Genomic DNA, 453514 nt, shown 5'->3' with positions numbered 1-453514 from the left:
GTAGGGTGGCCTGACCACAACATAACTGCCGCCGTGGGGGCGATACCAGTAGCCACCGGAGTAGAAATAGTCGTTGCCGCGGTACGGCACCTTCCAGTAGCGATCCGGAAAATGATCCACAGTGTGCCCTGGACGATACTGCGGGCCGGGGCCCCAGCCATTGCCGTGGCCATCCGGGCGCCCGTGCCAGTCACCGCCCGGCCGTTGGCCAGGGCCACCGGCTTGCCAGTGGCGATTGTCACCGTTGCGCCGCGGGATGTCCTGATAGTAGCCCTGGCGCGGGGGCTGAGTCTGCTCTGCAGCATCACGCGAATTCAGCGGCCGGCCAGGGCCGCCCTCGCCGTCATGCCACTGGCCAGGGTCTTCGGCCAAGGCCGCATAGCTGATGCTCAACCCCAGCAAACCAACACCTGCCAACTGCCAGATGCGCGACTTCATGTAGTTCCTCACGGTATCCAAAGCGCCATGCTGCCAGTCTACCGCGCTGGTGCCACAGGCAGATGAAATCGCGGCCATGAAAAAAGGGAGACCGATGGCCTCCCTTTGGGAATTGTCGTCCGTGCTCGGCACTTGTGGTGCCGGCTCACCTCGCAGTGTCTTCTGAACGCTGCGTAGCCCGGGGGCCTGCTGATCCTGTTGGATGGCTGGCCGCGACCGCCCGCCTAGGGCGCGTCGCCGTGGACTGATGTCCGGGCAGTGATTCTGTAGGTAACTATAGGGGAGCCGGCAAAGCAGAGGATTGCGAAGATTGCTCAGATAAATAGCACTTGCGCAATTTTTAACCCTGGATTGATAATTCACCGCAATCCGAACAGAAAAGGGCTTTTTCATGAGCAAACTTGACCGGTACGACCTGAGCATTCTCGCTGAACTGCAGCGCGACGCGCGCATTTCCAACCAGGAGCTGGCCGAGCGCATCGGCCTGTCGCCATCGCCATGCTCGCGTCGGGTCAAGCAACTGGAAGACGACGGCTACATCTCACGCCAGGTCGCACTGCTTGACCGCAAGAAGCTCGGCCTGAGCCTCACTGCCTATGTGTTGATCGGCATGGACCGGCACACCCCAGAACGCTTCGAGACGTTCGAAGCCGCCATCCGCAACTTGCCCCAAGTGCTCGAATGCAGCCTGGTAACTGGCATGGATGCGGATTATCAGCTCAAGGTGGTGGTCCCCGACATGGACCACTACCAGAAACTGCTGCTCGGTAGCCTAACCCGCATCGAAGGCGTGACCAGCGTGCGTTCGAGCTTCGTACTCAATCAGGTACTGGCCAGCACCGAGATGCCGTTGACCCACCTTCGCTGATCGCCCCTATAACCGACGCCCCGCCTGCCTGGAGAACACCGATGGATCCCGCCGTATTCGAAGAGTGGATGATGATCGTACTGGTCACCGTGCTGATCGGTTTCATGGGTTTCATCGTCTGGGACTTGGCAAAAAAGTCCAAGGCAGGGCGCTTCGGCACCCTCATCCTGTTCTTCGTGCTTGGGCTGGGGGTGCTGGCGTTCATTATCAAAAGTGTGGTGGTGGCGTTTATCGAGGGGGTCTAGCGCGTAAGCTTAGGCGCCACTTCTCGCCAGCAGCCCTGCTCGAGCCCATCCAGTGCCCAGTCACCGATACGCACTCGCACCAGGCGCAAGGTAGGCAACCCCACCGCCGCCGTCATGCGTCGCACCTGGCGGTTACGCCCTTCGCGGATCACCAACTCCAACCAGCAGGTCGGCACGCTTTTACGAAAACGCACCGGCGGATTGCGCGGCCACAGCTCGGGCTCGGCCAGCCGGCGCGCTTGGGCGGGCAACGTCGGGCCGTCATTGAGCTGTACGCCATCACGTAGACGCTGGATCTGCTCTTCGCTCGGCTCGCCTTCCACCTGCACCCAGTATGTCTTGGGCAGCTTGTGCTTAGGGTCGGCAATGCGCGCCTGCAGCCCGCCATCGTTGGTCAGCAGCAGCAACCCTTCGCTGTCGCGGTCCAGGCGACCGGCGGGGTAGACGCCAGGGATGTCGATGAAATCCTTGAGCGTCGCCCGCCCCTCACCGTCGCTGAACTGGGTCAGTACGTCAAAGGGCTTGTTGAACAGTATCAGGCGTGGCTCGGCCGGTGGCGCCTTGGCCTGGCGACGGGGGCCAGCAGGCCGCGCCGGGGGGCGGCGCGGCTTGGAACGGGGTGGCAGTGGCATGGATCCTCAGCGGAACGGCGGCTCATCGAAGCTGCGCAGTTTACGCGAGTGCAACGAATTGAGCTCGGTGCGCAGCAAGTCCAGCGCGGCGATGCCGATCTTAAGATGCTGGCTGACGGCACGGTTATAGAAGGCGTTGGCCGAGCCTGGCAGCTTGATTTCGCTGTGCAAGGGCTTGTCGGAAACGCACAGCAACGTGCCGTACGGCACGCGCAGCCGATAGCCCTGGGCCGCAATGGTGCCACTTTCCATATCCACCGCCACCGCGCGGGAGAGGTTGATCAGCGGGCGTTCCTGAGCCCAGCGCAGCTCCCAGTTGCGGTCGTCGTAGGTGAGCACGGTGCCGGTACGCAGGCGCTTTTTGAGCTCTTCGCCACGCTCGCCGGTTACCTGTGCAGCAGCCTCCTGCAGGGCCAATTGCACCTCTGCCAATGCCGGGATGGGGATATTGGGCGGCACCACGCGATCGAGGATACCGTCACGGCGCATGTAGGCGTGGGCCAGTACGTAGTCGCCAATGGTTTGCGACTGGCGCAGGCCGCCGCAGTGGCCGATCATCAGCCAGCAGTGCGGGCGCAGCACCGCCAGGTGGTCGGTGATGTTCTTGGCGTTGGATGGGCCAACGCCGATGTTGACCAGAGTCACGCCATCACCGTCACCGGCGATCAGGTGATAGGCCGGCATCTGGTAGCGGTGCCAGACCACGCTGGCCACCAGGGCCTGCGCTTCACCGTGGTCCATGCCCTTCTCGATCACTACGTTGCCCGGCAAGACCATGCGCACGAAGCGCGGGTCATCGCGCAGTTGATCAAGCCCATGGCTGATGAACTGGTCAACGTAGCGGTGGTAGTTGGTCAGCAGAATCCATGGCTGCACGTGGCGCCAGTCGCTGCCGGTGTAATGCACCAGGCGGCGCAGCGAGAAGTCCACACGTGCGGCATCGAACAACGCCAGCGGCAGGGTTTCGGCACTGTCCCAGTCGTACAGGCCATCGGCAATATTGTCGGTGGCTGCCGACAGGTCGGTGCTGGGGAACACCCGCGCAAGTTCGGCGGCGGTGATGCCACTGCCGGCCAGCTCATCGCCCTGGTCCACCACATAGGGGTAAGGAATGTTCTGCTCGCTGACGCCGACTTCCACGGTCACCGTGTAGTCATGCATCAGTGGGCGTAGTTGCTCCAGCAGGTAACCACGGAACGCTGCTGGCTGGGTGACGGTGACACTGTAAGTGCCAGCGACCTGTACCTTGGCATAGGCGCGAGTAGTGGCGGCTACCTCGCCGTGGCTGTAATAGGTCAGGCGCAGTGCCGGGTAACGATAGAGGGCGCGCTCATCGGCGTCGGGCTCGGTACGGTCCTTCAGGTAACGCTTGAGGGCCTGGCTCAGGGCCCCGGTGGCCTGTTCATGCAAGGCCGCCAGACGATCGACGGCCTGTTCGGGGGTATCTACGACTACAAAAGCTTGGCTCACACTGGGCTTCCTGTCTGGACATGCATGTCAGCCATCTTGCCTGCCTTTGTGTCTAAATACACCCCCGATGCTCAAGCGCGCTAATCAACTCGGCCAGGCGGGCGTCGACCGTGCCAACAGGGCCTGCACATCGATGCCACGGGGCAGTGCGCCGTACACCCGCCCGCCCCCGTTCAGACGGCTGGCGATGAAGGCATCGCTGACGGCGGCGTTGCCGGCTTCCAGAAGCAACTTAGCCTGCACTGCCAAGGCAATATCCTCGGTAAGCTGCCGCGCCCTGTACTGGATATCGCCGGTATCGGCGAACGCTCCCTTGAGGTTGCCAATATGCGCGGCCAGGCGGGGGTCACCATGCCCGTCCCCAAGTTCGGCGAACAACGCATCGAGCACACCGCCTTCTTTGGACAACGCGCGCAGCACATCCAAGCATTGCACATTGCCAGAGCCTTCCCAGGTCGAGTTGACCGGCGCTTCGCGGTACAGCCGTGGCAGAATGCTGTCCTCGACATAACCGGCACCGCCCAGGCACTCAGCGGCCTCGTTGATCATCGCCGGCGCCCGCTTGCAGATCCAGTATTTGCCAACTGCCGTGACCAGCCGGGCGAAGTGCGCCTGCTGGGGGTCATCGAGCTGCTCCAAGGCCTGCCCCATGCGCAAGCTCAGCGCCAATGCCGCCTCGCTTTCCAGCGCCAGGTCAGCCAGCACGTTCTGCATCAGGGGCTGCTCGCTGAGCACTCGGCCACCGACCTTGCGATGGGCGCAATGATGTGCGGCCTGGGTCAGGGCCTGACGCATCAGGGCGCTGGAGCCGACCATGCAATCGAAGCGGGTCATCGCGACCATTTCGATGATGGTCGGCACCCCGCGCCCCTCCTCGCCCACCATCCACGCCAGGGCGCCGCGAAACTCGACTTCGCTGGAAGCATTCGAGCTGTTGCCCAGCTTGTTTTTCAGACGTTGGATATAGAACTGGTTGCGGCTGTCGTCAGGGCGATGGCGTGGCAACAGGAAGCAGCTCAGGCCCTTGTCGGTTTGCGCCAAGGTGAGAAAGGCATCGCACATCGGCGCCGAACAGAACCACTTGTGCCCCACCAGTTCGTAAGGCTGGCCGGGGCCAGGGCTGCCCACCGGGTATGCGCGGGTGGTATTGGCGCGCACGTCGGTGCCGCCCTGCTTCTCGGTCATGGCCATGCCGAGGGTGACCCCGGCCTTGTGCCGGTCACCGACATTGCGTGGGTCGTACTCGCAGGCGAGGATCTTTGGCAGCCAGTATTCGGCCAACTCCGGCTGCAGCCTGAGGGCGGGCACGGCAGCGAAGGTCATGGTCAGCGGGCAACCGGTGCCGGCCTCGGCCTGGCTGTGCAGGTAAGTCATCGACGCACGCGCTACATGGGCGCCTGGCCGGGGTTCAGCCCAAGGCAAGGAAGGCAGGCCATGCTCGACGGCAGTGCGCATCAGTTCGTGATAGGCAGGGTGGAACTCCACAAGATCGATGCGGTGGCCGTAGCGGTCGTGGCTCTGAAATTGCGGTTTGTGCGCATTGGCCAGGAACCCCGCAGCCATCAGCGGCCCGCCCGCCAAGGCACCATAGGCATCGATCCGCGATTCGGCCCACCCGGCCCCAAAGCGCCGCGACCACTCTTGCAGCGGCAGGTCGAGGCGGTACAGGTTGGCACCGTCGAGTGACGGCGGTTGATTGGTGACTTCGTGGGTTTCAGCGTACTGGTGCAGGTTCATCGGGAGCTCCTGGATCCGGGCATGCCTGAAAGGCCCAGTGAAGCACTCCCTGCGGTGCAGTCAAAGTGGCAATAATGACTAAACAGGTGGCAGGGTGAATGAAGGGCTCCGAGGGCTTGCCGCAACATCTTTGACGCCTGCGGGATCGAGCGCCGCCCGCGCGGCGCATCGCGAGCTGCGCTCGCTCCTACGTTTGTTTCGGGCCAATCAATCCTGCGGGATTTGCGCGCGAACGCTTTGGGGCCTGGCGCGATATCGCGTTGTATGAACCAGGCGGTCGCGCGCGCCTGTCACAGGCGTTACTGGCCCGAAACAAACGTAGGAGCGAGCAAAGCTCGCGATGCGCCGCGCGGGCGGCGCTCGGTCTCACAGGCGCCAAACTTCTCAAGGCATGCACCTACAGCCGCGTAGCCCCCGAAAAAGCCCTGCCCGGCGGCACCTGCACCTGGGCGATGGCCACATTCAAGGCCAGCTCGAAGCGGCTGCCCACGCCCCGCGTCGATTCATGGGACAGCCTGGCGCCCAGCAACTCGGTCAACTGCCGACAGATCGACAAGCCAATGCCCAGCCCGCCGTAACGCCGGGTCATGGAGCCATCAACCTGGTAGAAACGCTGGTAGAGAATGGCTTGGTCAAGGTCGTCGAACCCAATTCCACTGTCGCTGACCGCAAAGGTCAGTACCAGGCTGTCCGGGCCAAGGCGACGGCCGCGGACCTGCACCATCACGCCCCCCTGATGGGTGAATTTCAGACCGTTGTCCACCAGACAACCCAGGCAGCGGGCTATTTTCTGGGCATCGCCCAGGAGCTCGTCCGGCAGATCGGCAGGAATATCCAGGCTCAGATACAAGCCCTTGCCCAAGGCCGTACCGGCATAGCCAGCGCGCAGCTCATGCAGCGTATGCCGCAGGCTGAACGGCTGGGTTTGTGGGCGCATGCGGCCAGCCTGTAGCTCGCTCAAGGTGAGAATGTCATCCACCATGTCCATCATGTCCTGGGCAGAACCGACCGCCGTACGCTGGTACTGAGCCATCTCGGCACTCATCGGCAATGTCTGCATCAGCTCCAGCGAGCCAATTACCCCATTCATCGGCGTGCGCAGTTCATGGGTGATGGTGGCGAGGAACTCGTCCTTGATGTGGTTGCTTCTGGCCAGTTGCTGGTTCAAGTGCTCCAGGGCCTGGCCGGCGTCACGCAAGTTCTGCGCCTGCTGCTCACGCATGCTGTTAATACGGTCGGCCAGGGCCAGCGACAGCAGTGCCACTTCCAGCGCTGAACCCAACTGGCTGGCGTACATGGTAATGAACAGGTTTGGCAGATATCCCAGCACCATGAGGGTGTTGACTAGCCCACCGATCAGAAACGCCGTCCAGGCGATGATGAACCAGCGTGCAACGCGCATGCCGCGCAGCCAGGCGTATAAACCGGCAGCGAAGATACTCACGGTGAACAGCAGCGCCAGCACCGTGGCCATTCGCAGGGCGATGCCGTACGGCATGCTCACCGACAGCACCATCACCAGCACCCCACCGAGCATCAACACTTGCAGCCACCGGTCCAGGCTGCGGCTAACCTTGCCCAGCTGCAGGAAGTGACGCGCAAACTGGCAACCGAACAGCCCTGCAGCACCAATGAACATGGGTGTTGCGGCATTCGCCCACCAAGGGCTGTCTGGCCACAGATAGGCAACCCCTGCACCGTTGACCGACACTTGATACAAGCCGAACGCGGCAATGTAGAGGATGTAATACAGGTAACTGACGTCGCGCACGCTGAGGTAGATGAACAGGTTGTACACCGCCATCACCAGCAACACGCCGTAGATCATGCCAAGCACATAGAACCGCGTCGGCTGGTCTTCCATGTAGGCTTCGGCGGACCATAATGCCAAGGGTACCTGTACCGAGCCCTGGCTATACACACGCAAGTAGGCTGTGGTCGACTGCCCTGGCTGCAGTGGAAGCTCGAACAGGTAGTTGTTCTGGCGTATCTGTCGGCTGGCGTAGGGCAAGGCATCGCCAGTGTGCTGGGCCAGGCGGAACTGACCATCGCTGTCAGGCAGATACAGCTCGATGTGGTCCATGGGGGGATAGGCCAGCTCCAGCAGCCATTGCCGCGGCTGGGCAGTGGCAGAGGCCCGGTAATGCAGGTCGACCTTGAGCCAGAACACCGAAGTCGAATAGCCGGCGTTCAGCACGTCCTGGTGGTGGGTGCGAAAACGGCTGGCGAACAGGGGGGCGCTGACCTGGGCGATGCTGGCGCTGCCATCAGGGTCTTCGTAGACCTGCATGACCTTGCCCAACGGGAGGTAACGAGTCGCTTCGTCGAATTCGACGCCTGCGGCCAGAGCGGGCAACAAGCCCAGCAGCATAATCAGCAAATAGCGCATACAGCCCCAGCTTCGCCTGCACGGTCGCGTCGCGGTGGCCTCCGATCCCTTTGAGACGACGAAATCCGGCAGAGCCCGTTTATCGAGTTATCCGAGCACTCTAGCATAGCTTTCAACCCAGGCAACCGACCGTACGAATTTTCACTAAAAAGGCTCTAAATCAAGGCTTTTAGGGGCATTCGACGAGAGAATTTGACTGCATGGTCAGCAAATCTGACTGGGCGGGCGATTCGCACAAATGGGTTTGGTGGTAAGCTCGCCGACCATGAATACCTACAGCTCCCGCCCCGTTGTCCTCTGTCTCTCCGGCCACGACCCAAGTGGCGGCGCCGGCTTGCAGGCAGATATCGAAGCCCTGATCGCTCAAGGCTGTCACGCAGCACCTACCGTGACCGCCCTGACCGTGCAGGATACCGTCAACGTTTCCGACTTCCGTGTGCTCGACCGTGAATGGGTGCTGGCCCAGGCAAACGCCGTGCTGGTCGACTCCACGGTGGCCGCCGTCAAGCTGGGCATGCTCGGCTCGATCGGCATGGTCGACACTGTCGCCGAACTGCTCAGTGCTCACCCGCACCTGCCGATGGTCTGTGACCCGGTGCTGCGTGCCGGTGGTGGTGGCCGCCTAGGTAAGGACGAAGTCGGCTATGCCCTGCGCGAGCGTTTGCTGCCGCTTGCGACCATCGCCACGCCAAACCTGCCTGAAGCTCGCATCCTGGCCGAACTGCCCGAGGGCACTGCCGACGAATGCGCCGAAAAGCTGTTGCCGTTTTGCAAGCACCTGCTGATCACCGGCGGCCACGGCGACGAAGACGAAATCCATAACCGCCTGTACAGCCGCGACGGCCAAAGCCACACCTGGACCTGCCAACGCTTGCCTGGCAGTTACCATGGCTCTGGCTGCACCCTGGCCAGCGCCTTGGCCGGTCGCCTGGCCCTTGGCGAGCACCTGCAAAGCGCAGTGAAAAGCTCGCTGGATTACACCTGGCGCACCCTGCGCGACGCCGAGCAATTGGGCAGGGGCCAGTACGTACCGCGCCGCCTGCCCCTGGATTTCTGCAGCTGAAAAGAGGCTATCAATGAAACTACGCGGCCTGTACGCCATCACCGACAGCCAGCTGCTCGCCGGCCGTTTCCTGTCTCATGTCGAAGCCGCGCTGGAAGGCGGCGTGTGCCTGCTGCAGTACCGCGACAAGAGTGACGACGCCGCGCGCCGCTTGCGCGAGGCCGAGGCACTGATGAAGCTGTGCGAGCGCTACGGCACTGGGCTTGTGATCAACGACGATGCCGAACTGGCCGCGCGCCTGGGCGTCGGTGTGCACCTGGGCCAGACCGACGGCCCACTGACCCCGGCCCGTGCCTTGCTGGGCCGCCAGGCCATCATCGGGTCCACCTGCCACGCCAGCCTCGAGCTGGCCGCACAAGCGGCCCAGGAAGGCGCCAGCTATGTCGCCTTCGGCCGTTTCTTCAATTCCGTCACCAAGCCCGGCGCGCCGGCTGCCAACCTTGAACTGCTGGAGCAGGCCCGCGCCCAGGTGAAACTGCCGATCGCCGTGATCGGTGGTGTCACCCTTGACAATGCCGCCCCGCTGATCGCCCACGGTGCCGATCTACTGGCGGTGATCCACGGCCTGTTCGGCGCCGACAGCGCGCAGGAAGTCACCCGCCGCGCCCGCGCCTTCAACGCCCTGTTCGCTTCCTGATTTCGAGAGAAGACCCCTATGTCCCGTTCCGAAGCCCTGTTCGCCCAAGCCCAGAAGCACATTCCTGGCGGCGTAAACTCGCCAGTCCGCGCCTTCAAGAGCGTCGGAGGCACCCCACTGTTCTTCAAGCACGCTGAGGGCGCTTATGTCGTCGATGAAGATGACAAGCGCTATGTCGACTACGTCGGCTCCTGGGGCCCGATGATCCTTGGCCACGGCCACCCAGACGTGCTCGACGCAGTGCGCCGCCAGCTCGAACACGGCCTGTCCTACGGGGCGCCGACCGCCATGGAAACCGAAATGGCCGACCTGGTCTGCTCGCTGGTGCCGTCGATGGAAATGGTGCGCATGGTCAGCTCCGGCACCGAGGCGACCATGAGCGCCATACGCCTGGCCCGTGGCTACACCGGCCGTGACGCCATCATCAAGTTCGAAGGCTGCTACCACGGCCACTCCGACAGCTTGCTGGTCAAGGCAGGTTCCGGCCTGCTGACCCAAGGCGTGCCAAGCTCGGCAGGCGTCCCAGCGGACTTCGCCAAGCACACCCTGACCCTGCCGTTCAACGACATTGCAGCCGTGGAAAAGACCCTGGCCGAAGTGGGCCAGACCGTCGCCTGCATCATCGTTGAACCGGTCGCCGGCAACATGAACTGCGTACCACCAGCACCTGGCTTCCTCGAAGGGCTGCGCGAGCAGTGCGACAAGCACGGCGTGGTGCTGATTTTCGACGAAGTGATGACCGGTTTTCGCGTTTCGCTGGGCGGCGCCCAAGGTCACTACGGGATCAAGCCGGACCTGTCGACCTTCGGCAAGATCGTCGGCGGTGGCATGCCGGTGGGTTGCTTCGGTGGCAAGCGCGAGATCATGGGCTGCATCGCGCCGCTGGGGCCGGTCTATCAAGCCGGTACACTGTCGGGTAACCCCCTGGCCATGGCTGCCGGCCTGACGACCTTGAAACTGATCAGCCGCCCCGGCTTCCACGACGAACTCAGCGCATTCACCAGCCGCATGCTCGACGGCCTGCAACAACGCGCCGACGCTGCTGGCGTACCGTTCGTGACCACCCAGGCAGGCGCCATGTTCGGCCTGTACTTCAGTGGCGCCGACGACATCGTCACCTTCGACGATGTGATGGCCAGCGACGCCGAACGGTTCAAGCGCTTCTTCCACCTGATGCTCGACGGCGGCGTGTACCTGGCGCCGAGCGCGTTCGAAGCAGGCTTCACCTCGATCGTTCATGGGGAAAAAGAGCTGCAAATTACCCTGGACGCTGCTGAAAAAGCCTTTGCCGCGCTGAAGTAAAGGTTGGCCTGCAGGGGCCTCTTCGCCGGTGTACCCGCTCCTACAGTGATGCATTTACTTATGGGAGTGGACTGGCTGGCAAGAGGCCCGTGCACGGAATAAATGCGCTGTAGAATCAGCAAAGCTTTATCAATAGAGAAATTCGCGTAAAACTTTGTAAGGTTGGCGCTGCTTATCCCATAATGTGCCACCAGAGACATTGGCCGCAGCTTTGCAGAGGTAAGTCGATCCCCATGAACCGCACCGGCCGCGCCCTGACCCTGGGCTGCCTGTTGCTTCTTCAGCCCCTGCTGGCCTTGGCGGAGGGCGGTAACTCGTTGCTGATTCCGGCAACGGGGCGCTGCACGCTCAATGTTCAGCCAGAAGACCTGCAGAACGCGCTCAAAACCTGCGAGCAGGCAGCGGCGACCGGGGACGCCCAGGCGCAGTTCGAGCTTGGCGAGTATTACTACACGCTAACGCCCCAAAACCTCAAAAAGGCCCTGGACTGGTACCAAAAGGCATCTTTGCAAGGCCATGCCCAAGCGCAGTACCGCCTTGGCGCCATGTTCTTCCATGGCGAAGGGGTCAAGGCCAACAACGTGCAGGCCTACATCCTGCTGAAAATGGCTGCGGTCAACGGCGCAGAAGACGCCCTGGACATGGCCGACGAAGTGACCGAGCAGATGCCGCGCGACGAGCTGGAGCACGCTACCCAGGTACTTGGGCAGATCTTCCGCAAATACCTGTTGGAACTGCAGAACGCCGAAGGGCGCACACCGTTCTCGCCACTTCCCTGAGGCTCAGCGCTCCGGCATGGGCATCGGGAATGGCATGACGTTGCCGCCGGCCTTGGCTTCGCTGATCTTGGCAGTGCCAAGCCGCTCCACTTCGTCGATACGCACGATCGAGTGCATGGGTACGAAGCTGCGAATCACCCCTTCGAACTGGTTCTTGAGCTTCTCTTCGCTGGGGTCGACCACCACTTGGGTGCGCTCGCCGAACACGAACTCCTCGATTTCCAGAAAGCCCCACAGGTCGCTCTGATAGATCTGTTTGGCATACATTTCGAAGACCTGCCCCTGATTGAGGAAGATCACTTTATAGATGGCAGGTTCACGTTTGCTCATGATCGGCGCGATAGCACATGCGTAAGAAAAGGCGCGCATCATAGCAGAGCAGCCTCCGGCAAACGCAGCCTGGCGGCCCATACCTACCCTTGATCGTTTCAGTGCTTTCGCCACTGCCGCTCAAGGGTTATTCTTGAGTTCAATTCCATCGCCGACGAGCGGCTAAAAACGACCTTGAACGCACCCATACAACCTCATCGTTTCATCCTCGAACCTTTCGAGGCCCACCGTTTCGCCAATTTGTGCGGCCAGTTCGACGAGCACCTGCGCCTGATCGAACAACGCCTGGCTATCGAAATCCGCAACCGCGGCAACCAATTCGAGCTGATCGGCGAACCCAAGACCACCTCCGCTGCCGAGCAACTGCTGCGCCGTCTCTACCGTGAGGCCAAGGCCACCGAGTTGTCGCCGGAAACCGTGCACCTGTACCTGCAGGAGTCGACGGTCGAGAACATCGACAACCCGGCGGTGAATGAAGTGAGCGTTTCGTTGCGCACGCGCAAGGGCAACATCCGCCCGCGCGGCGTCAACCAGCAGCGTTACGTCAAGGAAATCCTGGGCAACGACATCAACTTCGGCATTGGCCCTGCGGGTACCGGCAAGACGTATCTCGCCGTGGCCTGCGCCGTCGATGCCCTGGAACGCGAGCAGGTGCGCCGCATCCTGCTGGTGCGCCCAGCTGTTGAAGCGGGTGAAAAGCTCGGCTTCCTGCCCGGCGACCTGGCTCAGAAGATCGACCCGTATCTGCGCCCGCTGTACGACGCGCTGTACGAGATGCTCGGCTTCGAGCACGTGGCCAAGCTGATCGAGCGCCAGGTGATCGAGATCGCCCCGCTGGCCTACATGCGCGGCCGCACACTGAACAACAGCTTCATCATCCTTGACGAGAGCCAGAACACCACCCTCGAGCAGATGAAGATGTTCCTCACCCGCATCGGCTTCGGCTCCACGGCGGTGATCACCGGTGACATCACCCAGGTCGATCTGCCGCGTGGCACCAAGTCGGGCCTGGCCCATGTGATCGAGGTGCTCAAGGACGTGCCGGGCATCAGCTTCACCCACTTCCAACCCAAGGATGTGGTTCGTCACCCACTGGTACAGCGTATCGTCGAAGCCTATGACCGCTTCGATGCCCGTCAGGCCAAGCCCGAGGCGCCCGGCAAAGATGCTTGAGCTCGATTTGCAAAGGGCTACGGACGCTGCCGCCCCGGATGACGCTGCTTTCCGCCGCTGGTGCGAGCTGGCCTTGCGCCAGCGCAGCGCCGATTCCGAGATGACCATTCGTCTGGTCGACGAAGCCGAAGGCCGCGAACTAAATCACACCTATCGGCACAAAGATTACGCGACCAACGTCCTGTCGTTCCCGGCGGACGTACCCGACGATCTGCTGGATATCCCACTGTTGGGGGATCTGGTGATTTGCGTGCCAGTGGTCGAGCGCGAGGCTGCCGAACAGGGCAAAGCCTTGCAAGCCCACTGGGCACACCTGGTAATTCACGGCTGCCTGCACCTACTCGGCTACGACCACATCGAGGACGATGAGGCCGAGGAAATGGAAGCGCTGGAACGGGAATTGCTGGCAGAACTGGGTCACCCCGACCCCTATGCCGACGATGAAAACGAACCTCTCACACACTGATACACCAAGGATCACGAGAAACGCCATGAGCGAAGATCGATCGAGCAACGGGCAAAAGTCCTGGCTGGGTAAACTGACCCAGGCTTTTGCCCATGAGCCGAAAAACCGCCAGGAGCTCCTTGAGCTGCTGCGCGAAGCCCATCAGAACAAGCTGCTCGACAGCGAAGCGCTGACCATCGTCGAGGGTGCCATCCAGGTTGCAGACCTGCAGGTTCGCGACATCATGGTTCCGCGTTCGCAAATGATCAGCATCAAGGCGACCCAATCGCCGCGCGAATTCCTGCCGGCGGTCATCGACGCCGCCCACTCGCGCTACCCGGTGATCGGCGAAAGCCATGACGATGTGCTCGGGATCCTGCTGGCCAAGGACCTGCTGCCGCTGATCCTCAAGGAGAACGGCGACAGCTTCAACATCAAGGACTTGCTGCGCCCGGCCACCTTCGTGCCGGAGTCCAAACGCCTGAACGTGCTGCTGCGCGAATTTCGCGCCAACCACAACCACATGGCCATCGTTATCGACGAATACGGCGGCGTGGCCGGGCTGGTGACCATCGAGGACGTGCTGGAGCAGATCGTCGGCGATATCGAAGACGAGCATGACGTCGAAGAAGACAGCTACATCAAGCCGCTGCCAAGTGGCGACTTCCTGGTCAAGGCGTTGACCCCGATCGACAACTTCAATGAGTTCTTCGACAGCGGGTTCTCCGATGACGAGTTCGACACCGTTGGCGGCTTGGTGATGAGCGCCTTCGGCCACCTGCCCAAGCGTAATGAAACCACCGAGATCGGCGCCTACAAGTTCCGTATTCTCAACGCCGACAGCCGGCGGATACACTTGCTGCGACTGACCCCGATCACCCGTTAAGGACTCACATGCGTTGGATCACCCGCCCCGGCTGGCCCGGTAACCTGCTGGCCTTGGCGGCCGGCGCATCGACGCTCCTGGCCCTGGCACCGTTCGATATCTGGCCGGTGGCTTTGTTGTCCATTGCCCTGCTGTACCTGGGCCTACGAGAACTCAACCCACGCCAGGCCATGTGGCGCGGCTGGTGGTTCGGTTTCGGCCTGTATGGTGCCGGCACCTGGTGGATCTATGTCAGCATGAACACCTACGGCGGCGCTTCGCCTTTGTTGGCGATCGCACTGCTGTTGGCATTCTTCGCCGCCCTCGCCTGGTTCTTCGCCTTGCCCACTTGGTTATGGGCGCGCTGGTTGCGGCGCAACGAGGCGCCGCTGGCAGATGCCTTGTGCTTTGCCGCGCTGTGGCTGTTGCAGGAGGCGTTCCGGGGCTGGTTCCTCACCGGTTTCCCCTGGCTCTACGCCGGCTACAGCCAGCTCGACGGTCCCCTTGCCGGCCTGGCACCGCTGGGCGGGGTGTGGCTGGTTTCCTTCACCTTGGCATTGACCGCTGCGCTGCTGTGCAACCTGCACCGTCTGCGCCAACGCCCGTCGTTCCTGGCTGTGGGTGTGGTGCTGCTGTTAGCGCCTTGGGTGATCGGCATGGCCCTTAAGGGCCACGCCTGGACCACGCCTGCGGGCGACCCCTTGAAGGTCGCGGCCCTGCAGGGCAATGTCGAGCAGGATCTGAAATGGGACCCAGCCCACATCGATGCGCAACTGGCGCTGTACCGCGACATGAGCTTCAGGTCCAAGCCGGTCGACCTGCTGGTGTGGCCGGAAACCGCCGTGCCGGTACTCAAGGACCAGGCCCAGGGCTATATCGACGTGATGGGGCGTTTTGCCGCCGACCGGCATTCGGCGCTGATCACCGGCGTGCCCGTACGTGAGATCGTGCATCGCCAGCGCCGCTTCTACAACGGCGTAACGGTGACCGGCGAAGGCGACGGCACCTACCTCAAGCAAAAGCTGGTGCCTTTCGGCGAGTATGTACCGCTGCAGGACATGCTGCGCGGCGCGATCGAGTTCTTCAACCTGCCGATGTCCGACTTTGCCCGTGGCCCTGAAGACCAGCCCTTGCTGCAAGCCAAGGGTTACCAGGTTGCACCATTCATCTGCTACGAAGTGGTCTACCCAGAATTCGCAGCGGGCCTTGCGGCGCGCAGCGATCTGCTGCTGACCATCAGCAACGATACCTGGTTCGGCACTTCGATCGGCCCGCTGCAACACTTGCAGATGGCACAGATGCGCGCACTGGAGGCTGGCCGTTGGATGATCCGAGCCACCAACAACGGCGTAACCGCGCTGATCGACCCGTTTGGCAAGATCACCGCGCAAGTGCCGCAGTTCCAGCGGGCGGTATTGTATGGAGACGTGGTGCCGATGCAGCAACTGACGCCCTACCTGCAATGGCGCTCCTGGCCGCTGGCGATCCTGTGCGTACTGTTGCTGGGCTGGGCGCTGCTGGCAGGCCGTATCGCCAAGACCGTCTGAATGGCCCGCGCCGGAATCTTCGCGGCTGCAACCGCTCCCACAGGTGGAGTTCATCACGCGTGATGGGCGGACCACAGTGGGAGCGGGGTTGCCTGCGAAAAGGCCGCGCAGGTTTCAATAGAACAACCGATACCCCACCAACCCTGCCGCTTCGTTGAGCAACTGCCCGCTCTGCCACATGGCCCGGCTTTCTGGCAGCAACCCGGCAAACGGCCGGGCATGATCGCGCCCCAGGAACCCGACCGGCGCCGGGACCACCTCGAAGCCGGCACGCTCGAAGCACCAGCGCGAGCGCTGCATGTGCCAGGCCTGGGTCACCACCACCACCCGGCGGATGCCGAGCGGTTGCAACAGCTTTGCGCTGAACTGGGCATTCTCCCACGTGGTACGGCTGGCCTGCTCCTGCCACTTCACCGGCACCGCGAAATCCTCACGCAGCCGATCAGCCATCAGCCCCGCTTCACTGGGCGGCGTGCCGTAGTGCAGGCCGCCGCTGGTCAACACCGGTAAGCCCGATGCCTTTGCCAGTTGCGCCGCAAAACGTATGCGTTCGAACGCCGTGGCAGTGGGCTGGTCACCCCCACCCCAGGCAGGGTCGCCACGTTCGCGCCCAGCACCGAGCACCACGATGGCGTCAGCCTTGCTCGCCAGCCCGGCCCAATCTGCGGTAGCTAACGGCGGTTCGGTTTCCAACAGGCGGGCAGCCTGCTGCACCACCAGCGGCAAACTCATCAGCCAAAGCCCGCCCAAGCCTGCGGCAAAGCACAGTGCCGCCAGACGAGGCCGTCGCCTGCGCAACCACCAGGCAGCGAGCAGCAGTACGAACAGCACGCCAGGCGGCATAAGCCATTGCTTGATGAAAAACCGAATTGGCATCGACACACCTCCGTGGAAGGCGTGCAGCCTATAAAGGAACGGCGCCGGTCAACAAGCCTGAACCGGCGCCGATTCGAGAAGTGTGTTGTAAACGCGCCGCGCCATGTCTGCGCCTGGCGCCAGAACCACTAGCGATTGAGCAGCGTCCTGGTGTCTGCCGCTCTAGGCGGGCGTCTCTTGTCCTTGAGCCAGATAATCTTTGCCGTTGTCGGTTCCGCTTGCGGGAATGTACCGGCGCAGGCATTGCGGCGTTCCGGGAGGCGTTCCAGGTAGGCCTTGATCACTTCGAACTCTGCATGGCTCAGGCCACGCAACTCCAGCTCGGCTGGCATCTCGTCGCGCAATCGCACCGATGTTCTGGCGGTTTCCAATGCCAGGCCAAGGCGGTCGATCAGGCGTTCGTAAAGCTCCGGTTTGACTGCGGGTAGCTGCGTCTCTCCCATCCGTTCACCTCATTGAAGATAAATAACATCTCCCCCCACACCTGAGCTTAGCGTTGCTGCGAAAAGCAGCTGGATGCCGCGACCAGCGGGCATTCGCAATCAAGGTTTCCCACGATGCGCGGCGCTGCTGTATGCTACGGCGTTCACTCTAATACGACACCGGAGTGCCGGACGCAGCGAGGTTCCGCTGCCTGGAACAAAGTCTCTTCCCTCTCAGCAAAAAGTAGCCATGCACGAACAATACACGCCCCGTGATATCGAAGCCGCCGCCCAGAACTTCTGGGACGAGCAACAATCGTTCGCTGTTACCGAACAGCCTGGCAAGGACACCTACTACTGCCTGTCGATGTTCCCGTACCCGAGCGGCAAGCTACACATGGGCCACGTGCGCAACTACACCATCGGTGACGTGATTGCCCGCTACCAGCGCATGCTGGGCAAGAACGTCCTGCAACCGATGGGCTGGGACGCTTTTGGCATGCCGGCAGAAAACGCGGCAATGAAGAACAATGTCGCCCCGGCCAAGTGGACGTACGAAAACATCGAGTACATGAAGACCCAGCTCAAGAGCCTGGGCCTGGCCATCGATTGGGCGCGTGAAGTCACCACCTGCAAGCCGGACTACTACCGCTGGGAGCAGTGGCTGTTCACCCGCCTGTTCGAAAAAGGCATCATCTATCGCAAGAACGGGACCGTGAACTGGGACCCGGCCGACCAGACCGTACTGGCCAACGAGCAGGTCATCGATGGCCGCGGCTGGCGCTCGGGCGCGCTGATCGAAAAGCGCGAAATCCCGATGTATTACTTCCGCATCACCGACTACGCCGACGAGCTGCTGGAAAGCCTCGACGAACTGCCGGGCTGGCCTGAGCAGGTCAAGACCATGCAGCGCAACTGGATCGGCAAGTCGCGCGGCATGGAAGTGCAGTTCCCGTACGACCAGGCCAGCATTGGCCACGAAGGCACCCTGAAGGTGTTCACCACCCGGCCTGACACCCTGATGGGTGCAACCTACGTCGCCGTGGCTGCCGAGCACCCACTGGCCACTCAGGCCGCCCAGGGCAACCCGGCGCTGCAGGCATTCATCGACGAATGCAAGAGCGGCAGCGTGGCCGAGGCCGACATGGCCACCCAGGAGAAGAAGGGCATGCCCACTTCCCTGTTCGTCCAGCATCCACTCACTGGCCAGAAGCTGCCGGTGTGGGTCGCCAACTATGTGCTGATGCACTACGGCGACGGCGCGGTGATGGCTGTGCCGGCCCACGATGAGCGCGACTTCGAGTTCGCTCGCAAGTACGACCTGCCGGTCAAGGCCGTAGTGCGCACCAGTGCGGGCGATGAAGTGGGCCAGGAGTGGCAGGCCGCCTATGGCGAGCATGGCCAACTGATCAATTCCGCCGAATTCGACGGCCTGGACTTCGCCGGCGCCTTCGACGCCATCGAAGCCGCGCTCATCCGCAAGGACCTGGGCAAGTCGCGCACCCAGTTCCGCCTGCGTGACTGGGGCATCAGCCGCCAGCGTTACTGGGGCTGCCCGATTCCGATCATCCACTGCCCGTCGTGCGGTGATGTGCCAGTGCCGCAAGAGCAACTGCCGGTCACCCTGCCAGAAAACGTGGTGCCGGACGGCGCTGGTTCGCCACTGGCGCGCATGCCTGAATTCTACGAGTGCACCTGCCCGAAATGCGGCGCTGCGGCCAAACGCGAAACCGACACCATGGACACCTTCGTGGAATCGTCCTGGTACTTCGCCCGCTACGCGTCGCCTAACTACGAAGGTGGCATGGTCGACCCGAAAGCGGCCAACCACTGGTTGCCGGTCGATCAGTACATCGGTGGTATCGAGCATGCGATCCTGCACCTGCTGTACGCGCGGTTCTTCCACAAGCTAATGCGCGACGAGGGCCTGGTCACTTCCAACGAGCCGTTCAAGAACCTCCTGACCCAAGGCATGGTAGTGGCCGAGACCTACTACCGTGTGGCTGCCAACGGCGGCAAGGACTGGTTCAACCCGGCCGACGTCGAGATCGAGCGCGATGCCAAGGCTAAGATCATCGGCGCACGCCTGAAGACCGACGGCCTGCCGGTGGAAATCGGTGGCACCGAGAAGATGTCCAAGTCCAAGAACAACGGCGTCGACCCCCAGTCGATGATCGACCAGTACGGTGCCGACACCTGCCGCCTGTTCATGATGTTCGCCTCGCCGCCTGACGCAAGCTTGGAGTGGTCCGACTCCGGCGTTGAAGGCGCAAGCCGCTTCCTGCGCCGCGTATGGCGCCTGGCCCAGGCACACGTGGCCCAAGGCCTGCCGGGCAAGCTGGATGTCGCTGCCCTGGACGATGCGCAGAAGGTCATCCGCCGCGCCATCCACGCGGCGATCAAGCAGGCCAGCACCGACGTGGGTCAGTTCCACAAGTTCAACACCGCCATCGCCCAGGTGATGACCGTGATGAACGTGCTGGAAAAGGCTCCGCAGGCCACCGAACAAGACCGCGCCTTGCTGCAAGAAGGCCTGGAAGCAGTAACCCTGCTGCTGGCACCGATCACCCCGCACATCTCCCATGAGCTGTGGAAGCAACTGGGCCACGATCAGGCTGTGATCGACGCCAACTGGCCTGCGGTGGACGAAAGCGCCCTGGTTCAGGACAGCATCACCCTGGTGGTGCAGGTCAACGGCAAGCTGCGTGGCCAGGTAGAGATGCCTGCTGCGGCAAGCCGCGAAGAAGTCGAAGCCGCTGCCCGCAGCAATGAAAATGTCCTGCGCTTCATCGATGGCCTGACCATCCGCAAGGTCATCGTGGTACCGGGCAAACTGGTCAACATCGTAGCCAACTGATGGCAACGCTCACCCGTACCACGTGCGGGTGAGCGGTATCGGCCCACAAGGGAGCAACAACATGATCAAACGCAATCTGCTGGTAATGGGCCTGGCCGTACTGCTCAGCGCCTGCGGTTTCCAGCTGCGCGGCACTGGCACCAACGAGTTGAGTGTCAAGGAAATGGACGTGAGCGCACGTAACGCCTACGGCCCGACGCTGGTGCAACTGCGCGAAGTACTCCAGCGCAGCGGCGTCAATGTGCATACCGGCGCGCCTTATCGCCTGGTACTGACCAACGAACAGGAAAACTCGCGCTCGGCAAGCTACGCCGGCGGCAACGCCACGGCCGAGTACGAGCTCACCACCACCCTCAACTACAGCATCCTGGGCCTGAACAACCTTGAATTGCTGAGCGACAAGGTGGAAGTACGCAAGACCTATGTTCGTGACGGTGGCAACATTACCGGCTCCGATCAGGAAGCCCAGCGTGCACGCGAAGAAATGCGCCGCAATCTGGTGCAAGCGATGGTCTCGCGTCTGCAGATGCTGACGCCTTCGCAGCTTGACGAACTGCAGGCCAAGGCCGATGCCCGTGCCAAGGCTGAGGCCGAGGCGCTCGAAGCAGCACGCCGGCAGCAGGCGGAAACGCCGCAGCAGTCGCCGATGGAAATCCCGGGCAAATAAGCCCGCGCGGGGCGCTTCGGCGCCCCTCCTGCTCCCATGAAGCTCTCCCCCGCCCAACTCGGCAAACACTTGCAAGGTAGCCTGGCCCCGGTTTACGTGGTCAGTGGCGATGACCCGCTGCTGTGCCAGGAGGCTGCCGACGCCATCCGTACCGCCGCGCGCGCGCAAGGTTTTGACGAGCGCCAGGTGTTCAGCGCCGACGCCAACTTCGATTGGGGCACCCTGCTGCAAGCAGGGGCCAGCTTGTCGCTGTTCGCCCAACGCCGCCTGCTGGAGCTGCGCTTGCCCTCGGGCAAGCCCGGTGACAAAGGGGCTGCGGCGCTGATCGAGTACTGCGCCAAACCGGCCGAGGATACGTTGCTGCTGGTCAGCCTGCCCAAGCTCGATGGCAGTGCGCAAAAGACCAAGTGGGGCAAGGCGCTGATCGAAGGTGCCCACTGTCAGTTCATCCAGATCTGGCCGGTAGATGCCCAGCAGTTGCCGCAATGGATCAACCAACGCCTGGCGCAGGCCGGGCTGTCGGCCCAGCGCGATGCCGTCGACCTTATCGCCGCGCGGGTCGAAGGCAACTTGCTGGCAGCCGCTCAGGAAATCGAAAAGCTCAAACTGCTGGCAGACGGCAACCAAGTCACTGTCGAGACGGTGCAGGCTGCGGTCGCCGACAGCGCACGCTTCGACGTTTTCGGGCTGGTTGATGCCATTCTCAATGGCGAAGCCGCTCATGCCCTGCGCATGCTCGAAGGCTTGCGCGGCGAGGGTGTCGAGCCACCGGTGATTCTCTGGGCACTGGCCCGTGAGCTGCGCCTTCTGGCGGGGCTGGCGCAACAATTCAGCCAAGGCGTGCCACTGGACAAAGCCTTCAGCCAGGCGCGCCCGCCTGTGTGGGACAAGCGCCGCCCGCTGGTCAGCAAGGCCCTGCAGCGGCTCTCGGCGCAGCGCTGGGCGCAATTACTGCAGGATGCCCAGCACATCGATGCACAAATCAAAGGCCAAGCCGAAGGCTCGCCTTGGACAACGCTGTCGCGCCTGACACTATTGATGGCCGGGCAGCGCTTGGTACTCCCTGCGCAATAACAGGGCTGCGTTGTGGGCGGGACCACGCGCAAACATGGACGACCCCCGTGCCATCCATCGCTGGGTTAGCTCATATACACAATCAATTGGCCCCGCCCCCCTCTGCGGCCTAAAGTTCGCCCCGCAAAGCCACCAACCGGGACCTCGATCATGAGCAAAAAACCGAAAAAACACGGCCCCAACAAGGCCAAGTCGATTATCGCCCAGCCGCTGTTTCGCTGCCGCCAGGAGCGACCGGACAAGGGCAAAGGCAGCTACCGCCGCGAAGCCTTCCAATCGAGAGATTGGGAGGCTTCTTACTTTTTGGCCGCATGAAAGCATCCAGCGCGCAGGCATGATATGGTCGGCACCTGACCTGCAATTCTGGATCTGTGCATGCTCTTGAGTCCTCTGCCCCGTTGGAAATCCCGCCAGTTACTCGCGGCCTCCAGCTTCATCCTGCTCGTCGCCTGCGCGGAAAAACCCACCGCCGCAGACGCCCTGCCGCTGGCCCCCGCTCAGCCAGCGCCGGTGGTCACCCTGCCCAGCGCCACGCCTGACATCAGCACCGAAGTCCAGCCGCTGCAAACCTTTGCCCAGTGGCAGGCCAACTTCCGCCAGCAGGCACTGCAGGCCGGGATCGCGCCAAGCACCTTCGACCGAGCGTTTCTCGGCATCACCCCCGATATGGACGTGATCAAGGCCGACCGCAGCCAGCCCGAATTCACCCGCCCAGTCTGGGAATACCTGGAGGGCGCACTGTCCCCGCTGCGCGTGCGCAACGGTAAGAGGCTGCTGGAACAGAATGCCGAATTGCTGGGCCGTATCGAGCAACGTTATGGCGTAGATCGCCAGGTGCTGGTCGCTGTATGGGGCATGGAAAGCAACTTCGGCCAGTTCCAGGGCAATAAGTCGGTGATCCGCTCACTGGCGACCCTGGCCTACGAAGGCCGCCGCCCACAGTTCGCTCAGGATCAACTGATCGCCGCTCTGCAGATCATCCAACACGGCGATATCCAGCCTGAGACCATGCGTGGCTCGTGGGCTGGCGCCATGGGCCAGACCCAGTTCATTCCCACCACCTATAACACCCATGCAGTGGATTTCGACGGCGATGGCCGCCGTGATATCTGGAACAGCACACCAGACGCCCTGGCCTCGACGGCGCATTACCTACAGAGCTCTGGCTGGAAGCAGGGCCAGCCGTGGGGCTTCGAAGTGCAGGTTCCGGCAGGGTTCGACTTCTGGCAGGCAGACGGCGCCCTGCGCAAGCCCGTATACGAATGGTTGCAGATGGGTGTCAGGCTGCCGGCCGGTACTCAGCTGCCAGCGGGTAGCAACCAGTTGTCGGCGGCTTTACTGCTGCCAGCCGGCGCTCGTGGGCCAGCGTTTTTGGTGCTGGACAACTTCCGCGCCATTCTCAAGTACAACAATTCGTCGGCCTACGCCCTGGCCGTCAGCCTGCTGGGGGATCGTTTCTCGGGCTGGGGCTTCATCAGCGGGAGCTGGCCGAAGGAAGATCTGCCATTAAGCCGCAGCGAGCGGATGGAGTTGCAGAATCTGCTCAACGCCAGCGGGCACGAAGCCGGCAATCCGGATGGCATCATCGGAGCCAATACCCGCAAAGCAATCCGCAATGCCCAGCAGCAACTGGGGTGGCCTGCCGATGGCTACCCAACTCATAAACTGCTCGATAGCTTGCGCCAACGCTGATGCATCGGGGGCCGCAGTGCGGCCCCTCCCTCTCAAGCCTGAAACAGATCCTGCTCCAGCACCAAGCTCTGCTGCTGGGTGTCCAGCCTCACCTGCGCCCCCAGCGGCAAACAGACATTCGGGTCGCAGTGCCCGCTGCGCCACCCTGCCAACACTGGCACGCCCAGCGGCCCGAACGTCTGCTCAAGCAACGGCGTCAACGCGGCAACGGTTATCCCGGCAAAATCCCCCACCAACACGCCCTTGATGCCTGCCAGCTTACCGGCAAGGTGCAGCTGGGTGAGCAGCCTGTCCACCCGGTACAGCGGCTCGTTGACATCTTCGATGAACAAAATACAGCCTTGGGTTTCGATTTCGGCCGTTGTGCCCAGCGTCGCACCTAGCATCGACAGATTCCCACCCAGCAATCGCCCACTGGCAACGCCAGGGGTCACGCTATGCAAGGCGATCTCGGCTGGATGAACGATCGCATCGCCCTTGCCCAGCAAACCACCCAATTGCGCCAATAGCGACGACTCGGTCGGCTGCAGCTTGGCGCCCAACAGGTCGGCATTGAGCATCGCGCCGTGGAAGGTGAGCAGCCCTGTGTGCCGATAGATGGCCGTGTGCAGCGCGGTGATGTCGCTGTAGCCCACCAGAGGTTTAGGGTTGCGGCCAATCAGCTGGAAATCCAGCCGGTCGAGCAGCCGCATGCTGCCATACCCGCCACGCATGCACAGGATGGCGTGGATATCCGGGTCGGCAAAAGCCTCATGCAAATCGGCCAGGCGCTGCTCATCGCTACCTGCCAGGTAACCTGCGGCCTGCATAGCCCCTGGGTAGATCCGGCAACGCAGGCCACGCTCGGCAAACCACTGGGTAGCCTTTTGCGTATCCAGGCGAGCTGGCCCGGCGGGGGCAACGATGGCGAAACAGGCGTCGGCACCCAGCGCTTTGGGCAAACGAGATTCGGGGGATTCAGCGCGATGCATCGCAGCTCCTTAGGCAAAAACAAAAATGCCGATGCCGCCTTTCAGCGCACATCGGCATGTTCAGCACAGGCTCGGATCAGAGCTTGATCTTGGCTTCGTGCGCCTGCTGGTCGGCATGGTACGACGAACGCACCAACGGGCCGGACGCTACGTTCTTGAAGCCCATCTTGTAGCCTTCTTCGGCGAACCAGGCAAAGGTGTCCGGGTGAACGAAACGCTGCACTGGCAAGTGGCTGCGCGAAGGCTGCAGGTACTGGCCGAGGGTCAGCATGTCGATGTCATGCTCACGCATACGGTGCATCACCTCGATCACTTCCTCGTCGGTTTCGCCCAAACCAAGCATCAGGCCCGATTTGGTCGGCACGTGCGGCACCATCTGCTTGAATTTCTGCAGCAGGTCCAAGGACCAGTCGTAGTCCGAACCAGGGCGTGCAGCTTTGTAAAGGCGCGGCACTGTTTCCAGGTTGTGGTTGAACACATCTGGCGGTGTTTGCGCGGTGATTTCCAGGGCGACGTCCATGCGGCCACGGTAGTCCGGCACCAGGGTTTCCAGCTGTACGCCCGGCGACAAGGCGCGGATCTCGCGAATGCAGTCAGCAAAGTGCTGCGCACCACCGTCACGCAGGTCGTCGCGGTCAACCGAAGTGATCACCACATATTTGAGGCGCAGATCGGCGATGGCTACGGCCAGGTTCTTTGGCTCGTCCAGGTCCAGCGGCTTCGGCCGGCCGTGGCCGACGTCACAGAACGGGCAACGACGGGTGCAGATATCACCCATGATCATGAAGGTCGCAGTACCACCGGAGAAGCACTCGCCCAAGTTCGGGCAGGACGCCTCTTCACACACACTGTGCAGCTTGTGCTTGCGCAGCAGTTGCTTGATACGGTCGACCTCTGGCGAAACCGGGATGCGCACGCGGATCCAGTCAGGCTTTTTCGGCAGCTCGTCGGTGGGAATGATCTTCACCGGGATGCGCGCGACTTTCTCAGCACCACGCAGCTTAACTCCAGCTTCCACTTTCTTCGGCGCTGGGCGCGCGGTGGCATCCTGGGTGGGGGTCAGGTTAGGCACGGCTTCTTGCACAGTTGTCATATTCAGTCGATTCCGCCCGTCAGGGTCGTCTGCTCAGCGTAGTCGAGGTGCTTGACCAGCTGTCCGCGCAGCCTTGTCCTGACCTCGTCGAGTTCGATCGGGCCTGCCAGGTCGCGCAGCTGGGTCATTGCCAGCCCCGCATACCCGCAGGGGTTGATTCGGCGGAATGGCGCGAGGTCCATGTCCACGTTCAGGGCAAGGCCGTGAAACGAACGGCCATTGCGGATTCGCAGGCCGAGGGAGGCGATTTTCGCTCCGTCGACATAGACACCTGGCGCATCGGGCTTGGCCATGGCGCTGACGCCGTAGCTGGCCAGCAGGTCGATCAGGGTCTGCTCGATACGGCTGACCAGGTCGCGCACGCCAAAACCCAGGCGACGCACGTCCAGCAGCAGGTAAGCCACGAGCTGCCCGGGGCCATGGTAGGTCACCTGGCCGCCGCGGTCAGTCTGCACCACCGGAATATCGCCTGGCACCAGCAGGTGCTCGGCCTTGCCGGCCTGCCCCTGGGTGAAGACTGCGGGATGCTCGACCAGCCAGATTTCGTCCTGGCTGTGCGGGCCGCGCTGCTCGGTGAAGCGGCGCATAGCCTCCAGTACCGGTTCATACGGTTGCAGGCCAAGCTCGCGCACCCCGAGGCAAAGCGGCATCAGAGCACCATTTTGACGATGCCGGTGGCACGCAGGGCACTGTTGATGTCATGCAGCTGGTTTTCGCTTTCAGCGACGATGTGCAGCTGCACGGTGGTGTACTTGCCTTCTTTGCTCTGGCGTTCGGCCAAAGTGGAAAGGTCGACCTTAGCATGCTTGCTCAGGATCTCGATCACCGTGTCGCGGAAGCCGACAACGGTGTCGCCGATGACCTTGATCGGGTAATCGGCGCAGGGGAATTCGATTTTGTGCGACTTGACGTCAGGTTCGCTCATGGCGGAAACGGCCTCGTAAGCCGTGGCAACAACAACGCCCCCGCAGATGCGCGGGGGCTTGCAGGTCACGTATCAGTTGAACAACCCGTAGAAGAATAGACGGATGCTATCCCACATACGGCGGAAGAAACCACCTTCCTCGACGCCATCGAGGGCGATCAGGTCGGCGCTGTGAACCACATTCTCGTCCAGTTTGACTTCCACTTTACCGATCACGTCACCTTTGGCGATCGGTGCGGTGAGCTGCGGGTTCATGGTCATCGAAGCCTGCAGGCGCTTGAGCTGCCCTTTAGGCATGGTCATGGTCAGGTCTTCGGCCAGGCCGGCTTTGACTTCGCTGGTGGCGCCCTTCCACACCGGTGCTTTGGTCAGTTCGGTGCCCTTCTGATAGAAGGTCTGGGTTTCGAAGAAGCGGAAGCCGTAAGTCAGCAGCTTCTGGGTTTCGGCGGCGCGGGCTTGTTCGCTGTTGGTGCCGAACACCACGGCGATCAGACGCTGACCGTCACGCACGGCCGATGCCACCATGCAGTAGCCGGCTTCTTCGGTGTGGCCGGTTTTCAGACCATCGACGGTCTTGTCACGCCACAGCAGCAGGTTGCGGTTAGGCTGCTTGATGTTGTTCCAGAAGAACTCTTTCTGCGAGTAGATCGCGTAGTGAGCCGGGTCGATGTTGATGATCGCGCGGGCCAACACGGCCATGTCGTGCGCCGAGGAGTAGTGCTCCGGGTTCGGCAGGCCGGTGGGGTTCATGAAGTGGCTGTTGGACATGCCCAGTTCGGCAGCGGTCTTGTTCATCATGTCGGCGAAAGCGTCTTCGCTGCCAGCGATGTGCTCGGACAAAGCGACCGAGGCATCGTTGCCGGACTGGATGATGATGCCGTGCAGCAGGTCGCTGACGGTGACCTGGCTGCCGACCTTGATGAACATACGCGAACCACCAGTGCGCCAGGCATTCTCGCTGACGGTGACCGGGTCGTTTTCGCCGATCTGGCCACGACGGATATCGACGGTGGCGATGTAGGCGGTCATCAGTTTGGTCAGGCTGGCCGGTGGCAGGCGCTCGTCACCGTTGTTCTCGACCAGCACGTTGCCGCTGGACGCGTCCATGAGTACGTAGGACTTGGCAGCCAACTGCGGTGGGGCAGGCATCATCTGCTCTGCTGCGAAGGCAGCAGGCGTGAGCATCAGCAGTACGGGCAGGCAAAGTCGTTTGGCAAGGTTGGTGATGTTCATCCGTCTCTCGTAAATCGCTAATGGTCTGATGTTCCCTGGGCCACATCGTGTGCCCAGCGCCAGTCAGTCTAGTTTTGATGGCCATCGGGCCGGCCCACAAAGTGCGGCTTTATGCCGCTGCGGGCAAAAGCCGACATTGTACATGCCCAGGCCCGGCAATTCATGACAAAACCGACAGTTTGGTGTGATGCCAGCCAGTCAAGGTTTCAGACTCATTCATCGGCGCCGCCGAGGGCTGCAATGCAGCCCCGTTCGGCTCAACTGACTGGCATTACACGTTGGCGTTTGTTTTCCGCGCAGGGTACATGCCCACTAGGATTTACACCCCAGCAGCCGCGCGACCCGCCCGGTCAGTCAGCTGTGACCAGCTTGGCCTGGCCAAGGTTCGCCATGCGAATGCTGTTCTGTGCCTGTTGGATCTCGCCAGGGCTGCTGAATGGCCCAAGCCGCACACGGTGCAGGGTTTGCTGATTACGCACGATAGAGCTGATGAACACCGGAGCACTGACCATGGTGCTCAGCTTGGAGCGCAACAGTTCGGCGGCATCGGGGTTGGCGAAGGCCCCTACCTGAAGGACGTTGCCGCTGCCCGCCGGGATGCTGTTACCGCCCACCTGCACAGGCACGACTGGCGCCGCGTGCTGCTGAGGTGGCGGGGTCCATTGCTCGACCCGGCCGGTGCTGGCGGCAATGGCCTGGGTTTGCGCGACCTGTGGCTCTTTGAGCATCAGTGGCGGCTGCTGCCCCTTCTGCGCCCACCACTGCTGCGGGTCGATACCCTCGACTCGCACATGGGCGGTGCCGATCTCGGCATAGCCTAGCTTCTTCGCCGCGGCATAAGACAGGTCGATAATGCGATCCGAGTAGAACGGCCCACGGTCATTGACCCGCAGGATCACACTGCGGCCATTGGCCAGGTTGGTGACCCGCACATAGGCCGGCAAGGGCAGAGTCTTGTGCGCCGCACTCATGCCGTACAGGTCGTAGAGTTCGCCGTTGGCGGTGTTCTGGCCGTGGAACTTGGTGCCATACCAAGAAGCCGTACCTTCGGCGCGGTAGTTGCGCGCGTCCTGCATCGGGTAGTAGGTCTTGCCCAGTACGGTGTAGGGGTTGGCCTTGTAGGCCCCCGTGTGAACGGTTGGTGTGGCATCGGGGATCTTGTTGACATCCACATCCCACCAGGGTGCACCGTCTTTGTGGGCTCGGTTGATGTCCAGGCCAGGCTGGGCACGGACGACGTTGCCCTTGCTCTGGGAAGTCGGCCGGCTAGAGGAGCAACTGACCAGCAGCATGCCGACGGCCATGCAGGTCAGCAGCTTGAAGGTGTTGGCTGAGAAGATTGCGCGCATTACTTGACGCCCCGTACTTGGACCAGCTGTTGAGCTAGCTGATGCACCGCCATGGCATACATCACGCTGCGGTTGTAGCGAGTGATCGCGTAGAAGTTTTTCAGGCCCATCCAGTATTCAGGGCCGTTCTCGCCATCCAGGCGGAACGCGGTTACCGGCAGATCATCGCGCAACGCATCATGGCTCGACCAGCCCAGGGCCTGCAACTGCCCGACGGTTTTAACAGGTTCGATGCCGGTAGTCAGGCCAAGGTCTGCCTGCGAGCCACTGACCTGGGCACGGCTGACCACACCCTCGCCTGCCACCCAGCCATGGCGCTTGAAGTAGTTGGCTACGCTGCCGATGGCATCGTCGGGGTTGTTCCAGATATTGATGTGGCCATCGCCGTCGAAGTCCACAGCGTAGTTGCGAAAGCTGCTGGGCATGAACTGCGGCAGGCCCATGGCGCCGGCGTAGGAACCTTTGAGCGTCAGCGGGTCGAGTTGCTCGTCGCGAGCCAATAGCAGGTACTCGCGCAGTTCCTTGCGGAAGAATTCGGCACGGGGCGGGTAGTCGAAGCCCAGGGTCGACAGGGCATCGATCACGCGGAAGTTGCCGGTGTTGCGGCCGAAGAATGTTTCGACACCAATGATGGCGACGATGTATTGCGCAGGTACGCCATATTCCTGCTCGGCGCGGGCAAGAACTGCCTCATGCTGGCGCCAGAAGTCGACACCGCGGGCGATGCGGGCGTCGGTGATGAACATGGGCCGGTAGTCCTTCCACGGCTTGACCCGCTCGGCAGGGCGGGAGATGGCATCGAGGATCGACTGCTTGCGCTGCACTTCCTTGAACACGCCCATCAATTGCTCGGGGGCAAAACCGTAGTCACGGCTCATCTGGCCCACGAACTCGGCCACCTGCGGCGAGTTGTCGTAGTCGCCGGCATGGGCCAGTTGTACAGCGCCGAACAGGCCCACCGCACCAAACCACGGCACACAACGGGCAGCCCAGTTACGCACTGTTTGCATCAAATTCTTCACCTTTTTCAAACCTGGGCGATCCATTTGCGGTGCGTGTGGATCGACATCAAAACGCCAAACGCTGACAGCAGCGTCACCAACGAAGTTCCGCCATAGCTAATGAAGGGCAGCGGCACGCCCACCACGGGCAGCAGGCCACTGACCATGCCGATATTGACGAACACATAAACGAAGAAGGTCATGGTCAAGCTGCCAGCCAGCAACTTGCCGAACAGCGTTTGCGCCTGGGCAGTAATCATCAGCCCACGGCCGATCAGCAGCAGGTAGACGATCAACAGCAGACAGATACCCACCAGACCGAACTCTTCGCCGAGCACCGCGATGATGAAGTCGGTGTGGCTTTCCGGAAGAAAGTCCAGGTGTGACTGGGTGCCCAGCAGCCACCCCTTGCCAAACACGCCACCGGAGCCAATCGCAGCCTTCGACTGGATGATGTTCCAGCCGGTACCCAGGGGGTCGCTCTCGGGGTCCAGGAAGGTCAGAACGCGCTGCTTCTGGTAGTCGTGCATCACGAAGAACCACATCGCCACCGCTACAGGCACCGTTGCTGCCAGCACGCTGAGAATCCAGCGCCAGCGCAGGCCACCCATGAACAGCACGAAAGCGCCGGAGGCGAGAATCAGCAGCGCCGTGCCCAGGTCAGGTTGCCGGACGATAAGAATGAATGGCACTCCGATCAACACCAGGCTTATTGCCACGTGTTTCAGGTGCGGCGGCAAGGTACGTTTGGAGAGGTACCAGGCGATGGTCGCCGGCATGATGATCTTGAGAAATTCCGAAGGCTGGAAGCGGATCACCCCGGGGATGTTGATCCAGCGCGTGGCACCCATGGCGTTGTGGCCCATGACATCCACCACCACCAGCAGGAACACCCCCACCAGGTACGCCAACGGCACCCAACGCGCCATGAAGCGCGGTTCCAACTGGGCGATGACGAACATCGAAACCAGCCCGATGCCGAACGAAGTCGCCTGCTTGAGCAGCAGGTCCCAGTTCTTGCCACTGGCTGAATAGAGCACGAACAGGCTGCCGGCCGCGAGGGTCAGCAGGATGATGAGCAAGGGGCCGTCGATGTGGATGCGCTGCAGGAAGCTGGCGCGTCGACGCATCACGTCCTCGCTTGAGAGCATGCGATCGAAATTGTTCTTCACTGGGCCGTTTCCTGGGCGACGGTGGCAGGCGCGAATTCGCTCTTGAGCCGGCCGCTTTCATCGAGCAGCCAGGCATCCATGATCTGCCGCACCACAGGGGCGGCAACGCCAGAGCCCGACTCGCCGTTCTCAACCATCACCGAGACCACGATCTTCGGATCGTCAGCCGGGGCGAAGGCCACGAACAGCGCGTGGTCGCGGTGGCGTTCCTGGAGTTTGTTACGGTCATACTTCTCGCCCTGCTTGATCGCCACCACCTGGGCGGTGCCGCTTTTGCCGGCAATGCGGTACTGGGCGCCGACCGCAGCCTTGCGCGCAGTACCGCGGGCGTTGTGCATGACCTGTTCCATACCGTGGGTGACCTTGGCCCAGTCGGACTTGTCACGCAGGACGATGTCCTGCATAGGGTTGGGGTCCAGCGGCGCCTGGCCTTCGATGGTCTTGGCCAGGTGTGGGCGGTTCCACACGCCTTTGTTGGCGATCAACGCGGTGGCTTGGGCCAGTTGCAGTGGGGTTGCCTGCATGTAGCCCTGGCCGATCCCGAGGATCAAGGTTTCACCCGGGAACCAGGCCTGACGGCGCGTTGCCCGCTTCCACTCACGCGATGGCATCAGGCCCGGCGACTCCTCGAACATATCCAGGGCAACCTTCTGGCCGATGCCGAATTTGTTCATGTAGCTGGAGAGCCGGTCGATGCCCATCTTGTGGGCAAGGTCGTAGAAGTAGGTGTCGTTGGAGCGCATGATTGCGGTATCCAGGTCCACCCAGCCGTCACCGGTACGGTTCCAGTTACGGTATTTGTGATCGTAGTTGGGCAGCTGGTAATAACCAGGGTCGAACACCCGGCTGCTGGCGTTGACCACGCCACTGTCGAGGCCTGCGATGGCCACCGCAGGCTTGATGGTCGAGCCTGGGGGGTAAAGCCCGCGCAACACACGGTTGAACAGCGGCCGGTCGATCGAGTCGCGCAGCTCGGCGTAGGCTTTGAAACTGATGCCCGTGACGAACAGGTTGGGGTCGAAGCTGGGCTGGCTGACCATGGCCAGTACTTCGCCGGTGCGCGGGTCGAGCGCTACCACGGCGCCACGCCGGCCACCCAGGGCGGCCTCGGCGGCTTCCTGCAGCTTGATATCCAGGCTCAGCACGATGTCCTTGCCAGGCTTGGGGTCGGTACGCTTGAGCACGCGCAGCACACGGCCGCGGGCATTGGTTTCGACTTCCTCGTAACCCACCTGGCCGTGCAACTCTGGCTCGTAGAAGCGCTCGATGCCGGTCTTGCCGATATGGTGGGTGCCGCTGTAATTCACAGGGTCGAGCGATTTGAGCTCTTTTTCGTTGATCCGCCCGACGTAACCCACCGAATGGGCGAAATGCGCACCCTGAGGATAATGACGCACCAGTTGGGCGACCACTTCTACCCCTGGGAGGCGGAACTGGTTGACCGCCACCCGAGCGATCTGCTCTTCGTTGAGCTCGAACAGGATAGGCACAGGCTCGAATGGCCGACGCCCCTGCTTCATGCGCTTTTCGAACAGCGCTCGGTCATCTGGGGTCAGCTCCAGCACCTGGACGATGGTGTCCAGCACTTCCTGCCAGTTGCCTGCACGTTCGCGGGTCATCGACAGGCTGAAGCTTGGCCGGTTGTCTGCGATGATCACGCCATTGCGATCGAATATCAGCCCACGGGTAGGCGGAATGGGCTGCACATGCACCCGATTGTTTTCCGACAGCGTGGAGTGATAGTCGTACTGGATGATCTGCAGGTAATACAACCGCGCAATCAGCACGCAGATGAGCAGCATCACCGCCACCGCGCCGACCACGACGCGGTTACGCACCAGGCGGGCGTCTTTCTCGTGGTCCTTGAGACGGATCGGCTGCGACATCGGACTGCTTACAGGCTCATTTGTGGTAAGGGTGCCCGGACAAGACTGTCCAGGCGCGATAGATCTGCTCGCCGATCAGTATCCTTACCAACGGGTGCGGTAGGGTCAGCGGCGATAGCGACCAGCGCTGCTCGGCGCGTGCACAGACCTCAGGCGCCAGCCCCTCCGGGCCGCCCACCATCAAATTCACCGTGCGTGAGTCCAGGCGCCAGCGGTCCAGCTCGCTCGCCAACTGCTCGGTACTCCAGGGCTTGCCATGGACCTCGAGGGTTACGATGCGTTCCCCTGGCTGAACCTTGCTCAGCATGGCCTCGCCCTCCTGACGGATCAGGCGGGCGACATCGGCATTCTTGCCACGGGTATTGAGCGGGATTTCCACCAGCTCCAACGACAGCTCCTGGGGCAGGCGCTTGGCATATTCATGCCAGCCTTCCTCGACCCATTTGGGCATGCGCGAGCCGACCGCGATCAGGCGAAGACGCACGACGCTTCCTTATTCCCGGTCTTTGAGCTTGTCGGTGAAATAGTCGCTGGCGTTTTCCGGGCTGTGGTGCTTGGCATCGGCGGCACGGCTTTGCTCGGCACCCATCCACAGGCGCTCCAGATCATAGAACTGGCGAGCTGCAGCGGTCATCATGTGAACGATGACGTCGTTCAGGTCCAGCAGTACCCAATCACTGTCGCCCTTGCCTTCTTCACCCAGAGGCTGCGCGCCCTGTTTTTTGACCGACTCACGGACCTTTTCCAGCATCGCGTTGATCTGGCGGTTGGAGGTACCGGTGGCAATGATCATGTAATCGGTCAGGCTGTGCTTTTCGCGCACGTCGATGACCTGGATGTCCTGGGCCTTGACGTCTTCCAGGGCGCTGATGGTCAGCTTGACCAGTTCTTCGCCATTGATTTTCTGCTTGCTCATAAAAAACTCTTCAACTCGTTTGGATGAGGCGCCCTCGGGCACCGTCAGTTAGGGGCACGATACAGTTCGTGCGCCTCGATGTAGGCCAGTACGGCGTCCGGCACCAGGAACCTCACCGATTTGCCGCTGGCCAGCAGCTGTCGGATCTGTGTAGCGGACACCGCAAGCGGCGTCTGCCAGATGAACGAAATATTCCCCGCCGGGCCGGACATGGCGGTGGGATCGCTCTCCGAGCGCGCAGCCAGCAGGTTGCGCAACTCGTCAGGGGGTTCAACGTCGGCATCCGGGCGTTGCAGCACCAGGATATGACAGTGTTGCAGCAATTCGTCCCAGCGGTGCCAGGTGGGCAGGCCGCAGAAGGCATCCCAGCCCAACAGCAAGAACAGTTGGTCGTCGGGACCGAGCTCCAGGCGCACCGACTCCAGCGTGTCGATGGTGTACGACGGCTTGTCGCGTTCCAGTTCACGAGCATCGACACTCAGGCAGCTGACGCCCTGCACCGCTTCGCGAACCATGGCCAGGCGGTCTTGTGCCGCTACCTGGGGGGTATCACGGTGCGGCGGGCGGGCGTTGGGCAACAGGCGCAGCTCATCGAGCGCCATGAACTCGGCCACTTCCAGCGCGCTGCGCAGGTGGCCGATGTGCACGGGGTCGAAAGTACCGCCAAGAATGCCGATGCGCCGGACTGCCTGGGCCTTGCTCAACTCAGCAGGACTCCTGGCCGCGCAATTGGCCGTCGCCGATCACCACGTACTTCTCGCAGGTCAAGCCTTCCAGACCGACAGGGCCGCGGGCGTGCAGCTTGTCGGTGGAAATGCCGATCTCCGCGCCCAGACCATATTCGAAGCCATCGGCAAAGCAGGTCGGCGTGTTGAGCATCACCGATGCCGAGTCGACCTCAGCCATGAACTGACGGGCCTGGCCCTGGTGCTCGGTGATGATCGAATCGGTGTGGTGAGAGCCGTAGTGGTTGATATGTTCGATGGCCTGGTCCAAACCCTCGACGACACGGATCGAGAGGATCGCGTCGAGGTATTCGGTGTGCCAGTCGTCTTCGCTGGCTGGCTTGGCGTCGATCAATGCGCAGGTCAGCTTGCAGCCACGCAACTCGACACCTTTGTCCTGGAAGCGGCGAGCCATTTCCGGCAGGAAGGCTTCGGCCACGCGCTGGTCGACCAGCAGGGTCTCCATCGCACCACAGATGCCGTAGCGGTAGGTCTTGGCGTTGAATGCCACGCGCCACGCCTTGTCCAGCTCGGCGTGCTCAGCCACATAGACGTGGCAGATGCCGTCCAGGTGTTTGATGACCGGCACGCGAGCATCGCGGCTGATGCGCTCGATCAGGCCCCTGCCACCACGCGGCACGATCACATCGACGAACTCGGGCATGCTGATCAGCGCGCCAACCGCCTCGCGGTCGGTAGTCTCGACCACTTGCACCACGGCAGCAGGCAGGCCTGCAGCAGCCAAGCCACGCTGGATACACACTGCGATGGCGCGGTTGGAGTGGATGGCCTCGGAGCCGCCACGCAGGATGGTGGCATTGCCGGACTTCAGGCACAGACTGGCTGCATCGATGGTGACGTTGGGGCGCGACTCGTAGATGATCCCGATCACCCCCAGCGGTACACGCATCTTGCCAACCTGGATGCCCGACGGGCGGTAGCTCATGTCGCGGATGGCACCCACCGGGTCTGGCAAGCTGGCCACCTGGCGCAGGCCGGTGATCATGCCGTCGATCCGAGCCGAAGTCAGCGCAAGACGGTCCAGCAGCGCAGGCTCCAGGCCATTGGCACGGCCTGCGGCCAAGTCCCGTTCGTTGGCTTCAGCGAGCTCGGCGCGCGCGGCGTCCAACGCATCGGCGGCAGCTTGCAAAGCGCGGTTCTTCTGCGCGGTGCTGGCACGTGCGATAACGCGAGAGGCCTGGCGGGCGGCGCGACCCAGGCGGGTCATGTAGTCAAGAACGGACTCAGTCATCGGTTCGGTGTCTTGGCGAAGGGGAAATCGGCTGATTATAACTGCCGCGCAGGTATACGCCCAGCGGCGGGTGGCGGATGGTAGAAAATGGCGTGTAAGTTTCCATAGGAAAGATGTAACTGCACGTCTCGAACCGTCTCGGTTCAGCCTCGATTAAGCCAATCATTGCTATCATCACAACCTTCATAGTCACGACTCGCCAGCATGTCAGCACCAGCCCCCTGCCCTGCCCGCGCCTTACCGGACAGTTTCTTCGACCGCGACGCCCAGACCTTGGCCAAGGCGTTGCTAGGCAAAGTCATCCGTCATCGCCATGGCAACCTGTGGCTGGCTGCACGCATCATCGAAACCGAAGCTTATTACCTGACCGACAAAGGCAGCCACGCGTCGCTGGGTTACACCGAAAAACGCAAGGCGCTATTCCTCGATGGCGGGCACATCTACATGTATTACGCCCGCGGCGGAGACTCGCTCAACTTCAGCGCCCACGGCCCAGGCAACGCGGTACTGATAAAATCTGCCTACCCCTGGGTCGATGCCATCTCAGGCGCCGACAGCCTGGCGCAGATGCAACTGAACAACCCCGATGCCAGCGGCAACCTGCGCCCAGCCGAGCGCCTTTGCAGCGGGCAGACCCTGCTGTGCAAGGCCTTGGGCCTGAAAGTGCCGCACTGGGACGGACAACGCTTTGACCCTCAACGCCTTTACGTCGAAGACTGCGCGCTCCCTGTGCCGCAGATCATCCAGGCGCCACGCCTGGGCATCCCCCAGGGGCGCGACGAGCACCTGCCGTATCGCTTCATCGACGCCGCTTTCGCCCGCTTCTGCACGCGGAACCCGCTGCGCCGGGGCCAGCTCGAAGGGCAAGACTTTTTCATCCTCGAACAAGGAAGCTGAAACATGGGCCAATGGCTCGACAGCATCACTGGCTGGCTCAGCGCCAACCCTCAGTGGCTCGGTCTGGCGATCTTTCTGGTGGCGTGCGTGGAATGCCTGGCCATCGCCGGCATCATCGTGCCGGGCACGGTGCTGCTGTTCGCGGTGGCCGTGCTGGCAGGCAGTGGCGCACTCAGCCTGGGGGAAACCTTACTATTGGGGTTCCTCGGCGGCCTGCTGGGTGATGCGCTGTCTTACACCATCGGCAAGTGCTTTCATCAGAACATCCGCCGCCTACCGGTGCTGCGCCATCACCCAGAGTGGATCGGCAGTGCCGAGAGCTACTTTCAGCGCTATGGCATCGCAAGCCTACTGGTAGGCCGCTTCATCGGCCCGCTGCGGCCAATGCTGCCGATGGTCGCCGGGATGTTCGACATGCCGCTGCCGCGCTTCATCGCGGTCAGCCTGGTGGCCGGCGCTGGCTGGTCGGTCGCTTACCTGCTGCCAGGCTGGGCGACCGGCGCGGCCATGCGCCTGCCACTGCCAGAAGGCTTCTGGCTGGATGCCGGTATCATCGCGGGGACCTTGGCGGCCTTGATCGGGCTGAGCCTCAACAGCAGCATGCGCGATCAGCGCCACGGTACTCGGCTGATCGCGGGGCTTAGTTTCATTGCGCTGACCGGGGTTTTCCTTGGCTGGCCTTATCTGCACGAATTTGACCAAGGTGTAATGACCCTGGTGCAAGAGCATCGCAGCAAGGCCATCGACGGCGCGGTGGTCATCGTGACCCGCCTGGGCGACTTCAAGACTCAATTCTTCCTGGGCGGCCTGCTGACGGGTCTGCTGTTACTGGCGCGGCAGTGGCGCCATGCCCTTTTCGCAGGGGGCACGCTGATCGGCACGGCATTGGCCAATGGCTCGCTGAAATGGTTGTTCGCCCGGGCCAGGCCAGAAGTGCTGAGCGAGCCGCTGACCACTTACAGCATGCCCAGCGGCCACAGTTCGGCGTCGTTCGCATTCTTCCTGACCCTGGCGGTGCTGGCAGGGCGCGGCATGCCTGCGCGTCTGCGCCTGACCTGGGTAATGATGGGCTGCATCCCGGCACTGGCGATTGCCTTGTCGCGGGTCTACCTGGGGGTGCATTGGCCAACCGACATCCTGGCAGGGGCTTTGCTGGCTTGCTGCGTGTGTGCGTTGAGCCTGACGCTGGTGCAAAACCGCCAACCACTGACGGCAATGCCTTTGCGGGTGTGGTGGTTAGTGCTGCCGGCGTGCATCGCGTTGCTGGCGTTTTTCGCCATGCATTCGCTGCCTCACGCCTTACTCCGTTACCAATATTGAGGCCAGTGCAGCGCACCGCACCCATTCAGGCGAACAGTTCACCCTGGATCCGCTCAAGCAGCTTCTGGATTTCTTCCAGTCGCTGCCCAGGCGAGCCGATCGCCAACAGGTCGAGCTTGTCTTCTTCAACGAACGGCAGCAAGTACGCCAGCTGGTTGGCCAAGGCTTGGCGACCATCGACGTCCCGCGGCATGTCCAGCGACTCGACCATCGGGTGCTCACCCAGCGCCACCAACAGCGCCAGCAAGTCATCGTCATGCTCAGTGAGCGGACTGTCTGGGTGCTCTGTCAGCCAGTTCACCTCGCCGACCAGCAACTGGTCTTTCTGCACCACGGTCTGGCTCAGTTCGAAACGCCGCACACCTTCCACACGGATGCCAAGCAGGCCGTTTTCCTGCTGGACGAAATCGCGGATCAATGCCTCGCAGCCAATCGAAGCCACCACCGGTGGGGCTTTACCGACCTGCTCGCCTTCGACGATGCAGACCACGCCAAAGCCGGTACCTTGCTTCATGCAGCGGCCGATCATGTCCAGATAGCGCGCCTCGAAGATCTGCAGGTCCAGCAGGCAACCTGGAAACAACACGGTATTGAGCGGAAACAGCGGTAGCGTCATCACAACTCCTCAAGCCACCAGGCTGACTGCCAACGGCAGGAACACCGCCGTGGCCACCCCCATCAGGCTCATCGCCAACGCGGCAAAGGCGCCGCACTCATCACTTTCCTGCAAGGCCACCGAAGTGCCTACGGCATGGGCGGTCACGCCCAGCGACATGCCACGCGCTTCCGGGCTGTGCACGCCCAACCGGGTCAGCAGCGCCGGGCCGAAGATCGCCCCGATCACACCGGTGATCAACACGAACACAGCTGCCAGCGCCGCCACACCACCAATTTGTTCGGCCACCAACATGGCGATCGGCGAAGTGACCGACTTGGGTGCCATGGTCATCAGGATCATGTGCTCGGCACCGAACCACCAGCCCAGCAGCAGGCAACAGACCGTGGCGAACAGGCCTCCGATTACCAGCGTAGTAAAGGTCGGCCAAAACAGCTGCCGGATGCGTTTCAGGTTCAGGTACAGCGGCACCGCCAAGGCTACTGTCGCAGGCCCGAGCAGAATATTCATGATCTCGGTGCTCTTGCGATACTCGGCGTAGCTGATTCCGCAGCTCAACAGCACGCCAATCACCAGCATCATCGAAACCAGCACCGGCTGCAGAAAGATCCAACGGGTTTTCTCGAACGCCGCCAGCACGATCTGATAGGCGCCCAGGGTGATACCGATACCGAACAAGGGATGGTGGATGACGGCGTTAACCGCGCCCTGCCAGTCGAGCATCATGACTGCTCCTTATGCCTGCCATGCTGGCGATTGATGAGTTTCTGCATCAGCAGACCGACGAACGCCAACGTCGCAAGGCAGGAAATCAACAGCGCACCGGCGATCGCCCAAAAGTCTGCGGCGATGTCCTTGGCATACACCATCACCCCCACCGCCGGCGGCACCAGCAGCAGCGGCAAATAGCGCAGCAGGCTACCGGCAGCTTCGTTGAGGGGCTTGCCGACCTCGCCGCGGGCCATGAGAAATACCAGCAGCAGCAACAGGCCGATGATCGGGCCAGGCAGAATCGGCACGCACAAATGATTGAGTGCAGTACCCAGCAATTGAAAAAACACCAGCCAGGTCAAACCACGCAACAGCATAACCATCTCCTTCAAGCATGCCGGCCATTATAAGCACGCACTGCCTGTAAGCCGACATTCGCCAAATTGGGGTTCCTTGACTGAAACGATTCGCCGTGCTCATCTTGTACGCGCGTACCAAATGACAACTTGGAGAGTCGCGATGCCCTATGTACCGGTAACCGAACTTGCAAAGTACGTTGGAAAAGAGCTGGGACGCTCCGACTGGTTGATCATCGACCAGCAGCGCATCAATCTTTTCGCTGAGGCCACTGGTGATTTCCAGTTCATCCATGTCGATCCGCAGAAGGCCGCAAACACCCCGTTCGGCACAACCATTGCCCACGGTTTCCTGACGTTGTCGCTGATCCCCAAGTTGATGGAAGACATCTTGGTGCTTCCTGAGGGGCTGAAGATGGTGGTCAACTACGGGCTCGACAGCGTGCGGTTCATCCAGCCAGTTAAGGTCAACAGTAAGGTGCGGCTGAAGGTCGACCTGGGGCAAGTGACCGAAAAAAAACCAGGGCAATGGCTGCTCAAAGCCACCGCTACCCTGGAGATCGAAGGCGAAGACAAGCCCGCCTACATCGCTGAACCGCTCTCGCTCTGTTTCGTCTGACCCAAGGCCAGTCACCGATACCTGCGCCCCAAAATCTGCGGCATACTCGGCAGATCTTTTGCCCGGATTACGCCATGCGTCCCTTGCTCCCCATCGCCCTGACCTTGATGCTCACTGCCTGTGGCGATGGAGAGTCGTTGACCCCGCCTGACGCCCGCCTGCCCGATGGCGGGCGGTATCGGGGCCAGGTGATCGATGGTTTGCTCCAGGGGGCTGGGCGAATCGACTACCCCAACGGCAGTTGGTACGCGGGCAATTTCAAGGATGGCCAGTGGCATGGCCAGGGCGAGTGGCACGGCAGCAATGGTGAGGTCTACCGGGGCCAGTTCGACAAAGGGCTGTTCCACGGCTTGGGTGAACTCACCACCCCCGGCAGCCATTATGCGGGTACCTTCAGCCACGGTCGGCGTGACGGTGAAGGTACTCTCAAACAGGTGGATCAGAGCTACCGCGGCCAGTTCAAGGACGACCAGTACGATGGCGCAGGCGAGTTGGAACTGGCCGACGGCAGCCGCTACCAAGGCCTGTTCGCCCGAGGCAAGCCCAATGGCGCGGGCGTGCGCAGCGATGCCAGCGGCAACCGGTTCAGCGGCCGCTTCGTCGATGGCCAATTGCAAGGCAGTGGCACCTACGACAGTGTCGAAGGCGAGCAGTACATCGGTGAATTCAAGGACAACCGCCTCGAAGGTCGAGGCCGCTACGAGAACGCTGATGGCGACGTATGGATTGGTGACTTCAAGGATGGATCCCTGGTCGGCGAAGGCGAATTACTCGGCAGCGACGGCAGCCACTACAAAGGCAGCTTCGTCGACTGGCGCCTGTCTGGCCAAGGCAGCCTGCAGATGCCCGACGGCAGCCAGTATGTCGGGGGTTTCGACAGCGACGCCTACCAGGGCCATGGCAAGCTGACCCTGCCCAATGGCCAGGTCCAGAGCGGCTTCTGGGTCAATGGCGTGCGTGTACGTGATCAAAACGGCAACCTGCTGCCCGACCCGCTGGACTTGGCCCTGCTCAACCAGGGCCGCCTACTGAATGAAGCGATGGCCCAGGTGCCCCGCTCGGCACCCCCAGTGCAGTTGTATAGCCTGGTGCTGGCTGGCGATGGCCAGCAAAGCGTGTTCCTGCGCGAAGCCGACTATGTCAGCAACCTGCTCAAAGTGCGGTTCGGTGCTCGCGGGCAGATCACCCTGGTCAATCATCGCGACCAGATGGCTACTCGCCCCATGGCGACCCGTGAGAACCTGACCCGTGCTGCCCGTACCTTGGCCGAGCGCAGCAGCCAGCAAGACCTGATCTTCATCTACCTGACCAGCCACGGCAGCCAGGACCACCAGCTGGTGCTCGACCAGCCGCGTCTGCAACTGGCTGACCTGTCCGCTGACGAATTGGCCAGTGCCCTAGCTCCGCTTAAAGACCGCGACAAGATAATCGTCATCTCCGCCTGCTATTCAGGTGGCTATATCGCCCCGTTGAAGGATGAGCGCACCCTGATCATGACAGCCGCTCGTGCTGATCGGGTTTCGTTCGGCTGCTCGGAAGAGGCTGATTTCACCTACTTCGGCGATGCCTTGTTCGCCCAGGCGCTGAACCAGACCGACGACCTCAAACAAGCGTTCGAACTCGCGCGCACCAGTGTTGCCGAACGGGAAAGACGAGAAGGTTTCGAAGCCTCCGAACCTCAGATATGGGCACCGCCCGCAGTACTGGCGCACTGGCAGCAACTTCGTCAGCACCAGGCCGAGGAAGCGTTGCGTAATGCAGCACAGGCCAAAGCGCCGCCACAGGAAAAAAAACCTGCCAGGCGCTAAGCTTGTGTGTAACAAGGGAGAGACATCATGTATTTGACGCCTCAGCATGTCCTGCTTGCCGGAGCCACCGGCCTCACCGGTGAGCATCTGCTCGACCGCCTGCTCAACGAGCCCACCATCAGCCGCGTTTTGGCCCCGACCCGCCGGCCGTTGGCCGAGCACCCGCACCTTGAAAACCCAGTAGGTGATCCAGCGGTTTTTCTTCCGCAACTGGGCGGCCGTGTCGATATTGCTTATTGCTGCCTGGGCACCACCCTGAAGCAGGCAGGCTCAGAACAGGCATTTCGCGCGGTGGACCTGGACATGGTGGTGGCGTTCAGCAAGCGCGCCCGGGAGATGGGTGCGCGGCATCTGCTGGTGGTCAGTGCGCTTGGGGCAGACCCTAAATCCTCTGTGTTCTACAACCGGGTCAAGGGCGAAATGGAAGAAGCGCTCAAAGCGCAGGACTGGCCCCAATTGACCATCGCGCGCCCGTCGCTGTTGTTGGGCGAACGGATACAACCTCGGCTGGGCGAGCGACTGGCGTCACCCTTCGCCAGGCTGATGCCAGGTAAATATCGCGGCATCGAAGCCTGCACGTTGGCGCGAGCCCTCTGGCGCCTGGCGCTGGAAGAAGAAGACGGTATCCGGATTGTGGAGTCCGACGAACTGCGCAAGCTAGGCAAGCAATAGCCTACAACCCCCCTGTAGCCTGAACCCCCACCCCTGCCGCTGTCAGCAATGACAGCGGCAGGAACAGTGTATCCAGCAACATGCTGCCGGGCAGATCGAGCTGTGGATAACCTGGAGCATCGGCCCCGAAGCGGTCCTTGGGGCAGCAACCGCCGTTGATGACATACAGGTCCAGTCGGGTGCCGGCATAAACCAACGGAGCTCCAGGCTTGTTGGCATTGAGCGTGCGCACCGTGGCGCAGCCCCCAAGCAAACCGACCGCCAACGCCGCCACTACCAAGCGCCTCAATCATCAGCCCCGAAATGATGCTCACCCCAGCGCGGCAGCATGTCCTGCGGGATGCTCAGCAAGTTGAGAATGCGCGCCACCACAAAGTCGACCAGGTCATCGATGGTCTGCGGCTGGTGATAGAAACCCGGCGCTGCCGGCAAAATAACAGCGCCCATCTGTGACAACTTGAGCATGTTTTCCAAGTGAATGGTCGAGAACGGCGCCTCGCGCGGCACGAGGATCAACTGTCGACGCTCCTTGAGCGTAACGTCCGCGGCACGTTCGATCAGGTTGTTGCAGGCCCCGGTGGCGATTGCCGACAACGTGCCGGTAGAGCACGGCACCACCACCATCGCTGCCGGCGCGCCCGAACCCGAAGCCACCGGCGCCATCCAGTCCTCCTTGCCGTAAACGCGGATCTGCCCATCGGCAGCACCCGTGTACTCGGTCAGAAACGCCTGCATGGCCTGTGGCTTGGCTGGCAGCAAAACGTCGGTTTCGGTGGCCATTACCAGTTGCGCGGCTTTGGAGATGAGAAAGTGCACCTCCCGGTCTTCGCGCACCAGGCAATCGAGCAGGCGCAGACCATACTGCGCCCCCGAGGCCCCGGTCATGGCCAAGGTGATGCGTTCCGGCCCGCTCACTTCAGCGCCTCGGCCAGTTTGCCGTGCAGACCACCGAAACCGCCATTGCTCATGATTACTACATGGGTGCCTGGGCGGGCCTGGCCCTTGACCCGCTCGATGATCGCCTCGAGGCTGTCGGCGACCACACTTGGCACCTTGCACTGCGCTGCGGTGCCGGCCAGGTCCCAACCCAGATTGGCCGGCGCGTACCAAATCACCTGGTCGGCATCGTTGACACTCTCTGGCAGGCCGTCACGGTGCGCGCCCAGTTTCATGGAGTTGGAGCGCGGCTCGATGATGGCGATAACAGGTGCCTCGCCGACGCGCTTGCGCAGGCCGTCGAGGGTGGTGGCAATGGCAGTTGGGTGATGGGCGAAATCGTCGTAGATGGTCACGCCCTGCACTTGCGCAACCAGCTCCATGCGCCGCTTGACGCTTTTGAAGGCACTCAGCCCGTCGATGCCCAGCGCTGGCGCGACCCCTACGTGGCGAGCGGCGGCCAGCGTGGCCAGGGCGTTGGCGACGTTGTGCTGGCCGGTCAGCGCCCAGTCCACTACACCCTGGACTTGACCGTCGAACAGCACCTCGAAACGCGAACCGTCTGCACTGAGCAGGCGAGCCTGCCATTGCCCCCCTTCCCCGGTGGTTTGCACAGGCGTCCAGCAGCCCATGCCGATCACCCGCTCCAGGGCCTGCTCGGTGGTGGGGTGAATGACCAGACCTTCGCTGGGAATGGTACGCACCAGATGGTGGAACTGTCGCTCGATGGACGCAAGATCCGGGAAGATATCAGCGTGATCGAACTCAAGGTTGTTGAGGATTGCGGTACGCGGGTGGTAATGCACGAACTTCGAGCGCTTGTCGAAGAAGGCACTGTCGTATTCATCGGCTTCGACCACGAAAAATGGCGTGTCGCCCAGGCGCGCCGACACCGAGAAGTTTTGCGGCACACCGCCGATCAAAAAGCCTGGGTTCATGCCGGCATGCTCCAACACCCAGGCCAGCATGCTGCTGGTGGTGGTCTTGCCGTGAGTGCCCGCTACAGCCAGCACCCAGCGGCCCTGCAGCACATGGTCGGCCAGCCACTGCGGGCCGGACACATAGGGCAAGCCCTTGTTCAGTACATACTCAACTGCCGGGTTGCCCCGAGACATGGCGTTGCCAATGACCACCAGATCTGGCGCCGGGTCCAGCTGAGCGGGGTCATAGCCCTGGGTCAGCTCGATCCCCTGGGCCTGGAGCTGGGTGCTCATGGGCGGATAGACGTTGGCGTCAGAGCCGGTGACACGGTGGCCGAGCTCTTTGGCCAGCACCGCCAGCGAACCCATGAAAGTGCCGCAAATACCGAGAATGTGAATATGCATGGTCGACCTCGCAAAACATCGAGGCAGGGTAGCCCAGGGCGCGAGAATTCGCACCCGGTGTTTTGCTCAGGCGCCCCGGTTGATGCCGTGCTTGCGCAGTTTTCGATACAAGGTGTTGCGGCTGATGCCCAGGTGCTCGGCGACCCGGGTCAGGTGCCAGTGCTTTGCCTCCAAGGTAGCTATAAGGGCTTCACGCTCAGCGTCCTGCAGCACCTCGGTGCCACTACCTGTGGATCGATACCCCGACCGGGGCGTTTCGCAAGGAAAGGCCGCTTTTTCAGTGGCCTGATTGGCACGAATGATGGCAGGCAGGTCCGAGAACCTGACACAGCTGCCGTCACACAGCGCGACCAAGGTTCGCAGTACATTGCGCAACTGCCGCACATTCCCCGGCCAAGCGAAGTCCAGCAGGGCCCGACGGGCATCGGCTGCCAGGTTCACTACCTGCCCGTGCGCCTCCTGGCGTAGCAGCACATCCAGCAACGCCTCCTTGTCAGTACGCTCACGCACTGCAGGCAGGGTTAATTCCAGCCCATTGAGCCGGTAATAAAGGTCTTCGCGAAAACTGCCCTGCGCTACCCGCTCCAGCAAATCACGGTGGGTGGCGCTGATGATGCGCACATCCACAGCGTGCGGCTCGCCGCCGATCGGTACCACCTGGCGTTCTTCCAGCACCCGTAACAAGCGGGTTTGCAAGGCAAGGGGCATGTCGCCGATTTCGTCCAGCAACAACGTGCCGCCATCGGCCTGCAACAACTTGCCACGCATGCCCTCCTTGCGCGCCCCAGTGAAGCTGCCACCGCGATAACCGAACAGCTCACTCTCGATCAAGCTCTCAGGGATCGACGCACAGTTAACCGCCACGAACGGCTTGCTACGACGCTGACTGGCCTGGTGCACCGCCTGGGCGAAAGCCTCCTTACCGCAACCTGTTTCGCCGCGCAGCAGCAGCGGCACATCGCGTTCGAACACCCGTACTGCGCGCTGAAAGTCGTTTTGCAAGGCCGGGTCCAGCAGGCAGATAGCCGGCTGCGCGGCGGGCCTGGGCTCGGGCAAGCTGGCCGGCACCGCCCACTGCGGCGCACGGGGTTGACCGCGCAAGCTCGCGAACACCTGCCGCCCGTCACGGGTCTGCAACGGCCAGACAGTACTGGCACCGGGTGTGGCACGGCTGAACAGCTCGTCGTGGCTGCATGCGAAAAACCTGTCCAGCCCTTTGCCCAGTAAACCGCCGCGCACGCTGCCCAGCAAATTCAAGGCACTTTGATTGGCCGCGCAGATGCGGCCATCACCGTCCAATGCCAGCAGCCCTTCGCTGAACTGGCCGACCGACTCGGCCTGCAGGTGAAAGCGCAGCAACCACTGCTGCTCGAAATGGCGCAGGAAGTAACAGCTCTCGATCATCTTCGCCGAAAGGTTGACCAGCGCCATGGTGTGAAATTGGCTTTGGCGCGATACATCCGGCCGCGCCGAAGACACATCGAGCACCGCCAGCAACTCGCCGTGAGGGTCGAAGACCGGGCTCGCCGAACAGGTCAGCCCGGTGTGGCGGCCGCGAAAGTGTTCATTCTGGTGAATGGTCAAGGCCTGGCGCTCGACCAGGCAGGTGCCGATGCCGTTGGTGCCTTCGCGCGCCTCGCTCCAATCTGCGCCAAGCCACAGCCCTGCGCGTTCGAAATCGCGGCGTTCGCCAGGCGCTGTGACACAGTTGAGGATCACCCCGCGGGCATCGGTCAACAACACCGCGTGGCCGGCGCCGGACAGCTGCTGATGCAGGCTGTTCATCTCGCTGCCGGCGATGCTCAGTACCTGACGCATGCGTTCGCGGCTCTCGAGCAGGCGGCCATGTTCGAGCACCACCGGCGCCTCGATCACCGACGGGTCGAGGTGATAGTCCTCCAGGCAACGCAGCCATGAGCGCGCAATGGAGGGGTCACTGCCTGCTTCGCCACGGGCAACGGTATGCACCTGCTGGGCATGAAGGCTGAATGCATTGCTCTGCATTTGTTGTTGTTCTCCGCAGATAGAGACTCACCCCAGCATCCTCCACCCGCGCAGGCTTTGCAACGTGCCTGCCCACAACGTGTCGCAAACGGCACAAAGTGTCACGCCAGGGCGTGCCAAGCCTGGTACAGCGTACTGCGGCGCAGGGCCAGAGCATGATCCAAGTCATTGATTACACAGGCACGGACCACACTGGCCCAACCTTTGCTCTACGCTTTTCAACTCCTCAACAAACATAACAGCCAGGAGACACACCATGCGTTACGCACATCCCGGTACCGAAGGCGCGAAGATTTCCTTCAAGAGCCGCTACGGCAACTTCATCGGTGGTGAGTTCGTTCCTCCGGTAAAGGGTGAGTACTTCACCAATACTTCCCCGGTCAATGGCCAGCCAATCGCAGAATTCCCTCGCTCCACTGCCGAAGACATCGATAAAGCGCTGGATGCCGCCCATGCCGCCGCCGACGCCTGGGGCCGCACGTCGGTGCAGGACCGCTCCAATGTTCTGCTGAAAATCGCCGACCGTATCGAACAGAACCTGGAAGCCCTGGCCATTACCGAAACCTGGGACAACGGCAAGCCCATCCGCGAAACCCTCAATGCCGATATCCCGCTGGCGGTGGACCACTTCCGCTACTTCGCCGGCTGCATTCGTGCCCAGGAAGGCGGCGCTGCCGAAATCAACGAAAGCACCGTGGCCTACCATATTCACGAGCCACTGGGCGTGGTCGGGCAGATCATCCCGTGGAACTTCCCGATCCTGATGGCCGCCTGGAAGCTTGCGCCGGCACTGGCCGCCGGCAACTGCGTGGTGCTCAAACCGGCCGAGCAGACGCCGCTGGGCATCACCGTACTGGTCGAGCTGATTGGTGACCTGCTGCCCAAGGGCGTGCTCAATGTGGTGCAGGGCTATGGCCGCGAGGCCGGTGAAGCGCTGGCCACCAGCAAACGCATCGCCAAGATCGCATTCACAGGCTCCACGCCGGTCGGCTCGCACATCATGAAATGCGCTGCCGAAAACATCATCCCATCCACCGTCGAACTGGGCGGCAAATCGCCCAACGTGTATTTCGAAGACATCATGCAGGCCGAACCCAGCTTCATCGACAAAGCCGCCGAGGGCATGGTGCTGGCGTTCTTCAACCAAGGCGAGGTGTGCACCTGCCCATCGCGGGCGCTGGTGCAGGAGTCGATCTACCCGCAGTTCATGGAAGTGGTGATGAAAAAGGTGCTGCAGATCAAGCGCGGCGACCCACTGGACACCGACACCATGGTCGGCGCCCAGGCTTCGCAGCAGCAGTTCGAGAAAATCCTCTCGTACCTCGACATCGCCCAGCAGGAAGGCGCCGAGCTGCTCACTGGCGGCAAGGTGGAAAAACTCGAAGGCTCGCTGGCCACCGGTTACTACATCCAGCCGACCTTGCTCAAAGGCAACAACCGGATGCGCGTGTTCCAGGAAGAAATCTTCGGCCCGGTGGTCAGCGTCACCACCTTCAAAGACGAAGCCGAAGCCCTGGCAATTGCCAACGACACCGAATTCGGCCTCGGTGCTGGCGTATGGACCCGCGATATCAACCGGGCCTACCGCATGGGCCGCGGCATCAAGGCTGGCCGCGTATGGACCAACTGCTATCACCTGTACCCGGCGCACGCCGCGTTCGGTGGTTACAAAAAATCCGGTGTCGGCCGTGAAACCCACAAGATGATGCTCGACCACTACCAGCAGACCAAGAACCTGCTGGTGAGCTATGACATCAACCCGCTGGGCTTCTTCTAAAATCGAGCAGAGGGGCCGCCGAAATGGCGGCCTCGACCGCTCTGGCTCGCTTCCTGCAGTACCCATCACCATCGGCTCGGACACCTTCGGGCCACCAAGAAAAAAAACAGGTGAAACTATGCCAAGCGATCAATCCGCCGGTGTGCCGGCAGGGTCTTCCGTCGACTTCGAGAAGGTCGGGTCAGACTATTTCCAGCAACGTGAACTGAAAAAAGGCGCCGCCGGCTGGGTACTGCTGGTAGGCCTGGGCGTTGCCTATGTGATTTCCGGCGACTATGCCGGCTGGAACTTCGGCCTCGCCCAGGGCGGTTGGGGCGGTATGTTCCTCGCCACATTGCTGATGGCCACCATGTACCTGTGCATGTGTTTCTCGTTGGCCGAACTGTCCTCGATGATCCCCACCGCAGGCGGTGGCTATGGCTTTGCCCGTAGCGCATTCGGCCCTTGGGGTGGCTTTCTGACCGGCACGGCGATCCTCATCGAATACGCCATCGCACCCGCTGCCATCGCCGTGTTCATCGGCGCTTACTGCCAATCGCTGTTCGGCATCGGCGGTTGGATGATCTACTTGGCGTTTTACATCGTGTTCATCGGCATCCACATCTTCGGCGTGGGCGAAGCCCTGAAGCTGATGTTCATCATCACCGCCGTTGCCGCCATTGCACTGGCAGTGTTCCTGATCAGCATGGTGCCCCATTTTGATGCAGCCAACCTGTTCGACATCGCCCAGACGGGCGCCGTGGGCGCCAGCAGCTTCCTGCCGTTCGGTTATGTCGGCGTATGGGCGGCCATCCCCTATGCCATCTGGTTCTTCCTTGCCGTCGAGGGTGTGCCACTGGCTGCCGAAGAAACCAAGAACCCCAAGCGCGACCTGCCTCGAGGCCTGATTGGCGCCATGCTGGTGTTGCTGGCCTTCGCCCTGCTGATCCTGGTGATCGGCCCAGGCGCGGCAGGCTCCGAAGCACTCAAGGCCTCCGGCAACCCGCTGGTCGAAGCGCTGGCCAAAGCCTATGGCGGCTCCACCTGGATGGGCAGCTTCGTCAACCTGGTCGGCCTGGCCGGCTTGATCGCCAGCTTCTTCTCGATCATCTATGCGTATTCGCGGCAGATCTTCGCTTTGTCACGTGCCGGCTATCTGCCTCGCAAACTGTCGGAAACCAACAAGAGCAAGGCCCCGGTAATGGCCCTTGTGATTCCGGGCATCATCGGCTTTGCGCTGTCGCTAACCGGCCAGGGTGATCTGCTGATCCTGGTGGCGGTATTCGGTGCCACACTGTCCTATGTACTGATGATGGCTGCGCACATCACCCTGCGCATCCGCCGGCCGAAAATGGAACGTCCCTATCGCACCCCCGGCGGCATCTTCACCTCGGGCCTGGCCTTGGTGCTGGCCTGCATCGCTGTGGTCGCAGGCTTCCTGGTGGACCCACGGGTGGTGATTGGCGCGGCGGTGATCTATGCAGTACTGATTGCCTATTTTGCGTTCTACAGCCGCCACCACCTGGTTGCGGGCACACCGGAAGAGGAATTCGCAGCGATCCAAAAGGCCGAAGAGGCACTGCACTGATCGCGGCTACCTGCCGCGGGCAAGCCCGCGGCTCTGGAGATTCTGTATGGCAAGTTTCGTACACACGGTAGGCAACCTGGTCTACCGCTTCGATAGCCTCAAGGACGTGATGGCCAAGGCCAGCCCGGCTCGCTCGGGCGACTTTCTGGCTGGCGTCGCCGCTACCAACGACGGCGAGCGGGTGGCCGCGCAAATGGCCTTGGCGAACATTTCACTGACGCATTTTCTCAACGAGGCGCTGATCCCCTACGAACAGGACGAGATCACCCGGCTGATACTCGACACCCACGACGCCCAGGCTTTTGCCCCCGTCAGCCACCTCACCGTGGGTGGCCTACGTGACTGGCTGCTCAGCGATGAAGCCAACGAGCAAAGCCTACGTGCGTTGGCGCCAGGCCTGACCCCGGAAATGGCTGCAGCGGTATCGAAGATCATGCGCGTACAGGACCTGGTGCTGGTAGCGCAGAAAATCCGCGTGGTCACCCAGTTCCGCGGCACCATGGGCCTGCGCGGGCGCCTGTCGACGCGCCTGCAGCCCAACCACCCGACCGACGAGCCGGCAGGTATTGCCGCCAGCATCCTTGACGGCCTGCTCTACGGCAACGGCGATGCCATGATCGGCATCAACCCGGCCACCGACAGCATTGCCTCGATCTGCGCCCTGTTGGAAATGCTCGACGCCATCATCCAGCGCTACGACATCCCCACCCAGGCCTGCGTGCTCACCCACGTCACCACTTCGATCGAGGCAATCAACCGAGGGGTGCCGCTGGATTTGGTGTTCCAGTCGATTGCCGGCACCGAGGCGGCCAACGCCGGCTTTGGCATCAACCTTAACGTATTGCAGGAAGGGTACGAAGCGGGGTTGTCGCTCAAACGCGGCACCCTGGGGCAGAACCTCATGTACTTCGAAACCGGCCAGGGCAGCGCCCTGTCGGCCAACGCTCACCATGGGGTCGACCAACAGACCTGCGAAACCCGCGCATACGCCGTGGCCCGCCACTTCAAACCGTTTTTGGTCAACACCGTGGTCGGCTTCATCGGGCCCGAATACCTTTACAACGGTAAGCAGATCATCCGCGCCGGGCTCGAAGACCATTTCTGCGGCAAGCTGCTGGGCGTGCCGATGGGCTGCGACATCTGCTACACCAACCACGCCGAAGCCGACCAGGACGACATGGATACCCTGCTGACCCTGCTGGGCGTGGCTGGGATCAACTTCATCATGGGCATCCCAGGCTCTGACGACATCATGCTCAACTACCAGACCACCTCATTTCACGACGCGCTGTACGCGCGCCAGACCTTGGGCCTGAAGCCTGGGCCGGAATTCGAAGCCTGGCTGCAACGCACCGGTATCTTCACCCAGGCCGATGGCCGCGTGCGGTTTGGCGACAACCTGCCGCCGGCATTCCGCCAGGCCTTGGCACAGCTGGCATAGGAGTTTAACCATGGCAGACCCGACTCCCTCCACGACCCCACCAAGCCCCTGGCTGGCCCTGCGCGAGCTGACGCCCGCACGCATCGCCCTGGGCCGCAGCGGCACCAGCCTGCCCACAGGGGCACAACTGGACTTCCAGTTCGCCCACGCTCAAGCCCGCGACGCGGTACACCTGCCGTTCGACCACGCCGCCCTGAGCGAACAGCTCAAAGACCGAGGCCGCGACAGCCTGGTGCTGCACAGCGCCGCCGCCGATCGCCACCAGTACCTGCAACGGCCAGACCTGGGGCGGCGACTGAACGATGAATCGGCCGAACGCCTGCGCCAACACGCCATGGCCCATTCAGGCGGCGTCGACTTGGCAATCGTGGTTGCCGATGGCCTCTCGGCGCTGGCCGTACACCGCCACACCCTGCCCTTTCTAACGCGTTTCGAGGAGCAGGCCGCAGCCGACGGCTGGAGCAGCGCCCCTGTGGTGCTGGTGCAGCAAGGGCGGGTTGCGGTGGCCGACGAAGTCGGTCAATTGCTCGGCGCGCGCATGACGGTGATGCTCATTGGCGAGCGCCCAGGGCTCAGCTCGCCTGACAGCCTCGGGCTTTACTTCACCTATGGACCTAAAGTCGGCCTGACAGATGCCTACCGCAACTGCATCTCCAATATCCGCCTGGAGGGGCTGAGTTACGGCATGGCAGCCCACCGCTTGCTATACCTGATGCGCGAAGCGTGCCGGCGCCAGCTTTCCGGAGTGAATCTGAAGGATGAAGCCGAGGTCCATAGCATCGACAGCGAACACGCAACTACGGCGCGGGGTAACTTCCTGCTCGGTGAGCGTTAACGAATCTGTCACGCAGGGCCGATTGCACTGACGGCCAGCAATGGGGCAGCATCCCCATGAACGCTGCGGGCATTCCGCTGTTTCCCCAAATGGACTCTGAGGGCCGCACATGCGCATCATCAAGGCAACCCTGCAACACCTCGATCTGCTGACTCCACTGTTCGTCAGGTACCGCGAGTTCTATGGGCAGCTTCCGTATCCTGATAGCTCACGTGCGTTCCTGGAAAAACGCATCAAACGCGACGAGTCGGTCATTTATCTTGCGCTGGCGGATGACGACGACAACAAGTTGCTTGGCTTCTGCCAGCTGTACCCGAGTTACTCATCGCTGTCGCTCAAACGCGTGTGGATACTCAACGATATCTTCGTTGCCGAGGACTCTCGGCGCATGCTGGTCGCCGACCACCTGATGCGCGAGGCCAAGAAAATGGCCAAAGATACCCAGGCTGTGCGCATGCGGGTGTCGACCAGTGCCAACAACGAGGCGGCTCGCAAGACCTATGAGTCCATTGGCTTTCGCAAGGACACCGAGTTCGAGAGCTACGTGTTGCCGATCAGTCAGGATTGACCTGTAACCGAGCTGCTCGCGGGATCACCCGCGAAAGGACCGCAGCGGGTTCGCGCAGTAACCCCCCGCTACAAACTCAACAGGCAGATTTGCAACTTCGCCGTATAATGCCCCGACCTGTCGTGTATGAAATATTACCTGCCGACAGGTCATCATGCCGTCGCCCAGGGCATTGTCCGTCATCGCATGCCCGTCAAGCGGGTCAAGAACACAGGTGTTGTACATGGAATTCAACCCGCTGGACTTAATCCTGCATCTCGATGCCTACCTCGATCTGCTGGTCACCAACTACGGCCCTTGGATCTACGCCATCCTGTTCGCCGTCATCTTCTGCGAAACTGGCCTGGTAGTGATGCCATTCCTGCCGGGCGACTCGCTACTGTTCATCGCTGGCGCCGTCGCCGCCGGCGGGGGCATGGACCCGGTACTGCTGGCGGGGCTGCTGATGGCCGCAGCCATTCTGGGCGACAGCACCAATTACATCATCGGCCGTACCACGGGCGAAAAACTGTTCAGCAACCCCAATTCGAAGATCTTCCGCCGCGACTACCTGCAGCGCACCCACGACTTCTATGAACGCCACGGCGGCAAGACCGTGACCATGGCGCGCTTCCTGCCCATCCTGCGCACCTTCGCCCCGTTCGTGGCCGGTATCGCGCATATGCACTACCCGCGTTTCCTGGGTTTCAGCGTGGCTGGCTCGCTACTGTGGGTCGGCGGCCTAGTAACCCTGGGCTACTTCTTCGGCAATGTGCCGTTCATCAAACAGCACCTGTCGCTGATGGTGGTTGGCATCATCGTGCTTTCGCTGGTACCAATGATCCTCGGGTTGCTGCGTGGCCGCCTGGGTCGCACCGCCAAGGCTCACTGATAGCAACCATGTGGTCTTTCAGCGCCTGGCGGCGTAAGCGCACCCTGGCACGCTATCCGATCGAACCACGGCAATGGCAGGCGATCCGCGATCGCTTGCCGATCCTCGATGGCATCAGCGAGGCCGAAGACCAGTGGCTGCGCGAGGCCTGCATCCTGTTCCTGCTCGACAAGCATTTGACCACCCTGCCTGGGGTCGAGCTCGACGATGAACAACGCCTGTTTCTTGCCGCCCAAGCCCAGTTGCCGCTGCTGCATCTGGGTGAGCTGAACTGGTATCAGGGCTTTCACGAAATCGTACTGTACCCCGATGACTTCAAAAGCCCGCAGCGCCACCGGGACGCCAGTGGCGTGGAGCATGTGTGGGATGCCGAGCACAGTGGTGAAGCCTGGCAGCAGGGGCCAATCATCCTGGCCTGGGCCGGTGTGCTGGCCAGTGGTGGCTGGGAAGCCTACAACTTGGTGATCCACGAGCTGGCGCACAAGCTCGACATGCTCAATGGCGATGCCAACGGCCTGCCGCCACTGCACCCTGATATGCACGTACAGGACTGGGCAGCCGCCATGCAGCAGGCCTATGACGACCTCAATCGCCAGCTGGACGCTGACCCCGATGCACAAACGGCCATCGACCCTTATGCAGCAGAAAACCCCGCAGAATTCTTTGCCGTTACCAGCGAATACTTCTTCACTGCACCCGACCTGCTGCACCAGGCTTATCCACAGGTGTATCGGCAACTGTCGCAATTCTACCGGCAGGATCCACTGGCCCGCCTGACCCGGTTGCAAGCCGAGCACCCTGAGTACCGCGAACACCACGGGTGATGGGCCCGCACATCAGGCCAGGCGTGGCATGGCGGTGTGGAATATGCCTATAATCGCCGCCACTTTTTGAGCAAACACGGGGGCACTGCCCAATGAGCTACAGCAAGATTCCGGCTGGTAAAGACCTGCCGAACGACATCTACGTCGCCATCGAAATCCCGGCCAACCACGCGCCGATCAAATACGAAATCGACAAGGACAGCGATACCCTGTTCGTCGACCGTTTCATGGCCACCCCGATGTTCTACCCAGCCAACTACGGGTTCATTCCGAACACCCTGGCCGATGACGGTGATCCGCTGGACGTGCTGGTTGTCACTCCTTACCCAGTAGCCCCAGGCTCGGTCATCCGCGCCCGCCCGGTCGGCGTACTGAACATGACCGACGACGGCGGCGGCGACGCCAAGGTCATCGCTGTGCCTCACGACAAGCTGAGCCAGCTGTACGTAGACGTCAAGGAATACACCGACCTGCCGGCCCTGCTGATCCAGCAGATCGAGCACTTCTTCGCGAACTACAAAGACCTGGAGAAGGGCAAGTGGGTCAAGATCGAAGGCTGGGAAGGCGCCGACGCCGCCCGCGCTGCGATCACCAAATCGGTCGCCGCCTACAAAGGCTGATACCGTAGTGCTGAAAAAACCTCGCTCAGGCGAGGTTTTTTTTGCCCGTTGGCAAGTGGGTAAAAAATCCTACACGATCCTACGCTTTTGGCCTGCATCGGAGATTTTTCCGACTTATCGCGTCAACATCGCGTTCATTTCGCTACTGGCAACAGGCCGCTACACTCTGAGCCATGAACAGATCCGGTGACCGCCTGAAAGCCCTTCTCAGAGAATGTGGCCTGACTCCCGCAGATTTCGCTGCTCAACGCCGCGTGACGTCGCAGCACATCAATAACTGGTTCATCCGCGGCATCCCCATTGCCCGCCTCGATGAAATCGCCGAACTGTTCTGCGTACAACGCCGCTGGTTGCAGACTGGCGAAGGCCCCAAGCATCCGCCCTCGCTGCTACGCCTTTACTCCCCCCAGACAACCCCCACCACCACACCCGGCCTGATGCCGGAACCATCGGCCCCATTGGTGCAACTGCCACTTCATGAGCTGCGCGGTGGCCAATTGGCCGCGTTGGACAATCACTACCTGGCAATGCCTGCATCAGCCCTGCTCGCATTGGCGGTACCTGTGGATAACGCCATCTGCATGACCATGCCAGCCGCCAACATGGCGCCATGGATACCACGCGACGCCATTCTGGCGATCGACCTGAGCTACAAACAGGTGGTGGATGGCGAGATCTATGCCCTGCTGCACAATGGCAGGCTCAGGGTGAATTGCCTTAGCGTCGGCGTACGTAACAGCTTGTGCCTGCATAGCCATAACCCCCGTGACGCGGTGGAACGTTACACACCGCTGGAGCGTGAAGCGCAGAAGCTCGCAGTCCTGGGCTGGGTCTTCCATTGGTCCCATTACCGCCAACGCCGCCCCGAATGACCGCCACTGGGCCGATTTTTTGCTGGGCATACCGCGCCGGCCCTTGTATGCTACGCGGCACATTCAGCCCCGGCCGGTGCAAGCCGTGTTCCAGAGGGCTTGGCAACGCTCCACACGATCGTTTGCCCTCTCTTTCAGGCCCTTGATGGCCATCCAGTTAAGGCGGTTGCGGCTTACCATAAATTAGTCGGAAGCGTCCCCGAGAAGCCGGCCACAAGCCGGCTTTTTAATGCCCGACGCTCAGTCCCTCATCCCCAGTTCCGCATCATCCATCAGCGCCTTTGCCATCGCACTCAGGTAGTGCGAGGCCCAGATCATCATCGGTTTGTCTTCCATCAGACCGAGGATGGTCAGCTCGCGCACATAGCCCATCAGTTCCGAGGCTTGCTCGCGGGCATCGCGGCACGGGATGCCGGGCTCTATACGGAACAATGGGTGGGTCTGGTTCTCACCTTGGTAAAAGATGGTCTTGCCGGGAGTGCATGGGGCGGTGCCTGTAGTCACTGTTCAATATCCCTTAAATCTCTCTTGCCTGATCTGGCCTCTTCGCGGGCAAGGCCGCCCCCACAGAGATCGCCTCAGACCGAAGGCCTGCGCTGTAGCTGTGGAACCGGGCGTGCCCACCATGAGCGCCGAGCAGCCGGTACATCAACTGAGGCTTAGTGCAAGGTGCGAGGCCCTGTGGGCATCTGCACCTGGATCAACGCTGATTCGAGCAAAGCCCGCAGCGCTTCAATCTCATGCATCGAGGCCATCATCAGGATCGATGCCGGTGACTTGGGCTGCAGCAGCAATGCCTGATGCACCACAGTCGTCGCGCATAGGGCGTACTCCGTGGCTTGGATCAGAGTGTCTTCAAGGGAATGAATATCGTGGGGTGGGTCGGGGACAATTTTGAGCATGGTGTAATCTCGTCTGTATCAGAAGGGAGCACCACGACATCACTTGCATTTGATGGGTGGCGGCTACGTGCGGGTCTGCAAGACCGGACAGACGAGAACCGGCAGATCCGAAGATCTCCCGCACGCAGCCACCATTAACCGAAGCTGACTTCATGCAACTCGGATAGCGGTACTGAGCGTCTGATCGGGCTTGCAGACCCGGTCGCTGATTTGGCAACGACCGGATCACACTAAGCCGCCAGATACACCACCGCAATGGCCCAAAGGCGGTAGGAAGCTAATTCAGAAATGGACTACAAACAACGGGAATTTTCTGAACTTAGAAGTCATACCGCGCCCCGACCATCATGCTTCGAGATGGCCCATAAGAAGTTGAATGTCGAAGTCGACCCCACCCGCGACAGGTAATCCCGATCGAACAGGTTGTTAATGTTGTACGTCGCCGTAAGCGTCGAGCTCACCGGATACAACAGCATCGCGTCCACAGCGGCATAGCCCGGCGCATTGATACGCACCCCGCCGTTTTCAGAGTAGAAATAGCTCATTCCCGAAACACCGCCACCAATGGCCAGCCCATTCAGCGGGCCTTGGCTGATCGCGTATTTGCTCCACAACTGCGCGGCGCGGGTGGCGCTTGCCAAAAGTCGTAGAAGCTCAGCTTGCCTGTCGGGCGGCTCAGTACTGTATGCTTGGCCGGTCTTCAGGGCGGGGTGAAAGTCCCCACCGGCGGTAAATCGAAAGATAAGCCCGCGAGCGCCTCGGCCATGCCGAGGGTCAGCAGATCTGGTGCGACTCCAGAGCCGACGGTCATAGTCCGGATGAAAGAAGGCGTCAGGCAGGGGCCATCCGGGCGCCCCTGCGCGCGCGTTTGGTTCGCCCCGAGACGTTCATCGATCCATTACGAGGAGCGTTTCATGTCCCCTTTGCTGCACCAGCAATTCCCTAATGTGTCCGCCGCCATCGCCGCCTTCCAGGCCGGGCGCCCCGTGCTGCTGCTCGACGATGACGACCGCGAAGATGAAGCCGATATCGTCGCCGCCGCCGAGAATCTATCGTTGCAGACCATGGCCATGATGATCCGCGACTGCAGCGGTATCGTCTGCCTGTGCCTGGACGAAGCCACGGTCGATGCCCTACAGCTGGCCCCCATGGTGCAGAACAACCAGGCCCGTCATGGGACTGGCTTCACCGTCACCATCGAAGCAGCCGAGGGCGTCAGCACTGGGGTGTCGGCGCAAGATCGCATCACCACCATTGAAGCAGCGCTGCGCTCGACTGCCGAGCATCGGCATATCGTCAGCCCTGGCCATGTGTTCCCGCTGCGCGCCCGTGACGGTGGCGTGCTGGCCCGGCGTGGGCACACCGAAGGTTCGGTCGACCTGGCGCGCTTGGCGGGCCTGCGCCCGGCAGCGGTGCTGTGCGAGTTGATGAACCCTGATGGCAGCATGGCGCGGGGCGAACAAGTGGCTGTTTATGCGCGGCAGTACAACCTGCCGGTGCTGACCATCGAAGAACTGGCCCGCTGCCGGGAGGCCATGCTGGAGCGGCAAGCCGAGATCGCCTGAACCAGGGCATGGGGGGCTGCGCAGCCTGCTGAAGTTTGCTCCCCCAGCCCCGCTCTGCTAACGTCGCGCGGTTCAGACCCGCCACAGAGACTGTCGCCATGGCCCGCAAAAAAGCCTCCATCGATTTCGAACAATCCCTCGCCGACCTGCAAGCGCTGGTCGAGCGCCTGGAGAACGGCGAACTGTCGCTGGAAGACTCGCTGGCGGCGTTCGAGCAAGGCATCGCCCTGACGCGCGATTGCCAGGGCGCCCTGGCCCAGGCCGAACAGAAAGTGCAAATTCTGCTGGAGCGCGACGGCGAACTCACTGCGCAACCGTTCGATGCGGAGCCTGAAGCATGATCAGCGCTTACCAGGCCAGTTGCCAGGCCCGCGTCGACGCCGCGCTCGAACCGCTGTTCATCGCGCCGACCAAAGAGCTGGAGCGCCTGTATGCGGCCATGCGCTACAGCGTGATGAACGGCGGCAAGCGCGTGCGCCCGCTGCTGGCCTACGCCGCGTGCCAGGCCCTTGGCGCGCCGCCCGAGCAGGCCAACGGCGCCGCCTGTGCCGTGGAGCTGATACATGCCTACTCACTGGTGCATGACGACCTACCGGCCATGGACGACGACGACCTGCGCCGTGGCCAACCCACCACCCACAAAGCCTTCGATGAAGCCTGTGCGATTCTGGCCGGTGACGGCCTGCAGAGCCTGGCATTCAGCGCCCTGCTCGACCCACACCTGAGCCCACAGGCCGATGGCACCCGTCTGGCCATGGTCCAGGCCCTGGCCAAAGCGGCAGGCCCTGCCGGTATGGTCGGCGGCCAGGCCATCGACCTGGGTTCGGTGGGCATCAAGCTTGACCAGCGGGCTCTGGAATTGATGCACCGGCACAAGACCGGCGCCTTGATCGAAGCCAGCGTGCACCTTGGCGCCCTGGCCAGTGCCCGGGCCGAGCAGGCGCAGCTCGATGCCCTGCAAATGTATGCACAGGCTGTCGGCCTGGCCTTCCAGGTGCAGGACGATATCCTCGACGTAGAAAGCGACACCGCCACCCTGGGCAAGCGCCAGGGCGCCGACATCGCCCGTGACAAGCCGACCTACCCTGCCCTGCTGGGGCTCGAAGCCGCCAAAGCCTATGCCATCGAACTGCGCGATCAGGCGCTGGTCGCATTGCAAGGGTTCGATGAAAATGCCGAGCCGCTGCGGGCGTTGGCACGCTATATCGTCGAACGCCGCCATTAACGCCTGACTTCAAGCCCTGAGGGGCTGGGTTGACCCGCGGATGCGATGGTGATTTCAGCATCGCGTTGTAAGATAAACCCGGCCCTGCAGCGCCCGCGTAACCCGTGTCGAATGGGCACTTTTCCCACAATGGGGTAAACTGCCGCGTCTTAACACACCTATAACGACTCGCCTGATGCCCACGACGTTTCAAGAGATCCCCCGCGAACGCCCGGTCACGCCGTTGCTCGACCGCGCTGACACGCCTGCCGGCCTGCGCCGGCTGGCCGAAGCCGACCTGGAGACCCTGGCCGACGAGTTGCGCCAGGAATTGCTCTACACCGTTGGTCAGACCGGTGGGCATTTCGGTGCCGGCCTGGGTGTCATCGAGCTGACGATCGCCCTGCACTACGTCTTCGATACCCCGGATGACCGGCTGGTATGGGACGTCGGCCACCAGGCCTACCCGCACAAGATCCTCACCGGGCGCCGCAACCGTATGCTCAGCCTGCGCCAGAAGGACGGCATCGCCGCTTTTCCGCGCCGCAGCGAGAGTGAATACGACACCTTCGGCGTCGGCCACTCCAGCACCTCGATCAGCGCTGCGCTGGGCATGGCCATTGCCGCCCGCCTGCAAAACAGCGCGCGCAAGTCTATCGCGGTGATCGGCGATGGTGCCCTGACCGCTGGCATGGCCTTCGAGGCGCTGAACCACGCTCAGGAAGTCAACGCCGACATGCTGGTGATCCTCAACGACAACGATATGTCGATCTCCCGCAACGTCGGCGGCTTGTCCAACTACCTGGCCAAGATCCTTTCCAGCCGCACTTACGCCAGCATGCGTGAAGGCAGCAAGAAAGTGCTGTCGCGCCTGCCGGGTGCCTGGGAGATCGCGCGTCGCACCGAGGAGTACGCCAAAGGCATGTTGGTGCCGGGCACGCTGTTCGAAGAGCTGGGCTGGAACTACATCGGCCCGATCGACGGCCACGACCTGCCGACCATGATCGCTACGCTGCGCAACATGCGCGACCTCAAGGGCCCGCAGTTCCTGCATGTGGTGACCAAGAAGGGCAAAGGCTTCGCGCCGGCCGAGCTCGACCCGATCGGCTATCACGCCATCACCAAGCTTGAACCTGTCGACAAGCCAGTGGCGCCGAAGAAGGTCAGCGGCCCCAAGTATTCGGCAGTGTTCGGCCAATGGCTGTGCGACATGGCGGCCACCGACAATCGCCTGGTGGGCATTACCCCAGCGATGAAGGAAGGCTCTGACTTGGTCACTTTCAGCGAACGCTACCCGCAGCGGTATTTTGACGTAGCGATCGCCGAACAGCATGCCGTGACCTTGGCCGCCGGTATGGCCTGCGAAGGCAGCAAGCCGGTGGTGGCGATCTACTCCACCTTCTTGCAGCGGGCCTACGACCAGCTGATTCATGACGTGGCGGTGCAAAACCTCGATGTGCTGTTCGCCATCGACCGCGCCGGCCTGGTCGGCGAAGACGGCCCTACCCATGCCGGCAGTTACGATCTGTCGTATCTGCGCTGCATCCCGGGCATGTTGGTGATGACGCCAAGCGACGAGAACGAACTGCGCCAGATGCTCACCACCGGCCACCTGTTCAATGGCCCAGCGGCGGTACGCTATCCCCGTGGCACGGGCCCCAATGCACCGATCAGTGGTGACCTCGAACCATTGGAAATCGGTAAGGGCGTTGTTCGCCGCCAAGGCGAAAACGTTGCCTTGCTGGTGTTCGGCGTACAGCTGGCCGAGGCCCTGCAAGTTGCCGAGCGGCTCAACGCCACCGTGGTCGACATGCGTTTCGTCAAACCACTGGACGAGGCGTTGGTGCTGCAATTGGCTGCCAGCCACGAGTTGCTGGTGACCATCGAAGAAAACAGCATCATGGGCGGCGCTGGGGCTGCGGTGGGTGAGTTCCTGGCCCAGCAAGCGGTGGTCAAACCGCTGCTGCACCTGGGGCTGCCGGATATCTATGTCGAGCATGCCAAGCCGGCGCAGATGCTGGCCGAGTGCGGCCTGGATGCCGCTGGCATCGAGGCCTCGGTCAAAGCTCGCATGGCCAGGCTCGGCCTCTGAGGCCATTGGCGGGTCAACCCGGCTCTACAGGCCGTTGCAGGCATCTGTAGGGTCTGGTTGACTCGTGAATACTATGTGACTGTGCATGAAAATCCTGACCTTCGCGCCACTGCTCTGCCTGCCCTTGCAGGTGCTGGCCGCCGAGCGCGACGACGCCCTCAAGCTGCCTGACATGCTGGTCAGCGCTAACCGCCAGGCGGAATCTCGCAGCGCCACCAGCGCCGCCAACACTGTATTCACCCGCGCCGACATCGATCGCCTGCAACCGAGCAGTGTCACCGACCTGCTGACTCGCGTACCCGGCGTACAAGTCGCCCGTACCGGCGGCCGTGGCAGCCTTCCAGGCATTTTCATCCGGGGCACCAAAGCTGCTCAGAGCCTAGTGCTGGTCGATGGCGTGCGCATCGCCAATGCAACCTCCGGCGACAGCGGCCTGCAGTTTCTCGATGTCGACCAGATCGAACGTGTCGAAGTGCTGCGCGGCTCGCGCTCGGCGGTGTATGGCAGCGACGCGATTGGCGGGGTGATCCAGATCTTCACTCGCCGCAGCAGTGGCCCAGGGCTGCAGCCGCGCCTGCGCCTGGCAGCGGGCAGCAACCAGACCTTTCAGCGCAGCCTGGGTTTGTCCGGCGGCGGCGACGCCACCCGCTTCAGTCTGGGTGCCAGCCTCGATGAAACGGCCGGCATCGACTCCACCGGGCCTTCGTTCGACAGCGATGGCGATCACGATGCGTACCGTAACCGGTCGCTGAACCTCAGCCTGAGCCACACCTTTGGCGAGCGCCTGGAGGCGGGTTTGAACGTGCTCGACAGCCACGGACGCAGTGAGTACGACAACCCTTTCGGCCGCTTCGACCCGGTCAGCTTCCAGAGTTTGGGCCAAGAGCCCTACACCGACTTCAGCGTCAGCAGCGTGGGTAGCTACTTCGATGCACAACTCAGCGACCTCTGGCACTCGCGCCTGGAGTTAGGCCACAGCGAAAACCGCGACGATAAGCGCGACAAGCTCAGCGACGAGCGCTTTGTATTCAACACCTACCGCGACCAAGTCACCTGGCAGAATGACCTGGAGGTGGGAGAGCGGCATAGCCTGCTACTCGGTGGCGACTGGTACCAAGACCGGGTGCACGGCAGCACCGATTTCAGTGAGGACAGCCGTTGGAACCGTGCTGCTTTCATCCAGCACCGTTACCGTGGCGAAGGCTTCTCTACCGAGGTGGGTGTACGGCGCGATCAGAACCAGCAGTTCGGCGGGCAAACCACCTGGAGCGCCAGCCTCACGCTGCCTGTAAATGCGCAGAACGATGTGCTGCTGTCCTACAGCGAAGGTTTCCGTGCACCGACGTTCAACGATCTGTATTACCCCCAGTACAGTAACTCGGACCTCAAGCCTGAGCGCTCGAAAAGCTACGAGCTGCAGTGGCGCAGCCAACTCAGCCCCGACAGCCGCTTGGAAACCTCGCTGTACCGTACCGACCTGCGCGACGCAATCATCTTTGGCCAGGACTCGATCCCCCGCAACGTAGCTGCGGCGCGGATCAACGGGCTGGAAATGGCACTCGACCAGCAATGGGGGCAATGGCGTAGCCAACTGGCCCTGGCGCTGACCGACCCACGGGACCGCGACAGTGGCCACACCCTCGCCCGCCGTGCCCGGCGCACCCTGAGCCTGGACCTGGATCGCCAGTTCGACCGCTTCGCTGTGGGTGCCAGCTGGCAGGCGGTCAGCGCCAGTTACGACGATGAGGCCAACCGTAATCGCCTGGGCGGGTACGGCCTGCTCGGCGTGCGTGCGGGCTGGGCAGCGACCGACGAACTGAAACTTGAACTCAAGCTTGATAACCTGCTGGCCAAGGATTACAGCCGGGCGCTATACAGCTTCGACGGTGCCAGCTATGGCTACCGCGAAGAAGGCCGTACGGCGCTGTTGAGCGTCACTTGGACGCCGGCACTTTAGCCGCCAGCAGCGCACACAGGCGGGCAGTAGCTTCAATCATCTGGCCGCTGGGCCGCTCCAGGCCCTTGTCCGGCACCACCAGCAAGCCGTCCCCGGCCACGGCACTCAGGCGTGGCCAGGCCCGCCAGCTCGCCAGCTGCGCGCGATCACCCGCCAGAATTACCTGCGGGTCCCGCGCCAGAACCGACTCGACATTCACCTGCGGCGCCGGCTGGGCCAGGTCGGCGAATACATTGCGTGCCCCACACACCGCCAAGGCATCGCTGACGACCTGCTGCCCGCCCAGGGTATACAACGGCCGATCCCAGACCTGGTAGAACACCCGCAACGGCTGCGCGCGACGGTACTGCTGGCGCAATTGCAGCAGGCGCTCAGCCAGGGCCTGCACGTAACGCCGGCCCTGCTCCTCCCGCCCGACACGCACGGCGATGGCCTGGATCTGTTCGAGCAACTGGTTCAAGTCATGAGGTTCGGCGCTGTAGGTCGCGATGCCTAAGCGCTTAAGCTGGTCGCGCTGGGCGGGGGGCACGCTGCCGGGCCATAGCAATAGCAGGTCAGGCTTGAGGCTGAGCAGGGTTTCCATGTTCAACTGGCCCTGGCGCCCGACCGAAGGCAGCTGCTGCAATGCGTGCGGCCGCTCACCGCCATCGAGCAAGCCCACCAGCAAATCCTCAGCGTGCAACTCGAGCATCACTTCAGTCATCGACGGCGCCAGGCTGACCACGCGCAAAGGTTCACCGGCCCGTGCGCCAACGCTCAGCAGCGCCAGCAGGCAAAGCACAAAGCGCATCAGCCCAAATGACGCGAAATGCGATAGAGACATAGCAGCACCGCCGTTGACAGCCCGAGCAGCACCTGCGGCACCGCTTCCAGCCCAACCAGCACTGACAGCGCACCGACCCAGGCCGGGAAGCAGGCATACAGCATGCCCATTCGCCGCACCTGGGCAAGGTTGATCCAGGCTGCAGGCTCCTGCGCCGTGCCAAGCGCTTTGGAAGTGGCGATCAGCGACCGCTTGTACGCGCCGAAGCGCGGCAGGCTGAGGAACATGCTAGCGGCGCCGGCAATGAACAACGGCATTGCTAGCACCGGCATCAGGGCATCGCCCCCACCGAATGCCCAGGCCATGATTGGCAGCGGCACCAGGCCCACCGCCAGGTATTGCCACCAGGCCAGCGCCAGGCGGCGTTTGACCTGGCTGCGGGTCACGCTTGGGGCACCTCGCCCTGGTGTTCGTTACCCAGCATATGGCCGAGCTTGCCAGCCTTGGTTGCCAAGTAGTAACGGTTGTGCGGGTTATGGCCGGTGTGCAGCGGTACGCGCTCGGCAACCTTGATGTTCATGTCGGTCAGCGCTTTGACTTTGCGCGGATTGTTGGTCATCAGGCGCAGCGATTTAACCCCTAGGTGCTCAAGCATCGGCAGGCACATGGCGTAATCGCGCTGGTCAGCGGCAAAGCCCAGGCGCTCGTTGGCCTCGACCGTGTCGGCGCCGCCATCTTGCAGCTCGTAGGCGCGGATCTTGTTCAACAGGCCGATGCCACGGCCCTCCTGACGCAGGTACAGCAGCACACCACGGCCTTCCCGGGCGATGGCCTGTAAAGCGGCTTCAAGCTGCGAACCACAGTCGCAACGCTGGCTGAAAAGGGCATCGCCGGTCAGGCACTCGGAGTGCAGACGCCCCAGCACCGGCTCGCCATCGGCGATATCACCCAGGCTGAGCACTACGTGCTCACGGCCAGTGGCTTCGTCGAGAAAGCCATGCATGGTGAAGGTCGCAAAGGGAGTCGGGAGTTTCGAGGCGGCAACAAAGACGACGGGCACGTTGTGCTCCTGGATAAGTAGGAAATTTCTCGTGTGCCGATTGTATCAGCAGGTCGTCAGGTGTGCGCTCGTTGAATACCGCGCCTGAACATCGAAAAGTTCGATGTTTGCACGGGCCATCGTCCAGCATCACTGCGGCTTGCTGAGGGGCGAGAACGGGTAAGGCTGTTTCCAGCGCTCGAAAATCGGCTTGAGTTCACCGCTGCGCACCAGTTCGGCCATGCGCTGGTCGAACAGCTCGCACAAGGCCTGTGCTTGCCCGGTGCGGGAAAACGCCAGGTAAAGCGGTAGTTCGGCGACGTGGGTGCTGCGAAAACGCTCTGGTTGCGAGGTTTGGCCGAGTACGTAATCGACTTCGGTTTTAGCGTCGATGTAAAAATCCACCCGCTCATGTTCGAGCATTGGCAAGATGCCGTCACGGCGCTGGACTTCACGGTAGTTGCTGACATTGGGTAGGTAACTGCCATAGTCGTAGCCACGCACCCAGGCTAGCCGATACTGGCCGAGGGCAGCCAATGTAGGCGCAGGCTTGCTGGCCAAGCCGAGGGCGTAGATATGGTCCATGTCGAAGTGCCACTTGGGGTAGAGGTTGTCGGCGTTTTCCTGCTTGTAGGAGCCCACCCAGGCATCAGCTTCGCCACGCTTTACCAAGCCAACCGCCCGGCTATAGGGCGCACTTTGCGCTACCACATGAACCCCGGCAGGCTCGAAGACCTTGCGCAACACATCCCAGGCGACACCGGTCCCATCGGCGTTGGTGTAATCCACCCACTCTTCGCTGACCAGGGTGATCTGCTTGGGCAACGGCTCAGCGGCCATGGCCCATGGGGCAAGGCTCAGCATCATTGCCAGCAGTACGGTCCTCACGGCCATCCAACGCTCCCTGTTTCAGCCTACCGCCCATACCAGAACCTGCATCCCCAGCCAGGCGAACACACCTGCCAGCACATCGTCGAGCATGATCCCGACACCACCATGCACATGCCGATCGATCCAGCGAATCGGCCACGGTTTGAGGATGTCGAAGAAACGGAACATCAGGAACCCAGCCAGGATCCACTGCCACCCTTCCGGCACCAACCACAGGGTGATCCACATGCCGACCATCTCATCCCAGACAATGCCCTCGTGGTCGTGCACACGCAAGTCTTCGGCCACTTTACCGCACAGCCAGAAACCGAACAGCATGGTCACGCCCAGCAGCAGCCAGTAACCCCAATCGGGGAGCATCTGCCATAGCGGAATGAATGGGATGGCCACCAGCGAGCCCCAGGTGCCTGGGGCTTTTGGCAAGGTGCCGGAACCGAAACCAAAGGCAATGAAATGCCATGGATTGCGCCAGACCGATGGCGGAACGTTCTCCGCTGGCACCTGGTTGGGGTGGTCGGTCACGGTGTCTCCCTAAAATGTTGATAGCCCCGTTGGACCGGGGTGATGTCCTGGCCCAGCGCATCACGCAGGGTCACGCCCTTGCCATCGAGCACCCGGCCGATGACGTACACCTGGCCAGGGGCACGGTCGATGAGCCCGGGCAGCGCGGCAGGTGGCAGAGTGAACGCCAGGACGTAGTCGTCGCCTCCGGTCAGCGCCGCCAGCCGTGCCCCATCGAGGCCGAGAAAGCCTTGCAGTGCAGGAGACACTGGCACCTGCTCCAGGTTCACCTCCAGCGCAACACCGGAGGCCTTGGCGATATGCCCGCAGTCGGCGAGCAGGCCATCGGAAATGTCCAGTGCCGACGTGGCCTGGCCGCGCAACAACTGGCCCAGGCCAAGCTGAGGCATTGGCGACCAGTAATGCTCAAGCAGCGGCTCAGCCTGCTCGGCCGGTGCCTCGCGCTCATCCAGCAGCAGCGGCAATGCCCCTGCCGCCTTGCCCAGCGTGCCGCCGACGCACAGCAGATCGCCGGGCCGTGCGCCGCTGCGGCGCAGCGCTTGGCCGGCCGGTACGCGGCCGAACACGGTCACGGTGATACTCAGCGGCCCGCGGGTTGTATCACCCCCGACCAGGCTCATGCGGCACCGCTTAGCCATGCGGCCAAGCCCTTCGGCATAGGCCGCCAGCCAATCAGCGCCTACATCGGGCAGGGTCAGGGCGAGGGTGAAGCCGATCGCCGTCGCGCCCATGGCGGCCAGGTCACTGGCGGCCACGGCCAGCGAGCGCTGGCCTAGAAGCAACGGATCGCAGACGCTTGGGAAATGCACGCCGGCTACCAGCGTGTCGGTCGACACCGCCAGTTGCTCACCGGGTGGAAGGCCGAGCAGGGCGCAATCGTCGCCGATGCCCAACGCCACACCTTCGCCGCCCTGCGCGCAAGGCGCGGCGGCGAAGTAATGGTTGATCAGCTCGAACTCACCCATGGGCCGGCAGCGCCAGGATCAGCGCTTGTTCGCCTTGACTTCTGCTTCGCGCAGCACTGGAGCGAGTTTGTCCAGCACGCCATTGACGAACTTGTGGCCATCGGTAGCACCGAAGACCTTGGCCAGCTCCACACCTTCGTTGATCACCACGCGGTACGGTACGTCGACGCGCTTGATCAGCTCCCAAGTGGACAGGCGCAGTACGGCCAGCTCGACCGGGTCGAGCTCTTCCAGCGCCATGGTCATGCAAGGTTCCAGCGCTTTGTCGATTTCGCCTTTGATCGCCGGAACCCCATGCAGGATCTCGCGGAAATAGGCACCGTCGACATCGGTGAAATCGTTATCGACCCGGAACTGCGCTTCGATCTCGTTCAGCGAATGCTGTGCCATGTGCCACTGGTACAGGGCCTGGGTCGCAAGCTTGCGTGCCTCACGGCGCTTGGCGCTCTTGGAAGGCTTGCCGGCATCCGCAGGTTTTGGATCGCGCGGGTTGAAACGATCGCTTTCGTCGCTAATCACTTGGCCTCCAACTGCGCCAGCAGGCTGACCATTTCCAGTGCGGACAGGGCAGCTTCACCGCCTTTGTTGCCAGCCTTGGTGCCGGAGCGCTCGATGGCTTGTTCGATGGAGTCGACGGTCAGAACGCCGAAGGCCACCGGTACGCCGAACTCCATGGACACCTGGGCCAGGCCCTTGGTGCATTCGCCCGCCACGTATTCGAAGTGCGGGGTGCCGCCACGGATCACCGCGCCCAGGGCGATGATCGCGTCATATTCGCCTTGCTGGGCGACTTTCTGTGCCACCAGCGGGATTTCGAACGCGCCAGGGGCACGGATGATGGTGATTTCGCTTTCGCTGACACCGTGGCGTACCAAGGTATCGACGGCGCCGCTTACCAGGCTTTCAACGACGAAGCTGTTGAAGCGGCCAACCACCAAAGCATAGCGACCTTTGGGGGCGATGAAGGTACCTTCGATGGTCTTCAGGGTCATTCGATGTTCTCATCTTCAAGAGCGAGGCCGCATACAAGCGGCCTCGGCAGGGGTCTGGACTCGAGCTCTGGGCGTCAATGCCGCCTCAAGTCACTCGGAGGGCACGTATTCTACAACTTCCAGATCGAATCCGGATATCGCATTGAACTTCATCGGCGAACTCATCAGGCGCATCTTGCGCACACCAAGGTCGCGCAGGATCTGCGAACCGGCACCAACGGTGCTGTAGGTGGTCGGCACTTTGGCCGGTGCATCGCCTGCGCTTTCACGGATGTGCGCCAGCAGCACGTCGCCGTCCAGCGGGTGGCCCAGCAGCAGCACCACGCCGCTGCCTGCCTCGGCCACAGCGGCCATGGCCGCACGCAGGCTCCAGCGGCCTGGCTGCTTGACCAGCAGCAAGTCGCGCAGCGGGTCCATGTTGTGGACGCGAACGAGGGTCGGCTCTTCAGCGCAGATGTTGCCCAGCGTCAGGGCCATGTGCACGTCGCCTTCCACCGCGTCGCGGTAGGTGACCAGGTTGAATTCGCCCAGCTCGCTCTCGATCGGCTGCTCGGAAACACGCTGTACGGTGCGTTCGTGGATCATCCGGTAGTGGATCAGGTCAGCGATGGTGCCGATCTTCAGGCCATGTTCGGCGGCGAACACTTCCAGCTCGGCGCGACGCGACATGGTGCCGTCATCGTTCATCACCTCGCAGATCACCCCGCTCGGCTCGAAACCTGCCATGCGCGCCAGGTCGCAGGCCGCTTCGGTGTGGCCGGCGCGGGCCAGCGTACCGCCTGGCTGGGCCATCAGTGGGAAGATGTGGCCAGGGCTGACGATGTCTTCTGCCTTGGCGTCCTTGGCAGCTGCGGCCTGCACGGTACGCGCACGGTCGGCAGCGGAAATACCGGTGGTGACACCCTCGGCAGCCTCGATCGACACGGTGAACTTGGTGCCGAAGCCCGAGCCGTTGCGCGGCGCCATCAGCGGCAGCTTCAGGGTTTCGCAACGCTCGCGGGTCATCGGCATGCAAATCAGACCGCGGGCATGCTTGGCCATGAAGTTGATGTGCTCAGGCTGGCAGCACTCGGCGGCCATGATGATGTCGCCTTCGTTTTCACGGTCTTCGTCATCCATGAGGATGACCATTTTGCCCTGGCGGATATCTTCGACCAGTTCTTCGATGCTGTTGAGCGCCACTGGGCACCCCCTTCTCAATCAGGATTTCAAGAAGCCGTTGGCGGCCAGGAAGCTTTCGGTAATGCCACTGCCCTTGCTCGGCTCGGCAGCCTTGTCACCCAGAAGCAGACGCTCCAGGTAACGGGCCAGCAAGTCGACCTCAAGGTTGACCCGACGCCCTGCGCGGTAGTCGGCCATGATGGTTTCGGACAGGGTGTGCGGGACAATGGTCAGCTCGAATTCGGCGCCATTGACCTCGTTGACCGTCAGGCTGGTGCCGTCGACGGTGATCGAGCCCTTGTGGGCGATGTACTTGGCCAGCTCTCTCGGTGCACGCACCCGGAACTGGATGGCCCGCGCGTTATCGCTACGCGAGATGATTTCGCCGACGCCATCGACATGGCCGCTGACCAGATGGCCGCCCAGCCGGGTGGTGGGAGTCAGGGCTTTTTCAAGGTTGACCTTGCTGCCACTTTTGAGGTCGATGAACGCGGTGCGCTTGAGGGTCTCGACGCTGACATCGGCCCAAAAGCCATTGCCCGGCAGCTCGACGGCGGTCAGGCATACACCGTTGACAGCGATGCTGTCGCCGAGCTTGACGTCACCCAGGTCGAGCTTGCCGGTTTCGACGTAGACGCGCACGTCACCACCCTTTGCGGTCAGGCTGCCGATGGTGCCGATGGATTCGATGATGCCGGTGAACATGGGGACTTCCTCAAAAACAGGTTGCGCAGGGCAAGCCGAGCATTATACGCCGGGCTCCGGCAGAGGGATGGCCGTGACCCGCCAGTCATCGCCCACTGCGCGCATTTCGGTGATTTTCAGCCGTGGCGCCTGGCTCATTTTCTCCAGCGGCCAATCCAGCAGCGGGCGGGCCTGGGAGCCTAGGAAAGTGCCTGCGACGAACAACTGGTACTCGTCGATCAGGCCTTGACGGGCGAAGGCGCCAACCAGGCCGGGGCCGGCCTCGAGCAGAATCTCGTTGGTTCCGCGAGCGGCCAGCGCCTGCAGCAGGACCGGCAGGTCCACTTGGCCATTGTCGCCGGGCAGGCTGAGCAGCTCATGGCCAGCAGCAGCATAGCGTGGGTCATCTGCGACGGCGGTGGCCACCAGCGCCGGGCCGGCCTGGAAGAACGGGGCGTCCAGGGGCAGGCGCAAACGGCCATCGACCAGCACACGCAGCGGTGTACGGCTCAACGCCAAGGCAGTGGCCTCAGGGTCCAGGCCCAGTTCGGCTGCACGTACGGTCAGCCGTGCGTTGTCGGCCAGCACACTGGCGGCGCTGGTCAGCACCACGCTGGCACGGGCACGCAAGCGCTGCACCGCCGAGCGGGCAGCGGGGCCGGTGATCCACTGGCTTTCGCCGCTGGCCATGGCGGTGCGCCCATCCAGGCTCATCGCAAGCTTGGCGCGCACGAATGGCAAGCCGTGCTCCATGCGTTTGAGAAAGCCGGGGTTGAGGGCCCGGGCCTCGGCTTCGAGCAGGCCGCTGGCAACTTCTATGCCTGCCTCGGCCAGGCGCCGCAAGCCTTGGCCAGCCACTTGGGGGTTGGGGTCCTGCATCGCGGCGACCACCCGGGCCACCCCCGCGTTGACCAGCGCCTCGGCGCACGGTGGCGTGCGGCCGTGGTGGCTGCACGGTTCCAGGGTCACATACGCGCAGGCGCCGCGGGCCAGCTCACCGGCTTGACGCAGCGCATGCACTTCGGCGTGTGGCTCACCGGCCCTAACGTGCCAGCCTTCCCCGACCACTCGGCCATCGCGAACGATCACGCAGCCGACACGCGGGTTAGGGTGAGTGGTGTAGATGCCCTTGCGCGCCAGCTCAAGCGCGCGGGCCATGTAATGGGCATCGAGGATCGCGGTCTGGCTGGGCATGCTCACTCTTTAGCCGGCTCGCGGGCCAGGCGATCGATCTCTTCGCGGAACTCGTCCAGGTCCTGGAAGCGGCGGTACACCGAAGCGAAGCGGATGTAAGCCACCTCGTCGAGCTTGCGCAGCTCGGCCATGACCAGTTCACCCACTACCAGCGATTTGACTTCGCGCTCGCCCGTGGCGCGCAGGCGGCTTTTGATGTGCGCCAGCGCCGCTTCCAGGCGCTCGACGCTGACCGGGCGTTTTTCCAGCGCGCGCTGCATGCCAGCGCGCAGCTTGTCTTCATCGAACGGCTGGCGGGTACCGTCCTGCTTGATCAGGCGGGGCAGCACCAGTTCGGCGGTTTCGAAGGTGGTGAAACGCTCGCCGCAGGCGACGCACTCACGGCGGCGGCGCACCTGTTCGCCCTCGGCGACCAGACGCGAGTCGATGACCTTGGTGTCGTTGGCACCGCAAAAGGGACAGTGCATGGTGGCAGGCAACAAAAAAAGGGAGGGCCATGGTAGCGCATTGCACTGGCAAGACAAGCCAAAGGGGTTAACATCCATACAATTCTGCCCGTGAAGGACCCACCCATGCCTCGTCGTGCGCTCGTCGTACTGTGCTGCACTTGCTTGCTAGCCGCTTGCGGCAGTGACCGCCCAAAAACCGCAACAGCCCCTGCGCCAGTACCGGCCAAGGTGGCCAAGAACGTCGAACCGCTCGGCCCGCTGCCGGCCTATCAGCGTGAATTGAGCGGCACACTGCTGGAAATTCCGGCTGGCGCAGACGTGGAACTGGCGCTGCTGGTCATCGATGACCGTGATCGTCCGCAACAGCTTCTGGCCAGCAGTACCCTGACCGGCACTGGCCAACCCCTGCCCTATCACCTGCGTTTCAACCCCGAGGCTTTCCCCGCCGGGGCCCGGGTCGAGCTGCGTGGCCGTGCCAGCCGCTCTGGCCAACTGATCATGCACCTGCCCCCCGTGCGTATCATTCAGGCCCAGACCCAGGCTACCGGCCCGCTGCGCTTCGAAAAGGCGCCATAAGTGCCGCCGCTTGCCCTGCAGCAGGCCCTCAGTGGCCTGATTGGCGAAGCGCGCTTGGTGATCAGCGAGCTGCCGGAGTGCGAACTGAAACTGTGGCTGATCGACGATCAGAACATGGACCGCGCGTTCACCAGCGAAGAAACTCAACGCATCCTCGAGGAGCCGCCGTACTGGAGCTTCTGCTGGGCCAGCGGCCTGGCCATGGCCCGCTACTTGGCCGCGCACCCTGAGTGGGTTGCCGGCAAGCGCGTACTGGACTTTGGGGCAGGCTCGGGCATCGCCGGGATCGCCGCCGCGCGCGCGGGGGCACTGGAAGTAGTGGCCTGCGACCTCGACCCGCTGGCGTTGCAGGCCTGCCGCGCCAATGCTCAGCTCAATGCGGTCGAGCTGGGTTACAGCAGCGATTTCTTCGCCGAAGCCGACCGCTTCGACCTGATTTTGGTTGCTGATGTGCTGTACGACCGCGCCAACCTGCCACTGCTCGATGCCTTTCTGGATCGTGGCCGCCAGGCCTTGGTGGCGGACTCGCGCGTGCGTGATTTCAACCATCCGCTGTACCGAGCCCTTGGCGTGCTCGAAGCCTTGACCCTGCCGGACCTGGCAGAGCCACACGAATTCCGCAGGGTCAGCCTGTACCACGCCAGCCGCGAGCCTTTATAGTGATGCCATTCACGGATTTGCGAGAGTCGCGATGAGCCAGGAAACCCCTTACATCTTCGATGTCACCGATGCCACCTTCCAGCAACTGGTGATCGAGAACTCCTTCCACAAGCCGGTACTGGTGGACTTCTGGGCCGAGTGGTGCGCGCCCTGCAAGGCGTTGATGCCGCTGCTGGCGAAAATCGCCGAGGGCTATCAGGGCGAATTGCTGCTGGCCAAGATCAACTGCGATGTCGAGCAGCAAGTGGTGGCCCAGTTCGGCATTCGTAGCCTGCCGACCGTGGTGCTGTTCAAGGACGGCCAACCTGTCGACGGCTTTGCCGGCGCCCAGCCGGAGTCGGCGATCCGGGCCATGCTCGAGCCGCATGTGCAACTGCCGGCCGCACCGACCGCTTCGCCGTTGGAGCACGCCAAGGCGCTGTTCGCCGAAAGCCGCTTCGCCGAAGCCGAAGCCGCGCTGCAACAGTTGCTGAGCGAAGACAACAGCAACGCCGAGGCGCTGATCTACTATGCCCGCTGCCTGGCCGAGCGCGGTGAGCTAGGCGAGGCTCAAACGGTCCTGGACGCAGTCAAGGGCGACGAACACAAGGCCGCCCTGGCCGGTGCCAAGGCGCAACTTACCTTCCTGCGTCAGGCCGCCAGCCTGCCGGAGGTCGCAGACCTTAAAAGCCGTTTGGCGCAGAACCCGCAAGATGACGAGGCGGCGTACCAGCTGAGCATCCAGCAGTTGGCACGCCAGCAATACGAGGCGGCATTGGAGGGGTTGCTCAAACTGTTCCAGCGCAACCGTGGTTACGAGAACGGCCTGCCACAAAAAGCCATGCTGCAGGTGTTCGAGCTGCTGGGTAGCGACCACCCATTGGTCGGCGTGTACCGCCGCCGCCTGTCTTCGGCGATGTTCTGAGAATGCCGGGGCCGCTTTGCGGCCCCAATCTATAGTGCAGCTCAGCCCACCCAGTGATAAACCGGGGCGTGCACACCACTTTCCACTCTCACCTCACGGCTGTGCCGCAACCGGACCAGCAGCCGCTTACCCGCCGCCGTGCTACCGGTCAATGCTTCGAGGCGGTCCAGCAACGCCGGCCCGTTCATCGTACCCGCCTGGCGCAACACCTCACACGCTGCTGCCCACTGCCCATCGTTCTGGCGCGGCGTGGCAACCACAGCCGCATCGGGAACCGGCAGCGGGGCTGGCACCTCAGCCTCGCGCCGTAACTGGGCCCACTCATGGGGTTCTAGTTCAAGGGTCAAGTCCACCGGCCATTCACCGATCTGTCCACGAATTCTCACAGTCTGCTCCAGAGGCTCAGGTCAATGCCGCCATGCTACCGCAACATGAAACCTGCGCTACACAGGCTGGCAGCGGACTAAAAAGTTGTTATAACATAACCATAATACCAGCCCCGCTTCCGGAGTCGTCCATGCGTCGTTTGCTGCTCGCCCTGCCTTTCGCTCTGCTACCCCTGGCTGCCGCCCAAGCCCATGAAGATCATGACCACGATCATACCCACGGCACCCTTGGCGCCCACGAACATGGCGTCGCCAAGCTCAACGTCGTACTTGACGGCAATACTTTGGAGCTGGAGCTCGATAGCCCGGCAATGAACCTAGTGGGCTTCGAGCACATGGCCAGCAGCGATGCCGACAAGGCTAAGGTGGCGGCTGTGCGCCAGCAGCTCGAGCAACCGCTCAAGCTATTTGCCCTGGCCTCGGCCGCTGGCTGCAAGGACGACCAGCAAGAGCTGCAAAGCCCGCTGTTCGGCGACGCGGCGAAGGCAGACGACGACGGTGATGAGCACGAGGAAGGCCACGTTCACAGCGACATCAATGCCCACTACCAGCTGACCTGCGCGACGCCCGCCAAACTCACCCAGATCGACCTGGCCCCACTCTACAAGGCGTTCCCGGCCACACAGAAAATCAACGTGCAACTGATCGGCCCGAACGGCCAGAAGGGCGTCGAAACGTCGCCCACCAAGGCCACGGTCACGTTCTGAAATGAGCCAGGCGTTGATCGAACTGCAGGACCTGGTGTTCGCCTGGCCCGGCCAGGCGCCCCTGCTGGATATACCGGCGCTGCGCCTGGACGCCGGCGAAGCCCTGTTCCTCAAAGGGCCCAGCGGCAGCGGCAAGACCACGCTGCTGGGTTTGCTGGGCGGGGTCAACCGGCCGGGCCAAGGGCGTATTCAGCTATTGGGGCAGGACCTGGCGCTGCTGGGCCAAGGTGCGCGTGACCGCTTTCGAGTCGACCACACTGGCTACATTTTCCAGCAGTTCAATCTGCTGCCCTTCCTTTCGGTAAGGGAAAATGTCGAGCTGCCTTGCCGCTTCTCGCGCAGCCGCGCCCAGCGTGCTACCCAGCGCCATGGCAGTGTCGACCAGGCGGCCAGTGAACTGCTGGCGCACTTGGGCCTGGGCGAACCGGCGCTGCTGGCGCGCCGGGCCGACAGCCTATCGATCGGCCAGCAGCAACGCGTGGCCGCAGCACGGGCTCTGATCGGCCAGCCTGAACTGGTGATTGCCGACGAGCCGACCTCGGCACTGGATGCCGATACCCGCGAAGTGTTCATCCGTCTGCTGTTCGACGAGTGCCGCGCGGCGGGCTCCAGTCTGCTGTTCGTCAGCCATGACCAGAGCCTGGCGCCGCTGTTCGACCGCCATCTGTCCCTGGCAGAACTCAACCGCGCCGCCAAGCCCCGGGAGGCCTGATGTACTTGCTTCGCCTTGCCCTGGCCAGCCTGGCCAACCGCCGGTTCACGGCCTTTCTCACCGCCTTCGCCATCGCTCTGTCGGTGTGCCTGCTGTTGGCCGTCGAACGTGTGCGCACCGAAGCGCGTGCCAGCTTCGCCAGCACCATCAGCGGTACCGACCTGATTGTCGGTGCCCGCTCCGGCTCGGTGAACCTGCTGCTGTATTCGGTGTTTCGTATTGGCAACGCCACCAACAACATACGCTGGGACAGCTACCAGCACTATGCCCATGACCCCCGGGTAAAATGGGCGATCCCCATTTCGCTGGGTGACTCGCACCGGGGTTACCGGGTGATGGGCACCACGGGTGACTACTTCAGTCACTACCAGTATGGCCGCCGGCAGCATCTGGAGCTGAGCCAAGGCCGTGAGTTCGCCAGCGATCCGTTCGAGGTGGTGCTCGGTGCCGAAGTGGCCGACGCGCTGCATTACAAGCTTGGCGACAAGCTAGTGCTGGCGCACGGTGTCGCCGCGATCAGCCTGGTCAAGCATGACGACAAACCCTTCACCGTTGTCGGCGTGCTCAAACGCACCGGTACGCCGGTCGACCGTACCCTGCACATCAGCCTGGCGGGCATGGAGGCGATTCATATCGATTGGCACAATGGCGTGCCGGCCCGTGGCGCAGGCCGCATCAGTGCGGACCAGGCGCGCACCATGGACCTGCAACCTGCCGCCATCACCGCATTCATGCTTGGGCTGAACAACAAGATCGCCACCTTCAGCCTGCAGCGCGAAATCAACGAGTACCGCAGCGAGCCGCTGCTGGCGATTTTGCCTGGGGTCGCCTTGCAGGAACTGTGGAGCCTGATGGGCACCGCCGAGCAGGCGTTGTTCGTGGTGTCGTTGTTCGTGGTGCTGACCGGTTTGATCGGCATGCTCACGGCGATTCTCACCAGCCTCAACGAGCGCCGCCGGGAAATGGCCATCCTGCGTTCGGTGGGCGCACGCCCCTGGCATATCGCCGGGTTGCTGGTACTCGAAGCGCTGGCGCTGGCCGTCACCGGCATCGCGGCAGGGCTGGGTTTGCTGTACGCAGGCATCGCCCTGGCGCAAGGCTACGTTCAGGCCAACTACGGCCTTTACCTGCCGTTGGCGTTGCCCAGCGCACATGAGTGGACGCTGCTGGCGATCATCCTTGGCGCCGCGCTGCTGATGGGCAGCGTACCGGCCTGGCGCGCCTATCGGCAGTCGCTGGCCGACGGCTTGTCGATTCACCTTTGAGAGGCACCATGCTCCGGGTACTGCTGTTATCGATCTTGTGCCTCGCAGCCCCGCTGTGGGCGAGCGAGGTGCGCGAGCTGGACTGGCCTGCGCTGATTCCTGAGGGCGCGCCGGTCATCCCGCCTCAACTGGCGCCGCTGCACGACATGTCGCAATTAAGCGATGCCCTGTCTGCCGAGTCTGCCCCTGCGGCGCGCCAACAGGCGCCCGATGCCCCGGTGGTGCAGAGCCTTGATGGCCAGCAGGTGAAGATCCCGGGCTATATCGTGCCGCTCGAGGTCAGTGAGGAGGGCCGCACCACAGAGTTTCTGCTGGTGCCTTACTACGGCGCCTGCATCCATGTGCCGCCCCCGCCATCCAATCAGATCGTGCATATCTTCAGCGAAATGGGTGTGCGTGTGGAGGACCTCTACCAGCCGTACTGGATCGAGGGAAAGATGCAGGTTAGAGCCTCCAGCAGCGAGTTGGCCGATGCCGGCTACCAGATGGAAGCCGAGAAAATCTATGCGTATGTGCTCAAGTGAGAACTGTTTCTAATTTGTAACGACGCTTCGTTGAGCTGGGTCAAACAATGCGTTTAGCCGGCTCCGTACCATTGGACCATTCGTTTAATCACGTCCTTTGGGAGCTTCCATGAACAAGTCCTTGCTCGGCGCCTCGCTAGTGGCCCTTGCGCTCACCACCCCAGTTGCCTACGCCCACCAGGCGGGTGATGTCATCGTCCGTGCAGGTGCCATTACCACTGCGCCGAACGAGAGCAGCAGCGACCTGAAATTCGATGGCAACAAGGTTTCGGGCACCAAGGCTACCCTGGACAGCGACACCCAATTGGGCCTGGCCTTCGCCTACATGCTGACCGATCACGTTGGCCTGGAACTGCTGGCGGCGACGCCCTTCAAGCACAGTGTCGGGGTGAAAGGCCTCGGCGCAGGCCTGGACGGCAAACTGGCCGACATCAAGCAACTGCCACCGACCCTGTCAGTGCAGTACTACCCAATGGAGCCCACCTCCAAGTTCCAGCCTTATGCCGGGGTTGGCATCAACTACACCCTGTTCTTCGATGAAGACCTCACAGGCCAGCGCAAGCAACAAGGCTTCAGCAACCTCAAATTGCAGGATTCGGTAGGCCTCGCCGGCCAGTTGGGCATGGACTACATGATCACCGACAACCTGCTGGTGAACGCCGCGGTGTGGTATGTCGACATCGACACCAAGGCCAGCGTCAATGGCCCGACTGCTCTGGGCTACAGCAAGACCAAGGTCGACGTGGATGTCGATCCATGGGTGTACATGGTTGGCCTTGGTTACAAGTTCTGACCTGGGGAAAAAGGCGGCAGTAGCCTAACGCCCGTCAGCTAATATCTGATGCTCATCAACTGGGGCCGCGTAGCGGCCCCAGTTGCGTTGCCAGGTTCAGGCTTTGCCAAGCAACTTTGCCAGCCCCTCGACCATCGAGGTGGGCTGCGGGAAATCGAAGCGCGCCAGCAGGCGCTGGTTGTCCGCCCGCGAATGGCGGATATCACCCGAGCGGGCCTGGGCATAATGGACTGCCGGCAAGCTACCCACCACCTGTTCCAACGCCTTGAGCATCTGGTTGAGCGAGGTTGCCTGGTTCAGGCCCACGTTCACCGCCCCCTCCTCCACCTGCGCGAGCTCCAGCGCCTGCACCATCACCTGCACCAGATCACCGACGTAGAGGAAGTCACGAGTTTGCTCGCCATCGCCGAACACAGTGATTGGCAAGCCTTGGGCGGCGCGCTCGCTGAATATGCTGATGACGCCCGAGTATGGCGAGGAAGGGTCTTGGCGCGGGCCAAAGATATTGAAGAAGCGGAATACCACCGGTTCCAGCCCATGCTGCCGGCGGTAGAAGTCGAGGTACTGCTCGCTGGCCAGCTTGTCTACCGCATAGGGCGTCAAGGGCGCCTTGGAGGTTTCCTCGGCAATCGACTCCCCTTCGCCATTGTTGCCGTATACCGCCGCACTGGAGGCAAACAGCACACGGCGCACGCCATGAACGCGCATCGCCTCGGCAACGTTCAGCGTGCCGATGAAGTTGCTCTGGTGAGTCTTCACCGGGTCTTCGACTGAGGCTTGCACGGACGCCACCGCCGCCAGATGTACCACGGCGCGGCAACCGGCGACGGCGCGCTGAACCAGCTGAGCATCGGCCACATCACCCTCGATCAGTTCCAGGTGCGGGTTGCTCAGTTGCAAGTTGTCGCGCTTGCCGGTGGAAAGGTCGTCGAGAACACGTACCGCATAGCCTTTAGCCAGTAACGCATCGCACAGGTGGGAGCCAATGAAGCCGGCGCCGCCGGTGATCAGGATGGGGGCGTTAGCCATGGCGGTAGAATCGATCCAATAATGGCGGCAAACCTGCGCGCCAGGCGCGCGGCTTGATGCCGAAAGTGTGAAGAATTTTCTTGCAGGCCAGCACTGCGTTCTGCGGCTCCTCACTGGCGTCCGGCCGCAAGGCATGGGCTTGCGCAGTCGGTGCCTGTACCGCCAGCTGCCGATGCTGCCCGGCCTCGGTCAGAATGGCCTGGCCCAGGACCAGTGGCGTGGTCGCCTCGTTGCCGGCGTAGTGGTAAGTGCCCCAGAGCGGCGCACTGCAATCGAGTTGCTTGAGCACCGACAAGATCACCCGGGCAGCATCGTCGACCGGTGTGGGGTTGCCACGGCGGTCATCGGCCAGCAATAGCTCCTGCGGCTGCTCGGCGCGGGTCAGAAAGCGCCCCAGGACCCCGTCGATGCTCTCATCCAGCAACCAACCGAACCGCAGCAGCACATGTTGCGGACAGGCGGCGCGTACGCTCTGCTCGATGCGCCAAAGCGCCTGGCCGCGCGCCCCCAGCGGCATCGGCTCATCCTTTTCGCTATAGGCCGTGGCCCGCGAGCCGTCGAACACCCGGTAGCTGGAAGGCTGCACCAACGTGATCTGGTGGTGCTGACACAACTCCGCCAGCCGCTCCACCGCCCGCTCCTGCTGAGCAAGGCGCGGTTCGCTGACCGACTCGGCCTGGAACCAGTCGAAATAGTAGGCCAGGTTGACCAGGGCATCGGGGCGGTGATCGTCGAGCAGCTGAGTGAGGCTGGCCGGGGCCCAGCCGTCTTCCGGCGGGCGCGGCGCCAGGAATGCGATGTCCTCCTCGGCCCCGAGACGAATCAGCGCTTGCCCAAGGGCATTGCCACCACCCAACAGCATCAGGCGCATACGCATAGAGTCAGCAGATCCGAACAGAGTGATTGGGGAAAGGGGCATTTTGCGGTTTCCAGGCGGGGAAGTCCAACCCGAGGTGCACGGCTTCCTGGGTGCTTCAGGCCTACCACCCCATAAGAAAAGCCCTACAGACCTAAGTGACCACGTACTGCATCCAACATTAGAAAAAACTGACCAAATAGCTCCATTACATCATGAAGTTTCAACCTATTCTTACACGCAAGGAAAAAGCCATGACAGGAAGTTGCGCCGAAGAACCTCAGGATGTCGCCTATTTTAAGTTTCAGCAAAGTCAAGCCCGTATCCTGGATAGGGCGTGCCGCCATATAGCTGCCGCGGGCGGGCCCGAAACACCAGGGACTGCAGCATTATCAATGGATCTAGCACTAAAACTTAAAAAGAAATTCACGGCCAAACAGCTGGTGCAACTTGATGCCTTCTCACTTGGTAATATTTGCGCAATTGAATTCAGCAACCGAAGGCTACTGATTCGGCTCTTCGCTTATGCGCCACACACCAAAGCTCTAGTGCTTCAGTCAGACCCACTCGTCGTTCGCGGATAAGATTGGAGAACTGTAGATGGAAATCGAAATTTCCACAGTGTGCCTGCTTGCCGCTGTTGCGTTCCTAGCCGGATTCTTCGATGCCATTGCGGGAGGTGGAGGCTTGCTGACGCTTCCGGCACTTTTCATCGCCGGAATTGATCCATTGGCTGCAATGGCGACCAATAAGTTGCAGGCTTCATCAGCCAGTGTTTCGGCAGTCTGGGCGTTTGCTCGAAAACGCATGATCCAATGGCAAGCGATCTGGCCGATGGCTTTATTAGCCTTTTTCGGAGGCGTTGCAGGGGCCTTTTCAATCAGCTTGCTCGATAGGGCAATGCTCCAGGCTTCAGTCCCAATTCTACTAATAGCAGTAGCCATCTATTTTGCGCTTAGCCCCAAGCTCGACAATCAGGATCGCAAACAACGGCTACCTCATTGGACCTTCGCACTCGTTGTGGCTCCAGGCATCGGTTTTTACGATGGTATCTTTGGTCCGGGTACCGGTTCATTTTTCATGATCGCTTTCACGTTGCTCTTGGGTCAGCACCTTATGCAGGCGATCTGTAGCAGCAAGCTGCTCAATGCCTCGTGCAACCTTGGGGGGTTGTCGGTATTCATCTTCAGCGGTGCCGTCATATGGCCATTGGCGCTGGCTATGGCCGCCTGCGCCATCATTGGCGCTCAGTTCGGCGCTCGTTGTGCACTTTACTTCGGACCTAAACTGATCAAACCGCTGCTGGTTACTGTGTGCTGCTTGATGGCTATCAAGTTGCTTCTCAGCGCAGGTCATCCGATAGGTGAATGGCTGCGTTTCCACGCCGCGTTGCTTTGATAACGTCACTCGATCTCAAACAACCCATTGCGCAAAGGCGCCACGCTCAAGCGCTCGCGCACGTCGTCATCGATCCGCGAATCATCCGGCTGATACAGCTTGACCTGCCGATAGGCGTTGATGCGGTTTATCTCTTCACCCAAATACTCCCACACCACACGCGTGCAAGCGGGGTTGCGACGGTCGCCGCTGGAAACGCCGGCCTTGAGGCCGTTTAGCCGAGTGATGCGGCTTTTGAAGCTTGGAATGAGAATGGTCTGGCTCATCTCGTTGTAGGTCAGCGACTCATAGTCGATCAGGAAAAGTCGATCCTGCAGCTGAAACGCCGCACCCAGATAGCGGCACCGCACTTCGGCATGCTGGTCGGCAGAGCTGGAACGCTCCTGACGCTCCTGGCGCTCGAACAGAAAGCGGCCCCGCTCTTCCCACAGATGCACCAGCGACACCAGGATGGTGCCGGGGACCGACATGCAGTTGGAGTATTCGAAGTAATAGCCGCAATAGCGCGAAAGATTGCCGGCGTGATCATGCAGCGGGCGGAACAATTCACTGATCGGATCGCCGGGTTGCTCGGCTGGCGTCGACACCCGTGCACCGATCAAGCGGCTGAACTGCTCGGGTGGCAAATTCAGCTCGTAATCTTCCACGCCAAAGAAATCGCCAATGCGCTTGAGGTTGTAAGCCGTCGGACGGCTCTGCCCGCTCAGGTACTTGTTGAACTGGGCACGGTTGATTGACAGCTGGCGGCAAACTTCGGAGATAGAGCGGTAGTGGCTACAAGCCAATTTGAGATTGTTGGCGAAGTGATCGCTCATGACAGCAGACTCAGGTGACGCGAATGACGCAAGTGTAGCATCAAGTCGCACCAAAACGGAGCAAACCGCGAAATTGTAACGAGTCTTGTCATGGCCAACCATGCGCCCCAACGAATAGTGGTGCGCCTGCCGTCCGCTAGTCATTCCATGCGAACAATAAGAATCGAGGTCATTTTCCAATGCTCGAAGCACTTAACGATTTCCTCTCAGGGAAACTCCTCATCGTGCTGATCGTCGGTCTCGGCGGTTACTTCACCATCCGCTCGCGGTTCGTTCAGTTCCGCCACTTCGGCCATATGTTCGCCGTTTTCAAGGAATCGCTGCGTGGCCAGGCAGGCCAGTTGAGCTCCTTCCAGGCCTTGATGCTGAGCCTTGCCGGCCGCGTTGGCGCCGGTAACATTGCCGGTGTCGGCATCGCCGTGACCATGGGCGGCCCAGGCGCGGTATTCTGGATGTGGGTCACAGCCCTGGTCGGCATGGCCAGCAGCTTCTTTGAATGTACCTTGGCACAGGTGTACAAGCGCGCCGACGGCGATGGCCTGTACCGTGGCGGCCCGGCGTACTACATCCAGCACGGCCTGAAGCGCAAAAGCATGGCTATCGTGTTTTCGATCCTGCTGTTGGTCACTTACGGCTTCGCCTTCATCGGCCTGCAGTCGTACACCGTGACCCACTCGCTGCAGAACGCCTTCGCCTTTGACCCGCAACACACCGGCATCGTCCTGGCAGTGCTGTTGGCCATCACTTTCATCGGTGGCATCAAGCGCATCGCGGCCGTGTCGGACCTGCTGGTACCGGTCAAGACCCTGGCCTACATCGGCGTAACCCTGTACGTGATCGGCACTCAGATCGAACACGTGCCTGCCATGCTGGAAACCATCTTCAAGAGCGCCTTCGGTCTCGACCCAGCCTTCGGCGGCCTGCTCGGCAGCGCCATCGTCATGGGTGTGAAACGTGGCGTATTCGCCAACGAAGCAGGCCTGGGCAGTGCACCGAACGTAGCCGCCGTAGCTGCCGTGAAGCACCCAGGTGCTCAAGGCGTGGTCCAGGCATTCAGCGTGTTCCTCGACACCTTCGTGATCTGCACCTGCACCGCCTTGCTGATTCTGCTGTCGGGCTTCTACACCCCAGGCTTCGAAGGTGACGGCATCGTCCTGACCCAGAACTCGCTGGCCGCCGTGGTGGGTGACTGGGGCCGCCTGTTCGTCAGCATTGCGCTGTCGCTGTTCGTGTTCACCTGCATCCTCTACAACTACTACCTGGGCGAAAACAGCCTGCAGTTCCTCAGCCGCAACCGCACCGTGCTCATGGTGTTCCGTGGCCTAGTACTGGCGCTGGTGGTCTGGGGCTCGATGCAGGACCTGTCCACGGTCTTCGCGTTCGCAGACATCACCATGACCTGCCTGGCCTTCGTCAACCTGATCGCCCTGGCCCTGCTGTTCAAGGTCGGCCTGCGGGTGATGCGTGACTACGACGAGCAGCGCAAGGCCGGTATCAAGCAGCCGGTATTCGACTCGTCGAAGTTCGCTGACCTGGACCTTGACCGCAATGCTTGGCCTGCCAACCCGCAAGCGGAAACAGTCGCTGACAAAGCCGTCGGCCAAGCGCAAACCCAGCGCTGATATTCTGCCCTGCCCAGCCGCCCCGTCCGTGGGCGGCTGCTCTACTTTCGCTCCCCGCTACGGATGCTCTCCATGCGTGCAGTCAAGAACCTTTTCGTCCTCTACACCGGCGGCACCATCGGCATGCTGGAAACCGCAGAAGGCCTCGCGCCGGCCGGTGGTTTCGATGTGCGCATGCGCGAACACCTCGCCCAACTGCCCGATGCACCACAGGTGCACTGGACGCTGCAGGAAATGAACCCGCTGCTCGACAGCGCCAACATGCAGCAGCACAACTGGCTGGCGATGCGCGAAGCCATCGTCGCGGCGGTGGATGCCGGCCATGATGGCGTGATGGTGCTGCATGGCACCGACAGTCTGGCCTACAGCGCCGCAGCGTTGTCTTTCTTGCTACTGGGCCTGCCGGTGCCGGTGTTGCTGACCGGCTCGATGCTGCCAGCCGGGGCACCGGGCAGTGATGCCTGGGACAACCTGTGCGGGGCCCTGCGGCAGGTCGAAAAGGGCCTGGACAGTGGTGTGCAGCTGTATTTCCACGGCCAGTTGCTGCATGGCTGCCGGGCTTCGAAGCTACGCAGCGAGGCCTTCGACGCCTTCGCTGCACTGCCACGCCACCGCGAAGGTGAACGGGCCGGCCAGTGGCCTGCCGCCCTGGACTATCGGCAACGGCGCCAACCGGTCAACCTGGCGGTGATGCCGGTATACCCAGGCCTGCAAGCGGTACATCTTCAAGCCGTACTCGAAAGCGGCGTGCAGGGCTTGCTACTGGAGTGCTATGGCAGTGGTACCGGGCCATCGGATGACCAGGCGCTACTGGAAGTGCTGCGTGCAGCGCGCCAGCGCGGTGTCCTGCTGGCCGCCATCAGCCAGTGCCCGGAAGGGTCGGTGGTATTCGACACCTACGCAGCGGGTAACCGCTTGCGTAGCGCCGGGCTAGTCAGTGGCGGCGGCATGACCCGGGAAGCTGCATTGGGCAAGATGTTCGCACTGCTGGGCGCCGGCCTGGATGTCGATGCAGCCGAACAGTGGTTTGCGTTGGACCTTTGCGGGGAACGCGCCTGATTGCCGGTGAAAGTGGCGGAAGGCAGCGGGAGTCGAACCTGCCCGGGAACGGCTGCCGTCCCCAACCGGGTTTGAAGCCCGGCCGCGCCACCGGGCGCGATTGCCTTCCTTGTACTCAGTGCCCGGCCTGCTGCTGGGCCAATGCACTGTCGGCGCGGATGTAGCGCTGGTCGGCCACCCTGCGGGTGAAGCCAATGCGGTCGAAGTATTCGAGAACCTGCACACTGCGCTTGCGACCGATGCCCAACATATCGCGAAACGCGGCAACCTGCACTACTGGCGTATCCTCCATCTGCTTGAGCAGCAGTGCTGCCATGCGCTTAAGCGTCTGCTGCGGGTAGAAGAGGTCGCGTACCACCTGATGCACCAGGCCCAAACGCGCTAGCTTGCGAAGCAGCAAGCGCACATCCGCTTCGGCACATTGCTCTTCGGCTGCCAACGTCCTGACCCAGGGCGGGTCGTATTCGCCTGCCAGCAGCCTCGGCTCCAGCCGCCCCCACATTGCGCTATCGGCAGCGCTCAGCTGTACCTTGTGCTCCGGCAAATGCAGCCATGGCCCACTGCTGGACAGCAGTTGGTCACTGAGCAACTCGTCGAGCAGGCTGACAAACGCCGGCCGCTCCAGCGCCAGGCCAGCAAAGCGGCGCAGGCGGTCGCGGTCAGGGCCGAGCTGGTCGGGCTCCAGCTCGTGCAAGCGTGCCAGTTGCTCGAGCAGTTGCTGCCTGAGCGCATGCCATCGACATTTGGCAAACAGCAACGGCCCCTGGCGCGTGGCGACTACCAGCACATCTTCGGGCAAAAGCCAGGTTTCGCGCTGGCGATTGAACTGGCGCTCAAGACGCTGTGGATCCAAGCCGCCTTGAGCACTGGCGAGCAGTGCCGGTAGCGCTTGCTCCAGATCATCTGCAGCGCGCAGCACCTGCAACTGGCGCAAGCGTTCGTCGCTGCGACGCTGTCGGCTTGGGGCGAACGGGTCAAGCACTTTGCCCCCGCCGAGCGTGCGCTGGGCACGCTGGTCGCGCAATACCAGGCGGTCCCCGTGCACTGCCTGCAAAGGCGCATTAAGCAGCAATTGCGCGAACATACGCTGCCCGGCAGCCAGGCTTTGACCCTCGAGCAACGCCACTCGGGCGGTGACATCCTGGGTACCAAGATGCACATGCACAGCACTGAAGTGCTCGAAGGCACGGCTTTCGCCGGGCAGCAGGGTAAGGTCGATATCCACTCGCACACTGGGCGCATGCAACCATTGGGGCACCAGCCAGTCCCCGCGGTGCACCTGCTCAAGTGCCAAGCGCTCAGCAGCAATGTTCAGCGCCACCCGCTGGCCGGCCTCGGCCACCAGGGCAACCTGGTTCTGCGCATGCAGGCCACGCACACGCACCGGCTTCCCCGCCTTGCCTAGCAGTAATGTGTCGCCTGCACTCACCCGCCCTGCCAGGGCAGTGCCGGTGACGACTATCCCGGCTCCGGTGACGGCAAACGCACGATCCACCGCCAACCGAAAGCCACCGCGTGGGCTGCGTTGGCGCCCCTGTGCTTCAGCCTCCAGCAAGGCCCGGCGCAGCACCTCGATTCCCTGGCCGGTGAGGCTCGATACGGGGAATTGCCGCGCCTTGGCGTAAGGCCCATGGGCCAGTAACGCACTGATCTGCGCCTGCACCTGTGCCAAGCGTTCGGGTTCCACACGGTCACATTTGCTGATCACTACCAGCGCTTGCGCAATGCCCAGCAGCTCGATGATCGCCAAGTGTTCGCGGGTCTGGGGCATCACCCCATCATCGGCGGCCACCACCAGCAACACTAGATCGATACCATGGGCACCGGCCAACATGTTGTGGATAAAACGCTCGTGACCCGGCACGTCGATGAAGCCGGTCAAGGCAGCCCCATCTGCAAGCGCCACGTAGCGGTAACCCAAATCGATCGTCATGCCCCGAGCGCGTTCTTCCTGACGCAGGTCACCGGCCTGGCCGGTGAGTGCCTCAAGCAGCGCGGTCTTGCCGTGGTCGATATGGCCGGCTGTCCCGACGATCACTGCACAGGCCCCAATTGCAAGGCTGGTAATTGTGCTAGCCACTGCGCTTCATCGTCCAGCTGACGCAGGTCGAGCCACAGGGCGTCATCATTGATGCGCCCGAGCACTGGCACCGGCAAGGCGCGCAGAGCACGCTCCAGCACGTGCAGGCTGCGGCCACGCAGTTTCTTCGACACCTGCGGGCGCAGGCACAGTGCCGCGCTGGGCAGGCGTGCCACCGGCTGGCTACCGCTTCCAATCATGCCCAGTGCCGGCTCGACGCCAACATGCCACTGCTCGCCCAGGCGCACTTTGAGCTCTGGGGCAAGGCGCTCGGCCTGGGCCTGAATTTCGGCCTGGCCACGAGTGAGCAAGCGTAAGCTCGGCAGACGCTCGGCCAAGCGGTCGGGGTCGCGATACAGCGCCAGCACCGCTTCAAGTGCGGCGAGGGTGATCTTGTCGACGCGCAATGCCCGTTTAAGTGGGTTTTTCTTGATCCTGGCGATGAGGTCCTTGCGCCCGACGATGATTCCTGCCTGCGGGCCACCGAGCAGCTTGTCGCCGCTGAAGGTGACGATATCTGCGCCATCGGTTAGGGCTTGGCGCACCGTGGGTTCGGCCGGCAGGCCCCAGCGAGTAAGGTCGAGCAAGCTGCCGCTGCCGAGGTCTTCGAGCAGAGGTAATTGATGCTGGTGGGCGATCTGCGCAAGCTGCGCCGTCTCGACCTGGTGAGTGAAGCCCTGAATGCTGTAATTGCTGCAATGCACACGCATCAGCAGGCCAGTGCGTGGACCGATGGCGGCTTCATAATCACGGGCGTGCGTGCGGTTGGTAGTGCCGATTTCGTGCAGCTTCACGCCAGCGCGAGCCATGATGTCAGGGATGCGAAAGGCACCGCCGATCTCGATCAGCTCGCCACGCGAAATGATGCCCTCTTTGCGTGCCCCCAGGCTGTTGAGCGCCAGCAGCACTGCAGCGGCATTGTTGTTGACCACGGTCACGGCTTCGGCGCCGGTCAATTCGCGAATCAGACCTTCGATCAAATCATCACGGTCGCCGCGCTTGCCGGTAGCCAGGTCGAACTCAAGGTTGAGCGGGTAGCGCGCGGCCATCTGCATCGCCTCGATGGCTTCATCTGGGAGCAGCGCGCGGCCGAGGTTGGTGTGCAGCACCGTTCCTGTCAGGTTGAACACGCGACGCACCTGGCTGCGCTGCTGCACCAGCAGCCGCTCGCCCGTGCGCCCCAGCAGCACTTCAGCGCCAAGCTCGGCGGTACTGAGCTGGCCATGGAGCGCGGGGCCGCGCAGGTCGTCGAGCAGTTGGCGCAGTGTAGCCAGAACAGCATCGCGGCCGTGCCGGTCGATCAGCGGTATGCAAGCCGGGTGGCGCAGAAGGGTATCGATGGACGGCAGGCGTGGGGCGTGGCAGGTGAGGCTGGAGGACATGCGGTACTACCTTGGACTGATCCGTTGTCTGTGCTGGCCTTTCTCGGCGGCTCTACGACTCGAACCGCCGCCAAGCAAGCGAAGTGGTATTTCAGTGTAGACCCGAGCTACGACCCAGGCGCGAGCATCAGGTTCGGTGCCAAGCGATGCAAGCCCTCCTCGTCCAAGCGTATATCCAGCGCAAGGCTAGCCAGATCGTCAGCCAGCGGCTCGGCCGCCGCGTCATTCTCCAGGTAGCTCTGCTTCAAGTAGCTCTGACAGCCCGGGCAGCATTCAGCACGCAGCGGCGCCTTGCCCGGCGCGTGGCGATCATCCTCCAGGCTGCTATAGCGCAAATTTTTGCTCGACTCGCAATAAACACATTTCACGCGCACTACATGCCATTCACAGGCACATAGCGAACAGGCCAGGTAGCGCAAGCCATTGTGCTTACCACGGTTACGCACCACACCGGCCATGGCGGGCGAGCCGCAGGCGGGGCACTGCGCAAGGCTGCCCGCAGGTTTGAGCTCGGTAGCTGGCAGTGCCAGCAACCAACTTGACCAGGCAGCCTGCAAGGCAGCACCAAGGAACGGCACCAGCGCTGCAGGCACCGCATCGTATTGCCCGGCAAGCAGGGCGATACCCCAACCCTTGCGCTGCCCCTGGTCACTGGCGCGCAACGCTCGCAACGCTTCGCCCAGCGCCCCGGTGGCTTCACTGCTCAAGTGCGCGAGCAGTGCTTGCAACCAGACCAGCCAAGGGCCCTCACGCACCAGACTGTCAGCTGCCAAGGGGGGAAGTCCATGACTTATGCACAAGCGCTGACGTGCCTCGGCCACGGGTAAGCCGGCGGGCGGGTTATCCACAAGCAGCTGCTGCACCCGACAAAGCTGAGCTACCAGCCTCAGGTAGTCCGCCAAGGCGTGACCCTCGGCCAGGTGCTCCAGGCGCTGCGCGCGTTGTGCGAACAAATCGCCAGGCGGCAGATGCAGAAACGGCGGCATAACCGCCGACGCTTCGATCTGCCCAGGTTCCAGTATCGTGCTCAAGCGCTCATCCTTCTTTGCGTCCGTGATTGCCCCGAGTTTTATCGCCAGTTACCTCGCGGTACCACAATTCATGGTGCTTACGCGCCCAAGCGCGACTGACCCAGCCATGCAGCATGGCGCTGATCGAGCCTTTGATCCAGATACCGGCGTAGATGTGCACGATAATGCTCAGCACCAGCACGAAGGCTGCCAGTGCGTGGGCCAGCGCCGAAAGGCGGATGACCTCGATACCGAACAGGTGGCTGAAGTATGCACGCCAGATCACCACCCCTGTGAGCAGGAGCACCAGCATGCACGCAAGCAGCGTCCAGAACAGCAGCTTCTGCCCGGCATTGTATTTACCGACCGGTGGCACGCCCTGCTCCTGGTTCAGCATTACCCGATCAACCCGGCGCAGCCACAGGCGGTCGTTGGCGGTGATGAAATTGGCACGCCAGAAACGCACCACCAGCCCTAGGAAAAACACGAACATCGCTACGCCCAGAAACGGATGCAGGATGCGCGTCCAGGGGCCCCCACCGAACAGATGGCTGAGCCAGAACAATGCCGGGTGGAACAGCGCCAGCCCGGAGAGCCCCGCCATCATGAACAGGATTGCGACGATCCAGTGGTTGGTGCGTTCATTGGCGGTGTAGCGCAGGATGGGTTTGTTGTCGTTCATGGCCGCGGCTCCCCTTGCCCACCGGGCTTGGTTGGATCATAGACATGGACCGCCGGGTCCACCTGATGCACGCTCTCGTCCACAGATGTCGGGTGGTCGTCTTCTTCCACCCGTTGCGGGCCCACACGCACGTAGTGGAAGAACCCAGCCAGCACCGCCGCGCCCATGGCCAACAGCGCCAGTGGTTTGGTAATGCCCTTCCACAAACCCACCAGCGGGCTGATCACCGGCTGGTCCGGCAGGCCGGCGTACAGCTTTGGCGTGTCGGCATGGTGCAGCACATACATCACGTGGGTGCCGCCGACGCCATCAGGGTCATACAGGCCAGCCTTGTCGTAACCGCGCGACTTGAGGTCGACGATGCGCTCGTCAGCGTGCACCTTCATTTCTTCCTTGCTGCCGAAGACGATCGCCCCAGTGGGGCAGGTTTTCACACAGGCCGGCTCCAGGCCCACAGCCACGCGGTCGGAACACAGGGTGCACTTGTACGCCTTGTTGTCTTTCTGCGAAATGCGCGGGATGTTGAACGGGCAGCCGGTGATGCAGTAGCCGCAACCGATGCAGTGGTCCTGATTGAAGTCGACGATGCCGTTGGCGTGCTTGATGATGGCCCCCGGGCTCGGGCAGGCTTTCAGGCAACCTGGGTCAGCGCAATGCATGCAGCCGTCCTTGCGGATCAGCCATTCCAGGTTACCGTCGTCGCGTTCGTGCTCGGTGAAGCGCATCAAGGTCCAGGTTTCGGCGCTGAGGTCTTGCGGGTTGTCGTAAGTGCCATGGTTATGGCCGACTTCGTCACGCAGTTCGTTCCACTCAGAACATGCCACCTGGCAAGCCTTGCAGCCAATGCACTTGGTGGTGTCAATCAGCTTGGCAACCTGCTCCAGCTGGCGTACCGAAGGTGGAGCCGTGGTGGTGGCCGAGCGGGCGATGATGTCTTGGCTGGCCATCAGAGTTTCTCCACTTTGACGAGGAACGACTTGGACTCCGGCGTCTGGGTATTGCCGTCACCCAGGAACGGCACCAGGGTGTTGGTCAGGTAGCCGTGCCGCGTGGTGCCGGTGAAGCCCCAATGCAACGGGATACCGATCTGATGCACGGTCTGATTGTTGACCATCAGCGGACGAATACGCTTGGTCACCACCGCTACCGCATCGATGTGCCCGCGCTTGCTCGATACCCGCACTCGATCACCGGCCTTGATACCTTTTTCGTTGGCCAGCACCTCGCCAATCTCGACGAACTGCTCAGGCTGGGCAATGGCGTTCAGCCGGCAATGCTTGCTCCAGAAATGGAAGTGTTCGGTGAGCCTGTAGGTAGTGGCCGCGTAAGGGAACTCGTCATGGGTGCCGAGGCTTTCCCATACGGAGTCGAAGATCCGCCCGGCCGGGTTGCTGGTGGCCTTTTTGTTCTGCGGGTGCAGAGGGTTGATACCTATAGGGGTCTCGAACGGCTCGTAATGCTCGGGGAACGGGCCTTCGGCCATCTTGTCGATGGCGAAGAACCGAGCCACGCCTTCAGGGTTCATGATGAAGGGGTTCATCCCCGCCTCCGGTGGCGAGTCGACCTTGAAGTCGGGCACGTCGGTGCCGGTCCAGGCCTTGCCGTTCCACCATACCAGCCGCTTCTTGTCCGGGTCCCAAGGTTTGCCCTGAGTGTCACTCGATGCGCGGTTATAGAGAATGCGGCGGTTGGCCGGCCACGCCCAGGCCCAGTTCTGCACCTGATGCATGCCGTACGGGTCGCTGTTGTCGCGCCGGGCCATCTGGTTGCCCTGCTCGGTCCAGCAGCCAGAGAAGATCCAGCAGCCCGAAGCAGTGCTGCCATCGTCCTTGAGCTGACCGAAACCAGACAACTGCTGGCCAGCCTTGATGGCTGCACCGGCCGGATCGGTCATGTCAGTAACGGCCCAGCCGTTCATCTCTTTGGCCAACTCTTCCGGCGAGGGCTCTTCGGGAATTTTGTACGGCCAGTGAATGTTCAGCAGTGGGTCGGGGAAGGCGCCCCCTTCGGCCTGGTACCGCTGGCGCAGCCGAATGAACAGCTCGCTCATGATGCGCACGTCGGTACGTGTCTCTCCCGGGCCATCTGCGCCTTTCCAGTGCCACTGCAGCCAGCGGCTACTGTTGACCAGCGAGCCGTCCTCCTCGGCAAAGCACGTGGTGGGCAGGCGTATCACTTCAGTCTGGATATTGGCCGTGTCGACGTCGTTGAAAGGCCCAGCATTGCGCCAGAACTCCGAAGTTTCGGTGGCCAGTGGGTCCATGATCACCAACCATTTGAGCTTGCCAAGCGCCGCCGTGACGCGGTTCTTGTCCGGCAGCGCGGCAATCGGGTTGAAGCCTTGGCAGATGTAGCCATTGACCTTGCCCTGGCTCATCATCTCGAACATGCGCAATACGTCGTATGCCGGTACGTCGAGCTTGGGTAGCCAGTCGTAGCCCCAATTGTTGTCTGCGGTTGCATTGGGGCCATACCAGGCCTTCATCAGGCTGACGTGGAATTTGCCGTAGTTTTGCCAGTACGACAATTGGCCTGGACGCAGCGGCTTGGAAGCACGCTTATCGATGTAGGCGGTGTAATCCTGCTCGGCGTCGCCTGCCAGGGTCAGGTAGCCTGGCAAGGAGTTGGACAGCAGCCCGAGGTCGGTCAGGCCCTGGATATTGGAGTGCCCGCGCAAAGCGTTGACGCCACCGCCAGGCATGCCAACGTTGCCCAACAGCAGCTGGACCATGGCTGCACTGCGAATGATCTGCGCACCGATCGAATGCTGCGTCCAGCCGAGAGCGTAGAGGATCGTCATGGTCTTGCCCGGCACCGAGCAACTGGCGATCTCTTCCCAGACCTTCATCATCGCGTCCTGGGGCATGCCGCAGGTCATGCTCGCTAGTTCAGGGGTGTAGCGGCTGTAGTGCTGCTTCATCAGTTGGAAAACGCAACGCGGGTGCTGCAGCGTCGGGTCGACCTTGGCGAAGCCGTCCTCACCCAGCTCGTAGCCCCAGCCGGATTTGTCCGCGTAGACACGCTTGGCCTCGTCGTAGCCGCTGAACAGCCCGTCCTCGAAGCCGTAGCCCTCTTTGACGATGAACGACACGTCGGTGTAATTACGCACGTACTCGTGCTGGATCTTGTCGTTGCTCAGCAGATAGTTGATCAGCCCGCCCATGAAAGCGATGTCGGTACCGGTACGGATCGGCGCGTAGTAATCGGCCACCGAAGCGGTACGGGTAAAACGCGGGTCGACCACGATCAGCCGCGCCTGGTTGTGCGCCTTGGCTTCGGTCACCCATTTGAAGCCGCACGGATGCGCTTCTGCTGCGTTGCCACCCATCACCAGGACCAGATTCGCGTTGGCGATATCGGACCAGTGATTGGTCATGGCGCCACGGCCGTACGTCGGGGCAAGACTTGCCACCGTCGGGCCGTGTCAGACACGCGCTTGGTTATCGAACCCCAGCATGCCGGTTGCACGGATGACCTTGTGGGTCAGGTAGCCAGCCTCGCTGGACGCGGCAGAGGCAGCAAGAAAACCAGTGCTCACCCAGCGGTTGACCGTCTGGCCCTGTGCGTTCTTGGCAATGAAATTGGCATCCCGGTCCTTTTTCATCAGCTCGGCGACGCGGTCAAGGGCGTCATCCCAACTGACCCGCACCCACTCATTGCTGCCCGCCTTGCGCACTTCGGGGTACTTGAGACGGCTAGGGCTGTGGATAAAGTCGAGCAGCCCGGCACCTTTGGGGCACAGGGTGCCACGGTTAACCGGGTGATCGGCATCACCTTCAATGTGGATGATGCTCTGTTTGACGTTTTTGCCTGCATCACCCTGGCTGTACAGGATCAAGCCACAGCCGACCGAGCAGTAGGGGCAAGTGTTACGGGTTTCTTTGGTGTGCGTCAGTTTGAAATGACGCACCTGCTCGGCGAATGCCGGCGTTGGGGCCATGCCCAACGCCGCCAGGCTCGAGCCTCCAAGGCCGACGGCGGCGACCTTGAAGAACTGCCGACGGTTGAGGTCCATCGTGCACTCCTGATCAGGTTTGGACGCACGGAGCTTGGCCGGCGCCTCTTGCTTAGTCACGGTGGCGGCAGACTGATGGCCGCCAGTAGATAAGACTAGTCAAGAATCGAGAAGGTGCGATGACATGGGTCACTTGATTGCCGCATACCCTACAGGTCACGGAGATACGCCTGACAGCAAACGAGGAAACGGACTACAGATTTTCCAGCTTCTACCTGTAAAGCTGCCGAAAATTCCCACGGAAGGTGTCGCATGACTCAGAAGTTCACGTTAGCCTGGCTGATGTTGAGTACCTCATTGCTTACGGTGCATACCCATGCCGAGGCCCTCAGCGCACAACAAGCCCAGCGCATGGCTGCTGCTGCCGAACAGGCCGCTCGCGTGCAGGGGTTTTCGATCGTTATCAGCATCGTCGACAAACACGGCAACCTCAAACACTTCCATCGCATGGACGGCGCTGGCACTCACAATATCAATGCCGCCCAGCTCAAAGCCACGACTTCGGCGCGTTTTCCGCTTTCCTCCAAAGGTCGTGCAGCCTCGCCAGCCAACCCATATGCCTCGCTGCCGCGAATCACCTTGCTCCAGGGCGGACTACCAATCGTCGATGCCAATGGCGAGCATATCGGCGGTATTGGAATCAGCGGTGCAACGCCTGAGCTGGATGCAGCATTTGCCGAGGCGGCGCTTGATGGCTAGGCGTGAACAGTTAACTGAAGCCCAGCTTCAGACATAAAAAAACCCAGGGCAATTGCCCTGGGTTTTTAGTGTTTGCGCGAAATGATCGCGCTGATCAGAACGGAATATCGTCATCAAAGCTGTCAAAGTCCGCTGCCGGCTGGGGTGCTGGCTGCTGGGGTGCCGGACGCTGAGGCGCTTGCTGCGGACGCTGAACCTGCTGGCGGGGCGGGGCCTGGTTGTACTGCTGCTGGCCACCACCGTAGTTGCCACCACCCTGGTTGTACTGGTCACCGCCTTGCTGGCCCTGCGGGCGACCGCCGAGCAGCTGCATGGTGCCGTTGATGTCGACGATGATTTCAGTGGTATAGCGCTTGATGCCGTCCTTTTCCCACTCACGGGTCTGCAGTTTGCCTTCGATGTAGCACTGCGAACCTTTGCGCAGGTATTCGCCGGCGATTTCGGCAACCTTGCCGAACAGCGACACACGGTGCCATTCGGTACGCTCGACCTTTTGGCCCGACTGCTTGTCAGTCCATTGCTCGCTGGTAGCCAGGCTCAGGTTGGTCACGGCGTTACCGTTGGGCAGGTAGCGGACTTCGGGATCCTGGCCGCAGGTACCGACCAGAATGACTTTGTTAACCCCACGGGCCATAACGTTCTCCTAGGCTTCGCACGCCGAAGAGGCTGGATTCACCAGTCGCTCGAGGGTCGCACGGTCCAAAATTTTCGTATCCAGTTTGATATAGATGGCGGCTTCATCTGCCACCACCACGGCGTCGGTCACACCCGGCACGGCCATCAGGCGCTCGGTCAAGCCGGCTTCCTGAACTGCTTCTGGCGTCAACGGCATGCGCAGGCTGGTCACATAGGGTGGCTCGTTCATGCTCAAAGCAACGACCAACCAGATGGCACACAAGATAGCGCAGCCGAGGAACACCATGTTCAGCCCGCCGTGCTGGAACAGCCAGCCACCGAGAATGCCTCCCAGGGCAGCGCCGAGGAACTGGCTGGTGGAATAAACCCCCATCGCCGTTCCCTTGCCGCCAGCAGGCGACACCTTGCTCACCAGCGAGGGCAATGAAGCCTCCAGCAGGTTGAATGCGGTAAAGAATACCACGGTGCCAATCACCAGTCCGCGCAAACCGTCAGCCCACTGCCAGAAGAATACCTCTGTCAGCAGCAGGACACTGACCGCACCCGCCAACACACGCTTCATCTTGCGCTTTTTTTCGCCGTAGATGATGAACGGGACCATTGCAAAAAATGAGACGAACAGCGCGGTCAGGTACACCCACCAGTGCTGCTCTTTGGGCAGACCACCGCGCTCGACGAACGCCAGCGGCAAGGCGACGAAGCTGGCCATGAGAATGGCATGGAGGATAAAGATACTCACGTCCAGGCGCAGAAGGTCCGGATGACGCAGGGTTGGACCGAGAGCCTGGCGGGCCACCCCGGACTCACGGTGCTGCAGGATGCTGTGGGTGTTGGGCACGACGAAGGCGATCAGCAGGACACCGACCAGGGCGAGTCCTGCAGTGGCCAGGAACAAGCCTGACAAACCAAAGGCACTTGTCAACAAAGGCCCGACTACCATAGCCACAGCGAACGACAGGCCGATGCTCATACCAATCATGGCCATAGCTTTGGTCCGGTGCTGCTCGCGGGTCAGGTCGGACAACAGCGCCATGACCGCGGCCGATATCGCCCCGGCACCCTGCAGAATTCGCCCGGCGATCACCCCCCAGATCGAGTCAGCCTGGGCCGCCAGTACGCTGCCCAACGCGAAAACCAGCAGCCCCAGGTAAATCACCGGGCGGCGGCCGATTCGGTCGGAGATCATCCCGAACGGGATCTGTAACACCGCCTGAGTCAGCCCGTAGGCGCCGATGGCCAGACCAATCAGCGCGGGCGTGGCGCCGGCCAGGTCCATGCCATAGGTGGCCAGCACCGGCAGGACCATGAACATGCCCAGCATACGAAAGGCAAAGACCAGAGCCAGGCCGCCTGCAGCGCGGGTTTCGCTGCTGCTCATGCGCTCGTTGTGGGTATCGTGCATGGATAAACCTCGTGTGAACCGGCGGCGATTCTATCAGTCCGACAGGCTAACGGCATCTACGCGACGCTTTGCCGCGTAATGGCAGCGCGCCGTATACTTCTTTGTTTATGCCCGCCAAGCGAGGCCGCAGTGGACAAGATCCTGATTCGTGGGGCACGTACCCACAACCTGAAGAATATCGACCTGACGCTGCCGCGGGACAAGCTGATCGTCATCACTGGCCTGTCTGGCTCCGGCAAGTCTTCACTGGCGTTCGACACGCTCTACGCCGAAGGCCAGCGCCGCTATGTGGAGTCGCTGTCGGCTTATGCCCGGCAGTTCCTGTCGATGATGGAGAAACCCGACGTCGACACCATCGAAGGCCTGTCGCCGGCCATTTCCATCGAGCAGAAGTCGACTTCGCACAACCCGCGCTCGACCGTAGGCACCATCACCGAAATCTACGATTACCTGCGCCTGCTATATGCCCGCGTTGGTACGCCACGCTGCCCGGACCACGATATTCCGTTGGAAGCGCAAACGGTCAGCCAGATGGTCGACCTGGTGTTGGAGCGCCCGGAGGGCAGCAAGCTGATGTTGCTGGCTCCGGTGATACGTGAGCGCAAGGGTGAGCACCTGGCGGTGTTCGACGAGATGCGCGCTCAGGGCTTCGTCCGTGCACGGGTCAACGGCAAGCTCTATGAGCTGGATGAACTGCCCAAGCTGGACAAGCAGAAAAAGCACAGCATCGATGTTGTCGTGGACCGTTTCAAGGTACGCACCGATCTGCAACAGCGTTTGGCCGAGTCGTTCGAAACCGCCCTCAAGCTGGCCGATGGCATTGCGCTGGTGGCCCCGATGGATGACGAAGCTGGCGAAGAAACGATCTTCTCCGCACGCTTCGCCTGCCCCATCTGCGGCCATTCCATCAGCGAACTGGAACCGAAGCTGTTCTCGTTCAACAACCCCGCCGGCGCCTGCCCGACCTGCGACGGCCTGGGCGTGAAGCAGTTCTTCGACACCAAGCGCCTAGTCAACAGCGAGCTGACCCTGGCTGAAGGTGCCATACGCGGCTGGGACCGGCGCAATGTGTACTATTTCCAGATGCTCGGCTCACTGGCCGCGCATTACGGCTTCAGCTTGGAGGAGCCGTTCGGCGAATTGTCGGCAGAGCATCAGAAGGTGATTCTGCAGGGTAGCGGCAAGCACAGCGTCGATTTCAAATACCTCAACGACCGCGGCGATATCGTCAAACGTTCGCACCCGTTCGAAGGCATCGTGCCGAACCTAGAGCGCCGTTACCGCGAGACTGAATCGGCCACGGTACGTGAAGAGCTGGCCAAGTTCCTCGGCACTCAGCCCTGCCCGGACTGCCGCGGCACGCGGCTGCGTCGCGAAGCGCGCCACGTATGGGTTGGTGAAAAAACCCTGCCGGCGGTGACCAACCTGCCGATCGGCGAAGCCAGCAGCTATTTCGGTGAATTGACCCTGACTGGCCGGCGCGGCGAAATCGCGACGAAAATCCTCAAGGAAATCTGCGAGCGCCTACAGTTTTTGGTCAACGTCGGCCTCGATTACCTGACCCTGGACCGCAGCGCAGACACCCTCTCCGGTGGCGAGGCGCAGCGCATCCGCCTGGCCAGCCAGATCGGTGCGGGCCTGGTCGGGGTCATGTACATTCTCGATGAGCCGTCCATCGGTCTTCATCAACGTGACAACGACCGACTGCTGGCCACCCTCAACCACCTGCGCGACCTGGGTAACACGGTGATTGTGGTAGAACACGACGAAGACGCCATTCGCCTGGCCGATTATGTCGTCGATATCGGCCCAGGTGCCGGAGTACATGGCGGCCAGATCGTTGCCGAGGGCACGCCGCAGGAAGTCATGGAGCACCCTGACTCACTGACCGGCAAGTACCTGTCCGGGCGCAAGAAGATCGTCGTGCCGGCCAAACGTACACCGCGCAACAAGAAGCTGCAGCTTAAACTCAAAGGCGCGCGTGGCAACAACCTGCAGAACGTTGACCTGGAAGTGCCGATCGGCCTGCTGACTTGCGTGACCGGCGTATCGGGCTCGGGCAAATCGACCCTGATCAACAACACCCTGTTCCCCCTGGCAGCCACTGCCCTGAACGGCGCGAGCAGCCTGGAAGCCGCGCCGCACAGCAGCATGGACGGCTTGCAGCACCTGGACAAGGTTGTGGACATCGACCAGAGCCCGATCGGCCGTACACCGCGCTCCAATCCGGCCACCTATACCGGCATCTTTACGCCGATCCGTGAGCTTTTTTCCGGCGTGCCAGAGTCGCGTTCACGGGGCTACGGGCCTGGGCGTTTCTCGTTCAACGTCAAGGGCGGCCGCTGCGAGGCGTGCCAGGGCGATGGCCTGATCAAGGTGGAAATGCATTTTCTGCCGGACATCTATGTGCCCTGTGACGTGTGCAAAAGCAAGCGCTATAACCGCGAGACCCTGGAAATCAAGTACAAAGGCAAGAACATCCACGAGGTGCTGGAAATGACCATCGAGGATGCCCGCGAGTTCTTCGATGCGGTACCGGCGCTGGCGCGCAAGCTTCAGACGCTGATGGACGTGGGATTGTCGTATATCAAGCTGGGGCAGTCGGCAACCACCTTGTCCGGTGGTGAGGCGCAGCGCGTGAAGCTGTCGCGTGAGCTGTCCAAGCGCGATACCGGCAAAACCCTGTACATCCTGGACGAGCCGACCACCGGCCTGCACTTTGCCGATATTCAACAACTGCTGGATGTGCTGCATCGACTACGTGATCACGGCAACACCGTAGTGGTGATCGAGCACAACCTGGATGTGATCAAAACGGCTGACTGGCTTGTAGACCTGGGCCCGGAGGGCGGATCCAAGGGTGGGCAGATCATCGCCTGCGGCACCCCAGAGGAGCTGAGCAAGATGAAGCAATCCTACACCGGGCACTACCTCAAACCGCTGCTGGAGCGTGATCGGGCTTGAAACAACAAGGGGGCGCATTAGCGCCCCCTGTTTTACATTTGCGACTGCAAGTAATTCTGCAGGCCAATAGCCTTGATCAGACCTTGCTGCTTCTCCAGCCAATAGGTGTGATCTTCTTCGGTGTCGGCCAGTTGCGCACGCAGGATGTCACGGCTGACGTAGTCCTTGTGCAGCTCACACAGCTCGATACCTTTGCACAGTGCGCCACGCACCTTGTACTCGAGCTTGAGGTCGGCCTCGATCATCTCTGGCACGGTGCTCCCCACTTCCAGGTCGTCCGCGCGCATGTCAGGCGTGCCTTCTAGCATGAGGATACGACGCATCAACGCATCGGCGTGCTGGGCTTCTTCTTCCATCTCGTGGTTGATGCGCTCATAGAGCTTGGACAAGCCCCAGTCTTCGTACATGCGCGAGTGGATGAAGTACTGGTCGCGTGCGGCCAGTTCACCCTTGAGCAACGTGACGAGGTAGTTGATAACGTCCGGGTGACCTTGCATCGCCCTGCTTCTCCCTGTGAAAACGGTTTGATGCATATAGTGTGAACCAGCTTTCGACTGTGGTCACTGAAAAATGCGCAATCAGGCGCAATAAATCGGTTAAACAGTAGTGATATTCATTGAAAAACCGCCCAAATGAGGGCGGTTCTGTTTATCACTTCGACTCAGGCGAGATTCATGCCCAACGCTTTGGCAATGCCTTCGCCGTAGGCGGGGTCTGCCTTGAAGAAGTACTGCAACTGACGCTGGATCACATCCTCACTCACGCCAGCCATGGTTCCGGCGATGTTGTTGATCAAAAGCGCCTTCTGCTCATCGCTCATCAAACGGAACAAGGCGCCTGCGTGGCTGAAGTAATCGCTGTCCGCACGATGATCGTGGCGGTCTGCGGCGCCGCTAAGCGCCAATGCAGGTTCCCCATGACGCGGTGATTGCTTGGGTGCATCGGCATAGCTGTTAGGCTCGTAGTTGGGCGCGCTGCCGTAGCTACCGGTGGCCATGGATCCATCACGCTGATAGCTGTGGACTGGGCTACGTGGCGCATTGACCGGCAGTTGCTGATGATTGGTGCCTACACGGTAGCGATGGGCATCGGCATATGCGAACACACGGCCCTGCAGCATGCGGTCTGGCGACAACCCGACCCCGGGCACCATATTGCTCGGGCCGAACGTCGCCTGCTCGACTTCGGCGAAATAGTTGAGCGGGTTACGGTTGAGCTCCAGCACACCCACTTCGATCAATGGGTACTCCTTCTGGGACCAGGTTTTAGTCACATCGAACGGGTTCTCATGGCGGTTGGCGGCCTCAGCTTCGCTCATTACCTGGATGCACACGGTCCAACGCGGGTAATCGCCACGCTCGATGGCTTCGAACAGGTCGCGCTGAGCGTAGTCGGGATCGGTGCCAGCCAGACGGGCCGCCTCAGCCGGCGCCAAGTTCTTGATACCTTGCTGGGTCTTGAAGTGCCACTTCACCCAGGTGCGTTGCCCTTGGGCATTGACCAGGCTGTAGGTGTGGCTACCGAACCCATGCATGTGCCGATAACCGTCTGGGATACCCCGATCGGAGAACAGAATGGTGACCTGGTGCAACGCCTCAGGCGAATGCGACCAGAAGTCCCACATCATCTGCGCGTTCTTCAGATTGGTTTGCGGGTGACGCTTTTGGGTGTGGATGAAGTCTGGGAATTTCAGCGGGTCGCGAATGAAGAACACAGGCGTGTTATTGCCGACGATGTCCCAGTTGCCTTCCTCGGTGTAAAACTTGACCGCAAAGCCACGTGGGTCACGCTCAGTGTCTGCAGAGCCACGTTCGCCGCCGACAGTGGAAAACCGCAAGAACGTTTCGGTTTGTTTGCCGACGTGCTCAAACAGCTTGGCACTGGTGTATGAAGTGATATCGCGGGTGACGGTGAAGGTGCCATAGGCACCGGAGCCTTTGGCGTGTACGCGGCGCTCTGGGATGTTTTCGCGATTGAAATGCGCGAGCTTTTCGATCAGGTGAAAATCATCGAGCAACAGCGGGCCACGAGGGCCGGCGGAACGCGAGTTCTGGTTATCGGCTACAGGTGCACCGCTGGCGGTGGTGAGAATCGTGCTCATGGGCTCTCCTTATCGGTATTCGAGTGCCGGCTGATCGGCTTGAAAAGGAGTATCGACGAACGGTAATGCCCAAACAAATTTATTAAACGACTCGCACCGATAGAAATAAACAATTTATTAACACACAAAAAACCGGGCACTAGGCCCGGTTCTTTGTAGCAGACAGAACGTCTTACTCAGCAGCTTCTACAGCACCGCCGACCGGACGATCAACCAGCTCGACGTACGCCATAGGCGCGTTGTCGCCAGCGCGGAAACCGCACTTCAGGATGCGCAGGTAGCCGCCCTGACGAGTGGCGTAACGCTTGCCCAGGTCGTTGAACAGTTTGCCAACGGCAGTCTTCGAACGGGTACGATCGAAGGCCAGACGACGGTTAGCAACGCTGTCTTCCTTGGCCAGGGTGATCAGCGGCTCGGCAACGCGGCGCAGTTCCTTGGCTTTCGGCAGGGTGGTTTTGATCAGCTCGTGCTCGATCAACGACACTGCCATGTTCTGGAACATAGCCTTGCGGTGAGAGCTGGTACGGCTCAGGTGACGTCCACTTTTACGATGACGCATGATTCATTCCTTACCAAACACTACGTTCGGTGATTACGACGATCAGGCGGTCGCCTTGTCGTCTTTCTTAAGACTTGCAGGCGGCCAGTTGTCGAGGCGCATGCCGAGAGACAGACCACGAGAGGCCAGGACGTCCTTGATTTCAGTCAGGGACTTCTTGCCAAGGTTAGGAGTTTTCAACAGCTCTACTTCGGTACGCTGAATCAGGTCGCCGATGTAGTAGATGTTCTCCGCCTTGAGGCAGTTGGCCGAACGTACAGTCAGTTCCAGGTCGTCAACCGGACGCAGCAGGATCGGATCGATCTCGTCTTCCTGCTCGACTACGACAGGCTCGCTGTCACCTTTGAGGTCGACGAACGCGGCCAACTGCTGTTGCAGGATGGTCGCAGCGCGACGGATAGCCTCTTCAGGATCCAGGGTGCCGTTGGTTTCCAGATCAATGACCAGCTTGTCCAGGTTGGTACGCTGTTCAACACGGGCGTTCTCGACCACATAGGCGATACGACGCACCGGGCTGAACGAAGCGTCCAGCTGCAGACGGCCAATGCTACGGCTTTCGTCTTCGTCGGTTTGACGGGAGTCAGCCGGCTCGTAACCGCGACCACGAGCTACGGTGAGCTTCATGTTCAGGGCGCCGTTGGACGCCAGGTTCGCGATTACGTGATCGGGGTTGACGATCTCGACATCGTGATCCAGCTGAATATCGGCAGCGGTAACCACCCCCGAACCCTTTTTCGACAAGGTCAGCGTAACTTCGTCACGACCGTGCAGTTTGATAGCCAGGCCTTTCAGGTTCAACAGGATTTCAATTACGTCTTCCTGAACACCTTCGATCGCGGAGTACTCATGGAGTACACCATCAATCTCGGCCTCGACTACTGCACAGCCAGGCATGGAGGACAACAGGATGCGGCGCAGCGCGTTGCCCAGGGTATGGCCGAAACCACGCTCGAGAGGCTCGAGCGTAATCTTGGCGCGGGTCGGACTGACTACCTGCACATCAATGTGGCGGGGAGTCAGGAACTCATTTACCGAAATCTGCATGGATGCACCTATTTTCTAGCCCTTACTTGGAGTAGAGCTCGACAATCAGGTTTTCGTTGATGTCGGCAGACAGATCGCCACGAGCTGGAACGTTCTTGAAAACGCCCGACTTTTTAGCGGAATCTACGTCTACCCACTCAACTCGGCCACGCTGGGCGCACAGTTCAAGGGCTTGAACAATGCGCAGCTGGTTCGACGACTTCTCGCGAACCGCGACCACGTCACCCGGACGAACTTGGTAGGATGGAATGTTTACAGTCTTACCGTTGACGCTGATCGCTTTGTGCGAAACCAGCTGACGCGACTCGGAACGAGTCGAGCCGAAGCCCATACGGTAAACGACGTTATCCAGACGGCACTCGAGCAGTTGCAGCAGGTTCTCACCGGTTGCGCCTTTTTTCGAGGCAGCAGCTTGGTAGTAACCGCGGAACTGACGCTCCAGAACACCATAGATACGACGAACTTTTTGTTTCTCGCGCAGCTGGGTACCGTAGTCGGACTGACGGCCACGGCGCTGGCCGTGGATACCTGGGGCTGCTTCGATGTTGCACTTCGATTCCAGAGCGCGAACGCCGCTCTTCAGGAACAGGTCGGTGCCTTCACGACGAGACAGTTTGCATTTTGGACCAATGTAACGTGCCATTCTTCTGTCTCCTGATTACACGCGACGCTTCTTCGGCGGACGGCACCCGTTGTGCGGGATTGGCGTCACGTCGGTGATGCTGGCGATCTTGTAGCCGCAGCTGTTCAGTGCACGAACGGCGGATTCACGACCTGGACCTGGACCCTTGACGTTTACGTCGAGGTTTTTCAGACCATATTCCAGCGCAGCTTGACCAGCACGCTCAGCAGCGATCTGAGCTGCGAACGGGGTGGATTTGCGCGAACCACGGAAACCCGAACCACCGGAAGTAGCCCAGGACAATGCATTGCCCTGACGGTCGGTGATGGTCACGATGGTGTTGTTAAAAGAGGCGTGGATGTGGGCGATGCCATCAACCACTGTCTTTTTGACTTTTTTACGAGGACGAGCAGCAGGTTTTGCCATGTCTATATTCCTGGGCGATTACTTGCGGATCGGCTTACGCGGGCCCTTACGGGTGCGTGCGTTGGTCTTGGTGCGCTGACCGCGAACCGGCAGACCTTTACGATGACGCAGGCCGCGGTAGCAACCCAGGTCCATCAAGCGCTTGATCTTCATGTTGACGTCACGACGCAGGTCACCTTCGGTGGTGAACTTAGCGACTTCGCCACGCAGGGTTTCGATTTGCTCGTCGCTCAGATCCTTGATCTTTGCGGCTGGGTTTACACCAGCGTCTGCACAAATCTTCTGTGCAGTTGTGCGACCGACACCATAGATGTAGGTCAGCGAGATAACAGTATGCTTGTTATCTGGAATGTTGACGCCTGCAATACGGGCCATTCAGTGGGACTCCAATTGACAGCTACCTACGCCCCGGAAGCCAAGAAATAGGGCGCGAGATAATATCGCTGTAGAAACGAATAATCAACCCAGCAGCACACTAGCTGCTGGGTTTGAAGCGCAGATCACACTCAGCCTTGGCGCTGTTTGTGACGCGGTTCCGCGCTGCAGATCACTCGTACGACGCCTTCGCGACGGATGATCTTGCAGTTACGGCACAGCTTTTTCACCGATGCACGAACTTTCATTACCGACTCCTCGAACCTTAGGGGCCTATCAGCGCAGCAGACCGCTGCCACCGTAGCCTTTCAGGTTGGCTTTCTTCATCAGGGATTCGTACTGGTGCGAAACGAGGTGCGATTGTACTTGGGACATGAAGTCCATCACAACCACTACCACAATCAGCAACGAGGTCCCGCCAAGGTAGAACGGCACATTTGCTGCCACCACCAGGAACTGGGGCAGAAGGCAGACGGCCATCATGTAAAGAGCACCGAACATGGTCAGACGAGTCAGAACGCCATCAATGTAGCGCGCAGACTGTTCACCAGGACGGATACCCGGAATAAAGGCACCGGACTTCTTCAGGTTTTCCGCTACGTCTTTCGGGTTGAACATCAGCGCTGTATAGAAGAAGCAGAAGAAAATGATCCCTGCACTAAACAGCAGAATGTTCAACGGCTGACCAGGAGCGATCGACTGCGAGACGTCCTGCAGCCAGCCCATACCTTCGGACTGACCGAACCAGGCACCCAGCGAAGCCGGGAACAGCAAAATGCTGCTCGCGAAGATGGCCGGGATGACCCCCGCCATATTCACTTTCAACGGCAAGTGGCTGGTCTGCGCGGCGAAGACCTTGCGGCCCTGCTGACGCTTGGCGTAGTGAACGGCGATACGACGCTGACCACGCTCAATGAACACCACGAAACCGATGATCGCTACTGCAAGCAAACCGATAGCGACCAGGGCGAAAATGTTGATATCGCCTGTGCGCGCAGACTCGAAAGACTGCCCGATTGCTCTCGGAAGACCGGCAACGATACCCGCGAAGATCAACATCGAGATACCGTTGCCCACACCGCGCTCGGTGATCTGCTCGCCCAGCCACATCATGAACATTGCGCCCGCCACGAAAGTGGAGACGGCAACGACATAGAAGCCGAGCCCTGCAGAAAACGCCACGCCCTGGTTGGCCAAGCCAATGGACATGCCAATGGCTTGAACCAATGCCAGGATAACGGTGCCGTAGCGGGTGTACTGGCTGATCTTGCGACGGCCAGCTTCACCTTCCTTCTTCAACTGCTCCAGTTGCGGGCTGACCGCAGTCATCAGCTGCATGATGATCGATGCCGAAATGTACGGCATGATCCCCAATGCAAAGATGCTCATGCGTTCGAGCGCGCCACCGGAAAACATGTTGAACAAGCTAAGAATGGTCCCCTCATTCTGCCGAAACAGATCCGCCAGACGGTCTGGATTGATGCCTGGAACCGGGATATGCGCACCTATCCGATAGACGATGATCGCCATGAACAGAAAGCGCAGACGAGCCCAGAGTTCCGACATCCCGCCCTTACCGAGCGAAGAGAGAGCACCTTGCTTAGCCATTTATTCCTCGAACTTGCCGCCAGCTGCTTCGATAGCCGCACGCGCACCCTTGGTGGCTGCGATGCCCTTGATGGTGACTGCGCGAGTGACTTCGCCAGACAGCATGATTTTCACACGCTGTACGTTCTGGCCGATCACGTTGGCATCCTTCAGGGATTGCACGGATACCACGTCGCCTTCCACTTTAGCCAGCTCGGACAGACGCACTTCAGCGCGGTCCATGGCTTTCAGGGAAACGAAGCCGAACTTCGGCAGACGACGGTGCAGCGGCTGTTGACCGCCTTCGAAGCCAGGAGCGATCGAACCACCGGAACGGGAGGTCTGACCTTTGTGGCCGCGGCCGCCAGTCTTACCCAGACCGCTACCGATACCACGACCTGGACGATGCTTCTCGCGACGGGAACCCGGCGCTGGACTCAGATCATTGAGTTTCATCGATTAACCCTCGACCTTCAGCATGTAGTAAGCCTTGTTGATCATCCCGCGGTTTTCGGGAGTATCTTGGACTTCTACAGTGTGACCGATGCGACGCAGACCCAGACCTTTAACGCACAGTTTGTGGTTAGGCAGGCGGCCCGAGACGCTCTTGATCAGCGTAACTTTTACGGTTGCCATGATTAGAAGATCTCCTCAACGCTCTTGCCGCGCTTGGCAGCAATGGACTCAGGAGATTGCATGGCTTTCAGACCCTTGAAGGTGGCATAAACCACGTTCACTGGGTTGGTCGAACCGTAGCACTTGGCCAGGACGTTCTGAACGCCAGCAACTTCCAGGACGGCACGCATTGCGCCGCCGGCGATGATACCGGTACCTTCCGAGGCAGGCTGCATGTAAACCTTCGAGGCGCCGTGGGCGGCCTTGGTGGCGTACTGCAGAGTGGTGCCCTTCAGGTCAACCTGAATCATGTTGCGACGAGCAGCTTCCATGGCTTTCTGGATTGCAGCAGGAACTTCGCGCGATTTACCACGGCCAAAACCTACACGACCCTTGCCATCACCAACCACGGTCAGTGCGGTGAAGGTGAAGATGCGGCCGCCTTTAACGGTTTTTGCTACGCGGTTAACTTGAACCAGCTTCTCGATGTAGCCTTCGTCGCGCTTTTGATCGTTATTTGCCATAACTTAGAACTCCAGCCCGCCTTCACGAGCAGCATCAGCCAGCGCTTTGACGCGGCCATGGTACTTGAAGCCGGAACGGTCAAAGGCAACTTGAGATACACCGGCGGCTTTCGCGCGCTCAGCTACCAGCTTGCCAACCTTAGTGGCCGCGTCGATGTTGCCAGTGGCGCCATCACGCAGGTCTTTGTCCAAGGTCGAGGCGCTTGCCAGAACCTTGCTGCCGTCGGCCGAAATGACCTGGGCGTAGATGTGCTGCGAGGAGCGGAACACGCACAGGCGCACGACTTCGAGTTCGTGCATCTTGAGGCGTGCTTTGCGAGCGCGACGCAGTCGGATAACTTTTTTGTCGGTCATTTGCTAGGCCCTACTTCTTCTTGGCTTCTTTACGACGGACTACTTCGTCCGCGTAACGCACACCTTTGCCTTTGTAAGGCTCTGGCGGACGGAACCCGCGGATTTCAGCGGCCACCTGACCTACCAGCTGCTTGTCGATACCCTTGATCAGGATGTCGGTCTGGCTAGGAGTTTCAGCGGTGATACCGGCTGGCAGTTCGTAGTCCACTGGGTGAGAGAAGCCCAGGGCCAGGTTCAGGACGGTGCCTTTGGCCTGTGCCTTGTAACCAACACCGACCAGCTGGAGCTTGCGCTCGAAGCCTTGGCTTACGCCTTGGACCATGTTGTTCACCAGAGCGCGGGTAGTACCGGCCATGGCACGAGCTTGCTGGTCACCATTGCGAGCGACGAAACGCAGCTCACCAGACTCTTCGGTAACTTCAACAGACGAGTGAACGTTCAGTTCGAGAGTGCCTTTGGCACCCTTCACCGAAAGCTGCTGACCGGCGAATTTGACTTCGACACCGGATGGCAGCTTAACGGGGTTCTTAGCGACGCGAGACATGTCTATCCCCCCTTAGAACACTGTGCAGAGAACTTCGCCGCCGACACCGGCAGCGCGCGCAGCGCGATCAGTCATCACACCTTTGTTGGTGGAGACAATAGACACGCCCAGGCCACCACGTACTTTCGGCAGCTCAGTGACGGACTTGTACTGGCGCAGGCCTGGACGGCTGGAGCGCTTCAGTTCTTCGATGACCGGACGGCCTTCGAAGTACTTCAGTTCGATCGACAGGGAAGGCTTGGCTTCGCCAGTAACCTGGTAGCCAGCGATGTAACCTTCGTCCTTCAGAACTTTGGCAACCGCGACCTTCAGGGTAGAGGAAGGCATGCTTACGACGGACTTTTCAGCCATCTGGGCATTACGGATGCGAGTTAGCATGTCCGCTAACGGGTCCTGCATACTCATGGGCTAGATGCTCCTGATACAAGAAATATTAGCCTTGCGGCTATAACAGCCACCCAAACAGGCAGGTCAAAGACCCCAGGCTCGGGTGAGCCGGTCATTCTAGACACAAGGCAGAAACGAAACAAGCCCCACGAGGGGGCTTGTTTGTTGGTGAGATCACCGACGGTCGGAAGATTGCTCAACCTTACGCCGGTGTTACACCTGCAGCGATTACCAGGAGGCCTTGACCAGACCTGGTACGTCACCGCGCATTGCAGCTTGACGCAGCATGTTACGGCCCAGGCCGAACTTACGGTATACACCGTGAGGACGACCGGTCAGGCGGCAACGGTTGCGCAGACGCGAAGCGCTGGCATCACGTGGCTGCTTCTGCAGAGCGACAACGGCAGCGAAACGCTCTTCTGGAGAGGCGTTCAGGTTGACGATGGTCGCTTTCAGCTCAGCACGCTTCTTAGCGAACTTGGCTACCGTGAGCTGACGCTTCAGCTCGCGGTTTTTCATGCTCTTCTTGGCCATTTTCCTACTCCAATCAGTTGCGGAACGGGAATTTGAATGCACGCAGCAGAGCGCGGCCTTCGTCATCCGAACGAGCAGTGGTGGTCAGGGTGATGTCCAAACCGCGCAGAGCATCGATCTTGTCGTAATCGATTTCCGGGAAGATGATCTGCTCTTTCACGCCCATGCTGTAGTTGCCACGGCCATCGAAGGACTTGGCATTCAGGCCGCGGAAGTCGCGGACCCGAGGCAGGGAGATCGCCAGCAGGCGGTCCAGGAATTCGTACATCTTGTCGCTACGCAGGGTCACCTTGACACCGATAGGCCATCCTTCACGGACTTTGAAGCCAGCGATGGATTTACGAGCGAAAGTCACGACCGGCTTTTGACCGGTGATCTTTTCCAGGTCGGCAACAGCGTGCTCGATGACTTTCTTGTCACCGATCGCTTCGCCCAGACCCATGTTCAGGGTGATTTTGGTAACGCGCGGAACTTCCATCACGTTCGACAGCTTAAGTTCTTCCTTAAGCTTTGGAGCGATTTCGTTCCGGTAAATCTCTTTCAGTCGTGCCATGGTCTTCTACCTAGCAGTGTTCAAGCATCAACCGCTTTTTGGGTCGACTTGAAGACACGAATTTTCTTACCGTCTTCTACTTTGAAACCAACGCGGTCAGCCTTGTTGGTTTCACCGTTGAAGATGGCAACGTTGGAAGCGTGCAGAGGCGCTTCTTTTTCGACGATACCGCCCTGTACGCCCGCCATCGGGTTAGGCTTGGTATGACGCTTGACCAGGTTCACACCGCCAACGACCAGACGGTCATCAGCCAGAACCTTCAGCACCTTACCGCGCTTACCTTTGTCTTTGCCGGCGATCACGATGATCTCGTCGTCACGACGAATCTTTTGCATGTCGGATCTCCTTACAGCACTTCAGGGGCGAGCGAGACGATCTTCATGAACTTCTCAGTACGAAGTTCACGGGTCACTGGCCCGAAGATGCGAGTGCCGATCGGCTCTTGCTTGGTGTTCAGCAGAACAGCAGCGTTGCCGTCGAAACGAATGATGGAACCGTCAGCGCGACGTACACCGTGACGGGTACGGACGACAACAGCAGTCATCACCTGGCCTTTTTTGACCTTACCGCGCGGAATAGCTTCCTTGACGGTTACTTTGATGATGTCACCGATGCCGGCGTAACGGCGGTGCGAACCGCCGAGTACCTTGATGCACATGACGCGACGAGCGCCGCTGTTATCGGCCACATCGAGCATGGATTGAGTCTGAATCATAAAATTTCTCCGACCCCTAGCCCTTAGACTTCAACAGCGCGTTCGAGGACTTCAACCAGTGCCCAGGACTTGGTCTTGGCCAGCGGACGAGTTTCGGTAATCGAAACTTTGTCGCCGATCTTGCACTGGTTGGTTTCGTCGTGCGCGTGCAGCTTAGTCGAACGCTTAACGTATTTACCGTAGATCGGGTGCTTTACGCGACGCTCGATCAGAACGGTGATGGTCTTGTCCATTTTGTCGCTGACGACACGGCCAGTCAGCGTACGGACGGTTTTTTCAGCTTCAGCCATGATCACTTACCTGCCTGCTGGTTAAGCACAGTTTTCACGCGAGCGATGTCACGCTTAACTTGCGAGAGCAGGTGCGACTGCCCCAACTGGCCAGTTGCTTTCTGCATACGCAGATTGAACTGGTCGCGCAGCAAGCCGAGCAGTTGCTCATTCAATTGCTGTGCAGATTTTTCACGAAGTTCATTCGCTTTCATCACATCACCGTCCGCTTAACAAAGGAGGTGGCGAGAGGCAGCTTTGCAGCAGCCAGGGCGAAAGCTTCACGCGCCAGCTCTTCAGAAACACCCTCGATCTCGTACAGGACTTTGCCTGGCTGGATCTGGGCAACCCAGTATTCCACGGAGCCTTTACCTTTACCCATACGAACCTCGAGAGGCTTCTTGGAGATCGGCTTGTCCGGGAACACGCGGATCCAGATCTTGCCGCCACGCTTAACGTGACGGGTCAGCGCACGACGTGCGGACTCGATCTGGCGGGCGGTGAGGCGACCGCGAGCAACAGCTTTCAGGGCGAATTCGCCGAAGCTGACTTTGCTACCGCGCAGTGCCAGACCACGGTTGTGGCCGGTCATCTGCTTGCGGAATTTTGTACGCTTTGGTTGCAACATTTGGCGTACCCCTTACTTAGCAGCTTTTTTACGAGGCGCTGGTGCTTGTGGTTTCAGTTCTTCTTGGCGACCACCAATAACTTCGCCTTTGAAGATCCAAACCTTCACACCGATCACACCGTAAGTGGTGTGAGCTTCGTAGGTGTTGTAGTCGATATCGGCACGCAGGGTGTGCAGCGGCACACGACCTTCGCGATACCACTCGGTACGAGCAATCTCAGCACCGCCGAGACGACCGCTCACCTGGATCTTGATGCCCTTGGCACCAATACGCATGGCGTTCTGCACGGCGCGCTTCATGGCGCGACGGAACATTACGCGGCGTTCCAGCTGCTGAGCTACGCTCTGCGCAACCAGCATAGCGTCGAGTTCCGGCTTGCGGATCTCTTCGATGTTGATGTGCACAGGCACACCCATCTGCTTGGTCAGGTCCTGACGCAGCTTCTCGACATCCTCACCTTTCTTACCGATAACGATACCGGGACGAGCCGTGTGGATGGTGATGCGTGCAGTTTGAGCCGGACGATGAATATCGATACGGCTTACGGACGCGCTTTTTAGTTTGTCTTGGAGGTACTCACGCGTTTTCAGATCCTTCAACAGGTAATCTGCGTAAGTAGCACCGTCTGCGTACCAGACGGAGGTGTGCTCCTTGACGATTCCCAGGCGAATGCCAGTGGGATGTACTTTCTGACCCATCTGATCGACTCCGTTACTTGTCCGCAACCTTGACAGTGATATGGCAAGACCGCTTGACGATGCGATCAGCACGGCCTTTGGCACGTGGCATGATGCGCTTCAGCGAACGCCCTTCGTTGACGAAGACGGTGGAGACCTTCAGGTCATCAACGTCAGCGCCTTCGTTGTGTTCGGCGTTGGCAACGGCCGACTCGAGGACTTTCTTCATGATTTCAGCGGCTTTTTTGCTGCTGAAGGCCAACAGGTTGAGCGCTTCGCCCACCTTCTTCCCGCGGATCTGGTCGGCGACCAAGCGGGCTTTCTGGGCGGAGATGCGAGCGCCCGACAACTTAGCGGCTACTTCCATTTCCTTACCCCTTAACGCTTGGCTTTCTTGTCAGCCACGTGCCCGCGGTAGGTGCGGGTACCGGCAAACTCGCCCAGTTTGTGGCCGACCATGTCTTCGTTCACGAGAACTGGGACGTGTTGGCGACCGTTGTGTACCGCGATGGTCAGACCGACCATTTGTGGCAGGATCATCGAACGGCGCGACCAGGTTTTAACTGGCTTGCGATCGTTCTTCTCCACCGCCACTTCGACCTTCTTCAACAGGTGAAGATCGATAAAAGGACCTTTTTTCAGAGAACGTGGCACTGTCGTATCCCTCTAGTTACTTGCGACGACGGACGATCATGTTGTCGGTACGCTTATTACCGCGGGTCTTCGCACCCTTGGTTGGGAAGCCCCATGGCGATACCGGATGACGACCACCGGAGGTACGACCTTCACCACCACCATGTGGGTGGTCAACCGGGTTCATGGCAACACCACGAACGGTTGGGCGAACGCCGCGCCAGCGTTTGGCACCAGCTTTACCCAGCGAACGCAGGCTGTGCTCGGAGTTCGAGACTTCACCCAGGGTCGCACGGCACTCAGCCAGGACTTTACGCATTTCACCAGAGCGCAGACGCAGGGTCACATAGACACCTTCGCGAGCGATCAGCTGAGCCGAGGCACCAGCGGAACGTGCGATCTGAGCACCTTTACCCGGCTTCAGTTCGATGCCGTGAATGGTGCTACCTACTGGAATGTTGCGCAGCTGCAGGGAGTTACCGGCCTTGATTGGGGCCAGGGCACCTGCGATCAGCTGGTCGCCAGCGCTCACGCCTTTAGGGGCGATGATGTAGCGACGCTCACCATCTGCGTAGCACAGCAGGGCGATGTGAGCAGTACGGTTTGGATCGTATTCGATACGCTCGACAGTGGCTGGAATGCCATCTTTGTCGTTGCGACGGAAGTCGACCAGACGGTAATGCTGCTTGTGACCACCACCAACGTGACGAGTGGTAATGCGGCCATTGTTGTTACGACCACCAGACTTCGATTTTTTCTCGATCAGCGGTGCGTGAGGAGCGCCTTTGTGCAGCTCCTTGTTGACCACCTTGACCACGAAACGGCGGCCAGGGGAAGTCGGTTTGCATTTAACGATTGCCATGATGCACCCCTTCCTTACTCAGCACTGCTGCTGAAATCGAGATCTTGGCCTGGCTGAAGGGAGACGATCGCCTTCTTCCAGTCATTACGCTTGCCCAGACCACGTGCGGTACGCTTGGTTTTACCCAGAACGTTAACAGTCGACACGTTTTCAACTTTTACGTTGAACAGGCCTTCGACAGCTTTCTTGATTTCCAGCTTGGTTGCATCGGTAGCAACCTTGAATACGAACTGGCCTTTTTTCTCAGCCAGAACGGTAGCCTTCTCGGAAACGTGCGGGCCAAGGAGGACTTTAAATACGCGTTCCTGGTTCATCCCAGCAGCTCCTCGAATTTCTTCACGGCCGAGACGGTGATCAACACCTTCTCGTATGCGATCAGACTGACCGGGTCGGAACCTTGAACGTCACGTACATCGACGTGCGGCAGGTTGCGAGCAGCCAGGTACAGGTTCTGATCAACAGCGTCAGAAACGATCAGTACGTCGTTCAGACCCATGCCGTTCAGCTTGTTCAGCAGATCTTTGGTTTTCGGCGCTTCAACAGCGAAGTCCTGAACCACGACCAGACGGTCGCTACGCACCAGCTCAGCGAGGATGGAGCGCAGAGCTGCGCGGTACATCTTCTTGTTGAGCTTTTGCGAGTGATCTTGAGGACGAGCTGCGAAGGTTACACCACCGCCACGCCAGATCGGACCACGAGTGGTACCAGCACGAGCACGGCCAGTACCCTTCTGACGCCATGGGCGCTTACCGCCACCGGCCACGTCGGAACGGGTCTTCTGCTGCTTGGTGCCCTGACGGCCGCCAGCCATGTAGGCTACGACTGCTTGGTGTACCAGCGTCTCGTTGAATTCGCCACCGAAAGCCAGTTCGGAAACTTCGATCGCCTGAGCGTCATTTACATTAAGTTGCATGTCAGTATCCCCTTAACCGCGAGCCTTGACAGCTGGACGTACAACCACGTCGCCGCCAGTAGCGCCAGGAACGGCACCCTTGACCAGCAGCAGGTTGCGCTCAGCGTCTACGCGAACTACTTCCAGGGACTGAACAGTCACGCGCTCGGCGCCCATGTGACCGGACATTTTCTTGCCCTTGAACACACGACCAGGAGTCTGGCACTGGCCGATGGAACCAGGAACACGGTGCGACACGGAGTTACCGTGGGTGTTGTCCTGACCACGGAAGTTCCAGCGCTTGATGGTACCGGCGAAGCCTTTACCTTTGGACTGACCAGTAACGTCTACCAGCTGGCCTGCAGTGAAGAGTTCAGCTTTGATCAGATCGCCAGCCTGGAAATCGCCTTCTTCAAGACGGAACTCCCAGATACCGCGACCAGCGGCAACGTTAGCTTTGGCGAAGTGGCCTGCCTGAGCGGCAGTCACACGCGAAGCACGACGCTCGCCGACAGTGACTTGCACTGCACGGTAGCCATCGGTTTCTTCAGTTTTGAACTGGGTGACACGATTCGGCTCGATCTCAATGACCGTGACCGGAATGGAGACACCTTCTTCGGTGAAAATGCGGGTCATACCGCACTTGCGACCGATTACACCAATAGTCATGTTGTAAACCTCATGAGTGTACGGGGCTTTCACCCGCTATGGCCGCCCATTTCAGAGCGTTACACGACTAGACCGAAGTCTTAGCCGAGGCTGATCTGTACTTCCACACCTGCCGCCAGATCAAGCTTCATCAGCGCGTCAACGGTTTTATCCGTTGGCTGGACGATGTCCAGAACACGCTTATGAGTGCGGATCTCGTACTGGTCACGCGCGTCTTTGTTGACGTGCGGGGAGACCAGAACGGTGAAACGCTCTTTGCGGGTAGGCAGTGGAATTGGACCACGCACTTGTGCACCAGTACGTTTCGCGGTTTCCACGATTTCCTGGGTGGATTGGTCGATCAGGCGATGGTCGAAAGCCTTCAACCTGATACGGATTTGCTGATTTTGCATTGGATTTCAGACTCCAGGCTGTTCCCAACGGACGCACTACGCCCGCTAAAAGGAGGCGTGATTCTATAGACGCCCCCATTTAGTGTCAACCCAATAAAAAAAACCCCCGCTGAGCGGGGGTTTTTTCAATCGGTCGAGTGATTACTCGATGATTTTGGCTACGACGCCGGCGCCGACGGTACGACCGCCTTCACGGATAGCGAAGCGCAGACCGTCTTCCATTGCGATGGTCTTGATCAGGGTAACAGTCATCTGAATGTTGTCACCTGGCATTACCATTTCAACGCCTTCCGGCAGTTCGCAGTTACCGGTCACGTCAGTGGTACGGAAGTAGAACTGTGGACGGTAGCCTTTGAAGAACGGAGTGTGACGGCCGCCTTCTTCTTTCGACAGAACGTAGACTTCTGCGGTGAACTTGGTGTGCGGCTTGACCGAACCTGGCTTGACCAGAACCTGGCCACGCTCAACGTCGTCACGCTTGGTACCACGCAGCAGAACGCCGCAGTTCTCGCCAGCACGACCTTCGTCCAGCAGCTTGCGGAACATCTCAACACCGGTGCAGGTGGTGGTGGTGGTGTCACGCAGACCAACGATTTCCAGCGGATCCTGAACGCGGACGATACCACGCTCGATACGGCCGGTAACAACGGTACCACGACCCGAGATCGAGAATACGTCTTCGATCGGCATCAGGAATGGCTGGTCGATAGCACGAACTGGCTCAGGGATGTAAGCATCCAGAGTTTCTACCAGCTTCTTAACAGCGGTAGTGCCCATTTCGTTGTCGTCTTTGCCTTCCAGCGCCATACGAGCCGAACCGATGATGATCGGGGTGTCGTCGCCTGGGAAGTCATAGGTGGACAGCAGGTCGCGAACTTCCATCTCGACCAGTTCCAGCAGCTCAGCGTCGTCTACCAGGTCAGCCTTGTTCAGGAAGACCACGATGTACGGAACGCCTACCTGACGGGACAGCAGGATGTGCTCACGGGTTTGTGGCATCGGACCATCGGCGGCCGAGCAAACCAGGATCGCGCCGTCCATCTGGGCAGCACCGGTGATCATGTTCTTCACGTAGTCAGCGTGACCTGGGCAGTCAACGTGAGCGTAGTGACGAATGTTCGAGTTGTACTCGACGTGAGCGGTGTTGATGGTGATACCGCGCGCTTTTTCTTCTGGAGCCGAGTCGATCTTGTCGAACTCAACGACGGCCGAACCGAAAACTTCGGAGCAGACGCGAGTCAGAGCTGCGGTCAGAGTGGTCTTACCGTGGTCAACGTGGCCGATGGTGCCGACGTTAACGTGGGGAAGGGAACGATCAAATTTTTCTTTAGCCACGACAGTGAACCTCTTGCCTAAAGGGGATTAGCCTTGTTTTTTAACGAGTGCTTCGACGATGTTCGACGGAGCTTCGGCGTATTTGGAGAATTCCATGGAGTAGCTTGCGCGACCCTGAGACATGGAACGAACGTCGGTCGCGTAACCGAACATCTCTCCGAGCGGTACCTCAGCAGTGATTACCTTGCCGGACACCGAGTCTTCATTACCCTGGATCATCCCGCGACGACGGCTCAGGTCACCCATCACGTCACCCAGGTACTCTTCCGGGGTTACAACTTCGACCTTCATGATCGGCTCAAGCACCACACCACCGCCCTTCTGGGCCAGTTGCTTGGTCGCCATCGAAGCGGCGATCTTGAACGCCATTTCGTTGGAGTCGACGTCGTGGTACGAACCGTCGAATACCGTGGCCTTCAGGCCGAGCAGCGGATAGCCGGCAACAACGCCGTTTTTCATCTGCTCTTCGATACCCTTCTGGATCGGGGCGATGAATTCCTTAGGAATCACACCACCAACGACTTCGTTGGTGAACACCAGACCTTCGGTGATGTTGCCCTTTTCGTCCACGTCCGGCTCCGAGAAACGGATCCAGCAGTGACCGAACTGACCACGACCACCCGACTGACGAACGAACTTGCCTTCGATCTCGACGTTGGACTTGGTGATCTTCTCGCGGTACGAAACCTGCGGCTTGCCTACGTTGCACTCGACGTTGAACTCGCGCTTCATGCGGTCAACGAGGATGTCGAGGTGCAGCTCACCCATACCGGAGATGATGGTCTGGCCGGTTTCTTCGTCGGTCTTGACGCGGAACGACGGGTCTTCCTGGGCCAGCTTGCCCAGAGCGATACCCATCTTCTCCTGGTCAGCCTTGGTTTTCGGCTCTACGGAGAGCGAAATTACCGGCTCAGGGAAGTCCATACGCTCGAGGATGATCGGCTTGTCGGCGTTGCACAGGGTGTCACCGGTGGTGACGTCCTTCATGCCGATCAGAGCAGCGATGTCGCCAGCGCGTACTTCTTTGATCTCTTCACGCTGGTTGGCGTGCATCTGCACCATACGGCCAACGCGCTCTTTCTTGCCCTTGACCGAGTTGATGACGGAGTCACCGGAGGTCAGGAAGCCCGAGTAGACGCGAACGAAGGTCAGAGTACCCACGAACGGGTCGGTGGCAATCTTGAACGCCAGGGCCGAGAACGGCTCGTTGTCGTCGGCAGGACGCTCGTCGTACTGCTCTGGCTTGACTTCATCCTTCGGCGTGTCGATCAGGTCAGGGTGGATACCCTTGATCGCCGGGATTTCGGTCGGTGCTGGCAGGTAGTCGATAACGGCGTCCAGAACCAGGGGAACACCCTTGTTCTTGAACGACGAACCGCAGACAGCCGGAACGATCTCGCTGGCCAGGGTGCGCGCGCGCAGACCGGCTTTGATCTCTTCGACGGTCAGCTCTTCGCCTTCCAGGTACTTGTTCATCAGCTCTTCGCTGGACTCGGCAGCCGCTTCAACCATGTTGGAGCGCCACTCTTGAGCCAGCTCCAGCATATCGGCAGGAATTTCTTCCTCGCGATAGGTGGTGCCTTTATCGTCATCGTTCCAGTAGATGGCTTTCATCTTGATCAGGTCAATCTGACCCTGGAAGTCATCTTCTGCACCGATAGCCAGCTGGACCGGAACCGGGGTGTGACCCAGACGGTTCTTGATCTGACCGATAACGCGCAGGAAGTTGGCACCGGCACGGTCCATTTTGTTCACGTAGACAACACGTGGAACGCCGTACTTGTTGGCTTGACGCCATACGGTTTCGGACTGCGGCTCAACGCCGGAGGTACCGCAGAATACGACGACCGCGCCGTCGAGTACGCGCAGCGAACGTTCTACTTCAATGGTGAAGTCAACGTGGCCGGGGGTATCGATGACGTTTACGCGGTAGTTGTCGTACTGACCACGGGAACCTTTCCAGAAGGTGGTAACGGCAGCGGAGGTAATGGTGATACCCCGCTCCTGCTCCTGCACCATCCAGTCGGTGGTCGCGGCGCCGTCATGCACCTCGCCCATCTTGTGGCTCAGACCTGTGTAGAACAGGATCCGCTCGGTAGTGGTAGTCTTGCCCGCGTCAACGTGGGCGCAGATACCGATGTTACGGTAGCGGTTAATTGCTGTAGTACGAGCCATAAAGCCCTCGCAAAATGATTGATGCTTGAATTAGAAGCGGTAGTGCGAGAACGCTTTGTTGGCTTCAGCCATACGGTGCACGTCTTCGCGCTTCTTGACTGCAGCACCCTTGCCTTCAGCAGCATCCAGCAGCTCGCCGGCCAGGCGCAGAGCCATCGACTTCTCGCCGCGCTTGCGGGCGTAGTCTACGAGCCAGCGCATTGCCAGAGCGTTACGACGGGATGGACGAACTTCAACCGGAACCTGGTAAGTAGCACCGCCGACACGACGGGACTTAACTTCGACCAGCGGAGCGATGGCGTCGAGAGCTTTCTCGAAGATTTCCAGGGGGTCGCTGTTCTTGCGTGCTTTGACGGTATCCAGAGCACCGTAAACGATGCGCTCGGCTACTGCTTTCTTGCCGCTTTCCATCACGTGGTTCATGAACTTGGCGAGAATCTGCGATCCGTACTTAGGATCGTCAAGGATCTCACGTTTTGCTGCTACACGACGTCTTGGCATGATAAGCCCTCAAACGGTCTTCAGGTTAGCCCGGGACGTGGGTCTACGACCCCTGCCCGACCTTACTCTTATCGACTCAAAAAAATGGATGTCTGCAAACGACCGATTACTTCGGACGCTTGGTACCGTATTTCGAACGACCCTGGTTACGGCCTTTAACGCCCGAAGTATCCAGAGAGCCGCGAACGGTGTGGTAACGAACACCTGGCAAGTCTTTTACACGGCCGCCACGGATCAGGACGACGCTGTGCTCTTGCAGGTTGTGGCCTTCACCACCGATGTACGAGGAAACCTCGAAACCGTTGGTCAGACGCACACGGCATACTTTACGCAGTGCCGAGTTAGGTTTTTTCGGCGTGGTGGTGTACACGCGGGTGCACACGCCACGACGTTGCGGGCAGTTCTGCAGCGCAGGAACGTCGGACTTTTCGACCGAACGCTTACGCGGCTGACGTACCAGCTGGTTGATAGTTGCCATCTACTAGCTCCACTGATTGTCTTGCGACTCTATTGTCTTGCAAGAAAGCCAAAAATTGGCGAGACGGAGCCTCACCAAATTTAAGGGTACAAAAGTCTAAAGAGGATCTTGCACCCAGTCAAGACGAGGCCCCGGCCCACCTCGCCCGATCATCGGCAACATTTCATGTCACCGGGGATCGTGCGAGGCTTGCCGGGGCCCCGCCCTGTACTTAGTTACCGCTGGAGTTCAGCGCTTCGGTCAGTGCGGCTTCCACCTCACTGGCGCTTACACGCAGCGGTTTGTCCGCATCACGGCGACGCTTACGCTCGCTGTGGTAGGCCAGACCAGTACCAGCCGGGATCAGACGACCCACGACCACGTTCTCTTTCAGGCCACGCAGGTAGTCGCGCTTGCCGGTTACCGCCGCTTCGGTCAGCACGCGGGTGGTTTCCTGGAAGGAAGCCGCGGAGATGAACGATTCGGTCGACAGCGAGGCCTTGGTGATACCCAGCAACACGCGGGTAAACTTGGAGATGAACTTGTCTTCCCCTGCCAGGCGCTCGTTTTCCATCAACACCTGGGTCAGCTCCATCTGGTCGCCCTTGATGAAGCTGGAGTCACCCGACTCGGCGATCTCAACTTTACGCAGCATCTGACGCAGGATGGTCTCGATGTGCTTGTCGTTGATCTTAACGCCCTGCAGACGGTAAACGTCCTGGATCTCGTTGACGATGTACTTGGCCAGCGCGCTTACACCCAGCAGGCGCAAGATGTCGTGCGGATCGCTCGGGCCGTCGGAGATCACTTCGCCGCGGTTTACCTGCTCACCTTCGAAGACGTTCAGGTGACGCCACTTCGGAATCAGCTCTTCGTACGGGTCGCTGCCGTCGGTCGGGGTAATGACCAGACGACGCTTGCCTTTGGTCTCCTTACCGAACGCGATGGTGCCGCTGACTTCAGCCAGGATCGAGGCTTCTTTCGGACGACGCGCTTCGAACAGGTCGGCAACGCGCGGCAGACCACCGGTGATGTCACGGGTCTTCGACGTTTCCTGCGGGATACGCGCGATAACGTCACCAACACCGATCTGTGCACCGTCAGCCACACCAACCAGGGCGTTGGCCGGCAGGAAGTACTGGGCAGGTACGTCGGTACCCGGCAGGTACAGGTCCTTGCCAGCAGCATCGACCATCTTGATCGCCGGACGGATTTCCTTGCCAGAGGCAGGGCGATCCTTGACGTCCATCACTTCGATGTTGGTCAGGCCGGTCAATTCGTCGGTCTGACGCTTGATGGTGATGTTTTCTTCCATGCCCACGAAGGTCACGGTACCTTTGAGCTCGGTAACGATCGGGTGGGTGTGCGGGTCCCACTTGGCAACGATTGCGCCAGCTTCGACCTTGTCACCTTCCTTGACCGAAATCACCGCACCGTAAGGCAGCTTGTAACGCTCGCGCTCACGACCGAACTCGTCGGCAATGGCCAGCTCGCCGGAACGGGACACGGCAACCAGGTTGCCATCGGCACGCTCGACCTGCTTCAGGTTGTGCAGACGTACCATACCGCCATTCTTCACCTGGACGCTGTCGGCAGCCGAGGTACGGCTTGCAGCACCACCGATGTGGAACGTACGCATGGTCAGCTGGGTACCCGGCTCACCGATGGACTGTGCAGCGATAACGCCGACAGCTTCACCGATGTTCACCTGGTGACCGCGAGCCAGGTCGCGACCGTAGCACTTGGCGCAAATACCGAAGCGGGTTTCACAGTTGATCGGAGAACGCACGACTACTTCGTCGATGCTGTTCAGCTCGATGAACTCGACCCACTGTTCGTCGACCAGAGTACCGGCCGGAACGATGACATCCTCGGTGCCCGGCTTGAACACGTCACGGGCGATGACACGGCCCAGTACACGTTCACCCAGCGGCTCGACAACGTCGCCGCCTTCGATGTGCGGGGTCATCACCAGGCCTTGGTCAGTACCGCAATCGATCTCGGTAACCACCAGGTCCTGCGCGACGTCCACCAGACGACGGGTCAGGTAACCGGAGTTCGCAGTTTTCAGTGCGGTATCCGCCAGACCCTTACGGGCACCGTGAGTCGAGATGAAGTACTGCAGTACGCTCAGACCTTCACGGAAGTTCGCAGTGATCGGCGTCTCGATGATGGAGCCGTCAGGCTTGGCCATCAGACCACGCATACCGGCCAGCTGACGGATCTGGGCGGCCGAACCACGGGCACCGGAGTCAGCCATCATGTACATCGAGTTGAAGGACTCTTGGTCGACTTCGTTGCCTTCACGGTCGATGACCTTCTCTTTCGAGAGGTTGGCCATCATCGCCTTGGAAACTTCGTCGTTCGCCTTCGACCACAAGTCGATGACCTTGTTGTACTTCTCGCCCTGGGTTACCAGGCCGGAGGCGTACTGGCTCTCGATTTCCTTCACTTCATCGGTAGCGTTACCGATGATGCGAGCTTTCTCGTCCGGGATAACGAAGTCGTTAACACCGATGGAAACGCCGGAAATGGTCGAGTAAGCGAAACCGGTGTACATCAATTGGTCAGCGAAGATAACGGTCTCTTTCAGACCAACCACGCGGTAGCATTGGTTGATCAGCTTGGAGATCGCCTTTTTCTTCATCGGCTGGTTGACCACGTCGTATGGCAGACCTGCCGGCACGACCTGGAACAGCAGAGCACGGCCGACGGTGGTGTCGACGATGCGGGTGTTCTTGACCACGGAGCCGTCACGCTCTTTCACGGTTTCGTTGATACGAACCTTGATTTTCGCGTGCAGGGCAGCCTCGCCGGCGCGGAATACGCGGTCGACTTCCTGCAGGTCAGCAAATACGCGACCTTCGCCCTTGGCATTGATGGCTTCACGGGTCATGTAATACAGACCCAGTACAACGTCCTGCGACGGAACGATGATTGGCTCACCGTTGGCTGGCGACAGAATGTTGTTGGTCGACATCATCAGCGCGCGCGCTTCGAGCTGGGCTTCCAGCGTCAGCGGCACGTGAACGGCCATCTGGTCACCGTCGAAGTCGGCGTTGTACGCAGCACAGACCAGCGGGTGCAGCTGAATAGCCTTACCTTCGATCAGTACTGGCTCAAAGGCCTGGATACCCAGACGGTGCAGGGTAGGTGCACGGTTGAGCAGTACGGGGTGTTCGCGGATGACTTCTGCGAGCACGTCCCACACCTCTGGCAGCTCACGCTCGACCATCTTCTTGGCAGCCTTGATGGTGGTCGCCAGACCACGCATTTCCAGCTTGCCGAAAATGAACGGCTTGAACAGCTCAAGAGCCATCTTCTTCGGCAGACCGCACTGGTGCAGACGCAGGGTCGGGCCTACGGTAATTACCGAACGGCCAGAGTAGTCCACACGCTTACCGAGCAGGTTCTGACGGAAGCGACCTTGCTTACCTTTGATCATGTCGGCCAGGGACTTCAGCGGACGCTTGTTCGAGCCAGTGATGGCGCGACCGCGACGGCCGTTGTCCAGCAGGGCGTCGACCGCTTCCTGCAGCATGCGCTTTTCGTTGCGCACGATGATGTCCGGCGCCGACAGATCGAGCAGGCGCTTCAGACGGTTGTTACGGTTGATCACCCGACGATACAGGTCGTTCAGGTCGGAGGTCGCGAAGCGGCCACCATCCAGCGGTACCAGCGGACGCAGGTCCGGTGGCAGTACTGGCAGGACGGTCAGGACCATCCACTCTGGCAGGTTGCCCGAGCCCTGGAAAGCTTCCATCAGCTTCAGGCGCTTGGACAGCTTCTTGATCTTGGTTTCCGAGTTGGTCTGCGGAATCTCTTCGCGCAGGCGGCCGATCTCGTGCTCCAGGTCGATAGCGTGCAGCAGCTCGCGGACAGCCTCTGCACCCATGCGGGCGTCGAAGTCGTCACCGAACTCTTCCAGCGCTTCAAAGTACTGCTCGTCGTTCAGCAGCTGACCCTTCTCGAGGGTAGTCATGCCCGGGTCGATAACGACGTAGCTCTCGAAGTAGAGCACGCGCTCGATGTCACGCAGGGTCATGTCCATCAGCAGACCGATACGGGACGGCAGCGACTTCAAGAACCAGATGTGGGCAACTGGCGAGGCCAGTTCGATGTGCGCCATGCGCTCACGACGAACTTTGGCCAGGGCCACTTCAACGCCGCACTTCTCGCAGATTACGCCGCGGTGCTTGAGGCGCTTGTACTTACCGCACAGGCACTCATAGTCCTTGACTGGGCCAAAGATCTTGGCGCAGAACAGGCCGTCACGCTCAGGCTTGAACGTACGGTAGTTGATGGTTTCCGGCTTCTTAACTTCACCGAACGACCACGAACGGATCATTTCAGGCGACGCCAGACCGATGCGGATGGCGTCGAACTCTTCGACTTGACCCTGGTTTTTCAGCAAATTCAGTAGGTCTTTCAAGGCCTTTCCTCCTGGCGGAGCAGGGAGCGGGCATTACCTGCCCCACTCCCCTTCGCGTCACGTGTTATTCGGTTTCCAGATCGATATCGATACCGAGCGAACGGATCTCTTTGATCAACACGTTGAAGGACTCGGGCATGCCCGGCTCCATACGGTGATCGCCATCCACGATGTTCTTGTACATCTTGGTACGGCCGTTCACGTCGTCCGACTTCACTGTGAGCATTTCTTGCAGGGTGTATGCCGCGCCGTATGCTTCCAGCGCCCACACTTCCATCTCCCCGAAACGCTGACCACCGAACTGCGCCTTACCACCCAGCGGCTGCTGGGTAACCAGGCTGTAGGAACCAGTGGAACGCGCGTGCATCTTGTCGTCCACCAAGTGGTTCAGCTTGAGCATGTACATGTAACCAACGGTCACAGGACGCTCGAACTTGTTGCCGGTACGGCCGTCGAACAGCACCATCTGGCCGCTTTCTGGCAAGTCTGCCAGTTTCAGCATGGCCTTGATCTCACGCTCCTTGGCACCATCGAAGACTGGAGTAGCCATAGGCACGCCTTTCTTCAGGTTGTTGGCCAGAGCAATGATCTCTTCGTCGGAGAACTCATCCAGGTTCTCCTGACGACCACCGATCTCGTTGTAGATCTCGGTCAGGAAGGTGCGCAGTTCAGCGGCTTTGCGCTGCTCTTCGATCATGCGATCGATCTTCTCGCCCAAGCCCTTGGCCGCGAGGCCCAGGTGAGTTTCGAGAATCTGACCGACGTTCATACGCGATGGTACACCCAGCGGGTTCAGTACCACGTCAACCGGAGTACCGTTGGCGTCGTGCGGCATGTCTTCGACCGGCATGATCACCGAGACAACACCCTTGTTACCGTGACGGCCGGCCATCTTGTCACCCGGCTGGATGCGACGGCGGATTGCCAGGTAGACCTTGACGATTTTCAGTACGCCTGGAGCCAGGTCATCGCCCTGCTGCAGCTTGCGCTTCTTGTCTTCGAACTTGTCGTCCAGCAGGCGACGGCGATCGACGATGTACTGCTGAGCCTTTTCCAGCTGCTCATTCAGTGCATCTTCGGCCATGCGCAGTTTGAACCACTGGCCATGCTCCAGACCGTCCAGTACTTCGTCAGTGATCACGGTGCCTTTCTTCAGGCCCGCACCACCGTCGACCACTTGGCCGTTCAGGGCAGCACGCAGACGCTCGAAGGTTGCACCTTCGACAATGCGGAACTCTTCGTTGAGGTCCTTGCGGATCTCGTCCAGCTGCATCTTCTCGATGGACAGGGCGCGGCTGTCGCGCTCTACGCCATCACGAGTGAAGACCTGTACGTCGATGACGGTACCCTTGGTACCAGTCGGCACGCGCAGGGAGGTGTCTTTAACGTCGCTGGCCTTCTCACCGAAGATTGCGCGCAACAGTTTCTCTTCCGGGGTCAGCTGAGTTTCGCCTTTTGGCGTGACCTTGCCGACCAGGATGTCGCCAGCGCCGACTTCAGCACCTACGTAAACGATACCCGCCTCGTCCAGCTTGTTCAGAGCAGCTTCACCCACGTTCGGGATGTCCGCAGTGATTTCTTCTGGGCCAAGCTTGGTATCACGCGCCACACAGGTCAGTTCCTGAATGTGGATAGTGGTGAAGCGGTCTTCCTGAACCACACGCTCGGACAGGCAGATGGAGTCTTCGAAGTTGAAGCCGTTCCACGCCATGAACGCGATGCGCATGTTCTGACCCAGTGCCAGTTCACCCATATCGGTGGACGGACCATCGGCCATGATGTCGCCACGCTGAACCTTGTCACCTTTGCTCACCAGCGGACGCTGGTTGATGCAGGTGTTCTGGTTCGAACGGGTGTACTTGGTCAGGTTGTAGATGTCTACACCCGCTTCGCCAGTCTCGACTTCGTCATCGGCAACGCGAACGACGATACGGCTAGCGTCGACCGAGTCGATCACACCACCGCGGCGAGCAACCACGCAGACACCGGAGTCACGGGCAACGTTGCGCTCCATGCCGGTACCAACCAGCGGCTTGTCGGCACGCAGGGTCGGTACGGCCTGACGCTGCATGTTCGAACCCATCAATGCACGGTTGGCGTCGTCGTGCTCGAGGAACGGAATCAGCGACGCAGCAACGGAAACAACCTGCTTCGGCGAAACGTCCATCAGGGTGACGTCTTCCGGCGCCTTGACGGTGAATTCGTTCAAGTGACGAACCGCAACCAGCTCATCGATCAGCTGCTTGTTCTCGTTCATGGCCGCCGAGGCCTGGGCGATCACGTGATCCGCTTCTTCAATGGCCGACAGGAACACGATGTCATCGCTGACCACGCCTTCCTTCACCACGCGGTACGGGCTCTCGAGGAAGCCGTACTGGTTGGTGCGGGCATAAGCAGCCAGGGAGTTGATCAGACCGATGTTCGGACCTTCAGGGGTCTCGATCGGGCACACACGGCCGTAGTGGGTCGGGTGTACGTCACGGACTTCGAAGCCTGCACGCTCACGGGTCAGACCACCAGGGCCAAGTGCGGAGACACGGCGCTTGTGGGTGATCTCGGAGAGCGGGTTGTTCTGGTCCATGAACTGCGACAGCTGGCTGGAACCGAAGAACTCTTTCACCGCCGCCGCTACCGGCTTGGCGTTGATCAGGTCTTGCGGCATCAAGCCTTCGCTTTCTGCCATCGACAGACGTTCTTTGACCGCACGCTCAACACGTACCAGGCCAACACGGAACTGGTTCTCGGCCATTTCGCCTACGCAACGAACGCGGCGGTTACCCAGGTGGTCGATGTCATCGACGATGCCTTTGCCGTTACGGATATCAACCAAGGTCTTCAGAACCTCGACGATATCTTCCTTGCTCAGCACGCCCGAACCTTCGATCTCGGTACGACCGATACGACGGTTGAACTTCATGCGGCCAACGGCGGACAGGTCGTAACGCTCGGCGCTGAAGAACAGGTTGTTGAACAGGGTCTCGGCTGCATCCTTGGTTGGCGGCTCGCCAGGACGCATCATCCGGTAGATCTCGACCAGCGCTTCCAGCTGATTGCTAGTGGTGTCGATCTTCAGGGTGTCGGAGATGAACGGGCCGCAGTCGATATCGTTGGTGTACAGAGTCTCGATGCGGACTACCTGAGCCTTGGCGATCTTGATCAGCAGCTCTGTGGTCAGCTCGGTATTGCACTCGGCCAGGATCTCGCCAGTGGCTGGGTGAACGATGGCCTTGGCGGTAGTGCGACCCAGGACGTATTCCATCGGCACGTCCAGCTGGTTAACACCGGCCTTCTCGAGCTGATTGACGTGGCGCGCAGTGATGCGGCGACCTTGTTCGACAATGACCTTGCCAGCACCGTCATGGATATCCATGACCGCAACTTCACCACGCAGACGCTGAGGCACCAGCTCCAGGCTGAGTTTCTCGCCGGAAATGTGGAAGACGTTGGTGGTGTAGAAGGTGTTGAGTACTTCTTCCGTGCTGTAACCCAGCGCGCGCAGCAGCACCGAAGCCGGCAGCTTGCGGCGACGGTCGATACGCACGAACACGCAGTCTTTCGGGTCGAACTCGAAGTCCAACCACGAACCGCGGTAAGGGATGATGCGAGCGGAGTACAGCAGCTTGCCGGAGCTGTGCGTCTTACCACGGTCGTGGTCGAAGAACACACCAGGCGAACGGTGCAGCTGGGAAACGATTACTCGTTCGGTACCGTTGATAACGAAGGTACCGTTCTCAGTCATCAGGGGGATTTCACCCATGTAGACTTCTTGCTCTTTGATGTCCTTGATCGCTTTGTTCGACGATTCCTTGTCGAAGATGATCAGGCGCACCTTGACCCGCAGTGGGACCGCGAAGGTCACGCCACGCAGGACACATTCCTTCACATCGAAGGCGGGATCGCCCAGGCGGTAGCCTACATACTCCAGGGCAGCATTGCCGGAGTAGCTGATGATCGGGAATACCGACTTGAAGGCCGCGTGCAGGCCGACGTCACGGAACTGATCCTTGGATGCTCCCGCTTGCAGGAATTCGCGATACGAATCCAGCTGGATGGCCAAAAGGTATGGCACATCCATGACGTCCGGCAACTTGCTAAAGTCCTTGCGGATACGTTTTTTCTCAGTGTATGAGTAAGCCATCAGCGTTCCCCAGCTTGGTCACCTGCTTGTTTGGCTTCTCCCGGCGGGAGCAGCCAGAAAATCGTGCAAACCCCTTGGTTTGCTCACCCACATGGGTGTCTTGCAGCGTGTTATCGGGGCCGGCTTGACCAGCCACCAATAACGGAAAAAGGCCGGTGGCATAAGCCACCAGCCATCAGCCTGTCGCTCAACGCTCAGGCTGGCATCGCAAAGTCGAAATTACTTCAGCTCGACTTTAGCGCCTGCTTCTTCCAGCTTCTTCTTAGCGTCTTCAGCGGCTTCTTTCGAAACGCCTTCAGCTACAACCTGAGGAGCGCCGTCGACTTTCTCTTTGGCTTCTTTCAGGCCCAGACCGGTCAGTTCGCGAACGGCTTTGATCACGTTCACTTTCTTGTCGCCGGCTTCAACCAGAACAACGTTGAACTCGGTCTGCTCTTCAACAGCGGCGGCAGCAGCAGCTGGGCCAGCGGCAACAGCGGCAGCAGCGGTAACGCCGAAGGTTTCTTCCATCGCTTTGATCAGTTCAACAATTTCCAGAACAGTTTTCTGGCCGATCGCTTCGATGATTTGCTCGTTAGTCAGAGACATGACTTAAATCCTGTATTGGGGTGACAGCCTACGCAGCCATCAAATTAAACGTATGATTTTGAAAGAGTCGCGCGTGCCTTAGGCAGCAGCAGCTTCTTTCTGGTCGCGCAGAGCTGCCAGGGTACGAGCCAGCTTGCTGGTTGCACCTTGGATTACGCTCATCAGCTGTGCGATAGCCTCGTCGCGCGTTGGCAGAGTTGCCAGCACGTCGATCTGGTTAGCGGCAAGGAACTTGCCGTCAAACGCAGCTGCCTTGATCTCGAACTTGTCCTGACCCTTGGCGAACTCTTTGAACAGACGAGCAGCAGCGCCCGGGTGTTCGTTGGAGAAAGCAATCAGGGTCGGGCCTTTGAACGCGTCGTTGAGGATCGAGAATTCGGTGCCTTCAACAGCGCGCTTGAGCAGGGTGTTACGTACGACACGTACGTATACGCCAGCTTCGCGGGCCTCTTTACGGAGTCCGGTCATTGCGCCTACAGTCACACCACGGGCATCGGCCACGACAGCGGACAGAGCGACTTTGGCAGCCTCGTTGACTTCAGCGACGATGGCCTTCTTGTCTTCGAGTTTAATTGCCACGGGTTTACTCCTGGTTTTTACCGTTTCATCTAGCCGAAGCCGGATGTCGTTTTGGTGTCTGATTCGGTAACGAATCGGGAGCACCATCTGCGTGGGCTGGGGTTTTAAGGCTTACGCCGCCTACGGTCTTGGATAGCCCCCGCCAGGCAGGGACCCCAATTTTTGCAAGCAGCGCGACACGTCGCGCTGCTTTGTTCTTACACGTTCAGCGAGCTTTGATCGATGATCAGACCTGGGCCCATGGTGGTGCTCAGGGTAACGCGCTTAACGTAAATACCTTTCGAAGAAGCCGGTTTGATACGCTTCAGATCAGCGATCAGGGCTTCAACGTTTTCCTTCAGCTTGTCAGCTTCGAAGCCGATTTTGCCAACGGAGGTGTGGATGATACCGTTCTTGTCGGTACGGTAGCGAACCTGACCAGCCTTGGCGTTTTTGACAGCGCCGGCTACGTCTGGAGTTACGGTACCAACTTTCGGGTTAGGCATCAGGCCGCGAGGACCCAGCACCTGACCCAGCTGACCTACAACACGCATGGCATCAGGCGATGCGATAACGACGTCATAGTTCAGGTCGCCGCCTTTCATTTCGGCAGCCAGATCGTCCATACCTACACGGTCAGCGCCGGCAGCCAAAGCGGCTTCAGCAGCTGGGCCCTGGGTGAAGACGGCAACGCGAACAGTCTTGCCAGTGCCGTGTGGCAGCACAGTAGCGCTACGAACGACCTGGTCGGATTTACGCGGGTCAACACCGAGGTTAACGGCGATGTCGTAGGACTCTACGAACTTGGCAGCCGGCAGCGAAGCGAGCAGGGTTGCAGCTTCTTCGAAGTTGTAGGCCTTGCCTGCTTCGATTTTCTCGGCGATTGCCTTTTGGCGCTTGGTCAGCTTAGCCATTACACACCCTCCACGTTCAAGCCCATGCTGCGGGCAGAGCCAGCGATGGTGCGTACAGCTGCGTCCAGGTCAGCGGAAGTCAGGTCAGCCTGTTTAGCCTTGGCGATGTCTTCCAACTGAGCGCGGGTAACGGTACCGACTTTCACGGTGTTCGGGCGAGCCGAACCACTGGTCAGGCCAGCAGCTTTCTTCAGCAGAACCGAGGCAGGGGTGCTCTTGGTCTCGAAGGTGAAGCTACGGTCGCTGTAAACAGTGATGATAACTGGAGTCGGCAGACCGGCTTCTTGACCCTGAGTACGGGCGTTGAAGGCCTTGCAGAACTCCATGATGTTCACACCGTGTTGACCCAGTGCTGGACCAACGGGTGGGCTTGGGTTGGCCTGGCCGGCCTTAACTTGCAGCTTGATGTAAGCCTGAATCTTCTTAGCCATGAGCTACTCCAAAATCGGGTACGAACGCCTGATGGCTCCCCGGATGACTTGCGTTTTATCCCAGTGACGACAAAACCCCGCAGCACATAAGACTGCGGGGTATGGGATGCTTCGTCCGCCTAGACCTTTTCGACCTGGCTGAACTCGAGCTCTACCGGAGTAGAGCGACCGAAAATGAGCACTGCAACCTGCAAGCGGCTCTTCTCGTAGTTAACCTCTTCGACGCTACCATTGAAGTCAGCAAACGGACCATCAATGACTCGAACCACTTCACCTGGCTCGAACAGCGTCTTAGGCTTCGGCTTGTCACTACCATCGGCGACGCGACGCAGGATAGCTTCAGCTTCTTTATCGGTAATCGGTGCAGGTTTGTCTGCAGTTCCACCGATAAAGCCCATTACACGAGGGGTATCCTTGACCAAGTGCCAAGTCCCTTCGTTCATCTCCATCTGGACCAAAACGTACCCAGGGAAGAATTTACGCTCACTTTTGCGCTTCTGGCCGTTGCGCATTTCTACGACTTCTTCGGTCGGGACCAGGATCTCACCGAAACCGTCTTCCATGCCAGCCAGCTTCACACGCTCGATCAGGGAGCGCATTACATGCTTCTCGTAACCCGAGTAAGCATGCACAACATACCAACGCTTAGCCACGGGACACCTTTAGCCAACGATCAGGGAGACCGCCCAGCCGAGCAGGGAATCAAGCCCCCACAGCAGCAGTGCCATAACCAGCACAACAGCCACAACAATCAGTGTGGTCTGGGTGGTTTCCTGGCGGGTCGGCCACACGACTTTACGGATCTCGGTACGAGCTTCCTTCGCCAGCGCAAAGAACGACTTACCCTTCGCAGTCTGCAGAGCTACGAAGCCTGCGACAGCAGCCAGGGCGAGAAGTACGAGAACGCGGTACAGAATCGGAGAAGCGGAGTAGTATTGGTTACCCACGACACCGACAACCACCAAAGCCACTACAGCCAGCCACCTGAACAGATCAAAACGCGATTCTTGGGCTTCAGTTTTGGGAGTCATCAAGGAGGATCCTGTAAGAAGAAAGCCATCACACCGAGGTGAAATGGCAGGTCAGGAGGGAATCGAACCCCCAACCTACGGTTTTGGAGACCGTCGCTCTGCCAATTGAGCTACTGACCTGTAACGCTGTATCAGGCCGGCCATTATACCGGCCTGATCAAGTAAATCAACTACTTATTCAATAATTTTTGCTACGACGCCGGCGCCGACGGTACGACCGCCTTCACGGATAGCGAAGCGCAGACCGTCTTCCATTGCGATGGTCTTGATCAGGGTAACAGTCATCTGAATGTTGTCACCTGGCATTACCATTTCAACGCCTTCCGGCAGCTCGCAGTTACCGGTCACGTCAGTGGTACGGAAGTAGAACTGTGGACGGTAGCCTTTGAAGAACGGCGTGTGACGGCCGCCTTCCTCTTTCGACAGAACGTAGACTTCTGCGGTGAACTTGGTGTGCGGCTTGACCGAACCTGGCTTGACCAGAACCTGGCCACGCTCAACGTCGTCACGCTTGGTACCACGCAGCAGAACGCCGCAGTTCTCGCCAGCACGGCCTTCGTCCAGCAGCTTGCGGAACATCTCAACACCGGTGCAGGTGGTGGTGGTGGTGTCACGCAGACCAACGATTTCCAGCGGATCCTGAACGCGGACGATACCACGCTCGATACGGCCGGTAACAACGGTACCACGACCCGAGATCGAGAATACGTCTTCGATCGGCATCAGGAAAGGCTGGTCGATAGCACGAACTGGCTCAGGGATGTAAGCATCCAGAGTTTCTACCAGCTTCTTAACAGCGGTAGTACCCATTTCGTTGTCGTCTTTGCCTTCCAGCGCCATACGAGCCGAACCGATGATGATCGGGGTGTCGTCGCCTGGGAAGTCGTAGGTGGACAGCAGGTCGCGAACTTCCATCTCGACCAGTTCCAGCAGCTCAGCGTCGTCTACCAGGTCAGCCTTGTTCAGGAAGACCACGATGTACGGAACGCCTACCTGACGGGACAGCAGGATGTGCTCACGGGTTTGTGGCATCGGACCATCGGCGGCCGAGCAAACCAGGATCGCGCCGTCCATCTGGGCAGCACCGGTGATCATGTTCTTCACGTAGTCAGCGTGACCTGGGCAGTCAACGTGAGCGTAGTGACGAATGTTCGAGTTGTACTCGACGTGAGCGGTGTTGATGGTGATACCGCGCGCTTTTTCTTCTGGAGCCGAGTCGATCTTGTCGAACTCAACGACGGCCGAACCGAAAACTTCGGAGCAGACGCGAGTCAGAGCTGCGGTCAGAGTGGTCTTACCGTGGTCAACGTGGCCGATAGTGCCGACGTTAACGTGGGGAAGGGAACGATCAAACTTTTCCTTAGCCATCGATACAATCCTCCGCAGAAGAAATAGCATTACGCTGATAAAACAAAGGCAGATATTTTCATATCTGCCTTGTTTATATGGAGCTCTTGAGCGGACTTGAACCGCTGACCTCACCCTTACCAAGGGTGTGCTCTACCAACTGAGCTACAAGAGCGAAACACTATGCGCAAAATCCAGCAAACTTGGAGCGGGTAGCGGGAATCGAACCCGCATCATCAGCTTGGAAGGCTGAGGTTCTACCACTAAACTATACCCGCGGAGCTTGCGGCTCTCGCTAAAACTGGTGGAGGGAGAAGGATTCGAACCTTCGAAGCTCTCGCAACGGATTTACAGTCCGTCCCCTTTGACCGCTCGGGAATCCCTCCAGATGTGGCCGGCATTCTATGTGTCTGCCGTCCTAGTGTCAAGCGTTTTTTCAAATTTTTTCAATCAAATCTGAAACTTAGCTGCTTTGACACTCGCTTCCAGTTCTGCCACCTAAGTGGTGTTCCCTGTGAAGCGGGCGCCATTCTATCAAGCTATTCACCAGTTGCAATACCCTGGCAGAAAATAATTTTACGTTTTAAGTCTTTGAAATCATTAGAAAGTGCATCAAGCACGGTTTGGTCCAGCAAACGCTCGCTTTCCGGCGACACCTTGAGCCACAAACCATCAGCACCAGGCAATTGACCAGACACGGGAGCTGCATTGATATCCAGGCTCACCAACCGTTGACGCAGCGCCTCGAGCTGCTCGCGAGCCGAAACGCCGCCCACCACCAGGCACTCGTCGCGGCGCTGCCCTGCAGCAGTTGCGCCTGTTTCCTTAAGCAGACGAATTTCTTGCTGGCTGCCCTTGTACAAAGACAGCGGGGCGACGTCCTTGGCCCTGAGAGGAGCCTGCTGCTGGTTCCACACGTAATAGAAGGCATTGAGCACCAACAACAGCAAAAACAACCAACGCATAAACACCTCAGTCCAGCGGACAGGCCATTGCCAGGCCAACGAACACCAAGTCGGGGACCACCCTGGCCTGTGGCGCCGCCTCTCGTACCAGCGGTGCATCTCCACCTGTCAGGAACACTGAGAAATCATCACCCCATAAGGCACGCGCCTGCTCCAGCTGGGTGCGAGCAAATCCTTGCAGCATCAATACACACCCACGCTCTACCGCCTCTACAGTGGACCGGCCCGGTGAGAGACTACTCAAGGCACGTTCGGCCGATGCATCGTCATAACGGATACGGCGGGTGTGTGTACGCAGCTGGCTACGCATCAATGGCATACCAGGACAAATGTAGCCACCGAGGTGCTCTCCTGACGCAGAGACGAAGTCAGCCTTTGCCGCTGTCCCCAAGTCAATGACCAGACATGCACCTTTGGCAAGGTGAAAGGCGCCAAGCACTGCCAGCCAGCGATCCATGCCCAGGCGCTGGTAATCCTCATACCCGTTGTGCACGCCTGCCATTGCAGGGGCAGGCTCGGCAACTCGGGCAAGCACGGCAAACGCCTTGTCGATCAGCGCACATAGCGCCGAAGTTTCATCTTCGCTGCGCACACTGACGATTCGGCAACCGGTAAGCCGCAAGGAAGCCAGCGCCCTGACGTCATCGATCAGTGCCTGGTCGGAATCTACAATGCCGCCCCCTACGATGGTGGCGTCGGCAGCGTGAATGACACGCCACTTGATGAAGCTGTTTCCGCAATCGAGCTCAAGAATCATCACGCAACCTCAAACTGAGCTCACCACCACTGAAGCTCTTTTCCACACCATCGACGTCCAGACGCAATCCGCCCTGCCCATCCACACCCAAAACAACACCATCGATCTGGCTATTACCTGCAATCAGGGACACGTTACACCCCTGCCAGAGATGCGCCTGCTCCCACTCTTCCTGAAACGCCGCAAAACCGTAGCGCCGGTGCCTGGTCAATTCATGCTGCAGTTGTTGGTTGAGCGTGGCCACCAAGCGATTACGGTCGATCGTCGTACCTATTTCACGCCGCATCGATGTCCACTGCTGGTCGACCTGTTCATTGACTTGCATATTTACATTGATGCCTATTCCGAGCACCACATGGCAAACGTCCGCAGGATCACCCACGAGCTCGAGAAGGATCCCCGTTATCTTCTGCCCGGCGACCAACACGTCATTGGGCCACTTCAAGCCCACGTCCTTGACTCCAAAACCTTGTAAGGTGCGCATCACCGCCAACCCTACAACCAAGCTGAGCCCCTCTAGCTGACGCATCCCGCCATCGACGCGCAACACCAGGCTGTAATAGAGGTTTTCCGCGAAGGGGCTCACCCACATACGCCCGCGGCGACCACGCCCAGCACTTTGACGCTCAGCCAGAACCAGGAATGGAGTGGATTGCCCCTTACTAGCAAGGCGCAGACCTTCAGCGTTGGTCGAGTCTATGGTGTCGTGGATGAAAACGGGCCAGGCCTCACCTTCGCCGAGCTCATTGATAAGCTGCGCATCAAGCAAGCTCAGGGGTGCAGCCAACTGGTAGCCACGCCCACGAACCTTATGAATGGTAAGGTTCAGCTCGGATTCCAGGTGTTGCAGCTGCTTCCAAACGGCGCTGCGACTCACCCCGAGGGCTGCCCCCAAGGCTTCTCCGGAATGGAATCGGCCATCCTTGAGGAGATTCAACAACTTCAGCATGCCAGTCTCGACTTGGAATAAGGCTGGCATGATAGCTATGGGTTGGAGGCTTGCATAGGCAAAGGGCGGCCGGTATCCGCCCGAAGCAGCACGGATTAGCAGCAGAAAAGACAAAACCCCTACCTGCATGCGCAGATAGGGGTTTTGCGAAATGAATCTTGACGATGACCTACTCTCACATGGGGAAACCCCACACTACCATCGGCGATGCATCGTTTCACTACTGAGTTCGGGATGGGATCAGGTGGTTCCAATGCTCTATGGTCGTCAAGAAATTCTGTAGCCAGAATGTCCTGTTGGACAGCCCAGCGAATTCGGATATGCGATTTGTGATGTTACGAATTTTCGGGTCTTTCGTCTTCACCACCACAATCTGCGCTGCAGATTGCTTGGGTGTTATATGGTCAAGCCTCACGGGCAATTAGTATTGGTTAGCTCAACGCCTCACAGCGCTTACACACCCAACCTATCAACGTCGTAGTCTTCGACGGCCCTTTAGGGGATTCAAGATCCCAGTGAGATCTCATCTTGAGGCAAGTTTCCCGCTTAGATGCTTTCAGCGGTTATCTCTTCCGAACATAGCTACCCGGCAATGCCACTGGCGTGACAACCGGAACACCAGAGGTTCGTCCACTCCGGTCCTCTCGTACTAGGAGCAGCCCCTCTCAAATCTCAAACGTCCACGGCAGATAGGGACCGAACTGTCTCACGACGTTCTAAACCCAGCTCGCGTACCACTTTAAATGGCGAACAGCCATACCCTTGGGACCGGCTTCAGCCCCAGGATGTGATGAGCCGACATCGAGGTGCCAAACACCGCCGTCGATATGAACTCTTGGGCGGTATCAGCCTGTTATCCCCGGAGTACCTTTTATCCGTTGAGCGATGGCCCTTCCATACAGAACCACCGGATCACTAAGACCTACTTTCGTACCTGCTCGACGTGTTTGTCTCGCAGTCAAGCGCGCTTTTGCCTTTATACTCTACGACCGATTTCCGACCGGTCTGAGCGCACCTTCGTACTCCTCCGTTACTCTTTGGGAGGAGACCGCCCCAGTCAAACTACCCACCATACACTGTCCTCGATCCGGATAACGGACCTGAGTTAGAACCTCAAAGTTGCCAGGGTGGTATTTCAAGGATGGCTCCATGAGAACTGGCGTCCCCACTTCAAAGCCTCCCACCTATCCTACACAAGCAAATTCAAAGTCCAGTGCAAAGCTATAGTAAAGGTTCACGGGGTCTTTCCGTCTAGCCGCGGATACACTGCATCTTCACAGCGATTTCAATTTCACTGAGTCTCGGGTGGAGACAGCGCCGCCATCGTTACGCCATTCGTGCAGGTCGGAACTTACCCGACAAGGAATTTCGCTACCTTAGGACCGTTATAGTTACGGCCGCCGTTTACCGGGGCTTCGATCAAGAGCTTCGCTTGCGCTAACCCCATCAATTAACCTTCCGGCACCGGGCAGGCGTCACACCCTATACGTCCACTTTCGTGTTTGCAGAGTGCTGTGTTTTTAATAAACAGTCGCAGCGGCCTGGTATCTTCGACCGGCATGGGCTTACGGAGCAAGTCCTTCACCCTCGCCGGCGCACCTTCTCCCGAAGTTACGGTGCCATTTTGCCTAGTTCCTTCACCCGAGTTCTCTCAAGCGCCTTGGTATTCTCTACCTAACCACCTGTGTCGGTTTGGGGTACGGTTCCCAGTTATCTGAAGCTTAGGAGCTTTTCTTGGAAGCATGGCATCAACCACTTCGCGCTCTAAAGAGCACTCGTCATCAGCTCTCGGCCTTAAGATCCCGGATTTGCCTAAGATCTCAGCCTACCACCTTAAACTTGGACAACCAACGCCAAGCTGGCCTAGCCTTCTCCGTCCCTCCATCGCAATAACTGGAAGTACAGGAATATTAACCTGTTTTCCATCGACTACGCTTTTCAGCCTCGCCTTAGGGACCGACTAACCCTGCGTCGATTAACGTTGCGCAGGAAACCTTGGTCTTTCGGCGTGCGAGTTTTTCACTCGCATTGTCGTTACTCATGTCAGCATTCGCACTTCTGATACCTCCAGCAAGCTTCTCAACTCACCTTCACAGGCTTACAGAACGCTCCTCTACCGCATCACCAAAGGTGATACCCGTAGCTTCGGTGCATGGTTTGAGCCCCGTTACATCTTCCGCGCAGGCCGACTCGACTAGTGAGCTATTACGCTTTCTTTAAAGGATGGCTGCTTCTAAGCCAACCTCCTAGCTGTCTAAGCCTTCCCACATCGTTTCCCACTTAACCATGACTTTGGGACCTTAGCTGACGGTCTGGGTTGTTTCCCTTTTCACGACGGACGTTAGCACCCGCCGTGTGTCTCCCATGCTCGGCACTTGTAGGTATTCGGAGTTTGCATCGGTTTGGTAAGTCGGGATGACCCCCTAGCCGAAACAGTGCTCTACCCCCTACAGTGATACATGAGGCGCTACCTAAATAGCTTTCGAGGAGAACCAGCTATCTCCGAGCTTGATTAGCCTTTCACTCCGATCCACAGGTCATCCGCTAACTTTTCAACGGTAGTCGGTTCGGTCCTCCAGTCAGTGTTACCTAACCTTCAACCTGCCCATGGATAGATCGCCCGGTTTCGGGTCTATACCCAGCGACTAAACGCCCTATTAAGACTCGCTTTCGCTACGCCTCCCCTATTCGGTTAAGCTCGCCACTGAATATAAGTCGCTGACCCATTATACAAAAGGTACGCAGTCACCTAACAAAGTAGGCTCCCACTGCTTGTACGCATACGGTTTCAGGTTCTATTTCACTCCCCTCTCCGGGGTTCTTTTCGCCTTTCCCTCACGGTACTGGTTCACTATCGGTCAGTCAGTAGTATTTAGCCTTGGAGGATGGTCCCCCCATGTTCAGACAAAGTTTCTCGTGCTCCGTCCTACTCGATTTCATTGATAAGAGACTTTCGTGTACGGGGCTATCACCCACTATGGCCGCACTTTCCAGAGCGTTCCACTAATCTCAAACCAACTTAAGGGCTGGTCCCCGTTCGCTCGCCACTACTAAGGGAATCTCGGTTGATTTCTTTTCCTCAGGGTACTTAGATGTTTCAGTTCCCCTGGTTCGCCTCTTGCACCTATGTATTCAGTACAAGATACTCAGCTTATGCTGAGTGGGTTCCCCCATTCAGAGATCTCTGGATCACAGTCTGTTTGCCGACTCCCCAAAGCTTATCGCAGGCTACCACGTCTTTCATCGCCTCTGACTGCCAAGGCATCCACCGTATGCGCTTCTTCACTTGACCATATAACCCCAAGCAATCTGGTTATACTGTGAAGACGACATTCGCCGAAAATTCGCATGTTGCGCTTACGCGCAGAACTCACAAATTTTACCTTAGCCTGATACCCAGCAGTGAAACTGGCTATCAGTCTATATCTATCACATATCCGAATTTTTAAAGAACGATCTGACAAAAGCCAGAAATCAACATTCGACGCGAATGTTCATTTCTGAATTCGATCAGGTGCAACGTCTTCAACCAAGAATCAAGCAATTCGTGTGGGAGCTCATCAGCAGGCTGATGTCGTCGATTAAGGAGGTGATCCAGCCGCAGGTTCCCCTACGGCTACCTTGTTACGACTTCACCCCAGTCATGAATCACACCGTGGTAACCGTCCTCCCGAAGGTTAGACTAGCTACTTCTGGTGCAACCCACTCCCATGGTGTGACGGGCGGTGTGTACAAGGCCCGGGAACGTATTCACCGCGACATTCTGATTCGCGATTACTAGCGATTCCGACTTCACGCAGTCGAGTTGCAGACTGCGATCCGGACTACGATCGGTTTTGTGAGATTAGCTCCACCTCGCGGCTTGGCAACCCTCTGTACCGACCATTGTAGCACGTGTGTAGCCCAGGCCGTAAGGGCCATGATGACTTGACGTCATCCCCACCTTCCTCCGGTTTGTCACCGGCAGTCTCCTTAGAGTGCCCACCATAACGTGCTGGTAACTAAGGACAAGGGTTGCGCTCGTTACGGGACTTAACCCAACATCTCACGACACGAGCTGACGACAGCCATGCAGCACCTGTGTCAGAGTTCCCGAAGGCACCAATCCATCTCTGGAAAGTTCTCTGCATGTCAAGGCCTGGTAAGGTTCTTCGCGTTGCTTCGAATTAAACCACATGCTCCACCGCTTGTGCGGGCCCCCGTCAATTCATTTGAGTTTTAACCTTGCGGCCGTACTCCCCAGGCGGTCAACTTAATGCGTTAGCTGCGCCACTAAAATCTCAAGGATTCCAACGGCTAGTTGACATCGTTTACGGCGTGGACTACCAGGGTATCTAATCCTGTTTGCTCCCCACGCTTTCGCACCTCAGTGTCAGTATCAGTCCAGGTGGTCGCCTTCGCCACTGGTGTTCCTTCCTATATCTACGCATTTCACCGCTACACAGGAAATTCCACCACCCTCTACCGTACTCTAGCTTGCCAGTTTTGGATGCAGTTCCCAGGTTGAGCCCGGGGCTTTCACATCCAACTTAACAAACCACCTACGCGCGCTTTACGCCCAGTAATTCCGATTAACGCTTGCACCCTCTGTATTACCGCGGCTGCTGGCACAGAGTTAGCCGGTGCTTATTCTGTCGGTAACGTCAAAACAGCAAGGTATTAGCTTACTGCCCTTCCTCCCAACTTAAAGTGCTTTACAATCCGAAGACCTTCTTCACACACGCGGCATGGCTGGATCAGGCTTTCGCCCATTGTCCAATATTCCCCACTGCTGCCTCCCGTAGGAGTCTGGACCGTGTCTCAGTTCCAGTGTGACTGATCATCCTCTCAGACCAGTTACGGATCGTCGCCTTGGTGAGCCATTACCTCACCAACTAGCTAATCCGACCTAGGCTCATCTGATAGCGCAAGGCCCGAAGGTCCCCTGCTTTCTCCCGTAGGACGTATGCGGTATTAGCGTTCCTTTCGAAACGTTGTCCCCCACTACCAGGCAGATTCCTAGGCATTACTCACCCGTCCGCCGCTGAATCAAGGAGCAAGCTCCCGTCATCCGCTCGACTTGCATGTGTTAGGCCTGCCGCCAGCGTTCAATCTGAGCCATGATCAAACTCTTCAGTTCAATACTGCTTGGGTTTTTAAGAAACCCTAAACTTGGCTCAGCAATCTCAAATGACTATGTGATTTCTCGCATGGCCACTTGTGATGCTGATAATCTTTGTGACTATCAGTCCGTACTCACAAGCACCCACACGAATTGCTTGATTCGATTTGTTAAAGAGCGTTTGGTTAAGAGCGTTTCGTCTCAACCGAGGCGCGCATTCTACGCTTTCCTCATTTGCTGTCAAGCGTTTATTTTGAAGTTTTTTGCGAGAAACTCGTTTAGCTTCAAACACTTGACTCGCTGCGATCTCTCGTAGCGGGAGGCGAATCATACAGCGTTTAAAACCGCTGTCAACCTTCATCTCCACCGCCATCGATCAGCCGACCGAAGCGCTTCCAATTTCGCCCAAACTAATTAACTCGTTGAATCTCAAGGAGTTTTTCGTCCCGATGTCGCTGGAAGTGGGGCGCATTATAAGGGGATTCGAAAGCCCGTCAACCTTTAATTTCAATAACCTTCAATAAAACGAAGCGGGGAGGCCTACTGGCCTCCCCGCTTCTATATATAGCTACGCCGCGTGGCAATCACTCAGCCTTCAAGGTTACCCGGCCAAACGACTTCTTGCCCGCCTGACACACATGAGTCGCACCAAGGACAAACATGAAATCCTTGTCGACCACCGCACCATCGACCTTGACAGCACCACCACTGAGCAAGTCGCGAGCCTGCGCCGAGTTTTTCACCAGGCCGGCTCGATTCAGAACGGCCGCGATCGGCAGATCCTCAGCTGCAGCCACTTCGATTTCAGGCAGATCTTCAGGCAGCTCACCATCCTTCATCCGGTTGCCCGCAGCACGGTGTGCATTGGCTGCTGCCTCTTCGCCATGGAAGCGAGCGACGATTTCTTCGGCCAGCTTGATCTTGATGTCACGCGGGTTCGCGCCATTGGCAACATCAGCCCGGAACTGCTCGATCTCTTCCATCGAACGGAAGCTAAGCAGCTCGAAATAACGCCACATCAGCGTGTCCGGGATCGACACCAGCTTGCTGTACATGACACCGGGCGCTTCTTGAATGCCGACATAGTTGCCCAGCGACTTGGACATCTTCTTCACGCCATCGAGGCCTTCGAGCAGCGGCATGGTGACGATGTTTTGCGCCTCCTGCCCATAGGCACGCTGCAGTTCGCGCCCCATCAGCAGATTGAATTTCTGGTCGGTACCGCCCAGCTCCACATCTGCCTTGAGCGCCACCGAATCATAGCCCTGCACCAGCGGGTAAAGGAACTCGTGAATGGCAATGGGCTGGTTGGTGGTGTAACGCTTGTCGAAGTCATCACGCTCGAGCATGCGCGCGACGGTGTACTGCGAGGCCAGACGAATGAAGTCGGCAGGTGTAAGCTTGTCCATCCAGGTGGAGTTGAAAGCAACCTCGGTCTTGGCTGGGTCGAGAATCTTGAACACCTGCTGCTTGTAGGTTTCGGCGTTGTCCAGAACCTGCTCGCGGGTCAGCGGCGGACGCGTGGCACTCTTCCCGCTTGGATCACCGATCATGCCGGTGAAGTCACCAATCAGAAAAATCACCTGGTGGCCAAGCTCCTGGAACTGACGCAGCTTGTTGATCAGCACCGTGTGCCCCAGATGCAGGTCAGGCGCAGTTGGGTCGAAGCCTGCCTTGATACGCAGAGGCTGGCCGCGCTTGAGCTTCTCGACCAGTTCCGACTCGACCAACACCTCTTCCGCGCCGCGCTTGATAAGCGCCAGCTGCTCTTCAACCGACTTCATAGAAAGACCCGCAAGGCTCAGATTCAAAGGGAGCCAACCATACAAGATCGGCCACCAATTACAAGTTTGGAAATGAATTGTGACCCGACCGAGGTGTCACAGCGTCTACGCGCCCTTGCGCGAAGATGGATTTGGTTATATTTTATACAGTTATTTCATCTTCATCATGTCATTCATCTTTTCCATATTCATTTTTCCTCAAAGTTACCCTATCTATGACCAACGAAACGCCTAAAGCGCCCCCGCTTTATCCGAAAAGCCATCTGTTGGCCGCCAGCGGCATCGCCGCCCTGCTCAGCCTGGCCCTCCTTGTATTCCCATCCAGCGAAGTCGAAGCCAAGAAAACGACCCTGAGCCTGGAACTGGAAAGCCCTGCCGATCAACTGAAGGACGAATCCAACGCAGCACCGCTGGTACAGGCTCAGGGTGACCAGGATTCGCCCTTCGCCCAGATCGACGGTGCTGCCTCCGATACCGAACAAGCTGCACAGCAAGCGCCTGCCACTGATAAAGCCGCCGAAGCCAAGGTGCCCGGCCACCGCGAGGTGACAGTAGCGCGTGGCGACACCCTGTCGACCCTCTTTGCCAAGGTGGGATTGCCAGCCAACGCGGTGCACGATCTGCTGGCCAGCAACAAGCAGGCCAAGCAATTCAGCCAGCTCAAGCATGGCCAAGTACTGCAGTTCGAACTCGACAAAGATGGCCAATTGACCAGCCTGCACAGCAAGGTCAGCAACCTTGAAACCATTCGCCTGACCAAGACCGCCAAGGGTTACTCGTTCGATCGCGAAATCAGCAAGCCGGTGGTTCGCTCCGCTTATGCCCATGGAGTGATCAAAAGCTCGCTGTCGGCATCGGCTCAACGCGCCGGCCTTTCCCACAGCATGACCATGGATCTGGCCAAGGTACTGGGTTACGACATCGACTTCGCCCAGGACATTCGCCCTGGCGATGAGTTCGACGTGGTCTATGAACAGAAGGTCATGGACGGTAAGGTTGTCGGCACCGGCAATATCCTGTCCGCACGCTTCACCAACCGCGGCAAGACTTACACCGCCGTGCGCTACACCAACAAACAGGGCAATACCAGCTACTACACCGCAGACGGCAATAGCCTGCGCAAGGCGTTCATCCGTACCCCTGTCGACTTTGCCCGTATCAGCTCGCGCTTCTCCGCTGGCCGCAAGCATCCGATCCTCAACAAGATCCGCGCACACAAGGGTGTCGACTATGCAGCGCCACGCGGCACGCCGATCAAGGCAGCGGGGGATGGACGCATCGAATTGGCTGGCCGCCGTGGCGGTTACGGCAACACTGTGATCATTGCCCACGGTAATAGCTACAAAACCCTTTACGGGCACATGCAGGGCTTCGCCAAAGGCATCAAGACCGGCAGTAACGTCAAACAGGGCCAGATCATCGGCTACATCGGCACTACCGGCCTGTCGACCGGCCCCCACTTGCACTACGAATTCCAGGTCAACGGCGTACACGTAGACCCGCTGAGCCAGAAGGTGCCAATGGCTGACCCGATCGCCAAGAACGAACGCCAGCGGTTCCTGCAACAAAGCCAACCGCTGATCGCCCGCATGGACCAGGAAAAGGCCACCATGCTCGCGGCCAACAAGCGCTGAGCCATGGCGCTGTACCTTGGAGTGATGTCCGGTACCAGCCTCGATGGGCTGGACATCGCTTTAATCGAATCAGGCAAGCGAGTGGATCTGCTTGCCACATGCTATCTACCGATGCCGCCCGATCTACGTCAGGCGCTGCTGAACCTGTGTAGCAGTGGCCCCGACGAGATCGCCCGTGCCGCTGTGGCTGAGAACCGCTGGGCTAGCCTGGCAGCTGAAGGCATACGGCAACTGCTCGACCAGCAGGGGCTGCAAGCCAACGCCATCCGTGCCATTGGCAGCCACGGGCAAACCATACGTCATGAACCCTCCCGCGGCTTCACCGTGCAAATTGGCAACCCGGCGCTTCTTGCCGAATTGACTGGCATTAGCGTGGTTGCCGACTTCCGTCGGCGAGATGTTGCTGCTGGCGGCCAAGGTGCGCCATTGGTACCGGCCTTCCATGAAACCCTGTTCGGTCACTTGGGGCAGCGTCTGGCAGTGCTCAATGTCGGCGGCTTCAGCAACCTGAGCCTTATCGAGCGCGACACCCCCGTGCAAGGGTTCGACTGCGGGCCCGGCAACGTGCTGCTGGACGCCTGGATAGAGCGCAAACGTGGTCACACCTACGACGCTGACGGTGCATGGGCTGCCAGCGGTCAGGTGAAGCACGACTTGCTGGCCAGCCTGCTGAGTGACCCATTCTTCGCCGGTAGCGGCCCCAAAAGCACCGGCCGCGAAGTATTCAACCTACCATGGCTGGATGGTCATCTGGCACGTTTGCCCGCCTACCGCGAAGAAGATGTCCAGGCCACGTTGCTGGAACTGACTGCGCGCAGCATCATCGAAGCGCTGCAGAACGCCCAGCAGGACACTCAGGCGCTGCTGGTGTGTGGCGGAGGTGCTCGCAATGGCGCCTTGATGGCGCGGCTTGCCCAACTGCTGCCTCAGGCTCAGGTCAGCAGCACCGGCGCCCATGGCGTTGACCCGGACTGGGTCGAGGCGATGGCCTTTGCCTGGCTGGCCCACTGCTGCTTGGAGGGTATTGCTGCCAATCGCCCCAGCGTGACGGCGGCCAAAGGGCTGCGAGTACTCGGGGCGATCTATCCCAGGTAGACGAGGCAAAACGCAAAACGCCGCGCAAATGCGCGGCGTTTTCATTGGATCTGTTTTAGATAGAGAATGAAGAACCGCAACCGCAAGTAGTTGCGGCATTCGGGTTCTTGATCACGAAACGAGAACCCTCCAGACCCTCCTGGTAGTCCACTTCGGCCCCGGCCAGGTACTGGAAACTCATCGGGTCGACCACCAGCGAAACGCCTTCGCGCTCGACGATGGTGTCGTCCTCGGCAACGTCCTCATCGAAAGTGAAGCCGTACTGGAAGCCCGAGCAGCCACCGCCAGTGACGAAAACACGCAGTTTGAGGCGATCATTGCCTTCTTCGGAAACTAGATTCTTCACCTTCTGCGCGGCTCCGTGGGTGAACTCCAAAGCCGTGGGGGTGAAGGTTTCGACGCTCATGTTGATTCTCCCGGCGCAGTAACCGCCATAAAACTCGATGAAGCGCATTATCCGCTTCTCCGAGAAAATTGGTCAAGAATTGTGCGGCTTTAGTCGTGACATACGAAAAGGCCCGCACTCGGCGGGCCTGTTGATCAGCGAACGCTTACGGCAGCAAGCCTGCATGAGACAGGCCCATGCGCTCATCCAGCCCAAAGAGAATGTTGAGGTTCTGTACTGCCTGGCCCGAAGCACCTTTGACCAAGTTATCGATGACCGACAACACCACCACAAGGTCGCCACCCTGCGGGCGATGAACGGCAATGCGGCAGACGTTGGCGCCTCGCACGCTGCGGGTTTCAGGGTGGCTCCCAGCCGGCATCACGTCGACGAACGGCTCATCGGCGTAACGCTTCTCGAACAAAGCCTGCAGGTCGACCGACGTATCCACCACATTTGCATAGAGCGTCGCGTGAATCCCACGGATCATTGGCGTCAGGTGCGGCACGAAGGTCAGGCCGATATCGGTGCCTGCGGCCAGGCGCAGGCCCTGGCTGATTTCGGGCAAGTGACGGTGACCTTTGACCGCGTAAGCCTTCATGCTTTCGCCAGCCTCGCAGAACAGCGAGCCGACCGCAGCACCACGGCCAGCACCGCTAACCCCCGACTTGCAGTCGGCAATCAGGCGGGAAGGGTCGGCCAGGCCAGCCTCGAGCAACGGCAGGAAGCCGAGCTGGGTGGCCGTCGGATAGCAACCCGGCACGGCAATCAGGCGGGCCTGGCGAATCTTCTCGCGGTTGACCTCTGGCAGACCGTAGACGGCATCCTTGAGAAGCTCCGGTGCCCCATGAGGCTGACCATACCATTTGCCCCACTCGGCTGCGTCTTGCAGGCGGAAGTCTGCAGAGAGGTCGATGACCTTAGTCCCGGCGGCGAGCAACTCGCCAGCCAGTGCATGGGCAACACCGTGCGGGGTGGCAAAGAACACCACGTCGCACGCCCCAAGGGCTTTACTGTCGGGCACGCTGAACGCCAGGCCATCATAGTGGCCGCGCAGGTTCGGATACATGTCGGCTACCGCCACCCCCGCCTCGGAGCGCGAAGTAATGACCGCCACCTCGGCCTGTGGGTGCTGCGCCAGCAGACGCAACAGTTCGACGCCGGTGTAACCCGTGCCGCCGACGATACCGACCTTGATCATAACGCTTGCCCCTTCTCAACGAGCCGTCTGGAAAGCGCACGATAATAGGGGCGCGAAGCGCCTGTAACAACTCTTGGGGTGCCCCTTCGGCCCTCTGGGCTCTACTATCTGACGACCGTGATTAGCTCAAGGAACTTACTCCATGCTTTACCTATGGATCAAAGCGCTGCATATCGTCAGCGTGGTCTGCTGGTTCGCCGGCTTGTTCTACTTGCCCAGATTGTTCGTCTACCACGCCCAGAGCCAGGACCAGATCAGCCAGGAACGCTTCATCACCATGGAGCGCAAGCTGTACCGCGGCATCATGAACCCGGCAATGATCGCAACTTATGTCTTCGGCGCCTGGATGCTTTACCTCAGCCCCGGATGGCTGAGTCAGGGCTGGCTGCACGCAAAGCTCACCTTGGTGCTTGTACTGACCGGCTACCATCACATCTGCGGGGCGCAGCGCAAACGCTTCGCTGCCGGCAACAACACCCGCAGCCACGTTTACTATCGCTGGTTCAACGAAGTGCCCGTGCTGCTCCTGCTAGCCATCGTAATACTGGTTGTAGTCAAGCCCTTCTGACGCCAAACCGGCGTCCCATGCCTTGTAGCAAAAGGCAACAACTCGCCCAGCCAGGCTGTACACTAGGCGCCCATTTGCGCCCCAGGAGCCTTGCATGACCCGTTACGCCATGATCACCGGAGCTTCCAGCGGGCTGGGCCTGGCCCTGGCGGAAGCCCTGGCGAGGCGTGGGCGCAGCTTGATACTGGTGGCACGCCATCGCGAAACCCTGGAGCCCGTTGCACTGGAGCTGGCCCAGCGCTTCGGCGTCGAAGTGCTGCTGCGCGCCTGCGACCTCAGCCAGCCCCTGCGCCTGTCAGGGTTTGTGCTGGAGCTGGAAGAAGGTGAGCGACGCATCGACCTGCTGGTCAATTGCGCAGGGCAACGCACCTATGGGCCATTCCTGGCCCACGAGTGGGCCGATGAGCAAGATCTGCTCGAGGTCAATGTCCTTGCGCTAAGCCGCCTGTGCCATGCCATCGGCAACCTGATGGCCGTGCAAGGTGGTGGGCAGATTCTCAACGTCGCGGGCTTGGCGGCAGTGGCGCCCGGCCCAGGCATGGCCACCTACGCTGCCAGCAAGGCCTATGTCATGCATTTCAGCGAAGCCCTGCGCGAGGAGCTCAAGCCAGCCGGCATCAAGGTATCGGTCCTGTGCCCCGGCCCAGTGCGCTCAGCGCGACGCCCCATACCCCGGCTTGAAAACCACAGCGGTTGCCTGAGCCCGGAAGAGGTGGCGCTGTATACCGTGCGTGCCTTGGCTCGAAACCGTGCAGTGATCATGCCGGTGCTTCGCAACCGCTGGCTGGCATTCACTACACGCCTGCTGCCACGCTGGTTGACCCGCAAGCTGGCCGGCTTCATTCACCGCCGATACTGCCCGGTCGGCGTGGAATAGCCACTGGGCGAGTGGCCTGCGGCTGAGTACACTCGGCCCGACACTCACCATGGAGAACGTGCTGTGGACGATTTATTCATCAAGATCATCAACCGGGAAATCCCGGCCAAGATCATTTACGAGGACGACCAGGTTCTGGCGTTCCACGACATCGCGCCGCAGGCGCCAGTGCATTTTCTGGTTATCCCGAAAAAGCACATCCGCACCCTCAACGACCTGACTGAAGAAGACAAAGGCCTGGCCGGTCATATCCTGTTCACTGCCCAGCGCCTGGCAAAAGAGCTGGGCTGCGAAGACGGTTTTCGTGTGGTCATGAACTGCAACGAGCAAGGCGGTCAAACCGTCTACCACATCCATATGCATGTACTGGGTCAGCGCCAGATGCATTGGCCACCGGGCTGACCCAAGGCAAGCCCCATCCGGACTATTGAGGTAAACTGTCGGGCATCACTTCAGCGGAGGTGCCCGATGGCCACCGAACGTCACTACTCGCCGCTCGACCGCTTGTTGCTGCAGGCCGATACCGCCATGCGCACCTTGCTGCCCTTCAGCGGCCAACCTTCCCGCCCGTCGCCAGCGATCATCCAACCGGATACCCAGCTCGATGACGACCAGACTCGCCACATCGCCGGCCTCATGCGCATCAACCACACAGGTGAAGTCTGCGCTCAGGCGTTGTATCAGGGCCAAGCCCTGACCGCCAAACTGCCGCAGGTACGCAAAGCGATGGAACAGGCGGCCGAGGAAGAAGTCGACCACCTGGCCTGGTGCGAACAACGCATCCGTCAGTTGGGCAGCCACCCGAGCGTGCTCAACCCGTTGTTCTATGGAATGTCGTTCGGCATCGGTGCCCTCGCCGGCTTGGTCAGCGACAAGGTCAGCCTGGGTTTTGTCGCTGCCACCGAACACCAAGTGTGCAAGCACCTGGACGAACACCTGGAGCAGTTGCCCGAACAGGACGAAAAATCACGCGCCATCCTCGAGCAAATGCGGGCAGATGAAGAACAGCACGCTGAAACTGCGCTGGAAGCGGGCGGCTATCGTTTCCCCAGGCCTGTACGGTTTGGCATGAGCCTGCTGGCGAAAGTCATGACCAAAAGTACCTACCGCATCTAAAGGCGCACAGATGATGGAACGTATCGACGCCAAGGATCTGGCGCGCGCCGTACAGGCAGGCATTCTCCAGCCTGGCCAGGACCAGGCCCTGCTGGCGTTCTTGCGCCAGCAGCCCTGCGCCCAGGGTAGCTTCCAGCTAGCCCATGTCGCTTTTTATTTCGGCGCACTGTTGATCATGGGCGCGATGGGCTGGCTGCTCACCGAAGCCTGGCTGTCGATCGGTGACGGCGCATTGCTGGCTGTCGCTGTGCTCTATGTCGCTGGCCTCACGTTGCTCGCCCTGAGGCTGCAGAGCCGTGCGCAAACCGTTGCCGCCGGGGTTCTGGCTGCCGTTGCCGTCAGCATCGTGCCGTTGGCGGTGTTCGCCATCGAGCGGTTGATCGGCTGGTGGCCACTGGATGACGCTCAAGGGGATTACCACCAGTACTACACCTACGTACAGGGCGGGTGGCTGGTGATGGAGGCGGCGACCGTGATCGCTGGGCTACTGATGTTACGCCTGGTGCCCTACCCGTTCGTGGTGATGCCGATTGCCGTTGCTCTGTGGTTCATGTCGATGGACCTTAGCGAATGGGTTCACGGCTCGGCGTTTTCGTGGGAGCAAAGGCGCACCGTATCACTTTGGTTCGGGCTCGCCATGCTACTGGTCTGCCTGGTGGTCGACGGGCGAACTCGCCAGGACTACGCCCATTGGGGCTATTTGGCTGGCCTGGCAGCGTTCTGGGGTGGGCTGACGATGATGGAAAGCGACAGCGAACTGGGCAAAGCGCTTTACTGCCTCATAAATCTAGGTTTGATGGGCGTAGCCGTGTTGTTACGCCGGCCTGTCTTCATGGTGTTCGGGGCGATGGGCGTAGCAGCTTACCTTGGGTATCTGTCTTACGAAGTATTTGCCGAATCTTTGATGTTCCCAATCGTGCTTACCCTTATCGGCCTGGGCTTGATCGGCTTGGGAGTCGGATATCAGAAAAAGCGAGAGCAACTGAGCCAGGCGGCTAGGGACTGCCTGCCACAATGGTTGCTCAATGCCCTGCCGGCCTTGCGAGGCTGACCAGCGCCAGGGCTGCGATGCAGCCCTGATTCCCAACACTCAGCCCAGCTCTACGATTTCGTAACCGTGGGTGATTTCAACGCCGGCACGCTCGAGCATGATCGAGGCCGAGCAATACTTCTCGGCCGACAGCTCCACAGCCCGCTTGACTTGCGCTTCTTTCAAGGCGCGGCCTTTGACCACGAAATTCATATGGATCTTGGTGAACACTTTAGGGTCTTCACTGGCGCGCTCCGCTTCCAGAAACGCTTCGCAGCTTTCCACAGCCTGGCGTGACTTCTTCAGAATACTGACCACATCGAAACTGCTGCAGCCACCAAGGCCTAGCAAGAGCATTTCCATCGGCCGTACGCCCAGGTTGCGACCACCGGCCTCCGGAGGCCCGTCCATCACCACGACGTGGCCGCTGCCCGACTCACCGAGGAACATCGCTTCACCGGCCCACTGGATGCGTGCCTTCATCTGTCCGTACTCCTGGATTTCGCAAAAGGGTGCCAGCTTAAGCTTTGTATGCCTGTCGGAAAAGCTCAATGCGATTCGCTTTAGTGCCAAATATTCCGGCACTGTCTGATAAGCTGGCGCCAATTGACTGGCGCGTCGCGTTGGTCAAGGTCAAACAAGCGCCTATGCCTCGCATCGAACAGGATTTCGTGATGGTTGCCTCCGCCCTACCCGCCAAGATCAAGAACATCGACAAGCTGCTGATTCACTGCCAGCGCCGGCGGTACACCGCCAAAAGCAACATCATCTGCGCCGGTGACCATGCCGAAACCCTGTCCTTCATCATCAAAGGCTCGGTAACCATTCTGATTGAAGATGACGAAGGGCACGAGATGATCATCGCCTACCTCAACAATGGCGATTTTTTCGGTGAGTTGGGGCTGTTCGAGCCAACAGGTGGTGGGCAGCAACGTAGCGCATGGGTGCGCGCCAAGACCGAATGTGAAGTGGCCGAGATCAGCTATGACAAATTTCGCGAACTCGCCCGCCTCGACCCGGAGATTCTTTACGCCCTGGGCAGTCAGATGGCCCAGCGCCTGCGCAACACTACCCGCAAGGTCGGCGACCTGGCTTTCTTCGATGTCACCGGCCGGGTAGCCCGCTGCCTGCTGGATTTGTGCAAGCAACCGGATGCCATGACTCACCCCGACGGCATGCAGATCAAAATCACCCGCCAGGAGATTGGCCGCATCGTCGGCTGCTCTCGGGAAATGGTCGGCCGCGTGCTCAAGGACCTTGAAGAACGCAGCCTCGTGCAGGTCAAGGGTAAGACCATGGTGGTCTACGGTACCCGTTAATCCTTGGGCAGTGCAGCCAGCACCTCTTGGTAGGCCACCGACAGGCGCTCGAACCAGGGCGCCTGGGGAGCTACTTCGTGCAGAGCGATATGGCTATCGGCGCGGCAGCGCTGCTGCAGATTGCAACATTCATTGAAACGATTGACCGCCGCGACCATCGACTCGCGCTGGTTGTCCAGCAGCAGTGCGCCATGCACCAGTACTACCGGGCGTTTGCCGCCCATGCCCTGGCGCCAGCGCTGGGCCGTGCCGACCAGCTTGCGGCCATTGAGGTTGACGTTGTAGCGGCCATCGCAAAAGGCGCCGTCGATCTCCCCCACCGAAGCGACGCCCCCCCACTCACGCAGCACCTCGCACAACGGCAGGCACAGGCGCTCATAGGCGCTTTCGATACGGCCATGGTCGCCTTCGCTGCGCGGGGCCACGTAAACCAGTGCCACGTTCACCGTGGCATGCGACTGGGGCACAGGCTCGCCCCCGGTTTCGCGCAACAGCACCGGCCAACCGGCGATAGCCAGCTCCGCACAGGCTGCTTCGAAATTGTCCAGCCGGCTCATGCGCCGGGGCATGACCAAGGCGTGGTCAGTGGGGCGCCAGAACAGCACGCCGGCATCGCGTTCGCCACGGCAAACCGCGGCCAGCAGCTCTTGCTCGGCATGCAGCCCTTGCTCGACGGTGAGCGCCAGGGGTTGATCGGTCATTGATCCACCTTCGCTAGGGTTTTTGGCAGGCCTGAAAAAGCCGGCACGAAGCCGGCTTGGTGTCGATCAGTCCAGAGGCTGAACGGTTTTCTTCACCTGATCCGGGAAGAACAACCGCTGCAGCTCCAGCCCTGGGTTCGGGGCGCGCATGAAGGCCTCACCGACCAGGAACGAGTAGACGTCGTTGATTTCCATCAATTCGACATCGGCGCGGTTGAGGATACCGCTCTCGGTGATTGCCAAACGGTCACGTGGGATCCGAGGCAGCAAATCGAGGGTGGTTTCCAGGCTGACCTCGAAGGTATGCAAGTTGCGGTTGTTGACCCCGACCAGCGGTGTATCGAGGGTCTTCAACGCGCGCTCGAGTTCATCGCCATCATGGACTTCCACCAGCACGTCAAGGCCAACATCCTTAGCCACCGAAGCCAGTTCGGCCATTTTCACGTCATCCAGCGCCGACACGATCAACAGCACGCAGTCCGCGCCCAAAGCGCGTGCCTCGACGATCTGGTACGGATCGACCATGAAATCCTTGCGGATGACCGGCAGTGAAACAGCTGCGCGAGCCTGTTGCAGGTACTCGTCCGCGCCTTGGAAGTAATCCACGTCGGTCAGCACCGACAGGCAGGTCGCGCCGCCCTTCTCGTAACTGACGGCACAGTCTGCCGGCACAAAATCCTCACGTATCACGCCTTTACTGGGCGAAGCCTTCTTGATCTCTGCAATCACCGCCGCCTGCTTGCGTTTGGCCTGTGCAATCAGCGCTGCAGCAAAACCACGTGGAGCATCAGCGGCTTTGGCCAGCCCTTCAAGTTCGGCAAGGCTGACCCGGGCGCTACGCTCGGCGACTTCCTGGAATTTGCGGGCAATGATCCTTTCCAGCACCGTCGGCACACTCATGCTTCGTTCTCCACCTTAAATACTGCAGTAAAGGCACCCAGCTCCTGCAGCTTCTCCCAGGCCAGCCCGGTATGCAGAACGTCGTGGGCCAGTTCCACGCCACTTTTCAGGCTCATGGCATGGTCAGCGGCGTAGAGCGCCGCGCCGGCGTTGAGTACAATCATTTCGGCCGCCTTCTGGCCATTTTCGGTCTTGCGCCGACCTAGAGCATCACGGATCAGCTCCAGGGAGGCCTGCGGGGTTTCCACCGCCAAGCCATGCAAACTCTGGCTTTTCATACCGAGGTCTTCGGGTTCGACCCAATACTCGGTGATTAGATCGTTCTTGAGTTCGGCAACGAAGGTGGGCGCTGCCAGGCTGAATTCGTCCAGGCCATCCTTGGAGTGCACCACCAGCACATGCTTGCTGCCCAGGCGCTGAAGCACCTCGGCCAGCGGGCGGCACAATGCCTGCGTGAACACGCCAACCACCTGATGCTTCACACCGGCCGGATTCGTAAGCGGGCCGAGCATATTGAACAGGGTGCGCAGCCCCAGATCGCGACGCGGGCCTGCAGCATGCTTCATGGCGGTGTGGTGGCTTTGGGCGAACATGAAGCCTATGCCCAAGCTGTCGATGCAACGGGCAACCTGGGTCGGCGTAAGGTTCAGGTATATGCCAGCGGCTTCCAGCAGGTCGGCGCTGCCGCTCTTGCCCGAAACGGCGCGGTTGCCATGCTTGGCTACGGTGCAACCTGCAGCGGCGAGCACGAACGACGATGCGGTGGAAACATTGAAAATGTTGGCCCCGTCACCGCCAGTCCCGACGATGTCGACGACGCCATCGAGGCTTTTCAGCTCGACTTTGTCGGCCAGCTCGCGCATCACCGACACGGCGCCGACGATCTCATCGATGCTCTCGCTCTTCATGCGCATGCCCATCAGGAAGGCGCCTATCTGCGCCTCGCTGCACTGGCCGGTCATGATCTGGCGCATGACGTCGCGCATTTCATCGGTGCTCAGGTCCAGGTGGCCGACGATGCGGCTCAACGCGCTCTTGATATCCATGGTCGATCCTTAGCGGTGGCCGCCGGTCTGCTTGAGGAAGTTGGCGAACAGCTCGTGGCCCTGCTCGGTGAGGATGGATTCGGGGTGGAACTGCACCCCTTCGATGTTCAGGGTCTTGTGGCGCAGGCCCATGATCTCGTCGACCGAACCGTCATCATGGGCAGTCCATGCGGTGATTTCCAGGCAATCGGGCAGGGTCTCGCGCTTGACTACCAGCGAATGGTAACGGGTGACCGTGAGGGGGTTGTTGAGCTGGGCGAATACGCCGAGATCGCGATGGTGTACAGGGCTGGTCTTGCCATGCATGACCTGGCGGGCACGCACTACATCACCGCCGAAAGCTTGGCCGATGGACTGGTGGCCAAGGCATACCCCCAGGATCGGCAGCTTGCCAGCGAAATGCAGGATGGCATCGATGGATACGCCGGCTTCGCTTGGAGTGCATGGCCCTGGCGACACGACGATGCGCTCAGGGTTGAGCGCTTCGATTTCGGCGATGGTCATTTCGTCATTGCGAATGACCTTGACCTCGGCACCGAGCTCGCCAAGGTACTGAACGACGTTGTAAGTGAATGAGTCGTAATTGTCGATCATCAGTAACATCGGGCTAAACCTCTTGAATCTACTGACTTCAGATAACGAACCTTCCTACAGCAACTGCGGGCGCGGATTGGCCACAAGGGCAGTTACTAAACAATAAGGAAGGCAAACGGGGGCGGGCCGGACGGGCCGGCAGGAGATAAAGTCAGGCGCGCCAACGCCAACGGGCGTGGGCCTTGATAACGCGCATCAAGAGTTTGCTGACGATCAACACAGAATAGGTCTCGCTCATACTTGCACGCACAGTAGCCTACCGGGACGGCGGGCGCAATATGCCCGTAAACACGGTGAAACCAATCGACTTGGGAGGCATGCCCGGCGATTTGCTAAGGTCAAGCAGCTAGTTCACATAAAAACAATGAAAAGGATGTTCAACGATGCGAAAAGCACCTTTGCTGGGCTTTGCCCTCGCCACCCTAGCCCTGGCCTGCAGCCAAGCCCTGGCGGGGCCATCCCCCTACTCGACCCTGGTAGTGTTCGGTGACAGCCTCAATGATGCGGGGCAGTTTCCTGACCTGATCGGTGGCACCTTGGGCATGCGCTTCACCAACCGTGATGCCGATGGCCAATACGCCCCGGTATCGCCGATGATTCTCGGTGGCAAGCTGGGCCTGAGCGCAGCCGAGCTCGGGCCGTCGACCTCGCTGAGCCACCAGGCCCTTGGCCTGCCCGACGGCAACAACTGGGCAGTTGGCGGCTATACCACCCAGCAGATCCTCGACTCGATCACGACTACATCCAGGGCTGTCATACCACCCGGCCAAATTGGCGCGGGAACATCGCTGCGCGATCGGCCTGGCTACCTGGCCAACGGCTTGAGCGCCGATCCAAATGCTCTGTATTACCTTGCCGGTGGCGGCAATGACTTCCTCCAGGGCCTGGTCAACAGCCCTGCCGATGCCGCTGCGGCCGGTGCTCGCCTGGCCTCAAGCGCCCAAGCGCTACAACAGGGCGGCGCCCGCTACATCATGGTGTGGATGCTGCCAGACCTGGGGCAGACGCCAAACTTCAGCGGCACACCACAGCAGACTGCACTCTCGCAGCTGTCCGGCGTGTTCAACCAGTCGTTGGTCAGCCAGCTGGGCCGTATCGACGCCGAGATCATCCCGCTCAACATCCCGGTGCTTCTCAGCGAAGCGGTAGCCAGCCCGGCGCAGTTCGGCTTGGCGGCCGATCAAAACCTCATCGCCACCTGTTACAGCGGTAACGGCTGTGTGGAAAACCCACTCTATGGAGCCAACGGCACCCTACCTGACCCGAGCAAGCTGTTGTTCAACGACTCGGTGCACCCGACCATCGCCGGGCAGCAACTGATCGCAGACTACGCCTACTCGATCATATCCGCTCCATGGGAACTGACCCTGCTGCCAGAGATGGCACATGCCAGCCTGCGCGCGCATCAGGATGAACTGCGTAATCAGTGGCAATCACCATGGCAGGCTGTCGGCCAATGGCAGGCTTTCGTCAGCACGGGCGCCCAGCACTTGGACTTTGACGCGCAGCCCGGCGCTGCCAGCGCGGACGGGCGTGGCTACAACCTGACTCTTGGCGGCAGCTACCGGCTTAACGATGCCTGGCGCGTCGGTCTTGCCGGTGGCGTATACCGGCAGAAGCTGGAAGCCGGTGAACAGGACTCGGACTACAAACTCGACAGCTATCTGGCCAGTGCCTTCGCCCAGTTCAGCCAGAACCGCTGGTGGGCCGATGCTGCACTCAGTGCCGGCCAATTGGACTATCGTGACCTCAAGCGGACCTTCGCGCTGGGCATCAACGACCGTAGTGAAAAAGGTGACACCGATGGCCAAGCCTGGGCCGTTACTGCGCGCCTAGGCTACAACCTGGCGGCCGACGGCAGCCGCTGGCAATTGGCCCCCTTCATCAGCGGCGACTACGCGCGCGTGAAGGTTGATGGCTATGACGAAAAGAGTGGCCGCTCGACAGCGCTGGGCGTCGATGACCAAGACCGTACATCACGGCGCCTGGGGCTTGGGCTGTTGGGCAGTGTACAGGTAATGCCGAGCACCAAGCTGTTCGCCGAGGTGGCGCAAGAGCACGAGTTCGAGGATGACCAGCAGGATGTGACCCTGCACCTGACGACATTGCCGGGCAATGACTTCACGCTGACAGGTTATACGCCCCACAGCGACCTGACCCGGGCGAGCCTGGGGGTGAGCCATGAACTGGTGGCGGGGGTGCAGCTGCAAGGTAACTACAACTGGCGCAAGAGCGACGAGCTCAGGCAACAAGGTGTGAACCTGAGTGTCAGCGTCGATTTCTAGAGAGGCGCGGCCCAGTCATGGGTGAACCCGCTCCTACAGGCAGCACAATTGTCGAGTACGGCAATCGCCTGTGGAGCGGGCACCTGTTACTTAGCAGAGGTCTGTTCGGCCAAGGCCACTGCGCGGAACATGGCCCGGCGCTTGTTGATGGTTTCTTCCCACTCCAGCGCGGGCACCGAGTCGGCGACGATACCGCCACCCGCCTGCACATGCAGCTCCCCATCTTTGATGACTGCGGTACGGATGGCAATCGCGGTATCCATGTTGCCGTTCCAGGCGAAGTAACCCACCGCACCACCGTAGACGCCGCGCTTGACCGGCTCCAGCTCGTCGATGATCTCCATTGCGCGGATCTTCGGCGCACCCGACAACGTCCCTGCCGGCAAGATCGCCCGTAACGCGTCCATCGCGGTCAGGCCCTCGCGCAAGTGGCCTGTTACGTTGGAAACGATGTGCATCACGTTCGAATAACGCTCGATGACCATTTTCTCGGTCAGCCGCACGCTACCAGTGGAGGACACTCGGCCAACGTCGTTACGGCCGAGGTCGATCAGCATCAAGTGCTCGGCGATTTCCTTGTCATCCGAGAGCAAATCGTCTTCCAGCGCCCGGTCGGCCTCCTCGGTCGCGCCGCGCGGGCGAGTCCCGGCAATCGGCCGCACCGTCACCAGGTTGTCTTCCACGCGCACCAGCACTTCCGGCGAGCTGCCAACCACATGGAAGTCGCCGAAGTTGAAGAAGTACATATAAGGCGTCGGGTTGAAGCAACGCAGGGCCCGGTAGAGGTCGATCGGTGCAGCCTTGAAATCGATCGACATGCGCTGGGAGGGCACTACCTGCATGCAGTCACCCGCCAGAATGTATTCCTTGATTCGCCCTACCGCATTTTCATAATCGTCGCGGGTATAGCTTGAGCGGAACTCAGGCTCGGCTGCCATCGGGCCACTGAGGTCCAGGCCCCGGCGTGGGGTGATGGGCTGACGCAGTTTCTCCAGCAAGCCTTGCAGGCGGGCCTGCCCTTGCTCGAAGGCCTGCTCCTGGGCAGGGTCGACCAACACGATGGCGTGCATCTTGCCCGCTAGGTTATCGAATACCACCACCGCATCGGAAACCATCAACAGGATGTCCGGCACGCCCAACGGATCTGGGTTGGGGCTTGCACCGAGGCGTTTTTCCACATACCTGACACAGTCGTAGCCGAAATAGCCAACCAGGCCGCCATTGAAACGTGGCAGCCCAGCAATGTCGGCGACCTTGTACCGCTCCTTGAAGCGCTCGACGAAGGCCAGCGGGTCTTCGACGTCATGGCTTTCGACCTCTACGCCATCATGCAGAATGCTCACGTGATAGCCATGCACCCGCAACACGGTGCGCGATGGCAGGCCAATCATCGAGTAACGGCCCCACTTCTCGCCGCCCTGCACAGACTCGAGCAGATAGGAGTTGGGTTGATCGGCCAGTTTCAGATAGATCGACAGCGGTGTGTCGAAGTCGGCCAGGGTTTCACAGGCCAAAGGGATGCGGTTGTAGCCGGTAGCGGCCAGGCGCAGAAATTCTTCGCGGGTCATGGGTAGCCTCGTGGCAAGCAGCAATAGGGTCGGGCAAGCGGACGGGCCGGCAGGCGCCGGCGGGCAGGAGTCAGGCGCGCCAGCGCCAACGGGCCAGGGCCTTGATGACTTTCATCCAGAATTTGCCAGTGACCGCCACGGGGGACTCTCTGTCTTGGGAGGCTTGAAGGTCCGCCAACGTTATCCCAGTGGCCGGGTCAGCGCAACCGGGCAGCAATGCGCGAAGGTCGTCGACTACCAGGCTGGGGGATTCTTCGGTGATCGGCCGGCCGTGGTTGTAGCCGTAGGTCAGGCCCACCGATTGCACGCCTGCCGCCTTGGCCGCCTGCACATCGCTGCGCGAGTCACCGACGAACAACGACTGCTGGGGGCTGACGCCGGCCATTTGCATGACGAACAGCAGCGCCGCCGGGTCGGGCTTCTTCTGCGGCAGCGTATCGCCGCCAATGATCCAGCGGAAATACCGGCCGATTTTCATCTGGTCGAGCAACGGCGCGACGAATCGCTCCGGCTTATTGGTAATCAGCGCCATCTCGACGCCATGCTTGTGCAGCCAGCGCAAAGTATCCTTCACACCCGGATAAAGCACGGTGAGCTCATGGCTTTGGGCATAGGCCTCCATGAACAACGCCAGGCCTTTTTCGGCCAAAGCATCATCCACGGTATCGTGCTCGATGCCGCCTGCCAGGGCACGGCGCACCAGCACCTGGGCGCCATTGCCGACCCAGTGGCGTACTGCCTCCAGGCCTGCCGGTGGGCGCCCAAGTTCGAGCAGCATGCGGTCCACGGCAGCGGCCAGGTCAGGTACCGAGTCGATCAGGGTGCCGTCCAGATCAAACATCACCAGCCTGGGCAGCGCCCCCGGGAACAGCTGCTCGAAGCCGCTCATGGGCGGGCCTGAGCCAGTTCGGCGCGCATCTTGGCGATGACTTCCTGGTAGTCCGGCGCGTTGAAGATCGCCGAGCCCGCCACGAAGGTATCCGCGCCAGCGGCAGCGATTTCACGGATGTTGTTGACGTTGACGCCACCGTCGATTTCCAGGCGGATGTCGCGGCCACTGGCGTCGATCAAGGCGCGGGCTTCGCGCAGCTTGTCGAGGGTGCCTGGGATGAACTTCTGCCCGCCAAAGCCTGGGTTCACGCTCATCAGCAGTACCATGTCGACCTTGTCCATCACGTACTTCAAGGCATCCAGGCTGGTGGCCGGGTTGAACACCAGGCCGGCCTTGCATCCGCCATCCTTGATCAACTGCAGCGAGCGGTCGATGTGCTGCGAGGCTTCCGGATGGAAGGTAATGTAGGTGGCACCGGCTTCGATGAAGTCGCCGATGATACGGTCGACCGGGCTTACCATCAGGTGTACGTCGATCGGTGCGGTCACGCCGTATTTGCGCAGCGCGGAGCACACCATCGGGCCGATGGTCAGGTTGGGGACGTAATGGTTGTCCATGACATCGAAGTGAACGATGTCGGCACCCGCAGCCAATACCTTGTCGACGTCCTCGCCAAGACGGGCGAAATCGGCAGAGAGTATGGAGGGGGCAATAGCGTAGGGCTGCATGGCGCACCTGTTGGCAGAATCACGGTGGCGCGCATTGTAACTCAGGGAAGCAGTTGACGGCTGATTAGCATCAACCTGAAGCGGCCTCTTTGCGGCGAAAGCCGCTTCCACGGTTTTCAGTGCGTCTCACTGCCTGCGCAGGCTCGGTGAGAGCGGCTTTAGCCGCGAAAAGGCCGGTTCACGGGGTAACCTGATCAGGCAGGCTGCTGGGTCCTGAGCTTCTCGCTGCGCCCGCGCAGCCACTCCAGCGTCAGCAACAGCACCACCGAGAAGGCGATCAGCAGGGTCGCCGCCGCTGCAATGGTCGGGCTGAGATTTTCGCGAATGCCACTGAACATTTGCCGTGGCAGAGTCGCCTGTTCAGGCCCGGCGAGGAACAGCGTCACCACCACTTCATCGAAGGAAGTGGCGAAGGCGAACAGCGCGCCTGAAATCACACCCGGGGCAATCAGCGGCAAGGTCACCCGACGGAAGGTCAACAGCGGCGAAGCACCCAGGCTGGCCGCAGCGCGTACCAAGTTGTAGTTGAAGCCCTGCAAGGTAGCCGACACGGTGATGATGACGAAAGGTACGCCCAACACCGCATGCACCAGAATCAACGAGGTAAAGCTGTTGCCCAGGCCCAGCGGCGCAAAGAACAGATAACTGGCCACACCGATGATTACCACCGGCACCACCATGGGCGAAATAACCAGCGCCATCACCAGCGACTTGCCCGGGAAATCGCCACGGGTCAGACCAATCGAGGCCAGGGTGCCGAACACCATCGCTAGTACGGTGGCCGCTGGCGCGACGATGATGCTGTTCTTCAGCGCACGCATCCACTCGGCCGAGGCGAAGAAGTCGTGATACCACTGCAGCGAAAAGCCCTGCAGCGGATACACCAGAAAGCTGCCGCTGTTGAACGAAAGCGGCACGATCACCAGCACCGGCAGCACCAGGAAAAGCAGTATCAAGCCGCAAAGGATGCGCAGGGTGTAGAACCAAACCCGTTCGACGGGCGACATGTAGGGGCTCAGCATCTCAAGGCTCCTCAGCTCAGGCGCAGGCGGCTGGCGCCGACCAGCCAGCTATAGATCAGGTACAGCAGCACGGTCGCCAGCAGCAACAGCCCGCCTAGCGCCGTAGCCATGCCCCAGTTGATGCTGGTGTTGGTGTAGAAGGCGACGAAGTAACTGACCATCTGGTCGTTGGGGCTGCCGAGCAGGGCCGGGGTGATGTAATAGCCGATGGCCAGAATGAACACCAACAGGCAACCGGCGCCCACCCCCGCGTATGTCTGCGGGAAATACACCCGCCAGAAGCTCGCAAACGGGTGGCAGCCAAGGGAAATCGCCGCGCGCATGTAGCTGGGCGAGATCCCCTTCATGACGCTGTACAGCGGCAGGATCATGAACGGCAGCAGGATGTGCACCATCGAGATGTAGACCCCGGTGCGGTTGAACACCAGTTCCAGCGGTTGGTCGATGATGCCGATCGCCATCAGAGCACTGTTGATCAGGCCTCCGGACTGCAGCAACACGATCCACGCGGCCACTCGCACGAGGATCGAAGTCCAGAACGGTAGCAGCACCAGAATCATCAGCAGGTTGCTTTGCCGCGTCGGCAGGTTGGCCAGCAGGTAGGCCAGCGGGTAGGCCAGCACCAGGCAGATGGCGGTGATCACCACACCCATCCACAGGGTGCGGGCGAAGATGTCCAGGTAGATCGCTTGGTCCGGCGTGGTCTTGGCCAGCTCGCCGAGATCATCGATGCGGTGGTCCACCGAGGCCAGCAGGTAGAACGGCGTCACCGAGCTGGTGTTGCGGCGGATCGCCTGCCAGTAAGCAGGATCGCCCCAGCGCTCGTCCAGCGCCTGCAGGGCATCCTTATAAGAAGCAGGCTCGGCCTTAAACGGCATTGCCCGTGCAGTTTTGGCCAGCAGGCTGCGGTAACCGGCCAACTCCATGTTCAGGCGTTTGGAAAGGTCGCCCAACGTTTGGTTCTTGCGCGATTCGGCCAGGTCCTGGCTCAGCGCCTTGTAGACGTCTTCGCCTGGCAGGCTCTTGCCGTCCCACTGGCTGATCAACTCGACGGTGCGCGGCAAGCCGCCGACTACCTCCGGGTTGCCGACGCTCTTGTACAGCAGCGCCGCGATCGGCACCAGAAACACCAACAGAAGAAACAGCGCCAGCGGCGCGATCAACGCCTGCGCTTTCCAGCGGTTGACCCGCTCGGCACGTTTGAGGCGCTGTTTAAGATTTGGACCTGCGCCTTCGTTGAGGGGCACTGCAATGGCCATGGCGAACTCCGCGATACAGGCTGAAATTGGGGCCGCAAAGCGGCCCCGCTTCCCGGGTTGTTACTTCTTAGCCGCCCAGGCGTTGAAGCGTTGCTCCAGCTGCTCGCTGTTGTCAGCCCAGAAGGCCACGTCGATCTGCACCTGGTTGGCAATGTTCTCAGGCGTGGTCGGCATATCCTTCTTCACCGCATCGGCCAGCAGTGGTACGGCTTTGGAGTTGGCCGGGCCGTAGGCGATGTTCTCGGAGTAGATCTTCTGCTGCTCAGGCTGCAAGGTGTAGGCGATGAACTTCTTCGCTTCGTCGGCATTCTTGGCGCCTTTGGGGATCGCCCAGGCGTCGAAGTCGTAGATGCCACCGTTCCACACCACCTTGAGGTTGCTTTCTTTCTGCACCGCAGCGATGCGGCCGTTGTAAGCCGAACTCATGACCACGTCACCGGAGGCAAGGTACTGCGGTGGCTGGGCACCGGCTTCCCACCATTGAATGCTTGGTTTGAGTTCGTCGAGTTTCTTGAAGGCGCGGTCCACACCTTGTTTGGTGCCCAGCACCTGGTACACGTCTTTGGGCGCAACGCCGTCTGCCATAAGGGCGAACTCGAGGGTGTACTTGGCCCCTTTGCGCAGGCCACGCTTACCCGGGAATTTCTTGGTGTCCCAGAAGTCTGCCCAGCTGGTAGGTGCGGTCTTGAGTTTGTCGGCGTTATAAGCCAGCACCGTCGACCAGACGAAGAAGCCCACGCCGCATGGCTGGATTGCGCCCTTCACATAGTCGGACTCGTTGCCGAACAGCGCAGGGTCGAGCTCTTCGAACATGCCTTCATCGCAGCCGCGGGCCAACTCCGGCGACTCTACCTCCACCAGGTTCCACGACACACTGTTGGTATCGACCATGGCTTTGACCTTGGCCATTTCACCGTTGTACTCGCCCGCAACGATCTTGCCCTTGCCGGCCTTCTCCCATTGCTCGTAGAACGCCTTGACCTGGGCCGCCTTGTTGGCACCGCCGAAGGAAACCACGGTCAGATCCGCCGCCATGCTTTGGCCAGCGGCGCACAGGCCAAGGGCCAGGGCGGTCAGTTTCAACTGCTTGCGCATTATTATTCTCTCCACAGTACAGGGTTGGTGAAGCAATCGATCAGTGGGCTTCGGCAATCGGATCGAGCGCGCGGGCGTGCTCCACCTCCCAGCCCAGCGGTACCACATCGCCCACGGCCAGCGCCGGGTCGAGTTCGGCGATTGGCTGCTTGACGAAGAAGTCAGCTTTGCCACAGACCTCTAGGCGCACCCGCACGTGGTCGCCCAGGTAAATGAACTCAGCCACCCGGCCGGAGAAGCGGTTGACGCAGTTTTCGCTGTGCCCGTTGAGACGCACCCGCTCGGGACGAATGGACAGGGTCACTGGCTCACCGGCCTGGCCCACGTTCACTGCCAGTGCCTCGACCTTCTCACCACGGGCCAGTTGCACCTGGCAGCGGTTACCGTCCAGGGACACCAGGGTGCCGTTGATGCGGTTGTTTTCGCCGATGAAGTTGGCAACGAAGGTGTTGCTGGGTTGCTCATACAGTGTGCGGGGGTCAGCGATCTGCTGGATCTCGCCCTGGTGGAACACCGCCACACGGTCGGACATGGTCAGTGCTTCACCCTGATCGTGGGTCACATAGACCACGGTCACGCCCAGGCGCTGATGAATGTGCTTGATCTCCATCTGCATGTGTTCACGCAGCTGTTTGTCCAGGGCACCCAGCGGCTCGTCCATCAGCACCAGCTGAGGCTCGAACACCAATGCCCGCGCCAGCGCGACGCGCTGCTGCTGGCCGCCCGACAGCTGGCCGGGGTAGCGCTTGGCGAATGCATCGAGCTGCACCATGTTCAGCACACGTTTGACCCGCTCGCTGATATCGGTTTTGCTCAGGCCGCGCACGGTCAGTGGAAACGCCAAGTTCTCAGCCACGGTCATGTGCGGGAACAGTGCGTAGTTCTGGAACACCATGCCGATGTCGCGCTTGTGCGGTGGCACATTGTTGATTGACCGCCCGGCCAACTGAATTTCACCGGCGGTGGGGGTTTCGAAGCCGGCCAGCATCATAAGGCTGGTGGTCTTGCCCGAGCCGGAAGGGCCAAGCAGGGTGAGGAACTCACCTTTACGAATGTCCAGGTTGAGGTTTTTGACGATCAGCGATTCGCCGTCGTAGCTCTTTTGCACACCACGGAAACTGACCAGCGTCTCGCTGGTAGCAGCGTTCGAGTTCGCCTCGCTCATGCCTGCACCTTCTTGTTGGAATGACTGCGTAGGCAAAAGATTAGATGAGCCGCGAACGCTGGAAAATCGGCTGCGCTGAGAGAATGCCATCATCCACGTGGAAGATTCGCTGTAGGGATTGCCCTACAAGAGCGGCGCTTTCAGCACAGCCATGAATCGCTCTGCAAGCGAGCTCGCCCGTGATCGGGCCAGCCAAAGCCGCGCAGAAGGCAGGCCAGGCGCCTTGCGAGTAAATCGGCCCACTGCAAGGTTGGCCACGCCATACAGGGGGCAGCTGTCGCGATCAGAACAGTCAGACCAGTTTGTGCTCCATGGCGTACTTCACCAGCTCCGCCAGCGAATTGACCTTGAGCTTCTGCATCAACCTGGCTTTATGGGTGCTTATGGTTTTGCTCGACAGCGCCAACTGCTGGGCGATGTCGTTGACATTGGCGCCGTGGGCCAGGCGCTCGAATACCGAGAACTCTCGTTCCGACAGCAGCGTGTGCAGCGGGCGGGTTTCGGTCAGCCCCACTTCGAAGACCATACGATCGGCCAGCGCCGGGTCGATGTAGCGCCCACCGCTGGCAACCCGCCGGATCGCGGTCAACAACAAGGCCGGGTCACTGTCCTTGGTCGCATACCCGGCGGCGCCAGCCTTTAGCGCGCGTGCTGCCATCTGTGCTTCATCGTGCATCGACAACATCAGAATCGCCGGGGCATCGTGCAGGGCACGGATGCGCGGGATCGCCTCCAGGCCGCTGACCCCCGGCATGGAAATATCCAGCAGTACCACTTCGCAGGGGCTGTGGCGCAGGGCTTCGAGCAACTGCTCACCATTGCCCGCCTCCCCTACCACTTGCATGTCCTTGGCCAGCCCGATCAGCTGTTTGATGCCCTCACGAACAATGGTGTGGTCCTCGGCCACCAGCACTCGAATCACGCTCACTCTCCTATTCCAAAGGTATGGCCACGCTCAGGCGGGTGCCTTCGCCGGGTTCACTGTCCAACACCATGGTGCCACCGAGCATCAACACACGCTCTCGCATGCCGACCAGGCCGAACGATGCGGGCCTGGGCTGATCGCAACAGAACCCACTGCCATCGTCACTGACCGTCATGCGCAGTTGCGCATTCTCACGTATCAGCTCGATCTCCACGCTATGCGCCTTGGCGTGGCGCATCACATTGGTCAGCGCCTCCTGCAGAATGCGGAACAACCCCGTGGCCTTGGCATCGCTCAATGCCGGCAGATTATCCGGTACCTGCACCAGGCAGGGTATGTGCGTACGCGCCTCGAAGCGCCGCGCCTGCCATTCGATGGCCGAAGCGATACCAGCGTCGAGGATCGGCGGGCGCAGGGCGGTGGCGACATCGCGCACCAACTGGAACAGTTGCCCGATCAGGCGCTTCATACTACCCAAGCGCTCGTGCAGCGCCGGGTCGAGCTCGGCGAAGGCCAGTTCGCACATCGACACTTCCAGTTTGAGTACTGTCAGCATCTGCCCCAGCTCGTCATGCACCTCACGGGCAATTCGCGCCTTCTCTTCTTCGCGCACACTCTCAAGGTGCGCCGACAACTCGCGCAACTGCTCCTGGGAGCTGGCCAGCGCCAGCTCGGCGCGTTTGCCTTGGGTGATGTCCCAGACGATGCCGTCCCACGCCACCCGCCCGTTGGGCAAACGGCGGGCGCTGGCCTTGATGTCGGCCCAGCGCTGCTCGCCATGGCGAGTGAGGATACGCCCCTGCCACGACCAGTCCTGATCACCGGCAATGGCCAGATCCTGAACCTGGTGGTAATCGGCCCGGTCGTCAGGGTGAACCAGGTTGCGCAGCCCCATCTGCGGGTGCTGGATTTGCGCGGGGGTGTAGCCGACCAGGGCCTCGCTGCCCTCGCTGATGTAGGGAAATTCCGGCTCACCTTGGGCTGGCGCCGGCTCAAGGCGGAACACCAGGCCTGGCACGTTGCCCGCGATGCCTTTAAGCCGCGCCTCACTTTCACGCAGCGCTGCCAGGGCGCGATGGCGTTCAGTCACATCGGCCAGATACACCACCAGGTATTCGGCATCGCGAAAGCGCAGGAAGCTCAGCGACAGCTCCACCGGCAGCAGGCTGCCATCGGCCCGCCGGCAGTGCGTCTCGAAACGCCGTGTTTCGTCTGCGCCGGCACGGGCGCCCTTCCAGAGCTCGAGCCAACGGTCCATGTTCAGGTTAGGCTCGAAATCTATCAGTGGCCGCTCCAGCAACTGGGCCTCGGCGTAGCCGAGCATATTTTCGGCTGCCTGGTTGGCATAGCGCACGTGGCTGTCCCAGTTGACCCAAAGAATGCCTACAGTGCTTTGATCGATGGAGAACTGGCTAAGGCGCAGCGCCTGCTCGCGCCCCTGACGTTCAGCCAGGTTTTCCCGCGCCGCCAGCAAGCCGCGCTCCAGTTGCCGTTGCTGGCGGCGCTGCCACACCACTGTGGCCACGGCGCATAGCAGCAACAGGCCGAACAGCAATGCCAGGTTCTGCCAGAACCCAGGTGATTCGCTCAAACGAGGGTACTTGGGCTGCAACCAGCGCTGGTGCATTTGCTCAAGTGACTTGGCCGGGATGGCCTGTAAGCCCCGCTCAAGCACATCGGCCAGCACCGGCCAGTCGCGCCGCGAGCCTACCCGAAGTAACTGCGGCAAGCCGATATCACCTACCACCACCAACTCGGCGAACTCGCTTTCGCGAGACAACCGACTCAACTGGGCTTCATCGAGCACCGCATAACCGGCCTGGCCTGCGACCACCAGTTGCAAAGCCTCGCGCTCACTCGGTACGCCCTGTAGGTTTAGGTTGCTGTAGTTGCCGCGCAGGTAATCGGCCAGGGCACTGGGCATGCGTACCGCAACGCGGGTTTGCCCGTCGAGTTTTTCCAGCTCCACGGCCATCGCGCCGGTGCGCGGCCCCACCACCAGCTGTGGAACCCGCATGTAGGGGTCACTGAACAGCCATAGGCGCAGGCTGGCCGGTGTTTGCATCAAGCCGGGCGCAAAGTCGATTTCACCGGCCTGCAGGGCATGTTCAAGGCTGGCCTGGTCAGTAAAGTTACGCCAGGTCAGGTCCAGGCCTAGCGCCTGGCCCAGTTGGGCAACCAACTCGACGTTGGCGCCGTAAAGCTGCTGCAGACGGTGATCGAATTGCGCATACGGCGCCTGCAATACCAGGCCCACCCGCAAGCTGCGATGGCTGTCGAGCCATTGCAGCTGAGCAGGCTCCAGCACCACAGTCGGCGCCGCTGGGGGCAGTGCCAGAGCGATCAAGGGCAGGCACAACACGCCGATAACCAACAGGCGACGCAATCGCTTCATCAATACGCTCATCTGGGTAAGGGCGGCCATGGGGCGTGGCCGTCGCGGGCAAATACTATTAGGCTGCCGGAATCATTCTGGCCTTGGGTTGATTCATGATCACACTTTATCGCACGACACTGGCAATGTGCTGCCTGGCCTCACTCCTGCCATTTGGCGCCGTGGCTGGCGATGCCGCCAAACCAGAAACCGCTGCCCAGGCCGGCGCTGCCCCCGTCACACGCCCACCCCTGCTCGAACGCAGCCAAGAAGATGCGCTGGCCCTGGAGAGGCAAGTACCCAAAGCCGAACAGCAGACCTTGCAAGCCGGGGCAGACAACTTTTTAGCGCTCTGGAAGCCGGCCAATGACAGCGACCCCAAGGGTGCCGTGATCATCGTGCCTGGCGCAGGTGAGAATGCCGACTGGCCCAACGCCGTCGGCCCGCTGCGGCGCAAGTTCCCTGATGCCGGCTGGCACAGCCTGAGCGTAAGCTTGCCCGATCTGCTGGCCGAGGCGCCGCAAGCGCGAGTCGATGCCAAACCAGCGTCAGAGCCTGACAACAAGCCCGGCGAAAGCGCGCCGGCCAAGGACACACCTGCCGACGCCAACGCCAACGTCGCGCAAGCCACCGCTGCCGATGTCGATACCGCAGAAAGCACCGACGCCGTACAAGCCAGCGACCAGAATGACGCAGCCGATGCCGAACGCATCTTCGCCCGCTTGGACGCAGCCGTGGCGTTTGCCCAGCAGCACAATTCGCGCAGCATCGTGCTGATCGGCCACGGCAGCGGTGCTTACTGGGCCGCGCGCTACCTGAGCGAAAAGCAACCGCCGCAAGTACACAAATTGGTGATGATCGCTGCACAAACGCCAGCACGGGTCGAACATGACCTGCAAAGCCTGACGCCGACCCTCAAAGTGCCCACCGCCGACCTTTATTTCGCCACCCGCACTGCCGACCGCAATGCCGCAGCGCTTCGCCTTCAGGCCAGTAAGCGGCAGAAGGACAGCCAGTACAAACAGCTGTCGCTGATTGCCATGTCGGCCAACCAGGAGGGTGAGCAGGAGCAGGTGTTCCGCCGCGTGAGGGGCTGGCTGAGCCCACAACAGCAGTGACGTCAAGGCGCGCTAGGCGCCCTGCTGCTAGAAACCGCGCCGCTTGCGCACGATGGCATAGGCCTGGTGCAGCTCGCGAGTGCGCTCGGTCGCCTCGCGCACCTGCGCCTCGCTTGCGCCACTCCCCGCCAGCTTGTCTGGGTGATGCTTGCTGACCAGGCGTCGGTAGGCCTGCTTGACCTGATCGGCTTCGGTGTCGGCCTCCACGCCCAGCAAGCGCAGGGCGGACGCGTAATTCATCACCCCACTTGCAACCTGCGCCTTGCGCGGTTCGTATTCCAGCGACATCGCTTGAACCTGGCGGCGGCTGAGGCCCAACTTGTGTCCCCATTCCAGCAGCAGCTCGCGCTCGTGCCGACCGGCCTTGCCATCAGCCCATGCCATACGCCAGCAAGCGCGCAGCGTGCCCTCGGCGGCATGGGGCTGCATACGGATACGACGCAGGTGGCCTGCCAGCCGGTCTTTGCCCGCCTTGCCCCGGTTGAACGCGGCAATGGCCCGCAAACGAGCAGCTTCGGGCATGTCGAGGCGGACCATTTCCTGGCGAGCCTGCTGGATGTGCTGCTCGGCCACACGGCCATCGCTTTTGGCCAACCGCCCAAGCAATACGAACAGCAATTCGTCATCCTGCAGTGGCGAGCGACCGCCAAGGCGCTCGCGCATGTCGTCCCAACCCTGCAAACGCAGGCGTCGGTCCATCGCCTGGCCCAACAAGGCTCCCAGCAATGCACCGGGAATGCTGGCAACCGCAAAACCTGCGCCCAATCCGATCAGCGTGCCTGGCCACCACATCTCAGGCGCGCTCGCTGATCAAGCGCTCGGCCTCGGCCAAACGCTCCAGAGTGCCGACATCCACCCAATGGCCGCGGTAGTGCTCGCCAGTCACCTTGGCTTCGGTCATGGCCCGGCGCAGCAATGGCGCCAGCTTGAAGGCACCGGCCTGGCAGCCTTCGAACAAAGCCGGATGCAATACCGAGAGGCCGCTGAAGGTAAGCGTACCAGGGGCGTCGTCGCCATCGATCACCCGGCCGGCGCTTAGGCGGAAGTCGCCCCGCCCGTGATGCCCAGGGTTATCGACCAGCACCAGATGCGCAAGCCCCGGCAACGGTGCGCGCAGGCGAGCAAGATCGTAATCGGTCCAGACATCGCCATTGATCAGCGCAAAGGGCTCATCGCCCAGCATCGGCAAAGCCTTGAAGATCCCGCCGCCGGTCTCCAGCGGCTCGCCTTCGGGCGAATAACGGATGCGCAGGCTGAAACGGCTACCATCGCCAAGATGGTCTTCGATCTGCTGGCCAAGCCAGGCGTGGTTGATCACCACGTCGGTAAAACCGGCTGCTGCCAGCGCACGCAGGTGGTACTCGATCAACGGCTGACCCGCGACCGGCACCAGCGGTTTGGGGGTATGCAGGGTCAGCGGGCGCATGCGCTCGCCTTTACCTGCTGCAAGAATCATTGCCTTCATGCACGCGCTCCGGCTTGCAACTCGCCGATCAGGCGGCCCAGCTCGGCGAGCTCAGGGCGACGGCTGACCACTTCTTCTATATAGGCGAAGAATCGCGGAACGTCGGCCAGATAACGAGGTTTTCCGTCACGGTGGCAAATGCGCGCGAAGATCCCGATGACCTTGAGGTGGCGCTGCACGCCCATCAGGTCGCTGGCGCGATGGAACTCTTCGAATACCGGCTGCACTGGGATGCCAGCGGCTCGCGCCTGGTCCCAGTAGCGACGCAGCCCGCCCTGGACCTGTGCTTGCGGCCAGCTGAGGAACGCGTCCTTGAACAGACAGATGATGTCGTAGGTGACCGGGCCGTAGACAGCATCCTGAAAGTCCAGCACGCCTGGGTTGGGGCTACTTTGCATCAGGTTGCGCGGCATGTAGTCACGGTGCACCAGCACTTTGGGCTGGGCCAGGGCGCTGTCGATCAGCAACTGGCTGACGCGCTGCCAGGTGGCCTGCTGTGCGGCGGTGAAGGCAAGGCCCAGCTCCCGTCCCACATACCACTCGGGGAACAGTTCGACTTCGCGGCGCAGCAAGGCGTCATCGTAATGGGGCAGCGGCGCATCCATTGGCAGGCGCTGGAAAGCCAAGAGCGCGTCAATGGCATCGGCGAACAGCGCATCGGCGTTGTCCTGTTGGATGATGTCCAGGTAGGTCTGGTGGCCCAGATCCCCCAGCAACAGGAAGCCACGTTCCAGGTCCTGGGCATGGATTTGCGGCACATGCACCCCGGCGCCTGCCAGCAAATGGTCGATGGCGACGAACGGTCGGCAATTTTCCTGAGGTGGGGGCGCGTCCATGATCACGAAGCTGCGCCCGGCCCCCTGCCAACGGAAGTAGCGGCGGAAGCTGGCATCACTGCTGGCGGCGGCCAGGCTGCCCTCGGGCACGTCGCCCCAGGCGTTGTCGCGAAAGAGTCGATCGAGCTGCTCATGGAGCCAGACAGTGAGTTGTTGCAGGCGTACATCGTGATCAGGCATTACAAGGGTCTCCGACGGCCCTAGCCGTCAAGCGGGTCATGCTTTATTATCCAGCATCTTTTTCAGACCATCGAGAGGCGTGCGGCCCCACACGCGGGCAGATGGCACGCAGGAAGCCCGGACTAATAAGATGGCATTGAAATCCCCCGCGTTTCGTAGAAAGTTTCCGTTGCTGGTAACCGGCGGTCTGCTGGCCATGCAACCTCTGGCCACCTCTTATGTGGTGGCAGCCGAGCAGTTCGACTGCCAAGTGTCCGCCTCCGGTGGTTGGGACTGCAAGCCCAAGACCCCAGTCAGCAACCTGCCTCCGCGTCCGGTGCATGACGGTGCCGCGCTTACGGCCGGTACCGAAGCCGAGCCGGTCGAAGCCCAGAGCGCCGACAAGCCGATGCTGGTCACCGAGGCCAAGGGCCGTGGTCTGAAGTCGCGCAGCGAAGACTACAGCCACCTCGACTGGGTACCCCGCGATAAGCTCACTGCAGCCCAGCTGGCCGAAACCGGCCCGTACTGCGGCGGTGCATACATCGAGCCCATTCGCCCCGGCATGGCTGACACCACGCCCAAGGACGAGTCGCCAACCTACATCAACGCCAAGGTGTCCAAGTACCAGCAGGAGCAGCAAATCGCTACCCTCGCTGGCGACGTGGTCATGCGCCAGGGCAGCATGCAGGCAGAAGCCGACGAGGCCAACCTGTATCAGGCCGAGAACCGTGGCGAGCTCAAGGGCAACGTCAAGATTCGCGACAATGGCTCGCTGGTCGTCGGTGACCAGGCACAGATCCAGCTCGACACCGGTGAAGCCCAGGTCGACAACGCCGAATACGTGATGCACAAGTCGCACATCCGCGGCAATGCCCTGTACGCCAAGCGTGGCGAAAACGCCATCATCCGCCTCAAGGACGGTACGTACACCACGTGCGAACCAGGCAGCAACGCCTGGCAGCTCAAAGGCAACAACATCACCCTGAACCCGGCGACCGGTTTCGGCACTGCGACCAACGTCACCCTGCGGGTCAAAGATTTTCCGGTGCTCTACACGCCGTACATCTACTTCCCGATCGACGACCGTCGTCAGTCCGGCTTCCTGCCGCCATCGTTCAGCAGCACCAGCGACACCGGCTTCATGCTGGTCACGCCGTACTACTTCAACCTGGCGCCGAACTATGACGCCACGTTGTACCCGCGCTACATGACCAAGCGCGGCTTGCTGATGGAAGGCGAGTTCCGCTACCTGACCAAGTCCAGCGAAGGCCAGTTCGGTGGGGCGTTCCTCAGTGATGAGAGCGACGACCGCAAGCTGCAGACGGACTACAAGAAAGACCGCTGGATGATCAACTGGCAGCACAAAGGTGGCCTGGACGAGCGCCTGATGACTGAAGTCGACTACACCGACATCAGCGACCCGTTCTACTTCCAGGATCTTGAAACCGATCAGATTGGCGTCAAGAGCCGCGATGTGGTCAACCAGCAAGGTGCCCTGACCTGGCGTGGCGACACTTACACTGCTCGCCTGAATGCGCAAGCGTACGAAATGGCGACCTTGTCGCAGATCACTCCGTACGACAAGCTGCCGCAGATTACCTTGAACGGTACTCTGCCGTTCAGCCCTGGCGGGTTGAACTTCGGCTACGAGACAGAGGCAGTACGGTTCGATCGCGACCTGAAGAACGACCTGGTCTTCGATAAGGACGGTAACCCGGACCTCACTGCTGGCACAGTCCTAGACGCCAATGGGAATATCATCGGTGGTCGCCGACTGGACCAGAACATCAGTGGTATTGCCCGAGCCAACGGTACCCGACTCAACTTCGCGCCTTCGATGAGCCTGCCGATGCAGGCCAGCTACGGCTACTTCACGCCAAAGCTGAAGTACGCCTACACCCACTATGACCTCGACCTGGACGGCCAGGGCAAGGCGCAAGCGATTGCTCAATCGGCCAACCCGGCTTATGGCAGCTACAACAGCACCCTGAACCGTGACATTCCGATCGCATCGATCGACAGCGGCCTGTACTTCGACCGCAACACCTCGCTGTTCGGCACCAACTATCGCCAGACTCTCGAACCGCGCCTGTTCTACCTCTACGTCCCATACAAGGACCAGAAGGACATCCCGCTGTTCGACACTAGCGAAACGCTGTTCAACTATGACTCGCTGTTCCGCGACAACCGTTTCTCCGGCACCGACCGCATCGGTGACGAGAACAAATTGTCGCTGGGTGTTACCACCCGCTGGATCGAAGACAACGGCTTTGAGCGCCAGAATTTCAGCATCGGCCAGGCTTACTACTTCAAGGATCGGAAGGTCCAGCTGCCAGGCATCGACTATCGCGACCGCAAGGACGCGCAGTCGGATGTATCGCCGTACGCGCTGGTGTACAACTACTACTTCAACCGCGACTGGCGCTTCAATTCAGACTTCAACTGGGACCCGGACAGCCGCAGCACCCGCTCGGGCAGTGCGATGTTCCACTACCAGCCTGAGGACAACCCGAACAAGGTGGTCAACCTCGGTTATCGCTACCGCAACGACACCATCGCCTATGACTCGAGCACCGGTACCTGGAAAGTGGGTGGCGGCGACTACGGCACCCCAGGCGATCCGAACTACATCAAGGACTACTACAAGATCCAGCAGCACGACTTCTCGGTCATCTGGCCGATCGTGCCGCAATGGAGCGTCATCGCCCGCTGGCAGCATGACTACAACCGCAACCGCACCCTGGAAGCCATGGGTGGTTTCGAGTACGACAACTGCTGCTGGAAGCTGCGCCTGATCAACCGTTACTGGATCGACTACGACGACTTCAGCCAGGCTACCCCGCAAAATGAAAAGGGTGACCACGGCATCTTCCTGCAGATCGTGCTGAAAGGCCTCGGTGGTGTAGTAGGTAATAAAGTCGAATCGTTCCTCGACCAAGGCATTCAAGGTTACCGTACACGTGAAGACCAAGCTTATTGATCGACTGCGCCCAGTGTTGCTGGGCGCTGCATTGCTGAGTGGCGCGGTACATGCCGCGGTACAACCTCTGGACCGCGTGGTGGCCATCGTCGACAACGACGTGGTTATGCAAAGCCAACTGGACCAGCGCGTCCACGAGGTGCAGCAGACCATCGCCAAGCGCGGCGGCGGCGTGCCGCCGTCCGGCGCGCTGCAGCAGCAGGTACTGGAACGCTTGATCGTCGAGAACCTGCAATTGCAGATCGGCGAACGCTCCGGCATCCGCATCACCGACGAAGAACTGAACCAGGCCATCGCCACCATCGCCCAGCGCAATGGCATGTCCCTGGAGCAGTTCCGCGCCGCCCTGGCCCATGACGGTCTGTCGTTCGACGACGCCCGTGAGCAGGTCAAGCGCGAGATGATCATCAGCCGCGTGCGCCAGCGCCGCGTTGCCGAGCGTATCCAGGTGTCCGAGCAGGAAGTGAAGAACTTCCTCAATTCAGACATGGGCAAGATGCAGATGTCGGAAGAGTATCGCCTGGCCAACATCCTCATCCCGACCCCGGAAGCCGCCAACTCTGACGACATCCAGAAAGCCGCACGCAAAGTGGGTGACCTGTACCAGCAACTGCGCCAGGGTGCTGACTTCGGCCAGCTCGCTATTGCCAACTCGGCCAGCGAAAACGCCTTGGAAGGCGGTGAAATGGGCTGGCGCAAAGCTGCGCAGTTGCCACCGGACTTCGCCAAGATGCTCAGCAGCATGGCTGTGGGCGACATTACCCAGCCTATCCGTATTCCTAACGGTTTCATCCTGCTGAAGCTGGAAGAGAAGCGTGGCGGTGGCGAGAACGTGCTGCGTGACGAAGTGCATGTGCGCCACATCCTGATCAAGCCGAGTGAAATTCGCAGCGAAGCGGCTACCAAGCAACTGGCCGAGCGTCTGTACGAGCGCATCCAGAACGGCGAAGACTTCGCCGAACTGGCCAAGAGCTTCTCGGAAGACCCAGGTTCGGCGCTCAACGGCGGCGACCTCAACTGGGTAGACCCGAACAGCTTGGTACCGGAGTTCCGCGAGCAGATGGCCAACGCCCAGCAAGGCGTAGTGACCAAACCGTTCAAGACCCAGTACGGCTGGCATGTCCTGGAAGTGCTGGGCCGCCGCGCTACCGACAGCACTGAACAGGCACGCGAGCAGCAAGCCATGAATGTGTTGCGCAACCGCAAGTACGACGAAGAGCTGCAGACCTGGCTGCGCCAGATCCGCGATGAAGCCTACGTTGAAATCAAACTGCCTGGCGCCGACCAGGCTGCACAGTGAAGCCTCTGCGCTTCGCCGTCACTCCCGGTGAACCAGCCGGCATAGGCCCTGACCTGTGCCTGCTGCTCGCCGCCGAGGCCCAGCCCCACCCCCTGATTGCCATCACCAGCCGTGACCTGCTCGCCGAGCGGGCCGCGCAGCTGGGGCTGGCTGTCAGCCTGCTACCGGTAATGCCGGGCCAATGGCCCGAGCAGCCCGCGCCTGCAGGCAGCCTCTATGTGTGGGATACCCCTTTGGCCGCCAAGGTGGTGCCAGGTCAGCTGAACGGCGCCAACGCGTCATTCGTACTGGAAACACTGACCCGTGCCGGCCAAGCGTGCCTCGACGGGCAATTCGCCGGAATGATCACCGCACCGGTGCACAAAGGCATCATCAACGAAAGCGGTATCCCCTTTTCGGGCCACACCGAATTCCTCGCCGACCTAACGCACACCGCTCAGGTTGTGATGATGCTGGCAACGCGCGGCTTGCGCGTGGCCTTGGTGACCACTCACCTGCCGTTGCGCGATATCGCCGATGCCATTACCGCCGAGCGCGTGGAGCGGGTCACCCGTATCCTGCACGCCGACATGCGCGACAAGTTCGGCATCGCCAACCCACGCATCCTGGTTTGCGGCCTCAACCCGCATGCTGGGGAAGGCGGCCATCTTGGCCGCGAAGAAATCGACATCATCGAGCCAACACTGGCCCGCTTGCGTACCGAAGGCATGGACCTGCGGGGCCCGCTGCCGGCCGATACCCTGTTTACCCCCAAATATCTGGAGCACTGCGACGCGGTGCTGGCGATGTACCATGACCAGGGCCTGCCCGTACTCAAGTACAAAGGCTTTGGTGCTGCCGTCAACGTGACCCTGGGCCTGCCGATCATCCGCACGTCGGTGGACCACGGCACCGCCCTGGACCTGGCCGGAAGCGGCAAGGTCGACACCGGCAGCCTGCGAGTCGCCCTGGAAACCGCCTACCAGATGGCCGAGAACCGACCATGAACGAGCAATACCAACACCGGGCGCGCAAGCGCTTCGGGCAAAACTTCCTGCACGACGCGGGTATCATCGACCGCATCCTGCGGGCCATCAACGCCAAGGCTGGCGAACACCTGCTGGAAATCGGCCCGGGCCAGGGTGCTCTGACCGAAGGCCTGCTCGGCAGTGGCGCGCAGCTGGACGTGGTGGAGCTGGACAAGGACCTGGTACCTATCCTGCAACACAAGTTCGCCGGCCGTGACAACTTCCGCTTGCATCAGGGCGACGCCCTGAAATTCGACTTCAACCAGCTCGGCGTTCCGTCGCGCAGCCTGAAGGTGGTCGGGAACCTGCCCTACAACATCTCAACCCCACTGATCTTCCACTTGCTCAGCCATGCCGGGCTCATCCGCGACATGCACTTCATGTTGCAAAAAGAAGTGGTCGAGCGCATGGCTGCCGGCCCTGGCGGTGGCGATTGGGGCCGCTTGTCGATCATGGTGCAGTACCACTGCCGCGTGGAACACTTGTTCAATGTTGGCCCCGGTGCTTTCAATCCACCGCCGAAGGTGGACTCGGCGATCGTGCGCCTGGTCCCGCACGAAGTGCTGCCACACCCGGCCAAGGATGCGCGCCTACTGGAGCAGGTAGTGCGCGAAGCGTTCAACCAGCGCCGCAAGACCCTGCGCAATACCCTCAAAGGCCTGCTCGACAGTGCAGCCATCGAGGCTGCAGGCGTGGACGGCAGCCTGCGCCCCGAGCAGCTTGACCTGGCAGCATTCGTGCGCCTGGCCGACCAGCTGGCAGCCCAACAAGGCTGACCGCCTGCACCGACGTCTTTGCCAGGCAAGCTCGCAAGGACGTCGGCCCCAGTTGTCAAAGCCCAGCACCGCTGGCCCTCCCCCCTATCAATGGCCTAGACTGCATTATTGCGTCAGTTCCCCAAGGCCTTTGCATGTCCGACCCTCGCTATCAAATCGACGTCAGCGTCGTGACCCGTTACCTGAAAGATCAATCCGACCCAGAAAGCAGTCGCTTTGCCTTCGCCTACACCATTACCGTGCAGAACAACGGCTCGGTCAAAGCCAAGCTGCTGTCACGGCATTGGCTGATCACCAACGGTGACGGTGAAGTCGAGGAGGTACGCGGCGCCGGTGTCGTTGGCCAGCAGCCGACCATCGAACCCGGCCAGAGCCATACCTACAGCAGCGGCGCAGTGATCAGCACGCGCGTTGGTACCATGCAGGGCAGCTACGAAATGTTCGCCGCGGACGGTAAACGCTTCGAAGCGCCCATCGCGCCCTTCCGCCTAGCCGTTCCTGGGGCGCTGCACTGATGGCCACGTATGCCGTGGGCGACCTGCAAGGTTGCCTGGAGCCGCTCAAGTGCCTGCTTGCACGGGTCGACTTCAATCCGGCGGTAGACCGTCTGTGGCTGGTCGGCGACTTGGTGAACCGCGGCCCCGAGTCGCTCGAAACCCTGCGCTATCTTTACTCGATCCGTCAGTCGCTGGTGTGCGTGCTGGGCAACCATGACCTGCACCTGCTGGCCGCTTGGCGCAATGTCGAGCGCTTGAAGAAAAACGACACCTTGCGCGAGATCATCGAAGCGCCAGATGCCGACCGGCTGTTCGACTGGCTGCGCCAGCAGAAACTGCTGCATTACGACGAGCCGCGGGGTATCGCCCTGGTTCATGCCGGCATACCACCACAGTGGACATTGGGCCAGGCCCTGGAACGGGCCCATGAAGTCGAGCAGGTGCTGCGCGACGACAACCGCCTGCCGCTGTATCTGGATGGCATGTATGGCAACGAGCCCAGCAAGTGGAGCAAGAGCCTGGCCGGCGTGGAGCGGCTGCGGGTGATCACCAATTACCTCACCCGTATGCGCTTCTGCACTGCCGGCGGCAAGCTGGACCTCAAAAGCAAAGAAGGTTTGGCCACTGCGCCCAAAGGCTACAAGCCATGGTTCGCGCACAAAGAGCGCCGCTCGCGTCATGTGAAGATCATTTTCGGCCACTGGGCTGCGCTGCAGGGCCAGGTCGACGAGCCTGGCATCATTGCTCTGGACACTGGCTGCGTATGGGGCGGCGCCATGACCCTATACAATGTCGACACTGGGCAATACCACCGCTGCGACTGCACTGACGACGGCAACGCCCGCCAGTCGGCGCCGCCCACTACACTGAACGATCAACCCCCAAGAGAGCCGTACCCATGAGCGAATTCAAACGCATCCCTCCCGAGCAGGCCCTGGCCTTGCGCGCGCAAGGTGCGGTCGTCGTCGACATTCGCGACCCGCAAGCCTTCGCCGCCGGCCATATCACAGGTGCCCGGCACCTGGATAACCATTCGGTTGCCGACTTCATCCGCAATGCCGACCTCGACGCCCCGACGCTGGTGGTTTGCTACCACGGCAACTCCAGTCAGAGCGCTGCCGCCTATCTGGTCGGCCAGGGCTTCTCCGAGGTGTACAGCGTCGACGGCGGCTTCGAGCTATGGCGTACCACCTACCCCGCCGAAACCGCCCAGGGCGCTGCCGAATAAATTTTTTCATTTTCACTGCAGCCCGCGCCGCACGTGGGCTAGCAGCCCACCTGACGAACGGTCGTACGCAACTTCTCGATCTCGCGCCCTTGACCTTGCGCATAACCAACTATCCTTAAGCGCAGGCCATCCAAAAAAGGGGAGAGCCGGTACACCGGCGTGCGGGTCATCGGTAGCGTTTCAGGGTGTTCTGGGGGGTACACAGCAACCGGCGAACCCGGTTGCATGCCAGCATCAGCTGACTGATCCGGCGTCGTCTCAACGTATCGAGCGAGGTGACGTCATGAGTATTTTTAGCCACTTCCAACAACGTTTCGAGTCCACGCGCCAGGAAGAACTCTCGCTGCAGGAGTACCTCGAGCTGTGCAAAGAGGATCGCAGTGCCTACGCATCGGCGGCCGAACGGCTGTTGCTGGCCATCGGTGAGCCAGAGCTGATCGACACCTCTACCAACTCTAGGCTGTCGCGAATCTTCTCCAATAAGGTGATTCGCCGTTACCCGGCCTTCGCCGACTTCCATGGCATGGAAGAGTGCATCGATCAGATCGTGTCCTACTTCCGCCACGCCGCCCAAGGCCTCGAAGAGAAGAAGCAGATCCTCTATCTGCTGGGCCCGGTAGGCGGCGGTAAGTCGTCGCTGGCCGAAAAGCTCAAGCAACTGATGGAAAAGGTGCCCTTCTACGCGATCAAGGGCTCGCCAGTATTCGAATCGCCCCTGGGCCTGTTCAACCCTACCGAAGACGGGGCCATCCTTGAGGAGGAATACGGGATCTCCCGTCGCTACCTCAATACCATCATGTCGCCGTGGGCTACCAAACGCCTGCAGGAATTCGGCGGCGACATCACCAAATTCAAGGTGGTCAAGCTATACCCCTCCATCCTCAATCAGATCGCCATCGCCAAGACCGAGCCAGGCGACGAGAACAACCAGGACATCTCCGCGCTGGTGGGCAAGGTGGATATCCGCAAGCTCGAGGAATTCCCGCAGAACGACGCGGACGCCTATAGCTACTCGGGCGCCCTGTGCCGGGCCAACCAAGGCCTTATGGAATTCGTCGAGATGTTCAAGGCACCGATCAAGGTGCTGCACCCGTTGCTGACCGCGACCCAGGAAGGTAACTACAACAGTACCGAAGGCCTTGGCGCGATCCCCTATACCGGGATACTGCTCGCTCACTCGAACGAATCGGAGTGGCACACTTTCCGCAACAACAAGAACAACGAAGCGTTCATCGACCGGATCTACATCGTCAAGGTGCCGTACTGCCTGCGGGTTAGCGACGAGATCAAGATCTACGATAAGCTCTTGATCAACAGCTCGCTTTCCAAGGCCCATTGCGCGCCGGACACCCTCAAGATGCTCGCTCAGTTCACCGTACTGTCGCGGCTCAAGGAGCCTGAGAACTCCAACATCTACTCGAAAATGCGGGTATACGACGGCGAGAATCTCAAGGACACCGACCCTAAAGCCAAGTCGATCCAGGAGTACCGTGACGCAGCAGGCGTCGATGAAGGCATGAACGGCCTGTCTACCCGCTTCGCCTTCAAGATCCTCTCCAAAGTGTTCAACTTCGACCCACACGAAGTTGCGGCCAACCCTGTTCACCTGCTGTATGTGCTGGAGCAGCAGATCGAGCAGGAACAGTTCCCGGCCGAGGTGCGTGAGCGCTACCTGCGCTACCTGAAGGAATACCTGGCACCGCGCTACATCGAGTTCATCGGCAAGGAAATCCAGACCGCTTATTTGGAATCCTACAGCGAATACGGGCAGAACATCTTCGATCGCTATGTGCTGTATGCCGACTTCTGGATTCAGGACCAGGAATACCGCGACCCGGAAACCGGCGAAATTCTCAACCGCATTGCCCTGAACGAAGAGCTGGAAAAGATCGAAAAACCCGCAGGTATCAGCAATCCGAAGGACTTCCGCAACGAAATCGTCAACTTCGTACTGCGTGCCCGCGCCAACAACAATGGCAAGAACCCCAGCTGGCTCAGCTACGAGAAGCTGCGGGTGGTTATCGAGAAGAAAATGTTCTCCAACACCGAAGACCTGCTGCCGGTCATCAGCTTCAATGCCAAGGCCAGCAAGGAGGACCAACAGAAACACAACGACTTCGTCACGCGGATGGTGGAGCGTGGCTACACCGACAAGCAGGTGCGCCTGCTGTCGGAATGGTACCTGCGGGTCAGAAAATCGCAATAAAGCGGCAAGCTACAAGCCGCATGCAGCAAGCTAACCAGCGCCGAGCGCAAGCCCGGCGCTCTAGCTTGCAGCAGCGGTGGCTGCACTTTCCTGCAGCCTGAAGCTTGTGGCTTGCAGCTGCTCCCAGCTACCGGAGGGACCATGAGCTACGTTATCGACCGACGCCTGAACGGCAAGAACAAGAGTACGGTCAACCGCCAGCGCTTCCTGCGGCGGTACCGTGAACACATCAAGAAGGCCGTTGAAGAGGCCGTAAGCCGCCGTTCCATCATGGACATGGAGCACGGTGAGCAGATCAGCATTCCTGGACGCGACATCGATGAACCGGTGCTGCACCACGGCCGTGGTGGCAAGCAGACCATCGTCCATCCAGGCAATAAGGAATTCACCGCTGGCGAACATATTCCGAGGCCCCAAGGCGGTGGGGGTGGTGGCGGCCGCGGCAAGGCCGGCAATTCCGGCGAGGGCATGGATGACTTCGTTTTCCAGATTACTCAGGAAGAATTCCTCGAATTCATGTTCGAGGACTTGGAACTGCCCAACCTGGTCAAACGCCACTTGACCGGTGCCGACACCTACAAGACCGTGCGTGCCGGTATCGCTAACGAAGGCAATCCTTCGCGTATCAACATCGTGCGCACCCTGCGCTCGGCACATGCCCGACGTATCGCCCTGACAGGCAGCAGCCGTGGGTTGCTGCGAGAAGCACAGAAGGAGCTAGACCGGCTAAAAGTCGAGGAACCCGACAATTTCACCGACATCCAGGAAGTCGAACAGGAGATCGAACGGCTCAAGGCACGCATCAACCGCCTGCCCTTCCTCGATACGTTCGACCTCAAGTACAACCTGCTGGTCAAACAGCCCAACCCCAGCTCCAAGGCGGTGATGTTCTGCCTGATGGACGTATCTGGTTCGATGACCCAGGCCACCAAAGACATCGCCAAGCGCTTTTTCATACTGCTGTATCTGTTCCTGAAGCGAAACTATGACCGCATCGAAGTAGTGTTCATTCGCCATCACACAAGCGCGCGTGAAGTCGACGAGGAAGAGTTTTTCTACTCCCGCGAAACCGGCGGCACCATCGTTTCCAGTGCGCTGAAAATGATGCAGGAGATCATGGCCGAACGGTACCCAGCCGCCGACTGGAACATCTACGCCGCTCAGGCCTCCGACGGTGACAACTGGAACGACGACTCGCCGATCTGTCGTGAAATCCTGACCAAGCAGATCATGCCGCATGTGCAGTACTACACTTACGTCGAGATCACCCCGCGTGAGCACCAGGCGTTGTGGTACGAGTACGAGCGAATCGGTGAGGCCTTCCCAGACACCTTCGCCCAGCAGCAGTTGGTATCGGCCGGTGATATCTATCCGGTCTTCCGTGAACTCTTTCAGCGCAGGTTAGCCACATGACCGCCAGAGCACAGAGACGCCAACCCATTTCCACCGGCTCCGAATGGACGTTCGAGCTGATCCAGACCTACGACCGTGAAATCAGCCGGCTGGCCGCTAGATACGCACTGGACACCTATCCCAACCAAATCGAGGTGATCACCGCAGAGCAGATGATGGATGCCTATGCTTCCGTCGGCATGCCTCTGGGTTATCACCATTGGTCCTACGGCAAGCAATTCCTCAGTACAGAAAAGTCCTATAGCCGCGGGCAAATGGGCCTGGCGTACGAGATCGTGATCAATTCCGACCCGTGCATCGCGTACTTGATGGAAGAAAACACCATGTGCATGCAGGCACTGGTAATCGCCCACGCCTGCTATGGGCACAACAGCTTCTTCAAAGGCAACTACCTGTTTCGCACCTGGACGGATGCCACATCGATCATTGACTACCTGGTGTTCGCCAAGCAGTACATCGCCCAATGCGAAGAACGTCACGGCATCGATGCTGTGGAAGACCTCATCGACTCCTGCCACGCGCTAATGAACTATGGCGTGGACCGCTATAAACGCCCCTATCCCATCTCTGCCGAAGAGGAGCGCCGGCGCCAGAAAGACCGTGAAGAACACCTGCAGCGGCAGATCAATGACCTGTGGCGCACGATCCCCAAAAGCGCGGAAAAGGGCGGCGAGCGCGACGATGCGCGCTTCCCCTCCGAGCCCCAGGAAAACATTCTCTACTTCATCGAGAAGAACGCCCCACTGCTCGAACCCTGGCAGCGCGAAGTGGTGCGCATCGTGCGCAAGATCGCTCAGTACTTCTACCCCCAGCGCCAGACGCAAGTCATGAACGAAGGCTGGGCAACTTTCTGGCATTACACGCTGATGAACGACCTGTATGACGAAGGCCTCATCACCGAAGGCTTCATGATGGAGTTTCTGCAGTCGCATACCAGTGTGGTGTTCCAGCCTGGCTTCGACAGCCCGTACTACAGCGGCATCAACCCCTATGCGCTGGGCTTTGCCATGTACACTGACATTCGCCGCATGTGCGAAAACCCAACCGACGAGGATCGCCACTGGTTCCCCGACATTGCCGGCAGTGACTGGCTTTCAACCCTTAAGTTCGCCATGAGCAGTTTCAAGGACGAGAGCTTCATCCTGCAGTACCTGTCACCCAAGGTGATGCGCGATTTGAAGCTGTTCAGCATCCTCGACGACGATCAGCGTGATGACCTACTGGTGCCTGCCATCCATGACGAAGCAGGCTACCGCATCATCCGTGAGCAGTTGGCCGCCCAATACAACCTTGGCAACCGCGAACCCAACGTGCAGATCTGGAGCATCGACCGTCGTGGCGACCGCTCGCTCACGCTGCGTCACCAGCAGCACAACCGTAAACCTCTGGGCGACTCGACCGAGGAAGTGCTCAAGCATCTGCACCGGCTGTGGGGCTTTGATATCCACCTGGAGACAGTCCAGGGTGACAAAGTGATCAAGACTCACCACATGCCGCCGCGAGGTGAGCACGCCGATAGCGGTGACTATGGGCGCATGGACCTTGCCGTGGTTCACCACCTTTGATGCACCGCCATAACTGCCAACGGGGTATCCTGTTGGCAGTTATGGAGGTTGCACATGCACATCTACAAAGTCGGCGGCGCAGTACGCGACCGCTTGCTCGGGCGCCCCGTCAGCGATATCGACTGGCTGGTGGTTGGCGCTACGGCCGAAGAAATGCACGCCAAGGGCTATCGCCCGGTGGGTGCTGACTTTCCGGTTTTCCTGCATCCAACCACGGGAGAGGAATACGCACTGGCACGCACCGAACGCAAAAGCGGGCGCGGCTATGGCGGGTTCACTTTTCACGCAAGCCCTGACGTAACACTGGAACAAGACCTGATCCGCCGCGACCTGACCATCAACGCGATGGCCGAGGATGAGCACGGCACAGTCTACGACCCTTATCACGGCCAGGCAGACCTTGAGCAACGCATCTTGCGGCACGTTTCTGCTGCGTTCGCCGAAGACCCCTTGCGCGTGCTTCGGGTTGCCCGCTTTGCCGCCCGCTACGCGCCCTTGGGTTTTCAAGTTGCCGATGAGACATTGGCGCTGATGCGCCAGATCGCCGAGTCGGGCGAGTTGCAGGCGCTGACAGCCGAGCGTAGCTGGAAAGAAATAGAGCGGGCGCTGATGGAAAGCCAGCCTCAAGTCTTCATTCAGGTATTACGCAGTTGCGGGGCCCTGAGGGAGCTGATGCCCGAGCTTGAGTATGGCGCGGATACAACAATGGCGCTGCAGCGAGCGGCTCAGCACCAGCAGCCACTGGCGGTGCGATGGGCCTGCTTGCTGCGAGCCCTGGAGCCGGCTGCCATCAAAGCGCTCAATCAGCGCTTCAAGGTGCCGCGCGAGTGTCAGGAACTGGCTCTGCTGGTGGCTGAATGGGCACCATTGGCCGACGACGCATTGCAACTAGCGCCGGCAAAACTGCTGGAAATGCTGCAAAAATTCGACGTCTATCGGCGGCCGCAGCGGTTCGAGGATTTTCTTGCAGCGTGCCAGATGGCCGTATCGGTAGGTTATCCACAGGCTGCTTACTTACGCGGGGCAGCGACGGCAGCCCGGACGGTTGATGCACAGGCCCTGATGCGATCGGGGCTAACCGGCCAAGGCTTGGGCGAGGCCCTCAAGGATGCACGGCTTAAAGCGCTAGAGGCATACAAAGGCGACTGAACCTGCCGGCCTCTTCGCCGCTAAAGGCGCGAAGAGGCCGGGGACATGCTCACAATGCAGTCAGCTGCAACCCACGCCACTCGAAGGCGACAGGCGCCAGCACTTGGTCGATCTGCGCCTCCTGCCACAACTGCGACATGCACTTCCCTGCCCCAGGGTGCATCAAGTCCGGTGCCAACAGCGACAATGGCCACAGCACAAAAGCGTTTTTCAGAATCTCTGCCCTCGGCAGCACCAGCCCGTCGAATGTGCCGTGCAGGTCGTCGTACATGAGCACATCGATATCCAGGGGCAAGCCCTTGCGCTCTGGCGCATAGCGGCCGTTGTCCGCCTCGATGAACTTGAGCCGGCGGTCCAGCTCCAGCAGCGGCAGATCGGTCTTGCCGGTGACGACGAAGTTGATGAACGGCCCACTCTTGATGCCTACCGCCTGGCTCTCGAAGGCTGGTGAACAACGCAGATCACTGAGAATGGCGGCCAATGCATCGAGCCCCGCGCACAAGTGCTGGTAGCGATCGGTATTGCTGCCAAGGCCCAGGTAAACCGTGCTCAGAGACATCCGCGCTCGATCTCCACGCCAACACCGCCGCGGGCCGCTGGAACGGCGCCCGGCTTGGTCAGCTTCAGTCGCACCCAGGGAATGTTGAATTCTTCCATCAGCGTCGCCACCAGCCGTTCGGCGAAGGTTTCCACCAGCTCGAAGCGCGCCTGCTCGGCGAACGCCTGCACACGCGCCGAAACACTGGCGTAGTCCAGCGCCAGGTTCAGGTCATCACCGGCTGCCGCAGGGCGGTTGTCCCAGGCGAAACTAAGGTCCAGGCGCAGGCACTGGCGGATATCCCGTTCCCAGTCATAGGCACCAATGACGGTATCGACTTCCAGGCCTTCGATGAACACTCTGTCCAAGCACTTCTCTCCACAGCACGACAAGGGCGACGGGCGCCGTTAGAATCAGGGCGTCCTCGCCCGGAATAGTTAGCATGTTTTGGTTACTGGCGCTGCTCGCCTACCTGCTTGGCTCGCTGTCCTTCGCCATCCTCCTAAGCCGCCTTTCAGGCAGCCCGGACCCGCGTTCCAGCGGATCGGGCAATGCTGGCGCCACCAACATGCTACGCCTGGCGGGCCGTAAAATGGCGATCCTGACCCTGCTGGGCGACCTGTGCAAGGGCTTGTTACCGGTTCTGCTCGCCCGCGCTGCCGGCCTTGGCCTGCAGGAGCAGGCATGGATCGGCGTTTGCGCAGTGCTCGGTCACCTGTTCCCACTGTATTTTCGGTTTCGCGGAGGTAAAGGTGTCGCCACCGCGGCCGGCATGCTCACGGCACTGTATTTTCCAGCGGCGTTACTTGCCGTCGGCGCTTGGCTTCTGACCTTCTACCTCACCCGCACAAGCTCCCTGGCGGCTCTGGTTGCTACCCCGCTGACCCTGCCACTGCTGGCTTGGCGCGAACCAGAGGCACTCCTGCCGATCGCCGTTCTGACAGTGATGATCGTCTGGCGCCACCGCAGCAATTTGCGCGACTTGTTTGCCGGGCGCGAAAGGCATTTCTGACGCCCCCGCAGGTATTCACAACGGCGGCAACTGCTCCATCGGCCAGCGGGCTTGCACGCTGATCGCCAGGTCCTGCTGCTGGCCGGCGAGCAGGCGCTGACAACCGGCGTAGGCAATCATCGCGCCGTTATCGGTACAGAACTGCGGTCGCGCGTAGTAAACATTGCCCTTCAGACCTGCCAGCATCTCTTCCAGCGAGGCACGCAATGCTTTGTTGGCACTCACACCGCCTGCGATCACCAGGCGCTTGAGGCCAGTTTGCTTGAGTGCGCGCTTGCACTTGATGGTCAGAGTCTCCACCACCGCCTGCTGGAATGCCAGGGATACGTCGCAACGGGTTTGCTCGCTGTCGTCACCAGCGCTCTTGCACTGCTGCCAAGTATTCAGAGCGAAAGTCTTGAGGCCGCTGAAGCTGAACTCAAGGCCCGGTCGGTCGGTCATTGGCCGCGGGAACACAAAGCGCCCCGGCACACCCTGCTGTGCCAGGCGGGCGATCTCCGGGCCGCCTGGGTAGTTGAGGCCGATCAGCTTGGCGGTCTTGTCGAAGGCTTCACCAGCAGCATCGTCCAGGCTCTCGCCCAACAAGGCGTACTGGCCGATGCCATCTACCCGCACCAACTGGGTATGGCCCCCGGAAACCAGCAAAGCGACGAACGGAAACTGGGGCGGGTTCTGCTCCAGCATCGGTGCCAGTAAATGGCCTTCCATATGATGCACCCCAATCGCCGGGATATCCCAGGCGAAGGCCAGGGCCTGGGCGCACGATGCGCCGACCAGCAGCGCGCCGACCAGGCCAGGGCCTGCGGTGTAGGCGATCGCGTCGATATCTGTTGCAACGCAACCGGCCTCCTCCAGCACCTGGCGGATGAGCGGTAGCATGCGTTTGACATGGTCACGCGAGGCAAGCTCGGGTACCACGCCACCAAATACGCGGTGCAGGTCGATCTGACTGAACAGCGCGTCGGCTAACAAACCGCGCTCGCTGTCGTATAATGCGACGCCGGTTTCGTCGCAGGATGTTTCTAATCCCAGTACTAGCATGGGCTCGTCCCTTGTAGGGGCTGAATTCGAAGCCGCGCATGATAGTCCCCGTGCCGGGTGCCGACCAGCGGTTTTCGATCAGAGGCTTTGCATTCCGGCGTACTAAGGGTTAACATCCGCAACCCTTGAAAACCGACGTTCTCCAGCACACCTTTGTTTTGCCAGGAGCACGTCTACCCCGGTAATGAATTAAGGTAGCCCTGGATGCCAGCCGTCAAAGTTAAAGAGAACGAACCCTTCGACGTAGCTCTGCGTCGTTTCAAGCGCTCCTGCGAAAAAGCCGGTGTACTGGCTGAAGTTCGTAGCCGCGAGTTTTACGAGAAGCCGACCGCCGAGCGTAAGCGCAAAGCAGCTGCTGCTGTTAAGCGTCACGCCAAGAAAGTTCAGCGCGAACAGCGCCGCGCCGTTCGTCTGTACTAATACAGGCGTTCTACGCTAGAGCTTCTGCCTTGCCCGGCTCACCGCCGGGCTGATGGCAGCGGTTTGCTTGGCCTTGAGCAGCTAGCTCGAGGAGCCTGCCGCAACACGCAGCGGGCAAAAGGTTTCAAAGCGTCAGAGCTGGCTTCGGCCAGGCGTGCACGTCCTGACTGACGAGCCCTCGGCAACCTGGGCTGGCGACGAGCACACACCCCCTCGTACTTCTCCTAGCATCGCTCGCCCCCGTTAGCGTTTAGACTTGCCAGTTCCAGATGACGAGACTGCCATGGCCGGGCTGATTCCCCAGAGCTTCATCGACGACCTGATCAACCGCCTCGACATCGTCGACGTGGTGAGTTCACGCGTTCAGCTGAAAAAAACCGGCAAGAACTACTCTGCCTGCTGCCCGTTCCACAAGGAAAAAACCCCATCCTTCACGGTCAGCCCCGACAAGCAGTTCTATTACTGTTTCGGCTGCGGGGCAGGTGGCAACGCCCTTGGCTTCGTCATGGACCACGACAACCTGGACTTCCCCCAGGCCGTCGAGGAACTGGCCCGTGCTGCTGGCATGGAAGTACCCAGGGAGCAAGGCCGTCGCGACAACAAACCGCGCCAGCCAACCGACTCGCCGCTGTACCCGCTGCTGGATGCAGCCTCGGAGTTCTACCGCCAGGCCCTGCGCAGCCACCCAAGCCGCAAGGCAGCAGTGGATTACCTCAAAGGCCGCGGGCTGTCCGGTGAAATCGCCAGGGACTTCGGCCTGGGTTTCGCACCACCGGGCTGGGACAACCTGCTCAAGCACCTGGGCGCCGATAGCCTGCAGCAAAAAGTCATGATTGACGCCGGCCTGCTGATCGAGAACGCCGAAAGCGGCAAACGCTACGACCGCTTCCGCGACCGGGTAATGTTCCCCATCCGTGACAGTCGCGGGCGCATCATCGCCTTTGGGGGCCGGGTATTGGGTGACGACAAGCCCAAGTACCTCAACTCACCGGAAACCCCGGTATTCCACAAAGGCCAGGAACTGTACGGGCTGTATGAGGCTCGCAAACACAACCGCAACCTCGACGAAATCATCGTCGTCGAAGGCTACATGGACGTCATCGCACTCGCCCAGCAAGGCCTGCGCAATGCTGTCGCCACCCTCGGCACCGCCACCAGCGAAGAACACCTCAAGCGCCTGTTCCGAGTAGTACCCAGCGTGCTGTTCTGCTTCGATGGCGACCAGGCCGGGCGCAAGGCCGCTTGGCGCGCACTGGAGTCCACCCTTTCTGCCCTGCAGGACGGGCGCCGGGCGCGATTTCTGTTCCTGCCCGAAGGCGAAGACCCAGACAGCCTGGTGCGCGCCGAAGGCACCGACGCATTCATGGCGCGGATCAACCAGCACGCACAACCACTGGCCGATTACTTTTTCGAGCAACTGAGCAACGAGGCCGACCCACGTTCGCTGGAAGGCAAGGCACACATGGCCACCTTGGCTGCACCGTTGATCGAAAAGATCCCCGGAGCCAACCTGCGCCAGCTCATGCGCAACCGCCTCAAAGAAATCACCGGCCTCGACCCGCAGCAGGTCGAGCAACTGGCACAGCATGCCCCAGCGGCCAGCCCGGTGCCCGATTACGACCCAGGCTATGACTACGATGCCATGGCCAGCTACACACCTGACTACGGCGACATGCCACTGCCCGACTACGCTGCCGTTCATCAGGAAACGGAGTGGAAGCCAAACAAAGGCGGGGGCAAAAAGCCTTGGAGCGATAAGCCCTGGGACAAGAACCGCAAAGGCGGCAAGCCCTGGCAACGGCGCGACGAAGCCCCGCCACGGGTACCGGCGCCAGTCGAACCGCCGACCCTGGCGGCCCTTCGCACCTTGCTGCACCACCCGCTGCTGGCCGGCAAGGTCGAGGACGCCAGCCATTTCGCCGACGAAGAACATTTGTACAGCCAGCTATTGGTAGCGTTGATCGAAGCTGCTCAGAAAAATCCTGGGCTAAGCTCAATGCAGCTGATCGCACGCTGGCACGGCACAGAACAAGGCCGCCTGCTGCGCGCGCTGGCAGAAAAGGAATGGTTGATCGTGGCTGACAACCTTGAACAACAGTTTTTCGACACCATAACTAGCTTGTCCGCCCGCCAACGCGAGCGCAGCCTGGAACAACTGCTCAGGAAATCACGTCAAAGCGAATTGACCAGCGAGGAAAAATCCCAGCTTCTCGCCTTGCTGAGCCGGAATGTTCCCGCACAAACGCCGACCTCATCTGGCGCGTGAGGCCCATGCTCGGGTATAATCCTCGGCTTGTTTTTTGCCCGCCAAGACCTTCAGTGGATAGGGTGTTATGTCCGGAAAAGCGCAACAGCAGTCTCGTATCAAAGAGTTGATCACCCGCGGTCGTGAGCAGGGCTACCTGACTTACGCGGAGGTCAACGACCACCTGCCTGAGGATATTTCAGATCCTGAACAGGTGGAAGACATCATCCGCATGATCAACGACATGGGGATCAACGTATTCGAGAGTGCTCCGGATGCGGATGCCCTTCTGTTGGCGGAAGCCGACACCGACGAAGCAGCGGCCGAAGAAGCCGCTGCTGCGTTGGCGGCAGTTGAAACCGATATCGGCCGCACGACCGACCCTGTGCGCATGTACATGCGTGAAATGGGTACCGTCGAGCTGCTGACCCGCGAAGGCGAAATCGAAATCGCCAAGCGGATCGAGGAAGGCATCCGTGAAGTCATGGGCGCCATCGCTCATTTCCCGGGCACTGTCGACTACATCCTCGGCGAATACGACCGCGTCACCGCCGAAGGTGGCCGTCTGTCAGACGTTCTCAGCGGTTATATCGACCCTGATGACAACATCGCCGCGCCGACCGACGAGGTGCCAGTCCCTGGTGCCAAGGCGCCTGCCGCCAAGGAAGAATCGGAAGACGAAGAGGAAGAAAGTGACGGCGACGACGAGGAAGAGACCGAAAGCGGTCCTGACCCTGTCATCGCGGCCCAGCGCTTCGGCGCCGTTGCCGACCAGCTTCAGGTCACGTCCAAGGTCCTGAAAAAGCACGACCGTAGCGCCAAGGAAAGCATCGAAGCGCTGCAGGCCCTTGCTGACCTGTTCATGCCGATCAAGCTCGTGCCTAAGCAGTTCGACGTTCTGGTCGAGCGTGTGCGCGATGCCTTGAGCCGTCTGCGTCAACAGGAGCGTGCGATCATGCAGCTTTGTGTGCGTGACGCCCGTATGCCGCGTGCCGACTTCCTGCGCCTGTTCCCAGGCAACGAAACCGACCAGACCTGGTCCGGTGACCTGGCCAAACGCAGCACCAAATGGGCTGCCGCCCTGGGTGAAAAGGACGCCGCGATCGTCGCCTGCCAGCAGAAGCTGATCGACCTTGAGAACGAAACCGGTCTGACCGTTGCCGAAATCAAGGAAATCAACCGTCGCATGTCCATCGGTGAGGCCAAGGCCCGCCGCGCCAAGAAGGAAATGGTCGAGGCGAACCTGCGTCTGGTGATCTCCATCGCCAAGAAGTACACCAACCGTGGCTTGCAGTTCCTGGACCTGATTCAGGAAGGCAACATCGGCCTGATGAAGGCGGTGGACAAGTTCGAATACCGTCGCGGCTACAAGTTCTCGACCTACGCCACGTGGTGGATCCGTCAGGCAATCACCCGCTCGATCGCCGACCAGGCGCGCACCATCCGTATTCCGGTGCACATGATCGAGACGATCAACAAGCTCAACCGTATTTCCCGCCAGATGTTGCAGGAAATGGGCCGTGAACCGACCCCGGAAGAGCTTGGTGAGCGCATGGAAATGCCTGAGGACAAGATCCGTAAGGTATTGAAGATCGCCAAAGAGCCGATCTCCATGGAAACCCCGATCGGTGATGACGAAGATTCGCACCTGGGCGACTTCATCGAGGACTCGACCATGCAGTCCCCAATCGACGTAGCCACGGTCGAAAGCCTCAAGGAAGCGACCCGTGACGTGCTCTCGGGGCTGACCGCACGGGAAGCCAAGGTGCTGCGCATGCGTTTCGGTATCGACATGAACACTGACCACACCCTCGAAGAGGTGGGCAAGCAGTTCGACGTGACCCGTGAACGGATCCGTCAGATCGAAGCGAAGGCGTTGCGCAAGTTGCGCCACCCGACTCGCAGCGAGCACTTGCGCTCCTTCCTCGACGAGTGATGACGAACCCCGGCCCAGGCCGGGGTTTTTCTTATCCGACAAATAGTTGTGTTCAGTTGCTCGGCAGGCGTAATGCCCGGCTACACTCGACTTCAGACCACCTGAATGCGAGGCCCCTATGCTGCCGATGCCGGCCATTCTGTTGTCGTTCCTGATGCTGTGGAACACAGCGGCCGGCGCCCTGACCCTGACAGACGATGAAAAAACCTGGCTCACTGCCCACCCGCAGTTGAGGCTGGGCGTCGACGCCTCTTGGCCACCGTTCGAATTTCGTGACCAGGAGGGCCGGTACCAGGGATTGGCCGCCGACTACATCGCTTTGATCCAGGACCGTCTTGGGGTATCACTCAAACCGGTCGAACCCACTAGCTGGACCGAGGTGCTGCAGCAGGCACGCGATGGCCGGATCGATCTATTGCCGGGGATCATGTCAACGCCCGAACGCCAAGGTTACCTGGCTTTCACCCGCCCCTACCTCGACTTCCCCATCGTTATCCTGGCCCACGAGAAAGGCCCGCAGCCACGCACGCTCAAAGACTTGTACGGGCTGAAGGTGGCGGTTGTGGAGAACTACGCCCCTCACGAACTGCTGCGTACCCATCACCCAGACCTTAACCTGGTGGCCTTGCCCAATGTGAGTTCTGCTCTGCAGGCCTTGGCCACCGATGCGGTCGACGCCGTGGTCGGCGATCTCGCCTCGAGCATCTGGAGCCTGCGCCAACTCAAACTGGAAGGGCTGTATGTCAGCGGCGACACGCCTTATCGTTACCAGCTGGCAATGGCCGCCCCCCGCGACCAGCAGGCACTGATTGGCATCCTCGACAAAGTGATAGCCGACATGTCCAGCGATGAGGTCAGTGAGATCCAGCAACGCTGGGTGGGCAATGTTGTGGACCAACGCAGCTTCTGGCAGGACACGCTGCTCTACGGCCTGCCCGCCGTGTTGTTGCTGATTGCCATTCTGGCGGCGGTCATTCGCATCAATCGCCGCCTCAGCTCGGAAATTTCCCGGCGCATAGCGCTGGAGCAGGAGCTGCGCAGCAGCGAATATCATTACCGCGGCCTGATCGAAAGCCTGTCGGCCATCGCCTGGGAGGCCGACGCCAACGACTTCACTTACAGCTATGTTTCACCCCACGCCGAAGATCTGCTGGGCTACCCGCTGCATGACTGGCTCAAGCCTGGCTTCTGGCGCAGCATTCTGCACCCTGACGATGCGCTCTGGGCCCAGGCCTTGTGCGAAAGCGAAACCGCCGCGGGGCGGGACCATAGCCTTGATTACCGGGTTATGCGCGCCGATGGCCAGCCGCTATGGGTGCGCAACATCGTCAGCATGATCGAGCACGGCCCCCGCCCGCTCATGCGTGGCCTGATGATCGACATCAGTGAAACCAAACGTACCGAAGATGCTTTGCGGCTGTCGCAACAGAAGTTCGCCTCGGTGTTCGAGCAATGCCCGGACATCCTGTTGATCGCACGGCACAGCGACGGCGTGCTGCTGGAAGTCAATGAAGCCTTCGAAGAACAAATTGGCTTAAGCCCGGGTCAGGTGATCGGCCGCACCGCCACCGAGCTCAATTTGTGGGCAAAGGAAGGTATGGGCCCGAAGCTGCTGGAGCGCCTGCATCAAGGGGGCATCCGCAATGTGGAAATGACCTTCCGGCGCAACGACGGCGAGTTGTTCACGGGGCTTACTTCAGCCGAAACCTTCGAGCTGGACGGCAGCCTGGCGCTGGTGGTGGCAGTGCGCGATATCAGCCAGCTCAAACAAACCCAGCAACAACTGCAAACCTCCGAAGAGAAGTTCGCCAAGGCTTTCCACGCCTCGCCGGACGGGCTGCTGCTGTCGCGTCAAAGCGATGGCTTGCTGCTGGAAGTCAACGAAGGTTTTTGCCGCCTGACCGGTTACGAGTTCAACACACCGATCGACCAGACTTCGTTCGATCTCGGGATCTGGGTCGACCTCAATGAGCGCAAGCGTTTGATCGGCCAGCTGGGCCGAGATGGCTTCGTGCGTGACTTCAGTTGCCACATCCGCCGCAGCGATGGGCAAATCCGCCTTTGCGAGCTATCGGCAAGGCCGCTGCCAATCGGTGGTGTGGACTGCATGCTGACCATCGCCCGTGACATCACCGAGCGCCACCTGATGCAGGAAAAACTGCAGCTGGCTGCAACCGTGTTCGAAAACACTGCCGAAGGTGTATTGATCACCGACACCGACCAACGCATCAGCGCGGTCAACCGCGCCTTCAGTGAAATCACCGGCTACAGCGAGATCGAAGCCCTTGGCCAGACCCCGCGCCTGCTTGCCTCAGGCCAGCATGACAGCGCGTTCTACATCGCCATGTGGCACCAGCTCACCGCTGAAGGCCACTGGCAAGGCGAGATCTACAACAAGCGCAAAAATGGCGAGCTGTACCCCAGCTGGCTGACGATCAGCGCCGTACGCAACAGTGAGCATGTCATCACACACTTCGTCGCGGTATTTGCCGACATTTCCAGCATCAAGCACGCCCAGGCCAAGCTCGACTACCAGGCCCACCACGACCCGCTCACCGGCCTGCCCAACCGCGCGCTGTTCGAAAACCGCCTGCAAGCTGCGTTGACCTGCGCACAAGTGTCCAACCGCCAGGGCGCAGTGCTGTTCTTGGACCTTGACCGTTTCAAACACATCAACGACAGCCTCGGCCACCCGGTCGGCGATCTATTGCTAAAAGGCATCGCGCAACGCCTCAAGGAGCAGGTGCGCGACGTCGACACCGTGGCCCGCCTGGGTGGCGACGAGTTCATCATCCTGCTGCCGGGGCTTCACAAACCCACCGATGCCCAGGCTATCGCCAACAAATTGCTAGCGTGCTTCGTCGCCCCGTTCCAGGCGGGCGAGCACGAGTTTTTCACCAGCGCCAGTATCGGCACCAGTCTCTATCCGCAGGACGGCACCGACGTCGCGACCTTGATCCGCAACGCCGACGCCGCCATGTATCGCTCCAAAGCCAAAGGCCGCAACCGTGTGGAAGCCTACACCTGCGACCTGACCGTGCAGGCCAGCGAACGCATCGCCATGGAGCATGAACTGCGCCGCGCCATCGAGCGTAACGAGATGAGCCTGAGCTTCCAGCCCAAGCTGAGCCTCAAGACCCAGACGCTGGTGGGCGCCGAAGCGTTGATCCGCTGGAGCCACCCGACCTTTGGCGAAGTACCGCCTGAGCACTTCATTCACCTGGCCGAAGAGAACGGGACCATCTTGCAGCTAGGGGACTGGGTGCTGGAGCAGGCGTGCCAGCAGATGCACAGTTGGAAGAAGACCTACAGGGCCTTTGGCCCCCTGTCGATTAACCTCGCGGGGGCACAACTACGCCAACCCAACCTTGCCAAACGTATCGAGCACCTGCTCAAGGTCTATCAACTGACGGCAGGCGACCTGCAGCTGGAAATCACCGAAAACTTCATCATGAGTCAGGCCGAAGAAGCCCTGGCCGTGCTGCATCAACTCAAGCAATTGGGCGTGCAGCTGGCGATCGATGACTTCGGCACCGGCTATTCATCGCTCAGCTACCTCAAGCGCCTGCCGCTGGACATCCTGAAAATCGACAAATCGTTCATCCGTGGCTTGCCGGATGACCCCCACGACGCCGCAATCGCCCGCGCCATCATCGCCCTGGGGCGCAGCATGCAGCTGACGATAATCGCCGAAGGGGTAGAGAACCAGGCACAGCAGCGTTTCCTTGCCGCTGAAGGCTGCGAGCAGATTCAGGGATACATCGTTAGCCTGCCATTGCCACCTGATGAATTCGCAGCGAGCTTTCTTCGTATAGCACTAAGCGATCTTTCGGATGGCACGGTATCGAAACCCTCGTTATAATCCCGGCACTTACTGAGGGCCTATAGCTCAGTTGGTTAGAGCAGAGGACTCATAATCCTTTGGTCCACGGTTCGAGTCCGTGTGGGCCCACCAAATACAAAAAGCCGCGCTCTGCGCGGCTTTTTGGTTTTTCAGGGGGCAGCACCCGAACAGCCCAAGATTCAAACCAGCTCTTGGCACCCTCGCCGCGTAATCTGGATTGTCCGATAACCTACCTTTGGAATGCTCTCCAGCGCTTCGAGGCATGCAGCCGGATCATCCAAGGGAAGCGCCTTCAGTTGCTCGATGTCACGCTCCCACCACTGCGACGCCAACAGGCGCTCGATCACTTCAGGGGGGAATCGGTAACGGATGACCTTGGCTGGGACGCCAGCAACCACCGCGTAGGGCGGTACATCCTTGGTGACCAACGAACGGGTTGCGATGACGGCACCTGTGCCGACCGACACCCCTTCCATGACCATGGCAGCATGGCCAATCCACACGTCATGGCCGATCGTTGCAAGATCAAAACGAGCGGTGTACTCAAGGCCTGTGTCCGTGTACTGGAAAGGATGTGTGCTTAGCCAGTTCAACGGGTGTGTGTGCTTTTCCTGGCCAAGAACAACACCGGTACTGATCGAACAGAAGCGGCCAATGGAGCCGACTACCTGCAACAGGCATTCGCTGCGGATGTAGGTGTTCGCCCCTACGCTAAGCTCGCGGGTATCGATAGCGACTTCCCCGATGCGTACCCCTTCCTCGATCTTGAGGGTGGACTTGCTACTGAGCTCTGAGACAGCGGTGCTGAACTTCAGCCCGCGACGGCGAATCCAGCGCTTCCAATACCAATCCGTGACCCGCATCACTGCTCCTGAATGTTCAGCATTCGGCCAGACGGTGGCCGAATGTCTGTCATGAAAACCATCGGGCATGGATTCTAACCCGCCCAGCACCACAAAGGGCGCCGCCGTACTCGCAGACACCGCACCATGTATAAGAAGTGAACAAAAGCGCTTCGCTGCCTGCCTGGCAACTCAAGCTGGGCTTGCCCTGCTGCTATAGCGCTGGATAGGCTAGCGAACCCACCGTAGAGACCCTGCCATGTCGGACGCCCGCCCCATCATTCTCGACGAAATCGACCGCCAGTTGCTCGCCCTGCTGCAGATCAACGCCCGCGAAAGCGTCGCTACCCTGGCTAGGCAACTGGGCATTGCGCGCACCACGGTCAACTCGCGCCTGGAACGTCTGGAGAAGAACAAGGTGATCACCGGCTACGGAGTGCGCCTGGGCCAACGCCTGAGTGGCGGTGGGTTGCAAGCCTATGTGGGCATCAAGGTCCAGCCACGTTCCGGCAAGGAAGTGGTGCGGCGGCTAAGCGCCATGGGGCAAGTGCAACAACTGTGTGCGGTGAGCGGCGAATTCGATTACGTGGCCTGGCTGCGCAGCGATTCGCCAGAGCAACTGGACCAACTGCTGGACCAGATTGGCAGCGTCGAGGGTGTGGAGAAAACCACCACATCGATCATCCTCAGCAGCAAGGTCGACCGCGGGCAGCCGGTTTGACTTTGGCATTGCGCAAGCCGGAGCCATCGAAATAGTCAACGCACCCGTCGAAATGACAGATAAACATGCATTCCGACGACGTTATGCATCTTAATAACGAGCACCACCCTTCATAAAATGACCTACAGCCATCTCCTATACTCAGGCTCCGCCCCACGCGCAGCCGCTCTGGCAAGGTCCATTCATGAACAAGAAAAACCGCCACCCCGCCGACGGCAAAAAACCCATCACCATTTTCGGCCCAGACTTCCCGTTCGGCTTCGATGACTGGCTAGAACACCCGGCCGGCCTGGGCACTATTCCAGCCGAGCGCCACGGCGAAGAAGTCGCGATCGTCGGCGCAGGCATCGCAGGCCTGGTCGCCGCTTACGAATTGATGAAGCTCGGCCTCAAGCCGGTTGTGTATGAGGCCTCGAAACTCGGAGGGCGCTTGCGCTCGCAAGCCTTCAACGGCACCGATGGCATCATCGCTGAACTGGGCGGCATGCGTTTTCCAGTCTCGTCCACCGCCTTCTACCATTACGTCGACAAGCTCGGCCTGCAAACCAAACCCTTCCCCAACCCGCTGACCTCAGCCTCGGGCAGTACGGTGATCGACCTTGAAGGCCAGACGTACTACGCCGAAAAGGCCAGCGACTTGCCCAAGCTGTTCCATGAGGTCGCCGATGCCTGGGCTGATGCGCTGGAAAGCGGTGCACAGTTTGCCGACATCCAGCAGGCGATCCGCGAGCGGGACGTACCTCGGCTCAAAGCCCTGTGGAACAAGCTGGTGCCGCTGTGGGACGACCGCACGTTCTACGATTTCGTCGCCACTTCGCGCTCGTTTGCCCAGTTGAGTTTCCAGCACCGCGAAGTGTTCGGCCAGGTCGGTTTCGGCACCGGGGGCTGGGATTCGGACTTCCCCAACTCCATGCTGGAGATCTTCCGCGTGGTGATGACCAATTGCGACGACCATCAGCACCTGATCGTAGGGGGCGTTGAACAGGTGCCACAAGGTATCTGGCGCCATGTGCCGGAGCGCTGCGCCCATTGGCCAGAAGGCACCAGCCTGAGCGCTTTGCATGGCGGCGCACCACGCTCAGGAGTAAAACGCATAGCACGGGCCGCCGACGGGCGCTTGGCCGTCACCGACAATTGGGGTGACACACGCCATTACGGTGCGGTGCTCGCCACCTGCCAGAGCTGGCTGCTGACTACCCAGATCGACTGTGAAGAGTCGCTGTTCTCGCAAAAAATGTGGATGGCCTTGGACCGCACCCGTTACATGCAGTCGTCGAAAACCTTCGTCATGGTCGACCGGCCGTTCTGGAAGGATAAAGACCCGCAGACCGGCCGCGACCTGATGAGCATGACATTGACCGACCGCCTGACCCGCGGCACCTATCTGTTCGACAACGGTGACGACAAGCCGGGCGTGATTTGCCTGTCCTACGCGTGGATGAGCGACGCTTTGAAGATGTTGCCGCATCCGGTTGAGAAGCGCGTGCAGCTTGCCCTGGATGCACTGAAGAAGATCTATCCGAAAACCGATATTGCCGGGCATATCATCGGCGACCCGATCACCATTTCCTGGGAGGCCGACCCGCACTTCCTCGGCGCTTTCAAAGGCGCGCTGCCGGGCCACTACCGCTATAACCAGCGCATGTACGCACACTTCATGCAGCAAGACATGCCCGCCGAACACAAGGGCATATTCATCGCTGGCGACGACGTGTCCTGGACCCCGGCCTGGGTCGAGGGCGCGGTGCAGACATCGCTCAACGCGGTGTGGGGTATCATGAACCACTTCGGTGGCCATACACACCCAGAAAACCCAGGCCCTGGCGACGTGTTCGACCAGATCGGCCCCATCGCCCTGGCTGACTAACCAAGGAGGCAACATGCGCATCGCTCTGTTTCAGGGTACCCCCAGCCCGTTGGATGTACCCGGTAACCTGCAACGCCTGCGCCACCAGGCGCACCTGGCGGCCGAGCGAGGCGCACAGTTGCTGGTGTGCCCGGAGATGTTCCTGAGCGGCTACAACATCGGCCTGGCCCAGGCAGAACGGCTGGCCGAAGCCGAAGATGGCCCTTCGGCCATGGAGGTGGTGGAGATCGCTCAGGCGCACCGCATCGCCATCGTTTACGGCTATCCCGAGCGCGCCGAGGACGGGGCGATCTACAACAGTGTGCAGTTGATCGACGCCCATGGCAGCAGCCTGTGCAATTACCGCAAGACTCACCTGTTCGGCGAGCTGGATCGGGCGATGTTCAGCGCAGGTGCCGATCACTTCCCGGTGGTGGAGCTGCAAGGCTGGAAGCTCGGCCTGCTGATCTGCTATGACATCGAATTCCCGGAAAACGCCCGGCGCCTGGCGCTGGCGGGGGCCGAGCTGATCCTTGTGCCGACCGCTAACATGGTGCCGTACGACTTCGTCTGCCAGGTGACCGTGCGCTCGCGGGCGCAGGAGAATCAGTGCTACTTGGTGTACGCCAACTATTGCGGCGCTGAGGACGAGATCCAGTACTGCGGGCAAAGCAGCATCATCGGGCCGGACGGCAGTTTGCTGGCCATGGCCGGGCGCGACGAGTGCCTTTTGCTGGCAGACCTGGAACACGACCGCCTGATGCGAGCACGCCAAGCATTCCCCTATCTGACCGATCTGCGTCAGGAGTTGAATTGGCGTAGAGGCTGAGGGGTCGCCACCCCGCCCAGTCGCGGATGAGCCCGCATTCATCAATGGATACCTGTGGTTAGCATGAGCGACACCAACAGCCACGTCACGCTGGCCAACGGCCTGCAGCTGATATTACGCCATGCGCCACATCTCAAGCGCTCGGCTGCGGCCCTGCGCGTGCACGCCGGCAGCCATGATGCTGCGCCCCAGTGGCCTGGCCTGGCGCACTTTCTTGAACACCTGTTCTTCCTGGGTACAGCGCGCTTCCCACTGGAAGATGGGCTTATGCGCTACGTTCAGGCCTTGGGCGGCCAAGTCAATGCCAGTACCCGTGAACGCACCACCGACTTTTTCTTCGAAGTCCCGCCTGCCGCCTTGGCCGGGGGGCTGGAGCGTCTGTGCCAGATGCTTGCCGAACCTGACCTTGGCATCGAGCGCCAGCGGCGCGAGCGTGAGGTGATCCACGCCGAATTCATCGCCTGGTCGCGCAACCCTCAGGCTCAACAGCAGTTTGCTCTGCTGCAATCAGTAGCGGGCAATCACCCGCTCAGCGCTTTTCATGCCGGTAACCGTTATTCCCTCCCACTGCAGAGCAGTGCTTTCCAGGATGCCCTCGTGGGGTTTCACCAACGCTTCTATCACGCCGGCCAGATTACCCTGAGCCTCTGCGGGCCACAGCCGCTGGATGAACTGGAACGACTCGGCAGACGATTGGCGGGCATCTTCAAACGGGCGGCCGCGGTACCACAAGCTATGCCGCCGGTTTTGGCCAGTGGCGAGCCGCTACTGTTCGCCCATCAGGGCCTGCCGGCAGGGGCAGAACGGGCATTGGCGCTGCTGATGGCCAACCTCAGCGACAACCGCCCCGGCAGTTGGCTAGGTGAACTGCAGCGCCGGGGATGGCTCAAGGAGTGCAAAGTCGAGCAGTTGTATGCTTTCGCCGGGCAACTGCTCTGGCACATCGATTTGAAGCTCAACCCCTGTGCCGATAGCAGCGAGGTACTGAAGCTGTTGCACGGCTGGTTCGGCTATATTCGCCAAGCATCGCCCACAACGCTCAACCAGGCGTTCGGACTTTTGCAGCAGCGTCGCCAGCGCAGTGCCGGCGCCTTGGCGCTGGCCCGCGCAGACAGCGCCGCGCAGCCATTTGCGGCACTGGACAGCCAAGGGCTCACCGCACTTGCGGCGCTGCTCGAGCAATTGCCACAACGCGCCACCCACCCATGGCAGTTGCCCGAGCCTGACCCCTTGTTGCTCGACGAGATGCCCGCTCATCAGGCAGGAGCGCTGCCGCCTTCACTCAGTGTCAGCAGCCTGTTGCCGCCAACCCGGCACCATGCAGCGCTGTTTCTGCGTTGGCACATAGCATCACCCTCGCGTCGGCCTCTTCAGCGGGGACTTGAACGTGCCTTGCAGCCTTTACAGATGCGCTGCGAGCAGGCCGGCGTGCAATTGCAATTCAGTGGGGCCGGTGACTACTGGCAACTGCGCTGTGCTGGGCACCCCGCAGCGGTGATACGCGCCACCGCCCAGGCCCTGACGAGCTTGCAGGCACCTTGCGACTGGCCGTCCCCTGCACCTGAAGCCCCCGCCCTGATACCTATCAGAGCCTTGATCGGTCAGTTGCCGGATGCCGTACTCGGCTCACGCGCAGAACCCCAGGCGCACTGCGCGGCTGACCAAACGCAGCTCGACGACGCCTGGCAGCACAGCCGCTGGCACGGCCTGGCCGTAGGCTTCGATACAGATGCGTTGCAGGCTCTGGGTGCATTGCTGCAAAGCTGCCCTGGCCAAGGTGTGTCGCCTTCACCTGCGGCCCGCTGGGCTGGCCGCCGCTGGCAGCGGGCCAATGTGCCTGGCAGTGAAAATGCCCTTCTGCTGTTTTGCCCCGTGCCTGACGGGCAGCAAGGCTGCGGCCGCCTACTGGCCCAGAGCCTGCAGGGGCCGGTGTATCAACGCCTGCGGGTCGAGTTGCAATTAGGCTACGCGGTATTCAGTACCTTTCGTCAGATCGAGGGCGTAGGTGGCCTGCTATTCGGCGTGCAGTCGCCACATGCCAGCCAGGCAGAAATCCTCGGCCACCTGCACGCGCTTCTACGCAATGGTGTGACACTGGACGAGCATGCGCGCAAGGCCCTGGCCGAGCAGTTCGACGAACCCGCCATGGCCAACGCCGATGTAGCCGAATGGGCATGGCAAGCACGATTGGCCGCTGAACCTGACGATTTGAGGGGTTTGAAACGGGCTATTCTGGACGTGCGACAAGCGGATCTGGATGGTCTGCTTCGCCAGTTGCTCGCTGAAGATCACGCTTGGCTTTGCGTGGCCAATGCCGCAGCGCCGGACAGCTCCTGGAAGTGATCCAGGGTGGATTATTACGTTTGCTGCAAGGGCGCTTATCAAACAATTAACCTTTCGGTACAAAAATTTCTTGTAAGATAACGCTATCTCAGTCAGCGGAACCTCTTACTCGAATCAGCACTCGAGTAGTAGTGAAGCGAACACAACCCATCCGGAAGGAGAACGCCCATGTGGACCAAACCAGCTTACACTGACCTGCGTATCGGCTTTGAAGTGACCATGTACTTCGCCAACCGCTAAGCCTTGCTGTGCGGCATGACGCCTCGGCCCGCCGGGGCGTCGTCGTTTTTCGGATACGGCTTTTCGCAGAAGGAGTGGCCATGTACATCCAGATTCTCGGTTCCGCCGCCGGCGGGGGTTTCCCGCAGTGGAACTGCAACTGCGTGAACTGCAAGGGCTTTCGCGATGGTAGCCTGCGCGCCACGGCACGAACCCAGTCGTCCATTGCCTTGTCCGACGACGGTGAGCACTGGATCCTGTGCAACGCTTCGCCCGACATTCGCGCCCAACTGCAGGCCTTCGCGCCCATGCAGCCTGCGCGCGCACTGCGCGATACCGGCATCAACGCTATCGTCCTGCTCGACAGCCAGATCGACCACACCACCGGCCTGCTCAGCCTGCGCGAAGGCTGCCCGCACCAGGTCTGGTGCACGGACATGGTCCACCAAGACCTGACCACCGGCTTCCCGCTGTTCAACATGCTCAGCCACTGGAACGGCGGACTGCAGTGGAATCGCATCGAGCTTGAGGGCAGCTTCGTTATCGACGCCTGCCCAAACCTCAGATTCACACCGTTCCCCCTGCGCAGCGCAGCGCCGCCCTACTCGCCGCACCGCTTCGACCCGCACCCGGGCGACAACCTTGGCCTGCTGGTCGAGGATTCCCGCACAGGGGGCAAGCTGTTCTACGCACCCGGCCTCGGCCAGGTCGACGCCAAACTGCTGCAGATGATGCACAGTGCCGACTGCCTGCTGGTCGACGGCACGCTGTGGGAGGATGATGAAATGCAGCGGCGCGGTGTCGGCACCCGCACCGGCCGCGAGATGGGCCACCTGGCGCAGAACGGCCCCGGCGGCATGCTCGAAGTGCTCGACGGCTTCCCACGGCAACGTAAGGTGCTCATCCACATCAACAACACCAACCCAATCCTCGATGAAGACTCACCCGAGCGCGCCGAGGTCCAGCGTCGTGGGGTGGAAGTCGCCTTCGACGGCATGAGCATCGAGTTGTAAGGAGGCCCCGTGAGCGACGCACTGCCATTGTCACCTGCCGAATTCGAACAGGCCCTGCGCGCCAAGGGCGCGTACTACCACATTCACCACCCCTACCATGTGGCGATGTATCAAGGCCGCGCCAGCCGAGAGCAGATTCAAGGCTGGGTGGCCAACCGCTTCTACTACCAGGTCAACATCCCGATGAAGGATGCCGCGATCCTGGCCAACTGCCCGGATCGCGAAGTGCGCCGTGAGTGGATCCAGCGCCTGCTCGACCACGACGGCGCACCGGGTGAAGATGGCGGTATCGAAGCCTGGCTGCGCTTGGGTCAAGCAGTGGGTCTGGACCCTGATCAGCTGCGTTCACAAGAGCTGGTGCTGCCAGGCGTGCGCTTTGCCGTGGATGCCTATGTCAATTTCGCCCGCCGTGCGAGTTGGCAGGAAGCGGCCAGCAGCTCGTTGACCGAACTGTTCGCCCCGCAGATCCACCAATCGCGCCTGGACAGCTGGCCGCAACACTACCCGTGGATCGACCCGGCCGGTTACGAGTATTTCCGCACTCGCCTGGGCCAGGCCCGACGCGATGTGGAACATGGCCTGGCGATCACCCTGCAGCACTACACCACCCGGGCGGGCCAGGAGCGCATGCTGGAGATCCTGCAATTCAAACTGGATATCCTCTGGAGCATGCTCGATGCCATGAGCATGGCCTACGAGCTGAACCGCCCGCCTTACCACACCGTCACCCAGCAACGGGTCTGGCACAAAGGGATAGCCCTATGAGCTTGCAACGTAACCAAGTGCCAAACTGGCGCCCTGGCTACCGCTTCCAGTACGAACCGGCGCAGAAAGGCCACGTGCTCTTGTACCCAGAGGGCATGATCAAGCTCAACGAAAGCGCCAGCCTGATCGGTGGGTTGATCGACGGCAAGCGTGATGTGGCGGCAATCATCGCCGAACTCGAACAGCAATTTCCTGGTGTGCCCGAGGTCGCTGACGACATTGAGCAATTCATGGAGGTGGCCCGTGCCGAACACTGGATCACCCTCGCCTGAAGTGCCGGTCGGCCTGCCGCTGTGGCTGCTGGCCGAGCTCACCTACCGCTGCCCGCTGCAGTGCCCGTATTGCTCCAACCCGCTGGACTTCGCCGCCCAGGGCCAGGAGCTGAGCACTGCGCAATGGTTCAAGGTGATGGCCGAGGCCCGCGAGATGGGCGCTGCGCAAATCGGTTTCTCCGGTGGCGAACCGCTGGTGCGCCAGGACCTTGCAGAGCTTATCGGTGAGGCCCGCCGACTGGGCTACTACACCAACCTGATCACCTCGGGCATTGGCCTGACCGAAGCGCGCATCGCCGCTTTCAAGCAAGCCGGCCTGGACCATATCCAGATCAGCTTCCAAGCCAGTGACGAGCAGGTCAACAACTTGCTCGCCGGCTCGAAAAAAGCCTTCGCTCAGAAGCTGGAAATGGCCCGTGCAGTGAAGGCCCACGGCTACCCGATGGTGCTCAACTTCGTTACCCACCGGCACAACATCGACAAAATCGACCGCATCATCGAGCTGTGCATTGCGCTTGAGGCAGACTTCGTCGAGCTTGCCACCTGCCAATTCTATGGCTGGGCCCATCTCAACCGTCTGGGCCTGCTGCCCACTCGTGCGCAGCTTGAGCGCGCCGAACGTATCACCAACGAATACCGGGCCAAGCTCAAAGCCCAGGGCAACCCTTGCAAGCTGATCTTCGTGACCCCGGATTACTATGAAGAGCGACCCAAGGCTTGCATGAACGGCTGGGGCAGCCTGTTCCTGACCATCACGCCCGACGGCACCGCCCTGCCCTGCCACGGCGCGCGCCAGTTGCCGGTGCAGTTCCCCAATGTGCGCGACCACGACCTGCATCACATCTGGTACGACTCGTTCGGCTTCAATCGCTTCCGTGGATACGACTGGATGCCCGAGCCTTGCCGTTCGTGCGACGAGAAGGAAAAGGACTTCGGCGGCTGCCGCTGTCAAGCCTTCATGCTCACAGGCGATGCCAGCAATGCCGACCCGGTGTGCGCCAAGTCGGCCGACCACGGCATCATCCTCAAGGCTCGCGAAGAGGCAGAAACTGCCCAACTCGCCATCGAAGAGATGACTTTCCGCAATGAGCGCAATTCCCGTGTCATCGCCCGCGGCTGATTTCAGTGCCGCCCAGGCTGTCGCCGCTGGCACCGACTTCGCAGACCTCAAGGTCAATGAACAGGGCCTGTTCTGGAACGAGTTCCGCCCAGCCGATGGCGCCTGCCGCATCTGGCACTGGCGTGACCACCAGGCGCGGTGCCTGACGCCTGATGGCTTCAGCGTGCGCAGCCGCGTGTACGAGTATGGTGGCGGCAGCTTCTGCCTGGGCGGCGACGGCCTGCTGTTCGTCAACGAAAAGGACCAGCAGGTGTACACCCAGAGCCTTGCGGGTACTGCACCACGGCCCCTGAGTAACGAAGACGCCTGTCGTTATGGTGATCTGCAGTGGCACAACGGCCAGGTATTGGCCGTTGAGGAGCGCCATGGCCAACAGGTTGAGCATCGCCTGGTGGCATGGGATGAAACTACCCGCCAAGTGCTCGCCGAGGGCGCCGACTTTTACGCCTCACCGACGGTCAGCAGCGACGGCCAGCGCCTGGCGTGGATCGAGTGGGACCGCCCGGCACAACCGTGGACCGTCACCCGGCTGATGTGCAGGCAACGCGACACAACCGGTAACTGGGGCCCCGCGCAGTGCGTTGCCGGCGCAGATGAATCGCTGCAACAACCGCGTTTTGATGCTGACGGGCTGTTGTACTGCCTGTCTGATCGCAATGGTTTCTGGCAGCCCTGGGGCGAGGTCGACGGCAACTGGCAAGCACTTGCCGCTGAGCCGGCGGACCATGCCAGCGCCCCGTGGCAACTGGGCAACAGCACCTGGCTGCCCATCAGCCGCGAGCACTACTTGGCCACTTGGTTCGAAGGCGGCATCGGGCAACTGGGCTTGCGTGATGAACAAGGCCGCTTGGAACGCTTCGCCAGTGCCTACACCCGGTTCCGCCACTTGGCCATGGACGGCGAGCAGCTGTATGCCGTCGCCGCTTCGCCGATCAGCCCTGCGGCAGTGATCACCATCAACCGAACCAACCATGAAGTCAGCGTATTGGCTGGCGGCAGCGAGGTGCTGCCCGCCGAGCAGATCAGCCTGCCACAGTCGATCCATTACCCAAGCGGTGATGCATTTGCCCACGGCTTTTTCTACCCGGCCCACGGCATCAAAGGCGCTGCCCCGCTGCTGGTATTCATCCATGGCGGCCCGACTTCAGCCTGCTACCCCGTGCTCGATCCGCGTATTCAATACTGGACCCAGCGCGGCTTTGCCGTAGCCGACCTGAATTACCGTGGCAGTAGCGGCTACGGTCGGGCTTACCGCCAGGCGCTGCACCTGCGTTGGGGCCAAAGCGATGTCCAGGATGCCTGCGCCGCCGTCGAGTATTTGGCTCACAGAGGCCTGATCGACGCTGGCAAAGCGTTCATCCGCGGTGGCAGCGCTGGGGGTTACACCACCTTGTGCGCATTGGCGTTCCACGACGTGTTCAGGGCCGGCGCCAGCCTTTATGGAGTCAGCGACCCAATTGCTTTGGGCCACGCCACGCACAAGTTCGAAGCCGATTATTTGGACTGGCTGATCGGTGACCCGCAACGCGATGCTGAACGTTACCGCCAGCGCACGCCCTTGCTGCACGCCTCACGCATCAATGTGCCGGTGATCTTTTTCCAGGGCGAGCTGGATGCAGTGGTGGTGCCGGAGCAGACCCGTTCAATGCTGCAGGCGTTGCAGGCCAATGGCGTCGAAGCCTCGGGGCATTTCTATGCTGGCGAACGGCACGGTTTGCGCAAGGCCGAAAACCTGGCACATGCGCTGGAAGAGGAATGGAAGTTCTATTGCCGCGTACTTGAAGGCTGACAGCCGGCGTGGCGCCGCCTGGCGGCGCCCCCGGCACACTCAGCGTTTGGCGATGATGTAGACCGCATGCACGATGCCTGGGATGTAGCCCAGCAGAGTCAGTAGGATGTTCAGCCAGAATGCCCCGCCAAAACCCACCTGCAAAAACACACCCAGCGGCGGCAGGATAATGGCGATGATGATGCGAATAAAGTCCATGCGGGTTTCTCCTTAAAGGGGTTACACCAAAGACTAGCCGCGCATCCCAGAGGTTCCGCAGGTAAAAAAAACGCCCCGGCCAAATGAAACAGGCACGGGGCGATGCGCAGGAACGCTAGACGGTTCGTTGAATTCGAGATCAGGCAGGTACCCGGCCGCCAGCTTGCTGTTGGGTGTGCAAGCGAGCGAACGCCCGTGCCAGGCGCAGGAGCATTTCATCGATGTTGCCCTTGCTCACCGTCAATGCCGGGGAGAAACGCACCACGTCAGGTTGCGCGGCATTGAGCAGCAAGCCTTCGTGCAAAGCGGCTGCAACCAGCTCTTTGGCGAGGTTATCCTGCAGTTGCAGGGCCCACAGCAGGCCCTGCCCGCGCACCTGCCCCTGGCCGTAGCGGCCGGCCAGGCGAGCCAAGCCATCGCGCAAATGCCGGCCACTGTCTTGCACCTGCTCGAAGAAGCCCGGCTCCAGCACCGTATCGAGCACCGCCAGGCCGGCGGCGCTCATCAGCGCATTGCCGTGATGGCTACCTTCCAGCTCGCCTGGTTCAGCACAGCAGGCCGTGCCACGGGCCAGCAAAGCGGCCAGTGGGACCCCTGCACCCAAGCCTTTGCCGAGGGTGACGATGTCGGCGCGCACGCCAAAGGTTTGCTCGGCCAGCAACGCGCCGCAGCGGCCAATGCCGGTTTGAACTTCATCGAGAATCAGCAGGATGCCGAGTTCACGGCAGAGCTTTTGCACGCCTTGCAGGTACTCGCGGGTCGCCGGGATAACCCCGGCCTCGCCTTGAATCGGCTCGAGCATGATCGCCACGGTGCGCGAATCGACGGCGGCATGCAGCGCCGCCAGATCATTGAATGGCACCTTGCTGAAGCCGGGCAGACCTGGTTCGCAGCGGTTGCACGCCAGCGGGTCGGAAGCCGAAAGCGCGCCCAGGCTACGGCCGTGGCAGGCCTGGTTGGCGGTGATGATGTGGTAGGCGCCGTTACGGTGCAATTGGCCCCACTTGCGCGCCAGCTTGATAGCACCTTCACAGGCTTCGGCACCGCTGTTGAGCAGGTAGGCCTGGTCGCTGCCAGTGCTCTGGCACAGGCGCTCCACCAACGCTAGCAAGCCATGGCTATGGTAGCCGACCCCTGGATTGATCAAGGCCTGGGCCTGGTTAGACAGGGCCTTCACCAGCGCCGACGGGCTATGCCCAAGGCTGTTGACCGCGCCACCCTGGGTGAAATCCAGGTAAGCGTGCCCTTCGCTGTCCCAAAGCCAGGAACCCTGGCCACGTACGAACACCTGCCGCGCATGTTCGGTACTCGGCATGAGGTAAGTGCGCGCCGGCACTTTTGGATGGGCCTGCGCCACCGGTGCACGCTTGGGCTCAGCAACCGCGGCAGGGGCCGAGCGGCGCAGGTTGAACAAGTTCATCGGGGCTCCAACCAATCACAGAAGCGGCCAGTGTCGCTAAAGCAGCCGGCCTGAATTATTTTGTCGTGCCTATCAAAAGTGTTTTTCAAACGAGGTAACAATACAGCAACCGATTGCTGTAACCCGTTGTAATACGGCGATAGACTAGGCCTCGACAGGCTTTGCGGCCATTTCGTTTTCCCAGCTTTTTAGATAAGTATCGCTTATGGATTTTCGACAGCTGCGTTATTTCGTCGCGGTGTATGAAGAGGGCCATGTTGGGCGTGCCGCCGAACGCTTGTCCCTGTCGCAACCGGCGCTATCGCAACAGATCCGCCAGTTGGAACATAGCCTGGATCTGAGCCTGTTCGAGCGCAGCAACAAACGCTTGTTGCCCACCCTTGCTGCGCACACGCTTTATAACCATGCGTTGCCATTGCTCGATGGCTTGCAGCGAGCCCATGAGGCCATGCGCAACTTCAAAGGCCAGTCACTGCGCACGCTGGCCATCGGCGTCTTGCAAACCGTCAGGCCGAGCCTGATACCGCAACTGCTGGAACGGCTACGCAAAGCCCAGCCGCACCTGGTGGTACAGATCTACGAGTTATCGGGGCTGGAAATCGAACGGCGGCTGCTCAATGGCAACCTGGATATCGGCATCAGCTACCTGCCACCCCGCCAGCCAGGGCTGCATGGCTTGCTGCTGTACGAAGACGAGCTGCAGGTTGTGATACCGGCTACTCATCCGCTGAAGGACTTCAAGAAGGTATCCCTTAAGCAGGCTGCCGAATTGCCCATGCTGATGCTGGGGGAAGAGTTCCAGATCCGTCAGATCTGGAAAGATCAACTCGCCGCCCAGGGCCGTCGGCCACAGGTACAAGCCGAGATGAACAACATGGCGGGGATCCTCGACAGCTTGGCCCATACGGCGCTGGCGACCATTCTGCCGGGGCGTGCCAAGGACGCCGCCGACGACCAACAAAGTTTGTTATGGAAACCGCTGAGCGAGCCGCGGGTACCGCTCGAGGTTGGCCTGGTTTACCGCGACGCACAGCGCCAGCAGGCGTCGGTGGAGCTGCTGCGCACATTGCTGGAAGAAGAAACCGACCCACGCCAACCGGGCGCATCACCACTGGAGGTGCTTGGCTGAGAATCACGCAGACGAAGAAAACCCCGCCGAAGCGGGGTTCTCTAGACTGTTTCCCTATGACATCCCTATCGTCCCACCTTCCTGGCAGGTAATCCTTCGTTGTCCCTGTTCTGTCCTTTGCGCTTCCTGCGCAACGTCCATGAACAAAGATTAACCGTGGATCCAATCTGACGCCAGTAGCGAAAAGTCACTACGTTGTGTAGGAGAAAGCTTACACGCCGTAGGTTTTTGAAATACTTTCAACCTCAAAACTGTTCTGCATCCAGCAGGTAAAGCGACTCACTGCCTGCCTTCACCGCAGCCACCAATGACTCTACCCGCGGCAACAAGCGCGCGAAGTAGAACTGCGCGGTGCCCAGCTTGGCGGCATAGAACGCCTCGTCACCCTCGGCAGCCTTGGCGGCACGTGCCATCAAGGCCCACATGTAAGCGTAAGCCACATAGCCGAAAGCATGCAGGTACTCAACCGAAGCGGCGCCGATCTCATTCGGGTTAGCTTTGGCCTGCTCCAGTACCCACTCGGTCAGGCCATCAAGCTGATCGAGGCTGGCGCTCAGGGGTTTGGTGAAGGCTTGCAGTTCAGTGCCTGCGCTGGCAACGAACTGGCGGATCTCGTCCGAGAACAGCCTGTAATAGGCGCCACCGCTGGCCACCACCTTGCGCCCCATGAGGTCCAACGCCTGAATACCGTTGGTGCCTTCATAGATCTGGGTGATACGCACATCGCGCACCAGTTGCTCCTGCCCCCATTCACGAATGTAACCATGGCCCCCGAATACCTGCTGGCCATGCACTGTGCATTCCAGGCCAAGGTCGGTTAGAAACGCCTTGGCAACGGGTGTCAGCAGCGCCACCAGTTCTTCGCTGCGTTTGCGCGTTGCCGGGTCTTCGCTGTATTTGGCGCTATCGAGCTGCATGGCCACGTAGGTGGAGAAGGCACGCCCACCTTCGATGAGCGCCTTCATGGTCAACAGCATGCGCCGCACATCCGGGTGTACGATGATCGGGTCGGCAGCCTTCTCTTTGGCCTGTGGCCCGGTTGGCGCACGGCTTTGCAGGCGATCACGGGCGTATTCCACAGCGTTCTGGTAGGAACGCTCGGCCGACGCCAAGCCCTGGATACCCACACCCAGCCGCTCATAGTTCATCATGGTGAACATGGCCGCCAGGCCCTTGTTCGGCTCGCCGACGATGTAGCCGACCGCTTCATCGAAGTTCATCACGCAGGTGGCCGATGCTTGGATGCCCATTTTGTGCTCGATGGAGCCACAGGTGGCCGGGTTGCGCGAGCCTAGGCTACCGTCGTCATTGACCAGGAACTTGGGCACAAGGAACAGCGAAATACCCTTAGGCCCTGCTGGTGCATCCGGCAGCTTGGCCAGCACCAGATGGATGATGTTCTCGGTCAGGTCGTGCTCGCCGCCGGTGATGAATATCTTGGTACCGCTGACCTTGTAGCTGCCATCGGCCTGGGGCTCGGCCTTGGTGCGAATGATGCCCAGGTCGGTGCCCGCATGGGGTTCGGTCAGGCACATGGAGCCGGCCCAGACACCGGCATACATGTTCGGCAGGTACTTGTGCTTCAGCGCCTCATCGGCATGGGCGTTGATCGACAGGCAGGCACCTGCGGTCAACATCGGGTACAGGCCAAAAGCCAGGCTCGCAGCGTTGACCATTTCTTCGACCTGGGCCGAAACCGCCTTGGGCATGCCCATGCCGCCAAACTGCGGATCGCCGCCCACGCCAACCCAACCGCCTTCGGCGTAGGTATTGTAGGCTTCGATGAAGCCGGCAGGCGTATGCACCGAACCCTGGTCCCAGCGGCAGCCCTCTTCGTCAGCGGCGCGGCTGAGCGGTGCAATGCTCTTGCTGGTGACTTTGCCGGCTTCTTCAAGCACCGCCATGGCGGTGTCCGCATCGACCGCTTCAGCCAGTTCGGGCAACTGCGCCCACTGTTCGGCCACGTTGAAGACTTCATTCAGTACGAAGCGCATGTCGCGCAGGGGCGCTTTATATTCAGCCATGACAACCTCTCGCTGGTCGGTCGGAGCGGCCACAGGGACCGCGGCACGGGGTTGGAACCCGGGGTTGAAACCAGTGTAACCGAACAACTTTTGCGAGACATAGGTTCATCAAGTGACCGTATGGTCAATCATGGTCACGACATCCGCACCGCTCCGCGCTGGGATTGTTGACCATGCACCATGACACAGTTACGACCCGCGCCCTTTGCACTGTAGAGCGCCTGGTCGGCGCACTTGAGTACTTCTTCCGGGTTACGGTGCTCCGCCTGGCGCTCGGCCACGCCGATGCTGATGGTGACCGAGACCGTGCCACCCGCGCTGCCGCTGCGTCGCTGGCGCCCGGCAGTGTCATCCTGCGGACGGTTGCTCTGGTCTCGCAAATGCATCGTGTAGTTGGCGATCATTTCACGCACCGCTTCTACATGGGGCACGCATTCTTCAGCCGTCTTGCCAGCGAATACCAAGGCGAACTCTTCCCCCCCGTAACGGTAAGCCCGCCCGCCCCCGGATACCTTGGACAACCGACTGGCGACCAGGCGCAGCACTTGGTCACCCACATCGTGGCCGTGGGTGTCGTTGAATTTCTTGAAGTGATCCACGTCGGTCATTGCGATCACGTAGTTGCGCCCAAGGCGCTGCATGCGCTCGTTCAACGCGCGGCGCCCAGGTAGCCCGGTCAGTTCGTCACGAAAGGCCATCTGGTAGGCCTCGTGGGATACCGCAGCGGCAATCATCAACATCACCTGGCTGCACATGATGTTCAGGGTGAAGGGCAGGATGAACGTCTTGGGCAGCATCCAGAAGATACCGATCAAGCCGATCAGCTGCGCTGCATGCAACGGCCGCGGCTCGCGCAGGTATTGAACCACCAGCAGCACCAGTACCAGGAAAAACAGCGGGTAAACCATCTGGATCAGGCTCATCCACTGGCCATGCAATGAGGGCCAGCGTATTTCGGCCAACCAGCCCAGCAGTGCCTGGGGAAAGCTCTGCTCCAAGGCCAGTGCCACGCTGCCGACTGCGAACAGCACTGCAAAACGGGCCAGCAGGTCCTGTGCCAGGTGGGTGCGCTCCTGCCAAAGACCGAACAGGCCATATAAGGCTGGCAGCAACAAGCACACCAGGTGGAAAACCACCGCGGCGTCCTCACGCACGCGGCCGTTGTCGCGGTAGTAGTCGGTCTGCGTATCGAGCAGGAAGTAGGCGATGTAGACCGTGACCATCAGAAACAGCTCGCGCTGGCGGCGGTAGACAGCGCAATAGGCACCACCGAGCAGCAGCACCAGCGTGGGAAGCACGTTGAACAGTGAAGTGAAGAAAACGCTAAGGTCCCTCACATACGCCGCCGCAAGCCCAGCCAGTAATAGAAACAGCGAAGGCAGGAAATGGCTCGCGCGAACAGCATTTAAACGAAACAAGGGCAATCTCCAACCCGGCAGATCAATAATGGCATTGTGCCTTTACTTCATCGGCAGCACACGTGAATAGATGAGTTCCCGGGTGGGTTAACGGCAGCGGCGGCATGCGGCTTGAGCATTTCTTGCCTGAGCGCTTTGGCAAAGCTAAATATCCGGACGAAAAAAACCGCTCACTGGGAGCGGTTTCTTCAAAGCGGAACCTCAAGCAGGCTTAGTAACCCAGCGCGAAGTCCTCTTCTTTCATATCCATCAGGTTGTTGGCGCCAGACAGCATGGAGGCCACATGGGTGCGAGTACGCGGCAGAATGCGCTGGAAGTAGAAGCGTGCGGTCTGCAGCTTGGCGGTGTAGAAGGCCTCTTCGCTAGTGCCGGCAGCCAGCTTTTCGGCGGCCAGGCGGGCGATGTCGGCCCAGAAGTAGGCCAGGCATGCGTAGCCGGAATACATCAGGTAGTCCACCGAAGCGGCACCGACTTCCTCACGGTCCTTCATCGCGGCCATCCCCACTTTCATGGTCAGCTCGCCCCACTCCTTGTTCAGCGCAGCCAATGGCTCGACGAACTCTTTGACCGCGTCATTGCCTTCCTGCGACTGGCAGAACTTGTGCACGATCTTGGTGAAGCCCTTGAGTGCTTCGCCCTGGGTCATCAGCACCTTGCGCCCGAGCAGGTCGAGTGCCTGGATGCCGGTGGTGCCTTCGTACAGCATGGAGATGCGGCTATCGCGCACGTTCTGCTCCATGCCCCACTCAGCAATGAAACCGTGGCCACCGTAAATCTGCACACCATGGTTGGCCGCCTCGAAGCCCACCTCGGTCATGAAAGCCTTGGCGATCGGGGTGAGGAACGCCAGCAAGGCGTCGGCCTTCTTGCGCTCTTCTTCGTCCTGGCTGTACTTGACGATGTCGACCTGCTTGGCAGTGAAGTACACCATCGCGCGGTTACCTTCAGCGAACGCCTTCATGGTCAGCAGCATACGGCGCACGTCAGGGTGGACGATGATCGGGTCTGCGGCTTTGTCCGGTGCTTTAGGGCCGGTCAGCGAACGCATCTGCAGGCGCTCACGGGCATACTTCAGGCCACCCTGGAAGGCTACCTCGGCATGGGCCAGGCCTTGCAGCGCGGTACCCAGGCGTGCAGTGTTCATGAAGGTGAACATGCAGTTCAGGCCTTTGTTGGCCGGGCCAATCAGGTAGCCGGTTGCGCCATCGAAGTTCATCACACAGGTAGCATTACCGTGGATGCCCATCTTGTGCTCGATGGAGCCGCAGCTCACACCGTTGCGCTCACCCACCCCGCCCTCTGCGTTAGGCAGGAACTTCGGCACGATGAACAGCGAAATGCCTTTGGTGCCAGCCGGAGCGTCCGGCAGGCGTGCCAGCACGATGTGGACGATGTTGCCGGCCATGTCGTGTTCGCCGGCCGAGATGAAAATCTTGGTGCCGGACACTTTGTAGCTGCCATCGGCCTGAGGCTCGGCCTTGGTCCGCAGCATGCCCAGGTCGGTGCCGCAATGCGGCTCGGTCAGGCACATGGTGCCGGTCCATTCGCCGGACACCAGCTTGGTCAGGTAGGTGTGCTGCTGCTCGGCGGTACCGTGGGCGGAGATGGTGTTCATCGCGCCATGGGACAGGCCTGGGTACATGCCCCACGACCAGTTCGAACCACCGACCATTTCGCTCAGGGCCAGGCCCAACGACTCTGGCAGGCCTTGGCCGCCGTGCTCGACGTCATGGGCCAGGCTTGGCCAGCCACCTTCGACGAATTGCGCGTAGGCTTCCTTGAAGCCGGTCGGTGTCTTCACGCCCGACTCGCTCCAGGTGCAGCCTTCCTGATCGCCGACACGGTTCAGCGGCGACAGTACCTGCTCACAGAACTTCGCGCCTTCTTCCAGGATTGCATCGACCATGTCGGGCGTTGCGTCCTGGCAACCCGGCAGGCTCTGATAGTGCGCCTCGTAGCCGAGCAGCTCGTCGCGCACGAAACGAATATCACGCAAGGGGGCTTTGTAATCAGGCATTGCGATGAACCTCTGTGATGAGTTCTGGGGGACCGCTGATACCAACCAGCTCTTGTCGGCTTTCGGTCAAACAGTTGTTTGAAACTTACGTTTAGCACGCCCGGATGTCAAGAAGTGACTATGGTGCCATTTACGCCACGAAAAATGGCTTTTATGCCATTCGATCCAAACCGAGCGTCAATCGGCTGGGCAAGCGGAATGATCCCTGAAGGCGCAAAAGGGAAAACGGCGATGAGCGGGTGTGCTAACTCGCAGGCGGGCGATTGTTGAGGTCACCTACAAGCCTGCGGGAGCGGCTTTAGCCGCGTAGGCACCTGCAGACTGAAGATGCCCTGGGTATCACGGCATGAAGCCGCGATAGAAAGGAGTCAGGCGTAAGTGTCGATAAATCGACCGAGCATTTCGTCGGAGGCCTTGGCCACTTTCACACCCAGTTCGGTTTCGGTCTTGCCGAGGGCCAGTTGTACGGTGCTAGTGGCCAAGTCCATCTGCTGGCTTCGATCCACCCCACGCAGGCGCTCGGCCTGGAAGTCGCTGGACTGGCTGGTCGCAGCGCGCTCGACCGAGCTGCTGGCGATCTGGCCTGCAGCCTGATCGACACGGTTCTGGCCGTTGTAGATCGTATTGAGGCCCGCGTAGTACGCGGTGCTGCCGGTGATTTGCATGGCTCGACTCCAATGACACTGGGTGTGAACATGCTCCATTAAAGCAGCCCGAGGGTGAAATGGCTCTTTTAAATAGCTAATGGCCCGGTGCCAGCTCATAGGCCGAGAGTATATGGCCCAGCTTCAATCCAGTAGGTCGAGCTGTAAGTGTTCTGCCACAGCATCAGCGCTAGCCTGCTTGAGTTTCGGCACGCGCCCCAGGCACGGCGCCGGCAAGCGCTCCGCCAGACTGGCCAGGTTTTCCTCCAGGCGCGCGGTCCTTGGCTCGATCACATTGGCTACCCAACCCGCCAGCTGCAGCCCGTCGCGGGCGATCGCCTCGGCACTGAGCAGCGCGTGGTTGATACAACCCAACCGCACGCCCACCACCAGAATCACCGGCAGCTTCAGGGCAATAGCCAGGTCGGACAGATTGGCCTGGTCGGACAATGGCACACGCCAACCGCCTGCACCCTCAACCAGAGTGAAGTCAGCTCCCTGGTCCAGCACATGCCGCATGGCCCTGGCCAAAGCAGCCACCTCCAGCGCAACACCGGCCTCACGGGCAGCCACATGGGGGGCGATGGCCGGCTCGAAGGCAAACGGGTTGACCTGCTGGTAGTCGAGCTTGATCGAGCTTTCATCGATCAGCGCCTGAGCGTCGCTGTTGCGCAAGCCCTTGGCGGTCATTGTGCAACCCGAAGCCACTGGCTTGGCGCCCAGGGTACTCAGCCCTTGCAAGCGCGCCGCATGCAAAAGCCCCGCAGCAATGGTGGTCTTGCCGACATCGGTGTCGGTGCCGGCGATGAAATAGGCCTGGCTCATCTCGGTCCTCTTATGCCTGTGGCTTGCGCATCACACCATAAACCACCTGATAGGTGGCGGGCAGCCCCTGGGGCTGGCGAAACGCTTCATAGGCCTGCATCAGGCCTTGCACACGGGCACGGCCGGTCAGGCCAGAGGGCCGCCCGGGGTTGAGGTTGTGGGCGCCGAGTGCCTTGAGTTCATGGGTCAGGCTACGCACATCCGGGTAGTGCAGCACATGGGCCTGGCGTTGCAGGCTGAGCGGTTCCAGGCCGCTGGCTGCACACAGGTTCTGGTAGTCCTGCAAGCGCCGAAAGCGGTTCACATGCACCATGCCGTCCACCGCCTGCCAGCTGGCACGCAACTCCTCGAGCGTACCGACGCACAGGCTGCTGAAGGCCAGCACACCGCCTGGGCGCAGTACCCGCCGCGCTTCTTCTAGCACCATGGCGAACTGACTGCACCACTGCACCGCCAGGCTGCTGAACACCAGGTCGACGCAGGCATCTCCCAGTGGCAGGCGCTCGGCGTCACCCGCAATCAGGTACTGCGCCCCACCCCGCTCGCCCCGAGCATGGCGCAACATACCTTCGGCGATATCCACCGCCACACCGGTTGCCCGCGCGAAGCGCTCGCCCAGCACTCGGCTGAAATAGCCAGTGCCACTGCCTAGGTCCAGCCAGCGCGACGGCGCCAGATCTTCAGGCAATTGCGCCAGCAAGCTCACCCCGACAGCCCGCTGCAGGGCAGCGACGCTATCGTAGCTGGCCGCTGCTCGGGAGAACGAAGCCGCTACCTGGCGCTTGTCAGGCAAGGCTCCGGGCAGGGTTGGATGGGAAAGGTCAGTCATCGCCACTCTCATGCAGGAAACTCTTGATGCCCGCCGCCAGTTCCTGGGGATATTCCAGCAAAAAGGCGTGGGAACTCTCTTCGACCAGGCCGACTTCAACGTCCGGCAGCAATTCGCTCAGCGCCTTGGCCGCCTCGGCCGGTACCAGTGCATCGCTGCCAGCGAACAGGTGCAGCTGCGGGCCGCCATAGGCCTGCAAGGCTGCACGGGTATCGAGCTTGGCCAGTACTTCAAGGCCAGTGGCAAGGTACAGAGGGTCGGTGTCCGGTACACCCACTCCCAATTGCCGCAACAGCGTGCGTGGCTGCAGGGCGCCGTCGCTGCACAGCGTACGGAAACGCTTGAGGGTTACCGAGGTGTGGCTGCGACATCCATCGAGGAAGGTGCCGAAGGTGTCCACGGCCATGCCATGGGGCCAATCGGCACGGGCCACGAAACTGGGGTTACTGCCCAAGGTCAGCAAGCCGCAGCAATGGTCGCCACGCTTGCGCGCCAGCTCGCTGGCGAGCATCCCACCCAGCGACCAGCCACCCAGCCAGGTATCGTTGGGCAGCTTGCGGTCAAGGTAGTCGACCCAGGCCTGCACATCGGCATCTGCCAATTCCGGCAGTGGCATAAGCTCGACTTGCAGGCGCGTGTCCTGGGCCCGCAGGCTGGCGGCGAGGGGTTCTAGGGCGGCGGGGCCCAACCCCCAACCTGGAAGAAGGATCAGACGGTTACGCATCGGCGGCCTCCAGCTGTGGATAACACTCGGCCAATGCATTCAACAATAGCTGCACTTGCGCCTCACTGTGCGCCGCGCTCAAGGTTACCCGCAGCCGAGCGCTGCCGGCCGGCACCGTCGGCGGGCGGATGGCGGTCACCAGCAAACCGCGTTCGCGCAACATGCGTGACAGTTCAACAGCCTTGGCACTGTCACCCACCATGATCGGCTGGATCGGTGTCGGGCTGTCCATCAGTCGCAGGCCAATCTGCTCGGCGCCCAGGCGAAACTTGCGGATCAATGCCGCCAGATGCTCGCGGCGCCAGGTATCACGGCGCAGCAACTGCAGGCTCTTGAGTGTGGCGCAAGCCAGCGCCGGGGGCTGGCTGGTGGTGTAGATGTAGGGCCGGGCGAACTGAACCAGTGTCTCGATCAATTCGTCGCTGCCGGCGACGAAGGCACCGGCGGTGCCGCAGCCCTTGCCGAGGGTACCAATCAACACTGGCACATCGTCGATACCCAGGCCGAAGTGCTCGACGATGCCGCCACCTTGAGCCCCCAGAGTACCTAACCCATGGGCGTCATCGACCATCAACCAGGCACCGGCGGCGCGAGTCACGCCAGCCAGTGCCGGCAAGTCGGCAAGGTCACCGTCCATGCTGAACACACCGTCGGTGACTACAAGCGTGTTGCCGGCAGCCTTGCTCAGTCGGCTGGCCAGGCTGGTTGGGTCGTTGTGCAGGTAACGGCTGAAGCGGGCACCACTGAGCAAGCCGCCGTCCAACAGCGAGGCATGGTTCAGGCGGTCCTGCAGCACGGTGTCGCCCTGCCCCACCAGCGCGGTGATGGCGCCGAGGTTGGCCATGTAGCCTGTGGAAAACAGCAGCGCGCGCGGGCGGCCAGTGAGTTCGGCCAACGCCTCTTCGACGGCATGATGCGGCGTGCTGTGGCCGACCACCAGATGCGAAGCACCGCCACCGACACCCCACTGTTGGGCGCCAGCCTGCCAAGCGGCGATCACCTCAGGGTGGTTGGCCAGCCCCAGATAGTCATTGCTGCAGAAGGCCAGCAAGCGTTGCCCATCGACCACCACTTCCGGCCCCTGTGGGCTCTGCAACAATGGCCGCTGCCGATACAGGTCTGCGGCGCGCCGTTCGGCCAGGCGCGCCGCCAGATCGAAGGCCATTTCAGGCTGACGCGGCGTCGTAGAACAGATCGCTGCTGCGTTGCTCGACCAGCGCCTGCTCGATGGCGGCCTGGTGCACTTCGTCGGCGTGCTCTTCGCGCGCCTCGGGCTCGATGCCCAGGCGAGCGAACAGCTGCATGTCCTTGTCAGCCTGCGGGTTGGCGGTAGTCAGCAGCTTCTCGCCGTAGAAAATCGAGTTGGCGCCAGCCATGAACGCCAGTGCCTGCATTTGCTCGTTCATCTGCTCGCGGCCAGCGGACAGGCGCACGTGCGACTTGGGCATCAGGATACGCGCCACTGCGAGCATGCGAATGAAGTCGAACGGATCGACGTCTTGTTCTTCGGCCAGCGGCGTGCCAGCGACCTTCACCAGCATGTTGATCGGCACCGATTCAGGGTGCTCGGGCAGGTTGGCCAGCTGAATCAGCAAGCCTGCGCGGTCGTCCAGCGACTCACCCATGCCCAGGATGCCGCCCGAACAGATCTTCATCCCAGCCTCACGCACGTAAGCCAAGGTCTGCAGGCGTTCGCTGTAAGTACGGGTAGTAATGATGCTGCCGTAGAACTCCGGCGAGGTATCGAGGTTATGGTTGTAATAGTCCAACCCAGCCTGGGCCAGGGCGGCGGTCTGCTCTTGGTCGAGCTTGCCGAGGGTCATGCAGGTTTCCAGGCCCATGGCCTTCACGCCCTTGACCATTTCCAGCACGTAGGGCATGTCCTTGGCCGACGGATGCTTCCACGCAGCGCCCATGCAAAACCGGGTGGAGCCGATGGCTTTGGCGCGAGCGGCCTCTTCCAGCACCTTCTGCACTTCCATCAGCTTCTGTTTTTCAAGCCCCGTGTTGTAGTGGCCGGACTGCGGACAATATTTGCAATCCTCCGGGCAGGCGCCGGTTTTGATCGACAGCAAGGTCGACACCTGCACACGGTTGGGGTCGAAATGCGCGCGGTGCACGGTTTGCGCCTGGAACAGCAGGTCATTGAACGGCTGCTGAAACAACGCCTTGACCTCAGGCAGTGACCAGTCGTGACGTGTTGTTGCAGTTGTGCTGGCGCTCATCGGCGATTCCTTGTTTAGGCTGTAGCTGGCGCCGAGGCACAAGTGCCTGCCAGCGCATCACGGATAGCTCGCATACTCATGGAAGCCCTATGAACTGTCAACCTTGGCTAAAGTTGCTGGTCAACAAGTGTATAAATATTAACCACCTTTGTTTACTGTGCAGCGAGCCTGCGCAACAGCGCTACCCGCTGTGCGTACCTTGCGAACAGGAGCTTCCCTGGCTGGAGGAGTACTGCCTGCGCTGCGCGCTGCCCTTGCCGATGGCCAACCTGACCTGCGCTCAGTGCAGCCGCAGGCCACCGCCTTTCGACCAGGTGGTGGCCCCCTGGCATTACGGGTTCCCGCTGGACACGCTGATCAGCCGTTTCAAATACAACAGCCAATGGCCTCTTGGCCGGTTGATGGCCGAGTTGCTGGCCATGAACCTGCGCTACCGCTTCGATGAGGGGCTACGCAAACCAAGCCTGCTGTTGCCAGTACCCTTGGCTCGGCGCCGGCTGCGCGAACGGGGCTTCAACCAGGCGGGCATGCTGGGGCGCTGGCTGGCCAAGGCACTGGCTATCGAGTGCGATGAGCGGTTGCTGCTGCGCACGCGGGAAACCCCGGCACAACAGCACCTCGATGCCAAGGCCCGGCGTGGCAACCTGCGCCAGGCTTTCGCCCTGGCCAACGGTACGTCGCTTGAAGGTCAGCATGTCGCAGTGGTCGATGACGTACTGACCACCGGGGCCACAGCCCAGGCCATCGCACAGGTGCTGCGCCAGGCCGGTGCGCGCAGGATCGACGTGTATTGCCTGGCACGCACGGCAAAACCGGGGCAAGCTTGAGGGATAAGTCCATGATAGGCGCCCACATGTCCCTGCCCGCACTCCTCACCCAGCACATCGCCCGTCGCCCGCAGCGCATTGCACTGCTTCAGCACATTGCCGAACAAGGCTCGATCACCCGTGCGGCGAAAGCGGCCGGTATCAGCTACAAAGCTGCCTGGGATGCGATCGATGAACTCAACAATCTGGCCAGCCTGCCGCTGGTCGAGCGCAGCACGGGCGGGCGTGGCGGTGGCGGCGCGCGGCTGTCGAGCGAGGGCGAACGGGTGCTGCGCCTCTACCAACGTTTGCAAAGCCTGCAAGCCCAGCTGCTCGAAGCCGCCGAGCAGTCTTCGGACCTCGAGCTGCTCGGGCGCCTGATGTTGCGCACCAGTGCGCGCAACCAGTTGCAGGGGCAGGTCAGCGGCCTGCGCCGTGAAGGGCGACATGACCGAGTCACCCTGGCACTGGGCGGTGCCGTACAAATCGATGCATTGATCACGCAAGACAGCACTGCACGCCTGGACCTGACCCTTGGTTGCGCCGTGGTGGCATTGCTCAAGGCTGGCTGGGTAACGCTGCTGGACGACAACGACGAGCCTGAAGCTGGCAGCAACTGCCTGTCAGCCACTATCGAACAAGTGCTGGCCGACCCTGAAGGCCCCAGCGAAGTGCGCTTGACCCTGGGCAACGGCCAGACCCTATGTGCCTTCGCCGAGGCCGATTGGCTGGCGCAACGACACTTGCTGGCTGGCCAACCGATACGCGTCCAGTTTCATCCCTCCAGTGTGCTGTTGGGCGTGCCGGCCTGAGTTCGGCGAACTGCCGCCCGCCGGTCTGCGATTTTGCAGCAGCTGTGAATGAACGGGGCCTTCACCGTGGCGACGCAACTGCCGAATGCCAAAGCGCTTGATCGGCAAGGTAAAACAACCCCTAGCAGGGCAAAAATGTCAGGCCTGCGCGCATTCATTACACTGTAGCTTCACTGCACCTCGCGTAGCTCCGGAGCTTTCATGTCGCACCCGTTCGATACCCTCACGCCAGACCTGGTCCTTGATGCCGTGGAAAGCCTTGGCTTTCTCAGCGATGCTCGGGTGCTGGCGCTGAACAGCTACGAAAACCGCGTCTATCAAATAGGCATCGAGGATGCGCAACCGCTGATCGCCAAGTTCTACCGCCCAGGCCGCTGGAGCGATGCAGCGATTCTGGAAGAGCACCAGTTCACTGCCGAGCTGGCAGACTGCGAGGTACCGGTAGTCGCGCCGTTGCAACACGGCGGGCAGACCCTGTTCCAGCACAACGGCTTTCGCTTTACCCTGTTCCCGCGCCGGGGTGGCCACGCACCCGAGCCCGGCAACCTTGACCAGCTTTATCGCCTCGGACAGTTGCTTGGCCGCCTGCATGCGGTGGGCGCTGCACGGCCGTTCGAACACCGCGAGGCATTGGCTGTGGACAACTTCGGCCATGCCTCGCTGAACACCTTGCTCGACGGCGGTTTCGTTCCCAAGGACCTGTTGCCCGCCTTCGAGTCCGTGGCCCGCGACCTGCTCAAACAGGTCGAAGACATCTATGCGCGCACGCCCCATCAGGTCATTCGACTGCACGGCGACCTGCACCCAGGCAACCTGATGCACCGCGATGAGGTGTACCACGTGGTTGACCTCGATGATTGCCGCATGGGCCCAGCCGTGCAGGACCTATGGATGATGCTCGCCGGTAGCCGCGAGGAGCGGCTTGGGCAGTTGGCCGAGCTGATCGATGGCTACAACGAGTTCCACGACTTCGACCCGCGTGAGCTGGCCCTGATCGAACCGTTACGCGCCCTGCGCCAGCTGTACTACAGCGCCTGGCTGGCCAGGCGCTGGGACGACCCCGCATTCCCGCCCAGCTTCCCGTGGTTCGGCCAGCCGCGATACTGGGGCGACCAGATACTCGCGCTGCGCGAGCAACGGGCAGCACTGGATGAATTACCCCTGAAATTGTTCTAGAAAGGTGCCGGCCTCTGTCTACAATAGCCATCGCTTCATTCAGCAAGGATTTGAAATGCACGCTGCAAACCCGCGTCGCGGGTACCTTCTGGGCCTGAGTGCCTACATCATCTGGGGCCTGTTCCCCATCTACTTCAAGGCCATTCAGAGCGTCCCAGCTGTCGAGATCATCGTTCACCGGGTGCTCTGGTCGGCCCTGTTCGGTTCACTGTTGCTACTGGCGTGGAAACACCCCGGCTGGTGGCGCGAGCTGCGTGAAAACCCCCGCCGGCTGGCGATTCTGGCCCTGAGCGGTACCTTGATCGCCGCCAACTGGCTGACCTACGTGTGGGCAGTGAACAATGGCCGCATGCTTGAAGCCAGCCTTGGCTACTACATCAACCCTTTGATCAATGTGCTGCTGGGCATGCTGCTGCTCGGCGAGCGCCTGCGCCGCCTGCAATGGCTGGCGGTGATGATGGCGGCAGTGGGCGTCGCACAGCAGGTTTGGCAAGTCGGGAGCCTGCCGTGGGTATCGCTGGCATTGGCACTGACCTTTGGCTTTTACGGCTTGATTCGCAAGCAGGCACCGGTAGCAGCGCTGCCTGGCCTGGTGGTGGAAACCTGGATGCTGGTGCCGTTGGCGGTAGGCTGGTTGCTGTTGCACCCCACGGCGATGAGCGCGCAGGCCACGTTCTACAGCAGTAGCGAGGCCTTGTGGCTGATGGCAGCAGGGCCGGTGACCCTCGTGCCGCTGGTCTGCTTCAACGCCGCTGCTCGCCACCTACCCTACACCACACTGGGCTTTTTGCAGTACCTGGCGCCAACTTTGGTACTGCTGCAGGCCGTGCTGCTGTTCGATGAACATTTGTCGCCTAGCACCCTGGTGGCGTTCATCTTCATTTGGGCGGGCTTGGTGATCTACAGCGTCGACGCTTGGATAAATCTACGCAAACGCGCCTGATCAAAAAACGATCTAATCGTTGCAGGCCCCGTAATGCCTGGCCTGCAACGATATCTCCAGAGGTTATCCACACCCTCGTCCCCGCGCTTTGTGCACAACCGCCTGATGCTTGTACGTTTTTTGCTCAATCCTCTAGAGCCTGCGGAACACCTGAGCTCGCGGGCTGAGCCCCCAGGTTATCCACAGGGCCTTCCCCGTGAAACCGGGATAACTCCACCATTGGGCTTGTGCAGATCCGTTCAGTCCTGCGGCCGCAGGGTCAACTCCACCATCAGGTCGTCCGCCAGGCTTTCCAGCTTCTGCTGCAGATCATCAAGCGACAGCGCCAAAGGCAGTGCCAACAGCGCATCGGCATGGAACAGCGGCTCGCTGCTCATCGGTGCCGGGCGCACCTCGGTGGTGAATCGCTCAAGGTTCACCCCCTGCTCGGCCAGCAACCGGGTGATATCGCGCACGATGCCGGGGCGGTCATTACCTACCAGCTCCATGGCGATTGGCTTCCAGGTGCATGAAGGTTCCACGCCGCTTTCAGCGATCAGCACACGAATTTCGTACTGCCCCAGGGCCTGCAGCGCCGCCACCAGCTCATCGTAGTTTTCCGCCGGCACCGCCACCCGCAAAATCCCGGCGAACTGGCCGGCCATCCGCAACATACGGCTTTCGAGCCAGTTGCCGTTATGCTCGGCGATGCATTGGGCAACGCGCTCCACCTGCCCGGCCTTGTCCGGGGCGATTACGGTCAACACAAGATGATCCACAAGCCCTACCTCAGCGTCGGGCCGCGCAAGGCGGCGAATATGGGGATCGGTTGAGTATAGGCAAGGCGCGGCAACCTGCCGCAGGGCGTTCAACACAAGCAATCGTGTACTGTTTCAAGATTTATCTGGAACAATCTACCTGTTTTTTGCGAACATACCCTCTCCCAGCGTGACCCTACGCGACCAGCTGGTCGCAGAACGGCGCTTTTAGTCTGATTTTGCCTCGCCTACTGCTTCATGTAGTATCCCGTGGCGCGGACTACAAAACGTCGTTTGGATGTCTGCCAAGGCGCCTGTGAAAATACGCACACTGTCTGCCAGCCCGTCTGGCAGGCCGCACCCAGCCGCTCTCGCCACTGGACGAGGGCATGCACTGGAACGTGTTTAGAGAAGCGCTACAGGCTTAATACAGAAGAGCGAAATAGCTGAGCAGAGTGAGGCAAGCAATGACTGGATACGTTCAAGTCGGTGGCCTTCAGGTCGCCAAGGTCCTGTATGACTTCGTCAACAACGAAGCCATCCCAGGGACCGGCATCGTCGCCGAGCAGTTCTGGGCCGGTGCTGAGAAGATCATCAATGACCTCGCTCCAAAGAACAAAGCCCTGCTCGCCAAGCGCGACGAGCTGCAAGCCAAGATCGACGCCTGGCACCAGGCACGCAAAGGCCAGGCACACGACGCCGTAGCCTACAAAGCATTCCTCCAGGAAATCGGCTACCTGCTGCCACAAGCCGACGATTTCCAGGCCACCACCCAGAATGTGGATGAAGAAATCGCCCACATGGCCGGCCCACAGCTGGTCGTGCCGGTGATGAACGCCCGCTTCGCATTGAACGCCGCCAACGCCCGTTGGGGGTCGCTGTATGACGCACTGTACGGCACCGATGCCATCAGCGATGAAGGCGGCGCCGAAAAAGGCCAGGGCTACAACAAGCTGCGTGGCGATAAAGTCATCGCCTTCGCCCGCGCCTTCCTCGACGAAGCCGCGCCCCTCGCTGCAGGCTCTCATGTCGACTCCACCGGCTACCGCATCGAAGACGGCAAGCTTGTGGTCACCCTCAAGGGTGGCAGCAACAGTGGCTTGCGCGATGATGCGCAACTGATCGGTTTCCATGGCGACGCCAAGGCGCCTACCGCCGTGCTGCTCAAGCACAACGGCCTGCACTTCGAAATCCAGGTCGATGCCAACACCCCAGTCGGCAGTACCGATGCCGCCGGCGTCAAAGACATCCTGATGGAGTCGGCGCTGACCACCATCATGGACTGCGAAGACTCCGTCGCTGCCGTCGATGCCGATGACAAGGTCATCGTCTACCGCAACTGGCTGGGCCTGATGAAAGGCGACCTGGCCGAAAGCGTGAGCAAAGGTGGCAAGACCTTCACCCGCACCATGAACCCGGATCGCGAATACGCCGCCCCCAATGGCGGCAGCGTTACCCTGCACGGCCGTTCACTGCTGTTTGTGCGCAACGTCGGCCACTTGATGACCAACCCGGCGATTCTCGACGGCCAGGGCAACGAAATCCCCGAGGGTATACAGGACGGCCTGTTCACCAACCTGATCGCCCTGCACAACCTCAACGGCAACACCAGCCGCAAGAACACCCGCACTGGCAGCGTCTACATCGTCAAACCGAAAATGCACGGCCCTGAAGAAGTCGCCTTCGCCGCAGAAATCTTCAGCCGTGTCGAAGACCTGCTGGGCATGCCGCGCAACACCGTCAAAGTCGGCATCATGGACGAGGAGCGCCGTACCACGGTCAACCTCAAATCCTGCATCAAGGCAGCCGCCGAGCGCGTGGTGTTCATCAACACCGGCTTCCTCGACCGCACCGGCGACGAAATCCACACCTCGATGGAAGCCGGCGCCGTGGTACGCAAAGGCGCCATGAAGAACGAGAAGTGGATTGGCGCCTACGAGAACAACAACGTCGACGTTGGCCTGGCCACTGGGTTACAAGGCCGTGCGCAAATCGGCAAAGGCATGTGGGCCATGCCCGACCTGATGGCCGCCATGCTCGAGCAGAAGATCGCTCACCCGCTCGCTGGGGCCAATACCGCCTGGGTACCTTCGCCAACCGCAGCCACCCTGCACGCCTTGCACTACCACAAGGTCGATGTGCAGGCGCGTCAACGTGAGCTGGCTTCGCGCAGCCCGGCGTCGGTGGATGACATCCTGACCATCCCGCTGGCAGCCAATACCAATTGGTCGGCCGAAGAAATCCGCAACGAGCTGGACAACAACGCCCAGGGCATCCTTGGCTATGTCGTGCGCTGGATCGATCAGGGCGTGGGTTGCTCGAAGGTGCCGGACATCAACGATGTCGGCCTGATGGAAGACCGCGCCACGCTGCGTATTTCGGCCCAGTTGCTGGCCAACTGGCTGCGCCATGGCGTGGTAACCCAGGAGCAAGTGCTGGAAAGCCTCAAGCGCATGGCTGCGGTGGTCGACAAGCAGAACGCCGGCGACGCCCTGTACCGTCCGATGGCGCCGAACTTCGACGACAACGTCGCGTTCCAAGCCGCTGTCGAGCTGGTAATCGAGGGTGCCAAGCAGCCTAACGGTTACACCGAGCCGGTGCTGCACCGTCGTCGCCGCGAGTTCAAAGCACGTAACGGGCTGTAAGCGGGTTGGTTAGAAGGGCCGCAATGCGGCCCTTTTTGCTGCGTCACTCAAGCTTGAGTTCTTTCTTCACCAACCCCAGCAATTTCCCCAAATCCACTGGTTTCAACAAAAAGTCCACTACACCCAGGTGCATCACGTCGACCGCCTCTTTTACATCGGTGTCGCCCGACACCACGATGATCGACAGCGCCGCCCGCTCCGACTCACGTACCTGGCGGATCAACTCCAGCCCATCACTGGGTTGCATGCGCAGGTCAGTGATCATCAGCGCGATACGCGGCTCGTAATGCAGCTTGAGCATCGCTTCCTGGGCGCCGTCAGCCGTCATGCACTCGATGCCCCGGCTTTTGAGGTACAACTTCAGCGCCTCGCTGTTCACCGCGTTGTCATCGACGATAAGCACCACTGGGCTGGCCGCTACCGGCGCACTCACCACGGCCAATGCCTCTCGTTCGGCGTCGCTCAGGATGTCGTCATGCTCAACCATGGTCGTCTCGTCAAAAAAATCCCGCTCAATCGTTAGGACCGCAAAAACCGCGTAACTAGGCTCGCCTTTCGTCGGCGTTTTGACACACACTGCTCACTAGACTTACGTCCAATGGGCACCGCAACGCTGCGAGCCGACCATGGGGGCCAAGAACAACAAGGTCGGCACCTATATATAGATATATATAGTCCGGCGCAGCGATACGGTCAGCGTCATGAGTAAAAAGGATGCCTACAGCCAGGCGGGTAGAACGGCAGTACTGCAGAATATCCAAGGCACCTTGCAGTTCCTGCAGCGTTTCCCACCCTTCAATCAGATGGAGCAGAGCCACCTGGCGTTTCTGGTGGAACAATGCCAGCTGCGGTTCTATGCCAGCGGCGAAAGCATCATCAAACCGGCCGACGGCCCCGTCGAGCATTTCTATATCGTCAAACAAGGGCGTGTGGTTGGCGAGCGCCAGCACCTAGTCAAGCCCGGAGTGGAAACCACCTTCGAAATTACCAGCGGCGAATGTTTCCCCCTGGCAGCGCTGCTGGGCGAGCGAGCGACGCGCACCGAACATTTGGCAGGTGAAGACACCTTTTGCCTGCAACTGAACAAGGCTGCGTTCATTCGCGTGTTCTCGATGTCGGAGGTGTTTCGCGATTTTGCCCTGCGCGGCGTCAGCAGCCTGCTCGATCAGGTCAACCAGCAAGTGCGCCAGCGCGCCGTGCAAACACTCGGCACCCAGTACTCGCTCAACACCCCCCTGGGCGAACTGGCCATGCGTCACCCAGTGGTGTGCAGCCCTGGTACGCCGCTGCGCGAGGCCGTGCGGCTGATGCATGAACAGCAGGTGGGCAGCATCGTGGTGATCGACCAAGCGCGTTATCCCGTGGGCATTTTCACCCTGCGTGACCTGCGCCAGGTGGTAGCCGCCGCCGGTGCCGAGCTGGGCGTACCGATCGAGCGGCACATGACGGCCAAGCCGTTTTTCCTGAGCCCCAAGGCCAGCGCCTTCGATGGCGCCATGGCAATGACCGAACGGCACATCGCGCACGTCTGCCTGGTCGAGAACGGCCGCCTGTGCGGGGTGGTGTCGGAGCGCGACTTGTTCTCCCTGCAGCGGGTCGACCTGGTGCATCTGGCGCGTACCATCCGCCATGCGCCGCGCCTTGATGCGCTGATACAGCTGCGCGGCGATATAGGCCAACTGGTCGAGCGCATGCTCGCCCACGGCGCCTCATCCACCCAGATCACCCAGATCATCACCCTGCTCAACGACCACACGGTGTGCCGGGTGATCGAGCTGGCCATTGCCGAGCGCGGCGACCCCGGTGTGCCGTTCAGCTGGCTGTGCTTCGGCAGCGAAGGGCGCCGCGAGCAGACCCTGCACACTGACCAGGACAACGGCATTCTCTTCGAAGCTACTGACGACAATGAAGCCGACACCCTTCGCGCACGCCTGTTGCCTTTGGCGCAGTACATCAACCAGTGCCTGGCCCAGTGCGGCTTCACCCTGTGCAAGGGCAACGTCATGGCCGGCAACCCAGAGCTGTGTCTGTCGCGCATGCAGTGGGCACGGCGCTTCGCTGGCTTCGTGCGCGAGGCCAGCCCGCAAAACCTGCTGGAATCGAGCATCTACTTCGACCTGCGCGTGGTCTGGGGCGATGAGCAAGGCGCTGAACAACTGCGCCGGCAACTACTGGATCAGGTGGCAGAGAACCGTATATTCCAGCGCATGCTGGCCGATAACGCGCTACGCCAGCGCCCCCCGGTGGGCCGCCTTCGCGAGTTCGTACTGACCCGTCAGGGCAACGACAAAGCCGCCACCCTGGACCTCAAGGTGCAAGGCCTGACACCGTTCGTCGATGGCGCTCGCCTGCTAGCCCTGGCCAATGGCATTGGTACCTGCAATACAGTGGAGCGTCTTCGCCAGTTGGTTGCCAGCGGTGTGATCGACGCCCTCGACGGCGCCGCTTACGAAGAGGCCTACCACTTCATTCAACAAACTCGCATGCAGCAACACCAACGCCAGAGCCGCGACAACCTGCCCTACTCCAACCGCCTCGATCCAGACAGCCTCAACCACCTGGACCGGCGCATCCTGCGCGAATCCCTGCGCCAGGCCCAACGCCTGCAGAGCAGCCTGGCCTTGCGGTATCAGTTATGAGCCTGTTCACCTGGTTGCGCCCCGCCGCGCCCATGCTCGATGAGGCCCTGCGCCAGCGCCTGGCACGGCTGCCCAAAGCCAAGCCACTGGGGGTCTGCACGCTGCGCGAGCAACGTTGGGTGGTGCTCGACCTTGAAACCAGCGGCCTGAACACCAATCGTGACCAGGTGCTGTCGATCGGCGCCGTGGCCATCGACGACGGGGCCATCGATTTTGCCCAGCAGTTCGAGCGCACCCTGCACCGCCCTGAGCAGAAAACCAACGCCAGCGTGCTGATCCACGGCTTGGGGCCAAGTGCCCTGGCCGCTGGTTGCGACCCTGCCGAAGCCTTGCTCGATCTGCTGGAGTTCATCGGCGACAGCCCAGTGCTGGCATTCCATGCGCCGTTCGATCAGCGCATGCTGGCGCGTGCGCTACGGGAAAGCCTGGGCTATCGCTTGCAATTGCCGTTTCTCGACGTAGCGGAACTGGCACCGATGCTCAACCCCGATACCGTTATGCGCGAGGCAGGGCTGGACGACTGGGTGTCGCGCTTTGGCCTGCAGGTGGACGAGCGCCACCATGCCAGCGCCGACGCGCAGGTCACAGCGGAGCTTGCGCTGATCCTTTTCAGCCAGGCCCGTCGCCAGCAGCTCGACAGCCCCGTGCAGCTGGAACAGCGGCTTGCTGGCTGGAGGCGTCGCAAAGCCAACATTCATGGCATGTGAAGGGCCATAGCTCTGTGTCGGCCTGTGCGCGGTCAAACCCTGCCCACAAGCATGCATCAACCTCCAGTCCTGCGCTGTCTACCTGGCAGTGGGTTCGCCCGCCAATGGCCCAGCACAGACGAACCTGTAAACCAATGATGGCAATCCGATAAGCGTCCATTGCACCCCACCCATCGCCTCTGCAACAATCGCGAATAATTATCGTTAGTTAATGCATTCGTTCCGGGGGACGCTGCATGCCACCTGCCCACAGCCCACACACCGAGCTGATTGGATCGCTGTATCGCGATCACCGCGGCTGGCTGCTTGCATGGCTGCAGCGCAACCTGGCTTGCCGTCAACGGGCCGAAGACCTGAGCCAGGATACGTTCGTGCGCCTGCTCGGTCGCGAACAACTGCAAACCCCGCGCGAGCCGAGGGCGTTTCTCGCCGCTGTGGCCAAAGGCCTGATGTTCGACCATTTCCGCCGCGCAGCGCTGGAGCAGGCTTACCTGTCGGAGCTTGCGCAGTTACCCGAGGCCGAACAGCCGTCCCCGGAACTGCAGCATCTGATTCTCGAAGACCTCAAAGCCATCGACCGTCTGCTTGGCAAGCTGTCGAGCAAAGCTCGCGCGGCATTCTTGCACAATCGCCTGGATGGCATGGCCCATGCCGAAATTGCCGAGCGCCTGGGTGTGTCGGTATCGCGAGTACGTCAGTACATCGCCCAAGGTATGCGCCAGTGCTACGTGGCCCTGTATGGGGAGCCCACGTGAACAACGCACCGGTTTCATCCCAAGTACTGGAAGCCGCCATCGCCTGGAAAATGCGCCTGGACAACGCCAGTGGCACACAAGACCTGCCCTGCGCGTTCATCCGCTGGCATGCCGCAAGCGAGGAGCACGCCCGCGCCTGGCGGCAACTGGGCGCCATGGACCAGCGCGTCAGCGCAGCCGCAGGCCCGGCACGCCAGGCGCTGATACAGTCACGTGCCGGGCTGCGTCGGCGCCTCGGCAAGGTCGGCAGTGGGCTGGCCGGGATGGTTCTGCTCGGCGCGTTACTGGCATGGGTCGGCATCCCGTCATTGGCGCCCAGTTACTGGCTGGCCGACCAGCGTACCGCCACAGGCGAGGTACGTACCTTGCGCCTGGCGGACGGTACGCTGCTGAGCCTGAACAGTCACAGCGCGGTCGATATCGACTACCACGGCGAGCAACGCCTGATCGTGTTGCATCAAGGCGAAATTTCGGTCGAAACCGGCCATGGCGACCCGCGCCCGCTGTTGGTGCGTACTGAGCATGGTCGCCTGCGGCCACTGGGCACACGCTTCCTGGTGCGCCGTGAAGGCGCTGGCACGCGTCTGGAGGTACTGCAGGCATCGGTGGCCGCCATGGCGCGCAATAGCGGCGATGAACAGGTGCTCAACGCTGGCCAGCAAGTACTGATGGGCAAGGATGGCTTGGGCCGCGTAAGCCCAGTGCCCACGGGGGCCGATGCCTGGACCCGTGGCATGCTGGTGGTGGATAACGTACGGCTGGCCGAGCTGGTCGAACAGCTTGGCCGTTATCGCAGCGGCCACCTGGGGGTGGCCGAAGAAGTGGCAGACCTGCGCGTGACCGGCAGTTTCCCGCTGGCCGATACCGACCTGGCGCTGGCCTCGCTGCTGCCGGCGCTGCCGGTGAGGATCGAGCGGCACACGCCTTGGTGGGTGAAGATCGTGCCCAAGTGAACCAGTACGGGTTAATTCGCGTCAACCCGCCGCCCCGCAGAGCATCGCAGTATGGGGAGGATGCCCTGCCTGCCAGTGTCAACCTCATCGCGGGCGAACCCGCTCCGAGCAAAGGCTCTTGAGATCGACTTCAACCTGAGGAAGCGGGAATAGCCGCGAAAGGACCGCGCAGAAAACGTAGATTCAAATAATTCTCACTATTTTTCCGATTGCCCCTATCACTTCTGGAGTTTCGCTCGGCAAGGATGCAGTTAGCTCTTATCCGTCGAGGAACCGCTGCATGTCCCGTGCCGTTGATCGCATCCTGCGTCCCAGCCTGATAGCCCTGGCCATCGCCCTGGCTGCACCATTGTCCAGTACGGCCCTGTTCGCCGCCGAGCAGTCCGGCCCCCGCGCCTACAACCTGCCCGCCGCACCGTTGGCCAGCACCTTGAACCAGATCGCCAGCCAGTCGGGCATCGCCCTGGCCATCGACCCTGCATTGGTCAGCGGCCGAACATCGGCCCCGGTCAAGGGCCAGTACGATGCCCTTGGCGCCTTGCAGGCAGCCTTGCTTGGCACCGGTTTGCAGCTGCAGCAAAGCAGCGTGGGCAGCTACAGCCTGATCGCTGCACCAGACGGCACACTGGCTCTACCGGAAACCACGGTGAACGCCGCCAGCACATTCGAAAGCGCTTGGGGCCCGGTCGAGGGTTACCTGGCCAAACGCACCGCAGCCGGCACCAAGACCGATACTGCATTGGTGGAAGTACCACGCTCGATCTCGGTGGCCACCCGCCAACAGATGAACGACCGCGGCGTGCACAGCCTGGATGATGCCGTGCGCTACATGCCTGGGATCGTCTCGGCCAGTTTCGGCAGTGATACCCGCTATGACTGGATGCGCGTGCGCGGCTTCGAGCCAACCCAGTTCCTCGACGGCCTGCCGCTGCCACGTGGTGTGTATGCCAACCCGAAGGCTGAAACCTGGAACCTCGACCGCCTGGCCCTGCTGCGTGGCCCGGCTTCCTCGCTGTATGGCCAAACCCCGCCCGGCGGCCTGCTGGACATGGTCAGCCGCCGCCCACAAGCCCAAAGCGCCCACGAAATCGAAGTGCAGTATGGCAGCGACAACCACCGTCAGATCAACTTCGCCAGCACCGGCAAGGTCGATGAGGAAGGACGCTTGCTGTATGGCGTAAGCGGCGTGGTGCGCGATGGCGGCACGCAGATCGACCATGTCGACGACAAACGCTACAACATCGCCCCGAGCCTGACCTGGAATATCGACGAAGACACTTCACTGACACTGCTGAGCCAGTTCACCCGTGACGATACCGGCGTTACCAGCCAGTTCCATCCTATCCAGGGCACCAAGCTCGACTCCGCGTTCGGCAAGGTTTCACACCACAAGAACCTGGGCGATCCGAACTACGAGTTCTACGACCGTACCTACTACGCGCTGGGCTATGCATTCGAACATCGCATCAACGATGTTTGGCAGTTCCGCCAGAATCTGCGCTACACCAAATCAGACTTGGCGTTCCAGGCTGTGACTGTCAATAGCTACATCCCAGGGCTTCCAGGCTACGAGTTGGACGCTGACGGCAACATTGGTCGCGGTACCACCAATGTCGATGAAGACATCAGCCAATTTGCGGTCGATAACAACTTCCAAGCAGACTTCAGCACCGGCGCGATAAGCCACACCCTGTTGATCGGCCTGGATCACCAACGCATCAATACCAATTACCTGGCAATCTTCGGCACGGCACCGAGTGTCAACGTCAATAACCCCGAGTATGGTTTGCCGATCACGCGCCCGGATCGTTCGACCGCCTTCTACGATTACGACCAAAAGACCCGTCAGACTGGTGTTTATGCTCAGGATCAAATGGCATTGGGCAACTGGCGCCTGACCTTGGGCGGTCGCGAAGATTGGGTGCACACCGGCACCAAGTTCTTCAATCAGGGTGATGCCACCAGTACCGAAAGAGACAAGAAGTTCAGCGCCAACGCGGCCATAAGCTACGTGTTCGACTCGGGCTTGGTGCCCTATCTGTCCTATGCAGAGTCTTTCCAGCCAGCCAGCAACGCCGCCGTATCTGCCACCGACTCGTTCAAACCGACCGAAGGCAAGCAGTGGGAGCTGGGTATCAAGTACCAGCCACCGGGCTCCAATACCCTATTGTCGGCAGCCGTGTATGACCTGACGCAGAAAAACGTCTCGGTCACCAACAATGTTGGCAACGTGACCATCACCAGCCAGACCGGCGAGGTCAAGGTTCATGGCCTGGAACTGGAAGCAGTATCCGACGTCAGCGAAAACCTCAAACTGACCGCCGCCTACACCCTGGCCAAATCAGAAGTGCAGGATGGTCTGTACAAAGGCAACCGCCTGCAACTGATGCCCAACCAGCAAGCCTCGTTGTGGGCCGACTATACCTGGCACAGCGGCGTACTGGACGGCTTCGGCATTGGCGGTGGTGCACGCTACACCGGTAATACCTATGGAGACCAGGCCAATACCTACCTGGGCAAGGCCAATGCCTACACGGTGTTCGATGCCTCGGTACATTACGACCTGGGGCGCCTTAGCAACAGCTTCAAAGGCGCGTCGGTGGCGGTCAATGCGACCAACCTGTTCAACAAGGACTACCTCTCGACCTGTGACTCTTACTATTGCTACTACGGCGATGAGCGCAGCGTCGTCGCCAGCGCTTCCTACAAGTTCTGAGTGAAGGGGGCCGCTCGCCGGCCCCGGTTCCAACAGACATGATTCGGTACCGTGATGAAAAGCCCCACCATCCGCCGCTGGTCGATGATCCATACCTGGAGCAGCCTGGTCTGTACCCTGTTCCTGCTGTTGCTGGCGCTGACCGGCCTACCCCTGATCTTCCACCACGAACTCGAACACCTGCTCGGTGACGCTGCCCAACTCCGCCAGATGCCGGCAGGCACTGCGCACCTTGACCTGCAACAGCTGGTCATCGAAGCCCAGAAATACCGGCCAGGCGAAGTCGTTCAGTACCTAGGCTTCGACGAAGACGAGCCAAACGGCGTGCTCACGATCACCGCCGCCACGGCCGGCACCGAACCCAATTCGTCGCATACCTTCATGCTCGACGCCCGCACCGGCGAACCGGTAGCGATGCCCGCCGCAAACGGCGGCTTCATGATGCTCATGCTGCGCCTGCACGTAGACATGTTCGCAGGGCTGCCAGGCAAACTGCTGCTGGCCTTCATGGGAGTGCTGTTCATCGTTGCGATCGTGTCGGGCACGGTGCTCTATGCGCCGTTCATGCGCCGCTTGGATTTCGCCACCGTGCGTCACGACAAGTCCCGCCGCCTGCGCTGGCTTGACCTGCACAACCTGATCGGCGTAGTCACCCTGGCCTGGGCATTGACCGTGGGCGTGACCGGCGTGATCAGTGCGCTGTCCGACCTGGTCATCGCCGCCTGGCGCAATGACAGCCTGGCTGCGATGGTTGCGCCCTACCAGGATGCCCCACCACTGACCGAGCGCGCCCCGGCCACAGCGCTGCTGAGCATCGCCGAGCGAGCGGCACCAGGTATGCGTGCGGATTTCATCGCCTTCCCCGGCACCCGTTTTTCCAGCGAGCATCATTACGCCGTATTCATGAAAGGCGCCACGCACCTGACCTCGCACCTGCTGACGCCGGTGCTGATCGATGCCCGCACGCTGCAAGTCACCGCCGTCGGTGAGCGCCCTTGGTACATGGATGCCATGGGCCTGTCGCAGCCTTTGCACTTCGGTGACTATGGCGGGCGGCCCATGCAGATACTCTGGGCCGTGCTCGATGGGTTGACCATCATCGTGCTCGGCAGTGGCCTGTACCTATGGTTGGGCAAGCATCGTCGCACCAGGGAGGCCAAGGCATGAGCCACCGCTCGCGCTCCACCGCCAGGATCTTTCTCTGGCCCGCCGCCATCGCCCTGTTGTGTGCGCTTGGCCTGTTCGCCGCGCTGTTGGGTGACGGCGCCTGGGACATGCTCGCCTGGCTGGGCCTTGGCCTGCCGGCAGCCTTGAGCCTGCGCGCCATGATTCGCTGAGGTAGCGGATTACCCCATGGCCTGCGCAGGCCCAGGGCAGCATGCCCGCTTCCAGACACCCGGAGCGGACCATGCTACCCCTGCAACGTATCGAATTTCTTCATAGCCAGGTGCTGGCGCTACTGGCGACGATGCCCGTGGCCAGCGTGCCACTGCCCTCGCGCCAGCAGCTGCATGGCGAATTGGCCGCCTTCTGGGCGGCCACCGACGGCCAGGGCCGTTCACGCAGCACGCGCCTGGCCGACATACGCCGGGCGATGATGCACGCCGAAGCGGACCTGCGCGTGGCCGATCAGACCTTGAGCGTAGAACTGGCCACCACCCTTAGTGTGTTCCTTGACCTGCCTTTCGCGTGGCAGCGCCACCACCAACCCTTGGCGGGGCGTGCGCAAGCCTATCGGCCGGTACTCGCCCGCTCCCGCCCAGCATGGCGGGCCGCGTTACCCGGCCTGTTCGTGATCGCCACCGGTCAGCCCGAAGGGCAAGACCTTCAAGCCCAGCAGGCAACCGGCCCGGTGTTGCTCTGGGGCCTGGCCCAAGGCCTGGAGAGCTATCCATCGCTGCAGGCCCTGCACCAGGAGTTGTGCGAGCGCCTGGATGACCCGCTTCAGGGCGGCCCATTGCTGCAACTGCTGGTCGAGCCAAGCCAGATCGAAAACGCCCGCCAAGCCGATCGCTTGCGCTATGAGTGGTACGCCGACGACCCGCTGCAGGCACAGGTCGAACAATTGCTCGCCAGCCAGCGTCTGCGCCTGAACCAGGCCTGGCCGGCGCTGCAGGATGCCAGCCCGCAACAAGCTGCGCAGACGCTGAGCGAGGCTTTGGCACTGCAAACGCAGGCCGGGAGCAAGGCTCTGCTCGATACCCGCTACGCGGCGCTGCTGGAAAAGAACCTGCCCAACTGGCTCAGCTCAGCAACCCCTCAGGCGCTCGCGCACATCATGCAAGGTATGCAGGAATTGGTGGCCATCGGTGAGCAAGTCGCCGCGCCCGGCATCCTGACCCTCAGGCAGTTTCAGCACCACGATACCTTGCGGCACTGGGCCAGCCAGCGGGTGCAGGAGCGTCTGCGCAACGACCTGGGCCTGCTCGCGCAGCCTTCGAGCATTTACGTGCATGTCACGCATACCCGCCAGACCGGGCCTTGGCTGAACCCCTTACAGCCCTCCGCCCATGTGACCTGGCGAGGTTTCGAACGGGTGGGAGGGGAGTTGATCGAGGCCTACCGCACAAGTTACACCCTGGATGAACTGGCGGTACGCAACGTGGCATGGTTCGACTTCGACTATTGGCTCACTGCACGGGTGACCACGACCGGGAGCACGCCTCTGCCGGCCGAACTCAATCCGGGCTATATCAAAGCGTTGGTTCGGCAGCTGAACGTGGGGGACGGTTACGCCAGCTACCTACGTACGCAGTTGCTCGATACACCGCTGGGGCGCTGGCGCCTGCTGGCTCACAGCAAGGTCAACCGCGCACGCATGCGCGCCGAGGTAGCCAAAGCACGCTACGCCGGGCACCTGAGCAGCGACTGGTCGGAACGCCATTACCGCTGGGTGCAACAGGTGCTGGCGCAGCCGCACAATGCGCTGCGGCCCAAGGTGGATGGGCACAAGGTGGTGGCCCGGCAGGTGCTGATCGAAGGCCATACCGCCCAGGGCTTGTTGCTGCTTGCCAGCGAATCGGCCAACGACTCAAGCTTCGTGCTTTATACCCCGAGCGCACCCGACCGCCGCGCCTGGCGGTCATTCGCCAGCCCACGCGCCCTGCTGCGGATGCTACGAAGCAAGCCGCGGCTGCGTGACTATATGGCCCAACGCCTGCCGCTACTGCCCGCCGCACAGGTCCAAACACTGCTGGTCAAAGGGCGACTCGGCAAAGCGTTGAGCACTCCTGCCATCGAAGACGACCTGTTCCATGCCTGCTACATGGCCGAGGTACGTGCTGCACTGGCCACCGCCGATGCCCACAGCCACAGCACCGGCGAAGTTGATATCGAGCAAGCGCTGAAATTGGGCTGGACCATGCTTGACCTGATCAGCATGTTCCTGCCATCCAGGGTCATGATTCCGCTGGCACTGGGGCGCATGGCGCTGGAAATCTGGAATGGCGTACAGGCCTACCACGAGGATGACTTGAACGCCGTACTCAGCCAAGCCTACAACGCCCTTAGCCACCTCAACGATGCCGGTACTAGCCTGGCCAGCACCGGGTTGATGCGTCGGGTATTGCGCGGCATGCCCAAGCAGCCGCCGTTGCCACTACCGCTGCGTTTCAGCGTAACCCCTGCAACGACCAATCTTCGCTACCACATCGAGGGTTTGTACGGCGAACAGGTGTACGAGAAAGAGTCGGCCATCGAAGGGTTGTCCGAATATTTCATACAGGATGCTCAAGGGCGTTATTACAGAGTTACTTTCGACGGCCGGCGCTGGGGCGCGATCGACCCTGCCAGGCCGGACGCCTACCTGACACAGCCCGTCAAGCGCCTGGCTAATGGTGAGTGGGTGATCGACTCACCGCTGCTGTGGTACGACGGCCTGCCGGACCTGACGCGGCTGCTGGGCGATTGCCGCCTGCAGCAGCCCTTGAACGGTGTCGCTACCGGGGAGGCCAACGGTTTATTCAGCACCCAAGAGCAGCTGTATCTGCAGACCACCGCCGGTCAGCTGCCGCTACGCCGCCACCTGCTGCCCAACCTGTATCACCTGCCTATACCGGGCGCCGAAAACGCCGGGGTCACCCCTTGGGCCGTGCTGCGCTGGCAGGACAGGCAGTGGCGCATTCGGGTGCGCCAAGCCGGGCGCAGCAGTGACTGGCTTGCCCTGCCCGAGGCTTACTCGGCCAGTTTGGGCAGCAGCCGCTCAAGCCGCTGATGCAAGGCACTGCCACTGGGCCAGTTGCGCAATAGCCTTGCTCGGTCACGGGCAAAGGCCGAGGCGAAGCTGAGCTGGGTGGCGTGTTGGCACATGGCGTCCAGGTCGATCAACGACCATTGGCCCTTGTCCCAGAACAGGTTGTGCCCCTTGAAATCACCATGGCTGATGCGTTCACGAATCAGCTGGTGCATCAGCCGAACCAGAGCATCGACCTGATCATCGGGCGCATCGCCGTTATCCACATAGGGCGCAAAGCATGCCGTCAGGTCGGGCCCGTCGACGTACTCGGTAACCAGATAGGCACGGCTGCGCAGGCCCAGCACACGTTGCTCCAGTACCGCCAACGGGCGGGGCGTGGCGATGTCGAGAAATGCCAGGCGATTGCCTTCGATCCACGAGTGCCAGGCCCGGCTCGGGCGCCAGAAACGCTTGAACCAATGGGCGGTGTTCTTGATGTTGTAGCGCTTAAGCACCAGCTTGCGGCCGTTGATCTCGATACGGGCGACGCTGGCTGCACCACCGGTTTTGTACAAATGGCCCTGGTCGATGAGCTCATCGGCCTGCGCCAATACCGGCAGCATGGCATCCACTTCTTCGCGGCGGATCGCCTGCAGGCCCGAAAGGCTGCGTTGCACACTGAACAAGCTGCACTCGCGACCGGCTTTCTCTAGGTAGTCCTTCTGCCGCCAGCTGCGCACCTTGTCCACCTGCTTCTGCAACGCTTCCAGCGGCAGGGCATGCTCGGCGTTGGCTAGCAGGTAATGCACCAGCAGCTCCTCGAGGAACGGCTCCAGACGCTTGGGTAACTGCGCGAAAAACACCCCGAGGTTTTCCAGAACGCGAGGGCGTGAAAGCTGCTGGCCTGGCGTTTCGGCCTTGATCCCGGCGCCGTCGATCAAATAAAGCTTGCCGCCGTGGCGCAGCAGGTTATCCAGGTGCAGGTCTTCCTGCCACAGGCCTTTGGCATGCATCTGTGCCACAGCGCCAAGGGCTTCGCCCAGCACCGCCTGCTGCTCGTCAGCCAGCACTGGCAAGTGCTGCACCGCGGCCCAGGCATCGGCCAGGCTTTCAGCGCCGTCCAGGAATTCGAACAGCAACCAGCCACCCTCACCCTCGGTAAGGCCATCGGCCAGCAGACGCGGCGTGGTCAAGCCCTGTTTGGCCAACAGTTTCACGCCATCGAGTTCGCGCTGAAAATGCCGCGCAGCGTTGCCACCAACCAGCAGCTTGGCCAGCACCGGAATGCCGCGCCACACGCCTGCGCCCACGTAACGCTGCCCAGGCAGCACGCGCAGCAGGCTCAGTAATTGCAGGTCAGCCGTGCCGGCGGCATCGGCCAGGGTAATGTTCAGGGGCAGCGACGGGCTGCGCCCAGCCGCTTTGAGTTCAGACAAACGCATCAGCGAGCCTCTTTTTCACGACGGCGTAGCGTCAGGCGTTGCAGCCAGGTGCCAACCAAAGGGCTTTCGGCAGGTTGTTGCAGGTAGGCGGCGAGCAACTGGCGCACCTCGGCTGCCCCCCAGACCGTAGCCCGGCGCAGCAGTGGTTCCAGATCACGCAGGCGATCACGCATGCCGAACAGCAACGGCCGGGTCTTTTCTAGATCGATCAACTGCGCTTCCCAACCCTCGCGGCGCTGGCGCAGGAAGATGTGCTTGGGATAGAAGCAACCATGAACCTGGCCGGCACCATGCAGGGTGCGCGCAAGTTGGCCACAGGCCTTGAGAATGCCGGCCTGAGCCACTTCATCGAGCTGCGACCACTGGCCCAGCAGGCTTTCGAGGTCACGCCACTCGTCCAGCGCACGGGTCATCAAGATCGCCCGGTGCTCGCCATTGTGCTTACGCTCGCCGTAGTACACCGCCTGCAAGGCAGGAATGTGCAGCTTCTGGTAGCGGCTGATGTTGCGAAATTCGCGGGCGAATGTCGGTTCGCCGAACGGTCGATGCAAAGTACGGGTCAGGTAATTGCTCTGGCGCTTGAGGTAATAGCCTTTGCCTTCGAGCTCCAGGCGATAGACGCTGCTCCAGCCACCGCGGCCGGTATTGGGTTCGTCCACGGCTTCCAGCTGCAGGGCCCACAACGCCTCGAAGTCATTCAAGCCATGGCGTTTGAGCAACGCAAGGTCCGCGCTGGCCAGGTAATCGGTCATTCCCTTCCCTCGAAAAAGCTCAGCACCTGACGAATGCGGCGCTTGTCGCGCGCAGTCAGGCGTCGGCGCCCGCGGTATTGCAGATAGAAACGCAGGCGCTGAGTGGCCGTCAGGTGATACTTGGCTACCTTGTCCAGGCAGGCCAGGTCTTTGATCATGCGATGACGCCACATGAAGCCCCGCCAGAAGTCGCCGGTCGGGCAGTCGATGAAGAACAGCGTACCCAGATCGTCGACCAGCAGGTTGCGCCATTTCAAGTCGTTGTGGGCGAAGCGGTGCTCATGCATCACCCGGGTGTGACGCGCCAGCTGGCGGCTGAGCTTGTCTACCCAGACGCGGTCGGCCAGGCGTGGGTCGTTGCGCTCGGCCAACGCCGACAGGTCTTCGGTACGCGGCAGTTCACGGGTGATCATGGCCCCACGGCCGAATGCCAGGCCCTTGCGCTCCAGGCCCCAGGCCACCACCTCGGCCGTGGGAATCTCCCACTTGGCGAACTGCTTGAGGTTCTGCCATTCCGCCTTGATACGTGGCCGGCCCAGATAGCGGCGCATGTGCTTGCCCGCGCCAGTGTAACGCTTGACGTAATAGTTGACCCCGTCACGCTCGACACGGATGACCTCGCTCAGCGGGTCGCGCGTCAGGTGCTCGCCCTTCAGAGCGAACACCGCATCGAGGCTGCCGAAGTCCGACGCCAGATGTTCGTAGCCCGGCGCCAGTGTCCAACCCGACATCAGAGTGCATCCCCATAGCGTTGCTTACGATCGTAGAGTTTCTGCGCTTTGGCTTCGAGCCAGCCGAGCAGCGCGGCTTCTTCGGCCAGCACCTGGCGCAGCGGGCGCTGGAAGTAACCGCGCAGAAAGCGCAGCTTGTCGCGCCGCGTAAGGCCGATATCCAGCGCCGAGAAGTAAAGCGCTGCCAAGTCCTTGTCGCGCCAGCGGCGGCTGATTTTCGCTCGGGTCTGCGCGCGGTGCAGGTCGATCACCGACAGTTTGAAGTCTTCTGGCGTCACCGGCCGATCAGTGTGCAGCAGGAAGTGGCAGATATAGCAGTCACGGTGGTTGACCCCGGCGCGATGCATGCCGCCGGTCATCTTCGCCACCTCAGCGATCAAGGCACGCTTGAGCCGCGGTGCAGGCGGTTGTTTGACCCAATCGATGCTGAAGTCTTCCAGGCTGATGGTCGGCGCCAGCTCCTGGGTGATGATGAACGAATGCTGGCTGGCCGGGTTGCTGCCTCGCTCCCCGTAAGCCACGGCAGTCATGGTCGGCACGCCTGCCTCGTGCAGGCGCTCGATGGCCCGCCATTCCTGGCCCGCACCGAGCACCGGTAGCTTGGCGCTGAACAGGTTCTTGAAGATCTCGCCCCAGCCGATGCCGCGGTGGATCTTGACGAAGAACCCTTCGCCGGCCACTTCGGTACGCAACGTGCGGCGCCCTTCCAGCTCGCGGTAAACCTCGCCTTGCAGTGCCTCCACGGCTTCGAAAGGGTCACGCCCAGCCCACAACTGCTTGAAGGGTTCGGCCAGTATCAGCTTCATGCGCTCTCCTGCCCCAGAATCACATCGGCAGCATGCTGCGGCATGCTGTAGAGGTCGGCGCTGTCGGCAAAGGCCAAGCCATTGCGCGACCAGTTGGCGCGGGCCTGCCCATCGTCGAGCATGCGCTTGAGGTAGTCATTGAGCTGTTGCTGTTCGAACGGTTCATCAAGCACCAGGCCACTGTCGGCTTCGGCAATGTAGTGGGCGTAGCCGCACACCTTGGAAACCAGTACCGGCAAGCCGGCCACCAGCGCTTCGAGCAGCACCGTACCGGTGTTCTCGTTGTAGGCTGGGTGAATCAGCAGGTCGGCGCCCAGCAAAAAGCGCGGAATGTCACTGCGGCCCTTGAGGAACTGCACCTGCTCGCCCAGGCCCAACGTGGCGCTTTGCAGCTGGAACACCTTAGGGTCGTCCTGGCCGATGACCATCAGCCTGGTCCGTTTGCGCAGTGCCGAGGGCAGCGCGGCCAGAGCCTTGAGGCTGCGGTCGACGCCCTTGGTCTTGAAGCCTGAACCGATCTGCACCATCAGCAAGTCGTCATCGCCAAGGTTGAACTCCTTGCGAAATTCAGCGCGGATCTCGGCGGCGTTGGCCGGCGCGCGGCGATCCTGGGAGATGCCAGGCGGCAGCAGATGGAAGCGCTCCACCGGGGTGGCGTAGTGCTTGATGAACAGCGGCTGCTGCACCTCGGAAATCATCAGCACTTGAGTGTGTGCATCCTTGGCGAACACGGCGCGCTCATACTCGGCGAAATGCCGGTAGCGCCCCCAGCGGCGGTACAGCCCACCGCGCAGGGTTTGCGCCTTGTCTTCGAAGCAGCCATCGGCGGCGTAGTACACATCCAGCCCCGGCATCTTGTTGAAGCCGATCAGGCGGTCGACCGGGCGTATGGCCAGGTCCGCTTGCATCCAGGCGGTGAGTTTCTCGTTACGCCGATGGTTGAAGAGCGCCTTGACCGGCGCCACCAGCACTTCAAAGCCCGGCGGAATGTCACCCTCCCAGATCAGCGTGTAGACACGGATCTGGTGGCCCCGCTTCTGGCACTCCAGGGCAATGCGCATGAAATCGCGCTGCAGCCCGCCGAAGGGGAAATACTTGTAAAGCACGAAAGCCAGTTGCATCAACGAACATCCTCAGCCAGCAGCAGCGCGCTCAGGCGGCTCGCGACATGCTCGGGATTCAAGCGAGTGAAGCACAGCGGCCACTCGCGTTTCAGATCGAACCGGCGCAGATCTTCGGCGCTCGGTTTATAGGTGCATTTCTTTTGCAGGCACGGCGCGCAAGGGAAATCGCTGGCCTGGTGAACCTGCACGCGGCCATAGGCGCCGGTAAGGCCCGGGTTGGTTGGGCCGAACAGGGAAATGGTCGGAACATCCAGTGCGGCGGCCAGGTGACCGAGGCCGGTATCCACCGCCACACACGCTTTAGCCGCCGCCAGCACGCGGGCGACCCCGGCAAGGTTCAACTTGGGGAGCACCTGGCAATTGTTCAAGCCTTGGGCGATGCGCTCGGCCCGGGCTTTCTCCGCCGGGTTGCCCCACGGCAGGCGCACCTGCAGCTTGCGCCTGCCTAGGCGTTCAGCCAGTTCGCGCCAGTAGGCCTCGGGCCAGTGCTTGGTCGCCCATGTGGTGCCGTGCAGAAACACCACGTAGGGCGCAGCCGCAGGCAACTGCAGGCGATCCAGGTCAAGGCCATAGTTGCCGATGCCCTCTGGCAGGTCGTAGGCCAATGCCATGGCGAACAACTGCCGCACCCGCTCCACCGCATGCTGGCCGACGGCAACCGACAACGGCCGGTCATAGAAGCGGCTGGCCCAGCCTTCGCGGGCTGAATAGCGGTCAAGCCCGGCAACTGGCGCCTTGACATAGCGGGTCAACCACGCCGACTTGACCAGGCCTTGGGCATCGATCACCAAGTCGTACTTGCGTGCGCGCAGGGGCTGTTTGAAGGCCTTCCACTCGCCGCTCTTGATCGTCTGCCAGAGGTTCTTGCGCCAACGGCGGATGGCCACGGGAATCACCTGATCCACCGCTGGGTGCCAGCTGGGGATCTCGGCAAAGCCCTCTTCCACCACCCAGTCGAACCGGATGCCAGGGATGGCGTGGGCGGCGTCGGTCAATGCCGGCAAGGTGTGGATCACATCACCCAGCGACGAGGTCTTGATGATCAGTACCCGCACTTAGTCGACCTCTGCCACGGCATCGATCAGGTTCGGCCCACCCAGGCTGTGCAATGCGGCAATCACCCTGCCAGGCTCCAGCAGGCGCAGGCAGTTGTAATGGCCGAAGCGGCAGGTGCGGTCGAAGCAAGGGCTGCACTCGATGCCGGTGCGTACCACTTCCACTTGCTCGGCCAAAGGCGGCGTAAAGCCTGGTGAGGTAGAGCCATATACCGCGACCAACGGGCGGTTCAGCGCGGCAGCCACGTGCATCAGGCCCGAGTCGTTGGACACCACGGCATCGGCGCAGGACATCAGGTCGATGGCCTCGGCCAACGAGGTTTCCCCGGCCAGGTTATACGACTCCTCACGCAGCCCTGGAATGAGCCGCTCGCGGATCTGCTCCCCCACTGGGTGGTCGTTCTTCGAGCCGAACAGCCACACTTGCCAGCCTTGGCGGATCATTGCCTCGGCCACAGTGGCGTAGTGCTCGGCGGGCCAACGCTTGGCCTCGCCGAACTCGGCGCCAGGGCATAGCGCCAGCAACGGGCGATCCAGCGCCAGGCCGAACTTGGCCAGTGCCGCCTCGCGGCTTTGCGCCTGGATCTGCAGGCGTGGCCGTGGATACGGCTGCGGCAACTCGGCACCCGGCGCGTAGGCCAATGCCATGAAGCGCTCGATCATCAGCGGATAGCGGGCCTTGTCCAGCTTGCGCACGTCGTTGAGCAGGCCGAAACGCATTTCACCGCGCCAGCCCGTGCGTTTGGCAATGCCGGCAAAGAACGGTACCAATGCCGACTTCATGGAGTTGGGCAGCAGGATGGCCTGGTCGTACTGGCCAGCCAGGGACTTGCCGATGCGCCGGCGGGTTGCCAACTCTAGCGCGCCGTGGCCGAGCGGGAAGCTCAAGGCCTGGCGCACCTCGGGCATGCGCTCGAGGATCGGCCGACTCCACTCGGGTGCCAGCACGTCGATCACGCAGTCCGGATGCTGCTGTTTCAGGCACTGGAACAGGGTTTGCGCCATTACCATGTCGCCGACCCAGCTGGGGCCAATGATCAGTATTCTCATGCTTAGTCCAGAAACGCTCGGGGAGGCTACAGGCTGCGTAAAGCCTGGCCTCCCCTCTTTATATTCAGGCTATGTGGCGGACAGTGTACCACTCGGGCAGATCCCTGGCTGATCGCAGCCCGTGGGAGCGGGTTGCCCCGCCAACACGGGCCAAGCCCGTGCCAGGCACCGCGGTGCCTTCTTCGCAGGTAAACCCGCCCCCACAAGCGCTGCGGTGTGCTCAGGTCAAACCCAATTCACCCCAGATCCGCCGCACCTGGCGCCGCTCATCGGCAAACTGCGCCGCATCGATCACCCCGGCCTGCTTCTGCAGGGCCTGGCGGTGCGACGCCGAGCGGAACGCCTTGTACACCTCACGCAACAGTACCGCGTCACTGGCCGGCATCAAACCTGCCTGCTCCAGCTCCTCCAGAATGCGGATGTTATCGGTCCATCGAAGTATGGCCGGGTGCTCGTGTGACCAGGCCAAAGCGGCGTATTGCACCATAAATTCGATATCGACGATACCGCCGGCATCCTGCTTGATGTCGAACGCCATGCCGGCATCGAAGGCATTGGCAGCGGTGCCTGCTGCGGTGGCTTTGGTGCCGAGGTTGTCACGCATCTTGGCGCGCATCTCACTCACTTCGCCGCGCAACTTGGCAAGGTCGCGGGGCTGGCCCAGAACCTTGGCGCGCACGGCCTCGAAGCCCTTGGCCACTTGCTCGCAGCCCACCAGCACACGGGCGCGCACCAGCGCCTGATGCTCCCAGGTCCAGGCCTCGTTCTGCTGATAGCGCTCGAACGCCCCCAGCGAACTGACCAGCAGCCCCGCGGCGCCGGACGGGCGCAGACGCATGTCGACCTCGTACAGCTGGCCAGAGTTGGTCTGGGTGGTCAGCAGGTGGATGATGCGCTGGCCCAGGCGGGTGAAGAATTGCGCGCTGTCGATGGGCTTGGCGCCATCGGTCTCTGCTTGCGGGTCACCATCGTGGATGAACACCAGGTCCAGGTCCGAACCATGGCCCAGCTCCAGCCCGCCAACCTTGCCGTAGCCGATGATGACGAAGCCTGGGTCGCACAAACTGCCATCGCTGCGCTTGGGCTGGCCGTGGCGGGCCACGGTCTGGCGCCAAGCCAGGGCGAGCACCTGGTCGAGAATCGCTTCGGCCAGCCAAGTCAGGTAATCGCTGACTTTCATCAAAGGTAGGTTGCCGCTGATTTCCGATGCCGCCACCCGCAGGCTGTGGGCCAGCTTGAAATGACGCAACGCTTCCATCTGCTGTTCCAGGTCATCCTCGGGGATGCGTGTCAGCCGCTCGCGCAACTCGGCAGCCAGCTCCGGCGCCAACGGTGGGCTGAACAGGCGGCCCTCGTTGAGCAGCTCATCGAGCAGCAATGGATAGCGGGCGATCTGTTCGGCGATCCACGGGCTGGCCGCGCACAGGGTCAGCAAGCGGCGCAAGGCGCCGGGGTTTTCGGTAAGCAGAACCAGATAGGCCGAGCGCCGCGCCACGGCCTCGACCAGTGGTAACACGCGTTCGAGCACTAGGTCGGGGTTGTCGTGCTCGACCGCCTGGGCCAGCAGACGGGGGATGAAGGCATCCAACCGCTCACGGCCGATGCGCTGCATCGAGCGCAATTGCGGGCTGGCACGCAGAGCGGCCAGGCGGCGCAGGGCCTCGGCCGGCTGTTCGAAGCCGGCCTCTTGCAACTGTCGGCCAGCCGCCTCTTCATCCTGGGCCTGCTCCCACAGCGGCGACCATTCGCCACCCACCACCAGCTCGCCTTCGCCTTCATCCTCGTCCGGGTCGGCGATGACCTGGCGGAAGTGCCAATCCACGCGGGTTCGCCAATGCATCAGTTGTGCATGAAAACTTTGCCAATCGGTAAAGCCGAGCATGTAAGCGACACGCTCCCGGTCCAGCTCATCCTCCGGCAGCATCTGCGTCTGCCGGTCGGCAATGGCCTGGATGGCGTGCTCGGTGTAGCGCAGAAACTCATAGCCTTCGCGCAGCTCTGCCACCACCGCAGGCGGCAGGTAACCCTGGCCTTCCAGTGTCGCCAGCACCTTGAGCAGCGGCCGCTGCTGCAGGCTCAGGTCGCGACCACCGTGGATCAGCTGGAAGGCCTGGGCGATGAACTCGACTTCGCGGATGCCGCCAGCGCCCAGCTTGATGTTGTCGGCCATGCCCTTGCGCCGAACCTCCTGCTGAATCAGCTGCTTCATGGTGCGCAGCGCTTCGATGGCCGAGAAGTCGAGGTAGCGCCGGTACACGAACGGGCGCAGCATCTCTTGCAACTGGGCGCCAGCAGCCTGGTCACCGGCCACTACCCGCGCCTTGATCATCGCGTAACGCTCCCAGTCGCGGCCCTGGTCCTGGTAATACTGCTCCAGCGCATTGAAGCTCAGCACCAGCGCGCCGGCCGAGCCGTAGGGGCGCAGGCGCATGTCGACCCGGAACACGAAACCGTCGACGGTGACCGGGTCCAGGGCTTTGATCAGGCGTTGGCCAAGGCGGGTGAAAAATTCCTGGTTGTCCAGCGAACGCTTGACCCCTTGTGTCTCGCCGCCCTCTGGGAAGGCGAAGATCAGGTCGATGTCCGACGACAGGTTCAATTCCACCGCCCCCAACTTGCCCATGCCCAGCACCACCATATGCTGTGCCTGACCGCTGCGGTTGCCGATGGGGGTGCCGAACTGCTGGCAGTGGCGCGGGTACAGCCATTGGTAGGCTTCGTCGATGGCGGCGTCGGCAAGGTCGGACAGGTCGCGGCAGGTTTCGCCCAGCTCGGCCTGGCGGGTGATGTCACGCCAGATGATGCGCAGTTGCTGGCGGTTGCGCTCGCGGCGCAGGTTACGCGCCAGTTCCTCTTCGCTTTGCGCGGCCTGGGCCGCAGCGCTAACGTGCCCACGCAGCTCGCCGGGCGCGTACCGGCGATCCAGCTCACCGCTGGCGAGCAGGGCGAACAGCATCGTCGGCTCGCGTTGTGCCAGGCCCAGCACGAAGTCACTGGCGGCGGCCACTTGGTCGAACTGCTGGCGGTGCAGCGCAGACCACGATTGCAGGTCGAGTTCAGCGTGGCCCGCCACCGCATCGCTCAAAAACTGCTGATTGCGTACGACCAACGGTTGCAGTGAAACAGGCAGTGCGGGCGGCAAAGGCAGGCGCATGGTCTATCCTTGATCGGCGTGAAATGAAGGGGAAAAAGCGGCCGCGAGGTTGCCGGACCACGGTTGGACTGTCGTACAAAAGTTGGAAATAGCTGAAAAAAACGAATCATTGGCAAGAAACATCACGATCCACCTGTTCGCTGCACACCGCCAACCAACATGAACGATTTTCCTCACAAGCCGAGGTGCGACCAAACGTCGCATTTGTGTAGTTTTACTACTACCCATAAGCTGCAAAAGCATGAAATGCCCGAGCAAATGTAGTAAAACTACACGGCGCCGGGAGACACCCCGGTAATCCAAGAATTCACGACGTCTGCCCATAAGGCCAGTCGCAAACTCAGGCCCCCGATTCTGGTGGCCTTTCCGCCCTGGAGCAAGCCATGCAAGACCTCGATCCAATCGAAACCCAGGAATGGCTGGATGCCCTGGAGTCGGTCCTCGACAAAGAAGGCGAAGACCGCGCTCATTACCTGATGACCCGCATGGGCGAGCTGGCCACCCGCAGTGGCTCTCAGCTGCCGTACGCGATCACCACGCCATACCGCAACACCATCCCTGTCACCCACGAAGCACGCATGCCTGGCGACCTGTTCATGGAACGCCGCATTCGCTCGATGGTGCGTTGGAACGCGCTGGCCATGGTGATGCGCACCAACCTGAAGGACTCGGACCTGGGCGGCCACATCTCCAGCTTCGCCTCCAGTGCCACCCTGTATGACATCGGCTTCAACTACTTCTTCCAGGCTCCGACCGAAGAGCACGGCGGCGACCTGATCTTCTATCAAGGCCATGCTTCGCCAGGCGTTTACGCCCGTGCCTTCATGGAAGGCCGCATCAGCGAAGAGCAGATGAACAACTTCCGCCAGGAAGTGGACGGTAAAGGCCTGTCCTCGTACCCGCACCCATGGCTGATGCCTGACTTCTGGCAGTTCCCGACCGTTTCGATGGGGCTGGGCCCGATCCAGGCCATCTACCAGGCGCGTTTCATGAAGTACCTGGAAGCGCGCGGCTTCATCCCTGCCGGCAAGCAGAAGGTCTGGTGCTTCATGGGCGACGGCGAGTGCGACGAGCCCGAATCCCTGGGCGCGATCGCCCTGGCCGGCCGCGAGAAGCTGGACAACCTGATCTTCGTCATCAACTGCAACCTGCAGCGCCTCGACGGCCCGGTTCGCGGCAACGGCAAGATCATCCAGGAACTCGAAGGCGTGTTCCGTGGCGGTGGCTGGAACGTCAACAAGGTAGTCTGGGGCCGCTTCTGGGACCCACTGTTCGCCAAGGACACCAACGGTGCCCTGCAGCGCCGCATGGACGAAGTCATCGACGGCGAGTACCAGAACTACAAAGCCAAAGACGGCGCCTATGTGCGTGAGCACTTCTTCAACACCCCAGAGCTCAAGGCCATGGTCGAAGACCTGTCCGACGACGAGATCTGGAAGCTCAACCGTGGCGGCCACGACCCGTACAAGGTCTACGCGGCTTACCACCAGGCTGTGAACCACAAAGACCAGCCTACCGTCATCCTGGCCAAGACCATCAAGGGTTACGGTACCGGTGCCGGCGAAGCCAAGAACACCGCGCACAACACCAAGAAGGTCGACGTCGACAGCCTGCGCCACTTCCGTGACCGCTTCGACATCCCGGTCAAGGATGCCGAGCTGGAAAACCTGCCATTCTTCAAACCCGAAGAAGGTTCGGCCGAAGCCAAGTACCTGGCCGAACGCCGCGCTGCCCTGGGCGGTTTCGTGCCACAGCGCCGGGCCAAGAGCTTCAGCGTACCGACCCCGCCACTGGAAACGCTCAAAGCGATCCTGGACGGCTCGGGCGACCGCGAAATCTCCACCACCATGGCCTTCGTGCGTATTCTGGCGCAGCTGGTCAAGGACAAGGACATCGGCCAGCGCATCGTGCCGATCATCCCGGACGAAGCCCGTACCTTCGGTATGGAAGGCATGTTCCGCCAGCTGGGTATCTACTCGTCGGTCGGCCAGCTCTATGAGCCAGTCGATAAAGACCAGGTGATGTTCTACCGCGAAGACAAGAAGGGCCAGATTCTCGAGGAAGGCATCAACGAAGCCGGCGCCATGTCGTCGTTCATCGCTGCCGGTACCTCGTACAGCTGCCACAACCAGCCGATGCTGCCGTTCTACATCTTCTACTCGATGTTCGGCTTCCAGCGCATTGGCGACCTGGCCTGGGCCGCTGGCGACAGCCGCACCCGTGGCTTCCTGATCGGCGGTACCGCCGGCCGTACCACCCTCAACGGTGAAGGCCTGCAGCACGAAGACGGTCACAGCCACATGATGGCCGGTACCATCCCGAACTGCCGCACCTACGATCCGACCTACGGCTACGAGCTGGCGGTGATCATTCAGGACGGCATGAAGAAGATGACCGAAGAGCAACAGGACATCTTCTACTACATCACCGTGATGAACGAATCCTACCAGCAGCCAGCCATGCCGGCCGGTGTCGAGGAAGGCATCATCAAGGGCATGTACCTGCTCGAGGAAGATACCCGCGAAGCTGCGCACCACGTACAGCTGATGGGCTCGGGCACCATCCTGCGCGAAGTCCGCGAAGCGGCGAAGATCCTGCGTGAAGAGTTCAACGTCGGTGCCGACGTGTGGAGCGTCACCAGCTTCAACGAACTGCGTCGCGACGGCCTGGCCGTGGAACGCGCCAACCGCCTCAAGCCTGGCCAGAAGCCACAGCAGACCTACGTCGAGCAGTGCCTGAACGGTCGTAAAGGGCCGGTCATCGCCTCCACCGACTACATGAAGCTGTTCGCCGAGCAGATTCGCCAGTGGGTACCGAGCAAAGAGTTCAAAGTCCTGGGTACCGACGGTTACGGTCGCAGCGACAGCCGCAAGAAGCTGCGTCACTTCTTCGAAGTCGACCGCCACTTCGTGGTGCTGGCTGCCCTGGAAGCCCTGGCTGACCGTGGTGAGATCGAACCCAAGGTTGTGGCTGACGCCATCGTCAAGTTCGGCATCGACCCGGACAAGCGCAACCCACTGGACTGCTGAGGAGTATTTTTAAGTGAGCGAACTCATTCGCGTACCTGACATCGGCAGCGGTGAAGGTGAAATCATCGAGCTGTTCGTCAAGGTCGGTGACCGTATCGAGGCTGACCAGAGCCTGCTGACCCTGGAGTCCGACAAGGCCTCCATGGAGATCCCTGCGCCCAAGGCCGGTGTGATCAAAGAGCTCAAGGTCAAGCTGGGTGATCGCCTGAAAGAAGGCGACGAACTGCTGGTTTTGGAAGCTGAGGGCGCCGCTGCTGCGGCGCCTGAGGCTCCGGCCGCCGCCGCCGCGCCTGCTGAAGCACCAGCACCGGCTCCGGCTGCCGAAGCTGCCCCTGCTCCGGCCGCAGCCCCGGCTGCTGCCAGCGTGCAAGACATCCACGTGCCGGACATCGGCTCGTCGGGCAAGGCCAAGATCATCGAAGTGCTGGTCAAGGTCGGCGACACCGTCGAAGCTGACCAGTCGCTGATAACCCTGGAGTCCGACAAGGCCTCCATGGAAATCCCATCGCCAGCCGCTGGCGTGGTCGAAGAAGTGCTGTGCAAGCTCGAAGACGAAGTCGGCACTGGCGACCTGATCTTCAAGCTCAAGGTCGCGGGCGCCGCCCCGGCTGCTGCACCGGCCCCGGCCGCTGCCGAGCCAGCCAAGGCAGAGGCGGCGCCTGCCGCCGCGCCAGCCGCTGCCCCGGCACCCGCTGCCGCCCCTGCTCCGGCTGCCACTGCGCCGGCAGCCGGCAGCAACGCCAAGGTCCACGCAGGCCCGGCGGTTCGCCAACTGGCCCGTGAATTTGGTGTCGATCTGGGCGCCGTTGCGGCCACCGGCCCGCATGGCCGCATCCTCAAGGAAGACGTGCAGGTCTACGTCAAGGCGATGATGCAGAAGGCCAAGGAAGCACCGGCCGCCGGTGCCACCGGCGGCGCTGGCATCCCGCCGATCCCGGCAGTGGACTTCAGCAAGTTCGGTGAAGTGGAAGAAGTCGCCCTGACCCGCCTGATGCAGGTCGGCGCCACCAACCTGCACCGCAGCTGGCTGAACGTGCCGCACGTGACCCAGTTCGACTCGGCCGACATCACCGAGCTGGAAGCTTTCCGCGTTGCGCAGAAGGCCGTGGCCGAGAAGGCTGGCGTGAAGCTGACCGTGCTGCCGCTGCTGCTCAAGGCCTGCGCATTCCTGCTCAAGGAACTGCCAGACTTCAACAGCTCGCTGGCACCAAGCGGCAAGGCCATCATCCGCAAGAAGTACGTGCACATCGGCTTTGCCGTGGACACCCCGGACGGCCTGCTGGTCCCTGTGATCAAGAACGTCGACCAGAAGAGCCTGCTGCAACTGGCTGCCGAAGCCGCTGCACTGGCCGAGAAAGCACGCACCAAGAAGCTGTCGGCTGACGACATGCAAGGCGCCTGCTTCACCATCTCCAGCCTCGGCCACATTGGCGGCACCGGCTTCACGCCGATCGTCAACGCGCCGGAAGTGGCGATCCTGGGCGTCTCCAAGGCGACCATGCAGCCCGTCTGGGATGGCAAAGCCTTCCAGCCGAAGCTGATGCTGCCACTGTCGCTGTCCTACGATCACCGTGTGATCAACGGCGCGGCCGCCGCACGCTTCACCAAGCGTCTTGGTGACGTGCTGGGCGATATCCGCACCATGCTGCTGTAATGCGGCACACTGCCCCTCCCGGCGAGGGGCAGCACCTTTTTCGAGCTGCCACGCTCGTACCTCAACCCCGCCAATTGGCGGGGCTTTTTTTGTCCGCCGTTAGGGGGTGGGCGTGTGAGATCCAGCGCCGCCCGCGCGGCGCATCGCGAGCTGCGCTCGCTCCTACGTTTGTTTCCGGCCAATTGATCCTGTGGGATTTGCGCGCGGACGCCTTGGTGCATGGCGCAATATCGCGTCGTACAGACAAGGCGGTCGCGCGCGCCTGCTACAGGCGTTACTGGCCCGAAACAAACGTAGGAGCGAGCAAAGCTCGCGATGCGCCGCGCGGGCGGCGCTCGATCTCACAGGCGCCAAATCACTCAAGACAAATTAAGGATTTCGCCCCTCCAGCCGAAACATCTACAAGACAGCCCTCATGGCCGCTTGCCAGCCTCCGGGACATGATGCAACCTTGCCAGATACGCAGCCGTCCAGGCCGCGTCCCCTTCAAGCGAGTCTTCGATGAAAAGCCAACCCGATGCCGCTAGCCGTGTGGCGGCCGAGGTCGTCACGCCGCTCCCCGTGCCCTCGCGGCTGGGCATGCTGCGTTTCGAAAGGCTCAACGAAGCGAGCTGGGCGATGCTGTACCTGGACCCGGCCTGCGACCGCCAATTCGGCATGCCCGCGCCACAACTGTGCGCCCTGGTCGATTCACCCTACGCCAGCCTGATGGAACCCGAGGCGCGCTACCGGCTGCACGATGAAATTCAGCTGCAACTGAACAAGCGCGGTTACTACCGCGTGCGCTACACCTTGCACACCCAGGCCCGTGCGTTGCGTCTGCTGGAGGCCGGCGAGGCATTCAAGCAGCACAACCGCCAGTTGCTGCGCGGGTTCCTGACAGTGCTCGATGATGAAGAAGAAGGCGAAGCCGACTCCAGTGACCTGGAATCACGCAACAACCGCCTGCAACTAGCCCTGCAGATCAACCAACGCGCCCAGCAGGTACAGCTCGAGCACCTGGAACGCGTGCGCGCCCAGCAGGATCTTATTCTGCGCCTGGCCCGGCAGCGGTACAGTGCCGAGAACTCGCTGCTCGAAGCGGCTGAGCTGATCACCCGTAGTGCCTGTGAAATCTACAAGGTCGATTGCGCCAGCATCTGGTACCTGGACGAACAACGCCTGCAGCCGATCAGTGCCTGGCTGCACAAGGAGCAGGTCCATCGCTTGCCCGAGCCAATTGACGCCAGCCGTTTTCCGGACTACCTCGAAGCCCTGCACGCCAGCCGTGCCATCGACGCCCACAACGCCAAGCACGATCCGCGTACCCGCGAGCTGGCAGAAAGCCTGTACGCGGACAACAACGCCATGCTCGACGCCAGTATCCGCGTCGATGGCCAAGTGGTCGGTGTGTTGTGCCTGGAGCAGACCGCCCAACCACGTGCCTGGCAGTCGGATGAAATCGCCTTTGCCGGCGAGCTGGCCGACCAGTTCGCCCAGGTCATCACCAACCACAACCGGCGAACCGCCGCCAGCGCCTTGCACCTGTTCCAGCGGGCGGTCGAGCAAAGCGCCAGCGCCTTCCTGCTGGTCAACCGCGACGGTGTGGTGGAGTACGTCAACCCAAGCTTCACGGCGATCACCCAGTACAGCACCGAGGAAGTCCAAGGCCATCACCTGGCCGAGCTGCCCGCCTTGGAAAACCTCAGCGAGCTGCTGTTCGACTCACCGTCGAGCCTGGCCATGGGCAACAGCTGGCAGGGCGAATTCAAGAGCCGGCGCAAAAACCTCGAACCCTACTGGGGCCAACTGTCGATCTCCAAGGTGTACGGCGACAACCGCGAGCTGACCCATTACATCGGCATCTATGAAGACATCACCCAGAGCAAGCTGGCCCAACAGCGCATCGAACGGCTGGCCTACACCGATAACCTGACCAATCTGGGCAACCGCCCGGCGTTCATCCGCAAGCTCGACGAGCGCTTCGCCCGCGACAGCGAGAAACCGATCTGCCTGCTGCTGGTGGACATCGACAACTTCAAGCGGATCAACGACAGCCTCGGCCACCAGACCGGCGACAAACTGTTGATCAGCCTTGCCCGGCGCCTGCGCAACAGCCTCAGCGCCAACGGTGTGCTGGCGCGTTTCGCCAGCAACGAGTTCGCCGTACTGCTCGATGACACAGGCCTGGAAGAAGGCCAGGGGGTCGCCCTGCAACTGCTGCGAACCCTCGATAAACCGATGTTCGTCGACAACCAGCTGATCAACGTCACCGCCTCCGTGGGGCTTGCGTGTGCACCGCTGCATGGCAGCGACCCGACGACGCTGATGAAAAATGCAGGGCTTGCCCTGCACAAGGCCAAGGCCAACGGCAAGCACCAGGTGCAGGTGTTCACCGAAGTGCTCAATGCCGAGGCCAGCTACAAGCTGTTCGTCGAAAACAACCTGCGCCGCGCGCTAACCCAGAACGAGCTCGAGGTGTTCTACCAGCCCAAGCTGTGCCTGCGCAGTGGCCGCTTGCTGGGCCTGGAGGCGCTGCTGCGCTGGAACCACCCCGAACGCGGCATGATCCGCCCAGACCAGTTCATCAGCGTGGCCGAAGAAACCGGGCTCATCATCCCCATCGGCAAGTGGGTGGTGCGCCAGTCCTGCCGCATGAGCCAGCAGTTGCAGCAAGCCGGCATGGGCTGCCTGCAGGTGGCGATCAACCTGTCGCCCAAGCAATTCTCCGACCCTGACCTGGTCGCCTCCATCGCCTCGATTCTCAAAGAAGAAGGCCTGCCTGCGCATCTGCTGGAGCTGGAGCTGACCGAAGGCCTGCTGCTCGAAGCTAGCGAAGATACCCACCGCCAGCTCGACGAGCTCAAGGCCCTGGGCCTGACCCTGGCGATGGACGACTTCGGTACGGGTTATTCGTCGTTGAGCTACCTGAAGAAGTTTCCGATCGATATCATCAAGATCGACCGCAGCTTCATCAACGAGATCCCCGATAACCAGGACGACATGGAGATCACCTCGGCCGTAGTGGCCATGGCCCACAACCTCAAGCTCAAGGTCGTGGCCGAGGGCATCGAGACGCCAGAGCAATTGGCGTTCCTGCGCCGGCACCGCTGCGATGTCGGCCAAGGCTACCTGTTCGACCGGCCGATACCGGGCAGTGAGCTGGAAGCAAAACTCAAGCGCTATCCGCGCGGTCCAATGGCCTGACAGCAGCGCCAAGCTGGGGCACACTAGACGTCATTCGGGTCCAGAAAGCGCGGGTTCACCCGCAAACGGTCCCCACCCCCATTCACAGATACTCAGAGGAACAGCCATGGTCCTGCGTTCGGAAATCTTAGTGAACAAAAACGTCCTGCCAACCGCGGAGCAAGCCCTGCCTGGCCGCGAGACGCCCATGCAGTTACCCGAGTTCCATTACGTGTTCAAGGACACCCCGCTGCTCGGCCCATTCTTCGAAGGCGCCATCGATTTCGCCATCTTCGGCCTTGGCTGCTTCTGGGGCGCCGAGCGGCGCTTCTGGCAGCGCGAAGGCGTGGTCAGCACAGTGGTCGGCTATGCAGGCGGATTTACCCCGAACCCAACCTACGAAGAGGTCTGCTCAGGCCTGACTGGCCACACCGAAGTGGTGTTGGTGGCGTTCGACAAGGACAAGGTCAGCTACCAGGAACTGCTGGCAATGTTCTGGGAGCTGCACAACCCGACCCAAGGCATGCGCCAGGGCAACGACATCGGCACCCAGTACCGCTCGGCCATCTACTGCACCAGCCCGGAACAACTCGAACAGGCCAAGGCCAGCCGCGAGGCCTTCCAGGCGGAGCTGACCAAGGCCGGTTACGGTGAAATCACCACCGAAATCGATCAGGCGCCAACCGTCTACTTCGCCGAGGCTTACCACCAGCAGTACCTGGCCAAGAACCCTGACGGCTACTGTGGCATCGGCGGCACCGGCGTATGCCTGCCACCCAGCCTGCAAGGCAACTGAACCATGAGCACGATGACCCTGTTCCACTCGCCGCTGTCGCCATTCGTACGCAAGGTGATGGTGGTGCTGCACGAGACCGGCCAACTGCAGCGGGTGACCCTGCAGCCGGTGAACATCACGCCGGTCAATGGTGACGAGCAGCTCAACCAGGGCAACCCGATCGGCAAGATTCCGGCCCTGCGCCTGGAGGACGGCACCGTGCTGCACGACAGCCGGGTGATTTGCGAGTACCTCGACCTGCAGCATGTTGGCCCAGCCCTGCTGCCACGCGAGGGTGCGGCACGCTGGCGGCGCATGACCCTGGCCTCCCAAGCCGATGCGATCATGGATGCAGCGGTCGCATCGCGTTACGAGAGCGTTCTACGCCCCGAAGAGAAACGCTGGGACGGCTGGTTGAACGCCCAGGCCGACAAGATCCGGCGCAGCCTGGCCAACCTCGAACAGGAGCATTTGGCCCAGCTTGCATCGGGGTTCGACTTGGCGGCGATTGGCGTGGCCTGTGCGTTGGGCTACCTGGACCTGCGTCAGCCGCAGTTTGGCTGGCGTGAGCGCCAGCCTGGCCTGGCGGCATGGTATGCCGAGGTCAGCCAGCGCCCATCGATGGTCGCCACAGCCCCATCAGCTTGAAAAACAGGCCACGCCGGGCGGTATCAGCAGTCCGGCTTGCCAGCGGTGAACCGCTTGGCTGGGTTCACCGCCGCCTTGAACTCGCGCAGGGCCTTGGCCCCTATCAGCAGCGGATAGTTGAAATTGCTGCGGTCCACCAAGTTGACCTCAACAGTGCGCTTCACATCCCCCAGGCATAGCTCGAGGTCTACCACCGGGCGCTTGGACAGCTCAGGCACATCGCCCTCGTCCTCTTCATCGGCGCGGCCCTTGATTTTGCTGATGCGCGAAACCTTGTGCTCGTACACCTTGCCGTCCGAATCCTTGGTGGCCAAGCGGAACCGCACCCAATCCTCGCCATCGCGGGTGAAGCGCTCGATGTCCTTGGCAGACAGCGACGCGGTATAGGCACCGGTGTCCATCTTGGCTTTGAGGGTCTGCCCCAGTTCAGGCAGGGCGATGTTCTCGTAACGGCCGTATAGCGTCGGGTCAGCGGCCATGACCGGTAGCGCCACCAACGACAGCAGGGCAAGCAAAGATTTCACAGGGCAGGCTTCCTTGAAAAGAGTCAGTGCTTAGACTGCACTGGCAGGATAGGTTCGTCGGTACCCAGGTTAAACAACATAATGTGAAACATTTGTCCCTGCCACTTGGCACTGGATGTTTGGCGTTGGCTGCCACCCTGCTTATCATTGCCAACCGTTTCATTCCTACAACAAGAGTTTCCCTATGCGTCGCCTGCTAATCGGCCTGTTCACCACCACCCTGCTGCTGCTCAACACCGTGGTATTGATTTGCCCGCTGCTGGTCTTCGCCCTGCTCAAGCTGGTGCTGCCCGGCCGTGGTCGCGACTATGCGTCCTGGGCGGTCATGTGGGTGGCTGAAACCTGGTCAGAAATCGACAAAGCCATTTTCGCGTTGTGCATCCCCACGCAATGGGACATCCGCGGCGTCGAGAACCTGCGCAGAGACACCTCATACCTGGCGGTGAGCAACCACCAAAGCTGGGTCGATATCCCGGCGCTGATCGAAAGCCTCAACCGCCGCACACCGTTCTTCAAGTTCTTCCTGAAGAAAGAACTGATCTGGGTGCCGCTGCTGGGCCTGGCCTGGTGGGGGTTGGATTACCCATTCATGAAGCGCTACAGCAAGGCGTTTCTGGAGAAACACCCGCACCTCAAAGGCAAGGACCTGGAAATCACCAAGGCTGCCTGCGAGCTGTTCAAGCGCCAGCCGGTGACCGTGGTCAACTACCTCGAAGGCACGCGTTTCAGCCAAGCCAAGCACTGCGAGCAGCAGTCGCCCTACCGCCACCTGCTCAAACCCAAAGCCGGCGGGGTGGCCTTCGTGCTGGCCGCGCTGGGCGAGCAACTGGATGCATTGCTGGATGTCACCATCGTCTACCCCGGCGAGCAGGCGCCGGGCTTCTGGGCTTTGCTCAATGGCAGCATCAGCCGGGTGATCATCGACATCAACGTGCGTGAGCTGGACCCAGCCTTGTGGGCCGGAGACTACGAAAACGATCCCGCCTTCCGTCAGACCGTGCAGGACTGGGTCAACCAGCTGTGGCTGGAGAAGGACCAGCGCATCGAGGCTTTACGCGCCGAGATGCGCTGAGCCTGCCGCTTAGCGTTTCACCAGCTGCATGATCTCGAAGGCGTTCAACGCCGCCCCGCGCAGCAGCTGGTCACCACTGATGAACAGGTCCAGACCGTACTGGCCGTAGATGAGGTTGAAGCGAATCCGCCCGACCTCCACTGCATGTTTGTAGGTGGAGGTCATCGGCATCGGGTAGCGCCCGGCTGCCGGGTCATCCACCAGTTCAACCCCAGGCGCTTCGGCCAGCAGCCGCCGCACCCCCTCCAGCGAGTGAATAGGCTGCTTGAATTTGAGCGTCAGGCTTTCGGCATGGGAGCGCAGGGTCGGCACCCTCACCGCCGTGGTGCTGATGGCAAGGCGCGGCTCGCCAAGTACCTTGCGCAACTCCCACACCACCTTCATTTCCTCACGGGTGTAGAGGTTGTCTTCGAAACGGTCGACCTGCGGGATCACGTTGAAGGCCAGGTTATGGGCGAAGTTCTCGCTGCCGTTGTCCAGGCCATAGTCCTCGAAACCACCCGCCCGCTCGCGCAGCTCCAGCATCGCCGGCTGCCCGGCACCGCTGGCGGCCTGGTAGGTGGAAATGATCGCGCTTTCAAGGCCGAACGCCTGGTGCAGCGGGCCCAGCACCATCAAGGCGATAGCCGACGAGCAATTAGGGTTGGCGATCAGGTATTCGCCTTTGTAGCTTTTGCCGTTGATCGGTGGCACCAGCAATGGCACATCCGGGTGGTAACGGAACGCCGAAGAGTTGTCGATCACCACCGAAGACTGTGCCAGCTGTTCGCCGTATTTGAGGGCGAACTCCCCGGAAACACACAGGAACACCACATCGCAGGTGGCGCAGGCCTCGACCGAGAATGGCTCGATAAGGTAGTCCCGCCCGCCTACCTGCAAAAGCTTGCCAGCAGAGCGCGGCGAGGCCATGCAGAGCACCTCGAGCTCGGTCGGGCCGAGCAGCTCAAGCATGGTCAGGCCAACGGCACCGGTACAACCGACAACTGCGATTCTTTTCATCACAACTCCTTGATCTCGCAAAGCCGGGTGCCACTTAAGGCACCCGGCAACTTCTCATGCCGTGCGCAGTTTCGCGCCCGCCTGTTGCACCACTGCCCGCTGGGCCCGCACCGAGTTCCAGGTGAACACGCCAAGCGCCACCCAGATGAACAGGAACGCCACCAGTTTCAGCGGCGAGACATGCTCCCCATAAACGAATGCGGCCAGCAGGAAATTGCAGATCGGTGGTACGAACTGCAAGAAGCCCAGGGTGACCATGGACAACTGTTTGGCCGCCAGGCTGTACCACCACAGTGGCAGCACCGTAATCAGCCCCGTTGCCGCCAGCAGCAGATCGGTGCCCAGCGCCAGGCCAAAGTGATGCCCCAGCCCCTGGCTGCCGGCGTAAGCCAGGAACACCATGGCGAATGGCAACAGTGCCATGATCTCCAGGGTCTGGATCACCACCGGGTCACCCGGCACTTTCTTCTTGAAGATGCCGTAGAACGAGTAGCATGAGCCGATGATCAGCGCGATCCATGGGAACGAGCGCAGGTTCAGCAGCTCGAACGCCATCAGCGTCACCCCGATCACGGCAAGGCCGATGGCCAGCACTTGCAGCCCGCTCAGGCGCTCTTTGAACAGCAGGCGTGACACCGCCATGCTCATGATCGGGCTGAGGAAGTAGCCGAAGGCTACTTCCAGCACACGCCCAGTCATGATCCCGTAGATGTACATCAGCCACCACAACCCCAGGACCGCAGCGACCGTCAGCACATGCTGGGCGCGGATGGTCGGCAGGGTTGCCCGCAGCTTGCCCACCCGCCCGCTGACCACCAGCAGGGCGACCAGGAACAGCTCGGCGAAGACGATCCGCCACGACAGCAGGTGGTAGGCATCGAGCTGGCCGAGTGGCTTGTACCACAGTGGGTACGACCCCCACAGCAAGGTCGCACCCAAGCCATAGAAGATGCCGGCACCTGCGCTGGCGTCTTTGTCTGCACTCATGCCGGCAGCCCTTTGCCAAGCTTGCGGGCGATACCGTCCCAGTAGATTTCCATCAGGTGCAGGTACTGCTGGATACCCTCGACGAACAGCGCACGCTGCTCAGGGGTCTGCAGGTGCTTTTCCATGATGTTGAACACGGCGTTGGAGTGGCCCACTTCCACCTCCATGTGCAGGGTCCAGAAGAAGCGCTGCTGGGCGCTCATGCCTTCCTTGATCAAACCATCGTTGTACTTGCTGACCATCGAGGCGGACATTGCCTCGTCGGCGAACAGGCCGCCCAAAGCCTTCTGCAGCGGCGGAGTGGTGTACAGCGCGCAGATGCCGTCGTTGAGTGCCTGGGTGCTGGGCAGGCACTTGTAGCCGTCGATTTCCTCGGCGCTGATGCCCTTGTCCAGCAGGAACTTGCGGTACAGGTCCGAGTGCGAATGGGTTTCGCCCAGCTCGTCGCGGGCATTGAAGGCAATGGCGCGCAGCACGGCTTCATCGCGGGTCAGGGTCGAGATACCGCAGACATAGAACGGCAGAAACTTGAAGTAGTGCAGCGTTTCCAGATAGAGCACCTTGCTCTGCTCGGCATCCAGGCCTTCGGCTGCATAGGTATTGAGGAACGGGTGCTCGGTGGCGCGGTGCTTGAGGATGCTGTCGATGTGCTCGTTCATGAACAGTTCGAGCTCGAGCGAAACATCGCCGCTGCGCACAACGTAGGCGGAATCGGACTGGAAGGTTTCCTGGGAGATGGACATGTGCGTTTCCTTGCAAAAGAGGTTAAGAAATCCGAAAAGGCCTGGGGCCTGTGCCCCAGGCGTGCAGCCGATCAGGCGTCGTGGCCGCGGTGCTCGGTGCCCCAGATCACGTCGATGCTCTCGTGGGCTACGTCGGTGCGCCGGTCATGGGCACTGGCCCAGCAGGTGTTGAGGATGATTCGCGTGGTTTCCTGCTGGATCGGTACCACGTGGTGCAGCGTGGTGTCGGATTTCAGGAAGTACACATCACCCTTGAGGTGGTGATACGACTTGATGTCGTTGTTCAGGATGTACTGCCAGATCTGCGGGTCTTTCTTGTCCCACTCGCTGTGGGGCACGCACTGCAGTACGCCACCGATGGCCGGGTCCTCGGGCGCTTCGATGATCCAGATCAGGGTGTACGGGTAGTCGCCCCAATGCCAGCCGTGGGTATCGCCTGGGTGGCTGAGCTTGGTGATTAGGTACTGCTCCTGCTCCCAGCAGGCCGCCAGGTCATCACCTGCGATATTGCCGAGAAAACGCTGCACCGCAGGCGATTCGTAGATCGCCGGGATCAGGTTGCCACTGCTTTTGATCTCTGGCTGGTTGACGTTGTACATCTTGCGGTAGGTGTTGCCGGTCGAAGCCACGGTCACGTCGCGACGTACCGAGTGGTCATCGAGCAACTGATGCACCTCACCGTGCACGTCCTCCAGCAGGCCGCGAGGCAGGAAGGTGAAGTCCTTGAAGTTGAAGTAACCGTTGCGCCGGAACGCGTTGCGGATCTGTTTCATCCGCGTCTCATCGGCCAGGATGGTGTCGAAGTGTTGGCTCAGTTGCTGTTCCAGTGCATCCATCGGCGAAGCTCCTTGGGTTGGCAAGCAGGCACGTCTTTCCTGTAGCGCGCGCCTTGTTTTTGTGGTGAATCAGGGTTGCTGCAGTGCCAGCAGTGCCGGCTGGCGACGACTGAGCAGCGTCAGCAATGGGCCGGTCATCAGTGTGGTGACGATGGTCATGACGATCAGCAGGGTGAACAGCTGGGCGCTGATCAGGCCCAGGTCCAGGCCGATCTTGAGCACCACCAGTTCCATCAGGCCACGGGTATTCATCAACACACCGATGCGCAGCGACGTGCGCCAGGGGTAACGCACCAGACGCGCGCCCAGGGCACTACCGGCGACTTTGCCGACCACTGCCACCAGCAGCACCAAGGCCAGTGCGCCCAAGCCAGTTTCAGCGAACGCACCCGGGGCGGTGCTCAGGCCCGCCAGGGCGAAGAAGCAGGGCATGAACACCATCAGGGCCAGGTGTTCCAGGCGCTCGATGATCATCTGCAACAAATGTTCGTCACGCGGCAGGCACAGCCCGAACAGAAACGCGCCGAATACCGCATGTACCTGCAGCCAGTGGGTCAGGCTGCCATAGACCATGACCCCGGCCAGCAGCCCCAACAGCACCTGGGGTTGCCCGTATCCACTGCAACCGGCCAGCCAACGCGCCAGTGCCGGGCGCAGCACCAGCAGCGAGAACGCCACCAGAACCAGCAGGCCAGCGACCCGTGCCGCCAGCAGCGGCAGGTTGCCGTCGTTGCTGTGGACCATGGCCACCAACGCCAGCAGTAACCAGGCGCCGACATCGCTCATGGCCGCGGCAAGCATGGCCACTGCGCCCTCTTGCGAAGCCAGCAGGCCGTGCTCTTTGAGGATACGCGCCAGCACGGGGAAGGCAGTGACCGAGCACACCGTGCCGATGAACAAGGTAAATGCCAGCAGCGACACGCTGGGCGGCGCGAAGCGGGCGTACAACCATGGCGCCAGCGCGGTCCCCAGCAGAAACGGCAGCGCGATACTGAACACACCCACCACCGAGGCCTTGACGCCGCCCAGGCGCTCGCCAGCAGGGAACCGGAATTCTGCGCCGATGACGAACATGAACAGCAGCAACCCGAACTCACTCAAAGCCCTGAGCTGCGCGGTGTCATCCGGGTCGAACAATGCGGCCTGCAGGCCTGGGAACAACTGCCCAAGTACCACCGGGCCAATCAGGAAACCGGCGATCATCTCTCCCACCACCTGCGGCTGCCCAATCCGGTGCAACAGGTAGCCACAGGCTTTGGCCATGGCCACCACGAACAGTAGCGTCATCAACATCATCGCTCGGTCCCTCAAGCAATCATTCAGGTCCACGGTCACGCTGTGGGTGCTCAGTGAGACTTGGCTCAACATCCAGCCTGCGCAAGAGCGCGCAGCAAAGCCGTCGGTCGCATCATGCGCTGCATGCTTTGGTCTTATATGAGCGGGGATTGTAGGAATGTGAACCGGTTCGCTACAGTGCGTTTACCGTCAACAATTGGGAAAATTCCGCCAAATGAGCGAGATGCCAGGGCTGGTCGCCACGTTGGCCTACGAAGGGCTGTGCACCTTTGAATTTGGGATCGCCGTCGAGATCTTCGGCCTGCGCCGCCCGGAGTTGGACATCCCTTGGTATCAACACCAAGTGGTCGCGGTCGATGATGGGCCCATGCATGCCGCAGGCGGCGTGCGTATCAGCGCAGACGCTGGGCTCGAGGGCCTGGCCAGGGCGCAGACCATCATCGTGCCGGGCTGGCGTAGCCGCCACGAAGCACCGCCCGCTGCCCTGCTCGACGCACTGCGCGCAGCCCATGCTCGCGGTGCCCGGCTGCTGTCGATCTGCTCCGGTGTATTCGTACTCGCCGCCACAGGCCTGCTCGACGGCAGGCGCGCCACTACCCATTGGCAGTTCGCCCATGAGCTGGCATCGCGCTTTCCGCATATCGAGGTCGACCCTAACGTGCTGTATGTCGACGCCGGCCAACTGATTACCTCAGCTGGCAGCGCAGCCGGTATCGACGCCTGCCTGCACCTGGTGGCGCGCGATCATGGCACCCACGTCGCCAACACCGTGGCCAGGCGCCTGGTGATGGCGCCGCAGCGCACCGGCGGCCAGGCTCAGTTCATTCCGATGCCGATCATGAAAGCGCCGCGCAACGAGCTGAGCCGGGTATTGCAATGGGCGCGGGAAAACCTGGAGCAGCCGATCAGCATCTGCCAGATGGCCGAGAAAATGGCCATGAGCGAACGTACCTTCCTGCGCCGCTTCAAGGAAACCACTGGCCTTGCCCCCAAAGCATGGCTGCAGCAAGAGCGCATCAGCCGCGCCCGGGAGTTGCTTGAAAGCACCGCTGGCAATACCAACGATATCGCCGAAGCCTGCGGCTTCACTTCGACGGAAAGCTTCCGCGTAGCCTTCCGCACCACGGTCGGCATTGCCCCTTCGAGTTATCGCAAACATTTCGGGGCAAGCCCTGCCCTGCATGAAGCCAAGAGCTGGCGCGCCCAGTGCTGATGGGCTCGGCGAGCCGATTAGAAGCTGCCTTTATAATTTGTATTAGCGAATCTTTCGTTGATGCCGCAGGGCAAAGCGGATAAAAATCTGTCAACAAAAACAAACACAGGTTTTTCCGATGGGCAGTCAACACTCCGCCGGCGATGCCGCTAGCACCGCGCAACTGCGCCGCGTTCTCGGGCTTCCTGCCCTGGTCTTCTTTGGTTTGGTGTACATGGTGCCGTTGACGATTTTCACCACCTACGGCATCGTCACCGAGCTCACCGGGGGCCGCACCGCCGGGGCCTACCTGGTCACCCTGCTGGCGATGCTGTTCACCGCCGCGTCCTACAGCTTTATGGTCAAGCGTTTTCCGGTGGCGGGCTCGGCATATTCCTACACCAACATGGCTTTCGGTCCAAATGCCGGGTTTCTCGCAGGCTGGTCGCTGCTGCTGGACTACCTGTTCCTGCCGATGATCAATTATCTGCTGATCGGGTTGTTCCTCAACATTGCCTTCCCGGCCGTGCCCGCCTGGGTCTTCGTGCTGGCCTGCATCGCCTTGGTGACCTTGCTCAACGTGATCGGCATCCACTCGGTGGCCAAGGCCAGCAACCTGATCGTCGGCGCGCAGATCGTGTTCATCGTGGTGTTCGTTGCGTTGTCGTGTCACTCGCTGACCGGCCAGCCGCTGGAGTTGCTGTCGCCGTTGCTGGGCGATGGCTCCAAACCCGGTTACGCCCCGATCATGGCCGGTGCTGCAGTACTGTGCCTGTCGTTTCTAGGCTTCGATGCCGTTTCGACGTTGGCCGAAGAATGCCGCGATGCTCGCCGCGACGTGCCAAGGGCGATCATCCTCACCACCTTGTTCGCTGGGCTGCTGTTCACCGTGCTGGCCTACGTCAGCCAACTAGTGCTGCCTGGCACCACCTTCAGCAACGTTGATGCGGCCGCCAACGAGGTGATGTTCAAGGCTGGGGGGCAGTTTCTGGCCAATTTCTTCACCGCAGCGTTCGTAGCTGGCAGCCTGGGTTCGGCACTGGCGTCACAGGCGGCGGTGTCACGTATTTTGTTCACCATGGGGCGCGACAACGTGCTGCCCCGGCGCAGCTTTGGTTACCTCTCGCCCCGCTTCGGCACGCCAGTGTTCGCCATTGCGCTGGTGTCGGCGTTTTCGCTGCTGGCGGTGGTGATCGATCTGGCGACTTTGGCGTCGCTGATCAGCTTCGGTGCGTTGGTGGCGTTCTCGGCGGTGAACCTGGCGGTGGTTAAAACCCATCTGGTGGACCACGCTGCGCAGCGTGACCTCAAAGGGCTGCTGAGCTATGGCGTAGTACCCCTGGTGGGCTTGGCGCTGACCCTGTGGCTGTGGACCAGCCTGTCGGCGCTGACCTTGGTGATTGGGCTGTGCTGGTTCGCCCTGGGGCTTGCTTACCTGGCGGTGTTGACAGCTGGCTTCCGCCGCCCGGTGCGCCTGGTGGACTTCACAGAAGCCGCTTGAGCAAGCTTGCAACTGTGGGGATTTACCCGCGAAGGCGATGGTGAAGTCATCAGCGCATTCATGGGTGAACCCGCCCACATAGGGGCTAGTGCTGGGGCTCGGCGTTAGCTCTTCGGTGGGGCGCAGATCGAGCGCCGCCCGCGCGGCGCATCGCGAGCTGCGCTCGCTCCTACGTTTGTTTCAGGCCAATTGATCCTGTGGGATTTGCGCGCGGACGCCTTGATGCATGGCGCAATATCGCGTCGTACAAACAAGGCGGTCGCGCGCGTCTGCCACAGGCGTTACTGGCCCGAAACAAACGTAGGAGCGAGCGCAGCTCGCGATGCGCCGCGCGGGCGGCGCTCGATCTCACAGGCGCTAAAAGGCTCAGATTGAACCCCATAGGGCCGGCATTCAGCCATCAGACCGAAGGCTGAGCCAATGGCGCAGGGGTAGTCCACAGGCTACCCAGGTTCTGCAGCAACGACCCAGCAATGCCCTGCTGCCCCAGGTACTGCAGAATCAACGGCGCGAACTGCCCAATCATCCCGGTATCCATCCCCAGTGCCTTGAAGGCGGTGTCCAGGTCGCTGCGGTTCTGCACATCGTTGCCCAGAGCCTTATCCAGCGCCGACTGGCTGCCCTTTTCGCCTCCCAGCAAAGCCCCCAAGCCATTCAGCCCGCCCAAGGCATTGGCCCCGGACAGGAGGTCCAGCCCTGGTACAGCCTTGGTCAATTGCCCGTACTCATCGCTGCTGAGGTTATTGCGCGCCAGCCCCAGCATCGCCCCTGCCCCGCCCACGGCCTGTTCGGGGGTGATATTCAGTTGGCTGCCTAGGGTATTGAGCAGATTGGCTTGCGCTGCAGGGGCTTGCACCTGGCCTTGTCGCTGCGGGTTCTGCATGGCAGAGACGGCATTGGCCGCGTCACCGAGATTGAAGGCGAACACCGGGCTTGCGGCCAGGGTCATCAAGGTTGCCAGGGTGAATGCTTTCATCGGGAGGGACCTCATGGGCCGGGGTGGCCGGGGGAATCGAGGGGTTTGACTGAAAGTCTGGAGGTTTGTTCCGGGCCAGTTATCGGCAGGTTGCAGCCCCACTGCTACCTATCACTTTTGCCAGTTTCAATGTTCTGACAACTGCTCAAAATAGCCACTGGACCAACATATTTATCCACGCTGTAAGGGGCGACGTCATGTGCAAATCTGGGAACAGCGTCATTTTTTTCTACCAAGCCAACAGACTTATCACCGTCAAGCAAGACGCCAGCCCTCGGAGCATCTTCCGCACCGCAGACATACCCTTGGCCGAGCAGCAGCCAGCCAGTAGCACTGGTTTGCTAGCTGTCGATGGCAAAGGTTCGGTGCTTACCGTAAAAGGCAAGGAAAAACATGAGATACATAACTATTCGCCTTATGGGCATGACCCTACTTTACCATCGGCGCTTACACTGCTGGGGTTCAATGGTGAACACCTAGAAGCAAACAGTGGCTACCAAATGCTAGGTAACGGCTATAGACCTTACAGTCTTAAACTAATGCGTTTTCTTGCCCCTGATAACTTGAGCCCATTCGCCGGAGGCGGAATCAATGCTTTCAACTATTGTGGGGATGACCCAGTGAACTATGCAGATGTTTCAGGGCATATTCGCATTCGTAGTCTGTTTGGGCATACATTTCGCCCAAAGCCTCCAGTTCAAATAAAGAAAATAAAAGAGCTAAAGTCTCAACTCAACGAAATGTATGCAGCGAATCCTGAAGCCCCTCTCCCCACTTATGACGAAGCAGTGTCGTCGCCCCCTTTTTATAACTCACATCTACAAAAGAAACTAGACGCTCTTCTCAACGAACTTAAACCAGGCACAAAAAAACTTGAACGTCTGCACGAACAATATAACGCCTACATACCGCAGCAGCGGAAAAAGCTCGCCGAAACAGAGAAGCAATTCCGAGACAACCTGAATAGGTTCGTGCATTCACTTTCTGACCACCGCCCTAACCTGTCCTACGGTTATCTGGCAAACCGCGATGAAGCCTCAATTGCTTATTACAACAAAAAAATCGCACTCGTAATCGAGGAGCGTGAGGCAATTCAAGAGGTGATAGCCAGCCTTAGACAGCTATAGGCTACGGCACCTTATTAGCCAGCAAGACTTCCTGAAACAGTGTTCTATCTGAAAATAATTCTCAATCAGCACCTATGTCAGAGGCCGTCGCCATGAAACCATCACTGAACCCTGCGATTTTTTTCTACCAAGGCAACAAACTCGTCACTGTCAAGGCAGGCGCCAACCATCGCAGCATCTTCCGAGCGACGGACATGCCACTGGCTGAGCAGCAATCAGCCGACGGCAATGGCTTGCTGGCTACAGATAACAAAGGCTCGGTGCTTGCTGTACAGAGCGAGGAGGAAAAAGAAACACATCGGTAGTCGAGTGATGGGCATGATCCGACACTGCCGTCCGTGCAAGCATCAACTGCCTCAAACGGTAAGATTTAGGACGCAGGTTCGACCTGCCATGCGCTTGGATGAAAAGATCGCCTTTGATCGGTAAGCCTGACGATAAGCAAATAAGACCTGCAGACCGTGACTAGGCAAAGATGCCCTCAGAAGAGGGCATCTTTTTACGACCTTACGCCGCCCCCCACATCTTGTGCGGGTCAATCACAAACTTCTTCGGCACCCCTGCATCGAACTCGCCATACCCTTCCGGCGCCTGATCCAGGTTGATCACCTGCACGCCCACCACTTCGGCAATGTTGATGCGGTCCCACATGATCGCCTGCATCAGCTGGCGGTTGTACTTCATGGTCGGCGTCTGGCCGGTGTGGAAGCTGTGCGACTTGGCCCAGCCCAGGCCGAAGCGGATGCTCAGCGCGCCGATCTTGGCAGCGGCATCGACCGCGCCTGGGTCTTCGGTCACGTACAGGCCCGGGATACCGATGCTGCCGGCCACGCGGGTCACTTGCATAAGCGAGTTCAGTACAGTGGCCGGGGCTTCATGCTTGGCACCTTCGTGGCCGTGGCCGCGGGCTTCGAAGCCGACAGCATCGACCGCGCAATCCACTTCCGGCTCACCGAGGATGTCGACGATCTGCTCGTGCAGTGGGGTGTCCTTGGACAGGTCGACCACTTCGAAGCCCTGGGACTTGGCATGGGCCAGGCGAGCAGGGTTCAGGTCACCGACGATCACACAGGCCGCACCCAGCAGGCGCGCCGAGGCAGCAGCGGCAAGGCCCACCGGGCCGGCACCCGCTACATAAACGGTGCTGCCAGGGCCTACACCGGCGGTGACGGCACCGTGGTAGCCGGTGGGCAGGATGTCGGACAGGCAAGTCAGGTCACGGATCTTCTCCATGGCCTTGTCGCGATCCGGCAGTTTCAGCAGGTTGAAGTCGGCGTACGGCACCAGCACGTACTCGGCCTGACCACCAGTCCAGTCACCCATGTCGACATAGCCGTAGGCGCCACCAGCGCGCGCTGGGTTGACGGTCAGGCAGACACCGGTGTGCATTTCTTTGCACGAACGGCAGCGGCCGCAGGCGACGTTGAACGGCACCGACACCAGGTCACCGATTTTCAGGCGCTCGACATCACGCCCCATCTCGACGATTTCACCGGTAATTTCATGGCCCAGAACCAGGCCGACTTGGGCAGTGGTACGGCCGCGGACCATGTGCTGGTCAGAGCCGCAAATGTTGGTGGAAACCACCTTGAGGATCACGCCGTGCTCGATCTTCTTGCCGCGTGGGTCTTGCATTTTCGGGTAGTCGATCTTCTGTACTTCGACCTTGCCAGCGCCGAGATACACCACTCCACGATTGCCAGACATGCTCTTACCTCGCTTGATTTGTATTTATGCAGCGGTGGTGGAACGCGCCGCCATCCATGGGCGGCATGTGTTTCTGGAATGCAGAGAATTGTGGGCCTGATACGGCAATTTGCACTGACTGGAAACGACAGGGAGATACCTTTTAACGGCAGTGTGTCGTGGCAGAAATAGGGGGCAATCAGCGGTTGGAAACTGCACCGGGCTGGTCGCGGCTGTAGCCGCTCCCCCAGCGTTGGGCGCAAGGCCTTGGGCCTGCACTTTATCTGTTGAAGTGGCTTTGACCGTGAACAGCCCGGAGCTGGTGCTTAGAGAACGACTGTACGGTTGGCGTTGAGGAACACCCGCCGCTCGATGTGATACCCCACCGCCCGCGCCAGGGTCAGGCACTCGATGTCACGCCCTTTGGCAATCAGGTCTTCCGGGTAATGGCTGTGGTCCACCACCTCCACACCTTGGGCAATGATCGGCCCTTCGTCGAGGTCGTTGTTGATGTAGTGCGCCGTTGCACCGACCATCTTCACACCCTTGTTGTAGGCCTGGTGATAAGGCTTGGCACCTTTGAACCCTGGTAGCAACGAGTGATGAATGTTGATCGCCCAACCGTCCAGTCGCCGGCACAGCTCGGGCGAGAGCACCTGCATGTAGCGGGCGAGCACCACCAGCTCCGCCCCGGTTTCTTCGATCACCTGGATCACCTTGCGCTCTTGCGCAGGCTTGTCCTTCGGATCGAGGGCGAAGTGGTAATAAGGGATCTTGTGCCAGTGCGCCAATGGCTCAAGGTCTGGGTGGTTGGACACCACCGCGACCACATCCATGGCCAGCTGGCCGATGCGCTGGCGATACAGCAGGTCGTTCAGGCAATGGTCGGCTTTGGACACCATGATCACCACCTTGGGGCGGTGATTAGGGGCGGTCAGCTCGAAGGCCATGCCGAACGCTTCGCTGCGCTCGGCAAGGCCGGCCCTGAAGCCGGCCTCGTCGAAATCGTCCGGCTGGCGGAACTCCACGCGGATGAAAAAACGCCCCGACAGCCGGTCATCGAAGGAGTGGTGCTCCGTGACGTAGCAGCGCTGCTCGAAGAGGTAACGCGTCACCACGTCGACAGTGCCGAGCATGCTCGGGCAGTCGGCGGTGAGAATCCAGGTATCCGGTGCCCGACTCATGCTCTGTTCTCCTTAGGCCTCGATGCTCAGGCCGTACTCGGCCGATGCGTCCTGCAGCCACAGCCACCAGTAGTCGGCGAAGCTGCGGCGGATCACCAGCTCCCAGGTGTCTTCGGCAGTGCGGCGGATCACCAGTTGCGACTTGGCGAACACGGTGCCGACGGCTTTGCCGACCGGGAAGTTGTTGGGGTGAACGTCATAGCTGGTGGACTTCATCAACACTTCGCGCACGTTCGGGCCACGCAACTCCAGCAGGCTTTGCCCACCGCTGACGTTGACCACCTGAATGTGCTGGCCTTCGAGGGCTGCACGCAGTTTTTGCTCGACCGCCAGTTCCTGGCCGCCGGGTACGATCAGCAGCCACTCGTCTGGGCCCATCCATTGCAGCGACATGTCGTTGCTGGCCACCACGGTCAAAGCAACCGGCAGCTCCAGGCCCAGCGCCTTGTGCACGCCTGCGGCGAACTCTGGGTTGTGCCCGTCCCCGCGGATGGTCAGGTGACCGAGGAATTTCTTTTCACGCAGGGTGACGCCTGCGTTCTTGCGGCCTTTACCAACCAGGCTGGCCAGGTCGGCGTGGTGCAGTGGCGACTGGGCTTTGGCCTCGGCGCCGGGGTTTTGCTGGAAGACGTTGATAGCGCTCATTTCTTACCTGCCTTGAATTCTTGTTCGTCAGGGTGGCGCAGCACTGTATGCGGGCTGCGCCACCATCCGGGGCCTTAGACGTTCTGCCGCTCACCCTTCGGATCGAAGAACACCGAAGACACGATTTCCGCTTCGATCACGCTGCCATCGGCCTGCGGCGAGTAAACACGCTCGCCCATGCGCTTGAGGCCACCTTTGACCACGCCCATGGCAAACGAATAGCCCAGGGAGTTGGAGGCATAGCTGGAGGTCACGTGGCCGACCATGTCCATCGGGATCGGCTGCTTCGGATCGAACACCAGCTGGGCGCCTTCGGGCAGCCATTTGGTCGGGTCGATCGGCTTGAGGCCCACCAGCTGCTTGCGGTTCTCCCGTACGCAGTCTTCGCGGTTCATGCCACGCAGGCCAATCCACGAGTAAGGCTTGTTGCGGCCCACGCACCAGCTCATGTTGAGGTCGTCCGGGGTCATCGAACCGTCGGTATCCTGGCCGACGATGATGAAGCCCTTCTCGGCACGCAGTACGTGCATGGTTTCGGTGCCGTACGGGGTCAGGTTGTACTTCTTGCCGGCCTCGATGATCTGTTCCAGCACGCCCATGGCGTAGTTGGCCTGCACGTTGACCTCGTACGACAGCTCACCGGTGAACGAAATACGGAACACACGGGCTGGTACGCCGCCAACGTTGCCTTCTTTCCAGGTCATGAACGGGAAGGCTTCCTTGTCCATATCGATGTCGGTCAGCTCGCTGAGCAGCTTGCGGCTGTTCGGCCCGGACAGGGTCATGGTCGCCCAGTGGTCGGTGACCGAGGTGAAGTACACCTTCAGTTCCGGCCATTCGGTCTGGTGGTACAGCTCCATCCATTGCAGCACACGGGCGGCGCCGCCAGTGGTGGTGGTCATGATGAAGTGGTTGTCGCCGACGCAGGCGGTTACGCCGTCGTCGAAGACCATGCCGTCTTCCTTGCACATCAGCCCGTAGCGGGCCTTGCCCACGTCGAGCTTGGTCCAGGCGTTGGTGTAGATGCGGTTGAGGAACTCGCGCGCATCCGGGCCCTGGATGTCGATCTTGCCCAGGGTCGAGGCGTCCAGCAGGCCTACGCTGTCGCGCACGGCCTTGCATTCACGGGCCACGGCAGCATGGATGTCTTCACCGGCCTTGGGGAAGTACCAAGGGCGCTTCCACTGGCCAACGTCTTCGAACTCGGCGCCGTTCTTCACATGCCAGGCATGCAGTGCGGTGAAACGCACTGGCTCGAACAGGTGACCACAGTGACGGCCGGCTACTGCGCCGAAGGTCACCGGCGTGTAGTTCGGGCGGAACATGGTGGTGCCCATTTCCGGGATGGTGATGCCGATCGAGCGGGCAGCGATGGCCAGGCCGTTGATGTTGCCCAGCTTGCCCTGGTCGGTACCGAAGCCCAGCGCGGTGTAGCGCTTGACGTGCTCGACCGATTCGAAGCCTTCGCGGGTGGCCAGTTCGATGGCGGCGGCGGTCACGTCGTTCTGCTGGTCGACGAACTGCTTGGGTGCGCGGGCGGTGCCTTTGTCGTGGGGCACCTGGAACAGTGCCACGGTGGCCTCTTCCTTGCGCGCAACGGTTTTCGGCAGGCTGCCGACCGTGGCCTTGAAGCCGGCCTCGGTGGCTGCGCGAACACCGCCTTCGAAGCCATCGGCAATCACATCGCCCAGGGCGTAGACGCCGTTGATGCCACCGACGCAAACGCGTTTTTGCGGGGCATCACCCGGCACGAAACCGAGGATGTCTTCACGCCACACCGGGCGACCGCCCAAGTGCGAAGCCAGGTGCACGATCGGGCTGTAGCCGCCGGAGGTGGCGATCAGGTCGCATTCGAGGGTTTCACCGGGGCTGGTGACCTTGTGCGCCTGCACATCGATAGCCGCCACGCGGGCGCCGGTGACGTGCTTGGTGCCTTTGGCCTCGATCACCGCGCTGGAGGTGAGAATCCGAATGCCTTTGGCACGGGCTTCTTCAACCAGCGAGCCGCGTGGGTTGTGGCGGGCGTCGGCGATGGCGACCACCTGCAGGCCTGCGTCGTGCCAGTCCAGCGCTGCGCGGTAGGCGTGGTCGTTGTTGGTCGACAGCACCAGCTTGCGGCCCGGGGCGACGCCGTAGCGGCGAACGTAGGTGGACACAGCGCCGGCCAGCATGTTGCCCGGCAGGTCGTTGTTGCCGTACACCAGCGGGCGCTCGTGGGCGCCGGCAGCAAGGACCACGCGCTTGGCGCGGACACGGTGCACGCGGTGGCGTACCTGGCCGATCGGGGCACGGTCGCCGAGGTGGTCGGTAAGGCGCTCGTGGATGGTCAGGAAGTTATGGTCGTGGTAGCCGTTGACCGTGGCACGTGGCAGCAAGGTCACTTCCGGCAGGCTTTCCAGCTCTTTGACCACGGCATGCACCCAGTCGGCGGCAGGCTTGCCATCGAGGGTTTCGCGGGTGTCGAGCAGGCTGCCACCGAACTCTTCCTGCTCGTCAGCCAGGATCACGCGGGCACCGCTGCGGGCAGCGGCCAGCGCAGCGGCCAGGCCAGCAGGCCCAGCACCGACGATCAGCACGTCGCAGTGCTGGTTCATGTAGTCATAAGTGTCTGGGTCGTTTTGCAAAGGTGCGCGGCCAAGGCCGGCGGCTTTGCGGATGTACTTCTCGTAAGTCATCCAGAACGATTTGGGGTACATGAAGGTTTTGTAGTAGAAGCCCGGCGGCATCATGCTGCCGCCGACCTTGCCCAGGATGCCCATGACGTCATTATTGACGTTCGGCCAGCCGTTAGTGCTGGTGGCGACCAGGCCCGCGTACAGCGGCTGCTGGGTGGCTCGCACGTTGGGGATCTGGGTGGCTTCGCTGGAGCCGATCTGCAGGATGGCGTTCGGCTCTTCGGTGCCTGCGGCGATGATCCCGCGTGGGCGCGAGTACTTGAAGCTACGGCCTACGATGTCGACGCCGTTGGCCAGCAACGCGGCGGCCAGGCTGTCACCGGCATAGCCCTGGTAGGTCTTGCCGTTGAAGGTGAAGTTCAGCACCTTGCTGCGGTCGATACGGCCGCCGCTGGCGAGGCGATAGGTCTGGCTCATACTTTTTCCCCTTGGCCTTTAGCGGTGGACGCTACGCTTGCGGCTTTGCCGCTGGCGGTCACTTGCGGCTTCTCGCCAATCTTGTAGGTTTCCAGAATTTCGTAGGTCACGGTGTCGCGGGTGACGTTGAAGTACTGGCGGCAGCCGGCAACGTGGTCCCACAGTTCGTGGTGAATACCGCGTGGGTTGTCACGGTAGAACATGTAGGTGCCCCACTCCTGGTCGGAGCAGGCGTTTGGGTCCAGCGGGCGGGCGATGTGTGCCTGGCCAGAGGCGTGGAACTCTTCTTCGGAGCGCAGCTCGCCGCAGTGGGGACAGAAAATATGCAACATGACGGTGTCTCCGGTTAGTGGGCGACGGCGGCGGCGCCGTGTTCGTCGATCAGTGCGCCGTTGTAGAAACGGTCCATGGAGAATGGCGCGGCCAGTGGGTGCATTTCGCCCGTGGCCAGGCTCGCGGCGAAGACGTTGCCCGAACCAGGGGTCGCCTTGAAGCCGCCAGTACCCCAACCGCAGTTGAAGAACATGTTCTTGACCGGGGTTTTGGTGATGATCGGGCAAGCGTCCGGCGAGGTGTCGACGATGCCGCCCCACTGGCGGTTCATGCGCACGCGCGAGAGGTTGGGGAACATCTCGACGATCGCCTGCAGGGTGTGCTCGATCACCGGGTACGAACCGCGCTGGCCATAGCCGACCCAGCTGTCGATACCGGCACCGATCACCAGGTCACCTTTGTCGGACTGGCTGATGTAGCCGTGTACGGCGTTGGACATGATCACCGAGTCGATGATCGGCTTGATCGGTTCCGATACCAGCGCTTGCAGCGGGTGCGATTCCAGCGGCAGGCGGAAGCCGGCGAGCTTGGCCATGTGCCCGGAGTTACCGGCGGTGACCACGCCCACACGTTTGGCGCCGATGAAGCCTTTGTTGGTTTCCACGCCGATGACCGCGCCGTTTTCCTTACGGAAACCGATCACTTCGGTCTGCTGGATCAGGTCCACGCCCAGGGCGTCGGCGGCACGTGCATAGCCCCAGGCCACAGCGTCGTGGCGGGCAACGCCACCACGGCGCTGAACGGTCGCGCCGAGGATCGGGTAGCGGGTGTTTTTCGAGCAGTCCAGGTACGGGATTTCGGCCGCGACCTGGGCAGTGTTGAGCAGCTCGCCATCCACGCCATTGAGGCGGTTGGCCGAAACGCGGCGCTCGGAGTCACGCATGTCCTGCAGGGTGTGGCACAGGTTGTAGACGCCACGCTGGGAGAACATCACGTTGTAGTTCAGGTCCTGGGACAGGCCTTCCCACAGCTTCATGGCGTGCTCGTACAGGTGCGCCGATTCGTCCCACAGGTAGTTGGAGCGCACGATGGTGGTGTTACGGGCAGTGTTGCCGCCGCCCAGGTAACCCTTCTCGATCACCGCGACGTTGGTGATGCCATGCTCCTTGGCCAGGTAGTAGGCCGTGGCCAGGCCATGGCCGCCACCGCCGACGATAACCACGTCGTAGACCTTTTTAGGGGTCGGCGTGCGCCACATGCGCTGCCAGTTCTCGTGGTGGCTGAGGGAGTGTTTGAAAAGGCCGAAGCCCGAATAGCGTTGCATGGTCGTTTACTCCACTCAGCGGTAAACAGGGAAGTCAGCGCACAGCGCCGCGACGTTCTTCGCCACATCGGCTTCGACGTCAGCGTCACCGAGGTTGTCGAGGATGTCGCAGATCCAACCGGCCAGGGCCACACATTGCGTGACCTTGAAGCCGCGAGTGGTGACAGCCGGGGTGCCGATGCGCAGGCCGGAGGTGACGAACGGCGACTGCGGGTCGTTCGGCACGGCGTTCTTGTTGACAGTGATGTGCGCGCGGCCCAGGGCGGCGTCGGCATCTTTGCCGGTCAGGCCCTGGCGAATCAGGCTGACCAGGAACAGGTGGTTGTCGGTGCCACCGGAAACCACGTCGTAGCCGCGGTCGACGAACACCTGGGCCATGGCCTGGGCGTTTTCGATGACTTGTTTCTGGTAGCTCTTGAATTCGGGTTCGAGTGCTTCCTTGAAGCACACGGCCTTGGCGGCGATCACGTGCATCAGCGGGCCGCCCTGGGCGCCTGGGAAAACGGCGGCGTTGAGCTTCTTCTCGATTTCTTCGTTGGCCTTGGCCAGGATCAGGCCGCCACGTGGCCCGCGCAGGGTCTTGTGGGTGGTGGTGGTGACCACATCGGCGAACGGGATCGGGTTGGGATACAGGCCAGCGGCAACCAGGCCGGCAACGTGTGCCATGTCGACGAACAGCAGTGCGCCCACTTTGTCAGCGATGGCACGGAAGCGTGGGAAGTCCAGGGTCTTGGAGTAGGCCGAGAAACCGGCAACGATCATCTTCGGCTTGTGCTCGACAGCCAGGCGTTCGACTTCGTCGTAGTCGATCAGGCCGGTATTGGTGTCGATGCCGTATTGCACTGCGTTGTACAGCTTGCCCGAGGACGACACTTTGGCGCCGTGGGTCAGGTGGCCGCCGTGGGCCAGGCTCATGCCCAGGATGGTGTCACCGGCCTGCAGCAGGGCCAGGTAGACGGCACCGTTGGCCGAGGAGCCGGAGTGCGGCTGAACGTTGGCGTAATCGGCACCGAACAGTTGCTTGGCTCGCTCAATGGCCAGCGCTTCGACTTTGTCGACGTGCTCGCAGCCACCGTAGTAGCGCTTGCCTGGGTAACCTTCGGCGTACTTGTTGGTCAGGCCGCTGCCTTGGGCCTGCATGACGCGCTTGCTGGTGTAGTTCTCCGAAGCGATCAGTTCGATGTGATCTTCCTGACGCTGTTCTTCGGCATTCATCGCCGCCAGCAGTGCATCGTCATAACCCTGGATCTGGTCTTGCTTGCTGAACATCGTGTATCTCCCGGCAGCGATCGTTTTTTGTCGTAGGGCACTGTGGCCCTTTGTGGCGATGGTATGACTGGCCGGGGTGGGTCAGATGCCTGCGCACGCCTTGCAATGGCGCGTTTACGACATTGGTTGCGCAAGAGGGGCAAGCGCTGGCCTCGCGTTGAACACGGGGAGCGCCGCTCGCTCGCGCGGATACTCAACTGAGGGATGCATGCAAGCGTCCTGGATGCATCGGGTGGTGAGCATAACGAGCAACGTCCGAGGCTCTAACAAATGTGGCCGTAGCTGAAGTTTCATAAGTTGTAAATCAAACAGATAGGATTTACTCCAAAGAATGCTGCAAGGCCATTGTTTTATTACGCCTAACGCGCAATTACCAAGTTAGGCAAATCCCGTTGAGCCCGCGCTCAACTGACATTTTTGACAGTTCAATATCGGCGCCAGTGTTCATACACTGTACGGCGTGGGGCCATATCGGCATCAGCGGATAGAGGATGGCAGTTCTTTATGACCCGCCTATCAATCCTACGTTCGAGAGGACATCGTAATGATCGACGATATTGAATTCTTCTATATGAATGCTCCCATCACCGACCCTGATGTAAAAACGCTTCTGATGCATTCAACCGATACGGACTCCCATCCACAATATGTAATTTCGTCCCCTATCGTTCATCGCGTAACGATAAACGACGAACAAATTACATGGGAGCTGAACTCGGTTTACTCCATGCCTGACCACGGTGCACAGCAACCGTCTCAGCAGGTACAACACCATCGTCCGCCCAAACAAGGCGAAACTGGAGTAGTGGTTATTAAAGGGCTCCTCGGCGAGCCTGCATATGAAATGGATGATGGTCCTCTGGCCGACACCTTCTTGCGGTTGAAGACCGGCTCGGTATACCAGGAAGATGGCCAGTACTTCCAGATTGCCGTCCGCCAAATCGTCGTCGTCCCGCCCGCGTATGCATCGCTTGTAGTGCTTGTTCGACCTTTGAGCTGACCCCAGGGGCTTACCGGTATAGCGAACGGGGTAACCCAGGCCCCCATTGTCTGCCAACGTACAACTTGTATAGGCAAGCTGCGAAGCGATGGTTTAGAGTGCGATTCTGCGCCGTACACAGGACCGTGTGATGACAGACAAAAGCCAACAATTCGCCAGCGACAACTATTCCGGTATCTGCCCCGAAGCCTGGGCCGCGATGGAAAAGGCTAACCTCGGCCACGACCGCGCCTACGGCGACGACCAGTGGACCGAGCGCGCCTCGGAATACTTCCGCAAGCTGTTTGAAACCGACTGCGAAGTGTTTTTCGCCTTCAACGGCACCGCCGCCAACTCCCTGGCCCTGGCCTCGCTGTGCCAGAGCTACCACAGCGTGATCTGCTCCGAGACCGCCCACGTCGAAACCGACGAGTGCGGCGCGCCGGAGTTCTTCTCCAACGGCTCCAAACTGCTGACCGCAGGCAGCGTCAATGGCAAGCTGACGCCCGAATCGATTCGCGAAGTGGCGCTCAAGCGTCAAGACATCCATTACCCCAAACCGCGGGTGGTCACCATCACCCAGGCCACCGAGGTGGGGACCGTCTACCGCCCTGACGAGCTCAAGGCCATCAGTGCCACCTGCAAGGAGCTGGGCCTGAACCTGCACATGGACGGCGCACGCTTCACCAACGCCTGCGCGTTCCTCGGCTGCAGCCCAGCCGAGCTGACCTGGAAGGCAGGCGTCGATGTGCTGTGCTTTGGCGGTACCAAGAACGGCATGGCGGTGGGCGAGGCGATCCTGTTCTTCAACCGCCAGCTGGCCGAAGACTTCGACTACCGCTGCAAACAGGCCGGGCAGTTGGCTTCGAAGATGCGCTTTTTGTCGGCGCCGTGGGTGGGCTTGCTGGAAGATGGCGCCTGGTTACGTCATGGCGGCCACGCCAACCAATGCGCGCAGTTGCTGGCATCGCTGGTCGCTGACCTGCCGGGGGTAGAATTGATGTTCCCGGTAGAGGCCAACGGGGTGTTCCTGCAAATGCCGGAGCCTGCGATTGAAGCACTGCGGGCCAAGGGCTGGCGGTTCTATACCTTCATTGGCAGTGGTGGCGCGCGGTTCATGTGCTCGTGGGATACCGAGCAAGAGCGGGTGCGTGAGCTGGCGGCGGATATCCGTAGCATCATCGGCGCCTGACGGAGGGCTGAGGGGGTTTCGCCCTCTTTTCGCGACACGAGGCGGCTCCTGCAGGGGGCGCGCGATCTAGGGGCTTGGCTTGGGAATTTCTGTGGTGCGCAAATCGAGCGCCGCCCGCGCGGCGCATCGCGAGCTGCGCTCGCTCCTACGTTTGTTTCGGGCCAATTAATCCTGTGGGATTTGCGCGCGGACGCCTTGGTGCATGGCGCACTATCGCGTCGTACGAACAAGGCGGTCGCGCGCGTCTGCCACAGGCGTTACTGGCCCGAAACAAACGTAGGAGCGAGCGCAGCTCGCGATGCGCCGCGCGGGCGGCGCTCGATTTCTGCACCACAAAAAATCCCAAGCCATGCCCCCGGAGCGTCTTCGTGTCGCAAAAACCCCACACACCCGCTCCAGCAACCTAAAGCTTGAACCCACCCATCTGCCGCGCGAGGTCATCGGCCAGTGTGCGCAACGCTTGGCACTGCTCACGGCAACCCTGTACCTCGGCAGCGGTGTCCCGCGCCAGGTCGGAAATGCCCTGAACCGTCCGGTTGATCTCTTCGGTCACCGCCGACTGTTCTTCGGTTGCCGTCGCCACCTGATGATTCATGTCGCTGATGTGTTCAACCTGATCGGTAATCGCGCCCAGCGATGCCCCAGTACGCTGGCTCGACGCCACACCACTGCCGGTCGCGCGCTGCCCGGCCTGCATCGAGCTCACGGCAGAGCCTGCGCCTTGCTTCAGGCGCTGAATCATCTGCTGCACCTCATCGGTGGACAGTTGCGTGCGCCGGGCCAGGGTACGCACTTCATCGGCCACCACAGCAAACCCACGGCCCATGTCCCCTGCCCTGGCCGCCTCGATGGCGGCATTCAAGGCCAGCAGGTTGGTCTGTTCGGAAATACTACGAATCACCGCTAATACTTCGTCGATCGAGGCAACTTCGTCGGCCAACTGGCTCACCGCTTCGGCAGCCATGCCGATATCACCTGACATACCCTCGATACCCTCGATGGAGCGCCGCACCACTTCGCGCGCCTGCAACGCTTCATCCCGCGCCGATTGCGACGCCTGGGCCGCATCACCGGCATTACGGGCAATGTCCTGCACGGTCAGGCCCATCTCGTGCACCGCGGTGGCAACCATTTCGGTCATTTCCTGCTGACGCCCGGAGCGCTCAGCAGTGTTATCCACTACCTGGGCCACCTGGGCGACAGCTTGATGCAGGCGTTCGCTGGTATGCAGCACCTCGCCGATCAGGCCACGCTGGCTGTCGAGGAAACGGTTGAACCCCCGCGCCAGGTCACCCAGTTCATCCTGGCGGGCATCGTCCAAACGATGACTGAGGTCGCCGCTGCCGCTGCCAATCTGCACCAGCGCATCGGTGACCCGCCGAATAGGCCTGACCAGGCCGCGCGCCAGCAGTACCACCAGCAGTAGCGACGCCAGTGCAACCGCGCCACCGATCAGGCTGGTCAGCCACACCGCCTGGCGCATTGGCGCGTAGATTTCCGTTTCCGGCACCTCGGCCACCAGTGTCCAGTTCAAGTCCCGCAGCGGTAGGCCAAGGGCCACATAGGTCTGGCCATCACGGCTGAAGCGGCTGCTCTGCAGCTTGCCCGCCGAAGCCATCAAGGTCTGCGCTGCCTCACTGCCAACCTGCTCTGCAAGCTGGCGCTTACCGCTTAAAGCGTTATCCGGATGCACCTGAATCAGGCCGTCGTTGCGCACCAGAAACACCTTGCCGTGCTGGCCAAAGGTGAAGTCGTGAATCAGCTGGGACAACTCGCTCATGCGCAGCCCCATACCCGCCACCCCCACCAACTGCCCGTCCTTTTCCACGCGGTAGTCGATGAACAGCGCAAGCTCGCCGGTAGCGCCGTCGATATCGATATTGACCAGGCGCTCGGCACCGCTATCGATGTACCCATAAAACCAGGAATCTTTGGGGTTGCTGCGGCTCAGGGTGCGGTCCAGCCCCTTTTCGCTGTAGTAGTGCCCCGTGGCGGTGGCAGCGAACATGGTGGTGAAGGCCTGGTTGCGCTGCCGTGACGCTTGCAGGTATTCGATGAAGCCGGGAGCCTGGGCAGGGTTTTCACCGCCGGCGAGCCAGTCTCGCAGCAAGGTGTTGCCAGCGATGTCGGCTGCTGCCACCAAGGGCTTGCCGAGCATGTGCTCGATGTCGTTGCGGATTGCTTCGATGCTGGCCGGCAACGCCGTGTCCACCAGATACCGTTCGGTCAGGCGGTTGAGCGTCAGCGTGAAGATGATCACCACCACCAGAATACTGGCCAGCAGGGCAGCGCCCATGCTCGCAATCAATTGCCACTGGATACTGCTACGCCAGATACGCATACCCCGCCCCCGCACATTATTGTTTTGCGCGAAGTGTATACGATCTCGTATGCAATTAATCCACTGATCCAGGACAATGGGGCCGCCATGCGGCCCCCAAGCGGGTCAGGACTCAGCGATAGTCTTGACGATGGCGTCGACCGTGGCATCGATCTGCGCCTGGGTTCGCGCCAATGTCTGTTGGTGCTCTTGCTGCTGGGCAATTTGCTTGGAACACAGATTCAATGCAGCAAGCACCAGCAACTTGTCGCCGATCAAGGTGGGGTAGGAACGCTTGGTTTCGGCCAGAGCGGTATTGAGCATTCGCACGGCCTGGGCCAAGGTTTCTTCCTGGCCTTCGGGCGCCTTGATCGAATAGTCGTTGCCAAGAATAGACACGACATTGATCGGCTGCGCTTGCAGTCTCATGCGCCAACGACACCTGCGCTGGCGCGCTCGACCAGCGCCTGGATACGGGCGGCGGTGGCGCCTTGCTTCTCTTCCTGCTCCATCAGCGACAGCTGCAGGGTTTCGTTCTCTTCTTTGGCCTGGGCCAGTTCCTGGCCGAGGGTGGTGTTCTGCTCGGTGAGTTGAGCGTTTTTCTGCATCAGGTCGCTGACCAGTTGCTCGAGTTGATTCAGGGAGGTTTCCAGCATGGGTATATCTCGGGTTGTTGCAAAGGGCGCACACGATAAAGAAAAGCGTGAGCCCCCGCCATTAAATATCGGATTCTCAAGGTTTCTTCACCGCAGATTGACAGGGTATCGCGCCCCTTGTTCCGACCTGGATCAACCGCCGGTCAGTTAAGCCGTGGCTTATTCAACCCAACCACGGCCCGGCCGATCAGTAATCGATGCGCACATCCCCTTTAGGCACGCTGCAGCACGACAGGATGTAGCCTTCGGCTTCGTCGTCCTCGGTGATACCACCGTTGTGCTCCATCTCCACTTCGCCACCCAGCTTGAGTACCTTGCAAGTGCCGCAGATACCCATGCCGCAGGCTTTGGGGATCATCAACCCTACCTTGGCCGCCGCTGCATGCACGGTCTCGCCAGGGGCTACGCGGATGCTCTTCTCGCTGCCGATGAACTCCACCAGGTTGAGCTGCGATACATCCAGCTCCGGCGCATCGGCAGCCTGCTCGGCGTGCTCCACCGCATCGGCCTTGGCCTCTGGCGGTGTAGCCCCGAACGATTCTTCGTGGTAGTTGCTCATGTCGAAGCCGACCGCTTCGAGCATGCGCTTGACCGCATTCATATAGGGTGTCGGGCCGCAGCAGAACACCACGCGCTCCATGTAGTCCGGCGCGATCAGTTCCATCAGGCGTTGGTTGAGGTAGCCGCGATAGCCGGCCCACGGCTCACCCAGGCCGTGCTTCTCGCAGACGATGTGCAGGCTGAAGTTGGGAATGCGCGAGGCCATCTGCTCCAGCTCGCGATGGAAGATGATGTCTTTCGGCGAACGGGCGCTGTGCACGAACACCATGTCGACATTGGCGTTGGTGTCATAGAACCAGCGCGCCATCGACATCACCGGGGTAATGCCGACACCGCCGGACAGGTACAGCACCTTGGCGCCTGGGAAGTCGATGGCGTTGAACAGGCCCACCGGGCCGTGCACCGGTAGCTCGGCGCCCTCGTGCATGGTGTCGTGGAGGAAGTTGGACACCAGCCCGCCCGGCACGCGCTTGACCGTGATCGAGAAACTGTAAGGCACCGACGGCGAGCTTGAGATGGTGTACGAGCGCATCACCGGCTTGCCTTCGATTTCCAGCTCCAGGGTGACGAACTGCCCTGGCTTGAAGAAGAACATGATGGGCTGGTCGGCCATGAAGCAGAAGGTGCGCACGTCCCAGGTCTCCTGGATGACCTTGACGCAGCGCACGATGTGGCGGCCGTTGGCCCAGGTCTGAGTGGTGACCGGATTGAGGAAGGTATCAGACATGTTCATCTCCAGCGGCCGACGATTGGCCTTTTTATGGCTGGGATGATGCGCAAGCTTGCGACGACGTACATTCCTGCTAGCGACATCGGCGTGCTTATCGCGACCAGCCCCGCACTACAAGGGCTGGCGCGTCGTAATTCAAATCGGCCATGTCGCCCATGGATACGGTTCGCGGCGCCTTCGGACGCACACTCCACGGCAAAACAATCCGCTGTTTTTCAACAGACAGCCTTGCGGCACCACCACAACGATTAGCCACCTTTTGCCGGCCGCACACGGCCCCGAGGAATACACGATGGACGTCACCGCAACCCTGAGCCTGGGCGATCCACTGGAACCTGCACGCAAGGCCACTGCCGAGATGCTGCAGACCCGCGAGCGTACCTACTCGCTGCCCCAGCCGTTCTACAACGACGAGCGTCTGTTCCAGATCGACATGCAGGAGATCTTCCAGAAAGAATGGTTGATCGCTGGCATGACCTGCGAGATCCCGGCCAAGGGCAACTACATCACCCTGCAGATCGGCAACAACCCGATCCTGGTGGTGCGCGGTGCCGAAGGCAAGGTACATGCCTTCCATAACGTGTGCCGCCACCGCGGCTCGCGCCTGTGCGTCAGCGATAAAGGCAAGGTGGCCAAGCTGGTTTGCCACTACCACCAATGGACCTACGAACTGGACGGCAGGCTGCTGTTCGCCGGCACCGAAATGGGCGCCGACTTCGACATGAAGCAGTACGGCCTCAAGCCTGTGAACGTGAAGGTCGCTGGGGGTTACATCTTCATCAGCCTGGCGCAAAACCCGCCAGCGATCGACGAGTTCCTGGCCACCCTGGACCATTACATGGAACCGTACGACATGGAGAACACCAAGGTGGCGGTGCAAACCACCTTGATGGAAAAGGCCAACTGGAAGCTGGTGCTGGAAAACAACCGCGAGTGTTACCACTGCTCAGGCTCCCACCCAGAGCTGCTGCAAACCCTGCTGGAGTGGGACGACACCAACGACCCGCGTGCCGACCAGGCCTTCAAGGACCACGTGGCCGCCTCTGCCGCCGCCTGGGAAGCCGAGAAGATCCCTTACCTGCACAAAAGCCATGGTCTGCGTAACCGCATCGTGCGCATGCCGCTGCTCAAGGGCACCGTGTCGATGACCATGGACGGCAAGCAGGCTTGCCAGAAGCTGATGGGCCGGATCAAGAACCCAGACCTGGGCTCGATGCGTATCCTGCACCTGCCGCACTCCTGGAACCACTGCATGGGCGACCACATGATCGTGTTCACCGTGTGGCCGATCAGCGCGCAAGAAACCATGGTCACCACCAAATGGCTGGTGCACAAGGATGCCGTCGAAGGTGTGGACTACGATCCAGAGCGCATGCGCAAGGTGTGGGACGCGACCAACGACCAGGACCGCCGGCTGGCCGAAGAGAACCAGCGTGGCATCAACTCCACCGCCTACCAGCCTGGGCCGTATTCGAAGACTTATGAGTTCGGCGTGGTGAACTTCATTGACTGGTACAGCGATCGCATGCTGGCCAATCTTGGCGCTGAACCTGCTCCTTACCTGACAGAGGTGAAGGCTCAGTAAACTGGGCTGCATCGCACATCACGGAGGGTTCGTGATGTGCGACACAGCGCAGGGCGTTGAGACAGCGGACCTGAGAATGGCTTGGCCTTTTTGCCCCTTTTCATTCAGATGGATTTTCGGATCCTCTGCATCTGCCCCTTGCCCGACATGTCCGAGTTAGGTGGTTGCGAAAACTTCCGTGAAACATAGGCCTCATCACCACTCCCTGAGGACAGCTGTGCAGGAGCAGACCGCTGGGACACATTTGGAGAATCAGAGTTATAGGACAGACCACTCGTCATACTTGGCCGAAAACCTGGAGGATCAGGCATCTGCGGAAGTGGGGTTGGTGGCGGCGCCGATGGGGCCGGCCTACTCACCATATGATCCGTGCCCTTCGCTTTCATACCTATCAGACTACGTAAGTTGCCAGTCACATTCTCGTAGATCTGGTTTCGCCCGACATAGAATGCTTTTGCGAGCTGAAGGACATGGCCTGTGCCTGCGACAACAACACCGACGTTGGATACGAACGTCCCCGAACCCCAACCCGCCGCTTGGGCCGTTGCGCCTGCTATGGACAATGCTCCTCCCCCAAAGGTGAGCCGGGAGATGAGTATCTCCAGCCCAGTAGAGGGGACCTTGCTCACCAAGGATTTAACCACCGAGACACTGCCGAAGCTCGCCGTCATGATCCGTTGGGTGAATGCCGAAATAGTTATCGGTGAATGGCCCGAAGGGTCCCGAGCGTTGCTTGGATCACGATAGACGTATGCATTGATGCCACCTAGCCCAAATGGGCTGAGATCATCCGGGGAATGGAACCGCATCAAGTGCGGATTGTAAGTTCGGTAGCCCTGGCCCAAGTGGTAGCAACCGGTCACTGGATCACGGTTTTCTCCGGTGAACCCTGTGATCAGGCAATCGCTGCTGGCAAGCGCGCCATACACCGTATAACGCCGAGTGATGCCGCTCTCGCCAGCTAGGACCGTACATTGCCTATCTACCGCCAGACACCGCGTTTTCGTGGCCATGCCGGCTCTCGCTGGAAAGATGACAGCCCCAATACTAAGCCCTGCACCGCCCCACCAGAACTGGCAAAAATATCAGGTCCTTTAGCCAAACCCGTGATCAAACAGCCTTACTGAATCACAAAGATGTTTCCCTGATGGAGATTGTCGTCACGGGTTCAGCCCTAGATGATTGCCGCGCACTCCAACTATGCCAAGCGTCCGTCGCAGCGTTGTACGCCGCGCTGATACCCGCGCCCAAGGCCCTGGCCCCGTGCAACAAATAGGTAGCCCCCTCAACCGCCATCCTGGCGCCTGTGACTTCATAAACAGTCTCCCACGCCACCCTACCCGCTGACACGCCTGGTCGCCCCACCCCACGCCAAACCGCCTGTGCAGCTTCGCTATTGGAGAACAGGCCACCCGCAATATTGCCGAGCACATTGCTCATACCCAAGCGTTGGCTGGTACTGGTCAACACATTACTCACCGACCCGCTTTGGATAGGGGCTGCTACCGCGCTCCCAACGCCCAGCACGCCTGTCCAGGCGAAAGCAATGTTACCTACACGTTGGCTGAAGCTCGGCTTAACCAAAAGAGTGCCCGAATGCTGGCTTTCCAGCCGATTGACCACATTTCTCGCCGTGCGTAACACGGCCCCACCCGCCGTTACCGTACTTGAAAGCACTCTGACGCCGGTTATCAAGTGGCTTAGCCAGCTCGCGCCACTGGGGTCTACCCGGTTAACTGGGTCACCAGCGCAGTAGGCATAGGCATTCAGCCCGCCTGTGGAAAAGGGACTGAGAGAGTCAGGGGAGTGAAAACGCATCAGCACCGGGTTATAGGTTCGTCGGCCATTACCCAGGTGGTAGCCGCCAACGTGAGAATCGAACAATTGGCCAGTGAAAGCCAGGCATCCACCATCGATCGCCCGGTACGCCCCATACGGCGAATAGGCCCTCGAAACTCCCCCGCCTTGGATACATGTGGCCTTTAGCGTGCCGTGCATGATCGATGCTCAAGCGATAATCTTTGGTAAACCTATCCAACTCGAGCATTTTCGAAAACTGTCAGAATTGCTAGGTATGCAGGACTTATACACAGCGCTTGCAGCACTTAACTTCATTGTTTCCGCTGCCGGAGATACCATGCTCCCACACACCTGATCATAGTTTGATCAAATCCGCGCAACCCTGATGTGGTGAGGGCTACAGCCTACTTCGTACATCTTGTCCACAGAGACACCAACAGACTTTGTGAACAACGATCACGCTAACCATCACTCACCTGTGGATAAGCGCTTTGTGAACCGTAATTTTATTTTTGACCAGCATTTCACTGCCCTTTGATCATTTTTTGATCGATTCTCCACAAGCCTCGATCTTAAGGGCTCGCAGTCGCTACTGAACAGATTATCCACAGACCGGCTAACAGCGATTGTGGGTAAAAACTTCGGCTATCGCGCCATTAGCGGATAAAGGCTATGGCCTGTGAATAAAGCGCTTTGGTGCGTGATGGCTACTCAGATCGAGTCCACCCGTACAGCGCTCGATCCAAGCAGCCTCAGCCAAATGAAACCAAGCGCACACAGGCCGCTCATCAATCCCTAACCACACATTCAGCGTAGAACGCCTTCTTCTACCAGCAGCTTGAGGATCGCCTCGGCACCTTCCTGCGGGGAAACATCCTTCAGCACCTTGCCGCCACCACCGCTTGCTTTGGCCGTTGCGGCTTTCATCCGGTCGGCCCCGCTCTTGGCCTTGATCACCTTCAAGCGCTTGGGCCTGGGGCGGGCTGGTTGCAACTGGGCATCGGCCAACAGTTCGTCCTCGACAATCGCAACGTCACGCGCAGCCAATACCCCCCGCCGCGCAGGGCCAAAAGCGCTTTGCCGTGGTTTGGGTGCTGCGTTATCCACAGTCGCCAACAGCGGCAGGCGCACCTTAAGCCGCCGGCGCTGGCCGCGTGGCAGCGCTTGCAGCACTTGGGCAGTCCCATTGTCGATCGACTCCACCTCAGCCAACCCCACAATCAGGGGCCAGCCAAGCTTTTCCGCCAATAGAAACGGCAGCATGCCCGAACCTTCCCCGGTTTCAGCCTGGCTACCGGTCAGCACTAACTGGGCGCCAGCATCGCGCAGGTAATCGCCGAGCACGCCCAGCACATCGGCACCAGCTGGCTGCTCCAGCACGTCCAGATGCTCCAGGCCCATGCCTAGATAGGCGCGCAGGGCCTCTTGCTTAGGGTCGCCGGCATGCACCACCTGCAAGTTATCCCCAGCCAACTGCAAGCCCAGTTCCACCGCGCGGGAATCCTGTTCGGCGCGGCGGGCGCGACCGGAGCTTGGGTGTGCGCCGATGGATACCAGGCTGATCACTTTCGTACTCATGCTCGTGCCCTTATGCCGCGTCGCGCTGGCCGCCGCTGCGGTAGTTGTCCACAGCTTCGATCAGTGCCTGGAGAATCGCCGAACTGTCGCCAATCACCGACAGGTCAGCCCGTTTGATCATGTCGCAGCCAGGGTCCATGTTGATCGCCACCACTTTGTCACAGGCGCCAATGCCCTGCAGGTGCTGGATCGCGCCAGAGATACCCACAGCCACATAGACTCGCGCTGTAACCCAGGTACCGGTGGCACCGACTTGGCGGTTACGCGGCATGAAGCCGTCGTCCACCGCCACCCGCGAGGCGCCTTCGGTCGCGCCCAAGGCGGCGGTGGCCTTGTGGTACAGGTCCCAGTCCTTGACGCCGTTGCCACCGGAAACAATGAACTCGGCTTCAGCCATGGCGATGGTCGCAGGGTCCACTGCCACAGCGCCCAAGTCCTCGATACGCGGCAGGCTGCGCACTACGCTTGTGGACAACTCCACCGGCAACGCTTCGTGACGGGTTTCACTGACTGGCTCGGCACACTCCGCCGCGCCCAGGATCAGGCGTGGTACGGCGCGCTGCAGATCTTGCTGGCCGGCACCGGCACGGCCGATGCACTGGCCATCCTTGACCTGCCAGACCCGCGTGGCCGGGCGCTCGCCCAGGGCCGCGCCAAGGCGCCGGCCCAGTTCGCCGCCACCTGTGCGGCTGTCGGGCAATAGCCAATGCTGTGGGGCGAACTGGTTGTCCACAGCGCGCAGCCCCTGCACCAGCTGCTCCGGTGCATAACCTTCAAACTGCTCGCCTTCAAGGACCAGCAGGCGATCGACACCGGCTGTGGAAAAGTTGCTTTCCTTGTGTTCCCCAAACACCACCGCCAGCACTGCGCCGTCGCTGCCGGCCAGGCCATGGGCCAGGCCGAGCAAGTCGCGGTCGTGGCTACTCAGGCGGCCGCCGATCATGTCCGGCACCACGGCAACGTAGAACGCAGGCGCTGGCACCTGGTGCAGCGGCAGTTGCACTTCGGCAGCCGCCGTACGCCGCCCACCAACACCGGTACCCTGCTGGGCGCCACTGCGGTCGATACGTTTCAGGCCAGCCGGGCCGATGAACCCGGTGGCAATGGCATGGGGGTTCTTGCGGATCAGGCCGTTGGGGCCCATCCAGCGGGTCTGTTGCGTCTGCATCGCCGCGTGCAGCGGATGCAGACGGTTACGGGCAATCCACTCGGCGCGTGGATCGCGGCGGATGATGTCGCTCATCAATGCACCTCCGCAGGTTCGCGTTTAACCGTTGGCGGCTTTGGGGCCGCAGGCGTTTGCTCTTCGAGCAGCACATCGGCCACCAGCTCGGCGAGGTCCTTGATCTGTGGGCGCGGCTCCACCACACCTTCGAGCATCGCAGTGCACTGCGGGCAACCCACGGCCACCAGCTCGGCCTTGGTTTCGCGGATGTCGTCCATGCGCATGTCCGGAATCCGCTGCTTGCCAGGGATGTCGGTGATCGGCGCGCCGCCGCCGCCGCCACAGCAACGGGAACGGAAACCTGAGCGTTGCATTTCGCGTACCTCGATACCCAGCGCCTTGAGCACTTCGCGCGGCGCTTCGTACTCACCGTTGTAACGGCCCAGGTAGCACGGGTCGTGGTAGGTGACACTGCCGCCCTTGTGCTTGCCGAGGTTCAACTTGCCGGCCGCAATCAGTTCAGCGATGTAGGTGCTGTGGTGCTGCACCTGGTACTCACCGCCCAATGCGCCGTACTCGTTCTTCAGTACGTGGAAGCTGTGCGGGTCGCAGGTGACGATGCGCTGGAACTTGTACTTGGCCATGGTCTGGATATTGCGCTTGGCCAGTTGCTGGAAGGTCGCTTCATCGCCCAGGCGGCGCGCCACGTCACCGCTGTCGCGTTCCTCCAAGCCAAGCACGGCAAAGTCGACGCCGGAGGCCTTGAGCACCTTGACGAACGAACGCAGGGTGCGCTGGTTGCGCATGTCGAAGGCACCGTCACCGACCCAGAACAGCACTTCGGTAGCCTTCACCTGCGACAGCAGCTGCAGGTTGAGGTCGGCCGCCCAGTTCATCCGCCCACCGGGGGCGAAGCCGCCGGGGTTGTCGGTGGCGATGAGGTTGTCCAGCACTTCGGCGCCCTTGTTCGGGGTCGCACCCTTTTCCAGGGTGAGGTGGCGGCGCATGTCGACGATGGCATCGACGTGCTCGATCATCATCGGGCATTCCTCGACGCAAGCGCGGCAGGTAGTGCACGACCACAGCGTCTCGGCGTCGACCAGGCCATTGACGATTGGCTGATGTGGGTTGCCGCTGTGCTCGCCAATCGGCTTGCCAGGATACGGGCTGCCGGCAAAGTTGGCATCGCTGCCGCCGGCCAGGCCGATGACCATGTCCTGAATGAGTTTTTTCGGGTTCAGCGGCTGGCCTGCAGCGAACGCCGGGCACATGGCTTCACATTTGCCGCACTGCACGCAGGCGTCGAAACCGAGCAGCTGGTTCCAGGTGAAGTCCACCGGTTTTTCCACACCCAAGGGCGCGTTCGGGTCTTCCAGGTCCAGTGGCTTGAGGCCGGTGGAGCGGCCGCCGCCGAAGCGCTCGGCGCGGCGGTGCCAGGCCAGGTGCAGGGCACCTGCGAAGGCGTGCTTCATCGGGCCGCCCCAGGTCATGCCGAAGAACAGCTCCGACACACCCCACAGCACGCCCAGGCCAAGAATGGCCACCATGACCCAGCCGCCAGTGTTGGCCGGCAGGATACCGGCAACCGGCAAAGTGGCGATGAAGAAGCTTGCGGCAAACACTAGCAGGCTCTTGGGCAACCGCATCCACGGGCCCTTGGACAGGCGCGAAGGCGGGTTCAGGCGGCGTTTGAAGACGAAGATGGCGCCGCTGAACATGATCACCGTGGCGATCAACAGGGCGTAGCCGAGTATCTTGCTTTGCAGGCCGAACCCATGCACCAGGATCGCCAGCACGGCCGACAACACAAAGCCACCAGCGGTGGCCACGTGGGTGTTGGACATGTACTTGTCGCGCTCGACCACATGGTGCAAGTCCACCAGGTAGCGCCGCGGCATGGCCAAAAGGCCGCCGATCAGGTTGACCTTGGATGGCCGGCCACGCCGCCACATGCGCACCCGGCGCAGGGCGCCGAGCACTGCCAGGCCAAGGGCAGCGAACAGCAAAATGGGTAGAAGGGTGTTCAACATGGGAGGCTCCCACAACAGCTGAATTCTTGCGCCGCCTCAAGGGCTGCGCGGACCCCTGTAGGAGCGAGCGAAGCTCGCGATAGCGCCCGAACAGACAACCCGGGTGCCAAGGCTGACGCCATCGCGAGCTACGCTCGCTCCTACAGGGGGGCCAGTCCCGCCTCTAGAGAGGCGGAGCGATCAGAAGTCCTTGCACAGGCGCAAAGCGTCGTAGATCGCCGCATGCACGTTGCGTTGGGCCACGCAGTCACCGATGCGGTACAGCAGGTAACCTTCGCCCGGCTGGCTAAGGATCGGCTGTGGCTTGATGGCGAACAGCGCTTCCACGTCGATCTGGCCCTTGTTACGCGAACCTTCCTTCAGCGCGTAATACAGTTGCTCGTCCGGGCGCACGCCGTTCTCCACCACCACCTGGTCGACCACGCGCTCTTCCTTGGCCCCGGTGTATTCGTTCTCCAGCACCGCCACCAGCTTGTCGCCCTCGCGGTAGACCTTTTCCAGCATCATGTCGCCGGTCATGATCACTTCTTTGGGGTACATGCTGCGGTAGTAGGTCGGGAAAGTAGTACCGCCCATGGCCACACCCGGCTTGATGTCGTCGGTGACGATCTCCACCTGGCTGCCCTTGTCGGCGATGAAGTCTGCCACCGACATACCGGTGAATTCGCAGATGGTGTCGTACACCAGCACGTTCTTGCCCGGCGCGACCTTGCCATCGAGCACATCCCAGCTGCTGACCACCAGCCCTTCGGCGGCGCCCCAGTGCTCGTTCTGCTCCAGGTAAGAATGCCCACCGACGGCCAGCACGATGATGTCCGGGCGCAAGTCCTGAATGGTCGCCACGTCAGCGGCGGTGCCCAGGCGCAGGTCGACCTTCAGGCGGGCGAACTCCAGCTGGTACCAACGCGTGATACCGGCAATCTGGTCGCGCTGCGGGGCCTTGGCGGCGATGGTGATCTGCCCGCCGATCTGGTCTTTCTTCTCGAACACGGTCACATCGTGGCCGCGCTCGGCCGCCACACGGGCCGCTTCCATACCGGCAGGGCCGGCACCGACGATGACGACCTTGCGCTTGGGCCCGGTGGTCTTCTCGATGATGTGCGGCACGCCCATGTATTCACGGGAAGTCGCGGCGTTCTGGATGCACAGCACATCCAGGCCCTGGTACTGGCGGTCGATGCAGTAGTTGGCACCGACGCACTGCTTGATCTGGTCCACCTGGCCCATCTTGATCTTGGCGATCAGGTGCGGGTCGGCGATGTGCGCGCGGGTCATGCCGACCATGTCGACGTAGCCGCCTTCCAGAATACGCGTGGCCTGGTTCGGGTCTTTGATGTTCTGCGCGTGCAGCACCGGCACCTTGACCACTTCCTTGATGCCCGCCGCCAGGTGCAGGAATGGCTCTGGCGGGTAGCTCATGTTGGGAATGACGTTGGCCAGGGTGTTGTGGGTGTCGCAACCGGACCCCACCACGCCGATGAAGTCGATCATGCCGGTGGCATCGTAATAGGCGGCGATCTGCTTCATGTCCTCGTGGCTGAGGCCATCGGGGTGGAACTCGTCGCCGCAGATACGCATGCCCACGCAGAAGTCGTCACCCACTTCGGCGCGCACGGCCTTGAGCACTTCCAGGCCGAACTTCATGCGGCCTTCGAAGCTGCCGCCCCACTCGTCGGTACGCTTGTTGACCCGCGGGCTCCAGAACTGGTCGATCATGTGCTGGTGCACAGCCGACAGCTCAACGCCGTCCAGGCCACCTTCCTTGGCACGCCGCGCGGCTTGCGCGTAGTTGCCGATCACGCGCCAGATCTCTTCTGGCTCGATGGTTTTGCAGGTGGCGCGGTGCACCGGTTCACGGATACCCGACGGCGACATCAGGGTCGGCCAGTTGAAGCCGTCCCAACGCGAGCGACGGCCCATGTGGGTAATCTGGATCATGATCTTGGCGCCATGCTTGTGCATGGCGTCAGCGAGGTTCTGGAAGTGCGGGATAATGCGGTCGGTCGACAGGTTGACCGACGACCACCATTCCTGCGGGCTATCGATGGCCACTACCGACGAGCCGCCACAAATGGCCAGGCCGATACCTCCCTTGGCCTTCTCTTCGTAGTACTTCACATAGCGGTCGGTGGTCATGCCGCCGTCAGTGGCGTAGACCTCGGCGTGCGCAGTGCTGAGCACGCGGTTGCGGATGGTCAGTTTGCCGATCTGGATCGGCTGGAACATTGCTTCGAATGCCATGACGCTCTCTCCGGCTTACAACGGCTTGACGACGAACAGGCCATCTTCGTGGCCTTCTTCCGAACCGCCATAGACCTGTTCGGCCACGGTGCGGATCGAGCTGCCGCGGGCAGCGAGAATCTGGTCCATGGCACCGGCGAACCAGCCAGTGAACATGTAGTCGACCTTGCGCCCGCACTTGCCATAGACGTACACGAACGCCGAGTGCTTGAGCTTGACGCTGCAGGTGCCTTTATCCAGGTCGATGTCCTGGATCTCGAACAGGCCCCAGCCACGTTGGCTCAGGCGCTTCATGTAATGCTCGAACACCGCTACGCCTTCCAGGCCATGGCATTCAGCTTCTTTCTCGCACCAGTGCCAGGCGGACTTGTAGCCGGCTTTGTAGAGGATCTCGGCATAGGCGTCGGCGCCCAGCACTTCCTCAATACCGATGTGGTTGTTGACGAAGAAATGGCGCGGCACATACAGCATCGGCAAGGCGTCGCTGGTCCAGACACCGGTCTCGCTGTCGACTTCGATTGGCAATTGCGGGGCGATCTTGGCCATGGAAACTCAACTCCAGAAAATTTTTATGTGGGTGCCCCGGCGTTGCTGGCAGGGGCTATCAGGCTTTGGAGAGCGGCTTACTCGCCCCAGACGTCCTTAAGGACGTTTACCCAGTTCTCGCCCATGATCTTGCGAACCACGCGCTCGGAATGGCCGCGCTTGAGCAGGGTCTCGGTGAGGTTGGGGAATTCGCCGACAGTGCGAATGCCAAGTGGGTTGATGATCTTGCCGAAGTTGGTCAGGCGACGGGCGTAGCCCTTGTCGTGGGTCAGGTACTCGAAGAAGTCCTGGCCGTGGCCCTGGGTGAAGTCGGTACCGATACCGATAGCGTCTTCACCGACGATGTTCATGGTGTATTCGATGGCCTCGGCGTAGTCGTCGATGGTCGAGTCGATACCTTTGGCCAGGAACGGCGCGAACATGGTCACGCCGACGAAGCCGCCATGGTCGGCGATGAACTTCAGCTCCTCGTCCGACTTGTTGCGCGGGTGCTCTTTCAAGCCCGAAGGCAGGCAGTGGGAGTAGCAGACCGGCTTCTTCGATTCGAGGATCACTTCCTCGCTGGTCTTGGAACCTACGTGGGACAGGTCGCACATGATGCCGACGCGGTTCATCTCGGCGACGATCTCGCGGCCGAAGCCCGACAGGCCGCCGTCGCGCTCGTAGCAACCGGTGCCCACCAGGTTCTGGGTGTTGTAGCACATCTGCACGATGCCCACGCCCAGCTGCTTGAACACCTCGACATAGCCGATCTGGTCTTCGAATGCATGGGCGTTCTGGAAGCCGAAGAGGATGCCGGTCTTGCCCAGCTCCTTGGCCTTGCGGATGTCGCTAGTAGTGCGTACCGGCATCACCAGGTCGCTGTTCTCGCGGATCAGTTTCTGGCTGGCGGCGATGTTGTCGACAGTCGCTTTGAAGCCTTCCCAGACCGACACCGTGCAGTTGGCCGCAGTCAAACCGCCTTTGCGCATGTCTTCGAACAGCTCGCGGTTCCATTTGGCAATGATCAGGCCGTCGATGACGATGCTGTCGGCGTGAAGTTCGGCTGGGCTCATCAGGCTGTCCCCTTTATTGACTTGTGCTGCGCCGAATCTTCTGCCGGCGCTTTGAGGCCAGCATATGCCTGTGCCCAGCAGCGCCCCGATGCAAAAACGACAGGGGGTTTGCCGAAAGCGTCAATGCGCTACATCGCGCCCTCTGGCACGGCGTACGGCAATGAGAGGCAGTCGCGATAACGGCACCTGCCGCCGCTTGATGAACATTTCGTCAGAGAGCTATCGTCTTGCGGGTAGCTGAGCGAGAATCCAGCCGATGGGTGAGCCTTGTTAAGGAGAAAAGGATGAAGTCATTGGCATGGCTGGTATTGCTGGCCGTGGTGTCGGGCGCACAGGCCGGCGAAGAAGAAAGCACCCCCTGCGACAACGTCGAAACTGACCAGCAGACCTACGCCTGCGCGGCGTTCAACAAACAGACCGCCGAGCGCGAATTGAAGTCGGCGTATGACGACTTGATTCAGCGCATTCGCGACCAGTATGCCGACGATGGCGACAAGGCGAGTGCCCTTGTTGGGAAAATGGACGCTGCCGAGAAGTTGTGGACCCAGCTGCGTGACGCCGACTGCAAGGTCGAAACCTATGCCGAAAAGCCAGGCAGCAAAGCGTTGCAGGCAGCCTGGGATACCTGCGTGGCGCAGCGTAGCGATGACCGCTCGGAGTACCTGCAGTCTATCGGCCAGCAATAGAAGCTTCGGCTGAACAGGAAAAGCTTTCAGCTTATCTGTCTTGGCGATCCGAACCACAGTGCATGCCAAGCGCCTCACCCGAGGCGCCGGAATGTACTGAACAGGAACCAAGATATGACCTCCAACATCAGCAAAACCGACATGGACACCGCCATCGCTGCCCTGAAGAAGGAAGGCGAAGAACGCGCCGTCATGGTCGCCAATACCGTCTGCATCTTCGCCCCGGATGTACCTGCCAGCGTTGCCGAAGACGTGCTCGATGGTATGCGCTTGATGAATCTGTCGGCGAACAAAAAGTTCGACAAAGAAACCCAACAGCGCGAGTGGTACAACTTCTACAACGATGGCCTAGGCAAGTTCGGCTGGACCCTGACCGGCGCTGCCCACGTGGAGGAAGCCCTCGACAAGGACACCCACACCCTGGCCACCCTGGCCCCTGAAATCGTCACCGTGCAGATTGGCAGCACCCATCGACTGAGCCGTTGTGTGAGGCGCTCTTTCGAAGTGATCGTGCAAACGCCAAAGGCGCAGCAGTTGCTCGAAGAGAGCAGCCTGAGCGTTTCGGGCAAATCCAGCACCATTCAGATTTCGGCTTGCGAAATGACCCCGCAAGGGCTGCCGATCATGCACATGACCAGCGTTCAGCTCAGCTATGACAAGGTTGAAAAAGCTGCTGGTTCTGCCGGTCGCCTTATCGACAAGTCGAACACCCGCGTTTACCGGGCTTCCCAGCAAGGCTCGTTCAGCGTTCGCCACTTCAACGCCATGCGCGAAACCGTGAGGCTGAAGCTGGCTAGCCAGGCGTTCGACATCCTGGCACTGGACATCTGACCCGGGCCCGGCGTCGCCCTGGCGGCGTCGGGTATCCCTTCCGACATTTGCAGCGAGGGGCCAGAAGCATGCCCGCAAAACCCGCCGCGCACGCCTTGGACGACCTTCATGCCTGCCTTCGCCTGGCACAGCTGGAGGCCAACCAGACGTACGATCGCCAGCAAGACGGCCAGCGCTGGTTCAGCCGTTTCTTGCGGAGCCTGGAAGACAGCGGTGTCGAACTGGTGCAGCGGACAGCGAAGAGCCTCGACTACGTCCCCACGGACGCCGTGTTTCAAGATGTCTTCACCGGCTGGATTCCCGCCCCCCAGGCGCGCAACCTCAAGTTCCGAAGGGTTGCCAGCGACATACTCCATGGTTTGAAACAGCCAGATCTCGCCTTGTTGCGCAACACCTCGGCCAGTTCGCACATGCACATCGAATTTGACCTGGATGACGAGGGTAGCCAGATGGCAATCGTTTTTTACCTATGCTGTGCAACCGACCCTGACTCACCTCGCACGCACCTGAGACTGCATTTGCACCACCTGGGCGCGAAGCTCGATGCTCAGGCTTTCGAGGCGAGGCGATCGCAAGTTGAAAAGCGCCTGCAAGCGCTCTGCAATGTGGATCAGCTCTGATCCGGCAATTGTGGCTTGAGCGCCTGGCGCTCTTCACGTGGGCAGCGGCCAAAGCGTCGCTTGTAACGGCGGGTGAAATACGACGGCAGCTCGAAACCACACGCCACGCTGACCTGGGTAATGCTCATCTGCGTCTGACACAGCAGCTGACGTGCCTTGTCCAGACGCAAGCTCAGATAAAAACCGCTCGGCGTTTCATTCAGGTACAGCTTGAACAGGCGCTCGAGTTGTCGCCGAGTGATCATGGCTCGTGCGGCCAGATCCAATGTACTGAGCGGTGGCTCGGTATGCTTTTCCATATCGCCGATCACCTGCACCAGTTTGCGGTTGCTGATGCCATAGCGCGAGGCAATCTGCATCCGCTGGTGATCCTGGCGCGGCCGGATGCGGCCGAGCACGAATTGCTCCGACACCTGCACCGCCAATTCACTGCCATGGGATCGGGCAATCAGGTCGAGCATCAGGTCGATCGACGCGGTGCCGCCGGCGCATGTGATTCGCCGCCGGTCGATTTCGAACAGCTCTTGGGTCGCCTGCAGGCTCGGGTAGTTTTCCTTGAACGCGTCCAACGCTTCCCAGTGCAGGGTAACGCGATGGCCATCGAGCAAGCCGGCCTCGGCCAACACCACCGCTCCGGTATCTATGCCGCCGAGGATGACGCGTTCATGGTCCAGGCGACGCAGCGTTTGCTGCAGTGCCGGCCCATAGCAGGCCAACGGATCGAAGCCCGCCACGATCAGCACAATGCCACAGGGTTCGGCCGCCCCGAGCGCTGCGTCGGCGTTCACTGACATGCCATTGCTGGCCTGCACGGCACCACCGTCCAGGCTCAGCACCTGCCAACGATAACAAGGGCCATTGAAACGGTTTGCCACACGAAGAGGCTCTACGGCACTGATGAACCCCATCGCCGAAAACCCTGGCAACAACAGAAAATGGATCAGTTGCGGCATTGCATGCTCCACGGCAAAAGGTGGTCGCCTCCGTGCAAATCTTGGTCGCCAGGGTGCGATTTTCCACCCTGGGTGCAGCGTAGCGTGTTCACACGGCCCACAGAGGCCCGAACCTATAAAAAATGCCCTGCCGATGGAGAGCCACCATGCACAGCTTGATCCGCCGCAGTCTGTTGACCTTCGCACTGAGCAGCATCGCTTGTACCCCACTTTTCGCCGCTGAGCCCGCAGCCTGCAAGAACGTGCGCCTGGGCGTGGTCAACTGGACCGACGTCATTGCCACCAGCGCCATGGCCCAGGTGCTGCTCGATGGCCTGGGTTACCAGACCAAGCAGACCAGCGCCTCGCAGCAGATCATCTTCGCCGGTATCCGCGACAAGCGCCTGGACATGTTCCTGGGTTACTGGAACCCGATCATGACCCAGACCATCACCCCGTTCATCGACGCCAATCAGGTCAAGGTCCTGGAAAAACCCAGCCTGGAGGACGCCCGCGCGACCCTCGCCGTGCCGAAGTACCTGTACGACAAAGGCTTGAAGACTTTCGCCGATATTCACAAGTTCGAGAAAGAGCTGGGCGGCAAAATTTACGGTATCGAGCCAGGCTCCGGTGCCAACACCCAGATCAAGGCAATGATCGCCAAGAACCAATTCGATTTGGGCAAGTTCCAGCTGGTGGAGTCCAGCGAAGCCGGCATGCTCGCCGCCGTCGACCGGGCCGTGCGGCGCAAGGAAGCGGTGGTGTTCTTCGGTTGGACGCCACACCCGATGAACGTGAACATCGACATGGCCTACCTGGGCGATAGCCAAGGCGCCCTGGGCCCGGACGAAGGGCGCGCCACGGTCTGGACCGTTACCGCGCCGGACTACGCCGAGCGCTGCCCCAATGCCAACCGCTTGCTGGCCAACCTTAACTTCAGCGCCGAAGACGAGAGCCGCATGATGCAACCGCTGCTCGACCACAAGGACGCGCTGGAGTCGGCCCGACAGTGGCTCAAGGACCACCCCGAGGACAAAGCCCGCTGGCTGGAAGGTGTGACTACCTTCGATGGCAAGCCGGCTGCAGACAACCTCAAGCTCACCGCCAACTGATCCGGCCTCTTCGCGGGTAAACCCGCTCCCACAGCCAAAGCACATGCCAGGGCCATCACGGCCCCTGTGGAGGCGGCTTCACCCGCGAAAAGCCAAAACCGACACCACAAGGAACCGCCATGAACCACGACGTCATCATCACCTGCGCCCTCACCGGCGCCGGCGACACGGTCGCCAAAAGCCACTTGGTCCCGGTCACCCCGAAACAGATCGCAGAATCGGCCGTCGAGGCCGCCAAAGCCGGCGCCACGGTTGTTCACTGCCACGTGCGTGACCCGCAGACCGGCCGCTTCAGCCGCGACGTGAACCTCTACCGCGAGGTCATGGAACGTATCCGCGAGGCCGACGTGGACGTCATCGTCAACCTCACCGCCGGCATGGGTGGCGACCTGGAAATCGGCCCGGGTGAATCGCCAATGGAATTCGGCCCCGGCACCGACCTGATTGGCCCACTGGAGCGCCTGGCCCACGTCGAAGCCCTGCTGCCGGAAATCTGCACCCTGGACTGCGGCACGCTCAACTTCGGCGACGGCAACGCCATCTACGTCTCCACCCCCGCGCAACTGCGCGCAGGTGCCAAGCGCATCACCGAACTGGGCGTGAAAGCCGAACTGGAAATCTTCGACACCGGCCACCTGTGGTTCGCCAAACAGATGATGAAAGAAGGCCTGCTCGAAGACCCGCTGTTCCAGCTTTGCCTGGGCATCCCATGGGGCGCGCCGGCAGACACCACCACCATGAAAGCCATGGTCGACAACTTGCCTGCGAACGTGACCTGGGCCGGCTTTGGCATCGGCCGCATGCAGATGCCGATGGCGGCACAGGCCGTGTTGCTGGGCGGCAACGTGCGGGTTGGCCTGGAAGACAACCTGTACCTGGACCGTGGCGTGCTGGCCAGTAATGGCCAGCTGGTGGAACGCGCCGCCGAAATCATCACCCGCATGGGTGGCCGCGTGCTCAGCCCGGCAGAAGGCCGGGCAAAAATGAACCTCAAGCGCCGCTGATCCTTTCAGGAGTTCGTCATGCCCTTCATCACCAAGATCAAGACCTTCGCCGCCCTGGGTAGCGGCGTGATCGGCAGCGGCTGGGTCGCTCGCGCCCTGGCCCATGGCCTGGACGTTATCGCCTGGGACCCGGCACCCGGCGCAGAGCAGGCCCTGCGCAAGCGCATCGCCAACGCCTGGCCGGCGCTGGAGAAACAAGGCCTTGCGCCAGGGGCGGCGCAAGATCGCCTGACCTTCGTGGCAACCATCGAAGAATGCGTGCGCGACGCTGACTTCATACAGGAAAGCGCACCCGAGCGCCTGGACCTCAAGCTCGACCTGCACGCCAAGATCAGTGCGGCGGCCAGGCCCGACGCGATCATCGGCTCCAGCACCTCCGGGCTGCTGCCCAGCGAGTTCTATGAGTCCAGCACGCATCCAGAGCGCTGCGTGGTAGGCCACCCGTTCAACCCGGTTTACCTGCTGCCACTGGTCGAAATCGTCGGCGGCAAACGCACCGCGCCCGAAGCCATCGAAGCCGCTAAAACCATTTACACCGCACTGGGCATGCGCCCGCTGCATGTGCGCAAGGAGGTGCCAGGCTTCATCGCCGATCGCCTGCTCGAAGCGCTATGGCGCGAAGCTTTGCACTTGGTCAACGATGGTGTGGCGACAACCGGTGAAATCGACGACGCGATCCGCTTTGGCGCAGGCCTGCGCTGGTCGTTCATGGGCACGTTCCTGACCTACACCCTGGCCGGTGGCGACGCCGGCATGCGCCACTTCATGTCGCAATTTGGCCCGGCGCTGAAACTGCCGTGGACTTACCTGCCGGCGCCGGAGCTGACCGACAAATTGATAGACGACGTGGTGGACGGCACCGCTGAGCAACAGGGCGAACGCAGCATCGCCGCGCTTGAGCGTTACCGTGACGACACCCTGCTGGCGGTGCTGGACGCGGTGAAAACCAGCAAGGCCAACCACGGCATGGCTTTCGGCGACTGAGGTGCCCACGATGCCCACACTGATCACCTACCGCACCCCAATCCAGGAGGACTGGGTCGACTACAACGGGCACCTGCGTGATGCCTTCTACCTGCTGATATTCAGCTACGCCACCGACGCACTGATGGAACGCATCGGCCTGGATGCCGACAATCGCGGGCAGAGTGACCACTCGCTGTTCACCCTCGAAGCCCATATCAACTACCTGCATGAGGTAAAATTGGGTGCACACGTGTGGGTGCAAACGCAGATCATCGGTTTCGATCAAAAACGCCTGCACATTTATCACAGCCTGCACCGGGCAGGGTTCGATGAAGTGCTGGCCGGCAGTGAGCAGATGCTGTTGCATGTGGACCTGGCGGGGCCGAAGTCGGCGCCGTTCAGTGCATCCAGTTCCAGCTCATTGCAACTACTAGTGGACGAGCAACGAGAGTTGCCTACCCCTGAGTATGTAGGGCGCACGATCAAGCTGCCCGGTCGATAGGCGCAGGCAAGGCAGCATGGACGCATGCTGCCTTGCACCGATTGCACTCAGAGAGGTCGGACTTCTACCTGTTCAATCAACTTGGTCAAGTTGCCATTATTTGGGGTCAAGACCATACCTTCAGGCATTTCGAGGGGATGCGCCGATAACGTCGGCACATCAAAGTCACCTGCATAACTTGTGCTCGTATAGCTGTGATACGCCACGCTGTTACCCAAGCGCAGCGTCTTGCCTGCGGTCATGTTCTTGACCCGTGCCGACCATACTTTGCGTACCCAAGCACTGCCACACACGTCCTCGATCATCGTCGTAGCCATATTCCCCGCCGGCAGATCGAAGCTGCAACTGTCGCCCCGCATGCCAGGATTATCGAAGACCGTGACATTGATCAGTACCGGTGGATAGTAATTCTCGACGGTTTCCCTGCGTTCGTTGAAACGCCGTGCTGCGTCATGGTGGTCGACGGTACCCAGCGCTGCACCCTCCGCGCTCCGTGTGCGAACCGTCGCCACTATCAGAGCAGGAGCACGCAGGTGGGTAACCTGGCAAAAATATCAGGTGGTCGGCTGGTGCAACGTTGGAAAAAAAATAACCCCGGAAAGCCGTGAGCGTCCGGGGCCAAGAGCGAGCAACATCCACTGTGCATGAGCGAGGGTGACCAAACCCTCTGAGGCCGTGAATGCTTGCAGTGTGCTGGGTTCGCAGGTGCTGGATTTAGCCGTAAACGACCTGTTCTTAGCCAAAGCAGCCATGCCTGCATTCTGTGGTTGCGGGCATGTCGCGGGCGCCACAGAATCGGTCGTAAATCACAGCAGCACTCTTTTAGCGATAAAAAGGGACAACAGCCATGATGCATGCGGATTTGATTGACCAGGACGATCTGGCAGGCCACCTGCGCGCGCGCGGGTTCGACATTCCAGCCGGGGCCAGTGCCGAGCAGGCTTGCGAGGCGGTGATTCGTGGGCTGACCGAGCCTAACGCACGGGCGCTCAAAGGCATGGTGGAACAGATGTACACCGGCAGCGCGACCATCCTGCCTGCCGTGCGCCAGGCCATCGACAAGCAGCTGTTACCAGCGTTGGCCCAGTTCAGCCGACGCGGCTGATTATTTTCTGACTTGGCCTACTCGCGGATGACCCCGCGAGTAGGCCATTAGCGTTTCAGAGCCTTACGCTGGCGAACGTCGATTCGTTGCGCGCCTGGCTGAGGGCAGCCATCGGCCCACCGTGGGGCGACAGGGTCATGGCCTGCGGGATTGGCATCATCGCCACCTGTTGCGTGGTGTTGGAGCCCACACGCTCATCACGCGGTGGAATGCCGAAGTACTCGCGGTAGCACTTGGAGAAGTGCGGCGTAGATACAAAGCCGCACACCGACGCCACTTCGATGATCGACATCGGCGTCTGCTTGAGCAACTGCCGCGCACGGATCAGGCGCAGCTTCAGGTAATAGCGCGACGGCGAGCAGTGCAGGTACTTCTGGAACAGCCGTTCGAGCTGGCGGCGCGATACCGACACATAAACGGCCAGTTCGTCGAGGTCGATCGGCTCTTCGAGGTTGGCCTCCATCAATGCCACGATCTCCTGCAGCTTCGGCTGGTTGGTGCCGAGCATGTGCTTGAGCGGCACGCGCTGATGGTCTTGCTCGTTGCGGATGCGCTCGTAGACGAACATCTCGGAAATTGCCGCAGACAGCTCGCGGCCATGATCACGGCTGATCAGGTGCAGCATCATGTCCAGCGGCGCGGTGCCACCGGAGCTGGTGAAGCGATTGCGGTCGAGGGTGAACAGGCGGGTGCTCATATTGACCCTTGGGAAGGCCTCTTGCATCGCTGCCAGGCACTCCCAGTGCACGCTGCAATCGAAGCCGTCGAGCAGCCCGGCACAGGCCAGTGCCCAGCTGCCGGTACACACCGCACCCAGGCGGCGCGACTGGCGGGCCTGAGCCTGCAGCCAGGTAACATGTTCGCGGGTCACGGTGCGCTGAATACCCACGCCACCACAGACGATCACGGTATCGATCGGCGGTGCACTGTGCATGGCTGCATCGGGGGTGATCTGCAAGCCGTCACTGGCCCATACCTGGCCACCATCGACGGTCAGGGTGTGCCAACGATAAAGCTCGCGGCCGGACAACTGGTTGGCCATACGCAGCGGCTCGACAGCCGATGCCAGGGAAATCAGGGTGAAATTGTCCAACAGAAGAAACCCGATGGACTGGGGGGCTGTGCGGTTCTGGGTTGGGTTCCCGGAGGTGTACGACGTCATCGCGGTTTCTCCTCACACAAATGCAGAGGTGCCTCAGGCGGGCACTGATTTTCTTGTTATGACCCCGACTTCGATGCTGGGGGCTTGATAGCAAACTCAACGCAAAGGCCGTGCCTAAAGTTGAACGCGCATCCGAAAAAAACTGAAAACGACGCCTTCGTTCGGCAAATCAGGCACTTCGCTCAACTTGGCCAGCCTTCGCAAACCGGCGTGCTAGCGCCTTGCGGGTTACGGCTGAGCAATTTGGTGACAGGCCCAGCGCCGGTTGCCCAGAAACGACACTCTTTAGTGTCACCGACAATGCAGACACTGATCGCGACACCTGACGATTGGTTGAAATACAAACGCCCCAAAAAGGGGCGTCGCGCAGGGTGCAGACCACTATCGGCGCATCAGCATTCGATGGCGCTGACCGCCAGGCCACCGCGGGAGGTCTCTTTGTATTTGTCGTGCATGTCGGCACCGGTGTCGCGCATGGTGCGGATCACCTGGTCGAGGGAGATGAAGTGCTCGCCGTCGCCGCGCAGGGCCATCTGTACGGCGTTGATTGCCTTGACCGCGGCAATGGCATTGCGCTCGATGCATGGCACCTGCACCAAGCCTCCGACCGGGTCGCATGTCAGCCCGAGGTTGTGCTCCAGGGCAATTTCGGCTGCGTTTTCCACCTGCGGCGGGGTAGCACCCAGCACCTGGGCAAGGCCTGCTGCCGCCATGGCGCAAGCTGAGCCAACCTCACCCTGGCAACCGACTTCTGCCCCGGAGATCGAGGCGTTTTTCTTGCACAAGATACCCACGGCAGCTGCACCGAGGAAGAAGTCGACCACGCTCGACTCGTCCACCGCATCGCTGAAGCGCATGTAGTAATGCAGCACCGCCGGGATGATGCCGGCCGCGCCGTTGGTAGGTGCAGTGACCATGCGCCCGCCAGCGGCGTTCTCCTCGTTAACTGCCAGAGCGAACAGGTTCACCCACTCCATGGCGCTCATGGTCGAACCGATCACGTTGGGCTTGCCGATCTCCTGCAGGCTGCGGTGCAGCTTGGCAGCACGGCGGCGTACGTTGAGCCCGCCAGGTAACGTACCCTCGTATTTGAGGCCGTTGTTGACGCACTCCTGCATGGCTTCCCAAAGCTTGTGCAGACCGGCGCGGATTTCTTCCTCGCTGCGCCAGACCTTCTCGTTGGCCATCATCAATTGCGACACGCTGAGGTCGTTTTGCTTGCACAGGCGCAGCAGTTCGGCTGCGCTGTTGAAATCGTACGGCAACACCGTCTGGTCAGCGTCCAGTACGCCGCTGGCGGCCTGGGCGGCATCCACTACGAAGCCGCCCCCCACCGAATAATAGGTGTCACGGTGCAGTTCGCCCTGGGCGCCTTCGGCGATCAAGGTCATGGCATTGGGGTGGTACGGCAGGTTTTCGTCCAGCAACAGCATGTCGCGAGCCCAGACGAACTCGATGGGCAGGCGATTATCCAGCTTGAGGATATTGGTTTCGCGCAGGTCGGCAATGCGCGGGACGATCTGGGTTGGGTCAATGGCGTCTGGCCATTCGCCCATCAGCCCCATGATGGTGGCGTTGTCGGTGCCATGGCCAATACCGGTTGCCGAAAGCGAGCCGTAAAGCCGCACTTCGACCCTTTGCACCTGCTCCAGCTCGCCGCGTTCACGCAGGCCCTGAACGAACAGGGCGCCAGCACGCATGGGGCCTACGGTGTGGGAGCTGGAAGGCCCGACACCGATCTTGAACAGGTCGAACACGCTGATGGCCATTGTCGCTTCACCTCTTGCTGGGCTTGTCTCTGCGCGCCATGCGCAGGGCGGGGCAACTGCTAGGCTGAAGCTGCGAGCCGCCACGAATGCACGCATCATCGGGCTTTTGCCTACCCCCTCGCCGTCTGCAACCGACGTACTTTTGTCCAGCAGCGCCGCGGCCATTTCGGCCAGGCGCGCGCCGCTTTCAAGCGGCCAGCTGACGCAAAAATACGGCTACAGGGGTGGAAAAACTCATAAACGACATCGCCCATACTGGATGCGACCCGTTGCGTACTGGTTACGACCCCACCAGTAGGCGATTGCCCTGCGCTGGAGGATTATCGAAAGCGACTCGTATAGCACGGCCACGCAACCTGCCCTCTGCAGGCCTGGTCGACCGGACCCTGAGAACGTCCGGCGACCCACGCGAACCCGAAGACAAAATCACAGGAGTCCATCCATGAAAGGTTCACCCTCGCTGTTGTTGGTTGCGATGCTTGCTGCGCCGCTGATGGCCCAGGCCGCCGAGCCTGAGCAGTGCAAGACAGTACGTTTCTCCGATGTCGGCTGGACTGACATCACCGTCACCACCGCCACCACCAGCGCTGTGCTCGAAGCACTGGGTTACAAGACCCACACCACGATGATCTCGGTACCGGTGACCTACAAGTCATTGGCCACCGGCAAGGACCTGGACGTGTTTCTCGGCAACTGGATGCCGACCATGGAGAACGACATCAAGCCGTACCGTGACGCAGGCACGGTGGAAACCGTGCGCGCTAACCTGGAAAACGCCAAGTACACCTTGGCCGTACCCCAGGCGCTGTACGACAAGGGCCTGAAGGATTTCAGCGACATTCCCAAGTTCAAGAAGGAACTGGACGGCAAAATCTACGGCATCGAACCGGGCAACGATGGCAACCGCACCATCCAGAGCATGATCGACAAGAACGCCTGGGGCCTGAAGGATGCCGGTTTCAAGATCGTGCAATCGAGCGAGGCCGGCATGCTGACGCAAGTGGACCGCGCGCAGAAACGCGGTGAAGCGATCGTGTTCCTGGGTTGGGAACCTCACCCGATGAACACTCGCTTCAAAATGCAGTACCTGACCGGCGGGGACGAGTTCTTCGGCCCCGATTTCGGCAAGGCTACCGTGCTGACCAACACCCGCAAGGGCTATACGCAGGAATGCAGCAACGTCGGCCAACTGCTGAAGAACCTGTCGTTCGAGCTCAAGGATGAAAGCACCATGATGGGCTATGTCCTGGACGACAAGATGAAGCCCGACGCAGCCGCCAAGAAGTGGCTCAAGGATAACCCCGGCAAGCTCGATACCTGGCTTGCAGGCGTTACCACCGTGGATGGCAAACCCGGCCTTGAGGCGGCCAAGGCCAAGCTGACGCAATAACGCAAGACGCCATGGCAACACCGCGGGGCAGGACCGTGCCTGCCCCGGACTGATTTCAATCTTTGCAGGTGGAAGCTCGCTATCATGCTTATCGATCAGAAAATACCCTTGGGGCAGTACATCGCGTCGTTCGTGGAATGGCTGACCCAGAACGGCGCCTCGTACTTCGATGCCATCGCCCGAGGCCTGGAGTTCATGATCCATGGGGTCACCAGCACCCTGACCTTTTTCAACCCATTCGTGCTCATTGCCATATTCGCCGCCTTGGCGCACTTCATTCAGCGCAAATGGGCGCTAACCGCTTTTGTCGCCTTTTCGTTTCTGCTGATCCTCAACCTGGGGTACTGGCAGGAAACCATGGAAACCCTGGCCCAGGTGAGCTTCGCCACCGTGGTTTGCGTGGCCATCGGCGTGCCGCTGGGTATCGTCGCCGCGCACAAGCCAATGTTCTATACCGCCATGCGCCCGGTGCTGGACCTGATGCAGACAGTGCCGACCTTCGTCTACCTGATTCCAACCCTGACCCTGTTCGGCCTCGGCGTAGTGCCGGGGCTGATTTCGACGGTGGTGTTCGCCATCGCCGCGCCAATTCGTCTCACCTACCTGGGCATCTGTGACGTACCGCAAGAGCTGATGGACGCCGGCAAGGCGTTTGGCTGCTCACGCCGTCAGCTGCTCACCCGTATCGAACTGCCGCATGCGATGCCAAGCATCGCTGCCGGCGTTACCCAGTGCATCATGCTGTCGCTGTCGATGGTGGTGATCGCCGCCCTGGTGGGCGCCGACGGCCTGGGCAAACCTGTGGTCAACGCACTGAACACCGCCGATATCTCCCTGGGCTTCGAAGCAGGCCTGGCGATCGTGCTGCTGGCGATCATGCTCGACCGTATCTGCAAGCAACCGGAACTGCCGGTAAGGGGTGAGGCATGAGCATCATTCGATTCGAAGACGTCGACGTCATCTTCTCCAACAAGCCACGCGAAGCGCTGTCGCTTCTGGACCAAGGAAAGACCCGCGAACAGATCCTCAAGCAAACCGGCTTGGTGGTGGGCGTGGAAAAGGCCAACCTCGATATCAACAAAGGCGAGATCTGCGTACTGATGGGCCTGTCCGGTTCGGGCAAGTCGAGCCTGCTGCGCTGCATCAACGGCCTCAACACCGTCAGCCGCGGCAAGCTGTTCGTCGAGCACGAAGGCAAGCATATCGACATCGCCAACTGCACCCCGGCCGAACTTAAGATGATGCGCACCAAACGCATCGCCATGGTGTTCCAGAAGTTCGCCCTGATGCCGTGGCTGACGGTGCGCGAGAACATCAGCTTTGGCCTGGAAATGCAGGGCCGCCCCGAGAAGGAGCGGCGCAAGCTGGTCGACGAGAAGCTCGAACTGGTTGGCCTGACCCAATGGCGTAACAAGAAGCCGGACGAACTCTCCGGCGGCATGCAGCAGCGTGTGGGCCTGGCCCGGGCGCTGGCGATGGATGCCGACATCCTGCTGATGGACGAACCGTTTTCGGCCCTCGACCCGCTGATCCGCCAGGGCCTGCAAGACGAGCTGCTGGGCCTGCAGGCCAAGCTGAGCAAGACCATCGTGTTCGTCAGCCACGACCTGGACGAGGCGCTGAAACTGGGCAGCCGCATCGCCATCATGAAAGACGGGCGGATCATCCAGTACAGCAAGCCGGAAGAGATCGTACTGAACCCGGCCGATGAATACGTGCGTACCTTCGTCGCCCACACCAATCCGCTGAATGTGCTGTGCGGCCGCAGCCTGATGCGCAGCCTGGACAACTGCAAACGGGTCAACGGCTCGGTCTGCCTGGACCCAGGGATCGACTCCTGGCTGGACCTGGGTGAGGGCGGTTCGCTCAAGCGTGCGCGCCAGGGCCAGAACGGCCTGGACATGCAGAATTGGGCACCAGGGCAGGATGTGGAACTGCTGGGGCGCAGGCCCACGGTGGTGCACGCCGACATCGGCATGCGCGATGCCCTGCAGATTCGCTACCAGACTGGTAACAAGCTGGTGCTGCAGGATAACGACAAGGTGGTGGGGATTCTTGGGGATACCGAGCTTTATCACGCGTTGCTCGGCAAGACCCACGGGTGATGCAATTGGGGCCGCTTTGCGGCCCATCGCGACCTAACGGTCGCTCCTACGGGGGGCACGGGTGCTTTTGTAGGAGCGACCGCGAGGTCGCGATGGGCTGCAAAGCAGCCCCAATCAATGTTTCAGCGAACCACGATCCCGCGTGAAGCCATGTAGGCCTTGGCCTCAGGCACCGTGTACTCGCCAAAGTGGAAGATACTGGCCGCCAGCACCGCACTGGCGTGCCCTTCCACGATCCCATCAGCCAAATGCTGCAGGTTACCCACACCACCCGACGCGATCACCGGAATCCCCAGCGCATCGCTGATGGCACGGGTAACCCCAAGGTCGAAGCCGTTCTTCATGCCGTCCTGGTCCATGCTGGTCAGCAGAATCTCCCCTGCCCCCAGGCCTTCCATCTTCTTCGCCCATTCAACGGCATCCAGCCCGGTGGGCTTACGCCCACCGTGGGTGAAGATCTCCCAACGCGGGGCTTCGCCCGGCCCGGACACCTTCTTGGCATCGATGGCCACAACGATGCACTGCGAGCCGAAACGGTCTGCCGCCTCGCCCACGAATTCCGGGTTGAACACCGCCGCGGTGTTGATCGACACCTTGTCGGCACCGGCGTTGAGCAGGTTGCGGATGTCTTGCACGGTACGCACGCCACCGCCCACGGTCAGCGGGATGAACACCTGGCTGGCCATACGCTCGACGGTATGCAGGGTGGTGTCGCGGCCGTCGACGCTGGCGGTGATGTCGAGGAAAGTGATTTCGTCGGCACCCTGCTCGTTGTAGCGGCGGGCGATTTCCACCGGGTCCCCGGCATCACGGATGTTTTCGAACTTAACGCCCTTGACCACCCGGCCGTTGTCCACGTCCAGGCAAGGGATGATGCGCTTGGCCAGTGCCATGGTTCAGTCCTCAGCCTTGGTAGTTGTCGCAGAAAGCCTGGGCCTCGGCGACATCGAGGGTGCCTTCGTAGATGGCACGGCCAGTGATGGCGCCGATGATGCCCGGCGCTTTGGCGTCCAGCAGGGCCTTGATGTCGCCCAGGTTGTGAATGCCACCCGAGGCGATCACCGGGATCGAAGTCGCTTCGGCCAGGGCCTTGGTGAACGGCACATTGCAGCCTTGCATCATGCCGTCCTTGGCGATATCGGTGTAGACGATCGCCGAAACACCATCAGCCTCGAAACGCTTGGCCAGGTCGATGACCTGCACCGAGCTGACCTCGGCCCAACCATCGGTAGCGACGAAACCGTCCTTGGCGTCCAGGCCGACGATGACCTTGCCTGGGAAGGCCTTGCACGCCTCGGCGACGAATTCAGGCTGCTTGACCGCCTTGGTGCCGATGATCACGTAGCTGACGCCTGCCTTGACGTAGTGCTCGATGGTTTCCAGCGAACGAATGCCGCCGCCGATCTGGATCGGCAGGGTCGGGTAGCGCTTGGCGATGGCCGTGACCACTTCACCATTCACCGGCTGGCCCTCGAAGGCACCATTGAGGTCCACCAGGTGCAGGCGGCGGCAGCCACCTTCGACCCACTTGGCGGCCATGCTCACCGGGTCGTCGGAGAATACCGTGGAGTCTTCCATGCGGCCCTGGCGCAGGCGCACACAGGCACCGTCCTTCAGATCGATAGCGGGGATAATGAGCATCTTGGGAACCTGTATGTTCTTAGGGTTTCAGGGCTTCTCGAGCGCCCACAGATCGCTTTCGATGCTCTCGAACCGCTCCTTGAGGTGCAGCTGAACATCGGCAATCGCCCTGTTGTAGTAAAGGGGTGCAATTTGTTTGCTGAACAGCTCGAGGACCTCGGCCACTTCGAACGACCCCAGCTGCAGCTCGAAGCGGTCTTCGAGAAAGCGCTTGAGCGTATCGAGCGCCTCGCGTTCCTCTTGGGCAGCCAGGGTGATGGTCGGGGCCTTGGTCTTCGAACGGCTCATTTACCAGCGCCCGTCCCAGGCAACGAAGTTCTGCAGCAGCTGCAGGCCATGAGTGTGGCTTTTCTCGGGGTGGAACTGCACGGCAAAGCGCGAGCCATCGGCCAAGGCTGCAGCGAAGTCGACGCCATAGTGGCCACGGCCGACTACCTGGCTCGGTTTGCCGGCATTGATGTAGTAGCTGTGCACGAAGTAGAAACGCGCACGGTCTGGAATGTCGTGCCACAGCGGGTGGTCGATGGTCTGGCTGACTTCGTTCCAGCCCATGTGCGGCACCTTCAGGTGCTCGCCGTCTTCTTTCAGGTCTTTGCCGAAGAAACGCACTTGGCCAGGGAACAGGCCGATGCAGTCGACACCGTCGTTCTCTTCGCTGTGCTCGAGCAACGCCTGCATGCCAACGCAGATGCCGAGGAACGGGCGATCCTGGCTCACTTCGCGCACCAGGCTGTCGAAGCCCAGGCGGCGGATTTCAGCCATGCAGTCACGGATCGCGCCCACACCGGGGAACACCACACGGTCAGCCTCGCGGATCACCGCCGCGTCGCTGGTGACCAGCACCTTACCGGCGCCAACATGCTCCAGCGCCTTGGCTACCGAGTGCAGGTTGCCCATGCCATAGTCGATTACCGCTACCGTCTGCATTTACAGGCACCCTTTGGTCGACGGCATCTGCCCGGCCATGCGCTCGTCGAGCGTCACGGCCATGCGCAGGGCGCGGCCGAATGCCTTGAACACGGTTTCGATCTGGTGGTGAGTGTTGTGCCCACGCAGGTTGTCGATGTGCAAGGTCACCAAGGCGTGGTTGACGAAGCCCTGGAAGAACTCCTGGAACAGGTCGACATCGAAGCCGCCTACCGAGGCGCGGGTGTATGGCACGTGCATCTGCAGGCCTGGGCGGCCGGAGAAGTCGATGACCACGCGTGACAGCGCTTCGTCCAACGGCACGTAGGCGTGGCCGTAGCGGAAGATGCCGTTCTTGTCGCCAATGGCCTGGGCGAATGCCATGCCCAGGGTGATACCGACGTCTTCGACGGTATGGTGATCGTCGATATGCAGGTCGCCCTTGCACTCGATATCCAGATCGATCAACCCATGACGGGCGATCTGGTCCAGCATGTGTTCAAGGAAAGGCACACCGATATCGAATCGGGCCTTGCCACTGCCATCGAGGTTGATCGAGCACTTGACCTGGGTTTCCAGGGTATTGCGCTCGACGGAAGCCTTACGTTCGACCATCACCAGCTCCGCAAAATCATTGGGCGAAAAGGGCTCCATTATAGGCCCAGAACGCGCCGGCTTGAAACGCGGATGACATATGGCATTAGGCATGGGTGGGTAAAGTCGGCGCTGCCAGGTTCGACACACCTTGCCAAGCAACTGGCCGACCTACCTGCTCCAGCCGTAAAGGGGCCCTCACAGGCCCCAGTGATGCGCTCAGGCTGGCCCCATCAGTGGAACAGCACAGCGGTCTTCTGCAAGGTGATCCAAATACCCCACGCCAGCGGAATCACCACCACGGCCCAGGCGATCAGCACCAGCGGCAGGCTGCCAGGGGCTGGGTGCCATTCCAGCGAGCGCGCACCTTCGGCACCTTTGTCGTGGCTAAGCGCACGCTCGGCAGCCAGTTCGGCATCGCTCATGAAATGCTTGTCGGCCACCGGGCGCACCAGCATGTTGCAGATAAAGCCCAACACCAGCAGGCCGGCGAGGATGTACAGCGTCATGTCGTAGGCCGCGGCACGTTCCACGCCCGCCGCCAACTGGTACTCACGCAGATAGGTGATCAGCACTGGGCCCAGCACGCCAGCAGCAGCCCAGGCGGTCAGCAGGCGACCGTGGATGGCGCCGACCATCTGTGTACCGAACAGGTCGGCCAGGTAGGCTGGCACGGTAGCGAAGCCACCGCCGTACATCGACAGAATGATGCAGAACGCCGCCACGAACAGCGCCACATTGCCCAAGTGGCCCATGTTCGGCACCAGGCTGTACAACCCAACGCCCAGGGCGAAGAAGGCGAAGTAGGTGTTCTTGCGGCCAATGTAGTCGGAGAACGACGCCCAGAAGAACCGGCCGCCGATGTTGAACAGGCTGAGCAGGCCAGTGAAGCCGGCGGCGATGGCAGCGATTTGCGCCAGTTGCGCAGCGTTCAGTTCGCTGAAGGTCAGCTCGTTGCCCAGCAGCTTGCCGGCGAATACTTCCTGCAGCAGTGGCGATGCCATGCCGAGAATGCCGATACCCGCCGAAACGTTCAGGCACAGGACCAGCCAGATCAGCGCAAACTGCGGAGTTTTCCAAGCCACGCTGACGTGGACGTGGCGGTCGGTGACCATCGCGTTGGCTTTTTTGACCGGTGCAGTCCAGCCCTCAGGCTTCCAGCCGGTGGGCGGCACGCGGTAAGCCAGGGCACCTGCGGTCATGAACACGAAATAGATCGCAGCCATGACGACGAAGCTCTGCCACACGCCCACTTCATGCTCGTTGCCAAAATGGCCCATCAGCGCGGTAGCCAGGGGTGCGCCAACCATCGCGCCGCCGCCAAAGCCCATGATCGCCATGCCAGTGGCCATGCCGCGTTTGTCCGGGAACCATTTGATCAGTGTCGAAACCGGCGAAATATAGCCAAGCCCAAGGCCGATACCGCCAATGACCCCCGACCCCAGCCACATCAGCCACAGCTGGTGTGTCTTCACACCAATGGCAGAAATCAGCATGCCGCCGCACCAGCACAGCGCCGACACCAGGCCAGCCTTACGAGGGCCTGCGTGTTCCAGCCAGCCGCCGAGCACCGCCGCCGAGCAGCCGAGGAAGACGAAGAACAGGGTATAGATCCAGCTCAGCATCGAGATCGGCCAGTCGCATTGCGCGCTGAACATACGGGCGATGAAGCCCATGTCCGCCGAACAGGCCACAGGCGCGGTGATGCCGATGGCTTGAGACAGCGGCAGCCAGAATACCGAGAAGCCGTAGGCCATGCCGATGCACAGGTGAATGGCCAGGGCCGCGGGCGGAACCAGCCAGCGGTTGAAGCCCGGCCGGGCGATGATGCGCTCCTTGGACAGGAAACTTGGCGCGCTGGCCACCCCCCCCGCCCCGATTGTAGTGCTCATGGATTCGATCCTTTTGTAGGTAGACAGTGCCGGCGGATATCGTCCCAGGCTCTTGTACTCGCACGCAGGGCGAAGGGCCTTATCCTTGGGTAACGGCCCGCGACAATGGGTCGCGGCCACGCCGCAAAGCGGCACAAGAGTACCAGCTCACAGGTGACATGAAAGCAATCTGATATCGTTATTTTTGCCAACGCTGAATCGGTATTTCACTGCCGACCGCTTCGCGCGCAAAAGCTTTGATGACTCTCCCAGGCGAGCCACCGGCGAAGAATCCAGCCGTGAAGGAACTGGCGCAACCACAACTGTCGAACCTCCAAACCACCTGATTCGCCCTGCATCGTGCGCCGATCAAGCAGGGCCCTCCCCTGCGGCGCTATACTCTGGCGTTCGGAATTCACACTACAGACTACAAGGACTCGCCCATGAAAGCGTTCGGCAAAATCCTGGGACTGGGGCTTCTCGGGTTGCTGCTGATCATTGTGGCGCTGGGCTTCGCCCTGACCCACTTGTTCGATCCCAACGACTATAAAGACGAGATCCGCCAACTGGCGCGCGACAAGGCCCACGTCGAGCTCACCCTCAACGGCGACATCGGCTGGAGCCTGTTCCCATGGCTGGGCCTGGAGTTGCATGACGCCAGCATCGCGACGCTGACCAACCCGCAAGCGCCATTCGCCGACTTGCAGATGCTTGGGTTGTCTGTACGCGTGCTGCCATTGCTGCGCCGCGAAGTGCAGATGAGCGATGTGCGGGTCGAGGGGCTGAACCTGACCCTGGCGCGCGACGAAAACGGCCATGGCAACTGGGAAGACATCGGCAAGCCGCTGCCGACGGCAAACCAGGGCGCTGCCGATGCGCCTGCCCAGGCGCCTGCCGAGCAGCCGGCCAAGCCTGCTCAGAGCAGCGAACGCGCAGTCAAGCTGGATATCGACAGCCTCACCGTGAACAACGCCCGGGTGCAGTACACCGATGCCAAGAGCGGCCAAAGTTACAGCGCCGAAAGCATCCAGCTGAGCACGGGCCCCGTTCACGAAGGCGCCAACATCGCCCTGAAGGCCAGCGCTTTCCTCAGCGCCAGCCAGCCAGCGATCAAGGCCCGCACGGAGCTTGCCGGGCAGTTGCGTTTCGACCGCGCGCTCAAGCGCTACAACTTCGAAGACATGCGCCTGAGCGGCGAAACTTCGGGTGAGCCGACCGGTGGCAAGACCGTCACCTTTGGTGCCCAGGGCCAACTGCTGGTCGACATGGGCGCCAACGTGGCGTCGTGGAGCGGCCTTAAAGTGTCTGCCAACCAACTGCGGGCACTCGGTGAGCTGAACCTGCGCGACCTCGACAAGCAACCGCAGCTCAGCGGTGGGCTGTCCATCGCCCAGTTCGACCTGCGCAGCTTCCTCGACGGCATCGGCCACCCACTGCCGGCCACCCAGGACGCGGCCGCATTCGACAAGCTGGAGCTGGTCACCCGCCTGCAAGGCACCCCAACCAGCCTGACACTGGCTGACCTTGCCGTGAAACTCGATGACAGCACCTTCACCGGCCGCGTGGCCATCGAAGACTTTGCCAAACAGGCCCTGCGCCTGCAGCTCAAAGGTGACACCTTCGACGCCGACCGCTACATGCCTGCCAAGAGCGAGCAAGCCAAGGGGGCCACTGCTGCGCGCCAGGCCGAGGTTCAGCAACAGGAAGCCAGCGCCGTGGCCGGTGCCGGCAGCTCGCCGTTGCCCGACGCCCCGACCCAGGTGGCCTGGAGCCAGGACAAACTGCTCCCGGTCGACCGCCTGCGCGGGCTCGACCTGCAGGCCGACCTGGCCTTCGGCTCGCTGACGCTGGACAAGCTGCCCATCAGCGACGCCCAGTTGCAGGCTAGCGCACAGGGCGGCCTGGTGACCTTGCAGGCCTTGCGCGGGGGCCTGTACAACGGCTCCTTCGAGGCCAAGGGCAATATCGACGTGCGCCCTGCCGTGCCGCAGCTGGGCTTGAACACCAAGATCAACCGCGTCCCGGTCGAACACTTCATCAAGGCCGAAGGCAAGTCGCAGACCCCACCGGTCAAAGGCCTGCTGACCCTGAACAGCGACCTGACCGCCACCGGCAACAGCCAGAAGGCACTGGTCGACAACCTCAACGGCAGCGCAAACTTCACCATCAACGACGGTGTGCTGGTCAATGCCAACCTGGAGCAGCAACTCTGCCAGGCCATCGCCACCCTCAACCGCAAGCACCTCAGTGGCGAACCTCGCGGCAAGGACACCCCGTTCCAGGAACTGCGCGGCAGCCTGGTGATTCGCAATGGCGTGGCCAGCAACCCAGACCTCAAAGCCCGCATCCCGGGCCTGACCGTCAACGGCCAGGGTGACCTCGACCTGCGCGTGCTGGGCATGGACTACAACGTTGGGGTGATCGTCGAAGGCGACCAGCGCGCCATGCCGGACCCGGCCTGCCAGGTCAATGAGCGCTACGTCGGTGTTGAAGTGCCGCTGCGCTGCCGCGGCCCGCTGGAGCTGGGCGCCAAGGCTTGCCGCCTGGACCAGGATGGCCTGGGCAAAGTCGCAGCCAAGCTTGCTGGCAACCGCCTCAAAGACAAGATCGATGAAAAACTTGGAGACAAAGTGAGCCCAGAATTGAAAGACGCGCTCAAGGGGCTGTTCAAGCGATGACCCCCACGCAGTTCTCCAGCGCCGTGCTGGACTGGTACGACCAGCACGGTCGCCACGACCTGCCCTGGCAACAGGGCATCAACCCCTATCGGGTATGGGTCTCGGAAATCATGCTGCAGCAGACTCAGGTCAGCACCGTGCTCAACTACTTCGACCGCTTCATGCAGGCCCTGCCGACCGTGCAGGCCCTGGCGCAAGCGCCGGAGGACGAAGTGCTGCACCTGTGGACCGGGCTTGGCTACTACACCCGCGCGCGCAACCTGCAGAAGGCCGCGAAGATCATCGTCGAACAGCATGGCGGTGAATTCCCCCGTAGCGTCGAGCAGCTCACCGAGCTGCCCGGCATTGGCCGCTCCACCGCCGGGGCCATTGCCAGCATCAGCATGGGCATCCGTGCACCGATTCTCGATGGCAACGTCAAGCGCGTGCTGGCCCGCTATACCGCCCAGGCCGGTTACCCCGGCGAGCCCAAGGTGGCCAACCAACTGTGGGCCACCGCCGAGCGGTTCACCCCGCAGCAGCGCGCCAACCATTACACCCAGGCGATGATGGATATGGGGGCGACGCTGTGCACACGCACCAAGCCCAGCTGCCTGATCTGCCCGTTGCAGCGCGGCTGTGAAGCGCACCTGCACGGCGAAGAAACCCGCTACCCCGAGCCCAAGCCACGCAAGGCGCTGCCCCAGCGCCGCACGCTGATGCCGCTGCTGGCCAACCACGAAGGCGCCATCCTGCTCTATCGCCGCCCTTCCAGCGGCCTATGGGGCGGCCTGTGGAGCCTGCCGGAGCTGGACGACATCGGCCAGCTCGATGACCTCGCCTACCAGCACGGCCTGCGCTTGGCTGGCAGCCGTGCGCTGGAAGGCCTGACCCACACCTTCAGCCACTTCCAGCTGGCGATCGAACCGTGGCTTGTGCGCGTCGACCCGGTCGGCCAGCACGTGGCCGAGGCCGACTGGCTCTGGTATAACCTCGCCACCCCGCCGCGCCTGGGCCTCGCCGCCCCGGTCAAGAAGCTGCTCAAACGCGCGGCCGACGAACTGATTGCAGGAGAAGCCCAATGACCCGCACCGTGATGTGCCGCAAATACAAAGAAGAACTCCCAGGCCTGGCCCGCCCGCCGTACCCTGGCGCAAAAGGTCAGGACATCTATGACCACATCTCGGAAAAGGCTTGGGAAGACTGGAAGAAACACCAGACCATGCTGATCAATGAGAAGCGCCTGAACATGATGAACGGCGAGGACCGCAAATTCCTCCAGGTCGAGATGGACAAGTTTTTCGCGGGCGAGGAATACGCTCAGGCCGAAGGTTACGTTCCACCGGCCGAATGACCCCACGGATCGTAAGCGACGGAATTAATTTAAAATTTTTTCAAAAAGTCGTTGACGGGCGGTCAGAAAATCTATTTAATTCACCTCGTCGCCCAGATAGCTCAGTCGGTAGAGCAGAGGATTGAAAATCCTCGTGTCGGCGGTTCGACTCCGTCTCTGGGCACCACCTTCAAGCTTCTGGTGGTTGCAAAGTTACCCGAAGCGACAACAAGAAACCCGCCCAGTGCGGGTTTTTTGTTGTCTGGGATTTTACCTTCGTGAAGTACCGACCCTGTTGGCCATTGAAACCTGGCCTCTCCCCCGCCGCTTGAGCAAAACCAAGCAACACCGCTAGCCAGTTGAATAGCCTGGGCGGCTGCGCTTCAATACGCGCACTTTCAGAACACCCCCAGGATGAGCCATGGCCACCACGTCAAAGCAACAGAAACGCGCCAAGCGCGCCGCCAGCAAGGCCAAGCAGAACCGCATGGTGCGCAGCGGCCAGGCAGTCAAGGCCAGTGCCGGTGACAGCGCGAGCATCGAGCAGGTGTTCAATAAGGCCATGGAGACCGACAGCTACAAAGAGCTGTTCGAGAAGATGAAGGCCGCCCAGGAAACCAGCCTGGTGGCGATGATCTCGGTGTTCCTGGTGGACCCGCTGCTGGCCCTGGTACTCAAAGGCCACAAAGAAGAGCACGCCACCGACTACATCGTGCTGGTGTTCAACGCCTACCGCACCTGGCTGGACGGCGCCGACGAGGACACCACCATGGCCTGGCTGGAGAGCGATGAGTTCCAGCAAGCTTACATCGCCGCCTCCGAGCTGGTGGCTAAGCAGCAGCAACAGCAGAAGCAGTTCGGCTGACGTCTTGCTTTGAGCCTTTAGGCTTGCGGGAAAAAAAAGGCCGCGCCCTGACAAGGACGCGGCCTTTTCATTTCAAACAGCGCGAATCAGTTGTCCAGCGCCACCCGCGCGGCTGCTTCACGCTTGCGGTGCACCAGCAAGCCCGCCGCCACCACGCCAATGCTCAGCAGCGCAGTCGCGATGATCTCGGCCCGGTGATCCTCACGCAGTGCCATCACCGCCAGCACGGCAACGATGAAGGCAATGGTCGCCCAGGTCAGGCCCGGGAACAGCCACATCTTGAACACGATCTTCTCGCCGCGGGCTTCGCGCTGGCTACGCATGCGCAGCTGCGACACCGCAATCACCAGGTACACCAGCAGCGCGATGGCGCCAGAGCTTGCCAGCAAGAACTCGAATACCTGCGCCGGCGCCACGTAGTTGGCGAACACGCAAAGGAATGCCGCAGCGGTGGACAGCAGCACGGCCACATGGGGCGTGGCGGCCTTGGTGGTGCGCTGGGCAATGGCCGGAGCGTCGCCACGTTTGCTGAGCGAGAACAACATCCGCGAAGACGTGTACAGCGCCGAGTTCAAGCAGCTGGTGACAGCGACCAACACCACGATGTCGACGATCAACTTGGCATTCGGCACGCCGATACGGCTGAGCACTGTCTGATAGGAACCCACTTCGGCCAGGGCCGGGTCATTCCAAGGCACCAGCGCCACCACCAAGAAGATCGACACCAGGTAGAACAGGCAGATACGCCAGATCACCGAGTTGGTGGCACGGCTGATCTGCTTGCCTGGGTCTTTCGATTCGGCAGCTGCGATGGTGACGATTTCGGTGCCCATGAACGAGAACATGGTGGTCAGCATGGCCGCAAGCACAGCGCCCAAGCCATTGGGCATGAAGCCCTGGGTATCGAACAGATGCGAAGCACCGCTGACCTGGCTGCTTGGCACGAAGCCGAACATGGCGATGCAACCGACCACGATGAAGCCGATGATGGCCAGCACCTTGAGCAAGGCGAACCAGAACTCGAACTCACCGTAATTCTTCACGCTGCACAGGTTGGTCAGGGTCAGCGCCAGGGTAATAAGCAGGGAGAAGGCCCACAGGTCCACAGACGGGAACCAAGCGTGAAGGATGGCCGCCGCTGCGTTGGCCTCCAAAGGAATGACCAGCACCCAGAACCACCAGTACAACCAACCGATTGTGAAGCCAGCCCAACGGCCAATGGCGCGGTCGGCATAGGTGGAGAAAGACCCGGTATCCGGCGAGGCGACAGCCATTTCGCCCAGCATGCGCATGACCAGCACCACCAAGGTGCCGGCGGCGGCATAGGCCAGCAGCACGGCCGGGCCGGCGGCTGCGATGGCGTGGCCGGAACCTACGAAAAGACCGGCGCCGATGACGCCAGCAATGGACAGCATGGTGACATGCCGTTGTTTGAGCCCCTGAGCGAGGTCATTGGAATTGTTACCGCTCATCAAAACTACCTTTGTAAGGAGTGGACCACGCCGACTGCGGAAACAGAGCGCACCTGGGGTTGACCTAGGCATCGCTGCAATCGGCGTATGGCTACTCGCAATTAGCGCGCCAGGTATGAGGTACATTCGTCTGACAGCCCCATTACCCCTTGTAGGGCGCGGTTTGCAGCCCATTCGGCCAGGGTTTGACCGAAAGGCCGTTGAAGGAAGCTGCAAACGATGGATTACTGAAATACCCACTTACAAACGCACCAAAGGTGCTCCTAGGTAACACCTATGCACCACTGCAAAGCACATTAGTGCAACCCCAGGTACAACCCAATACCTCAACTTCAGATGCCCCAGTCGCACCTGCCTGGCCCCGCGCCACTGAGCGACAGGGCTAAAACAGCTTCCCAGCACCGGCCAAAAATGGCACCATCGCGCCTTTTTTCATCAAGGCAATGGAGCCGGCGCGCCCCTTTGCGGACATCTGCGCGACGTTGCACTGCAACGATGCGACAAACTGCCCCGGCAAAGCCTTGAGCCCCCTGCGACCCTGTTGGCCGTCCAATGCCGCTATGCTAGCGTGGCGCTCGCCAGGAAGGCCGCCAACAGCTGGGAACGCACCCGATCACATGAGGACCGCACATGGCCCAGGCCACGCCCGCGCTGGAAATCCGCAATTTGCACAAACGCTACGGCGAGCAGGAAATTCTCAAAGGCATATCGCTGACCGCGCGCGACGGTGACGTGATCTCCATCCTGGGGTCGTCCGGCTCCGGCAAGTCCACCCTGCTGCGCTGCATCAACCTGCTGGAAAACCCCCACCAGGGCGAAATCCTGGTTGCCGGCGAGAGCCTCAAGCTCAAGGCCGCAAAGAACGGCGACCTGATCGCCGCCGACAACCGCCAGATCAACCGCCTGCGCAGCGAAATCGGCTTTGTCTTCCAGAACTTCAACCTGTGGCCGCACATGTCGATCCTCGACAACATCATCGAGGCGCCACGCCGGGTGCTTGGCCAGAGCAAGGCCGAGGCCACCGAAGCGGCCGAAGCCCTGCTGAACAAGGTTGGCATCTACGACAAGCGTCACAGCTACCCCGCCCAGCTTTCCGGTGGCCAGCAACAGCGTGCTGCCATCGCCCGTACCCTGGCCATGAGGCCCAAGGTGATTCTGTTCGACGAGCCAACTTCGGCGCTCGATCCGGAAATGGTCCAGGAAGTGCTTAACGTTATCCGCGCATTGGCCGAAGAAGGCCGTACCATGCTGCTGGTGACGCACGAGATGAACTTTGCCCGCCAGGTGTCCAGTGAAGTGGTCTTCCTGCACCAGGGCCTGGTTGAAGAGCAAGGATCGCCACAGCAGGTCTTCGAAAACCCGACCTCGGCGCGTTGCAAGCAATTCATGTCCAGCCACCGCTAACGGAGCAATACATGCACACTTACAAGAAGTTCCTCCTGGCAGCCGCTGCCACCCTGGTGATGTCGGCAAACGCCATGGCCGCGGAAAAACTGCGCATGGGTATCGAAGCCGCCTACCCACCGTTCAACAACAAGGATGCCAGCGGTAACGTCGTCGGCTTCGACAAAGACATCGGCGACGCCCTGTGCGCCAAGATGAAGGTCGAATGCTCGGTGGTGACCTCCGACTGGGACGGCATCATCCCAGCCCTGAACGCCAAGAAGTTCGACTTCCTGGTGTCGTCGCTGTCGATCACCGACGAGCGCAAGCAGGCGGTCGATTTCACCGACCCGTACTACTCCAACAAGCTGCAGTTCATCGCACCGAAGAACGTCGACTTCAAGACTGACAAGGCTTCGCTCAAGGGCAAGGTGATCGGCACCCAGCGCGCCACCCTGGCCGGCACCTACCTTGAAGACAACTACCCGGATGTAGAGGTCAAGCTCTACGACACCCAGGAAAACGCCTACCTGGACCTGGTGTCTGGCCGCATCGATGGCATCCTGGCCGACAAGTATGTGCAGTACGAGTGGCTCAAGAGCAAAGACGGCATGAACTTCGAGTTCAAGGGCGAGCCGGTGATGGACAGCGACAAAATCGGTATCGCCGTGCGCAAAGGTGACACCAAGCTGCGCGACGAGTTGAACAAAGCCCTGGCAGAAATCAAAGCCGACGGTACGTACAAGAAGATCAACGACAAGTACTTCCCGTTCAGCATCGAGTGACCCACCCTGACCGGCGCGCCCATGCGGCGCGCCAGTCCCTAGAATGACCTGCCCATGAATATCGACCTGCACGGATTCGGCCCGGCCATGATGGCTGGCACGCTGATGACCGTAAAACTGGCGCTTTGCGCTTTGCTGCTGGGGCTGGTGCTGGGCCTGCTCGGCGCCCTGGCCAAAACATCTACCGTCACGCCACTGCGGTGGCTGGGCGGCTTTTACTCCACCCTGGTACGCGGCGTGCCCGAGCTGCTATGGGTGCTGCTCATCTATTTCGGCACCGTTGGGGTGATGAACGCCCTGGGCGAAGCCCTGAACATGCCGGGCCTGGAACTCAGTGCCTTCGCCGCTGGCGTGATTGCCCTGGGGCTGTGCTTTGGCGCCTACGCCACAGAAGTGTTCCGTGGCGCGATCCTGGCCATCCCCAAGGGCCACCGTGAAGCCGGCATGGCGCTGGGCCTTTCCAAGGGCCGTATTCTGTCGCGGATCATCCTGCCGCAGATGTGGCGCATCGCCCTGCCCGGCCTTGGCAACCTGTTCATGATCCTGATGAAGGACACCGCGCTGGTATCGGTGATCGGCCTGGAAGAAATCATGCGCCATGCCCAGATCGGCGTGACCGTGACCAAACAGCCATTCACCTTCTACATGGTTGCCGCCTGCATTTACCTGAGCCTGACCATCATTGCCATGACCGGCATGCACTTCATGGAAAAACGCGCCGCTCGCGGCTTTGCGAGGGCCGAACAATGAATTGGGAAGTCATCATCAAGTGGCTGCCGCGCCTGGCCCAGGGCGCGACCCTGACCTTGGAGCTGGTGGCCATCGCCGTAGTCGCCGGGTTGATTCTGGCCATCCCCCTGGGTATCGCCCGCTCCTCGCGCCACTGGTACGTACGCGCGGTGCCGTTCAGCTACATCTTCTTCTTCCGCGGCACGCCGCTGCTGGTGCAGCTGTTCTTGGTGTACTACGGCCTGGCCCAGTTCGATGCCGTGCGCGCCAGCTCGCTGTGGCCGTACCTGCGCGACCCGTTCTGGTGCACGGTGCTGACCATGACGCTGCACACCGCTGCCTACATCGCCGAGATCCTGCGCGGTGCGCTGCAGTCGATCCCCAAAGGTGAGATAGAAGCGGCGCGGGCGCTGGGCATGTCCCGGGGCAAGACACTGTTCTACATCATGCTGCCGCGCGCTGCGCGCATCGGCCTGCCGGCCTACAGCAACGAAGTGATCCTGATGCTCAAGGCCAGTGCCCTGGCCAGCACCGTGACCCTGCTGGAGCTGACCGGCATGGCCCGTACCATCATCGCCCGGACATACCTGCCGGTGGAGATCTTCTTCGCAGCCGGTGTGTTCTACCTGGTGATCTCGTTCGTGTTGGTGCAAGGCTTCAAGCTGCTCGAACGCTGGTTGCGCGTGGACGCCTGCCAGGGCCGCTGAGCCGTACTATCGCATTCGCGGGTGAACCCGCTCCCACAGCCAGTGCGCGAACCTTGAGCCAAGCGCACATCTGTAGGAGCGGGTCCCCCGCGAGTAGGCCCGACAAACCCACCCTCGCCTCAAGCCTCCATGCCCAGCTACCTGCACAGCCACCAGTTGCATGCCCGCTTCAAGGCCCTCGACCAGTTCCTGACCGAGCACCAGGCACTGTGGAAACCCAGGCCCTTCACCACCCTGCGCCTGGACTGGGAGGCCAGCCATCCTGAGCTTGCCGCCTATCTGCGCGGCTGTACCTTGGCCGACGCAGAGGCCGACGTTGCCCCAGCGCAACTGCCCGCCCCGTTCCCGCAACTGGCCGCACAAGCCGAACAGCTGGCAGCCGTGGGCGAGCTCCCGGATACCGGCCTGCCCAGCGCCGGGCACCGTCTGGACGCCAATGTACCAGGCCGCAAATGGCAGCAGATAGAAGCCTTCAGCCGCCGCGTGAGCTTTCGCGAGCAGACTCGCCATTGGCTGGACTGGTGCGCCGGCAAAGGCCACCTGGGCCGTCGCTTGCTGCAACCGGGCCAGCAGCTGACGTGCCTTGAGTACGACGCCGAACTGGTCGCAGCGGGCCAGGCGCTGAGCGATCACCATCACCTGCCTGCAAACCATGTTCACCAAGATGTCATGGCTACCGGCAGCCGCCAGTACCTGGGCCAGGACAAAAGCGTGGTCGCCCTGCATGCGTGCGGTGACCTGCACGTTCACCTGCTGCGCGAGGCCAGCCAGCAAGGCTGCCGCCACCTGGCCGTGGCCCCCTGCTGCTACAACCGCATCGGCGGCGATCGCTATCACCCGTTATCCACAGCCGCGCAGGGTTCGGCGCTGCACCTGAGCATCACCGACCTCGGCCTGCCGCTGAGCGAGACCGTCACGGCTGGCGCCCGCGTGCGCCACCAACGCGACTGCTCCATGGCCCGCCGCCTGGGCTTCGACCTGCTGCAACGCAAACAGCGTCAGTGCGATGAATACCTGCCTACCCCATCGCTGCCGGTGGCCTGGCTGGCCAAGCCGTTCGAGCAGTACTGCCGCGAGCTGGCGGCGCTGCGAGCGGTGCCGATCAGCACCACCCCGGACTGGGCCGCGCTGGAGGCCGCAGGCTGGCAACGCCTGGCCGAGGTGCGCAACCTGGAGCGGTTGCGCAACCTGTTCCGTCGCCCGCTGGAACTGTGGCTGGTGCTGGACCGCGCGCTGTACTTGAGCGAGCAAGGCTACGATGTTCGCTTGGGGACTTTCTGCGCCTATCCACTGACCCCGCGCAACCTGCTGCTGCTGGCAGAACGTGACCAATAGCCGCAGCACAACCTGTGGATAACTCTGTGAACAAGCTTGTGATTACCTGTTGGATCACTTCGCTATTTAAAGGCTTGTGCTTATGCAGCAGCGCGGCTGGAGCCCAGCAAAAACAGGCATTTGCGCAAAGACCAGTGGTTGGGGCGAGCGGCCTGCGTTTCGCGCAAGGCGTTAATGCCTCTTGTGCATAAACCAAAATTCGATTAGGCAAAGCCCGCTGGGTTGCAGCGGGCTTGGTGGGCTACCTGAGTGCTTTTCGCTTGGCCAGTTCGATGTCGTTCATTAGCGCTTTGGCCATGCCCAGCAGGTAGTCCGAGGCGCCCAGCAGCTTATGGTCATCCTCCATGTCCCCTTCACGAACCAAGTGCTTGATATAGCCCAGCAGAATCGACACATGTTCGTAAGCATGATCGACCGGGATACCCGGCTGCACACGCAGTAGGTTCATTGGCGGGTTGCCCGCTTCCAGGAACGTCGCCATGCCAGCGGTTTGGATGGGTTTGGCGGTTTCGGCATCATTCATCGCGCTGCTCCCCTGCATCGCTCAAGGTCGCCAGCGCATGCTGGAACAGTATCAAGGCCGAATCGACGGCAGAAGCGGCGTTGGCCAACGTGGTCAAGCCTGGCTCACCGGCGTGGAGGCGGCAATGTTCATCGATGGTTTCGACCACGCCGCGCATGAGTTCGATGCCGTGGACGAAGGCGTCTTCGGGGGAGATGTCGCTGTGGACGGAGAAATACGGGGTTTGGACAAGCGGATGGGGTGGATCGGGGACGATCTTTTTCATGACAGGTCCTTATTCCATGGAAAGAAACCGCCATCCAAATCTTTCTCACGGATTAGGGTGGCAGCCATGCGCGGGGTGAGAAAACCGAGGGAATAAGGAACTCGGCCAGACCAGAGTCTGCCCGCGCAGGGCTGCCATTAAGACTAACGCCTATTCCTCTCGGGTTCTCACACCCGGTCACCGAAGCGACCAGGAAACGGTACCCCCGAGGCACCTTACGGCCAACAGCGATAGCTCATCAGCGCGCGTAGGATAATTCCCAAACCTCAAAATCCTGAAGCATTTGGTCTTAACTTAGGAATTTCCTCACAAATCAGCCCAGTCATTGGTGGGCAGGTTCCCCACACGGCGCGTTCCCGGTGTATGATCCGCCCCCCAAAATATTGAAAGCTAGTCGCACGCTGCCCGCCAGCCTTGCGACCATCTGGCGTTGCGCCGGATTCGACAATGGACTAACGGACTACACCATCGTGACCTACGCCAAACCCCTCGCCCTGCTGGCCCTGACCCTGGCCTTGAGCGCCTGCAGCAACAGCCCCGCCGAGCACCCCGCCAGCAGCCTGGACTGGAACACCCCCGGCATGCAGCTGGGCGGTGACTACGGCCTGCCCCTGCGCACCGAAAGCCCCTGCCGCAAGCGTGGCTGCGACAACGACAAGCTGATTTTCAACCCCGGCAAGAGCGAGCCAAACGTCAATACCATCCACCGCGGCTGGTAGGAAATTTCTCCTTTTGGCTCGGTGACTTAGGTCATTTTCGCTTTATCGCAACTAAGTGGTTTACAGGCGCCAAACGATCGTTATAATGACGCCCCATTGCCGGTATAGCTCAGATGGTAGAGCAACTGACTTGTAATCAGTAGGTCCCGGGTTCGATTCCTGGTGCCGGCACCATTCAAGGTTCCATAGAAAGCTTTCAAAATCTCTGGAACCCCCGAAAAACCCGCCTTCTGGCGGGTTTTTTCGTTTTGGTGTTCCGTAGGCTACTGAGGGTAGCTAGCGCTGATAAGGGTAGTTTTAACGGTAGATGTCCCTTTCAATATCGGAGACTCCCTTTAGGGCCCCACCCTTGCCCCGCATACAGGCATCATCTGCCACACGGCAAAGCTCAGAAAGCGCGAGTACTAGCTCTTCGACGGCGACGGTCTTTACCTCCTTGTGCAACCCAACGGCCGCAAAGGCTAGCGACTGAGGTACGTGAAACCCGATGGCCGCGAAGGCCTGACGGCCCTCGGCAGCTATCCTGTGGTCGGGCTGGGCGACGCACGCCGCAAGCGCTTCCAGATCAATCAGCAGCTCGCCAATGGCATAGACCCGATCCAGTCCAAGCAATAAGCCAAGACACTGGCCGTGATCAACGGGGGGACCTTCGAAAGCGTTGCGCTCGACTGGCATGCGAGCATGGTGCCTAAGTGGGCGCCCGGCCACGCCAAGACTGTGCTCAGCCGATTGAAGACTCACGTGTTCCCTTTGATCGGTGCCAGAGCAATCGTTGAGCTGGACACCCACGACCTCATGCAGCCACTGGAAGCCGTGACGAAACGCGGCACCTTCGACGTGGCGCTCAGGATCAAGAACTACCTGCAAAGCATCATGCGTGAAGCCAAACGGCTGCGACTGATCACGGCGAACCCGGCTCACGACCTCGATGGCTCGATCAAGACTCCTCGAGTAACTCACCGGCCCGCACTACCCTTATCGCGGCTGCCAGAGCTACTGGCATGCATCGAGGACTACAGAGGTCGCCCGCTTACGCGCCTCACGGTGATGCTGTCGCTGCATGTATTCGTACGCTCCAGTGAACTGCGCTACGCCCGCTGGAACGAATTCGACCTCAAACGCGGAATTTGGGAAATCCCCGACACCCGCCCGGCGCTGGACGGCGTGCCGTTTTCCACAAGAGGTACGAAGATGGCCGGGGACATTCATGTTGTACCCTTATCGCCGCAAGCAGTGGCCTTGCTTGAGCAGATCCACGCGATCACCGGCAAGTTCGAGCTGGTGTTCGCGGGGGATGCCAAGCAGTGGAAACCGATGTCCGAGAACACGGTGAATGCCGCGCTCAGAACGATGGGCTACGACACCAAGGTGGATATCTGCGGCCACGGATTCCGAGCCATGGCGTGCAGTGCGCTGGTCGAGTCCGGGCTGTGGTCAGAGACGGCCATCGAACGGCAGATGAGCCACAAGGAACGCAACAACGTCCGGGCCGCTTATACCCACAAGGCCGAGTTCCTCGAAGAGCGCCGGATGATCATGACCTGGTGGAGCCGGTTTCTGGAGGCGAACCGCGAGGACCATGTGACGCCGCATGAGTTTGCCAAGCAGACGGGCGAGAACGTCACGCGGCTTCGCAGTGCCAAGAGAACCGAGTAACCCGCCGCACCACCACCTCAAACTCGCTGTGAAGTTACCCACAGCACCGCATTAAGCTCCTCCGCGCGGGTCCTTTCAAACGGGGCTGCAAAGCCGCCCCGTTTGAAAGGACCATACCTAAGAAAAAAACTGCTGGCACAGAGTGCGTCTGTAGAAAACCACTGATGTCCACCGGGGGATAGTTTTATCCACAGGCGCTAAATACCTGAAATCGCTTTGCTTGACGAATGTTGTCCACAGGCGTAGACCGGGAGTTGCAAGAGCTGTCGATGACAGCATCCCAGGTGATCCGAACCTTAAAGGTCACGCCGCTCTGGCGGTGGTTCTCCCCAAGGGCGATTCGCATCCGGCAGCTCGCCCGGTCACTACCCATGTGATGGATGCTCTTACACACATAGCGCTCGTGCGCCAGATACACCGTACCTCGCTGCCCTGCAGCAACCTATCCGCTTGGCCGATTCTTGCGCCAACCTGTGCCCGTCTCTTTCTTCTGGAAAGAGACGGGCACTTCTACCACTGCTGCAGCCCAGATCGCACATGGCTTTGCGGCATTCCCCCTCGTGACAATCGGCGTGACAAACGCCGATGTCACCAGCAACAGCGTTGTAGATGATGGTGCCGCAGACCAAGGAATGGACTGCACCTGACTGACAGTCAGGCACGCCCCGGTCATCGCATTGCTGCTTGCACATGGCTCAGGATCTCGCGGCACTGGTCTCGTCAGCCAATGCAGCCTCCACCCGCCCACCGGTAACGGTGCTCAGGAGGCTAGATCATGAGATGCCCTTGCTCCCGGACGTAAGGAGCCGCCAGTCCCGCGTAGTGGACATTCCCCACAGGTCGCAGGGGCCTTGATCCCTGATAACACTCAGCATTCTTGGCGGGATGACGTGGGGCTGGGATCGGAGAATATCAGAAGAGGTGACCGACATGGCACTGGTGGGTAGGCGCGACGGCCGCAATTTCGGCTACGGCAGGCAATTGAGTTACGCAGGACCTCAGGCGTTGAAAGACATGTTCGGCGGTGGCCACTACGGCACGGTCAAGGCGCACAGTGATCGATGGTTGGCATTTGTGAAGTGGTGCCGCTCCGAGCAGGGACCCGGTATCAATGATGCACGGCACATTGATCGGAAGGTATTGGCCGACTATGCGGCGTATCTGCGCGACGTGGTTAGCCACGGTGATCTCGCCGTCAGCACCGCACAAAACCGGCTATCCAGCGTTAATAGGACAATGGCGGCGCTGCGCGGTGATCAGTGTGTGAAATTGCCCAGTCCGAGCAAGGCGTTGGGAATGCAGCGCCCCGGGGTTCGCCACTCGGTGCCGCAGGGCCAAGACCTTGATCAGGTTAAAGAGATCGTCAATGCGCTTTGCCGAAATCATCAGCAACGGGCGGCCGCGATTGTCCTGTTGGCGCGAGCCACCGGCATGCGCTTGCGTGAGGCTATCTTGACTGACCTGCCACGGTTGAGCCGTGAGGCTAACGCCATAGGCAAGATTAATATTCAGGACGGCACGAAAGGTGGTCGCAACGGAGCTTCGGCGCCACGCTGGATTGCGGTGGACGACCATATTCGAGGTGCACTTGGGTTTGCACGGCAGGTGTCGCCTGCGGGGAGCCGCAACCTGATTGCACCAGACGAAAGCTACCTGAATCTTTTGCAAAAAATCATCCGCCCGGCGCGGGACATCCTGCATGGCCACAACCTCAAAGGCTTCCACGAACTGCGAGCGGCCTACACTTGTGAGCGCTATCAGCAAATCACTCATCACCGCGCGCCTGTCAACGGCGACCAATATTGCCAGGTAGATAGGAACCTTGATCGTGAGGCCCGGTGGCAAATCAGCTGCGAGCTAGGGCACGGACGCATCGACGTGGTCGCCGCCTACATTGGTGGCCGGGCATGAGTAAGCAAGTCGATATGGAGCTGTTTTTGGCTGGCGTTCTGACCGGCTCGCACGCAACGCGGCAACGCCACGTTCGCCAGGCGAAAATCATCCAGGCTGAAATTGCGGTGCGCTGGCATCGAGAAACGCCTTGGGCTTGGCAGAGAAAGCATTTGGCTTGGTTTCTCGACCATCGTATGAGTCAGCGCAGTGGAGCTACAAGATATTACTACGTGCTGACGGCCCGGCAGCTCGCTCGACGCCTAGAGAAGCCGTGGGTTTTCCATCTCTGAGTCAGACCAGATCTTGGTAGCGACTGCCGAAAACCACCCAGTAGCTGCCAGACCAACTGTATACAGCAGTAGACGCGATTCAGAACCAACTCTATCATGAGACTGTATAAATAACCAGTTCTTGTGAAATCTGACATTTTTGCAGTGTTAAACATGCAGAGGCGCGCTAAGCTAGCTTTTTGCCAGTATCGCGAGGGAGTGCATGATGAACCAGTTCCGAACCGAACCAGATGCCGACGCATTGGCAGAGGTGATTGGGGCAGAACCAGCAGAAGCACCACCACCAGCGCCTCTGACAATATTTAATGCTGTGGTTCAAAAGGTTGACTGTAAAGGTCAAGTACTCGGCGAGCCGTTTTATAGGACAAACGAAGCCGATATTAAGGCTTACCTTACAGGAGTGATTCGCAGCGTAGTCAGCATTTCGAGGAGTCAGCGCTTTCAGTTTTGCGATAAAGGCTTTGACTCCAAAGAGGATGTAGCGCAACTAACATCCGCTGATTTTAAAACTTCAGCGCTGGCATGGACCGAGCGGTTACTAGACTGTGAAATTGCTGCGCAGAAAAAAATTGTCGCCCTGAAAAAAGAGTTGCGTACGGGAAGCTTGCTGTGTGCGCATTTTAAGCTTGCAGAGACCGAGCATGTAATGCTTGTGAAAATTGATCATGCAGGTTTTTTAGATGAAGTAAATTTTCAGCATACTTCAGGACTTCCGGAGAAGCAGCGGGCGCAAAAATGTGCAACTTTTTCAGTGATAGGCGGTTCAATTGATAACACAGTGGTCATCAGCGATAGTAACAATACGTTAACTGAATATTGGTGGAGTAGCTTCCTTAATCTCAAGCCTTTATCCGACCCCGAACTAAATACATTTAAAGCATTCAAAGCTATTGAAGGCTTTCTGAAAACAAAAATAGAAAAAACTTCGCCCAGTGACTACTGGACATTGCGCAACGCCTTTGTTAGCTATTTCACTACTCGTCCTAATTGCCTCTTTGACCAAATGATCGATGAAATCATGGGGGAGTATCCTTGCGCTGACGAAAGTTTGAACATGCCTAAACTGGCACAGGAAGCTAAGCTGCTACCGAAGAAAAATGACTTCGATTCGCATTTTGCAATTGCCCCACACATAATCAGCAATAAAATTAAGCGGCAGATTCGTCTTGCAGAGAACCTAGATCTTCGCATTAATGGCGAAATTGCAAACTACGAAAAAATGTTTTCCACCGGAGACGACGACGGTCGGAAATATCTAAAAATTTACTCCAACGAAGGTTACGACGCCTTCAAAAAACGAGATAGCTAAAGTGATTTTCTCGGAAGTCGCCAATGCCCTGGCCCAGGCGATTATTCACTTGGAGACCGAAGAGACCAACACCACAGTTAGTGAAAAGTTTCGAATCTCCAACTTTAGTCTAGACACCACTGCGCTTGCCGAGTCCCTAAAAATCGTACATATCCGGGATAGCTTTTCCATCCAGTTCACTTACGCCGGTAGTGATCAATCGATAGTGCTGACGGGCCGCCACAACGATCAGGTAACTAGTTTCTGCCGGATGTTAAACCTGCACGTTGATGGCGATAATACAGCGTCGGGGATCTTATCCATATCCATCACGAAAGACTTTGTTTCGCAAACGGCCTCAATCTACTCGCTCCATCATATAGAGGAATATTGGCGGTTGGGTGGGCTAGGCCAAGCAGCTGCGAAACTCAGATCCCTCGCTCAAGTAGCCTATATCCTCGAATCGCCTAAAATCACCGAGTGCGCACGGTGTGGCCTGTTTGTGTTCCGTTCGATGAGTGACTCTGCCGCAACCACCACGCATCCTGAATCTGCGGACAAGAGCAAGCTCCTGGCTTCCCGCGACAAGGCGTGTTTATTCTACGAAAGCAAGTCCTATCCTTTCATTCCCCAGGACTTTGATTTCACCACCCCTCTAGCTCATGTGGGGATTACAAACCTATTTGATACTCTCAAGCTCGCTTTCGCTATCATTTTCATAGCTGACGTTAGCAGCTTGAGCGAGCAGAAGTTAACGGCAACAATTAAAGGCTACAGGCACATAACTGGCACGATAAAGCTAACAGGCACGTCCGACGACAAGATAGCGGCTACTTATTACGAAATATATTTGTGGGCCTACAGTGAAGGCGGCGTGACCGATAAACTCGGCATTGCCAAAAATTTATTATCCATTCACATTGAAAAAAACGATCTGCGCGACATGCGTAGCGGCGCGCTGCAAGCGATGGTTTCAAATCACAGCATCTATTTAAAAGAAAACGTAAAACAATATATTGAAATTAAAAATAAGCTATCCGAACAAATCCAGAAACAATCTGAAAAAGCAAGCGAAATGGCGAAATCCATCGGTAGCTACCTGAGGACTTCTGTCTTTACAGTTTACTCTTTCATCGTTACCACATTCATAATTAGATCCTTATCTAAACCTGCTGCAGAAGGAATATTTACGACTGGAATTTACTATATTTTTTTGATGTTTCTCTTTCTGTCGCTGGGGACTCTCTTCTATGCTTACAGGGAATCTGAGGCAGAACTTGATCGATTCAAGGCAATATATCAGTCATTTAAGACGCGCTATGATGACCTCCTGTCAAATAGCGATAGAGATCGAATTTTACAGAACGATACTGACTTCAAGCGTGACTGCGATTATATCATCCAGTCGCGTAAACGTGCTTTGATTCTCTGGGCTTCTACACTTGGCGCTGTATTCTTATTTGTTTCGATAATCAAGCTGCTCAACTACTAGTAACCACTTAACCCTCACTTATCTTTAATATACTAAGCAGCTATATCCGTTTGGCGCCAAGCGACGATACATCTTTTTGATCAGCAGAAATGAAGCGTGCCGAAGTGCAAAGGTAGAAGAAATTCTTCACACACTCCCTACATCCTCACCTGATATCCCAACACTCCTGTTTTCGGTGCTTGAATTCGCTGCTCTAACCAGCGATACTTTGAAGCAAAGCCTCATGCAGCATATCAAATTTAAACCTTGGTCCAGGTAACACTGATGCTGACAACCAACAAAATCCCTTATGAGTTCCTGCATGATATGCTTGATATATTTGAGCATCAATCGTGGACTAAAGAGCTAACTCACGAACTGACCGATTTATGGAATTTGTGCGAGAAGCGCGAAGAGCAAGAACTGCTGAAATCCCTGATTAAAGATTTTTGCATCTTCGACGCCAAGATGGAAAAGCAAGCTCAAATAGCAATTGATGACAAAGTACAAGAACTTGGATTAAAACCTAAATCTACATGGATTGTTGGTGCCGCAAATAGATCTGAAATTGACGGATCTTCGGCAGCGCTTCAAAGACTAAAAAACAAAATTGAACCATGCGAAGAATGGCATTCTCGCTTTCTCCCAAACATCCCAGAAGCGGTTGAAAAAGTAAAGGAAGGGCAAACAGTCATACTGTTCGACGATTTTATCGGCAGCGGTAAAAAAATGGTTGACAAAGGCGCATGGCTTCGCAAACTTCTCGCCACGAAAGGAGTAAACGAATTCAAGATGATTTATATGTCTCTCTCAGCTATGAAATTTGGGCTTGACCGAATAGTTAAAGACACAGGGTGCGAGGCATTCGCTCATAATATTTTACAGAAAGCCATCTCCGAAAAACATCCACCCGCACAAGCTGCAGTTCTCATTGAGATCATGAGAAAAATTGAGTCCAGACTTGACGAGACCTATAGACAAAAATCTATCAAAGAGTACTCATTAGGGTTTGGTGAAAGCGAAGCTTTGTATTGTGCTGAAAACGACAACTGCCCAAACAACGTTTTTCCGGTTTTTTGGTGGCCCCGTTTAAAGAGTGGAACTCCATTTAAAACCATTTTAAGACGAGCCGGATAGCGCCAATGGATAATAAAGACAGAACTGCCATACGAGAGTTTATAACTTTGCTCTCCGACTTTGAATGGCATGACCTATATGATCTCCATGCAAAATACAACCTTTCACCGCCTGTTATTTTCGATGCCTTTTCATTTCTATCGCAGAATGGTTTAATTCTCAGAGAGGGTAGAAGCATTAAGCTATCCAGTTCATTGACTGCAGAACATTTTTCTCTTTTGAATCGGCTTTGTAAGACTAAAAGGCCTGAAGAGCTTAAAGAATTTTCTCCAAACCGCTTGACTATGGCGCATCGCCATGTATGATTCCACCTTGCTGGGTCCGGCTCTAGCAATATAAGGTGTAGTCGCCTTTATCGTTCAGGCTGGTTTTAGCCACTGAATGAATTCAACTCTACCGCTAGCGCGGCAGAGTCTAATCCATTCACTGACGTGAATGAATTAGAGTGAAAACAGCAAGCTAGTAGAGTCGGGCCTCAGCATTTATTATGGACAATATTGAAGATATTTATTCCTATCAGGGTGATGTTCAAGCGCTATGCATGGCCCTAGAGCTTGACCATACTCAGTCCCTAATTTTGCCGCGAGCAATTGCCAGGCCAGATTTATTTTATAGATTCTTTTCGATCCCAAAGAGAACTGGGGGATTGAGAAAAATCCGGGCTCCTTACCCTGCCCTTGCATCTATCCAAAAAAGAATACTAGATTGTCTGCTGGCAGAAAAACATGTGCATCACCTTTCGTTTGCATATGTTAAAAACAAGTCCGCTATAGACAACGCAAAAGTCCATTTAACAAGCAAGGAAATTCTGAAATTAGACATTCAGGATTATTTCCCTAGCATTGATAGTCAAATGGTAATTGAAGCACTTATGCGGAATGGATTTAGCTCCGCAACAGCTTTCTATATTTCCAGACTTTGCACTGTAGATGGCGCTCTGCCTCAAGGTGCATGCACCAGCCCTATCTTAAGCAATCTAGTATTCAACCCCATAGACAATAGGCTAGCCAAATTGGCTGAGCGCCTAAATTTACGATATTCTCGTTATGCAGATGACATCGTAATTTCTGGCGAAAGAGTTCCTAGAAACCTTATAAATCTAATTAGGAAAATTCTGATTGAGCGAAGATTTTCTCTCAATGAAAAAAAATGCCAACTAAAGCTTTCCGGATCAAAGAAAATCATTACCGGAGTTTCAATCTCATCTGGAGTGATGAAAGCGCCAAAGGCATTTAAAAGAGAGCTAAGATCGCAAATCTTCGCACTTGAAAAATATTCTGGCGACTTATCTAAGCTAAGAGAGTTTGATCCTCTTTTCTTCGAAAGGGTTGTAGGAAGATTAAACTATCTTTTACAGATAGAGCCCTACAACGAATACGCGAGAAAAAAGAAAGCCACTATCTGCTCTTACCATCAAAAATTATTGGGCCTGCACCCTATGGCACAGCCACAATAGAGTTGGCAATATATAAACACTAAAAAGCCAATAGTACGATTATCCCTAAGCACTCAGTCAGAATTTTTCAAAAACACTACCCGACAGCGCATCAATAAAGGTAATTTTAGAGATAGCAAAGCATGTGCTGGACGACAAAAATCATATAAAACATGTGCTTAGTACGGATTTCGACTCCTGGTGCCGCACCATATCCAGCTCCATCGCATTCCACCGAATGCCTAAGAAGCCCCTAAAACCCGCCCTTTGGCGGTTTTTTTCGTTACGGGGCACTTCGTCGAGATCCAGAAATACCCCATCCTCGGAAATATCTTTAGGGTGCAGCGGCTTGCCTGCATGGACAACGTCCCCTAATGCCACGGCTAGCCGTCCCTCTCGAACTCAAGACCATAGGTCATCCAGCGATATCTTCCCTCGCTCAGGGTCGGCAAGGCGCTCGCGAACGGTCGCTAGCAGCTCTTCATCGCCATCAGTCATGAGCACAGGTTTAAACGGCAGCTGCCCGCGCTCGGCTACGTACTGCGAGGCTTGGCGTATGGGTTCGGAGGGCGTAACACCCAACCGCGCAAGCTCACGATGTGCAATTAAGATAGCTATTCATGATACCTTATACCGCATAAGGTTCCATTTCATGGAGCTCTAAGATTTCTCACGAATTTTTAGCGCGCGGATAGTGATACCTTATACTCTCTAGGGTGTCGCCAGGAGCCACCCTATGAAAGACTTTTTCCCTGTTCAAAGCACGTCTGTGCTTTATCGTATAGGCCTTCTGATGAAGGAAGCTCGTCTGCGCATGGGGCTACGGCAGGCTGACCTTGCAAAGCTAGCTGGAATTTCTCTGCGAGCTATTCGTCACCTTGAGGGGGGAAGGCCGAAGGTGTTTCGTTGCGCGATTTCATGCTCGCGCTATTTACCGTGGGGATCTCTGACCGAATTTTCCAATCACTGATCGATGACCCTGCGCTTGATCTCAACGCTTTAGAAGCCAATACCAGCAAGCGCGTAAAACTGCCGCGCAGCAACGCGGAGGACTTCTGATGTCTCCTCCTGATCGACCACCTGGTAAATCAATCGGTAGCCGCTACTGCACAGCTTTATCTTGTAGCAGTTCGGCAAGCTATCCAGCCGGTTTGCCTCAACCCTCGGATTAAGCAAAACCGGGCGAGTTTTCTCTTGAGTTGCTGCCGAACCGTATCCCCCAGCTTTTGCCATTCCTTTAGCGCTCGTGCATCGAACTCAAGGCTATAGGTCATCCAGCGACACCTTCACTCGCTGAGGATCGGCAAGGCGCTCGCGAACGGTCGCCAGCAGCGCCTCATCTTCATCCGTCATGAGCACAGGCTTGAAAGGCAATTGCCCGCGCTCAGCGACGTACTGCAAGGCTTGGCGCATGAGTTCGGAGGGCGTAACACCCAGCCGCTCGAGCTCACGGTAGGCTCGGATTTTGAGATCGTCGTCGATACGAACATTGATGGATGCCATGATGGCTAACTCTCTGTAATGACAATAGTCTTTACAGTGGGGCAGTTCTGGGCAGCAGACAAGTGGCTATGAGCATAAACCGACGAGGGACAGGGCCGTTACGCGCCGGGTTCAGTGCGGATGAAGCCGCTCCCAGCAGGCCTGCGCAGGCTTTGATAGCCACGAAAAGGGCCGCAAAGCGGCCCCCGGTATTTTCAATTGAACAGCCTTACCGTCCGCTCAGGCCTTCGCCTGCATCAAAACGCAGTGCTAACCGTCAGCGACATACTGCGCGGATCCCCGTAAATCGCCCCCGCATAGAAGCCATACCGGGTGTAGTAATGCTTGTCGAACAGGTTATCGACATTGACGCTAACGGTGGTGTCGTCCGTCAGCTGGTACTTGGCCATGGCATTCCAAATCGCATAACCGGACCAGTTCACATCGGTCGCCCCCCCACTCACGCCATTCACCGGCTGCCCTGCTGGGCTGGAGATGGCGCGGATGTTGGTCTGCGCCTTCACCCCGGCACCCAGGGTCAGGCGGTCCAGCGGACCAGACAGGCGGTAGGTGGTCGAGGCCTTGAACAGGTGCGAGGGGTCACTGCGCCCGTCGCTGTCCACGCGGCGGAAGTGCAGGTAGGTATAACCGGCATACAGGTTCCAGTTCGGTGTCAGGGCGCCGGCGATTTCAAGGTCGATACCGTCGGTTTCCTGGCCGGTGCCTGCCTTGTAGGCATCGCCGCCGGTTGGGGTGGTCAGGCCGTCGTCGAGCACGGCTTTGTTCTGCTGCTTGGTGCGGAAGTAAGCAGCAGACGCGTTCAGGCGGCCATCCAGCCAGGCGCCCTTGATGCCGGTTTCGTAGCTCTGGCCACGGATCGGCTCGACTTTGGTGCCGCTTTCGGTTTCGGCGGTTTGTGGGTTGAAGATGTCGGTGTAGCTGGCGTACAGCGAATAGGTGTCGTTGAGGTCGTATACCGCGCCCAGGTAGGGGGTGACGATGCCGTTGTTCTGCTGGTTGCTGCGCACACCGGCAACGCTGTTGGTGGTGGCGGAGTAGTCGGTGGTACGCACGCCGACGATCACCGACAGCGGGTCGGTAATGCTCAGGCGGGTGGCGGCGTACATGCCCTGCAGGCGGGTGGTGGTCTTGGTGTGCAGGCCCGTGCGGGTGGCGATCATGTCGTAATCGCTGTCAACGCCGTTGTGCCAGTCGCTGATCGGGAAACCGTTGTTGGCGCGGAATTGGCAGCCCACCGAGGGCGCGCTGACGCGGTCGTCGCTGACCATGGTGCAGCTGTATTGCGGCGACCAGGCCACAGTTCGGCTGTCGTTGTAGCCGACCATCGCCTGGTGGGTGCGGCCAAACAGCTGGAACGGGCCGGACAGGTCGATTTGCGCAGACTGCTGGGTGGTGTCGCTGGAGCTGTGCAGGCCGTTGAGCACCGCGCCGCTGCCATCCTGGTTCCAGTAACCGCCGTAGCGGCCACGGCCGGCCGAGTTGACCTTGGCGAGGCCGCGGTGGTTGAGCACGTCAGAGGTGCTTTGCGCGACTTTCAGGTCCAGGCTCCAGTCGTTGTCGAAGCGGTGTTCCAACGAGCCGAAGGCGGTGCGGGTGGTGTACTCGCCGAAGCTCCAGCTGGGTACCAGGTTGGTGCTGCGTGGCAGGTCGGTCTTGCTGCCGTCGCCGTACCAGATGGGGATGTTCGCACCCCAGCCGCCACCGACCACCTTGTTGTATTCGTACTGATAACCGGCGCCCAGGGTGGTGGCGTCGTCGATGTCGAAGGCGAAGCTGGCGAGGGCGGCGCGGGAGCGTTCTGACTGGTTGTCGCGGAACGAGTTGGCGTCACCCTGGGTCATTACGAAGCGCGAGCGCAGGCGGCCGTCTTCAGACAGCGGCAGGTTCAGGTCGGCGCCCAGACGGCGTTTGTCCCAACTGCCGTAGGTGGCGTAGGCGCTGCCACCAAAGGTTTTGGTCGGGGCCTTGCGGATCAGGTTTACGGTGGCCGAGGGGTCGCCGGTGCCACCGAGCAGGCCGTTGGCGCCACGCACGATGTCGATACGTTCGTACAGGTCCATGTTCAGGGCGTTGCCGCCGCCGTTGAAGTCCGAACCACCCTGGAACTGCAAACCATCGACCTTCCAGTTGCTAATGGAATAGCCACGTGCGCGGAAGTCGGTACGCCCGCCGACTTCGGACTTGCTGGTACTGACCCCTGGCGTGGTGTCCAGCGCTTGCTCGATGGAGTGCACATCGCGGTCGTCCATCTGCTGGCGGGTAATGGTGGTGACCGACTGCGGCGTTTGCCGGGGGGTGAGCTTCAGGCCTGTTGAGCTGCGCGTGCTCTCGACGGTGTAGCCGAGCTGGCCGGTGTCATCTGCGGGTACGAGCGCGCTGTCCTCGATCTGGGTGGCATCGAGCACCAGTGGCTGGCTTTCGGCAGCCAAGGCGCTGCCACTGATGGCAACGGCAACGAAGAAGGCAAGCGGGTGCAGGCGGCTGCCGCCCCGGACAACAGAGGTGAAGTCGTTCATGGCACTATTAGGTTTCATTTGGGAAGGCTTCGTATTCGCAGATGATTTTTTGTTACGATTCTAGGCATCAGCCCTCTGGGCTCCATGCCCGACTTGTACGGGGATGTAATGGAACGTAACGAGCGCTGCTAGCCCTCCTCCACCAGGTGTATTACCGATGAGCACAACCTTGCTGGTTGTCGACGATGACGACGAAATCCGCGAACTTCTTTGCGATTACCTAAGCGACGCCGGCTACACCGTGTTGGCGGCGGCCGATGGTGATGGCATGCGCCAGCAACTGGCCGCGAGCAAGGTCGACTTGGTGGTGCTCGACCTGATGCTGCCTGGCGAGGATGGCTTGAGCCTGTGCCGCCAGTTGCAAGCGATGCCGGGCCTGGCGGTGATCATGCTGTCCGCCAAGGGCAGCACGCTGGACCGCATCATCGGCCTGGAGGTGGGTGCCGATGACTATCTGGCCAAGCCGTTCGAGCCGCGTGAACTGATTGCCCGTATCAAAGCGGTGCTGCGCCGGCCGCAGCGCCTGGAGGGTGCTGAAGAGGCACCGGCGTGCGACGCCGAGCACTTCGCAGGCTTTAGCCTGGACCACGTCAAGCGCCTGCTGACTCGCCCCGACGGCGCCACCCTGACCTTGCCTCGCTCCGACCACAGGGTGCTGCGGGAGCTGCTCGAGGCCAACAATCGAGTGGTTTCGCGCGACCAATTGACCCGTCGTGCCTTTGGCCGCGACCACCACCCTGACGATCGCTCTGTGGATATGTGCATCAGCCGCCTGCGCCAGCAATTGCGTCACGCGCCGGCCGGCGATATTCAGATACTGACCATCCGTAACGAGGGCTACCTGCTGAGTGTCGCCGACGCCCAGGCCGGCAACTGACATGCGCTGGCTCCGCCGCCTGTGGCCGCGCACGTTGTTTGGTCAACTGTTGCTGATCATGGTCAGCGGCACGCTGGTGGTGCAGCTGATGTCGAGTAGCATCTGGTTCGATGTGCGTTTCGCCCAGGTGCTCGAGGCTCCGATCCGGCTCATGGCCGCGCGCAGCGCCCCCTTGATTGCCCAGGCCGGCTGCCATGCCCAGGGCATACAGGCACCGGCTCACTATCGGGTGCGATGTGCCGACGCCATGCCGGCGACGGGGGTAGATGAGCGCCGCGGGCGCAGGCGCGCGGAGCTGCTGCTGCAACAGGCACTCGAATACGAGCTGGGGCATGCCCAGCAGGTGCGCTTGCTGCATGTGCAACTGACCGACCAGCAGGGCCATCCGATTGTCTGGCGTAGCCTGTTCGGCCTGCGCACCGCCCAGGCGCACATTCAGTTCGCCGTTGCGTTGCCAGACGGCCATTGGCTGAGCATCGACGGGCAGGAGCTACAGGGCTGGAGCGGTGAGTCGGCCTGGGTGTTGATCAGCGACTATTTGCTGCGGGTGTATGCCCTGCGCATCGTCGCCGTGCTGGTGGTCTGCCTGATCGCCGTGCGCTTGTGCCTGCGCCCACTGCGGCGCTTGGCCGATGCGGCGCGGGGGTTGGGCAGCAATCTGGAGCAGCCCGCCCTGGCCCTGGACGGCCCAGAAGAAGTGCGCCAGGCCGCGCAAGCATTCAACGCCATGCAGCAGCGGTTGATTGCCATGGTCAACGACAAGGCCTACTTCCTGGCAGCCGTTTCCCACGACCTGCGCACCCCACTGACGCGCATGCGCCTGCGTCTGGAGCGGCTGCCGGACGACGAGCAGCGCGAACGCTTGCGGCAGAACATCACCCAGATGGACGACATGATCGGCCAGGTGCTCGATTACCTGCGCACAGGTGAGCAGCAGAACCTGCAACTGGTCGACCTGGATCGCTTGGTCGCGCGGCTTTGCGCCGACCTTGCCAGCGCGGCGGAGCCTTTGCCGGTGCATGGCCAGGGCGGCAGCCTGCGGGCTGATGCATTGCTGCTGCAGCGTTGCCTGCAGAACCTGGTGGTCAACGCGCTGCGGTATGCCAAGCAGGTTTCGCTTAACCTGCAGGCCACTGCTGGCGGTGTGTACATCCATATCGACGACCGCGGGCCAGGCATCGCGCCAGGCTTGCTCAACACCGTCACCGATCCGTTCGTGCGCGGCGAGGGCTCACGTAACCACGGGTCCGGCGGTTACGGTCTGGGGCTGAGCATCGCCCAGCGCATCGCCAGCAGCCATGGCGGGGAGCTGCTGCTGCACAATCGTGAAGGTGGTGGGTTGCGGGTCAGCGTGTTCTTGCCCACTGCAAGCCGCGAGGCTTAACGGGTTGGCGTGGCGGTTGCGGCGGCGCGCTAGCTGGAAGCTTCAAGCGAGCAAAAAAAATCCGACACCAGATGACTGGTATCGGATTTTTCAAACCCTTGCCTACGCGCCAATGCTCAGGTGGCGAGCATCAAGCGCTTGCGCTCAGTATCAGAAGATGCTGATTGGGTATTCGACGAATACGCGCACTTCGTTGCCGTCGTCGTTGTAACCGTTCTGTTGCACGGCGGTGTTGGTACGCAGCCAGGAACCACGCAGCTTGACCGACAGGTCCTTGGCTGGGCCGTCCTGTACGACGTAACGCAGCTGGTTGAAGATTTCGCGCTCTTTACCTTCGCCGTAGCCGTGGGTGTTGATGTTGTCACCCGCCACATAGGCGATTTTGTAGGTCAGGCCCGGCATGCCGAAGGCGCCGAAGTCCAGGCCATAGGCCAACTGCCAGGAGCGCTCGTCTTCAGCGTTGAAGTCCGACCAGTAGGAGTTGGCCAGGTAGATGGTCGAGCCGCCGTCACCCACGCCACCACGGTCCTGGTACCAGCCGTAGTTGTAGCCGGTGCTGCCGGTGCTGCGCTGGTGCGCCAGGGTCACCGAGTGCGGGCCGAAGGCGTAGGTAGCAGCCAGGCTCCAGATGGTGTTATCGTCACCGGCAAGCTGAGCTTTTTGCACGTACTTGCTGTTGATGTCCGACTTGTAGCCGTTGAAGTCCAGGGTCAGGGACTGGTCTGCCGAAATCGGGTAGACGTAGTTCATGCCCAGGTAGTGCTTCTTCATCACGTCTTCGATGTTCGACGTGTAAGCAGAGGCGGTGAAGTTTTCAGTGAACTTGTAGCTGCCACCGAACACATCGATCGTCTTCAGGTGGCCGCTGTCACGGCCTTCAGCGCTCTTGCGCGCCTCTTGGGTGAAGTGACCGGCATTGAGCTCCAGGCCTTCGATTTCCTTGGAGGTGATGAACGTACCGGTGTAGCTCTCTGGCAGCAGGCGGCTGTCGTCGTACTGCAGCACTGGCAGCTCGGGCATCATGTCACCGTACTTGAGCACGGTGTTGGAGACGCGGAACTTGATGGCAGCACCACCACGGGCCAGGTTGTGCGGCGAGTTGGTAGGGGCGGTATCGCTAGGCTTGAAGAAGTCGATACCAGCGCCGCCATTGCGGCCTTTGCCGCCATCCAGGCGCAGTGCGTACAGGCCAAAGGCATCGACGCCCACGCCTACAGTGCCTTGGGTGAAGCCGGAGGAGAATTTGCCGATGAACGCCTGGCCCCATTCGCTCTGGTCGCGGTTGCCATGCTTCTTGTCGCGGTTGATGTAAGCGTTGCGCAGCAGCACGTTGGCGTGGCTGTCTTCGAGGAAGCCGTTGCTCTGGGCCTGGTCATTGGCCTGGGCCTGGGTCGCGGCGATCATCGCCAGGGCGAGCAGGCTGATCCTGGTTTTCAACATGTTGTTTTCCTTGTTTCTTAATCAAAAACGCTTTGCACCATTACGCCTGGAACCAACGCCCCTTCGTAGGTTCGACGCTATGCGGATCCGAACTGAAAAGCCCGCCAACGCTGTGTGTGGCGGGCCTTTCGCAGCAGCATGACCATGGGTGGCCAGCAAGCGTTGGCCGAATCCTAGCGGTGTGCGATTACAAATGTCAAAAACTCGTGAAATGCAGGCTGATATGACCAAGAACCACGCTGGCCGCAGGGCATTTCAATGCATCTCTGGCTATAGGAAGGACAATTTACCTTGCAAAGAAAGGGTTACGAGGCTGGGTTGAAAACCCTGTTCAAGCTCAAGAAAAGCCTGCGCACCTACAAATAAAAACGCCACCGCATGGGCGGTGGCGTTTTGCCTTGGGCGGGCTGATGACCCGTCAGGGCCAGACCCCCAGCAGTGCATCCAGCTCTGCATCGCTGATCAGGCCTTGTGGGTAGCGGCCGTCAAGCAGACGTCGTGGGTCGGTCGTCCTGACCCGTTTGCCTCCATGCTGTTTCAACCAATGCGCCATGACCTTCAGCGATTGATGGTTGATTGCCAGTGGGCGCAAAGCCGTCTCACTTGCTGCATTCATGTTCGCACGTACTCCCTTGGCCCGTGAGCGGCTAATTTACGTCTTGATTGTTACAGTACCGAGAGCCCGGTCTGCCGGGTAACTCTCTGAAAACAATACAAAACCTATGCCATCCCCCGCTCCGGGTATCGGCGCGAATAAAAAAGCCCGTATTGCGACGGGCTTCTTCATAACGCGCCGATCAGCGCTTGAACGGTGCAGGCTGCTGCTGAGTCAGGCAGTGGATGTTGCCACCGCCAAGCAGCAGCTCGCGGCCGGGGATCATCACCACTTCGTGGCTGGGGAAGACTTTGGCCAGAATCGCTCTGGCCTGCGCATCTGCCGGGTCGTCGAAGCTCGGGGCGATGATGCCGCCGTTGACGATCAGGAAGTTGACGTAGGAGCCGGCAAGGCGCACGGATGGGTCACGCTCTTGGCTACCGGCCACATGATCGACGCCGGCGCATTCTGCTTCAGTAGCGAACAGCGGGCCGGGAATCGGCATTTTGTGCACCACGAACTCACGCCCTTTGGCATCACGGGTGTTTTTCAGCACCTCGTAAGCGGCGTGGCAGCGTGCGTAGTTGGGGTCGTTGGAATCATCGGTCCAGGCCAGTAACACTTCACCAGGGCTTACGTAACAGCAGAAGTTATCGACGTGGCCGTCGGTTTCGTCGTTGTACAGGCCCTCGGGCAACCAAACGATGGTATCGACCGCCAGGTGCTCGCGCAGGGTTTGCTCGATCTGCTCGCGGCTCAGGTGCGGGTTGCGGTTGCGGTTGAGCAGGCACTCTTCGGTGGTGATCAGCGTCCCTTCGCCGTCGACGTGGATAGAACCGCCTTCAAGCACGAAGCCTTCGGTGTGGTAGCGCTGGCAGCGCTCCATTTCCAGTACCTTGGCCGCCAGCTCTTCATCGCGGTTCCACGGTGCATACAGGCCGCCGTCGAAGCCGCCCCAGGCGTTGAAGCCCCAATCAACCCCACGCACTTCACCGTGCTCGTTGATGACGAAGGTTGGCCCCGTGTCACGCACCCAGGCATCGTCGTTGCTGATTTCCACCACACGGATGTTCGGCAGGTCGAGTTGGCGACGGGCGTTTTCGTACTGGCCGGCAGAAACGGCCACGGTCACAGGTTCAAAGCGGGCGATGGCCTTTGCCAACGTGACGTGGGCAGCCTGCGCAGGCTTGCCGCCCAGGCGCCAGTTGTCCGGGCGCTCCGGCCATACCATCCAGACTTGGCTTTGCGGCGCCCATTCGGCGGGCATGTGGAAGCCATCGGCACGGGGAGTGGAGTTGAGGGTTTTCATGGTTAACCTCTGCAAAGGCGCTAGCCGATGGTCAATGGATAGCAGGAAAGTGTGACATCAGCGACGGCCTGGCTGCGACCCTCGCGGCTGGCTATTTTATAACCGATATATATCGGCTTTGAAAGCACAAATACAGCCAGATCTAAATTTTCAATTCCATATTTGTCGATATGAATCGAAATAAGGGACCTACGGTCAGGCCGAATTCCACCTTCTATATAATTCCTTGGCGCAGGGTGCCCGCGCGTGCCAAAACCCTTCAAGATGAAAGCTATTTCATGATGGCCCTTGAGATACCTGGGGTATGGCCGATACCTAGGTGCGAAGATGAAATTAACGAAGGGCGCATACTGGCGCACGGCCAGCCGATCTAGGCTCAGTTTGCCAAGGCGGCGGACACCAAGCGGACCTTCCAAGGTCGGACCCTCAGCACACTGACCGAAGAATTGCCATGAACATCATAGCGACCGAAATACCCGACGTAGTCATCATTGAACCGAAGGTCTTCGGCGACAGCCGTGGCTTTTTCTTCGAAAGCTTCAATGCTCGCGAATTCAAGAAGCAGACCGGCTTCGATGGCCACTTCGTCCAGGACAACCACTCCCGCTCCCAACGCGGCGTGCTGCGGGGCATGCATTATCAAATCGATAACCCGCAAGGCAAACTGGTGCGCGTGGTGCAAGGCGAAGTGCTGGACGTAGCCGTAGACATCCGCCGCAGTTCGCCCACCTTCGGCCGCTGGGTTGCACGGCGCCTGAATGCCACCGACCATTTGCAGTTCTGGATTCCGCCGGGGTTCGCCCACGGCTTTCTGGTGCTGAGTGAGTCAGCGGATTTCCTGTACAAGACCACCGACTACTACAACCCCGCCGCCGAGCGCTCGATCCGCTGGGATGACCCTGACCTGGGCATCGACTGGGGGGTCGCGAACCCGACCCTGTCCGCCAAGGACCAAGCTGCCGTACTGTTGAAGAACGCCGACCTGTTCCCATGAAAATTCTCGTCTGTGGCCACAACGGCCAGGTTGCTCAGGCACTGCAGGCCCAGTTGCGTGGCTTGGGAGATGTGCAGGTGCTTGGCCGCGAGCACCTGGACATGGCCTGCCCCGAGGCACTGCGCGAGCCGCTGCGGCGGCTGGCCCCGCAGTTGATCGTCAATGCGGCTGCCTATACGGCGGTCGATCAAGCCGAAAGCGAACCGGGCCAGGCCTTCGCGATCAACGCGCAAAGCCCCCAGGTGTTGGCCGAAGAGGCACAGCGCCTGGGTGCGCCGCTGATTCACTACTCCACCGATTACGTGTTCGATGGTGACAACCCCCTGCCCTACACCGAGGCAGACCGCCCCAACCCGCTGGGTGTCTATGGCCGCAGCAAACTGGCCGGGGAGCAAGCCATTACCGCAGCAGCGGGCGAGCACCTGATACTGCGCACCAGCTGGGTCTACTCGCTGTATGGGCGCAATTTTCTGTTGACCATGCAACGGCTGCTGCAGGAAAAACCGCAACTGCGGGTGGTCGATGACCAGATCGGCGCCCCCACCTGGGCCACCTCCATTGCCATCGCCACCCGTGAATTGATCCAGCGCTGGCAAAGTGGCCAGCACGGGGCCTGGGGCACTTATCACCTGGCTGCCCAAGGCGAAACCTCGTGGTACGGCTTCGCCCAGGCCATCGGCGAACAGCTCAAGGCACGCGGCCTGCCCTGCGCCGAACTGCTGCCTATCCCTGCCAGCGAGTACCCGACCCCGGCGCGACGCCCGACCAACTCCCGCCTGGACTGTTCGCGCCTGGCCCGCGAGTGGGATGTGCGCCTGCCGCACTGGCAGCAAGCGCTGATCGACTGCCTCAACTAGCGCATAATTGCGCCAGACCCTCTCTGGCGCCTTTACGCGATGATTGCAAAACCCACGCCCCCTCGCCGTCCCCGCTGGCGCAGCCTGGCCCTGCTGGCACTGTGCCTGACACCGCTGCTGTGGCCGCTGCACCACCTGGCTGAGCGCTACTACCAGGATCAACTGGCTTCGCAGAACCGCCAGACCCTCGACCTGTACGTCGCCAACTTGCTAGGCACCCTGCACCGCTACGAAACCCTGCCGCAAATCCTCGGCGACCTGCCCGCCCTGCGCGGTGTGCTGGCCGACCCGTTCCGCCTGGAAGCGGTCACCAACGCCAATCGCCTGCTCAAGGACATCGTCCAACAAACCGGCGCCGAAGTGATTTACCTGATGGATGTCAGCGGCAATACCCTGGCCGCCTCCAACTGGGACAAGCAGGACCGCTTCGTCGGGCGTAATTTCTCATTCCGGCCGTATTTCAACGAGGCCATGGCCGGCCGCTTGGGGCGCTTCTTCGGCCAGGGCACCACCTCAGCCAAGCGCGGCTATTTCTTCGCCGCCGCCGTGCGCGATGGGGAACGCATCGTTGGGGTGCTGGTGGTGAAGGTCGACCTGGACCACACCGAAACCTTATGGGGCCGCACCCCTGAGCAATTGCTGGTCACCGATCACAATGGCGTGGTCATCCTCACGTCGCGCCCAGACTGGCGTTTCCGCGCCACTCGCCCGCTCAGCGAAGCCGAGCGGCAAGCGATCATCGCTATCCAGCCCTACCCAACCCAGGCCCCACAACCGCTGGTGCTGAACCAGGACGCCTGGCTCACCCAGACCCGCGACATCAAAGAAACCGGCTGGCAGGTGAGCATCCTCGCGCCGCGCATGCTGGTCGATCGCTCGGTGCAAACGGTGATGGCCATTGGCGCCGGCGCCCTGCTGGTGCTGATGCTGTTGGCTGGGCTGGTGATGCAGCGACGCCGGCATTACATCGACCGCATCGACTTCGAGGCGCGGGGCAGGCAAGAGCTTGAAACACGTGTGGCCGAGCGTACCGCGGCCCTCGAAGGCCTCAATACCCGGCTCAAAAGCGCCGTACTGGAGCGTGAAAATGCCCAACAGGAGCTGGTGCGCGCCCAGGACGAACTGGTTCAGGCTGGCAAGCTGTCGGTGCTGGGCACCATGTCGGCAAGCATCAGCCACGAGCTCAACCAACCGCTGGCAGCCATTCGCAGCTACGCGGAAAACGCCGAAATTCTGCTCGACCACCAGCGCACCGAAGATGCCCGCGGCAACCTCAAGCTGATTGGCGAACTGACCGGGCGCATGGCCTCGATCATTGCCCATCTGCGCGCTTTCGCCCGTCGCGACCGCCACGCGCCGGAAAGCGTCGCCTTGCAGCCGGCACTGGATGACGCCCTGGCATTGCTGGCCAAACGCCGCCGGGCAATGGCGGTGGAGCTGATCCGCGACCTGCCCGAGGCCACCTTGTGGGTTCAAGCAGGTGAAACCCGGCTTCGTCAGGTGCTCGGCAACCTGCTGGCCAACGCCCTCGACGCCTTGACCGAAAAGGCCAACCCCCGGCGCCTGTGGCTAAGTGCCGAACAACGCGACGACTACGTCTACCTGTACATTCGTGACAACGGGCCAGGTTTCAGCCGCCAGGCCCTAGAGCACGCCAAGGAGCCGTTCTTCACCACCAAGACCCGCACCCAGGGCCTAGGCCTTGGCTTGGCCATCTGCGAAAGCCTGATGCGCGCACTGGGCGGTGAACTGCTGCTGGCCAACCACCCCGAAGGTGGCGCCCTGCTCACCCTGCAACTGCGCGTGGCTGCCCCCGGCGCTACCTTGCCCACTTCGGAGGACCCTTCGGCATGACGACCGAGCCGTACATCGACAGCCAGGCGCAGGTGATCCTGGTCGATGATGACCCGCACCTGCGCCAGGCCCTGAGCCAGACCCTGGACCTGGCCGGCCTGAAGGTGATCGCCCTGGCCGATGCCCAGGGCCTGGCCGAACGTATAGAACCGGATTGGCCCGGCGTGGTGGTCAGCGATATCCGCATGCCTGGCATCGACGGCCTGCAACTGCTGGAGCAATTGCACAGCCGCGACAGTGAACTGCCGGTGCTGCTGATCACCGGCCACGGCGATGTGCCGCTGGCCGTGCAGGCCATGCGTGCGGGGGCCTATGACTTTCTGGAAAAACCTTTCGCCAGCGATGCCATGCTCGACAGTGTGCGCCGCGCCCTGGCGTTACGCCGGCTGGTGCTGGATAACCGCAGCCTGCGCCTGGCGCTGAGCGACCGCCAGCAGTTGGCTACCCGGCTGGTTGGCCACTCACCGTCGATGCAGCGCCTGCGCGAACAGATCGGCGCTCTGGCAGGCACCCGTGCCGATGTCTTGATTTTGGGTGAAACCGGTGCCGGCAAAGAGGTGGTTGCCCGTGCGCTGCACGACCTGTCCAGCCGCCGCGATGGGCCATTCGTGGCCATCAATGCCGGCGCCCTGGCCGAGTCGGTGGTGGAAAGCGAGTTGTTCGGCCACGAGCCAGGGGCCTTTACCGGCGCTCAGAAGCGACGTATTGGCAAATTCGAGTTCGCCAACGGCGGCACCTTGTTCCTCGACGAAATCGAGAGCATGAGCCTGGATGTGCAGGTGAAACTGTTGCGTTTGCTGCAGGAGCGGGTGGTCGAGCGCTTGGGCGGCAACCAGCTCATTCCGCTGGATATCCGTGTGGTCGCGGCCACCAAGGAAGATTTGCGCACCAGCGCCGACCAAGGCCGCTTCCGCGCCGACCTGTACTACCGCCTGAACGTGGCGCCGCTGCGTATTCCGCCGCTGCGCGAGCGTGGCGATGACATCCTGGTGCTGTTCCAGCACTACACCGACGCTGCCAGCGCGCGCCACGGCCTGCCAGCACACGAGCTGCAACCGGCCCAGCGGGCCATGTTGCTGCGCCACGGCTGGCCGGGCAACGTTCGCGAATTGCAAAACGCCGCCGAGCGCTTTGCGCTGGGCCTGGAGCTGGCTCTGGATGGCCAGGCAGCAGCGCCTGCGGCCAGCGCCACGCCAATACTGCTGGGCAACCTCAGCGAACAGGTCGAGCAGTTCGAACGCTCCTTGATCGCCGCCGAACTGGCCCAGCGCCATAGCTCCATGCGCAGCCTGGCCGAAGCGCTCGGCATCCCGCGCAAAACCCTGCATGACAAGCTGCGCAAGCACGGCCTGCATTTCGAAGGCGGCAGCAGCGCCAGCGACGACCACGAGGAACACCGCCCATGAGTGCCGATAGCCAATACCTGCAGTCCGTGCTGCACGATGATATTCCGCTGACCCGTGACATGGGGTTGGAAGTCATCGATTGGCAAGCCCACACCTTGCGCCTGCAGCTGCCGCTGGCGGCCAACGTCAACCACAAAAGCACCATGTTCGGCGGCAGCCTGTACTGTGCTGCGGTGCTGGCCGGCTGGGGCTGGCTGCACCTGCGCCTGCGTGAGCTGGGCATCGACGATGGGCATATCGTCATCCAAGAGGGGCAGATCAGCTATCCGCTGCCGGTGACTGGCGCAGCAGTGGCGCGCTGTACAGCACCTGAGGAGCAGGCCTGGGAGCGATTCGTGACGATGTACCAGCGCCGTGGCCGGGCACGGCTGACGCTGCATACGACGGTCAGCAATGCAGGCGATGATGAACCGGCAGTCACTTTCAGCGGGCAGTACGTCCTGCACCGCTGAAGAGGACGGCCGGCAGGGTCGCGGTGATCGTGTCCGCCTTGTCTACCTGTGCCAGCCTATTCGCGCGGGAGCCAGGACCGTCAGATCAGGCTCAGCAATGCTTGCCGCCAGCTTGCCTGAGCAGGCAAGGCCAGGAAGAACGGATTGAGCAGCGACTCGCGCGGCGGGTAACGGAAAGGCTGGCCATCCACTTCGATCACCTCGCCACCTGCGCCCTCCAACACCCCCTGCGCTGCCGCCGTGTCCCATTGCGAGGTCGGCGCCAGGCGCGGGTAGCAATCGGCGCTGCCTTCAGCCAATAGGCAGAATTTCAGCGAACTGCCGATGTTCGCCAGTTCCAGTTCGCCCACCGCGGCGCTCAGCCCTGCCAGCAACGCCTCTTGTTGTGGGCTGGAATGGCGACGGCTGGCCACCACGGTAAAGCGGCCGTCGGCAGGCGGCCCGTTGCGTACCTGAACAGCCACGGCTTCACAAGCCCCGTCACGGCGCCAGGCACCTAGCGCACGGCCACCGAAATAGCAGCGGCCATTGGTGGGCATCGCTACCACGCCAAACACCACCTCGCCATTTTCGATCAATGCGATGTTGACGGTGAACTCCTCGCTACCGGCGATGAACTCTTTGGTGCCATCGAGTGGGTCCACCAGCCACCAGCGGCTCCAGCCCTGGCGCTCGGCCAGCGGGATGTCGCAGTCCTCTTCGGAAAGCACCGGAATATGCGGCGCCAAGCGCAGCAGACCATCGGCGATCACCTGGTGTGCCGCCAGGTCGGCGGCCGTCACCGGCGAATCGTCGGCCTTGTTGACCACCGCGACGTCGGCGCGCCAGAACGGCAGGATGGCCTGCCCGGCCAGTTGAGCGAGTTTGACTACTTCGTGCATCAGCTGTTGATCGTTCATGCCTCCAGCAGCCCCCGCTGAATCAACAGGTCGCGGGCCAGGTAAAGCGCTGCCAGCGCGCGCCCTTCGGTGAACTGCGGGTGCATGGCCAGGGCCGACAGCTCACGCAGGTTGACCTTGTCGACCCGCATCGGCTCCGGCTCGTCCCCTTCCAAACGTTCTTCGTACAGATCGGTTGCCAGCACCACCTGGATTTTCTGGCTCATGTAGCCAGGGGAGAGGGACAGCTCGGTCAGGTGTTCCAGTTGGCGGGCGCCGAAGCCGGCTTCTTCCTTGAGTTCCCGATCGGCGGCGGCCAGCACGTCCTCACCCGGCTCGATCAGGCCTTTGGGCAATGACAATTCGTACTCATCGGTGCCACCGCAGTATTCCTCCACCAACACCGCGTGCTCGGCGTCGAGCATGGCCACTATCATCACAGCCCCATAACCGTTGCCACGGCCCACCAGGCGCTCATAGGTGCGCTCGGTGCCGTTGCTAAAGCGCAGTTGCACGGCTTCGACCCGGAACAGGCGGCTGCTGGCGACGATCTCGCGGCTGAGGACGGTGGGTTTCTGGCGCATGGGGCAGCTCCTTGGCGTGAACGGGTTACTATACCGTGGCTTGCCGACTGATCGAGAATTTCCCATGCCTGTTCTTCCCTGGTCCGCCATCGATACCGTCCTGCTGGACATGGACGGCACCCTGCTCGACCTGCACTACGACAACCGCTTCTGGCTCGACCACCTGCCCCAGCGCTATGCCGAGCTGCATGGGGTCAGCCGGGCCATGGCAGAAATGGAGCTGCAGCCGCTGTTCGAGCGTAATGCCGGCACGCTCAATTGGTACTGCCTGGACTTCTGGAGCCGGGAGCTGAACCTGCCCATTCGCGAGCTAAAACGCGAAATCGCTGACCTGATCGCCCTGCGGCCCGATGCCGATACCTTCCTGGCAGCCATCGGCAAGGCTGGCAAGCGCGTGATAATGATCACCAATGCCCACCGCGATTCGCTGTCGCTGAAACTGGAGAGAGTGGAGCTGGCAGCGTACTTCGAGCGGCTGATCAGCTCCCACGATTACGGCTTCCCCAAAGAGAATGCGCAGTTCTGGGATGCACTGCAGGCCGATATTGGCTTTGACCCGCAGCGCAGTCTGTTCATCGATGACACCCTGAGCGTACTGCGCAGCGCGCGGCAGTACGGCGTAGGCCATTTGCTGGCCGTGCGCCAGCCGGATAGCCAGGCGCAGCCGCGCGATACCGAGGAGTTCGCAGCGGTCGAAGATTACCGGGATTTACTGGCAGGCCTGTGAAACCTATTCGCGGGTAAACCCGTGCCTACCGGCTGGCGATCACCTCAAAGGATGCGCCGAACTGGTAAAAACAGGTTTACCCGCGAACAGCCCGAACCGGGCTGCACGGTTTAGTCAGGGATACGTAGCACCTGGCCTGGGTAGATCTTGTTCACATCCTTGAGCATCGGCTTGTTGGCGTCGAAGATTTTCTGGTACTTGTTCGCATCGCCATATACCCGCTTGGAGATCGCGCTGAGGGTATCGCCCTTCTCGACGGTGACGAAGCGTGCCGCCTGAGCCACTGGCCCGGTGACGGTGATCTGATCGTCCACGCTGGCGACACCTTCGATGTTGCCGGCGGCGAGAATGATCTTCTCTTTTTCCTCCTGGCTCGCTACCTCGCCCTTGAGGATGACTTTGTCACCCTCCACGGTGGCCGTGATGTTCGGGTTGCCCAGGCCGACACTTTCCACGTGTTTCTTCAACTGCTCCTCGGCATTGGCGTTGCCGGGGGTCAGCAGATCGATCAACTTCTCGCCGGCTTCCTTCACGAAACTGAACAGGCTCATGACGCGCTCCTTGTTGACGTAAACCTTGAAGCCACGAGTCTAGGCCAGGATTGCCCCTTGCGCCCTACTGCGACCAATCGACGCGCTCTATCAAGGCATAGACCCTAGCGATTAGACGCAGCCGGCCCACACGCCTAGGCTTGGTGCTATCGAAAAACCGCCGGTAGTCAGCCTCCCGATGCAAAGCAAACCTCCTGTCTGCGCGGCCTCTACGCCTTTGGCCCTGCCCGCCGCCAGCAATAGCTACGACTACGTCCAGCTCAGCGATGGCGAGCGGGCCTGCACGCCCCTGGCCGAAGAGGTCGCCTTGGCCATTGCCTACAACGGGCTGAACCAGGCGGTCATGCTGGTCAGCCCTACCGATCTTGAGGACTTCGCAGTCGGGTTCAGCGTTGGCAGCGGGATCGTCGAGGGCACGGCGGAAATCTACGACCTCAAGTTGTCTGGAAGTGGCTCTGCGATGTACGCAGACCTTGAGATTTCCAGCCGTGCGTTCTGGAACCTGAAGAACCAGCGCCGCCAACTAGCCGGCACCAGCGGCTGCGGGCTGTGTGGTGTCGAGGCCCTGGAGCAGGCGCTGCCGGAGCTCAGCGCATTGCCTGGGGCCGGGTTGCCGCCAGCACAATGGCTGGCGGGCTTGCGCCAGCGCATCGATGCGTTCACCCCCCTGGGCCAGCACTGCGGCGCCGTACACGCCGCCTTGTTCATGAACGCCCAGGGCGAATTGCTGATGGGCCGCGAAGACATCGGCCGGCACAACGCCCTGGACAAGCTGATTGGCGCCCTGTTGCGCCAAGGCATCAGCACCGAAGGGGGCCTTGCCATCGTCACCAGCCGCTGCAGCCTGGAGCTGATCCAGAAAGTACTGCGCGCCGGTATCCAGACTTTGGTCAGCCTCTCGGCGCCCACCGGCCTTGCCCTGCAATGGGCGCGCAAGCACAACCTCAACCTCATTCATTTGCCCAAACACAGTGCACCGCGGGTCTATAGCCCTGCGGCGGAGTCGTAACAGCCGTGACCTCGTACCAGCAACTACCTGACAACGCCCCAGCCTCCCCTCCTCGCTACAAGCCCTACCACGGCCCCGCCGGTGGCTGGGGCGCGCTGCGTAGCGTGGCCAAGGCCTGGGTCGGCAGCGACAATGCGCTGAAGAACATCCGCGCCCTGCTCAAGACCAACCAGAACGGGGGCTTCGACTGCCCCGGTTGCGCCTGGGGCGATTCGCCGGAAAGCGGCATGGTCAAGTTCTGCGAGAACGGCGCCAAAGCGGTCAACTGGGAGGCGACCAAACGCCGTGTCGACGCAGCGTTCTTCGCCCGCTATAGCGTCAGCGCTTTGCTTGAGCAGAGTGACTACTGGCTGGAGTACCAGGGCCGCCTGACCGAGCCAATGGTCTACGACCCCAAAAGCGATCGCTACCAGCCGATCACCTGGGAGGCCGCCTTTGCGTTGGTCGCCCGTGAGCTGAATAAACTGGCCAGCGCAGACCAGGCCGAGTTCTATACCTCTGGCCGCGCGAGCAACGAAGCGGCGTTTCTCTACCAGTTGTTCGTGCGCGCCTACGGTACCAACAACTTCCCAGACTGCTCGAACATGTGCCATGAAGCCAGCGGTGTGGCCCTGGGCCAGAGCGTGGGCGTGGGCAAAGGCACCGTTACCTATGATGATTTCGAGCATGCCGATGCTATTTTCGTCTGGGGCCAGAACCCAGGCACCAATCACCCGCGGATGCTCGACCCACTCCGTGACGCAGTGAAACGCGGCGCTCAGGTGGTGTGCGTCAACCCACTCAAGGAGCGTGGGCTGGAGCGCTTCCAGCATCCGCAAAACCCGCTGGAAATGCTGACCAACAGCGACCGCCCGACCAATACAGCCTTCTTCCGCCCGGCATTGGGCGGCGACATGGCGCTATTGCGAGGCATGGCCAAGTTCGTCCTGCAGTGGGAGCGCGAAGCCCAGGCCAAGGGCGAGCCGGCGGTGTTCGACCATGTGTTCATCGCCGAGCATGGCCATGGGGTGGACCAGTACCTGGCAGCGGTGGATGCCACCAGCTGGGACCACATCCAGGAACAGTCCGGGCTGCCGCTGGCCGACATCGAGCTGGCGGCGCGCATGTATTGCCGTGGCAAACGGGTAATCATGTGCTGGGCGATGGGCATCACCCAGCACCGCCATTCAGTGCCGACCATTCAGGAAATCGTCAACCTGATGATGCTGCGCGGCAACATCGGCGTACCAGGCGCCGGCCTGTGCCCGGTACGCGGCCACAGCAACGTGCAGGGCGACCGCACCATGGGCATCAACGAGCGCCCGCCAGCGGCCCTACTCGATGCCATCGAGAAACGCTTCAATTTCCCGGTACCTCGGCACAATGGCCACAATACCGTCGAGGCCATCCACGCCATGCTCGAAGGCCGTGCCAAGGTCTTCATTGGCCTGGGCGGCAACTTCGCCCAAGCCACACCGGACACCGAGCGCACGGCGCAAGCCCTGCGCAACTGCGATCTGACCGTGCACATCAGCACCAAGCTCAACCGCAGCCACCTCATCCATGGCAAGCAGGCGCTGATTCTGCCGTGCCTGGGCCGTACCGACATCGACCTGCAGGCGGACGGGCCCCAGGCAGTCACCGTGGAAGACTCGTTCAGCATGGTCCACGCCTCCAATGGCCAGCTCAAGCCGCTGTCGACGCAGATGCGCTCGGAACCTGCGGTGGTAGCCGGTATTGCCGCCGCCACGCTGGGCAAGCATCCGGTGGACTGGCACTGGCTGGTGGCCGATTACGCGCGCATTCGCGACCTTATCAGCGACACCATTGCAGGCTTTGCCGACTTCAATCAGCGCCTGACCCAGCCGGGTGGTTTCTACCTGGGCAACAGCGCCGCCAGCCGCCAGTGGAAGACCACCACGGGCCGCGCCAACTTCAAGGCCAACCTGCTGCCAGACACCTTGCTCGATGAGCGCGTGCGCGCCAGCGGCCAAGTGCCGGACCTGATCATGCAGTCGATGCGCTCCCACGATCAGTACAACACCACCATTTACGGCCTGGACGATCGCTATCGTGGCGTACGCGGCCTGCGCGAAGTGCTGTTCGCCAACGAGGCCGACATCATCCGCCTGGGCTTCCAGCCGGGGCAGAAGGTCGATATCGTTTCGTTGTGGGGCGATACGCACGTACGCCGTGTGCAGGGCTTCACTTTGCTGGCCTTCGATATTCCAGCGGGGCAAGCGGCGGCGTACTACCCAGAAGTGAACCCGCTCGTGCCGCTTGAAAGCATTGGTGACGGCAGCCATACACCCACGTCCAAGTTCGTTGCCATCAAGCTCGAACGCGCTCGGGACGATGGGCGAATCCTGTAAAGCGCTGCCACCTGCCTGAACGAAAAAAGCCCTGAACCGCGAGGTCCAGGGCTTTGTCACAAATACCTCTGACAAGCGAAAACCGATTAAGTTTCATAGCAAATACAGCAACTTAGCGAATTGTGTACAACTCGTGTTACTCGTCGGATTTTCGTTGCCAGCCGCCCTTGCTAGCCTCAAATTCGCCTCGTCATCCCTATGAGGCTCTCTTGATGAAGAAGTACTCCTCGATTTTGTTGTTGTCTTTCAGCTTGCTCAGCGGCGTTGCCATGGCAGGCGGCACCACCGAGGCCGGCATTGGCGGCGCATTGGGTGGGGTACTCGGCTCCGTAGTGGGCAACTCCATCGGCGGTAGCACAGGCGGTGCCATTGGTGCAGGCCTGGGCGGCGCGGCCGGCGGCGCCCTGGGTGCCGACAAGCGTCAGCGTGGCGAGGCCGCCATCGGTGGCGCCTTGGGCGCTGCTGGGGGTAACGTGGTAGGCCGCTCGGTCGGTGGCACCACCGGGAGCTATATTGGTGCAGCCGCTGGCGGCGGTGCTGGTGGTGCACTGGGTAACTACATGGGCAACAAGGCCGATAGAGACGAGCGTCACGACGACCGTCGCTACCGTCGCGATTACGACGACCGTCGCCACTATGACCGTGGCCGCCATTATGGCCACCGCAAACATCGCCACTGGCGTCACTGATACCTCAAGGCCAGGCCTTGTTGGTAAAAAAGCCCTGCCCCGACCGGCAGGGCTTTTTCATGCCTGAAGCTCTACCTGTAAGCCAGCCAGGGTAGCCTGCAACCCCTGGGGCAGCGGTACGGGCCGGCCGCTGGCGCGCTCGATGAATACCTGCACTACCGTCCCGGCCGCGCAGGCCTCATTCTCGCCAGGGCGATACAGCGCCAGGCGATACTCCACGGTGCTGCCTACCAGCCGCGTCACCCCAAGCCCGACCTCGAGCACATCCGGAAAGCCCGGCAAAGCGAAAAAGTCGGCCGCCGAACTCACCACGAACGCAGCCAGCTCGCCATCGCGCAGGTCGACATCTGCCTGCTCGACGAGAAATGCCTGAATGGCTGTTTCGAAAAAGCCATGCACGGTTGCGCCGGCGACGTGGCCGTTGACGTCGTTGTCCTGGGGGCGGGTGAGGATCGGGTGGAAGTGGGTGAACGCGCAGCGGTTCGGGGATTCGGTCATGGGTCATCCACAGCGAGTGACTTGAGAGCCAAGCTTCCCACAACAGGGCTAGGAAGGCCTAGGCCCCTGCCTAAACCGTGCTCCAGCGGGTTGGGCTTGGCGTCGGGGATCGATCGCACTGGCGCCCTGAACCTATAGCCAATCGCGCAAAAAAAAACCGACACCAGATCACTGGTGTCGGATTTTTCAGACTCAGGCTTGCTGGTTACAGCTAGCGTCAGCTTACAGCTGTGGGCCTGCAGCCTTGATGGCGTCGGAAACTTCGAACTTCTTGAAGTTTTCGGTGAACAGCTTGGCCAGGCCTTTGGCGGCCTCATCGTACGCCGCTTTGTCAGCCCAGGTATTGCGCGGGTTGAGCAGCTCGGTGTCGACGCCTGGGACAGCCTTCGGCACGTCCAGGTTGATGATGTCCAGGTGCTCGGTTTCGGCGCCGACCAAAGCACCGCTCTGGATGGCGGCAATTACGCCACGGGTGGTCGGGATGCTGAAGCGCTTGCCAACACCGTAGCCACCACCCGTCCAGCCAGTGTTGACCAGATAGACCTTGGAGCCGAAAGCGTTGATGCGCTTGATCAGCAGCTCGGCGTATTCGCCAGCTGGGCGTGGGAAGAACGGTGCGCCGAAGCAGGTGGAGAAGGTCGACTTGATGCCGCCGCCCGAGCCCATTTCGGTGGAGCCTACCAATGCGGTGTAGCCGGACAGGAAGTGATAAGCCGCCTGCTCGTTGTTCAGGATCGAAACCGGAGGCAGAACACCGGTCAGGTCACAGGTCAGGAAGATGACAGCGTTCGGCTCACCACCCAGGTTGGCCTCGGCGCGCTTGGCGACGTGCTCCAGCGGGTAGGCAGCGCGGCTGTTCTGAGTCAGGCTGACATCGGCGTAGTCGGCGTGCTTGTTGGCGTCGAGTACGACGTTTTCCAGCACCGCGCCATGCTTGATGGCCTTCCAGATGACCGGCTCGTTCTTTTCGGAGAGGTCGATGCACTTGGCGTAGCAGCCGCCTTCCATGTTGAAGACAACACCTTCGCCCCAGCCGTGCTCGTCGTCACCGATCAGGTAACGGCTTTCGTCGGCGGACAGGGTGGTCTTACCAGTGCCGGACAGGCCGAAGAACAGGGTCACATCGCCTTCTTCACCGATGTTGGCAGCGCAGTGCATTGGCAGCACGTCGGCAGCCGGCAGCAGGAAGTTCTGCACCGAGAACATGGCTTTCTTCATTTCACCGGCATAACGCATACCGGCGATCAGTACCTTCTTCTGTGCGAAGTTGATGATCACGCAGCCGTCGGAGTTGGTGCCGTCACGCTCAGGCTCGCACACGAAGTTGGCAACGTTGAGGATCTGCCACTGCTCGCGACCGGCCGGGTTGAACTGGCCTTGCTCCGGGTTGATGAACAGGCAGCGGCCAAACAGGTTCTGCCAGGCAGTCTGAGTGGTCATCTTGACCGGCAGGTAGTGCTCGGCCGCAGCCCCTACGTGAACGTAGGAAACGAAGTGGTCCTGGGCGTTGTTGAACGCCTCGACGCGAGCCCACAGGGCATCGAACTTGTCGGCCGGGAACTTGCGGTTGATCGGGCCCCAGGCGATAGCGTCCTGGGTGGAAGGTTCTTCGACGATGAAACGGTCGGCCGGCGAACGGCCAGTACGGTGGCCAGTTTCGACTACCAGTGCGCCAGTATCGGCCAGCACGCCTTCACCGCGGGACAGCGCTTCTTTAACCAGCTCATCGACGCTCAGGTCGGTGTACACGGTGTTGTTGGCTTGCGTCATGAGATACCCCATCCGGCCCGAGGCCGAGTGCTCCAAACGTTTTGTAGTCGTCTTAAAAAAACTACTACAGCGAAAAAAGTGGCCGGATTATGCCAGAAACGCCCAAAAAAAGTAGGCCCCTCCTGTCGTAACTGCGTTTTTGCGCAATTCGACAGGAGATTCTCCTGAGCTTAAACGTTTCAGTGACGAGTTTCTGACGCCGCTTCTGTGCCACCACCGGCAAACAGTTGCGCCACATCGGTGGCATCGAAGAAATAGCGCTGGTTACAGAACTGGCAATCGATCTCGACCGTACCACCGCACTCCTCGACCAACGCCTTGGCGTCCTGCTCGCCCAAGCTGACCAATGCATTGCCGGAGCGTTCCCGCGAGCAGCTGCAGTTGAAGCGCAGCGGCTGCACGTCGAACAGGCGAACCGCGTCTTCGTGGTACAGGCGGTGCAGCAAGGTTTCGTTGCTTTCCGACCACTCTTGAGGCTTGAGTGTCTTGGCCAGGGCAATCACGTGCTGCCAGCTGTCTTCGCGCTCTTCGTCGTCGGGTTGGCGGTCACGTGGCAGTTGCTGCAGCAACAGGCCACGCGCCTTGCCGCCTTCGGCGTTTAGCCAGAAGCGGGTATTGAGCTGCTGCGATTGAACGAAGTAGTTGGTGAAGCACTCCGACAGGTCGGCGCCGTCCAGGTCGACGGTGCCTTGGTAGCGCTGGCCTTTGACCGGATCGATGGTCAGGGTCAGGTGGCCGTCGGGCATCAGTTGCTCAAGCGTGGCATCGGCCGGGATCTGCTCAGCTTCGTAGCGAGCCATACCGCGGATGTCACGGTCACCCGAGCATTCGACCATCAGCAACGGGATTGGGCCTTGAGAGCGCGCCTGCAGAATCAGCAGGCCGTCGAACTTGAGGGCGCCGACCAGCAAGGCAGTGGCGGCCATCAGTTCGCCCAGCAGGGTCTGCACGGGCTGAGGGTAAGGGTGACGCGCCAGCACCGCGGCATAGCTATCGTCGAGAGACACCCACTCGCCGCGCACATCGCGCTCGTCGAAGATGAAACGTTGGGTGAAATCTTTATCTGGCAAGTCGCTCATGGTTGTCTGGCTATCTGAAAATGATGACAAAATAATTACCGGTCACTTAAAACCGTCGCAGAGCGCTGAAAAAGCGCCTATTCCACACTGGAGATCGAAACAGTTTATGGACAATCAGCCACTGTTCCAAGCAAGGTGGTCATGGGGACCCTTGGCAGCCTGTACCTTGCTGCCCATTGCCCTACTGTGTTTCTGGTTATGGCCCTTTGGCCAGATTCTTTGCCTGACTTTCGACGAGTGGCTATTCCATAGCCTCAACGCCCCATTGGCCGAGAATACGGCCTGGCGCTACATCTGGACCGTCGGCAGCCTGCGCCCGTTCGACATCGTCGTCGGGCTGATCCTTCTGGCGTTGCTGATCCGTGGCAACTGGGTGTTCAAGGCCGCTCAGGTCCGCGAGGCCTTCTTCGGCTTTTTGGTCACGCTACTCCTGTTAGTGGTGATTCGCGCGCTGTTTTCCAAGTGGGTGGACGCGATGGGCTGGCAACACGACAGTCCATCAATGGTGTTTGATAATGTCGTGCACCTGAGCGACTACTACCCGAACCTGGAAAAAACCTGGGAACTGAAAGACCGTTCCAGCAAGAGTTTCCCTGGCGATCACGCATCGGTACTGTTGATCTGGGCGCTGTTCATGAGCCTGTTCAGCCGCCGGCTGGTGCAGTACTTGGTGATCTGGGCACTGGCGTTTGTGTTCATGATGCCGCGCTTGGTGGCTGGGGCGCACTGGGGGCAGGATGACTACATCGGTGGCCTGCTGATGGCGGTGCTTGCGCTGGGCTGGAGTTGCCACACGCCGTTGGCGGCCAAGGGCAGTGCTTTGCTGCTGCGCTGGACCGCACCATTGGTCGGGATTGCCAGGAAAATACCGTTGATCGGGCGGCTGGCGGTAGTCCGCTGAAGCGCTGAGGCCGCGCTACTCAAAGCTCCCATGGAGCTGGTGAATCTGCCGCCGCTGCTTCTTGTTAGGCCGGCCATCGGTGGTAACACCCATGGCCCCGGCCTTGCGCAGCTCGGCCGCCTGCTCGCGCTGGCGCACGCTCTCTTCAGTCTCTTGATACAGGGCCTGCGCCTCAGGCGCACCACGGCGCACCACTGAGAGGGCTTTGACTACCACCGTGCGTTCGTCGAAGCCTGTGCGCAACACCAACTCGTCGCCCACCCGCGGCTCTTTGCTCGGTTTGCAGCGCTCGCCCCGGCAATGCACCTTACCGCTTTCGATCGCCGCCTTGGCCAGCGCACGCGTTTTGTAGAACCGCGCCGCCCACAGCCATTTGTCCAGGCGCACCTTGTCATCATCGTCGGCTTTTTGTGCCATCTCGTAACCTCGCATGCTGTCGTTCATCGAACTGTACTACCGTAACTGACGGATGCAAAAAGTCCCCGCCGTGCTTACAGTTCACCACCTTATCCGCAGGGTGTGCTTCGTGAAGAAATTTGACCATCTGACAGTGATCGGCCTGCGCGAGTGGGTAGCCTTGCCGGACCTCGGCGTGGCGGGCCTGCGGGCCAAGATCGACACTGGCGCCAGCACCTCCAGCCTGCATGCAACCGAAGTCGAGCCCTTCGAGCGCAACGGCCAACCCTGGGTGCGCTTCACCGCTCATCTGGGTTCGGTGGTGCAGTTGCGCCACCGCCGCTGCGAAGCGCCGCTGGTGGCCATGAAAACCATCAAGAGCTCCAATGGCCATGCGCAGACCCGTTACGTGATACGCACTTCGCTGGCCTTGGGTGATGCCGTGTGGGAAATCGAGTTCACACTGGCCTGCCGCAAGAACATGCGCTATAGGCTGCTTCTTGGCTCCAAGGCATTGATCCAAGGCCAGTTGGTGGTCAACCCTGGTTTGAAATACGTACAAGACAAACCGGCCTATCCGGCCACTCTCCCCCCTGTCACAGGTGCTGCATGAAGATCGCTGTGCTGTCGCGCAATCCGCGTCTGTATTCCACCCGCCGTCTGGTTGAAGCCGGTACCCAGCGGGGCCACGAAATGGTGGTGATCGACACCTTGCGGGCCTATATGAACATCGCCAGCCACAAGCCACAGATCCACTACCGTGGCAGGCCGCTGGAGGGGTTCGATGCGGTGATTCCGCGCATTGGCGCTTCGGTCACCTTCTACGGCTGCGCAGTACTGCGCCAGTTCGAAATGATGGGGGTGTACCCGCTCAATGAATCGGTGGCCATCGCCCGCTCCCGGGACAAACTACGGTCGTTGCAATTGCTGTCACGCCGCGGCATCGGCCTGCCCATCACAGGTTTCGCCCACTCACCCGACGACATCCCGGACCTGATCCAGATGGTCAATGGCGCCCCGCTGGTGATCAAGGTACTCGAAGGCACTCAAGGTATCGGCGTAGTGCTGTGCGAAACCACCAAGGCTGCCGAATCGGTGATTGAGGCCTTCATGGGGCTGAAACAGAACATCATGGTGCAGGAGTACATCAAGGAAGCCGGCGGGGCGGATATCCGCTGCTTCGTGGTAGGTGACAAGGTGATCGCCTCGATGAAGCGCCAGGCCAAGCCAGGGGAATTCCGCTCCAACCTGCATCGCGGCGGTGTAGCGAGCCTGATCAAGATCACCCCCGAAGAGCGCATGACCGCCATTCGGGCCGCCAAGGTGATGGGGCTGAGTGTGGCCGGTGTGGATATCCTGCGTTCGAATCACGGGCCGTTGGTGATGGAGGTGAATTCGTCACCGGGGCTGGAGGGCATCGAGGTGACCACTGGCAAGAACGTTGCCGGGATGATCATCGAGCACCTCGAGAAGAACGGCGGGCCGAATCAGACCCGCACCAAGGGCAAGGGCTGACACCGGCTTGTGTGGGCCTCTTCGCGGGGTCAGCCGCGAAGAGCCCAATGCACTTCAAACAGCATTGCGCGGCAGTAGCAGCCCTAATGGCAGCCGCACGCGCGCTTCGATCCCGCCACCGGAGCGGTTGCGCAGCTCGACATTGCCACCATGCTGCGCCGCGATCCGTTTGACGATCGCCAACCCCAGCCCGGTACCCTTGCCTCCTCTGGCACGATCACCACGAATGAACGGGTTGAAGATGGTTTCAAGCTCCGACTCTTCGATGCCGGTGCCCCGGTCCAGTACGCTGAGCACCACATAAGGCGCGCTCTCGTCCCCCGACACGTACGCCGCCACCTCAACGCCCTGGCCTGCATGATGCAGGGCATTGCCGATAAGATTGCCAAGCATGCGCTTGAGTGACACCCGCCGCAGCGGGAATGGCGGAATGGGCTCAAGGCACAGGCGCACGCGCTCGTGGGGCTGGTTGTAAGGCGCTACTACCTCGCGCACCAGATTGGCCAGGTCGACCTCTTCGAGCGGCTCGTCTCGCCCGTCGCGAATGAACGCGAGGAACTGGTCGAGAATTGCGTCCATGTCCTCGATGTCGCGCACCATGTCATCGCTCAATTCGCTGTCGCTGTTCAACAACGACAACGACAGGCGCAGGCGCGTAAGCGGCGTGCGCAGGTCATGGGAAACACCGGCGAGCATCAACTCACGCTCACGGCCTGCTTGCTCGACATCTTCGGCCATCTGGTTGAACGCGCGGTAAACCTCGGTCATTTCGCTAGGGGTATCGCTGATCGGCAAGCGCACACTGCGCCCCTGCCCGAGCTGGCGGGCGGCAAACACCAGGCGCTTCAGGGGTTGGTTGAGCTGGCGCACGAAGATCCAGGCCGAGGCGGTGGACAACAGGCCGATGGCCAGGAACCAACCCAGCACGTTCCAGATCTTCTGCCCCCGCAGCGGGTGCGGATACAGGGGCACTTTCAGCCACCCCGGGCCCAGGCTCGGTGCATTCACCCACAGCGCAGGCGGCGCATGGATACGCAGGCGCACTTCGGTATCCTCACCCAGCTCGGCCTGCATCTGGCGCTGGTAGATTTCGCTGTAGGGCCAATGCTGCTCGCCCTCCGGCACGCCGGAGCCGGTGACACGGATCAGGCCAGCGGCTTCGGCGATCTTGTCGCGGTTTTCTTCATCCGCTGCCCAATAGGCGCGCAAAGTCAGTGCCACACCGTGACTGTACTGCCGATCGACCAACACGTCCTCGTTCATCAGCAGGTAGACCAGGGTCAGTGCCTTGGAGAACAGAACGACGATCAACACCAGCCACAGGGTGCGGGCAAAGAAGCTTTGCGGAAACCACAAGGGAGTTTTCATCGACGACGCTGCATCATTTGCCAGCGTTGCCGTCTGGTACGAACACGTAACCTACGCCCCACACCGTCTGGATGTAGCGTGGCTTGGACGGGTCTGGCTCGATCATGCGACGGAGACGGGATATCTGCACGTCGATGGAGCGCTCCAGGGCATCCCACTCGCGACCACGGGCCAGGTTCATCAGCTTGTCGCGAGTCAGTGGCTCACGGGCATGCATCACCAAGGCCTTGAGCACGGCGAACTCGCCCGTGGTGAGCATGTGCACTTCGTCGCCACGCTTGAGCTCGCGGGTGGCCAGCGACAGCTCGTAGTCGCCGAAGGTAACCGTCTCGTCCTCGCTGCCCGGTGCACCCGGCACGCTCGGCGACTGACGGCGCAGTACGGCCTTGACCCGCGCCATCAGCTCGTCGGGGTTGAATGGCTTGCCCAGGTAATCGTCGGCACCCAGCTCCAGCCCCTTGATGCGGCTGAGTTCGTCACCCTTGGCCGTGAGCATGATGATCGGGATCTGGTTGTTCTGCTGACGCAGGCGCTTGCACGCGGATAGGCCGTCCTCGCCTGGCAACATCAGGTCGAGTACCACCAGATTGAACACCTCGCGCTGCAGCAGGCGGTCCATCTGTTCGGTGTTGGGCACTGCGCGGGCGCGGTAGCCCTTGCTGGTGAAGAAACGCTCCAAAAGGCTGCTGAGCCCAGGATCGTCGTCGACGATGAGAATCTTGTCACCTTCAGCGGTATTTGGCGTGCCGGTCATGAATAACTCCTCTGATATCGCCGCGCATTATGGCGTAGCCATTGCTGCACGTTGCGTGAGCATTGTTAGCAGATTTTTCCCCGGGCGCCAGTTCCGGCTGGCCGGGCGCCATCACCGCAAGCTGTTTGCGATGGGTATAATGCGCGGCTTTCATCCAGCGCCACAGGGCCAAAGGCCCACCGGCGACCCACGTTTTCACAAATGTCAGGTGGTTTTCATGGACAGCATCAACAGCCGTATCGCCGAGGAACTGGGCGTACGCCCCCAGCAGGTCGAGGCGGCCGTGGGCCTGTTGGACGAAGGCTCGACCGTGCCCTTCATCGCCCGTTACCGCAAGGAAGTGACCGGTAGCCTGGACGACACCCAGTTGCGCCACCTGGAAGAGCGCCTGCGCTACCTGCGCGAACTCGACGAGCGCCGCGCCAGCATCCTGTCCAGCATCGAGGAACAGGGCAAGCTCACCCCGGAACTTGCCCGCGAGATCAAGCTCGCCGACACCAAGACGCGTCTCGAAGACCTTTACCTGCCATACAAGCAAAAACGCCGCACCAAGGGTCAGATCGCCTTGGAAGCCGGTCTTGGTGAGCTGGCCGATGCTCTGTTCAACGACCCAACCCTGGCCCCGGAAAGCGAAGCCGCGCGCTTCGTCGATGCCGGCAAGGGCGTGGCCGACGTCAAGGCGGCTCTGGAGGGCGCCAAGTACATCTTGATGGAGCGCTTCGCCGAAGACGCCGCACTGCTCGACAAGCTGCGCAACTTCCTCAAGCAGGAAGCGGTGCTCAGCGCCCGCGTGGTGGCCGGCAAGGAAGAAGAAGGTGCCAAGTTCCGCGACTACTTCGCCCACGACGAGCTGCTGCGTACAGCGCCCTCGCACCGGGCGCTGGCCATATTCCGCGGCCGCAACGAAGGCGTGCTGAGTGCCTCGCTGAAGGTTGGCGAAGAACTGCCCGGCACCCTGCACCCGTGCGAGCTGATGATCGGCAACCATGTCGGCATCGAAAACCGCAGCCGCCCTGCCGACAAATGGCTGGGCGAGGTGGTGCGCTGGACCTGGAAGGTCAAGCTCTATACCCACCTGGAAACCGACCTGTTCGGTGAACTGCGCGACAATGCCGAAAGTGAGGCGATCAACGTCTTCGCCCACAACCTGCACGACCTGCTGCTGGCAGCACCTGCAGGCCCACGCGCCACCCTGGGCTTCGACCCGGGCCTGCGCACCGGCTGCAAGATCGCCGTGGTCGACGCCACCGGCAAGCTGCTGGACCACACCACGGTCTACCCCCATGCGCCGAAAAACGACTGGGACCGCACCATCGCCATCATGGCCGCCTTGTGCGCCAAGCACTCGGTAGAGTTGATCGCCATCGGCAACGGCACCGCCAGCCGCGAGAGCGACAAGCTGGTGGCTGAGCTGGTGAAGAAGTACCCAGCACTGAAGATCACCAAGATCATGGTTTCCGAGGCCGGTGCTTCGGTGTACTCGGCATCGGAACTGGCAGCCCGCGAGTTCCCCGACTTGGACGTGTCGATCCGTGGCGCTGTGTCGATCGCCCGCCGCCTGCAGGACCCGCTGGCCGAGTTGGTGAAGATCGACCCGAAATCCATCGGCGTTGGCCAGTACCAGCACGACGTTTCGCAAATCAAGCTGGCCCGCGGCCTGGACGCGGTGGTCGAGGACTGCGTGAACGCCGTGGGCGTCGACGTCAACACCGCGTCGGTGGCGCTGCTGACCCGCATCTCTGGCCTGAACGCCACCCTGGCCCAGAACATCGTCGCTCACCGCGACGCCAATGGCCCATTTGCCACCCGTGCAGCGCTTAAAAAAGTCAGCCGCCTGGGTGAGAAAACCTTCGAACAGGCTGCCGGCTTCCTGCGTGTGATGAACGGCGACAACCCGCTCGACGCCTCTGCCGTGCACCCGGAGGCCTACCCGCTGGTGCAGCGCATCGCCGCAGGCACCGACCGTGACATTCGCTCGCTGATTGGCGACAGCAGCTTCCTCAAGCGCCTGGACCCCAAGCAGTTCACCGATGAAACCTTCGGCCTGCCCACCGTCACTGACATCTTGCAAGAGCTGGACAAACCCGGCCGCGACCCGCGCCCTGAGTTCAAGACGGCCACCTTCCAGGATGGCGTGGAAGACCTCAAGGACCTGGAGCCCGGCATGATCCTCGAAGGTGTGGTGACCAACGTTACAAACTTCGGGGCCTTCGTCGACATCGGCGTCCACCAGGACGGCCTGGTTCACATTTCGGCGCTGTCGGAGAAATTCGTCAAAGACCCACGCGAGGCGGTCAAGGCCGGCGACGTGGTCAAGGTCAAGGTCATGGAAGTGGACATCCCGCGCAAGCGCGTGGGCCTGTCCATGCGCATGAGCGACACGCCGGGCGAGAAGGTCGAAGGCAACCGCGGCGGCAACCGTGGCAATGCTGGTAACCGTCAGCAGCAGGCGCCGCGCCAGCGTGAAACCACCGCAGCAGCCCCGGCCAACAACGCCATGGCCGCCTTGTTCGCCAATGCCAAGCAGCTGAAGAAGAAGTGATGGATATCCCCAAGGAACTGCTCGAGAGCGCCTACAGCCAGCTGCTCGGCTGCCGGGTACAACGCCTGGACGCCGGGCTGGCGGAAGTAGGCCTGGCCCTTGAGCCGCACCTGCGCAATCGCGGCCAGAAGCTGCACGGCGGGGCGATCTTCAGCCTGGTGGACATCGCCATGGGCCTGGCGTGTTCGGCCAGCCATGGCTTCGACCAGCAAAGCGTGACCATCGAGTGCAAGATCAACTACCTGCGTGCCGTCAGTGACGGTGAGGTGCTGTGCACGGCCCGCGTGCTGCATGCCGGGCGCCGTACGCTGGTGGTCGACGCCGACGTAGTTCAAGGCGACAAACTGGTGGCAAAAGCGCAAGGAACCTTTGCGGTTCTCTAGCTCACCAAGTGGTATCTGCGGTATTTTTCGGCAGTGCGCTGGCACTGCCGGAGCCGCGTAAACCAGGCGACCACGCCAGTTCCTTTCCTCCTACCCTTGTAGACCGTCTTTGCTACCCCCATATTGGGGCCACTGACGCGTGAAGGAATACATCTTGAGCGACCTCCTCAACCGCCGCCTGAGCCTGCTCGGCGCCAATCTTCCCCTGCTCAAGCAGTGCCTGCACGGTATTGAGCGAGAATGCCTGCGCGTGACCCATGAAGGGCGCCTGGCCCAGACGCCCCACCCAGAGGCCTTGGGCTCGGCACTGACCAACGAACAGATCACCACCGATTATTCCGAGTCGCTGCTGGAGTTCATCACCCCAGCGATGGCCGACTCGGCCAAGGTGCTCGAAAGCCTCGAACAGACCCACCGCTTCGTCTACAGCAAGCTTGGCGACGAACTCCTGTGGAGCCCGTCGATGCCCTGCACGCTGCCGGCCGAGGAGGACATCCCGATTGCCGAGTACGGCACGTCGAACATCGGCAAGCTCAAGCACGTCTACCGCAAGGGCCTGGCCCTGCGCTATGGCCGCACCATGCAGTGCATCGCCGGTATCCACTACAACTTCTCGCTGCCTGAGGCGCTGTGGCCACTGTTGCGCGATGCCGAAGGTGGTGAACAGAGCGACCGTGATTACCAGTCCTCAGCGTACATTGCGCTGATTCGCAATTTCCGCCGCTACAGCTGGCTGCTGATGTATCTGTTCGGCGCCTCACCGGCATTGGACAAAGGCTTTTTGCGTGGCCGCCCGCACCAGCTTGAAGAGCTGGATGCCGAAACCCTGTATCTCCCCTACGCCACCAGCCTGCGCATGAGCGACCTGGGCTACCAGAGCAATGCCCAGGCGGGCCTTACGCCGTGCTACAACAACCTCGAGAGCTACACCGATAGCCTGCGCAAGGCAGTCGGCACGCCCTACCCGCCTTATGTCGAGGTCGGCACCCATGTGGATGGCGAGTGGGTGCAGTTGAACACCAACATCCTGCAGATCGAAAACGAGTACTACTCGAACATCCGCCCCAAGCGCGTGACCTACACCGGCGAGCGGCCGATCCAGGCTTTGACCTCGCGCGGCGTGCAGTACGTCGAAGTGCGCTGCCTGGATATCAACCCGTTCCTGCCGGTGGGCATCGACCTTACAGAAGCACGCTTCCTCGATGCATTCCTGCTGTTCTGCGCGCTGGAAGAGAGCCCGCAACTGGACAACAGCGAGTGCGGCCAGTGCTCCAGCAACTTCCTGACCGTGAACAAGGAAGGCCGTCGCCCAGGCCTTGAACTGCTGCGCGATGGCCAACCCATCGGGCTGCGTGAGTGGGCCAGCGAACTGATCGAACGCATCGGCCAGTTCGCCGCGCTGCTCGACCAGGCGCAAGGCGGTGACGAACATGCCAAAGCGTTGGCTGAACAACAGGCCAAGGTCGATGATGCAGCCCTGACCCCATCCGCCCAGGTGCTGGCCCGCATGACCGAACATGACGAAACCTTCGTCCAGTTCTCCCTGCGCCAGAGCCGCCTGCATGCCGAAACGTTGCGCGAGCAACCACTGCATGTGGAGCAACAGCAGGCGTTCGAGACGCTGGCGCGTGAGTCGCTGGCCCGGCAGTCGGAGCTTGAGCAAGAGGAGGTCGGCGACTTCGACCTGTTCGTCGGCGCTTACCAGGCCAGCATCCTGGCGATCAGCAACTGATGAATCGGCCCGCCACTTCGCGCAAGCCCCGCGCCAGCAGCCAGGCGAGGATCGACGCGATCCTGGCGGCCGCCCGCGCGCTGCTGGCCGAGCACGGAGTGACCGGGCTTTCGATCTACAGTGTGGCAGAGCACGCACAGATTCCGCCGTCTTCGGTGTACCACTTCTTCGCCAGCGTGCCGGCCCTACTGGAGGCGCTGACCGCCGATGTGCACAGGGCTTTTCGCGAGGCGCTGAGCGCACCGATCGACAGCAGCGCATTCGCCACCTGGCACGAGCTGTCACGGCTGGTCGAGCAGCGCATGCTCGACATCTACAAGGAGGATGCCGCAGCGCGCCAGTTGATTCTGGCTCAGCACGGGCTAAGTGAAGTGGTGCAGGCCGACCGGCTGCACGATATGGAGCTGGGCAGCCTGATGCACAACCTGTTCGACCGGCATTTCCACTTGCCGAAGATTCCGGCAGATGTGGATGTGTTCACCTTGGCGATGGAACTGAGTGATCGGGTTTATGCCCGCTCGGTGCAGTTGCACGAGACGATCACCCCGCGCATGGCCGAGGAAGGCAAGCGGGTGTTCGAGGCCTATCTTGGGCTTTATCTGCCGCCTTTTCTGGCCAAACGTGCACCCTGAAGACTAGGGCCGCGTCGCGGCCCTGGATGCCCGCCTCACAGCTTGGCGATGGAGACTTCGGTCGACTTCACGAACGCGATCACTTCGCTGCCCACCTGCAGCTCCAGCTCCTTCACCGAGCGGGTGGTGATGACCGAAGTGACGATGCCCGAGGCAGTCTGCACGTCGATTTCCGACAGTACCGGGCCTTCGAGGATTTCTTTCACGGTGCCTTTGAACTGGTTGCGAACGTTGATGGCTTTGATGGTCATGGCTTGATTCCTTCTCTTTGGCTTCTTGGGTTCAGTGTGCCCAACGCAGTTGCGTGGGCAATGGGGCTACAGGATCGGGCTCGGGCGCACCGCCCGGGGCCGACAGAACACGGTCAAGCACTTCGCTTTCAAGCGCAGCCAGGCGGTGCGAACCACGCGCCCTGGGCCTGGCCAGATCGACAGTGAGGTCCAGGCCGACTTCACCCTCTTCGATCAGAATCACTCGGTCGGCGACGGCGACGGCCTCGTTGACGTCGTGGGTCACCAACAGCACGGTGAAGCCATGCTGGCGCCACAGGCGTTCGATCAATTGCTGCATCTCGATGCGCGTCAGTGCATCCAGCGCGCCCAACGGCTCATCCAGCAGCAGCAGGCGCGGCTGGTGGATAAGGGCTCGGGCCAAAGCCACACGCTGTTTTTGCCCACCGGACAACGCAGCGGGCCATTCATCGGCGCGGTCAGCCAGGCCGACGGCCTCCAACGCATCCAGCGCACGCTGCCGCCAGCCGCCATGCAAACCCAGGCCAACGTTGTCGATCACCTTCTTCCACGGCAACAGCCGCGCGTCCTGGAACATTAGGCGAGTTTCCTCACGAGCCTGGCTCAGCGGGGCGGCTCCGGCCAGCAGCTCACCGTCAGTCGGTTGGTCGAGCCCGGCCAGCAGCCGCAACAAGGTGCTCTTGCCGCAACCACTGCGCCCGACGATGGCAACGAACTGCCCTGCGGGTATGTGCAGGTCGATACCTTTCAAAACCTCGCGCTGGCCGAAGGCTTTGCGCAAGCCCTTGGCGGCCAACGGGATGCCACGCAGCAGGCGTGGCGGCTGTTCTTTGAGCACCGTCATGCGCCCTCCTTCTTCGCCACTTGGTAGGCCGGGTGCCAGCGCAACCACACGCGCTCCAAGCCGCGTGCGGCGAGGTCGGCTAGCTTGCCCAGCACCGCGTACAGGACGATGGCCAGCACCACTACATCGGTCTGCAGGAATTCGCGGGCATTCATCGCCAGGTAACCGATGCCAGCATTGGCCGAAATGGTCTCGGCAACGATCAGCGTCAGCCACATGAAGCCCAGCGCAAAGCGTACCCCCACCAGGATCGAGGGCAGCGCCCCAGGCAGGATCACCTGGCGGAACAGGCCAAAACCTGACAGGCCATAGCTGCGGGCCATTTCCACCAAGGCCGGGTCGACGTTGCGGATGCCGTGATAGGTGTTCAGGTAGATCGGAAACAACGTGCCCAGCGCGACCAGAAAAATCTTCGCCGACTCATCGATCCCGAACCACAGGATCACCAGCGGGATGAGCGCCAGGTGTGGCACGTTGCGGATCATCTGTACCGAGCTATCGAGCAGGCGTTCGCCCCAGTTCGAAAGGCCAGTGATAAAGCCCAGCACCAGGCCGATGCTGCCGCCGATCACGAAGCCCAGCCCAGCACGCCAGCCGCTGATGGCTAGGTGCGTCCAGATTTCCCCGCTGCGCACCAACTCAACGCCAGCGCTGACCACCGCACTGGGCGCTGGCAGAATGCGGGTCGACAGCCAGCCGGCGCTGACTGCCAATTGCCAGGTCGCCAGCAGCAGCACTGGCAGCGCCCACGGCGCCAGGCGCTGGCTCAGGGTGGTTGTAGTTGCACGACTCATGGCCCGGCCCTCAGCTCTGCGCAACCGATTTGGGCAAGATGTCGTTGGCCACCATCTCGCCGAACGGGCTCACATAGCCGCCGCTTTTCGGCTGCTCCGGGCGCTGCACGTCAAGATGCGGGAACAGCAACTCGGCAACCCGGTAAGACTCCTCCAGGTGCGGGTAGCCAGAGAAGATGAAGGTATCTATGCCCAATTTGGCATACTCCTTGACCCGCGCCGCTACCGTGGGGCCGTCACCGACCAGAGCGGTGCCAGCACCGCCGCGCACCAGACCGACGCCGGCCCAGAGGTTGGGGCTGACTTCGAGCTTGTCGCGGTTGCCGTTGTGCAGGGCGGCCATGCGCTGTTGACCCACGGAGTCGAAACGCGCCAGGGAAGCCTGGGCGCGAGCGATGGTGTCATCGTCCAGGTGCGAGATCAGTTTGTCGGCGGCAGCCCACGCTTCTTGGTTGGTTTCCCGCACGATGACGTGCAGGCGGATGCCGAAACGCACTTGGCGGCCTTGAGCGGCGGCCTTCTCACGCACTGCAGCGATCTTCTCGGCCACGGCCGATGGCGGCTCGCCCCAGGTCAGGTACAGCTCGACCTGCTCGGCTGCCAGATCCTGAGCGGCCTCGGAGGATCCACCGAAATACAGCGGCGGGCGCGGTTGCTGGACTGGCGGATAGAGCAGCTTGGCGCCCTTGACCTGAATGTGCTTGCCCTCGTAGTCGACAACTTCGCCTTCCAGCACCTTGCGCCAGATGCGGGTGAATTCGACAGAGGCCTCATAGCGCTCCTGGTGATTGAGGTGCAGACCGTCGCCGGCCAACTCGTCCGGGTCACCCCCGGTCACCAGGTTGAACAACGCGCGGCCGTTGGACAGCCGGTCGAGCGTGGCAGCCTGGCGAGCCGCCACGGTCGGGGAGATGATGCCGGGGCGTAAGGCCACCAGAAACTTCAGGCGCTGGGTCACCGGTATCAGCGACGCAGCCACCAGCCAGGAATCCTCGCAGGAGCGCCCGGTGGGGATCAGGACGCCACCGAAACCCAGGCGGTCAGCGGCCTGGGCAATTTGTTGCAGATAACCATGATCGACCGCGCGAGCGCCGTCGGAGGTGCCCAGGTACTTGCCGTCACCGTGGGTGGGGAGGAACCAGAAAATGTTAAGGCTCATTGGAGTTGTCTCCTCAGGGTGGCTCGAGCCGAGACGGCGCCCCGGCGCAGGCGAATCATTCAAGGCGCAGTGGCGACCTTGGCCGGGGGTGTCCAGATCACGTCCTTGATGCTCAAGGGCTTGGGAATCAGCTTGAGCACCTGGAAGGTGTCGGCAATCTTCTGTTGCGCGGCAACCACCTGCGGGGTGAGCGGCTGGGCACCGTAACCTTGGCGTTTCACCGAGGTCAGGGTGATGTCGGCAGGCAGGCCCAGCAGTGGGGCGACCTGCTCGGTGACCTCTTGCGGGTTGGCCTGGGACCACTGGCCGACAGCGCGCACTTCGTCGATCAGGGCGCTGATTACCGCCGGGTGCTGGGTGGCGTAGCTGCGCGTTGCCAGATAGAACTGATGGTTATCCACCAGGCCTTGACCATCACGCAGCGTGCGGGCCTGTAGTTGTTGCTCGGCGGCAGCTTGGTACGGGTCCCAGATCACCCAAGCATCGACACTGCCACGCTCGAAGGCGGCGCGGGCATCGGCGGGGGGCAGGTAGACGGGTTGGATGTCGCTGTACTTGAGGCCGGCGTCTTCCAGGGCGCGGACCAACAGGTAGTGCACGTTCGAGCCCTTGTTGAGGGCGACTTTCTTGCCTTTGAGGTCCTTCACCGACTGCACCGGCGAGTCCTTGGGCACGAGAATGGCCTCGCTGTGCGGCGCAGGTGGCTCATAGGCCACATACAGCAGGTCGGCACCAGCGGCCTGAGCGAACACCGGCGGGGTCTCACCGGTGACACCGAAGTCGATCGAGCCGACGTTCAACCCCTCAAGCAACTGCGGCCCGCCGGGGAACTCAGTCCATTGCACCTGCACGCCTTGAGCGGCCAGGCGCTTCTCAAGCGTACCCTTGGCCTTGAGTAGCACCAGGGTTCCGTATTTCTGATAACCGATACGCAGGCTTTCTGCGTGAGCTTGGGTGATGGCGCCGAAGGACACAGCCGCCGCAAACAGGGCGACCAGACCACGACGCAAGAAGACAGTGCGCATGGCGCTCTCCTGTGCGATAGGGTTCGGGTTGCACCTGCTTGCCTCGTTGACGGGCGAGTAAGGTGGTGAAGCTATGGGGTGACAGTACCAGCCTGCTTATATATCTAGAAATCATATTTTTTCATTTGTTTATTCCATTTTATGATTTTGGACATGAGGGCTTTATTGCGGCGAAAGCCGCCCTTACCAGGTCTTCTTGCAACCCACGCAGCATCGGTCGGGAGCGGGTCTATCCGCGAACAACCCCATCACTTTTACCCAGGCATAAAAAAGGGCCGTCGAAACGGCCCGAAAATCCCTGCTATGGCTAAGAGCACTGCAACGAGGATTTGGTCAGCGATTAGGTTGCGGAGTCAGCCGCAGATAAGGCTTCACAGCCCGGTAACCTTTCGGGAAGCGCTGCTTGATTTCTTCCTCATCTTTTAGAGAAGGCACAATCACCACATCGTCGCCGTCCTGCCAGTTCCCTGGTGTGGCAACCTTGTGGTTGTCGGTGAGCTGTAGCGAGTCGATCACCCGCAGGATCTCGTTGAAGTTGCGCCCGGTACTGGCCGGATAGGTGATGGTCAGGCGTACCTTCTTGTTCGGGTCGATGATGAACAGCGAGCGCACCGTCAAAGTGTCGCTGGCATTGGGGTGAATCAGGTCATACAGGTCCGAAACCTTGCGGTCGGCGTCGGCAATGATCGGGAAGTTGACCACAGTGTTCTGGGTTTCGTTGATATCCGCGATCCACTTATGGTGTGAGTCGACCGGGTCAACCGACAGGGCGATGGCTTTTACACCGCGCTTGGCGAACTCATCCTTGAGCTTGGCGGTCAGGCCCAGCTCGGTGGTGCACACTGGAGTGAAATCCGCCGGGTGGGAGAACAGCACACCCCAGCTGCTGCCTAGCCATTCGTGAAAGCGGATCTTGCCTTCACTTGAATCCTGCTCGAAGTCCGGGGCGATGTCGCCAAGTTTGAGGCTCATGGGGTGCGGCTCCTGTGCGGTGTTCTGTTGTATGGGTTGAATGTGCCTGTATTCGAACCAGAACAAAAAGAATAAATAATGATTTATCTATAACCCCAAGGAATATCGAATGATGTCCACAAAAAAGCCTCGCACTAGGCGAGGCTCTTGGTGTAACTAAGACTTACAGGAAGCTGTAAGTGTAGTTCACGATGAAGCGAGTCTGGTCCTGATCGGCAGAGGACTCACCCTGACCACGGAACACGCCCTGGCGCAGGCTGAAGCCAAGGCCTTTGAGGGTGCCTTGCTGAACGGTGTAGTCGATGCGCGCATCACGTTCCCACTCGTTGTAGGTGCCGTGGCCGGACTTGTAGCGGATGTCATCACCGCGCAGGTACGAAACCGAGGCCTTCAGGCCTGGTACGCCCAGCGAGGCGAAGTCATAGGCGTATTGACCGAAGTTGGTGTTCTCGCCAGCACGGGCGAACTGGTTGATCATGCTGTCGGTGAACAGGTAGAAGCTGGAACCGCCAGCGCCTTCGCCACGGCCGTTGCCGTCAACTACGTTACCCTGGTTCAGCCAGACGAAACCGCCGTCATCGCTGACTTGCTGACGACCCAGCATGAGCGAGTGACCGCCCAAGGTGTAGGTGAACATGGCAGTCCAGGTCTTGTTGTCGACCTTGCCATTGTTCTTGGCATAACCACCGTTGTTGTTGAAGTTGTAGCCGCCGCCGTGGCCGTTGTTACCGTCGCTGCTGCTGTCGAAGTAGCGCAGGTCGGTCTTGAACGACTGGTTGTCAGCGATCTTGAAGATGTGGGTCGCACCCAGGAAGTGCTGCTTGTAGAAGTCTTCCAGGTTCGAGTAGTAGTACTGAAGGGTCAGGTCTGGAGTGAGCTTGTAGTCCAGGCCACCGTAGCGGAACTTGTTGCTGTCGGCAGTGGCACCAGCGATCGACAGGCCAGTACGGTTGCTCGAAGCACGGCCCATGGCGTGAGTCAGCTGACCGGCGTTGATGGTCAGGTTGTCGATTTCCTTCGACTGGATGGTGCCACCCTCGAAGGTTTGTGGCAGCAGTCGACCGTCGTTGGCCACCAGGATCGGCAGGTTAGGGGCCAGGGCGCTACCGTAGTGAACTTCGGTCTTGGAGAAGCGAGCCTTAGCATTGGCACCGGCACGTGCCCACTGGCTTACCGCCGAACCGTCGGTATCGCTTGGGAAGAAGGAGCTGTTGTCGGGGTGCTTACCGCGACCGCCGTCCAGGTGAATACCCCAAAGGGCCTGGGCATCGACACCGAAACCAACAGTGCCTTGAGTGAAACCGGAGATGTAGTCGAGCTTGAAGCCCTGACCAGACTCACGGTTATCGGCACCACCTTCACGGTTGTCACCGTTGAAATACATGGTACGCGAGCTCACCGACAGCTTGCTGTCTTCTACGAAACCGGCGGCACCTGCTGCTTGGGCGAAAACCCCCACTGCCACGGCCAGAGCCAGGCTGGACTTGTACATGTTTTGCTCCTCTACGTTCTAATTCTTGTGTATCACTGGCGGCAGGGTCTTGTGCCCCGCTCGACCGTGGATGGGCGATTAGCCCCAAACCGTGACCATTTAGTCAATAGTTTCTAAACATTTCTCGACTTTGGTCTAAGACGGCCCTGCGCTACAGGATAATGACAATCCTATAAATCCAAAATGACCGTTTTGTGAATTTGTAAGATTATTACGGAATATCAAAGGAACCAATCCTACAAAAAGTTGTATCGACGCTTCCAATCATATCTTTAGGTTATTTGCAAACGTTTGCTGACCAGCGCGCAGTCTTTCCATAGGCAGTGAAGGGACAGGAGCCTAGCAGCGCATTTGCATTGCGCCACTGCCGTTGGGAGTAAAACGATTGCCTCCTAAGCTAATTCTAAAAAGTTATTTATATTGGATTTGTTAGATCATTTAGTCTTTTCGTCATTCAGCTCATCCTTTGCCCGACGAGAGGTCCTACATGATCCCGCATGCTTCGCTGCGTCTGTTCGCTGCCATCGCTGTGGTTGGCGCCACCTGGTCGGTTCAGGCCGCCGACCTTACCGTTGCGTACCAGACCACCGTCGACCCAGCCAAGGTTGCCCAGGTCGATGGCGACTACGAAAAAGCCAGCAAAACCAGTATCGACTGGCGCAAGTTCGATAACGGCGCAGATGTGATTACCGCTGTGGCCAGCGGCGACGTGCAGATCGGCTACCTCGGCTCCAGCCCATTGGCCGCCGCGGCCACCCGCAAGCTGCCAGTCGAAACCTTCCTCATCGCTACCCAGATCGGTGCCGGCGAGGCCCTGGTGGCCCGCGACGGTATTCAGACCCCGCAAGATTTGATTGGCAAGAAAGTCGCCGTGCCGTTCGTCTCCACCGGCCACTACAGCCTGCTCGCCGCGCTGAAGAACTGGAACATCGACCCGTCCAAGGTGCAGATCCTCAACCTCGCACCACCGGCGATCATAGCCGCCTGGAAGCGCGGCGACATCGATGCCACTTACGTGTGGGACCCTGCCCTGGGTGTAGCCAAGGAAAACGGCAAGGTGCTGATCACCTCGGGTGATCTGGCCAAGAAGGGCGCGCCGACCTTCGATGCCTGGATCGTGCGCAAAGACTTCGCCGCCAAGCATCCCGATGTGGTCAAGGCCTTCGCCAAGGTCACCCTGGACGCCTATGCCGACTATCGCAAAGACCCCAAAGCGTGGCTGGCCAACCCGGACAACGTGGCCAAGCTAGCCAAGCTGTCCGGTGCCAAACCTGCGGATATCCCGGTGCTGCTGCAAGGCAACATCTACCCGCTGGCCGCCGACCAGGCTAAAGAGCTGGGCGCACCGACCACTCAAGCGCTGACCGATACGGCTACCTTCCTCAAACAGCAAGGCAAGGTCGAAGCAGTGCTGCCCGACTACTCGCCCTACGTCAGCGCGCAGTACATCCCGCAGTAAGACTGCAACCACACGGAGCCTGCCATGGCCTTGCTAGAGCTGGAGCGCATCAGCGCACAGTACCCCGGCGCCACCTCCCCGGTGCTGGCCGATATCAACCTAAGCCTGGGGCCACGCCAACTGCTGGTGGCCCTGGGACCATCGGGCAGCGGCAAAACCTCGCTGCTCAACCTTATCGCCGGCTTCGTTAGCCCCAGCGCTGGGCACATCACCCTTGATGGCGCACCGGTACAAGGCCCCGGGGCCGAGCGGGGCGTGGTGTTTCAGGACGACGCCTTGCTGCCGTGGCAGAACGTGTTGGGCAATGTTGCCTTCGGCCTGGAGCTGGCCGGTGTACCACGCGCCGAGCGCGAGGCCAAAGCCCGCGAAATGTTGACCCTGGTGGACCTCGAAGGCTTCGCCGATAGGCGCATCTGGCAGTTGTCCGGCGGCCAGAAACAGCGTGTTGGCTTGGCCCGTGCGCTGGCCGCCGACCCGCGCGTGCTGTTGATGGACGAACCCTTCGGCGCCCTCGATGCCTTCACCCGTGAACAGATGCAAGAGCTGCTGCTGCAGGTTTGGCAGCGCACCGCCAAGCCGGTTTTCCTGATTACCCACGACATCGAAGAGGCGGTGTTCCTGGCCACCGAGCTGGTGCTGCTGGCGCCCAACCCTGGCCGTGTGGTCGAGCGCCTGCAACTGGATTTCGGCCAGCGCTACGCGGCTGGGGAGCCGGCTCGGGCGATCAAGTCCGACCCAGCTTTCATCGAAACGCGCGAGCACGTTCTGGCCCGCGTGTTCTCCCAACGCCAAAGCCTGCAGGAGCGCCCATGAGCAGCCTGGATCTGCCGATTGCCGGCAAACACTCTTCCCATAAACGCCCGGCGCATAAGGCTAGGCCCTCGCTGTCAACCCGGTGGATCAGCAGCCTGACCCTGGCCAGCCTACTGCTTGTATGGTGGCTGGTGACGGCAGCAGGATGGGTCGAGCCGCTGTTCCTGCCCTCGCCTGGGGACATCGCGGCCAAGGCCTGGACTCTGCTCACCCAAGGCTACATGGACGCAAGCCTGTGGCAGCACCTGGGTGCCAGCCTCGGCCGTATCGGCCTGGCCCTTGCTGCAGCGACCTTGACCGCCATCCCGGTGGGCATCGCCATCGGCTACAACCGTGTGGCGCGGGGGATTCTCGACCCACTGATCGAGTTCTATCGGCCCATTCCCCCGCTGGCCTACCTGCCACTGATCGTTATCTGGTGCGGCATCGGCGAGTTGTCCAAGGTGCTGCTGATCTATTTGGCGATATTCGCGCCCATCGCGATTGCCACGGCCACCGGGGTGCGCACGGTAGACCCCGCTAAGCTGCGGGCGGCGCAATCGCTGGGCGCCACCCCCACACAACTGATTCGCCACGTGATCCTGCCTAGCGCCCTGCCAGACATTCTGACTGGCATCCGGATCGGCCTGGGGGTCGGTTGGTCGACCTTGGTCGCCGCCGAGCTGATCGCCGCCACTAGCGGCCTGGGCTTTATGGTGCAGTCGGCGGCGCAGTTCCTGGTCACTGACGTGGTGGTGCTGGGCATTCTGTTGATCGCCCTGATCGCCTTCGCCCTTGAAATGGGCCTGCGCGCCCTGCAACGCAAGCTGGTGCCCTGGCATGGGCAGAACCACTGAGCATCCGACTGACCACGCCGGCAACCCGGCGCCTGATTGAAGAGACCGCCATGAGCCTGACCATTACCCCCCTCAGCCCTGCGCTCGGCGCGCAAATCAGCGGCGTGGACATCAGCCGCGACATCACTGACCCACAGCGTGACGCCATCGAGCAGGCGCTGCTTGAGCATCAGGTGCTGTTCTTTCGCGATCAGCCGCTCACCCCAGAGCAACAGGCACGGTTCGCCGCATACTTTGGTGACCTGCACATTCACCCGATCTACCCCAACGTGCCAGAGACGCCCCAGGTGCTGATCCTCGATACGGCGCTCACGGACGTGCGTGACAATGCGGTCTGGCACACCGACGTAACGTTTCTGCCGACCCCGGCACTGGGTGCGGTGCTCAGCGCCAAACACCTGCCGGCCTATGGCGGCGACACGCTTTGGGCCAGCGGTATTGCAGCGTTCGAAGCACTTTCGGCGCCACTGCGCGAAATGCTCGATGGCCTGAGCGCCACCCATGACTTCACCAAGTCATTTCCGCTGGAGCGCTTCGGTACCACGGCACAAGACCTGGCCCGCTGGGAGGCCACGCGGCGCAACAACCCGCCGTTGTCGCACCCGGTGGTGCGCACGCACCCGGTCAGCGGGCGCAAAGCGTTGTTCGTCAATGAGGGGTTCACCACGCGCATCAACGAATTGAGCGAAACGGAGAGCGAGGCGCTGCTGCGACTGCTGTTCGCCCATGCAACACGGCCGGAATTCAGCATTCGCTGGCGTTGGCAAAAGAATGACGTGGCGTTCTGGGATAACCGCGTGACCCAGCATTTCGCTGTGGATGACTACCGGCCTCAGCGCAGGGTGATGCACCGAGCGACCATACTGGGGGATGCGCCTTTCTGAGGCATCCTGCTCGGGCCCTTTCGAGGGTGAACCCGCGAAAGGGCCCGAGCAGATGACTACCTGACCAGATGCAAGAACTGCATGTGCCGTTCGTACTGGTCAAGGATGTCGTTGATGATCTGCTCCTTGCTGTAGCCGACCAGGTCATAGTTCTGGCTGCCTTCGCTCAGATGCACCTCGGCACGGTAGTAGCGGCGGTTCTTGAGCTCCTGCGAGCCCAGCCCACCCAGCGCGAAAGACGGGGTGAAATAGCCGCGCATCTGCACCTGATAGATGAACGGCTGCTCCTCGCCATGGCCCACTTTCAGGCTGACATTGTCATGGCTCGGGTCGTCCTGGGTCACCAGCACCAGCCCCTTCTGCTCGAACACCTCGCGCACATCGGCAATCGCCGGGCGCACCACATCGTCCATGAAGCGATACACCTCGTCGCGCGAGGGGAAGTGCACTGCCTGGCTCAGGCGCTGGCGCCAGCCACCGCGGCCACGGCGGGACTGGGCGAACGGTGCCAACGAATGCATCTGCGCGATCTGCCGCTGGCTCTCGAGGTAGAAGGCCTTGTGCAGCCCCCACATCATGCACAGCAGAATCAGCGAGAACGGCAACGAGGTCAGTACCACCGCCGATTTCAGCGAGTCGATGCTGCCGGCGAACAACAGGCCGCTGGTGATCAATGCGGTCATCGCGCCCCAGAAAATCCGCAGCCAGTTCGGCCCGTCTTCGTCAGCGTTGCCGCCTTTGGCTGACAGGGTCGACAGCACCACGGTGCCCGAGTCGGCCGATGTGACGAAGAACACGAAGCTGATGAACACCGTGACGGCGATCACCGTCTTGCTCCAGGGGTAGGTTTCCAGCAGCAGGTACAGGCTCATCGACGGGTTGTCCAACGCCGACTGGCCAAGCGCGGTCATGCCGTGGCTGAGCACTTGGTCCAGCGCGCTGTTGCCGAAGATCGACATCCACGCCAGGGTAAAGCCCAGCGGAATCAGCAATACACCGAACACGAACTCGCGGATGGTACGGCCACGGGAGATACGCGCAATGAACAGCCCTACGAACGGAGCCCAGGCAATCCACCAGGCCCAGTAGAACACCGTCCAGCCGCCCAGCCAGTCACGCTGCTCGCCGTACGCGTACACATCGAAGCTTTTGCGCGGCAAGGCGCCGAGGTAGTCGCCAAGGTTCTGGATCAAGGTATTGAACAAGTGCTGGGTGGGCCCAGCGAACAATACGAACAACAGCAAGGCACAGGCCAGGAACAGGTTGATGTCGCTCATCACCCGAACGCCCTTTTCCACCCCTGCCACGGCAACCGCCACCGCCGCGCCCATCATCAATGCAATCAGCACCACCTGTACCCATTGGCTATGGCTAATGCCAAACAGGTAGTCGAGGCCGGCGTTCAGGTGCAGCACACCAAAGCCCATGTCGGCGCCCAGACCGAACACCGTAGCGATGATGCCGAAACCGTCCACGGCGTAGCCAATCGGCCCGTTGATGCGTTTGCCGATCAGCGGATACAGCGCCGAGCGCAGGGCCAGCGGCAGGTTATGCCGATAGGCGAAATACGCCAGCGCCATGCCGACGAAGGCGAACACGCCCCAACCATGCAGGCCCCAGTGCAGGAACAGAATCTGCATCGCCTGACGCCCGGCTTCGGCCGTGCCACCTTCGCCTTGGGGCGGGGTAAGCATGTGGGTCAAGGGTTCGGATACGCAGAAGAAGAACAGCGTGATGCTGATGCCGGCGGCGAACAGCATGCCGGCCCAAGACAGGTAACTGAACTCAGGTTCGTCGTGGTCGGCACCGAGCTTGATCTTGCCGTAGCCTGACACCGCAGTGACCACGACGAATACCAAGTACAGGCTCATGGCAAGCATGTAGTACCAGCCGACCGTATTGGCCGCCCAGTTCTGCGCCGCCAGCAACCATTGGCCGGCAGCCTCGGGAAAGGCGATTACCACTAGGCCGAACAATAGAATGAACGTTGCCGCAAAGTAGAACACCGGCGGGTTCATGCGGATCTTGCCGTCGGCAAGGGATGGGGACGGTGCACTCATGCGTAAGGCACCTCGTCAATCGACGTGAGGTTCGGGATGAACGGGTTCAGCAAAGGAATCCTCCTGTTGAACACCGGCAGCGGACCAGCGTTTTTTAATTGAACAAGCGTTCAAGTTAAACATGGATCGCCGCTCAATGCGAACTGGGGCGCCGATTGGCACCCCATATGGGTCAATTTTTGACCTGGCAATCGAGCTGGAGGTTCGCTTGAGTGATGTTGCTTTCGGCCGGCACGCTGCGGGTCAGCCAGACGTTGCCGCCAATGGTCGAACCCTTGCCGATGGTGATCCGCCCAAGGATCGTCGCGCCGGCGTAAATCACCACGTCATCTTCGACAATTGGGTGGCGCGCCAAGCCTTTGTGCAGCGTGCCCGACTCATCGCTGGGGAAGCGCTTGGCGCCCAGTGTCACCGCCTGGTAGATGCGCACCCGCTCACCGATGATCGCCGTTTCGCCAATCACCACGCCGGTACCATGGTCGATGAAGAAACTCGGGCCGATCTGGGCGCCTGGGTGGATATCGATGCCAGTCGCCGAATGTGCCAGCTCCGAGCTGATACGCGCCAGCAGCGGCAAACCGGCCTGGTAAAGGTAGTGGGCCAGGCGGTGGTGGATGATCGCCAGAATGCCGGGGTAGCACAGCAGTACTTCATCCACGCTGCGCGCGGCGGGGTCGCCGTGATACGCCGCCAGTACATCGGTATCGAGTAGCTCACGCAGGCCGGGCAAGGCCGCCGCGAAACCTTGAATCAAGTGTAGGGCCTGGGCATCGATGTCGTGCACCGGCGCTTTGCTCTGGCGCGCGGCGTAGCGCAGCTCTAACCGCGCCTGCACCAGCAGCGCGGTAAGCGCCGTGTCGAGGGTATGGCCGACATAGAAGTCCTCGCTCTCTTCGCGAAGGTCGACCGGCCCCAGGCGCATCGGGAACAGTGCGCCGCAAAGCTGCTCGAGTATCTGCCGCATGGCTTCGCGAGAAGGCAGCTCACGCCCGCCCTGCTCGCCGATGCTGCGCCCATTGCGGCTGCGCCACTGTTCGCGGGCAGTGCGCAGGCCGCTGACGATAGTGTGCAGGTGCCATTGCCCAGATGAAGGTTGTTCGCTCACGGTGTTCTCCTGCCAAAGGGGCTGATCTGACGTTGTGCAATTCACTCTACGGCAAATCCACCCCTTGGAAAAAACAACGCTTTATTCCATCCTGCGCTAAGTACGGCATAAGCCGTAATGACGGTGGCCAAGTCCTGGCCTACCCTCAAGAGCAGCCGGACCACGGCACTGAGTTAATTGGTAATAATAAGATAAGTTTTTATTATTTCCCGGCCTAAAAGGCCAGCTCTATAGTCGCCACCCACTACTTCCACTACAAGCGCGGGGCCTGACATGTCGAAATTCGCCAAACCCTTACTCAACGCCAGTCTAGCCCTCCTTCTGGGCGCCGGCCTGCTTGGCCAGGCCTTCGCAGGCGAGCAGCTGAAAACCATCGAAGAGAAAGGCGTGATCAACGTCGGCCTCGAAGGCACCTACCCGCCTTTCAGCTTCCAGGATGAAAACGGCAAGCTCACGGGTTTCGAGGTCGAGCTGTCGGAGTTGCTGGCCAAGGAGCTAGGCGTCAAGGCCAAGATCCAGCCAACCAAGTGGGACGGTATCCTCGCCGCGCTGGAATCCAAGCGCCTGGACATCGTGGTCAACCAGGTGACCATCTCCGAAGAGCGCAAGAAGAAATATGATTTCTCCGAGCCCTACACCGTCTCCGGGATCCAGGCACTGGTGCTGAAAAAGAAGGCCGACCAGCTGAACATCCATGGCGCCCAGGATCTGGCCGGCAAGAAAGTCGGCGTTGGCCTTGGTACCAACTATGAGCAATGGGTCAAGCAGGACGTGCCTAAAGCTGACGTGCGCACCTATGAAGACGACCCAAGCAAGTTCGCCGACCTGCGTAACGGCCGCATCGATGCGATCCTGATCGACCGCTTGGCAGCACTGGAATACGCCCAGAAAGCCAAGGACACCGAGCTGGCCGGCGATGCCTTCTCGCGCCTGGAAAGCGGCGTGGCACTGCGCAAAGGCGAGCCTGAATTGCTGGCGGCCATCAACAAGGCCATCGACAAGCTCAAGGCAGATGGCACGCTCGCCAAGCTGTCCGAAAAATACTTCGGTGCCGATGTCACCAAATGATTGCTGAAAGCCTGCAACTCGTTGCCGATTCCGCGCCCTTTTTGCTCAAGGGCGCGGGTTATACGGTGCTGCTCAGTGTCGGCGGCATGTTCTTCGGCTTGGTGCTGGGCTTTGTCCTGGCACTGATGCGGCTGTCGAAGATTCTGCCGCTTGACTGGCTGGCGCGCATCTACGTGTCGTTCTTCCGGGGCACGCCACTGCTGGTGCAACTGTTCGTGATCTACTTTGGCATGCCTCAGATAGGGATCGAGCTCGACCCGATTCCAGCGTCGCTGATCGGTCTGTCTCTGAACATGGCGGCCTACATCTGCGAAATTCTGCGGGCGGCCATCTCGTCGATCGACCGCGGCCAGTGGGAGGCGGCGGCCAGCATCGGCATGACCCGCACCCAAGCAATGCGCCGGGCGATTCTGCCCCAGGCGTTGCGCACGGCGTTGCCCCCGCTGGGCAACAGTTTCATTTCGCTGGTCAAGGACACCGCACTGGCCGCCACCATCCAGGTGCCCGAACTGTTCCGCCAGGCGCAGTTGATCACCGCGCGCACCTTCGAGGTGTTCACCATGTACCTGGCCGTTGCAGTGATTTACTGGGTCCTCTGCAGCATCCTTGCGTACTTCCAGAACCGCATGGAAGCGCGGGTCAACCAGCACGACCAGGAGCAATGAGATGATCGTCGTCAAAGGCCTGACCAAGCAGTTCAAGGGCCAGACCGTACTCAACGGTATCGACCTCACCGTGCAAGCCGGTGAGGTGGTAGCCATCATCGGCCCCAGCGGCTCGGGCAAAACTACCTTCCTGCGCTGCCTCAACCTGCTGGAAACACCGGATGCGGGGCAGATTCAGATCGGCGCTATCAGCATCGATGCCAACCGCCCGCTCAGCGGCCAGCAAAGTGCGATTCGCCGCCTGCGACAGCAGGCAGGTTTCGTGTTCCAGAACTTCAACCTGTTCCCCCACCGCACCGCCCTGGAAAACGTCATCGAGGGCCCGGTGATCGTCAAGAAAACCCCGCGCGAGCAAGCCCTGGACCTTGGCCGGCGATTACTGGCCAAGGTTGGCCTGGCAGGCAAGGAAGATGCCTATCCAAGGCGCCTGTCCGGGGGCCAGCAACAACGCGTGGCTATTGCTCGCGCGTTGGCCATGGAGCCTGAGGTGATCCTGTTCGACGAGCCCACCTCAGCCCTGGACCCGGAGCTGGTAGGTGAAGTACTGGCGACCATCCGCGGCTTGGCCGAGGAGAAGCGCACCATGATCATCGTCACTCACGAAATGAGCTTTGCCCGCGACGTTGCCAACCGAGTGATCTTTTTCGACAAAGGCGTGATCGTGGAACAAGGCGAAGCCAAGGCGCTGTTTGCCGCCCCCAAGGAAGAGCGCACGCGGCAATTCCTGCGCAAATTCCTCGGCACAACCGCCTCCGAGTGAACCCTCACGGGCCTTTTCACGGGTATGTCCACTGCGAGTAGCCTCTGTGGGAGCGCAAAGGCTCGTCGCGGTGGGTGGTACTCGCGGCTCAAGCCGCACCTGCGCGATGCCTGCCCATGCCCGCGAAAGGCCGTTACACCCACGGCAGATTCCTCCCTTCTATGCATATTCCAAAAATCTAGTTCATAAACAATTTATAAGCCATTAGGCTATATGAACCGGACCACCGGACCACAAACGCTTGTCGCCATCAACTGAAGCGACGCATCCACTTTGTGAGGTTCGGTTCTGATGACCATCCAACCCAATACCCCCTTCCACAGCGATATCGACAGCCCGCCCCCGCTGCTGCGCGCCAAGGTTCTGCGCAATGACGCCGAGGCATTGCAGGCTGCCCGTGAACTGGCAAGCCATGCCCGCGAGCAGGCCGCTCAGCGCGACCAACATCGCAAATTGCCCTGGGCAGAGATCGAACAGTTCACCCGTAGTGGCCTGGGCAGCATCAGTGTGCCCAAAGCCTACGGTGGCCCAGACGTCTCGTTCGTCACCATTGCCGAGGTGTTCCGCCTGATCAGCGCTGCCGACCCGGCCTTGGGGCAAATTCCGCAGAACCAGTTCGGCATTCTGCAACTGCTGCGCCTGACCGCGACCCAAGCCCAACAGGCGCTGATCTGGCGCAGCGTGCTGGACGGCTGGCGCATCGGTAACGCCGGCCCCGAGCGGGGCACCAAAGACACGCTGACGCTCAAGGCGCGCATTAGCCGCAGCGGCGACGGCTATCGCATCAGCGGCGAGAAGTTCTATTCCACCGGTGCGCTGTTCGCCCACTGGGTGGCGGTCAAGGCACTGGACGATGAAGGCCGCCAGCGCCTGGCCTTCGTACGCCGTGGCTCGCCAGGGCTACGCATCGTCGACGACTGGTCCGGCTTCGGCCAGCGCACCACTGCCAGCGGGACTGTGCTGCTCGACCAAGTACCAGTAGACGCCGAACTGGTCATCGACAACTGGCGCCAGCGCGATATCCCCAATATTCAGGGCGCGGCCTCGCAGCTGATCCAGGCAGCCATCGATGCGGGCATCGCCGAGGCAGCTATCGACGACGCCATCGCCTTCGTCGGGGAAAAGTCCCGGCCATGGATCGACGCCAAGGTCGAGCGTGCGGGCGATGACCCTTACGTGATCGCCGATGTCGGCCGCCTGAAGCTCGAGCTGCATGCCGCTGAGACGCTGCTGCGCAAGGCCGCGCAGGTACTCGACGAGGTCAACGCAGGGCCCATCGATGCTGACGCTGCGGCGCGGGCCTCGATTGCCGTGGCTGAGGCCAAGGTCTTGACCACCGAAATCGCCCTGCTGGCCAGCGAGAAGCTCTTCGAGCTGGCCGGTAGCCGCGCGAGCCTGGCCGAGTTCAACCTTGACCGGCACTGGCGCAATGCTCGGGTACACACCCTGCACGACCCGGTGCGCTGGAAGTATCACGCCGTCGGCTCCTACTACCTCAACGGCACCCTACCAGCCCGGCATTCCTGGATCTGAGTTCGAGGGCCTCGGGGCTGCTTAGCAGCCCCTTCGCGATATGAGGCCGCTCCTACACGGGATCGCGCTCGCCTGTAAAAGCGGCCCTATTGGCTGCGGAGATCACCATGACTACATCCGTTATCACCAGCGACGCCCAGGCACTTTCCGTCGCTGAACACATCGCCCAGCAACTCGAGCGTGACAGCGCTCTGCGCGACCGCGAACGCCGCTTGCCCCATGCCGAGCTGGAACTGTTCACCCGCTCCGGCCTATGGGCCATCAGCGTTCCCAAAGCTTTCGGCGGCGCCGGCGTATCCAACGTCACCCTGGCCAAAGTCGTCGCCCGCATTGCCCAGGCGGACGCCTCGCTGGGGCAAATCCCGCAGAATCATTTCTACGCCCTGGAAGTACTACGGGTGAACGGCAGCCCCGAGCAGCAGCATCGGCTATATGCCGAAGTCCTCGCAGGCCGCCGCTTCGGCAATGCACTGGCAGAGCTCGGCACTAAAACCGCTCACGACCGCACCACGCGCCTGACCCGCGATGGCGCCGGTTATCGCATCAATGGCCGCAAGTTCTACGCCACCGGTGCCTTGTACGCCCAGCGTATCCCGACCTCGGTGATCGACGAGCAAGGCCGTCAGCAACTGGCTTTCGTCCCCGCCGACAGCCACGGGCTTGAAGTCATCGATGACTGGAGCGGCTTTGGCCAACGCACCACCGGCAGCGGCTCGGTGACATTCGACAACGTTTGGGTCGGCGCCGAAGACGTGGTGCCCTTCGAAAGCGCTTTCGAACGCCCGACCCCGGTCGGCCCGCTGGCGCAGATACTGCACGCAGCCATCGACACCGGCATTGCCCGTGCTGCGGTGCAAGACGCCCTGCATTTCGTGCGCACCCGAAGCCGACCGTGGGTTGATTCGGGCGTGGACAAGGCCAGTGACGACCCTCTGACCCTGAAAAGCTTCGGCCATCTGGTCATCCGCCTGCATGCCGCCGAGGCGTTGCTCGAGCGTGCGGGTGAATACCTCGACCGCGCTCAGCTCGACAGCACTGCCGACAATGTCGCGGCAGCTTCGATTGCGGTAGCCGAAGCACGGGCGATCAGCACTGAGGTGTCTCTGTCCGCTGGCACCAGCCTGTTCGAACTGGCCGGCAGCCAGGCCACGCTGGCCGAGCACAACCTCGACCGCCACTGGCGCAACGCACGCGTGCATACGCTGCACGACCCGGTACGCTGGAAATACCACGCCATCGGCAATTACTACCTCAACCACGCAAACCCTCCACGCCGGGGGACCATCTGATGGCCAAGCAGATCCTGCTCAATGCCTTCAACATGAACTGCATTGGGCACATCAACCACGGCCTGTGGACCCACCCACGGGACACCTCGACCCAGTACAAGACCCTGGCCTACTGGACCGATCTGGCGCGCCTGCTGGAGCGTGGGCTGTTCGACGGTTTGTTCATCGCCGATATCGTCGGCACCTATGACATTTACGGCAACTCCGTCGACGTGCCGCTGAAAGAGTCGATCCAGTTGCCGGTCAACGACCCGCTGCTGCTGGTATCGGCCATGGCCGCGGTCACACGCCACCTGGGCTTCGGCCTGACCGCCAACCTGACCTACGAAGCCCCTTACCTGTTCGCTCGGCGCCTCTCCACCCTCGACCACCTGAGCAATGGCCGGGTCGGCTGGAACATCGTCACCGGGTACCTCGACAGCGCCGCCCGCGCCATGGGCCTGGCGCAACAGCCCGAGCACGACCGCCGTTACGACCAGGCCGACGAATATTTGCAGGTGCTCTACCAACTGCTCGAAGGTAGCTGGGCGGACGATGCCGTGGTCAGCGACCGCAAACGCCGGGTGTACGCAGAGCCGAGCAAAGTGCGCAAGGTGCGCCACCAAGGCGAGTTCTACACGGTCGAGGGCTACCACTTGTGCGAGCCCTCGCCACAGCGCACGCCGGTACTGTTCCAGGCAGGCAGCTCCCCGCGTGGCCTGGCGTTTGCCGGCAACCATGCCGAATGCGTGTTCATCAGTGGCCAGAGCAAAGCCGCCACCCGCGCCCAGGTCGACAAGGTGCGTGCGGCCGCCCAGGCTGCCGGCCGCAGCGCCCAGGCAGTGAAGGTGTTCATGGGCATCACGGTGATCGTGGCGCCTACCGAGCAACAGGCTCAGGCCAAATACGCCGAATACCTGCAACACGCCAGCGCCGAAGCCGGTGTTGCCCATTTTGCGGCCTCGACCGGCATCGACTTTGCCAGCTACGGGCTGGACGAGCCGATCGGCGCCAGCAAAGGCAATGCTATTCAGTCGGCCACCCGGCAATTGCAGGAAAACGTCTGGACCCGCCGCCAGCTGTTGCAACAGCACGCCTTGGGCGGACGCTATGTGACGCTGGTCGGTGCCCCGGACCAGATTGCGGAGCAACTGATTGCCTGGATCGACGAAACCGGCCTGGACGGTTTCAACCTGACCCGCACCGTGACCCCGGAAAGCTATGAAGACTTCATCGAGCTGGTGGTCCCCCAGTTGCAGCAACGCGGCCGCTACAAAACCGCCTACGCCGACGGCACCCTGCGCGAAAAGCTGTTCGAAAGCGATCACCCGTACCTGCCCGCCGAGCACCCAGGTTCCACCTACCGCAACCCACCTATCGTCAGCCCGACTGGAGCCCTGCACCATGCTTGAAAAATTGATCCGGCCCGTCGCGGCCTTTGCCATCAGCTTGAGTCTGGCCACCAGTGCCGTGGCTGGCGAATCACTTAAGATCGGCACCACCGCCGCCTTTGCCATCCCGCTGGAGGCAGCGGTGGAAGAGGCACACAAACAAGGCCTGGAAGTGAAGCTGATCGAATTCAGCGACTGGATCGCGCCGAATGTCAGCCTCAACAGCGGCGATATCGACGTCAACTACTTCCAGCACATTCCCTTTCTGGAAAACGCCAAGGCTGCAGCCGGTTTCAACCTGGTGCCCTATGCACCCGGCATCATCAACAACGTCGGCCTGTATTCCAAGCGCTACAAAAGCTTCGCGCAACTGCCCGAAGGGGCAAGCGTGGCCATCGCCAACGACCCGATCAACAGCGGCCGCGGCTTGCAGCTGCTGGCCAAGGCTGGCTTGATCACCTTGAAACCGGGCGTGGGTTACAAGGCCACTGAAGACGACATCATCGCCAACCCCAAGAAGTTGAAGATCCTACAAGTCGAAGCCGTGCAACTGGTGCGCGCCTACGATGATGCCGATCTGGTCCAGGGCTACCCGGCCTACATCCGCCTGGCCAACAGTTTCGACGCCACCTCGGCACTGCTTTTCGATGGCCTTGAAAACAAGGAATACGTGATTCAGTTCGTCATCCGCCCGCAAAGCAAAGACGACCCTCGCCTGGCCAAGTTCGTGGATATCTACCAGCACTCGCCAGCGGTACGTGCGGCGCTGAACAAAGCCCACGGCAGCCTGTATCAAGCCGGCTGGGAGGGCTGAGATGAGCCAGGCCAATGCGCTCAGGGCGCCAACTGCTCAACCATCACCAGCCCCGGCCACCCAGCACGCCCTGCGACCTGAGCTCGACCAGGCCCACGTGCGCTTCATCGGGCTGGGTAAGACCTACCCCGGCCAGCAGCAACCTGCCCTGCAGGGCATCGACCTGAATATCCGCCGAGGTGAGATCTTTGGCATCATCGGCCGCAGCGGCGCGGGCAAGTCATCGTTGCTGCGCACCATCAACCGCCTGGAACAGCCAAGCCAGGGCCGCGTGCTGATCGACCAGATCGATATCGCACCCTTCGACGAAGAACGCCTGGTGGCGCTGCGTCGGCGCATCGGCATGATTTTCCAACACTTCAACCTGATGTCGGCCAAGACCGTGTGGCAGAACGTGGAGCTGCCCCTGAAAGTCGCGGGCGTGGCGAAGGCCGAGCGTCAGCGTAAGGTCCGCGAGCTGCTTGCGCTGGTTGGCCTGCAAGACAAACATCAGGTTTACCCGGCCCAGCTGTCCGGAGGCCAGAAGCAGCGGGTTGGCATCGCCAGGGCACTGGTGCATGACCCCGATATTCTATTGTGCGATGAGGCTACCTCGGCGCTTGACCCCGAAACCACGGCGTCCATCCTCCAGTTGCTGCGCGACATCAACCTGCGCCTGGGCCTGACGGTGGTGCTGATCACCCATGAAATGGCCGTGATCCGTGATATCTGCCATCGCGTGGTGGTGCTGGAGCAGGGAGCTGTGGTGGAACAGGGCGAAGTCTGGCGGGTGTTCGGCAGCCCCCGCCACGAGGTCACTCGTACCCTGCTTGCACCGTTGCAGACCAAGCTGCCTGCTGCGTTACAGGCAAGCCTGCGGGCCGATCCAGTGGGTCAAGACAGCGCCGTGGTGCTCAAACTGACCCTGCTTGGCGAACCTGCCCTGTCGGAGCTGTTCGCCGACCTGGGCGGGCGTGTGCGCCTGCTCCAAGGTGGCGTGCAAACCATTGGCACGCATGCGCTTGGCCAACTGATCCTGTCTGTTCAGGGCTCGGTGCATGACACCCAGCAATTGCTCGACCGTGCACGGTGCTGGGCCGAGAACGTGGAGGTACTGGGCCATGTGGTTTGATCGCTTGCTGCAAGGGCTGCTCGACACGCTATTGATGGTGGGCGTGTCTTCATTGATCGCGCTGCTGCTGGGTGTGCCGCTGGCAGTACTGCTGGTCACCAGCGATAAAGGCGGTATCTACCAGGCACCGTTGCTCAATCGCGTGCTGGGTGGCTTCGTCAACCTGTTCCGCTCCATCCCATTCCTGATCTTGATGGTCGCGCTGATCCCCTTCACTCGGCTGGTGGTAGGCACTACCTACGGCGTCTGGGCAGCCGTGGTACCGCTGACCATCGCTGCCACACCTTTCTTCGCGCGCATTGCCGAGGTAAGCCTGCGCGAGGTCGATCATGGTCTGGTGGAAGCCGCCCAGGCCATGGGTTGCCGGCGCTGGCACATCGTTTGGCATGTGCTGCTGCCTGAGGCGCTGCCGGGGATCATCGGCGGGTTCACTGTCACGCTGGTAACGCTGATCAACTCTTCGGCCATGGCCGGGGCGATTGGCGCAGGCGGGCTGGGGGACATCGCCTATCGCTACGGGTATCAGCGTTTCGACAGCCAGATCATGTTGACCGTGATCGCCATGCTGGTGGCTTTGGTGGCACTGATACAACTGGGTGGGGACAGGCTGGCGAAAGGGTTGAACAAGCGTTGACGCACCTGCCGTTGCCTCTGCTGCGCCTGTGAGATATCACAGGCGCAGAGAACCTGGCGCCCTACCTTTCAACCCCAGCGCAGATCGCCAGCCGGGACCGGCCGGCCGAACCAGTACCCCTGCCCCAGTTGGCACTGCTGCTCCAACAGGAACCGCGCCTGCTCGGCCTCTTCGATGCCTTCAGCATGCACTTGCATGCCCATGCTCCGCGCAAGGGCGATGATCACCCGCACGATCGCAATGTCATCATCGTCCAACGGCAGGCCAGCCACGAAACCTTGGTCGATCTTGAGCTTTTGCACGGGCATGCGCTTGAGCCGCAGCAGCGACGAATAGCCTGTACCGAAGTCATCGATGGCCAGGTTCAAGCCCAGCTCACGCAAGCGATGCAGTTGTTCAAGGGCCACCTCCGGGTCTTCCATCACCGCACTTTCGGTCACCTCCAGTTCCAGCAAGGCCGGGTCCAAGCCGGTTTGGTGGAGCACATCGGCAACCTGCCTGTACAACTCACGCTGGCCGAACAAGCGGCTAGAGATATTTACGGCAACGAATTCCAGCGATCGCCCCTGGGCCTGCCAATGCACCATCTGCAGGCATGCTTCACGCAGTACCCAGGCATCGATCTCGGCAATCAGCCCAGTGCGCTCGGCGATCGGAATGAACTCCCCAGGCGGCACCAACCCGCGCTGCGGATGCTGCCAGCGAACCAGCGCCTCGACCCCGACCATCCTTGCCGTGAACAGGTCATGCACCGGTTGGAAAAACACCCGCAGCTCATCCTTGGCCAAGGCCCGGCGCAGTTCACTGGCGGTTTCGACACGGTGCTGTGCGTGCGCGGTCAGCTCCTCCGTGTACAACGCATAGCAGGCACGGCCACTGCTCTTGGCCTTGAACAGTGCCGAATCGGCATTGCGCAACAGCTGCTCGGCGCTCAGCGCATCGCTGGGGAACAGGCTGATACCCACGCTGGCACTGATGAACAGCCGGTGGCCGTCGAACTCGAAAGGTTCGCGCATGCGCTCGATGATGCCTTGGGCCAGCTTGCCAGCTTGCCCTACCTGCTGGCAGTTCTCGGCCAGCACCCCGAACTCGTCGCCGCCCAGACGCGCCAGGGTAACGCTGCTGCCCACGGCCTGGCCCAGGCGCTCGCCAACCAGCTTGAGCAACTGGTCGCCGATGGTGTGGCCAAGGCCATCGTTGATGCTCTGAAAGTGATCCAAATCGAGCAACAGCAGCGCGCAGCCTCGCTTGTTGGCCTGCGCCGCGGCCAGGGCCTGCCGGGCACGGTCGTTGAACAGCAACCGATTGGGCAACCCGGTGAGCGGGTCATGGTGGGCCAGGTAAGCGAGTTCCTGTTCGGTATGTTTGATGGCACTGATGTCGCTGAACACCGCCACATAATGACTCAGCTCACCATGCTCATCGCGAATGGCGCTGATGGTCTGCCATTGCGGGTAGATTTCGCCGCTTTTGCGGCGGTTCCAGATCTCACCGCTCCACTCGCCCTTTTCTGCCAGCGCCCCGTAGATTTGTTGGTAGAACGCCGCGTCATGGCGCCCAGACTTGAACTTGCTGGGGCGCTGGCCGAGCACTTCCTCCTGCTGGTACCCAGTGATCTGCATGAAGGCACGATTGACATGCACGATCAGGCCGTGACGGTCGGTAACCAGTACGCCTTCCAGTGTACTGTCGAACACAGCTGCAGCCATGCGCAGGCGCTCGCGGTCCTCGCTGCGCAGGCGCGCGCCGACGCCGATGAAGTTGAGCAGACGGGCGCGGGTCACGAAGATCAGCAGGGCGCTGACCAGCACCCACACCACTACATTGATCTGCCGGCCCACGGTTAACGCAAGCGGGTCGTCAGTCATACTGCGCAGGACCACCTCGGCCAACACCAGCCAAAGGAACGAGAGCACCACATACAGCGCGGCCATGCGCAAGGCGTCGCGAACGGAAACAGACATGTCGGGGGGGAAAGCCCATGAAAAAGGATGGGGCATTATAAAGGCTGAAACATGCCGTGACTTCCTATCGGAAAGGGTGACTGGTTTTATTTCCCTGCCAAGGGATAATCACACCCTTCTCCCTGCATTCACGAGGGCTTCTACACCTATGTGGTACAACGGTTTGCTCGACTTGTCGGCCTGGCAACTGGTTGGCGTCACCCTGCTGATGACCCACGTGACCATCATCAGCGTCACTCTCTACCTGCACCGCTACTCCGCCCACCGTGCGCTGGAGCTTAACGGCGCGCTCAAGCACTTCTTCCGCTTCTGGCTGTGGCTGACCACAGCGCAGAACACCCGTGAGTGGACCGCCGTTCACCGCAAGCACCACGCCAAGTGCGAAACCCCGGACGACCCACACAGCCCCGTATACAAGGGCCTTGGTACGGTGCTGCGCAAAGGCGCCGAACTCTACCGCGAAGAGGCCCGCAACCCTGAAACGCTGCGCATCTATGGCAAAAATTGCCCGCAGGATTGGGTCGAGCGCAACCTTTACTCACGCTTCAAATTCGGCGGCATCGTGCTGATGGCCATCATCGACCTGCTGCTGTTCGGCACCGCTGGCATCACCGTCTGGGCGGTGCAGATGATGTGGATTCCGTTCTGGGCCGCAGGCGTGGTCAATGGCTTGGGCCACGCGGTGGGCTACCGCAATTTCGAATGCCGCGACGCCGCCACCAACCTGGTGCCGTGGGGCATCGTCATCGGTGGCGAAGAGCTGCACAACAACCATCACACCTACCCCAACTCGGCCAAGCTTTCCGTCAAGCGCTGGGAGTTCGACATGGGCTGGGCCTGGATTCGTCTGTTCTGCCTGCTGCGCCTGGCCAAGGTTCAGCGCGTGGCGCCCATCGCCCACAGGGTCGAGGGCAAGGCCAGCCTGGACATGGACACTGCCATGGCCATCCTCAATAACCGGTTCCAGATCATGGCCCAGTACCGCAAGCTGGTGATCGCCCCGCTGGTCAAGCAAGAGCTGGCAAAAGTCGATGAGTCTGTCCGCCATCGCTTTCGCCGTGCCAAGCGCCTGCTGTCCCGTGAAACCAGCCTGCTGGAAGACCGTCACCACCTGCGTATCGAGGGCATGCTCGCCCATAGTCAGGCGCTGAAGACCATCTATGAGAAGCGGCTCGCCCTGCAACAGATCTGGGCGCGCACCAGCGCCAATGGTCACGACATGTTGGCCGCAATGAAAGATTGGGTACACGAGGCCGAGGCCAGTGGTATTCATGCCCTGCGCGACTTCGCAGCACAGCTTAAAACCTACTCCCTGCGCCCCACTGGCGCCTGAAGGCCGCTGATCGGCGCGCCCTGCAATAGGGCGTGCCTGCTGGAACTTACCTTGTGAAAACCGACTCAAAACCCGCACATCGCCCGCGTGGCGGGCCGGGTTCTTGGCCGCACGCCTCATTGTTGAGATCCGCTCCGTGCTCATGGCCAAACACCTTCCACCTTTGCTATCAGGTAGCCAACCTCCCGAAACTGCACAAACCTTGCTGGCCCTGCTCCACGCCCAAGGCGAAGTTGCCCGCTTGAGTGAACGCGACCAGCTCTACAGCTCACTACTGGACAGCGTCAATGCCGTGCTGTGGGCTTTTGACTGGGAAACCCGTCAAGTGCTTTATGTCAGCCCCGCCTACGAGCGCATCTTCGGCCGCCCAGCCAGCCTGGTACTGGCCGACTACAACGAGTGGCGCGACAGCATCTATCCCGATGATCTGGAATTCGCCGAGCGTAGCCTGGCCCAGGTGCTGCTTAAAGGCGCCGTGGAGGACCGGGAGTACCGTATTCTCAACGCCAGCGGGCAGGTACGCTGGCTGAGCGATAAGTGCTACATCAATCAACAGAGCGAAGGTGAGCGGGTCATCGTCGTTGGTATTGCTGAAGACATCACCGAAAAGAAGCAATTGGAAGGCGAACTGCAGCGCCTGGCTACCACCGATGTGCTGACCCAGAGCAGCAACCGCCGGCATTTCTTCGAGTGTGCCCGACAAGCGTTCGATCACGCCCGAGAGGACGGCACACCTTTGGCCTTTCTGCTGTTGGACATCGACGACTTCAAGCGTATCAACGACAGTTACGGCCATCAGGAAGGCGACCAGGTGCTCCAGCGCATCGCCGACAGCGGCAAAGCCGTTCTACGCCGGGGGGACCAGTTCGGGCGTATCGGGGGTGAGGAGTTCGCCGCCATCTTCCCAGGTTGCAATGCACAAGCTGCCGAGCTCATTGCTGAGCGCCTGCAGCGAGAGGTCCAACGGCTGAGTTTCAGCCACGGCGAACAGACCTATAGCGTCACGGTAAGCCAAGGATTGACCGCCCTGACCGATCAAGACACCTCGCTGGACGACCTGTTCGCCCGTGCCGATGCCGCTATGTACCGCGCCAAGCGGCAGGGCAAGAATCAGATCGTTCACGGCTGATGGCCCCGCGGCTGCCACGGTAGCTCAAACGTTGCTGGAGGGGTCCGGGTCGAGCGGCCCATCGGCATGGGGCTCCCCTTCAGGATTCGCCACCTTGCGTAACCGGCGCAGCTCTGGCAGGCCAACCTTGAGCAAGCGCGCCGTCTTGCTACTGGCAAGCTTCTCCAGGCCTTGCTCTGCCGGCAGCCGGGCGAGTTGCCCAGCCAGGTTCATGGCCAGGATCTCCCGAGAATACACACCACCACCTAACTGGTAGATCGCTGCAATCAGCTCCCGCAGGCTCAGTGGCAGGCGCCAGCGGGTGCGCAAGGCCGAGCCGAATGCCGCGCCGAACTCCTCCAGTGATAGTGTCACCCGCCCCTCGTCCAACTCGCCCCCGGCCAGGCGCCACTCCTGCAGGCAGCGCAAGACCGCCAGGTCACCCAGGCAATGCAGCAGGCCGGCGCAGTAGCAGCGCTCTTGCTCCAGCTCGAGCATGCGTGCCAGCGAGCGGGCGTATTCCGCGCAATGCAGTGACAAGTTCCAGTAATGCGTGGCGTGTTGTGTAAGCAAGGGGTCGCTCAGGCGCGCGCTGCGCTTGAGCGTAAGACCCAGGATCAAGTTCATGCTCTGGGTGCTGCCCAGCTTGTTAAGCGCCTGCAGCAGGGTCTGCACAGGCGCGTCACGGTGCAGGCTGGCGCTGTTGGCAGCGGCGATCAGCACCGCAGTGATCTGCGGGTCGCCACGCACCTCTTCTTCGAGCACTTTGAGGTTGAGGCCTTGGGGGTTGAGCGCACGCTTGATAGCCAGTTGTACATCCGCGAACAAAGGACCGCCATCGGCACTGGCGCGGCGCTGCTCAAGGTAAGCCGGCAGCCTGGTGCCAGGCTGCAACGGTGGCACAGGGCAGGCCACCTGCTCACCTACTGCCAGCAACAGCTCTTCGAGGCTTTTGCGCAATTTATCGAGATTCAGCGGCTTGCTCAGGTAAGCCGTGGGGTGCAGTGGTAAGGCTTCGCGAACGCTGGCGCTGTCGCTGCGGTTGCTCATGAGAATGAACGGCAACCCCGGGCCTTTGACCCGCACCTTGCGCAGCAGGTCCAGGCCATCGACGCCGGCCAGCTCGCGGGCGGCGATGATCAGGTCAGGCTTGCTGGCCAGCGCCGCAAGAGCCTGAGTGCCGTCGGCGCAGACTTGCAAGCGGGCATCGCAGCGCACGCTGAGCAGCATCTCGCTCAACATTTCCCTTACCCAAGGGTCACCTTCGGCAATCAATACGCAAGGTGGGGTGGGGTCTGCAGCACTCATCAGCAACTCCTGAATATCCCTGACACGCAATCCGTTGCAGCTTCCAAGGCAAGTCCTCACACCACCATAGCGCTACAGGGCTTTTCTTGGCACAAAAAAAACCCGCCGAAGCGGGTTTTTTCATGAAGCGCGTCACATCAGGCGAGTTCAGCGAAGCACTCTTCGATGATGGTCAGGCCTTTGTCCAGCAGCGCGTCTTCGGCGGTCAGCGGAACCAGGATACGCAGGACGTTGCCGTAGGTGCCGCACGACAGCAGGATCAGGCCCTTGTCGCGCGCTTTGGCCACAACTTGGGCAACAGCAGCAGCGTTCGGGGTGTGGGTGCCCTTCTCGAACACTTCCACAGCGATCATCGAGCCCAGACCACGGACGTCGCCAATGATCGGATGCTTTTCCTGGATCTTGCGCAGGCCAGTGGTGAGGTGCTCACCGACCGCCTTGCTGCGGTCCAGCAGTTTTTCTTCCTCGAACACCTGGATAACGGCCAAGGCAGCGGCGCAGGCGATCGGCGAACCGGCGTAGGTGCCGCCCAGGCCGCCCGGGGCGATAGCGTCCATGATTTCGGCCTTGCCGCACACACCGGCCAGCGGGAAGCCGCCAGCAATGGATTTGGCGAAGGTGGTCAGGTCAGGCGCAACACCCATCTGTTCCATGGCGAAGAAGGTGCCGGTACGGCCAGCGCCAGTCTGCACTTCGTCGGCGATCAGCAGAATGCCGTGTTTGTCGCACAGCTCGCGCAGACGCTTCATCAGCTCTTTCGGCGCTGGCAGGAAGCCGCCTTCGCCTTGTACTGGCTCGAGGATGATCGCGGCGATGTCGCGTGGCTCGGCGTCGTTCTTGAAGATGCGCTCGACCGAAGCGATGGCGTCGTCAACGCTGATACCGTGCAGTTCGCTCGGGAACAGGGCGCGGAAGATGCCGCCTGGCATCAGGCCCATGCCTGCGGAGTACGGTACGACCTTGCCGGTCAGGCCCAGGGTCATCATGGTGCGGCCATGGTAACCGCCGGTGAAGGCGATCACGCCAGCACGGCCAGTGGCAGCACGGGCGATCTTGACGGCGTTTTCAACGGCTTCAGAGCCGGTGGAAACCAGCAGGGTCTTCTTGTCGAAGTCACCTGGAACCAGCTTGTTGATCTTTTCGCACAGCTCTACGTAAGGCTCGTACGCGAGCACCTGGAAGCAGGTGTGGCTGACCTTGGTCAGCTGCTCTTGCACGGCTGCAACCACTTTCGGGTGCAGGTGGCCAGTGTTCAGTACTGCGATGCCGCCGGCGAAGTCGATCAGTTCGCGGCCTTCAACGTCGATCACCGTGGAGTTCTTCGCGGATTCAACGAAGATTGGGTGAATCTGGCCAACGCCACGTGGGACGGCGGCTACACGACGTTGCATCAAGGATTCGTTGGTCTTGCTCATAATGCCCTCATTTGCGCCAATCAGCGGCGCTTTTATTCGGGGGTGGCTGGGAGTGCTCGCGAACAGTATTCGTTGATCGACTGCCGTGAACGCCCTGGCCACCAGGTGCTGCGATGTCAAAAAAGCCAGCGAGACGTCGCTCTCGCGCCCCGCTGGCAGAGGTAAAAGCTTTACCCGGCGATCAAACGCTGATGCACAGGTACTTGATTTCGAGGTAGTCCTCGATACCGTACTTGGAGCCTTCACGACCCAGGCCCGAAGCCTTGATGCCGCCGAATGGCGCGACTTCGTTGGAGATCAGGCCGGTGTTGATACCCACCATGCCGTATTCCAGGGCCTCGGCAACACGGAACACACGGCTCATGTCACGGGCATAGAAGTACGAGGCCAGGCCGAACTCGGTGTCGTTGGACATGGCAATGACTTCGGCTTCGTCTTTGAAGCGGAACAGTGGCGCCAGTGGGCCGAAGGTCTCTTCTTTAGCGACTGCAGCGGTTTTCGGCACGTCAACCAGGATGGTCGGCTCGAAGAAGTTGCCTTCGATCAGCTTGCCACCGGACAGCACCTTGGCGCCTTTGCCAACGGCGTCTTCGATGTGTTCCTGAACCTTGGCTACAGCCTTGCCGTCGATCAGCGGGCCAGTGGTGGTGCCCTCTTCCAGGCCGTTACCGATCTTCAGTTTGGCCACTGCGGCAGCCAGCTTCTGAGCGAACGCGTCGTAGACGCCGTCCTGCACATAGATACGGTTGGCGCAAACGCAGGTCTGGCCGTTGTTGCGGTACTTGGAGATGATCGCGCCCTCGACCGCCTTGTCCAGGTCGGCGTCGTCGAACACGATGAACGGAGCGTTGCCACCCAGTTCCAGGGAAACTTTCTTGATGTCCTTGGCGCATTCTTGCATCAGCTGGCGACCAATTTCGGTCGAGCCGGTGAAGGACAGCTTACGTACCAGGGAGTTGCCGGTCAGCTCGCCGCCGACTTCACCAGCGCTGCCGGTAACTACGCTCAGCACGCCAGCCGGGATACCGGCACGGTTTGCCAGTTCGACCAGCGCCAGGGCCGAGTATGGGGTCTGCGAGGCAGGCTTGAGCACCATGGTGCAACCCGCAGCAAGGGCCGGGCCGGCTTTACGGGTGATCATGGCAGCCGGGAAGTTCCACGGGGTGATGGCCGCCGTAACGCCGATTGGCTGCTTGATGACGATCAGGCGCTTGTCTGGCTGGTGACCTGGGATGGTGTCACCATAAACGCGCTTGGCTTCTTCGGCGAACCACTCGATGAACGAGGCCGCGTAGGCGATTTCGCCTTTGGCTTCGGCCAGCGGCTTGCCTTGTTCGGTGGTCATCAGGCGAGCCAGGTCGTCCTGGTTTTCGATCATCAGTTCGAACCAGCGACGCAGCTTGGCCGAGCGCTCCTTGGCGGTCAGTGCACGCCAGGCCGGCAGGGCCTTGTCGGCGGCTTCGATGGCGCGGCGGGTTTCCGCAGTGCCCATCTTCGGCACGGTACCGATGACTTCACCTGTGGCCGGGTTGGTCACATTGATGGTCTGGCCGCTGTCCGCATCCAGCCACTCACCGTTGATGAAGGCTTGCTGGCGGAACAACTGAGCGTCTTTGAGCTGCATGTCGGCTTCCCGAATTGTTGATTGTATGAAAAGCGCCCAACGCAGGGCATCGAGCGTTTGAAATCTCAAACGAATGCTAAGCGGGTGCTGGGGTGTTGGACAATAGGCTGTTCAAAAAAAAGAACGAATGGTTGAACAGCCTGGCTAAAAGTGCAGCACTTTGCAAAGCGGCAACTGACCTGTTCGCGGGTGAACCGGCCTGCACAGGTCATGCATAGCCATGTGACAGCCGGTGGAGCAAAAGGCTTGTCGAGCTGTGCAGACCGTTGCGCTAAAGCCGCTCTCACAAGCTGGAGTCTATCGCAAAGCCCATGCTGGCCTGTGTGTTTACCCGCGAAACGCTGATGAAGGTTAGCCGACGCCGCTCATGCAAAGTTGAAGAGAGGACCGACGGCTTTCTGAAAGGAATCGATCAGTAACCCTTGCCCTGATCGGTCACTGAGTCCAGCTGACGACTGTGTACGTTCAGCGCCACCACCACCCTTTAAGTACCCCGACGCATTTTGTTGAGCACCGTGGTGGTGAGCTTCTGCGGACTAGGGAACTTGAGCTGAGCCCGATAGCTGAACTGCTTGTCGCTTTCTGGCCGGGAAGCACCACTGAAGTCACTCAGCTGGGCTCAGGCCAGAACTCATCGCACTGTAGGCGACAGATCGGCAAGCGTGCGCAAGTAGGCCCAAGGGTAGATACCTCGCTGATGCCCATCGCTGAATAGCAGCTGCACACCGTAGCCCTGCTCTATGAGGCGCTCCACGCGAACATCGTCTCTGACCACCATCACCCGCCCCTGCAAACCCGCTGCTCGGCATTGCGAGCAAGGGCAGTTGCCCCTTAGTCGAGCATGGCTAATGACAGCCTCGGCATCGGGCCACTGTACGGTCAGCAACCCGTACGCACGCTGGTTATGAATCCGACTTGGGCCATTCATCCGTTAGCCCCGCTCAACTGCGTCAAGGCAATGCGAACCGCCTTACGTACTTCAGGGTCGCTGTCAGCTTCAGCCGCCTGCAACGCTGGCAAGGCGCGGGCCTGGCCCAGCTCACCGAGGGCCAGCGCGGCTTCTTTACGCAGGTTGGCGATGCAGTGGCCAAGCAAACCGGCCAAGGCATCCAACGCCTGTGCATCACGCAGGCGGCCAAGCGATCGAGCAGCGCGCAATCGCACCTGCCAGAAGCCATCTGCCAGCGCCGACACCAATGCCGGGGCCGCCTGAACATGCCCTACCTTGCCCAGGGTCGTCGCGGCCTCCTCGCGCACTTGCCAGGCCGGATCGCACAGGGCGCCGATAAGTGCCGGCAAGACTGTGGAGTTACGGGAAAGCCCCAACGCGCCAATCGCTGCGCGACGGACTTCGGTATCCGGCTCATGCTCGGCCAGTTTCGCCAAGGCAGGCAAGGCAGGCTCGTGCTTGAGCCAACCCAGCACGCCTACCGCTTCGCGACGCACAGTCGCGTCCGTGTCCTGCAGTGCCAGCAAGGCAGGTGCGGCGGCATCTTCGAGGCGCAATTCACGCAGCGCACGCAAGGCACTGGCGCGTACGAAACCATCGGCATGGGTCGTCCATGGCAGGATCAATAGGCCCGACTGCGGGTGCTTCAATTCGCTGAGACTTTGCGCAGCCGCCAAGCGCACTGCTTCTCCAGCATCGGCCAGAGCGGCGCACAAGGCTTGCACCACTGCCGGCTCTTCCCAGGCCTCCAGCAGGCGCGCAGCCTCGGCACGCACCTGGTCGGCGCTGTCTATCAACAGGGCATCGGTGAGCCACGGCAGGGCATCGGAATCTTCAAGATCGGCCAATTCGAGCAGGGCGATGCGGCGCACCGCTGCGTCGTCAGCTTCCAGGCGTGGCAGCAGTTGCAGAATCTCAGGGTTGTCTGTGCGTCGTTCGGTCATAGCGCGATCCTTAGCGGCGGATGTTCGCTGAGTGGCAGGCCAAGTGGCGTTAGGCGTGGTAATTCGCGGCCTTCTTCATGGCGCAGTAGGGCCAGGCAATGGCGTTTTAGGTGAGTGAAGTCTGGGCGGGTCAGCAGACTGGCATTGCGCGGACGGGCGAAGTCCAAGCGCAGCTCCTCAATGAAGCGCCCCGGGCGAGGGCTCATGACCAAAATGCGGTCGGCCAGGAACAGGGCTTCATCGATATCATGCGTAACGAACACAACCGTGGTGCCAATGCGCGCCCAGATTTTCAGCAGCAGCTCCTGCATGCGCGATCGGGTCTGTGCATCCAGGGCGCCAAACGGCTCGTCCATCAGCAGCAGCCGTGGGCGGTTGATCAATACTCGCGCGATTTCAGCGCGCTGCTGCATGCCACCAGATAGCTGGCTGGGCCAGCGTTCGGCAAACTCCGCCAGGCCTACCAAACGCAGCATTTCGGCTGCCTGCCGGCGGCGCTCGGCCTTGCCAATGCCTTGCATCTTCAGGCCAAAGGCTACGTTGTCGAGCACGCTGCGCCATGGCAGTAGGGTGTGATGCTGAAACACCATGCCGCGCAGCGGCGAAGGGCCGGCAATGGCCTGCCCATCCACGCTCAAGGTGCCGTCGCTGGGGGCCAGGTGGCCGGCCAAGGCGCCGAGCAAGGTGGATTTGCCACAGCCCGAAGGCCCGAGTATGCAGACGAACTCACCAGGCTCCACGGCAAAATCCAGACGTTGGACTGCTTCGAAAGCTTCATCGCCCTCCCCCAGGCGAATCGACAGGCCACGCCCATCGACGCGTCCATGCATCTGTTGACCAGTGCTCATCTACCGGCCCTCCGCGTGCGGTACCAAGGCGTGGCCAGTGCTCCAAGGCGCTTGACCAGCGCACTGCTACCCATACCAAGTACGCCGATCAACAACATGCCGACAACAATGTCCGGATAGTTCTGCAAGGTATATGACTCCCAGGTGTAGTAACCGATGCCGAACTGCCCGGCGATCATTTCGGCAGTGACCAGGCAGAACCACGAGGTGCCCATGCCGATAGCCAGGCCTGTAACGATGCTTGGCAGCGCGCCGGGCAATACCACATCGCGCAAGATCGCCCAGCGCCCGGCACCGAGGCTGCGTGCCGAGGCCACCAGGCGCGGGTCTACGGCCTCTGCGCCATGAACGGTATTGAGCAGGATCGGGAACAGGGCTCCGGTGAAAGTGATGAACACCATCGACAGCTCCGAAGAGGGGAACATCAGGATCGACAGCGGGATCCAGGCAACCGCTGGAATCGGCCGCAACACCTCCAATGGCGGCAGCAGCACATCCTCGGCCCATTTCGATCGGCCGATCAGCAGCCCCAGTGCCACGCCAAGCAATGAGGCAACCGCGTAACCGGCAAATACCCGCGACAGGCTGCTGCCAAGGTGCGCCATTAGTAAACTCGAAGTCAGCAGTTGCCAGGCCGCGCTCAGCACCGTCTGCGGCGTAGGAACGTAGGTGAAGGTCAGCAGGCCCAGGTCCAGCCTGACGCTGGCCGCCACCTGCCAGAACAGCAAGCAGGCCAGCAAAGAGATCAGGCGCAGGGGCCAACGCTTGAGGTCGCGGTTCATGGTGGCGGCTCCCGGTCAGCGCTGGGCGACCAGCTTCTGGTTGGCACTGACGAAGTCGAGCGCTTGGCCCCCATGGGCTTTGGCATATTGCTCAGCCTGGTCCTTGAGCAGGAAGGCGGCCAGTTCGCCCTCAGCGTTGCGCACAAACCAGGCTTGGTTGGCTAACAGCTTGATGCCGCTATCAGCAGCCTGGGCGTAGATTGCGCGGATGTCCTTGCCGTCCTGCTCAATTTGGGCCAGCGCACCCAAGGCGGCTTGGGGCGAGGCGTAGTTACGTACTTTGTCTTCACCGCGCACCCAAATCTGCGCCAGGCGACTGAAATCGGTGATCGGCTTGCCCGTTAGTGCATCGTTGGCCTTGAGCGGGAGTGCGTCGTAGTTCTTGAGCGCCTTGTCGTAATCCAGGCCGGCCTGCTTGAAAGCGGCGCGGATGTACTGGTCGTCGATGAACTGCGCGGTGTCCAGGCCGCGGTCGGTTTTCTTCAGCAACTTGAGAGTGTCGATGGACGTAGCCACTGCCTCACGGTACTCGGGTTTCCAGGTCTGATCGCGGGTCTGTAGGCCGAGCGGGCCGTGAAACAGGTAGCTAACCTCGGCCTCGATGCCAGTCACCTTCTCGATTAACTCGCTGTATTTCTCGGGCTCTTTGGCGATCAAGCGGTCAGCTTCCAAGCTGGCACGCAGGTACGCGGTGACGACTTCTGGGTACCGATTGGCATAGTCAGCATCGACCAAGGCGCCATGGAAGGTCGGTGCTTTGGCCTGGGCACCATCGTAAATCTTGCGGGCAAAGCCGCGGTTGGGAAACAGCTCGGCGAAAGGCACGAAGTCGGCATGCGCATCAATGCGGTTGCTGCGCAAGGCGGAACCCGCGATTTCAGGTGCCTGGGCGATGATTCGCACGTCCTTTTGCGGATCCCAGCCCTGGGCAGCGACGGCTCGCAGCAGCATCCCGTGGGCAGTGGAGGCAAACGGCACGGATATGGTCTTGCCTTTGAGCTCACTCAGCGACTGCACCTGTGAGGCTGCCGGCACGACGATGCCATTGCCGCTACCCTGCACACTACCGGACAGCACACTGATGAACAGGCTGCGTTTGCCCGCATCCAGGTGCGCCACGCCGTTGAATGCGCCGGGGAAATCTGCCATGACGCCGAAGTCGAGCTTACCGGCGACCATCTCATTGGTCAGTGGCGCACCGCTGGTGAAATTCTTCCACTCCACCTGGTAGTGGGCGTCCTTGTACTTGCCGTCATGGGGCAGGTACTTTTCGAGCAGGCCAAGCTCGCGGATCAACAGGCCTGCAGTGGCGCAGTTGATGGTGGTGTCCTGGGTACCGATGGCGACGCGGATGGTCTGGGCGTTGACGTTCAGCCCGGTTAGCGCCAGCGCTAGGCCGGCGACGGTTGCTACAAGGCGCATGGATGATCCCCTCGAATCGTTTTGAGTTATGAAGTCGTCTCCGCCGCCCGGATTGGGGGTGGGAAACGAGGGGCTTTGCAGGAAGGCGCGTCCGGTGGTTTGCCGGATGGCGGAGATTGGTCAGCGCAGCAAGTAAGGGATGTCCACCTTCACAGCGCCGGTAGGGCAGTCTTTTTCACAGGGCATGCAGTACCAGCACTCGTCAAAAGCCATGTAAGCCTTCTGAGTTGCCGGGTTGATCGCCAGCAGGTCCATGGGGCACACCTCGACACAAACTGTGCAACCTTTGTCGGCGATGCACTTTTCTTCGTCGATGGTCACCGGAGCGCTGCTGCGAAAGAAGATTTCCTGGGGTTGGTAGGCCATTTCTCGGGGTCCTTGGGGCCTTCACGGGCACCCTCTAATCTGAAGACTTGCACTTATCCCTAGGGGAGCGGGCTTACCCGCAAAGGGTCCAACACGGTGGACGCCACCGGCTGCCCCCGCTGTTCTTGGATGAACTTGCTGCCATAAGGTGAGGTGTCGCTCAGGCGGCACTGGCTTTGACTCTTAACCGGTCATAGGCAGTTTGTTCTTCAGCATCCAACGCGATCAGGTACGGCTCGACGGGTTTCTTGAAACTGATCATTTCACCGTTTGCGCCTTTCTTCAGATGGCAGTGGCAAAACCATTCGCCATCGTTGCGCTCGGGGAAGTCGACCCTGTAGTGGTAAAGGCCCCAGCGGCTTTCCTCACGGAACAATGAGGCGCGGGCCGCCATTTCGGCGCAGTCACGAATCACCGAGACCTCCATAGCGCGCATCAGCTCGTGGGGATTGCTGGCTTTGATCTGCTGGAGATCACGCTCGATTTCGGCAAAGCGCGCCAGGCCGATTTCCATCTTCTTGGTTACTTTCGGCGGTTGCAGGTAATCGTTCACCATGCGCCGCAGCTTGTATTCCACCTGCGCTGGCGGCAGGCCATGCTCACGCTGCAGCGGGGCGAATATCCGCGCACGCTCGCGCTCGACCTGCACGACATCAACCTCGGCCAGCGCCCGTCCGGCCACGTACTGCGCCGCGTTCACACCGGCAAACCAGCCGTAGGTAAACGCGCCTAGCATGTAGTTATGGGGCACCGCTGCCATGTCACCAGCGGCATACAAGCCCTTGACGCTGGTCTCGGCCTTTTCGTTGACCCACACCCCAGAGGCCGAATGCCCCGAGCAGAAGCCAATCTCCGAAATGTGCATCTCGACCATGTGCTGCCGGTAATCGGTGCCACGCCCAGCATGGAACTGGCCGCGGCTGGGGCGTTCGTTACTGTGCAGAATCTGTTCGATGTTCTGGATGGTTTCCTCGGCCAGGTGATCGAGTTTGAGAAAAACCGGACCGTTGCCGCCCTCCAGCTCCTGGTGGAATTCCCACATCATCTGGCCGCTCCAGTAGTCGCACTCGATGAAGCGTTCACCCTTGTTGTTGGCGGTATAGCCACCTAACGGGCCTGTGACATAGGCACACGCAGGGCCGTTGTAGTCCTTGATCAACGGGTTGATCTGGAAGCACTCGAGGTTGGCGAGCTCGGCGCCGGCGTGGTAGGCCATGGCGTAGCCGTCACCAGCGTTCGTCGGGTTCTCGTAGGTGCCCATCAGGTAACCCGACGATGGCAACCCCAGGCGCCCCGCCGCGCCGCAGGCAAGAATCACCGCCTTGGCTCGCACCACGCAGAACGCGCCAGAGCGGCAGTCGAAACCCAACACACCGGCAGCGGCGCCTTCGGCATCGAGCAATACGCGAGTGCAGACCATGCGGTTACTGATCTGAACTCGGGCGCGCTTGAGTTGCCGATAGAGCACCTTCTTGATGTCGTGACCCTCGGGCATGGGCAATACATAAGCGCCCATGTGGTGGACCTTCTTCACCGCGTAGTCGCCAGTTTCGTCCTTTTCGAACTTCACACCCCAGCGATCGAGCTGCTCGATGGTCTCGAAACTGTGGGTAGCATAGGCGTAGACGGCGGCCTGGTTGACGATACCGTCGTTGGCCACGGTGATTTCCTTGGTGTACTGCTCGGGCGTGGCATGGCCGGGGATGATTGCGTTGTTCAAGCCGTCCATGCCCATGCTGATGGCTCCGCTGCGCTTTACGTTGGCCTTGTCCAGCAGCAACACCCGCAATTGCTTGTCTTGCTCCTTGGCCTTGATCGCCGCCATGGGCCCGGCAGTGCCGCCCCCGATGACGATGATGTCGAAGTCCTGGGTCTCGATGCTCATGCCTTGCTCCCTTTCTGGCGGTCAATGCGCAGCCGGTACTGGAAGGCATCCCCGCGGTAATAGAGGTGTTCGAAGTCAAGCGGCGTGCCTTCGGCTGTGTGGGTCAAGCGTTCTATGCGCATGATCGGCGCGCCCTCCTCCACACCCAGCGCTTGGGTCAGGTCGCTATCGGCCAACACCGCGTCGATCGCCAGATCGGCATGGCCAAGGGCGATGCCGCAGTCATTTTCCAATAGCAAAAAGATGTCGCGGGTCACCAGGTCGGCCTTTTCCAGCTTCTCGCCGATGGCCTTTGGTAGCCAGGTCAGCTCCAGCGATACCGGCTCACGGTTGATCAGGCGGACCCGGCGAATTTCGGTGACCAAACTGCCCTCCCCAACCTGCAGCCGAGCCGCCACCAAGCTATTGGCTGGTACATGGCGGAAACTGCGCAGGCGGTTGATAACCTCGTAGCCCATCTGCGTCATCGATTCACCCAGGCCCTGCAGGGTGCTGACATTCTGAAACGCCTTGGGCTTGGCGACGAAAGTGCCTTTACCGTGAATTTTGAAGATCAACCCTTCTTTTTGCAGGTCACCTAACGCCTGGCGCACTGTAATACGGCTGACATCGAAGACCTTGCCCAGCTCACTTTCCGAAGGCATTCGGCTGTGCGGGGCATAGGTGCCGTCGAGAATACGTTCGCGCAGCAGCTCCTTGAGCTGTGTGTATAACGGTACTGGTGACAGGGGGAACAGTTCGGCCATGAGTCTCTTCACTGATCAAGGACTTGTTATAACAAGTTGTTACCAGATCATAGGCAGCATAAGAGCTCACCAGGAAATACTGATATCGCATATGGATAGAGACATTTTTCTGGACGGCGCCCGTGCCGTTGGAAAAATGGCCGTAGATCAAGGCGATGGACGTCGTCGAATCAGATGGGTATTATGCGTGCGCGTTGCACTCGTAGCTCAGCTGGATAGAGTACTGCCCTCCGAAGGCAGGGGTCGTGGGTTCGAATCCCGCCGAGTGCGCCATATCCCTTTCAAAGCCCACCTTGCGTGGGCTTTGTCGTTTCACACCCTTCACCATTCTCGTTATTCCATTTCGCGATGCAAAACGGTGCCTTGGATGCTGCCGGCTTTACCTCGCCAAAACCCTTTGCTTACAATAGTGGCATTATGCCTCATCCTGTACACGGATAGTCGCGCGGTTACCCATACCCTCCAGGGAATTAGGAATGAAAACGATGCTGAAACATTGTCTGGCCTTGACCATCGCCGCCACATTGGTGGGCTGCCAGGCGACCGGTGAGCAATACCAATCCGATGTTTTCGATGCTAGCCAGGTCAACACCCAGCAAGAAGCCAAGACAGTGAAAATCATCACTGTCTCGCCTACCAAGATCAAAGTCAGCAACGAAAAGAACCAGAAAGCCGCCATGATGGTCGGCGGCGTGCTGGGCGCGCTGGGTGGCGCTGCACTGGGTGCGGGCCACAACAAGGACACCGCTATCATTGGTGGCGTGGCAGGCGGTGGTGCGGGTGCCCTGGCCGGCTCGCTGGTCAGCGACACCTCGCTGGTACCTGGCGTGCTGATCGGTTACTCGGAGAACGGCAAGATCTACACCTCGGCTCAAGTGGGCCGCCCGTGCGATTACGAAGTGGGTGGCATTTCCCTGATGGTCATGACCCTCTCCAATGAGACCCGCATCCAGCCGAATGCGAACTGCCCAGATCCGAAAAAGAGCTGAGGCCTGAGCACATGAAGAAATTTGTTCTGGGCACCGCCCTGGCACTCTCTGCTGCCACTGCGGTGGCGGGCCAGTTCGATCAGCTTTATCAGATCGAACAACAAACCAAACAATCCCAAGCCGCGCTGGAAGCAGAACGCCTACGCCAGGCCGCCGCTGCCCAGCAACGCGCCGAGGCTCGCGACGCTGCCGCCCGTCAACAGCGTGCAGCTGCCCAGCGTGCCGCAGCCCAACGTGCCGCCGAGCAACAGCAGGCCCAGGCTGCCGAGCGCAAGCGCGTGCTAACCCGGGAAGAGGCCTACGAGGATGACCTGCGCGCACTGGAGCTGGAAGAACGCCGCCTGGCCTTGCAAGCCAAAAAAGCCAAGGTCGCCCGTGCCAACGACTACATCGATGCCGAACTTCGCGACAGCGCCGCACGCACCGACGTGATTCAGTCCAATGCCGACTCCGCCCGCAACGTTACTTCAGGGGCCAAGTCTTTTCTCGAAGACACCGGCAAGGCGCAAGTCAAACGCGCTGGTGGTCTGTTCGGCGAGTAACCATCCCTTGGCATCGCCAGCCCACGGGTTGGCGATGCTCGTTGCAGAGAATCCAACATGCTACGTCTGATATTGGTTGCCAGTGCCGGCCTGGTACTGAGCGGCTGCCTGCAGGAAGAAGCCAAGTTCCCGTCGGTCGACCTACACGGCCGCTTAGTCGTCGATCAAGAAATGACCGCGTCTCGCCAGGCGCAGGGTATCCAGGGCGAATACTTCAAACGCATCTTGACCGTGAACGGCCAAGACATGGCGTTCAATGACTTCGTCCAGCAATACTGCCCCGACAGCAATACCCGTAATGAAACCTGCCTCAAGGCCTTGCGGATCAAGAAGATCGACGATGTCAGCGGTGCGACCAGGTTCCTTCCCAACGGGTTGTGATGATCGCTCGCAGACTGCTAAAAGGCCCCGGCAACCGCCGGGGCCTTTTCGTTGGTATGCCCACATCGTACTCATGGGCCACTTGGCACTACCGATGACGTTTTTCAATCGACTCCATGCCGTTTCCTGCATTGCCGTGCAGGCCGGCGTGCCGGATGCTTTATTTACTCAAGGAGCTCATCTTTCCCACCCGCAGAGGCCTGTATGAAGACCGTCGAACAAATCCTCAAGACCAAGTCCCAGCACCAGACCGTGTACACCATCGGCCCGGATGACTCGGTGCTCGACGCGTTGAAACTGCTAGCGGAGAAAAATATCGGTGCACTGCCTGTGGTGGAAGACAATCTGGTCGTGGGCATCGTCAGCGAGCGGGACTATGCACGCAAGCTGGTACTCAAGGGCCGGTCCTCAGCCGCCACCCCCGTACGCGAGATCATGAGCGCGCCGGTGATCACCGTCGAGCCGAAGAAAAGCCTGGATTACTGCATGCAGCAAATGACCGACCGTCACCTGCGCCACCTGCCGGTGGTTGAAAATGGCCAACTGCTGGGCTTGCTGTCCATCGGCGACTTGGTCAAAGAAACCATCGCTGAACAAGCCAACCTCATCCAACAACTGCAGCAATACATCCGCGGCGAATGATGCCGGCTCAGTGGTAGGCGCGCTCCAGCTCGTCCAGCTGATGGTCGAAGCTGCGCAGGCGCGCCGACCAGGTGTACACCAAGACCTCCAAGTCACGATTGAGCACGGCAGTATTGCCGTAGCCATTGCTCGAAGGTTCGCACAGGTCCAACTGATAACGCTCGCGCGCCATGGCGGTGGCTACGCTGGAAAGGTCACGGGCGTTGGCCAGCCAGTGGTGGTGATGGTCATGGATTTCGCGATCCAGGGTCCGGCACTGACGCTTGAGGGCATCCAGGCTCTGCTCCAGAGGCGTGCCCTTGAGCTCGCCCATGACCTCCTCGAAGGTGCGCCCGGAGTGCCAGTAGCTGCCCCAGAAATAACGATCGAACACCGTCTCGACGCGGCGCAATGCAACCTTGGTGTTCCAAATGGTAAGCAACGTTCGGCCCTGGATCACTTCACGCTTGTTCAAGTGCAATTGCTGCCAGGCAATCCAGGTCAGCGCCACCAGCGCGGCAGCGGCCGTCACCGCCCCTGCCGCATAGAGAAACTGCGTCGCCTGATACATATGCTGGGCATGGCGAATGCCAAAGAAGTAACCGGCCGTCAGGGTGCCCAGGATGGACACGGAGCACCAGAAGGCTGGTGCGTAGGGATCTTTCATCACGCTATCCCCTATTGTTTTTCCTGAGCATAGCAACGGCCAATCACTCGTCAGGTGCCGCTCGGCACTTTATTTTTTGGGGCGGCGCAACGCCTCGTTGAGTTGATCGAAAGGCACTGCCCAATCAGCATCTTCGAGGATGCTTTCTTTCAGGAATGCGCGCTGGGATTCACTCCAGAACGGGGCATCCACAAGTTTGATTTCATTCTTCAAAGGTGAATGGCTGGTGATGAACTGATCGATGCTCTGCGCATCATCAGGCAGGCCCAGTTGCTGGAACAGTTCGGCGAATGGATGAATCGGTGCGTCCATGGTTCCTCCTGTGAGCCGGGCTGGCCGTCGATGACGCAGACCCGACAATGGCTTGCGGTACCCCTTAGTGGCACTGCTTCATGCTCAAATGGATTGGGTGATTACAGTCACCCGACTCCAGATAGACATCGCCCTGGCGGATAAGACTCGCAACAAAAGGAGGATGGGCAAGCAAAAGTAGCCAGGGCTGTAAACCAGCCCCGGCATTCGATCAGATGGGCGCGCGACGCAAAGTGGCGAGGAAGGTCGCCGCGCCAATGAACAAACCGGCGAAGGTACGGTTCAGACGCTTTTGCTGCCTGGGGGTACGCAACAGGCGCAACACCCGCGCTGCCAGGCCGGTATAACCGGCCATAACCAGCATGTCGACGCTGACCATGGTTACGGTAATGGCAATGTACTGCGGCAACAGCGCTCCGTGTGGATTGATGAACTGCGGCAATACAGCCAGCATGAATACCAGCGCCTTGGGGTTGCTGACGTTGACCAGAAAACCGCGGAACATCAGGCTCAACGGCTTGCCGATCGGCCGTACCGCTGATTCGTCAGTCATGTCCATGGGTAGCGCGCGCCATTGCTTGTAGGCCAGGTAGACCAGATAGGCGACACCGAACCACTTGATGACATGGAAAGCGGTGGCAGAAGCGGCAAGGATCGCACCCACGCCGGCGGCAATGACAGCGATCTGCACGACCAGGCCTAGCTGCAAGCCCAAGGCATTCCAGTAACCGCGCCAGAACCCGTATTGCAACCCACTGGACATCGAAGCAATCGCTCCGGCACCCGGCGAAAGGCTGATCACCCAGCACGCGGCAAAGAAGCCCAGCCACACTTCCATCGACATCACACACCTCGCTCAACATTTGTTGCAAAACAGTAAGCTAAGGGGTTGGCGAAAAAATAACCAGCGAATTCTGCTTGAGTGATGGCACCGGCACTGACCGTTGTGGGAGCGGGCTCCCCGACGAAATGGCCAGCACGGTGCCACCTATGCATCAGGACAACGCTTCGAGCTCAGCCTGCATGCTTTCCAGCGTTTCCAAAGCCTCCATCCAGGCCTCCTCCAGCTCGCCCTCGCGCTGTTTGAGCTTGGTCTGGCGAGCCAGCAGTTCACGCAATTCATCCTTGCGCGCCGCTTCGTAAACCCCCCCGTCACCCAGCGCAGCCTCCACCTCGGCCAATTGGCCATGCACTTGGCTAAGCTCGGCCTCCAGTTTGTCGGCTGCCTTCTTGTGCGGCGCCAACTGCTGGCGCAAAGCTGCTGCAGCCTGGCGCTGGGCCTTCTTGTCGGTCTTGTCCGGGTTGGGCGGGGCACTGGTGGTTGGCGCGCTGCGCTGACGGTACTCGACCAGCCAGCGGCTATAGTCGTCCAGGTCGCCATCGAAGGGCTCGACCTTGCCATCAGCCACGAGCAGGAAGTCGTCGGTGGTGCTTTTGAGCAGGTGACGGTCGTGGGAAACCACCACCACGGCACCGGCAAATTCTTGCAGAGCCATGGTCAGCGCCAGGCGCATTTCCAGGTCCAGGTGGTTGGTCGGCTCGTCGAGCAGCAGCAGGTTAGGCCGCTCCCAGGCGATCAGCGCCAGGGCCAACCGGGCTTTTTCGCCACCGGAGAAATTGACCACCGGCTCGTCGACACGGTCGCCATGGAAGTCGAAACCGCCCAGGAAGTCGCGCAATGTCTGTTCGCGCTCGGTCGGCGCGATGCGCTGCAGGTGCAACAGCGGGCTGGCTTTGTCGTCCAGAGAATCGAGCTGGTGCTGAGCGAAGTAGCCAACGGCCAGGTTCTCGCCACGTACCAGGCGGCCCGACAGCGGCTCAAGCTCGCCAGCCAGGTTTTTGATCAGGGTCGACTTGCCGGCGCCATTGGGGCCGAGCAGGCCGATTCGGGCACCCGGTACCAGCTGCAGCTTGACCTTGTCGAGAATCGCCTTGTCACCATAGCCCAGGCGGCCCTCGGACAGGCTCAGCAACGGGCTGGAGATTTTCTGCGACTCGCGGAAGACGAAGTCGAACGGTGAATCGACATGCGCCGCCGACAGCTCTTCCATGCGCTCCAGGGCCTTGATGCGGCTTTGCGCCTGGCGTGCTTTGGTGGCCTGGGCCTTGAAGCGGGCGATGTACTTTTCCATGTGCGCGCGCTGCGCCTGCTGCTTCTCGTAGGCTTGCTGCTGCTGCGCCAGGCGCTCGGCGCGGGTACGCTCGAAGGCGGTGTAGCCGCCCTTGTAAAGGTTGAGCTTACGTTGCTCGACATGCAGCACATGGTCGACCACGGCATCCAGGAAATCGCGATCGTGAGAAATCAGCAGCAGGGTACCTGGATAGCCCTTGAGCCAGTCTTCCAGCCACAGAATCGCATCGAGGTCCAAGTGGTTGGTGGGCTCGTCGAGCAGCAGCAAGTCAGACGGGCACATCAGCGCCTGGGCCAGGTTCAGGCGCATCCGCCAGCCACCGGAGAAATCGCCGACGCGGCGGTCCATCTGCTCGTTGGTGAAGCCCAGCCCAGCGAGCAACTTACGCGCGCGGGCATCGGCGGTATAGCCGTCGGCGACCTCCAGCTCACTGTGCAGGCGTGCCAGGGCAGTGCCATCGTGGGCGTGTTCAGCCACGGCAAGTTCCGCTTGCACCTTACGCAGGCGGGCATCGCCGTCGAGCACATAGTCCACGGCCAGGCGCTCGAGGGTATCGACCTCCTGACGCATGTGAGCAATGCGCCAGTCCGCGGGCAACTGGCAATCGCCGGCATCGGGCGAAAGCTCACCGCGCAGCAGCGCGAACAGGCTGGATTTTCCGGCGCCGTTGGCACCGATCAGGCCGGCCTTGTGACCGGCGTGCAGGGTCATCTCGGCGCCTTCTAGCAAGCGCTGCGGACCACGCTGTAAAGTGAGGTTGGATAGTCTGATCATAGTGGTCGCGGAGTCTACCAGCTTCCTCGGCCCACAGCGTGAGTGGAATGATGCACACCGACCTGTGGAAACACGCCCTGGCGCTGTACGAACGCCCGGGTGTCGAAACGGCCTGCCTTGATGTGCAGGCAATGGGTGGCGATGTTTGCCTGCTACTCTGCGCCACCTGGCTACAGGCGCGTGAAGTGGCTTTCAGTGAACAGCGCGCTCAGGCGCTGCGGGCAATTGCCGAGCCCTGGCAAACAGCCGTGGTAGAACCGTTACGCCATTTGCGCCAGCAATGGCGCACGCCCGCTCAGCACGACCCATTGCTGGCGACATTGCGTGCACAGGTGAAGGGCCTGGAGTTACATGCAGAACAAACGCTGCTTGAACGGCTGCAGAACTGCGCAAAGCAATGGCCTACAGGCGCCAGTGAAACGGCGAGTGATTGGCTGCACCGGCTGGCGCCGGAGCAGGCTCGCGGCCATGACGCGCTGAACACGTTGCGCGTCGCGGCCGCGGGGCTTCAGGACGCTGAAGAAGACGGCTGAGCTGGGGTGCTGCCTGGCGCCGATGTGCTGGCCGACGGAGTCGATGGCTCATTGTTGGCGGGCGCAGCCGGCTTGCCGTCGGCAGGTTTTGCCGAAGTGGATCTTGCTGGCGCTTTCGCGGCAGGTTTTGCTGCTGGCTTGGCGGCGACTGGCTTAGCCGCTGCTGGCTTGGCCGCTGTTTTGGCAGGCGCCTTGGTTGCTGCGGGTTTAGCTGTTGGCTTGGCGGCGGCAGTTTTCGCAGCCGGTTTGGCGGCGGCTGGCTTGGCCGCTGCTGACTTGGCCGCTGCTGGCTTGGCTGCTGTTTTGGCAGGTGCCTTGGTTGCTGCGGGTTTAGCTACTGGCTTGGCGGCGGCGGTTTTCGCAGCCGGTTTGGCGGCGGCGGCTGGCTTGGCTGCTGCAGACTGGGAAGTAGTGGTCTTGGCAGCCGTTTTGGATGCAGCGGCGCGGGTCGGTGTTTTGGCTGCAGCTGGCTTGGCAGGAGCCTTTGCAGCGACCCGGCTCGCAGGTTTGCCAGCCGCTGGTTTCTCGGCCTTGTCAGCCACTGCACGCTTGTCCAGCGCCTTGCCAGCCGCTTCGCGCACCTTACCGACACCTTGGGCCAGTTTCAGGCTTTCCTGGGCATCGCGTTTTAGCTGTTGGATATAAGCTCGGGTCTGGGTCTGACGATCCTTGAGCGAGTCGAGCAAGGTTTCAAGCTCAGTAATAGCCTTTTGCGCCTTGCTTTGTGCCTTGGCTTTACCTGCCTTGGCTGAATCCTGCAACTTCAAGCGCCCGTTGTGCAGTTTTTCCTGGGCTTTGCCACGTTGCTTTTCCAACTTGGCCAGCAGTTTCTCTGCATCAGCCAGCGCTTGCGAGCAGGCCTCTTCCAAATGTTCGAGCAAGCTGCCCGAAAGTTGCTGGAGCAGGTGTAACGGCGTGCTTACTGGCTTCTTTTTAGCCGACATGGTTTACCTCCTGGCTGACGAGATTGCGGCTCATACTATGCTTGTGCTGCTACCGCCGCTAGGGCATGTTGACAGTATTGTGTGTGCCGCGTTGCATGCCTGGGCAAAGTTGTCATTTTGCAGCTGCGTGCAAGTGTAGTTGCTTAACAAAAGGTTGCTGATATTCACGCATATCGGCTGAATAAGACTGGCATACTCCACGGCTTGTCGAGCTGGAGTTGCCCATGTCGCGCTACCTTGTATTCAGCCTTTGCCTGATGGCGCCTTTAGCCTTGGCGACCACCAATACTGCGCCTGCCAATGATCGAGATCTGGCCTACAGTCTCGGCGCCAGCTTGGGTGAGCGCCTGCGCCAGGAGGTGCCTGGCCTGCAACTGGATGCACTGGTCGAAGGGCTGCGTGACGCGTACCAGGGCCAACCACTAAAGCTTGACCAAGCTACGATGCAGACCATCCTCCAACAGCATGAGGAGCAGGCCAACACAGCTGCTGAACAAGCCAATGCAGCAAAACTGCAAGCCGTTGAAACCCGTTTCATGGCCAACGAGCGCGCCCGAGCCGGCGTGCACGAGTTGCCTGAGGGAGTGCTGTACACCGAGTTGAAGGCGGGTACCGGCGCGCAACCGCAACCCCATGGCAAGGTCCAGGTACGTTACGTGGGTAGGTTGCCCGACGGCACGGTATTCGATCAGAACCAGCAACCGCAGTGGTTCAGCCTGGACTCGGTAATTGAAGGGTGGCAGGTGGCACTGCCACACATGAAAGCGGGTTCGAGCTGGCGTGTGGTCATACCCTCGGCCCAAGCCTATGGTGCCGAGGGGGCCGGCGACTTGATCGCGCCCTACACGCCGCTGGTGTTCGAAATCGACTTGCTGGCCGTCGGCGGCTGAGGCCCGCCGTCAGGCCTCGACCGCGCCCTCTTCCTTGTGCGCGTTATGCAGCACTTCGATGAGGCAATCTTCGAGTTCGAAACGCTCGTGCAACAGGCTGCCCAACTTGCCGAGTTTCTCGGCGAAGCGTTCGGTGTCCTTGCACTCGCCCTTCTCGCAATGGTCATTGAAGGCCAGGGCGATCTGGGTAATGTCGCTGATCCGCGGGCTGATCTCGTCGGCCAGTTTCAGCGCTTTCTCATCGCCGAACGCCTTTGCCTCGGTGACTAGCTGCTCACTGACTTCAAAGTGCCAGGCGGACACATAGTCGACCAGCACCGCACAGAAATCGCGGTTCTTGTCTTTGTCGGCAAACGCCGGCTTGGCGTCGCGCAAGGTGCGGAAAGCCTGGATCAGTTCCTTTCGCTCCTCGAGCCAACGGTCGATCAGCTTGTGAACCCCACCCCAGCGTTCCTGGGCGTTCTGACAACTATCGAGCATGGCGATCTCTTCCCTTCTGGCCTTCTGGGTAGATGCCCCTGCGCCTCGCACCACGACCATGCAGCACAAAGTGACATCAGCAGGACGACATCGGGCAGTTGTATTCTCGGTATGCGTGCTGGGAGATTATTCCCGCGCGTGCTTGGCATCAAGGTACGCAGCAGACTAAGTTCATACAAGTGTTTAATGGCCGGCTTCACCACCATTGGTCGTGCGAAGGCTGATCGGCGCGCGGCAGGTCAGGGATGACCGAGCGAGCGAAAGCGAAAGGCGAGCAGGCAACTCAAGGGGACCGCCGCCAGCAGGAGAAACGCCAGCAAACTCCACTCTGGCAAGGTCAGGTCGAGAAAGCTCCAGGCCAACGAGCTGCAATCGGGGCCGCCGAGCAGGAGCTGGCGGGCAGCCTCACGCCAGGACAGTTCGAACATGCGCCCTATTGGCAGCCAGCACATCGGGCTCGCATCGACCGAGCCCTGCACCCACACATGCCGCGCTGCCAGTGCGGCACCGCCGAATGCGCACAACAGCGCTGTTTGAGCGTAGCGCCTGACCCCGGTAGTGCCAGGCGCGTGCACTGCCGCACAGAGGCACACCAATGCATACATGCCCAGCAATACACGCTGGCTGAAACATAAAGCGCAAGGTACGAGCCCAAGCACACTTTCGAGATAGAAGGAAGCGCCCAACACTGCCAACGAGGCAAGGCATACCGGAATGAACAGTGCGCGCAGACTGGCCAACGACATGGGCAGTAGAAATCCCGGAAAAGTTGTAGTGGCTTGGAACGGTAGAGGAAAATCCGGGGTTGTTTCAAGGCGCTACTGGAATGAGAAGTCCCTATATGAGCGGGGAAGTTTCCACTTGGCTTGTAGGAAACTTCTCAGGGAAGGTTGCGAAATTAACTTTCCACTAGAAAGGCGTCATCCGCCCACATGAGCCCGCGCGCCACGCGGGCTCATGGAGCACTCAGGCCCGCTCGCTCTCGGGCAACGGCAGCGCCAGTAGACGCTCATCAAGCAAGCCCAAACCTTCTTGAAACAGCTGATTACTGCGTTCGGTTTCGCCCAAGCTGGCCAGCAGGCGCGCAAGCTCGGCACAAGCTTCTGGATTACGCTCCATGCGCAGGCTGCTCTCGAGATAATCGCGCGCTTTGCCCCACAAACGGTTCTGCAGGCTCAGCCGACCAAGCGTGAGCAACAGGCTTGGATCTTGCGGATGTTCTTTCAACCAGCCCTCTGCAGCCTGCAACTGCCGCGCAGGGTCATCGCCGCGTACCAGGCCGTACAAGCGCGCAAGGTGGCTTTCGTAGTTGCGCTTGAGCGCGGTACGCAGCACCTGCTCGGCTTCACCTTGAGCACCCAGCTGGCGCAACTGTTCCGCATAGGCCAGCACCAGCTGTGGCTCCTGGCGCTGGGCTGCGGTCAATTGCTGCCAGGCCCGCTCGAGTGCCTGGCGCGAGGCTTGCAAATCCTCGCCTCGGGTTGTGGCCAGGCCAAGGTTCTGGCCCCATGCCCGCTTCTCCAACGCAGCGAGCTCATCGACCGGCAGTACCTTGCCTTTGCGCAGATCCGGCAGCAGACGAATCAACGCCGACCAGTCACCACGCTCCAGGTGCAGGCGCTGCAACAGGCGCAACACCTGGGCGTTATGAGGATGGCGCTCGTTCATGGCCATCAACGTTTCTAATGCAGCATCGTGCTCGCCTCGGTCCATCTGCAATTGCGCGTGGGTCAGTGCAATGGCCAGCTCGGCCTGGGGCTGGCGCTCCAGCGCACGCTCCAGCAGGTTGTCGCTGTCCTCCTTTCGCCCCAGTTCATTGGCTGCACGCGCGGCGCCAAGGTAATAAAGCAATGGCTGGCGCTCGGCCTCGGCAGCACGGTGCAGGTGACGCTGCGCACTGGCCCAGCGACCCTCGGCCAGGTCCAGTTGGCCTTGTTCGATGGCGATTCGCACCCTTCGGCTGCGGTTGCGCCGCGACCAAGGGTTGACCACGCCACTTGAAGTCAGCAGCAATCCAACCAGGTAGCGCAGCAGCAACAGCAGCAGGATCACGCCAGCCAAGGCCGCGAGCGCAGCCCACAGCCCGGACTGATAACGGAAGCTCCCATAGCTGATCAGCACATAACCCGTATGCTTGGCCACTGCGATGCCCAAGGCTGCAGCGACCACGATCGCCAGCACGGCCAGCAGGTAGACACGCTTCATGGTTTGCCCCCTTGCGCCTCAGCAGGCAGATGGCGGCGCTGGATATAGGCCTGCACCGCCGCCAGGCTTTCGCTCAGGTCCGGGGTGACTACCGATACCGGCTGATCGGCCAACGCGTTGAGGCTGTCGAGCATCGCCTTGCTTTGCGGATTGTCTGCGTTGAAGTTGGCCAGCAGCACGCTGCGCGCATCATCCAAAGCCTGGGTATAGACCTTGGCTTCGCCGTTGAGGGCAGCCCACTGGGCCTGCTCAAGGGTCAGGCTTAAAGCCAGTCGCAGCTGGTTCAACTGCTGCCCGGCCAGCAACGGCCGCACATTGTCGTCAGCATTGAAGTCGATCTGGAAGTACTTGGAAATTTCCGACCACCACTGGGACAGGCGGCTAGCCACATCGCCGTCGCTGCTCAGCGCGCCGAGCGCGTTGGCATTGCTGGTGAACTCCGGGGATTGGGCGCTCAGTTGCTGCACCAGGTCGCGCTGGGCGGCAAGCTCGAGGAACAGGCCAGTGCGGTCGGGTTGTTGGGTGCTGTTGAGCGTAGCCAGGCTACGCGCCAGTTCCTCGCGAGCGGCAAATGCACCCGGGTCGCTCTGTTCGCGCAGGATTTGGTCGGCACCTTCGACCAGCGCTTTGGCGCTGGTGATATCCTGCAGCGCCGACAAGCGCAGGGTCGCCAGGCGCAGTAGATGTTCAGCTTCGGCCAAACGCCACTCTTTGCGGCTTTCGCCCAGCACGGTTTCCAAGCGCTGGCTCAGACGTTGCTGATCGCCCTGCAGTTGCGCTACCAAACGGCGACGGTCTTCCAGCTCGCTGGCTGCCGGCAGGCTCGCCAGCTGCGCGCTGATCTGCTGCTCGCGCTGCTGCAGCGCTACGGCGCGCTGGTCAAGCGTTTCGATGTGCTGGCCCTGGTTCAGGGCGCTGCTTTGAAGGTGGCGCACTTGCCAGACACCCCAACCACCGGCGGCTAGCCCAGCGGCACCCAGCAACAGCGCTAGCACGGCCAGACCATTGCCAGAGCGCTTGACGGGCTTGTCGGTGAAAGGTTGCGCCGGCTCCTGCGCCGACGGCTGATCATTGTTGGACAAGACAGTTTCGCTCACGTATCCATCCTTCGCATGGGGGCGCTTCGCGCTAGTTCGAAGCGCCTTGAGAGGCAGGTGCAACACTACGCTGCACCGCTGCCAGCAAAGCCGTGGCGCTCGCGCCATGGCAATCCACAACCTTTAGGGCACCAGCGGCCCGGGCCTGCTCCGCGACCCGCGGGCTCGGCACGAACAACGGCAGGCTGGCCAGCTGCGGCCAATCGGTGGCGGCCAGCTGCTGCAGATGTTCAAGACCCTGCCCACTGCTGACCACCAGGCCATTGAGGCGTTCCGCTTCAATGCGTCGCATCAGCGTACCGGCCGGGTACTCCGGCAGGCAGCGACGATACAGTTCCAGATAATCGACACTAGCACCTTGCTCTGCAAGACGCTCGGCGAGCAGTTCACGACCTCCCACGCCTCGAACGATCAGCACACGCGCCTGAGGCACGCTGATGGCCTGGTGCAAGGCCGCAAGCTTGAGCAATGCTTCGCTGTCGTCACCTTCGGTAGGGAACGATACCCGAAGCCCGGCGCCCTGCAAGACGGCTGCCGTGGCCTGCCCCACGGTAAACCAGGCTGCCACGGGCGCCTGCCGGCCAGCTCGCTGCAACTGCTCAAGCAATAGGCGCGCAGCGGGCTTGCTGACCACAATGATGGCTTGGTACTGCGCCAGCCCGGCCAATTGGCGCAGGGGGCCGTCTGCCAAGGCAACGGGCTCGATGGCCAGCAACGGCAAGCAACTGCTGGCCACACCCGCGCAGGCCAGCTGCTGCGCCAGTACCGCGCAGTCCTCTTCAGGCCGGGTCAGCAGCAGGCGCCAGGTGCTCACGGATGCCCGGCCTCACCGTAGACCTCTTCGAGGATGGCTTGCGCGCCCTGCCCCAGAAGATCTTCGGCAACCTGCACACCCAGGCTTTGCGCAGCTTCGCGCGGCGCGCGGGCCTCGGCCATCAGCAGGGTGCCGCCACTGGGCTGGCCGACCATGCCGCGCAGCCACAGCTGGTCACCTTCAAGCACTGCGTAACAGGCGATCGGCACCTGACAGCCGCCATTGAGGCGTTTGTTCAAGGCGCGCTCAGCGACCACGCGGTCGGCGGTATCTGCATGGTGCAGTGGCGCCAGCAATTGATGAATTTCGCTGTCCGCGCTGCGGCACTCGATACCCACTGCGCCCTGGCCGCCGGCTGGCAGGCTGTCGTCGACGCCCATGCTGGCAGTGATGCGGTCTTCGAAACCTAGGCGTATCAGACCTGCCGCCGCGAGGATGATGGCGTCGTACTCTCCGGCATCGAGCTTGGCCAGGCGAGTGTTGACGTTACCGCGCAGGAAGTGGATTTTCAGGTCCGGCCGACGGGCCAGCAACTGCGCCTGGCGGCGCAGGCTGGAAGTGCCGACGATGCTACCGGCGGGCAAAGCCGCAAGGCTGGCATGTTTGTTCGAAACGAAGGCATCGCGCGGGTCTTCGCGCTCGCAGATGCAATACAGCCCCAGGCCGTCGGGGAAGTCCATGGGCACATCCTTCATCGAATGCACCGCGATGTCGGCTTCATTGTCCAGCAGGGCGTTTTCCAGCTCCTTGACGAAAAGGCCCTTGCCGCCGATTTTCGCCAGCGGTGCATCGAGCAGCTTGTCGCCGCGGCTGACCATCGGCACCAGGGTCACCAGCAGCCCGGGGTGGGCCTGCTCGAGGCGGGCTTTGACGTATTCGGCCTGCCACAGGGCCAAGGCACTTTTACGGGTGGCAATGCGGATTTCGCGAGTGGACATGAAACGCCCCGATCCAAAGAAATGCCGCTGATGATAACAGCATCATCGGCATCGCTAGCAGATGTGGGTCAGGAACCTGTCGAGGCCTGTAGCGGCGGGCGCGGCAGCACAGCCTCAAAGGGACTGCATCATTTTGCGCACGCCCGCCACATGCCGACGGCTAACGGTCAGCGCATCACCGTCCAAGCCCTTGAGGAACAACTGAAAATGCCCCAGGGGTGTGCGTTGCAGGCGCTCGATGCGCTCACGGGCTACCAATGCATTACGGTGGATGCGCACGAAACGTTCGCCGAATTCGTCCTCCAAAGCCTTGAGCGGCTCATCCAGCAATACCTCGCCGGTTTCGTGACGCAAGGTGACGTATTTGTGATCGGCGATGAAATAAATGACTTGTGGCAATGGAATCAGCTCGATCCCTTTGCGCGTGCGGGCACTGATGTGGCTGCGCGGGCTGCCACCCTCGCTGCCAGGCCGAGTCAGTGCTGCCAACTGGGCACGGTTGGGTTTATCGGCCTTGCGCAGTGCATCGCGCAGGGCCTGGGGCTGAATCGGCTTGGTCACGTTGCTGAGGGTGCTGTCTTTGAACGCCTCGGCGCCGTATTCATCGTCACCGGTGCAGAACACCACCGAAGGGGGCGACTCGCGCTCGCAGAGGCGAGCGGCGACCTGCAGGCCATCCAGGCCTGGCATGCCGATGTCCAGCAGCACCACATCCGGCTTGAGGCTTTCGATCAGCGCCAGGGCCTCTTCGCCATTCGTGGCGCTGGGCTCCAGCACGGTGTACCCCTCCAGTTCAGCGATCATGCGTGTGAGGCGGTCACGGGCTTGGGGTTCATCATCAACGATCAGGACATTCATAATTGCTCTGGATTCCTGAGTGAGTCTCGCACAGGTATAGCGTAGACAAGAGCAGGTCGAGCGACGCTGCGGTCACGCTCTAGACCGGTACGAAGGCCAAAGATTCACTGAGCCGGCAGAAACGCTGCCAGTCCTCTGTCCAACTGTAGACGGTCCATGGAACACTGCCGTTCAATCGGTGAATATCGTCGTGTGCGACATTGGGGTGTGTTTTGCAACGGTTTCTGTCGACCGACGCCCTGCGGCGCAAGGCCCAACCCTGCTATCATCGGCGCCACTTTTTCGTTCACGCCTGCAATGAGTGAATCCATGAGCACCGACAAGACCAATCAGTCCTGGGGCGGCCGCTTCAGTGAACCCGTCGACGCCTTCGTCGCCCGTTTCACCGCCTCGGTCGACTTCGACAAGCGCCTGTACCGCCACGACATCATGGGTTCGATCGCCCACGCCAGCATGCTGGCGCAGGTCGGCGTACTGAGCGATGCCGAACGCGACACCATCATCGATGGCCTGAAAACTATTCAGGGTGAAATCGAGGCCGGCAGTTTCGACTGGCGCGTCGACCTTGAAGACGTACACATGAACATCGAAGCGCGCCTGACCGACCGCATCGGTATCACCGGCAAGAAGCTGCACACAGGCCGCAGCCGCAACGACCAGGTGGCCACCGATATCCGTCTGTGGCTGCGTGACGAGATCGACCTGATCCTTGCCGAAATCACCCGCCTGCAGCAGGGCCTGCTGGAGCAGGCCGAGCGTGAAGCCGAAACCATCATGCCTGGGTTCACTCACCTGCAAACCGCCCAGCCGGTGACTTTCGGCCACCACCTGCTGGCCTGGTTCGAAATGCTCAGCCGCGACTACGAGCGCCTGGTGGACTGCCGCAAGCGCACCAACCGCATGCCTCTGGGCAGTGCCGCACTGGCCGGTACCACCTACCCGATCAACCGTGAGCTGACCTGCCAGCTGCTGGGCTTCGAAGCCGTGGCCGGCAACTCGCTGGACGGCGTTTCGGATCGTGACTTCGCCATTGAGTTCTGCGCTGCCGCCAGCGTGGCGATGATGCACCTGTCGCGCTTCTCCGAAGAGCTGGTGCTGTGGACCAGCGCCCAATTCCAGTTCATCGACCTGCCTGATCGCTTCTGCACCGGCAGCTCGATCATGCCGCAGAAAAAGAACCCCGACGTACCTGAACTGGTGCGCGGCAAGAGCGGCCGAGTGTTCGGCGCGCTGACCGGGCTGTTGACCCTGATGAAAGGCCAGCCACTGGCCTACAACAAAGACAACCAGGAAGACAAAGAGCCGCTGTTCGACGCTGCCGACACGCTGCGCGACTCGCTGCGCGCCTTCGCCGACATGATCCCGGCGATCAAGCCCAAGCACGCGATCATGCGCGAAGCGGCCCTGCGCGGCTTCTCGACCGCCACCGACCTGGCCGACTACCTGGTCCGACGTGGCCTGCCGTTCCGTGATTGCCACGAAATCGTCGGCCATGCCGTGAAGTATGGCGTGGACACCGGCAAAGACCTGGCCGAAATGAGCCTGGACGAGCTGCGCCAGTTCAGCGACCAGATCGAGCAGGATGTGTTCGCCGTGCTGACTCTGGAAGGCTCGGTGAACGCGCGTGACCACATCGGTGGTACCGCCCCGGCCCAGGTTCGCGCTGCGGTCGCGCGCGGCAAGGCGCTGCTGGCTTCGCGCTGACTCCTATCGCCAGCGCGTGCTCTGGATCGCCGGTGAAGCCTTTACAGCGAAGGCTTCACTGGCGACGGCTTGCGCTGAGCCCTCAGCGTTTACCGCTGCGGATCATTTCCATGAAGGCTGGCATCGCAGCCTCCTTATCCGCCACGATCCGTGCCATGTGCGGGTTCTCGCCCATCAGCTGCAGCAACGCCTTGGCCTGGGGGAAGTCCGCCAGCAGGTCGATGCCCAGTACCTTCTTGCCCACTGCGCACGCAAGGTCCACCGAGAAGCAGAACATCAGGTCGGCCAGGGTCAGCTGTTCACCCGCCACGTAAGGCGCGAAGCGACCATTGCGCTTGAGGGTGGCGAACCCGGCCAGCAATTCGGTGCGCGCACGCTCCTTGATCAGCGGCTCCACCGCCATGCCGAAGAACGACTCGGCATAGCAGGTACGTGCTGGCAACTCGATATACAGTTCGATTTCTTTTAGCAGCTCGCGCACTTTGGCCTGGCTGAACGGGTCGCTTGGCAGCAGCGCTTTACCTGGCTGGGTCTGCTCGATGTAGTCGAGGATGACGCTGGTTTCGCTGATAAAGCCGTGCTCGGTTTCCAGCACTGGCACCTTGCCGCGCGGGCTGACATCCAGCGCATGCGGCGCTTGCCCGCCGTAGAACGTGACCTCTTCAAAAGGCACGCCTTTCTCCAGCAGGGCCAGCTTGACCATGTTGTAGTAGTTGCTGACCGAGAATCCGTGAAGCTTGAGCATGGGGTTACAGCCTCCAGGCCGTGTGGGAATGGCCCGGCTGTTATAGACCGTCTACCGTTGCCTGACCAGCGTCATGCACACGGTCGATGACCGGGCATTGCCAGCGAAGGCATGGCAAACTGTCCCTCCCACCCAAGGAGTACCGCCATGAGCGAACATGACGAAATCGACAACGACGACGAAGCCTTCGCCGAGGCGACCCTGACCGAAGCCATCGAGAACCAGATCGAAAGCGGTGAACCGCCGGCCGCCAAGGCCACGTTCAACAAACTGACTCTGGTGGGCTACGAGCGCGAAGACATTCTCAACCTCATGGCCCACGTGCTGGCCATCGAAATCGACAACATGCTCAAGGAAGATCGCCCATTCAACGGCCAGTGGTACGAAGACGCCCTTCGCGCCTTGCCCGAGCTGCCGCCTGAGGCAGATCAAGGCGACGACGCATAACCCGACTACACTCCAGGGTCAGGCACCGCTGGCGGTGCCGCCATCCTTGTCTGGAAGTCAGGAGTCGCCATGTCCTTCACCCCCGAACTGATCGCCGAAATGGAAGTGCTCGCCCTGTTCAACCTGGACAGCAACCAAGAAGGGATCAAGATCCACGCAAACGCCTCCCCCACCCTGGTTGCCGCCGCGCAACGCCTGTATGACAAGCAGGTGACCGACCAGCCTGACGGTGGCTACCTTACAAGCCTTGGGCATGATGCGGCAGAAAGCGTGCATCTGCTGCTCAACATCCTCAAGGCACCGCAGCCGGCCTGAACCCATGCCGCCTCTTCGCGCAACGCTGCGCGAAGAGGGCGTTAGAAAAATGGCGCCAATAATCCATATTCCGCTTATCCCACTGCACCACTCAGGCTAAACTCGCCACAGTTCCCCGGCCCGCCCCCCGAGTGTGCAATGAGCCACCCCCACGAAATCCGCCCTGACCTGGACGAAGGAATCGACCGCAAGGTGCTGGCGACATTGCGTGCGCGGTTTCTACACATCAACCAATGCCGGCTGGAGCGGGCAATGGAGGGGCTTTCGAGCCGCCAGCAGCTGGTCCTGACCCTGCTGCCGCTGTTGTTCCACGTCAACCACCCGCTATTGCCAGGCTACGTTTCTGGCGCCACCCCCGCAGGGGTTGCGGGGTACGAACCGCATGCCGAGCAAATCGCCGATGCGCAGCGCCTGGCACGCTCGTTCGCTTACAAGACCCGCCACGGCAACCCACCACGGCCAATTCATGGCCTATTTCTGATGGGCAGCTTGGGCTCGCTGGCTCAGGCCGAACAAAGCGACATGGATCTTTGGGTCTGCCATGCCCCTGGCCTGGACGAGGCCCAGCGCGAGGAGCTGCGGCGCAAATGCCTGCTGCTGGAAACTTGGGCAGCCAGCCAAGGCGCCGAAGCACATTTTTTTCTGATCGACCCCCAAAGCTTCGCCCAGGGCCAGCGTGACAGCCAGCTCAGCTCCGACGATTGCGGCACTACCCAGCACTATCTGTTACTCGATGAGTTCTATCGCACCGCCATCTGGCTAGCCGGGCGCACGCCGCTATGGTGGTTGGTGCCGGCCTATGAAGAGCACAACTACCAGGCTTACACGCAAACACTTTTGTCCAAGCGGTTCATTCGTAACCAGGACGCCCTCGACCTCGGCAACCTGGCGCATATTCCGCCCAGGGAATATGTCGGTGCCGGCCTGTGGCAGCTTTATAAAGCCATTGATTCGCCCTATAAATCGCTGCTCAAGCTGCTACTCACCGAAGCTTACGCCAGCGAGCACCCGAACGTGCGCTGCCTGAGCCTGGACTACAAGCAGGCGGTATTTGCCAATCACCTAGACCTTGACGAGCTCGACCCATACGTCATGGTGTACCGCCGAATAGAACGCTATCTGCAGGGCCGCGGCGAAACCGCACGTCTCGAACTGGTTCGGCGCAGCCTGTACCTGAAGGTCAATAAGAAGCTGAGCAGCCTGGACCGCAGCCGCAGTAACGGCTGGCAACGTCAACTGCTGCAACGCCTGACTGATGAATGGGGGTGGGACGCGCGCCAGTTAGCCATGCTCGACAGCCGCAGCCAGTGGAAGGTGCGTCAGGTCGCTGTCGAACGCCGGGAGGTGGTGGCAGAACTCAACCAGAGCTATCGCTTTCTCGGCCGATTCGCGCAAAGCCAGGGCGCCAGCAGCCGTGCCGAACTACGCGACCTCAATGTGCTGGGCCGGCGCCTGTACGCAGCGTTCGAGCGCCGGGCCGGCAAGATCGAAGTGATCAACCCTGGTATTGCTCCAGACATCGCCGAAGACACCCTGACCCTGGTGCAATCACCGAACCGCAAGGAACCTGGTACGTATCACTGGGGGCTGTACAACGGCAACCTGGCGGTGCACGAATGGGAGCATTTCAACCCGATCAAGCGTTGCCGCGAGCTGCTTGAACTGTTGACCTGGGCACACCGCAACGGGGTCATAGACACCACGACGCGGCTGGCCCTGCACCCCGGTGACAGCGACCTCAGCGAGTTCGAACTGTTCAACCTGCTCAGCAGCCTGCAGCAAAGCATTCCTCTGCCACTGGGTAGCGTCAGCGAAGAATATCTGCTGCAACCGAGCGCGGCGAACGCAGTCCTGCTGCTGGTGAATGTCGGCGTCGACCCGCTGCGCCAACACCGCGACCTGAACATCTTGATGACCACCGAGCGCACCGACTCGCTGAGCTATGCCGGTGTGCGCGAGAACCTGGTACTGACCCTGGACCAGATCACACTCAATAGCTGGAACGAGGTCCTGGTACAGCGTTACGACGGTGAGCACGCCCTGCTGCGTTGCCTGCAGGACTTTCTCAACAGCCTGGGCCAACGAAACCATCGCCCACATTTACAGGTGCGCTGCTTCTGCCACAACCGCGCCCAGGCCATCAGCCAGCGGGTGGAAGAGATTTTCGACACGGCGCAGCTGCTGCTCGACCAGCGCCTGAATCACCGCTACCTGCTGCAAGTGGCGCAATACATCCATGTACTGGAATTGCTGCCCGGCCAGGTCAGCCTGGCAACCATGGCCGACCATGAAGCCCTGCTGGCTCACCTGGGCGAAGTGCGCAGCTGCTACAGCCCCTTGTACCTTGATGGCAATGCCCTGCAGGACTACGACCTGCCCCTGCTGCTGGAGCAAGGCCGGCGCAATTGCATTCAGGTGTTTTATCGCCTGTTCGATGGCTGGGCCGACCTGTATGTGCTGGATGAGTACAACGCGTTGTGGCAACAGCGCCTGCCGTTCTCTGATGAAAGCCACCTGCTGCTGCCGTTGCAACGTTTTCTGCATTCTGTGGTGATGCGCCACGACGCGCGCTTGCCACTGGATAGCCTGCAACTGGCCACACTGGAAATTCAGTACGCGCAATTGATGCCTTCAGGTCCGGGCAAAGCACGTAGTGTCGAACCAAGGCCTGCGCCAAGCGTTGCCAGCGGCCAGCCTTATTACGAGGTGCAGGCCATCGTACAGGCAGGTGCACAGGGCGTAATGCACGTTACGTTGTATTGTGATCAGCGGGAGTTCTCCGAACTGGAGCATGGTGCCCTGCTCTACCAGGCAGTGGCCCGGCAGATCCTTGGGCAGCGCCGCGCAGCCGCGCAGTATCGCTGCTACATCACTGACCTGGACCTTTCCGAACTGCTGAAGGACGAGCAGGGCTCGACCAGCCTCTACCTGCATTACAAGGGTCAACTTGAGCATGCGCTCAACCGGGGACTGGAGCAGATCCAGGCTGCGCCCGTCAACTCAACCCACTGACATTTCCCTCTGCATAGCCATGTGTGCCAGCGACATGCTCGAGCCTCATTCAATGACTGAGGTGTGTCATGAACAAGCAGAACTGGATGGGCAGTTTGCCCGAGCTGGGTCGCCTGCGTATTGATCAGCTGATCCTGCCGGGCAGCCATGATTCGGGCATGGATAAACAAGCCGACAACATCGTACCGCCCCAAGAGGTGACTCAGGACGTCGCGTGCATCGAGCAGATTCGGGGGGGTATTCGGGTGCTGGACCTGCGTGTGCGTGCCAACCGCGAATACACGCCCGATTCACCCAACCGATACAAGCTGTATCACATGAGTACATCGGGGCGTACCGTGCTGGGCGACATCGTCGCCGAGCTGCAGCGTTTCTATGCCGAGCCTGGCAATGAACGAGAAATCATCATCCTCGACTTCCATCAGTTCGATAATTTCAGTGCTCAGGAGCACGAGTGGCTGCTAGCTATGCTGGACAAGCACTTGGGCCAGCGGATCATCCCCTATGACTTGCACCCACTGACCCTGGAGCAGTTGTGGAATGACTACCCAGGCAAAACGGTGGTGATCGCCTACAACGATAAAGCTGCACCCGGCCACTGGGACGGCGTGGAACAGGTCTGGATGGGTGAGAACACACCTTCGACCGCAGAATTGAAAGCTTTCATGGACCACAACAGCAAGCGCTATAAGCCCGATGGCACGCTACGCTCGATCCAGTGCGCCAAGTACAACAAAGTGCTGTTCACCCCTGACGACTTCAGCGACAAGATCGATGAGTGGTTCGAATCCGTAGACCTCGACAGCTACATCCAGGGCTTCCACATCATCAATACCGATTGGTCGCTACGCAGCCGTATCGTCGACAACTGCATCCACGCTTGCCTGCTCAGGGCGCAGAACACGCCCTGAAGGACCGGGCTGGGATTAGAGCTCGAAATCGCCTGCGGCCTCTGGCTGGTATTCGACCTCGAGCAGTTTGAGCTTCAACGTCTTGCCCCCTGGCGCCGGCCAGTCGATCTGCTCGCCTACCGACAAGCCCAGCAGCGCACAACCGATCGGCGCCAGGATCGAAACCTTGCCCTCACCGCCCGCGTCCTTGGGGTACACCAGCGTCAGGTGGTAGTCCTTGCCGCTGGCTTGCTCCTGGCAATGCACCCGCGAGTTCATGGTCACCACACCAGCAGGCACTTGCTCATGGCCGACCACCTGACCGGCACGGTCCAGCTCTTGCTGCAAGGCAAGCACCCCCGGCGTGCTTTCGTCGAGGCTGTCGATCAGGCGCTCCAGACGCTGTACGTCCAGCCGGGTGAGGATGAGGGAAGGCTTGGTGCTCATGATCCAGTCAGGCTCCTTTGAACAGGCGGTTTTCTACCCGCAGATAAAGCAAAACCCCGCCCAAGGGCGGGGTTTGTGGATGCTTTCGCGTCACCGACGCATAGCCCGACACTACCACAGCCGGGCAAATACTCAAGCCCGTGCGCGCAGCGCCTGGGCCTCGCGGCAAATCTGCCGGCGGCGCTCGTCGTCGGCCGAACGCCATTCACGAATGTGCTCGACGTGCCGGTGGCAGCCGGTGCAGACCCGCTGCTCATCGAGCCTGCACACGCTGATGCAGGGTGAAGGCACCGCAGGACTTACATTGCTGTACAGCGGCTTGGGCGGCCGCGCCTGGCTTGCCATGTCAGATCTCGTCGAAGTCCAGCTTTTCGCCGGCCCGCTCCCAGACAATACGCTCGAGCATCTCGCCCAAGAGCTCCTCGCTCTTCTCGCACACCCACTTGCCGCTCTCTTCGTCGTAGTCGAAGTGAAAGCCTCCGGAGCGGTCAGCCAACCACAGCTGACGCAGCGGCTCCTGGCGACTGAAGATCAACTGCGCCCCCCCTTCGAACTTGACCGTCAGCACGCCGGCCGAATTTTCCATGTCCAGGTCCAGGCCGCTTTCGTCGAACAGGTCTTCCAAGGCCTGTTGGGTGGCGTCGACCAGATCATGGAAACGCGCTTCGCTCAAACTCATTGCAAGAACCTCGAAATTGGCTGCTTTACGGGCAAGCCCGGCAAGATACGGGCGCCGAGCACTGAATGCAAAGGTTTAGCCCTCCAGGCGCTGCCCCCAGACACGCTAATGGCAGCTAAGCATAGCCCGCCCGACGGATCGGCTCTTGCATAGGCAATCCACCGGTCGCTCGGTATACTCGGGCGCAATACTGCATATTTCAAAGGATTTCACCCATGAAGCGCCTGATTTCCTCGCTCGCGGCGCTGGTCGCGGTTGCCTGCCTCGTTTCGGCCTGCGGTCAGAAGGGCCCTCTGTATCTGCCAGAAGACGGCAAAGACGGCAAAGGCCCGAAAAGCTCGCACCAGCACCAGCACGCGCCTGCGGTCCAACCGCAAGACGAGCAGCCCATTGAGCCCGAGCAGACGCCAGAGCAGTAAGGAAATCAGATGAACGCTTTCAACTACCGCGACGGTGAACTGTTCGCGGAGGGCGTGGCCCTGTCGGCCATCGCCGAACGTTTCGGCACCCCCACCTACGTTTACTCGCGCGCACACATCGAAGCCCAGTACCGCAGCTACACCGATGCCCTGCAAGGCACCGAGCACCTGGTGTGCTTCGCCGTCAAAGCCAACTCCAACCTTGGCGTGCTGAACGTCCTGGCGCGCTTGGGCGCGGGTTTCGATATCGTCTCCGGTGGTGAGCTGGAGCGTGTGCTGGCCGCTGGCGGGCGAGCCGATCGCGTGGTGTTCTCCGGCGTCGGCAAAACCCGCGAAGACATGCGCCGCGCTCTGGAAGTCGGCGTTCACTGCTTCAATGTCGAATCCACCGACGAGCTCGAGCGTCTGCAAGTGGTTGCTGCCCAGATGGGCAAGATCGCCCCGATCTCACTGCGCGTTAACCCGGACGTCGATGCCGGCACCCACCCGTACATCTCAACCGGCCTGAAAGAGAACAAGTTCGGCATCGCCATCGCCGATGCCGAAGCGATCTACGTGCGCGCCGCACAGTTGCCGAACCTGGAGGTGGTCGGTGTCGACTGCCATATCGGTTCGCAATTGACCACCGTCGACCCGTTCCTCGATGCCCTCGACCGTCTGCTTGCCCTAGTAGATCGCCTGGCCGAGTGCGGCATCCACCTGCGCCATCTGGACCTCGGCGGCGGCGTTGGTGTGCGCTATCGCGACGAAGAGCCGCCACTGGTGGCGGACTACATCAAAGCCATCCGCGAGCGCGTCGGCAGCCGCGACTTGGCCCTGGTATTCGAGCCTGGCCGCTACATCGTGGCCAACGCCGGCGCCCTGCTGACCCGCGTGGAATACCTCAAGCACACCGAACACAAAGACTTCGCCATCATCGATGCGGCGATGAACGACTTGATCCGCCCGGCCCTGTACCAGGCCTGGATGGGTGTCAGCGCGGTCAGCCCGCGGGCCGGCGAAGGCCGTGCCTATGACCTGGTCGGGCCGATCTGCGAGACCGGCGACTTCCTCGCCAAAGACCGCGTATTGAACCTGGTCGAAGGCGACCTGCTGGCGGTGGAGTCGGCGGGCGCCTATGGTTTCGTCATGAGCTCCAACTACAACACCCGTGGCCGTTGCGCGGAAATCCTGGTCGACGGCGAGCAGGCTTTCGAAGTCCGTCGCCGCGAAACCATCGCCGAACTGTACGCTGGCGAAAGCCTGCTGCCGGAGTGAACCCATGCTGCTGCGCTTTACCAAGATGCATGGGCTGGGCAACGACTTCATGGTCCTGGACCTGGTCAGTCAGCACGCACACATCCAGCCCAAGCACGCCAAGCAATGGGGCGATCGCCATACCGGTATCGGCTTCGATCAACTGCTGATCGTCGAGGCGCCAAGCAATCCGGAAGTGGATTTCCGCTACCGGATCTTCAACGCCGACGGCTCTGAGGTCGAACAGTGCGGCAACGGTGCGCGCTGCTTCGCCCGCTTCGTGCTGGATAAGCGCCTGACTGCGAAGAAGCGTATCCGCGTGGAAACCAAGGGCGGCATCATCGAACTGGACGTGCAGAACGACGGCCAGGTGTGTGTCGACATGGGCCCGCCGCGCTTCGTTCCGGCAGATATCCCGTTCATCGCCGATGAACAGGCGCTGAGCTACCCCCTCGACGTCGACGGCCAGTCGCATTCGATAGCCGCCGTATCCATGGGTAACCCCCACGCCGTGTTGCGCGTCGATGACGTGCACTCGGCGCCGGTCCATGAACTGGGTCCTAAAATCGAAAACCACCCGCGCTTTCCGCAGCGAGTGAATGCCGGTTTCCTTCAGGTCATCGACCGCCACCGCGCCAACTTGCGAGTATGGGAGCGTGGTGCCGGCGAGACGCGTGCCTGCGGCACCGGTGCCTGTGCCGCGGCCGTGGCTGCGATCAGCCAGGGCTGGATGGACTCACCCGTAACCCTCGACCTACCGGGTGGGCGCCTGAACATCGAATGGGCTGGCCCGGGCAAGCCCGTGTTGATGACCGGCCCTGCCGTGCGGGTTTTCGAAGGACAGGTTCGTCTCTAAGCGAGTAACCGCCATGACCGATCAGCCAGTATCCCAGCAGCCCAACGAGCTCGACGCCGAAGCGGTGGTCGCCTACTTGCGTGCCCACCCGACTTTCTTCGCCGAGCACGACGAGCTGCTGGTCGAGCAACGCATCCCTCACCAGCGCGGCGACAGCGTGTCGCTGGTGGAACGCCAGCTCAAGCTGCTGCGCGACCGCAACATCGAGATGCGCCATCGCCTGTCGCAACTGATGGACGTGGCCCGCGACAACGACAGGCTATTCGACAAGACCCGTCGGCTGATTCTCGACCTGCTCGATGCCGCGAGCCTGGAAGAAGTGGTGATGGCCGTCGAAGACAGCCTTCGCCAGGAGTTTCAGGTGCCCTTCGTCAGCCTGATCCTCTTTGGCGACCACGCAGCGCCGGTCGGCCGCTGGGTGAGCAATGCCGAAGCCCAGCAAGCCATCGGCGGCCTATTAGGCGGCGGCAAGACGGTCAGTGGCAACCTGCGCGAACATGAACTGGCCTTTTTGTTCGGCAAAGACCAGCAGCAGGAGGTAGGCTCCAGCGCGGTCGCAGCGCTGGAATATCAGGGGCTGCATGGGGTGCTGGCCATCGGTAGTCGCGACCCTCAACATTACAAGAGCAGCGTGGGTACGCTGTTCCTTGGCTATATCGCCGAGGTACTTGGCCGTGTGGTCCCCCGCGTCACCCAACCGCTGCGCTCGGTACGCTGATGGAACGCCAGCTGGAGGCTTATTGCGCTCACCTGCGCAACGAGCGCCAGGTGTCGGACCATACCTTGCTGGCCTACCGCCGCGACCTCGACAAGGTCATCGAATACTGCAACAGCCAAGGCATCGGCGGGTGGGGCGCGTTGCAAGCGCCACAACTGCGCCAGCTCATCGCCCGCCAGCACCACCATGGGCAGTCTTCGCGCAGCCTGGCGCGGTTGCTCTCAGCGGTGCGCGGCCTGTACCGCTACCTCAATCGCGAGGGCCTGTGCCAGCATGATCCGGCCACGGGCCTGAGCGCACCGAAGGGCGAGCGCCGGCTGCCCAAGGTGCTGGACACTGACCGCGCCCTGCAATTGCTCGACGGCGGCGTCGACGACGACTTCATCGCTCGCCGCGACCAGGCGATCCTCGAGCTGTTCTACTCCTCCGGCCTGCGCCTTTCGGAGCTGAACAATCTTGACCTCGAACAGCTCGATTTGGCCGCAGGCCTTGTGCAGGTGCTGGGCAAGGGCAGTAAGACCCGCGTGCTGCCGGTCGGCCGCAAGGCCCGCGAGGCATTGCAGGCCTGGTTGAAGCTGCGCGGTATCGGTGGTCCACTCGACAGCGCAGTGTTCATTACCCGCCAGGGCAAGCGCATGAGCCCGCGCGCGATCCAGCTGCGGGTAAAGACCGCCGGTGAGCGTGAACTGGGCCAGCACCTGCACCCACACATGCTTCGCCACTCTTTCGCCAGCCATGTGCTGGAATCGTCCCAGGACCTGCGAGCGGTGCAGGAAATGCTCGGCCACGCCGACATCAGCACCACACAGATTTATACCCACCTGGACTTCCAACACTTGGCCGCGGTGTACGACAGCGCCCACCCTCGGGCCAAACGCAGCAAAGGCAAAGACTCATGAGCATCAAGCTGATCACTTTCGACCTCGACGACACCCTTTGGGACACCGCGCCTGTGATTGCCAGCGCCGAGATCGTGCTGCGCGACTGGCTCGAAGCCAACGCGCCTATGCTCGCGAGTGTGCCGGTTGAACATTTGTTCGCCATCCGCGAACGCCTGGTACAGGCCGAGCCGGGCCTTAAACATCGCATCAGCGCCCTGCGCAGACGTGTGCTGTTACACGCCTTGAAGGCGGTTGGCTACAGCGAAAATCAGGCCCAGGCATTGGCCAACGAAGGCTTCGAAGTGTTCTTGCATGCCCGCCATCAGGTAGAAGTGTTCCCCGAGGTACAACCGCTGCTGGAGATCCTGCGCCAGCATTACACTTTGGGCGTGATCACCAATGGCAACGCCGATGTGCGCCGGCTGGGTTTGGCGGATTACTTCCGCTTTGCACTGTGTGCCGAAGACCTGGGTATCGGCAAACCGGACCCGGCGCCGTTCATCGAGGCGCTAAAGCGTGGCGAGGTTGAGGCCAGCGCCGCGGTGCACGTCGGCGATCACCCAGGCGACGATATTGCTGGCGCCCAACGCGCCGGGCTGCGTGCAGTGTGGTTCAACCCGCAGAGCAAGGCCTGGGCTGGCGAGCAAGCTCCAGATGCAGAAATCCAGCGTTTGTCGCAGCTACCCGAGGTGCTTGCGCGCTGGCGCTGACAGTGCTGATGCACTTACCTGGCTGAAATTCAGACAAAAAAAAGCCCGCAGCGACGGCGGGCTTTTCTAGCGCAGCCACTAGATAGGGCGGCTGCCGTATTTGTTGTCCGGCTTCTTGGGCGGATCGGCGACAACGTTGGCTTCGACTTCCTGGACCTTGCCGCCGCGAGCGAGGAACTCTTCCATGGCCTTGGCCAGGGCATCACGCTCCTTCTGCTTGGCTTCCACGCTCGGCATTTCGTCTACCGAGACGGCAGCCTTGGATTTGCCCTTGGCAACCGGAGCCGCACTGCTGTCGTCATCGCCAGCGTCTTCGGCAACATCATCGGCGGCCGTTTCGAGGCCGTCATCGGCCTCGTCTTCGTCGCCTACTTCGAGGTCATCATTTTCCAGATCGTCGTCGCTCATGTTCTACCTCATGACTTGCAAAAAGCAGGTTAGTTATAGACCGGTGCAGCCGTAGACCGGCAGCCACCAGCGAAAATTCAACTGGCCGTAGGCTGGCCACTGCCTTGGGGGCGGTGCTCCTGATGGGAGGTTTTGCCCCCACAGAACCTGCAGTTGGCAGGCCTGGGAAATTTTTTGGGCGCCCTAGTGGCCACACGCTATTGGCAAGCCTAGCAAAAGGCTGGCGAAGCGCGCGGGCCTTGTCAAACAGCCCTCGGCGCGCATTCTAGCGCGCCCGTGGAAAAAGCAAAGCTCCATAAACGCCCTGTGACTTGTAAGTTTTTGGCCTACGTCGCGAACGTGGCGGATAAACCGTTTGCACTGCGGCAAATGTTGAAAAACAGGCAAAAAAATGCCCGGCGAACCGGGCAAATTTTTAGCAGCTTGCGATTACAGGTTGTAGCCGCGTTCGTTGTGTTGAGCCAGGTCGAGGCCGACCGACTCTTCTTCTTCGTTGACCCGCAGGCCCATGACCATATCCAGCACCTTGAGAATCACGTAGGTGACGATGGCGGTATAGCCGACGGTGAAAATCACGCCCTTGGCTTGTACCCAGACCTGGGCACCGATATCGGTGACCGTGCCGAAGCCGCCCAGGGCCGGTGCCGCGAATACGCCGGTGAGGATGGCACCGATGATGCCGCCAACGCCGTGCACGCCGAAAGCGTCGAGCGAATCGTCATAACCCAGCTTGCGCTTGAGGGTGGTAGCGCAGAAGTAGCAGACTACGCCCGAGGCGAGGCCGATCACCAACGCGCCCATCGGGCCCACGGTGCCAGCAGCCGGGGTGATGGCAACCAGGCCAGCGACCACACCCGAGGCAATGCCCAACGCGCTCGGCTTGCCGTGACCGATCCACTCGGCGAACATCCAGCCCAGCGCAGCCGCAGCGGTTGCGATTTGAGTCACCAGCATGGCCATGCCGGCGGTGCCGTTGGCGGCGGCGGCGGAACCTGCGTTGAAGCCGAACCAGCCGATCCACAGCATGGCCGCGCCCATCAGGGTGTAGCCCAGGTTATGAGGCGCCATTGGGGTAGTCGGGTAGCCTTTGCGCTTGCCCAGTACCAGGCAGCAGACCAGGCCTGCGATACCGGCGTTGATATGCACCACGGTGCCGCCGGCGAAGTCGAGCACGCCCCAATCCCACATCAGTGCACCGTCACCGCTCCAGACCATATGGGCGATCGGCGCGTAGACCAGGGTGAACCAGATGCCCATGAACACCAGCATCGCCGAAAACTTCATGCGCTCGGCAAAGGCACCGACGATCAGCGCCGGGGTGATGATGGCGAAGGTCATCTGGAAGGTGATGAATACCGCTTCAGGGAACAGCGCGGTAGCCGAGGTCAGGTTCTCGGGTGTTACACCACTGAGGAACGCCTTGGAGAAGCCACCGACGAAGGAATTGAAGTTCAGCACGCCTTTTTCCATACCAGCGGTATCGAAGGCCATGCTGTAGCCATAAATGACCCAGAGAATGCTGATCAGGCCGGTGATGGCAAAGCACTGCATCATCACCGACAGCACGTTCTTGGAACGCACCATGCCGCCGTAGAACAGGGCCAGGCCTGGAATGGTCATGAACAGCACCAGCGCTGTGGAGGTGAGCATCCAGGCGGTATCGCCGGAGTTCAGCACCGGGGCGGCTGTTTCCTCTGCCAGGGCGAGCCCGGGCATTACGAGGGACAATAGGGCTCCTAGCCCTGCGATCTTACGCAGAGTCATGTTGTTTTCTCCTGGGGCGTTGGGTTTGGTGAGGCTTTTTTCGGCGCTTTAGATCGCGTCGGTATCGGTTTCGCCGGTACGGATGCGGATCGCCTGCTCCAGATTCACCACGAAGATCTTGCCGTCACCGATCTTGCCGGTGTTAGCCGCCTTGGTGATGGCTTCGATCACTCGATCAAGGTCCTTGTCGTCGATGGCGACGTCGATCTTCACTTTAGGCAGGAAGTCGACCACATATTCCGCACCGCGATACAGCTCGGTGTGGCCCTTCTGCCGGCCGAAACCTTTGACTTCGGTGACGGTAATGCCCTGCACGCCGATTTCCGACAACGACTCGCGCACGTCGTCCAGCTTGAACGGCTTGATGATGGCTGTGACTAGCTTCATGAAACTCTCTCCCGATTTGGTGGACTTGCCCCAGGAAAACAAACCCGTCTCAAGTCTAAGCGCAGCGGTTGGCTTTGTAACGCGTCGTCGGCATCCGGCTCCGCGTGCGCACTGCCTGGTCACAAGGAACTGCATCAGTGCATGGCTCGCACAGGTCATTGCAGAAACCTTGCCAGTTCCGTTAAAGCGCCGCAAAACAGCGAGTTATGTGAATTTCCGAGGTTTGGCCAGTCGCCACTATGGCAATCATGCACAATTTCGGTGCGAGTTGATTGGGCGCTCTGCTCAAATAAAGTGCGGCAGCCTAGTGCAACGGCTATACCGGGCGATGCGTCATCAAGTGCCAAGTTGCCCCGTGTTACACTGCGAGCCATTTCTCAGTATCAGTGGACAGCCGAACCATGCTCGCGCCCAAAGCCCTTCTCGACGCCCTGAGCGACCAGGCCTCGCGCCTGTTCAGCAGCGACACCGCCCAGCCTCGCGCCGAACTGGAAAGCCAGTTCAAGGTGCTGATGCAAGGTGCCTTCAGCAAGCTGGACCTGGTAAGCCGCGAAGAATTCGATAGCCAGATGGTCGTCTTGGCACGCACCCGTGCTCGCCTGGAGGCCCTCGAGAAACAGGTCGCAGAGCTAGAAGCCCGGCTCGCCCCCGCAGCCCAGGAGTAAGCGCCGGCCTGGGCTTGGATCAAGCCGAAGCCTGGTGCTCGCCGGTAACCTTGGGCGGCAGTTCGCAGGCCTGCAGGTCGCCCCGAAACAACGCTGCGCCGCACACAGTGAACAGGGTTTTGACGCGGCTGTGGGAGTTACGGATCTCTGCCTGTATCGCCTCGATCAGTGGGTCGCTGGACTGCAGTGCCACGGCGCGATTGGCCCATTCGATAGCGGCAAAGCGGCTCTGTTTTCGCGTGCCGGAGCCCTGCATCCATGCCAGCCCGAGCTCAGCACAGGCGCGCGCAGCAATGCCGGTTTCACGATGCTCGCTAAGCGCCAGCAGGTAGCCAACTGCTTGGACGCGCTCAGACGTATCCCCATACTGACGCAGTAAGATACCCAGCTGTAACTGCGCCTTGGCATGGATGGGCGGATGAATGACAGCGTCAAGCAGAAACCGCTTGACCACCAGCATTGCCTTGCGGTCCTCAAGCCCTTGCGCAAGCGCCATTCGCTGACAGGCCAGGTTGAACTTGGCCAATGGGTGCCCTGCTTGGGCTGCGCGCAATAACCAATGTTCGGCAGCTTTATTGCTCAGGTAGTGCTTTGGCGTATTGCCCAGCCAGCCCCGGTGCAGATCGTAGAGTGCAATGGCTGCATCCGAAAGCTTCAACTGTGCGCAGCCTTCGTACAGAAAATACGCTGCGTCGTGCATGTTCGCAGCCCAGAGCAGGCGTGGCACATCCAGCACCTCAAAGCCCCACTCGTGCTGCCCGCTTGGGCGCTTGACCGCCCATTGCAGCCAATGGTGGGCCTGTTCGCAAGACTGCACGAACCCCCATAGCCCAAAGCGATGACCCACAGCCCGCAACGCATAGGCCGCCGGCTGCCGACGGTCGTCGCACAGGCGCTCAATCACCCTTTGCAGTAGCTGTGCAGCATCTTCTGCCTCGTTGAACAGCGCTAGGCACACCAGGCTATGAAAAGATTCGCCGATGGCCGGGAGGTAACCTTGTTCAGGGTAAAGCGCGACGCTATCGACGAAATCGCGCATCGCGCCGGGATAATCCTGCATCGTATTGCGCCGCAAGGCGCCCCGCCGGGCCAGCAGCGTCGCACGCTCCTTGGGCCTGAGTTCGCGCTCGGCCCATTGGCCGAAGGTGCTGTGCCAGGCATTGACCTGCGGCAACTGCTTGGCCTGCGGCAACGAAAAAGTGTCCTCTACGGCCAGCCAGCGAATCGCATTGCGCAGTGCCTCTGGCCAACCCTGACACAGCGGGCCGCTGGCCAGTGCGTCGACCGCCGCATCACTGCCGCCCCAACGGGGCGTGAGGTAAGAGGCGTAGGTCTCGACCGCCTCGAAGCAGCCGGGAAACCAAACCAGAGCCTGGCGCAGCCAGTAGTCCCGAGCATTTTCCGCCTGCCCGAGCAGGCGAGGGCTCAACCCGGACGGCAATGCTTGGGGCAGCTCCAGCAAGGGGGTCAGGCCATATTTGACCAACAGCGGCGCAGCGGCCTCTTGCACTTCCACATCGGCGTGCAGGCTGGGCCGATCACGCGCCGCCTGCCCTGCGAACAACTCGACCAACCAGCCGGGCTCGCGCAGGTATGCAGTGATGTGCAGCATGCCAATAACAGCGGCCACCGGTTGAGTGCTGCGATGCATCGCCCGCAAAAAGTGCGCAGCGCCCTGCTCACAGGCCTGTTCGGCAGCCAGCCAGCGCTCTGCGCAAACCTTTCGCGGGCCGGCCTGATCGAGAATGTGGCAGGCTCGGCTCCAACAGTGAAAGCCCATCACCACCTGGGGATGATAGGCACGCGGGCATGCCTCGATCCACGCGTTGATGGTGTACGTCAGGGCCTTGTCGCCCTGCAGGTCAGGATCGAGCATGTAGCCTTTTATCGCCTCAAGGTAGGCAGGGCACTCACCGGGAGGTGCCTGCCGCCACTGAACCTGAAGTGCATCGAACAGGAGGTTCAGTTCAGCGAATTCAGAGGCCTGTACCCGTTCTCGGATCTGTTGACGGGTGCGAATTAGGGTGTGCACGGGCTGTACCTTAAAGTCCATTTAAAGGTCGTATTGCCATCCAATGGCAATACAGGTCGCTAATGAACACTAAGCCATAGCTAGGCGCTTCGCAAAGTATTGGATCCCGTATTTATCCATTCTTAGGACGAGGTGGCGTTTCGGTTCGCTGCATGCCCAGCAGGCTCAGAACCTCGCCAGACATGCCGTGACTCACTTTCGACCGCCTCCCTTTCCTTGAGGGCTATATGCTGGGCTCTGCCGCAGGAAGCGGCAGTTTCTGCTAACAAGGAGCGTCCATGTCCCTCGCCCTCGTTCATAGCCGCGCTCAAGTCGGCGTACAAGCCCCGGCGGTCAGCGTCGAAACGCATCTAGCCAATGGCCTGCCCCATCTCACTCTGGTGGGCTTGCCGGAAACCACGGTCAAAGAAAGCAAAGACCGCGTACGCAGCGCGATTGTGAACTCCGGGCTGAACTACCCGCAGCGGCGCATCACTCAGAACCTTGCACCTGCCGACTTGCCCAAGGACGGCGGGCGCTATGACCTGGCCATCGCGTTGGGCATTCTGGCTGCCGATGGCCAGGTGCCGCTGCCAGCCCTGGCGGAGCTGGAATGCCTGGGCGAGCTGGCCCTGTCTGGGAAGCTGCGCCCTGTGCAGGGTGTGTTGCCGGCAGCGCTGGCGGCGCGCCAGGCCGGCAGGGCGCTGGTGGTGCCACGGGAAAACGCCGAAGAAGCCAGCCTGGCTGGCGGATTGGTGGTTTATGCCGTGGGCCACCTGCTGGAGTTGGTGGCCCACCTCAATGGCCAGGTGCCGTTGCCAGCCTATGCCGCCAACGGCCTAGTTCTGCAACAGCAGCCCTACCCCGACCTAAGCGAGGTCCAGGGCCAAATTGCGGCCAAGCGGGCCTTGCTGCTGGCCGCAGCCGGAGCACACAACCTGCTCTTCACCGGCCCGCCCGGTACGGGTAAGACCTTGCTCGCCAGCCGTCTGCCTGGCCTGTTGCCTCCCCTGGACGAGCATGAGGCACTGGAGGTGGCGGCGATTCAATCAGTCAGTGGCCACACCCCCTTGAGTAGCTGGCCGCAGCGGCCCTTTCGCCACCCCCATCACTCAGCCTCGGGGCCTGCGTTGGTTGGCGGCGGCAGCCGGCCACAGCCTGGCGAGATCACCCTGGCGCACCATGGCGTGCTGTTTCTTGACGAGCTGCCGGAATTTGAGAGGCGCGTACTCGAAGTGCTGCGCGAGCCCCTGGAGTCGGGCGAAATCGTGATTGCCAGGGCTCGCGACAAGGTGCGTTTCCCGGCGCGCTTTCAGTTGGTTGCTGCCATGAACCCCTGCCCCTGCGGCTATTTAGGCGACCCCACTGGTCGCTGTCGCTGCAGCACCGAGCAGATTGCACGCTACCGCAACAAGCTGTCAGGCCCGCTATTGGACCGCATCGACCTGCACCTGACCGTCGCTCGCGAAACCACTACGCTCAACCACCAGCCGAGCGGTGAGACCAGCGCCGATGTGGCCGCCAAGGTGGCCGAGGCGAGAGAAGTGCAGCATCGGCGACAAGGCTGCGCCAATGCGTTTCTGAGCTTGGAGGGGTTGCGGCAACATTGTCCGCTTTCAGTGACGGATCAAGCGTGGCTGGAAAGCGCCTGTGAACGGTTGAGCCTTTCTTTACGTGCGGCGCACCGGTTGTTGAAGGTTGCCCGTACTCTGGCAGATTTGCACGGCAGCCAGTCGATCGGCAAGGGGCACCTCGCCGAGGCATTGCAGTACAGGCCGGGGAGCAGCTAGATC

The 453514-nt window shown here is 60.9% G+C and carries 432 protein-coding genes, 9 tRNA genes, 3 rRNA genes, 6 pseudogenes and 1 riboswitch (1 of these 451 cut by a window edge); of the genes and pseudogenes, 199 read left to right on the top strand and 251 right to left on the bottom strand.

Annotated features, from left to right (window positions below; all coding sequences use genetic code 11):
* Positions 1 to 438 carry the 5' portion of a DUF6515 family protein gene (locus tag HU725_RS02955; protein ID WP_186478807.1) on the bottom strand. Its footprint begins 381 nt before the window's first position, so only the first 438 of its 819 coding nucleotides appear in the window; the start codon lies at positions 436 to 438; its stop codon lies off the left edge, out of view.
* Positions 439 to 829: 391 nt separating this feature from the next.
* Here HU725_RS02955 and HU725_RS02950 point away from each other — a divergent pair, with 391 nt between their 5' ends.
* Positions 830 to 1306 carry an Lrp/AsnC family transcriptional regulator gene (locus HU725_RS02950; protein WP_016712159.1) on the top strand — a complete coding sequence of 159 codons (477 nt, stop codon included), beginning with the start codon at positions 830 to 832 and terminating at the stop codon, positions 1304 to 1306.
* Between the two features lie 41 nt (positions 1307 to 1347).
* Positions 1348 to 1551 carry a DUF2788 domain-containing protein gene (locus HU725_RS02945; protein WP_060479464.1) on the top strand — a complete coding sequence of 68 codons (204 nt, stop codon included), beginning with the start codon at positions 1348 to 1350 and terminating at the stop codon, positions 1549 to 1551.
* Here the strand turns inward: HU725_RS02945 and HU725_RS02940 are convergent.
* The 4 genes from HU725_RS02940 to HU725_RS02925 form a co-directional block, all read right to left on the bottom strand.
* A complete protein-coding gene (locus tag HU725_RS02940) occupies positions 1548 to 2183 on the bottom strand; it encodes a pseudouridine synthase (RefSeq protein WP_225915512.1) in 636 nt (211 codons plus the stop codon). The genes HU725_RS02945 and HU725_RS02940 overlap by 4 nt on opposite strands.
* A gap of 6 nt (positions 2184 to 2189) precedes the next feature.
* Entirely contained in the window at positions 2190 to 3653 is a 1464-nt protein-coding gene (gene amn / locus HU725_RS02935; protein ID WP_186478806.1) for an AMP nucleosidase, read from the bottom strand.
* Positions 3654 to 3737: 84 nt separating this feature from the next.
* Positions 3738 to 5390 (bottom strand): acyl-CoA dehydrogenase family protein, encoded by a 1653-nt coding sequence (locus tag HU725_RS02930; RefSeq protein WP_186478805.1) that lies wholly within the window; start codon positions 5388 to 5390, stop codon positions 3738 to 3740.
* Between the two features lie 397 nt (positions 5391 to 5787).
* Positions 5788 to 7779 (bottom strand): sensor histidine kinase, encoded by a 1992-nt coding sequence (locus tag HU725_RS02925; RefSeq protein WP_186478773.1) that lies wholly within the window; start codon positions 7777 to 7779, stop codon positions 5788 to 5790.
* Between the two features lie 265 nt (positions 7780 to 8044).
* Here HU725_RS02925 and HU725_RS02920 point away from each other — a divergent pair, with 265 nt between their 5' ends.
* The 4 genes from HU725_RS02920 (at position 8045) to HU725_RS02905 (ending at position 11560) form a co-directional block, all read left to right on the top strand.
* Complete coding sequence (locus HU725_RS02920; RefSeq protein ID WP_186478772.1) at positions 8045 to 8842, top strand: hydroxymethylpyrimidine/phosphomethylpyrimidine kinase; 798 nt, start codon at positions 8045 to 8047, stop codon at positions 8840 to 8842.
* 13 nt (positions 8843 to 8855) lie between these two features.
* Entirely contained in the window at positions 8856 to 9479 is a 624-nt protein-coding gene (gene thiE / locus HU725_RS02915; protein WP_060479196.1) for a thiamine phosphate synthase, read from the top strand.
* A gap of 18 nt (positions 9480 to 9497) precedes the next feature.
* On the top strand, positions 9498 to 10781 hold the full coding sequence (hemL, locus tag HU725_RS02910; protein WP_060479197.1) for a glutamate-1-semialdehyde 2,1-aminomutase: 1284 nt from the start codon (positions 9498 to 9500) through the stop codon (positions 10779 to 10781).
* A gap of 233 nt (positions 10782 to 11014) precedes the next feature.
* A complete protein-coding gene (locus tag HU725_RS02905) occupies positions 11015 to 11560 on the top strand; it encodes a tetratricopeptide repeat protein (RefSeq protein ID WP_060479198.1) in 546 nt (181 codons plus the stop codon).
* Between the two features lie 3 nt (positions 11561 to 11563).
* Here HU725_RS02905 and HU725_RS02900 read toward each other — a convergent pair whose 3' ends face one another.
* On the bottom strand, positions 11564 to 11890 hold the full coding sequence (locus tag HU725_RS02900) for a DUF1820 family protein (protein WP_060479241.1): 327 nt from the start codon (positions 11888 to 11890) through the stop codon (positions 11564 to 11566).
* Positions 11891 to 12064: 174 nt separating this feature from the next.
* On the opposite strand from HU725_RS02900, the gene HU725_RS02895 reads away from it, so the two are divergent.
* From HU725_RS02895 to lnt, 4 genes are read left to right on the top strand one after another with little or no spacing between them, the layout of a single operon-like run.
* Positions 12065 to 13063, top strand: a complete 999-nt coding sequence (locus HU725_RS02895; RefSeq protein WP_060479199.1) for a PhoH family protein — start codon at positions 12065 to 12067, stop codon at positions 13061 to 13063.
* Positions 13056 to 13529, top strand: a complete 474-nt coding sequence (gene ybeY, locus HU725_RS02890) for an rRNA maturation RNase YbeY (protein ID WP_060479200.1) — start codon at positions 13056 to 13058, stop codon at positions 13527 to 13529. The genes HU725_RS02895 and ybeY overlap by 8 nt, the downstream gene beginning before the upstream one ends.
* Before the next feature lie 25 nt (positions 13530 to 13554).
* Positions 13555 to 14394: a CorC family transporter gene (locus HU725_RS02885; RefSeq protein ID WP_060479201.1), complete on the top strand. Its 840-nt coding sequence runs from the start codon at positions 13555 to 13557 to the stop codon at positions 14392 to 14394.
* Between the two features lie 8 nt (positions 14395 to 14402).
* The gene (lnt, locus tag HU725_RS02880; protein WP_186478771.1) at positions 14403 to 15920 is read left to right on the top strand and encodes an apolipoprotein N-acyltransferase; all 1518 of its coding nucleotides are present in this window, start codon (positions 14403 to 14405) and stop codon (positions 15918 to 15920) included.
* A 114-nt stretch (positions 15921 to 16034) separates the two neighbouring features.
* On the opposite strand, the gene HU725_RS02875 is transcribed toward lnt, so the two are convergent.
* Together HU725_RS02875 and HU725_RS02870 are read right to left on the bottom strand one after the other, a co-directional pair.
* Complete coding sequence (locus HU725_RS02875; RefSeq protein WP_186478770.1) at positions 16035 to 16796, bottom strand: YdcF family protein; 762 nt, start codon at positions 16794 to 16796, stop codon at positions 16035 to 16037.
* 128 nt (positions 16797 to 16924) lie between these two features.
* Positions 16925 to 17239 carry a hypothetical protein gene (locus HU725_RS02870; protein ID WP_186478769.1) on the bottom strand — a complete coding sequence of 105 codons (315 nt, stop codon included), beginning with the start codon at positions 17237 to 17239 and terminating at the stop codon, positions 16925 to 16927.
* Between the two features lie 229 nt (positions 17240 to 17468).
* Here HU725_RS02870 and leuS point away from each other — a divergent pair, with 229 nt between their 5' ends.
* The 5 genes from leuS to HU725_RS02845 all read left to right on the top strand — a co-directional run bounded on the left by leuS (position 17469) and on the right by HU725_RS02845 (position 23508).
* The gene (leuS, locus tag HU725_RS02865) at positions 17469 to 20075 is read left to right on the top strand and encodes a leucine--tRNA ligase (RefSeq protein WP_060479205.1); all 2607 of its coding nucleotides are present in this window, start codon (positions 17469 to 17471) and stop codon (positions 20073 to 20075) included.
* Between the two features lie 61 nt (positions 20076 to 20136).
* Positions 20137 to 20742 (top strand): LPS-assembly lipoprotein LptE, encoded by a 606-nt coding sequence (locus HU725_RS02860; RefSeq protein WP_186478768.1) that lies wholly within the window; start codon positions 20137 to 20139, stop codon positions 20740 to 20742.
* Positions 20743 to 20778: 36 nt separating this feature from the next.
* Entirely contained in the window at positions 20779 to 21816 is a 1038-nt protein-coding gene (gene holA / locus HU725_RS02855; RefSeq protein ID WP_186478767.1) for a DNA polymerase III subunit delta, read from the top strand.
* Between the two features lie 150 nt (positions 21817 to 21966).
* Positions 21967 to 22131, top strand: coding sequence for an alternative ribosome rescue factor ArfA (gene arfA / locus HU725_RS02850; RefSeq protein WP_027917766.1), 165 nt, complete (start codon positions 21967 to 21969; stop codon positions 22129 to 22131).
* A 60-nt stretch (positions 22132 to 22191) separates the two neighbouring features.
* Positions 22192 to 23508: a lytic murein transglycosylase gene (locus tag HU725_RS02845; protein WP_186478766.1), complete on the top strand. Its 1317-nt coding sequence runs from the start codon at positions 22192 to 22194 to the stop codon at positions 23506 to 23508.
* 32 nt (positions 23509 to 23540) lie between these two features.
* Here HU725_RS02845 and HU725_RS02840 read toward each other — a convergent pair whose 3' ends face one another.
* The 13 genes from HU725_RS02840 to HU725_RS02780 all read right to left on the bottom strand — a co-directional run bounded on the left by HU725_RS02840 (position 23541) and on the right by HU725_RS02780 (position 36031).
* Complete coding sequence (locus HU725_RS02840; RefSeq protein WP_186478765.1) at positions 23541 to 24479, bottom strand: S66 peptidase family protein; 939 nt, start codon at positions 24477 to 24479, stop codon at positions 23541 to 23543.
* A 76-nt stretch (positions 24480 to 24555) separates the two neighbouring features.
* Positions 24556 to 25572, bottom strand: coding sequence for a lipoyl synthase (gene lipA, locus HU725_RS02835; RefSeq protein WP_060479209.1), 1017 nt, complete (start codon positions 25570 to 25572; stop codon positions 24556 to 24558).
* A 2-nt stretch (positions 25573 to 25574) separates the two neighbouring features.
* Positions 25575 to 26222 (bottom strand): lipoyl(octanoyl) transferase LipB, encoded by a 648-nt coding sequence (gene lipB / locus HU725_RS02830; RefSeq protein ID WP_060479210.1) that lies wholly within the window; start codon positions 26220 to 26222, stop codon positions 25575 to 25577.
* Positions 26222 to 26497, bottom strand: coding sequence for a DUF493 domain-containing protein (locus HU725_RS02825; protein ID WP_060479211.1), 276 nt, complete (start codon positions 26495 to 26497; stop codon positions 26222 to 26224). Before HU725_RS02825 ends, lipB begins: the two co-directional genes overlap by 1 nt.
* Before the next feature lie 72 nt (positions 26498 to 26569).
* Positions 26570 to 27730, bottom strand: coding sequence for a D-alanyl-D-alanine carboxypeptidase family protein (locus HU725_RS02820; protein ID WP_060479212.1), 1161 nt, complete (start codon positions 27728 to 27730; stop codon positions 26570 to 26572).
* A gap of 350 nt (positions 27731 to 28080) precedes the next feature.
* Positions 28081 to 29079: a septal ring lytic transglycosylase RlpA family protein gene (locus tag HU725_RS02815; RefSeq protein ID WP_060479213.1), complete on the bottom strand. Its 999-nt coding sequence runs from the start codon at positions 29077 to 29079 to the stop codon at positions 28081 to 28083.
* Positions 29079 to 30101, bottom strand: a complete 1023-nt coding sequence (gene mltB, locus HU725_RS02810) for a lytic murein transglycosylase B (RefSeq protein WP_371326780.1) — start codon at positions 30099 to 30101, stop codon at positions 29079 to 29081. Before mltB ends, HU725_RS02815 begins: the two co-directional genes overlap by 1 nt.
* 5 nt (positions 30102 to 30106) lie before the next feature.
* Positions 30107 to 31210, bottom strand: a complete 1104-nt coding sequence (rodA, locus tag HU725_RS02805; RefSeq protein ID WP_050437190.1) for a rod shape-determining protein RodA — start codon at positions 31208 to 31210, stop codon at positions 30107 to 30109.
* Positions 31211 to 31248: 38 nt separating this feature from the next.
* A complete protein-coding gene (mrdA, locus tag HU725_RS02800) occupies positions 31249 to 33138 on the bottom strand; it encodes a penicillin-binding protein 2 (protein WP_186478764.1) in 1890 nt (629 codons plus the stop codon).
* 16 nt (positions 33139 to 33154) lie between these two features.
* Positions 33155 to 33622: a 23S rRNA (pseudouridine(1915)-N(3))-methyltransferase RlmH gene (rlmH, locus tag HU725_RS02795; RefSeq protein ID WP_060479215.1), complete on the bottom strand. Its 468-nt coding sequence runs from the start codon at positions 33620 to 33622 to the stop codon at positions 33155 to 33157.
* A gap of 9 nt (positions 33623 to 33631) precedes the next feature.
* Complete coding sequence (gene rsfS / locus HU725_RS02790) at positions 33632 to 34054, bottom strand: ribosome silencing factor (RefSeq protein ID WP_060479216.1); 423 nt, start codon at positions 34052 to 34054, stop codon at positions 33632 to 33634.
* A 44-nt stretch (positions 34055 to 34098) separates the two neighbouring features.
* Positions 34099 to 34758: a nicotinate-nucleotide adenylyltransferase gene (gene nadD, locus HU725_RS02785; RefSeq protein ID WP_060479217.1), complete on the bottom strand. Its 660-nt coding sequence runs from the start codon at positions 34756 to 34758 to the stop codon at positions 34099 to 34101.
* A gap of 1 nt (position 34759) precedes the next feature.
* Entirely contained in the window at positions 34760 to 36031 is a 1272-nt protein-coding gene (locus HU725_RS02780; protein WP_186478763.1) for a glutamate-5-semialdehyde dehydrogenase, read from the bottom strand.
* 204 nt (positions 36032 to 36235) lie between these two features.
* Between HU725_RS02780 and HU725_RS02775 the strand changes: the two genes are divergently transcribed.
* Together HU725_RS02775 and HU725_RS02770 are read left to right on the top strand one after the other, a co-directional pair.
* Positions 36236 to 36928, top strand: a complete 693-nt coding sequence (locus tag HU725_RS02775) for a DNA-3-methyladenine glycosylase (protein WP_060479219.1) — start codon at positions 36236 to 36238, stop codon at positions 36926 to 36928.
* A gap of 3 nt (positions 36929 to 36931) precedes the next feature.
* Entirely contained in the window at positions 36932 to 38248 is a 1317-nt protein-coding gene (locus HU725_RS02770; protein WP_186478762.1) for a bifunctional DedA family/phosphatase PAP2 family protein, read from the top strand.
* Between the two features lie 25 nt (positions 38249 to 38273).
* Here the strand turns inward: HU725_RS02770 and HU725_RS02765 are convergent, their stop codons facing one another.
* The 3 genes from HU725_RS02765 to HU725_RS02755 are packed head-to-tail and all read right to left on the bottom strand — an operon-like array spanning position 38274 to position 39952.
* Positions 38274 to 38864 (bottom strand): LON peptidase substrate-binding domain-containing protein, encoded by a 591-nt coding sequence (locus tag HU725_RS02765; protein WP_186478761.1) that lies wholly within the window; start codon positions 38862 to 38864, stop codon positions 38274 to 38276.
* 9 nt (positions 38865 to 38873) lie between these two features.
* The gene (locus HU725_RS02760) at positions 38874 to 39590 is read right to left on the bottom strand and encodes an LrgB family protein (protein WP_186478760.1); all 717 of its coding nucleotides are present in this window, start codon (positions 39588 to 39590) and stop codon (positions 38874 to 38876) included.
* Positions 39587 to 39952 carry a CidA/LrgA family protein gene (locus HU725_RS02755; protein ID WP_186478759.1) on the bottom strand — a complete coding sequence of 122 codons (366 nt, stop codon included), beginning with the start codon at positions 39950 to 39952 and terminating at the stop codon, positions 39587 to 39589. The genes HU725_RS02760 and HU725_RS02755 overlap by 4 nt, the downstream gene beginning before the upstream one ends.
* Before the next feature lie 142 nt (positions 39953 to 40094).
* On the opposite strand from HU725_RS02755, the gene HU725_RS02750 reads away from it, so the two are divergent.
* The 3 genes from HU725_RS02750 (at position 40095) to HU725_RS02740 (ending at position 43030) form a co-directional block, all read left to right on the top strand.
* Positions 40095 to 40550: a MaoC family dehydratase gene (locus HU725_RS02750; protein WP_060479224.1), complete on the top strand. Its 456-nt coding sequence runs from the start codon at positions 40095 to 40097 to the stop codon at positions 40548 to 40550.
* Between the two features lie 74 nt (positions 40551 to 40624).
* Complete coding sequence (locus tag HU725_RS02745; protein ID WP_186478758.1) at positions 40625 to 42358, top strand: C13 family peptidase; 1734 nt, start codon at positions 40625 to 40627, stop codon at positions 42356 to 42358.
* A gap of 27 nt (positions 42359 to 42385) precedes the next feature.
* Complete coding sequence (locus tag HU725_RS02740; RefSeq protein ID WP_186478757.1) at positions 42386 to 43030, top strand: oxidoreductase; 645 nt, start codon at positions 42386 to 42388, stop codon at positions 43028 to 43030.
* Position 43031: 1 nt separating this feature from the next.
* On the opposite strand, the gene HU725_RS02735 is transcribed toward HU725_RS02740, so the two are convergent.
* The 4 genes from HU725_RS02735 to HU725_RS02720 form a co-directional block, all read right to left on the bottom strand.
* Positions 43032 to 43319, bottom strand: coding sequence for a YceK/YidQ family lipoprotein (locus HU725_RS02735; RefSeq protein ID WP_060479227.1), 288 nt, complete (start codon positions 43317 to 43319; stop codon positions 43032 to 43034).
* A complete protein-coding gene (ubiX, locus tag HU725_RS02730) occupies positions 43316 to 43945 on the bottom strand; it encodes a flavin prenyltransferase UbiX (protein WP_060479228.1) in 630 nt (209 codons plus the stop codon). Before ubiX ends, HU725_RS02735 begins: the two co-directional genes overlap by 4 nt.
* Positions 43942 to 45291 carry a UDP-N-acetylmuramate:L-alanyl-gamma-D-glutamyl-meso-diaminopimelate ligase gene (mpl, locus tag HU725_RS02725; RefSeq protein ID WP_186478756.1) on the bottom strand — a complete coding sequence of 450 codons (1350 nt, stop codon included), beginning with the start codon at positions 45289 to 45291 and terminating at the stop codon, positions 43942 to 43944. Before mpl ends, ubiX begins: the two co-directional genes overlap by 4 nt.
* Before the next feature lie 66 nt (positions 45292 to 45357).
* A complete protein-coding gene (locus HU725_RS02720) occupies positions 45358 to 47295 on the bottom strand; it encodes a sigma-54-dependent Fis family transcriptional regulator (protein WP_186478755.1) in 1938 nt (645 codons plus the stop codon).
* Between the two features lie 256 nt (positions 47296 to 47551).
* Between HU725_RS02720 and exaC the strand changes: the two genes are divergently transcribed.
* The 9 genes from exaC (at position 47552) to HU725_RS02675 (ending at position 56670) form a co-directional block, all read left to right on the top strand.
* Positions 47552 to 49072 (top strand): acetaldehyde dehydrogenase ExaC, encoded by a 1521-nt coding sequence (gene exaC / locus HU725_RS02715; RefSeq protein ID WP_186478754.1) that lies wholly within the window; start codon positions 47552 to 47554, stop codon positions 49070 to 49072.
* Positions 49073 to 49190: 118 nt separating this feature from the next.
* Positions 49191 to 50639, top strand: a complete 1449-nt coding sequence (gene eat / locus HU725_RS02710) for an ethanolamine permease (RefSeq protein ID WP_060479232.1) — start codon at positions 49191 to 49193, stop codon at positions 50637 to 50639.
* 46 nt (positions 50640 to 50685) lie between these two features.
* Positions 50686 to 52080, top strand: a complete 1395-nt coding sequence (locus tag HU725_RS02705; RefSeq protein ID WP_186478753.1) for an ethanolamine ammonia-lyase subunit EutB — start codon at positions 50686 to 50688, stop codon at positions 52078 to 52080.
* Between the two features lie 10 nt (positions 52081 to 52090).
* Positions 52091 to 52915 carry an ethanolamine ammonia-lyase subunit EutC gene (gene eutC / locus HU725_RS02700; RefSeq protein ID WP_186478752.1) on the top strand — a complete coding sequence of 275 codons (825 nt, stop codon included), beginning with the start codon at positions 52091 to 52093 and terminating at the stop codon, positions 52913 to 52915.
* Positions 52916 to 53024: 109 nt separating this feature from the next.
* On the top strand, positions 53025 to 53483 hold the full coding sequence (locus tag HU725_RS02695) for a GNAT family N-acetyltransferase (protein WP_186478751.1): 459 nt from the start codon (positions 53025 to 53027) through the stop codon (positions 53481 to 53483).
* Between the two features lie 223 nt (positions 53484 to 53706).
* Positions 53707 to 54354: a DedA family protein gene (locus HU725_RS02690; protein ID WP_060479237.1), complete on the top strand. Its 648-nt coding sequence runs from the start codon at positions 53707 to 53709 to the stop codon at positions 54352 to 54354.
* An 8-nt stretch (positions 54355 to 54362) separates the two neighbouring features.
* Positions 54363 to 55178, top strand: a complete 816-nt coding sequence (locus HU725_RS02685; RefSeq protein ID WP_186478750.1) for a M90 family metallopeptidase — start codon at positions 54363 to 54365, stop codon at positions 55176 to 55178.
* 92 nt (positions 55179 to 55270) lie between these two features.
* The gene (gene ppa, locus HU725_RS02680) at positions 55271 to 55798 is read left to right on the top strand and encodes an inorganic diphosphatase (protein WP_003255365.1); all 528 of its coding nucleotides are present in this window, start codon (positions 55271 to 55273) and stop codon (positions 55796 to 55798) included.
* A gap of 173 nt (positions 55799 to 55971) precedes the next feature.
* Positions 55972 to 56670, top strand: a complete 699-nt coding sequence (locus HU725_RS02675) for a LexA family transcriptional regulator (protein WP_186478749.1) — start codon at positions 55972 to 55974, stop codon at positions 56668 to 56670.
* Positions 56671 to 56910: 240 nt separating this feature from the next.
* Here the strand turns inward: HU725_RS02675 and HU725_RS02670 are convergent, their stop codons facing one another.
* The 3 genes and pseudogenes from HU725_RS02670 to HU725_RS02660 form a co-directional block, all read right to left on the bottom strand.
* Complete coding sequence (locus tag HU725_RS02670; RefSeq protein WP_186478748.1) at positions 56911 to 57174, bottom strand: DUF3077 domain-containing protein; 264 nt, start codon at positions 57172 to 57174, stop codon at positions 56911 to 56913.
* A 155-nt stretch (positions 57175 to 57329) separates the two neighbouring features.
* Positions 57330 to 57572 carry a hypothetical protein gene (locus tag HU725_RS02665; RefSeq protein WP_060478945.1) on the bottom strand — a complete coding sequence of 81 codons (243 nt, stop codon included), beginning with the start codon at positions 57570 to 57572 and terminating at the stop codon, positions 57330 to 57332.
* A 319-nt stretch (positions 57573 to 57891) separates the two neighbouring features.
* A pseudogene (locus HU725_RS02660) lies at positions 57892 to 58192 on the bottom strand (TonB-dependent siderophore receptor); the annotation flags it as partial.
* Between the two features lie 72 nt (positions 58193 to 58264).
* A riboswitch (FMN riboswitch) is annotated at positions 58265 to 58406 on the top strand.
* A gap of 80 nt (positions 58407 to 58486) precedes the next feature.
* On the opposite strand from HU725_RS02660, the gene ribB reads away from it, so the two are divergent.
* From ribB to HU725_RS02635, 5 genes are all read left to right on the top strand, one after another.
* Positions 58487 to 59137, top strand: a complete 651-nt coding sequence (gene ribB / locus HU725_RS02655; protein WP_060478943.1) for a 3,4-dihydroxy-2-butanone-4-phosphate synthase — start codon at positions 58487 to 58489, stop codon at positions 59135 to 59137.
* Positions 59138 to 59235: 98 nt separating this feature from the next.
* Positions 59236 to 59478, top strand: coding sequence for an exodeoxyribonuclease VII small subunit (locus tag HU725_RS02650; RefSeq protein WP_027917804.1), 243 nt, complete (start codon positions 59236 to 59238; stop codon positions 59476 to 59478).
* Positions 59475 to 60362 carry a (2E,6E)-farnesyl diphosphate synthase gene (gene ispA / locus HU725_RS02645; RefSeq protein WP_060478942.1) on the top strand — a complete coding sequence of 296 codons (888 nt, stop codon included), beginning with the start codon at positions 59475 to 59477 and terminating at the stop codon, positions 60360 to 60362. The genes HU725_RS02650 and ispA overlap by 4 nt, the downstream gene beginning before the upstream one ends.
* A 175-nt stretch (positions 60363 to 60537) precedes the next feature.
* Positions 60538 to 62433, top strand: coding sequence for a 1-deoxy-D-xylulose-5-phosphate synthase (dxs, locus tag HU725_RS02640; RefSeq protein WP_186478747.1), 1896 nt, complete (start codon positions 60538 to 60540; stop codon positions 62431 to 62433).
* 85 nt (positions 62434 to 62518) lie between these two features.
* Positions 62519 to 64390 carry a TonB-dependent receptor domain-containing protein gene (locus tag HU725_RS02635; RefSeq protein ID WP_186478746.1) on the top strand — a complete coding sequence of 624 codons (1872 nt, stop codon included), beginning with the start codon at positions 62519 to 62521 and terminating at the stop codon, positions 64388 to 64390.
* Here the strand turns inward: HU725_RS02635 and HU725_RS02630 are convergent.
* The 12 genes from HU725_RS02630 to nrdR form a co-directional block, all read right to left on the bottom strand.
* Complete coding sequence (locus tag HU725_RS02630; protein WP_186478776.1) at positions 64368 to 65180, bottom strand: cobalamin-binding protein; 813 nt, start codon at positions 65178 to 65180, stop codon at positions 64368 to 64370. The genes HU725_RS02635 and HU725_RS02630 overlap by 23 nt on opposite strands.
* Positions 65180 to 65599 (bottom strand): MFS transporter, encoded by a 420-nt coding sequence (locus HU725_RS02625; RefSeq protein ID WP_186478745.1) that lies wholly within the window; start codon positions 65597 to 65599, stop codon positions 65180 to 65182. The genes HU725_RS02630 and HU725_RS02625 overlap by 1 nt, the downstream gene beginning before the upstream one ends.
* The gene (gene ribA, locus HU725_RS02620) at positions 65596 to 66213 is read right to left on the bottom strand and encodes a GTP cyclohydrolase II (RefSeq protein ID WP_186478744.1); all 618 of its coding nucleotides are present in this window, start codon (positions 66211 to 66213) and stop codon (positions 65596 to 65598) included. Before ribA ends, HU725_RS02625 begins: the two co-directional genes overlap by 4 nt.
* Positions 66214 to 66342: 129 nt before the next feature.
* On the bottom strand, positions 66343 to 67086 hold the full coding sequence (locus tag HU725_RS02615; protein ID WP_186478743.1) for a substrate-binding periplasmic protein: 744 nt from the start codon (positions 67084 to 67086) through the stop codon (positions 66343 to 66345).
* A gap of 15 nt (positions 67087 to 67101) precedes the next feature.
* Complete coding sequence (locus HU725_RS02610; protein ID WP_060478935.1) at positions 67102 to 67605, bottom strand: phosphatidylglycerophosphatase A family protein; 504 nt, start codon at positions 67603 to 67605, stop codon at positions 67102 to 67104.
* On the bottom strand, positions 67602 to 68570 hold the full coding sequence (thiL, locus tag HU725_RS02605; RefSeq protein WP_186478742.1) for a thiamine-phosphate kinase: 969 nt from the start codon (positions 68568 to 68570) through the stop codon (positions 67602 to 67604). Before thiL ends, HU725_RS02610 begins: the two co-directional genes overlap by 4 nt.
* An 18-nt stretch (positions 68571 to 68588) precedes the next feature.
* On the bottom strand, positions 68589 to 69089 hold the full coding sequence (nusB, locus tag HU725_RS02600; protein ID WP_060478933.1) for a transcription antitermination factor NusB: 501 nt from the start codon (positions 69087 to 69089) through the stop codon (positions 68589 to 68591).
* Positions 69086 to 69562 carry a 6,7-dimethyl-8-ribityllumazine synthase gene (ribH, locus tag HU725_RS02595; protein WP_060478932.1) on the bottom strand — a complete coding sequence of 159 codons (477 nt, stop codon included), beginning with the start codon at positions 69560 to 69562 and terminating at the stop codon, positions 69086 to 69088. The genes nusB and ribH overlap by 4 nt, the downstream gene beginning before the upstream one ends.
* 90 nt (positions 69563 to 69652) lie before the next feature.
* Positions 69653 to 70744 (bottom strand): bifunctional 3,4-dihydroxy-2-butanone-4-phosphate synthase/GTP cyclohydrolase II, encoded by a 1092-nt coding sequence (gene ribBA, locus HU725_RS02590; protein ID WP_060478931.1) that lies wholly within the window; start codon positions 70742 to 70744, stop codon positions 69653 to 69655.
* Between the two features lie 18 nt (positions 70745 to 70762).
* The gene (locus tag HU725_RS02585; protein WP_186478741.1) at positions 70763 to 71428 is read right to left on the bottom strand and encodes a riboflavin synthase; all 666 of its coding nucleotides are present in this window, start codon (positions 71426 to 71428) and stop codon (positions 70763 to 70765) included.
* Between the two features lie 42 nt (positions 71429 to 71470).
* Complete coding sequence (gene ribD / locus HU725_RS02580; RefSeq protein ID WP_186478740.1) at positions 71471 to 72601, bottom strand: bifunctional diaminohydroxyphosphoribosylaminopyrimidine deaminase/5-amino-6-(5-phosphoribosylamino)uracil reductase RibD; 1131 nt, start codon at positions 72599 to 72601, stop codon at positions 71471 to 71473.
* Between the two features lie 2 nt (positions 72602 to 72603).
* The gene (gene nrdR / locus HU725_RS02575) at positions 72604 to 73068 is read right to left on the bottom strand and encodes a transcriptional regulator NrdR (protein WP_016393425.1); all 465 of its coding nucleotides are present in this window, start codon (positions 73066 to 73068) and stop codon (positions 72604 to 72606) included.
* A gap of 105 nt (positions 73069 to 73173) precedes the next feature.
* Between nrdR and HU725_RS02570 the strand changes: the two genes are divergently transcribed.
* From HU725_RS02570 to trxA, 3 genes are read left to right on the top strand one after another with little or no spacing between them, the layout of a single operon-like run.
* Positions 73174 to 73626, top strand: coding sequence for a YbaY family lipoprotein (locus HU725_RS02570; protein WP_060478928.1), 453 nt, complete (start codon positions 73174 to 73176; stop codon positions 73624 to 73626).
* Complete coding sequence (locus HU725_RS02565; protein WP_186478739.1) at positions 73627 to 74286, top strand: class I SAM-dependent methyltransferase; 660 nt, start codon at positions 73627 to 73629, stop codon at positions 74284 to 74286. It begins immediately after the preceding gene.
* Between the two features lie 31 nt (positions 74287 to 74317).
* Positions 74318 to 75190: a thioredoxin gene (gene trxA, locus HU725_RS02560; RefSeq protein ID WP_060478926.1), complete on the top strand. Its 873-nt coding sequence runs from the start codon at positions 74318 to 74320 to the stop codon at positions 75188 to 75190.
* A 41-nt stretch (positions 75191 to 75231) separates the two neighbouring features.
* Here trxA and HU725_RS02555 read toward each other — a convergent pair whose 3' ends face one another.
* Entirely contained in the window at positions 75232 to 75576 is a 345-nt protein-coding gene (locus HU725_RS02555; RefSeq protein ID WP_186478738.1) for a hypothetical protein, read from the bottom strand.
* Between the two features lie 131 nt (positions 75577 to 75707).
* Here HU725_RS02555 and HU725_RS02550 point away from each other — a divergent pair, with 131 nt between their 5' ends.
* From HU725_RS02550 to HU725_RS23025, 6 genes and pseudogenes are all read left to right on the top strand, one after another.
* Complete coding sequence (locus tag HU725_RS02550; RefSeq protein WP_186478737.1) at positions 75708 to 76283, top strand: DUF2796 domain-containing protein; 576 nt, start codon at positions 75708 to 75710, stop codon at positions 76281 to 76283.
* A gap of 1 nt (position 76284) precedes the next feature.
* Positions 76285 to 76995: an ABC transporter ATP-binding protein gene (locus tag HU725_RS02545; protein WP_060478923.1), complete on the top strand. Its 711-nt coding sequence runs from the start codon at positions 76285 to 76287 to the stop codon at positions 76993 to 76995.
* Positions 76995 to 78260 (top strand): ABC transporter permease, encoded by a 1266-nt coding sequence (locus tag HU725_RS02540; protein WP_186478736.1) that lies wholly within the window; start codon positions 76995 to 76997, stop codon positions 78258 to 78260. The genes HU725_RS02545 and HU725_RS02540 overlap by 1 nt, the downstream gene beginning before the upstream one ends.
* Before the next feature lie 8 nt (positions 78261 to 78268).
* On the top strand, positions 78269 to 78784 hold the full coding sequence (locus tag HU725_RS02535) for a DUF3299 domain-containing protein (protein ID WP_186478735.1): 516 nt from the start codon (positions 78269 to 78271) through the stop codon (positions 78782 to 78784).
* A 109-nt stretch (positions 78785 to 78893) separates the two neighbouring features.
* Complete coding sequence (locus HU725_RS02530; RefSeq protein ID WP_060478920.1) at positions 78894 to 79577, top strand: OmpW/AlkL family protein; 684 nt, start codon at positions 78894 to 78896, stop codon at positions 79575 to 79577.
* 48 nt (positions 79578 to 79625) lie between these two features.
* Positions 79626 to 79898, top strand: a pseudogene (locus HU725_RS23025) (hypothetical protein); the annotation flags it as partial.
* Here the strand turns inward: HU725_RS23025 and HU725_RS02525 are convergent.
* Both HU725_RS02525 and HU725_RS02520 read right to left on the bottom strand, forming a co-directional pair.
* Positions 79824 to 80606, bottom strand: a pseudogene (locus tag HU725_RS02525) (NAD-dependent epimerase/dehydratase family protein); the annotation flags it as partial. The pseudogenes HU725_RS23025 and HU725_RS02525 overlap by 75 nt on opposite strands.
* Positions 80599 to 81483 carry a sugar nucleotide-binding protein gene (locus HU725_RS02520; protein WP_060478918.1) on the bottom strand — a complete coding sequence of 295 codons (885 nt, stop codon included), beginning with the start codon at positions 81481 to 81483 and terminating at the stop codon, positions 80599 to 80601. The gene HU725_RS02520 and the pseudogene HU725_RS02525, both read right to left, overlap by 8 nt.
* A gap of 194 nt (positions 81484 to 81677) precedes the next feature.
* Between HU725_RS02520 and HU725_RS02515 the strand changes: the two genes are divergently transcribed.
* On the top strand, positions 81678 to 82046 hold the full coding sequence (locus tag HU725_RS02515; RefSeq protein ID WP_186478777.1) for a hypothetical protein: 369 nt from the start codon (positions 81678 to 81680) through the stop codon (positions 82044 to 82046).
* Between the two features lie 16 nt (positions 82047 to 82062).
* Complete coding sequence (locus tag HU725_RS02510; RefSeq protein WP_186478733.1) at positions 82063 to 82860, top strand: TSUP family transporter; 798 nt, start codon at positions 82063 to 82065, stop codon at positions 82858 to 82860.
* 5 nt (positions 82861 to 82865) lie between these two features.
* On the opposite strand, the gene HU725_RS02505 is transcribed toward HU725_RS02510, so the two are convergent.
* The gene (locus HU725_RS02505) at positions 82866 to 83675 is read right to left on the bottom strand and encodes a helix-turn-helix domain-containing protein (RefSeq protein WP_060478915.1); all 810 of its coding nucleotides are present in this window, start codon (positions 83673 to 83675) and stop codon (positions 82866 to 82868) included.
* A 179-nt stretch (positions 83676 to 83854) separates the two neighbouring features.
* On the opposite strand from HU725_RS02505, the gene HU725_RS02500 reads away from it, so the two are divergent.
* Together HU725_RS02500 and HU725_RS02495 are read left to right on the top strand one after the other, a co-directional pair.
* Entirely contained in the window at positions 83855 to 85297 is a 1443-nt protein-coding gene (locus tag HU725_RS02500; RefSeq protein WP_060478914.1) for an alanine/glycine:cation symporter family protein, read from the top strand.
* Between the two features lie 72 nt (positions 85298 to 85369).
* The gene (locus HU725_RS02495) at positions 85370 to 86356 is read left to right on the top strand and encodes an asparaginase (protein WP_186478732.1); all 987 of its coding nucleotides are present in this window, start codon (positions 85370 to 85372) and stop codon (positions 86354 to 86356) included.
* A gap of 13 nt (positions 86357 to 86369) precedes the next feature.
* On the opposite strand, the gene HU725_RS02490 is transcribed toward HU725_RS02495, so the two are convergent.
* From HU725_RS02490 to fdnG, 7 genes are all read right to left on the bottom strand, one after another.
* Positions 86370 to 86465 (bottom strand) — tRNA-Sec (locus HU725_RS02490).
* 6 nt (positions 86466 to 86471) lie between these two features.
* Entirely contained in the window at positions 86472 to 88394 is a 1923-nt protein-coding gene (selB, locus tag HU725_RS02485; protein ID WP_186478775.1) for a selenocysteine-specific translation elongation factor, read from the bottom strand.
* Positions 88391 to 89818, bottom strand: coding sequence for an L-seryl-tRNA(Sec) selenium transferase (gene selA / locus HU725_RS02480; protein ID WP_186478731.1), 1428 nt, complete (start codon positions 89816 to 89818; stop codon positions 88391 to 88393). The genes selB and selA overlap by 4 nt, the downstream gene beginning before the upstream one ends.
* 107 nt (positions 89819 to 89925) lie before the next feature.
* Entirely contained in the window at positions 89926 to 90849 is a 924-nt protein-coding gene (gene fdhE / locus HU725_RS02475; protein ID WP_186478730.1) for a formate dehydrogenase accessory protein FdhE, read from the bottom strand.
* A gap of 4 nt (positions 90850 to 90853) precedes the next feature.
* A complete protein-coding gene (locus HU725_RS02470; protein ID WP_060478909.1) occupies positions 90854 to 91510 on the bottom strand; it encodes a formate dehydrogenase subunit gamma in 657 nt (218 codons plus the stop codon).
* Positions 91507 to 92457 (bottom strand): formate dehydrogenase subunit beta, encoded by a 951-nt coding sequence (gene fdxH / locus HU725_RS02465; protein WP_186478729.1) that lies wholly within the window; start codon positions 92455 to 92457, stop codon positions 91507 to 91509. Before fdxH ends, HU725_RS02470 begins: the two co-directional genes overlap by 4 nt.
* Positions 92457 to 95525, bottom strand: a complete 3069-nt coding sequence (gene fdnG / locus HU725_RS02460) for a formate dehydrogenase-N subunit alpha (RefSeq protein WP_186478728.1) — start codon at positions 95523 to 95525, stop codon at positions 92457 to 92459. Before fdnG ends, fdxH begins: the two co-directional genes overlap by 1 nt.
* A gap of 252 nt (positions 95526 to 95777) precedes the next feature.
* Here fdnG and HU725_RS02455 point away from each other — a divergent pair, with 252 nt between their 5' ends.
* Complete coding sequence (locus HU725_RS02455; protein WP_225915511.1) at positions 95778 to 96224, top strand: GlcG/HbpS family heme-binding protein; 447 nt, start codon at positions 95778 to 95780, stop codon at positions 96222 to 96224.
* A 94-nt stretch (positions 96225 to 96318) separates the two neighbouring features.
* Here HU725_RS02455 and HU725_RS02450 read toward each other — a convergent pair whose 3' ends face one another.
* Both HU725_RS02450 and HU725_RS02445 read right to left on the bottom strand, forming a co-directional pair.
* A complete protein-coding gene (locus tag HU725_RS02450) occupies positions 96319 to 96858 on the bottom strand; it encodes a single-stranded DNA-binding protein (RefSeq protein ID WP_186478727.1) in 540 nt (179 codons plus the stop codon).
* Positions 96859 to 96867: 9 nt separating this feature from the next.
* Positions 96868 to 98262, bottom strand: a complete 1395-nt coding sequence (locus HU725_RS02445) for an MFS transporter (protein ID WP_060478904.1) — start codon at positions 98260 to 98262, stop codon at positions 96868 to 96870.
* 129 nt (positions 98263 to 98391) lie between these two features.
* Here HU725_RS02445 and uvrA point away from each other — a divergent pair, with 129 nt between their 5' ends.
* Positions 98392 to 101226: an excinuclease ABC subunit UvrA gene (gene uvrA, locus HU725_RS02440; protein WP_186478726.1), complete on the top strand. Its 2835-nt coding sequence runs from the start codon at positions 98392 to 98394 to the stop codon at positions 101224 to 101226.
* 32 nt (positions 101227 to 101258) lie between these two features.
* Here uvrA and bfr read toward each other — a convergent pair whose 3' ends face one another.
* From bfr to tyrS, 54 genes are all read right to left on the bottom strand, one after another.
* Positions 101259 to 101723: a bacterioferritin gene (gene bfr, locus HU725_RS02435; protein WP_060478902.1), complete on the bottom strand. Its 465-nt coding sequence runs from the start codon at positions 101721 to 101723 to the stop codon at positions 101259 to 101261.
* A gap of 164 nt (positions 101724 to 101887) precedes the next feature.
* Positions 101888 to 103327, bottom strand: coding sequence for a catalase (locus HU725_RS02430; RefSeq protein ID WP_186478725.1), 1440 nt, complete (start codon positions 103325 to 103327; stop codon positions 101888 to 101890).
* A 172-nt stretch (positions 103328 to 103499) separates the two neighbouring features.
* On the bottom strand, positions 103500 to 103886 hold the full coding sequence (gene rplQ, locus HU725_RS02425; protein WP_060478900.1) for a 50S ribosomal protein L17: 387 nt from the start codon (positions 103884 to 103886) through the stop codon (positions 103500 to 103502).
* Between the two features lie 42 nt (positions 103887 to 103928).
* Positions 103929 to 104930, bottom strand: coding sequence for a DNA-directed RNA polymerase subunit alpha (locus HU725_RS02420; RefSeq protein ID WP_003255452.1), 1002 nt, complete (start codon positions 104928 to 104930; stop codon positions 103929 to 103931).
* Between the two features lie 22 nt (positions 104931 to 104952).
* Positions 104953 to 105573: a 30S ribosomal protein S4 gene (gene rpsD, locus HU725_RS02415; protein WP_012316514.1), complete on the bottom strand. Its 621-nt coding sequence runs from the start codon at positions 105571 to 105573 to the stop codon at positions 104953 to 104955.
* 15 nt (positions 105574 to 105588) lie between these two features.
* Entirely contained in the window at positions 105589 to 105978 is a 390-nt protein-coding gene (gene rpsK / locus HU725_RS02410; RefSeq protein WP_003255454.1) for a 30S ribosomal protein S11, read from the bottom strand.
* Positions 105979 to 105996: 18 nt separating this feature from the next.
* Complete coding sequence (rpsM, locus tag HU725_RS02405) at positions 105997 to 106353, bottom strand: 30S ribosomal protein S13 (protein ID WP_012316515.1); 357 nt, start codon at positions 106351 to 106353, stop codon at positions 105997 to 105999.
* 131 nt (positions 106354 to 106484) lie between these two features.
* Entirely contained in the window at positions 106485 to 106601 is a 117-nt protein-coding gene (rpmJ, locus tag HU725_RS02400; protein WP_002555468.1) for a 50S ribosomal protein L36, read from the bottom strand.
* 28 nt (positions 106602 to 106629) lie between these two features.
* The gene (gene secY / locus HU725_RS02395; protein ID WP_060478899.1) at positions 106630 to 107961 is read right to left on the bottom strand and encodes a preprotein translocase subunit SecY; all 1332 of its coding nucleotides are present in this window, start codon (positions 107959 to 107961) and stop codon (positions 106630 to 106632) included.
* The gene (rplO, locus tag HU725_RS02390; RefSeq protein WP_023382625.1) at positions 107962 to 108396 is read right to left on the bottom strand and encodes a 50S ribosomal protein L15; all 435 of its coding nucleotides are present in this window, start codon (positions 108394 to 108396) and stop codon (positions 107962 to 107964) included.
* 3 nt (positions 108397 to 108399) lie between these two features.
* A complete protein-coding gene (gene rpmD / locus HU725_RS02385) occupies positions 108400 to 108576 on the bottom strand; it encodes a 50S ribosomal protein L30 (RefSeq protein WP_003255463.1) in 177 nt (58 codons plus the stop codon).
* A 2-nt stretch (positions 108577 to 108578) separates the two neighbouring features.
* Positions 108579 to 109079 (bottom strand): 30S ribosomal protein S5, encoded by a 501-nt coding sequence (gene rpsE / locus HU725_RS02380; RefSeq protein ID WP_003255465.1) that lies wholly within the window; start codon positions 109077 to 109079, stop codon positions 108579 to 108581.
* A gap of 3 nt (positions 109080 to 109082) precedes the next feature.
* Positions 109083 to 109433, bottom strand: coding sequence for a 50S ribosomal protein L18 (gene rplR / locus HU725_RS02375; protein ID WP_003255467.1), 351 nt, complete (start codon positions 109431 to 109433; stop codon positions 109083 to 109085).
* Positions 109434 to 109443: 10 nt separating this feature from the next.
* Positions 109444 to 109977 carry a 50S ribosomal protein L6 gene (rplF, locus tag HU725_RS02370; RefSeq protein WP_060478898.1) on the bottom strand — a complete coding sequence of 178 codons (534 nt, stop codon included), beginning with the start codon at positions 109975 to 109977 and terminating at the stop codon, positions 109444 to 109446.
* A 12-nt stretch (positions 109978 to 109989) separates the two neighbouring features.
* Positions 109990 to 110382: a 30S ribosomal protein S8 gene (rpsH, locus tag HU725_RS02365; protein WP_019097628.1), complete on the bottom strand. Its 393-nt coding sequence runs from the start codon at positions 110380 to 110382 to the stop codon at positions 109990 to 109992.
* Positions 110383 to 110592: 210 nt separating this feature from the next.
* Positions 110593 to 110898: a 30S ribosomal protein S14 gene (gene rpsN / locus HU725_RS02360; protein WP_003255472.1), complete on the bottom strand. Its 306-nt coding sequence runs from the start codon at positions 110896 to 110898 to the stop codon at positions 110593 to 110595.
* 13 nt (positions 110899 to 110911) lie between these two features.
* Positions 110912 to 111451 (bottom strand): 50S ribosomal protein L5, encoded by a 540-nt coding sequence (rplE, locus tag HU725_RS02355; protein WP_003255474.1) that lies wholly within the window; start codon positions 111449 to 111451, stop codon positions 110912 to 110914.
* 20 nt (positions 111452 to 111471) lie between these two features.
* The gene (gene rplX / locus HU725_RS02350; RefSeq protein ID WP_016715319.1) at positions 111472 to 111786 is read right to left on the bottom strand and encodes a 50S ribosomal protein L24; all 315 of its coding nucleotides are present in this window, start codon (positions 111784 to 111786) and stop codon (positions 111472 to 111474) included.
* Positions 111787 to 111797: 11 nt separating this feature from the next.
* Positions 111798 to 112166, bottom strand: coding sequence for a 50S ribosomal protein L14 (gene rplN, locus HU725_RS02345; protein WP_008089810.1), 369 nt, complete (start codon positions 112164 to 112166; stop codon positions 111798 to 111800).
* 23 nt (positions 112167 to 112189) lie between these two features.
* Entirely contained in the window at positions 112190 to 112456 is a 267-nt protein-coding gene (gene rpsQ, locus HU725_RS02340; RefSeq protein WP_023534981.1) for a 30S ribosomal protein S17, read from the bottom strand.
* A 2-nt stretch (positions 112457 to 112458) separates the two neighbouring features.
* Positions 112459 to 112650 carry a 50S ribosomal protein L29 gene (gene rpmC, locus HU725_RS02335; protein WP_002555481.1) on the bottom strand — a complete coding sequence of 64 codons (192 nt, stop codon included), beginning with the start codon at positions 112648 to 112650 and terminating at the stop codon, positions 112459 to 112461.
* The gene (gene rplP, locus HU725_RS02330; RefSeq protein WP_003255479.1) at positions 112650 to 113063 is read right to left on the bottom strand and encodes a 50S ribosomal protein L16; all 414 of its coding nucleotides are present in this window, start codon (positions 113061 to 113063) and stop codon (positions 112650 to 112652) included. Before rplP ends, rpmC begins: the two co-directional genes overlap by 1 nt.
* 12 nt (positions 113064 to 113075) lie before the next feature.
* Positions 113076 to 113762, bottom strand: a complete 687-nt coding sequence (gene rpsC, locus HU725_RS02325; RefSeq protein WP_003255481.1) for a 30S ribosomal protein S3 — start codon at positions 113760 to 113762, stop codon at positions 113076 to 113078.
* A gap of 13 nt (positions 113763 to 113775) precedes the next feature.
* The gene (rplV, locus tag HU725_RS02320; RefSeq protein ID WP_003103908.1) at positions 113776 to 114108 is read right to left on the bottom strand and encodes a 50S ribosomal protein L22; all 333 of its coding nucleotides are present in this window, start codon (positions 114106 to 114108) and stop codon (positions 113776 to 113778) included.
* 11 nt (positions 114109 to 114119) lie between these two features.
* Entirely contained in the window at positions 114120 to 114395 is a 276-nt protein-coding gene (gene rpsS, locus HU725_RS02315) for a 30S ribosomal protein S19 (RefSeq protein ID WP_003255482.1), read from the bottom strand.
* Positions 114396 to 114411: 16 nt separating this feature from the next.
* Positions 114412 to 115236, bottom strand: a complete 825-nt coding sequence (rplB, locus tag HU725_RS02310) for a 50S ribosomal protein L2 (protein WP_003255483.1) — start codon at positions 115234 to 115236, stop codon at positions 114412 to 114414.
* Positions 115237 to 115250: 14 nt separating this feature from the next.
* On the bottom strand, positions 115251 to 115550 hold the full coding sequence (rplW, locus tag HU725_RS02305) for a 50S ribosomal protein L23 (RefSeq protein ID WP_003255484.1): 300 nt from the start codon (positions 115548 to 115550) through the stop codon (positions 115251 to 115253).
* A complete protein-coding gene (rplD, locus tag HU725_RS02300; RefSeq protein WP_027917846.1) occupies positions 115547 to 116149 on the bottom strand; it encodes a 50S ribosomal protein L4 in 603 nt (200 codons plus the stop codon). Before rplD ends, rplW begins: the two co-directional genes overlap by 4 nt.
* Before the next feature lie 12 nt (positions 116150 to 116161).
* The gene (rplC, locus tag HU725_RS02295; RefSeq protein WP_060478897.1) at positions 116162 to 116797 is read right to left on the bottom strand and encodes a 50S ribosomal protein L3; all 636 of its coding nucleotides are present in this window, start codon (positions 116795 to 116797) and stop codon (positions 116162 to 116164) included.
* Between the two features lie 80 nt (positions 116798 to 116877).
* Positions 116878 to 117189 (bottom strand): 30S ribosomal protein S10, encoded by a 312-nt coding sequence (gene rpsJ, locus HU725_RS02290; protein WP_003186070.1) that lies wholly within the window; start codon positions 117187 to 117189, stop codon positions 116878 to 116880.
* A gap of 141 nt (positions 117190 to 117330) precedes the next feature.
* Positions 117331 to 118524: an elongation factor Tu gene (gene tuf, locus HU725_RS02285; protein ID WP_010951775.1), complete on the bottom strand. Its 1194-nt coding sequence runs from the start codon at positions 118522 to 118524 to the stop codon at positions 117331 to 117333.
* A gap of 27 nt (positions 118525 to 118551) precedes the next feature.
* The gene (fusA, locus tag HU725_RS02280) at positions 118552 to 120699 is read right to left on the bottom strand and encodes an elongation factor G (protein ID WP_186479002.1); all 2148 of its coding nucleotides are present in this window, start codon (positions 120697 to 120699) and stop codon (positions 118552 to 118554) included.
* Positions 120700 to 120729: 30 nt separating this feature from the next.
* Complete coding sequence (gene rpsG, locus HU725_RS02275) at positions 120730 to 121200, bottom strand: 30S ribosomal protein S7 (RefSeq protein WP_003246741.1); 471 nt, start codon at positions 121198 to 121200, stop codon at positions 120730 to 120732.
* A gap of 106 nt (positions 121201 to 121306) precedes the next feature.
* On the bottom strand, positions 121307 to 121678 hold the full coding sequence (gene rpsL / locus HU725_RS02270; RefSeq protein ID WP_003255492.1) for a 30S ribosomal protein S12: 372 nt from the start codon (positions 121676 to 121678) through the stop codon (positions 121307 to 121309).
* A gap of 211 nt (positions 121679 to 121889) precedes the next feature.
* Positions 121890 to 126089: a DNA-directed RNA polymerase subunit beta' gene (rpoC, locus tag HU725_RS02265; protein ID WP_186479001.1), complete on the bottom strand. Its 4200-nt coding sequence runs from the start codon at positions 126087 to 126089 to the stop codon at positions 121890 to 121892.
* A 64-nt stretch (positions 126090 to 126153) separates the two neighbouring features.
* On the bottom strand, positions 126154 to 130227 hold the full coding sequence (rpoB, locus tag HU725_RS02260) for a DNA-directed RNA polymerase subunit beta (protein ID WP_060480383.1): 4074 nt from the start codon (positions 130225 to 130227) through the stop codon (positions 126154 to 126156).
* Positions 130228 to 130446: 219 nt separating this feature from the next.
* Entirely contained in the window at positions 130447 to 130815 is a 369-nt protein-coding gene (gene rplL / locus HU725_RS02255) for a 50S ribosomal protein L7/L12 (protein ID WP_060480382.1), read from the bottom strand.
* Between the two features lie 78 nt (positions 130816 to 130893).
* Positions 130894 to 131394, bottom strand: a complete 501-nt coding sequence (gene rplJ, locus HU725_RS02250) for a 50S ribosomal protein L10 (RefSeq protein WP_003257082.1) — start codon at positions 131392 to 131394, stop codon at positions 130894 to 130896.
* 197 nt (positions 131395 to 131591) lie between these two features.
* On the bottom strand, positions 131592 to 132287 hold the full coding sequence (gene rplA / locus HU725_RS02245) for a 50S ribosomal protein L1 (RefSeq protein ID WP_027919361.1): 696 nt from the start codon (positions 132285 to 132287) through the stop codon (positions 131592 to 131594).
* Positions 132287 to 132718, bottom strand: coding sequence for a 50S ribosomal protein L11 (rplK, locus tag HU725_RS02240; RefSeq protein ID WP_023535523.1), 432 nt, complete (start codon positions 132716 to 132718; stop codon positions 132287 to 132289). Before rplK ends, rplA begins: the two co-directional genes overlap by 1 nt.
* 119 nt (positions 132719 to 132837) lie before the next feature.
* Complete coding sequence (nusG, locus tag HU725_RS02235) at positions 132838 to 133371, bottom strand: transcription termination/antitermination protein NusG (protein ID WP_003255501.1); 534 nt, start codon at positions 133369 to 133371, stop codon at positions 132838 to 132840.
* Between the two features lie 9 nt (positions 133372 to 133380).
* Entirely contained in the window at positions 133381 to 133749 is a 369-nt protein-coding gene (secE, locus tag HU725_RS02230; RefSeq protein ID WP_186479000.1) for a preprotein translocase subunit SecE, read from the bottom strand.
* 44 nt (positions 133750 to 133793) lie between these two features.
* Positions 133794 to 133869 (bottom strand) — tRNA-Trp (locus HU725_RS02225).
* 54 nt (positions 133870 to 133923) lie between these two features.
* A complete protein-coding gene (gene tuf, locus HU725_RS02220; protein WP_010951775.1) occupies positions 133924 to 135117 on the bottom strand; it encodes an elongation factor Tu in 1194 nt (397 codons plus the stop codon).
* Positions 135118 to 135195: 78 nt separating this feature from the next.
* Positions 135196 to 135271 (bottom strand) — tRNA-Thr (locus HU725_RS02215).
* 29 nt (positions 135272 to 135300) lie between these two features.
* A tRNA-Gly gene (locus HU725_RS02210) sits at positions 135301 to 135374 on the bottom strand.
* 24 nt (positions 135375 to 135398) lie between these two features.
* A tRNA-Tyr gene (locus tag HU725_RS02205) sits at positions 135399 to 135482 on the bottom strand.
* A gap of 153 nt (positions 135483 to 135635) precedes the next feature.
* A complete protein-coding gene (locus HU725_RS02200; protein WP_186479026.1) occupies positions 135636 to 136061 on the bottom strand; it encodes a hypothetical protein in 426 nt (141 codons plus the stop codon).
* A 7-nt stretch (positions 136062 to 136068) separates the two neighbouring features.
* On the bottom strand, positions 136069 to 136818 hold the full coding sequence (locus HU725_RS02195; protein WP_186479025.1) for a pantothenate kinase: 750 nt from the start codon (positions 136816 to 136818) through the stop codon (positions 136069 to 136071).
* Positions 136808 to 137767, bottom strand: a complete 960-nt coding sequence (gene birA / locus HU725_RS02190) for a bifunctional biotin--[acetyl-CoA-carboxylase] ligase/biotin operon repressor BirA (RefSeq protein ID WP_186479024.1) — start codon at positions 137765 to 137767, stop codon at positions 136808 to 136810. The genes HU725_RS02195 and birA overlap by 11 nt, the downstream gene beginning before the upstream one ends.
* A gap of 156 nt (positions 137768 to 137923) precedes the next feature.
* Positions 137924 to 138039 (bottom strand): 5S ribosomal RNA (rrf, locus tag HU725_RS02185).
* A 128-nt stretch (positions 138040 to 138167) separates the two neighbouring features.
* A 23S ribosomal RNA gene (locus HU725_RS02180) occupies positions 138168 to 141059 on the bottom strand.
* 290 nt (positions 141060 to 141349) lie between these two features.
* Positions 141350 to 142886, bottom strand: a 16S ribosomal RNA gene (locus tag HU725_RS02175).
* The 16S, 23S and 5S rRNA genes sit together here, the layout of an rRNA operon.
* Positions 142887 to 143452: 566 nt before the next feature.
* Positions 143453 to 144652: a tyrosine--tRNA ligase gene (tyrS, locus tag HU725_RS02170; protein WP_060477496.1), complete on the bottom strand. Its 1200-nt coding sequence runs from the start codon at positions 144650 to 144652 to the stop codon at positions 143453 to 143455.
* 215 nt (positions 144653 to 144867) lie between these two features.
* Here tyrS and HU725_RS02165 point away from each other — a divergent pair, with 215 nt between their 5' ends.
* Positions 144868 to 146286 carry a peptidoglycan DD-metalloendopeptidase family protein gene (locus tag HU725_RS02165; protein ID WP_186478659.1) on the top strand — a complete coding sequence of 473 codons (1419 nt, stop codon included), beginning with the start codon at positions 144868 to 144870 and terminating at the stop codon, positions 146284 to 146286.
* Positions 146287 to 146289: 3 nt separating this feature from the next.
* Positions 146290 to 147381 (top strand): anhydro-N-acetylmuramic acid kinase, encoded by a 1092-nt coding sequence (locus HU725_RS02160; RefSeq protein ID WP_186478658.1) that lies wholly within the window; start codon positions 146290 to 146292, stop codon positions 147379 to 147381.
* Between the two features lie 55 nt (positions 147382 to 147436).
* Here HU725_RS02160 and erpA read toward each other — a convergent pair whose 3' ends face one another.
* Both erpA and argC read right to left on the bottom strand, forming a co-directional pair.
* A complete protein-coding gene (gene erpA / locus HU725_RS02155) occupies positions 147437 to 147787 on the bottom strand; it encodes an iron-sulfur cluster insertion protein ErpA (RefSeq protein WP_015268740.1) in 351 nt (116 codons plus the stop codon).
* A 145-nt stretch (positions 147788 to 147932) separates the two neighbouring features.
* Positions 147933 to 148967 (bottom strand): N-acetyl-gamma-glutamyl-phosphate reductase, encoded by a 1035-nt coding sequence (gene argC / locus HU725_RS02150; protein WP_060477493.1) that lies wholly within the window; start codon positions 148965 to 148967, stop codon positions 147933 to 147935.
* Positions 148968 to 149109: 142 nt separating this feature from the next.
* Between argC and hemJ the strand changes: the two genes are divergently transcribed.
* The 5 genes from hemJ (at position 149110) to HU725_RS02125 (ending at position 152579) form a co-directional block, all read left to right on the top strand.
* Entirely contained in the window at positions 149110 to 149535 is a 426-nt protein-coding gene (gene hemJ, locus HU725_RS02145) for a protoporphyrinogen oxidase HemJ (RefSeq protein ID WP_186478657.1), read from the top strand.
* Positions 149536 to 149629: 94 nt separating this feature from the next.
* Positions 149630 to 150412 (top strand): SDR family NAD(P)-dependent oxidoreductase, encoded by a 783-nt coding sequence (locus HU725_RS02140; protein WP_186478656.1) that lies wholly within the window; start codon positions 149630 to 149632, stop codon positions 150410 to 150412.
* A 63-nt stretch (positions 150413 to 150475) separates the two neighbouring features.
* On the top strand, positions 150476 to 150814 hold the full coding sequence (locus tag HU725_RS02135) for a histidine triad nucleotide-binding protein (protein WP_012316537.1): 339 nt from the start codon (positions 150476 to 150478) through the stop codon (positions 150812 to 150814).
* 66 nt (positions 150815 to 150880) lie between these two features.
* Positions 150881 to 151528, top strand: coding sequence for a 2-polyprenyl-3-methyl-6-methoxy-1,4-benzoquinone monooxygenase (gene coq7, locus HU725_RS02130; RefSeq protein ID WP_060477490.1), 648 nt, complete (start codon positions 150881 to 150883; stop codon positions 151526 to 151528).
* A 10-nt stretch (positions 151529 to 151538) separates the two neighbouring features.
* The gene (locus tag HU725_RS02125) at positions 151539 to 152579 is read left to right on the top strand and encodes a DUF2157 domain-containing protein (protein WP_186478655.1); all 1041 of its coding nucleotides are present in this window, start codon (positions 151539 to 151541) and stop codon (positions 152577 to 152579) included.
* 39 nt (positions 152580 to 152618) lie between these two features.
* On the opposite strand, the gene HU725_RS02120 is transcribed toward HU725_RS02125, so the two are convergent.
* Complete coding sequence (locus HU725_RS02120; protein ID WP_016715792.1) at positions 152619 to 153041, bottom strand: OsmC family protein; 423 nt, start codon at positions 153039 to 153041, stop codon at positions 152619 to 152621.
* Positions 153042 to 153232: 191 nt separating this feature from the next.
* Between HU725_RS02120 and crp the strand changes: the two genes are divergently transcribed.
* A complete protein-coding gene (crp, locus tag HU725_RS02115) occupies positions 153233 to 153877 on the top strand; it encodes a cAMP-activated global transcriptional regulator CRP (RefSeq protein ID WP_186478654.1) in 645 nt (214 codons plus the stop codon).
* Here crp and HU725_RS02110 read toward each other — a convergent pair.
* The 4 genes from HU725_RS02110 to HU725_RS02095 all read right to left on the bottom strand — a co-directional run bounded on the left by HU725_RS02110 (position 153874) and on the right by HU725_RS02095 (position 157127).
* Positions 153874 to 154578, bottom strand: a complete 705-nt coding sequence (locus HU725_RS02110) for a lipoate--protein ligase family protein (protein ID WP_186478653.1) — start codon at positions 154576 to 154578, stop codon at positions 153874 to 153876. The two genes, crp and HU725_RS02110, sit on opposite strands and share 4 nt — an antisense overlap.
* A 66-nt stretch (positions 154579 to 154644) precedes the next feature.
* Positions 154645 to 155478: an indole-3-glycerol phosphate synthase TrpC gene (gene trpC, locus HU725_RS02105; protein WP_186478652.1), complete on the bottom strand. Its 834-nt coding sequence runs from the start codon at positions 155476 to 155478 to the stop codon at positions 154645 to 154647.
* Entirely contained in the window at positions 155475 to 156524 is a 1050-nt protein-coding gene (trpD, locus tag HU725_RS02100) for an anthranilate phosphoribosyltransferase (RefSeq protein WP_186478651.1), read from the bottom strand. Before trpD ends, trpC begins: the two co-directional genes overlap by 4 nt.
* Before the next feature lie 9 nt (positions 156525 to 156533).
* Complete coding sequence (locus HU725_RS02095) at positions 156534 to 157127, bottom strand: aminodeoxychorismate/anthranilate synthase component II (protein ID WP_060477485.1); 594 nt, start codon at positions 157125 to 157127, stop codon at positions 156534 to 156536.
* A 374-nt stretch (positions 157128 to 157501) separates the two neighbouring features.
* On the opposite strand from HU725_RS02095, the gene estP reads away from it, so the two are divergent.
* Positions 157502 to 159403 carry an esterase EstP gene (estP, locus tag HU725_RS02090; RefSeq protein WP_186478650.1) on the top strand — a complete coding sequence of 634 codons (1902 nt, stop codon included), beginning with the start codon at positions 157502 to 157504 and terminating at the stop codon, positions 159401 to 159403.
* A gap of 86 nt (positions 159404 to 159489) precedes the next feature.
* On the opposite strand, the gene trpE is transcribed toward estP, so the two are convergent.
* From trpE to HU725_RS02045, 9 genes are all read right to left on the bottom strand, one after another.
* A complete protein-coding gene (gene trpE, locus HU725_RS02085; protein ID WP_060477484.1) occupies positions 159490 to 160971 on the bottom strand; it encodes an anthranilate synthase component I in 1482 nt (493 codons plus the stop codon).
* Between the two features lie 70 nt (positions 160972 to 161041).
* Positions 161042 to 161860, bottom strand: a complete 819-nt coding sequence (locus HU725_RS02080; RefSeq protein ID WP_186478649.1) for a phosphoglycolate phosphatase — start codon at positions 161858 to 161860, stop codon at positions 161042 to 161044.
* The gene (rpe, locus tag HU725_RS02075; RefSeq protein WP_060477482.1) at positions 161857 to 162531 is read right to left on the bottom strand and encodes a ribulose-phosphate 3-epimerase; all 675 of its coding nucleotides are present in this window, start codon (positions 162529 to 162531) and stop codon (positions 161857 to 161859) included. Before rpe ends, HU725_RS02080 begins: the two co-directional genes overlap by 4 nt.
* A gap of 194 nt (positions 162532 to 162725) precedes the next feature.
* On the bottom strand, positions 162726 to 163553 hold the full coding sequence (locus tag HU725_RS02070; RefSeq protein ID WP_060477481.1) for an ABC transporter permease: 828 nt from the start codon (positions 163551 to 163553) through the stop codon (positions 162726 to 162728).
* A gap of 11 nt (positions 163554 to 163564) precedes the next feature.
* The gene (locus HU725_RS02065; protein WP_186478648.1) at positions 163565 to 164812 is read right to left on the bottom strand and encodes an ABC transporter permease; all 1248 of its coding nucleotides are present in this window, start codon (positions 164810 to 164812) and stop codon (positions 163565 to 163567) included.
* A gap of 60 nt (positions 164813 to 164872) precedes the next feature.
* Positions 164873 to 165907 carry an ABC transporter substrate-binding protein gene (locus HU725_RS02060; RefSeq protein WP_186478647.1) on the bottom strand — a complete coding sequence of 345 codons (1035 nt, stop codon included), beginning with the start codon at positions 165905 to 165907 and terminating at the stop codon, positions 164873 to 164875.
* 40 nt (positions 165908 to 165947) lie between these two features.
* Entirely contained in the window at positions 165948 to 167072 is a 1125-nt protein-coding gene (locus tag HU725_RS02055; protein WP_186478646.1) for an ABC transporter ATP-binding protein, read from the bottom strand.
* A 292-nt stretch (positions 167073 to 167364) separates the two neighbouring features.
* Positions 167365 to 167994, bottom strand: coding sequence for a response regulator (locus tag HU725_RS02050; protein WP_060477477.1), 630 nt, complete (start codon positions 167992 to 167994; stop codon positions 167365 to 167367).
* Positions 167995 to 168004: 10 nt separating this feature from the next.
* Positions 168005 to 170392 (bottom strand): PAS domain-containing sensor histidine kinase, encoded by a 2388-nt coding sequence (locus tag HU725_RS02045; protein ID WP_186478645.1) that lies wholly within the window; start codon positions 170390 to 170392, stop codon positions 168005 to 168007.
* A gap of 95 nt (positions 170393 to 170487) precedes the next feature.
* Here HU725_RS02045 and HU725_RS02040 point away from each other — a divergent pair, with 95 nt between their 5' ends.
* Positions 170488 to 171489: an alpha/beta hydrolase family protein gene (locus HU725_RS02040; protein WP_186478644.1), complete on the top strand. Its 1002-nt coding sequence runs from the start codon at positions 170488 to 170490 to the stop codon at positions 171487 to 171489.
* Positions 171490 to 171516: 27 nt separating this feature from the next.
* Here HU725_RS02040 and HU725_RS02035 read toward each other — a convergent pair whose 3' ends face one another.
* Genes HU725_RS02035 through HU725_RS02025 form a run of 3 tightly spaced genes read right to left on the bottom strand, consistent with a single transcriptional unit; the run spans position 171517 to position 173970 of the window.
* Positions 171517 to 172281, bottom strand: a complete 765-nt coding sequence (locus HU725_RS02035) for a TerB family tellurite resistance protein (RefSeq protein WP_186478643.1) — start codon at positions 172279 to 172281, stop codon at positions 171517 to 171519.
* A gap of 1 nt (position 172282) precedes the next feature.
* Entirely contained in the window at positions 172283 to 172954 is a 672-nt protein-coding gene (murU, locus tag HU725_RS02030; protein ID WP_186478642.1) for an N-acetylmuramate alpha-1-phosphate uridylyltransferase MurU, read from the bottom strand.
* Entirely contained in the window at positions 172951 to 173970 is a 1020-nt protein-coding gene (locus HU725_RS02025) for an aminoglycoside phosphotransferase family protein (protein WP_186478641.1), read from the bottom strand. The genes murU and HU725_RS02025 overlap by 4 nt, the downstream gene beginning before the upstream one ends.
* Before the next feature lie 130 nt (positions 173971 to 174100).
* Between HU725_RS02025 and HU725_RS02020 the strand changes: the two genes are divergently transcribed.
* The 11 genes from HU725_RS02020 to HU725_RS01970 all read left to right on the top strand — a co-directional run bounded on the left by HU725_RS02020 (position 174101) and on the right by HU725_RS01970 (position 188073).
* Entirely contained in the window at positions 174101 to 176932 is a 2832-nt protein-coding gene (locus HU725_RS02020; RefSeq protein ID WP_186478640.1) for an LPS-assembly protein LptD, read from the top strand.
* Entirely contained in the window at positions 176913 to 178232 is a 1320-nt protein-coding gene (surA, locus tag HU725_RS02015) for a peptidylprolyl isomerase SurA (protein WP_060477470.1), read from the top strand. The genes HU725_RS02020 and surA overlap by 20 nt, the downstream gene beginning before the upstream one ends.
* Positions 178229 to 179218 carry a 4-hydroxythreonine-4-phosphate dehydrogenase PdxA gene (gene pdxA, locus HU725_RS02010; RefSeq protein ID WP_186478639.1) on the top strand — a complete coding sequence of 330 codons (990 nt, stop codon included), beginning with the start codon at positions 178229 to 178231 and terminating at the stop codon, positions 179216 to 179218. The genes surA and pdxA overlap by 4 nt, the downstream gene beginning before the upstream one ends.
* Positions 179215 to 180015, top strand: coding sequence for a 16S rRNA (adenine(1518)-N(6)/adenine(1519)-N(6))-dimethyltransferase RsmA (gene rsmA, locus HU725_RS02005; RefSeq protein WP_060477468.1), 801 nt, complete (start codon positions 179215 to 179217; stop codon positions 180013 to 180015). The genes pdxA and rsmA overlap by 4 nt, the downstream gene beginning before the upstream one ends.
* 134 nt (positions 180016 to 180149) lie before the next feature.
* Positions 180150 to 180530, top strand: coding sequence for a Co2+/Mg2+ efflux facilitator ApaG/CorD (apaG, locus tag HU725_RS02000; RefSeq protein WP_060477467.1), 381 nt, complete (start codon positions 180150 to 180152; stop codon positions 180528 to 180530).
* The gene (locus HU725_RS01995; RefSeq protein WP_186478638.1) at positions 180530 to 181414 is read left to right on the top strand and encodes a symmetrical bis(5'-nucleosyl)-tetraphosphatase; all 885 of its coding nucleotides are present in this window, start codon (positions 180530 to 180532) and stop codon (positions 181412 to 181414) included. The genes apaG and HU725_RS01995 overlap by 1 nt, the downstream gene beginning before the upstream one ends.
* Complete coding sequence (glpE, locus tag HU725_RS01990; protein WP_186478637.1) at positions 181411 to 181740, top strand: thiosulfate sulfurtransferase GlpE; 330 nt, start codon at positions 181411 to 181413, stop codon at positions 181738 to 181740. Before HU725_RS01995 ends, glpE begins: the two co-directional genes overlap by 4 nt.
* A 283-nt stretch (positions 181741 to 182023) precedes the next feature.
* A complete protein-coding gene (locus tag HU725_RS01985; RefSeq protein WP_060477464.1) occupies positions 182024 to 183946 on the top strand; it encodes a PrkA family serine protein kinase in 1923 nt (640 codons plus the stop codon).
* Positions 183947 to 184087: 141 nt separating this feature from the next.
* The gene (locus HU725_RS01980; RefSeq protein ID WP_060477463.1) at positions 184088 to 185359 is read left to right on the top strand and encodes a YeaH/YhbH family protein; all 1272 of its coding nucleotides are present in this window, start codon (positions 184088 to 184090) and stop codon (positions 185357 to 185359) included.
* Positions 185356 to 186924, top strand: a complete 1569-nt coding sequence (locus HU725_RS01975; protein ID WP_060477462.1) for a SpoVR family protein — start codon at positions 185356 to 185358, stop codon at positions 186922 to 186924. The genes HU725_RS01980 and HU725_RS01975 overlap by 4 nt, the downstream gene beginning before the upstream one ends.
* A 54-nt stretch (positions 186925 to 186978) precedes the next feature.
* Positions 186979 to 188073, top strand: coding sequence for a tRNA nucleotidyltransferase/poly(A) polymerase-related protein (locus HU725_RS01970; protein ID WP_186478636.1), 1095 nt, complete (start codon positions 186979 to 186981; stop codon positions 188071 to 188073).
* Positions 188074 to 188122: 49 nt separating this feature from the next.
* On the opposite strand, the gene folK is transcribed toward HU725_RS01970, so the two are convergent.
* Both folK and folB read right to left on the bottom strand, forming a co-directional pair.
* Complete coding sequence (gene folK, locus HU725_RS01965; RefSeq protein ID WP_186478635.1) at positions 188123 to 188632, bottom strand: 2-amino-4-hydroxy-6-hydroxymethyldihydropteridine diphosphokinase; 510 nt, start codon at positions 188630 to 188632, stop codon at positions 188123 to 188125.
* Positions 188623 to 188979, bottom strand: a complete 357-nt coding sequence (gene folB, locus HU725_RS01960) for a dihydroneopterin aldolase (RefSeq protein ID WP_186478634.1) — start codon at positions 188977 to 188979, stop codon at positions 188623 to 188625. Before folB ends, folK begins: the two co-directional genes overlap by 10 nt.
* A gap of 74 nt (positions 188980 to 189053) precedes the next feature.
* On the opposite strand from folB, the gene plsY reads away from it, so the two are divergent.
* A complete protein-coding gene (plsY, locus tag HU725_RS01955) occupies positions 189054 to 189623 on the top strand; it encodes a glycerol-3-phosphate 1-O-acyltransferase PlsY (RefSeq protein WP_186478633.1) in 570 nt (189 codons plus the stop codon).
* Between the two features lie 15 nt (positions 189624 to 189638).
* On the opposite strand, the gene tsaD is transcribed toward plsY, so the two are convergent.
* Positions 189639 to 190664, bottom strand: a complete 1026-nt coding sequence (gene tsaD / locus HU725_RS01950) for a tRNA (adenosine(37)-N6)-threonylcarbamoyltransferase complex transferase subunit TsaD (RefSeq protein WP_060477457.1) — start codon at positions 190662 to 190664, stop codon at positions 189639 to 189641.
* Between the two features lie 204 nt (positions 190665 to 190868).
* Between tsaD and rpsU the strand changes: the two genes are divergently transcribed.
* The 5 genes from rpsU to HU725_RS01925 all read left to right on the top strand — a co-directional run bounded on the left by rpsU (position 190869) and on the right by HU725_RS01925 (position 199220).
* Entirely contained in the window at positions 190869 to 191084 is a 216-nt protein-coding gene (gene rpsU, locus HU725_RS01945; RefSeq protein WP_003255575.1) for a 30S ribosomal protein S21, read from the top strand.
* A 283-nt stretch (positions 191085 to 191367) separates the two neighbouring features.
* Complete coding sequence (gene dnaG / locus HU725_RS01940) at positions 191368 to 193350, top strand: DNA primase (RefSeq protein ID WP_186478632.1); 1983 nt, start codon at positions 191368 to 191370, stop codon at positions 193348 to 193350.
* 67 nt (positions 193351 to 193417) lie between these two features.
* Positions 193418 to 195265, top strand: a complete 1848-nt coding sequence (gene rpoD / locus HU725_RS01935; protein ID WP_060477455.1) for an RNA polymerase sigma factor RpoD — start codon at positions 193418 to 193420, stop codon at positions 195263 to 195265.
* A 118-nt stretch (positions 195266 to 195383) separates the two neighbouring features.
* Positions 195384 to 199127, top strand: coding sequence for a bifunctional diguanylate cyclase/phosphodiesterase (locus tag HU725_RS01930; protein WP_186478631.1), 3744 nt, complete (start codon positions 195384 to 195386; stop codon positions 199125 to 199127).
* A 16-nt stretch (positions 199128 to 199143) separates the two neighbouring features.
* Positions 199144 to 199220 (top strand) — tRNA-Ile (locus HU725_RS01925).
* 68 nt (positions 199221 to 199288) lie between these two features.
* Here the strand turns inward: HU725_RS01925 and HU725_RS01920 are convergent.
* Entirely contained in the window at positions 199289 to 199972 is a 684-nt protein-coding gene (locus tag HU725_RS01920) for a CatB-related O-acetyltransferase (RefSeq protein ID WP_186478630.1), read from the bottom strand.
* Between the two features lie 238 nt (positions 199973 to 200210).
* Here HU725_RS01920 and HU725_RS01915 point away from each other — a divergent pair, with 238 nt between their 5' ends.
* The 10 genes from HU725_RS01915 to HU725_RS01870 all read left to right on the top strand — a co-directional run bounded on the left by HU725_RS01915 (position 200211) and on the right by HU725_RS01870 (position 210868).
* Positions 200211 to 200672: an Lrp/AsnC family transcriptional regulator gene (locus HU725_RS01915; RefSeq protein WP_186478629.1), complete on the top strand. Its 462-nt coding sequence runs from the start codon at positions 200211 to 200213 to the stop codon at positions 200670 to 200672.
* A gap of 184 nt (positions 200673 to 200856) precedes the next feature.
* Positions 200857 to 202539, top strand: a complete 1683-nt coding sequence (locus HU725_RS01910; protein WP_186478628.1) for a flavin monoamine oxidase family protein — start codon at positions 200857 to 200859, stop codon at positions 202537 to 202539.
* Between the two features lie 13 nt (positions 202540 to 202552).
* On the top strand, positions 202553 to 203347 hold the full coding sequence (locus HU725_RS01905) for a carbon-nitrogen hydrolase family protein (RefSeq protein WP_186478627.1): 795 nt from the start codon (positions 202553 to 202555) through the stop codon (positions 203345 to 203347).
* Positions 203348 to 203410: 63 nt separating this feature from the next.
* Positions 203411 to 205690 (top strand): pyrroloquinoline quinone biosynthesis protein PqqF, encoded by a 2280-nt coding sequence (pqqF, locus tag HU725_RS01900; RefSeq protein WP_186478626.1) that lies wholly within the window; start codon positions 203411 to 203413, stop codon positions 205688 to 205690.
* A 168-nt stretch (positions 205691 to 205858) separates the two neighbouring features.
* Positions 205859 to 205930 (top strand): pyrroloquinoline quinone precursor peptide PqqA, encoded by a 72-nt coding sequence (gene pqqA / locus HU725_RS01895; RefSeq protein ID WP_003243383.1) that lies wholly within the window; start codon positions 205859 to 205861, stop codon positions 205928 to 205930.
* Between the two features lie 80 nt (positions 205931 to 206010).
* Positions 206011 to 206922: a pyrroloquinoline quinone biosynthesis protein PqqB gene (gene pqqB, locus HU725_RS01890; protein WP_060477449.1), complete on the top strand. Its 912-nt coding sequence runs from the start codon at positions 206011 to 206013 to the stop codon at positions 206920 to 206922.
* A 9-nt stretch (positions 206923 to 206931) separates the two neighbouring features.
* Positions 206932 to 207687: a pyrroloquinoline-quinone synthase PqqC gene (gene pqqC, locus HU725_RS01885; RefSeq protein WP_060477448.1), complete on the top strand. Its 756-nt coding sequence runs from the start codon at positions 206932 to 206934 to the stop codon at positions 207685 to 207687.
* The gene (gene pqqD, locus HU725_RS01880; protein ID WP_060477447.1) at positions 207684 to 207959 is read left to right on the top strand and encodes a pyrroloquinoline quinone biosynthesis peptide chaperone PqqD; all 276 of its coding nucleotides are present in this window, start codon (positions 207684 to 207686) and stop codon (positions 207957 to 207959) included. Before pqqC ends, pqqD begins: the two co-directional genes overlap by 4 nt.
* The gene (pqqE, locus tag HU725_RS01875; RefSeq protein WP_186478625.1) at positions 207931 to 209079 is read left to right on the top strand and encodes a pyrroloquinoline quinone biosynthesis protein PqqE; all 1149 of its coding nucleotides are present in this window, start codon (positions 207931 to 207933) and stop codon (positions 209077 to 209079) included. Before pqqD ends, pqqE begins: the two co-directional genes overlap by 29 nt.
* A complete protein-coding gene (locus HU725_RS01870) occupies positions 209045 to 210868 on the top strand; it encodes a S9 family peptidase (RefSeq protein WP_186478624.1) in 1824 nt (607 codons plus the stop codon). The genes pqqE and HU725_RS01870 overlap by 35 nt, the downstream gene beginning before the upstream one ends.
* Positions 210869 to 210907: 39 nt before the next feature.
* On the opposite strand, the gene HU725_RS01865 is transcribed toward HU725_RS01870, so the two are convergent.
* A complete protein-coding gene (locus tag HU725_RS01865) occupies positions 210908 to 211066 on the bottom strand; it encodes a YqaE/Pmp3 family membrane protein (RefSeq protein ID WP_009681539.1) in 159 nt (52 codons plus the stop codon).
* A gap of 139 nt (positions 211067 to 211205) precedes the next feature.
* Positions 211206 to 212486 carry an aspartate aminotransferase family protein gene (locus HU725_RS01860; protein WP_186478623.1) on the bottom strand — a complete coding sequence of 427 codons (1281 nt, stop codon included), beginning with the start codon at positions 212484 to 212486 and terminating at the stop codon, positions 211206 to 211208.
* A gap of 205 nt (positions 212487 to 212691) precedes the next feature.
* On the opposite strand from HU725_RS01860, the gene HU725_RS01855 reads away from it, so the two are divergent.
* Positions 212692 to 213615, top strand: a complete 924-nt coding sequence (locus HU725_RS01855; protein ID WP_186478622.1) for a LysR family transcriptional regulator — start codon at positions 212692 to 212694, stop codon at positions 213613 to 213615.
* Positions 213616 to 213860: 245 nt separating this feature from the next.
* On the opposite strand, the gene HU725_RS01850 is transcribed toward HU725_RS01855, so the two are convergent.
* The 9 genes from HU725_RS01850 to bioB form a co-directional block, all read right to left on the bottom strand.
* On the bottom strand, positions 213861 to 215639 hold the full coding sequence (locus HU725_RS01850; RefSeq protein ID WP_186478621.1) for an acyl-CoA dehydrogenase C-terminal domain-containing protein: 1779 nt from the start codon (positions 215637 to 215639) through the stop codon (positions 213861 to 213863).
* Positions 215640 to 215773: 134 nt separating this feature from the next.
* Complete coding sequence (locus HU725_RS01845) at positions 215774 to 217057, bottom strand: GGDEF domain-containing protein (RefSeq protein ID WP_186478620.1); 1284 nt, start codon at positions 217055 to 217057, stop codon at positions 215774 to 215776.
* Positions 217058 to 217268: 211 nt separating this feature from the next.
* The gene (locus tag HU725_RS01840; RefSeq protein WP_060477440.1) at positions 217269 to 219074 is read right to left on the bottom strand and encodes a phenylacyl-CoA dehydrogenase; all 1806 of its coding nucleotides are present in this window, start codon (positions 219072 to 219074) and stop codon (positions 217269 to 217271) included.
* Positions 219075 to 219442: 368 nt separating this feature from the next.
* Positions 219443 to 219739 (bottom strand): pyrroloquinoline quinone biosynthesis protein PqqE, encoded by a 297-nt coding sequence (locus tag HU725_RS01835; RefSeq protein WP_186478619.1) that lies wholly within the window; start codon positions 219737 to 219739, stop codon positions 219443 to 219445.
* Between the two features lie 123 nt (positions 219740 to 219862).
* On the bottom strand, positions 219863 to 220543 hold the full coding sequence (gene bioD, locus HU725_RS01830; protein WP_186478618.1) for a dethiobiotin synthase: 681 nt from the start codon (positions 220541 to 220543) through the stop codon (positions 219863 to 219865).
* A gap of 10 nt (positions 220544 to 220553) precedes the next feature.
* The gene (gene bioC / locus HU725_RS01825) at positions 220554 to 221372 is read right to left on the bottom strand and encodes a malonyl-ACP O-methyltransferase BioC (RefSeq protein ID WP_186478617.1); all 819 of its coding nucleotides are present in this window, start codon (positions 221370 to 221372) and stop codon (positions 220554 to 220556) included.
* Entirely contained in the window at positions 221365 to 222096 is a 732-nt protein-coding gene (locus HU725_RS01820; RefSeq protein ID WP_186478616.1) for an alpha/beta fold hydrolase, read from the bottom strand. Before HU725_RS01820 ends, bioC begins: the two co-directional genes overlap by 8 nt.
* Positions 222089 to 223261 carry an 8-amino-7-oxononanoate synthase gene (gene bioF / locus HU725_RS01815; RefSeq protein WP_060477435.1) on the bottom strand — a complete coding sequence of 391 codons (1173 nt, stop codon included), beginning with the start codon at positions 223259 to 223261 and terminating at the stop codon, positions 222089 to 222091. Before bioF ends, HU725_RS01820 begins: the two co-directional genes overlap by 8 nt.
* A gap of 1 nt (position 223262) precedes the next feature.
* A complete protein-coding gene (bioB, locus tag HU725_RS01810; protein ID WP_186478615.1) occupies positions 223263 to 224321 on the bottom strand; it encodes a biotin synthase BioB in 1059 nt (352 codons plus the stop codon).
* Positions 224322 to 224410: 89 nt separating this feature from the next.
* Between bioB and HU725_RS01805 the strand changes: the two genes are divergently transcribed.
* The 4 genes from HU725_RS01805 (at position 224411) to rarD (HU725_RS01790) (ending at position 228058) form a co-directional block, all read left to right on the top strand.
* On the top strand, positions 224411 to 225148 hold the full coding sequence (locus HU725_RS01805) for a ComFC family protein (protein ID WP_186478614.1): 738 nt from the start codon (positions 224411 to 224413) through the stop codon (positions 225146 to 225148).
* Positions 225149 to 225174: 26 nt separating this feature from the next.
* Positions 225175 to 225939, top strand: a complete 765-nt coding sequence (locus HU725_RS01800) for a TOBE domain-containing protein (RefSeq protein ID WP_186478613.1) — start codon at positions 225175 to 225177, stop codon at positions 225937 to 225939.
* A 201-nt stretch (positions 225940 to 226140) separates the two neighbouring features.
* On the top strand, positions 226141 to 227115 hold the full coding sequence (locus HU725_RS01795; protein ID WP_186478612.1) for a serine/threonine protein kinase: 975 nt from the start codon (positions 226141 to 226143) through the stop codon (positions 227113 to 227115).
* A gap of 55 nt (positions 227116 to 227170) precedes the next feature.
* On the top strand, positions 227171 to 228058 hold the full coding sequence (rarD, locus tag HU725_RS01790) for an EamA family transporter RarD (protein ID WP_186478611.1): 888 nt from the start codon (positions 227171 to 227173) through the stop codon (positions 228056 to 228058).
* 239 nt (positions 228059 to 228297) lie between these two features.
* On the opposite strand, the gene HU725_RS01785 is transcribed toward rarD (HU725_RS01790), so the two are convergent.
* Positions 228298 to 228816 carry a glycine cleavage system transcriptional repressor gene (locus HU725_RS01785; protein ID WP_186478610.1) on the bottom strand — a complete coding sequence of 173 codons (519 nt, stop codon included), beginning with the start codon at positions 228814 to 228816 and terminating at the stop codon, positions 228298 to 228300.
* A 446-nt stretch (positions 228817 to 229262) separates the two neighbouring features.
* On the opposite strand from HU725_RS01785, the gene HU725_RS01780 reads away from it, so the two are divergent.
* On the top strand, positions 229263 to 231440 hold the full coding sequence (locus HU725_RS01780) for a malate synthase G (protein WP_186478609.1): 2178 nt from the start codon (positions 229263 to 229265) through the stop codon (positions 231438 to 231440).
* 43 nt (positions 231441 to 231483) lie between these two features.
* Here the strand turns inward: HU725_RS01780 and HU725_RS01775 are convergent, their stop codons facing one another.
* Complete coding sequence (locus HU725_RS01775; RefSeq protein WP_060477427.1) at positions 231484 to 231927, bottom strand: response regulator; 444 nt, start codon at positions 231925 to 231927, stop codon at positions 231484 to 231486.
* Positions 231928 to 232141: 214 nt separating this feature from the next.
* On the opposite strand from HU725_RS01775, the gene HU725_RS01770 reads away from it, so the two are divergent.
* The 8 genes from HU725_RS01770 (at position 232142) to HU725_RS01735 (ending at position 243423) form a co-directional block, all read left to right on the top strand.
* On the top strand, positions 232142 to 234079 hold the full coding sequence (locus tag HU725_RS01770) for a DUF294 nucleotidyltransferase-like domain-containing protein (protein WP_186478608.1): 1938 nt from the start codon (positions 232142 to 232144) through the stop codon (positions 234077 to 234079).
* Entirely contained in the window at positions 234076 to 234786 is a 711-nt protein-coding gene (locus tag HU725_RS01765; RefSeq protein ID WP_060477425.1) for a 3'-5' exonuclease, read from the top strand. The genes HU725_RS01770 and HU725_RS01765 overlap by 4 nt, the downstream gene beginning before the upstream one ends.
* A 236-nt stretch (positions 234787 to 235022) precedes the next feature.
* Positions 235023 to 235541 carry an RNA polymerase sigma factor gene (locus tag HU725_RS01760; protein WP_186478607.1) on the top strand — a complete coding sequence of 173 codons (519 nt, stop codon included), beginning with the start codon at positions 235023 to 235025 and terminating at the stop codon, positions 235539 to 235541.
* Positions 235538 to 236494 (top strand): FecR domain-containing protein, encoded by a 957-nt coding sequence (locus HU725_RS01755; RefSeq protein WP_186478606.1) that lies wholly within the window; start codon positions 235538 to 235540, stop codon positions 236492 to 236494. Before HU725_RS01760 ends, HU725_RS01755 begins: the two co-directional genes overlap by 4 nt.
* 280 nt (positions 236495 to 236774) lie before the next feature.
* Positions 236775 to 239210, top strand: coding sequence for a TonB-dependent siderophore receptor (locus HU725_RS01750; RefSeq protein ID WP_186478605.1), 2436 nt, complete (start codon positions 236775 to 236777; stop codon positions 239208 to 239210).
* 54 nt (positions 239211 to 239264) lie between these two features.
* On the top strand, positions 239265 to 240377 hold the full coding sequence (locus tag HU725_RS01745) for a PepSY-associated TM helix domain-containing protein (protein ID WP_186478604.1): 1113 nt from the start codon (positions 239265 to 239267) through the stop codon (positions 240375 to 240377).
* The gene (locus HU725_RS01740; protein ID WP_186478603.1) at positions 240374 to 240547 is read left to right on the top strand and encodes a hypothetical protein; all 174 of its coding nucleotides are present in this window, start codon (positions 240374 to 240376) and stop codon (positions 240545 to 240547) included. Before HU725_RS01745 ends, HU725_RS01740 begins: the two co-directional genes overlap by 4 nt.
* Positions 240548 to 240618: 71 nt before the next feature.
* Positions 240619 to 243423, top strand: coding sequence for a dermonecrotic toxin domain-containing protein (locus tag HU725_RS01735; RefSeq protein ID WP_186478602.1), 2805 nt, complete (start codon positions 240619 to 240621; stop codon positions 243421 to 243423).
* On the opposite strand, the gene HU725_RS01730 is transcribed toward HU725_RS01735, so the two are convergent.
* The 8 genes from HU725_RS01730 to glnE all read right to left on the bottom strand — a co-directional run bounded on the left by HU725_RS01730 (position 243384) and on the right by glnE (position 253498).
* Positions 243384 to 244826: a lipopolysaccharide kinase InaA family protein gene (locus tag HU725_RS01730; RefSeq protein ID WP_186478601.1), complete on the bottom strand. Its 1443-nt coding sequence runs from the start codon at positions 244824 to 244826 to the stop codon at positions 243384 to 243386. The genes HU725_RS01735 and HU725_RS01730 overlap by 40 nt on opposite strands.
* Positions 244826 to 245578: a lipopolysaccharide kinase InaA family protein gene (locus HU725_RS01725; protein WP_186478600.1), complete on the bottom strand. Its 753-nt coding sequence runs from the start codon at positions 245576 to 245578 to the stop codon at positions 244826 to 244828. The genes HU725_RS01730 and HU725_RS01725 overlap by 1 nt, the downstream gene beginning before the upstream one ends.
* Positions 245575 to 246309 (bottom strand): lipopolysaccharide kinase InaA family protein, encoded by a 735-nt coding sequence (locus tag HU725_RS01720; protein ID WP_060477417.1) that lies wholly within the window; start codon positions 246307 to 246309, stop codon positions 245575 to 245577. Before HU725_RS01720 ends, HU725_RS01725 begins: the two co-directional genes overlap by 4 nt.
* On the bottom strand, positions 246309 to 247115 hold the full coding sequence (rfaP, locus tag HU725_RS01715) for a lipopolysaccharide core heptose(I) kinase RfaP (RefSeq protein WP_060477416.1): 807 nt from the start codon (positions 247113 to 247115) through the stop codon (positions 246309 to 246311). Before rfaP ends, HU725_RS01720 begins: the two co-directional genes overlap by 1 nt.
* Positions 247112 to 248236, bottom strand: coding sequence for a glycosyltransferase family 4 protein (locus HU725_RS01710; protein ID WP_186478599.1), 1125 nt, complete (start codon positions 248234 to 248236; stop codon positions 247112 to 247114). Before HU725_RS01710 ends, rfaP begins: the two co-directional genes overlap by 4 nt.
* The gene (waaC, locus tag HU725_RS01705) at positions 248236 to 249294 is read right to left on the bottom strand and encodes a lipopolysaccharide heptosyltransferase I (protein WP_186478598.1); all 1059 of its coding nucleotides are present in this window, start codon (positions 249292 to 249294) and stop codon (positions 248236 to 248238) included. The genes HU725_RS01710 and waaC overlap by 1 nt, the downstream gene beginning before the upstream one ends.
* Entirely contained in the window at positions 249295 to 250344 is a 1050-nt protein-coding gene (gene waaF / locus HU725_RS01700) for a lipopolysaccharide heptosyltransferase II (protein ID WP_060477413.1), read from the bottom strand.
* A 220-nt stretch (positions 250345 to 250564) separates the two neighbouring features.
* Positions 250565 to 253498 carry a bifunctional [glutamate--ammonia ligase]-adenylyl-L-tyrosine phosphorylase/[glutamate--ammonia-ligase] adenylyltransferase gene (gene glnE, locus HU725_RS01695; RefSeq protein WP_186478597.1) on the bottom strand — a complete coding sequence of 978 codons (2934 nt, stop codon included), beginning with the start codon at positions 253496 to 253498 and terminating at the stop codon, positions 250565 to 250567.
* 383 nt (positions 253499 to 253881) lie between these two features.
* Here glnE and aceE point away from each other — a divergent pair, with 383 nt between their 5' ends.
* From aceE to HU725_RS01670, 5 genes are all read left to right on the top strand, one after another.
* Positions 253882 to 256527, top strand: coding sequence for a pyruvate dehydrogenase (acetyl-transferring), homodimeric type (aceE, locus tag HU725_RS01690; protein ID WP_060477411.1), 2646 nt, complete (start codon positions 253882 to 253884; stop codon positions 256525 to 256527).
* Positions 256528 to 256540: 13 nt separating this feature from the next.
* A complete protein-coding gene (gene aceF / locus HU725_RS01685; protein ID WP_060477410.1) occupies positions 256541 to 258181 on the top strand; it encodes a dihydrolipoyllysine-residue acetyltransferase in 1641 nt (546 codons plus the stop codon).
* Positions 258182 to 258682: 501 nt separating this feature from the next.
* The gene (locus tag HU725_RS01680; RefSeq protein WP_186479003.1) at positions 258683 to 261367 is read left to right on the top strand and encodes a putative bifunctional diguanylate cyclase/phosphodiesterase; all 2685 of its coding nucleotides are present in this window, start codon (positions 258683 to 258685) and stop codon (positions 261365 to 261367) included.
* A 106-nt stretch (positions 261368 to 261473) separates the two neighbouring features.
* On the top strand, positions 261474 to 262142 hold the full coding sequence (gene msrA, locus HU725_RS01675; RefSeq protein ID WP_060477408.1) for a peptide-methionine (S)-S-oxide reductase MsrA: 669 nt from the start codon (positions 261474 to 261476) through the stop codon (positions 262140 to 262142).
* Between the two features lie 3 nt (positions 262143 to 262145).
* Positions 262146 to 262769, top strand: a complete 624-nt coding sequence (locus HU725_RS01670) for a glutathione S-transferase N-terminal domain-containing protein (protein WP_186479004.1) — start codon at positions 262146 to 262148, stop codon at positions 262767 to 262769.
* A 23-nt stretch (positions 262770 to 262792) separates the two neighbouring features.
* Here the strand turns inward: HU725_RS01670 and rloA2 are convergent, their stop codons facing one another.
* Positions 262793 to 263293, bottom strand: coding sequence for a retropepsin-like aspartic peptidase RloA2 (gene rloA2, locus HU725_RS01665; protein ID WP_186479005.1), 501 nt, complete (start codon positions 263291 to 263293; stop codon positions 262793 to 262795).
* A gap of 184 nt (positions 263294 to 263477) precedes the next feature.
* Between rloA2 and yihG the strand changes: the two genes are divergently transcribed.
* Complete coding sequence (yihG, locus tag HU725_RS01660) at positions 263478 to 264365, top strand: 1-acylglycerol-3-phosphate O-acyltransferase, YihG family (protein ID WP_186479006.1); 888 nt, start codon at positions 263478 to 263480, stop codon at positions 264363 to 264365.
* 9 nt (positions 264366 to 264374) lie between these two features.
* On the opposite strand, the gene HU725_RS01655 is transcribed toward yihG, so the two are convergent.
* The 5 genes from HU725_RS01655 to HU725_RS01635 form a co-directional block, all read right to left on the bottom strand.
* Entirely contained in the window at positions 264375 to 265364 is a 990-nt protein-coding gene (locus tag HU725_RS01655; RefSeq protein ID WP_186479007.1) for an aspartate-semialdehyde dehydrogenase, read from the bottom strand.
* A 54-nt stretch (positions 265365 to 265418) separates the two neighbouring features.
* The gene (rarD, locus tag HU725_RS01650) at positions 265419 to 266351 is read right to left on the bottom strand and encodes an EamA family transporter RarD (RefSeq protein ID WP_186479008.1); all 933 of its coding nucleotides are present in this window, start codon (positions 266349 to 266351) and stop codon (positions 265419 to 265421) included.
* A complete protein-coding gene (locus HU725_RS01645; protein ID WP_186479009.1) occupies positions 266348 to 267094 on the bottom strand; it encodes an iron-containing redox enzyme family protein in 747 nt (248 codons plus the stop codon). The genes rarD (HU725_RS01650) and HU725_RS01645 overlap by 4 nt, the downstream gene beginning before the upstream one ends.
* Positions 267095 to 267165: 71 nt before the next feature.
* Positions 267166 to 267930: a HalD/BesD family halogenase gene (locus HU725_RS01640; RefSeq protein WP_186479010.1), complete on the bottom strand. Its 765-nt coding sequence runs from the start codon at positions 267928 to 267930 to the stop codon at positions 267166 to 267168.
* Positions 267931 to 267999: 69 nt separating this feature from the next.
* Positions 268000 to 269226 carry a cation:proton antiporter gene (locus tag HU725_RS01635; RefSeq protein ID WP_186479011.1) on the bottom strand — a complete coding sequence of 409 codons (1227 nt, stop codon included), beginning with the start codon at positions 269224 to 269226 and terminating at the stop codon, positions 268000 to 268002.
* 214 nt (positions 269227 to 269440) lie between these two features.
* Here HU725_RS01635 and ftrA point away from each other — a divergent pair, with 214 nt between their 5' ends.
* Positions 269441 to 270439, top strand: a complete 999-nt coding sequence (gene ftrA, locus HU725_RS01630) for a transcriptional regulator FtrA (protein WP_060477399.1) — start codon at positions 269441 to 269443, stop codon at positions 270437 to 270439.
* Positions 270440 to 270557: 118 nt separating this feature from the next.
* Positions 270558 to 271919 carry an APC family permease gene (locus tag HU725_RS01625; protein ID WP_186479012.1) on the top strand — a complete coding sequence of 454 codons (1362 nt, stop codon included), beginning with the start codon at positions 270558 to 270560 and terminating at the stop codon, positions 271917 to 271919.
* A 400-nt stretch (positions 271920 to 272319) separates the two neighbouring features.
* On the opposite strand, the gene HU725_RS01620 is transcribed toward HU725_RS01625, so the two are convergent.
* A complete protein-coding gene (locus tag HU725_RS01620) occupies positions 272320 to 272895 on the bottom strand; it encodes a DUF2780 domain-containing protein (protein ID WP_186478435.1) in 576 nt (191 codons plus the stop codon).
* 197 nt (positions 272896 to 273092) lie between these two features.
* Here HU725_RS01620 and HU725_RS01615 point away from each other — a divergent pair, with 197 nt between their 5' ends.
* Both HU725_RS01615 and HU725_RS01610 read left to right on the top strand, forming a co-directional pair.
* Entirely contained in the window at positions 273093 to 274022 is a 930-nt protein-coding gene (locus HU725_RS01615; RefSeq protein ID WP_186478434.1) for an RHS repeat-associated core domain-containing protein, read from the top strand.
* Between the two features lie 92 nt (positions 274023 to 274114).
* The gene (locus HU725_RS01610; RefSeq protein WP_060480498.1) at positions 274115 to 274327 is read left to right on the top strand and encodes a hypothetical protein; all 213 of its coding nucleotides are present in this window, start codon (positions 274115 to 274117) and stop codon (positions 274325 to 274327) included.
* A gap of 202 nt (positions 274328 to 274529) precedes the next feature.
* Here the strand turns inward: HU725_RS01610 and fdhA are convergent, their stop codons facing one another.
* The 7 genes from fdhA to HU725_RS01575 all read right to left on the bottom strand — a co-directional run bounded on the left by fdhA (position 274530) and on the right by HU725_RS01575 (position 283495).
* Entirely contained in the window at positions 274530 to 275729 is a 1200-nt protein-coding gene (gene fdhA, locus HU725_RS01605) for a formaldehyde dehydrogenase, glutathione-independent (RefSeq protein ID WP_054903621.1), read from the bottom strand.
* 305 nt (positions 275730 to 276034) lie between these two features.
* Entirely contained in the window at positions 276035 to 276892 is an 858-nt protein-coding gene (gene purU / locus HU725_RS01600; protein WP_054903622.1) for a formyltetrahydrofolate deformylase, read from the bottom strand.
* Positions 276893 to 276904: 12 nt separating this feature from the next.
* Entirely contained in the window at positions 276905 to 277537 is a 633-nt protein-coding gene (locus HU725_RS01595) for a sarcosine oxidase subunit gamma (RefSeq protein ID WP_060480491.1), read from the bottom strand.
* A gap of 74 nt (positions 277538 to 277611) precedes the next feature.
* Entirely contained in the window at positions 277612 to 280629 is a 3018-nt protein-coding gene (locus HU725_RS01590; protein WP_186478433.1) for a sarcosine oxidase subunit alpha, read from the bottom strand.
* Positions 280626 to 280961 (bottom strand): sarcosine oxidase subunit delta, encoded by a 336-nt coding sequence (locus HU725_RS01585; RefSeq protein WP_060480493.1) that lies wholly within the window; start codon positions 280959 to 280961, stop codon positions 280626 to 280628. The genes HU725_RS01590 and HU725_RS01585 overlap by 4 nt, the downstream gene beginning before the upstream one ends.
* Positions 280962 to 280975: 14 nt before the next feature.
* Positions 280976 to 282226 carry a sarcosine oxidase subunit beta family protein gene (locus tag HU725_RS01580; protein WP_060480494.1) on the bottom strand — a complete coding sequence of 417 codons (1251 nt, stop codon included), beginning with the start codon at positions 282224 to 282226 and terminating at the stop codon, positions 280976 to 280978.
* A 15-nt stretch (positions 282227 to 282241) separates the two neighbouring features.
* On the bottom strand, positions 282242 to 283495 hold the full coding sequence (locus tag HU725_RS01575) for a serine hydroxymethyltransferase (protein ID WP_186478432.1): 1254 nt from the start codon (positions 283493 to 283495) through the stop codon (positions 282242 to 282244).
* Positions 283496 to 284039: 544 nt separating this feature from the next.
* Here HU725_RS01575 and HU725_RS01570 point away from each other — a divergent pair.
* Positions 284040 to 284495 (top strand): hypothetical protein, encoded by a 456-nt coding sequence (locus tag HU725_RS01570; protein WP_186478431.1) that lies wholly within the window; start codon positions 284040 to 284042, stop codon positions 284493 to 284495.
* A 130-nt stretch (positions 284496 to 284625) separates the two neighbouring features.
* Positions 284626 to 285666, top strand: a complete 1041-nt coding sequence (locus HU725_RS01565) for a threonine aldolase family protein (RefSeq protein ID WP_060480497.1) — start codon at positions 284626 to 284628, stop codon at positions 285664 to 285666.
* A 403-nt stretch (positions 285667 to 286069) separates the two neighbouring features.
* Here the strand turns inward: HU725_RS01565 and HU725_RS23070 are convergent, their stop codons facing one another.
* The 5 genes and pseudogenes from HU725_RS23070 to gbcB all read right to left on the bottom strand — a co-directional run bounded on the left by HU725_RS23070 (position 286070) and on the right by gbcB (position 289930).
* The gene (locus HU725_RS23070) at positions 286070 to 286798 is read right to left on the bottom strand and encodes a methyl-accepting chemotaxis protein (RefSeq protein ID WP_371326771.1); all 729 of its coding nucleotides are present in this window, start codon (positions 286796 to 286798) and stop codon (positions 286070 to 286072) included.
* A 135-nt stretch (positions 286799 to 286933) separates the two neighbouring features.
* A pseudogene (locus tag HU725_RS23065) lies at positions 286934 to 287962 on the bottom strand (HAMP domain-containing protein); the annotation flags it as partial.
* A 150-nt stretch (positions 287963 to 288112) separates the two neighbouring features.
* Positions 288113 to 288415: a cell division protein ZapA gene (locus HU725_RS01555; protein ID WP_060478340.1), complete on the bottom strand. Its 303-nt coding sequence runs from the start codon at positions 288413 to 288415 to the stop codon at positions 288113 to 288115.
* Complete coding sequence (locus tag HU725_RS01550; RefSeq protein ID WP_060478339.1) at positions 288412 to 288642, bottom strand: hypothetical protein; 231 nt, start codon at positions 288640 to 288642, stop codon at positions 288412 to 288414. The genes HU725_RS01555 and HU725_RS01550 overlap by 4 nt, the downstream gene beginning before the upstream one ends.
* Positions 288643 to 288829: 187 nt before the next feature.
* The gene (gbcB, locus tag HU725_RS01545; RefSeq protein ID WP_060478338.1) at positions 288830 to 289930 is read right to left on the bottom strand and encodes a glycine betaine monooxygenase reductase subunit; all 1101 of its coding nucleotides are present in this window, start codon (positions 289928 to 289930) and stop codon (positions 288830 to 288832) included.
* Positions 289931 to 290225: 295 nt separating this feature from the next.
* Between gbcB and gbca the strand changes: the two genes are divergently transcribed.
* Positions 290226 to 291518: a glycine betaine monooxygenase oxygenase subunit gene (gene gbca / locus HU725_RS01540; RefSeq protein ID WP_060478337.1), complete on the top strand. Its 1293-nt coding sequence runs from the start codon at positions 290226 to 290228 to the stop codon at positions 291516 to 291518.
* 104 nt (positions 291519 to 291622) lie between these two features.
* Here gbca and HU725_RS01535 read toward each other — a convergent pair whose 3' ends face one another.
* The 8 genes from HU725_RS01535 to HU725_RS01500 all read right to left on the bottom strand — a co-directional run bounded on the left by HU725_RS01535 (position 291623) and on the right by HU725_RS01500 (position 301933).
* A complete protein-coding gene (locus tag HU725_RS01535; RefSeq protein WP_186478429.1) occupies positions 291623 to 292531 on the bottom strand; it encodes an RHS repeat-associated core domain-containing protein in 909 nt (302 codons plus the stop codon).
* Between the two features lie 115 nt (positions 292532 to 292646).
* Positions 292647 to 293516, bottom strand: a complete 870-nt coding sequence (locus HU725_RS01530; protein WP_186478428.1) for an RHS repeat-associated core domain-containing protein — start codon at positions 293514 to 293516, stop codon at positions 292647 to 292649.
* Positions 293517 to 294125: 609 nt separating this feature from the next.
* Positions 294126 to 294896, bottom strand: a complete 771-nt coding sequence (gene etfB, locus HU725_RS01525) for an electron transfer flavoprotein subunit beta (protein ID WP_186478427.1) — start codon at positions 294894 to 294896, stop codon at positions 294126 to 294128.
* A gap of 10 nt (positions 294897 to 294906) precedes the next feature.
* Positions 294907 to 296139 (bottom strand): electron transfer flavoprotein subunit alpha, encoded by a 1233-nt coding sequence (gene etfA / locus HU725_RS01520; protein ID WP_186478426.1) that lies wholly within the window; start codon positions 296137 to 296139, stop codon positions 294907 to 294909.
* Positions 296139 to 298091 carry a dimethylglycine demethylation protein DgcB gene (gene dgcB / locus HU725_RS01515; protein ID WP_186478425.1) on the bottom strand — a complete coding sequence of 651 codons (1953 nt, stop codon included), beginning with the start codon at positions 298089 to 298091 and terminating at the stop codon, positions 296139 to 296141. Before dgcB ends, etfA begins: the two co-directional genes overlap by 1 nt.
* 180 nt (positions 298092 to 298271) lie before the next feature.
* Positions 298272 to 300332 carry a dimethylglycine demethylation protein DgcA gene (dgcA, locus tag HU725_RS01510; protein ID WP_186478424.1) on the bottom strand — a complete coding sequence of 687 codons (2061 nt, stop codon included), beginning with the start codon at positions 300330 to 300332 and terminating at the stop codon, positions 298272 to 298274.
* A 15-nt stretch (positions 300333 to 300347) separates the two neighbouring features.
* A complete protein-coding gene (locus HU725_RS01505; RefSeq protein WP_060478331.1) occupies positions 300348 to 300878 on the bottom strand; it encodes a DUF5943 domain-containing protein in 531 nt (176 codons plus the stop codon).
* Between the two features lie 77 nt (positions 300879 to 300955).
* Positions 300956 to 301933: a dipeptidase gene (locus HU725_RS01500; RefSeq protein ID WP_060478330.1), complete on the bottom strand. Its 978-nt coding sequence runs from the start codon at positions 301931 to 301933 to the stop codon at positions 300956 to 300958.
* Between the two features lie 284 nt (positions 301934 to 302217).
* Between HU725_RS01500 and HU725_RS01495 the strand changes: the two genes are divergently transcribed.
* The 3 genes from HU725_RS01495 to HU725_RS01485 all read left to right on the top strand — a co-directional run bounded on the left by HU725_RS01495 (position 302218) and on the right by HU725_RS01485 (position 304070).
* Positions 302218 to 302619 carry a lysozyme inhibitor LprI family protein gene (locus HU725_RS01495; protein ID WP_186478423.1) on the top strand — a complete coding sequence of 134 codons (402 nt, stop codon included), beginning with the start codon at positions 302218 to 302220 and terminating at the stop codon, positions 302617 to 302619.
* Between the two features lie 114 nt (positions 302620 to 302733).
* A complete protein-coding gene (locus HU725_RS01490) occupies positions 302734 to 303450 on the top strand; it encodes a hypothetical protein (protein ID WP_081016646.1) in 717 nt (238 codons plus the stop codon).
* Between the two features lie 68 nt (positions 303451 to 303518).
* Positions 303519 to 304070, top strand: a complete 552-nt coding sequence (locus HU725_RS01485) for a hypothetical protein (RefSeq protein WP_186478422.1) — start codon at positions 303519 to 303521, stop codon at positions 304068 to 304070.
* On the opposite strand, the gene HU725_RS01480 is transcribed toward HU725_RS01485, so the two are convergent.
* Positions 304061 to 305023 carry a GlxA family transcriptional regulator gene (locus tag HU725_RS01480; RefSeq protein WP_060478327.1) on the bottom strand — a complete coding sequence of 321 codons (963 nt, stop codon included), beginning with the start codon at positions 305021 to 305023 and terminating at the stop codon, positions 304061 to 304063. The two genes, HU725_RS01485 and HU725_RS01480, sit on opposite strands and share 10 nt — an antisense overlap.
* A gap of 146 nt (positions 305024 to 305169) precedes the next feature.
* On the opposite strand from HU725_RS01480, the gene choX reads away from it, so the two are divergent.
* From choX to HU725_RS01460, 4 genes are all read left to right on the top strand, one after another.
* Entirely contained in the window at positions 305170 to 306114 is a 945-nt protein-coding gene (gene choX, locus HU725_RS01475; protein ID WP_060478326.1) for a choline ABC transporter substrate-binding protein, read from the top strand.
* A gap of 119 nt (positions 306115 to 306233) precedes the next feature.
* The gene (gene cdhC, locus HU725_RS01470) at positions 306234 to 307118 is read left to right on the top strand and encodes a 3-dehydrocarnitine:acetyl-CoA trimethylamine transferase CdhC (protein ID WP_186478421.1); all 885 of its coding nucleotides are present in this window, start codon (positions 306234 to 306236) and stop codon (positions 307116 to 307118) included.
* A gap of 18 nt (positions 307119 to 307136) precedes the next feature.
* A complete protein-coding gene (locus HU725_RS01465) occupies positions 307137 to 308102 on the top strand; it encodes an L-carnitine dehydrogenase (protein WP_186478420.1) in 966 nt (321 codons plus the stop codon).
* Between the two features lie 10 nt (positions 308103 to 308112).
* Entirely contained in the window at positions 308113 to 308586 is a 474-nt protein-coding gene (locus tag HU725_RS01460) for a thioesterase family protein (protein ID WP_186478419.1), read from the top strand.
* Between the two features lie 47 nt (positions 308587 to 308633).
* On the opposite strand, the gene HU725_RS01455 is transcribed toward HU725_RS01460, so the two are convergent.
* Complete coding sequence (locus HU725_RS01455; protein ID WP_186478418.1) at positions 308634 to 309098, bottom strand: hypothetical protein; 465 nt, start codon at positions 309096 to 309098, stop codon at positions 308634 to 308636.
* Between the two features lie 335 nt (positions 309099 to 309433).
* Here HU725_RS01455 and HU725_RS01450 point away from each other — a divergent pair, with 335 nt between their 5' ends.
* Positions 309434 to 309691 carry a hypothetical protein gene (locus tag HU725_RS01450; protein WP_186478417.1) on the top strand — a complete coding sequence of 86 codons (258 nt, stop codon included), beginning with the start codon at positions 309434 to 309436 and terminating at the stop codon, positions 309689 to 309691.
* 55 nt (positions 309692 to 309746) lie between these two features.
* Here the strand turns inward: HU725_RS01450 and gbdR are convergent, their stop codons facing one another.
* Both gbdR and HU725_RS01440 read right to left on the bottom strand, forming a co-directional pair.
* A complete protein-coding gene (gene gbdR, locus HU725_RS01445; protein ID WP_060478316.1) occupies positions 309747 to 310853 on the bottom strand; it encodes a choline metabolism transcriptional regulator GbdR in 1107 nt (368 codons plus the stop codon).
* Between the two features lie 392 nt (positions 310854 to 311245).
* A complete protein-coding gene (locus HU725_RS01440) occupies positions 311246 to 312622 on the bottom strand; it encodes an L-serine ammonia-lyase (protein WP_060478342.1) in 1377 nt (458 codons plus the stop codon).
* A gap of 442 nt (positions 312623 to 313064) precedes the next feature.
* Here HU725_RS01440 and HU725_RS01435 point away from each other — a divergent pair, with 442 nt between their 5' ends.
* The 3 genes from HU725_RS01435 to choV all read left to right on the top strand — a co-directional run bounded on the left by HU725_RS01435 (position 313065) and on the right by choV (position 316117).
* Entirely contained in the window at positions 313065 to 314012 is a 948-nt protein-coding gene (locus HU725_RS01435) for a choline ABC transporter substrate-binding protein (RefSeq protein WP_060478315.1), read from the top strand.
* A gap of 81 nt (positions 314013 to 314093) precedes the next feature.
* Positions 314094 to 314942 (top strand): choline ABC transporter permease subunit, encoded by an 849-nt coding sequence (gene choW, locus HU725_RS01430; protein WP_186478442.1) that lies wholly within the window; start codon positions 314094 to 314096, stop codon positions 314940 to 314942.
* The gene (gene choV, locus HU725_RS01425; RefSeq protein ID WP_186478416.1) at positions 314939 to 316117 is read left to right on the top strand and encodes a choline ABC transporter ATP-binding protein; all 1179 of its coding nucleotides are present in this window, start codon (positions 314939 to 314941) and stop codon (positions 316115 to 316117) included. Before choW ends, choV begins: the two co-directional genes overlap by 4 nt.
* Positions 316118 to 316239: 122 nt before the next feature.
* Here choV and hisF read toward each other — a convergent pair whose 3' ends face one another.
* From hisF to HU725_RS01395, 6 genes are all read right to left on the bottom strand, one after another.
* Positions 316240 to 317010, bottom strand: coding sequence for an imidazole glycerol phosphate synthase subunit HisF (hisF, locus tag HU725_RS01420; RefSeq protein WP_060478312.1), 771 nt, complete (start codon positions 317008 to 317010; stop codon positions 316240 to 316242).
* A 10-nt stretch (positions 317011 to 317020) separates the two neighbouring features.
* Positions 317021 to 317758 carry a 1-(5-phosphoribosyl)-5-[(5-phosphoribosylamino)methylideneamino]imidazole-4-carboxamide isomerase gene (hisA, locus tag HU725_RS01415; RefSeq protein ID WP_003257484.1) on the bottom strand — a complete coding sequence of 246 codons (738 nt, stop codon included), beginning with the start codon at positions 317756 to 317758 and terminating at the stop codon, positions 317021 to 317023.
* Between the two features lie 27 nt (positions 317759 to 317785).
* Positions 317786 to 318046 carry a DUF2164 domain-containing protein gene (locus HU725_RS01410; protein WP_060478311.1) on the bottom strand — a complete coding sequence of 87 codons (261 nt, stop codon included), beginning with the start codon at positions 318044 to 318046 and terminating at the stop codon, positions 317786 to 317788.
* Complete coding sequence (gene hisH, locus HU725_RS01405; protein WP_060478310.1) at positions 318047 to 318685, bottom strand: imidazole glycerol phosphate synthase subunit HisH; 639 nt, start codon at positions 318683 to 318685, stop codon at positions 318047 to 318049.
* Positions 318686 to 319279, bottom strand: coding sequence for an imidazoleglycerol-phosphate dehydratase HisB (gene hisB / locus HU725_RS01400; RefSeq protein ID WP_186478415.1), 594 nt, complete (start codon positions 319277 to 319279; stop codon positions 318686 to 318688). It abuts the gene before it with no gap.
* 212 nt (positions 319280 to 319491) lie between these two features.
* Entirely contained in the window at positions 319492 to 321150 is a 1659-nt protein-coding gene (locus HU725_RS01395) for an OFA family MFS transporter (RefSeq protein ID WP_060478309.1), read from the bottom strand.
* Positions 321151 to 321572: 422 nt separating this feature from the next.
* Between HU725_RS01395 and HU725_RS01390 the strand changes: the two genes are divergently transcribed.
* The 5 genes from HU725_RS01390 (at position 321573) to HU725_RS01370 (ending at position 325984) form a co-directional block, all read left to right on the top strand.
* Positions 321573 to 323807, top strand: a complete 2235-nt coding sequence (locus HU725_RS01390; RefSeq protein ID WP_186478414.1) for an AsmA family protein — start codon at positions 321573 to 321575, stop codon at positions 323805 to 323807.
* On the top strand, positions 323804 to 324871 hold the full coding sequence (mutY, locus tag HU725_RS01385) for an A/G-specific adenine glycosylase (RefSeq protein WP_186478413.1): 1068 nt from the start codon (positions 323804 to 323806) through the stop codon (positions 324869 to 324871). The genes HU725_RS01390 and mutY overlap by 4 nt, the downstream gene beginning before the upstream one ends.
* The gene (locus tag HU725_RS01380; protein WP_060478306.1) at positions 324868 to 325140 is read left to right on the top strand and encodes an oxidative damage protection protein; all 273 of its coding nucleotides are present in this window, start codon (positions 324868 to 324870) and stop codon (positions 325138 to 325140) included. The genes mutY and HU725_RS01380 overlap by 4 nt, the downstream gene beginning before the upstream one ends.
* A gap of 90 nt (positions 325141 to 325230) precedes the next feature.
* Positions 325231 to 325306 (top strand) — tRNA-Phe (locus tag HU725_RS01375).
* A 234-nt stretch (positions 325307 to 325540) separates the two neighbouring features.
* A complete protein-coding gene (locus HU725_RS01370) occupies positions 325541 to 325984 on the top strand; it encodes a hypothetical protein (protein WP_186478412.1) in 444 nt (147 codons plus the stop codon).
* 86 nt (positions 325985 to 326070) lie between these two features.
* Here the strand turns inward: HU725_RS01370 and gabP are convergent, their stop codons facing one another.
* Positions 326071 to 327456: a GABA permease gene (gene gabP, locus HU725_RS01365; protein WP_060478304.1), complete on the bottom strand. Its 1386-nt coding sequence runs from the start codon at positions 327454 to 327456 to the stop codon at positions 326071 to 326073.
* A gap of 630 nt (positions 327457 to 328086) precedes the next feature.
* On the opposite strand from gabP, the gene HU725_RS01360 reads away from it, so the two are divergent.
* The 5 genes from HU725_RS01360 (at position 328087) to HU725_RS01340 (ending at position 332395) form a co-directional block, all read left to right on the top strand.
* Positions 328087 to 328860 carry an ABC transporter ATP-binding protein gene (locus HU725_RS01360; RefSeq protein WP_060478303.1) on the top strand — a complete coding sequence of 258 codons (774 nt, stop codon included), beginning with the start codon at positions 328087 to 328089 and terminating at the stop codon, positions 328858 to 328860.
* An 11-nt stretch (positions 328861 to 328871) separates the two neighbouring features.
* Positions 328872 to 329624 carry an ABC transporter substrate-binding protein gene (locus HU725_RS01355; protein WP_060478302.1) on the top strand — a complete coding sequence of 251 codons (753 nt, stop codon included), beginning with the start codon at positions 328872 to 328874 and terminating at the stop codon, positions 329622 to 329624.
* Positions 329625 to 329678: 54 nt separating this feature from the next.
* Entirely contained in the window at positions 329679 to 330374 is a 696-nt protein-coding gene (locus tag HU725_RS01350; RefSeq protein WP_186478411.1) for an ABC transporter permease, read from the top strand.
* Complete coding sequence (locus HU725_RS01345) at positions 330371 to 331060, top strand: ABC transporter permease (protein WP_060478300.1); 690 nt, start codon at positions 330371 to 330373, stop codon at positions 331058 to 331060. The genes HU725_RS01350 and HU725_RS01345 overlap by 4 nt, the downstream gene beginning before the upstream one ends.
* Before the next feature lie 129 nt (positions 331061 to 331189).
* On the top strand, positions 331190 to 332395 hold the full coding sequence (locus tag HU725_RS01340; protein ID WP_186478410.1) for a methyltransferase: 1206 nt from the start codon (positions 331190 to 331192) through the stop codon (positions 332393 to 332395).
* A 241-nt stretch (positions 332396 to 332636) separates the two neighbouring features.
* Here HU725_RS01340 and HU725_RS01335 read toward each other — a convergent pair whose 3' ends face one another.
* Both HU725_RS01335 and HU725_RS01330 read right to left on the bottom strand, forming a co-directional pair.
* Positions 332637 to 332918, bottom strand: a complete 282-nt coding sequence (locus tag HU725_RS01335) for a DUF3077 domain-containing protein (protein ID WP_186478409.1) — start codon at positions 332916 to 332918, stop codon at positions 332637 to 332639.
* Positions 332911 to 333183 (bottom strand): hypothetical protein, encoded by a 273-nt coding sequence (locus HU725_RS01330; protein WP_060478297.1) that lies wholly within the window; start codon positions 333181 to 333183, stop codon positions 332911 to 332913. The genes HU725_RS01335 and HU725_RS01330 overlap by 8 nt, the downstream gene beginning before the upstream one ends.
* 470 nt (positions 333184 to 333653) lie before the next feature.
* Here HU725_RS01330 and HU725_RS01325 point away from each other — a divergent pair, with 470 nt between their 5' ends.
* The 10 genes and pseudogenes from HU725_RS01325 (at position 333654) to HU725_RS01280 (ending at position 343093) form a co-directional block, all read left to right on the top strand.
* Positions 333654 to 333902 (top strand): hypothetical protein, encoded by a 249-nt coding sequence (locus tag HU725_RS01325; RefSeq protein ID WP_186478408.1) that lies wholly within the window; start codon positions 333654 to 333656, stop codon positions 333900 to 333902.
* A gap of 98 nt (positions 333903 to 334000) precedes the next feature.
* Positions 334001 to 334076 (top strand) — tRNA-Thr (locus HU725_RS01320).
* 192 nt (positions 334077 to 334268) lie between these two features.
* A pseudogene (locus HU725_RS01315) lies at positions 334269 to 335558 on the top strand (tyrosine-type recombinase/integrase).
* 930 nt (positions 335559 to 336488) lie between these two features.
* Positions 336489 to 337469: an integrase domain-containing protein gene (locus HU725_RS01310; RefSeq protein WP_186478407.1), complete on the top strand. Its 981-nt coding sequence runs from the start codon at positions 336489 to 336491 to the stop codon at positions 337467 to 337469.
* Positions 337466 to 337741 carry a hypothetical protein gene (locus HU725_RS01305; RefSeq protein ID WP_186478406.1) on the top strand — a complete coding sequence of 92 codons (276 nt, stop codon included), beginning with the start codon at positions 337466 to 337468 and terminating at the stop codon, positions 337739 to 337741. Before HU725_RS01310 ends, HU725_RS01305 begins: the two co-directional genes overlap by 4 nt.
* Positions 337742 to 337943: 202 nt before the next feature.
* Positions 337944 to 339050 (top strand): nucleoid-associated protein, encoded by a 1107-nt coding sequence (locus HU725_RS01300; RefSeq protein ID WP_186478405.1) that lies wholly within the window; start codon positions 337944 to 337946, stop codon positions 339048 to 339050.
* A gap of 1 nt (position 339051) precedes the next feature.
* On the top strand, positions 339052 to 340521 hold the full coding sequence (locus tag HU725_RS01295) for a hypothetical protein (RefSeq protein WP_186478404.1): 1470 nt from the start codon (positions 339052 to 339054) through the stop codon (positions 340519 to 340521).
* A gap of 264 nt (positions 340522 to 340785) precedes the next feature.
* Positions 340786 to 341637: a phosphoribosyltransferase-like protein gene (locus tag HU725_RS01290; RefSeq protein ID WP_186478403.1), complete on the top strand. Its 852-nt coding sequence runs from the start codon at positions 340786 to 340788 to the stop codon at positions 341635 to 341637.
* Between the two features lie 5 nt (positions 341638 to 341642).
* A complete protein-coding gene (locus HU725_RS01285; RefSeq protein WP_186478402.1) occupies positions 341643 to 341942 on the top strand; it encodes a hypothetical protein in 300 nt (99 codons plus the stop codon).
* 182 nt (positions 341943 to 342124) lie between these two features.
* The gene (locus tag HU725_RS01280; RefSeq protein ID WP_186478401.1) at positions 342125 to 343093 is read left to right on the top strand and encodes a reverse transcriptase family protein; all 969 of its coding nucleotides are present in this window, start codon (positions 342125 to 342127) and stop codon (positions 343091 to 343093) included.
* Positions 343094 to 343474: 381 nt separating this feature from the next.
* Here HU725_RS01280 and HU725_RS01275 read toward each other — a convergent pair whose 3' ends face one another.
* Positions 343475 to 343690, bottom strand: a complete 216-nt coding sequence (locus HU725_RS01275) for a type II toxin-antitoxin system RelB/DinJ family antitoxin (RefSeq protein ID WP_186478441.1) — start codon at positions 343688 to 343690, stop codon at positions 343475 to 343477.
* 118 nt (positions 343691 to 343808) lie between these two features.
* Here HU725_RS01275 and HU725_RS01270 point away from each other — a divergent pair, with 118 nt between their 5' ends.
* Positions 343809 to 344042, top strand: coding sequence for a helix-turn-helix domain-containing protein (locus HU725_RS01270; RefSeq protein WP_225915510.1), 234 nt, complete (start codon positions 343809 to 343811; stop codon positions 344040 to 344042).
* Positions 343979 to 344131 carry a hypothetical protein gene (locus tag HU725_RS22865; RefSeq protein WP_225915555.1) on the top strand — a complete coding sequence of 51 codons (153 nt, stop codon included), beginning with the start codon at positions 343979 to 343981 and terminating at the stop codon, positions 344129 to 344131. Before HU725_RS01270 ends, HU725_RS22865 begins: the two co-directional genes overlap by 64 nt.
* Here HU725_RS22865 and HU725_RS01265 read toward each other — a convergent pair.
* The 3 genes and pseudogenes from HU725_RS01265 to HU725_RS01255 all read right to left on the bottom strand — a co-directional run bounded on the left by HU725_RS01265 (position 344072) and on the right by HU725_RS01255 (position 347109).
* A pseudogene (locus tag HU725_RS01265) lies at positions 344072 to 344346 on the bottom strand (type II toxin-antitoxin system RelE family toxin). The gene HU725_RS22865 and the pseudogene HU725_RS01265 overlap by 60 nt on opposite strands.
* The gene (locus HU725_RS01260; RefSeq protein WP_060478286.1) at positions 344336 to 344575 is read right to left on the bottom strand and encodes a type II toxin-antitoxin system RelB/DinJ family antitoxin; all 240 of its coding nucleotides are present in this window, start codon (positions 344573 to 344575) and stop codon (positions 344336 to 344338) included. The pseudogene HU725_RS01265 and the gene HU725_RS01260 overlap by 11 nt, the downstream one beginning before the upstream one ends.
* A 236-nt stretch (positions 344576 to 344811) precedes the next feature.
* Positions 344812 to 347109: a TonB-dependent siderophore receptor gene (locus tag HU725_RS01255; RefSeq protein WP_202884454.1), complete on the bottom strand. Its 2298-nt coding sequence runs from the start codon at positions 347107 to 347109 to the stop codon at positions 344812 to 344814.
* A 139-nt stretch (positions 347110 to 347248) separates the two neighbouring features.
* Here HU725_RS01255 and HU725_RS01250 point away from each other — a divergent pair, with 139 nt between their 5' ends.
* Both HU725_RS01250 and HU725_RS01245 read left to right on the top strand, forming a co-directional pair.
* Positions 347249 to 347968 carry a response regulator gene (locus tag HU725_RS01250; RefSeq protein ID WP_060478284.1) on the top strand — a complete coding sequence of 240 codons (720 nt, stop codon included), beginning with the start codon at positions 347249 to 347251 and terminating at the stop codon, positions 347966 to 347968.
* Between the two features lies 1 nt (position 347969).
* Positions 347970 to 349352 (top strand): ATP-binding protein, encoded by a 1383-nt coding sequence (locus tag HU725_RS01245; protein WP_186478400.1) that lies wholly within the window; start codon positions 347970 to 347972, stop codon positions 349350 to 349352.
* 150 nt (positions 349353 to 349502) lie between these two features.
* Here the strand turns inward: HU725_RS01245 and HU725_RS01240 are convergent, their stop codons facing one another.
* The 3 genes from HU725_RS01240 to aguA form a co-directional block, all read right to left on the bottom strand.
* A complete protein-coding gene (locus tag HU725_RS01240) occupies positions 349503 to 350792 on the bottom strand; it encodes an OprD family porin (RefSeq protein WP_186478399.1) in 1290 nt (429 codons plus the stop codon).
* 418 nt (positions 350793 to 351210) lie between these two features.
* On the bottom strand, positions 351211 to 351408 hold the full coding sequence (locus HU725_RS01235; RefSeq protein WP_060478281.1) for a hypothetical protein: 198 nt from the start codon (positions 351406 to 351408) through the stop codon (positions 351211 to 351213).
* Between the two features lie 181 nt (positions 351409 to 351589).
* The gene (aguA, locus tag HU725_RS01230; protein ID WP_060478280.1) at positions 351590 to 352696 is read right to left on the bottom strand and encodes an agmatine deiminase; all 1107 of its coding nucleotides are present in this window, start codon (positions 352694 to 352696) and stop codon (positions 351590 to 351592) included.
* A gap of 451 nt (positions 352697 to 353147) precedes the next feature.
* Here aguA and rfbC point away from each other — a divergent pair, with 451 nt between their 5' ends.
* Genes rfbC through HU725_RS01205 form a run of 5 tightly spaced genes read left to right on the top strand, consistent with a single transcriptional unit; the run spans position 353148 to position 358259 of the window.
* The gene (gene rfbC, locus HU725_RS01225; protein WP_186478398.1) at positions 353148 to 353690 is read left to right on the top strand and encodes a dTDP-4-dehydrorhamnose 3,5-epimerase; all 543 of its coding nucleotides are present in this window, start codon (positions 353148 to 353150) and stop codon (positions 353688 to 353690) included.
* Positions 353687 to 354547 (top strand): dTDP-4-dehydrorhamnose reductase, encoded by an 861-nt coding sequence (gene rfbD / locus HU725_RS01220; RefSeq protein WP_186478397.1) that lies wholly within the window; start codon positions 353687 to 353689, stop codon positions 354545 to 354547. The genes rfbC and rfbD overlap by 4 nt, the downstream gene beginning before the upstream one ends.
* 39 nt (positions 354548 to 354586) lie before the next feature.
* Positions 354587 to 356401, top strand: a complete 1815-nt coding sequence (locus HU725_RS01215; protein ID WP_186478396.1) for a sensor histidine kinase — start codon at positions 354587 to 354589, stop codon at positions 356399 to 356401.
* Entirely contained in the window at positions 356398 to 357807 is a 1410-nt protein-coding gene (locus tag HU725_RS01210) for a sigma-54-dependent transcriptional regulator (RefSeq protein WP_186478395.1), read from the top strand. The genes HU725_RS01215 and HU725_RS01210 overlap by 4 nt, the downstream gene beginning before the upstream one ends.
* Positions 357804 to 358259, top strand: a complete 456-nt coding sequence (locus tag HU725_RS01205) for a YiiD C-terminal domain-containing protein (protein WP_186478394.1) — start codon at positions 357804 to 357806, stop codon at positions 358257 to 358259. Before HU725_RS01210 ends, HU725_RS01205 begins: the two co-directional genes overlap by 4 nt.
* Before the next feature lie 80 nt (positions 358260 to 358339).
* Here HU725_RS01205 and cysQ read toward each other — a convergent pair whose 3' ends face one another.
* Entirely contained in the window at positions 358340 to 359158 is an 819-nt protein-coding gene (gene cysQ, locus HU725_RS01200; protein WP_186478393.1) for a 3'(2'),5'-bisphosphate nucleotidase CysQ, read from the bottom strand.
* Positions 359155 to 359721: an ADP compounds hydrolase NudE gene (nudE, locus tag HU725_RS01195; protein WP_060478273.1), complete on the bottom strand. Its 567-nt coding sequence runs from the start codon at positions 359719 to 359721 to the stop codon at positions 359155 to 359157. Before nudE ends, cysQ begins: the two co-directional genes overlap by 4 nt.
* A gap of 64 nt (positions 359722 to 359785) precedes the next feature.
* Here nudE and yrfG point away from each other — a divergent pair, with 64 nt between their 5' ends.
* A complete protein-coding gene (gene yrfG / locus HU725_RS01190; protein WP_060478272.1) occupies positions 359786 to 360448 on the top strand; it encodes a GMP/IMP nucleotidase in 663 nt (220 codons plus the stop codon).
* A 110-nt stretch (positions 360449 to 360558) separates the two neighbouring features.
* Here yrfG and lysM read toward each other — a convergent pair whose 3' ends face one another.
* Entirely contained in the window at positions 360559 to 360999 is a 441-nt protein-coding gene (lysM, locus tag HU725_RS01185; RefSeq protein WP_060478271.1) for a peptidoglycan-binding protein LysM, read from the bottom strand.
* Positions 361000 to 361177: 178 nt separating this feature from the next.
* Here lysM and fdhD point away from each other — a divergent pair, with 178 nt between their 5' ends.
* The 3 genes from fdhD to HU725_RS01170 all read left to right on the top strand — a co-directional run bounded on the left by fdhD (position 361178) and on the right by HU725_RS01170 (position 365048).
* Entirely contained in the window at positions 361178 to 362008 is an 831-nt protein-coding gene (gene fdhD / locus HU725_RS01180; protein ID WP_186478392.1) for a formate dehydrogenase accessory sulfurtransferase FdhD, read from the top strand.
* 5 nt (positions 362009 to 362013) lie between these two features.
* Positions 362014 to 364359 (top strand): FdhF/YdeP family oxidoreductase, encoded by a 2346-nt coding sequence (locus HU725_RS01175; protein ID WP_186478391.1) that lies wholly within the window; start codon positions 362014 to 362016, stop codon positions 364357 to 364359.
* A gap of 212 nt (positions 364360 to 364571) precedes the next feature.
* The gene (locus HU725_RS01170; RefSeq protein ID WP_060478268.1) at positions 364572 to 365048 is read left to right on the top strand and encodes a YMGG-like glycine zipper-containing protein; all 477 of its coding nucleotides are present in this window, start codon (positions 364572 to 364574) and stop codon (positions 365046 to 365048) included.
* Positions 365049 to 365105: 57 nt separating this feature from the next.
* Here the strand turns inward: HU725_RS01170 and HU725_RS01165 are convergent, their stop codons facing one another.
* The 3 genes from HU725_RS01165 to hslO form a co-directional block, all read right to left on the bottom strand.
* Positions 365106 to 365546 carry an acyl-CoA thioesterase gene (locus HU725_RS01165; protein WP_186478390.1) on the bottom strand — a complete coding sequence of 147 codons (441 nt, stop codon included), beginning with the start codon at positions 365544 to 365546 and terminating at the stop codon, positions 365106 to 365108.
* A 222-nt stretch (positions 365547 to 365768) separates the two neighbouring features.
* Positions 365769 to 367316, bottom strand: coding sequence for a phosphoenolpyruvate carboxykinase (locus tag HU725_RS01160; protein ID WP_060478719.1), 1548 nt, complete (start codon positions 367314 to 367316; stop codon positions 365769 to 365771).
* Between the two features lie 179 nt (positions 367317 to 367495).
* Positions 367496 to 368395, bottom strand: coding sequence for an Hsp33 family molecular chaperone HslO (gene hslO, locus HU725_RS01155; RefSeq protein WP_186478389.1), 900 nt, complete (start codon positions 368393 to 368395; stop codon positions 367496 to 367498).
* 106 nt (positions 368396 to 368501) lie between these two features.
* Between hslO and HU725_RS01150 the strand changes: the two genes are divergently transcribed.
* Complete coding sequence (locus tag HU725_RS01150) at positions 368502 to 369296, top strand: phosphatase PAP2 family protein (protein ID WP_060478717.1); 795 nt, start codon at positions 368502 to 368504, stop codon at positions 369294 to 369296.
* A 15-nt stretch (positions 369297 to 369311) separates the two neighbouring features.
* Here the strand turns inward: HU725_RS01150 and HU725_RS01145 are convergent, their stop codons facing one another.
* Positions 369312 to 369713 carry an RNA-binding S4 domain-containing protein gene (locus HU725_RS01145; protein WP_060478721.1) on the bottom strand — a complete coding sequence of 134 codons (402 nt, stop codon included), beginning with the start codon at positions 369711 to 369713 and terminating at the stop codon, positions 369312 to 369314.
* Between the two features lie 109 nt (positions 369714 to 369822).
* On the opposite strand from HU725_RS01145, the gene rimB reads away from it, so the two are divergent.
* Both rimB and rimK read left to right on the top strand, forming a co-directional pair.
* On the top strand, positions 369823 to 370305 hold the full coding sequence (gene rimB / locus HU725_RS01140; RefSeq protein WP_060478716.1) for a retropepsin-like aspartic endopeptidase RimB: 483 nt from the start codon (positions 369823 to 369825) through the stop codon (positions 370303 to 370305).
* Positions 370302 to 371207 (top strand): 30S ribosomal protein S6--L-glutamate ligase, encoded by a 906-nt coding sequence (gene rimK / locus HU725_RS01135; protein WP_060478715.1) that lies wholly within the window; start codon positions 370302 to 370304, stop codon positions 371205 to 371207. The genes rimB and rimK overlap by 4 nt, the downstream gene beginning before the upstream one ends.
* A 54-nt stretch (positions 371208 to 371261) precedes the next feature.
* Here rimK and HU725_RS01130 read toward each other — a convergent pair whose 3' ends face one another.
* Together HU725_RS01130 and ompR are read right to left on the bottom strand one after the other, a co-directional pair.
* Positions 371262 to 372575, bottom strand: a complete 1314-nt coding sequence (locus HU725_RS01130; RefSeq protein ID WP_060478714.1) for an ATP-binding protein — start codon at positions 372573 to 372575, stop codon at positions 371262 to 371264.
* A 13-nt stretch (positions 372576 to 372588) separates the two neighbouring features.
* Entirely contained in the window at positions 372589 to 373329 is a 741-nt protein-coding gene (gene ompR / locus HU725_RS01125) for an osmolarity response regulator transcription factor OmpR (protein ID WP_060478713.1), read from the bottom strand.
* A gap of 217 nt (positions 373330 to 373546) precedes the next feature.
* Between ompR and HU725_RS01120 the strand changes: the two genes are divergently transcribed.
* The 4 genes from HU725_RS01120 to HU725_RS01105 all read left to right on the top strand — a co-directional run bounded on the left by HU725_RS01120 (position 373547) and on the right by HU725_RS01105 (position 378618).
* Positions 373547 to 375871 (top strand): Tex family protein, encoded by a 2325-nt coding sequence (locus HU725_RS01120; RefSeq protein ID WP_186478388.1) that lies wholly within the window; start codon positions 373547 to 373549, stop codon positions 375869 to 375871.
* On the top strand, positions 375871 to 376254 hold the full coding sequence (locus tag HU725_RS01115) for a PaaI family thioesterase (protein ID WP_060478711.1): 384 nt from the start codon (positions 375871 to 375873) through the stop codon (positions 376252 to 376254). The genes HU725_RS01120 and HU725_RS01115 overlap by 1 nt, the downstream gene beginning before the upstream one ends.
* A gap of 154 nt (positions 376255 to 376408) precedes the next feature.
* Complete coding sequence (gene gshA / locus HU725_RS01110) at positions 376409 to 377986, top strand: glutamate--cysteine ligase (RefSeq protein WP_189658083.1); 1578 nt, start codon at positions 376409 to 376411, stop codon at positions 377984 to 377986.
* Positions 377986 to 378618, top strand: a complete 633-nt coding sequence (locus HU725_RS01105) for a TetR/AcrR family transcriptional regulator (RefSeq protein ID WP_060478709.1) — start codon at positions 377986 to 377988, stop codon at positions 378616 to 378618. Before gshA ends, HU725_RS01105 begins: the two co-directional genes overlap by 1 nt.
* Positions 378619 to 378653: 35 nt before the next feature.
* On the opposite strand, the gene HU725_RS01100 is transcribed toward HU725_RS01105, so the two are convergent.
* From HU725_RS01100 to HU725_RS01070, 7 genes are all read right to left on the bottom strand, one after another.
* On the bottom strand, positions 378654 to 378869 hold the full coding sequence (locus HU725_RS01100) for a TOBE domain-containing protein (protein WP_008095172.1): 216 nt from the start codon (positions 378867 to 378869) through the stop codon (positions 378654 to 378656).
* A 31-nt stretch (positions 378870 to 378900) separates the two neighbouring features.
* On the bottom strand, positions 378901 to 379713 hold the full coding sequence (gene ssuB, locus HU725_RS01095; protein ID WP_186478386.1) for an aliphatic sulfonates ABC transporter ATP-binding protein: 813 nt from the start codon (positions 379711 to 379713) through the stop codon (positions 378901 to 378903).
* The gene (ssuC, locus tag HU725_RS01090; protein ID WP_186478385.1) at positions 379710 to 380507 is read right to left on the bottom strand and encodes an aliphatic sulfonate ABC transporter permease SsuC; all 798 of its coding nucleotides are present in this window, start codon (positions 380505 to 380507) and stop codon (positions 379710 to 379712) included. Before ssuC ends, ssuB begins: the two co-directional genes overlap by 4 nt.
* A 10-nt stretch (positions 380508 to 380517) precedes the next feature.
* Complete coding sequence (ssuD, locus tag HU725_RS01085; RefSeq protein ID WP_186478384.1) at positions 380518 to 381666, bottom strand: FMNH2-dependent alkanesulfonate monooxygenase; 1149 nt, start codon at positions 381664 to 381666, stop codon at positions 380518 to 380520.
* Positions 381667 to 381725: 59 nt separating this feature from the next.
* Positions 381726 to 382691, bottom strand: coding sequence for a sulfonate ABC transporter substrate-binding protein (locus HU725_RS01080; protein WP_186478383.1), 966 nt, complete (start codon positions 382689 to 382691; stop codon positions 381726 to 381728).
* A gap of 333 nt (positions 382692 to 383024) precedes the next feature.
* Positions 383025 to 383663 carry a peroxiredoxin gene (locus HU725_RS01075; protein WP_186478382.1) on the bottom strand — a complete coding sequence of 213 codons (639 nt, stop codon included), beginning with the start codon at positions 383661 to 383663 and terminating at the stop codon, positions 383025 to 383027.
* A 163-nt stretch (positions 383664 to 383826) separates the two neighbouring features.
* Positions 383827 to 385155: an OprD family outer membrane porin gene (locus tag HU725_RS01070; RefSeq protein ID WP_060478704.1), complete on the bottom strand. Its 1329-nt coding sequence runs from the start codon at positions 385153 to 385155 to the stop codon at positions 383827 to 383829.
* Between the two features lie 487 nt (positions 385156 to 385642).
* On the opposite strand from HU725_RS01070, the gene tauA reads away from it, so the two are divergent.
* Genes tauA through tauD form a run of 4 tightly spaced genes read left to right on the top strand, consistent with a single transcriptional unit; the run spans position 385643 to position 389147 of the window.
* The gene (gene tauA / locus HU725_RS01065) at positions 385643 to 386614 is read left to right on the top strand and encodes a taurine ABC transporter substrate-binding protein (RefSeq protein ID WP_186478381.1); all 972 of its coding nucleotides are present in this window, start codon (positions 385643 to 385645) and stop codon (positions 386612 to 386614) included.
* A 24-nt stretch (positions 386615 to 386638) separates the two neighbouring features.
* Positions 386639 to 387427: a taurine ABC transporter ATP-binding subunit gene (gene tauB, locus HU725_RS01060; protein WP_186478380.1), complete on the top strand. Its 789-nt coding sequence runs from the start codon at positions 386639 to 386641 to the stop codon at positions 387425 to 387427.
* Positions 387424 to 388263, top strand: coding sequence for a taurine ABC transporter permease TauC (gene tauC, locus HU725_RS01055; RefSeq protein ID WP_186478379.1), 840 nt, complete (start codon positions 387424 to 387426; stop codon positions 388261 to 388263). The genes tauB and tauC overlap by 4 nt, the downstream gene beginning before the upstream one ends.
* A gap of 50 nt (positions 388264 to 388313) precedes the next feature.
* A complete protein-coding gene (gene tauD, locus HU725_RS01050) occupies positions 388314 to 389147 on the top strand; it encodes a taurine dioxygenase (protein ID WP_186478378.1) in 834 nt (277 codons plus the stop codon).
* Between the two features lie 56 nt (positions 389148 to 389203).
* On the opposite strand, the gene betT is transcribed toward tauD, so the two are convergent.
* Positions 389204 to 391165, bottom strand: a complete 1962-nt coding sequence (betT, locus tag HU725_RS01045; protein ID WP_186478439.1) for a choline transporter BetT — start codon at positions 391163 to 391165, stop codon at positions 389204 to 389206.
* 214 nt (positions 391166 to 391379) lie between these two features.
* Positions 391380 to 392312, bottom strand: a complete 933-nt coding sequence (gene epsC / locus HU725_RS01040; RefSeq protein ID WP_060478698.1) for a serine O-acetyltransferase EpsC — start codon at positions 392310 to 392312, stop codon at positions 391380 to 391382.
* Between the two features lie 273 nt (positions 392313 to 392585).
* Between epsC and tcyJ the strand changes: the two genes are divergently transcribed.
* The 9 genes from tcyJ (at position 392586) to HU725_RS00995 (ending at position 401556) form a co-directional block, all read left to right on the top strand.
* A complete protein-coding gene (tcyJ, locus tag HU725_RS01035; RefSeq protein ID WP_060478697.1) occupies positions 392586 to 393380 on the top strand; it encodes a cystine ABC transporter substrate-binding protein in 795 nt (264 codons plus the stop codon).
* Positions 393377 to 394045 (top strand): cystine ABC transporter permease, encoded by a 669-nt coding sequence (gene tcyL, locus HU725_RS01030; protein WP_060478696.1) that lies wholly within the window; start codon positions 393377 to 393379, stop codon positions 394043 to 394045. The genes tcyJ and tcyL overlap by 4 nt, the downstream gene beginning before the upstream one ends.
* Before the next feature lies 1 nt (position 394046).
* The gene (gene tcyN, locus HU725_RS01025) at positions 394047 to 394805 is read left to right on the top strand and encodes an L-cystine ABC transporter ATP-binding protein TcyN (RefSeq protein WP_186478377.1); all 759 of its coding nucleotides are present in this window, start codon (positions 394047 to 394049) and stop codon (positions 394803 to 394805) included.
* A 291-nt stretch (positions 394806 to 395096) separates the two neighbouring features.
* The gene (locus HU725_RS01020; protein WP_186478376.1) at positions 395097 to 396338 is read left to right on the top strand and encodes an SfnB family sulfur acquisition oxidoreductase; all 1242 of its coding nucleotides are present in this window, start codon (positions 395097 to 395099) and stop codon (positions 396336 to 396338) included.
* Positions 396339 to 396445: 107 nt separating this feature from the next.
* Complete coding sequence (locus HU725_RS01015; protein ID WP_186478375.1) at positions 396446 to 397627, top strand: SfnB family sulfur acquisition oxidoreductase; 1182 nt, start codon at positions 396446 to 396448, stop codon at positions 397625 to 397627.
* Positions 397627 to 399018: an LLM class flavin-dependent oxidoreductase gene (locus HU725_RS01010; protein ID WP_060478692.1), complete on the top strand. Its 1392-nt coding sequence runs from the start codon at positions 397627 to 397629 to the stop codon at positions 399016 to 399018. The genes HU725_RS01015 and HU725_RS01010 overlap by 1 nt, the downstream gene beginning before the upstream one ends.
* Positions 399011 to 399811 (top strand): MetQ/NlpA family ABC transporter substrate-binding protein, encoded by an 801-nt coding sequence (locus HU725_RS01005; protein WP_186478374.1) that lies wholly within the window; start codon positions 399011 to 399013, stop codon positions 399809 to 399811. The genes HU725_RS01010 and HU725_RS01005 overlap by 8 nt, the downstream gene beginning before the upstream one ends.
* 1 nt (position 399812) lies before the next feature.
* Positions 399813 to 400922: a methionine ABC transporter ATP-binding protein gene (locus tag HU725_RS01000; protein ID WP_186478373.1), complete on the top strand. Its 1110-nt coding sequence runs from the start codon at positions 399813 to 399815 to the stop codon at positions 400920 to 400922.
* On the top strand, positions 400912 to 401556 hold the full coding sequence (locus HU725_RS00995; protein ID WP_060478689.1) for a methionine ABC transporter permease: 645 nt from the start codon (positions 400912 to 400914) through the stop codon (positions 401554 to 401556). The genes HU725_RS01000 and HU725_RS00995 overlap by 11 nt, the downstream gene beginning before the upstream one ends.
* A gap of 68 nt (positions 401557 to 401624) precedes the next feature.
* On the opposite strand, the gene dibA is transcribed toward HU725_RS00995, so the two are convergent.
* Positions 401625 to 403520 carry a phosphodiesterase DibA gene (gene dibA, locus HU725_RS00990; protein ID WP_186478372.1) on the bottom strand — a complete coding sequence of 632 codons (1896 nt, stop codon included), beginning with the start codon at positions 403518 to 403520 and terminating at the stop codon, positions 401625 to 401627.
* Positions 403521 to 403668: 148 nt separating this feature from the next.
* Here dibA and desA point away from each other — a divergent pair, with 148 nt between their 5' ends.
* Complete coding sequence (gene desA, locus HU725_RS00985) at positions 403669 to 404853, top strand: delta-9 fatty acid desaturase DesA (RefSeq protein ID WP_186478371.1); 1185 nt, start codon at positions 403669 to 403671, stop codon at positions 404851 to 404853.
* Positions 404854 to 404995: 142 nt separating this feature from the next.
* Positions 404996 to 405982 carry a GGDEF domain-containing protein gene (locus tag HU725_RS00980; RefSeq protein ID WP_186478370.1) on the top strand — a complete coding sequence of 329 codons (987 nt, stop codon included), beginning with the start codon at positions 404996 to 404998 and terminating at the stop codon, positions 405980 to 405982.
* A gap of 24 nt (positions 405983 to 406006) precedes the next feature.
* Here HU725_RS00980 and HU725_RS00975 read toward each other — a convergent pair whose 3' ends face one another.
* From HU725_RS00975 to HU725_RS00925, 11 genes are all read right to left on the bottom strand, one after another.
* Entirely contained in the window at positions 406007 to 407269 is a 1263-nt protein-coding gene (locus HU725_RS00975) for a response regulator (RefSeq protein ID WP_186478369.1), read from the bottom strand.
* Between the two features lie 137 nt (positions 407270 to 407406).
* Positions 407407 to 408684 carry a 4-aminobutyrate--2-oxoglutarate transaminase gene (gene gabT / locus HU725_RS00970; RefSeq protein ID WP_186478368.1) on the bottom strand — a complete coding sequence of 426 codons (1278 nt, stop codon included), beginning with the start codon at positions 408682 to 408684 and terminating at the stop codon, positions 407407 to 407409.
* A gap of 181 nt (positions 408685 to 408865) precedes the next feature.
* A complete protein-coding gene (gabD, locus tag HU725_RS00965; protein ID WP_060478683.1) occupies positions 408866 to 410308 on the bottom strand; it encodes an NADP-dependent succinate-semialdehyde dehydrogenase in 1443 nt (480 codons plus the stop codon).
* Between the two features lie 631 nt (positions 410309 to 410939).
* Positions 410940 to 411236: a DUF971 domain-containing protein gene (locus HU725_RS00960; protein WP_186478367.1), complete on the bottom strand. Its 297-nt coding sequence runs from the start codon at positions 411234 to 411236 to the stop codon at positions 410940 to 410942.
* The gene (locus HU725_RS00955) at positions 411233 to 412201 is read right to left on the bottom strand and encodes a HEAT repeat domain-containing protein (RefSeq protein WP_186478366.1); all 969 of its coding nucleotides are present in this window, start codon (positions 412199 to 412201) and stop codon (positions 411233 to 411235) included. Before HU725_RS00955 ends, HU725_RS00960 begins: the two co-directional genes overlap by 4 nt.
* Positions 412198 to 413049 (bottom strand): ABC transporter ATP-binding protein, encoded by an 852-nt coding sequence (locus tag HU725_RS00950; protein WP_186478365.1) that lies wholly within the window; start codon positions 413047 to 413049, stop codon positions 412198 to 412200. The genes HU725_RS00955 and HU725_RS00950 overlap by 4 nt, the downstream gene beginning before the upstream one ends.
* On the bottom strand, positions 413046 to 413831 hold the full coding sequence (locus HU725_RS00945) for an ABC transporter permease (protein WP_186478364.1): 786 nt from the start codon (positions 413829 to 413831) through the stop codon (positions 413046 to 413048). The genes HU725_RS00950 and HU725_RS00945 overlap by 4 nt, the downstream gene beginning before the upstream one ends.
* 15 nt (positions 413832 to 413846) lie before the next feature.
* Positions 413847 to 415253: an ABC transporter substrate-binding protein gene (locus HU725_RS00940; protein WP_186478363.1), complete on the bottom strand. Its 1407-nt coding sequence runs from the start codon at positions 415251 to 415253 to the stop codon at positions 413847 to 413849.
* Between the two features lie 120 nt (positions 415254 to 415373).
* Positions 415374 to 415619: a 4Fe-4S dicluster domain-containing protein gene (locus tag HU725_RS00935; RefSeq protein WP_186478362.1), complete on the bottom strand. Its 246-nt coding sequence runs from the start codon at positions 415617 to 415619 to the stop codon at positions 415374 to 415376.
* A 160-nt stretch (positions 415620 to 415779) separates the two neighbouring features.
* A complete protein-coding gene (locus tag HU725_RS00930) occupies positions 415780 to 417504 on the bottom strand; it encodes a fumarate reductase/succinate dehydrogenase flavoprotein subunit (protein ID WP_186478361.1) in 1725 nt (574 codons plus the stop codon).
* Positions 417501 to 418250 (bottom strand): GntR family transcriptional regulator, encoded by a 750-nt coding sequence (locus HU725_RS00925; protein ID WP_186478360.1) that lies wholly within the window; start codon positions 418248 to 418250, stop codon positions 417501 to 417503. Before HU725_RS00925 ends, HU725_RS00930 begins: the two co-directional genes overlap by 4 nt.
* 196 nt (positions 418251 to 418446) lie before the next feature.
* Between HU725_RS00925 and HU725_RS00920 the strand changes: the two genes are divergently transcribed.
* From HU725_RS00920 to HU725_RS00900, 5 genes are all read left to right on the top strand, one after another.
* Positions 418447 to 418523: transfer RNA gene (locus HU725_RS00920), tRNA-Arg, on the top strand.
* Positions 418524 to 418735: 212 nt separating this feature from the next.
* Positions 418736 to 419239 carry a hypothetical protein gene (locus HU725_RS00915; protein WP_186478359.1) on the top strand — a complete coding sequence of 168 codons (504 nt, stop codon included), beginning with the start codon at positions 418736 to 418738 and terminating at the stop codon, positions 419237 to 419239.
* Positions 419240 to 419250: 11 nt separating this feature from the next.
* Positions 419251 to 419781: a DUF5384 family protein gene (locus HU725_RS00910; protein WP_186478358.1), complete on the top strand. Its 531-nt coding sequence runs from the start codon at positions 419251 to 419253 to the stop codon at positions 419779 to 419781.
* 57 nt (positions 419782 to 419838) lie between these two features.
* Positions 419839 to 420162: a hypothetical protein gene (locus HU725_RS00905; RefSeq protein WP_186478357.1), complete on the top strand. Its 324-nt coding sequence runs from the start codon at positions 419839 to 419841 to the stop codon at positions 420160 to 420162.
* 204 nt (positions 420163 to 420366) lie between these two features.
* A complete protein-coding gene (locus HU725_RS00900; protein ID WP_186478356.1) occupies positions 420367 to 420804 on the top strand; it encodes a CBS domain-containing protein in 438 nt (145 codons plus the stop codon).
* Positions 420805 to 420811: 7 nt separating this feature from the next.
* On the opposite strand, the gene HU725_RS00895 is transcribed toward HU725_RS00900, so the two are convergent.
* From HU725_RS00895 to abc-f, 4 genes are all read right to left on the bottom strand, one after another.
* On the bottom strand, positions 420812 to 421450 hold the full coding sequence (locus HU725_RS00895) for an NADH:ubiquinone oxidoreductase subunit N (protein ID WP_186478355.1): 639 nt from the start codon (positions 421448 to 421450) through the stop codon (positions 420812 to 420814).
* Between the two features lie 69 nt (positions 421451 to 421519).
* A complete protein-coding gene (locus HU725_RS00890) occupies positions 421520 to 421762 on the bottom strand; it encodes a DUF2789 domain-containing protein (RefSeq protein ID WP_186478354.1) in 243 nt (80 codons plus the stop codon).
* 211 nt (positions 421763 to 421973) lie between these two features.
* Positions 421974 to 422606: a LysE family transporter gene (locus HU725_RS00885; RefSeq protein ID WP_186478353.1), complete on the bottom strand. Its 633-nt coding sequence runs from the start codon at positions 422604 to 422606 to the stop codon at positions 421974 to 421976.
* A gap of 151 nt (positions 422607 to 422757) precedes the next feature.
* Positions 422758 to 424668 (bottom strand): ribosomal protection-like ABC-F family protein, encoded by a 1911-nt coding sequence (abc-f, locus tag HU725_RS00880; protein ID WP_186478352.1) that lies wholly within the window; start codon positions 424666 to 424668, stop codon positions 422758 to 422760.
* A 50-nt stretch (positions 424669 to 424718) separates the two neighbouring features.
* On the opposite strand from abc-f, the gene HU725_RS00875 reads away from it, so the two are divergent.
* Complete coding sequence (locus tag HU725_RS00875) at positions 424719 to 425201, top strand: TIGR02444 family protein (protein WP_186478438.1); 483 nt, start codon at positions 424719 to 424721, stop codon at positions 425199 to 425201.
* Here HU725_RS00875 and HU725_RS00870 read toward each other — a convergent pair.
* Positions 425177 to 426145 carry an AlgP family protein gene (locus HU725_RS00870; RefSeq protein ID WP_186478351.1) on the bottom strand — a complete coding sequence of 323 codons (969 nt, stop codon included), beginning with the start codon at positions 426143 to 426145 and terminating at the stop codon, positions 425177 to 425179. The two genes, HU725_RS00875 and HU725_RS00870, sit on opposite strands and share 25 nt — an antisense overlap.
* 224 nt (positions 426146 to 426369) lie before the next feature.
* Between HU725_RS00870 and HU725_RS00865 the strand changes: the two genes are divergently transcribed.
* Entirely contained in the window at positions 426370 to 427035 is a 666-nt protein-coding gene (locus tag HU725_RS00865; protein ID WP_186478350.1) for an FKBP-type peptidyl-prolyl cis-trans isomerase, read from the top strand.
* Between the two features lie 9 nt (positions 427036 to 427044).
* Here HU725_RS00865 and HU725_RS00860 read toward each other — a convergent pair whose 3' ends face one another.
* The 7 genes from HU725_RS00860 to HU725_RS00830 form a co-directional block, all read right to left on the bottom strand.
* Positions 427045 to 427515 carry an Rsd/AlgQ family anti-sigma factor gene (locus tag HU725_RS00860; protein WP_060478671.1) on the bottom strand — a complete coding sequence of 157 codons (471 nt, stop codon included), beginning with the start codon at positions 427513 to 427515 and terminating at the stop codon, positions 427045 to 427047.
* Between the two features lie 239 nt (positions 427516 to 427754).
* Positions 427755 to 428261: a disulfide bond formation protein B gene (locus HU725_RS00855; RefSeq protein WP_186478349.1), complete on the bottom strand. Its 507-nt coding sequence runs from the start codon at positions 428259 to 428261 to the stop codon at positions 427755 to 427757.
* A gap of 220 nt (positions 428262 to 428481) precedes the next feature.
* Complete coding sequence (locus HU725_RS00850) at positions 428482 to 429720, bottom strand: heme biosynthesis HemY N-terminal domain-containing protein (RefSeq protein WP_186478348.1); 1239 nt, start codon at positions 429718 to 429720, stop codon at positions 428482 to 428484.
* Positions 429717 to 430817: a uroporphyrinogen-III C-methyltransferase gene (locus HU725_RS00845; RefSeq protein ID WP_186478347.1), complete on the bottom strand. Its 1101-nt coding sequence runs from the start codon at positions 430815 to 430817 to the stop codon at positions 429717 to 429719. Before HU725_RS00845 ends, HU725_RS00850 begins: the two co-directional genes overlap by 4 nt.
* A 31-nt stretch (positions 430818 to 430848) precedes the next feature.
* Positions 430849 to 431631 (bottom strand): uroporphyrinogen-III synthase, encoded by a 783-nt coding sequence (locus HU725_RS00840; RefSeq protein ID WP_186478346.1) that lies wholly within the window; start codon positions 431629 to 431631, stop codon positions 430849 to 430851.
* Complete coding sequence (gene hemC / locus HU725_RS00835; protein WP_186478345.1) at positions 431628 to 432569, bottom strand: hydroxymethylbilane synthase; 942 nt, start codon at positions 432567 to 432569, stop codon at positions 431628 to 431630. Before hemC ends, HU725_RS00840 begins: the two co-directional genes overlap by 4 nt.
* A 114-nt stretch (positions 432570 to 432683) precedes the next feature.
* Positions 432684 to 433427 (bottom strand): LytR/AlgR family response regulator transcription factor, encoded by a 744-nt coding sequence (locus HU725_RS00830; RefSeq protein WP_186478344.1) that lies wholly within the window; start codon positions 433425 to 433427, stop codon positions 432684 to 432686.
* A 309-nt stretch (positions 433428 to 433736) separates the two neighbouring features.
* Here HU725_RS00830 and argH point away from each other — a divergent pair, with 309 nt between their 5' ends.
* Positions 433737 to 435131 carry an argininosuccinate lyase gene (gene argH, locus HU725_RS00825; protein ID WP_186478343.1) on the top strand — a complete coding sequence of 465 codons (1395 nt, stop codon included), beginning with the start codon at positions 433737 to 433739 and terminating at the stop codon, positions 435129 to 435131.
* Positions 435132 to 435213: 82 nt separating this feature from the next.
* Here the strand turns inward: argH and HU725_RS00820 are convergent, their stop codons facing one another.
* Positions 435214 to 435876 (bottom strand): glutathione S-transferase, encoded by a 663-nt coding sequence (locus HU725_RS00820; RefSeq protein ID WP_060478663.1) that lies wholly within the window; start codon positions 435874 to 435876, stop codon positions 435214 to 435216.
* Between the two features lie 147 nt (positions 435877 to 436023).
* Here HU725_RS00820 and HU725_RS00815 point away from each other — a divergent pair, with 147 nt between their 5' ends.
* From HU725_RS00815 to HU725_RS00800, 4 genes are all read left to right on the top strand, one after another.
* Complete coding sequence (locus HU725_RS00815) at positions 436024 to 436323, top strand: hypothetical protein (protein ID WP_060478662.1); 300 nt, start codon at positions 436024 to 436026, stop codon at positions 436321 to 436323.
* A gap of 69 nt (positions 436324 to 436392) precedes the next feature.
* Complete coding sequence (locus tag HU725_RS00810; RefSeq protein WP_186478342.1) at positions 436393 to 436638, top strand: TIGR02647 family protein; 246 nt, start codon at positions 436393 to 436395, stop codon at positions 436636 to 436638.
* A gap of 138 nt (positions 436639 to 436776) precedes the next feature.
* Positions 436777 to 439650, top strand: a complete 2874-nt coding sequence (locus tag HU725_RS00805) for a class I adenylate cyclase (RefSeq protein WP_186478341.1) — start codon at positions 436777 to 436779, stop codon at positions 439648 to 439650.
* A gap of 68 nt (positions 439651 to 439718) precedes the next feature.
* Positions 439719 to 440561 carry a PI-PLC domain-containing protein gene (locus HU725_RS00800; protein WP_186478340.1) on the top strand — a complete coding sequence of 281 codons (843 nt, stop codon included), beginning with the start codon at positions 439719 to 439721 and terminating at the stop codon, positions 440559 to 440561.
* A gap of 15 nt (positions 440562 to 440576) precedes the next feature.
* Here the strand turns inward: HU725_RS00800 and rnk are convergent, their stop codons facing one another.
* From rnk to cyaY, 3 genes are all read right to left on the bottom strand, one after another.
* The gene (rnk, locus tag HU725_RS00795) at positions 440577 to 440987 is read right to left on the bottom strand and encodes a nucleoside diphosphate kinase regulator (protein ID WP_060478658.1); all 411 of its coding nucleotides are present in this window, start codon (positions 440985 to 440987) and stop codon (positions 440577 to 440579) included.
* Positions 440988 to 441119: 132 nt separating this feature from the next.
* On the bottom strand, positions 441120 to 441332 hold the full coding sequence (locus HU725_RS00790) for a DUF1289 domain-containing protein (protein WP_060479951.1): 213 nt from the start codon (positions 441330 to 441332) through the stop codon (positions 441120 to 441122).
* Between the two features lies 1 nt (position 441333).
* Positions 441334 to 441666, bottom strand: a complete 333-nt coding sequence (gene cyaY, locus HU725_RS00785) for an iron donor protein CyaY (RefSeq protein ID WP_016489767.1) — start codon at positions 441664 to 441666, stop codon at positions 441334 to 441336.
* 215 nt (positions 441667 to 441881) lie between these two features.
* Here cyaY and lptM point away from each other — a divergent pair, with 215 nt between their 5' ends.
* From lptM to HU725_RS00755, 6 genes are read left to right on the top strand one after another with little or no spacing between them, the layout of a single operon-like run.
* Positions 441882 to 442085 (top strand): LPS translocon maturation chaperone LptM, encoded by a 204-nt coding sequence (gene lptM, locus HU725_RS00780; protein WP_060479952.1) that lies wholly within the window; start codon positions 441882 to 441884, stop codon positions 442083 to 442085.
* A gap of 9 nt (positions 442086 to 442094) precedes the next feature.
* The gene (gene lysA, locus HU725_RS00775) at positions 442095 to 443342 is read left to right on the top strand and encodes a diaminopimelate decarboxylase (RefSeq protein WP_186478339.1); all 1248 of its coding nucleotides are present in this window, start codon (positions 442095 to 442097) and stop codon (positions 443340 to 443342) included.
* 4 nt (positions 443343 to 443346) lie between these two features.
* The gene (gene dapF, locus HU725_RS00770) at positions 443347 to 444177 is read left to right on the top strand and encodes a diaminopimelate epimerase (RefSeq protein WP_060479954.1); all 831 of its coding nucleotides are present in this window, start codon (positions 443347 to 443349) and stop codon (positions 444175 to 444177) included.
* 13 nt (positions 444178 to 444190) lie between these two features.
* Positions 444191 to 444895 (top strand): DUF484 family protein, encoded by a 705-nt coding sequence (locus HU725_RS00765; protein WP_186478338.1) that lies wholly within the window; start codon positions 444191 to 444193, stop codon positions 444893 to 444895.
* On the top strand, positions 444895 to 445794 hold the full coding sequence (xerC, locus tag HU725_RS00760; protein ID WP_186478337.1) for a tyrosine recombinase XerC: 900 nt from the start codon (positions 444895 to 444897) through the stop codon (positions 445792 to 445794). The genes HU725_RS00765 and xerC overlap by 1 nt, the downstream gene beginning before the upstream one ends.
* A complete protein-coding gene (locus HU725_RS00755; protein WP_186478336.1) occupies positions 445791 to 446486 on the top strand; it encodes an HAD family hydrolase in 696 nt (231 codons plus the stop codon). The genes xerC and HU725_RS00755 overlap by 4 nt, the downstream gene beginning before the upstream one ends.
* Before the next feature lie 78 nt (positions 446487 to 446564).
* On the opposite strand, the gene sutA is transcribed toward HU725_RS00755, so the two are convergent.
* The 3 genes from sutA to glnK form a co-directional block, all read right to left on the bottom strand.
* Positions 446565 to 446894 (bottom strand): dormancy-specific transcriptional regulator SutA, encoded by a 330-nt coding sequence (sutA, locus tag HU725_RS00750; RefSeq protein ID WP_060479958.1) that lies wholly within the window; start codon positions 446892 to 446894, stop codon positions 446565 to 446567.
* Positions 446895 to 447323: 429 nt separating this feature from the next.
* Positions 447324 to 448658 carry an ammonium transporter gene (locus HU725_RS00745; RefSeq protein ID WP_186478335.1) on the bottom strand — a complete coding sequence of 445 codons (1335 nt, stop codon included), beginning with the start codon at positions 448656 to 448658 and terminating at the stop codon, positions 447324 to 447326.
* Between the two features lie 48 nt (positions 448659 to 448706).
* Positions 448707 to 449045, bottom strand: a complete 339-nt coding sequence (gene glnK / locus HU725_RS00740) for a P-II family nitrogen regulator (RefSeq protein ID WP_002555808.1) — start codon at positions 449043 to 449045, stop codon at positions 448707 to 448709.
* Between the two features lie 401 nt (positions 449046 to 449446).
* Here glnK and HU725_RS00735 point away from each other — a divergent pair, with 401 nt between their 5' ends.
* The gene (locus HU725_RS00735) at positions 449447 to 449710 is read left to right on the top strand and encodes an accessory factor UbiK family protein (protein ID WP_060479960.1); all 264 of its coding nucleotides are present in this window, start codon (positions 449447 to 449449) and stop codon (positions 449708 to 449710) included.
* A 19-nt stretch (positions 449711 to 449729) separates the two neighbouring features.
* Here HU725_RS00735 and HU725_RS00730 read toward each other — a convergent pair whose 3' ends face one another.
* Positions 449730 to 451742, bottom strand: coding sequence for a DUF4034 domain-containing protein (locus tag HU725_RS00730; protein WP_186478334.1), 2013 nt, complete (start codon positions 451740 to 451742; stop codon positions 449730 to 449732).
* A gap of 278 nt (positions 451743 to 452020) precedes the next feature.
* On the opposite strand from HU725_RS00730, the gene HU725_RS00725 reads away from it, so the two are divergent.
* Positions 452021 to 453511 (top strand): YifB family Mg chelatase-like AAA ATPase, encoded by a 1491-nt coding sequence (locus tag HU725_RS00725; protein WP_186478333.1) that lies wholly within the window; start codon positions 452021 to 452023, stop codon positions 453509 to 453511.
* Positions 453512 to 453514 lie beyond the last annotated feature (3 nt).

Source organism: Pseudomonas promysalinigenes (genome assembly GCF_014269025.2).
Lineage (GTDB): Bacteria > Pseudomonadota > Gammaproteobacteria > Pseudomonadales > Pseudomonadaceae > Aquipseudomonas > Aquipseudomonas promysalinigenes.
This window is presented reverse-complemented; position numbering and strand designations above follow the sequence as displayed.

Excerpts from the sequence above, each read along its gene's own strand:
- HU725_RS02950 (WP_016712159.1), top strand. The coding sequence starts at position 830 with ATGAGCAAACTTGACCGGTACGACCTGAGCATTCTCGCTGAACTGCAG.
- HU725_RS02945 (WP_060479464.1), top strand. The coding sequence starts at position 1,348 with ATGGATCCCGCCGTATTCGAAGAGTGGATGATGATCGTACTGGTCACC.
- HU725_RS02940 (WP_225915512.1), bottom strand. The coding sequence starts at position 2,183 with ATGCCACTGCCACCCCGTTCCAAGCCGCGCCGCCCCCCGGCGCGGCCT.
- HU725_RS02930 (WP_186478805.1), bottom strand. The coding sequence starts at position 5,390 with ATGAACCTGCACCAGTACGCTGAAACCCACGAAGTCACCAATCAACCG.
- HU725_RS02925 (WP_186478773.1), bottom strand. The coding sequence starts at position 7,779 with ATGCGCTATTTGCTGATTATGCTGCTGGGCTTGTTGCCCGCTCTGGCC.
- HU725_RS02920 (WP_186478772.1), top strand. The coding sequence starts at position 8,045 with ATGAATACCTACAGCTCCCGCCCCGTTGTCCTCTGTCTCTCCGGCCAC.
- thiE (WP_060479196.1), top strand. The coding sequence starts at position 8,856 with ATGAAACTACGCGGCCTGTACGCCATCACCGACAGCCAGCTGCTCGCC.
- hemL (WP_060479197.1), top strand. The coding sequence starts at position 9,498 with ATGTCCCGTTCCGAAGCCCTGTTCGCCCAAGCCCAGAAGCACATTCCT.
- HU725_RS02905 (WP_060479198.1), top strand. The coding sequence starts at position 11,015 with ATGAACCGCACCGGCCGCGCCCTGACCCTGGGCTGCCTGTTGCTTCTT.
- HU725_RS02900 (WP_060479241.1), bottom strand. The coding sequence starts at position 11,890 with ATGAGCAAACGTGAACCTGCCATCTATAAAGTGATCTTCCTCAATCAG.
- ybeY (WP_060479200.1), top strand. The coding sequence starts at position 13,056 with ATGCTTGAGCTCGATTTGCAAAGGGCTACGGACGCTGCCGCCCCGGAT.
- HU725_RS02885 (WP_060479201.1), top strand. The coding sequence starts at position 13,555 with ATGAGCGAAGATCGATCGAGCAACGGGCAAAAGTCCTGGCTGGGTAAA.
- lnt (WP_186478771.1), top strand. The coding sequence starts at position 14,403 with ATGCGTTGGATCACCCGCCCCGGCTGGCCCGGTAACCTGCTGGCCTTG.
- HU725_RS02875 (WP_186478770.1), bottom strand. The coding sequence starts at position 16,796 with ATGCCAATTCGGTTTTTCATCAAGCAATGGCTTATGCCGCCTGGCGTG.
- HU725_RS02870 (WP_186478769.1), bottom strand. The coding sequence starts at position 17,239 with ATGGGAGAGACGCAGCTACCCGCAGTCAAACCGGAGCTTTACGAACGC.
- leuS (WP_060479205.1), top strand. The coding sequence starts at position 17,469 with ATGCACGAACAATACACGCCCCGTGATATCGAAGCCGCCGCCCAGAAC.
- HU725_RS02860 (WP_186478768.1), top strand. The coding sequence starts at position 20,137 with ATGATCAAACGCAATCTGCTGGTAATGGGCCTGGCCGTACTGCTCAGC.
- holA (WP_186478767.1), top strand. The coding sequence starts at position 20,779 with ATGAAGCTCTCCCCCGCCCAACTCGGCAAACACTTGCAAGGTAGCCTG.
- arfA (WP_027917766.1), top strand. The coding sequence starts at position 21,967 with ATGAGCAAAAAACCGAAAAAACACGGCCCCAACAAGGCCAAGTCGATT.
- HU725_RS02845 (WP_186478766.1), top strand. The coding sequence starts at position 22,192 with ATGCTCTTGAGTCCTCTGCCCCGTTGGAAATCCCGCCAGTTACTCGCG.
- HU725_RS02840 (WP_186478765.1), bottom strand. The coding sequence starts at position 24,479 with ATGCATCGCGCTGAATCCCCCGAATCTCGTTTGCCCAAAGCGCTGGGT.
- lipA (WP_060479209.1), bottom strand. The coding sequence starts at position 25,572 with ATGACAACTGTGCAAGAAGCCGTGCCTAACCTGACCCCCACCCAGGAT.
- lipB (WP_060479210.1), bottom strand. The coding sequence starts at position 26,222 with ATGCCGCTTTGCCTCGGGGTGCGCGAGCTTGGCCTGCAACCGTATGAA.
- HU725_RS02825 (WP_060479211.1), bottom strand. The coding sequence starts at position 26,497 with ATGAGCGAACCTGACGTCAAGTCGCACAAAATCGAATTCCCCTGCGCC.
- HU725_RS02820 (WP_060479212.1), bottom strand. The coding sequence starts at position 27,730 with ATGAACATCACCAACCTTGCCAAACGACTTTGCCTGCCCGTACTGCTG.
- HU725_RS02815 (WP_060479213.1), bottom strand. The coding sequence starts at position 29,079 with ATGCGCGCAATCTTCTCAGCCAACACCTTCAAGCTGCTGACCTGCATG.
- rodA (WP_050437190.1), bottom strand. The coding sequence starts at position 31,210 with ATGCGTCGACGCGCCAGCTTCCTGCAGCGCATCCACATCGACGGCCCC.
- mrdA (WP_186478764.1), bottom strand. The coding sequence starts at position 33,138 with ATGTCGCAGCCGATCCGTCTCAAGGACCACGAGAAAGACGCCCGCCTG.
- rsfS (WP_060479216.1), bottom strand. The coding sequence starts at position 34,054 with ATGAGCAAGCAGAAAATCAATGGCGAAGAACTGGTCAAGCTGACCATC.
- HU725_RS02780 (WP_186478763.1), bottom strand. The coding sequence starts at position 36,031 with ATGACTGAGTCCGTTCTTGACTACATGACCCGCCTGGGTCGCGCCGCC.
- HU725_RS02775 (WP_060479219.1), top strand. The coding sequence starts at position 36,236 with ATGTCAGCACCAGCCCCCTGCCCTGCCCGCGCCTTACCGGACAGTTTC.
- HU725_RS02770 (WP_186478762.1), top strand. The coding sequence starts at position 36,932 with ATGGGCCAATGGCTCGACAGCATCACTGGCTGGCTCAGCGCCAACCCT.
- HU725_RS02765 (WP_186478761.1), bottom strand. The coding sequence starts at position 38,864 with ATGACGCTACCGCTGTTTCCGCTCAATACCGTGTTGTTTCCAGGTTGC.
- HU725_RS02760 (WP_186478760.1), bottom strand. The coding sequence starts at position 39,590 with ATGATGCTCGACTGGCAGGGCGCGGTTAACGCCGTCATCCACCATCCC.
- HU725_RS02755 (WP_186478759.1), bottom strand. The coding sequence starts at position 39,952 with ATGCTGTTGCGTGGTTTGACCTGGCTGGTGTTTTTTCAATTGCTGGGT.
- HU725_RS02750 (WP_060479224.1), top strand. The coding sequence starts at position 40,095 with ATGCCCTATGTACCGGTAACCGAACTTGCAAAGTACGTTGGAAAAGAG.
- HU725_RS02745 (WP_186478758.1), top strand. The coding sequence starts at position 40,625 with ATGCGTCCCTTGCTCCCCATCGCCCTGACCTTGATGCTCACTGCCTGT.
- HU725_RS02740 (WP_186478757.1), top strand. The coding sequence starts at position 42,386 with ATGTATTTGACGCCTCAGCATGTCCTGCTTGCCGGAGCCACCGGCCTC.
- mpl (WP_186478756.1), bottom strand. The coding sequence starts at position 45,291 with ATGCATATTCACATTCTCGGTATTTGCGGCACTTTCATGGGTTCGCTG.
- HU725_RS02720 (WP_186478755.1), bottom strand. The coding sequence starts at position 47,295 with ATGCAGAGCAATGCATTCAGCCTTCATGCCCAGCAGGTGCATACCGTT.
- exaC (WP_186478754.1), top strand. The coding sequence starts at position 47,552 with ATGCGTTACGCACATCCCGGTACCGAAGGCGCGAAGATTTCCTTCAAG.
- eat (WP_060479232.1), top strand. The coding sequence starts at position 49,191 with ATGCCAAGCGATCAATCCGCCGGTGTGCCGGCAGGGTCTTCCGTCGAC.
- HU725_RS02705 (WP_186478753.1), top strand. The coding sequence starts at position 50,686 with ATGGCAAGTTTCGTACACACGGTAGGCAACCTGGTCTACCGCTTCGAT.
- eutC (WP_186478752.1), top strand. The coding sequence starts at position 52,091 with ATGGCAGACCCGACTCCCTCCACGACCCCACCAAGCCCCTGGCTGGCC.
- HU725_RS02695 (WP_186478751.1), top strand. The coding sequence starts at position 53,025 with ATGCGCATCATCAAGGCAACCCTGCAACACCTCGATCTGCTGACTCCA.
- HU725_RS02690 (WP_060479237.1), top strand. The coding sequence starts at position 53,707 with ATGGAATTCAACCCGCTGGACTTAATCCTGCATCTCGATGCCTACCTC.
- HU725_RS02685 (WP_186478750.1), top strand. The coding sequence starts at position 54,363 with ATGTGGTCTTTCAGCGCCTGGCGGCGTAAGCGCACCCTGGCACGCTAT.
- ppa (WP_003255365.1), top strand. The coding sequence starts at position 55,271 with ATGAGCTACAGCAAGATTCCGGCTGGTAAAGACCTGCCGAACGACATC.
- HU725_RS02675 (WP_186478749.1), top strand. The coding sequence starts at position 55,972 with ATGAACAGATCCGGTGACCGCCTGAAAGCCCTTCTCAGAGAATGTGGC.
- HU725_RS02665 (WP_060478945.1), bottom strand. The coding sequence starts at position 57,572 with ATGCTCAAAATTGTCCCCGACCCACCCCACGATATTCATTCCCTTGAA.
- ribB (WP_060478943.1), top strand. The coding sequence starts at position 58,487 with ATGTCCCCTTTGCTGCACCAGCAATTCCCTAATGTGTCCGCCGCCATC.
- HU725_RS02650 (WP_027917804.1), top strand. The coding sequence starts at position 59,236 with ATGGCCCGCAAAAAAGCCTCCATCGATTTCGAACAATCCCTCGCCGAC.
- ispA (WP_060478942.1), top strand. The coding sequence starts at position 59,475 with ATGATCAGCGCTTACCAGGCCAGTTGCCAGGCCCGCGTCGACGCCGCG.
- dxs (WP_186478747.1), top strand. The coding sequence starts at position 60,538 with ATGCCCACGACGTTTCAAGAGATCCCCCGCGAACGCCCGGTCACGCCG.
- HU725_RS02635 (WP_186478746.1), top strand. The coding sequence starts at position 62,519 with ATGAAAATCCTGACCTTCGCGCCACTGCTCTGCCTGCCCTTGCAGGTG.
- HU725_RS02630 (WP_186478776.1), bottom strand. The coding sequence starts at position 65,180 with ATGCGCTTTGTGCTTTGCCTGCTGGCGCTGCTGAGCGTTGGCGCACGG.
- HU725_RS02615 (WP_186478743.1), bottom strand. The coding sequence starts at position 67,086 with ATGGCCGTGAGGACCGTACTGCTGGCAATGATGCTGAGCCTTGCCCCA.
- thiL (WP_186478742.1), bottom strand. The coding sequence starts at position 68,570 with ATGGGTGAGTTCGAGCTGATCAACCATTACTTCGCCGCCGCGCCTTGC.
- ribH (WP_060478932.1), bottom strand. The coding sequence starts at position 69,562 with ATGACCCTGAAGACCATCGAAGGTACCTTCATCGCCCCCAAAGGTCGC.
- HU725_RS02585 (WP_186478741.1), bottom strand. The coding sequence starts at position 71,428 with ATGTTCACCGGCATCATCGAATCCATCGGCACCATCGGCAGCCTGACC.
- ribD (WP_186478740.1), bottom strand. The coding sequence starts at position 72,601 with ATGCCCAGCCAGACCGCGATCCTCGATGCCCATTACATGGCCCGCGCG.
- nrdR (WP_016393425.1), bottom strand. The coding sequence starts at position 73,068 with ATGCACTGTCCCTTTTGCGGTGCCAACGACACCAAGGTCATCGACTCG.
- HU725_RS02570 (WP_060478928.1), top strand. The coding sequence starts at position 73,174 with ATGCCTCGTCGTGCGCTCGTCGTACTGTGCTGCACTTGCTTGCTAGCC.
- trxA (WP_060478926.1), top strand. The coding sequence starts at position 74,318 with ATGAGCCAGGAAACCCCTTACATCTTCGATGTCACCGATGCCACCTTC.
- HU725_RS02550 (WP_186478737.1), top strand. The coding sequence starts at position 75,708 with ATGCGTCGTTTGCTGCTCGCCCTGCCTTTCGCTCTGCTACCCCTGGCT.
- HU725_RS02545 (WP_060478923.1), top strand. The coding sequence starts at position 76,285 with ATGAGCCAGGCGTTGATCGAACTGCAGGACCTGGTGTTCGCCTGGCCC.
- HU725_RS02540 (WP_186478736.1), top strand. The coding sequence starts at position 76,995 with ATGTACTTGCTTCGCCTTGCCCTGGCCAGCCTGGCCAACCGCCGGTTC.
- HU725_RS02535 (WP_186478735.1), top strand. The coding sequence starts at position 78,269 with ATGCTCCGGGTACTGCTGTTATCGATCTTGTGCCTCGCAGCCCCGCTG.
- HU725_RS02530 (WP_060478920.1), top strand. The coding sequence starts at position 78,894 with ATGAACAAGTCCTTGCTCGGCGCCTCGCTAGTGGCCCTTGCGCTCACC.
- HU725_RS02520 (WP_060478918.1), bottom strand. The coding sequence starts at position 81,483 with ATGCGTATGCGCCTGATGCTGTTGGGTGGTGGCAATGCCCTTGGGCAA.
- HU725_RS02515 (WP_186478777.1), top strand. The coding sequence starts at position 81,678 with ATGAAGTTTCAACCTATTCTTACACGCAAGGAAAAAGCCATGACAGGA.
- HU725_RS02510 (WP_186478733.1), top strand. The coding sequence starts at position 82,063 with ATGGAAATCGAAATTTCCACAGTGTGCCTGCTTGCCGCTGTTGCGTTC.
- HU725_RS02505 (WP_060478915.1), bottom strand. The coding sequence starts at position 83,675 with ATGAGCGATCACTTCGCCAACAATCTCAAATTGGCTTGTAGCCACTAC.
- HU725_RS02500 (WP_060478914.1), top strand. The coding sequence starts at position 83,855 with ATGCTCGAAGCACTTAACGATTTCCTCTCAGGGAAACTCCTCATCGTG.
- HU725_RS02495 (WP_186478732.1), top strand. The coding sequence starts at position 85,370 with ATGCGTGCAGTCAAGAACCTTTTCGTCCTCTACACCGGCGGCACCATC.
- selA (WP_186478731.1), bottom strand. The coding sequence starts at position 89,818 with ATGTCCTCCAGCCTCACCTGCCACGCCCCACGCCTGCCGTCCATCGAT.
- HU725_RS02470 (WP_060478909.1), bottom strand. The coding sequence starts at position 91,510 with ATGAACGACAACAAACCCATCCTGCGCTACACCGCCAATGAACGCACC.
- fdxH (WP_186478729.1), bottom strand. The coding sequence starts at position 92,457 with ATGGCCAGCCAAGACATCATCGCCCGCTCGGCCACCACCACGGCTCCA.
- HU725_RS02455 (WP_225915511.1), top strand. The coding sequence starts at position 95,778 with ATGACTCAGAAGTTCACGTTAGCCTGGCTGATGTTGAGTACCTCATTG.
- HU725_RS02450 (WP_186478727.1), bottom strand. The coding sequence starts at position 96,858 with ATGGCCCGTGGGGTTAACAAAGTCATTCTGGTCGGTACCTGCGGCCAG.
- HU725_RS02445 (WP_060478904.1), bottom strand. The coding sequence starts at position 98,262 with ATGCACGATACCCACAACGAGCGCATGAGCAGCAGCGAAACCCGCGCT.
- bfr (WP_060478902.1), bottom strand. The coding sequence starts at position 101,723 with ATGCAAGGTCACCCGGACGTTATCAACTACCTCGTCACGTTGCTCAAG.
- HU725_RS02430 (WP_186478725.1), bottom strand. The coding sequence starts at position 103,327 with ATGAGCACGATTCTCACCACCGCCAGCGGTGCACCTGTAGCCGATAAC.
- rplQ (WP_060478900.1), bottom strand. The coding sequence starts at position 103,886 with ATGCGTCATCGTAAAAGTGGACGTCACCTGAGCCGTACCAGCTCTCAC.
- HU725_RS02420 (WP_003255452.1), bottom strand. The coding sequence starts at position 104,930 with ATGCAGATTTCGGTAAATGAGTTCCTGACTCCCCGCCACATTGATGTG.
- rpsD (WP_012316514.1), bottom strand. The coding sequence starts at position 105,573 with ATGGCACGTTACATTGGTCCAAAATGCAAACTGTCTCGTCGTGAAGGC.
- rpsK (WP_003255454.1), bottom strand. The coding sequence starts at position 105,978 with ATGGCAAAACCTGCTGCTCGTCCTCGTAAAAAAGTCAAAAAGACAGTG.
- rpsM (WP_012316515.1), bottom strand. The coding sequence starts at position 106,353 with ATGGCCCGTATTGCAGGCGTCAACATTCCAGATAACAAGCATACTGTT.
- rpmJ (WP_002555468.1), bottom strand. The coding sequence starts at position 106,601 with ATGAAAGTTCGTGCATCGGTGAAAAAGCTGTGCCGTAACTGCAAGATC.
- secY (WP_060478899.1), bottom strand. The coding sequence starts at position 107,961 with ATGGCTAAGCAAGGTGCTCTCTCTTCGCTCGGTAAGGGCGGGATGTCG.
- rplO (WP_023382625.1), bottom strand. The coding sequence starts at position 108,396 with ATGAAACTCAATGATCTGAGTCCAGCGCCGGGTTCCCGTCGCGAGAAG.
- rpmD (WP_003255463.1), bottom strand. The coding sequence starts at position 108,576 with ATGGCAACCGTAAAAGTTACGCTGATCAAGAGCGTCTCGGGCCGCCTG.
- rpsE (WP_003255465.1), bottom strand. The coding sequence starts at position 109,079 with ATGGCAAATAACGATCAAAAGCGCGACGAAGGCTACATCGAGAAGCTG.
- rplR (WP_003255467.1), bottom strand. The coding sequence starts at position 109,433 with ATGACCGACAAAAAAGTTATCCGACTGCGTCGCGCTCGCAAAGCACGC.
- rplF (WP_060478898.1), bottom strand. The coding sequence starts at position 109,977 with ATGTCTCGCGTCGCTAAGAACCCCGTTAAGCTGCCATCCGGTGTCGAA.
- rpsH (WP_019097628.1), bottom strand. The coding sequence starts at position 110,382 with ATGAGTATGCAGGACCCGTTAGCGGACATGCTAACTCGCATCCGTAAT.
- rpsN (WP_003255472.1), bottom strand. The coding sequence starts at position 110,898 with ATGGCCAAGAAGAGCATGAAAAACCGCGAGCTGAAGCGTCAGCTCACG.
- rplE (WP_003255474.1), bottom strand. The coding sequence starts at position 111,451 with ATGGCACGACTGAAAGAGATTTACCGGAACGAAATCGCTCCAAAGCTT.
- rplX (WP_016715319.1), bottom strand. The coding sequence starts at position 111,786 with ATGCAAAAGATTCGTCGTGACGACGAGATCATCGTGATCGCCGGCAAA.
- rplN (WP_008089810.1), bottom strand. The coding sequence starts at position 112,166 with ATGATTCAGACTCAATCCATGCTCGATGTGGCCGATAACAGCGGCGCT.
- rpsQ (WP_023534981.1), bottom strand. The coding sequence starts at position 112,456 with ATGGCTGAAGCTGAAAAAACCGTCCGTACGCTGACTGGCCGTGTCGTC.
- rpmC (WP_002555481.1), bottom strand. The coding sequence starts at position 112,650 with ATGAAAGCGAATGAACTTCGTGAAAAATCTGCACAGCAATTGAATGAG.
- rplP (WP_003255479.1), bottom strand. The coding sequence starts at position 113,063 with ATGTTGCAACCAAAGCGTACAAAATTCCGCAAGCAGATGACCGGCCAC.
- rpsC (WP_003255481.1), bottom strand. The coding sequence starts at position 113,762 with ATGGGTCAGAAAGTACATCCCACTGGCATTCGCCTGGGAATCGTCAAG.
- rplV (WP_003103908.1), bottom strand. The coding sequence starts at position 114,108 with ATGGAAGTAGCCGCTAAGTTGTCGGGCGCTCGCATCTCCGCCCAGAAA.
- rplB (WP_003255483.1), bottom strand. The coding sequence starts at position 115,236 with ATGGCAATCGTTAAATGCAAACCGACTTCCCCTGGCCGCCGTTTCGTG.
- rplW (WP_003255484.1), bottom strand. The coding sequence starts at position 115,550 with ATGAACCAGGAACGCGTATTTAAAGTCCTCCTTGGCCCGCACGTTTCC.
- rplD (WP_027917846.1), bottom strand. The coding sequence starts at position 116,149 with ATGCAACTTAATGTAAATGACGCTCAGGCGATCGAAGTTTCCGAACTG.
- rplC (WP_060478897.1), bottom strand. The coding sequence starts at position 116,797 with ATGACTATTGGTGTAATCGGTCGCAAGTGCGGTATGACCCGCATTTTC.
- rpsJ (WP_003186070.1), bottom strand. The coding sequence starts at position 117,189 with ATGCAAAATCAGCAAATCCGTATCAGGTTGAAGGCTTTCGACCATCGC.
- fusA (WP_186479002.1), bottom strand. The coding sequence starts at position 120,699 with ATGGCTCGTACTACAGCAATTAACCGCTACCGTAACATCGGTATCTGC.
- rpsG (WP_003246741.1), bottom strand. The coding sequence starts at position 121,200 with ATGCCAAGACGTCGTGTAGCAGCAAAACGTGAGATCCTTGACGATCCT.
- rpsL (WP_003255492.1), bottom strand. The coding sequence starts at position 121,678 with ATGGCAACTATCAACCAGCTGGTACGTCAGCCGCGTAAGCGTTCGGTC.
- rpoB (WP_060480383.1), bottom strand. The coding sequence starts at position 130,227 with ATGGCTTACTCATACACTGAGAAAAAACGTATCCGCAAGGACTTTAGC.
- rplL (WP_060480382.1), bottom strand. The coding sequence starts at position 130,815 with ATGTCTCTGACTAACGAGCAAATCATCGAAGCGATCGGCCAGAAAACT.
- rplA (WP_027919361.1), bottom strand. The coding sequence starts at position 132,287 with ATGGCTAAGCTGACCAAGCGCCAAAAGGCAATCGCCGAGAAAATCGAA.
- rplK (WP_023535523.1), bottom strand. The coding sequence starts at position 132,718 with ATGGCTAAGAAGATTCAGGCTTACATCAAGCTGCAAGTTAAGGCCGGC.
- secE (WP_186479000.1), bottom strand. The coding sequence starts at position 133,749 with ATGACTCCCAAAACTGAAGCCCAAGAATCGCGTTTTGATCTGTTCAGG.
- tuf (WP_010951775.1), bottom strand. The coding sequence starts at position 135,117 with ATGGCTAAGGAAAAGTTTGATCGTTCCCTTCCCCACGTTAACGTCGGC.
- HU725_RS02200 (WP_186479026.1), bottom strand. The coding sequence starts at position 136,061 with ATGCGTTGGTTGTTTTTGCTGTTGTTGGTGCTCAATGCCTTCTATTAC.
- HU725_RS02195 (WP_186479025.1), bottom strand. The coding sequence starts at position 136,818 with ATGATTCTTGAGCTCGATTGCGGAAACAGCTTCATCAAGTGGCGTGTC.
- birA (WP_186479024.1), bottom strand. The coding sequence starts at position 137,767 with ATGCTGAAGTTGTTGAATCTCCTCAAGGATGGCCGATTCCATTCCGGA.
- tyrS (WP_060477496.1), bottom strand. The coding sequence starts at position 144,652 with ATGAAGTCGGTTGAAGAGCAGCTGGCGCTTATCAAGCGCGGCGCGGAA.
- HU725_RS02165 (WP_186478659.1), top strand. The coding sequence starts at position 144,868 with ATGACCAACGAAACGCCTAAAGCGCCCCCGCTTTATCCGAAAAGCCAT.
- HU725_RS02160 (WP_186478658.1), top strand. The coding sequence starts at position 146,290 with ATGGCGCTGTACCTTGGAGTGATGTCCGGTACCAGCCTCGATGGGCTG.
- erpA (WP_015268740.1), bottom strand. The coding sequence starts at position 147,787 with ATGAGCGTCGAAACCTTCACCCCCACGGCTTTGGAGTTCACCCACGGA.
- argC (WP_060477493.1), bottom strand. The coding sequence starts at position 148,967 with ATGATCAAGGTCGGTATCGTCGGCGGCACGGGTTACACCGGCGTCGAA.
- hemJ (WP_186478657.1), top strand. The coding sequence starts at position 149,110 with ATGCTTTACCTATGGATCAAAGCGCTGCATATCGTCAGCGTGGTCTGC.
- HU725_RS02140 (WP_186478656.1), top strand. The coding sequence starts at position 149,630 with ATGACCCGTTACGCCATGATCACCGGAGCTTCCAGCGGGCTGGGCCTG.
- coq7 (WP_060477490.1), top strand. The coding sequence starts at position 150,881 with ATGGCCACCGAACGTCACTACTCGCCGCTCGACCGCTTGTTGCTGCAG.
- HU725_RS02125 (WP_186478655.1), top strand. The coding sequence starts at position 151,539 with ATGATGGAACGTATCGACGCCAAGGATCTGGCGCGCGCCGTACAGGCA.
- HU725_RS02120 (WP_016715792.1), bottom strand. The coding sequence starts at position 153,041 with ATGAAGGCACGCATCCAGTGGGCCGGTGAAGCGATGTTCCTCGGTGAG.
- crp (WP_186478654.1), top strand. The coding sequence starts at position 153,233 with ATGGTTGCCTCCGCCCTACCCGCCAAGATCAAGAACATCGACAAGCTG.
- HU725_RS02110 (WP_186478653.1), bottom strand. The coding sequence starts at position 154,578 with ATGACCGATCAACCCCTGGCGCTCACCGTCGAGCAAGGGCTGCATGCC.
- trpC (WP_186478652.1), bottom strand. The coding sequence starts at position 155,478 with ATGAGTGTGCCGACGGTGCTGGAAAGGATCATTGCCCGCAAATTCCAG.
- trpD (WP_186478651.1), bottom strand. The coding sequence starts at position 156,524 with ATGGATATCAAGAGCGCGTTGAGCCGCATCGTCGGCCACCTGGACCTG.
- HU725_RS02095 (WP_060477485.1), bottom strand. The coding sequence starts at position 157,127 with ATGTTACTGATGATCGACAATTACGACTCATTCACTTACAACGTCGTT.
- estP (WP_186478650.1), top strand. The coding sequence starts at position 157,502 with ATGCGAAAAGCACCTTTGCTGGGCTTTGCCCTCGCCACCCTAGCCCTG.
- trpE (WP_060477484.1), bottom strand. The coding sequence starts at position 160,971 with ATGACCCGCGAAGAATTTCTGCGCCTGGCCGCTACCGGCTACAACCGC.
- HU725_RS02080 (WP_186478649.1), bottom strand. The coding sequence starts at position 161,860 with ATGAGCGGCTTCGAGCAGCTGTTCCCGGGGGCGCTGCCCAGGCTGGTG.
- rpe (WP_060477482.1), bottom strand. The coding sequence starts at position 162,531 with ATGCAGCCCTACGCTATTGCCCCCTCCATACTCTCTGCCGATTTCGCC.
- HU725_RS02070 (WP_060477481.1), bottom strand. The coding sequence starts at position 163,553 with ATGCTGAGCCCCTACATGTCGCCCGTCGAACGGGTTTGGTTCTACACC.
- HU725_RS02065 (WP_186478648.1), bottom strand. The coding sequence starts at position 164,812 with ATGGCCATTGCAGTGCCCCTCAACGAAGGCGCAGGTCCAAATCTTAAA.
- HU725_RS02060 (WP_186478647.1), bottom strand. The coding sequence starts at position 165,907 with ATGCGCAAGCAGTTGAAACTGACCGCCCTGGCCCTTGGCCTGTGCGCC.
- HU725_RS02055 (WP_186478646.1), bottom strand. The coding sequence starts at position 167,072 with ATGAGCGAGGCGAACTCGAACGCTGCTACCAGCGAGACGCTGGTCAGT.
- HU725_RS02045 (WP_186478645.1), bottom strand. The coding sequence starts at position 170,392 with ATGAAGCGATTGCGTCGCCTGTTGGTTATCGGCGTGTTGTGCCTGCCC.
- HU725_RS02040 (WP_186478644.1), top strand. The coding sequence starts at position 170,488 with ATGATCACACTTTATCGCACGACACTGGCAATGTGCTGCCTGGCCTCA.
- HU725_RS02035 (WP_186478643.1), bottom strand. The coding sequence starts at position 172,281 with ATGTGGTGGCCAGGCACGCTGATCGGATTGGGCGCAGGTTTTGCGGTT.
- murU (WP_186478642.1), bottom strand. The coding sequence starts at position 172,954 with ATGAAGGCAATGATTCTTGCAGCAGGTAAAGGCGAGCGCATGCGCCCG.
- HU725_RS02025 (WP_186478641.1), bottom strand. The coding sequence starts at position 173,970 with ATGCCTGATCACGATGTACGCCTGCAACAACTCACTGTCTGGCTCCAT.
- HU725_RS02020 (WP_186478640.1), top strand. The coding sequence starts at position 174,101 with ATGGCATTGAAATCCCCCGCGTTTCGTAGAAAGTTTCCGTTGCTGGTA.
- rsmA (WP_060477468.1), top strand. The coding sequence starts at position 179,215 with ATGAACGAGCAATACCAACACCGGGCGCGCAAGCGCTTCGGGCAAAAC.
- apaG (WP_060477467.1), top strand. The coding sequence starts at position 180,150 with ATGTCCGACCCTCGCTATCAAATCGACGTCAGCGTCGTGACCCGTTAC.
- HU725_RS01995 (WP_186478638.1), top strand. The coding sequence starts at position 180,530 with ATGGCCACGTATGCCGTGGGCGACCTGCAAGGTTGCCTGGAGCCGCTC.
- glpE (WP_186478637.1), top strand. The coding sequence starts at position 181,411 with ATGAGCGAATTCAAACGCATCCCTCCCGAGCAGGCCCTGGCCTTGCGC.
- HU725_RS01985 (WP_060477464.1), top strand. The coding sequence starts at position 182,024 with ATGAGTATTTTTAGCCACTTCCAACAACGTTTCGAGTCCACGCGCCAG.
- HU725_RS01980 (WP_060477463.1), top strand. The coding sequence starts at position 184,088 with ATGAGCTACGTTATCGACCGACGCCTGAACGGCAAGAACAAGAGTACG.
- HU725_RS01975 (WP_060477462.1), top strand. The coding sequence starts at position 185,356 with ATGACCGCCAGAGCACAGAGACGCCAACCCATTTCCACCGGCTCCGAA.
- HU725_RS01970 (WP_186478636.1), top strand. The coding sequence starts at position 186,979 with ATGCACATCTACAAAGTCGGCGGCGCAGTACGCGACCGCTTGCTCGGG.
- folK (WP_186478635.1), bottom strand. The coding sequence starts at position 188,632 with ATGTCTCTGAGCACGGTTTACCTGGGCCTTGGCAGCAATACCGATCGC.
- plsY (WP_186478633.1), top strand. The coding sequence starts at position 189,054 with ATGTTTTGGTTACTGGCGCTGCTCGCCTACCTGCTTGGCTCGCTGTCC.
- tsaD (WP_060477457.1), bottom strand. The coding sequence starts at position 190,664 with ATGCTAGTACTGGGATTAGAAACATCCTGCGACGAAACCGGCGTCGCA.
- rpsU (WP_003255575.1), top strand. The coding sequence starts at position 190,869 with ATGCCAGCCGTCAAAGTTAAAGAGAACGAACCCTTCGACGTAGCTCTG.
- dnaG (WP_186478632.1), top strand. The coding sequence starts at position 191,368 with ATGGCCGGGCTGATTCCCCAGAGCTTCATCGACGACCTGATCAACCGC.
- rpoD (WP_060477455.1), top strand. The coding sequence starts at position 193,418 with ATGTCCGGAAAAGCGCAACAGCAGTCTCGTATCAAAGAGTTGATCACC.
- HU725_RS01930 (WP_186478631.1), top strand. The coding sequence starts at position 195,384 with ATGCTGCCGATGCCGGCCATTCTGTTGTCGTTCCTGATGCTGTGGAAC.
- HU725_RS01920 (WP_186478630.1), bottom strand. The coding sequence starts at position 199,972 with ATGCGGGTCACGGATTGGTATTGGAAGCGCTGGATTCGCCGTCGCGGG.
- HU725_RS01915 (WP_186478629.1), top strand. The coding sequence starts at position 200,211 with ATGTCGGACGCCCGCCCCATCATTCTCGACGAAATCGACCGCCAGTTG.
- HU725_RS01910 (WP_186478628.1), top strand. The coding sequence starts at position 200,857 with ATGAACAAGAAAAACCGCCACCCCGCCGACGGCAAAAAACCCATCACC.
- HU725_RS01905 (WP_186478627.1), top strand. The coding sequence starts at position 202,553 with ATGCGCATCGCTCTGTTTCAGGGTACCCCCAGCCCGTTGGATGTACCC.
- pqqF (WP_186478626.1), top strand. The coding sequence starts at position 203,411 with ATGAGCGACACCAACAGCCACGTCACGCTGGCCAACGGCCTGCAGCTG.
- pqqB (WP_060477449.1), top strand. The coding sequence starts at position 206,011 with ATGTACATCCAGATTCTCGGTTCCGCCGCCGGCGGGGGTTTCCCGCAG.
- pqqD (WP_060477447.1), top strand. The coding sequence starts at position 207,684 with ATGAGCTTGCAACGTAACCAAGTGCCAAACTGGCGCCCTGGCTACCGC.
- HU725_RS01870 (WP_186478624.1), top strand. The coding sequence starts at position 209,045 with ATGAGCGCAATTCCCGTGTCATCGCCCGCGGCTGATTTCAGTGCCGCC.
- HU725_RS01865 (WP_009681539.1), bottom strand. The coding sequence starts at position 211,066 with ATGGACTTTATTCGCATCATCATCGCCATTATCCTGCCGCCGCTGGGT.
- HU725_RS01860 (WP_186478623.1), bottom strand. The coding sequence starts at position 212,486 with ATGAACTTGTTCAACCTGCGCCGCTCGGCCCCTGCCGCGGTTGCTGAG.
- HU725_RS01855 (WP_186478622.1), top strand. The coding sequence starts at position 212,692 with ATGGATTTTCGACAGCTGCGTTATTTCGTCGCGGTGTATGAAGAGGGC.
- HU725_RS01850 (WP_186478621.1), bottom strand. The coding sequence starts at position 215,639 with ATGGCTGAATATAAAGCGCCCCTGCGCGACATGCGCTTCGTACTGAAT.
- HU725_RS01840 (WP_060477440.1), bottom strand. The coding sequence starts at position 219,074 with ATGCCTGATTACAAAGCCCCCTTGCGTGATATTCGTTTCGTGCGCGAC.
- HU725_RS01835 (WP_186478619.1), bottom strand. The coding sequence starts at position 219,739 with ATGCAAATCACCGGCAGCACCGCGTACTACGCGGGCCTCAATACGATC.
- bioD (WP_186478618.1), bottom strand. The coding sequence starts at position 220,543 with ATGAGCCAGGCCTATTTCATCGCCGGCACCGACACCGATGTCGGCAAG.
- bioC (WP_186478617.1), bottom strand. The coding sequence starts at position 221,372 with ATGACTGACCTTTCCCATCCAACCCTGCCCGGAGCCTTGCCTGACAAG.
- HU725_RS01820 (WP_186478616.1), bottom strand. The coding sequence starts at position 222,096 with ATGCGTAACCGTCTGATCCTTCTTCCAGGTTGGGGGTTGGGCCCCGCC.
- bioF (WP_060477435.1), bottom strand. The coding sequence starts at position 223,261 with ATGGCCTTCGATCTGGCGGCGCGCCTGGCCGAACGGCGCGCCGCAGAC.
- bioB (WP_186478615.1), bottom strand. The coding sequence starts at position 224,321 with ATGAGCGCCAGCACAACTGCAACAACACGTCACGACTGGTCACTGCCT.
- HU725_RS01805 (WP_186478614.1), top strand. The coding sequence starts at position 224,411 with ATGAACTGTCAACCTTGGCTAAAGTTGCTGGTCAACAAGTGTATAAAT.
- HU725_RS01800 (WP_186478613.1), top strand. The coding sequence starts at position 225,175 with ATGTCCCTGCCCGCACTCCTCACCCAGCACATCGCCCGTCGCCCGCAG.
- HU725_RS01795 (WP_186478612.1), top strand. The coding sequence starts at position 226,141 with ATGTCGCACCCGTTCGATACCCTCACGCCAGACCTGGTCCTTGATGCC.
- rarD (WP_186478611.1), top strand. The coding sequence starts at position 227,171 with ATGCACGCTGCAAACCCGCGTCGCGGGTACCTTCTGGGCCTGAGTGCC.
- HU725_RS01780 (WP_186478609.1), top strand. The coding sequence starts at position 229,263 with ATGACTGGATACGTTCAAGTCGGTGGCCTTCAGGTCGCCAAGGTCCTG.
- HU725_RS01775 (WP_060477427.1), bottom strand. The coding sequence starts at position 231,927 with ATGGTTGAGCATGACGACATCCTGAGCGACGCCGAACGAGAGGCATTG.
- HU725_RS01770 (WP_186478608.1), top strand. The coding sequence starts at position 232,142 with ATGAGTAAAAAGGATGCCTACAGCCAGGCGGGTAGAACGGCAGTACTG.
- HU725_RS01765 (WP_060477425.1), top strand. The coding sequence starts at position 234,076 with ATGAGCCTGTTCACCTGGTTGCGCCCCGCCGCGCCCATGCTCGATGAG.
- HU725_RS01760 (WP_186478607.1), top strand. The coding sequence starts at position 235,023 with ATGCCACCTGCCCACAGCCCACACACCGAGCTGATTGGATCGCTGTAT.
- HU725_RS01750 (WP_186478605.1), top strand. The coding sequence starts at position 236,775 with ATGTCCCGTGCCGTTGATCGCATCCTGCGTCCCAGCCTGATAGCCCTG.
- HU725_RS01745 (WP_186478604.1), top strand. The coding sequence starts at position 239,265 with ATGAAAAGCCCCACCATCCGCCGCTGGTCGATGATCCATACCTGGAGC.
- HU725_RS01740 (WP_186478603.1), top strand. The coding sequence starts at position 240,374 with ATGAGCCACCGCTCGCGCTCCACCGCCAGGATCTTTCTCTGGCCCGCC.
- HU725_RS01735 (WP_186478602.1), top strand. The coding sequence starts at position 240,619 with ATGCTACCCCTGCAACGTATCGAATTTCTTCATAGCCAGGTGCTGGCG.
- HU725_RS01730 (WP_186478601.1), bottom strand. The coding sequence starts at position 244,826 with ATGCGTTTGTCTGAACTCAAAGCGGCTGGGCGCAGCCCGTCGCTGCCC.
- HU725_RS01725 (WP_186478600.1), bottom strand. The coding sequence starts at position 245,578 with ATGACCGATTACCTGGCCAGCGCGGACCTTGCGTTGCTCAAACGCCAT.
- HU725_RS01720 (WP_060477417.1), bottom strand. The coding sequence starts at position 246,309 with ATGTCGGGTTGGACACTGGCGCCGGGCTACGAACATCTGGCGTCGGAC.
- rfaP (WP_060477416.1), bottom strand. The coding sequence starts at position 247,115 with ATGAAGCTGATACTGGCCGAACCCTTCAAGCAGTTGTGGGCTGGGCGT.
- HU725_RS01710 (WP_186478599.1), bottom strand. The coding sequence starts at position 248,236 with ATGCAACTGGCTTTCGTGCTTTACAAGTATTTCCCCTTCGGCGGGCTG.
- waaF (WP_060477413.1), bottom strand. The coding sequence starts at position 250,344 with ATGAGAATACTGATCATTGGCCCCAGCTGGGTCGGCGACATGGTAATG.
- glnE (WP_186478597.1), bottom strand. The coding sequence starts at position 253,498 with ATGCGCCTGCCTTTGCCGCCCGCACTGCCTGTTTCACTGCAACCGTTG.
- aceE (WP_060477411.1), top strand. The coding sequence starts at position 253,882 with ATGCAAGACCTCGATCCAATCGAAACCCAGGAATGGCTGGATGCCCTG.
- HU725_RS01680 (WP_186479003.1), top strand. The coding sequence starts at position 258,683 with ATGAAAAGCCAACCCGATGCCGCTAGCCGTGTGGCGGCCGAGGTCGTC.
- msrA (WP_060477408.1), top strand. The coding sequence starts at position 261,474 with ATGGTCCTGCGTTCGGAAATCTTAGTGAACAAAAACGTCCTGCCAACC.
- HU725_RS01670 (WP_186479004.1), top strand. The coding sequence starts at position 262,146 with ATGAGCACGATGACCCTGTTCCACTCGCCGCTGTCGCCATTCGTACGC.
- yihG (WP_186479006.1), top strand. The coding sequence starts at position 263,478 with ATGCGTCGCCTGCTAATCGGCCTGTTCACCACCACCCTGCTGCTGCTC.
- HU725_RS01655 (WP_186479007.1), bottom strand. The coding sequence starts at position 265,364 with ATGAAAAGAATCGCAGTTGTCGGTTGTACCGGTGCCGTTGGCCTGACC.
- rarD (WP_186479008.1), bottom strand. The coding sequence starts at position 266,351 with ATGAGTGCAGACAAAGACGCCAGCGCAGGTGCCGGCATCTTCTATGGC.
- HU725_RS01645 (WP_186479009.1), bottom strand. The coding sequence starts at position 267,094 with ATGTCCATCTCCCAGGAAACCTTCCAGTCCGATTCCGCCTACGTTGTG.
- HU725_RS01640 (WP_186479010.1), bottom strand. The coding sequence starts at position 267,930 with ATGGATGCACTGGAACAGCAACTGAGCCAACACTTCGACACCATCCTG.
- HU725_RS01635 (WP_186479011.1), bottom strand. The coding sequence starts at position 269,226 with ATGATGTTGATGACGCTACTGTTCGTGGTGGCCATGGCCAAAGCCTGT.
- ftrA (WP_060477399.1), top strand. The coding sequence starts at position 269,441 with ATGAGCGAGATGCCAGGGCTGGTCGCCACGTTGGCCTACGAAGGGCTG.
- HU725_RS01625 (WP_186479012.1), top strand. The coding sequence starts at position 270,558 with ATGGGCAGTCAACACTCCGCCGGCGATGCCGCTAGCACCGCGCAACTG.
- HU725_RS01620 (WP_186478435.1), bottom strand. The coding sequence starts at position 272,895 with ATGAAAGCATTCACCCTGGCAACCTTGATGACCCTGGCCGCAAGCCCG.
- HU725_RS01615 (WP_186478434.1), top strand. The coding sequence starts at position 273,093 with ATGTGCAAATCTGGGAACAGCGTCATTTTTTTCTACCAAGCCAACAGA.
- HU725_RS01610 (WP_060480498.1), top strand. The coding sequence starts at position 274,115 with ATGAAACCATCACTGAACCCTGCGATTTTTTTCTACCAAGGCAACAAA.
- fdhA (WP_054903621.1), bottom strand. The coding sequence starts at position 275,729 with ATGTCTGGCAATCGTGGAGTGGTGTATCTCGGCGCTGGCAAGGTCGAA.
- purU (WP_054903622.1), bottom strand. The coding sequence starts at position 276,892 with ATGAGTCGGGCACCGGATACCTGGATTCTCACCGCCGACTGCCCGAGC.
- HU725_RS01595 (WP_060480491.1), bottom strand. The coding sequence starts at position 277,537 with ATGAGCGCTATCAACGTCTTCCAGCAAAACCCCGGCGCCGAGGCCAAA.
- HU725_RS01590 (WP_186478433.1), bottom strand. The coding sequence starts at position 280,629 with ATGAGCCAGACCTATCGCCTCGCCAGCGGCGGCCGTATCGACCGCAGC.
- HU725_RS01585 (WP_060480493.1), bottom strand. The coding sequence starts at position 280,961 with ATGTTGCATATTTTCTGTCCCCACTGCGGCGAGCTGCGCTCCGAAGAA.
- HU725_RS01580 (WP_060480494.1), bottom strand. The coding sequence starts at position 282,226 with ATGCAACGCTATTCGGGCTTCGGCCTTTTCAAACACTCCCTCAGCCAC.
- HU725_RS01575 (WP_186478432.1), bottom strand. The coding sequence starts at position 283,495 with ATGTTCAGCAAGCAAGACCAGATCCAGGGTTATGACGATGCACTGCTG.
- HU725_RS01570 (WP_186478431.1), top strand. The coding sequence starts at position 284,040 with ATGATCGACGATATTGAATTCTTCTATATGAATGCTCCCATCACCGAC.
- HU725_RS01565 (WP_060480497.1), top strand. The coding sequence starts at position 284,626 with ATGACAGACAAAAGCCAACAATTCGCCAGCGACAACTATTCCGGTATC.
- HU725_RS23070 (WP_371326771.1), bottom strand. The coding sequence starts at position 286,798 with ATGGTTGCCACCGCGGTGCACGAGATGGGCCTGACCGTGCAGGACATT.
- HU725_RS01555 (WP_060478340.1), bottom strand. The coding sequence starts at position 288,415 with ATGAGACTGCAAGCGCAGCCGATCAATGTCGTGTCTATTCTTGGCAAC.
- HU725_RS01550 (WP_060478339.1), bottom strand. The coding sequence starts at position 288,642 with ATGCTGGAAACCTCCCTGAATCAACTCGAGCAACTGGTCAGCGACCTG.
- gbcB (WP_060478338.1), bottom strand. The coding sequence starts at position 289,930 with ATGTCTGATACCTTCCTCAATCCGGTCACCACTCAGACCTGGGCCAAC.
- gbca (WP_060478337.1), top strand. The coding sequence starts at position 290,226 with ATGGACGTCACCGCAACCCTGAGCCTGGGCGATCCACTGGAACCTGCA.
- HU725_RS01535 (WP_186478429.1), bottom strand. The coding sequence starts at position 292,531 with ATGGCCACGAAAACGCGGTGTCTGGCGGTAGATAGGCAATGTACGGTC.
- HU725_RS01530 (WP_186478428.1), bottom strand. The coding sequence starts at position 293,516 with ATGCACGGCACGCTAAAGGCCACATGTATCCAAGGCGGGGGAGTTTCG.
- etfB (WP_186478427.1), bottom strand. The coding sequence starts at position 294,896 with ATGAGTACGAAAGTGATCAGCCTGGTATCCATCGGCGCACACCCAAGC.
- etfA (WP_186478426.1), bottom strand. The coding sequence starts at position 296,139 with ATGAGCGACATCATCCGCCGCGATCCACGCGCCGAGTGGATTGCCCGT.
- dgcB (WP_186478425.1), bottom strand. The coding sequence starts at position 298,091 with ATGTTGAACACCCTTCTACCCATTTTGCTGTTCGCTGCCCTTGGCCTG.
- dgcA (WP_186478424.1), bottom strand. The coding sequence starts at position 300,332 with ATGGCATTCGAAGCAATGTTCCAGCCGATCCAGATCGGCAAACTGACC.
- HU725_RS01505 (WP_060478331.1), bottom strand. The coding sequence starts at position 300,878 with ATGGCCAAGATCGCCCCGCAATTGCCAATCGAAGTCGACAGCGAGACC.
- HU725_RS01500 (WP_060478330.1), bottom strand. The coding sequence starts at position 301,933 with ATGAGCCCAGCCGAACTTCACGCCGACAGCATCGTCATCGACGGCCTG.
- HU725_RS01495 (WP_186478423.1), top strand. The coding sequence starts at position 302,218 with ATGAAGTCATTGGCATGGCTGGTATTGCTGGCCGTGGTGTCGGGCGCA.
- HU725_RS01490 (WP_081016646.1), top strand. The coding sequence starts at position 302,734 with ATGACCTCCAACATCAGCAAAACCGACATGGACACCGCCATCGCTGCC.
- HU725_RS01485 (WP_186478422.1), top strand. The coding sequence starts at position 303,519 with ATGCCCGCAAAACCCGCCGCGCACGCCTTGGACGACCTTCATGCCTGC.
- HU725_RS01480 (WP_060478327.1), bottom strand. The coding sequence starts at position 305,023 with ATGCCGCAACTGATCCATTTTCTGTTGTTGCCAGGGTTTTCGGCGATG.
- choX (WP_060478326.1), top strand. The coding sequence starts at position 305,170 with ATGCACAGCTTGATCCGCCGCAGTCTGTTGACCTTCGCACTGAGCAGC.
- cdhC (WP_186478421.1), top strand. The coding sequence starts at position 306,234 with ATGAACCACGACGTCATCATCACCTGCGCCCTCACCGGCGCCGGCGAC.
- HU725_RS01465 (WP_186478420.1), top strand. The coding sequence starts at position 307,137 with ATGCCCTTCATCACCAAGATCAAGACCTTCGCCGCCCTGGGTAGCGGC.
- HU725_RS01460 (WP_186478419.1), top strand. The coding sequence starts at position 308,113 with ATGCCCACACTGATCACCTACCGCACCCCAATCCAGGAGGACTGGGTC.
- HU725_RS01450 (WP_186478417.1), top strand. The coding sequence starts at position 309,434 with ATGATGCATGCGGATTTGATTGACCAGGACGATCTGGCAGGCCACCTG.
- gbdR (WP_060478316.1), bottom strand. The coding sequence starts at position 310,853 with ATGACGTCGTACACCTCCGGGAACCCAACCCAGAACCGCACAGCCCCC.
- HU725_RS01440 (WP_060478342.1), bottom strand. The coding sequence starts at position 312,622 with ATGGCCATCAGCGTGTTCGACCTGTTCAAGATCGGTGTCGGGCCTTCC.
- HU725_RS01435 (WP_060478315.1), top strand. The coding sequence starts at position 313,065 with ATGAAAGGTTCACCCTCGCTGTTGTTGGTTGCGATGCTTGCTGCGCCG.
- choV (WP_186478416.1), top strand. The coding sequence starts at position 314,939 with ATGAGCATCATTCGATTCGAAGACGTCGACGTCATCTTCTCCAACAAG.
- hisF (WP_060478312.1), bottom strand. The coding sequence starts at position 317,010 with ATGGCACTGGCCAAGCGCATCATCCCTTGCCTGGACGTGGACAACGGC.
- hisA (WP_003257484.1), bottom strand. The coding sequence starts at position 317,758 with ATGCTCATTATCCCCGCTATCGATCTGAAGGACGGTGCCTGTGTGCGC.
- HU725_RS01410 (WP_060478311.1), bottom strand. The coding sequence starts at position 318,046 with ATGAGCCGTTCGAAGACCAAGGCCCCGACCATCACCCTGGCTGCCCAA.
- hisH (WP_060478310.1), bottom strand. The coding sequence starts at position 318,685 with ATGCAGACGGTAGCGGTAATCGACTATGGCATGGGCAACCTGCACTCG.
- hisB (WP_186478415.1), bottom strand. The coding sequence starts at position 319,279 with ATGGTCGAACGTAAGGCTTCCGTCGAGCGCAATACCCTGGAAACCCAG.
- HU725_RS01395 (WP_060478309.1), bottom strand. The coding sequence starts at position 321,150 with ATGAGCACTACAATCGGGGCGGGGGGGGTGGCCAGCGCGCCAAGTTTC.
- HU725_RS01390 (WP_186478414.1), top strand. The coding sequence starts at position 321,573 with ATGAAAGCGTTCGGCAAAATCCTGGGACTGGGGCTTCTCGGGTTGCTG.
- mutY (WP_186478413.1), top strand. The coding sequence starts at position 323,804 with ATGACCCCCACGCAGTTCTCCAGCGCCGTGCTGGACTGGTACGACCAG.
- HU725_RS01380 (WP_060478306.1), top strand. The coding sequence starts at position 324,868 with ATGACCCGCACCGTGATGTGCCGCAAATACAAAGAAGAACTCCCAGGC.
- HU725_RS01370 (WP_186478412.1), top strand. The coding sequence starts at position 325,541 with ATGGCCACCACGTCAAAGCAACAGAAACGCGCCAAGCGCGCCGCCAGC.
- gabP (WP_060478304.1), bottom strand. The coding sequence starts at position 327,456 with ATGAGCGGTAACAATTCCAATGACCTCGCTCAGGGGCTCAAACAACGG.
- HU725_RS01360 (WP_060478303.1), top strand. The coding sequence starts at position 328,087 with ATGGCCCAGGCCACGCCCGCGCTGGAAATCCGCAATTTGCACAAACGC.
- HU725_RS01355 (WP_060478302.1), top strand. The coding sequence starts at position 328,872 with ATGCACACTTACAAGAAGTTCCTCCTGGCAGCCGCTGCCACCCTGGTG.
- HU725_RS01350 (WP_186478411.1), top strand. The coding sequence starts at position 329,679 with ATGAATATCGACCTGCACGGATTCGGCCCGGCCATGATGGCTGGCACG.
- HU725_RS01345 (WP_060478300.1), top strand. The coding sequence starts at position 330,371 with ATGAATTGGGAAGTCATCATCAAGTGGCTGCCGCGCCTGGCCCAGGGC.
- HU725_RS01340 (WP_186478410.1), top strand. The coding sequence starts at position 331,190 with ATGCCCAGCTACCTGCACAGCCACCAGTTGCATGCCCGCTTCAAGGCC.
- HU725_RS01335 (WP_186478409.1), bottom strand. The coding sequence starts at position 332,918 with ATGAATGATGCCGAAACCGCCAAACCCATCCAAACCGCTGGCATGGCG.
- HU725_RS01330 (WP_060478297.1), bottom strand. The coding sequence starts at position 333,183 with ATGAAAAAGATCGTCCCCGATCCACCCCATCCGCTTGTCCAAACCCCG.
- HU725_RS01310 (WP_186478407.1), top strand. The coding sequence starts at position 336,489 with ATGGCACTGGTGGGTAGGCGCGACGGCCGCAATTTCGGCTACGGCAGG.
- HU725_RS01305 (WP_186478406.1), top strand. The coding sequence starts at position 337,466 with ATGAGTAAGCAAGTCGATATGGAGCTGTTTTTGGCTGGCGTTCTGACC.
- HU725_RS01300 (WP_186478405.1), top strand. The coding sequence starts at position 337,944 with ATGATGAACCAGTTCCGAACCGAACCAGATGCCGACGCATTGGCAGAG.
- HU725_RS01290 (WP_186478403.1), top strand. The coding sequence starts at position 340,786 with ATGCTGACAACCAACAAAATCCCTTATGAGTTCCTGCATGATATGCTT.
- HU725_RS01285 (WP_186478402.1), top strand. The coding sequence starts at position 341,643 with ATGGATAATAAAGACAGAACTGCCATACGAGAGTTTATAACTTTGCTC.
- HU725_RS01280 (WP_186478401.1), top strand. The coding sequence starts at position 342,125 with ATGGACAATATTGAAGATATTTATTCCTATCAGGGTGATGTTCAAGCG.
- HU725_RS01270 (WP_225915510.1), top strand. The coding sequence starts at position 343,809 with ATGAAAGACTTTTTCCCTGTTCAAAGCACGTCTGTGCTTTATCGTATA.
- HU725_RS01260 (WP_060478286.1), bottom strand. The coding sequence starts at position 344,575 with ATGGCATCCATCAATGTTCGTATCGACGACGATCTCAAAATCCGAGCC.
- HU725_RS01255 (WP_202884454.1), bottom strand. The coding sequence starts at position 347,109 with ATGAAACCTAATAGTGCCATGAACGACTTCACCTCTGTTGTCCGGGGC.
- HU725_RS01250 (WP_060478284.1), top strand. The coding sequence starts at position 347,249 with ATGAGCACAACCTTGCTGGTTGTCGACGATGACGACGAAATCCGCGAA.
- HU725_RS01245 (WP_186478400.1), top strand. The coding sequence starts at position 347,970 with ATGCGCTGGCTCCGCCGCCTGTGGCCGCGCACGTTGTTTGGTCAACTG.
- HU725_RS01240 (WP_186478399.1), bottom strand. The coding sequence starts at position 350,792 with ATGTTGAAAACCAGGATCAGCCTGCTCGCCCTGGCGATGATCGCCGCG.
- HU725_RS01235 (WP_060478281.1), bottom strand. The coding sequence starts at position 351,408 with ATGAATGCAGCAAGTGAGACGGCTTTGCGCCCACTGGCAATCAACCAT.
- aguA (WP_060478280.1), bottom strand. The coding sequence starts at position 352,696 with ATGAAAACCCTCAACTCCACTCCCCGTGCCGATGGCTTCCACATGCCC.
- rfbC (WP_186478398.1), top strand. The coding sequence starts at position 353,148 with ATGAACATCATAGCGACCGAAATACCCGACGTAGTCATCATTGAACCG.
- rfbD (WP_186478397.1), top strand. The coding sequence starts at position 353,687 with ATGAAAATTCTCGTCTGTGGCCACAACGGCCAGGTTGCTCAGGCACTG.
- HU725_RS01215 (WP_186478396.1), top strand. The coding sequence starts at position 354,587 with ATGATTGCAAAACCCACGCCCCCTCGCCGTCCCCGCTGGCGCAGCCTG.
- HU725_RS01210 (WP_186478395.1), top strand. The coding sequence starts at position 356,398 with ATGACGACCGAGCCGTACATCGACAGCCAGGCGCAGGTGATCCTGGTC.
- HU725_RS01205 (WP_186478394.1), top strand. The coding sequence starts at position 357,804 with ATGAGTGCCGATAGCCAATACCTGCAGTCCGTGCTGCACGATGATATT.
- cysQ (WP_186478393.1), bottom strand. The coding sequence starts at position 359,158 with ATGAACGATCAACAGCTGATGCACGAAGTAGTCAAACTCGCTCAACTG.
- nudE (WP_060478273.1), bottom strand. The coding sequence starts at position 359,721 with ATGCGCCAGAAACCCACCGTCCTCAGCCGCGAGATCGTCGCCAGCAGC.
- yrfG (WP_060478272.1), top strand. The coding sequence starts at position 359,786 with ATGCCTGTTCTTCCCTGGTCCGCCATCGATACCGTCCTGCTGGACATG.
- lysM (WP_060478271.1), bottom strand. The coding sequence starts at position 360,999 with ATGAGCCTGTTCAGTTTCGTGAAGGAAGCCGGCGAGAAGTTGATCGAT.
- fdhD (WP_186478392.1), top strand. The coding sequence starts at position 361,178 with ATGCAAAGCAAACCTCCTGTCTGCGCGGCCTCTACGCCTTTGGCCCTG.
- HU725_RS01170 (WP_060478268.1), top strand. The coding sequence starts at position 364,572 with ATGAAGAAGTACTCCTCGATTTTGTTGTTGTCTTTCAGCTTGCTCAGC.
- HU725_RS01165 (WP_186478390.1), bottom strand. The coding sequence starts at position 365,546 with ATGACCGAATCCCCGAACCGCTGCGCGTTCACCCACTTCCACCCGATC.
- HU725_RS01160 (WP_060478719.1), bottom strand. The coding sequence starts at position 367,316 with ATGACGCAAGCCAACAACACCGTGTACACCGACCTGAGCGTCGATGAG.
- hslO (WP_186478389.1), bottom strand. The coding sequence starts at position 368,395 with ATGAGCGACTTGCCAGATAAAGATTTCACCCAACGTTTCATCTTCGAC.
- HU725_RS01150 (WP_060478717.1), top strand. The coding sequence starts at position 368,502 with ATGGACAATCAGCCACTGTTCCAAGCAAGGTGGTCATGGGGACCCTTG.
- HU725_RS01145 (WP_060478721.1), bottom strand. The coding sequence starts at position 369,713 with ATGGCACAAAAAGCCGACGATGATGACAAGGTGCGCCTGGACAAATGG.
- rimK (WP_060478715.1), top strand. The coding sequence starts at position 370,302 with ATGAAGATCGCTGTGCTGTCGCGCAATCCGCGTCTGTATTCCACCCGC.
- HU725_RS01130 (WP_060478714.1), bottom strand. The coding sequence starts at position 372,575 with ATGAAAACTCCCTTGTGGTTTCCGCAAAGCTTCTTTGCCCGCACCCTG.
- ompR (WP_060478713.1), bottom strand. The coding sequence starts at position 373,329 with ATGACCGGCACGCCAAATACCGCTGAAGGTGACAAGATTCTCATCGTC.
- HU725_RS01120 (WP_186478388.1), top strand. The coding sequence starts at position 373,547 with ATGGACAGCATCAACAGCCGTATCGCCGAGGAACTGGGCGTACGCCCC.
- HU725_RS01115 (WP_060478711.1), top strand. The coding sequence starts at position 375,871 with ATGGATATCCCCAAGGAACTGCTCGAGAGCGCCTACAGCCAGCTGCTC.
- HU725_RS01105 (WP_060478709.1), top strand. The coding sequence starts at position 377,986 with ATGAATCGGCCCGCCACTTCGCGCAAGCCCCGCGCCAGCAGCCAGGCG.
- HU725_RS01100 (WP_008095172.1), bottom strand. The coding sequence starts at position 378,869 with ATGACCATCAAAGCCATCAACGTTCGCAACCAGTTCAAAGGCACCGTG.
- ssuB (WP_186478386.1), bottom strand. The coding sequence starts at position 379,713 with ATGACGGTGCTCAAAGAACAGCCGCCACGCCTGCTGCGTGGCATCCCG.
- ssuC (WP_186478385.1), bottom strand. The coding sequence starts at position 380,507 with ATGAGTCGTGCAACTACAACCACCCTGAGCCAGCGCCTGGCGCCGTGG.
- ssuD (WP_186478384.1), bottom strand. The coding sequence starts at position 381,666 with ATGAGCCTTAACATTTTCTGGTTCCTCCCCACCCACGGTGACGGCAAG.
- HU725_RS01080 (WP_186478383.1), bottom strand. The coding sequence starts at position 382,691 with ATGCGCACTGTCTTCTTGCGTCGTGGTCTGGTCGCCCTGTTTGCGGCG.
- HU725_RS01075 (WP_186478382.1), bottom strand. The coding sequence starts at position 383,663 with ATGAGCCTCAAACTTGGCGACATCGCCCCGGACTTCGAGCAGGATTCA.
- HU725_RS01070 (WP_060478704.1), bottom strand. The coding sequence starts at position 385,155 with ATGTACAAGTCCAGCCTGGCTCTGGCCGTGGCAGTGGGGGTTTTCGCC.
- tauA (WP_186478381.1), top strand. The coding sequence starts at position 385,643 with ATGATCCCGCATGCTTCGCTGCGTCTGTTCGCTGCCATCGCTGTGGTT.
- tauB (WP_186478380.1), top strand. The coding sequence starts at position 386,639 with ATGGCCTTGCTAGAGCTGGAGCGCATCAGCGCACAGTACCCCGGCGCC.
- tauC (WP_186478379.1), top strand. The coding sequence starts at position 387,424 with ATGAGCAGCCTGGATCTGCCGATTGCCGGCAAACACTCTTCCCATAAA.
- tauD (WP_186478378.1), top strand. The coding sequence starts at position 388,314 with ATGAGCCTGACCATTACCCCCCTCAGCCCTGCGCTCGGCGCGCAAATC.
- betT (WP_186478439.1), bottom strand. The coding sequence starts at position 391,165 with ATGAACCCGCCGGTGTTCTACTTTGCGGCAACGTTCATTCTATTGTTC.
- tcyJ (WP_060478697.1), top strand. The coding sequence starts at position 392,586 with ATGTCGAAATTCGCCAAACCCTTACTCAACGCCAGTCTAGCCCTCCTT.
- tcyL (WP_060478696.1), top strand. The coding sequence starts at position 393,377 with ATGATTGCTGAAAGCCTGCAACTCGTTGCCGATTCCGCGCCCTTTTTG.
- tcyN (WP_186478377.1), top strand. The coding sequence starts at position 394,047 with ATGATCGTCGTCAAAGGCCTGACCAAGCAGTTCAAGGGCCAGACCGTA.
- HU725_RS01020 (WP_186478376.1), top strand. The coding sequence starts at position 395,097 with ATGACCATCCAACCCAATACCCCCTTCCACAGCGATATCGACAGCCCG.
- HU725_RS01015 (WP_186478375.1), top strand. The coding sequence starts at position 396,446 with ATGACTACATCCGTTATCACCAGCGACGCCCAGGCACTTTCCGTCGCT.
- HU725_RS01010 (WP_060478692.1), top strand. The coding sequence starts at position 397,627 with ATGGCCAAGCAGATCCTGCTCAATGCCTTCAACATGAACTGCATTGGG.
- HU725_RS01005 (WP_186478374.1), top strand. The coding sequence starts at position 399,011 with ATGCTTGAAAAATTGATCCGGCCCGTCGCGGCCTTTGCCATCAGCTTG.
- HU725_RS01000 (WP_186478373.1), top strand. The coding sequence starts at position 399,813 with ATGAGCCAGGCCAATGCGCTCAGGGCGCCAACTGCTCAACCATCACCA.
- HU725_RS00995 (WP_060478689.1), top strand. The coding sequence starts at position 400,912 with ATGTGGTTTGATCGCTTGCTGCAAGGGCTGCTCGACACGCTATTGATG.
- dibA (WP_186478372.1), bottom strand. The coding sequence starts at position 403,520 with ATGTCTGTTTCCGTTCGCGACGCCTTGCGCATGGCCGCGCTGTATGTG.
- desA (WP_186478371.1), top strand. The coding sequence starts at position 403,669 with ATGTGGTACAACGGTTTGCTCGACTTGTCGGCCTGGCAACTGGTTGGC.
- HU725_RS00980 (WP_186478370.1), top strand. The coding sequence starts at position 404,996 with ATGGCCAAACACCTTCCACCTTTGCTATCAGGTAGCCAACCTCCCGAA.
- HU725_RS00975 (WP_186478369.1), bottom strand. The coding sequence starts at position 407,269 with ATGAGTGCTGCAGACCCCACCCCACCTTGCGTATTGATTGCCGAAGGT.
- gabT (WP_186478368.1), bottom strand. The coding sequence starts at position 408,684 with ATGAGCAAGACCAACGAATCCTTGATGCAACGTCGTGTAGCCGCCGTC.
- gabD (WP_060478683.1), bottom strand. The coding sequence starts at position 410,308 with ATGCAGCTCAAAGACGCTCAGTTGTTCCGCCAGCAAGCCTTCATCAAC.
- HU725_RS00960 (WP_186478367.1), bottom strand. The coding sequence starts at position 411,236 with ATGAATGGCCCAAGTCGGATTCATAACCAGCGTGCGTACGGGTTGCTG.
- HU725_RS00955 (WP_186478366.1), bottom strand. The coding sequence starts at position 412,201 with ATGACCGAACGACGCACAGACAACCCTGAGATTCTGCAACTGCTGCCA.
- HU725_RS00950 (WP_186478365.1), bottom strand. The coding sequence starts at position 413,049 with ATGAGCACTGGTCAACAGATGCATGGACGCGTCGATGGGCGTGGCCTG.
- HU725_RS00945 (WP_186478364.1), bottom strand. The coding sequence starts at position 413,831 with ATGAACCGCGACCTCAAGCGTTGGCCCCTGCGCCTGATCTCTTTGCTG.
- HU725_RS00940 (WP_186478363.1), bottom strand. The coding sequence starts at position 415,253 with ATGCGCCTTGTAGCAACCGTCGCCGGCCTAGCGCTGGCGCTAACCGGG.
- HU725_RS00935 (WP_186478362.1), bottom strand. The coding sequence starts at position 415,619 with ATGGCCTACCAACCCCAGGAAATCTTCTTTCGCAGCAGCGCTCCGGTG.
- HU725_RS00930 (WP_186478361.1), bottom strand. The coding sequence starts at position 417,504 with ATGAGCATCGAGACCCAGGACTTCGACATCATCGTCATCGGGGGCGGC.
- HU725_RS00925 (WP_186478360.1), bottom strand. The coding sequence starts at position 418,250 with ATGGCCGAACTGTTCCCCCTGTCACCAGTACCGTTATACACACAGCTC.
- HU725_RS00915 (WP_186478359.1), top strand. The coding sequence starts at position 418,736 with ATGCTGAAACATTGTCTGGCCTTGACCATCGCCGCCACATTGGTGGGC.
- HU725_RS00910 (WP_186478358.1), top strand. The coding sequence starts at position 419,251 with ATGAAGAAATTTGTTCTGGGCACCGCCCTGGCACTCTCTGCTGCCACT.
- HU725_RS00905 (WP_186478357.1), top strand. The coding sequence starts at position 419,839 with ATGCTACGTCTGATATTGGTTGCCAGTGCCGGCCTGGTACTGAGCGGC.
- HU725_RS00900 (WP_186478356.1), top strand. The coding sequence starts at position 420,367 with ATGAAGACCGTCGAACAAATCCTCAAGACCAAGTCCCAGCACCAGACC.
- HU725_RS00895 (WP_186478355.1), bottom strand. The coding sequence starts at position 421,450 with ATGAAAGATCCCTACGCACCAGCCTTCTGGTGCTCCGTGTCCATCCTG.
- HU725_RS00890 (WP_186478354.1), bottom strand. The coding sequence starts at position 421,762 with ATGGACGCACCGATTCATCCATTCGCCGAACTGTTCCAGCAACTGGGC.
- HU725_RS00885 (WP_186478353.1), bottom strand. The coding sequence starts at position 422,606 with ATGTCGATGGAAGTGTGGCTGGGCTTCTTTGCCGCGTGCTGGGTGATC.
- abc-f (WP_186478352.1), bottom strand. The coding sequence starts at position 424,668 with ATGATCAGACTATCCAACCTCACTTTACAGCGTGGTCCGCAGCGCTTG.
- HU725_RS00875 (WP_186478438.1), top strand. The coding sequence starts at position 424,719 with ATGCACACCGACCTGTGGAAACACGCCCTGGCGCTGTACGAACGCCCG.
- HU725_RS00870 (WP_186478351.1), bottom strand. The coding sequence starts at position 426,145 with ATGTCGGCTAAAAAGAAGCCAGTAAGCACGCCGTTACACCTGCTCCAG.
- HU725_RS00865 (WP_186478350.1), top strand. The coding sequence starts at position 426,370 with ATGTCGCGCTACCTTGTATTCAGCCTTTGCCTGATGGCGCCTTTAGCC.
- HU725_RS00860 (WP_060478671.1), bottom strand. The coding sequence starts at position 427,515 with ATGCTCGATAGTTGTCAGAACGCCCAGGAACGCTGGGGTGGGGTTCAC.
- HU725_RS00855 (WP_186478349.1), bottom strand. The coding sequence starts at position 428,261 with ATGTCGTTGGCCAGTCTGCGCGCACTGTTCATTCCGGTATGCCTTGCC.
- HU725_RS00850 (WP_186478348.1), bottom strand. The coding sequence starts at position 429,720 with ATGAAGCGTGTCTACCTGCTGGCCGTGCTGGCGATCGTGGTCGCTGCA.
- hemC (WP_186478345.1), bottom strand. The coding sequence starts at position 432,569 with ATGTCCACTCGCGAAATCCGCATTGCCACCCGTAAAAGTGCCTTGGCC.
- HU725_RS00830 (WP_186478344.1), bottom strand. The coding sequence starts at position 433,427 with ATGAATGTCCTGATCGTTGATGATGAACCCCAAGCCCGTGACCGCCTC.
- argH (WP_186478343.1), top strand. The coding sequence starts at position 433,737 with ATGAGCACCGACAAGACCAATCAGTCCTGGGGCGGCCGCTTCAGTGAA.
- HU725_RS00820 (WP_060478663.1), bottom strand. The coding sequence starts at position 435,876 with ATGCTCAAGCTTCACGGATTCTCGGTCAGCAACTACTACAACATGGTC.
- HU725_RS00815 (WP_060478662.1), top strand. The coding sequence starts at position 436,024 with ATGAGCGAACATGACGAAATCGACAACGACGACGAAGCCTTCGCCGAG.
- HU725_RS00810 (WP_186478342.1), top strand. The coding sequence starts at position 436,393 with ATGTCCTTCACCCCCGAACTGATCGCCGAAATGGAAGTGCTCGCCCTG.
- HU725_RS00805 (WP_186478341.1), top strand. The coding sequence starts at position 436,777 with ATGAGCCACCCCCACGAAATCCGCCCTGACCTGGACGAAGGAATCGAC.
- HU725_RS00800 (WP_186478340.1), top strand. The coding sequence starts at position 439,719 with ATGAACAAGCAGAACTGGATGGGCAGTTTGCCCGAGCTGGGTCGCCTG.
- rnk (WP_060478658.1), bottom strand. The coding sequence starts at position 440,987 with ATGAGCACCAAGCCTTCCCTCATCCTCACCCGGCTGGACGTACAGCGT.
- HU725_RS00790 (WP_060479951.1), bottom strand. The coding sequence starts at position 441,332 with ATGGCAAGCCAGGCGCGGCCGCCCAAGCCGCTGTACAGCAATGTAAGT.
- cyaY (WP_016489767.1), bottom strand. The coding sequence starts at position 441,666 with ATGAGTTTGAGCGAAGCGCGTTTCCATGATCTGGTCGACGCCACCCAA.
- lptM (WP_060479952.1), top strand. The coding sequence starts at position 441,882 with ATGAAGCGCCTGATTTCCTCGCTCGCGGCGCTGGTCGCGGTTGCCTGC.
- lysA (WP_186478339.1), top strand. The coding sequence starts at position 442,095 with ATGAACGCTTTCAACTACCGCGACGGTGAACTGTTCGCGGAGGGCGTG.
- dapF (WP_060479954.1), top strand. The coding sequence starts at position 443,347 with ATGCTGCTGCGCTTTACCAAGATGCATGGGCTGGGCAACGACTTCATG.
- HU725_RS00765 (WP_186478338.1), top strand. The coding sequence starts at position 444,191 with ATGACCGATCAGCCAGTATCCCAGCAGCCCAACGAGCTCGACGCCGAA.
- xerC (WP_186478337.1), top strand. The coding sequence starts at position 444,895 with ATGGAACGCCAGCTGGAGGCTTATTGCGCTCACCTGCGCAACGAGCGC.
- HU725_RS00755 (WP_186478336.1), top strand. The coding sequence starts at position 445,791 with ATGAGCATCAAGCTGATCACTTTCGACCTCGACGACACCCTTTGGGAC.
- sutA (WP_060479958.1), bottom strand. The coding sequence starts at position 446,894 with ATGAGCGACGACGATCTGGAAAATGATGACCTCGAAGTAGGCGACGAA.
- HU725_RS00745 (WP_186478335.1), bottom strand. The coding sequence starts at position 448,658 with ATGACTCTGCGTAAGATCGCAGGGCTAGGAGCCCTATTGTCCCTCGTA.
- glnK (WP_002555808.1), bottom strand. The coding sequence starts at position 449,045 with ATGAAGCTAGTCACAGCCATCATCAAGCCGTTCAAGCTGGACGACGTG.
- HU725_RS00735 (WP_060479960.1), top strand. The coding sequence starts at position 449,447 with ATGCTCGCGCCCAAAGCCCTTCTCGACGCCCTGAGCGACCAGGCCTCG.
- HU725_RS00725 (WP_186478333.1), top strand. The coding sequence starts at position 452,021 with ATGTCCCTCGCCCTCGTTCATAGCCGCGCTCAAGTCGGCGTACAAGCC.